Source organism: Stenotrophomonas sp. G4 (assembly GCF_003428825.1).
GTDB classification, from domain to species: domain Bacteria; phylum Pseudomonadota; class Gammaproteobacteria; order Xanthomonadales; family Xanthomonadaceae; genus Stenotrophomonas; species Stenotrophomonas indicatrix.
The window spans coordinates 3,595,441-4,050,307 of the sequence record NZ_CP031741.1; the positions used below are offsets into that span (position 1 = coordinate 3,595,441).

The following is a 454,867-nucleotide window of genomic DNA, read 5'->3' on the forward strand; positions in this document are numbered from 1 at the left end:
GCGTGGAGAAGCAGGTACAGCTGGGCGCCGGCGATGATGCCGCGGCCCTGGCCGAGCACCTGCGCGGCATGTTCGGCCAGGCCGGCCTGCTGCCGGCGATCGTCGCCAGCACCGGCGCCGACGGCAGCGCCACCGTGGTGCTGGCCAACCGCAGCGAGATCGTGCTGCCGGCCGGCGCCGCCAAGTGGACCAACAAGAGCCCGGCCAAGCTGGTGCAGCGTGGCGACATCGTGCGCGTGCGCGCTGGCGCCAAAGAGGGCGAATGGCTGCTCGACCAGCTCCCGCGCGGCCAGTCCGCGCTGGTCTCGCTGGACGCCCACAGCGGCGCCCTGAAGGCGCTGGTCGGCGGCTTCAGCTTCTCCGGCAACAAGTTCAACCGTGCCACCCAGGCCCGTCGCCAGCCCGGTTCGAGCTTCAAGCCGTTCGTCTACGCGGCCGCCTTCGACAAGGGCTACAACCCGGCCTCGATCGTGCTCGACGCCCCCGTGGTGTTCCGCGACCGCCGCGGCAAGACCTGGGCCCCGCAGAACGATGGCGGCGGCTTCCGCGGCCCGATGCGCCTGCGTGAGGCGCTGGTGCAGTCGCGCAACCTGGTCTCGGTGCGCCTGCTCGACGGCATGGGCGTGGACTACGCGCGCAAGTACATCAGCGAGTTTGGTTTTGCCGAGTCCGAGCTGCCGCCGAACCTGTCGATGTCGCTGGGTACCGCCTCGCTGACCCCACTGTCGGTGGCCCGCGGCTATGCGGTGTTCGCCAACGGCGGCTCGCGCGTGGACACCTGGCTGATCGACCAGGTCAACGACCGCGATGGCAACCTGGTGTTCAAGGAAAACCCGGCGATGGCCTGCCGCGACTGCGCCGGCAGCAGCGACCAGCCGGTGAACCAGGTCGTGGACGGCTTCAACTTCGGCGCCCCGGTACCCAAGGTCGATGCCACCGCCGCTGCCAAGCCAGAAGCCAAGACCGAAACGCCGGCCGCACCCGCCAACCCGGACGCGCGTACCGCACCGCGTGCGATCGACGCCCGTACCGCCTACCAGCTGGTGTCGATGATGCGCGACGTGGTCCAGCGCGGCACCGGCGCGCAGGCCAAGGTGCTCGGCCGCGAAGACGTGGGCGGCAAGACCGGCTCCACCAATGATCACCGTGACGCCTGGTTCTCCGGCTTCGGCGGCCCGTACGTGACCACCGTGTGGGTGGGCCGCGACGACTTCCGCTCGCTGGGCTACCGCGAATACGGTGGCAAGGCGGCCCTGCCGATCTGGATCGAGTACATGCGCACTGCACTGAAGGACACCCCGATCGCACAGAACGAACCGCCGAGCGGGATGGTCCAGGCCACCCTCAACGGTGCGGTGGAGTGGGTGAAGGTGGAAGACATGGACCGCCTGACCGACTACGACCTCAACCTGCAGAGCACCCCGCAGGCTGACGCGGCCGCGTTCGATATCTTCTGAAGCCAGGCTGGGTGGGTGCCAACCGTTGGTTGGCACGATGGCCCGACGTTGCCCTGGTAGTCGCCAACCTTGGTTGGCGCCGATGCATCCGCCGGGCATGGCCCAGCGCTACCATGCCGCACCCGTTGGGCGCCATCTCCCGGTAGCGCCGGGCCATGCCCGGCGAGCGCAGCGGCACCTCTGCGAAATACCCACGCAGATGTCACACGCCTGCGCTAGTCTGTGGCCAGGTCGCAACAGGGAGTCATCGCATGCACCGCGCTCACCAGCATGCTGCCAGCCAGACCCGCGAACGGCGTCATCGCCTCGCCCACGAAGCCGCCCGGCTGATGGCCGAAGGCGGAATCCGCGACTTCCACCAGGCCAAGCTCAAGGCTGCCAGCCGTCTTGGCATCCACGACGATGCTTCCCTGCCCCGCAACGTCGAGATCGAACAGGCCCTGCGCGAGTACCAACGGCTGTTCTCCGGCCCGCAGCACGGCAGCGAACTACAGCGGCGGCGCGAGTCCGCGTTGCGGGCGCTGGAGTTCCTGCACGGGTTTTCGCCACGCCTGGCCGGACCGGTGCTGGACGGCACCGCCGATGCCAACAGCCCCGTGCAATTGCACCTGCACAGTGACGACCCGGAGGCCGTGCATCGCTTCCTGGACGAACACCGCATCCCCGCCGAATCACGTACGCGGCGCCTGCGGATGGACCGTGAGCGCAACCTGGATGTACCGGTGTGGGTGTTCAGTGCCGAAGACCTGACCTTCGACCTGGCCGTGCTGCCCTACGATGCGTTGCGCCAGGCCCCGCTGTCGCCGGTGGATGAGAAACCCATGCGGCGGGCGTCGGCCACGCAGTTGCGGCAGCTGCTGGCCGAGATGGAAATCACCGCCTACATCGGCGGCTGAACCTGGCAGAGCCGGGCCTGTGCCCGGCTCTGCGCCAAGAGCAGCCGGGCATGGCCCGGCGCTACGGGAAGACCAGTTGTTCCTGGGCAGGGGTCGCCAGCCGTGCCAGCCACGGCACCGCCGCACGGTACGGGTACTCGGCCATCATGCGCGCATGCATCTTCTGCAGGTCATCCAGGTTCCAGGCGTGCGCATACACATCCTGGAAGTCATCGGCCCAGCCACTGCGCACGCGCGTGCGTTCGCCATCAAGGTTCGGCACCAGGTACCACGGCACCTGCAGGATCTCGGCCAGCGCCTTGTTGCGTACCGCACTCTCGTACCCCGACCGCTGCAGCTGTTCGATGCGGAAACTCACGCGGCGGCAGGGAAAGGGCATGCAGGCACCGGTCGCGTTGATGTAGTCGGCAATGTCGGCGTACATGTCCGCCTGCAGCTTCATCGCCACCGGGTCCTGCAGGGTCTGCCGGACCCGCAGCGTGCGCTGGGTGCTGCCGCGGATCTCCGCAGCACTGTAGAAGGGATGACCCGGCGTGGTGCCACCGTGGCGCACCAGCACGATGCGATGGATCGCTTCGTCGGTCAGCACTTCCACCCGCACGGCCGCGGCCTCCGGGTGGATTCGGGGCTTCGGCACGTTCACCACGCGCCAGAACCCCCACACCATCAACCCCATGCAGACCATCAGCACCAGGCAGGCCAGCGTCCACGTATCCATGTCGTGGGTGAAATAGCGGATGCGGGCGCGCCACAGGTAGTAGCGCCGATAGGTCATGAAGCGGCTCATGAAGCGATACATTGCAACCTCCTCTGCAATGGCCCCGGCGCGGCGGGGCTCGTTACGCGCACCACACCGGGGCGCCATGGCTTACCAGCCGATGCCCACACCCACGCCCATGCTGCGTTCACCGCTGTTGGTGAACGCCCCATTGAGGCTGAAGGTGGCTGAGCCCTTGTCGTTGAGTACGCGCTGGTAACCCACCGCCATGGCCGACTCGCCCTCGGCGTAGCCCACGCCCGCGCCAAGGCGGTTGTAGGTGGCCAGGCCCGCGGTGTTCATGGCCATGGCCGTCTGCGCACTGCTCATCGCCGCCATGCGGTTGAAGCGCTTGTCCATCTTGTCCAGGCGGCGCTCGAAGTTGCTGATCGCACCATCGGTGTACTCGTTGGCGCGGGCCAGCATCCTTTCCAGCTCGGCGGTATCAACCTGCGGCGTGGGCGCGGGCGATTCGTTCTTCTTCGACTTTGGCTGCGGTGCAGGCGAAGCGCTCTCGCCCGCCGAAGCGACCTGCGGCGAACCGCTGGCTTCCGGGCTTGGCATGATCTCTTCGGTCGGTGCCGCCGATGCCGTGCCCATTGCACGCATCTGCGGCTGGCCGTCCACGCGCTGCTCCAGGCCATCAATGCGACCATTGAGCTGCTGCTGCACGGCATGCAGCTGGCCGCCGTTGACCGCCTCGCGGCTGCCGGCGGCGATCAGACCATTGGCGACGTTGGAGATGACCATGCCGTTGGCGCCGGCCAGGGTGAGCTGGGCGGTACCGTCGCTGCGGATGGACGGAGATTCCTGGAACACCGAGCGGAGCTGGGTTTCCACGCGATCGACGCGGGAGCCGGTGGTGACTACGGCGGAGTCCAGCGCTCCCAATGCGCCATTGAGCGTCGATTGGGACTGGCCCTGCACCTTAAAGCTGGGGCCGACGATGTTACCGTTGGCATCGACTTCGCTGCCGAGTGCGGACAGTGCGCTGCGGAGCTGGCCGACGGTGGCAGCGTTGTGGTTGGCGGTACCGTTGGCAATATTGGTGAGGCGTCGCTTCAACGACATATGACCGAATGAAGCCTCCATCTCGGATTCAGCGATCGACTGCGCACCCACAGCAACGGCGAATCTTGCCCCCGCGTTCACCCTACTGTAACTCCCTAGAGCAAGACCCCAATCTGCGAACACGCCTGCGGCTTGGCCAAGCGAGACCCCGGTAAGTGCATCGGCAGCTATGTGCGCACCGTATCCGATTGCGGTGGATTGCTTACCGCGTGAAGCTGCATAACTACCAACTGAAGTCGATCCTTCCCCCAAAGCCCGAGTGTCCCCACCAACGGCCACGGATAGGAACGCTGCCTCAGCCGGAGTACTTAGGTCATCGTGATCCACCACCACGTTGTTGAAACGATCAGCCAAACTGGCTACCACCTCATTAGTCCGGAATAGCTGGCTACCGCGCACAACGTCCGAGCTTTCAGCCGACAGCTTCGCCTCGGCCACACCAGTCAAGCGCGCGCCGCCATAGTCGATGACGCTCACATCCAATCCAGGCATCGCCGGCTCGCCCATCTCCCGCTCCTTGCGCATGGCCTCCAGATCATTCCGATTCTGCGAGATCTTCTGCTCTGCGGCGTACAACTGACTGCCGGTTACGGCATCACGGCTCCCTGCAGCAATACGTCCATCGGCAAGATTCGACAGAACCATGCCCTGCGCACCAGCCAGGTTCAGTTGGCCGATTCCATCTGCGCTGATTGATGGCGACTGCTGGAATGTCGCGCGCAGCTGGCCTTCGACGCGATCTACGCGACTATCGGACCTGAGCACTGCGCCATCGAGCACAGCCAAGGCATCACCCACGCTGTTCTGCGTACCACCCTGTACATTGTAGACAGGAGCAATGACATCGCCTCCTGAGCCAAAGCCGGCGCCTCCCCCGAGCATTGCCAGTGCGTCACTGACCTGACCAATCGTCGATGCGTCACCTTCGTTCACACCCCGAGCGACATTCACAACCCGGCGCTTCAGAACACCTTGTCCAACTGAGACCGTCATCGCCTCAGTCGCAGTGGAGCCGGCGCCCACGGCGACACTGTTAAACGCAGCTTCGGAAACAGAGCTTCCGGCACCTATTGCAACGCCCTTCTCCGACTCAACGGATGCCCTAACTCCTAGCGCGAAGCCATCCTCAGCCTCTCCCGCGACACTTGAAGCCCTCCCCAAGGAGACTGAGTTCTTTCCCGCTGCCATCGAGAAACTACCAACCGCCACCGATCCTTCAGCCTCGGCTCTCGCCGAATCCCCGACCGCGACCGCGATCAATCCCGCAGCCGCGCTATCGGCCGGTCCACCGCCGCCTACGGCGACGAACCTTCCGGCGCCCTCAAGTGCCGAGATCTTCTCGTTGGTCGCAAACAACTGCCCACCATTCACCGCATCAGTACTGGCCGCAGAGCTGACATCTCCCGCAGCCACTCCCGATATGCGCGCACCTTCCATGTCCACAAGCAGGCGATCGGGACTGAACTTCACCACCCCATCCAGATCCGGATCGAAGTTGTCCACGTCCGTACGAAGCTGATCGATGTCGGCACGGTTCGTCGCAACGCGCTGGCCCTGTTCCGCCAGGGATTGGGTATGCGCTGCCAGCTGCTGGCCGTGCAGCACCAGTGACTGTCCCTGCGTGGAAACAGACTGGTTGGTGGCATGAAGCTGCTGTCCAGTCACAACGTCGGTGCTGCTGCTGCTCAGCACGCCATTGGCGACGTTGTTGACGCGCCGCTTCGCGCCGTCCTTGTTGGCCACATCCACCACGGCGCCGGCATTGTCTGCGCCCAGGCGCATGTTGCCCGTGGCCGATACCTGGCTGACAAGTCCACTCAATGCCGTGGCCCTGCCCAGCGCGTTGTCCGCAGTGGCCCTGGCCGCAGTGGCTGTCGTCTGCGCGGCATTGGCGGTGTTCTGTGCCGTGGTCACGTTGCTGTTGGTAGCGGTAAGTTGCCGACCGGTGACAGCCTCGGTGCTGCTGCTGCTCAGCGTCGCGTCGGCAACCCCGCTGATACTGCGGTTGGCATTGGCCTTGTTGCGCACGTCCAACACAGTACCGGTGTTTTCACTGCCCAGACGTACATTTCCCGCGGCGGACACCTGGCTCACCAGCCCGGCCAGGGCGTTGGCCTTGGCAAGCGCGCTGTCGGCTGCGGTCTTCGCTCCTGTGGCAGTCACCTGCGCGGTATTGGCCGCGTTCTGTGCCGTAGTCACGTTGGTATTGGTCGCATTGAGCTGCTTGCCGGTCACTGCCTCGGTACTGGAGGCAGTGAGCGCGCCGTCGGCCAGGTTGACCAGCTTGCGCTTGATGCTGGCGCTGCCGACTGATATCTGATAGGCGGCACTGGTCTGCGACCCATTGCCCAGCGCCACCGAACCATTGTGCTGGGCGAGGGAGCGATCTCCAATGGCCACAGCACTCTCGGCCGAGGCATGGGCCAGATTGCCCATGGCAGTCGAGTAGGAAGCACTTGCCTGGGTACCACGCCCCAATGCCGTGGCCTGGCCGGCACTGGCTTTGCTCTGGAACCCGATCGCGGTGGCATGAATGACGTCTGCCGACGCCTCGTGGCCAATGGCAATGGCACGATCACCTACTGCGCTGGCCTGCAGACCAGCCGCCACGGCACCATTGCCACTGCGGCTGCGCGAGCCCAGCGAGACACCCGCGTTCAGGTTGTCCACCTTGTTGCCGGCAGCATCCACGCCGGCACGGGCGTCGAAACCGACGGCTACACTCTGGCCGTTGTAGCTTTTGGCGTTGTGACCCAGCGCTGTACTCACCCCGTACGCAACAGATTCGGCCGTTGCACCTTCCCCCAGTGAGAGGGCCTTCGCATTGATGCGATTGGTCGCCGCCGTCACGTTCTGATTGGTGGCAAACAGCTGCTGTCCAGTGACCGCATCGGTGCTGGTTGCGTTGAGCGCGCCATTGCGGACCCCGTTGAGATACCGGGCAGCTCCACTTTTGTTGCTGATCGTCAATGTCGGGCCAGTGTTCTCCGCGCCAATGCGAACTGTCCCACCCGTACTCGTCTGGCTGATCAGCCCGTTGGTCGCAGTGGACAACTGATACAGCTGCTTGCCCGTTACTGCATCGGTGCTGGTGGCATTGAGGCGCGCATCGTCCACGTTGACGATACGCCGCTTGGTGTTGCCGTTGCCGACCGATACGGTGTTTCGTTCGCTGGCTACCGAGCCACGCCCGATTGCCACCGCTCCGCTCGCGGTAGCCCTGGCCTCGTATCCCATGGCCAGGCTGTCGTACTCGGCGCGTGCCTTGCCGCCAAGTGCTATGGATCCGGTCCAGCCACTGGTCCCTGCGTAAGCATCGCCGCCGATGGCAATCTTCGACACGCCTGCGCCCTCATTTGTCCGTGAGCCACTGCCTACTGCGATTGAATTCTCGGTGTAGGCCTTCGCGTCATGGCCTAAGGCGACTGTTCCGATGCCATCACCGACCGCATGTGCACCGAATACTGACGCGTACCCTTGTGTAGCGACCGCCCCATAGCCCAGGAGTGAGTTTTTGTCGCCCTCGGCAGACGTTCTATTCCCAAAACTCGTGGAATAGCTGCCATCGGTCCACGCGCTGCCTCCTATCGAAAGATGGTGAAAACTGCGCAACGAGGAGCTCGCATTTGCCACGTCCTCCTGTCCCGCAATCGGAACGCAGTACACCGCTCCGACCGCAGCACTATCACAACCATAAAAGCGCGCGGCGCTTGCATTGGTGGAAACTGAGCCCAGCAGAACGGAGACCAACAGAGCAGCGTTGGTACTTCCGGCGCTACGTCCCTTCCTTCGGGTCAGCTCACTTGCCACCACCCAGCACTGCCGTGCAGTGGACCAGATACGACGATGGATCTTGTTCATGGATACTCCTTAACAAACGAAACAAAAGGAACCGCAGCGGCGGAAAGCCGCAGCGGCGTGCTGCACTCAGAGCGCGACGTTGTGCACGTGCTCGCGATAGCCATCGCGGGTCAGCCGATAGCGCAGTTGCAGCGTGTGGCCCGGCTGCACGGGAAACGGCAGCTGCAGCGTGCTGCCGGGGTAGAGGCTGCGTGAGACGTCATGCGCGGTGCAGCGCGCGCCATCGCAGTCAGCGATGCTGGTGATGCCCACGCGTACCGTGCCGGTATTGCGCAGCTGGTTTTCCTCCACCTGCACGTCCATCGTGGATTGCGCGGGCAGTACATTGACCAGTGCGCCCCAGACCAGGCTGACGCCGACATTGGCCTGGGCACTCTCGCCATCGCCCGCCGGGTCCGCACGCTCGGGGCTGCGCACGCCCTCGAAGTACACGCGGTATGCCGTTTCCTTTTCGACCGGCTGCAGTGGGATGACCCGGATCAGCCGGTTGCCACCACCGGCCAGAGCGAACTTGCCCGGTGTGATGGCGATGGCCGCCTCATTCGGCTCCACCTCGACCTCCTGTTCACCTGCTCCCGCCGGGTCGACGATGCGCTTGATCGATGCCTGCACGTACTGCGGCTGGGTGGACTGCGAGTAGATACGTATCTGCGCGCCTTTCTTCGCGTCCACCGACGTACGCATGGGATGCACGGTCAGATTGGCGTGGGCGGGCAACGCCATCAGCAGCGACAGCGGCAGCAGGCAGCGGACTAGGGTTTTCATCGGGTACTCCATGGGGGGTTCAGGGCGTGACGGTGGGAACACGCAGTTCCACCTTGAGATCGCCGCTGTAGTAGCCGGGGCGCTTGGTGCTGACCGGCACGCGCGGTGTTTCCAGCGTCAATGGCGTAGGCACGCAGAACACCGGCTGCGTCATGCCGGGCAGCAGCACCAGGCGCAGCCGTGCGCTGTCGATGCCATGCAGCAGCTGCTCCACACCATTGCGCATGGGCAGGCTGCTGCCGTTGTGATCCAGGGTGACGGTGTAGTCCACGCGCTGGGTGGCATCACTGCCGCCATCGACATGCCATACCGAATAGCCCGAGGGCCCGGGAGGTTGCGCGCCGCTGTCACGCACGGTGACGCCCAGGTAAGCACTCTCCGAGCCCAGCCCGTCATACAGGCACATGTCGAGCTGGGTACGGCCGCCGATGGTCTGCGCGATCGGGTCGTACTGCAGGTTCAGGCCGACGTGCGGGGTGACTTGATCGAAAAGCGGGAAGTAGATGGAGACCGCGTTCTTGTCTGTTACCGCAAGCGCAAGATCAAACGTATACGTTGCGATATTCAAATGAGATGGTGTGTGCAGTGAAAGAGCCAGATGAGCCGTCCAATTCCCTGCAACCAACCTCTCAAGCTGCTTTCCTTGCAGCTCCATTGACACAGCGCTTCCCACTGGCTTTCCGAAGCAGGGCGTGAAACTCGATGACCATATCAAGCGAATTGAACTGTCCCAGTAGTCATGGCTACAGGCATTTGTTGCTTCGCCTCGACGCAGCTCTGCTACCACGTCAAGATCTTCTGTCATTCCGCTTCGTCGTTCGGTAAATCGAAGCGAAATAACACTCTTGATGCTTGTCGCACTCTCAAGCGTGTCATTGACCGGACATTTCCCCTGTGCCGAGTCACTGCTTGATCTGCAGGTCAGATACAACCTTCCGTAGTCAAGCGTCCCAAGCAGTTCATAGCCAAGCACAGTCCTCGGCGCCCACAACTCGATATCTCCCGGCATCGCAGAGCGATCCCAACTCATCACGATGTCGCGGTGCTCGCTCGACGGATGTGTTTCCGGCGGCCTCTGCGCCATCGCCCGCGGCACCAACAGCACCAGCCCACACAACACCGCCATCGCCCACCACACGCGCCGGCTCACTTCGCACCTCCCGCTGCTGCGGTCTGCGGCGTGGCGGCAATCAGCGCCTGCTCCTGCAGCAAACGCGTCACTCGTGCCTGGTGGCGGATGTCGGCCGGCAGCTGGGCCACGGCCAGCGGCTCGCACTGCACGGCGCCTACCAGCATCACCACGCTGCGGCGCTCGCGCACCTGCAGCGGGCAGTGCAGCAACCGGTCGTCCTGCAGCAGGTACAGGGTCTTCTCGCGTCGTGGGAAGTCGGCCACGAAACCTCCATTGCTGCCGGTGCCAGGCACCGGCGCGTTGAGAATGCGGGCACCGCGCAGCGGTGCGCCGGCGATGTCCTGGGCGTTGCCGATGAAGGTGTAGGTCACTTCAATCGGCACCGGCATGCGCACCAGCCGTCCCGGTGGCAGGAACAACGGACGCGCGCCGCCCACACCGCTCACGCGCACGGCGGCGATGCTGTCCAGGGCGCTGGCGTCCTGCACTTCAGCGCGGTGCGACTGGTAGGCGGATATCGGCAGCAGCCGGCGCTCGCCCAGCTTCAGTCGCTGCCGGCGCAACCCGCCCACCTGCAGCTCGGCGGCAACACCGGTCAGGTCCAGGTCGTCGGTGTCATCCACCTGCACCGCCAGCCCCGCGTCGGCGCCAACGCCAGCGCCCCAGTACACGCCGCGCTTGCCGATGGCCAGGCCGGAACTGTGCGTGGCGCTGTACGCCACTTCGTTGCCACCCTGGTGCTGGTAGCGCGACACCGTGGCACCGGTCTGGCCGATGCGGTTCTGCAGCTGCGTACTCAGCGTGGCGCTGTAGCGCTCGTTGTTGTTGCCACGCAGTTCGCCGGATACCTCCCGGTACTGATCCTCGTATTCCTGGCGCAGCGTCTGCCCGGCGCTGTAGTTGATGTCCGGCCGCGCATGCTGTGGTTGCCGCACGTCCACGCCATAGCGTCGCTGCGAACTGCCGCGGTCATCGTGCTGCAGGCGGTTGAGGCTGAAATTGAGGTAGATGCCGCGGTCACGGCCGTCGCGCAGCCCACCGCCGCTGGTCTGCTGCCACACGCCGATGCGGCTGGACACACTGAACTCGCCCCAGCGCTGGCTGCGGCTGTAGCTGGCCTGCCAGGTGCGGCTGAGCTGCGGTATGCGCGTGGGCTCTGGAAGCCACGGCGGCAGCAGCGGGTCAAGCCCGGCCAGCGGATCATCACCCAGCCCCGGCCGCACGGTGCCTGCACGCCAGGTCTGGCGGCGGGTATAGGCCACGTAGGCGTTGCCGCCGGCCACCGGCAGCGCCATCGAGGCACTGAGCGAATCGGCGCAGCCGAGCCGGTCGCGCGCGTCATCCTCGAACTGGCAGGCACGGCCGCGCATGCGCTGGTGGTACACATTCCACGAAGCACGGCGACGGTAGGAAAGCTGATGCTGCTGGCCACGGCTGCCATCGCTGCCGTGCATGCCGCTGAAGGTGGCGCGGACTTCCTGGGTCGCAAACACATGGCGCAGGTCCACCCGCAGTTCGCCGTAGCTGAAACCGCCCAGATCGGCGATGCCAGCAGTCATGGCCACGTTGCGCCCCATCGGCACGCGCAGGCCGCCCATGGCCGCCAGTTCGTCGTCGAAGCGGTCGCTGCGGCGCTCGTTGCGGCGGCCGCCCTGCAGGAACCACTGCACGCTGCTGTCGGTCCAGTCACCGCCCTTGTCGAACGGCGCGTCCTCGTTGCGTACCAGCACGCCGTCTTCATAGATGCGCAGGCTGACGGTGTAGTTGCCCATGGGGAACCGGCGCGTATCGAGCTGGTTGATGCCGGCCTGCAGGTAGAAGGTCTGCAGCAGGCGCTCGCCATCGAATGCATCCACGCGCGCATCGCGCGCCAGCAGCACGGTGAGGGGCGTGGCCTGCACGGCGGCGGCGGAATCCACGTAGGCCTGCGTGGTGCCCAGCCGCAGGCCCTGGAAGCGATCCATCGGCAGCATGCTGAAACTGAAGGTGCCGCCCTGCGGGCTGCCCAGGTTGCGGCGGTCCATGCGCCCGGCCTGCAGGTAGTGCTGCTGGCCCAGGTCATGGCGGTAGTAGGCGTTGTCGAGCTGGAAACGGCGGCTGGCAAGACCGCCGCGGTAGTGCTGCTGGCTGAAGGTCCAGTCGGCGGACAGGTGCCCGCGCTGGAACAGGCCCAGTGCGCCCATGCCCTGCGCGGCCAGCGCCTGGTAGCCGCGGCCACCGCTGACGTTGAAGGTGTGCTGGTGCAGGAAGGCGTTCTCGGCATTGGCGCTGACCTGGTGGTAGCGCTCGGCGGCCGGCTCGCCGGGGATCCATTGGCGGGCGACAAACAGGCGCACAGCGCCCTCGCCTTCGTCATACAGCGCGCGCACGGCGGTGGGCTCCTCGGGGGGATCGATGTACCCACAACCGGCGCTGGCACCACCGTAACGGCACGCCAGATGACTGTTGCGCGGCAGCGGCTGCGACAACGCCGGCAGCAACGCGGCCTGCGCTTCGGCGGACAGCTGCAAGGCCTGCAGCGCCTCGGCCGGGGTTTCCAGCTGCACGTGTTCCAGGGTCACGCGCACCGGCACCAGCCCGGTCGAACGACCGAACAGACGGATCTCCAGGTGTTCGGTCTGGCCTTCGACCAGATCCTCGAAACCGGCGGGAACGCCGCGCGCCGCGACCAGGGGTGTGGCCAGCGACAGGGCGAGCGCGACCGCCAGCCGGGTGACGGCGGGTGCGGGAGCATTCATGGGGGAATTACCGGAAGCAGCCGGCCCGGCAAGCGGGCCGGCGCGGGTGCCTTACGGGCTGGTGGTCTTCTGCTGCATGGCGATGGTGACGATGCCTTCGTAGCTGCCACCGCGGGTGATCGGCGCCGGGGTGGTCTGCGCGATGCGCAGCGCCATCGGGATCGAGGCACCCGGCAGCGAACCATCGAACAGGTCGGATGCGGTGAAATCCTGTGCGGCCACGGTCAGTGCCTTGCCATTGAGGCTGACGGTCAACGGCACCGGCGCGCCGCCACCATCGGTGTTGAGCAGCTGCGGGATGCTGCCAACACGCACTTCGATGTCCTTGCTTTCATCGTTGGAGTAGATGCGCACCTGCTGCGTCCACGGCACCAGGCCGCTGACCGGGTTGTGGACCAGGTTGACCACCGAATCCAGCGCCGTGCCATCGGCCTTGAGCAGGGCCAGGGTCGGATCGACGTTGGCCCAGACCTTGATGTCGGCGTCGAATGCATTGGCGGACAGCGAAACGGTAGCCAGCGCTGCAGCGAGCGCGGCCTTCTTCAGGATGGAGTTCATGGTGTCTCTCTCGGACGGTGGGATATGAGGCCTCCAGTGCGGAGGCATCACCCGCCTGCGTGGGGGCGGGCGACGGAGAGAATGGTAGGCAGCGCCCTGCCCTGCGGCCATTCAAGCTTTCCTAAATAGATGAGTGTTAAGGAGATTCCTTGAAGCCGCTCAATGTTTGAGGGTTATGCAAATTTCCTCACCCGGTCTTTGCAACAAACCTCATTGCAGTAATGCCAAATGCATCAGGCCGCCTTTCGGCGGCCTGATGCGATGAACGGTGCGGTGCCTAGAAGAAGATCGCGTACAGGATCAACAGCGGAATCGGCACGCCCAGGAACCAGAGCAGAAGCGTTTTCATGGCAGGTCTCCTTGCATCAGATGCGGGTTACAGGTCGCGGCGACGGCCGCCCCAGGTGGCGCTGAGGCTGGCGAAGAACGCGCCGATCAGCAGGGTGATGAACAGCCACAGTGCGGCATAGGCCGTTGCCTTGCGCGCATCGTCGGCGGCCTGCTTGGCGGTGTTCTTCGCCTTCTCCAGCGCAGCACGCATGCGGGTCTGCACGTCGGTCACACGGGCCTGCGCTTCAGCCTGGCTCATGCCCGTCTCGCGTGCGATCAGCTGCGACAGGTACTGGGTATCGGCCTGGTCCAGGCCATCGCCCTGCAGACTGTTGACGATGATGCGGTTCACTTCGGCACGGACTTCGCGGCGGTCGCCCATCGGGCCAGTGCCCGGCAACGGGCGCGGCGGCGGCGGGCCGCGCGGGCGTCACGTGGGCCAACGCTGGCGGCGGCCGGGGCGGCAGTGGTGCGGCAGGGTCCATCTGGCTGGTACCCGGCGCTGCGCCCGCTGCCGGCGCAACCGGAGGAGCACCGGCGGCGTCCGGGCCGGCCGTGGTGGCGTTGCGGAACAGCGAATCCACCCAGTAGTTGAGGTCGCTCTCCGGTGCGCCTGCAGCAACGCCGCCAGCTCCGGCCACGGCAGCACCGGCAGTGGTGGCAGCGGCGCCTGCGGTCGCGCCGGCCACCTTTGCGCCGGCGCCCAGCACGCCACCGATGGCCGAGGTCAACAGGCCAGCAGTGAGCAGGGTCGCCACAGCCCAGGACACGAAGCCGTGTGCGGTGTCGCGGAAGTAGGTTTCATCGCCGTGCAGCTGCGTCCACTTGGTGCGCAGGCGACCGGCCAGATAGCCGCCAAGACCGGAAGCGGCCAGCGCGGTGAAGGTCAGCCACGCGATGCTGGTCCAGCCGAAGGTTTCCTTGGACACCCCTTCTAACGACCAGGGCGAAACCGAGGACAGGCCGAGGCCAACGCCCAGGATCAGCAGGATCAGCGACAGTGCGGCGGCCGCAACGGCGCCGGCGAAAATGGCGCCCCAGGACACCGCGCTTTCGCTGGGTGGTGGCACGATGGGAGTGGCCACCACGGTGGCGATGTCAGGACCGAGTGGATCGCGCTCGGGCAGGTCGAAACGGGTACTCATGGGTTGGACGCTCCGTATCAGTGCTGCAGGTGCAGCTGGCGTCCTGAGGCTGCGCGAGCGCTTGTGAAGCTGGTGAGACCCTTGAATCACGCGGTCTTGCCGCGGTGAACATCGTGCCAAGCGTCCGGGCGCAGGAGATCCACGCCATGCGTGGACGATGTTTCGCGGACACTCAAATCGTGCCAACCAAGGTTGGTATCTACCGAAAGCGGAGTGCCGTGGTAGATCCACGCCATGCGTGGATGATGTTTCGCGAGCGCCCAAATCGTGCCAACCAAGGTTGGCACCCACCGAAGCCGGAGCGCAGTAGATCCACGCCATGCGTGGATGATGTTTCGCGGGCGCCGAAAGCTTGCCAACCAAGGTTGGCACCCACCGAAACTGGAGCGCAGTAGATCCACGCCATGCGTGGATGATGTTTCGCGGACACCCGAATCGTGCCAACTAAGGTTGGCACCCACCGAAGCCGGAGCGCAGTAGATCCACGCCATGCGTGGATGATGTTTCGCGGACGCCCAAATCGTGCCAACCAAGGTTGGCCCCCACCGAAGCCGGGGCGCAGTAGATCCACGCCATGCGCGGATGATGTTTCGCGGGCGCCGAAAGCGTGCCAACCAAGTTTGGCATCTGCCAAGAGCGAAGCAAAAAAAACGCCCCGCAATCGCGGGGCGTTTTCAGCACAACCTACCGCAGGCGATCAGCCCTGGTAGTCGCGCACGTCGTGGCCGGTGTAGACCTGGCGCGGACGGCCGATCTTCATTTCCGGGTCGACCTGCTGTTCCAGCCAATGCGAGACCCAGCCGGAGGTGCGGCCCAGGGCGAACATGACGGTGAACATCTCGGTCGGGATCTGCAGCGCCTTGTAGATGATGCCGCTGTAGAAATCGACGTTCGGGTACAGCTTGCGGGCGACGAAGTACTCGTCCTGCAGCGCGGCCTGTTCCAGCTTCACGGCCACGTCCAGCAGCGGATCCTGCACGCCCAGCTGCTTGAGCACCTTGCCGGTCATCTCGCCGATGACCTTGGCGCGCGGATCGAAGTTCTTGTACACGCGGTGGCCGAAGCCCATCAGGCGGAAGCCGGAGGTCTTGTCCTTGGCCTTGAGCACGGCCGATTCGACGTTGTCGGCCGAACCGATCTCTTCCAGCATCTTCAGCACGGCTTCGTTGGCACCGCCGTGGGCCGGACCCCACAGCGCGGTGACGCCAGCGGCGACCGACGCATACGGGTTGGCACCGGTCGAACCGACCAGACGCACGGTCGAGGTCGACGCGTTCTGCTCGTGGTCGGCGTGCAGGATGAACAGCAGGTCCAGTGCCTTGACCACGTCCTGGTTCAGCTCGTACTTGCCATCAGCCGACTCGAAGGTCTGCTTCAGGAAGCGGCTGACGTAGTCCAGCGAGGTATCCGGCTTGTTGGCCGGCAGGCCCTTGCCATGGCGGTAGATCAGCGCCGACAGGGTCGGCACCTTGGCGATCAGGCGCACCGCAGCCTGGCGGCGCTGTTCGGCGTCGGACAGGTCCAGCGAGGCGTGGTAGATGCCCGACAGCTGCGCGATGGCAGCGGTCAGGATGGCCATCGGATGGGCATCCTTGGCGAAGCTGCCGATCAGGGTGTTGATCGACTCATCGACGTTGGCTTCGGCAGCCAGCTCGTCGGTGAAGGCCTTCAGCTGCTCGGCGCTCGGGCGCTCGCCGTTGATCAGCAGGTAGGCCACTTCGACGTAGCTCGACTTTTCCGACAGCTGCTCGATCGGGTAGCCGCGATACAGCAGCACGCCCTTGTCGCCGTCGATGTAGGTAATGGCGGACTTGCAGCTGGCCGTCGCGGTGAAACCGGAATCGTAGGTGAAATACCCCGTTTCCTTGGTCAGCTTCGCGATGTCGACGCAGTCGTTGCCGAGGGTGGGTTTGATGACGGGCAGAACGACCGACTTATCGCCGGCGTTGAGCGTGACCTGATCAAGATCGGACACTGTGTGCGCTCCTTCATGGGAAGGCGCCTGCCCAAGCGCATTGGTCAGGCACGTGAATGACGTCCTCGGCCTGTGCCGGGGATCAGGGCATTATCGCACAGCAGCATTTGCCGGGCGCTAGACAGAAGTCGTAGACGACAGGCAGCCGGCACCCTGCCAGTGAGCGGCCGGAATCGGCAAAAGCGTTGTCACAAGGACGCAGTGTTCCGTCCATCCAAACGCCCGTTGGGTAGGCGCTGGACAAAAACAAACGGCCGCGCAGAGCGCGGCCGTCGGTTCGAACCGGGTACGACGTATCAGCGCGCGTAGCGCTTCTGGAACTTGTCGATACGGCCCGAGGTGTCGATGACCTTGTGCTTGCCCGTGTAGAACGGATGCGAAGCCGAGGAAATTTCAACCTTCACCAGCGGGTAGTCGTTGCCGTCTTCCCACTTGATGGTTTCCTTCGTGCTCATGGTCGAGCGGGTCAGGATCTTGAAATCGGAGGTGACGTCATGGAAGACGACGTCGCGGTAGTTCGGATGGATATCGGCCTTCATGGGCTCACACCGTAAATGGGCTGGTGGTCAAGAGCGGCATTATAAGCACTGGTTGCCGCCCGGGGCAACCAGTGCAGGGGGCTGACCTCAGTCCGCACCCAGGGCCTGGCGTACCAGGGCCTCGAAACGCGCTTGGTCGTAGGCCATCAGCAGGTCGCAGTTGTCCGGCTGGCCGGTCTGGCGGTTCCAGTCGACGATGGTCGCGCCGCGGCTGAACGCGCCGTTCAGTTCCACATTGAGCGGCCGCGACTCGACCTGCAGCTGCCCTTCCGGGTTCAGCGCCCAGGCCATGGCCAGCGCGTCGGCGGTGTACCAGCGGCCGCCCTTGCTGTCTTCGGACAGGCCACGGGTCTTGCGCGAGATCAGCTCGTAGAAGCGCGCGCGCTCGGAATCTGCGCCCAGCCACTGCTCGGCTTCGGTCAACGGCAGGCCATGGGCAACGGTGGCTTCCCAGTCCGACACCAGCAGGTGCGGGAACGCGGTGAACACCACATGCGCGGCTTCCGGATCGAAGGCGATGTTGAATTCGGCGGCGGGGGTGATGTTGCCGTGGCAGGTGACCGCACCGCCCATCACCACGATGCGCTTGATGCGCTGGGGCAGGGTCGGATCGAGTTTCAGCGCCAGCGCCAGGTTGGTCAGCGGGCCGAGCATCACCAGCATCAGTTCGCCGGCATGCTGGTGCGACAGGCGCAGGATGGCCAGCGCGGCGTGCTCGGCGTCGGCCTGGCGGCTCGGCGGCGGCAGGTCCACATCGCCATAGCCATCGCGGCCATGCACGTGGGCGGCGTCGACGGATGGATGCAGCAGCGGATCGGGGCTGCCGGCGAACACCGGCACGTCGGTGCGGCCGACGATGTCGCAGAGCTTGAGGGCGTTGCGGACGGTGTACTGCAGGCCTACGTTGCCGGCGGCGATGGTCAGGGCGACCACGTCATGCCGTTCATCGGCGAAGGCCATCAGCAGGGCCAGTGCGTCGTCGACACCGGGGTCGGTATCGATCAACAGCGGGATCTTCTTGGTCATCGTTGCCGTCTTCAGATCGGCAACGAAGTGTGGACCGGGATGATGACCGTTGCAAGTACGGGGGTTCGGGTTCGGCCGGGCTGCGCCCGGCACCCGCCGAATCAACGGCAACGGCAACGGCAAAAGCGGGCGATCCGTGGGTTGGCGGGGTGGGTCCGGTTGCGGGGGACGCTGCAAGTACGTCCATGTAAGCTCGGTCGCCGCATCCATGCGGCTCACGCCCCCGCAACCGGACCCACCCCGCCTTCGACATATTTCCGCGGTCTGTCGGAACGGCGCATGTTGGTAGGTGTCGACCTTGGTCGACACACCCACGCAATGCGTGGATGAACATGGAAATGATCGAAAGCACTGTCTGTAGAGTCGAGCCGTGCTCGACTCACGCACGCAGCGCGCAGTAGATCCACGCCATGCGTGGATGAGCGCCAGGGCATGGGGTCAGAGCCCTTTGCCAAGCAAAGGGATCCGACCCCGCAGCTTACGCCGAGGCGTAGCGCACGGCCGTACCGATCCAGCGCTGCACCACGCGATCTGCAAGCGCCGGTTGCTGCGCCAGCAGGCGTTCGGCCAGCGCATGCACGCCCGGCAGCAGGCCGGCGTCGCGGGCCAGATCGGCAATGCGGAAACCGGCCAGGCCGGTCTGCCGGGTGCCCAGCAGTTCGCCGGGCCCGCGCAGCTCCAGATCCTTCTTGGCAATGACGAAACCGTCGTTGGTTTCACGCATGGTCTGCAGGCGTTCGCGTGCCATCTGCGAAAGCGGTGCCTGGTACAGCAGCACGCAGCGCGACACCGCCGAACCCCGGCCGACGCGGCCACGCAGCTGGTGCAGCTGGGCCAGGCCCAGGCGCTCGGCGTTCTCGATCACCATCAGCGAGGCGTTGGGCACGTCCACGCCGACTTCGATCACGGTGGTGGCCACCAGCAGGTCGATGTCGCCGGCCTTGAACGCGACCATCGTCGCCAGCTTCTCGGCCGCTTTCAGCCGGCCATGCACCAGCCCCACGCGCACGCCCGGCAGCAGCGCCTGCAGCGATTCGTAGGTGGCCTGTGCCGGGGTGGCATCCAGTTCTTCGCTTTCTTCGATGAGCGTGCACACCCAGTACACCTGCCGCCCTTCGCGGCAGGCCAGGGCGATGCGCTCGATCAGCTCGGGACGGCGATCGTTGTTCAGTGCCACGGTCTGCACCGGCGTGCGGCCCGGCGGCAGTTCGTCGATGGCCGATACATCCAGGTCGGCGTATTCGGACATCGCCAGCGTGCGCGGAATCGGCGTGGCGGTCATCACCAGCTGGTGCGGCACGTTGTTGCCGCCCTTGCCCTTGTCGCGCAGCGCCAGGCGCTGGTGCACACCGAAGCGGTGCTGCTCATCGACGATGGCCAGCGCCAGATCGTGGAATACCACCGCCTCCTGCATCAGTGCGTGGGTACCCACCACCACCTGCGCTTCGCCGTTGGCGACCTGTTCCATCACCTTTGCGCGCGCCTTGCCGGTGACCTTGCCGGCCAGCCACGCGATGCGCACGCCCAGCGGCTCCAGCCAGCCGCGCAGGTTGTTGAGATGCTGTTCGGCCAGCAGTTCGGTGGGGGCGGCCAGTGCGACCTGCTTGCCCTGCTCCACCGCCAGCATCGCTGCCAATGCCGCCACCACGGTCTTGCCCGAGCCGACATCGCCCTGCACCAGCCGCAGCATCGGGCTGGGGCGCGCAAGGTCTTCGCGGATCTGCTTGAACACGCGCGCCTGCGCACCGGTCAAGGCGAACGGCAACTGCTTCAACAACGCCTTGGCCAGCTTGCCGGGACCGGCCAGCGGCGGCGCGTGATGCGCCTGCAGCGCAATGCGTTGGCGACGCAGGCTGAGATGGTGCGCCAGCAGTTCTTCCATTGCCAGCCGGCGCTGCGCTGGATGGGTACCGGCGGCAAGTGCGGCCAGGTCTGCATCCGGCGGTGGCTGATGCACGGTCAGCAGCGCACTGCGCAGCGATGGCAGGCCCAGGCCCTCGAGCCAGCCGGTCGGCAGCAGTTCCAGCGTGCTTTCTTCCGGCAGGCGATCAAGCGCCTGGCCGATCAGCTTGCGCATCGTCATCGGGCCGACGCCTTCGACGGTGGGATACACCGGGTCGAGGCGGTCGCCGAGATCGGGATCGTCGTTGCGGCCCAGTACCTGGTAACTGGGATGGACAATCTCCAACCCGAGGTGCCCCGGCTTGGGTGTACCGAAGCAGCGCAGGCGGTTGCCGACCGCGAACTGGCCGACCTGCTGCTGGCGGAAATGGAAGAAGCGCAGCACCAGGGTGCCCTGCCCTTCATCCTCCACCGCCACTTTCAGCATCGGCCGGTAGCGCATGCCCCGCTCGACGGCGACCACCCGCACTTCCACCTGCGCCGGAATGCCGTTGCGAAGGTCTTCGATGCGGGTCAGCCGGGTGCGGTCTTCATAGCGCAGCGGCAGGTGCAACCAGAGATCCTGCAGGGTGGCCAGGCCACGCGCCTGCAGCTTGGCGGCCACGGCCGGCCCGACGCCGGCGAGCATCGCAAGCGATGCTTCACCGGACGGTGCCAGTGCCGGGGTGACCGCCGCCTTGCGTGCCACGTGGCGGTCAGTCGATGACCATCACCGCGTCGACCTCGAAGTTGGCGCCCTTCGGCAGGCCGGAGACTTCGATGGTGGATCGGGCCGGGAACGGGGCCTGGAAGTAGTCCTGCATCACCGCGTTGACCTTGGCGAATTCGGCCAGGTCGGTCAGGTACAGGCCCAGGCGCACGACCTTGTCCAGCGAACCGCCGGCGGCTTCGGCCACGGCCTTGAGGTTGTCGAAGGCACGACGGGCCTGCGCTTCGACGTCACCGACGCCGACGATGTCGCCGGTGGCCGGGTCGAGCGGAATCTGGCCGGAGAAATACACGGTGTTGCCGGCGCGCACGGCCTGCGAGTACGGGCCGATGGCGGCCGGGGCCTTTTCGGTGTTGATGATCTGGCGGGACATGGGTCGCTCCGGTGCGTTGGGGGAAAACAGAGCGGTGATTGTACCGGGTGGGGGCAATGTCGGCTGGGGTCGGATCCGTTTCCCGGCGGGAAACGGATCCGACCCCGTGCGTTGTGTGCGCGGAACGTCATCCACGCATGGCGTGGATCTACTGCCGGCGAACGGCCTGCACGACCGACAGGCGGCGCAGGCGACGCATCACTTCGGCCAGATGGTTGCGGTCGCGCACCTGGATGTTGAACGCCAGCACTGCGGCGTTGAAGTCGCGGTCCAGGTAATCCACGCGCTCGATGTTGGAATGGCTCTGCGCGATCGCCGCGGCCAGCTGTGCGAGCACGCCGGTGCCGTTCTCCACTTCCACCACCAGCGAGGTGTCGTAGTCGCCGGATACGGTGGTATCCCAGCCGATCAGCACCCAACGCTCGGGCGACTTGCGCAGTTCGGCCAGGTTCGGGCAATCCATGCGGTGCACCACGATGCCCTTGCCGGCGGTGTGGTAGCCCATGATGTCGTCGCCCGGAATGGGCTGGCAGCAGCCGGCGAAGGTAACCACGCCCCGCTCGCTGCCGTTGATCAGGATCTTTTCCTGCGAGCTGTGGCGCGAATGCGCGCCGCCGCGCAGTTCGGCGTAGGCCATCAGTGCCTGCGCGGCCTGGGTCGGCATCCAATTGCCCAGCGCGACTTCAGCCAGCAGGGCCTCCAGGCGCGGGAACCGGTGTTCGGCCAGGAAGGCATCCAGGCGGCCCTTGGGCAGGCGCTCCAGCGAGCTGTCCATCGCCTCCAGCGCGCGGTCGAGCATGCGGTGGCCCAACTGCACGGCGTCTTCGTGCTCCAGCTGCTTGAGCTGGTGGCGGATGGCGGTGCGCGCCTTGCTGGTCACCACGAATTCGAGCCACTGCGGCTTGGGCGTGGCCGAGCGCGCGGTGATGATCTCCACCGACTGCCCCGACACCAGCTTGGTGCGCAGTGGCACCAGTTTCTTGTCCACGCGCGAGGCCACAGCCATGTTGCCGACGTCGGTATGCACGGCGTAGGCGAAGTCGAGCGCGGTGGAATTGCGCGGCAGGGCCAGGATCTTGCCCTTGGGGGTGAACAGGTAGACCTCGTCCGGGAACAGGTCGACCTTGACGTTGTCGAGGAACTCCAGCGACGAACCGGCGGCACGCTGCGAATCGATCAGTTCGACGATCCAGGCGTGGGCGCGGCTCTGCGCGCTGTTGGGCGAATCACCGCCGAACTTGTAGGTCCAGTGCGCAGCCACACCGCGCTCGGCGATGAGGTCCATTTCCTCGGTGCGGATCTGTACTTCGATCGGCGAACCATACGGGCCGAACAGCACCGTGTGCAGCGACTGGTAGCCATTGGCCTTGGGAATGGCGATGAAATCGCGGAAGCGCCCGTCCAGCGGCTTGAACGCGGCATGCACCGCGCCCAGCGAGTGGTAGCACTGCGGCACGCCGCGCACCACCAGGCGGAAGCCGAACACATCCATCACCTGGTCGAAGGATTTGTTCTCGTCGCGCATCTTGTTGTAGATGCTCCACGGGGTCTTGATGCGGCTGACCAGGCGGTGCTCGATGCCCTCCTTGGCCAAGCGCTGCGACAGCTGCACTTCCACCTGCGCCAGCGCCTCGCGGCGCACGACCGGCTGGCTGCGGATGTGCTTTTCCAGGATCGCGTGGCGCCACGGGTACAGCGCCTTGAAGCCAAGGTTCTGCAGTTCGCTCTTGACCAGGCTCATGCCCAGCCGCTGAGCGATCGGGGCGTAGATCTCCAACGTCTCGCGGGCGATGCGCCCACGCGCTTCGCGGCTCTGCGCGCCCAGCGTGCGCATGTTGTGCAGGCGGTCGGCCAGCTTGATCATGATCACGCGCAGGTCGCGCGACATCGCCAGCAGCATCTTGCGGAAGCTCTCGGCGGCCGCTTCCTGGCGGTCGCGGAACTTCAGCTTGTCCAGCTTGGTGACGCCGTCCACCAGTTCGGCCACGGCTTCGCCGAACTCGGCCGACAGGGCCTCGCGGGTCAGCGGGGTGTCTTCGATGGTGTCGTGCAGGATCGCGGCGATCAGCGCTTCCACGTCCAGGCCGAGCTCGGCCAGCACCTGGGCCACGGCCACCGGATGGGTGATGTAGGGCTCGCCCGACTTGCGCGTCTGCCCAGCGTGCGCGGAGGCACCGACTTCCCACGCACGGCGCAGCAGCGGCAGCTGCTCGGGCGGCAGGTAGTGGGCGGCGCGTTCGAGCTGGAGGACGTAATCGGGTACGGCGGCAGCGGGGACTGCGGCGACCTTGGCAGTGGGGCCTGGGTTCATGGCCAAAGCCTATGCCAGCGCGACGTTTACGGCAAACCCTGAATGCGAAACAGCCCGCACGGGGCGGGCTGTTCGGCGTATCCAGCAATGACGTTGATCGATGCGATCAATCGTCGTTCTTGGACATGTCTTCGTCGGCGACCACTTCGGCGGCGGCCCACTCCAGCGCTTCGCGCTCGGCGCGCTCACGCTCGGCCTTCTCGACTTCGTCGATCAGCGCGTTGTCGATCTTGCGGGCAGCGATTTCGCGCAGCGCCAGCACGGTCGGCTTGTCCTCGCTCTCGCTGTTGTCCAGCGTGGCCTGCACGCCATTGGCGAGCTGACGGGCGCGCTTGGAGGCCATCATCACCAGCTCGAAACGGTTGTTAACGACTTCCAGGCAATCTTCTACGGTAATGCGGGCCATACGGGCTCCCGGCGACCGGTCGGCCGCTCAGTCGAATGAGGGAAAGGGGACGGAGTGTACTGGCAGGGGCTGGACAAAATCAAGCCAGCCCCCACCGGACCCTTTAGGAATCAATCAGTTGAACCCGCATCCGGGGTCAACAGGGCCTGGATCAGGCCGGCATGGCGGACCTTCTGGGCGTCCCGGCGCAGGCGGCTGGCGGTGAAGATCGCGCACAGTTCGTCCACGGCGGTATCGAACACTTCGTTGACGATGACGTAGTCGAACTCGTTGAAGTGCAGCATTTCATCGCGGGCGGCGCCCAGGCGCTGGGCGATGACCGCCTCGCTGTCCTGGCCGCGCTTGCGCATGCGGTCCTGCAGGGCCTGCTTGGACGGCGGCAGGATGAACACCGTCACCGTGCCCGGCACCAGCTGGCGCACCTGCTGCGCGCCCTGCCAGTCGATTTCCAGCAGCACGTCCTGGCCGGCCGCCAGCTGCGGCTCCACCGACTGGCGGGCGGTGCCCTTCCAGTCGCCATGCACCCAGGCGTGTTCGAAGAAATCGCCGGCGGCGATCATTTCCTCGAACTTCTCGGCGCTGACGAAGTGGTAGTGCTGGCCGTTCACTTCACCCGGGCGCATGGCGCGCGAGGTGAAGGAGATCGACAGGGCAATCTGCGGGTCGCGCGCCAGGGTGGCGTTGACGATGCTGCTCTTGCCGGCGCCGGAGGGCGCGGCAACGATGTACAGCGTGCCGCGTGCGATCGCGGCCGGGGGCGTGGAAATGCTCATTCGATGTTCTGCACCTGCTCGCGGATCTGGTCGATCAGCACCTTCAGCTCGACGGCGGCGTTGGACGTGCGGCTGTCCACCGACTTGGAGCCAAGGGTGTTGGCCTCGCGGTTGAACTCCTGCAGCAGGAAGTCCAGGCGGCGGCCGACCGGTTCACGCTGCTTGAGCACGCGGCGGATCTCTACGATATGGCTGGACAGGCGGTCCAGCTCCTCGTCCACGTCCAGCTTCTGCAGCCACATGACCAGTTCCTGCTCGGCGCGGCCCGGATCAACCGGATGCGGCAGGTCGGCCAGGCGGGCGGCGAGCTTGGTGCGCTGGCCGTCGCGAATGGCGGGAATCAGTGTGCGCACCTCGGCGGCGATGCGCTCGATGGCATCCACGCGCTCGGCGATGGCGGTGGCCAGCGTATTGCCTTCACGCTCGCGGGCGGCGATGAAGCCCTCCAGCACCTGGTCCAGCAGCGCCAGCGCTTCAATCTGCAGGGCTGCCGCATCGGTGGCCTCACCCTGGGTGACGCCCGGCAGCTGCAGCAGGTCGGTGAAGCTGACCTGCAGGTTGGGGAAATCGGAGGTCAGCCGGTGCGCCAGCTGGCCCAGCTGGCCCAGCAGCACCTCGTTGACCTGCAGGCTGGCGGCCGAGTCCGGCGCGCGCAGGCGCATCACCAGATCCAGCTTGCCACGGCTCAGGCGCGCGGAAATGCGTTCGCGCAGCTGCGGTTCCAATGCGCGCAGTTCCTCGGGCAGGCGCGTGCCCACTTCCAGGAAGCGGTGGTTGACCGAGCGCAGCTCGCAGCCCAGCGTTCCCCACGGCGTGGAGCGCTCGCCGCCGGCATAGGCCGTCATGCTTCGAATCATGGATGTATCCGGTGCTTGCAAAGGGGGAATGGTACCCTAGCGGTCTCTTTTGAGCCCCTTTCCCCGCCCCGTGAAGGCCGCGGGGACGGTGGCGTACTCCCTTTCCCTACGGAACCTGCCCCATGTCCGATTTCCGCCCCAGTGGCCGTCAGCCCGATCAGCTGCGCCCGGTCGTCATCCAGCGCGGTTTCACCCGCCACGCCGAAGGTTCGGTGCTGGTCTGCTTCGGTGAAACCCGCGTGCTGTGCACGGCCAGCATCGAGAACCGGGTGCCGGGCTTCCTGCGTGGCAAGGGCGAAGGCTGGGTGACCGCCGAGTACGGCATGCTGCCGCGCGCCACCCACACCCGCAGCGACCGCGAAGCCGCACGCGGCAAGCAGGGCGGCCGCACGCTGGAGATCCAGCGCCTGATCGGTCGCAGCCTGCGCGCCTGCGTGGACCGCAACGCACTGGGCGAACGCACCATCACCCTGGACTGCGACGTGCTGCAGGCCGACGGCGGTACCCGTACCGCAGCCATCACCGGCGCCTATGTGGCCCTGGTCGATGCGGTGAACGTGCTGATGAAGCGCGGCGACATCAAGCGCAATCCGATCCTCGGCGCGGTGGCGGCGGTATCGGTCGGCGTCTACCGCGGCACCCCGGTGCTGGACCTGGACTACGCCGAAGACAGCGACTGCGACACCGACATGAACGTGGTGATGAATGACGGCGGCGGTTTCATCGAACTGCAGGGCACCGCCGAAGGCCATGCCTTCCGCCGTGACGAGCTCGATGCGCTGCTGGGCCTGGCCGAGAAGGGCGTGACCGAGCTGCTGGCCGCGCAGCAGGCAGCGCTGTCGGCATGAACCGGCGCATCGCCCTGACCACCCTGGTGGTGGCCGACTATGACGAGGCCATTGCCTGGTACACCGGCAAGCTCGGCTTCCAGCTGCTGGACGACATCGACCAGGGCAGCAAGCGCTGGGTAGTGGTCGGGCCAACCGATGGCAGCGCCGCCGCCCTGCTGCTGGCCCGCGCCAGCAACGAAGAACAACGCAGCCGTATCGGCAACCAGACCGGTGGCCGCGTCGGCTTCTTCCTCAATACCGATGACTTCCGCCGCGACCACGCGGCGATGCTGGCTGCCGGTGTCCAGTTCCTGGAAGAGCCGCGCGAAGAACCCTACGCCACGGTCGCGGTGTTCCGCGACCTGTATGGCAACACCTGGGACCTGTTGGAGCCCCGCTGATGAAGAAGCTTGTCCTGGCCAGCCACAACGCTGGCAAACTGGTGGAAATGCAGGAAATCCTCGCCGACCTGCCGCTGCAGATCACCTCGGCCGCCGAACTGGGCCTGGGCGATGTGGAAGAGACCGGCCTGACCTTCGTCGAGAACGCGCTGCTGAAGGCGCGCGCGGCCTGCGAAGCGACCGGCCTGCCGGCGCTGGCCGATGATTCGGGCCTGATCGTCGATGCCCTCGGCGGTGCACCGGGCCTGTACAGCGCGCGCTATGCCGGTCACCCGACCAATGCAGCGGCCAACAATGCCAAGCTGCTGGAAGCGATGGCCGACATCGCCGATGGCCAGCGCAGCGCCCGCTTCTACGCCGTGATCGTGCTGCTGCGCCATGCCACCGACCCGCAGCCGCTGATCTGCGAAGGCCGCTGGGAAGGTCAGATCATCCGCGAACTGCGCGGCACCAATGGGTTCGGCTACAACCCGGTATTCCTGGACACAACCCACGGCCTGACTGCTGCGGAAATGGAACCGGCGTTGAAGAACGCCATCAGCCATCGCGCCATCGCCCTGCAGCAGCTCAAGCAGCAGCTCGCGGCCTGGCTCTGATGCCCCACCGGATCGACACAGGGAAGCCGGCCAGCGGCCGGCCCTACCGATGACCACCATGCCGCACGACCACGCCCACGACCACTGCAACCACCTGCCCGGTGAAGCCTGCGACCACGACGCCCTACCGCGCCTGGTGCCACCGCCGCTGGCGCTGTACGTGCATCTGCCGTGGTGCGTGCGCAAGTGCCCTTACTGCGATTTCAACTCGCACCAGGCCAAGGGCGAACTGCCCTTCGATGCCTACATCGATGCGCTGGTGCGCGACCTCGACCAGGACCTGCCGCTGGTCTGGGGCCGGGTGGTCAGCAGCGTGTTCTTCGGGGGTGGCACGCCCAGCCTGTTCCCGCCCGAGGCGATCGACCGCTTCCTGCAGCAGGCCAGTGCCCGTCTGCGCTTCGCACCGAATGCCGAGATCACCCTGGAAACCAACCCGGGCACCGCCGAGCACGGTCGCTTTGATCGTTACCGCGCGGCCGGGGTGAACCGCCTCAGCTTCGGCATCCAGAGTTTTGATGATGCCGCGCTGAAACGACTGGGCCGCATCCACGACAGTGGCGAGGCCGAGCGCGCGGTGAAGATGGCGCAGGACGCCGGCTACGACAACTTCAACATCGACCTGATGTATGCACTGCCGGAGCAGACCCTGGCCGGTGCCGAGGCCGATCTGGAACGCGCGTTCGCGTTGCAGCCGGCCCACATCTCGCACTACCAGCTGACCCTGGAACCGAACACCGTGTTCTTCGCGCGGCCGCCGCAGGGCATCCCCGATGAAGACCATGCCTGGGACATGCAGGAACACTGCCAGGCGCTGCTGGCGCAGGCCGGCTTCGGCCAGTACGAGGTGAGTGCCTATGCCCGCCCCGGCCGGCAGAGCGCGCACAACCTGAATTACTGGCGTTTTGGTGACTATCTGGGCATTGGTGCCGGCGCACACGGCAAGATCAGTTCCGGTGCCGAGGAACACGTGCTGCGACGCTGGAAGCACAAGCACCCGCAGACGTTCATGGATACCGCAGGCACGCCCGCATCGTTCGGCGGTGATGAAGTGATCGCCGCCGAGCGCCTGCCGTTCGAGTACATGCTCAACCTGCTGCGCCTGCACGAAGGGTTCCGCCTGCGCGACTTCGAATCGCGCACCGGCCTGGCCCGCAGCGTGCTGGACGCACCACTGCGCGAAGCAGTGCAGCGTGGCTGGCTGGTGGTGGCAGACGGGCACGTGCAGCCGACCGAGCTGGGCCGGCGCTTCACCAACGATGTGGTCAGCCTGTTCCTGGAAGCATGATCTGCTGCGGCGCCGCCATCGCAGGCGGCCCTGAATGGATCCATCGCTAAAGTAGCGCCTTCACCGGCCGACACGGTAGATTCCAAGATCGATCCGCGGGAATCCGGACCCCCTCGCCGATGTCTGCTGTCTTTTCCCTTTCCAGTGCCGACACAGCACGCCTGGCCGCAGCCGACCTGCCGCCGCGCGTGCGCGAGCTGCTGGGCGCGTTGATCGGCCTGTGCCACCACGCCCTGACGGCACCGCTGATCCTGACCGTGGAAGCGCTGGAGCAGACCCTGCTGCATGACGCCGACCATGCCCGCAACCCGCAGCAGCAGGCCGAGCTGCTGGCACAGCGCGGCCAGCTGCATGCGTTCGCCGGCCACTTCAGCGACCGCATGCTTGATGCACTGGCCGATGCGCTTGCGCGGCTGCGTGAACCGACCGCCCCGGTGGTGGCCGCCGCCACCCCACCGCCCTTGCCCGGCATGCTGGGGCTGACCCTGGTCGCCGAGCATGAAGTCGACCGCGACCTGCTGCTGACTGAAATGGTGCGCCGGGAAACGCTGCGATCAGCCAACGCCCTGAACCTGCTTGGCCAGCGCCTGGGCGTTGTCGCCGGTGCACCGGCCTTTGAAGCCGATACCCTGCCGCTGGCCCCGCAGGCCCTGTGCGCGATGGTGCGCAAGCTGGCCGAACAGGATGCCCTCAGCGCCGAGGTGCAGATGGCGCTGTACCGCAGCTTCGAGCGGCAGGTGCTGGAGCGGCTGGGCGATGTGCTCGACCGCGCCAATGCACTGCTGGCACACCACGGCATCCTGCCGGGCCTGGTCTACACCCCGTACCTGGCACGCTCTTCTAGCACCCGCCGGATCATCACCCAGTCGGTTGGCAGCGGACGCAGCGGACGCCCGTCGCCGCGCGTGCCCACGCCGATGACCGGCTGGGGTGGCTCGGCACCGCCCGGCTCGTGGTCGACGTTGATGCAGGATGCCTTCGCCGACGCGGCTGCGCCCGGCGCGTCGGCCGGCATGACGGTACCGGCCAGCAGCGTGCTGCACGAGATGCTGCAACAGGCGCGGCAGAGCCCGCAGCCAGCGGCCGATCCAGCGGCCCTGCCCAGTGCAGCGGTCGATGCCGTGCTGGCGCGCCTGCAGGGGCAGGCCAGCGCCGCCAGCGCCATGACCGATCTGCAGGCCGCCGTGCTCGCCCAGCTGCGCAGCGAACATGGCACGCAGGCCAGCCTTGGCAGCCACGACCGCGACAACCTCGATCTGCTGCGCCTGCTGCTGCAGCAGGTGCAGCAGCAGCAACGGCCGGACCCGGTGCCGGCGGCGCTGCTCGCGCGCCTGCAGGTACCGCTGGCGCGCGCAGCGATGGCCGATCCCGGGTTCTTCGTGCGCGACGAACATCCGGCACGCGAACTGCTCAACCATGTCGCTGAAGCCGGCGCCAGCTGGCTCGGCGATGACGATGTCGATCCGCAGCTGCTGCAGCGGCTGGCGCAGAGCGTGCAGGGCCTGCTCGGCCAGGATGCACGCACGCCCGAGGCCTTTGCCGCCGCCAACGACGAGATACAGCAGCACCAGCGTGCCGCCGCGCACCGCGCCGAGCTGGCCGAGCGCCGTCACGTGGAAGCCGCACGCGGCAAGGAGCGGCTGGAACTTGCGCGACGCCAGGCCACTGCGCAGATCGACCAGTGCTGCGATACGCAGGAGCCGCCGCGCTTCGTACAGACACTGCTGCGCCAGGCGTGGGCAGATGCATTGACACTGACCCGCCTGCGCCACGGCGATGATTCCCCGCAATGGCAGGAGCGCCTGCAGCAGACCGAACGCATCGCGGCGATCACGGCCGAGGCCGCAAGCGAAAGCAGCGCGACCGACGCTGCGCTGGCTGCCGAAGTTGAATCGGCCCTGCTGCAGGTGGGCTACCACGCAGAGGAGGCGGCGGCGGTCGCGCGCCGCCTGTCCACGCCGGGTGGCGAAGACGAAAGCACCTCGCGCACCGAGCTCAGTGCACGCCTGAAGGCCCGTGCACGGCTGGGCGAACACACCGGCGCACAGGCCCCGGCAAGCGATGCGGCACCACGCAGCGAGGCCGAGGAGGCCAGTTACCAGCAGCTGTGCGCGTTGCCCTTCGGCAGCTGGTTCGATATCGACGATGGCGAAGGCGCGCTGCGCCGCCAGCGCCTGTCCTGGTACAGCCTGCTGACCGGCCATGTGCTGTTGGTCAACGCGCGTGGGCAGAAGATCGGCGAAACCAGCCTGGATGCCCTCGCCCGGCAGATGGCCGCCGGACGCGCGCAGCTGGTCACCGAAGACAAGGGCCGTCTGGTCGACCGCGCCTGGCAGGCCAGCCTGAGCGCACTGCGCACGCTGGCCGGACGTCGCCCGCAGGAGCCCAACGCATGAGTACGCAACCGCCCGTTGATACCCGCCGCGCGCCACGCCGGCAGGTGTCCGATCTGGTACCGGTGACCGACCAGATGCGCGACAGCGTGGTCGGTCGGCTTGGCAACGTGTCCGAGACCGGCATGCTGATGCTGGCCAGTGCCGCGCTGCGCGACGACGCGCTGTATCAGCTGCGCTTCCCGTTGCCATTGGCCGATGGCCGCAGCGAGTGGATCGACGTCGGCGTACACCTGCTGTGGAGCGAACCGGCGCATGCACCCGGCCAGAGCTGGGCGGGCTTCCGCTTCCTGACCCTGTCGCGCGAGCATCGGCAGCTGCTGCGCCGGTGGATCGGCGAAGACAGCGACGAGGCACCGGTTTCGACGGGCTGAGTGCCGGTTCCGGCACAGCGGATTGCGTCGGTATCCGGCAGAATCTAGGGCCGTTTTCCGTGTCGAGCCACCGCAATGATCCAGCAAGACCCCGGCGCCCTGTATCCCGACCACCTGGCCGTGCTGTGCCGACGCGCCGAGCAGGCGCTGGCCCGCGGCGGCTTCGACCACCTGGTGGTGCCCAGCGGCACCCTGCATTACCAGGTCTTCGACGATCGTGACTATCCATACGCGGTCAACCCGCAGTTCAAGGCCTGGCTGCCACTGACCCGCGTGCCCAACAGCTGGATCGTGTTCACCCCGGGCAAGCGTCCGGCGGTGATCTTCCACCAGCCGTTCGACTACTGGCATGTGGTGCCGGATGCACCGAGCGGCTGGTGGGTCGAGCACTTCGACATCCACATCATCCGCACGCCGGACGAAGCGCTGGCACTGCTGCCGCCCGACCCGGCGCGCTGCGCGATCCTGGGTGAGCCGCAGAGCGCGCTGGGCGCGTATGTACCCAACAATCCGGCGCCGGTGGTGAACTACCTGGAATGGCACCGAGGCAGCAAGACGGCGTACGAAATCGCCCTGATGCGCCAGGCGCAGGTGCTCGGCGTGCGCGGCCATCGCGCGGCCGAAGCGGCGTTCCGCAACGGCGCCGACGAGTTCAGCATCCACATGGCGTACTGCCAGGCCGTGGGCCAGGACGCCACCGAGCTGCCGTACGGCAACATCGTGGCCTTGAACGAGCATGCGGCGGTGCTGCATTACACCGAACTGGGCCGCAAGGCACCGCAGCCGCTGCGCAGCTTCCTGATCGATGCCGGCGCCAGCGCGCACGGCTATGCCAGCGACATCACCCGCACCTACGCCGCCGCCGGCCATGACGAGTTCGCGGCGATGATCGACGCGGTCGATGCCGCGCAGCAGACGATGTGCGCGGCCGTGCGCCCGGGCTTCGACTACAAGCAGCTGCACGTGGATGCGCACCTGTCGCTGATGGGCGTGCTGAAGGACTTCGGCGTGATCAAGGTATCGCCGCAGACCGCGCTGGAAACCGGCGTCAGCGCCGCGTTCTTCCCGCATGGCATCGGCCACCTGATCGGCCTGCAGGTGCATGACGTGGCCGGTTTCGCGGCCAGCGATGAAGGCGGCCGCATCGAGCGTCCCGCCGGCCATCCGTACCTGCGCCTGACCCGCGTGCTGGAGCCGGGCATGGTGGTGACGATCGAGCCGGGCCTGTACTTCATCGACATGCTGTTGAACGAAGTGAAGGACGCCGGTCATGGCGATGCGATCAACTGGGAGCGTGTGGACTTCTTCCGTCCGTACGGCGGCATCCGCATTGAAGACGAAGTGCTGTGCACGGATGGCGAGGCGGACAACCTGACGCGCCCGGTGTTTGCGGCGGCCAACGGCTGAGCCCCTCGTGGTTGGATGCTGAAATCAAAAGCCGCGGTTGGCGGGGCGGGTGGGCCATGCAGGGGACGCTGCAAGTACGTCCCTGTAAGCTCGATGGCGCCATCCATGGCGCCAACGCCCCTGCATGGCCCACCCGCCCCACCTTTGACAGTTCCTTGCGCGCGTCCAACCACGGAAAAGAAAAAAGAAAAGCAGAAGCGGGTCGCTTGCTGCGCTCGCTCCGTGTCGACCAAGGTCGACACCTACCAATAGTCCCGCGTGGCGACAACCGCCGTTACCAACAGCCGCGGGAAACTGTCGAAGGCGGGGTACTGTGGGTTTGCGGGGTGTGAGCCGCATGGATGCGGCGACCAAGCCTACAAGGACGTACTTGCGGCGGCCCCGCAAACCCACAGTACCCCGCCATCCCACCGAATGCCGCTGTTGCCGTTGCTGTGGCCTCTGCAGGTGCAGGGCAGCAAGCCCTGCCGAAACCCCTCTTACCCCGCTTTTGACAGTTCCTTGCGCGCGTCCAACCACGGAAAAGAAAAAAGAAAAGCAGAAGCGGGTCGCTTGCTGCGCTCGCTTCGTGTCGACCAAGGTCGACACCTACCAATAGTCGCGCGTGCCGACAACCGCCGTTACCAACAGCCGCGGGAACCTGTCGAAGGCGGGGTACTGTGGGTTTGCGGGGTGTGAGCCGCATGGATGCGGCGACCAAGCCTACAGGGACGTACTTTCGGCGGCCCCGCAAACCCACAGTACCCCGCCATCCCACGGAATGCCGCTGTTGCTGTTGCTGTTGCTGTTGCTGTTGCCGTTGCTCTGGCTTGTAGCGGGTGCAGGGCTGCAAGCCCTGCAGAAACACCCTTATCCCGCCATCAACGCTTCGATCTCGTCGGCGCCGCGTTCCAGGCCTTCGGTCAACACCCGATGCCCGTCGTCGGTGATCAGCACGTCATCTTCGGTACGGATGCCGATGCCGCGCCAACGCGGTTCCACCGTCGTGTCGTCCACGCCGATGTACAGCCCCGGCTCGATGGTGAAGGCCATGCCCGGCTCCAGCAGGCGCGAATCGCCGGCCAGGCGGTAGTCGCCTACGTCGTGCACATCCAGCCCGATCCAGTGCCCGGTCTTGTGCCGGTAGAAGCGCTGGTACAAGCCTTCGGTGAGATTCTTTTCCAGCGTGCCCTTCAACAGGCCCAGCTGCAGCAACCCCTCGGTCAGGGTCTGCACCGCCGCCAGATGGCCCATTTCGTACGCCACGCCCGGTTTGGCCTGGGCAAGCGCCGCCGCCTGCGCGGCACCCACCAGATCATGCAGCGCGCGCTGCTCGGCGCTGAAACGACCATTGACCGGGAAGGTACGGGTGATGTCACTGGCGTAGCCGCGGTACTCGGCGCCGGCATCGATCAACACCAGTTCACCGTCGCGCGAGCGTGCGCTGTTGTCGCGGTAATGCAGGATGCAGGCGTTGCGGCCGGCACCAACGATGCTGCAGTAGGCAGGCACCGCGTCGTTGGCACGGAACACCCGCTCCAGCTCGGCCTGCAGTTCGTACTCGTGGATGCCCGCCTTCGCACGCTGCATGGCCGCGCGATGCGCCAGCACACTGATGTCGGCCGCGCGCTGCATCAACGCCACCTCGGCACCGGACTTGAACAACCGCTGCTCGTGCAGCAGATGGCCCAGTTCCAGGAACTCATGCGGCGGCTGCGCACCATGACGCACCTGCGAACGTACGCGGTTCACCCAGCCGATCAACTTCAGGTCGAAATCCGCATCGCGGCCGAAGTGGTAGTACACCCGCGAACGCCCTTCCAGCAGCCCCGGCAGGATGTCGTCCAGGTCGGTGATCGGGTAGGCATCGTCCATCGCGAACTGCGCCACGGCGCCTTCCTGGCCGGCGCGAGCGCCATCCCAGGCTTCGCGTTCGGGATCGCGCTCGCGGCAGAACAGGATCGCTTCGCCGTGGCGGCGGCCGGGGATCAGCACCAGCACCGCTTCCGGCTCCGGGAAGCCGCTCAGGTACTGGAAATCCGAATCCTGCCGGTACGGATAATGGGTATCGAGGCTGCGCACCTTCTCAGATGCCGCCGGCAGCACCAGGATCGCGTCTTCGCCCGCCATGTCCATCAACTGCCGGCGACGACGCTTGTACTCGCCGGCAGCGATGCCGGTGCGCTGCTTGATGTCCATCAGTTCAGGCGCTGCCGGTGGCGCGCGGCCAGCACCACGTCACCGTGCAGCAGCAGCACCGCCACGCGGATGAATTCTTCGATCTCCGACAGGGCTTCGTCGTCGTCATCACCACCGGCTTCGAAATCCTCGCTCGAGGCGCGGGCCAGGCTGGCCAGGTCGTTCAGCGCCTCCTCGCCTTCTTCGGACAGGGCCGGCCGGTGGCCGCCACTGCCCAGGCCGAAGCCGCCCAGGAAGGAACGGGTCCAGCTGAACATGGCGTCCGCCTGCGCGGCCACGTCGCTGCTGTCGGTCAACAGCAGCTCGAAGGCGAAGTCCCGGTCTTCCAGCTGCTTGATGGTGGCCTCCAGCAACTGCGCCAGCACACTGTCGGCAGCTGCCTGCGGCAGATTGTCGTCGGCCAGCACGCGCGCCGGCCAGTCATTGCCGGGGGCACCGCCAGCGGCCAGCCAGCCGCACAGCCCGCCATGCAGCTCGGCAGCAGTGGCGCCCAGGCCCAGTTCCTGGCTGGCGCGGGTAACGTCGTCGACGGAGGGAAGTTCGGTCATCGTGCGGCTCGTTCGGAAGGGAAAACGGCAGAGCGCGCGCGCGCCCGTGAGCCGGGTAGTGTAGCAATGTGTCCGCCTGCTCTCCGTGGCCGCCGGGGCCTGCTGCGACAGTGCTTGACCGGCCTGACCCGGCTTGCCTATCGTGCGGGCATGGAACCCGCCGATCCCCTTGCCCAGCTGCAGGCCTTCGCCGCCCGTGTGGAGGCATTGCTCGACCGCAACCTGCGGCTGGCCGAGGAGAACCGCAGCCTGCGCCACCAGCAGGAGCAGCTGGTGGCCGAGCGCTCGACGCTGCTGGCCAAGAACGAGCAGGCGCGTTCGCGGGTGGAAGCGATGATCACCCGGCTCAAATCCCTGGAGCAGCACACATGAGTGCCGAACCGGTCAGCGTCCGTATCCTCGACCGTGAATACACGGTCGGCGTCGGTGGCGATGAACGCGACAGCCTGATGGCGGCCGCCCGCCTGCTGGATGCGCGCATGCGCGAGATCCGCGGCAGCAACCGGATGGCCGCAGTGGACCGCATCGCGGTGCTGGCCGCGCTCAACCTGGCACACGAACTGCAGCTGCTGCGCGACGAGAACGCCCGCCAAGCGGTCGCCCTGCAACAGACCCTGGCCGACCTGAACCGGCGCCTGGACCGCGCGATCGACAGCAGCACGTGAGATAGGCGCGGAATGCGCCTTCTCTTTTCTGAATTGGCACGCACTGTTGCCGACGAACGGCCTATCCAGATCACGCGCGGTAGCTATAATGGCCACGCGTTCTCTGCGGTACTCGACGGCATGTGCAAACATTCGCCTTGTCCCTTAAGAACGACACCGGGAGCGCGACAGCGCCGGGAGTGCAGGTCCGCCTTGCAGCGGGAAGCCCGATGGTTCTCCAGCGTTCCCACTTGAGCCCCCGGGTTCAAGGTCGTTTCGCATGCATCGACATTGCGGAGAATGCAATATTCCAGCAAGGGCGGCGTCTTCGGGCGTCGCCCTTGTTCTTTCCGGCACAATGACGGCTGATCCTTGCCGCATGCTGCCATGACCGACCCGCGACAGGCCCTGCGCCACGACCTGCGGCAACGCCGCCGCGACCTTTCAGCCCCCGCCCGTATCGCCGCTGCCGAATCGCTGGCCGATGCGCTGCTGGCACTGCCGTTCGCCCCGCGCGAAGGGGCCGTGGCCGGCTACTGGGCGCTGGATGGCGAAATCGCCCTGCATCGCTGGCAACTGCAGCTGCCTGATCGATTGACCTATTGCCTGCCGGTACTGTGCGGCGACGTGCTGCGCTTCGCGCCCTGGCGCCCCGGCCAACCGTTGACCAGCAACCGCTACGGCATTCCCGAGCCGGACATCGCCCTCGAAGACACACTGGAACCGGCGCAGATGGCCCTGGTGGTGACGCCGCTGGTGGGCTTCGACGCACGGTGCCGGCGGCTGGGCATGGGAGGTGGCTGGTATGATCGCAGCTTCGCCTTCCGCCATGATCGGCCGGCGCCACCCTGGCTGGTCGGCGCGGCATTCTCGGTGCAGCAGGTCGAGTCCTTGCCGGTGGCGTCCTGGGACGTGCCGGTGGATGCGATCTGCACTGAAGCCGGCACCCTGCTCCCTTCCGCTGCCCCCGTGAACGCATGACCGCCCGCAAGCGCTACTGGCTGATGAAGTCCGAACCGGACGCCTTTTCCATCGACGACCTGGCCAAGGTCAAGGTTGAACCCTGGAACGGCGTGCGCAACTACCAGGCGCGCAATTTCATGCGCGATGGCATGCAGGTCGGTGACGGCATCCTGTTCTACCACTCCAATACCAAGGTGCCCGGCATCGTCGGCCTGGCCACGGTGGCCAGCGCGGCCTACCCGGACGACACCCAGTTCGACCCGAAATCCGACTACCACGACCCCAAGAGCACGCGCGAGAACCCGCGCTGGATGCTGGTGGACGTGGCCTTCGACCGCAAGCTGAAGCAGGTGATCGCGCTGGACGAGATCAAGCTGCATGCCGAGGAACTCGGCGAAGGCTTCCCGCTGGTTGCCAAGGGCAACCGCCTGTCGGTGTTCCCGGTGACCGCTGCGCAGTGGAAGCTGCTGCTGTCGCTGGAAAAGAAATCCTGATTCCCTGCCTGAGAGCTCTCTGCAATGTCTGAAGCCAAGCGCCTGGCCGCCGAAAAGGCCATCGAGTACGTCGAAGACGGCATGATCGTCGGTGTCGGCACCGGTTCCACCGTCGCCTATTTCATCGATGCGCTGGCCCGCATCCAGCATCGCATCAAGGGTGCGGTGTCCAGTTCCGAACAGAGCACCGCGCGCCTGAAGCAGCATGGAATCGAGGTGATCGAGCTGAACCACACCGGCACCCTGTCGCTGTACGTGGATGGCGCCGACGAGTGCGATGCCAACAAGTGCCTGATCAAGGGCGGCGGCGCTGCGCTGACCCGCGAGAAGATCATCGCCGAGGCCAGCGAGCGCTTCGTCTGCATCGTCGACCCGAGCAAGCAGGTGCCCGTGCTGGGCAGGTTCCCGCTGCCGGTGGAAGTGATCCCGATGGCACGCAGCCTGGTTGCCCGCCAGATCCGCGACATGACCGGCGGCCAGCCGACCTGGCGCGAGGGCGTGGTGACCGACAACGGCAACCAGATCCTGGACATCCACAACCTGCAGATCACCGATCCGGAAAAGCTCGAGCGTGAGCTCAACCAGCTGCCGGGCGTGGTCTGCGTCGGCCTGTTCGCACGCCGCCGTGCCGATGTGGTGATCGTCGGCGGCGAGCCGCCGATCGTGCTCTGACCCTTTCCAAGGACCCTGACGATGTCGTTGCTGCGCTCACTGCTGATGCTCCCGCTGCTGGCCCTGACCGGCTGCGCCACCGATGCTGCCCGCCACTGGGTGGAACTGGGCGGCGCACGCTATGACGTTGAACTGGCCACCAACGATGAAACCCGTGCGCGCGGGTTGATGTTCCGCGACCAGATGGCCGAGGACCACGGCATGCTGTTCGTGCACGACCGCGAGGAAATGCAGGCGTACTGGATGAAGAACACCAAGATCGCGCTGGATATCCTGTACTTCGACAGCGAGCGGCGGCTGGTGAGCCAGCAGCGCGACGTGCCACCGTGCTCGGCCGGCGACGTGTGTCCGCCCTACCCCAGCGGTGGCCCGGCACGCTTCGTGCTGGAACTCAATGCCGGCCAGGCGGAGAAGCTCAAGCTGAAGGATGGCACCGAGCTGATCTTCGGCCCGGGCATCGAAAAATAAACGATGCGGCCGGGCAGTGCCCGGCACCCGCCGAATCAACATCAACGTCAAAAGCGGGCTATCCGTGGGATGGCGCGGTGGGTCCACCTCTGACAGCTTCCTGCCGCTGTTGGTGGGTGTCGACCTTGGTCGACACGGTAGATCCACGCCATGCGTGGATGGAAGGACGGCGACGTGACGAATTCACGCCGCACTGCTTGAAACCGCCTGCGATTGCCGCCAGTCTGTGGACATGCAGGACCGGATCACACTCCCCGACTGGGATGCACTGGCCGACTTCGACGACGAGGCGCTGCCGCTGCTGCCGACCGCGTTGCTGATCGCGCGCGATGAATATCCCGATCTGCAGCCGTCGACCTACGATGCGCTGGTGCAGAGCCACGTCGAGCACCTGCGCGCCGAGGTGGACAGCATCGAGCACAGCCCGCTGAAGATGGCGGCCATCAACCGGCATCTGTTCGATGAGCTGGGCTACAGCGGCGACCACCAGGAGTACTACGACCCGCGCAACAGCTACCTCAACCAGGTCTTCGAGCGCCGTCTGGGCAATCCGATCTCGCTGGCACTGGTGCAGATGGAGGTGGCGCGACGGCTGGGCATTCCGTTGGACGGCGTGTCATTCCCCGGGCATTTCCTGGTGCGCCTGCCGGTTGACGATGGCGTGCTGGTGATGGACCCGTTCAATGGTGGCCGGCCGCTGGACGTGGACGAACTGCGCGAACGCGCCAGATCGCACCTGGGCGGTCAGATGCCTGACGACCAGGTGCTGGCGCAGATCCTCGATCCTGCACCGAGCCGCGCGATCCTGATCCGCATGCTGCGCAACCTGCATGGGGTCTATGCCGAGGCCAGCGAGTGGGATCGTGCCGCGCGCAGTGCCGACCGCCTGCTCAAGCTTGCCCCCGAACAGGACGATGCCCTGCGCGATCGCGGCCTGGCCTACCTGCAGCTGGACTACCTGGCCGGCGCGCGCAACGACCTGGGCCTGTACCTCAAGCGCAACCCCGAGGCCAGCGACGCGCAATGGCTGCGCGAGAAGCTGATCGACCTGGGCGGACCGGTACCGCGGCTGCATTGAGGTTGTCCGGTGTGCGGACCAACGGTCCGCACCCACCGCCAACGATCCGCCCCACCGGTAGCGCCGGGCCATGCCCGGCGGCGATTGCGATCAATCGATCTCGACCATCTCGAAATCGTCCTTGGTCACACCGCAATCCGGGCAGGTCCAGGTCTCGGGAATGTCTTCCCAGCGCGTGCCCGGGGCGATGCCCTCTTCCGGCAGCCCATCCGCTTCGCGGTAAAGGAATCCGCAGACCACGCACATCCAGGTACGCAGGGTGGTGGGGGTGGCTTCGCTCATCGGATAATCAGGGCTGGATTCACGGGCCGCCATTGTCCCATCGCGGTCCACTCACCGGTAGCCATCGATGACTTCTGCTTCCCCGGCGCCCCGCGGCGTCTACCTGATCACCCCGGATGAACCCGATACCGCCCGCCTGCTGGCGCGCACCGCGCCGCTGCTTGCCGCCGGCGCCACCTGGCTGCAGTACCGCAACAAGACCGCCAGCGACGCCCTGCGGCGGGAACAGGCCACGGCGCTGCAGGCCTTGTGCGCCGCCCACGGCGTGCCGCTGATCGTCAACGACGACCCGGCGCTTGCCCAGGCCATCGGCGCGGCGGGCGTGCACCTGGGCGGCACCGACGGCGATATCGGCGCCGCACGCAGCCTGCTCGGCCCGGGCGCCATCATCGGTGCCTCCTGCTACGACCAGCTGGCCAACGCCGAGCGTGCCGTGGCGGCCGGCGCCAGCTACGTGGCCTTCGGCGCGTTCTTCCCCACCACCACCAAGGTCACCAGCAGCCGCGCCCACCCCGACCTGCTGCGGCAAAGCGCCGCACTGGGCGTGCCGCGGGTGGCGATTGGTGGCCTGAGCCCGGACAATGTCGGTCCCATCATCGATGCCGGCGCCGACCTGCTGGCCGTGGTCAGCGGCATCTACGCCGCGCAGGACCCGGTCGCGACCCAGCGCGCCTACCTCGCCCGATTCGATACGCAGCAGTAACCCCCAGGAAGCCCCATGAACCACGACCAGTCCCACGCCCTGTTCTCCCGCGCCCAGCAATTGCTGCCTGGCGGCGTCAACTCACCGGTGCGCGCGTTCAAGTCGGTCGGCGGCGAACCCTTCTTCGTCGAGCGCGCTGACGGCGCCTACCTGTACGACGTCGACGGCAACCGCTACGTCGACTACGTGGGTTCGTGGGGCCCGATGATCGTCGGCCACAACCACACCGCCGTACGCCAGGCGGTGAAAAAGGCGATCGACAACGGCCTGTCCTTCGGTGCGCCGTGCGCAGCGGAAGTGACCATGGCCGAGACCATCACCCGGCTGGTGCCGTCGTGCGAGATGGTGCGCATGGTCAACTCCGGTACCGAAGCCACCCTGTCGGCGATCCGCCTGGCGCGCGGTGCCACCGGCCGCAGCTGCATCGTCAAGTTCGAAGGCTGCTACCACGGCCACGGCGACTCGTTCCTGGTCAAGGCCGGCAGCGGCATGCTGACCCTGGGCGTGCCGACCTCGCCCGGCGTGCCGGCCGGCCTGAGCGAACTGACCCTGACCCTGCCCTACAACGACTTCGAGGCAGCCACCGCGCTGTTCGAGGCACGCGGCAGCGAGATCGCCGGCCTGATCATCGAGCCGGTGGTGGGCAACGCCAACTGCATTCCGCCCCGCGAAGGCTACCTGCAGCACCTGCGCGACCTGTGCACCCAGCACGGCACGCTGCTGATCTTCGACGAAGTGATGACCGGTTTCCGCGTTGCCCTTGGCGGTGCGCAGGCGCACTACGGTATCCGCCCGGACCTGACCACCTTCGGCAAGATCATCGGTGGTGGCATGCCGGTGGGCGCCTACGGCGGCCGCCGCGAACTGATGCAGCAGATCGCGCCCGCTGGCCCGATCTACCAGGCCGGCACGCTCAGCGGCAACCCGGTGGCGATGGCCGCCGGCCTGGCCATGCTGGAGCTGATCCAGCAGCCGGGTTTCCACGACGATCTGAGCGCGCGCGCCGCGCGCCTGTGCGCGGGCCTGGAAGCCGCCGCCGCCGACGCGGGCGTTGCGGTGACCACCACCCAGGTGGGCGCGATGTTCGGGCTGTTCTTCACCGCTGAGAAGGTGGAGACCTACGCCCAGGCCACTGCCTGCGACATCCCGGCGTTCAACCGCTTCTTCCACGCGATGCTGGACCAGGGCGTGTTCCTCGCACCGTCGGCGTACGAGGCCGGCTTCCTGTCCAGCGCACACGACGATGACGTGATCGAGGCCACGCTGGCAGCGGCACGCGTGGCGTTCAAGGCGGCCAAGGGCTGAACCCCGGCCTGGTAGGTGCCGACCTTGGTCGGCACTGCCTGCCCTCATCCACGCATGGCGTGGATCTACTGAGCTGCGTCTCTGGAGTAGAGTCACGCCATGCGTGGCTGCTGCGCACTCAACCGAAGACGAACTTGCCCTTCATCATCGCGAAGTGGCCGGGGAACGAGCAGAAGAAGGTGTAATCGCCGCCCTTCTGCATGCCCTTCGTGGAAAAACGCACGCGGGCGGTCTCGCCACCACCGATCACCTTGGTGTGGGCCAGCACGCGCTTGTCGGCCTTCGGCAGGTAGCTGTCGGCGAGGGTCATGCGCATACCTGCCATCGCCACCGGCTGGTAGTCGGCGGTGCGGGTCAGCACCCAGTTGTGGCCCATCGCGGTGGCGGCCAGCCGGCCGGTGTGGCGCAGGGTCAGGTCGATTTCGCTGCAATCGGCAGCCACCTTGATCTCCCGACTGCTGAAGCTCATCTGGTCGGTGCTGTCGATGCTCACCGCACATACGCGCGCCATCGCCGATGGCGCCAGCATCAGCGCACCCAGCCCCACCGCTACCATCCAAGCCTTCATCGTCGCGTCTCCTGCAGGTTCGGTGGTCATTCTAGGCAGACACCTGGGCACCCGGCTGCGACCGTGTGTCGCAGGGGTGGTCCAGGGTTTGCGCGGGGATACGGCAATGGCATGCTCGACCGATGCGGATCGATCTTCTCCTGCTCGATGTTGATGGCGTGCTGCTGCACTACCAGCGCGCACAGCGCGTGCTGCATCTGGCGCAGGCGCTGGACGTGCCGACCGCGCACGTGCAGGCCGCGCTGTACGACAGCGGGCTCGAAGTGGCACACGACAGCGGCACGCTGGATGGCGCGCGCTATCTGGCCCAGCTGGGCGAACGGCTCGGCACAACGGTAACGCTGCACACCTGGATCGCCGCCCGGCACGCGGCCAGCCACCCGCAACACGCCGTGCTGCAACGGCTGCATGCCCTGCTGGTGCCGATGGCGGTGCTGACCAACAATGGTGCCTTGATGACGCAGGCGCTGCCGACGCTGCTGCCGGAGCTGTTTCCCAAGCTGCACGGCCGGGTGTTCTGCAGCGCGGACTTCGGCCTGCGCAAGCCGGCGCCGGAGGTGTTCCTGCGCACGCTCGCAGCCCTCGAGGTGGCACCGGCGCACACGCTGTTCGTCGATGACCTGTTCGTCAACGTGCGCGGTGCGCGCGCAGCCGGCCTGCACGCGGAAACCGTGCAGGACGGACGCGGACTGGGGAAGGTGCTGAGGCGCTACGGGGTGCGGTAGCGCCGGACCATGCCCGACGAGCGCAGCGGAAAAGCAACGCCGGGCATGGCCCGGCGCTACCTTGGTCAATGATCAGCGCGCGGCGACGAACGCGGCAATCGCCGCGCGCAGGCGCTTCAGGCCTTCCGCCACTTCTTCGTCAGTGATGTTCAGCGACGGCACGAAGCGCAGCACGTCCGGGCCGGCCTGCAGGGTCAACAGGCCCTGCTCCGCAGCGTGGTCGAGGATGGCACCGGCCTGGCCGGCGAACGCCTTGCTCAGCACCGCACCCAGCATCAGGCCGCGACCGCGCACCTCGCTGAACACCTTGAACTCATCGTTGATGCGGGCAAAGCCATCGCGCAGCGCCTTCGACTGGCGGCTGACATTGGCCGCGATCTCGGCCGAGGCCAGCTTGCGCAGCGCCACGCGGGCGACGGCCGCGGCCAGCGGATTGCCGCCGAAGGTGGTGCCGTGGGCACCGAACTGCATGGTCTCGGCCACCTTCGGGCCGGCCAGCATCGCGCCGATCGGGAAACCACCACCCAGCGCCTTGGCCAGGGTCACCATGTCCGGCACCACGTCATCCTGCCAATGCGCGAACAGGGTACCGGTACGGCCCATGCCGGCCTGGATCTCGTCCAGCACCAGCAGTGCGTTGTGCTGGTCGCACAGTTCGCGCACGCGCTTGAGGAACCCGGACTTGGCCGGCATCACCCCGCCCTCGCCCTGGATCGGCTCCAGCATCACCGCCGCCACGTCGCCGGCGGCCATGGCCGTTTCCAGCTGCACTTCATCGTTGAAGTCGATGTAGCGGAAGCCCCCCGGCAGCGGCTCGTAGCCTTCTTGGTACTTCGGCTGGGCGGTAGCGGTCACCGCGCCCATGGTGCGGCCGTGGAAGCTGCCGCGGAAGGTGATGATCACGCGCTTGTCGGCCGGGCGGCCCTGGCTGGAGGCCCACTTGCGGACCATCTTGATCGCCACTTCGTTGGCTTCGGCGCCGGAGTTGCACAGGAACACGCGCTCGGCGAAGCGGCTGGCCTTCACCAGTTCCTCGGCCAGGTGCAGCGGCGGCGCGCTGTAGAACACGTTGCTGGTGTGCCACAGCTTGCCGGCCTGTTCGACCAGCGCGGCGACCAGGTCCGGGTCGTTGTGGCCCAGGCCGCACACGGCGATGCCCGCGGCCAGGTCGATGAACTCACGGCCCTGGCTGTCCCACACGCGGGCACCCTGGCCTCGCTCCAGCACCACCTGGCGGGGCTTGTACACCGGCAGGTAGTAGTGCGACAGGGAGATCAGCGGATCGGTAGCGGCGGTCATGGCGGTCAGCAGGGTTCAGGAATGCCCATTCTCGCGCTGGAACCCGTGCGGCACAATGCACGCATGCGACCGTTTTCCGCCCCTCAGCTGAACCCCGCCACCGAGACCGGCTGGCGCCGCCGGTGGTTCGACATCATCTACCGCCACGACAGCCGGCCCTCGCGCAATTTCGACCTGCTGCTGGTGTACGCGATCATCGCCAGCGTGCTGGTGGTGATGTTTGACAGCGTGCAGCGCTTCCACATCGCCTATGCCGACTGGCTGTACGTGCTGGAATGGGGCTTCACCGTGCTGTTCACCGCCGAGTACGTGCTGCGGCTGGTGGTGGTCAAGCGCCCGCTGCGCTATGCGGTGAGCATCTGGGGCATCATCGACCTGGCCTCGATCCTGCCGACCTACCTGTCGCTGTTCATTCCCGGCGCACAGAGCCTGCTGGTGGTGCGCGCACTGCGCATCCTGCGCGTGTTCCGCATCCTCAAGCTGACCCGCTACATCGAAGAAAGCGGCGTGCTGATGCAGTCGCTGTGGCGCAGCCGGCGCAAGATCCTGCTGTTCCTGTTCACGGTGGTCACCATCACCATCATCGCCGGCACGCTGATGTACGTGATCGAGGGACCGAACCATGGCTTCACCAGCATTCCCAGCAGCATGTACTGGGCGGTGGTGACGATGGCCACGGTCGGCTTCGGCGACATCGTGCCGCAGACCGTGCTCGGCCGCTTCGTCACCTCGGTGCTGATCCTGATCGGTTACAGCATCATCGCCGTACCCACCGGCATCTACACCGCCGAACTGGCCAGCACCATGCGTGATGCCGAACTGGCCGCGCGCCGCGATGCACGCGGCTGCCCGCACTGCGGGCTGGAAGGCCACGAGCCGGATGCACGGCACTGCCGCAAGTGTGGCGGACCGCTGCCGGATACGTTCAGCCACTGACTGTGAGCACGGCCGACGGCCGGCCCCACCAAAGCCAGCGCAGTAGATCCACGCCATGCGTGGATGAACCCCACCGAAGCCATCGCGGTGCGAACCAAGGTCCGCACCCACCAAAGGCACACAGCAGATCCGCCCGATGGACGAATGCGGCATCCCGCATCCATCCATCTCAGTCGACCCACTGGCTCAATTCATGCGATTGCTGGTGGTCACCAGATCGTTGTAGGCGGCCATCACTGCAGCCTCCGAGCCCGCAGGCGCCGATCCGACACGGCCACTGGATGTCCGTTCTTCCTCGCGCTCACGTTCGGTGAATGCCTTGCCTGATGCAAGGCGCTCGACGCGGCGCCCGGCATCCCGGATCAGCACGTCCGTCGACCGCTGTACATGTGCCCACAGCGGGTTGTCCTTGCCCACGCCTGCATCCTGCATTTCCTTCACCAGTGCTTGGTAGTCGGCCAGCTGCGTGCGTGCCACCTGCAGGTCCGGCGCCTCTCCCTGCAGCGACAGTGCCAGGCGCTTGCCGTCACCGATGATGCGCAGGTGGTAGTACGCCAGTGAACGACCTTCGTCCGCTTCGATCTGCTTGAGCTGCGCGGCACGGCGTTGCTCCTCGTTCTTCTCCAGCGCTGCGTCCAGGGCCTCGCTGGCCTTGAAGAAGTCAGCGTAGGCCTGCATCAGCGGCGCATGCTGCGCGCGCATGCCTTCGCCGTTGTCGCGCCGATAGTCCTCACGGGTGAAATAGCCATCAGCGCGTTCGATCAGCGCATACAACGACTGGAAGGCCGTCTGGTACTGCCGCACCGGCTCATCCAGCGGCGTGGCCGGCGTCCGGGCCAATGCATCGGTCAGCGGTTGGCCGCAGTACTCGACACGATGCGACAGCACCTTGCCCGGCGAGCGCGGCTGCGCTTCCTTGCCCGTCGGCCCCGCTTCGGGATCCTTGATCCAGCCGGTATAGGTCTGGAAGCCCTCGTGGATGGGCTGTTCGACGCCGTTGTAGCACTCGATGTAGGCGTTGATCTTCTGCAGGCCCGGATCGGCCACCGGCAGTCCTGTCGATCCGTTGCAACCAGAGAGGGCGGCGGCAGCGCCGAGCATAAGCAGAGAAAGTACACGCGCGGAAGAATTCAAACCGGTTCCTTGCAGAAATGAGACGGCGCACATTCTCGCGCGCGGTGGAACAGCCCGCATACGCGGACGCCGATGCCATCGAGACGACGGGACACCCCATCCTTCACGTCGCAATCAGCCTGCTCGAATGCGACAGAAGTGGGGGCAGTGCGCCGGATTACTGGCGGTTGCTCTGGAACACCAGTGCGTTGTAGATGTGCAGCAGTCGCCCGGCCGAGCCGCTCGGCGCCATCGAGGGCGAATCAAGCATGCGTCGTTCGAAGTCGGTGTAGGGCGTGTTCGCGCTGACGCGCTGCAGGCGCTCCTTGCCTTCGCGGCGGAAGTTCTCGGCCTCGCGTTCGAAGCTGTTCCAGTCCAGCTTGCCCGGCTCCTGATCGGCCACTTTGGCATGCGCTTCGTCGGAAATGCGGTTGAAGGCGTCCAGCCGCTCCTGTGCCCGGGTCACGTCGAAGTCGTCCTCGCCCATCATCTCCATGATCGCTTTCGCTTCCAGCATCATCGCCAGTCGGTAGTACTCGCGGGTGCGTCCTTCGGCCTGCTCCAGCGCCTTGAGCTGTTCGCGCTGGGCAGCGTCGTTCTGGCGCTCCAGTTCGGTGTTGAATGTTTCACTGGCAACCACGAAATCCTTGAAGGCGGTCATCAACGGCGCGTGCAGCTGCTTGCCCTTGGCAAACTTGTCGTCTTCGAAGTCCTGACGCTCGTAGTAGTCGTGGGCTTCCTTGCTGATCGGCACCAGCGCCTTCAGCGCCTGCTGGTAGTGGCCGGCAGCGGCATCAAGATCGGCAAGCGCCGGCTTGGCAGCGATCGCCTCGGTCACGGGGGCGTCGCATTGCTTCATGTCGTAATCGCCGATCTCGAACGGTCCGTACACGTTCGTCTCGCGCCCGCTCGGGCCGGCATCCACGTCCTTGATCCAGCGCGTGTAGGACTGGATGCTGCCGTGCGTTTTCGAATCAAGCGCGTTGAAGCAGCCAATGTAGGCGTTGAGCTTTGCGGTCAACTGCTGTTGGGCGTCGGCCGGCGCCGTGCTGGCCTCCGGCTTGCCGGCGGAACCCGCGTCGGCTGCGGTTGCGGGCGCCTTGCCACCACAGGCAGCCAGAAGAAGCGACAGCGAAGCGGCCAGCGCCGCGATGGAAAGAGTACGTGACATGGGCTCACATCCCTGTTGAAAACGATTGCAGCCGCGCATTCTAGCGCAGCGGGCCGAAGGCGGCAGCCATCGGCCTTTTCCCAACGGCAGGATCAATCCAGGAACAGATCCGGCAGCAACGGACGCGACGCATCCACCGCATACCCGGAAAGATCGGTCACGCCGGCTTCGGCCAGCACCTCGTCATCGATCAGGAAACGGCCGTGGAAACCGGCCGCCTCGCGCACCAGCACCGCGTATGCAGCGTCGGCCATGATCTGCGGCGTGCGGCAGCCACCGACGTCCACGCCGGGAATCATGTTGATCGCATCGGTCGCAATGACCGTGCGCGGCCACAGCGCATTGACCGCCACGCCCTGCGGGCCGAACTCGGCGGCCAGGCCGAGGGTGACAAAACTCATGCCCATCTTCGCCAGTGTGTAGCCGGTATGCGCGCCCCACCACTTGGGCTCGAGGCTTGGCGGCGGCGCGAGGGTCAGGATATGCGGGTTCGGCGCCTGCAGCAGGTACGGCAGGCAGGCCTGCGCGCACAGGAAGCTGCCGCGCGAATTGACCTGCTGCATCAGGTCGAAGCGCTTCATCGGCGTATCCAGGGTGCCGCGCAACCAGATGGCGCTGGCGTTGTTGACCAGGATGTCGATGCCACCGAACGTGTCCACGGCGGCAGCAACGGCCGCCTGCACCTGGTCTTCTTCGCGGATGTCGCACTTCAGCGCAAGGCCCTGGCCACCGGCTGCAGTGACGGCCTCGGCGGCACTGTGGATGGTACCCGGCAGCTTCGGATTGGGCACCGACGACTTGGCGGCAATGGCAACGTTGGCACCGTCGCGCGCGGCGCGCAACGCGATCGCCAGGCCGATGCCGCGCGAGGCACCGGTGATGAAAAGGGTTTTTCCCTGCAGACTGCCCACGTTCCACACTCCAGCGTATGCAATGAGCCGCTAGTATGCCGCGCCGACGCGGAGTTCACCGCACGTTGACGATACTGGCGCTCCGGTCACTGCACGAGGTCCATGCCATGCGCTGTTCCCGCCTGTTGTTGCCTGCCCTGGGCCTGGCCCTGCTCACCGCCTGCCAGGGCCGCTCGCCTGAACCCGGCAGCGCGCCGGCCAAGGATGACGCCGCCAGCGTCGACAAGGCCACCGGTGATGGCAAGCTGCGCTGGAGCGAGGCCGTTGTCTGGGATGGTGACCTCAACGCCTGCCGCCAGGGCGACAGCGCGGCCACCCGCGATTGCCTGCGCGATGCGATGCGTGCCGGTGGGGCCAGTGCTGATGCGGTCACTGCAGCCGAGCAGTTGTCCACCGGTGGCGAACTGGCCTACGTGACCGCCTGGCATGAACACGACGGCCTGGGCGTGGCCACCGTCGAATATCCGTTCCGCGCCAACACCAACGAAGGCACGCGCCTGGTCGATGCCGCGGGCAAGCGTATCGACGTGGATGCGGTGCAGCTGGACGACACGCTGCGCGCCGATCCCGGCGTGCAGGAGGTGCTCAAGGCGCATCCGCAGGCCACGCCGTTCGCACCGGCGCAGGCCGCGGGTACCGCAGCGCTGGACGGGGGTGGCATCCGCCTGCTGTACCGCACGCCGCTGCGTGACTGCCACGCGTGCCCGGATGTGGGCCAGTTGCAGATCGGCTACGACTTCGATGGCAAGCGCAACTTCATCGGCCAGCAGGTGGTGCCGGTGATGCCGTAGGGGTTTGCCGCGCCATGCGGCAACGCGCATCCACGCATGGCGTGGATCTAATGATGATACGCGCGCACCTGCCTGCTCAGCAGGTGCGGCGCGGTCCATCGATGCACCGGGGCCACCGGCAGCATGTACAGGCGGCCGAACGCGTTGTGGGTGTGCACCACCGTCGCCACTTCCAACATATCGCCGTGCCATTGCAGCGCCAGCTGCACGCGCAGATGGCGGTCGTTGTCTTCCAGCACGATGGCATCCTCGTCCAGCGCCTGCAGGGTGAAGATGCCGAGGCGTTGCCCGGGCTGCGGATCGGCGGTCTGCTGCACCGCGCGCAGCGAGCCGAGATCCTTCATGCCCAGCAGCCGCATGCCCCTGTTGCGCAGCGCCATCAGTCCATCGAACCAGCCGGGCACCGTCGCGGCCATATCGCGGTAGGCCTGCAGCGCCGAACGGCCGTTGCGCGGCGCCGCCTCTTGGCAGGCATGGACGAAATCGGCACCCGGCAGTTGCGAACGCAGCACGCTGCCTTCGCTCAGCTGCGCGCTCACGGCTTGGGGCCCTGCCCTTCGTTGTCTTCCCAATGCAGGATGCGGCGGGTGACGAAGCGGTAGACCGGCTTGCCGGTGGCGAACCAGAGATCGCGTACCCACGAGGTGCGCTTGAGCACGCGCTTCTCCACCGGCGTCAGCGACTCCCGGCAGTACATGCGCTTGTGCTTGAGCAGGTGGCGCAGGTCCTCGCGTGCCAACAGGCGCATCCAGCGCGAGCGCGGGTCGCCGATCACTGCCAGCTGGAAGTCGATCAGGGCCGGTCGACCGTCCTCGGTCACCAGCCAGTTGGCTTCCTTGGCCAGGTCGTTGTGGGCCACACCGCGCCGATGCAGCTGCTGCAGCAGGCGGCGTGCGGCGCGGAACCAGGCCACGTCACCGCGCGGCGGGCGCTGGTACATCGCATCGCCGGCCATGAAGCTGCGGTCGAGGTGGCGGCCATCCCAGTCCAGCAGTTGCGGCACGTCGGCCATGCCATGGATATGGCGCAATGCGCGCGCTTCGCGTCGCGCCAACCACCACGCAGGCAACCGCAGCCACAGCGGCGTGGCCCCCAGATCGCGGCGCACGAAGGGGCCTTCAGGCCCCTGCACGAGGAGGATCCGGCCGAAACTGTCGGCCTTCAGTGCATGCGTTGGCGCGTCATTGGATACAGGCATGGCGACATTCTAGGCGATGCCGCCGGTTGCAAACGGTCACCAAGCGGCTGGGAACCAGTCACCTTCACGCCCCTATAATCGGGCAATGGACTCTTCATGGATCGACGCCACCCTCGCGTGGATTGCCGCTCATCCCGTGTTGGCGGGTGCGGTCATCTTTCTGATCGCCTTCTGCGATGCGGTCATCATTCTTGGCGCCATCGTGCCGGCGCTGCCGTTGCTGTTCGCCGTTGGCGTGTTCATCGGCCTGGGCCAGATCTCCGGGCCGTATGCGGTTGCCGCTGCGGCACTGGGTGCGTTCGCCGGTGATGGCATCAGCTACTGGATAGGCCGGCGCTGGGGCGACCGCCTGCGTGGCGTCTGGCCGTTCAGCCGCTACCCGCAGCTGCTTGACCGGGGCGAGAACCTGTTCCGCCGCAATGCATTCAAGAGCATCCTGATCGCCCGCTATGTCGGTGCCATCCGGCCATTCGTGCCCGCCATCGCCGGCATGATGAAAATGCCCGCCAGCCGTTACGTGCAGGCCAGTGGCATCGCCAGTATTTCCTGGGCCGTGCTGTTCCTGGCACCGGGCTGGATTCTTGGCGAAGCCTATGATGCCGTCGCTGCCGTTGCCGGCCGGCTGGTGGTGGTGGTGGGCTTGCTGGCCGTGATCCTCAGCCTGGTCTGGGCCATCGTGCTGTACGGCTATCGCTGGTCGGCCGCGCGCATGGACAGCTGGCTGGCGCGGCTGCTCGACTGGTCCAACCGGCACCCGACGCTGGGCCGCTACACGGTGGGCGTGCTCGACCCGAAGCGCCGCGAATCGGTGCCGCTGGCGATGCTGGCGCTGATGCTGCTGTTGCTGGGCTGGGGCTGGTTCGCGCTGCTGACGGTGGTGGTCGCCCATGGCGAGCCGTTGGCGGTGGACCTGCTGGTGCACCAGGCGATGCTGGCCCTGCGCAATCCGCTGGCCGACTACCCGATGGCCGCATTGGCCTCGCTTGGCGCATGGCAGGTGCTGCTGCCGGCAACCGCTGCCGCGATGGGCTATCTGGTCTGGCGCCGTCGCTGGATGGCGGCCGCCCATTGGCTGGCCGCATTGGCCTTCGGCCTGGCCCTGACCAAACTGCTCGGCGCCACCGTCGATGTGGTGCGCCCGATCGATGCCAGCAGCGGCTTCGGCTTCCCGTCGGTGTCGGTGACCATGGCCACCATCACCTTCGGCTTCTTCGCGGTGCTGATCGCCCGCGAAATGCCCGGCCGCACCCGCGTCTGGCCCTACCTGGTGTCGGGCATCGTGGTCAGCCTGATCGGCTTTGCGCGCCTGTACCTGGGTGCGCACTGGCTGAGCGATGTCATCGGCGGCATGTTGTTCGGCACCTTCTGGCTGCTGGTGCTGGGCATCGCCTACCGCCGCCGCTTCAACCGCTCGTTCTGGGTAAAGCCGGTGGCATGGCTGTTCTACGGCGTCTTCGTGGTGGCGGCGATGTGGTACGCGCCGCGCAACATCGCCATCAAGCTGGAACGCTTCGAGCCGACCCTGCCGGCGCCGCTGGCGATGGACGCGCAGGCCTGGTGGCAGCACGACTGGGCGAAGCTGCCGGCGCGTCGCAACGAATTCGACGATGACCAGCGCTGGCCACTGGACGTGCAGGTGGCCGGTCCGTTGGCGCCGTTGCAGGCGCAGCTGGAAGCGCGCGGCTGGCAGGTGCAGGCCCAGGCCGGCTGGCAGGAAGCGCTGCTGATGCTGGACAAGAACACCGGCGCCAATGAACTGCCGGTACTGCCGGCGACGCTGGATACGCGCGTTGAAGCGCTGCTGATGGTGCGCCAGGGCGCGCAGGCCGACGAGCGCTACGTGCTGCGCTTGTGGCAGGCACCAGCCCAGCTGCAGCCGGGCGACACCCCGTTGTGGCTGGGCAGCGCACAGACCCTGCGCTACGAGCGCCACTTCCAGTGGATCGGCATGTGGCACCCGGTGCGTGGCATCGACCCGGCGTTGAATGCGGTCAAGGAAGCGGTGCAGTCGTTGCCGCAGCGTGAGGATGTGCAGCCGGAGACCGGGCTGCCGGTACTGAGGTTGAAGACCGCCACGCCGTAACGAAGCCGCCGGGCATGGCCCGGCGCTACCGTCCCGCTCTGGTAGTTGCCAACCTTGGTTGGCGCTTTCGGGAAAGGCTGCCAACCAAGGTTGGCATCTACCGACGATGCCGGGCCATGCCCGGCGAGCACCGCGGCCTGGCTTTTACGGCATCCAGCCCAGCAGCTGCTGCAGGCGCTGGTGCGGGTCGTCCAGCTGCAGCAGTTGCAGGCGCTGCTGTTCGCTCAGCGGCAGAAGCTCGGCCAATCGCCAGCTGACCCAGCTGGCCTGGTCCATCAAGGCCGGCGAGGCCGGTGCGAACGCCGTGCCCGCCTGCTCGATGATGTGGTCCAGTACCGTCGCCAGCAGCGCATGCTGCGGACGCAGTTCGTCATCGGGATCCTCATCGCACCAGCGCACATCGGCAACCACCAGCCCGTTGTCGCGCACGCGCGTGCGCTCGACGTGGAAACGACGGGTGCCGCGCAATCGCAGCTGCAGCACGCCATCGGCGCCGACATCGAAATCCTCGATCCTCACCTGCACGCCGAAGGCGGCCGGCGTTGCCGGCGCTCCCACTTCGTTTCCTTCCAGGATCAGGCAGACACCGAAACCTTCACCGCTGCGGCCGGTTTCGCGCACCAGATCCAGGTAGCGTGGCTCGAAGACACGCAGGCCGATGGCTGCGCCCGGCAGCAGCGTCGTATGCAGCGGGAACAGCGGCAGCGAACCCTCACTGCTCATCGTGCCTGCAGCCCTGCAAGGAAGCGGCGCGGCGCGCCGTCGAAGCCGCCGTTGGACATGAACACCACATGGTCGCCGCTGCGCACGTCGGCCTGCAGCTGCGCCAACAGCGCATCGGTGTCGGCCACGGCATGCGCCTGTCCGCGCACCGCCGCGATCACCGCTGCCGCATCCCAGGCCAGCTCCGGGCGGTGCAGGAACACCACCTCATCGGCGAGTGCCAAGGACGGTGCCAGTGCTTGTGCGTGAGCGCCCAACCGCATCGAATTGCTGCGCGGCTCCATCGCCACCACGATGCGGGCATCACCGACCCTGGCACGCAGGCCTTCGAGGGTGGTCGCAATCGCGGTCGGGTGATGGGCGAAGTCGTCGTAGACGGTGATGCCATCGTGGTTGCCGATCACTTCCATGCGGCGCTTGACGCTGCGGAAGCGCGCCAGCGCCGGGATCACCTCGGCCGGCGCAACACCCACTGCGTGCGCAGCGGCCAGTGCAGCCAGGCCATTGAGCACATTGTGCCGGCCCAGCAGCGACCACTGCACATCACCCAGCGCCTGCCCACGATGATGGACGCGGAACGCGCTGCCATCGGCAGCCAGCAGCTCGGCATGCCATTCCAGCGCAGGGTCGAAGCCGAAGCGTTCGACCGGGGTCCAGCAGCCCATCGCCAGCACTTCGGCCAGGTGCGCGTCTTCGCCGTTGACGATCAGGCGGCCACGCGCCGGCACGGTACGTACCAGGTGGTGGAACTGGCGCTGGATCGCCGCCACATCGGGGAAAATGTCGGCGTGGTCGTATTCGAGGTTGTTGAGGATCGCCACCAGCGGCCGGTAGTGCACGAACTTGCTGCGCTTGTCGAAGAACGCGGTGTCGTACTCGTCGGCTTCGACAACGAACTCGCGGCCCTGGCCCAAGCGGGCGGACACGCCGAAATCCTCGGCGACGCCACCGATCAGGAAACCGGGGGAGCGACCGGCATTCTCCAGCAGCCAGGTCAGGATGGTGGTGGTGGTGGTCTTGCCGTGGGTACCGGCCACGGCCAGGGTGTCCCGGCCCGGCAGCACCTGCTCGGACAGCCACTGGGCGCCGGAAATGTAGCGCTGGCCGGCATCCAGGACCGCTTCGACGGCAGGATTGCCGCGCGACAGCGCGTTGCCGATCACCACCTGCCCGGTGCCCTTCGGCACGCTGTCGGCGCGGTAGCCCTGGTCCAGAGTGATGCCCAGCTGCTCGAGCTGGGTCGACATCGGCGGATAGATGGCCTGGTCGCTGCCACTGACCGTATGGCCCAGTTCCCGCGCCAGGGCGGCCACGCCACCCATGAAGGTGCCGGCGATTGCAAGGATATGTACGCTGCTCATGACCGGGGATTGTGACCGATCACGGCCGTATAGGGCCATTGTCAGCACAGGGGTAAGAGAACCCCTACAGCTGCTGTGAGAAAACTCCAACGGCATGTCAGGGAATTCCTGATAGCGATGTTCTGTGAACCCGGACACAATTCAGGCTGCCAGCCGCAGTACCCGAACCGGTCCTACTCCCCAAGAGGCCATCCCCAAGGGAGCTCATGCTGTGGGGGCCCTGAGCAAGCCCTTTGCTGGCACCTATGAAACGAAACAGGCCTGATCCTCGCGGATCAGGCCTGTTTTTTTTTGTGCCTGCGGTGGCCGGCATCGACCGGCCAAGCGGGTCAGCGCTTGATCGCCGCCAGGATGCGGGCTTCGATCTCGTCCAGTTCGCCAACACCATCGACGCGGGCCAGGGTGCCCCGGCCGGCGTAGAAGTCGACCACCGGAGCGGTCTGCTCGGTGTAGACCTGCAGGCGCTTGCGCACCGATTCCGGATTGTCGTCGGCGCGGCCCTGCTCCTGCGCACGACCGGCGATGCGCTCGACCAGCAGCTCGGTGGCCACGTCCAGCTGCACGACCGCATCCAGCGGCTGGCCGATCTCGGCCAGCATGCCGTCCAGCGCGTTGGCCTGGGCCACATTGCGCGGATAGCCGTCAAGGATGAAGCCCTTGGCGACATCGGCCTGGGCCAGGCGCGACTTCAGCATGCCCAGCAGGATCTCATCGGACACCAGGTTGCCGGCGTCCATCACCGACCTGGCCTGCTTGCCCAGCTCCGAGCCGGCGGCGATTTCCGCGCGCAGCATGTCGCCGGTGGAAATGTGGGCGATCTCGAGCTTTTCCTTCAGGCGCGTCGCCTGTGTCCCCTTGCCCGAACCGGGCGGTCCCAACAGAACCAATCGCATTGACCTGACTCCAACGTGTTGAAAATAAAGAAGGTTCGCGCCCCGGACGGTCCGGTATCGCTGCACCGCAATAGCGCCACTTTAGCGCATCCGGGTAATGTCCCTGCAATGTCCCCTCCCCCGAACAGGTAGAAGCATGCGCAATGGCACCCTCCTTTACGCCCAGTCCGGCGGCGTCACCGCCGTCATCAACGCCACGGCCGCGGCGGTGATCGAACAGGCCCGCGCCAAGGGAATCAAGGTCCTGGCTGCGCGCAACGGCATCCTCGGCGCCCTGCGCGAGGAGCTGATCGACACCAGCAAGGAGAGTGCTGCGGCCATCCGCGCCCTGGCCCACACCCCCGGCGGCGCGTTCGGCTCGTGCCGGGTCAAGCTGAAATCGCTGGAGGCCGACCGTGCCCGTTACGACCGCCTGCTGGAGGTCCTGCGCGCCCATGACGTGCGCTGGTTCCTCTACAACGGCGGCAACGACTCGGCCGATACCGCGCTGAAGGTGTCGCAGCTGGCAAAAAGCTCCGGCTACGACCTGACCTGCATCGGCGTGCCCAAGACCATCGACAACGACCTGGCGGTGACCGACACCTGTCCCGGCTTCGGCTCGGCGGCCAAGTACACGGCCGTGTCCGTGCGCGAAGCGGCGTTGGATGTGGCGGCGATGGCCGAGACCTCCACCCGCGTCTTCATCTACGAGGCGATGGGCCGCCACGCCGGCTGGCTGGCCGCGGCCGCCGGCCTGGCCGGCACCGGCGAGGACGACGCCCCGCACATCATCCTGCTGCCCGAGCGTGCCTATGACGAGGCCGCGTTCCTGGCCAAGGTCAAGGCGGTGGTCGCGCGCGTGGGCTACTGCGTGGTGGTGGCGTCGGAAGGCATCGCCACCGCCGATGGCCGCTTCGTCGCCGACGCCGGCGGCGGCAAGGACTCCTTCGGCCATTCGCAGCTGGGCGGCGTGGCCGCGCATCTGGCCGGGCGGGTCAAGGACCAGCTGGGGCTGAAGGTGCACTGGGCCCTGCCCGACTACCTGCAGCGATCGGCCCGCCACCTGGCCAGCAAGACCGACTGGGAACAGGCCCAGGCGGTGGGCAAGGCCGCGGTGCAGCTGGCGCTGAAGGGCCAGAACGGGGTGATGCCGGTGATCGTGCGCAGCAGCGATGCGCCGTATCGCTGGAAGATCGAAGCGGCACCGCTGTCGAAGATCGCCAACCACGAGAAGAAGATGCCGGCCGGCTTCATCCGTCGCGATGGATTCGGCATCACCGCCAAGGCACGCGCCTACCTGTCACCGCTGATCAAGGGCGAAGCCCCGCTGCCGTATGGCACCGATGGCCTGCCGAAGTACGTGACGCTGAAGAACGTGGCGGTGAAGCAGAAGCTGCCGGCGTTCGAAGGCTGAAGCCCGCCTGCGCCCTGCGCGGAGCGCAGGGCGCATTGCGGCGGCAGCCGAAGCGCTCCACAATCGGGCTCCGGCCCGGGGCACAAGGGGTCGCCGCAAGCCAGATTCGACGCTGCCCGGCCGCACGGCACGGGCCCGTGCTGCCATTTCACAAGGACTGTAACCATGAAGCACCCGATCCTGATCACTGCACTGCTGTGCGGCGCTGCTGCGCCGGCCTTCGCTGCGACGTGCGAAAGCAACTTCCAGAAGAAGGGCAATCCCTTCGTCGGCACCACCTTCACCTCATCGGTCACCCACCCTGACCTCACCGTGGCCAGCGCCATCGGCCAGATGCGGGTGATCGCCAAGAACGCCAACATGGATGTTCTCAGCGAGGATGCGGAAGGCGGCTCCATGCTGATCGAAGAGCCGGAAACCATGGCCCACAAGCCGATTCCGATCATCATCAGCGCCACCTCCGAAGGCGGCCAGGGCACCGTCGGCATGGTGGTGAAGGTCAACAAAGGTGCCATTGCTTCGGCAGACGGCGTGCGCGATGAAATGTGCAAGCTGCTCAACCAGGTCAAGCCGGGCAAGGCCGGCGAACAGGCGGCCAGGACCGCCCCGCAGGCTTCGGTGGTGACCATCGCTGCTGATCGCTTCGGCTTCCAGCTGCGCAACCAGAACAAGGACAATCCGGCTGCGGTCGAGCCGCGCTACAAGGGCAAGACCTACGCCATCACCGGCCGCATCACCACGGTGCTGCGCAGCGGCGGCACCTACAACACCAGCTTCGACCTGCCCAGCGATGGCAGCATCGACTATGAGCGAGTGGCTATTTCCTGTTCGTTCGCCGCCAACCAGGCCGCGTATGCGCTGGCCCTGCGCCCGCGCGAAAAGGTGACCTTGACCGGCGTGGTCGACAGCTATGACCAGATCGGCCGTGTGTTGTGGCTGAAGGACTGCCGCGGCAACTGACCGCTGCCGGCATGGGCGAAGGCCCGGGTGCGCAAGCATCCGGGCCTTTTCATTTCCCACACGGTTCACGTCTGTCGCACGTGCATCGCAGGAAGATGGATTGCCCCGCCTGGAGATCATCATGGCCCTGCATGTGGTTCGTCTCGGCAGTGCGCGCCTGCCCGGCGAGGGACTGCGCATCGGCACCGTACGGCGGCCGCCGCGCGGCGTGCCGCGCAGCGAGTTCGCCCGGCAGGACTGGTATGACGTGTGGTTCCCGGCACTGTCACCCAGCGCCGCGCTGGTGAAACAGGCGCACGAGGCAAAGACCGCCGCCGACTGGAATGCGTTCTTCCGCCACTACAGGGCCGAGATGAAGGCCCCTGATGCGGCGCATGCGCTGGATCTGCTCGCAGCGCTGTCGCAGCACAGCGATATCGCGGTGGGCTGCTATTGCGAGGACGAGGCGCATTGCCATCGATCGGCGCTGCGCGAGCTGCTGGTGGCGCGTGGGGCGAAACTGGCGGAGTAATCCATCGGTTGCCGGCCAGCGGCCGGCACTACCCAGGTCTCCCATCCAGGAGATCCACGCCATGCGTGGATGCTCGGCCTCAGATGCTCGGCCTCAATTGCACGCCTTGCCTTCCATCTGCAGCTGCGCGGCGAACATCGTCACCTGCGGGATCTTGCCTGCGGCGGCCTGCTTCCTGGCTTCTTCCAGATAGATGCGCGACTGTCCCTGCCCATCCAGCGCCTGGGCGTTGTTCACCGGCAGGCGCCACACACGCACCACCGCCTGCTGCGCCGGGCAGGCGGCATTCGGAACACGGATCACATCATTGAGTTTCCAGCCCTTGTCCGCGCTCGGTTGCGCCTTGCCGTAGTCGACAAAGCGGGCACGCGGCTGGCACTGCTCGCTGGTGCGCACCGCCGAGAAACGATAGGGCTCTGCGGCCTGGCCGGTGAACGCGCCCTCCAGGCGGGCACAGGCTTCGGGAATCTGCCGCAGCGTGTGCACCGCGCCGACTGCTTGTGGTGCACCTACCGCTCGCTGCAGTTCCGGTGCTTCCGCCGCGAAGGCAGGCAGGGCCGGGGCCAGAACGGCAAGCATCAACAGGGACAGGCGCATGGGGATTCTCCGACGGGACTGCGCGCAGGCTTGCAGAGGTTGGCTTAACGGGGTGCAAAGGTGGCGATGGGAACGACGGATATCGCGTCGGTGCAGCAACCGCTGCGCTCGCCGGGCGCGGCCTGGCGCTACCATCCGGGCGCGGGTGCACGCATACTGCTGGCACCAGGGAATGCTGAACACCGCCATACGTCGGACGACCGCCAAGGTCGGTACGGGTTGGTTCCAGGCTGCAGCCCGTCGTCCCCCTCGTGGTGCGTTCATCGCCACTGGATGCTTGTCCATCCATTCTGCGGAGGGGTCTAATGCTGGAACGTCACGGGCTGTCATTGGCGCTGGGCTGCGCCATTCTCGCGATCCTGTACGGAATCGTCTCGGCGCGCTGGATCCTGCGCCAACCCACCGGCAATGAGCGCATGGTCGCCATCGCCATGGCCATCCAGGAAGGTGCGCGTGCCTACCTCAACCGCCAGTACCTGACCATCGGCATCGCCGGCGTGGCGCTGTTCGTGCTGGTCGGCGTCTTCCTGAGCTGGTACACCGCGATCGGCTTCGCGGTCGGTGCGGTGCTGTCCGGTGCCGCGGGCTACATCGGCATGAACGTGTCGGTACGCGCCAACGTGCGCACCGCGGAGGCAGCGCGCCACGGCATCAGCGCGGCCATGGACGTGGCCTTCCGCGGCGGTGCGATCACCGGCATGCTGGTGGTCGGCCTGGGCCTGCTCGGCGTGGCCGGCTACTACGCGCTGCTGCTGCGCCTGGGCCTGCCGATGGAACAGGCACTGCATGCGCTGGTGGGCCTGGCCTTTGGTTCATCGCTGATCTCGATCTTCGCGCGCCTGGGCGGCGGCATCTTCACCAAGGGTGCCGATGTCGGCGCCGATCTTGTCGGCAAAGTCGAAGCAGGCATTCCCGAGGACGACCCGCGCAACCCGGCGGTGATCGCCGACAACGTCGGCGACAACGTGGGCGACTGCGCCGGCATGGCCGCCGACCTGTTTGAAACCTATGCGGTCACCGTGATCGCCACCATGCTGCTGGGCAGCCTGATGCTGGCCGAGGCCGGCGCCAATGCGGTGCTGTATCCGCTGGTGCTGGGCGGTGTTTCGATCATCGCGTCGATCATCGGCGCGCTGTTTGTGAAGGTGAAGCCCGGTGGCTCGATCATGGGCGCGCTGTACAAGGGCGTGATCGTCTCCGGTGTGCTGGCAGCGATCGCGTTCTATCCGATCACCACGGGGCTGATGGCGGACAACGTGCACGGGCCGATGGCGCTGTATGGCTGTGCGCTGATCGGCTTGGTATTGACCGGCCTGATCGTGTGGATCACCGAGTACTACACCGGTACCCAGTACAAGCCGGTGCAGCATGTGGCGCAGGCCTCGACCACCGGGCACGGCACCAACATCATTGCCGGCCTCGGCATCTCGATGAAGTCCACCGCGCTACCTGTGATCGCCGTCTGCGCGGCGATCTGGGGCGCGCACGCACTGGCCGGGTTGTACGGCATCGCCATCGCCGCCACTGCAATGCTGTCAATGGCGGGCATGATTGTCGCACTCGATGCCTACGGGCCGATCACCGACAACGCCGGTGGCATCGCCGAGATGGCCGAGCTGCCTTCGGACATCCGCGACATCACCGATCCGCTCGATGCGGTGGGCAACACCACCAAGGCGGTCACCAAGGGCTATGCCATCGGTTCGGCAGCACTGGCCGCACTGGTGTTGTTCGCCGACTACACGCACAACCTGCAGGCGGCCAATCCCGGCCAGGAGTTCCGCTTCGACCTCAGCGACCACACCGTGATCATCGGCCTGCTGATCGGCGGCCTGATTCCCTACCTGTTCGGCGCGATGGCAATGGAAGCCGTCGGTCGCGCGGCCGGCGCGGTCGTGGAGGAAGTGCGGCGGCAGTTCCGCGAGATCCCCGGCATCATGCAGGGCACGGCCAAGCCGCAGTACGACAAGGCGGTGGACATGCTGACCCGCTCGGCGATCCGCGAAATGATCGTGCCGTCGCTGCTGCCGGTGGCCGTGCCGGTGGTGGTCGGCCTGCTGCTGGGGCCACGCGCGCTGGGCGGGCTGCTGATCGGCACGATCGTCACCGGGCTGTTCGTGGCCATTTCGATGACCACCGGCGGCGGTGCCTGGGACAACGCCAAGAAGTACATCGAGGATGGCCACTTCGGCGGCAAGGGCAGCGAGGCGCACAAGGCAGCGGTGACCGGCGACACCGTGGGTGACCCGTACAAGGACACCGCCGGCCCGGCGATAAACCCGCTGATCAAGATCATCAACATCGTGGCGCTGCTGCTGGTGCCGTTGCTTTAGCAGGTGTGCGGCTGATGGCCATCATGATGGTCGTCGGCCGCACCTTTCCTCACGTCGGTCGATGCCTGCGCGCATCGACCGACGCAGGCCGTGCCAGGGCAGGCACTGCCCAGACGAATCATGCGGGAGTTCCCCCGCCCGTGCTTGCGTTGATAATACGGTTCCTTTCCATCACCAGCCCGCACCGATGATCACCACCGAACCGCGCATGACCAACCTTTTTCTGCAGCTGGGCCTGGATGCCAGTGCCGAAGGCATTGCCCGGTTCATCGCCGGCCACCAGCTCGCGGCCGGAGTGGAAGTGGCCGATGCGCCGTACTGGAACAACGCCCAGCGCCAGTTCCTGGCCGAGTCGCTGCAGGCTGACGCGGCTTGGACCACCGTGGTCGACGAACTGAACGAAGCGCTGCACGAAGCGTCGGTGAAGGACGCGGGACACTAAGCACCCGGTCGCAGGCATCGGTGCGGGCCCGGCGTCCGCACCCACCCGGCCTGCACCCGCTTTCGAATAGGGTCACTCGCTACCGCCAGGGAGAGGCCAGACGCGCGGCGCGGCGCAGTGCCGGCATCACGCCCGGCACCCGCCGATCCAGCTTTCAAAGACAGTCTGTCAGCCCGTCATAGACGCTCGTGGTCGTACCAGGCAACGGCGCGTGGATCGCCTCATGCCCGGAACCCGCCTGCCAGACCTGCAGGAGCTGCTCCAATGGGGTTCCAGATGCCAGCGGCAGCACACATGCATAGCTGCCATGGTCGACGTCGATCCGGCCGTCCTTCTGCACCCAGGTATCGCTGCCGGCGAAGGTCCAGATGCAGCTGCCGACCACACCTGTCGCTCGCTCCACCGAACAGCGCAGGCGCATGGCCCACAGGTTGTAGTACTGCCCCTCGCAGAACGTGTCGCCACAGACATCATCGAACCCGCGCACCAGCATCCGTTCGGCGGCCAGGAACCGCTCCCGGCCAGTCGCTGGATCGGGATGGTCACGGGCGTCCACGAACGTCGGCGCGGCCTGCGCAGCGCCAGCCACCATCAGGCCGCAGAGCAGCCATCGTCCCGGGAACGTGCGCATCAGGCGCCCCTCCCCTGCGCCCGCAGGCAATCGGCGAGCCCGTCGAACAGACCATGATCGAGCCCGGGCAGCGGTGCCATCAGCCCATCCGGCGCCTCCAGCGCGGCAAAGAAGGCTTCAACCGGCACCCCGGGCCGCATCTCCACCGGGCAGGTCCAGCGACCGTTGTCGACCTGCACCTGGCCGGTGTCACCCTGCACCACCAGTTCGCTGGCCGCCAGCACCCAGACACACCGCTGCACCGTGCCCCGGTGGGCCAGCACTGCACAGCGGAACTCCATCACCCGGTAGTTGCTGTAATCGCCTTCGCAGAAGGTATCGGCGCACACGCGGTCGAATGCCTGTGCAAGCGCTCCCTCAAGCGCGTAGGCCCTGTCCCACCCGGCCTCCCGGGTCGGGTAGTGGATCAGGTCGACATGCGTCCCGCGCGCGAGCGCGGCCAGCGGGGCAAGCAACAGCAGGACTCCGCAGTGCCAACGGTTCCAGTTCATGGCAGGACTCCTCGGTTCAGGGTTCCAGCCTGCCCCGGTCGCCCGGCCGGCCCCATCGGGGAACCCCGTCCTGGCCGGTCGTCGGCTACCGCGACGGCCCGTCGGCGCCCCACCCTGCACAGCGACCGGCAAAGGCATAAAATGGAGAGCTATCCGTCTACATCCCCCACCTGGAGCACACCATGGGTCTGGAACTCGTCTCGCCCGGCAAGAACCCGCCGGAAGAAATCAACGTCATCATCGAGATCCCGAAGGATTCCGAGCCGGTGAAGTACGAAGTGGACAAGGAAACCGGCGCGATCTTCGTCGACCGCATCCTTTCCACCCCGATGCGCTACCCCTGCAACTACGGCTACGTGCCGAGCACCCTGTGCGGCGACGGCGATCCGGCCGACGTGCTGGTGGTGCTGCCGCTGCCGCTGGTCCCGGGTTCGGTGGTGCGCTGCCGTCCGGTCGGCGTGCTGAAGATGAGCGATGAGGCAGGCAGCGACGAGAAGATCCTGGCCGTGCCGGTGTCGAAGATCTTCAGCGGCTATGCCCACGTCGAGGACATCGCCCAGGTGTCCAGCCACTGGCTGGAGCGCATCGGCCACTTCTTCGAGCACTACAAGGACCTGGAGAAGGGCAAGTGGGTCAAGCTGGACGGTTGGGGCGGCGCGGCCGAGGCCAAGCAGATCCTGATCGAGGCGCACCAGCGCCACCTCGACAGCAAGGCCTGAGACTGAACAGCATTGCTCCGGCGCACGGCGTCGGAGCGATGCGGGTCACGTTTCATGACGGCGGCACATCACCTTTGCCGCCGTATTAGGTAAATTGCGTCACTTCACACGTCATCGACATCGACCGTCGAGACAGCCAGGGGAATGTGTCGTGCGTATTCTGCTTGTTGGGGATACAGCCAGCCTGCCGGCTGAGCTGACCGAATTCATTGCCGATCTTGGGGAAGACTGGCAGCCGTTGACCGCCACCGATGGCCATGCCGCGATGACCGCGGTTGCCAGCCAGGGCGTGGACGCGGTGATCGTCTGCCCGCAGTTGCCTGATCTCAACGCGACCACGTTGCTGGGACAGATCCGCACCTTGCGCCCGGAGACCATCCGCATCGCACTGGTCGATGCACAGCATGGCAACCGGCCGCCGCCGGCGCGCCTGATCGGTGTCGCCCATCGCTTCCTGCCCTTGCCGCTGGCACCGGAAGTACTGCTGGAAGCGCTGACCAGCCTGGAAGAGCTGCGCGAAGTGCTGGACAGCCCGCGCCTGCGCGATGCCATCGGCCGCATCGAGAAGCTGCCTTCGCCGCCGCACCTGTACCTGAGCCTGACCCAGGCACTGGAACATGACGACGACGCCGACAGCGCCGATGTCGCCAAGCTGGTCGCCGCCGACCCGGCGATCGCGGCCAAGGTGCTGCAGCTTTCCAATTCGGCGTTCTTCAGCCAGGGCCGCACCATTGCCGACCTGCGCACCGCCGTGACCCGGCTGGGCCTGGCCACGCTGCGTGACCTGGTGCTGGCCAGTGAGGTGTTCTCCGCGCCTACCTTGTCCGGGGCCGAACGCAACTCGCTGCAGCAGCGTGCCTTGATGGCCTCGCGATTGGCCGCACGCCTGCTGCCCGACTCCAGCGCCGAACTCGGTGCCACCGCCGCCCTGCTGGCCGACATCGGCCTGCTGCTGCCGGGCGTACGCAACGAGCGCAGCGAGCCGGAGCCGGCCGATGATGATCGCCCCGGGCATGCCGAAGCCGGCGCCTATCTGCTGGGCCTGTGGGGCCTGCCGATGCCGATCATCGAGGCGGTGGCGTTCCATCTGCAGCCGCAGCGCGCCAATACACGCAGCTTCTGGGTGACCGGTGCAGTGCACGTGGCACTGGCGCTGGTCAACGGTGACCCGGTGGATGAAGAGTATCTGCAGCGCGCCGGTGTGCTGAACAAGCTGCCGCAGTGGCGCGAGCACGCCAACAGCCTGATGGGGCTGGTGCCGAGCGAGGCCTGAGGCACAGCGGCAGGCGGGTACGAATGGGACGAAAGGCAGGCCAGGTGGCCTGCCTTTTTTCGTTGTGCGGAGCATTCATCCACGCATGGCGTGGATCTACTGGAGGTGACCAGAGGCGCGTTGGCGCGGGTGTGGAGCAATCGATTGTGATCGGATGTGCACCACTGCGCGGCGTGGATGTCGGCGTTGGCCGACCGCACAAACAAGAAGGGCGGACCTTGCGGCCCGCCCTCCTCTTTCTGCTGTCACGCTTCGATGGATCAGAAGCGCTGGGTGTACTTCATGTAGTAGAAGCGACCGATGTCGAAGCCACCGTAGTACGAGAAGCTCGAGTTCGGCTGGCTGTACATGATCGGCCCCTGGTGGTTGAACACGTTGTTGGCGCCCGCCGAGATGGTGGCGTTCCACGGCGTGTTGTAACGCACCTGCAGGTCGTGGAAGGTGTTCGAACCGGTGTTGCGGACCGGAATGGCCAGGGTGTAGGCCGAGGAGAAGTCCGGGTTGTTGCACTCGGCGCCGCCGGTGCGGTCGTAGGAGCACTCTTCCTTCAGGCCCGAGTAGTAACGCATGCCCCAGTTGACACCGAAGTTGCCCAGGCTCCAATCGATGTTCAGGTTCGAGCGCACGCGGAAGTTGCCACCCCAGTCGCCAGTGCCCCAGCCGGTGTGCTGCTCGACGGCAGTCTGCTCTTCGTTGTCACGCTTGTACTCGAGGTAATCGACGTAGGTGGTCTTCCAGTCGATGACGATGTTGCCGAAGGAGAACTCCGGCAGGCGGTACTTGATGCCCAGGTCGTAACCGGCGGTTTCCTGGTAGCCGCCGTTGATCAGCGTGCGGGTGACGTCGGTCACCTGCGAGCCATTCTCCGGATCGCGGGTGACACGGTCACACGCATTGGCGTTGCCCAGGATGTAGCACTGGTTGAGGATGGAGGTCACCGATTCGGCCGCGATCACGTTGTCGATGCGGATCTTCCACCAGTCCAGGCTGATGTCCAGGCCCTGGACGAAGTTCGGGCTGTAGACCAGGCCGACCGTCCAGGTCTTGGAGGTTTCCGGCAGCAGCTCGGCGTTGGAACCCGACAGGTAGGCGTAGTTGGACTGCGACCCCGGACCGGTGGCATCGATGCCGCCCGATGCTTCCTGGCGGAAGTTGGCCGGGACGGCGCCGGCGCAGCGCGCGGCAACCTGCGGGTTGCGTACCGCAGCACCGAACAGGGTGTCACACGGATCGGTGTACTTGTCGAAGGTCTGCGAGGTGCCGCCGTACAGATCGGCCACCGTCGGCGCACGGAAGCCCGTGGCGTAGGTACCGCGCACCAGCAGGTCGTCGATCGGCTTCCACTTCAGGCCGAACTTGCTGTTGAAGGTGTTGCCGAAGGTGTTGTAGTCCGAGTAACGGCCAGCCATGTCGACCGACAGTTCCTTGGCGAACGGCAGGTCGGCCAGGATCGGCACGTTCAGCTCGAGGAAGAACTCGTTGAGCTTGTAGCCACCCGCGGTGGAGGCACCGGCCAGGTCGGTGCTCAGGCCCGACTGCAGCAGGGCATCCGGGTTGTACTCGGCTTCCTCTTCGCGGTGCTCATAGCCAGCGGCGAACGACAGGTCACCCGCCGGCAGGGTGAACAGCGCGCCGGACAGGTTGGCGCTGTAGACCTTGGAGGTGGTCAGCGAGGTGTCGTGGGTCGGCAGGAAGAGGTACTTCTGCAGATCCGGGTTGGACAGCGAGCCAGCGCCTTCGACGCCATAGCCCAGCAGCGGGTTCCACGGGGTGCAACCGGCGATGACCGCGCCCTGGGCACCACAGTAGGCAACACCGTTCTCGACGAACGACGGGCCGACGGCATTCTTCACGTTCGGGATGAACAGGTTGCCGGTGCCGGTCTTGGTGCCCTTGTTACGGTTGTAGACGTAACCGACATCCCAGTCGAAGTACTTGTCGCCGAACTCGAACGAGCCTTCCAGGCCTGCCGAGAAGCGGAAGGTGTTCAGCTCGGACTTGGTCTGGCGCGGCATTTCCCAGGTGCGACGCATGAAGTCGACATCCTGGTCCAGCGGGTTGAACGCACTGTCCTTGGACAGCTTGGTGCCGTAGGCGCTGGAACGGTACGGGTAACCGGCAATCTGCTGCAGCGCCTCGCGTTCGGTGTACAGAACGTTGGCGGTACCGCGGATGTTGTCGGTGAAATCGTACTGGCCGTTGGCGAACACCGAGCGACGCTTGATCCCGGTCGACAGATACATCTGCTGCGACGGGTTGGACAGGTCGGCGTTGGTCAGCTCGTGGTAGTTGGCGAAATCGGTCGGATCGGCACCCGGGTTCACGACGTAGTTGTTGCCGCCGGTGACCAGCACGCCCTTCTCGGTGATCGCCGACCAGCCATTGGCATCGTCTTCGGTCGGGAACGCATGACGCGGGCCGTTGGCGTAGGCGCTGAAGCTGCGGTCCTTGGCCAGCACCGGCTTCTCGTCGCTGTACTCTGCACCCAGGGTCAACGAGCCACGGTCATTGGTCATGCCGTAGACGAAGTTGTAGGTCTCCTTGTCGCCGTCGCCCTGGCCGTACTGGCCGCGGTAGACGCTGGCTTCCAGGCCATCGAAGTTCTTGCGGGTGATGATGTTGACCACGCCGGCAATGGCATCGGAGCCGTAGATGGCCGATGCGCCGTCGGTCAGCACTTCCACGCGCTCGACGATCGAGGTCGGGATCGAGGCCAGATCGGTGTAGCCACCGGAGCTGACGCCCATGCGCTTGCCGTCCAGCAGCACCAGGGTGCGCTGCGGGCCGAGGTTGCGCAGGTCGACGTACTGGCCGCCGACTTCTTCGCCCGAGGACAGGGCATCGGCGCGGCTGATCGCCGGCGAACCGGTCGCCGACAGGTTCTGCACGATGTCGGCAACGCTGGTGAAGCCCTGCTTTTCAATGTCGGCGCGCTGCAGCGCGATCACCGGCTGCGCGGTTTCCATGCTCGCCTGGCGGATGCGCGAACCGGTGACCGAAATGCGGTCCAGGTCGGTCGTGCCGCCGGCAGCTGCGTCCTGCGCCGAAGCGAAGGACGGTGCCAAGGCAAGCGCAATGCCGGCCGGCAACAAGCCGAGCCGCACTGCAGGAATACGAACGTTCATCAATCTCTCCAAGGTACGTGTTAGTAGCGTGTTAAAACGCCGTAGCACGTTACGATTGCGTTGCAGCGCTGTATTTGCGCGACACAACCGGAGACTTTGCGGAGTGTGGCGGAAGCTGTCCGTCATTCTCGCGGAAGCGCGAGGCGGACTGGCCGTAGCGGGCGCGGAAGGCACGCGCGAAGCTGCAGCAGTTGTCGAAACCGCTGGCGGCAGCGACTTCGCCGACCATCATGTCGGTATCGCGCAGCAGATCGGCCGCGCGCTCGAGGCGCAACCGTGCCGAAAGCGACTGCGGGCTTTCCTCGTACAGGCTCTGGAACGTCTTGGAGAGATACCAGCTGGAGAAGTTGGTCAGCTCGGCCAGTTCGCCGATGCGCACCACACGGTGGCTGTTGCCTTCCAGATACAGGCGCGCGCGCTGCATGCGACCAAACACCTGGCGCTTGCGGCTGCGCGAGCGGCCGGGGCAACGCTGTACGTTGTCGGCCAGGCTGCGCTGCAGACCGGCCAGATGCAGCAGCAACGGACGCAGTGCCTGCGCCGGCTGCCCGCTGGCGAGGGCGTCACGCCACAGGCGCAGCGCCACCCGCGCATCAGCGCGGTTCATCTGGCCACGACCGGCGTACAGGCCGCAGTCGGCCATTTCGGTCAGCACGCGCAGCGCTTCCACGTTCAGGTTCATGCCCACACACAAGCCGTTGCGTCCGGCCTGGACCAGCGGCCTGGACTCCTTCTCGAACGCGATCCACTCGCCCTGGCGAAGCCGGAACCGCCCTTCCTTGGCTTCCACCCATGAGGTGCCGCGCACCTGCATCCAGACGCTGAAGCTGGTGCCGGCGGTCTGCAGGCTGCCGAGGCGGGCAACCCCCATGCAGGTCGGCGCGACATCATCGATCGCCTTGTCCAGGGATACGGTTTGGCCACGATCAGCCAGCGAGAGTTGACGCATAGGGGCACCACGGATTTGCCAAGTACAGGCCTCCGTTTTGCCAAATGAGGTGGCAGCACGTCAGGAAAGACTGCCGAGATCGCCACGAATTCGCGGCGAGATCGTCACGAAGAAATTACGAAGGCCCTTTCTCGTTCAAGATCAATAATTTGGAGAATGCCGGGAAGAGCGCGGGCGGTTGCTCGGGCAGCCTCATCACCCCGATGTCGGCACCATCGCTGATGGCCAGGGCCAGGTACAGGCTGTTTCCGTCGGCACTGGCGCTCAGTCCATTGCCCGCGCTCAGCCGCTGGGCGTCCAGGCAGCGCTCGGCTTCTTCGCGTCCGGACTGGATACGGACCAGGGTCGTGCCACAGCTGGCACTGCTGCCGAGGTAGTCGATGCTGCCGTTGCCGGCCACCGTCCAGGTCCGGTAGCGCCAACGGCTGGGCCGGTCCTCACTGACCTGCTGCACGCTGGCAGGGGTCAACGCCGCGTCCACCGACCACAGCCCACCGGCTGCCAGCCGGGTGAACAGCACCCGCCCGGTACTGCGGTCGAAACGCGCCTGCGACACACCCTCCAGGCTGGCCAACCGCCGCCATGGCTGCGCGCTGCGGTCGAACAGGCTCAAGCGGGTGTGCTGGTCGGCATCACGTTCGACCACCAGCAGCTGCTCTGCGTCTACGCCGTACAACGCCTGCAATGGCTGCTCGGCGGGAACCGGAAGGCGATGCAGTTGTTCATCGCGCGGTGCGATCTCGTAGACAACCGCTTCGCCATGCTCATCGCGGCCCACCACCAGCAGATGCCGGCTGTCGGCCGACCAGTCGGGCGCCTGCCGTGCCTCGGGCTTCAGCCCCTCGATCGGCCGCAGCGATTCCGGCCGCTGCATGTCGGCCCACCACAGGGCGAAGCTGCCGGAACGATCGGAACTGAACACCAGTTGCCGCCCATCCGGTGCCACCATCGGTTGCCCGTCGCGGCCACTGGAGGCGAACAGGCGCTCACCGGCACCGCCCTGCGCGGGCATCCTGAACACCCCGAACTGCGCGCGCCGATGCACGAACGCCAGCATGTCGCCGCGGCGGGACACTGCCGGCCACTGCGCATCGTCGAGCCCGGCGTCGCGCAGCGTGCGGCGCTCGACGTCGAGGTAGTACAGGCGTGCTTCGCTGTCCACGCGGCGACCGAACACGATATGCCGACCGTCGCCCAGCCATGCCCAACCACGCAGCTCGGCCGATTCGGTGGTCAACTGCTCGGGCGTGCCGCCGCTGGCAGGCATCCGCCACAGGTCGCCCAGCTGAGGGTTGCGGACAAACACCAGCCATCGGCCATCCGGGGAATAGCGCGGGGCGTAGTCGAAATCATCCTCGTCGACAGCGTACTCCAGCGCACGCCATTGGCCGGTGGCCAGATCGAGCACGCGGATGCCGCGATGGGCATAGCGACCAACCATGCTGCCGAAGACCAGGCCACGACCATCGGGCGTCCAGTCGAAACTGAGCAGCTCGGTACCGTCGCAGCGCGTGGCCTGGCGCACGGCGCCGCCGGTGGCGCTGGCGATCAGCACCTGGCAGCTGGCATCGGCACCAAAGCGGGCGAAGGCGATTTCGCGGCCATCGGGCGACCAGTTCGGAAAGCGGTCGCTGGCACCTGCCGGTGGCGATAGCAGCTGGCGCGCGGGGGCATTGCCGGAGGTCTGCACCTTGATGGCGTTGCCGCCGGTGCCATCGTCGTTGGCGCCTTCGTAGGCGACCTGCGATCCATCAGGAGAAAGTGTGGGATAGGTCTCAAAACCGGCCGTTGCGGTAATCAATCGATACGGCCGCTCAGGGCTTCCGATCACCCGCGTGCCGTTCTCCACTGCCGCATCCACCGGAGAATTCACCGGCGCCGGGCGGCGCAGCAGCAGTACGCTCAACACCACCAGCGCAAGCAGCATCACCACGCCCAGTGCCAGCAGCAGGCGACGTCGCAGACGGCGCCAGCGGCGGCTTCCGCGTTCAACCACCGGCACGCCGGCGGGAGCTACGGCATCCGGCGCAGGCGGCTGTGATGCGGTCGAGTCCTCTGCAACGGCGATCGCATCGGTCTCGTGGTCCGCCAGCGGCTGCACCGGCACAAGCAGGCGGTAGCCGGTCTTGGCGATGGTTTCGATGTACGCCTGGCCGTTGTCGTCGTCGACGCTGAAGGCCTTGCGCAGCTGGGTCACGGCCTGGGTCAGCACATCGTTGGTCGGCAGCGTGTCCGGCCACACTTCGGCGAACAGCTCGTCACGGGTCACCACGCGCCCCGGCTGCCGCATCAACACGCGCAGCACGCCCAGCGACTTGGGCGTCAAACGGCGTGTACGGCGGGCACCGGCGACTTCGACCTCACGCGAGGACAAAGTAACGATGCACTCACCGACGCGGACGCGGTCGGATTCAGGCGACTGGATTTCGCTGTTGATCATTCGTTGCTATGGGGCTGAAACAGGCCGCAAACACTGTTCACCATCGATCCCTTCCCATCCTTGGCACAGCAAGAAGCCAGATTCCGCACAAAGCATCGGCGCATACCGCAAAAAAAACGAAGCCTCCGGATATTAGCCTATGCGAGTTACCTCGCCTATCGCGTGGTCGACATCAGGCTCTCTCTCGCCGACGCATTCACATAATACGCATCATCATTCGCGCCCTTTTGGGCGCGATATTTTTATCTGGCGTTCATTTTCAGAAGCGTTTCAGCATGGTCAGGCCAACCAGCCGCGAAACCACCAGCGCTACGTACATGACGCCGGAAAACTGCTCCAGCATTACCAGCGCGCGGGCCTGCGGATGCAGTGGCACGACGTCGCTGAGACCTACCCCTGACAATAAGCTGAAGCTCAGATAAAGCAGCTCCATCCATGTGCGCTGCGCGCCGCCACTGGCGCCCTGGAAACTGCCCGGATACCACTGCTGACATACGGCGAAGGTAAAAGCGAATGCCCATGCCAGCAGAGTGAACGTGGCACCGGCGGCGAACAGCTCGTCGCGCGTCACCTTGTGGTCCTGCAGCATGTAAGCGATCAGCGCACCGGCGGTGTAGAAATACAGCAGGCTTTCCAGCAGCTGCGCAGTGATGCCCAGTGCAGGCCGGTCGAGCAGGGCCGCCGAAAGGGAAAACACCACCGCCGGGATGGCCAGCACCAACGCCAGCCATGTCCCCAGCGGGCTGCGCTGCACCACCCACAGTGCCAGGCCGAGCACGGCCATGCCGAATACGCCTACTGCCGCGCGCCCGGCAGCGGTTTCGTCCAACGCCGGGTACAGCAGTACCGACAGCAGCTGTGCGCCGAGCAGCCAGGCAGAGGGATGACGGCGGGCGATGGCCAGCCAGCGGGTGGTGACGGCAATGGGCATGGTTCCGTGTCCCCGGGGAACGATGGGGCGAGGATAGCGGCATGTCGGTGAGTTGGGTGACTGGGCGGTGCCGGGCATGACCCGGCACCGCCCATCTGCGATCAGCCCTGCTGGTACACCTCGGCGCCGGCCGCCCGGAACTGCTCGGACTTTTCCTGCATGCCCTTCTCGGCGTACTCGCGCACGTCCTGGGTGATCTTCATCGAACAGAAATGCGGGCCGCACATCGAACAGAAGTGGGCCAGCTTGTGCGCGTCCCTGGGCAGGGTCTCGTCGTGGAATTCCTTGGCCTTCTCCGGGTCCAGGCCGAGGTGGAACTGGTCTTCCCAGCGGAATTCGAAGCGCGCCTTGCTCAGCGCGTTGTCACGCACCTGCGCACCCGGATGCCCCTTGGCCAGGTCAGCAGCATGGGCGGCGATGCGATAGGCCATGATGCCGTCGCGCACATCCTGCCGGTTGGGCAGGCCCAGATGCTCCTTCGGCGTGACGTAGCAGAGCATGGCAGTGCCGAACCAGCCGATCATCGCCGCACCGATCGCGCTGGTGATGTGGTCATAGCCCGGCGCGATGTCGGTGGTCAGCGGACCGAGCGTGTAGAACGGCGCCTCGCCGCACTCGCGCAGCTGCTTGTCCATGTTTTCCTTGATCAGCTGCATCGGCACATGGCCAGGGCCTTCGATCATGGTCTGCACGTCGTGCTTCCACGCAATCTTCGTCAACTCGCCCAGCGTCTCCAGCTCGCCGAACTGCGCCGCATCGTTGGCATCGGCGATGCAGCCAGGACGCAGGCCATCACCCAGCGAGAAGGTCACGTCGTAGGCCTTCATGATTTCGCAGATGTCTTCGAAATGGGTGTAGAGGAAGTTCTCCTTGTGGTGGGCCAGGCACCACTTGGCCATGATCGAACCGCCGCGGCTGACGATGCCGGTAACCCGCCTGGCGGTGAGTGGCACATAGCGCAGCAGTACCCCGGCATGGATGGTGAAGTAGTCCACGCCCTGCTCTGCCTGTTCGATCAGGGTGTCGCGGAAGATCTCCCAGGTCAGCGCTTCGGCGCGGCCATCGACCTTCTCCAGCGCCTGGTAGATCGGCACCGTACCGATCGCCACCGGCGAATTGCGGATGATCCATTCGCGCGTTTCATGGATGTGCTTGCCGGTGGACAGGTCCATCACCGTGTCGCCGCCCCAGCGGATCGCCCACACCAGCTTTTCCACTTCCTCGGCAATGCCCGAGGACACCGCGCTGTTGCCGATGTTGGCGTTGATCTTGGTCAGGAAGTTGCGGCCGATGATCATCGGCTCGCTTTCCGGGTGATTGATGTTGTTGGGCAGCACCGCACGGCCGCGGGCGATTTCCTCGCGCACGAATTCCGGGGTGATGATCTGCTGGATCGACGCACCGAATGCTTCGCCCGGATGCTGCTGCAGCAGTGCGGCATCGCGGATCGCTTCCAGCCGCTGGTTTTCGCGGATTGCCACGAATTCCATTTCCGGGGTGATGATGCCGCGGCGCGCATAGTGCATCTGGGTGACGTTGGCGCCGGCCCGCGCGCGACGTGGCAGGCTGCGCGCGGGAAAACGCACCGGGTCCAGCTTCGGATCATGTTCGCGCGCGCGGCCGAACGAGGAGCTGAGGCCGTCGAGCTGCTCGGTGTCGTTGCGCTCCTCCACCCAGCCACGGCGCAGTGCCGGCAGGCCCGCAGACAGGTCGATGCGCACGTCCGGATCGGTGTATGGGCCGGAGGTGTCGTAGACGGTGACCGGTGCGTTCTCTTCGCCGCCGAACACGGTCGGCGTGCGGGTCAGCGCGATCTCGCGCATCGGCACCTGCAGGTCCGGGCGCGAGCCAGGCACGTGGATCTTGCGCGAGCCGGGAATGGGCCGGGTCACGGATTCGGAGAGTTGCTGGGCCTGTTGCTGCAGGGCGGAGAGCTGTGCGTTCATCGGGCATCGTCCAGGAAGGTCAGGGACGAAGCGGCGGCGCACTGCACCCGCGCCCGGACGGCACCAAGGCGCTCCCTGGGCAGGTTCCGGGTACGGCTGCATTGCAAAGCTTCCCTACGCCGGTATGAGCCGGATCAGGTTCCAAGGGACTATCTCAACCGTGGCCACAAGGCCGCGGTACCCCCGCTTCTTGGTGGGCATTAGAGCATAGAAACCACTCGACCTCCTGGCCGTCCATCCACGCAGGGCGCAGATCTGCCGCAGCCGCGTTAACGGAACCGTGACGTCGCATTCAGTAACGTGCACGCGCGCCGCACCGTTGCACGCGGTGCTTTCCCTGCCGCCATCGCGGTGCCTGTCCGGTGCGCGCACACTGCCGCCGGCCTACTCCCTGCAAGCTTTCGCTCGCTCCCCTCAATCCCTTGATCGGAGAAGCTCCTTCATGGTGTTTCGCATTTCCATCGCACTGGTGCTTGCCCTGGTGCTGCTGGCCGGCCTCGCGCCCGGTCCCTTCAATACCGTCGTGCAGGCGGCGCTGGCTGATGTCATCCGCAGCGTCGGTTGGCTGTACCTGCTGGTGGTGTTCCTGGCGCTGGTATTCCTGATGTACCTGGCCTTCGGCCGCTTCGGCAACCTGCGCATCGGTGGCGAAGACGCTGAACCCGAATTTTCGCGCGCCAGCTGGATGTCGATGCTGTTCGCCGCCGGCATGGGCATCGGCCTGGTGTTCTGGGGCGCGGCCGAGCCGATCTCACACTTCACCAAGCCACCGGAAGGCATTGAACCGCAGAGCATGGACGCTGCGCGTGCCGCCATGCGCTACGTGTTCTTCCACTGGGGCCTGCATCCGTGGGCGATCTATGCGCTGATCGGCCTGGCGATGGCCTGGTTCCAGTTCAACCGCAACGGCGGTGGCCAGATCAGCGACATGCTGCAGCCGATCATCGGCCGCCACCATCGCGGTTGGATCGGAAAGGTGGTCAACATCTCCGCCGTGGTCGCCACGGCAGTCGGCGTGGCCACGGCACTGGGTTTCGGCACGGTGCAGATCGCCGCCGGCGTAGAACGGGTGTTCGGGTTGCACGCAGGCATACCGCTGCAGCTGACCATCATCGCAGTGGCGTTCGTGCTGTACATGGCCTCCTCGCTGAGTGGCGTGGGCCGCGGCATGAAGTGGCTGTCCAACGTCAATCTGGCGCTGGCGGCATTGCTGCTGGCACTGGTGCTGGTGCTCGGCCCGACCGGCGCCATCTTCAACACCTTCACCACCACGCTGGGCTCCTACCTCAACCAGCTGGTGACCATGAGCCTGCGCATGTCGCCGTTCTCGTCCAGCACCTGGGTGGCGGACTGGACGATCTTCTACTGGGCGTGGTGGATTTCCTGGGCACCGTTCGTGGGTTCCTTCATCGCGCGCATCTCGCGCGGCCGCAGTGTTCGCGAGTTCGTGGTAGGCGTGGTGCTTGCGCCCACCCTGCTCGGCTTCTTCTGGTTCTCGGTCTTCGGTGGCACCGCAATCTGGTCGCAGATCTTCGGCCACGCCGACCTGGTGCAGGCACTGGGCAACGGCTATGAGACGGTGCTGTTCACCCTGTTCGACAGCCTGCCACTGCCGTTGCTGCTGTCGAGCATCGCACTGGTATTGTTGATGATCTTCTTCGTGACCTCGGCCGATTCGGCGGTACTGGTACTGGCCACGATGTCCACCGACGATGCGGGTGAGCCATCGCGCAGGCACAAGATTGCGTGGGGTGTGGGCATCGCATTGATTGCGGGCGCATTGCTGCTGGCGGGTGGTCTGGAGGCGTTGCAGGGCATGATCACGATTGCGGCGTTGCCGTTCGCGCTGCTGATGGTGCTGGTGATGGTGTCGCTGTACCGGGTGCTGGACCAGGAATACACGCGCGAGCGGCGGCAGGCGCAGCGCCAGCGGCGCATGATCGATGCGTGGATCGCACGCGAGATGGCGGCGCAGGAAGAGACCCAGGCGGAGGCGGCACGCGCGCAGGATCAGGATTGAGGTGTTTTGCAACCTGCGGCTGCACCGCTTTTTTCAGGCAAAGGCAACGGCCGAAGCCAAGGCGGCTCTGGGTTGCTACTTGCCTGGCGGGGAGGGGCCGATGGCGGGACACGCCGCAAGTACGTCCCTGTAGGCTCGTCCACGGCATCCATGCCGTGGACGGTCCCGCCATCGGCCCCCTCCCCGCCTCCGACAATTTCCCGGTGACGGTTGGTGGATCCACGCCATGCGTGGATGAGGTGTATCGGAAAACAAGGAGGCACGTGGCTGTTGCTGCTGCCTTTGCTTTTGATCTTCTTCTTTCTCTTACTGCGGTGGCGGCCACAGGAAACTGTCCGTGGCCGGGCGGGTGGGTTGGCTGGGGGCGTGAGCCGCATGGATGCGGCGACCGAGCCTACAGGGACGTATTCACGGCGGCCCCCAGACAATCCACCCGCCCGGCCAAACCCAGCATTACGGAATCCACCGCAGAGGGGGCTCAGCCCGTTGGCCGGGAAACCTCAGTAGCCCGCCGCCTGCCCATCCTTGCGGCTCTCCGACGCGCCGTAGTACACGCCGGTTTCCGGATCACGCAGGATCGCCTGATAACCGCCATACGGACCATCGGCGAACACCACCCGGTGCCCCTTGCGCATCAGCGCCCGCACCGTCTCGTAGGGGAACCCGGTTTCCAGATTGACCTCGCCACCATCAGTCATCGCCGTCGCCTGCCCGGTCGGTTCGGTCGATCCCTCATGCTGGATGCGGGGTGCATCACCGGCCTCTTGAAGGTTCATGCCGAAGTCCACCAGGTTCATCACGATCTGTGCATGCCCCTGCGGCTGCATCGCACCGCCCATCACGCCGAAGCTTGCATAAGGCTTGCCGCCCTTGGTAATGAAGGCCGGAATGATGGTCTGGAAGGGACGCTTGCCCGGTGCGTAACCGTTGGGATGGTTCTTCTGCAGCACGAACATCTCGCCGCGATCCTGCAGGATGAAGCCCAGCCCCGGCGGGGCCATGCCGCTGCCCATGCCGCGGTAGTTGGACTGGATCAGTGACACCATCATGCCGTCGGCATCGGCCACGGTCATGTAGATCGTGTCGCCCTCTTCCAGCTGCCTGGGCGTGCCCGGCTGCACTTCCTTCAGCGCCTTGTCCATCGAAATCAGCGCGCGACGCTGCGCTGCGTACTCCTTGGAAATCAGCTTCTGTACCGGCGCCGGCTGGAACGCCATGTCGGCGTAGAAGCGCGCACGGTCGGCGAAGGCCAGCTTCTTGGCTTCCACGAACAGATGCACGTGCTCGGGTGAGCCGAACGGAATCTTCGAGAAGTCGTAGCCTTCCAGTACGTTGAGGATCTGCAGCGCGGCGATGCCCTGGCTGTTGGGCGGCAGCTCCCACACGTCGTAGCCGCGGTAGTTGCTACTGACCGGCTCGACCCACTCGCCGTGATGGTCGGCCATGTCCTGGTAGCTCAGGTAGCCGCCGTTCTTCTTGAAGTAATCGCCGATGGTATGGGCGATGCCGCCCTTGTAGAAGGCATCACGGCCGCCGTCGGCGATCTTCTGCAGGGTGTCGGCAAGGTTGGGGTTCTTCCACATCTCGCCCTTGCGCGGCGCGTGGCCATCGATCGTGAACTGTTCCTTGAAACCCGGATACTGCGACAGCTTCGGCACCGAGCGATCCCAGTAATAGGCAATCACTTCGGCAACGGGATGACCGTCGCGCGCGTAGCGGATGGCCGGGGCCAGGTTGTCGGCCATCGGCTTGCGGCCGAAGCGCTCGTGCAGCGCGAACCAGCCATCAACCGCGCCCGGAACCGATACCGGCAGCGGGCCGGTCGCGGGGATCTCCTTCAGGCCACGACGCTGGAACTCGGCCAGGGTGAGTGACTTCGGCGAACGGCCCGAGCCGTTGTAGCCGTAGAGCTTCTGCGTCTTCGGGTCCCACACGATGGCGAACAGGTCGCCGCCGACGCCATTGCCAGTCGGCTCCATCAACCCCAGCGCTGCGTTGGCCGCAATGGCGGCATCGACGGCCGAGCCACCGGCCTTCATCACGTCCAGCGCGATCTGGGTAGCCAGCGGCTGCGAGGTCGCGGCCATCGCATGCGGGGCGATCACCTCCGAACGGGTGGCGAAGGTGTGACCGGTAATGCGGTCGGCGGCCTGGGACAGCATGGGCACGGCAGCCAGCACGGCAGCAGCCAGCAGGGAACGGGCAAGACGTCGGGACACGGTCAGGTTCCGAGGGAAGGGGTGGTGACCCGATCTTCGCCGCTACCGCGACCGGGGGCCATCGGGCATAGGTCATGGGGCGCCTCATGGAGCCACGGGCGCCATTGCCACGAACGCCTCGCAATGCGCGCCGAACCTCCCGCGGCACACGGGGCGCTGCACGACCCGGCGAGCGCAGCTGGTATCGCCGGAATCCGCGCAAAAAACCCGTTGAAAAGAGTGAATTCGGGTTCACCGAAACACTTTCAACAGCAACCATCCTTGTGCCACAAGCCATTGCACTGCATGCAGCGGAAACTGACGGAAATAGTGCTGCGAGGGTTGACACGGCGGAAATGGCTGTGTTTTTCTCGATCACATGTTGCATCACAACACACCACCGCGAACCCACATCGAAGCCGCCGATACCGGCGCCGCCTCGCTGCGTTCGATTCTTGTGCTCGTACTTATTACCCAACCAACAGGTGCGGGACGAGCCAGCGTGTAAGCAACAAACACACCGGAACTCTTCAAAAACCCGCACCCGCCCAGGTGCGGGTTTTTTCATTTCAGGACCTGGTTTCAGACGCAACCACCATGACCACCGCCTCCTCCACAACCTGGACCTGCTGCACCACGAACTCTCGTGGTGGCAGTACCTGTGCGATGCGCGGCGCTGCCCTCCCCACTTTTCCCTGACCGGCCGGTACGTCGCTTCGACTGCCGGCCGTCTTTTTTCTTCCCACCCGCAAGGAACCTCCCCCATGAGCACCAACGAACTGCCCCAGACCAAGATCGCCGTCATCGGCTACGGCAGCCAGGGCCGCGCGCACGCGCTGAACCTGCGTGAATCCGGCTTCGATGTGGTGGTAGGCCTGCGTCCGGGCGGCCCCACCGAGGTCAAGGCACAGGCCGATGGCTTCACCGTGAAGGCACCGGCCGATGCGGTGAAGGATGCCGACCTGGTCGCGGTACTGACCCCGGACATGGTGCAGAAGAAGCTGTACGAGGACGTGCTGGCGTCGAACATGAAGCAGGGCGCGGTGCTGCTGTTCGCGCATGGTCTGAACGTGCACTTCGACATGATCAAGCCGCGCGAAGACCTGGACGTCGTGCTGGTCGCACCGAAGGGCCCGGGTGCACTGGTCCGTCGCGAATATGAAATCGGCCGCGGTGTGCCATGCATCTGGGCGGTCTACCAGGACAAGAGCGGCAAGGCCGCCGAGTACGCGCTCGCCTATGCGGCCGGCCTGGGTGGTGCGCGCGCCAACCTGATCCAGACCACCTTCAAGGAAGAAACCGAAACCGATCTGTTCGGCGAGCAGGCGGTGCTGTGCGGCGGCGCTTCGGCACTGGTGCAGGCGGGCTTCGAGACGCTGGTGGAAGCCGGTTACCAGCCGGAAATCGCCTACTACGAAGTGCTGCACGAACTGAAGCTGATCGTCGACCTGTTCTACGAAGGCGGCATCTCGCGGATGCTGGAGTTCATCTCCGAGACCGCGCAGTACGGCGACTACGTCAGCGGCCCGCGGGTGATCGACGCCGGTACCAAGGCGCGCATGAAGGAAGTGCTGAAGGACATCCAGGACGGCACCTTCACCAAGAACTGGGTGGCCGAGTACGAGGCGGGCCTGCCGAACTACAACAAGTTCAAGCAGGCCGACCTGGAGCACCCGATCGAGAAGGTAGGCAAGGAACTGCGCGCCAAGATGGTCTGGTTGCAAGGTCAAGCCGCGTAACAACGCGGCACCCCCACCCGCTCTGCAAGGTTCCCCCATGAACTCTCCCACACACCGCAGCGCGCCGCCCAACGGCGCGCGCTGGCTGACCCAGGCGCTGGAGGCCGAGGGTGTCCGTACGCTGTTCGGCTATCCGGGCGGCACCATCATGCCGTTCTACGACGCGCTGGTGGATTCGTCGCTGAAGCACATCCTGGTGCGCCATGAGCAGGGCGCGGCACTGGCCGCCAACGGCTTTGCGCGCGCCAGTGGCCAGGTCGGCGTCTGCGTGGCGACCTCCGGGCCGGGCGCGTCGAACCTGGTCACCGGCATCGCCGATGCGATGCTCGATTCGGTGCCGATGGTCTGCATCACCGGCCAGGTCGCCACGCCGCTGCTGGGCACCGATGCGTTCCAGGAACTGGACGTGTTCGGCCTGACGATGCCGATCGTCAAGCACAGCTGGCTGGTGCGCAGCGTCGATGACCTGCCGCGCGTGGTGGCCGATGCTTTCCGCATCGCCCGCGAAGGCCGTCCCGGCCCGGTGCTGATCGATCTGCCCAAGGACGTGCAGCTGGCCGATGCCAGCCACCTGCCGGCGCATGTGCCGGCCAATGTGGAACCGCCGCCGGCCCCCGCCGACGCGGCCATCGCCGAGGCCATCGCGGCTCTGGCGGCGGCCGAGAAGCCGGTGGTCTACGCCGGTGGTGGCATCGCCCTGGGCGATGCCGTGCAGGACCTGCGCGAATTCGTCGAAGCCAGCGCCATCCCCACCGTGATGACCCTGCGTGGGCTGGGCGCGCTGCCTCCCCAGCACCCGCAGTCGCTGGGCATGCTGGGCATGCACGGCACCCGCGCGGCGAACATGGCCGTGCAGGAAAGCGATCTGCTGCTGGTGCTGGGTGCGCGCTTCGATGATCGGGCGACCGGCAAGCTGGCCGAGTTCGCACCGTTTGCCCGCGTGGTGCACATCGATGCCGATGCGTACGAGATCTCCAAGCTGCGCAGCGCCGATGTCGCCGTGCCCGGCAACGTCGGCCACGCCATCCGCGCCCTGCGTGCGGCCTTCCCCTCCCCCAAGGCCCACCAGGATGCATGGCGCAAGCGCTGCGCCCAGCATCGCGATCGCTTCGCCGCGCGTTACGACGCACCCGGCCAGCACATCTACGCCCCGGCGCTGCTGAAGCGCCTGAGCGAACTGGCGCCGGCCGATACGGTGGTCGCCTGCGACGTCGGCCAGCACCAGATGTGGGTTGCGCAGCACTGCCGCTTCACTCATCCGCGCAACCACCTGACCAGCGGCGCACTGGGCACGATGGGCTTCGGCCTGCCGGCGGCGATGGGCGCGCAGTTCGCCTGCCCCGAGCGCACGGTGGTGCTGGTGTCCGGCGATGGCAGCTTCATGATGAACGTGCAGGAGCTGGCGACCATCGCCCGCTGCCGCCTGCCGGTGAAGATCATCCTGCTGGACAACAGTTCGCTGGGCATGGTGCGGCAGTGGCAGGAACTGTTCTTTGCCGAGCGTTACAGCGAGATCGACCTGTCCGACAACCCGGACTTCGTCGCCCTGGCCAAGGTGTTCGGCATCGCGGCCACGCGCATCGACGCACGTGATGACGTCGAAGGTGGCCTGGCCGCGCTGCTGGCCGAACCCGGCCCGGCCCTGCTGCACGTGGCCATCGATGCACGCGCGAACGTGTGGCCGCTGGTACCGCCCAATACCGCCAACAGCACCATGCTGGAAAGCAACCCTGCACATGCACGCCAGGAGATCCCCAATGCAATACCGGCTTGACCTGGTGCTGCAACCGGCCGAGGGCGCGCTGCTGCGCGTGATCGGCATGGCCGAACGCCGCGGTTTCGCGCCGCGCGCGATCACCGGTGCGCCGGTGGCCGCCGATGATGGCCGTTGGCACCTGCAACTGGTGGTGGACAGCCAGCGCCCGCCGGAAACGCTGTGCCGGCAGATGGAAAAGATCTACGACTGCGTTTCGGTGCAGATGACCGCACTGGAAGGAGCATCCGCATGAACGCCCGTACCGTATGCAACACGGTGCCGGTACGGAGGCGTCTTCTTCGCCGCCCGTGCCCGCATGCGGTGGTCGGCAACACCCTGCTGGTGGCCCATGCCGGCCGCTGACACCAGCAAGGAAAGCGACGGCGGCGACGTAACCGTTGCCGACGTACTGGCCGCGCAGGCCCGCCTGCGCCGCTTCCTGCCGCCTACGCCGCTGCATCATGCCGAGCGCTTCGGCACCTGGCTGAAGCTGGAAAACCTGCAGCGCACCGGCTCGTACAAGGTGCGCGGCGCGCTGAATGCCCTGCTGGCCGCCCGCGAACGTGGCGATGCCCGGCCGGTGATCTGCGCCTCGGCCGGCAACCACGCCCAGGGCGTGGCCTGGGCCGCCTATCGCCTGGATGTGCCGGCCATCACCGTGATGCCGCATGGCGCACCGGCCACCAAGATCGCTGGCGTCGCCCATTGGGGTGCAACGGTGCGCCAGCACGGCAACAGCTATGACGAGGCCTATGCGTTCGCCGTCGAACTGGCGCAGCGCCACGGCTACCGATTCCTGTCCGCCTTCGACGATGCCGATGTCATCGCCGGCCAGGGCACCGTCGGCATCGAGCTGGCCGCACACGCGCCGGACGTGGTGATCGTACCGATCGGCGGTGGCGGCCTGGCATCCGGCGTCGCCCTGGCGCTGAAGTCGCAGGGCGTGCGCATCGTCGGCGCGCAGGTCGAGGGGGTCGATTCGATGGCCCGCGCGATCCGCGGCGACGTGCGCGAGATCAATCCCGTGCCGTCGCTGGCCGATGGCGTGCGGGTGAAGATCCCCGGTTTCCTGACCCGCCGCCTGTGTACCTCGTTGCTGGACGACGTGGTGATCGTGCGCGAAGCCGAGCTGCGCGAGACCCTGGTGCGGCTGGCACTGGAAGAACACATCATCGCCGAAGGCGCCGGTGCGCTGGCACTGGCTGCCGGCCGTCGCGTCGCCGGGCGCCGCAAGTGCGCGGTCGTCTCCGGCGGCAACATCGATGCCGGCGTGCTCGCCGGCCTGCTCACCGACATCCGTCCACGCCCGCCACGCAAGCCGCGCCGGCGCCGGGCAGAAACCCCGCGCTCGCCCGGCAAGGCGACCGCCACCGCTTTTCCCACGCCTTCCCCTTCCCCCCTGCAAGCCGTCGCACCCGCTGTCGAGGAGATTTCCCTGTGACCACCATCGAACGAATTACCACCCCGCGCATCCGCATCTTCGACACCACCCTGCGTGACGGCGAGCAGTCCCCCGGCTGCAGCATGAGCCCGCCGCAGAAGCTGGTGATGGCGCGTGCGCTGGACGAACTGGGCGTGGACATCATCGAGACCGGCTTCCCGGCCAGCTCGCAGTCCGACCGCGAAGCGATGGCCCTGATCGGCCGCGAACTGCGCCGCCCGAGCCTGAGCTTGGCGGTGCTGTCGCGCTGCCTGCAGGCCGACATCGAAACCTCGGCGCGTGCGCTGGAAGCCGCTGCCAACCCGCGCCTGCATGTGTTCCTGTCGACCAGCCCGCTGCACCGTGAGCACAAGCTGCGGATGACCCGCGAGCAGGTACTGGAATCAGTACGCAGGCACGTAGCGCTGGCCCGCTCCTACATCGATGACGTGGAGTTCTCCGCCGAGGACGCCACCCGCACCGAACTGGACTACCTGATCGAGGTCTCGCGCGTGGCGATCGCTGCCGGCGCCACCACCATCAACCTGCCCGACACCGTCGGCTTCACCACGCCGGAAGAGATCCGCACGATGTTCCAGCAGGTCATCGCTGGCGTCGCCGATGTGCCGAACGCAGCCAACGTGATCTTCAGCGCCCACTGCCACAACGATCTGGGCCTGGCGGTGGCCAACTCGCTGGCCGCCATCGAAGGCGGCGCGCGCCAGGTCGAATGCACCGTCAACGGCATCGGTGAGCGCGCCGGCAACTGCTCGCTGGAAGAGATCGCGATGGTGCTGAAGGTGCGCCAGGCTTTCTACGAGCAGGACACCGCCATCGATACCCCGCGCATCGTCGGCACCTCGCAGCTGCTGCAGCGCCTGGTCGGCATGCCGGTACAGCGCAACAAGGCCATCGTGGGTGCCAATGCCTTCGCCCATGAGTCGGGCATCCACCAGCACGGCATGCTGCGCCACCGCGGCACCTACGAAATCATGCGTCCGGAGGACGTGGGCTGGGAAGATTCGCAGATGGTGCTGGGCCGCCACAGTGGCCGCGCCGCCGTCGAAGCACGCCTGCGCGCACTGGGCTTCTGGCTGGAAGAAGACGAGCTGAAGCTGGTGTTCGAGCAGTTCAAGGGGCTGTGCGAGCAGCAGCGTGTTGTCACCGACGCTGACCTGCAGACGCTGATGCAGGGCGGCTCCAATGCCCAGGGCTACCGTCTGGCTTCAATGACCATCAGCGATGTCGGCAGCCGTGCCAACGCGCTGGTCGAACTGTCCGACCCGGACGGCAACCGCGTGGCCGAGACCGCGCAGGGCGACGGCCCGGTCGATGCGCTGTTCGGCGCGTTGTCGGCCGCCACCGGCGTGCAGCTGATGCTGGACAGCTACCACGTGCACAGCGTCGGCATCGGCGCCGATGCGCGTGGCGAGGCCAACCTGAGCGTGCGCCACGAGGGCGTGGAGTACGACGGCACCGGTACCAGCAAGGACATCATCGAAGCATCCGCGCTGGCCTGGCTGGACGTGGCCAACCGCCTGCTGCGCCAGCGCCAGGCCAACGCCGGCATCAGTACTGAATCACCTGCCACCGCCACCGCCTGAGGAAAGTGAGATGAGCGCCTTCGACACCGCAACCACCACCAGCAGCGCTGGCCAGCAGTGGAATGCCCAGGACTATGCGATCGATGCCGGCTTCGTGCCGACCCTCGGTGGCGCCGTAGCGCGCCTGCTCGATGCGCGTGCCGGCGAGCGCATTCTCGACCTGGGTTGTGGCGATGGCGTGCTCACCACCGAACTGGCCCTCAGCGGCGCACATATGCAGGGCGTCGATGCCTCGCCGGAAATGGTGATCGCCGCGCGTGCGCGGGGCGTCGATGCGCAGGTGATGGATGGCCACGCCCTGGCCTTCGACGGTGCGTTCGATGCGGTGTTCAGCAACGCAGCCCTGCATTGGATGCCCGACCCGGATCGCGTGCTGGAGGGCGTGCGCCGCGCCCTGCGCCCCGGCGGCCGCTTCGTCGCCGAGTTCGGCGGCCATGGCAACGTGGCCACGATCGTTGCTGCCGTGCAGGCCGCGCGCGTGGCCCATGGTCATGGCGCCAGCGCATTCCACTGGTACTTCCCCACCGCCGATGCCTACGCAGACCGCCTGCGCCAGCATGGCTTCCAGGTGCAGCTGATCGAATGCCTGCCGCGTCCGACCGCGCTGCCGACCGGCGTTGCCGGCTGGCTGCGGGTGTTCGCCGCTCCACTGCTGGACGACCTGCCGGCCGAGGTGCGCGCCACGGTGCGCGATGCCGCCACGGCCCTGCTGGCCGACCTGCCGCGCAATGCCGCCGGCCAGCCGCTGGCCGACTACGTGCGCCTGCGCGTGCTCGCGCGGCGCCGCTGACCCGCTCCTGTTACTTTCTCTTCGATGCCCGTTACTCCGTACTCCTGCCAGGCAAACGCATGACTTCCGCACCCCGCACCCTGTACGACAAACTGTGGGACGCCCACGTGGTGGTTCCAGAAACCGACAGCGCGCCCGCCGTGCTGTACATCGACCTGCACCTGATCCATGAAGTGACCTCGCCGCAGGCCTTCACCGAGCTGCGCGAGCGTGGCCTGAGGCCGCGCCGTCCGGATCGGACCAAGGCCACGATGGACCATTCCACGCCAACCCTGCCGGCCACCGCCGACGGCACGCTGCCCTATGCCAGTGCCGCCTCCGAAGCACAGGTCGCGATGCTGGCACGCAACTGCGCCGAGCACGGCATCGAACTGTTCGACATGGCCTCGGACAACCGCGGCATCGTCCACGTGATCGCACCGGAACAGGGCTTCACCCAGCCGGGCATGACCATTGTCTGCGGCGACAGCCACACCTCCACCCACGGCGCATTCGGGTCGCTGGCCTTCGGCATCGGCACCAGCGAAGTCGGCCATGTGCTGGCCACGCAGTGCCTGCTGCAGCGCAAGGCGAAGACGCTGGCGATCACCGTCGATGGCAAGCTCGCGCCGGGCATCGGCGCCAAGGACGTGGTCCTGCACATCATCGGCGTGATCGGCGTCAATGGTGGCACCGGGCACGTGATCGAGTTCCGCGGCAGCACCATCGAAGCGATGGACATGGAACAGCGCATGACCCTGTGCAACATGTCCATCGAAGCCGGTGCACGCGCCGGCATGGTCGCTCCCGACCAGGTGACGTTCGACTTCGTTGCCAATACGCCACGTGGCCCCAAGGGCGCCGACTTCGACGCTGCCGTTGCCCGCTGGACGCAGCTGCGCAGCGATGAAGGCGCGCGCTTCGACAGCGAGGTGCACATCGATGCCGCCGATATCCGCCCGACCCTGACCTGGGGCACGCACCCCGGCACCGCCATCGCGGTGGATGCGCCGATCCCGGCGGCCAACGATGCCGCCGCGCAGAAGGGCCTGGATTACATGCACTTCCGGGCGGGACAGACGCTGGCCGGCACGCCGGTGGACGTGGTGTTCGTCGGCTCCTGCACCAATGGCCGGCTGAGCGACATGCGCGAAGTGGCACAGGTGCTGCGCGGCCGTCGCGTCGCCGAGCGCGTGCGCATGCTGGTGGTGCCTGGTTCTGAAATCGTCAAGCGCCAGGCCGAGGCCGAAGGCATCCATGAGATCGTGCGCGCGGCCGGTGCCGAATGGCGGGAACCGGGCTGTTCGATGTGCATCGCCATGAATGGCGACCTGGTCGCCCCCGGCCAACTGGCGGTCAGCACCAGCAACCGCAATTTCGAAGGCCGCCAGGGCCCGGGCTCTCGCACGCTGCTGGCCTCGCCGATGAGTGCTGCCTGGGCCGCGGTGCAGGGCCACGTCGCCGATGCCCGTGAGCTGTTCGCCCAGGAGGTGGCCTGATGAGCGGCTTCCGCACCCTGAGCTCGGCCAGCGTGGTGCTGCGCCAGACCAACATCGACACCGACCAGATCATTCCGGCGCGGTTCCTGTCCACCACCGAACGTGCTGGCCTGGGCCGCAATGCGTTCAACGACTGGCGCTGGCAGGCCGATGGCTCGCCCGTGGCGGACTTCGCCTTCAACCAACCGCACAACGCCGGCCGCAGCATCCTGCTGGCCGGGCGCAACTTCGGCTGCGGCTCATCGCGCGAACACGCGCCGTGGGCACTGACCGATCTCGGCCTGCGTGCCATCGTCAGCAGCGAGATCGCCGACATCTTCCGCGGCAATTCGCTGAAGAACGGCCTGCTGCCGATCGTACTGGACGAGGCCGACGTGCAGCTGCTGATGCAGCGCCCGGACGATGAGCTGACCATCGACGTTGCGGCGCGCGAGCTGCGCACGCCCGATGGCCGCGTCTACTCTTTCCCGTTGGACGGCTTCTCGCAGACCTGCCTGCTGGAAGGCGTCGATCAACTGGGGTATCTGTTGGGCCGTGTCCCTGAAATCGAACGTTACGAGAGTGAGCATGCACGCTGAAATTGTTGTTCTGCCCGGTGATGGCATCGGCCCGGAAGTGGCCGCCGCCGCCGTCGCCGTTCTGAACGCCGTCGCCAAGCGCTTCAACCACACCTTCACCTTCAGCGAGCACGACATCGGTGGCATCGCCATCGACCGCCACGGCGAACCGCTGCCGGCGCCGACCCTGGCCGCCTGCCAAGCGGCCAACGCTGTGCTGCTGGGCGCCGTGGGCGGGCCGAAGTGGTCCGACCCGAACGCCAAGGTGCGCCCGGAGCAGGGCCTGCTGGCGATCCGCAAGGCGCTGGGCCTGTATGCCAACCTGCGTCCGGTGCGCACCCATGAAGCCGCGCTGCACGCCTCGCCGATCAAGGCCGAGCTGCTGCAGGGCGTGGACTTCGTGGTGGTGCGCGAGCTGACCGGCGGCATCTACTTCGGCGACAAGACCCGCGATGCCGACAGCGCCAGCGATCTGTGCCGCTATACCGTGGCCGAGATCGAGCGTGTGCTGCGCAGTGCCTTCCGGCTGGCGCAGCAGCGTCGCGGCAAGGTCACGTCGGTGGACAAGGCCAACGTGCTGGAAACCTCACGCCTGTGGCGCGACGTGGCCGCGCGCATCGGCCGCGAGGAATTCCCGGACGTCGCGCTGGAACACCAGTTGGTCGATTCGATGGCGATGCATCTGCTGGCCAAGCCGCGCGAGTACGACGTGATCGTGACCGAGAACATGTTCGGCGACATCCTCACCGATGAGGCTTCGATGCTGGCCGGTTCGCTGGGCCTGCTGCCATCGGCATCGCTGGGCGAGCCGGGTGCGGTGGGCATCTACGAGCCGATCCACGGCTCGGCACCGGACATCGCCGGCAAGGGCATCGCCAACCCGTACGCGACGATCTTCAGCGCGGCGATGCTGCTGCGCCATTCGCTGCGGCTGGAAGACGAAGCAGCAGCAGTGGAAGCGGCAGTGCACGCGGTGCTGGACGATGGCGTTTTCACCGCAGACCTGGCCGCCAAGGGCCACGCGGTGAGCACGGCGACGGCCACCGACGCGGTGCTGGCCAAACTGGGATGAGTGATCGGGGTACCGGACGGCGTCCGGTACCCGTTCTCTCTGCGCATCCCGCACTGACTCACTCAGTGCGGGATGTTCGCGCTCTGCGGATCGCTCGCGGCCGCGCGCATCTGCGAGCTGCTGCATCCGGTCAGGACAGTGCCGTCGTCAGCTCTGGCCACCACGCGTTCATGGATTCGGATGCTGCCTGAAGGCAAGCCGCTGCGCGACGCTTCGCGTTGCCAGACCTGCACGCCGGCCTGCTGGTGAGCCGTTGTCAGACCGGCATCGAGCAACACGCTTGCGACGTTGATTCTGCCAAGGTCTGCAGCGATCAGGCCGGCCGGTGCGGCCAGTACCTTGTCGGTGGTGATTCCCTGGATCTGCAGCGGCGTCTGCAGTTCGATCTGGAAGACGGGAAGCACCGTGCCGTTGATCGCATGCGTGCGTGCCGACACTGCGTGCACCTCTGCCGGCCATTCGCTCTGCGGCTGTTCCATCATCTGCTGCAGCAAGCGCCCGACGCGGCGCAGGGCCGCATCGTCGGCACGGCACTCGATGGCCGCTGCAAGGTCATTGGCATCTGCACGCTGCTGCCGATCCAGTGGCAACGTTCCCTGCGTGCTGGCAGCTGCGGCAGTACATCCCAACCGATAGCCGTCGCCATCGCCATCGCTGCTCACCATGATCGACGTGGCCGACGTGTTGCCATCAACCGATCGTGCGGACCACACCCGGAAGGGTTCACGCAGCGTGCTCGACTGCAGCTGCAGGCCGTGGCGTGCAACGATACGATCACGCGCTGCAGCGTCGATGGCAATGGACAACCCCTGCGCGCCTGCGAAAACGCGCTGGGTCCGGACGCCCTGCGCGGTCAACGGCACCGGCATATCGATGATCGTCACCGAAGCAGCGTCGGCGTCTCCGGCCTGCTCGAAATGCCAGTCACGCAGATGCAACGGGCGACCGGCCGGATCGCCGTAGCGTGCCGCCCGCAGGGTGCTGGCGACGGTCTGCCGGGTATCTGCACTGGCACGGCATTCGAGCACGGCGAGCAGGTTCTGCTGGAAGCGCAGGGCCTCGGTCTGAGCCGGCTCTGCATCGGCATGACCGCAGCAGGCAACCAGCATCAGCACGCAAGCGCGGATCGTGCGAGGGAACATGCAGGCGCTCCGGCCCCGGGACAGCCCGCTATTGTGCCCGTGAACGCCCTGATTGGAAGCCAGCAGCATCCACGCATGGCGTGGATGCTGCTGCACGAACCCAAGCCTCGCGTGCCTCTACTTTGTGGTGTAACCACCATTGACCAGGATGGTCTGCCCGGTCATCCACCAACCGTCGGTCACCAGGAAGCGGATCCACGGCACGATGTCGGCGATGTCGGTCAGGCCGGTACGGGTGAATGCCGACAGCGCCGCGGCGGTCTTGTGATACGCCTGCGCATCGGCACTCTCGGCCGGATAGAAGAAGGGCGTATCCATCGGCCCGGGGCCGATCGCGGTCACCGAGATTCCACGTTCGCCAAACTCCTTCGATGCCGCGCGGGTGAAGTGTTCCACCGGCGCCTTGGTGCCCGCGTAGCTGGAATAGAACGGCGTGAACGCGCCCAGCAGCGACGTGACCAGCGTGCAGATGCGGCCGCCGTCGTTGACATGGCGTCCTGCCTCCTTGAGGAAGAAGAAGGCCGTCTTCGCATTGACCGCGCTCATCTGGTCGTACTCCGCTTCGCTGATGTCCAGCATCGGCTTCTTCAGCACTTTGCCGACGGTGTTGATGGCGATGTCGGGGCGACCGACGGCGGCGACCGCGTCGGCGAACAGCCGCTCCATCGCAGCGGCCGAGGTCAGATCGGCCTGCAACGCCACGGCCTTGGCACCTGCGGCCTGCACCGCCGCAACGGTCGCCTCGGCATCGGCCTGGGTGGCGGCGCTGTTGTAGTGGATGACGATGGCCTTGGCGCCCTGTTCGGCGAAGTCGCGGGCGATCAGCCCGCCTAGGTTCTTGGCACCGCCGGCGATCAGCACGGTCTTGCCCTGGATACGGTGGTCGGTCATGGCATCGGTCTCGGGAAGAGGCTGCCGGGCTGGCAACCCTGTGCCGACGACGATATCGTGCAGAAATTGCGGATAAAGACCGCAACATTGACTTAACTTTCCAAAGCGGGCGAACAATGGACCGGATCGAGCGTTTCCGCATCTTTGCCCGGGTGGTGGAGTGCACCAGCTTCACCCGCGCCGCCGACCAGCTCGGCCTGCCCCGCTCCACCGTCTCAGCGGCTGTGGCGGAACTCGAGCAGCGCTTGGGCACGCGCCTGCTGCAGCGCTCCACCCGCAGGGTTTCCACCACCCACGACGGCGACACCTTCTACGTGCGCTGCCTGCGCCTGATCGCCGAGATGGAAGATGCCGAGTCGCTGTTCCGCCAGGACGACGCACAGCCGAGTGGCCTGTTGAAGATCGATGTACCCAGCCGGATCGGCCGCCGCATCATCGCCCCGGCCCTGCCGGACTTCTTCGCACGGCACCCCCAGGTCGAGCTGGAACTGGGCATGACCGATCGCGCGGTGAATCTGATCGAGGACGGCTGCGATGCGGTGCTGAGGGTGGGCCAGCTGGGTGACTCCAGCCTGGTGGCCCGCACGCTGGGCCAGCTGGACTTCGTCAACGTTGCCGCGCCGGCGTACCTGCATGCGCACGGCGTGCCGCAGCATCCTGCCGACCTGCAGCAGCACCGCGCGGTGAACTATGCGTCGCCGACCACGGCGCGGGTGGAGCCGTGGGAATGGCAGGACAGCGACCAGCTGCGCACGCTGCCGATGCCCGGCTGGGTGCGGGTGAACAGCGCCGAGGCGTCGATTGCCTGCTGCGTCGCGGGGTTGGGACTGCTGCAGATTCCACGCTACGACGTGCAGGCCGAACTGCAAACCGGTGCACTGCTGGAAGTGATGCCCCAGTACGCGGGGCAGCCGCTGCCGGTGACCCTGTTGCTGCCGCACCGGCAGCATCGCGCGCAACGTGTGCAGGTGTTCCTGGATTGGCTGGTGCCGCTGCTGCGTGAGCAGCTGCAGTTACAAGGGTGATCGGCCGGGCGGCTGCCCGGCGCCCGCAGAGGCGACTGCAACTACAACTGCAAAAGCCGGAGCGGCTCTGGGTTGTTGCTTGGTTGGCGGGGAGGGGCAGCTGGCGGGACACGCCGCAAGTACGTCCCTGTAGGCTCGGCCACGGCATCCATGCCGTGGACGGTCCCGCCAGCTGCCCCCTCCCCACCTCCGATCATTTCCCGGTGACGGTTGGTGGATCCACGCCATGCGTGGATGAGGTGTATCCGACCCCAACCATCAGCACGCGGCTGTTGCTGTTGCTGTTGCTTTTCGCTCTTCTTCTTTTTCTTCCTGCGGTGCAGGCCACAGGAAACTGTCAGGGGCCGGGTGGGTGGGCTGGGCGGGGGTGTCAGCCGCATGGATGCGGCTGCCAAGCCTACAAGGACGTACTTGCGGCGTCCCCCGAACAGCCCACCCACCCGGCCCAGACCAGCGATCCCGCTTCTGAACCCACCGCAGAGGGGCTCAGCCCGGTGGCCGGGAAACCCGGGCATCACGCCCCGGATTCGTCCGGCTTGACCCGGAACCACGCCGCATACAGCGCCGGCAGGAACACCAGCGTCAGCACCGTACCGACAATCAGGCCACCCATGATCGAGATCGCCATCGAGCCATAGAAAGCGCTGCGCGACAGCGGGATCATCGCCAGCACCGCCGCCAGCGCAGTCAGCACGATCGGGCGGAAACGCCGCACCGTGGCATCGATGATCGAATGCCAGCGGTCATGCCCGGCATCGATGTCCTGCTGGATCTGGTCGATCAGGATCACCGAGTTGCGCATGATCATGCCCGCCAGCGCGATGGTGCCCAACAGCGCCACGAAGCCGAACGGCGCGCGGAACAGCAACAGGAACAGCGTCGCGCCGATGATGCCCAGCGGAGCGGTCACCAGCACCATCGCCGCACGCGAGAAGCTGCGCAGCTGCAGCATCAGCAACGTGGCCACCACGATCAGGAACAGCGGCATGCCGGCCTTGATCGAGTTCTGCCCGCGCGCAGAATCCTCCACCGAGCCGCCGGTCTCCAGCAGGTAGCCGCTGGGCAGGTCGGCACGGATGCCATCCAGGGTCGGCACGATCTGCTGCACCACGTCCAGCGGCTGCATGCCATCGCTGATGTCGGCACGCACGGTCACCGTCGGCAGACGGTTGCGGTGCCAGATGATGCCGTCCTCGAAGGCGTATTCCAGCCGCGCGACCTGCGACAGCGTCACCGCGGTGCCACTGCTGGTCGGAATCGCCAGGCTGCCGAGCAGGTCCAGCTGCGCGCGCTCGTTGTCCGGGCCACGCAGCAGCATCTCGATCTGGCGGTTGCCTTCGCGATAGGTGCTCACGCTCATGCCCGACAACGAGCTGCTGAGGAACTGGCTGACCTGGGCACTGCTGACGCCCAGCGCGCGGGCGCGGTCCTGGTCGATCACCAGCCGCACCACCTTGCTCGGCTCGCTCCAGTCCAGGTTCACGTTCATCACGTGCGGGTTCTCGCGCACCTTGGCCTCGACCTGGCGCGCGATCGCCTGCACCTGCGCGATGTGCTCGCCGGACACGCGCATCTGCACCGGATAACCGACCGGCGGCCCGTTCTCCAAGCGCGTCACCCGCATCTGTACATCCGGGAACTGACTGATCACGTCCTTCAGCATCCAATCGCGGGTCGATTCGCGGGCCTTGGCGTCTTCGGTGAGCACCACGAACTGGGCGAAGTTGGTGGCCGGCAGCTGCTGGTCCAGCGGCAGGTAGAAGCGCGGCGAACCCGTGCCGACGTAGGCCACGTAGTTGCTGATGCCTTCGCGGCCCTTCAGCAGCTTCTCCAGCTTGTCGGCCTGAGCCTGGGTCGCGGCCAGCGACGCACCTTCGGCCAGCTCGATGTCCACCATCAGTTCCGGCCGGGTCGAGTCGGGGAAGAACTGCTGTGGCACGAAGCGGAACAGCATCAACGAACCGATGAACAGTGCAATGGTCGCAGCGATCACCCACCAGCGATGGCGCAGGCAGGTATCCAGGAACGCCCGGAAGCGCGTGTAGAACGGCCGCTGGTACGGATCATGATCGTGCGCATGCTCCTTCGGTGCGATCCAGCGCGCGAGTGACGGATGCCGGTCGGCCCACTGCAGGCGCTTGGCGCGCCAGCGGCCGGCCAAGCTGTCCGGCTTCGGCAGCTGCGGGTTGAACAGGTCCGGCAGCATCTTGTCGCCCAGGTACGGGATGAACAGCACTGCCGCGATCCACGACACCACCAGCGCGATGGTCACCACCTGGAACAGCGAACGGGTGTACTCACCCGTGCTGGATGCCGCCGTGGCGATGGGCAGGAAGCCAGCGGCAGTGATCAGGGTACCGGTCAGCATCGGGAAGGCGGTGGATTCCCAGGCGAAACTGGCCGCGCGCAGGCGGTCGTAGCCCTGCTCCATCTTGGTGGCCATCATCTCCACCGCGATGATCGCATCGTCCACCAGCAGGCCCAGTGCCAGCACCAGTGCACCCAGCGAAATCTTGTGCAGGCCGATATCGAAGTAGTGCATGACGAAGAAGGTCATCGCCAGCACCAACGGGATGGTCACGCCCACCACCAGGCCGGTACGCAGGCCCAGCGAGAAGAAGCTGACCAGCAGCACGATCACCACCGCTTCGGTGAGCACCTGCACGAACTCGCCCACCGACTCTTCCACCGCATGCGGCTGGTCGGACACCTTGCGCAGCTGCATGCCGGCCGGCAGGGTCTTCTGCAGGCGTTCGAACTCGGCATCCAGGGTGGCACCGAGCTTGAGGATGTCTCCGCCGTCCTTCATCGCCACCGCCAGGCCGATCGCATCCTGGCCCATGAAGCGCATCTTCGGCGAGGCCGGATCGGCAAAGCCACGCTTGACCTCGGCGATGTCGCCCAGATGCAGCGTGCGTTCGCCGGCCTGGATCGGGAATCTGCGGATGTCCTCGATCGAATCGAACTGACCGGTCACGCGCAGCTGCACGCGGTCGGTCGGGGTTTCGAAGAAGCTGGTGGCGCTGACCGCGTTCTGGTCGGCCAGCGCCTGCTGCACCTGCTGCAGCGATACGCCCAGCGTGGCCAGCTTGGTGTTGGACAACTCGATCCACACCTTCTCGTCCTGCAGGCCGACCAGGTCGATCTTGCCGACGTCGGGCACGCGCTGCAGCTCCAACTGGATGCGGTCGGCATAGTCGCGCATCACCGCGTAGTCGAAGCCTTCGCCGGTCAACGCATAGATGTTGCCGAAGGTGTCGCCGAACTCATCGTTGTAGAAGGGCCCGACGATCTCCCTCGGCAGCGTCGCGCGGATATCGCCCACGCGCTTGCGCACCTGGTACCACAGGTCCGGAATCTGCTTGGAGCGCAGGCTGTCGCGCGCCATGAAGATCACCTGCGATTCGCCCGGCCGCGAGTACGAACGGATGAATTCGTACTCGCCGGTGTTCATCAGCGCTTTCTCGATCGGCTCGGTCACCTGCCGCGAGACCTGCTCGGCGGTGGCGCCCGGCCACATCGTGCGTACCACCATCGCCTTGAAGGTGAAGGGCGGATCTTCAGACTGGCCCAGGTGCTTGTAGGACCAGGCACCGATGACGGCGAACGCCAGCATCGCGAACAACACCAGCGCACGGTTGCCCAGCGCCCATTCGGAGAGATTGAAGCGGCGCACGGGTCAGTGCCCCTTGCCTGCGGCCGGCGCCGGCTTGGCGGCCGACGGTGCCAGCACCGGGCGGTTCTGGCGGTCGACCGGCGTCACCACCTGGCCTTCGCGCAGCAGATGGCCGCCGGCAGCGACCACCCAGTCCGTCGCGCCCACGCCGGACACGACCGGCACGGCCTGCGCGCCGTAGGCACCCACCTGCACCGGCGTTGCCTTCAATGCACCGTTGGACGGATTGACCACCCACACGCTGGCCTTGCCATCACTGCCGCGCAGCACAGCCGCCAGCGGCAGCTGCAACGCACCACTGCGCCCGGCGCTGGCAAACACCCGCGCACTCTGGCCCAGTTCCACTTCGCTCAGTGCTTCCGGCGCCAGGCTCACGCGCGTGGCATAGGTGCGCGCCTGTGCATCGGCGGCCGGGGCGATCTCGCGCAGGGTGCCCGGCAGCAGCTGGCCCGGACGGTTCCACAGTTCCACCTGTACCGACTGGCCGACCTTGTAGTCGCGGATGCTGCTTTCCGGCAGCGCGATCAGCACCTCACGGCCACCATCGGCGGCCAGGGTGAACACCGTCTGCCCCGCGCTCACGACCTGGCCGGCTTCGGCCTGGCGGCTGGCGATCACCCCATCGGCGGGTGCGCGCAGCTGCGCGTACTCAGCCTGGTTGCGGGCCACGGCGAGGTTGGCCCGGGCCGCGTTGGCCTGGCCCTGCGCGGCCTTGAACGCAGCGGTCTGCTGGTCCAGTGCCGAGCGGCTCACCAGCTGGTCTTCCGCCAGCTTGGCATAGCGCTTCTGGTCATCGCGCGCGCGCACCAGGTCTGCTTCGGCCGCCGCCAGCTGCGCCTGCGACGCCGCCGCCTGCGAGGCGTAGTCGGCCGCATCCAGCTCGGCCAGCAGCTGGCCCTTCTTCACCCGCTCGCCTGCGTCGACGAGGCGCCTGACCAGGTTGCCGCCAACCCGGAACGACAGTGGGCTTTCCTGGCGGGCACGCACCTCGCCGGGGTAGGCGGCCGCGGCCTGTCCATCCTGCGTGGTGGGATGCACCACCAGCACCGGGATGGCCGCCGCCGGCTCGGCGGCCTGCTTGCCGCACGCTGCCAACACCACGACCAGTACGCCTACGCCCAACCAACGCATGTTTTTCATGAGGTACAGGACCTGAAAAGAAATCCGGGGGGGAACGCGCCGGCAACATACTGTTGCAACGCGGACATTAGTGAACCAGCCGGTATAGTATAAATATCGAACCGCTTGGTCTAGTATTAGCGGAATGAGTTCTCCCACTTCCCGAAAGCCGACGGCCAAGCCCGTTGCCAAGGCTGCCGGTCCCGGGCGCCCCAAGGATCTGGGCAAGCGCGCGGCGATACTCGAGGCAGCCAAGACACTGTTCATCGAGCAGGGCTACAGCGGCGTGAGCATGGACAGCATTGCTGCCCAGGCCGGCGTATCGAAGCTGACCGTCTACAGCCATTTCGGCGACAAAGAGACCCTGTTCTCCGAAGCTGTGCAGTCCAAGTGCATCGAGATGCTGCCCGACGCGCTGTTCGTGGCCGACGTCGAAGGCCCTCTGCGTGACCAGTTGCTGGGCATCGGCATGGCGTTCTTCGAGATGATCACCTCCGACGCGGCCCTGTCGATCCAGCGGATGATGATGGCGCCGGAGACCGACGAGCGCCTGCGTGAACTGTTCTGGCAGGCGGGCCCGCAACGCACCTGCGAGGCACTGGCCGACTTCATGCGTTCGCGTGCCGAGCGCGGCGAACTGGATATCCCCGACTGCTACATCGCCGGCCAGCAGTTCCTGACCCTGGTGAAGGGCGAAGTGCACATGCATATGATGTGCGGCATGCCACTGTCCCCCGTCGAGACCGATGCTGCGATACACGTGGCCGCCAGCGTGGATTTCTTCCTGCGCGCCTACGCGCCGCGGGGGGCCGGGAACGCTGGATAACCAAAACTGAACGAACCGGAGGTCGCGATGACTTCCGGCACTGCGACCCCGGCCACCCTGCAGCTGATGCTCTGGGCGCGCCGCCGGCCCCCGGCACCGGTAAAATGGCCGGCCCACTGCGCTGGATTTGAACCTCATGACGATTGATTACGCCCACGCCCGCGAACTGATGGTGGAACAGCAGATCCGTCCCTGGGACGTGCTGGACATCAAGGTGCTCGACGTCCTGGCCCGCCTGCCGCGCGAGGCCTTCGTCGCCGACGCGCACCGGGCGCTGGCCTATGCCGATGTCGAACTGCCGATCGGCAACGGCCAGAAGATGATGAAGCCGGTCATCGAGGGCCGTACCCTGCAGGCACTGGATCTGCAGCCGGGTGACGAAGTGCTGGAAATCGGCACCGGCAGCGGCTTCCTGTCGGCCTGCATCGGCGCGCTGGCGCGCGACGTGCTGAGCCTGGAAATCGATCCGGAACTGGCCGCTGCTGCGCGCGCCCGCCTGGATGCCACCGGCCTGGGCACCAACGTGCGCGTGGAAGTGGCCGATGGCCTGGCCTGGCAGACGGAACGCCGCTTCGACGTGATCTGTGTCACTGGCGCCGTCGACGTGGTGCCGTCACAGTTTGCTTCGTGGTTGCGTCCGGGTGGTCGCCTGTATGTCATCCAGGGCCGTTCGCCGGCAATGGAAGCACTGCTGGTGAAGGCCGATGGCAGCACCGAGTCGCTGTTCGAGACCGATATCGATTACCTGCGTGGTGCCGCCCCGGCCCCCCAGTTCCACCTCTGAGTCCAAGGAAGCCGCAATGATCCGCCGATCCCTCGCTGTTGCGCTGGCCACTGCCCTGCTGCCGTTGTCCGCCCATGCCGCCGACCTGCTGCAGGTCTATGAAATGGCGCGCAATGGTGACCCGCAGCTGTCCGCCGCCGAATCCACCCGGCTGTATGACAAGGAAGGCGCCGTGCAGGCGCGTGCTGCCCTGCTGCCGCAGATCAACGGTACAGCGCAGTTGAACCGCACGCGCAGCGAGCCGAACGCTGACGCCAATTCCGGCTCGTTCACCAGCAAGCGCCGCAGCTATACCGTTGATGGCACCCAGACGCTGTTCAACTGGACCCAGATCAACAACCTGCGTTCGCAGCGCGAGCTGAGCAAGGCGGCGGACTTCACCCTCGACTCGGCCAACGACAACCTGATCGTGCGCACCTCGGCGGCCTACTTCAACGTGCTGGTGGCGATCGAATCGCTGAACGCCGCACAGACCAATGAAGCGGCCGCGAAAAAGCAGTTCGACTTCGCCGACAAGCGCCTGGAAGTGGGCCTGGCGCCGATCACCGACGTGCACGAGGCCCGCGCCCAGTACGACCAGGCGCGCGCCAACACGATCGTTGCGCAGAACACCCTGGCCGACAACTACCAGGCCCTGACCGAACTGACCGGCCAGCCGGTGATGAACCTGAAGGGCCTGCCGGCCGATTTCCGTCCGGAAGTGCCGGCCAACCGCGGCAACCTGGACCAGCTGGTGCAGCAGGCGACCACGCAGAATCCGGCGCTGAAGGCGCAGGAGCTGAAGGTCGGTGCCGCCGAAGCCAGCGTGCAGGCCGCCCGTGGTGGTCACTACCCGACCCTGTCGCTGGGCGGCAGCTGGGGCAAGAGCGCAACCTGGGGCGACAGCGTCGGTGCCGGTTCGCTCTCCCCCGATGCACGCACCAACAGCATCGGCCTGACCCTGAGCGTGCCGATCTTCTCCGGCGGCGCCACCCAGTCCGGCGTACGCCAGGCGCTGGCCCAGCGTGACATCGCCCAGGACGGTTTCGAGCAGCAGAAGCGCGCACTGGACCGCAACACCCGCAATGCCTACCAGACCCTGGTGCAGGGCATCAGCGAAGTGGAAGCGCGCCGTTTGGCCGTGGTTTCCGCGCAGAGCGCCTACGATGCCTCGCAGGTTGGCCTGGAAGTGGGTACCCGCACCGTGCTGGACGTGATCCAGAACCAGCGCATCCTGTTCTCCGCACAGCTGGATTACGCGCAGGCCCGCTACAACTTCCTGCAGAACCGCCTGCTGCTGAGCCAAGCCGTGGGTGGCCTGGATGTCGCCGAACTGCAGGACATCAACCGCCTGCTGACCCAGGACGCGGGCAACCCGGCGACGACCACGAACTGAGTCGGCGCGACCGGCCTGACCAGGAAGCCACCCGCGAGGGTGGCTTTTTTTGTGGATTGCAGATGGCCTGCGGTGTGTGAGGCGCTAGCGCGAACGTCCGGCGCGCCGACGCAACAGGACGCCTGCCAACACGACCGCCAGCACCACCAGCACCGGTACGAACAGCCGCGACGTGACTGCCGGCAACAGGCACAGTGCGGTCGCCATAGGGGCGAGCACCATCGGCATCAGCCGCCGATCATCCGCATCCGTCGCCCGCCAATGACTGCGCGCAACGCCCAGGCATACGGCAGCCAGGACCAGCAGACCTGCGGGCCCCGGCAGCTGTGGAAGCCACCCCTCCGGCAGCGACAGCGCCAACGCCGCCGACAGCACGGTCAGCGCCAGCAGCAGAGGCGCACCGGTGCCCACTTCGCCGGACTTCGGCGGCCAGACTTCCCCCCCCAACCGCGCGGCCAACAGCAGCAGTACCAACTGCAGGGCCGCCAGCCCCGCGCCGCCGCCAACGGCAACAGTGGCAGCAACCACTGCAGCTGCGGGACACCCTGCAACGCCACCGACAGCGGCCGCGTGCTGGCCAACGCGGCAAACTCGACGAGGCCCGACTGCAGCGCAGCCAATACCATCAGCCACAACATCGCCATCAGCACCGCTGCGCCGGCGGCTCTGGAAACCTGCGCACGAGGGCGCGGCACCCGCCCGCAGAACCCTGCCAGCAGGCCTGCACCGAGCAGGACACCCAGCAACGCCACGCCCGCCGCCAGCACGCCCCCCAGCCCGAAGCGATAGGGCGCGGTAGCCGATGGCAGCCACGGAATCCAATGCGCGTAGTGCACATGGCGTGCTGCCAGCAACAACAGCAGCAGGCCCACGCCCAGCTTCACCGTCAACAGTGCACTGGCCAGCAACAGCGCGCGCGGCGTCCGCAGCACTGCAGTGGCAGCTCCCAGCAGCAGCACCAGGATCGCCGCCGCCAGCGGCAAGGGCAGCCACTGCGCGGGAGTGGCGTCGATGACCTCCGCAGCAGCGTACAGATGGCGCGCCGTCGATTGCGCCAGCCCTGCGAGGGTCGCCGTCAGTTCCAGCAGCAGGGCTATCACCAGTACATCGGCAAGCAGCCTGCCCCAGGCGGCACGGAGCAGGCCGTGCAGACCCGAAGCATCCGGCACGCGCCGCATCGCCATGCGCAGGCAATACAGCATCGGTACTGCGCCCAACGCCGCCAGCAACAGGCTGAGCACTATGGCGGGGCCCGCCTGTGCCGCCGTGTGCTGGCCGACCAGGGCGACAACGCTGCCGCCCATCAGCAGGGTCAGCGCCACCACCAGCAGATGGTCGGTGCCCAGCCTCCCGGTCTTCGCGCTGGCGTGCAGCGCGTCTCCGTTCTCGCCGCTCATTCAAAGCTCCCTTGATGCCGCCCAAGCGTGGTCGACAACAGGCTGGCAGCCTGACGCGGCAGGCGGAATCGGAATCTGCGCCATACGAACGATGATGTGACAGCTTGCACGCCGTGGACGGCGGTAGCGGTCCAACTACGACAGATTCAACATCATCAAGCAGACTTGATGCAGGCGTTCACGACAGCGCAGGCGAAGCGCCCCTGAAACATCTGATGGCGACAGGCCGGGTCTCAGGCCAGCGGCGGCGGCAAATGCGGAGCCACCAGCTGCAGCGTCCGTTGCAGCGCGCCGCGGCCATTGCTGACCAGCGTGCAACCGGCGCGGGCCATGTCTTCGCGCGCCTGCACGTCGTCGAGCAGGTGCAGCAGCAGATCACCCACCGCCTGCACGTCCTCGCCGATCAGCAGTGCACCGGCCTCGCGCATGCGCCGCGAGATCTCGGCGAAGTTGTGCAGGTGCGGGCCGGTCACCGCTGCGGTGCCCATCGCCGCCGGTTCCAGCAGGTTGTGGCCGCCGATGGCCTGCAGGCTGCCACCGACGAAGGCTACCTGGGCACAGCCATAGAACGGCATCAGCTCGCCCAGCGTGTCGATGACGAAGACATCGCTGCGCGCGTCCGGCCACTGCTGGGCGCGCCGCGTCGACACGTTCCAGCCCTGCTCGCGGGCCAGCGCCTCCACCCTGGGGAAGCGCTCGGGATGCCGCGGCGCCCACAGCAGCAGCAGGTCTGGATGCTGCTGGCGCAGGCGGCGGTGCAGGTCGATCACTGCCTGCTCTTCACCATCATGCGTGCTGGCCGCGATCCACACCGGGCGCGTGGCCGGCACATGGGCATGGAACTGTTCGATGAAGGGCTGCACGTCCGGCGTGGCGATGTCGAACTTCAGGTTGCCCAGTGCCTGCACCTGTTCCGGCGCCGCGCCCAGCTGCACGAACCGCGCAGCGTCATCCTGCGACTGTGCGGCCACGCAGGTGACCGTGCGCAGCGCGCGCCGGATCAACGCCGCCAGCACGCGGTAGCCGCGCAGCGATCGGGCCGACAGGCGCGCATTGAGGATGTACACCGGAATGCGACGGTCGCGGCAGCCGAACAGCATGTTCGGCCACAGTTCGGTTTCCAGGATCAGCGCCAGGCTGGGCTGGAAGTGCCCCAGGAAGCGGTTGACGCTGCCCGGCACGTCGTACGGCAGGTACACATGGTCCAGCGCATCGCCCCACAGCGCGCGCACCCGTTCCGAGCCGGTCGGGGTGATGGTGGTGATGACCCAGCGGATGTCCGGCCGCTGCGCGCGCAGCGCGTTGACCAGCGGCGCAGCGGCGTTGACCTCGCCCACCGAGACCGCATGCAGCCAGACCCGGGGCTGGCCGCTGGGCTGCGGATAGGACGCATAGCGTTCATCCCAGCGCCGGAAGTATTCACGGACCCGGAAGCCGCGCCAGACCAGGTGGTACACGGTGATCGGCAGCAGCAGGTACAGCACGGCCGAGTACAGGCCACGCAGGATCCATTCGACAGGGTCTTTACGCATGCGGCAAGGATACGGGAGCCCCCCGGGAAAGACACGCGGCCGGGTTGGTAGAATGGCAGCATGTCCGATGCCACCACCGCCGTCCGTCCGTCGCTGCGTGACCCACGCAACTGGCCGATGTTTGCCGTCATGTTCACTGCCTTCGGGATCGCCCGGCTGCCGTGGACGCTGCAGCGCGTGCTGGGCCGCGGGGTCGGCTCGATCGCCTGGCGCCTGGCCGGCAGCCGCCGCCATGCCGCCGAGGTCAACCTCAAGCTGTGCTTCCCCGAGAAGGACGAGGCCTGGCGCAAGCGCCTGGTGCGCGACAGCTTCGACGCCCTGGGTGTGGGCATCTTCGAATGCGCGCGTTCCTGGTGGGGCAGCATCGACAGCATCCGCCCGCAGGTGCACATCGAAGGGCTGGAGCACCTCAAGCAGATGCAGGCCGAAGGCCGCGGCGTGCTGCTGGTCTCGGGCCACTTCATGACCCTGGAGATGTGCGGCCGCCTGCTGTGCGACCACGTCGACCTGTCCGGCATGTACCGCAAGCACAAGAACCCGGTGTACGAATGGGCGGTGAAGTTCGGCCGCCTGCGCTATGCCAAGGCGATGTACGCCAACGAGGACATCCGCGCGACGGTGCGCCACCTGAAGAAGGGCGGCTTCCTCTGGTACGCCCCCGACCAGGACATGCGCGGCAAGGACACCGTGTTCGTGCCGTTCTTCGGCCACACCGCCTCCACCATCACCGCCACCCACCAGCTGGCGCGGATGACCGGTTGTGCTGTCATTCCCTACTTCCATCGCCGCGAAGGCGGGAAGTACTTCCTGAAGATCGGCGCGGCACTGGAGAATTTCCCCAGCGAGGACGTCGAAGCCGATACCGCGCGGGTCAACCAGGCCATCGAGCAGATGGTGCGCGAGGCACCGGACCAGTACCTGTGGATCCATCGCCGCTTCAAGCGCCAGCCTGGTGGGCGCAGCGATTTCTACAAGTGACGTGAGATTTGGATGGCTCATCCACGCATGGCGTGGATCTACCGGGAATCCCGATCAGCAGATCCACGCCATGCGTGGATGCTCTTCCTTCGGATGCGGAAATCTACAACGGCCAACGACACCAGGCGTGAGGGTAGTCCCCCAGCCCACCAGCCAATCCGGCCCGCACCGGATTGCCCAGGATGTACATCGCCGTCTCATGAAGGGATTCATCGGTACGCACCGCATGGTCGTGATAGCCGTGCTGCCAGAGCGGCCCTTTTCGTCCCGATATCCGGTTCAGCTGCCGGCTGCTGCGTGATTTCAGCAACGCCATGCACTGGGCCAGCGTTCCCTTCTGCAGCTCCATCAACCAGTGCAGGTGGTCGGGCATCACCACCCAGGCGAGGCTGTGGCTGATGCCGCTGCGTTCGACGAAGCGCAGCGCGTCCACCAGCACAGCGACATTGCCTGCGTCGGAGAAGAATGGCTCCCGGCCTTGTGTTGTCGTGGTCAGGGAATAGACATTTCCCGTGCGGGAGTAGCGACCGTAGCGGAGTCTGGGGCTTGCCATGGGGACAGACTGCGGTTTGCCCGGTCATCCTTGCATTGGCGGACCACCCTGCGGACGGTCGGGAAAAGCCGCGACACCGGCCAATGTTCATGGGAAAGCCCATCCACGCATGGCGTGGATCTACTGCTCCCCCGCCAGACACGTCCCCGGAGATCCACGCCATGCGTGGATACGACCAGCCACCCCGCACAATCCAGTAGATCCACGCCATGCGTGGATAGGCCCCAACCCGCACACGCAAGTAGATCCACGCCATGCGTGGATAGGCCCCAACCCGCACACGCAAGTAGATCCACGCCATGCGTGGATACGACCAGCCACCCCGCACAATCCAGTAGATCCACGCCATGCGTGGATGCGGAGATTACCCGGCGCCCGGCTGATCGTCCGGTTCGCGCACCAGCAACGTGCCGACGAACAGCGCGGCGAGCAGGACGGTCAGGCCGCCCCAGAACGCGGAGTAGAACGCCAGGTGGGTGTTGAGCGGGAACACGGTGACCGCCAGGGCCAGCATGGCCGGGCGTGCACGTTCGCGCGCCGGGGCCGGGGCGAAACGCCATGCCCGCCACGCCTGTGCCACCGCCGCCAGCCACAGCAGCAGCCCCAGCGAACCGGTCTCGGCCAGGATCTCCAGCACGATCTGATGGGCGTGCAGCGCGGGCATCGTGCCCCACACCGCCGGTCCTTCATCGGCAACGCAGTGGGGATAGGCGTCGCGGAAGCCACGTGCACCGACACCATTGATCGGATGTGCTTCGATCATGCAGGCTGCCGCACTCCAGATGCGGGTACGGCCGGACAGGGCCTGCTCGACCCCGTCCTCGCCACCGTCCCAGGCCATTGCCGTGCGCGCCACACGCTCACGCAGCTGCGGCACGCTGGCCGTCAACACGCCCGCCGTGAGCACAGCGGCCAGTGCCAGCAGACCCAGCCGCTTCCATCCCAGTTGGCGCACTCCGCTGTAGGCGACCACCAGGCCGAAGGTGATCCATGAGGCACGCGAGCCGGCCAGCAACAGCACCACGCCCACCGCAGCAGCGGCCAGCAACCAGCCCGCATTGCCGAAACGGCGCGCCACCGGCAACAACAGGAACGGCGAAAGACTAGCCAGCACCAGGCCGAATTTCAGGTTGCACGGCCCCAGCGCGCCGCTGAGACGATCCGCCAACGCGGCTTCCTCGGCCGGGCACAACGCGTGGCCGCTGATGGCCAGCTTGATCTGCTGCAGCGACCAGAACCAGGGACTGGTGCCTGCCAGTGCCTGCACCAGCGCATCGAGCGTCCACAGGCCGGTGATCACCGCCAATCCACCCAGGGTCAGGCGCCGCCGCTGCGGGGTGGCCACGGCGATCGCCACCAGCCACATGAAAGGCAGATAGCGCAGCCCGGCCGCAGCCTTGGTCCACGACGCCGACGGGACCACGGCATCGAAGGCCGAGAACGCCTGCGGCAACCAGTAGCCGAGGAAAAGAATCGATGTCAGTGCCCACGCTGCCGGGCTCAGCAGATGAGGGCGATGCTGCACCCGGCGGATGACCATGCGTGCGGCGGCATACAACGCCCCCAGGCCCAGCACGGTTTCGGCGATACCTGGCAGTGGCCACAACGCGACGTAGGCCAGCACCCACCAGGGTGCCCAGCGGCCGGCGCGCTCATCGCGCAGGGGCGGCGTGGCGTCAGCCAGCGAGGTCGGCATAAAGGCGGAGGGTATCGCGCTGCATGGCCTGCAGGGTAAACGGGATGCGGGTCGGCAAGGACGGTGGCTGTGCCAGCAGGGCCAGCGCACGTTCACCCAGCAGCCGCGCATTGCCCAGCGGCACGGCGCCACTGGGCTGCAGTTGCTGCAGCAGTTCGCCGACGCCGCCGTGGTCCCAGCCCAGCACCGGCCTGCCGACCGACAACGCTTCGACCACGGTGCGGCCGAAGGCTTCCGGCTTGTCCGACAGCTGCAGCACCAGATCGCTGGCGGCGTAGGCCTGGGCGATGCACGCGGTCGGCGTGCTGATGTGCACGGCCCCGGTCACACCAAGCAGGTCTGCCTGCCTGCGCAGCTCTGCCACATAGGCTTCCCGGCCAGGCTCGTCGGTGCCCAGCATCCACAGCTGTGCCGGCACGCCTGCTGCACGGACATCGGCAAGCAGCTGCAGCGCGTGGGCGTGGCCTTTCAGCCGGGTGCCGCGACCGGGCAGCAGCAACAGCGGTCCATCGACCTGGGCCAGCCATGGATAGTCCGCCGCCAGCGCCAGCCGAGGCCGTCGATCGGCGCGTGCCACACGCGGGAACTGGCTGACATCCACCCCACGCGGGATCACCTGCAGCCTGGCGTGCGGCACCGTCGGGTAATGGGTGTGTACGTAGTCGCGCACGCTGTTGGACACACAGATCACGCGTTCGCCGCTGGTCATCACCGCGCTGTAGCGGCTGGGCGAATTCAGCCCATGCACGGTAGTCACCCAATGCGGGCGTTGCGCCGGCTGCATCGCGCGGATCGCGTACAGCCCCAGCCACGCCGGCAGGCGCGAACGGGCGTGGACGATGTCGGCGCCCACTTCGGTGAACAGGCGACGCAGGGTAGGCAGATGGCGCAGCGTCAGCAGCGACTTGCGGCCGATATCCAGGGTCAGGTGCTCGGCACCGCTGTCGAGCAGCGGCTGCACCAGGCGACCACCAGCAGACACCACCAGCGCGCGATGGCCGGCAGCGACCAGGGCCGCGGCGATTTCAAGGGTCGAGCGCTCGACACCGCCGGAGTGCAGCGCCGGCAGCAACTGCACCACGGTCAATCGGCGCATCGAGGGGGCAGCCGTTCAGTCGGCCAGCACGAACACGGCGCCGCAGTAAGCACACTGCGCTTGCCCGTTGGGTTCGTCTTCGATCGGCAGGTACACGCGCGGATGCGAGTTCCACAGCGCCATTTCCGGGGTCGGGCAGCTCAGCGGCAGATCGCTGCGGTGCACGGTGTAGCGCTTTTCGGCGTTGGCGGGCGCGGTGGCGGTATGGCTCATGGCGGATGTCGATGAACGGATTGCGAGGCCTGCGATTCTAGCATCTGGGCCCGGCAAACACCGTGCGCGGCGTGGCCGCTGCGCGCGGCGGCCCGCTTGCAGCCTTCACCGGTGCAGCCACGTGCGACCGCCCTGCCCCTCCCGCGCTGCCGTCGCCCTGCCCCCATCGGCGGGAAATCCCAGGCAGGCCAGTCAATTCCGCGCGGAATCGGTCGTCGTTCGAATTTCCCGCATTTGGATCGAACTAAATGGCACTTGTCAGGGCGCTGCCGGCTGTTGCAGCATCGGCAGCGATCCATTCCTGACCCGATCGCATGGCCCGCCCCCCACCGGACCTGCATCGCCTCCCGACTGCCCTGCGGCGGACGGGGCGATGCTGTCCGTGGTGTTCGCCGATGCGGGTTCTGCCTGCCGCCTGCCCTACCGGGAGACCCTGCATGACCCTGTCCGATCCGCGCCGCGCCCTGCTTCCGCTCGCCCTGGCCCTGGCCTGTGCGACCACTGCGACGCCGGTGCTGGCGCAAGGGCTGCAGACCTCCTTCGAGCCGGGCGAACCGGCGCCGGCCAGGTCCGATGGCACCTTGTCCGTCGAAGTCGGCAGCGGCCCCGGCGCGCCGTACGCGGCCAAGCGCAACGTCGGCTACAGCGGCCTGCATGCGTTGCACTACAGCGCCAGTGGCGGCCAGGCACGCCGCGAACTGTTCAAGACCGATCTGCCCATCGGCACCGACACCACGCTGTCCTGGCTGGTACTGCCGGAGATCGTCGGCAAGGACACCGTGGCCTCCACCTATGTCTCGCTGGACCTGCTGCTGGACGATGGCAGCCGCGTCTCCGCCAGCGGCGCGCGCGACCAGCACGGCGTAGCGCTGGGCGCACGGGCGCAGGGCGATTCGAAGACGCTGTACCCGCAGCAGTGGGCGCGCAAGGCGGTCAGGCTGGGCGACATGCCGGCGCTGAAGGGCCGCCGCGTGCTGGCCATCGAGCTCGAGGTGGCCAGCGCCAATGGCGCGCCGGCGTCGGGCTGGATCGACGACGTGCGCCTGGACGAGCAGCCACGGCAGGCGCCGCAGCGGGTCTCCGACTGGGTACTGACCACGCGCGGAACCCAGGCCAACGGCACCTTCTCGCGCGGCAACAACTTCCCGGCCACTGCGGTACCGCACGGTTTCAACTTCTGGACGCCGGTGACCGATGCCGGCGCCCTGAACTGGCTGTACCGCTGGAACGAGCAGAACGATGCGAAGAACCGGCCGCAGCTGCAGGCGTTGGCGCTGAGCCACCAGCCCAGCCCGTGGATGGGCGACCGCCAGACCTTCCAGGTGATGCCCTCCGCCACGCGCGGTGTGCCTGAGGCTGATCGCAGCAAGCGGGCATTGTCCTTCAACCGCACGCAGGAAAACGCGCGCCCGTACCGCTACGACGTGCGCTTCGACAACGGCATCGCCGCGTCCATCGCCCCCACCGACCATGCCGCGCTGTTCCGCTTCGAGTTCCCCGAAGGTGGCGACGCCAACCTGCTGTTCGACAACGTCGATGCCCGCGGCGGACTCACCCTCGATGTCGCCACGCAGACGTTGACCGGCTACACCGATACCCGCAGCGGCCTGTCCAACGGCGCTACCCGCATGTACGTGGTCGCCAGCTTCGACAAGCCGTGGCGCAGCAGCGGCCAGATCGGCACCGGCCGCCCGACCGGCTACATCAAGTTCGACGCGGGCAGCGAGCGCCGGGTGACGATGCGCATCGCCACCTCGCTGATCTCCGTCGAGCAGGCGCGGCACAACCTGGCGCTGGAAATCGCCGCCGCCGATACGCTGGAAAGCGTGGCAGGCCGTGCACAGGATGCGTGGGATGCGCGCCTGGCCCGTTTCGACATCGGCAATGCCAGTGACGACCAGAAGACCACGCTGTACTCCAGCCTGTACCGGCTGTACCTGTACCCCAATTCCGGCCACGAGAATGCGGGCACCGCCGCCGCGCCCGAGTGGCGCTATGCCAGCCAGGCCAGCGCCGCCGATGACAACACCCACGGCAGCGCGACGCGCAGTTTCGCACCGGTGCGCGACGGCAAGGTCTTCGTCAACAACGGCTTCTGGGACACGTTCCGCACCACCTGGCCGGCGTATGCGCTGTTCACCCCGGATGATGCCGGGCAGCTGGTACAGGGTTTCATCGAACAGTACCGCGCCGGTGGCTGGGTCGCGCGCTGGTCCTCGCCGGGCTACGCAGACCTGATGGTCGGCACCAGCTCGGACGTCGCCTTCGCCGATGCGTGGCTGAAGGGCATCGGTGGCTTCGATCCGGAAGAGGCCTACGCCGCAGCGCTGAAGAACGCCACCGTGGTGCCGCCGGACCGCCACGTCGGCCGCAAGGGCATGGAGCGTTCGACGTTCCGCGGCTATGCCAGCGCCGACGTGCATGAAGGCATGTCGTGGACGATGGAAGGTGCGCTCAATGATTTCGGCATCGCCAACATGGCCGATGCCCTGGCCAAGCGCGCGACCACACCGTCCGCGCGCGAACGCTACGCCACCGAGGCCGACTACTTCCGTCACCGCGCCGGCAGCTACGCGACGTTGTTCGATCCGGCCGCCGGCTTCTTCCAGGGCCGCAGGCCCGATGGAAGCTGGCGCCTGCAGGCCAAGGACTACGACCCGCGCGTGTGGGGCCACGACTACACCGAATCCAATGGCTGGACGTTCGCCTTCACCGCCGCGCACGATGGCGAAGGCCTGGCCGCGCTGTACGGTGGCCGCGACAAGCTGGCCGCCAAGCTCGATACCTTCTTCGCCACCCCGGAAACCGCCGACGCCGCATTCGCCGGCTCCTACGGCGGCACCATCCATGAGATGACCGAAGCGCGCGACGTACGCATGGGCATGTACGCGCACAGCAACCAGCCGGCACACCACATCCCGTGGATGTACCTGTATGCCGGACAGCCGTGGAAGACCCAGCAGCATGTGCGCGAGATCCTGTCGCGGCTGTATGTCGGCAGCGAGATCGGCCAGGGCTATCCGGGCGACGAGGACAACGGCGAGACCTCGGCGTGGTACGTGCTGGCCTCGCTGGGCCTGTATCCGCTGCGCATGGGTGCGCCGGAGTACGTGATTGGTTCGCCGGCGTTCCAGCATGCGCGCGTCGAGCTGCAGGGCGGCGCGGTGTTGACCGTCAATGCACCGCAGAATTCGCCGGAGAACGTGTACGTGCAGTCGCTGAAGATCAACGGCAAGCCGTGGAGCAAGACCTGGGTGCCGCACGAAGTGATCGCCAAGGGTGCAACCCTGGACTTCGTGATGGGCCCGCAGCCGTCACGCTGGGGCAGCGGCGTGGATGATGTACCGCGCTCGCTGACCGCCCGTGGCCAGCGCCCGCAGCTGCTGCATGATCTGCTCGGCAATGGCGCGCAGGCGGCACTGGCTGATGGCCGTGCCCTGCCCGCGCTGATCGACGACGATGCCAACACGGCCGTGCCGCTGGGCGGTGGCGTGACCATCGCATTGAGCCACGTGGGCGACGACGTACCGACGATGTACACGCTGACCAGCGGTGACGGCACGATCCGTGGCGGTGAGTGGACGCTGGAAGCGCGTGCCGGCAACGGGCGCTGGGTAACGCTGGACCAGCGACGCGGCGAAGATTTCACCTCGGCGCGGCAGACCCGCCCGTTCCGTATCGCCTCGCCCTCACGCTACGCCGAGTACCGTCTGCGCCTGGCTGCGCCGGGGCGCCTGCAGCTGGCCGAGATCGAACTGTTGGCGCCCTCCCCCCTACAATGACGTCCATGCGCCTACGTTTGCTCCCCCTCGCTCTTGCCGCCCTTGTATTTCCCAGCCTCAGCCACGCACAACCGCAGACCCAGGCCTTCGATGGCCAGGTCAGCCGTGACGGGGTGACCCTGTACTACCAGGATGCCACCGGCGCGCTGGCCGCGCCGGTGCGCAAGCGCATCATCGATACGTTCTACTTTGCTTACCTGCGCGAGCGTGCGGACTTCCGCCCGGCCGCGCCGAACGAAGTGCGCATCGTGATCGATCCGGCGTACAACGGCGTCGCCTTCGTCGGCGACAAGGACAAGGCCAGCACGATCACGATCAATCCGGGCTGGCTGGTCCAGCACCCGGATGACATCGATCTGGTCACCCACGAAGCGATGCACATCGTGCAGGGCTACCCCAGCTATGGCGACAAGCGCGTGCCGGGCTGGCTGGTGGAGGGCATTGCCGACTACGCCCGCGATCGCTACGGCATGAACAACGCCGCTGCCGGCTGGGCGTTGCCGGACAAGCTGAGCCAGGGCCAGACGGTGGAAAGCGGCTACCGGGTAACCGGCGCCTTCCTGAAGTGGGCCGAAGCGGCGCACCCGGGACTGGTGCTGGCACTGGACAAGGATCTGCGCGACGGGCGCTATGCGCCGGCGCTTTGGCAGAAGCACACCGGCAAGACCCTGCCGGCGCTGTGGGCGGAGTACGCCAAGCTACGCTCCCCGGCCCCTGCGCCGCCGCCCGCGAAGCGGCGGTAGGCTCGACGTCGCCGGGGCGATGCCCCGGCCTTCAACGCGACTGCACGAAGCCGGCGTACAGCGCGAACAGCTGCTGGAAGTACCGCTTGCTCACTCGACTGCGCATGACACTGCTCCGCCCATGGAAAGTTGGTCGGGCCCAGGGTGGGAAGGCCGGTCCGGTCCCTTCCCACGGCCAGGCCGCGTAGGCGTATTGGGCCGCAGCAAGGTTGCAGGGCGATTACCGGGCGGCTGCAGTTCTCCGGTGGCGCCGGGCCATGCCCGGCGGAACACGGGAAGCGCCGCGCTGCGCGCTCGCCGGCCAGCGGCCGGCACTACCGTTCCCGCACTGCTTCTCCGGTAGCGCCGGGCCGTGCCCGGCGGAATACAAGACGCGCCGCGCTGCGCGCTCGCCGGGCATGGCCCGGCGCTACCCGATCCGGTTTCCGCGTTGCGGAAACAGAAACGCGCCCCGTGGGGCGCGTTTCTGCAGATCGCAGCGGAACGAAGGCTTATGCCTTCTTTTCCGCTTCGATCTGCTTGCGGATCTGCGCATCAACCGCGGCGATCGCGGTCATGTTCAGGATCCGGCGCGAGGTCGCGCTGGTGGTCAGGATGTGCACCGGCTTGTTGACGCCCATCAGGATCGGACCGATCGCCACGCCATCGGTGAACACGCGCACCAGGTTGTAGGCGATGTTGGCCGCTTCCAGGTTCGGCAGCACGAACAGGTTGGCACGGCCCTGCAGGGTCGAGCCCGGCAGCAGCTTCTGGCGCAGGGCTTCATCCCATGCGGTGTCGCCCTGCATTTCGCCGTCCACGTTCAGACGCGGGTTGCGCTTGAGCAGCAGCTCGCGCACCTGGCGCATCTTCAGCGCATCCTTCGAATCGTGGCTGCCGAAGTTGGAGTGCGACAGCAGTGCTACCTTCGGCTCGACGCCGAACAGCTTCATGCGGTACGCGGCCTGCAGGGTCGCTTCGCACAGCTGCTCTGCGGTCGGGTCTTCCTGCACGTGGGTATCGACGAAGAAGAACACACCCTGCTGGTTGATCACGCCGGTCATCGCCGAGGTCGAGGTGACCTTCGATTCCAGCGGCAGCACGCTGCGCACGTAGCCCAGCTTCTTGTGGAAGCGGCCGACGATGCCGGTCAGCATCGCATCGGCTTCGCCACGGGCCACCATCACTGCAGCGATCAGGGTCGGGCGCGAACGCATCAGGTTCTTGGCGGCGGCCACGGTGACGCCACGACGGCCGGTCAGGCCGTGGTAGTACTGCCAGTATTCGTTGAAGCGCGGGTCGTCATTGATGTTGGTGACTTCAATGTTCTCGCCGATCTTCAGGCGCAGGCCGAGGCGCTCGATGCGCGATTCGATCACTTCCGGACGGCCGATCAGGATCGGATGTGCCAGGCCGTCGTCGACCACGTTCTGCACCGCCTGCAGCACCACTTCTTCTTCGCCTTCGGCATACACCACGCGCTGCTTGTCGCTGCGCGCGCGATCGTAGACCGGCTTCATCATCAGGCTGGTGCGGTAGACGAACTGCGACAGCTTCTGCCGGTAGGCTTCCATGTCGGCGATCGGACGGGCGGCCACGCCCGAATCCATCGCGGCCTGGGCCACGGCGGCCGACAGCTCCACCAGCAGGCGACGGTCGAACGGACGCGGGATCAGGTATTCGCGGCCGAAGCTGGGGGTCTCACCGCCATAGGCAGAGCCCATGTCGGTGGCGGCGCGGCGGGCCAGCGCGGCGATCGCGCGCACGCAGGCGATCTTCATTTCCTCGTTGATCGCGGTCGCACCGACGTCCAGCGCACCGCGGAACAGGTACGGGAAGCACAGCACGTTGTTGACCTGGTTCGGATAGTCCGAACGGCCGGTACCGATGATCGCGTCCGGACGCGCAGCGCGCACCAGTTCCGGCATGATTTCCGGGGTCGGGTTGGCCAGGGCGAAGATCACCGGGTCCGGCGCCATCGTCTTGACCATCTCGGCGGTCAGGATGCCTGGCGCCGACAGGCCCAGGAAGATGTCCGCGCCGTCGACGATCTCGGCCAGGGTGCGCTTGTCGGTGTCGCGCGCATAGCGCAGCTTTTCCGGGTCCAGGTCGGTACGGCCGGTGTGGATCACGCCTTCGCGGTCGAAGGCCAGGATGTTCTCCGGCTTCAGGCCCAGCTGCACCAGCATGTTCACGCAGGAAATGCCGGCCGCGCCCATGCCCGTGGTCGCCAGCTTCACTTCTTCGATCTTCTTGCCGGTGATCGCCATGGCGTTGAGCACCGCAGCACCGACGATGATCGCCGTGCCGTGCTGGTCGTCATGGAACACCGGGATCTTCATGCGCTCGCGCAGCTTGCGCTCGACGATGAAGCACTCCGGTGCCTTGATGTCTTCCAGGTTGATGCCGCCGAAGGTCGGCTCCAGCGAGGCGATGATGTCGACCAGCTTGTCCGGGTCGTTCTCGTCCACTTCGATGTCGAACACATCGATGCCGGCGAACTTCTGGAACAGCACGCCCTTGCCTTCCATCACCGGCTTGCCGGCCAGCGCGCCGATGTTGCCCAGGCCCAGCACCGCGGTGCCGTTGGAGATCACCGCCACCAGGTTGCCGCGGGCGGTCAGCTCGCTGGCCTGCTGCGGATCGGCCTTGATCGCTTCACAGGCGTACGCCACGCCCGGCGAATACGCCAGCGACAGGTCGCGCTGGGTCAGCATGGGCTTGGTAGCGGAAACCTTGATCTTGCCGGGCGGAGACATCCGGTGGTAATCGAGGGCGGCCTGTTTGAAATCTTCGTTGGACATCGATGTGGGTTACATGAATGGGCAGAAGGGACAGGGGATCATACCCCCGTTGGAGCGGTCGGACCTGTCGCTATGCTGTCGCACTGATGCTGCGACCGCACAATTCCATGGCGTATGCGACCTTACCAGAGCACAGCTTCGGCGCTGGCGATGACAGCCGTGGGACGCCTTGAAACGCTGCGGGGCCGTGCCACTGTCGTGACCGGCCCCGCAGTACCACACACCCGGATCAGCCCTTGGCGGGCAGCGCCTCGGTCATCGCCAGCGGCACGGCATCGACCGGCGGCGGCAGTTCGCTTTCGCGACCATCCAGCGCCAGCTTCAGGCGGTCGCGGTCCAGCGCACCTTCCCAGCGCGAGACCACCACCGTGGCCACCGCATTGCCGATGAAGTTGGTCAGCGAGCGGCACTCGCTCATGAAGCGGTCCACGCCCAGGATCAGCGCCATGCCCGCCACCGGCACTTCCGGCACCACCGCCAGGGTGGCGGCCAGGGTGATGAAGCCGGCACCGGTGACGCCGGCAGCGCCCTTGGAGCTGAGCATCGCCACCAGCAGCAGCGCGATCTGGTGGCCCAGGGTCAGCTCGGTGTTGGTGGCCTGGGCGATGAACAGCGCGGCCAGGGTCATGTAGATGTTGGTGCCGTCCAGGTTGAACGAGTAACCGGTGGGGACCACCAGGCCGACCACCGACTTGCTGCAGCCGGCACGTTCCATCTTCTCCATCAGCGACGGCAGCGCCGACTCCGACGACGAGGTGCCCAGCACCAGCAGCAACTCGGCCTTCAGGTAACGGGCCAGCTTGAACACCGAGAAGCCACACAGGCGGCAGACCACGCCCAGGATCACCGCAACGAACAGGAACGCGGTGAGGTAGAACGAGCCGACCAGCCAGGCCAGGTTGACCAGCGAGCCGACGCCGTACTTGCCGATGGTGAAGGCGATGGCACCGAAGGCACCGATCGGCGCAGCCTTCATCAGGATGTGCACCAGCTTGAACACCGGCGCGACCAGCGCTTCCAGGAAGTTCTGGATCGGCTTGCCCTTCTCGCCCACCGAGGCCAGCGCGATGCCGAACAGCACCGCCACGAACAGCACCTGCAGGATGTTGCCGTCGACGAAGGCGCTGATCAGCGTCTTCGGGATGATGTCCATCAGGAAGCCGACCAGTGTCAGGTCGTGCGACTTCTCGACATAGCTGTGCACCGCGGTCTGGTCCAGCTCGGCCGGATTGATGTTCATGCCGGCGCCGGGCTGCACCACGTGCGCCACGATCATGCCGACGATCAGCGCCAGCGTGGAGAAGAACAGGAAATACGCCATCGCCTTGGCGAACACCCGGCCCACCGTGCGCAGGTGGGTCATGCCGGCGATGCCGGTGACGATGGTCAGGAAGATCACCGGGGCGATGATCATCTTCACCAGGTTGATGAAGGCATCGCCGAGCGGCTTCATCTTCGCGCCGAGCAGCGGCTCGTAGTGGCCGAGGACAGCACCCAGGACGATCGCCACGATCACCTGGAAATACAGTTGGCGGTAGAGCGGCAACGGCTTGCTTGGCACCGGCGCAGCGGTCGGGATGTGCATGGCGGACTCCGGAAGGGGCGTTTTCAGGCACGTACGGTCCCGGAACTGCACGGGAACCGTTACCGTGGAAACTGACCGCACGCCCCGTGACTGCAGGCGCAGGGGTGCGACCAATGGACGCCTTTGTACGCGCCGGGCACGCCAGCGCAGATAACCTATTGGTACTAGCCCCCCGGTTCAGGTGGCTGCGCTGCCTACACTGGCGCCGCACCCCTGATCGCGGGGACGCCGGTGGCCCGACCTGAACGGCCGGGCGCGTCATTGCGAAAGTTCCGGCCATCGCGGCCGTTGTTGTCCTGTCCACACGCAATCCGAGAGAGCCGCACCACCCATGCGCCCGATTCCCACCTTGCTGGCCCTTTCCCTGGCCGCCCTCCCCGCCTTCGCATCCGCTGCGGATTTCGACAACTGGCCGACCAAGTACGCCTTCGGCGACGGCACCGAGCTGGCCGCTACCGCCAACATCGCCTACGACTACAACGACTTCTCGTCCGCCAGCGGCATCGAGGATGACGATGCGGTGCGTCGCAAGGAGTTCGGCGCGACCCTGAAAAAGAAGGGCGTGTACGACGCGATGGTCTACTACGATTTCCAGGCCGATACCTGGCTGGACGTGTTCGTGCGCTTGGAGAGCAAGGCGTTCTTCGGCCGCGATGTCGGCCGCTTCCGCTTCGGCTACATGAAGACCCCGGTCGGCCTGGATGCCAACACCTCCTCGCGCGCCGGCAGCTTCCTGGAAACCGCGCTGCCCGTGCAGGCGTTCTACGCAGGCCGCCGCACCGGCGTGGAATGGGTGCTGGAGCGTCCGCAGTACCTGCTGCAGGCCGGCGCCTATGGCGGCAAGGACCTGCAGGGCGACAACCCCGGCACCACCCAGGCAGTGCGTGCGGTGTGGACGCCGGTGAAGGCACCGGGCGATGTGATCCACCTCGGCCTGGCCTATTCGCAGGAAAATCCGCGCGGTTACCACGATGGCCGCAACGTGCACCACGAAGCCAGCGCGCGCCTGCGGGCCCGTCCGGAAGCCGGCCTGACCGACATCCGCCTGGTCGATTCGGGGGCCCTGGTCACCGCCGACCAGATCCGCCGCACCGGCCTGGAAGGCATCTGGATCCGCGGTCCGTTCTCGCTGCAGGCCGAAGCGCTGCAGGCCACCGTCACCCGCAATGATGGCAAGCCCGACTACACCGGCCACGGCCAGTACGCGATGGCCAGCTGGGTGCTGACCGGCGAATCACGCCCGTACAACGCCGGCGCCGTTGCCAACATCAAGCCGGCGCATGACTACGGTGCGGTGGAACTGGTGGCCCGCTACAGCCGCCTGGACCTGGACGACGGCAGCATCCTTGGTGGCCGCCAACACGACCTGACCCTGGGCGCGAACTGGTACCTGACCAGCCACTTCAAGTTCCAGGCCAACTACGTGAAGGTCGACGCCAGCCGTCGGGGTGCGCGCAGCACCCCGGAGATCTTCGAACTTCGCGCGCAGATGCACTTCTGATCCCTTCCACGCGTCAGATCCCGGCGGGCGTGCATGCCACGCCCGCCGGCCCTGCGTAGACTGCCGCCATGTACTGGCTCAGCCGACACCGCCTGCAGTTGCTGACCGTTCTGGTGATGGTGGCCGGCACCGTGCTGTGCGCGGCCGCCGCAGGCCACTATGCCTGGCGTCGCGCGCTGGGCACCGAAAGCGCGCAGGTGCAGCGCCAGCTGCAGCTGTATGGCCAGGGCCTGCAACAGCGCATCGACCGGTTCGGCACCCTGCCGCAGGTGATGGCGCTGGACCCGGACCTGCTGCATGCACTGCAGGTGCCGCCCTCGCCCGCCGAGCGGCAGCGCCTGAACCTCAAACTGCAGCGCGCCAACCAGGTTACCCGCACCTCGACACTGACCCTGGTCGGCCGCGATGGCGTGGCCGTGGCCGCCAGCAACTGGGACCAGCCGACCAGCAACGTCGGCGAGGATTACAGCTACCGTCCGTACTACCAGCAGGCGCTGGCCCATGGCCGTGGTCGCTTCTACGGCATCGGCATGACCACCGGAGTGCCCGGCTACTTCATGTCCGAGGCCATCCTCGATGCCGACAGCCAGCGCATCGGCGTGATCGTGATCAAGATCGAGCTGTCGGCACTGGAACAGGAATGGTTGAACAGCCCGGACGTGGTGCTGACCAGCGACAACCACGACGTGGTGTTCCTGGCCAACCGCGATGCCTGGCGCTACCGCCTGCTGCGTCCGCTCGGCACGGAGGAACGCCGCGAGATGCGCGCGGCGCGGCAGTATGCCGACCGCTCGCTGCAGCCGCTGCGCGTGCGCACCGAGGACGTGCTGGCCGATGGTGGCCGCATGGTGCGCTTGCTCGACCCGGCACTGCCACAGGCGATGCTGTGGCAGACCCTGGCGCTGCCCGACGAAGACTGGAGCCTGCACCTGCTGCACGACGCCAGCGCGGCCACCAGCGCCGGCCGCGGCGCGGCAGTGGCCGGCGCCGCCGCTTGGCTGGCGCTGGGTTTCCTGGTGCTGTTCGTGCAGCAACGGCGTCGCCTGTCCAAGCACCGCCAGCGCAGCCGGCGTGAACTGGAAACCCTGCTCAAGCAGCATGCACAGGAACTGCGGACCGCCCAGGACGGCTTGCTGGAAGCCGCAACCGATGCCGACGTTGGCTTGAGCCGCAGCCTCGAACATCTGCCGCAGGGCGTGGTGGTGATCGACAAGGAACAGCGTCTGGTCGCCTGGAATTCGCGCTATCTGGAATTGTTCCGCTTCCCGGCGGGGCTGGTGCGGGTGGGCCGCCCGATCGAGGAACTGTTCCGCTTCAACGCACGTCGCGGCCTGTTGGGGCCCGGCCCGATCGACGAGGCCATCGAACGCCGCCTGACCCACCTGCGCAGTGGCCGCCCACACATGCGCGAGAGCGAGAAGGACGACGGCACGGTGCTGGAGATCCGCGGCAACCCGCTGCCCGACGGTGGCTTCGTCACCAGCTATGCCGACATCACCAGCTACAAGAACGCCGCGCGCGAGCTGCGTTCGCTGGCCGATGCGCTGGAACACCGCGTGGCCGAACGCACCCAGGATCTGGACGAAGCCCGCCGCGAAGCCGAGCAGGCCAACCGTTACAAGACCCGCTTCGTCGCCTCGGCCGTGCACGACCTGCTGCAGCCGCTGAACGCCGCGCGCATGTTCGTGTCGGTGCTGCGCGGCAAGCTTACCGACCCCGCACAGCAACAGACCAGCGACCATATCGACGCCGCACTGGCCGCGCAGGACGCGATCCTCAACAGCCTGCTGGATATTTCACGGCTGGAGTCGGGGTCGTTGCAGGTACGGGTGCGCGCATTCGCGCTGTCTCCCTTGCTGGAAACCCTGGCGCGCGAGTTCGGCATCGCCGCACAGAGCCGCGGCCTGCAGCTGGACTGGGTGGACACCCGTGCGGTGATCGTCAGCGACGAAGCACTGCTGCGGCGCATCCTGCAGAATTTCCTGTCCAATGCGCTGCGCTATACGCCACGTGGCCGTGTGCTGATCGGCTGCCGGCGTGCAGGCGACCAGCTGCGCATCGAGGTGCATGACCAGGGACCAGGTATTCCGGAAAGCCTGCAGGGCGAGATCTTCGAAGAATTCCGTCGCCTGAACGACGGCGTGGAGCAGGAACGTGGCGCCGGCCTGGGCCTGGCCATCGTCGAACGCATCGGTCGACTGCTCGGCCACCGCATCAGCCTGCGTTCCACGCTGGGCAAGGGCAGCGTATTCGCGGTGAGCGTGGCACTCGGGCGCGCCGACGAGGTGATTGCGCCGCCGGCGGCGCCGGTCGTCGCGACCGAACCGTCCGATGACAGCCCGCTGCGCGAATGTCGGGTCTGGAGCATCGATGATGACCCCCACGTCTGTGCGGCAACCCGTGCTCTGCTGGAACGCTGGGGCTGCCATGTGGAACTTGCCGATGGCCCCCAGGGGGCACTGGAAATCGCCAGTGCGCTGAACGTGCCGCAGCTGTTGCTGCTGGACGTACGCATGGGGCAATGGCACGGACCGGACCTGTATGAAGCGCTGTGCACGCTGTGGAAGGCGCGGCCACCGGTGATCCTGGTGACCGCTGAGCGCGATGATGCGCTGAAAGTGCATGCTGCCGAGAACGGTTGGGGCTTCCTGCTCAAGCCCGTGCGGCCGCCGGCGCTGCGGGCGTTGATGACGCAGCTGCTGTTGCGGCATCGCGGGTAAGCCAGTCACACCTGAGCGAGGGCCGTCGGCCCGCGTCAGAGCGTTCACGCTCTGACGTGAGCGGGTGCTCCGCCACTTGATGGCCAGACATCCTTCGCTTGCCATCCGCTCTTTGAGAGGAGGATGGGAAGCGACGTACCCGTGACGAAGCATGGGCATAGTCCGAACAACAAACGAGCAATCGCCCTACTTACCAACGTTGCTGAAGATCAGACAATTGCGTGCCCGGGCCAACCGGCCAGCCAGACCAGAGGCAACAACCGTGCTCCCTCGTCCCGTGCCCCCCGCATCTACAAAACACTTCGGCCTGATCACGGCAATGCTTCTCGGCCTGTACTGCAGCGGATGCGTCGATGGCAAATCACAAACAGCAGACCGCAATCAACAGAGATCCACAGAAGAAGGCGGCATCAATTACTTTCATCCGGACCTACCCGAACCAGCGGGCCGGTCCGGCCGAACGTCTTCGAATGAAGCTGTTTCAGCTTCGGCCAGCAATCGTAGAGAACGCACATTCGAGTACCTTCAAGTCGAATCCGGATTCATGGCAAACGGGGGCATCTCGAACCAAGCAGCTGAAACCCTTTTGCGATCCAGCCGCAGCAGCTCTGATGCAATCGACCGTATGACCATCGACGCAGCATCCAGCCCTGATGCCCAGGACCTGACCAGGCACTATCGATCATCTCTCGAGCGCGCAATGGGTCAGGACGGGGTTCTTGATCGCCTGGCGTGCGGCCTGAGCATATGCATTGGTATCGCTCGCGCCCAAAGCAGTGCCGACCACGAAGCATGGGGCCACAGACTGGCGTCAGACCGATCATCTCCCACATACAGCTACACCGAAGTATCTGAGAAGCTCGGCGCGGGATACGAGAACAGATTCATGTTCTCTACCGATCCCGAACTGAATTCGATCAGCGGGAACTGATCAGGAAAGCGGAACAGCATCCACAACGACGCAGTACATGCGCCAACGTCCCGTCTCGGTCAGCCATCCAATCCAACGCGCGCATCGCCTTCCGGCTCCAGTGCCTTCACCAGCACTGCCGCCTGCGTGCGGCTGTGGCATTCGAGCTTCTTCAGGATGGCGGTCACGTGCACCTTCACCGTGTTTTCGGCCAAGCCCAGTTCATAGGCGATCTGCTTGTTGAGCAGCCCGTCGGCCAGGCACAGCAGCACCCGGAACTGCTGCGGCGTCAGCTGCGCCAGGCGGCTGGCCAGCAGCGCGTCGGCCTCGGAACGCTCGGCCGCCATCGCCGGGAACCACAGGCCACCGTCGAGCACCGCTGCCACCGCTTCACCGATGGTTTCGGCAGGCGCGGACTTGGGAATGAAACCCGCCGCGCCGAACTGCTGCGCGCGGCGGATCACCCGCGGGTGGTCGTTGGAGGACAGGATCACCACCGGAATGTCCGGGTGCGAACCGCGCACGTGCAGTAGCGCGGAGAATCCATGTGCGCCCGGCATGGTCAGGTCCAGCAGCACCAGATCCACATCGGGCTGTGCGTCCAGCGAAGTGGCCAGTGCTTCGGCGCTGGCAACCTCGCGTACCTGCGCCAGCGGCAGACTCTGCCGCAACGACTGCACCACCGCCGAACGCAGCAGCGGATGGTCATCGGCGATCAGGATGGTGTATTCGCTCATGCGGCCATTGTACGGGCAGCGAACTGCCTCCGCCGGGCATGGCCCGGCGCTACCGGAGCACCAGTACGGGCGCTACCGCCCCGCCGGCTCCACGCTGCTGCGCCATGCATCCAAGAACTGGCGGCGCTTGAGCGCATCCAGGTAGACCAGCAGGCCGGGGCCGAGCTGGATCGGGCGACGGCTGCGGCCAGGGGCATCCCCGCCGCCTGCATCGCTGCGCACGATCGGCATCAGCCGCGCTTCCCGCGCGAGCACCTGCTGGCCGCGCGGCGACAGCAGGTAATCGAGGAAACGCCGCGCTTCCTGCGGGTGCGCGCCGGTACGCGGAATCACCGCCGTACGCAGCACCACCAGCGTGTAGTCTTCCGGCTCGACGATGGCCAGCGGTGCGCCCGCATCGATACGCGCCTGCGCATACGAGCCCAGCACGTTGTAGACCAGCGACAACTGGCCGCTGGCCACCTGGTCCAGCAGCACCCCGGTACGCTCCTCGCGCACCACGGCGTTGTCGCCCAGCGCACCGAGCAACGCACCGGCGATGCTGCCGCGCTGGGCGTCCTGGGTCGCCAGCAGGTAGCCCACGCTGCTGCGTTCGATATCGTAGGTGCCAACCTTGCCGCGCAACGGCGCCCCCTCCGCGCGCAGCAGGTCCAGCAGCTGTCGACGCGTGTGCGGCGCCTTCGCGGCCGGCAGGCTGCGGGTGTTGTAGACCATCACCACCGGTTCGTAGCTGATGCCGAATGCCTCGCCACGCCATTGCGCCCACGCTGGCAGCGCCTGGGTCTGCAGCGAGCGGTGTGGCAACGCGTGGCCGTCGTTGACCAGCTTGGTCTGCAGGTCCATGCCGCTGGAGATCAGCAGGTCCGGCGACGCAGGCCCGCTGCGGTCGCGCAGGTAACGCGCGTACAGGTCCTGGGTGATGATGTCTTCGTACACCACCTCGCTGCCCGGATGCAGCCGCTGGTAGTCGGCGATGACCTCGGCGAAGACCTCGATATCGGTGGTGCCGTGGATGCGCAGCTGTGCGGTGGCAGCGCCCTGGGCGGGGAAGCGGCGTACATCGCCCGGTGCAGCGAGTGCCGGCACGGCCAGCAACAGGACAACGACAGCGGCGAACAGGCGGATCATGTGCTGCTCCGGGGCAGGTGGATGGTGGCGACCAGGCCACCCTGCGGTCGATTGCTGAGATCGATCTGCCCGCCATGGCTGTCGACCACCCGCTTGACGATGGCCAGACCAAGGCCTGCACCGCCGGAGGGTGCGCCTTCGCCGCGCGCGAAACGCTCGAACACGCGTTCGGCATCGGCGGCGGCGATGCCGGTGCCGTGGTCGGCGATGGTCAGCACGGCCTGCCCGCCTTCAGCGGTCAGCGCGATCTGCAAGGGGCCATCGCCGCCGTACTTCAGCGCGTTGTCGACCAGATTCTTGATCGCCTCGCGCAGCAGCAGTGCGTCACCGTGCACCTGCACCGGCTCGGCCGTCATCGCCAGCTGCACGCGCGGGGCGGGCCCTGCCTGCGGCAGCGCTTCATGCAGGGCCTGGTGCACGGTCTCGGCCAGGTCCACGGTGGCGAAGCGCTGCAGATGTGACCGATGGATCACGCTGGCATCGCTGAGCAGCTGGTTGAGCAGACGGCTCATGTGGGTGGCGTTGCGCTCGATCGCCTGCAGGCTGCGCCGCATGTCTTCCGGATCGTCGTCGTCCAGCGCCAGCTGTGCCTGCGCACGCAGCGCGGCCAAGGGCGTGCGCATCTGGTGCGCGGCCTCGGCCATGAACGCGCGCAGGGTTTCATTGCTGCTGGACAGGCGCTCCATGAAGCGGTTCAGCGCAGCCACCATCTGGTCCATCTCGCGTGGCACGCGCGCATCCAGCGGTTTCAGGTCGGACGGCTCACGGCGTGACAGTTCGCGCTCGACCCGCACCAGCGGCCGGAACGCGCGGTGCACGCCGAACGCCACCAGTGCCAGCAGCAATCCCGACAGCACGCCGATGGCCAACAGCGCGCGGGTGACCAGTTCCTGCGCCACCGCTTCACGTGCACGCCGGGTCTGCCCCACCTGCACCTGCACCTCGCCCTGCGCGGAGGCCGCGGCAAAGCTGCGGCCGACCACCACGAAACGCACGATCTCGCCGCTGTAGGGCGCATCGAACAACTGCGGTTGCGTGCCCGGCCGCCGCGGCGGCGCAGGCAGGTCACCGTAGCCGGTGATCAGGTTGCCGCGGCTGTCGGCGATCCGGTAGAACACGCGGTCTTCCGGCGCCATCGCAAGAAGGTCCAGCGCGGCATACGGAAGGTCCACCTGCCACTGGCCATCGACCAATGCCACCGAATCGGCGATCGACAGGGCCGACGACACCAGCAGATGGTCGTAGGAGCGGTTGGCGGCACGCTGGCCGTAGTCGCGTGCAGCGAACAGCAGCGCCACCGCGAACACCGCCAGCAACGCGCCCAGGTACAGCAGCAGGGTGCGCCGCAGCGACCCGGGGGCGGCACTTGCGCTGCGCGCGTCAGCCATCGGCATCGGCCGGGCCGTCGCTGGCTTCAAGCAGATAGCCGACACCACGCACCGTGGTGATGCGCAGCGGCGCGCCTGCCAGCTTTCTGCGCAGGCGACCGATGTACAGCTCGATGGCATTCGGCCCGGCTTCGTCATCGAAGCCGAACAGGCCATTGCCGATCTCATCCTTGCCCACCACCTGGCCCAAGCGCCCGACCAGGATCTCCAGCAACCGATACTCGCGGTTGGGCAGCTCGATCGGCTCGCCATCCAGGGTCACCCGGTGCGCAGCGTTGTCGAACTGGAAGCCGCCGATCTGCACCACTTCGCTGGCCTGCCCGCGTGCACGTCGCAGCAGCACGCGGCAGCGCGCTTCGAATTCACGGAAGTCGAATGGCTTGCCGAGGTAGTCGTCAGCACCGACATCGAGTGCCTGCACGCGATCTTCGATGCCATCGCGTGCGGTCAGCATCAGCACCGGTGTGCTGTCACCACGCTCGCGCATGCCGGCCAGCACCCGCAGCCCATCCAGTTTTGGCAGGCCGATATCCAGCACCACCAGATCGAAACTCTGGTAACGCAGCACGCTGGCGGCGGCCAAGCCGTCGGCCTGCCAGTCCACCGCGTGACCACTGCGGCGCATGCGACGGATGATCGCATCGGCCAGGTCCGGGTTGTCTTCGACCAGCAGCAGGCGCATGGGCACGACAGTGGGAGGGGAAACGAATGCTACCGCATGGCGCCGCTGCGCTCGCCGGGCATGGCCGGGCGCTACCGATGCTGACCTGTTCCGCCGGTCATGGATCGGCGCCCCTGGGTGCATCGTCGCCGGGTAGCGCCGGGCCATGCCCGGCGAGCGCAGCGGAGACCATTTACGCTGCACCGCACAAACCGCTGACAGGACGATGACAGCTTGCGCGACACAGACTGCGGCCGCGCACCGTCCGGTGCCCACGATTGCCGCGCGCCTGGCGCGCACCTGGGAGGGTTTGTGGAATTGAGCATTGCCTGGCGGCGTCCTGCCGCCATGATGGCCCTGGCTGCGCTGGCCGCGCCGGCCTTCGCCGAAGACGAGCGTCCAGTGACCGCCACGGTGGGCGGCCGCCTGCACCTGGACTTCGCCACCTTCGACAACGACAACCGGGGTACGCCGAACAAGGACGACACCGAGATCCGCCGCGCCTGGGTTGACGTTTCCGGCAAGTTCTTCGTGGTCGACTACAAGCTGGAAGCCGATTTCTCCGGCGACCGTGTCGAGGCCAAGGACGTCTACCTGAGCCGCAGCTTCGGCGATGCCGGCCGCCTCACCGTGGGCCAGTTCAAGCAGTATTTCTCGCTGGACGACCGCACCGGTTCCAACTACGGCAGCTTCCTGGAGCGCGGCAACGCCGGCACCACGCTGGCGCCGCTGTACCGGCTGGGTGCCTCCTGGCAGGCCAATCCGGGCGATTTCACCTGGGCGGCCAGCGTGTACAGCCTGGAGAGCATCGATGCCTGGCAGGTCAAGGGCCGCGCTGCGGGTGGACGCGTTACCTGGGCGCCGTCACCCAGCGAGGGCGATGTGCTGCACCTGGGCCTGTCGCTGGCCCGCGAGGCCTATGACAACCCGGGCGGCAACGGCACCCCGGGCCTGAAGATCCGTCCGCGTCCGGCCGGCCATCTGTCCGACGAAAGCCGCCTGACCCTGGTCGACTTCTCCGCTGGCCGCGATACCGACGTCAACAAGTGGTCGCTGGAATATGCGCAGGTGCGCGGCCCGCTGTCATGGCAGGGCGAGTTCAGCGGCGCCACCTTCGATGATGGCGCCCAGCGCGGTGATGTGATGGCCGCCTACGGCATGCTCAGCTGGTTCGTTACCGGCGAAAGCCGCGCCTACGACCGCAAGACCGGCCGCTTCGCCCGGGTCAAGAACATCCGCCACAAGGCCGGTGCCTTCGAAGTGGCCCTGCGCTATGACCAGATGTGGGGCGCGCAGCACCTCGATGGTGCGCCGGACCTGCGTCGTGGCAGCACCGAAGGCTGGACGCTGGGCGGCAACTGGTACCTGCGCGACAACCTGCGCTTCATGCTCAACGTGATCGAAAGCCGCAATCGCGACCGCCTCGCCGGCACCACGGTGGATCGCACGCGCGCGGTCACCGGGCGCCTGCAGTTCGACTTCTGACGCGTTTTCCCCGGGCACGCACGCTCGGGCCCCTTCCACGTCCCACGTCCTGTTTCCTCTAGGAGTCCGCAGATGATGCTGAGCATCCTCGGCTTTGGCATGGTCATTACGTTCATGTACTTGATCATGAGCAAACGACTGTCGCCGCTCGTTGCCCTGATCACCATTCCCATCATCTTCGCCCTGATCGGTGGCTTCGCCGCCGGCATCGACGAGATGATGCTGGAAGGCATCAAGAAGATCGCGCCGACCGGCGTGATGCTGATGTTCGCCATTCTCTACTTCGGCGTGATGATCGATGCAGGCCTGTTCGATCCGCTGGTGCGGATCATCCTGCGCTTCGTCAAGGGCGACCCGATGAAGATCGTGCTTGGCACCGCCGTGCTGGCGATGCTGATCTCGCTCGACGGCGATGGCTCGACCACCTACATGATCACCGTCTCGGCGATGCTGCCGCTGTACCAGCGGCTGGGCATGAACGCGCTGAACATGACCTGCGTGACCATTCTCGCCGGTGGCGTGATGAACCTGACCCCGTGGGGCGGCCCGACCGCACGCGCGGCCACCGCCCTGCACGTGGATCCTGCCGATGTGTTCGTGCCACTGATTCCCTCGATGGTGATCGCCTGCGCTGGCGTGCTGCTGCTGGCCTGGTACCTGGGCCTGAAGGAGCGTCGTCGCCTGGGCGTGGTGACCCTGCCCAAGGGCGGCAGCTGGATGGACAACAGCGTGTCCGACGACGGCAACACGCTGCCGACCGTGGAAGACGCCGAAGACACCAAGCGCCCCAAGCTGCTGTGGGTGAACCTGGTGCTGACCCTGGCGCTGATGAGCGCCCTCATCATCGGTGTGCTGCCGATGCCGGTGCTGTTCATGATCGGCTTCGCCATCGCGCTGGTGATCAACTACCCGAACCTGGCCGAACAGCGCCGCCGCGTGGTCAGCCATGCCGGGAGCGTGCTGTCGGTGGTGGCGCTGATCTTCGCCGCGGGCATCTTCACCGGCATCCTCAACAACACCGGCATGGTCGAGGCGATGTCGCACAGCTTCCTGGCGATCATCCCCGACAGCTGGGGCCCGTACCTGGCGGTGATCACCGCCGTGGCCTCGATGCCGTTCACCTTCTTCATGTCAAACGACGCGTTCTACTTCGGCGTGCTGCCGATCCTGTCCGAGGCGGCCGGCAACTACGGCATCACCCCGGTGGAAATGGCCCGCGCGTCGCTGGCCGGGCAGCCGGTGCACCTGCTCAGCCCGCTGGTGCCTTCCACCTATCTGCTGGTGGGGCTGGCCAAGGTTGAATTCGCCGACCACCAGAAGTTCACCCTGAAGTGGGCGATCGCCATTTCGCTGCTGCTGATGACCGGCGGCCTGTTGTTCGGGCTCTATCCCTTCACGGCCTGATTTCCTTACCAAGGAGCGTTCTGCAATGACTCTTCGCATCGCCTACGTCACCAGCGGGATGGGCAGTGTCGGCACTGCCATCTGCCAGAGCCTGGCCCGTTCCGGCCATACCGTGGTCGCCGGCTGCGCACCCAACTCGCCGCGCAAGGCCAACTGGCTGCGCGAGCAGCGCGAACAGGGCTTTGATTTCATTGCCTCCGAAGGCAACGCCACCGATTGGGCGTCGACCACGGCGGCCTTCGCCAAGGTGCGTGCTGAGGTCGGCGAGGTGGACGTGCTGGTCAACAACTCCGGCGGCAGCCGCGACCTGCTGTTCCGGCAGATGACGGTGGAGGACTGGAATGCGGTGATCGCCTCCAATCTCAATTCGCTGTTCAACCTGACCAAGCAGGTGGTCGATGGCATGGCCACGCGTGGCTGGGGCCGCATCATCAACATCGGTTCGGTCAGCGCCCACAAGGGCCAGATCGGCCAGGTGAACTACGCCACGGCAAAAGCCGCGATGCACGGTTTCAGCCGTGCGCTGGCCGCTGAAGTCGCCTCGCGCGGGGTCACCGTCAACACGCTGTCGCCAGGCTACATCGCCAGCCAGGCGATCAGCAGCTTCCCGCCGGACGTGCTGGATCGCCTGGCCGCGTCGGTACCGGTGCGGCGCCTGGGTCGCCCGGATGAAGTGGCCGGCCTGTGTGCCTGGCTGGCTTCGGATGAAGCCTCCTACGTGACCGGTGCCGACTATCCGGTCAACGGTGGCCTGTACATGGGCTAGTAGTCTCCACGCAGGGCGTGGGTCTGCTTCCCTCCCCCGGCAGATTCACGCCCTGCGCGGCTTCTCCCACGACGCCGTTCGTTGGTTTTCCGTAAACAAGGTTTCATGTTCCGTTCGCATAGTGGCCGTGCACCACGCCCCCGGGCCGGTGACCATCCCCCATGCAACGGACCATCATGCAGACCCGATACCTGACGATCGCCGTGGCGATCGCGCTTTCCGCCGCCAGCGCCCACGCCGCTGAAGCCACCGACGCCACCGCCGATATCGCGCTGAGCGCGCAGACGCTGGATACCGTCTCGGTCATCGGCCAGGGCGAGACCCGCCAGGTGCAGCGCATCACCACCGTCGACAAGCAGGTGCTGCCGCCGGGTACCAGCGGCCAGAAGATCCTCGACCGCCTGCCCGGCGTGTCGGTGCAGTCCAACGATGCATTCGGTGCCAACGAGGAATCGCAGACCATCAGCCTGCGTGGCTTCGACAAGAGCCGCCTGGGTTACACGCTGGACGGCATCCCGCTGGGCGACAACAGCTACGGCAACTACAACGGCCTGAGCATCGCCCGTGCACTGATCGCCGAGAACCTGGCCGGCGCCGAGCTGTCGCAGGGCATCGGCTCGCTGGGCGTGGCCTCGACCAGCAACCTTGGCGGCACCATCCAGTACTTCTCGATGGACCCGTCCACCGAATTCGGCGGCCGCGCCAGCATCACCGTCGGCGATGACAACCAGCGCCGCGGCTACCTGCGGGTGGACACCGGCGACATCAACGGCTTCTCGGCCTACGTGTCCGGCGTGCACCAGGACCAGGACATGTGGGCCGCGCCGTACCAGAACCAGACCACCCGCCAGTTCAATGCCAAGGCGGTATGGAACGTGGGCGACAACCGCTTCGGTGCCTTTGTCGCCACCTCGCGCGCCAGCCAGGCCAACTATGCCTACCTGTCCAAGGACATGCTGGCGCGCGGCCTGGGTTATGACTGGAACATCTATGCACCGGACTGGGATCGCGCCGTCGCGGCTGCATACTGCGCACCGGGCACCTACAACAAGGCACGCTGTGCATTCAGCGGCGGGGTCAACAGCATCGACGATGCCTACTACCAGAGCCGTGCGCTGCGCGATGACAACCTGTACTCGATCGACGCCGACATCCGCCTGGGTGAACAGGGCCGCCTGAAACTACTGGGCTACCACCACGAAAACCGTGGCCAGGGCCACTGGTGGGCACCGGGCCAGCCGTCCTACCCGGGCACCGACAGGATGCTGCCGATCTCGATCCGCAGCACCAACTACACCATCAACCGCGATGGCGTGACCGCTGCGCTGTCGTGGACGCTGGGCATCCACGAACTGGAAGCCGGCGTGTGGTACGAACAGAACGACCATAACGTCTCACGCAACTTCTACTACATCAGCGGCCCGTTCCTGGACGACCTGTACCTGCAGAATCCGGACCGTCGCCTGTTCAACCAGGACTTCGACATCCGCACCCGCCAGTTCTATGTGCAGGACCGCATGCGCTTCCTCGACCAGCGCCTGACCGTGGACGTGGGCATCAAGAGCCCCAACACGCGCATGACTGCCAAGGCCCAGCCAGGTGTGGAAACCAGCATCGCCTCGGGCACGCTGACCGCCAAGGAATCGGTGCTGCCGCAGTTGGGCGTGGGCTTCAAGCTCAACGCCAACAATGAAGTGTTCGCCTCGTACGCCGAGAACATCGCTGCCTTCGTCGGCGGCGGCAGCGGTGGCCCGCTGCAGGTGTCGCCGGAATCGTTCGCGGCCAGCGCCGGCCTGGAGCCGGAGAAGTCCAAGAGCCTGGAAGCTGGTTTCCGTACCTTCGGTGAGAAATACCAGGCGTCGATCGCGGCCTACAACGTGAAGTTCGACAACCGTCTGCTGTCGTTGAACCCGTGCTCGAGCATCGAGGTAGGCACGCGTCCGGAGTGCGTGACGCGCTTCATCAACGTCGGTTCGGTGAAGAGCCATGGTGCCGAGCTGACCTTCATCCTCAAGCCGGTCGATGGCCTGCAGTGGTACAACGCGCTGTCCTGGAACAAGACCACCTACGAGGATGACTACACCTCCGGCGGTGCGATCGTGCCGGTGGCCGGCAAGATCACCGTGGATACGCCGCAGCGCATGGCGTCCAGCGAGATCAGCTGGAACCGCGATGGCTTCTTCGCCAGCCTGCGCGCCAAGTACACCGGCAAGCGTTATTACACCTACACCAACGACCAGTCGGTGCCGGGCGTGACCACCTTCGATGCCGGCGCCGGCTACGACTTCGGCCCGGGCATGGGCCTGCGCAACGTGCGGGTGTCGTTGAACGCGACCAACCTGACCAACAAGCGCTATGCGGGCCAGCTGAGTTCGTTCGCACCGACCGATCCGAAGGGCACGCGGTATGCAATCCATGCGAGTGCCCCGCGGCAGATCTTCATGACGGTGGCAGCGGAGTTCTAAGTCAGAAGCGGGCGCTGCGGCGCATCAGTACCGCAGCGGGGCGAGGTGGGACGGGCCGAGGCAGGACACGCCGCAAGTACGTCCCTGTAGGCTCGGTCGGCGCATCCATGCGCCTCACGGTCCTGCCTCGGCCCGTCCCACCGCGCTCGACGATTTCCTGCGCCGGCGCGGAGGCAATGGAAAGCAAGAGCAAAAGCAAAGAGCCGGGCATTGCCCGGCTCTTTGCTTTTCAAGCTTTTCAAACGCAATCCCTCTGGTGGATTGCTGGCCGTCTAGCGGGAAATTGTCTGGAGCGGGGGGCTTGCGCTGGCCAGGACCGTCCACGGCATGGATGCCGTGGCCGAGCCTACAGGGACGTACTTGCGGCGTGTCCTGGCCAGCGCAAGCCCCCGCTCTCCCGATATCAATCAAGACGCGACAAGCCGCCAACGCATTTCATTCTGGCGCCAGCTGGTCCATCCGGATGCGGTTGGCGAACAGCGAGAACGCCAGCATGCCGGCCAGGCCGTTGGCCCGGCTCATCCAGTGCGGCAGCCAGCGCGGTGGCTTCAGCACACCCGATTCGAACAGCGGGGCGAACGCAATCGCATCGGTCAGGCTCATCTTGCCGGCGAACAACCAGCGGCAGACCTGCAGGCGATCCTCGGCCAGCATGTGGCGGAAGAAGGTATGCACCGACACCAGCCCGCGCAGGTACACCGTGTCCTTGGTGAAGGCCAGGCCGCCACTCGGCGGCACACCGCGGAACACCCGCTGCGCCGAGGCGAAGCTCTCTTCCGGGTTCTGCCCGGCATCGCAGAAGTAGCGGAACACCTCGATGAAGTCCGCACCTTCGCGCGCCATCGCGATCGCCTCGGTACGCAGGCTGATGCGCTTCAGGCGCTCGATGTCGATGCTGCCGGTGATCTGCTCGGCAAACGTCGCCAGTCCTTCCTGGGTGGCCGTCACCCGTGGCGAGGACAGCGCCAGGCTCGGCAGCACCGGCTGCGCGCGACCGTTCAACGCCGTCAACGAATGCACCAGCGCTTCATGATGGAACAGCTGCGCGCGATCGTAGGCGCTGAAACGCGCACTGGTGCGCAGGCGGATGCGGGTCGGTCCGGCAGCCGCCTTCGAGACCAGCTCCGGGTCCAGCTGCACCTGGATGATGCGTGATTCAAAGAACGCATCGAGATCATTCTGCAGCTGCAGCTGCAGGGCGATCGCCGAGATCGGCACCTGCTCTTCCGGTGCCAGCAGCTCGTGATCCAGTTCGGCAGCAATCTGGATGAAGTGGCGCGCCGCATCGCGCGTGCTCGGTCCATTGCCCGGCAAAGGCTGTTCGGGTGAACCGAACAACTGCATCGAACAGGCATCGACGGCTGCGGTGCCGAGGCCTTCCAGCAGCTGCGCCGCCAGATCCCAGCTCTGCGCGGACTGCCGCACGTAATGGCCCAGCGGATGGCTGTCGTCACACTCGGCAGCGAGCGCGGCCAGCGCGCGACGCTCGTCGCTGAAATCCAGCTTCGGGTAGTCGACCACCGGCAGCGTCGGCTGGCCACGGGCCACGCTGTCCAGAAAGGGTGCCTGCAGTGTCGCCGGCCAGCTGGTCAGGCCCAGCAGGCGGATGCCTCCTACGGCCTCGACCAGGCGCGCATCGAGCGCTGCATGGTGGGCCACGTCACGGTCCAGCGTCGCGGTCGGTTCCATGGGCGGACTATAACGCCCTGCCCGCGCGTTGGTAGGTGCCAACCTTGGTTGGCATCCGCCGACGGCGGGCTTTGGACACCTCCGTGCCAACCAAGGTGGGCACCTACCGGAAGCGGGTTTCCGGCACCGCGGGGTCAACGCCGGCGCGGTTTGCCCGCCGGGCGGAACTGCTGGCTCTTGCCCTTCCTGCCACCGCGTTCCTGCGCGGTCTCGGCCTGGCGCACGGCCAGCTTGGCGGCGGCGGCGGCCACTTCTTCCTTCAACTTGAAGTAGTTCAGCAGCCGGCTCTCTTCGATCTCGCCGGCATCGATCGCCGCACGCACGGCACAGCCGGGTTCCTGCTGGTGCATGCAGTCGCGGAAGCGGCACTGCGCGGCCAGCGCTTCGATGTCGGCGAAACCGCCTTCGGCCAGCGTTTCTTCGCCGGTCGGCTTCAGTTCGCGCATGCCCGGCGTATCGATCAGGCAGGCGCCCATCGGCAACGGCATCAGTGCGCGGTGGGTGGTGGTATGGCGGCCGCGCGAATCGTTGGCGCGCACCGTATTGGTCTTCATCCGCTGTTCGCCCAGCAGCGTGTTGGTCAGCGTCGACTTGCCCGCACCGGAAGAACCCACCAGCACCACCGTGCGGCCCGGGCCCAGCCACGGCTCCAGCACTGCAACACTGTCGGCATCCAGGCCATTGATCGCGTGCAGGGCGATGCCCTGCATCTCCAGTTCTTCCAGCACCGCCAGCGCATCTTCGCTGTACTCGGTCTGGTCGGCCTTGGTCAGCACCACCACCGGTTCGGCACCGCCACCGCCCACCAGCAGCAGGTAGCGTTCAATACGGCGCGGATTGAAGTCCGCATCCAGGCCACAGACGATGAAGACGGTATCGATGTTGGCTGCGATCACCTGCTGGTGGTAATGCTCACCGGCAGCGCCACGCTTGATGGCGGTACGTCGCGGCAACAGGGCAACGATGCGGATGCCATCCAGCAGCACCCAGTCGCCCACCGCCGGCCGTTCGTGGCTGGGGAAGCGCGGGCGCTGCCACTCCGGCAGCGATTCGGCCTTGATCGATGCCTCCGGGCCATCAGCCACCACATAGTGGGTGCGATGCTGCTCGATCACCCGCGCCGGGTGAGCCTGCGGGTGCGCGGCCATCACAGCCTGCCAGTCGGCCTGCTGCGGCGGGCCCGGCCAGGGCCAGCCAATGGTCTGCAGAGCGGTGAAATCGGGGGTCTGGGTCATCGCCGCCATTCTACCTGTGTGGTGCCGCCCAGCCCAATGCTGGCGGGCCCTGCGGCCCTTGCCATGCGCTGCAGCAATTCCGCTACCATGGAAGCCCCATGCCTTCTGCGGCCCACCGCCCATGTCCACTCCCTCGCCCAAGCCCCTGGTCATCCGCGAGCGCCTTTCCGAAGTGCGCTACGAAATCCGCGGAGAACTGGCACGGCGAGCCCGGGAGCTGGAAGCGCAGGGCCACAAGCTGATCAAGCTCAACATCGGCAATCCCGGCGCTTTCGGTTTCCGTGCACCGGAACACCTGCAGCGCGCGATCGCCGATGACATGGGCCGCACCGATCCGTATACCCACCAGCAGGGCCTGCCGGTCGCCCGCGAGGCAATCGCCGCTGCCTACGCCCGCCGTGGCGCACCGGATGCGCATCCGGACCGCGTGTTCGTCGGCAACGGTGTCAGCGAGCTGATCGACCTGTCGCTGCGTGCGCTGCTCAACCCGGGCGACGAAGTGCTGGTGCCCTCGCCGGACTACCCGCTGTGGTCGGCCTCTACCATCCTCAACGACGGCCGCCCGGTGTATTACCGCTGCGCCGCCGAGAACGGCTTCCAGCCGGACCCGAGCGAGATCGAGACGCTGGTGTCCTCGCGCACCCGCGCCATCGTGCTGATCAATCCGAACAACCCCAGCGGTGCCAGCTACCCGCGTGAGCTGCTGGAGCAGGTGGTCGAAATCGCACGCCGCCACAACCTGCTGCTGCTGGTCGATGAGATCTACGACCAGATCCTGTACGACGACGCGGTGTTCCAGCCGGTCGCACCGCTGGCAGGCGACCATCCCTGCCTGACCTTCAGCGGCCTGAGCAAGGTGCACCGCGCCTGCGGCTGGCGCGTGGGTTGGGCGCACCTCAGCGGCGACGACGCGCGGCTGGGCGACTTCCGTGCCGCGCTGGACCTGCTGGGCGCGCTGCGCCTGTGTGCCAACGTGCCGGGCCAGTACGCCATCGACGCCGCAGTGAACGGCCCGGACACCATTTCGGAGCTGTGCGCACCGGGTGGCCGCCTGTATGAAACCCGTCGTGCGGTGATCGAAGCCTGCGCGGCCAGCGAACACCTGTCGCTGGTTGCCCCCGCCGGCGCGCTGTACGCGTTCCCGGCCGTGGTCGGTGCCGCTGCCAAGGGCTTCGACGATCATAATTTCGCGCTGGACCTGATGAACAACGACGGCGTGCTGGTGGTGCCGGGCTCGAGCTTCAACGTGCCTTACCGCCATCACTTCCGCGTGACCCTGCTGCCGGAGGCGTCGGTGATGCGCGACGTGTTCGCCCGTATCGACCGCGCCCTCGCCCGCCGTGCTGAAGACGCCACCAAGGTGGTGCCGCTGAAGCCCCGCCGGTCGGTGGCTTGATCGATGGGCTTGTCGTATCTGGCCCTGGGCGATTCCTACACCATCGGTGAAGCGGTCGCGGTCGACGGCCGCTGGCCGCATCAGCTCGCCGCCGCCCTGCGCGCGCAGGGCATCGCGCTGGACGACCCGCAGACCATCGCCACCACCGGCTGGACCACCGACGAGCTCGACGCCGGCATCGACGACGTTGCGCCGCAAGGGCCGTTCGACTTCGTCAGCCTGCTGATCGGCGTCAACAACCAGTATCGCGGGCGTCCGCTGGACGAGTACCAGGTGCAGTTCCAGGCCCTGCTGCAGCGCGCGATTGGTTTTGCCGGCGGCCGTGCGGACCGGGTCCTGGTGCTGTCCTTCCCGGACTGGGGCACCACGCCGTACGGTGCAGGCAGCGGTCGCGACCTGGGCCAGATCGAACTGGAAACCGACGAGTTCAACGCTGCCGCCGAGGTGATCAGCACCCAGCAGGGCGTGGCCTTCGTCGACATCACCGATATCAGCCGCGACACCGGCGCTGACCCGGCGATGATCGCCGAGGATGGCCTGCACCCGTCCGCCCGGATGTATGCGCTGTGGAGCGCGCGTGCGCTGCCGGTGGCCGCACACCTGCTGGGCAGGACGGACTGAGACGATGGACGGCACGCCCCTGCCCTGTTCGCCGCTTGATGCCGGGCAGGCGCGCCTGATCGCCGAGTCCTTCCGGCCGATGCAGGCCTGGGGCAGCCGCCGCGATTACTACTACACGCGCGGCAAGCTGGGCAGCGACCCGCTGTATGACGGCGTGCTGCAGCACCTTCCCGACGACGGCCAGCCGGTGCTCGACCTGGGCTGCGGGCTGGGCCTGTTCGCGCATGTGCTGCGCCAGCGCGGCCGCCGCCAGGGGTATCTCGGGGTGGACGTGGACAGCGACAAGATCGCCCGTGCGCAGCGCGCCGGCAACGGCCTGGCCGACGTACGGTTCGACTGTCTGGATGTGCAGGCGCCATTGCCGGTGCATGGTGGGCATGTGCTGCTGCTGGATGTGCTGCAGTACCTGGACGAAGCGCCGCAACTGGAGCTGCTGCGCGCGGTGAGCGCGCGGGTCGCGCCCGGTGGCCGCCTGCTGCTGCGCACGCCGCTGGCGACCGGCGACCGCCGCGACCGCACCACGCGGGTGGCTGACCGCCTGGCCTGGCTGGTCGGCTGGATGGGCACGCGACCTCGCCACTACCCGGATCCGCAGCGGCTGCAGGCCACGCTGGCGGCTGCCGGCATGCAGGTGGCTCCGTTGCGTCCGCTGCATGGGCGCACGCCGTTCAACAGCTGGTTGCTGGTGGCCGAGCGGCCGGGAACTGCGGCCAACGGCTGAGCCCCTCGTGGTGGGCGGCTGTCTACGGGGGCTGCCCGGGGCGGGATGGTTTACGGGTGCGTCCACCACGGAAGACAGGAGAAAAGCGAAGGGCAAACGCGGGTCGCTTCGCTCTTGCCGCGCTGCGCGCTCGCCGGGCGTGGCCCGGCGCTACCGGTCACCTGGCCGGCAGTTCGGCCTTCAGGCCGCGCTCGTCCAGCACCTGCAGCACCCGTTCGATGATGGCCAGGTTGTGGCCATGTGCGGCACCTTCATGCAGCAGCACGATCGCGCCCGGGCGCAGGTCCGGGAGCAGACGCGCCAGCACGCCATCCGGGGTGCAGCCGACGCCGTCATAACCGCGGGCGCTCCAGCCCACGCGCACCAGGCCCAGCTTGCGCAGTACCGGCGCCACGAACGGGTTGGTCATGCCCACCACCGAGCGGTACCAGCGCACCGGTCGCCCACTCACCGCCTGCAGCGTCTGCTGGCAGCCCTCGATCTCCGCCGCCATCATGCCCGGGCCCAGCCGCCAGAAGCGCGCCTGCGGATGGCTGTGGCTGTGGTTGCCGAGGTCGTGTCCGCGACGCAGGATCTCCTCCACCAGGGCCGGATGCGCCAATACGCGCTCGCCGACCAGGAAAAAGGTCGCCTTCGCCTGGTGCCGGTCCAGCAGATCCAGCACCGCCGGGGTCTGTTCACTGGGGCCGTCGTCGATGGTCAGCCAGACGCTGTTGCCGGCCGCGGGCAACCGGCTCAGCACCGGCGCATAGAAGCGGCTGTTGGGCAGGAACACCGGCACCATGAACAGCGCGTGGCTTGCCACCATCAGGGCCAGGCCCCAGTGCCAGCCCGCCAGCACCCAGACCAGGATCACGGCCAGCTGCGACAGCACCAGCCAGGGCACCCAGCGCCAGGGCCGGGTCGGGATGCGATGCAATGTTCCTGCGTTGGTCATGCCCCATGATGCCATGGGGGGTAGAATTGATGATTCGAATTTTTCGGACCCATGACTGCCATGTCCCTCGATCCCGCCCTGCGTTCGCGCATCGAAACCATCCTCAACGACAACCGCGTCGTGCTGTTCATGAAGGGCCAGCCGTCGATGCCGCAGTGCGGCTTCTCGGCCAAGGCCGTGGGTGCCCTGCAGGACCTGGGCGTGGAATTCGCCCACGTCAACGTGCTGGCTGACGCGGAGATCCGTGAAGGCATCAAGGCCTATGGCGACTGGCCGACCATCCCGCAGCTGTACATCGACGGCGAACTGGTCGGCGGCAGCGACATCGTGCTGCAGATGGCCGCCAGCGGCGAGCTGAGCAGCGTGCTGGGTCTGGCTGCACCGGACCGCACCCCGCCGCGCATCACCGTCACCCCCGCCGCGGTGGAAATGCTGAAGGGCGCGCTGGCCGATTCGCCGGGTGCGTCGCTGCAGCTGGGCATCGATGCCCGCTTCCAGCCGAACTTCCAGCTGGCCCCGTACGATGAAAGCGCAATCGCCGCCGAGTCCAACGGCCTGCGCGTGCAGTTCGACCTGGCCAGCGCCCGCCGCGCCGATGGCATCACCATCGACTGGGTCGACGACATCCGTGGCAAGGGCCTGGCGATCGACAACCCGAACGCGCCCAAGCCGGTGCAGGAAATCAAAGTGCGTGATGCCGACGACCTGGTGCGTGCCGGCAACGTGATGCTGGTGGACGTGCGCCCGGCGGAAGAACGCGCCATCGCCGCTGTCGGCGTGCCGTTCAAGAGCTTCGATGGCAACGGCCGCGCCGAGCTGGAAGCCCTGCCCAAGGACACCGCCCTGGCTTTCCTGTGCCACCACGGTGGCCGCAGCGCGCAGGCAGCGGAACAGTTCCGTGCGCTGGGCTTCAGCAAGGTGTTCAACGTCACCGGCGGCATCGATGCCTGGTCGGACGAAGTGGACAACGGCGTGCCGAAGTACTGATCGGCGGCGCTTGATACATAGGAAAAACGCCGGCGAAAGCCGGCGTTTTCTGTTGAGCCCATCCACGCATGGCGTGGATCTACTCTTTCCGTGTCCCAGGCGCGGGGGCTGACGTTCCGGTTACCCTGCAAACCCGCCTTCGGCCAGGTAGTCCAGTTCTTCCGGCGACGGAATGCGGCCAAGCACCGCATTGCGGTGCGGGAACCGGCCGAAGCGGCGGATGATGTCGCGGTGCAGTTCGGCGTACTGCAGGTATTCCTTGTCACCCAGCACGTCGAACATCGCGACCGAGCGGTCCTGGTCCAGCGGATCTTCGGAGTGCTCGAACGGCAGGTAGATGAAGGCGCGCAGCTTGGGGACCAGCTGCAGGTCCAGCCCCTCCTCGATCGCGCGCGTGGCGTAGTGCCGTGCCAGGCCATCGGTGGCATAGGAATGGGCCGTGCCGCGGAAGCAGTTGCGCGGGAACTGGTCCAGCAGCAGCATCAGCGCCAGCGCGCCCTCGGCGCTGCCCAGCCAGTGCTCGCGCGCGCGCGATGCGGCAGCGTGGTGTTCGTCCGCGAACAGCGTGCGGAACCGCGCGTCGAACGCATCATCACGGGTGAACCACTTTTCAGGGCCCGCGTCCTTCCAGAATTCCACCACTTGCGCGGCAACGTCCATCACCTACTCCCCAGGGCCGGCGCGCCGCGCCAGGCCATCATCATCATTCGTCGAAGCGCAGGTGGCGGACCGACTTGCCGTTGCGCCGGATAAGCTTAAGCGCCTCGATGCCGATCTGGATATGGTTTTCCACGAACTGCGAGCTGACCTTGGCGTCGGACGCCTCGGTTTTCACCCCGTCCGGGATCATCGGCTGGTCTGAAACCAGCAGCAGGGCCCCGCTGGGAATATGGTTGGCGAAGCCCGCAGCGAAGATCGTCGCGGTTTCCATGTCGATGGCCATGCAGCGCATCGCCCGCAGCCGCTCCTTGAAGGCCTCGTCGTGCTCCCAGACCCGGCGGTTGGTGGTGTAGACGGTGCCGGTCCAGTAATCATGGCCGAGGTCGCGGATCATGGTCGAAACCGCACGCTGCAGGGCGAAGGCCGGCAAGGCCGGCACTTCCGGCGGCAGGTAGTCGCCCGAGGTCCCCTCGCCGCGGATGGCGGCGATCGGCAGCACCAGGTCGCCCAGCTGGTTCTTGCGTTTCAGCCCGCCGCACTTGCCCAGGAACAGCACGGCCCTGGGCATCACCGCCGACAGCAGATCCATGATGATCGCGGCATTGGGGCTGCCCATGCCGAAGTTGATCATGGTGATGCCGTCGATGGTGGCACTGGCCATCGGCCGGTCCAGGCCGATCACCGGCGCCCCGGTCAGCGCGGAGAACGTATGCAGGTAGCCCCCGAAGTTGGTCAGCAGGATGTGCTGGCCGAACTGGTCCAGAGGCACGCCGGTGTAGCGTGGAAGCCAGTTGTCGACGATGTCCTGCTTGCTCTTCATGGGGAATCCGGTGCGGCGTGGGGAGCACCATTTTCCGGGAGGCGGTCGTTGCCGTCGAGACGGCCGCTGGCGCCCCGTGAAAAAGGTCACTTGGCAAGCAGGCCACTCCCCGGCTAGCGTCGGTGGGTTGAACACGCTGCCAAGGGGATCTGCATGACATCGAGGTTGTTGCGCGCCGGGTTGGGTCTGGCGCTGGTATCGCTGAGCACGGCGCCGGCCGTGGGCGCTTCGCGCTTCGTGGCCGATCCCTACCCGAGCACCTACCAGGCGCACCCCGATGGGCCGCTGCTGATCCAGAACGCAACGGTGCTGACCGGCACCGGCCAGCGCCTCGACAACGCCGATGTGCTGCTGCGCGATGGCCGCATCGTCGCCGTCGGCGATGCGCTGCAGGTCGATGCCAGCGTCACCCGCATCAACGCCGACGGCAAGTGGGTGACGCCCGGCCTGATCGACGTGCACTCGCACCTGGGCGTCTATCCCAGCCCCGGTGTCGGCGCGCACAGCGACGGCAACGAGATGACCGCGCCGGTCACCGCCAACGTCTGGGCCGAGCATTCGGTATGGCCGCAGGACCCCGGTTTCCAGGCGGCACTGGCAGGCGGAGTGACCAGCATGCAGGTGCTGCCCGGCTCGGCCAACCTGGTCGGTGGCCGCGGCGTAACGCTGAAGAACGTGCCTGCCACCACCTACCAGGCGATGAAGTTCCCCGGCGCGCCGTGGGGCCTGAAAATGGCCTGCGGCGAAAACCCCAAGCGCGTCTACGGTGGCGGCAAGGGCGTGGCACCTGCAACGCGGATGGGCAACGTGGCCGGTTACCGCGCAGCCTTCATCGACGCGGCCGACTACATCGCCAAGAACAAGCCGAAGCCGGCCAAGCGCAAGGGCTGGTTCGGCAGCGACAAGGGCGACAGCGCCGGTGATGCCGGCGGCAAGCGCGACCTCAAGCTGGATACGCTCGCCGGTGCGATCCAGGGCGATATCCGCGTGCACATCCACTGCTATCGCGCCGATGAAATGGCCACCATGCTCGACCTGTCCAAGGAATTCGGCTTCAAGGTGGCCGCCTTCCACCACGGCGTGGAGGCCTACAAACTGGCCGACCGGCTGGCGGCCGAAGGCGTATGCGGGGCACTGTGGGCTGACTGGTGGGGCTTCAAGATGGAAGCCTTCGACGGCATCGCCGAGAACATCGCGCTGGTCGACCGGCCGAAGAACAGCTGCGCCATCGTCCACTCCGACTCGCCCGAGGGCATCCAGCGCTTGAACCAGGAGGCAGCCAAGGTGATGGCCGCCGCGCGCCGCGCGCACATGCCGGAGATCGCGCCGGAACGCGCGATCACCTGGATGACCGCCAACGCCGCCAAGGCGCTCGGCATCGAGGCGCAGACCGGCACGCTGGAGGCCGGAAAGATGGCCGACGTGGTGATCTGGAACGGCAATCCCTTCAGTTCGTATGCACTGGCCGAACAGGTGTTCGTCGATGGCCGCCGTGTGTACGACCGCAGCACGCCACCGGCAACGCCGCGGTCGGATTTCCAGCTTGGACAGGAGTTGCGCTGATGGGCATGGTGAACAAGCGTCGCCGGGCATGGCCCGGCGCCACCTTGGTTGCGCTGTTGTTGCTGACAACCGCAGCCTCGGCGCAGGACCTGCTGGTGCGCGGTGCGACCGTCGCTACCGCCAGCGCACGTGGCAACGTGGAAGACGCCGATGTGCTGGTGCAGGGCGGCATCATCCGTGCGGTGGGCCGGGGCCTGTCCGCACCGGCCGGCGTGCCGGTGGTCGAAGCCAAGGGACGCATGCTGACCCCTGCCCTGTTCGGTGGCATCACCGAGATCGGCATCGAGGAAGTATCCGGTGAATCAAGCACGGTCGACAGCGCACTGAAGATCGGCGAGCAGCCGCTGCGCCCGGAGTTCGACGTGACACTGGCCTATAACCCGGCGTCCGTGCTGATTCCGGTGGCGCGCCTGGACGGCATCGGCTTCACTGCGCTGGGCGCGGCCACCGGCGGTGGCTTCGTCGCCGGGCAGGGCGGCGTGGTGCGTTTCGATGGCAGTGCCGACCCAATCGGCCCGCGCGCGCTGTTCCTGCGCCTGGGTGCTGCAGCATCTGAACTGACCGGTCAATCGCGCGCGGCGCAATGGATGCTGCTGCAGCAGATGGTGGACGAGGCACGCGGCCAGGTGGCCGCCGACTCGCCGCATGCGCTGCTGACCCCGGCCGGCCGCCGCACGCTCGCCCGCTATCTGTCCGGGCAGGGCCGCATCGTGGTGGAAGTGGACCGCGCGGCCGACATCCGCCAGCTGCTGCGCTGGGCGGCACGCGAGAAGGTGAAGATCGCCATTGCCGGCGGTGCCGAGGCCTGGCAGCTGGCACCGCAACTGGCAGCGGCCAGGGTACCGGTATTCGTGGACGCGCTGGGCAACCTGCCGACGACCTTCGACCAGATCGGCGCCACCCTGGAAAACGCCGCGCGGTTGCAGCGCGCGGGCGTACCGGTGGCCTTCGCCCAGCGCGATGATGCCTCGCACAACGCACGCAAGATGCGCCAGCTGGCCGGTAACGCGGTGGCCAATGGCCTGCCCTGGGCCGACGGCCTGGCCGGGTTGACCCGGGTGCCGGCCGAGGTGCTTGGCGTGGCCGACCAGATCGGCAGCATCGAACCGGGCAAGCGTGCCGATCTGGTGCTGTGGGAAGGCGATCCGCTGGATGTGGCGCACTATGCCGAACAGGTCTGGCTGGGCGGCCGGGCGATGCCGATGCGCTCGCGCCAGACCGAACTGCGCGACCGCTACCTGCAGCGCAACGCGCAGCCCTGACCATCACCAGGAGCCATCGATGCCCACCCTGCGCTGGTATTTCGACTTCGTCTCGCCCTATTCCTACCTGCACTGGCAGAAGGTGAAGCAGCTGCCGCAGTTCGGGCGCATCCAACCGGTGCCCATCGCCTTTGGTGCGGTACTGCACCATCTGGGCAACCTGGGCCCGGCGGAGATCCCGGCCAAGCGCCGCTTCATGTACCGCCAGCTGCTGTGGACTGCGCAGGCCGAGGGCACCCCTCTGCGCTTCCCGCCCGGACACCCGTTCAATCCGCTGGCGGCCCTGCGCCTGTGCCTGGCCGCCGGTGCCAGCACTGCGGCAGTGGACGTGCTGTTCGACTGGATCTGGCGCGACGGCCACGCCGGCGACACGGCCGAGGCCCTGCGCGAACCCGCCGCCCGGCTGGGTATCAGCGACGTAGAGGCGGCCATTGGCGAGCCGGCCATCAAGGAGCAGCTGCGTCGCAACACCCAGGCGGCGATCGAGACCGGAGTGTTCGGCGTGCCGACCCTGGCCATCGACGGCGAACTGTTCTGGGGCAACGATAACCACCCGCTGATGGCGGCGGTGCTGGACGACCCCAGCCTGCTGGACCGGCCGGACTGGCAGCAGGCGGTGGCCCTGCCGGTGGCGGTGCAGCGTAGTCGCTGAACAGGCAGTGGCGCGTTTCCCTCGCGCGCCCGGCCCCGTTTTGAGATAGTTTTCACATTTCCGAACCAACAACCGCCCTGGAGGGGGAGCCGCGGATGCGCATCGGAATCGTCGTCGACTCGGCCTGCGACCTGCCGCAGGACTTCATTGCCGAGCACAACATCGTGCTGCTGCCGATCACCGTGCGGATCGGCGAAGCGGTGCTCGCCGACCACCGCGACGAGCAGGCAACGCTCAGCTTCCTGCACGCGCACGTCGCCGAGCACGGCGCCGAAGCGGAGACCATCCCCTTCAGCGTCAACCAGATCCGCGACCTGTTCCTGCAACGCTTGGTGATCGACTACGACCATGTGTTCTGCATGACCATCACCAAGACCCGCAGCCCGATCCACGACAACGCACTGCAGGCCAGCTTCGCCATCCTCAACGACTACAAGCCGGTGCGGCAGGCGGCAGGCTTCAACTCGCCGTTCGCGCTGCGCGTGCTGGATACCCAGAACCTGTTCGCCGCACAGGCGGTGACGGCAGTGGAAGCGGTGCGCCTGCGTGCCAGCGATGCCAGCGTGCAGCAGATACGCGAGCGGCTGGAGGAACTGGCCGGCAACGTGCACGGCTACATGGTCACCCGCGACCTGTACTACATGCGTGCCCGCGCCCGGCACAAAGGCGACCGCAGCGTCGGCCTGCTCAGCGCCGCACTGGGCAGTGCGCTGGACATCAAGCCGGTCTTGCATGGCTATCGCGGCCAGACCGGGCCAGTGGCGAAGATCAAGGGTTTCGACAATGCCGTGCTGAAGCTGTTCGGCGTGGTCGGCCAGCGCGTACGCGCCGGCCTGATGACGCCAACCGTGTGCGTCAGCTACGGCGGCGAACTGGACGAGCTGCGTGCCCTGCCCGGCTATGCGCAGATGAAGGAGGTCTGCGCCGACCATGGCGTGACCGTGTACGAATCGGTGATGAGCCTGACCGGCATGGTCAACGTCGGCAAGGGTGCGGTCACCGTGGGCTTCGCCGATGGGCCGCATCGGTTTGAATGAAGGCCAACCGCGCTCTGGAATCTGCACATCGATTCCACCGCGCCTATGCCAGCCTAGCCGCACCTCAAGGAGATCAACATGCCTGCGCAGTACCACATCAGCCTGCCCGAACCGTCCAAGGCCCGCGGCAACGACCCCGACCTGTCTTTCCATTCGCAGGGCGCTGCCGGCTTCGCCGAAGAACTGCAGAACGCGCTGCGCAATGGCAGCCTGTTCGAGCGCTGGCGCGACAAGCAGCCGGACCCGGATGCGGTGGAGCCGCAGTGGGGCGCGACCGATCCGGAGGCCACCGTGACCGGTGAGCAGAAGGACCTGCGCATCAACCTGGTGGCCACCACCCGCATCGACAGTGACGTGTTCAAGCAGCGCCTGCGCCTGCTGGCCGGGCACCACTGGGAACTGCGCGACGTGCGTTGAGTTCCGGCTCTGGTAGGCGCCAACCTTGGTTGGCGCTTTCCTGAAGGCTGCCAACCAAGGTTGGGATCTACCGACTCTGCGCCTCCGAATTGTCGCAAATAGCCCGGTAGTGATGACCGTGCTTTGGTAGGTGCCAACTTTGGCTGGTACTTCCCGGCACATCGCTCATGTGACTGGCACACTGGCGCGATGAGAAACACAGACCCAATCTTCTGGCCGCGAGTGCCTGGCCGGGTGACTGGCATGTTCTCCAGCGAGATATGCCTTTACCTGGACGAAGACTATTTCCAGGGACATGTCGCCACCACGGCAGATGGACAGGTCACCGCCATCACCTCGCGCAGCCTTGCTGCCGAATGGGGACTCGCCTTGCCCAACGGTATCGAAGAGCGCGGCGTGCAGGTGCGCATCCCACCTGCCGATGACCACGAGGGGATGGAACAGGAATACTGGTTCTTCGGCGAGATTGCCGACCGGCCGTGATGGGTAAGACCGACCCGTTCCGGTAAATGCCAACCCTGGTTGGCAGCCTTTTGGAAAGTGCCAACCAAGGTTGGCCACTACCGGCTTCACCTTGCCGAGCTGCCGGCCAGCGGCCGGCACTACCCAACCTGCGCCTTACCAACCGCCGCCCAGGGCGCGATACAGCTCTACGCGTGCAATCGCGGCGGTCGCCTGGCTGTTGGCCAGCGCGGCCTGGTTATCCAGCGCGATGCGCTGGGTGCTCAATACATCCAGCATGTCGACCACGCCGGCCCGGTACTGCCGACGCGCCGCACCCAGCGCCGTCTCGCTTTCATCCACCGCCACGTGCAGCTGCGCGGCACGCTGCTGTTCGGCGGCATAGCCGTCGATGGCATCGTCCACTTCATGCCAGGCCTGCAGCACGGTACGGCGGAACTGCAGGGCCGCCTGTTGCTGCTGCAGCCTGCTCAGCGCCAGGTTGGCCTTCAGGCGTCCGCCCTGGAAGATCGGCAGGCTGATCGACGGGCCGATACTGAAGCGATGCGCGTTCCAGCCATCCAGATCATCCAGCTGCCTGGCCTGGAAACCGGCATCGCCATTCAAGGTGATGCGCGGCAGGAAGCTGGCCTTGGCCACGCCAATTCCCGCCGTGGCAGCATGCAGCGCAGCCTCGGCACGGCGGACATCCGGGCGACGCTCGGCCAGTTCACTGGGCACGCCCACGGCCAGGTTCGGCAACGCGGGCCAATCGCGGCGCGCGCTCTGCAGCTGCGCATCCAGCGCCTGCGGCGGCTGTGCCAGCAGGAACGCGAGTGCATTGCGCAGCTGCGATTCGCGGTGCCGCAGCGGCGCAATGCGGGCCTGCAGCGAAGCGACCTGCGCCGCCGCACTGGAGACCTGCAACGTGCTGGCCACGCCCTGGCGCTGGCGCGCTTCGGTCAGCCGCTTGATGTCGTGGGCGATGCTGAGGTTGTCCTCGGTGATGGCCAGCAGCTGGCGCGTCGCGCGCAACTGCAGGTAATCACGCGCGGTCTCGGCCAGCAGCGCGATGCGCACCGCGTGTGCATCTTCCTCAGCCATCTGCACGCGTGCGTCGGCCGCTTCCACCTGACGGCGTACGCGTCCCCACAGATCCAGTTCCCAGCTCATGCCGATGCCGGCCTGGAACAGCCCATAGTCATCGCGGCCGCCATAACCGGACGGATCGTTCAGGCCTACCTCGCTGTTGCGCGCGCGTACGCCACTGGCAGTGGCGCCGACGCTGGGCAGCCTGTCGGCCGCGGTGACGCCACGCGCAGCGCGGCTCTGCTGCACCCGGTTGGCGGCCAGCTGCAGGTCGAGATTGGCCTGCAGTACCTGCGTCGCCAGTTGCCCCAGCAGCGGATCATCGAAACCGGACCACCAGCTGGCGTCGTCATCCAGCGCCGCTGAAGCCACCGCTTCGCCCTGCCACTGCGTGGGCAGGTCGGCCTGCGGGCGCACGAAGTCCGGGCCCAGCGTGCAGGCGGTCAACGCCGTGCACAGTGCCGCTGCAGCCAGTACACGCGGGAATACGCGGATCATGCGCCTTCCCCGCCCGTGCGGTGCCGCTCGCGCTGCGCACTCTGCACCCGCTGCGGACGCTGCAGATCCACGCTGGCTTCCACCGACATGCCGGCCCGCAGTTGGCCCAGCAATGTCTGCTCCGGCTCCAGCACGATCTTCACTGGAATGCGCTGCACCACCTTGGTGAAGTTGCCGGTCGCGTTTTCCGGCGCCACCGCGGCGAACGTCACGCCAGTGGCCGGGGCGATGCTGTCGATATGGCCACGCAGCCGCGTGCCGGGAAATACATCCACCGTCAGCTCAACCTGTTGCCCTGGCTGCATCCGGGTCATCTGCGTTTCCTGGAAGTTGGCGACAACGAAGGCGCGCTGCAACGGCACCACTGCGGCCACCGGCGTGCCCGGGGTCAAGTAGGCGCCGACGCGCACTGCGCGGCGTCCCACCACGCCATCGATCGGTGCACGCAGCTCGGTGTGCGAAAGATCCAGTTCGGCGCGCGCCTGTGCGGCTTCGGCACGCTGCACGGCCGCCTGTGCGGCCTGCACCCCGGCAGCGAGGATGTCGGTGCGCTGGCGTGCGGTCGACAACGCGGCCTGTCCCTGTTGCAGATGTGCACTGGCCACGGCCTGCTTCGACTGCGCCTGCTGCGCGTTCTGCACGCTACCGGCACCGTCGCGGGCCAGCTCGCGGTAACGCTGCTGGTCGGCGCTGGCCAGGGTCAGTTCGGCGCGGCTGACATCCACACTCGCCTTGGCCTGTTCGATCAGCGAGCCCTGCTGTGCCAGCGCCGCCTGCGCGTTGGCCAGCTGCGCGCGCGCATTGGCCAGGTCGGCGCGGGCGGCCAGCAACGCGACCTGGTAGTCGCGGTCATCGATGCGGGCCAGCACGTCACCGGCCTTCACCGCCTGGTTGTCTTCCACGTTCACCGCGCTGACGAAGCCGGCGATCTTCGGTGCGACTACGGTGTAATCAGCAACTACGTAGGCGTTGTTGGTGGTCTGGTGGCGGCCATCGCGCAGCAGCAACCAGGCAGCACCGGCCAGAAGCAGTACGCCCAGGCCGAGGCCGGCGTTGAGATACGTTCGATTGATTGTCATGGGGAGTTCCTGCGAAGGGATCAGGCCACGGCACGTGGCGGATGGATGCGGGTGGGCATCCAGGCAATGAGGGGAATGAAGGCCAGCGCGACCAACGCGACCAGCAGGTAGAGATCGGCCGAGGTCAACGTCTGCACCTGCGCGTGCAGGCGCGCGCCAAGCTGCGGCCCTTCGGCCAGCCACGGCTGTTCGCCCAGTCGCTCGACCAGCACGGTGGAGTGGAAATGGCGGCGTCCCTGCGCGACCGCTTCCAGCACGCCGCTGGCCAGCACCGCAGCAAAGCCCTTGACCGTGTTGAACCACGCCGAGGCAAAGGGGCCGTCCTGTGGCGCCAGGCCGCCGGTGGCCAGCATCAGCAACGGCAGCACCGCCATCGGCTGCGCAAACACCTGCAGCAGCTGTACCCACAGGAAGTTGTCGCGTATCCAGCTGACGTCCAGATGCGCGCCCAGCCAGCAGGCCAGCGCCAGCAGGGCCAGGCCGGTGGCCTGCACCCAACGGCAATCGATCGCACGGATGTTCAGCAGTGCGGCGACCAACGGCAGCGCGATGACCTGCGGCACCGCCACCCACAGCAGCATCGGCGCGGTCTGTTGCGGGCGATAGCCCTGCACGCTGGCGAGGAAGCCGGAAGGAATGGAGATCACCGCCAGCAGCACGAACAGCACGCCACCGAGGGTAATCAGCGAGTAGCTGAGGTTACGGTTGGCCAGCAGCTGCAGCTTGAAGAACGGCAGTGGATGGAACCACTCGTTGATGAAGAACAGCACCAGCAGACCCGCACCGCCACCCAGCATCAGCGTGATCAACGACGAGTCCAACCAGTTCAGGCGCGGGCCCTGCACCAAACCCAGTACCAGCAGCACCAGCGCCGGCAGGCCGAGCATCAGGCCGACGCCGTCGAACTGTGCGAAGCGCTCCAGCCGCAGGGGATCCTGTGGCAGGCCCCAGCCGACCATCGCCATCGCCGCCAGGCAATACGGCACGATCTGCCAGAACGCCCAGTGCCAGCCCACCTGCTCCACCCAGAATGCGGCCAGCGGAGTGCCCATGCTCGGGCCGAAGGTGGCGGTCAGTGCGTAGGCGGCCAGGCCGTACAGCTTGATGCCCGGCGGCAGGAAGCGCAGCGCCACGCTCATCAGCAGCGGCGGCAGCGCGCCCCCACACAGGCCCTGCAATGCGCGCAGCAGCAGAAAGGTCTGCAGGTTGGGGGCGAGCGGGCACAGCACGCCCAGCACCATGAAGCCGCCGATCATCGCCAGCGCAAAGCGGCGCAGCGAGAAGGTGGCTGCGCACCACGGTGCGAATGCCATCGCGCTGACCGACATGGCGCTGTACAGCGCCACGATCCAGCTGCCGTCATCGACGCTGAAACCCATCGCACCGCGGATGTCGGCCAGCGCGACCTTGGTGACGTTCTCGTTGAAACCCGACACCAGCACTGCCAGCAGCACACCGCACAGCCCAACCAGGATGCGCCGGTCGAAGCCGGGGGCAGCGACGGGCCGGGGCACTGCCGGCGCCGCGGGCATGGCGGCCGGCGTGCTCACTGCCGACTGCCGATCCGTGCAGTACACGGCATATATGGAGACATTTGATTGCGCTCAGTGGAACTTTCGGGAGCGCAGTCTAGAAAGGCCGTTGCCTGCGAAAAATGGCGTGCCCGGCATCGCAGGCGTGCGTCCGGCGCACGCCTGCGGGCAATCAGTGGTGGGCCGCCTCGACCGAATCGCACATGCCCTTGATCGCCCGCCGCAGCCACTGGTGGGCCGGGTCATTGTCCATGCGTGGGTGCCAGGCCTGCACCAGCGCTACGGTCCGCACCGGCACCGGCAGCGGGAACATCCGCAGCGGCAGGCCCATGCGGGTGATGCGGTCGAGCATCACGCTTGGCATCTGCGGCAGCACCAGGTCCGAATCGGCGGCAGCAAAGATCGCGCCATGGAAGGTAGGGATGACCACCGCCACCCGCCGTTGCAGGCCGAGCGCTGCCAGCTCTTCGTCGATCGGGCCATGCGCAAGCCCGCGCCGGGACACGGCGATGTGGTCGCACGCGGCGAAGCGCTCGACACTGATGTCGCCGTCGAACAACGGATGATCCTCGCGTGCCGCGCCCAGCAGCGAGGTGGTGAACAGGTGCTGCACCTTGGTTTCCGGGCTGTGCTTGCCGGCCGTGCTGATGTACAGGTCGATCCGCCCCTGCACCATCGCATCGTCATCGGTATCGCCTTCGGGCACGAAGCGCAGCATGCAGCGCGGTGCCTGCTGGCGGAAGACATCACGCAGGCGGCCGCCATAGCTGCCGATGAACACATCGTTGGCGCGCACGCTGAACGTTCGTTCCAAGGTGGCCATGTCGACCTCGCGGCCCGCATTGAACACGCGGTGTGCCTGCTCGATCACATCGCGCACCTGCTCACGCAGTTCCAGCGCGCGTGGCGTGGGAGCGAGCCCACGGCCGGCGCGCACCAGCACCGGATCACCCAGGGCTACCCGTACCCGGCCCAGGGTACGGCTCATCGCCGGCGCACTGAGATTCATCCGTCGCGCAGCGGCCGCCACGCTGCATTCGTCGATCAGCACATCCAGTGCCAGCAACAGGTTCAGGTCCGGCAAGGGCATGGCAGTCTCCCGCAAATGGGATGACTCTACTGCAATCCAGACCATCCAGAATTGCGTTGTACGCACGCATTGACTGCGGCGCACGGCATGGGTGTGCGCGACGACATCAGCGACCATCAGCGCCCTGCAAAGGAGCTTTCCATGTTCAACACCCTGCTGGTCGCGCTTGATGGCGGCCCCCAGCACGACCGCGTGCTGGACCTGGCCGCCACCATGGCCGGCCCCCGCAGCCGCCTGCACCTGCTGTGCGTGCTTGACCCCGAATTCGCACTGGCCGCAGGTGCCACCGATGCCGACCGCCGTGAGTATCCCGCCGCCGCCCGGCAGCAGGCGCATGCCGAAGCGGTACTGGCCGACGCCCTGGCCGAGCTGCGCGAGCGCGGCGTGGACGCCATCGCACAGCTGCCTTCAGGCGATCCTGGCGAAGTGATCAGCGCGCAGGCGCGTCGCCTGCAATGCGACCTGATCGTCATCGGCCACCGCCATCTGTCACGCCTGCAGCGCCTGTTCGAGCCCTCGGTGGGGCAATGGACGATCGACCATGCGCCCTGCCCGGTGCTGGTGGAAACACGCGATCGGTAGGTACGCCCGCATGGCCTCACGTTCCCCTGTATTTCCCACCCGTGTGAGTTATCGCGCTTTCGGCCGTCAATTCAGCCGGGGCGAGCAGATGCTGCTGGCTGCGCTGCGGCAACTGCGCGACCCCGCCCTGCATGATGAAGGCATGGCGCAACTGGCCGCGCTCGGTGTCGACGCCGAAGGTCGCGACGCCTTCGGTGAGCTGCTGCCACTGCTGGCCACGCCGCAGGCACCTATCGATCTGCTGCGTCCCGGGTCGCCCTTCATTTCTGCCAGCGAACTGGACCTGTTGGTCTGCCTGCTGCGCATCGCCCAATGGCGGCACGCACGCCCACGCGAGGACAATGAACTGGCGCCGCTGCGTCGGCAACTGGCGCACTGTGCAGCGGCCGTGCACACCACGCAGTTGACATTGCGGCAACGATCGCTGTCACCGGTGGGCCTGCGCCTGCTGGATCCGGCCGGGTGGCTGCGCCAACGCTGATCGACCACGCAGCTTGCTGCGACAGTCGCGCAGCCATGCTCAACAGTCCAGCGTGTCGTGCGCGCCGCTGTCGTCGTCCAGCACGTGTGCGTGCAGGATCACCTGGTTGCGGCCCGCACGCTTGGCCGCGTACAGGCCGGCATCGGCATCGGCCAGCAACTGTTCGGCGGTGGCCAGCGCCGGCGGATGCAGGTAACCCACGCCCACGCTGATGCTGACCCGGCCTTCCGGCAGCGGCAGCGCTTCCACCGCCTCGCGCAGGCGCTCGGCCAGCGCCAGCACACCCGACAGCGGGCTGCCGGGCACGATCACCGCGAATTCCTCGCCGCCATAGCGCGCCACGCTGTCGGCCGCGCGCCCGGCGGTGGCCTGCAGCACCGCGGCCACCGCCTGCAGGCAGCGGTCGCCGGCGGGATGACCGTGCTCGTCGTTGAATGCCTTGAAATGGTCGATGTCCACCAGCAACAATGCCAGTTCGCTGCCGCTGCGACGCGCCCGGTTCCACTCGGCCAGCAGCAGCGTATCGAACTGGCGGCGATTGGCTACGCCGGTCAGGCCATCCTGCCGCGCCAGCTGATCCAGGCCTGCCTGCCGTTCCAGCAGGTCGAGCTGCAGCAACGTGCTGCGCAGGCTGAAGCCCAGCGTTGCCACCACGAACCCGGTCAGCGCCAACGGCCGCGCGTGGTCCACCACCAGGGTACCGACCACCAGCAGCAGCAACGGCAGGATGATCGGCCCACCCGCCTGCACCAGCCGCGACAGACGCGGATGCAGCGAGAAACCGGGCGCTGGCGCCTGCCGCAGTGCCAGCACGGCCAGCAGCAGGAACGGCAGATTGATCAGCGTGTCGTTGTAGGCACCGAACGACTGCTCGGCGGTGTAATGGTTGATGTAGTAAGCCACCAGCAGGTAGAGCAGCGCAAACAACGCTAGTGCCCGAAAGAAACTGCGCCGTTCGGGCACGTCGCCCGCCAGCCAGCGCACCACCGCGAAACCGGCGATGCACAGGTTCTGGATGTCGAACATGTGCTGCATGTTCGACATCGCCTGGTCATCGATATCGATGCGGTCGGCGAAGAACTGGGTATGCACGAAGAACAACACGCCCAGCAGGGCGGCCATCACGCCGTCGATCAGGCTGATGGTCCAGCGTTCGCGACGGGCGCGGGCCAGGATGAACACCAGCGGCACGCCGTACAGCACGTACAGCAGCAGACTGACCCGGGGAGTCAGGTCGGCACGTCCCGCCCCCACTGCGTCGACCATGTTGAAGGCCATGCCACCGGCCCAGAGCAGCAGGGCCAGCGCGGTGGCGCGCCAGCCCAGTGCAGCACGGTCGCGCTGGCCGCGCCACAGGCAGGCCGCGGCCGCCAGCAGGGGTGCCGCAGTCAGAAACACGAACGATCCCTCACCGGCCGCACCCGGCCAGAACGCCACGACCACGCCATGACAGATCACGAACATCAGCGCCAGCACAACCAGCATGCATCCCCCATGCGCAAGGCCGTATGCCGGCACAATAGCGCGCCGGCACGCCACCGCGGCGTGATCCACTGCGGCAAAACGAAACTCCGGGCACACGCGCTGGTCGTGCCGGCCGCTGGCCGGCAACTTTAGGTAATCACGGGTCTGCAGGTTGCCGGCCAGCGGCCGGCACTACCCGCAAAACGTCAGGCGTGCAGCGCGCGGGCGTGGTGGCCGATGTGCTCGCCGATGAAGCTGGCGATGAAGTAATAGCTGTGGTCGTAGCCGGGCTGCAGGCGCAGGCTCAGCGGATGACCGGCAGCATCGCAGGCCTGCTGCAGGCGCTGCGGCTGCAGCTGGCTGTGCAGGAACTCATCCCCCTCGCCCTGGTCAACCAGCAGCGGCAGGCGCTCGCTGGCGTGGGTCACCAGTTCGCAGGCATCCCACTGCGCCCAGTCGGCCGGGTTGTCACCAAGGTAGGCGGCGAATGCCTTCTGCCCCCACGGCACGTGGCTGGGTGCGACGATCGGCGAGAACGCCGACACGCTGCGGTAGCGACCGGGGTTGCGCAGCGCGATCACCAGCGCGCCATGGCCGCCCATCGAATGGCCACTGATGCCTCGTGCGTCGGTTGCCGGGAAACCCGCCTCGATCAACGCCGGCAGCTCGTGAGCGACGTAGTCGTGCATGCGGTAGTGCTTGGCCCACGGCTGCTGTGTGGCGTTGAGATAGAAACCCGCGCCCTTGCCCAGGTCATAGCCCTCGGCATCGGCCACGTCATCGCCACGCGGGCTGGTGTCCGGGGCGACGATGATCACGCCGTGCTCGGCCGCATAGCGTTGCGCGCCGGCCTTGGTGATGAAGTTCTGCTCGGTGCAGGTCAGCCCGCTCAGCCAGTACAGCACCGGCAGCTTCTGCGTTTCGGCCTGCGGCGGCAGGTACACGGCGAACTGCATGTCGCAGCCCAGCGTGGTGGAATGATGGCGGTAGACGTCCTGCCAGCCGCCGGCACAGGCACGGTGTTCGATACGTTCCATGAGGTTTCCTCCCGAGGGACGGCAGGCAAGCGCCTGCCGCCCGGCGCGGCTCAGTAGTGGACCACCGAACGGATCGACTTGCCTTCGTGCATCAGGTCGAAGGCGTCGTTGATCTTGTCCAGGTCCATGGTGTGGGTAACGAACGGGGCCAGCTCGATCTCGCCCTTCATCGCGTCTTCGACCATGCCGGGCAGCTGGCTGCGGCCCTTCACGCCACCAAACGCGGTGCCCATCCACTTGCGGCCGGTGACCAGCTGGAACGGGCGCGTGGAGATTTCCTGACCGGCACCGGCCACGCCGATCACCACGCTCTGGCCCCAGCCACGGTGGGCGCATTCCAGCGCCGCACGCATCACGTTGACGTTGCCGATGCACTCGAAGCTGTGGTCCACGCCCCAGGTGGTCATCTCCACGATCACCTGCTGGATCGGCTTGTCGAAGTCCTTCGGGTTGATGCAGTCGGTGGCGCCGAATTCGCGGGCCAGCTCGAACTTGGACGGGTTGGTGTCCACCGCGATGATGCGCCCGGCCTTGGCCTGGCGCGCACCCTGGATGACCGCAAGGCCGATGCCGCCCAGGCCGAACACGGCCACGCTGTCGCCTTCCTGCACCTTGGCGGTGTTGTGCACCGCGCCGATGCCGGTGGTCACGCCGCAGCCGAGCAGGCAGACATGCTCCGGGTTCGCTTCCGGGTTGATCTTCGCCAGCGACACCTCGGCAACGACGGTGTATTCGCTGAAGGTCGAGCAGCCCATGTAGTGGTAGATCGGCTCGCCGTTGTAGCTGAAGCGGCTGGTGCCGTCCGGCATCACGCCCTTGCCCTGGGTGGCACGCACCGACACGCACAGGTTGGTCTTGCCGCTCTTGCAGAACAGGCACTCACCACATTCGGCGGTGTACAGCGGAATGACGTGGTCACCCGGCTTGACGCTGGTCACGCCCTCGCCCACCTCCACCACGATGCCGGCGCCTTCATGGCCCAGCACCACCGGGAACAGGCCTTCCGGATCATCGCCGGACAGGGTGAACGCATCGGTGTGGCAGACACCGGTGTGGGTGATCTTGACCAGCACTTCGCCCGCCTTCGGCGGGGCGACGTCGATCTCGACGATCTGCAGCGGCTGGCCGGGACCAAAGGCGACGGCGGCACGGGATTTCATGATGGCACTCTCCAGAAAGGGCTTGCGGAAAACAGGATGCGCGGCGCGGTGTCGCGCCGTCGTTCATTTCAGGTACGAGCGGATCAACGCGCTCATGTCGCGCACGCGTTCGGCGCGTTGTTCATCGGAGGCGGCGGGCTGGCCGAACTCCTCGCGCAGGTGCGCTTCCATCACTTCGGACATCAGGCCGTTGACCGCGCCACGGATGGCGGCGATCTGCTGCAGCACCGGCCCGCAGTCGGCGCCGGCTTCCAGCGCGCGGTCCAGCGCATCGCACTGGCCGCGGATGCGGCGCACGCGGGCCAGAACCTTCTTTTTCTCTTCGGGAGAGTGCGGCATCGCTGGCCAGCCTCGGAACTATACTGGGGGATAGTATACAGAAGACGATCCGGACCTCAATCAAACGCCCCCTCTGCGGCCAGCCGGGTCAGCTCTTCCACCACGTAACGCACCTTCGGTCGCAGATGCCGCGTCTGTGGCCACAGCGCATGGATGTCCACATGGTGCTGCGTGCAGTGGTCCAGTACCGACTGCAACGCCCCGGATTCCAGATGATGGCGCACCAGAGACATCGGCATCTGGCAGATCCCCAACCCGGCGATCGCCCCCTCGATCACCGCATCGCCATCGTTGAGCTGGTGCGTGGCACTGGGGATGAAGCTGCCGTTGGTACCCTCGCTGCCGATCCGCCACGCCACCGACTGGCCATGACGGAAGCCGACCACGCTGCGATGGTCGCGCAGTTCGTCCAGCGTCTGCGGCACGCCATAGGCCTGCAGGTAGGCCGGCGACGCGCAGGTCACCAGGCGCTGGCTGGCCAGCTTGCGCGCGACCAGGTGCTCGGCGTGATGCAGGCCGCCAAAGCGGATCAGCAGGTCGATGCCCTCTTCCACCGGGTCAACGAAGTGATCGGTGAAGGTCATCGTCAACTGCAGGTCCGGGTGTTCATTGCACATGCGCAGCAGCACTGGCAGCACCACCAGCCGACCGAACGAGGACGGCATGTCGATGCGCAGGCGGCCGCTCGGCAGATGCGCAGCCGAGCCCAGGCAGGCTTCGGCCGCCGCGATTTCATCCAGGGCCGCGGCGCAGGAGGCGTAGTACGCCTCGCCGTCGGTGGTCAGCGCGATGCGCCGGGTGGTGCGATGGAACAGGCGCACGCCCAGCCGCGTTTCCAGCCGCGCGATGGCCTTGCCGACCGCCGAGCGGGAGATGCCCAGCGCGTCGGCGGCCTCGGTGAAGGTGGCCGAGCGCGCCGTGGTGACGAAGGTCGCCAGGCCATTCAGGGATTCGACGGGAAGCATCGGCACGCTCGCTTATTGGGGACAGATTGTCCCGCCTGACGGGAAATCTACCGCCTTTATGTGCCCGCATGTCAACTCCATCATGGTGCTGTCGCGCCGTTGGCGCCCTCCCCCGCTCCGAGATGACTGACATGACCGCCGCCCTGTTCCGCCCCTTCGACCTCGCTGGACTACCCCTGCACAATCGCATCGCGATGGCGCCGATGACCCGTGCCCGCAACCCCGGCGCCGTCGCCAATGCGCTGACCGCCCAGTATTACCGGCAGCGCGCCAGCGCCGGCCTGATCATCAGCGAAGGCACCCCGGTCTCACCGCAGGGCCAGGGCTACATCGACGTGCCCGGCATCTGGTCGGCCGAGCAGGTGGCCGGTTGGACGCTTGTCACCGACGCCGTACACGCTGCGCAGGGCGCGATCTTCGCGCAGCTGTGGCACGTCGGCCGCATGTCACACGCCTCGCTGCAGCCCGACGGCGGCCAGCCGGTAAGCGCCGGCACGCGGCCGGTGGCGAGCGACCCGAAGAACACCTCGTTCGTGTATCTGGACGACGGCAGCCGTGGCCATGCCGATCCGACACCGCCGCGTGCACTCAGCACGGAAGAAGTGCCGGGCATCGTCGCCGACTTCGTGCAGGGTGCCGACAACGCGATCGCCGCCGGCTTCGATGGCATCGAACTGCATGCGGCAAACGGCTATCTGTTCGAGCAGTTCCTCAACCCGGTCACCAATGACCGGCAGGACGTGTACGGCGGTTCGCTGCGCAACCGCGCGCGGCTGATCCTGGACACCGTGGATGCGATGGCCGCGCGCATCGGCGCGCACCGCATCGGCGTGCGCCTTGCGCCCAACAGCCAGGTCTTCGACATGCCCGCCTATGCGGAAAACGAAGCCAGCTATCTGTACCTGGCCGAGGAACTGGGCAAGCGCGGGCTGGCCTATGTGCATCTGAACGACAACTACCTGCATGGCGCACCGGCGATCGGCGAGGCCTTCCTCAAGGCCTTCAAGCAGGCCTATGGCGGTACGGTGATCCTGGCCGGCGGCATGACCCGCGAACGCGCCCTGCGGCTGGTCGAGGAAGGAATCATCGATCTGGCCGCCTTCGGCCAACCGTTCATCGCCAACCCGGATCTGGTCGAGCGCCTGCAGCGCGATGTCCCGCTGGCCATCCCCGACCGCAGCACCTACTACGGCGGTGGCAGCGAGGGCTACCTCGACTACCCGGCCGCAGGCTGATCACGCAGGAGCCGGAGCACGGCCGATGGCTGCGCTCCGAGCATCCGAACTTCAGGCGTCTTCGCGCACGTAGGCGAACGAATCGTCCAACCTCTCAAAGCCGATCACCGCAGCGACGATGGCCTGCGCGTCGTCGTCGCTGACACTTCCTTCAGCAATATCGTCAACGCGGGCGAACAGCCGCTGCAACGCTGCGTACTGGTCGCCGCGCAGGAAGGACTGGTGGGTCTGCAGCCAGCGCTGCAGATTGCTGGCCAGCTCGCCATGCGACAGCAGCGTGTACGGCGGCTGGTAATCGGCAACGGCTTCGACCATCTTGCGGAACAGGAAATCCTGGTAGCTGGCGGCCAGCACATCCGCGCGGTCGTCGTCATGCCACACCAGCACGACCGGCGGTTCGGCGAAACCGGGGGCGTTGCTCCAGAAGCAGTAGCTGTCGCCGCCGCCTGTCCGCGCAAACGGCAGCAGCTGCAGGTCGGGGCGCAGGGGATTGTAGTGGTCCTCGGCGGTCAGCTCCTGCCACGCCTCGAGCAGCTCATCGAGTTCCAGCGGTTCGTATTCCTGGGCGTACAACAGCACCGGTGGATCTGCCTGCAGCGTCGGGAACACCACCTCGGACCATTCCGGATGCGGACTACCCCAGCTCAACCGGCCTGCTGCCTGCAGCTGCCTGAACAACGGCGGGAAGGACTGGCCGGTGGCCTGTTCGATGTCAGATAGCGCGCTCATGGATGTCCTTGTCGACAGAGGCCGCCCAGCTTGCCTGAAGCCTGGCCGGAGATGAACCCGCGTCCTGCTCCAGGGCTAGACTGCATGCAACCGGCCACCGCAGACCTCTGACATGGATTCCGTTGCCCGCACCTTCATCGTTAACGTTGATGTCCCCGACCTGGCCGCCGCCGAGACGTTCTACACCCAGGCCTTTGGCCTGCGCAGCGGCCGCCGCCTTGGCCCCGGTGCGCTGGAACTGCTCGGTGGCCCCACGCCGCTGTACCTGCTGCAGAACGATGCCGGCAGCGCAGCGACCGATGACGGCGATGTGCGCGATTACGAGCGCCACTGGACGCCGGTGCATCTGGACTGGGTGGTCGCTGACATCGACGCGGCGCTTGCCCGCGCGGTTGCGGCCGGCGCCGCGCTCGAACATCCCATCGGCGAACGCCGCTGGGGAAAGATCGCCGTGCTGTCCGATCCGTTCGGCCATGGCTTCTGCCTGATCCAGTTCAGCGATGCAGGGTATGGCGCGCTGGTCGAATGAACTGGTGGCTGCGTAGCGGGCGCCAATCCACGCATGGCGTGGATCTACTGATGCGGGTGATCGCGATTCATTCGCGCAGCATGTCCACGAACGCACGCAGCGCACCGGGCATCTGCCGCTGCTTCGGGTAATACAGCGCAAACCCGGCGAAGGGCTCGCTCCAGTCTTCCAGCACCGCCACCAGGCGGCCGTCGTCCAGATACGGCCGCGCGGTGTCTTCCAGCACATAGGCCAGGCCGATGCCATCGAGCACTGCGCCAACCACGGTGCCCTGCTCGCACAGCGTCAGCCGACCCGGTACGTCGATCTCCAGGGTCTGGCCGTCGCGTTCGAACTGCCACTTGTACAGATGGCCGCTGGCGAAACGGAAACGTACGCACTCGTGCGCGGCCAGGTCGCGCGGATGCTGCGGGGCCGGCCGGCGCCGCAGGTACTCCGGTGAACCGACAATCAAGCCGCGCAGCGGCGGCCCCATCGGCACCGCCACCATGTCCTCGGGCACGAACTCGTGCAGGCGCACGCCAGCGTCGTAGCCCTCGGCAACGATATCGACCAGGCCATCGTTCTCGGTCAGCTCCACCCGTACGTCCGGATGCGCGTGCAGGAACCGCGCCAGCCGCGGCCCCAACTGGGTCGCCACCGCCGCCCGCGTCGCATTGATCCGCAGCAGGCCGGCCGGCACCGCGCGGAAGTGGTTCATTTCCTCCAGCGCGTCATGCACCTGCCCCAGCGCCGGCTGCAGGCGCTCCAGCAGGCGCTGCCCGGCCTCGGTCAGGGCCACGCTGCGGGTGGTACGGTGGAACAGGCCCACCCCCAGCCGTTCTTCCAGCGCGCGGATCGCATAGCTGACCGCCGAGGTCGACAGGGCCAGTTCGGCACCGGCGCGGCGGAAACTGCGGTGGCGGGCGACCGCAGCGAAGGCGGCCAGGTGGGTCAGGTTGTCAGTGGCCATGATTGTGCAGTCTGCCTTGATGAATCATGCCGATATATACGCTTCTTACCCTGAGGTACGGAGCGTATTGTAAAACGCCTTTCGACAAACCCTGCCAAGGATTCCCCATGTCCCTCGCCCGTGGTTACGCCGCCCACACCCATACCGACCCGCTGGTGCCCTTCGAATTCGAGCGCCGCGCGGTTGGCCCGAACGATGTGCGCATCGAGATCCTGTACAGCGGCATCTGCCATTCCGACCTGCACCAGGCCCGCGACGACTGGGGTGGCTCGATCTACCCGATGGTGCCGGGCCACGAGATCATCGGCCGGGTCACCGAAGTCGGCAGCGAGGTCACCCGCTTCAAGGTCGGCGACCACGCCGGTGTCGGCTGCATGGTCGACTCCTGCCGCCATTGCGATGCCTGCCAGCACGACCTGGAGCAGTACTGCGCCGAAGGTGCAACCTGGACCTACAACGGCCGCGAGCGTGAAAGCGGTGCACCGACCTACGGCGGCTACTCCGACCATGTGGTGGTCGAGCAGCGTTTCGTGGTCAAGGTCTCCGAAACGCTGGACCTGAAGGCAGCCGCGCCGCTGCTGTGCGCCGGCATCACCACCTGGTCGCCGCTGCGCCACTGGAAGGTCGGCCCGGGCCAGAAGGTCGGCGTGATCGGTCTGGGCGGCCTCGGCCACATGGGCGTGAAGTTCGCCAAGGCGCTCGGCGCGCACGTGGTGATGATCACCACCACCCCGGAAAAGGGTGCCGACGCCAAGCGCCTGGGCGCTGACGAAGTGCTGGTTTCGCGCGATGCCGAGCAGATGAAGGCGCATGCCGGCAGCTTCGACTTCCTGCTCAACACCATCCCGGTCAGCCATGACACCAACCCGTACATGGGCCTGCTCAAGCGCGAAGCGACCATGTGCCTGGTCGGTGTGCTGACCGAACTGGACCCGCCGTTGACCGGTGGCAGCGTGATCTTCGGTCGCAGGAACCTGACCGGCTCGGCGATCGGCGGCATGGCCGAAACCCAGGAGATGATGGACTTCTGCGCCGAGCACGGCATCGTCAGCGACGTGGAGATGATCGACATCAAGAACGTCAACGAAGCCTGGGAGCGCATGGCCAGGAACGATGTGCGCTACCGCTTCGTGATCGACATGGCCACCATCAAGGCCTGATCGCTGCGCTGATGGAATGAAGAAACCCCGGCATTGCCGGGGTTTTTTTGCGTACGCCACCCGCCGGGCATGGCCCGGCGCTACCGGATTCGTGGCGGGTAGCGCCAGGCCATGCCCGGCGGGCGCATTTTCAGTACGCGAACTCGCGGAACACCGGATCCACGTCACCGTGCCAGCGGCCATGGAACAGCGCCAGCTTGCGCTCGGCCGGGGTCAGGCCGGACTCGACGATTTCCTGCAGCACGTCCAGGAACTTGCTTTCATCCTGGCCATCGGCATTGCGCGCCGCACGGCGCTTGAGCCCATCCACCGAAATCTTCACCGCCTCGCGGGCGAGGTCGCGCACGGTGCCATCGCGGAACGGCAGGCCCATCGCGTGCTTGGGCACCCCATCACGCAGCGCATGGCGCTCGGCCAGGCTGAAGTCACGCACCAGATCCCACGCCGCATCCAGCGCCGTGTCGTCGTACAGCAGGCCCACCCAGAAGGCCGGCAGCGCACACAGCCGGCTCCACGGGCCACCATCGGCACCGCGCATTTCCAGGTACTTCTTCAACCGCACTTCCGGGAACGCGGTCGTGGTGTGGTCCGACCAGTCGCGCAGGGTCGGCAACTGGCCCGGCAGCACCGGCAGCTTGCCCTGCATGAAGTCGCGGAAGCTCTGCCCGCTGGCATCGTGGTAGATGCCATCGCGGTAGGAGAAATACATCGGCACGTCGAGCAGGTAGTCGACATAGCGCTCGTAACCGAAGCCGTCCTCGAACACGAAGTCGAGCATGCCGGTACGGTCGGCATCGGTATCGGTCCAGATGTGCGAGCGGTAGCTGAGGTAGCCGTTCGGCTTGCCTTCGGTGAACGGCGAGTCGGCGAACAGTGCGGTGGCGATCGGCTGCAGCGCCAACGACACACGGAACTTCTTCACCATGTCCGCTTCGCTGGCGTAATCCAGGTTCACCTGCACGGTGCAGGTGCGGGTCATCATGTCCAGGCCGAGCGAACCGACCTTGGGCATGTACGAGCGCATGATCCTGTAGCGGCCCTTGGGCATCCACGGCATTTCATCGCGCGTCCACTTCGGCTGGAAGCCCATGCCGAGGAAACCCAGCTGCAGTTCGCCGGCCACCTGCGCCACTTCATTGAGGTGGGTGCCGGTTTCCACGCAGGTCTGGTGAATGGTTTCCAGCGCCGCACCGGACAGCTCCAGCTGGCCCGCCGGCTCCAGGGTCACCGAGGCGCCATCACGCAGCAGGGCGATGGTGTTGCCGTTCTCCTGCACCGGCGTCCAGCCGAAGCGGACCAGGCCGTTGAGCAGGGCCTCGATGCCGCGCTCGCCATCGAAGGTCGGCGGACGCAGGTCATCCAGGCGGAACCCGAACTTCTCGTGCTCGGTACCGATGCGCCACTGCGAACGGGGCTTCTCGCCGGAGGCGATCTCCGCCACCAGTTGCGAGCGGTCGGTAATGGGCGTATCGGCGACGTGGCTGGGGCTCGACAAGGGGGTGGCTCGCTGGACGGTGGCAGGGGATGTGGGGCTGGGAGCCTTGCATCGCAAGGGCGCACTATAGCGTGGCGGCTCGTTACGTCATGCGACGGTGACGGGTTTCAGCATCCTACCGACACCCTCTTGACCCTCGTACACTCAGGACCATGAGCCGCCATTCACGACATCCCGAGCTGCACCGTGCCGATCGCGTCGGCTGGCTGCGGGCCGCCGTACTGGGCGCCAACGATGGCATTGTCTCGGTCGCCGGCCTGGTGGTCGGCGTGGCCGCCAGCGGCGCCTCGGCCAGCACGATCCTGGCCACCGGCGTGGCCGGCACCGTGGCCGGCGCGATGTCGATGGCCGCCGGCGAGTATGTGTCGGTGCAGACCCAGGCCGATACCGAAAATGCCGATCTGGCGATGGAGAAGCGCGAGCTGCACGAAGACCCGCACAGCGAACTGGACGAACTCACCGCGATCTACCGCCATCGCGGGCTGGAGCCGGCGTTGGCGCGCCAGGTTGCCGAACAGCTGACCGCCCACGACGCGCTGGGTGCCCACGCGCGCGACGAACTGGGCATCACCGAGGAACTGCGCGCGCGGCCGTTGCAGGCCGCATTGGCGTCGGCCGCCGCCTTCACCTGTGGCGCCGCGCTGCCGGTGCTGACCGCACTGCTGACGCCGGTACAGCACGTCGCCACGGTCACCACGGTCACCACGCTGGCCGGCCTGTGCCTGACCGGCGCGATGGCGGCACGCGCCGGTGGCGCATCACCCACGCGCGGCGCCCTGCGCGTGATGTTCTGGGGTGCACTGGCGATGGCCGCCGCGGCCGCGGTCGGTCGCCTGCTGGGCGCGCACGTCATATGACCGGCATGCCCCCCACCGCCATGGCACTACTGGCGGAGATGGCCAGCCTGGCCGGCTGCCAGCGCGCTGAGGGCTATGCCTGCATCACCGCCCGCCGCGAGCATGGTGCCAGTTCGGTGGAGATTCCGCAGCCACAGTTCGCCATCCTGCTGGAAGGCCGCAAGCAGGTACGTACCGCCCACCAGTCGCTGACCTTCGTCCCGGGCGACATCCTGCTGATCACCCAGCGCTGCCGCATCGACGTGGTCAACACACCGGACCCGCAGACCGGACGCTACCTCAGCGCGATCGTGCCGCTGTGCACGGAAGTCCTGGCGGCGGCGCGCACGCTGTGGAGCGGGGCCTTGCCAACGGCCGGAGCGGCGCTGGCCCGGCAGGCGCTGGGCGATCACGCCACGGTACTGCGCAGCTGGCGGCAGTCGTTGCAGGACGGCCACTACAGCGAAGCGCGGTTGGCGCTGGCCACGCTGGTACTGGCGTGGTGCCGGCAGGGCCACGGCAACCTGCTGTTGCCGCACGCACCGACGCTGGGCGAGCAGATCCGCGACCGCATCGCCGCCGAACCGGCCCGCGACTGGCAGTCGCGCGACGTTGAAGCGCACTTCGCGCTGAGCGGTGCGACCCTGCGGCGGCGGTTGGCCGCCGAAGCCACCAGCCTGCGCCAGCTGCTGACCGAAGCGCGCCTGGCCCATGGCATGCAGCTGCTGTACACCACTGACCTGCCGCTGAAGACCGTGGCAGCACGCGCGGGGTATCGTTCCGCAGCGAGTTTCAGCAAGCGCTTCGCCGAGCAGTACGGGCTGGCTCCCACAGATATCTAGGGTTGTTCGGCAGGGCTGCGCCCTGCATCCGCAGAGGCAACGGCAACAGCCGAAGCAACAGCAACAGCGTGCATTCCGTGGGATGGCGGGGCGGTGTGGGTATGCAGGACACGCCGTAAACCCATCCATGGGGGCTCGATGGCGCCATCCATGGCGCCAACGGTCCTGCATACCCACACCGCCCCGCCTTCGACAGTTTCCCGGCGGCCCGTAGATCCACGCCATGCGTGGATGATTTCCTCCAATTCCATTCGATTCATTTCGATGATTCCGAATTGAATTCGAAGAGCATCCACGCATGGCGTGGATCTACGTGTCGACCAAGGTCGACACCCACCAAAAGCAGGCCATGCCATCCCGACAGATCGCAGAAACCTGTCGAAGGCGGGGTGGGTCCGGTTGCGGGGGTGTCCGCGGCATGGATGCCGCGGCCAAGCCCCCATGGATGGGTTTACGGCGTCCCCCGCAACCGGACCCACCCCGCCATCCCACAGGAAACCAGCTTCTGCTGTTGCTTCGGCCGTTGCCGTTGCTGTTGCCTCTGCGGGTGCAGGGCGCAGCCCTGCCGATAACCCCCATTGAGCATTCCGCGCAGTGCTTTGAGCGCCGCACGCACGCGCAACACGGCACGCTGTGCGCAACGGGCCTGCCCATCACTCACCGAGAAGAACCGTCATGACCCTGCGTCATCTGCCATTGCACGCCGCCCTCCTGCTGGCCCTGTCCTCCCTGCCGCTGCCTGCGCTGGCCGAGGCCACCTCGCCCGCCCCCACCCAGCAGGTGCCGGGCGTGCAACACCAGCGCATCGGTGCGCTGCAGGTCACGGCCCTGTTCGACGGCGTGGTTGCGCTCGGCCGGCAGGAAGTGGTCGACGTGCCGCCAACGCTGGTCAGCCGCCTGCTCGAAGGCCGCTATGTGCCCGAAGACAAGAAGGGCCTGCAGACCGCGATCAACGCCTTCCTGGTGCGCCAGGGCAAGCACCTGACCCTGGTCGATGCCGGCACCGCGCAGTGCTTCGGCCCTGACCAGGGCCAAGTGCTGGGCAACCTGCGTGCGGCCGGCGTAGACCCGGCCGAGATCGATGAGGTGCTGCTGACCCATGCCCATCCCGATCATCTGTGCGGGATCCTCGATGCACAGGGCAAGCCGGCCTATCCGAATGCGACGGTGTGGCTGTCCAAGGCCGATGCCCGCTACTGGCTCGACCCGGCCAGCGAAGCCACGGCACCGCAGGGCGTGCGCTTTGCCTTCGCGCTGGCACGCAACGCGATCGCGCCGTACCAGGCCGCCGGTCGCCTGCACACCTTCCAGCCTGGCGACGCCCTGCCGGGGCACGCGGTGGCGATGGATACCCACGGCCACACACCGGGGCATGTGTCCTACCGTTTCGACAGCCAGGGCCAGTCACTGCTGGTGTGGGGCGATGTGCTGCATTTCCATGCCGTGCAGTTCGCACACCCGGAAGCGGCATTCGAGGCCGATTCGGATCGCAAGGCGGCTACGGCCAGCCGTCGCAGCCTGTTGCAGGAAGCCACCGCCAAGGGCTGGTGGGTTGCCGGCGCGCATCTGCCCTTCCCCGGGCTGGGGCACGTGCGCAGCGAAGGCCAGGCCTATGCGTGGGTACCGGCGGAATACTCGCCACTGAAATGATGTGCCGCCGGGCATGGCCCGGCGCTACCGGATCGCGGTGACGGAAAACACCAGGGTAGCGCCGGGCCATGCCCGGCGAGCGCAGTGGAGCGCCTTATTCCAGCCCCAGCCAGCCGCCGATGATGCCGCGGGCTTCATCCACGCCGGTACGGGCCGAGCCGGAGAACACCTGCACACTCACCGTATCGCCGAACGACGAATGCAGTTCCTTGCGTACCTTCTGCAGGGTCTGCATCTGCTGGCTGCGGCTCAGCTTGTCGGCCTTGGTCAGCAGCGCATGCGCCGGCAGGCCACGCTGCACGGCATAGGCCAGCATCTGCCGGTCGTAGTCCTTCAGCGGATGGCGGATGTCCATCACCACCACCAGGCCCTTCAAGGCCTCGCGGGTGCGGAAGTAGCGGTCGATGAAGGCCTGCCAGTGCGCCTGCAGGTCCAGCGGCACCTTGGCGTAGCCGTAACCGGGCAGATCGACCAGATGGGCCTCGGGGGTAACCTGGAAGAACACCAGCTGCTGGGTCCGGCCAGGCGTCTTGGAGACCCGGGCCAGGCTGTTCTGGCGGGTCAGCGCATTGAGCGCGCTGGACTTGCCGGCGTTGGAGCGACCTGCAAAGGCCACTTCAGAACCTTCATCGGGCGGCAGCTGCCCCATGTTGTGGGCAGAGAGGTGGTATTGGGCGCGTTCGATGAGCAATGACATGCGCATAGGATCGCATGTTGCGGCGCCGCGCGCCCGGCCCGGGGCCTTCCAGCGGGAAAATGCTGCACTGCTGCGTTGACCGTGCAAGGAAACGGCGTTGATAATCCGGGCGATGCCGGCCGCCGCCGCCCGGCCGGTCCATACGGAGCTTCAGCATGCGCCACGCTCGCGTTCTTGCCGTATCCGCCCTTGCTACTGCCGTTGTTGCCGCTGCTGCCTTTGCGCAGACCACGCTGACCCCGCTGCCCGACAACGGCCCGATCAAGACCGCCTCGCTCGAGGTGGATTTCAGCAAGACCACCTGGGGCGACGCCAAGGCCGGCCAGACCAAGGCCACCGCGTGTGCCGCCTGCCATGGTGCCGATGGCAATTCCACGGTGGAGATGTATCCCAGCATCGCCGGCCAGAGCGAGCGCTACGTCGCCCAGCAGATGGCCCTGATCGCCAATGGCCAGCGCAGTTCCGGCGCCGCCGTGGCGATGGTGCCCTTCGTGCAGAACCTCACCCCGCAGGACATGCGCGATATCGGCGCGTTCTTCGCCACGCAGAAGGCCAACGCCGGCATCGCCGACGACACGCCGGTGGCCGAGGGCCCGTACAAGGGCATGAAGTTCTACGAGATCGGCCAGCAGCTTTACCGCGGCGGCGACGCCCAGCGCGGGCTGCCGGCCTGCATGGCCTGTCACGGCCCCAGCGGCGCCGGCAACCCCGGCCCGGCCTACCCGCACATCGGCGGCCAGCACGCCAGCTATGTCGCCCGGCGCCTGCAGGAGTACCAGGCCGGGCAGACCAACGAGACCGACAAGGCGCACTTCCAGATCATGGCCACGGTGGCGCAGAAGCTGACCGAGCAGGAGGTGCAGGCCCTTTCCAGCTACCTGCAGGGCCTGCACAACAAGGCCGACGATCTCGCCGCCGAAGGCGCTTCGACGCGACCGGCTGCCGCCCCCTGACCGCCACTGGTCGGCGCCGGTCGCCACGACGGCCCGTCGCTGCGGTATGTTTCCTTCACGCCGGCGGCTGCGCCGGCGTTGTCATTTTCAACGGAGATGCGTGTCGATGAGGTTGATTCCCCGCCTTCTGCTGTCCCTGCTGGTGCTGCTGCCGTTGGCGGCCTGCGCCGCCACCCCCGCCAACGCCCCGCTGGTCGAAGGCAAAGACTACGAGCGCATCGCCCAGCCTGGCCCGTTCCAGCCGCTGGCCGGCAAGATCGAGGTGGTCGAGGTGTTCGGCTACACCTGCCCGCACTGCGCCCATTTCGAACCGCAGCTGGCCGCCTGGGCCGCCAAGCTGCCGGCCGACGTGCGCTTCACCCCGGTCCCGGCCGCCTTCGGCGGTGCCTGGGATGCCTGGGCACTGGCCTACTACGCCGCCGACGAAGTGGGCGTGGCCAAGCGCAGCCACGCCGCTGTGTTCAAGGCCCTGCACGATGACGGCACGCTGCCGATGCAGAACGTCTCGGCCGATGAGCTCGCCAGCTTCTACAAGGCCTACGGCGTGACCCCGGAGCGCTACACGCAGGCCCTGCGCGGCGAGGCGGTACAGAAGAAGGTCGATGCCGCCCGTGCCTTCGCCCAGCGCACCCAGGTGCCGGGAACCCCGGCCATCATCATCAACGGCCAGTACCTGGTCCGTGGCAAGAGCTTCGACGACCAGCTGCGCATCGCCTCGGCGCTGATCGCCCAGGCCCGCGCCGCCCGCGGCCGCTGAACCAACACACACCATCGACACGGCGCTGTCGCCGCCGCATGTCATCATTTCCCTCTGGCCGGCGCCTGACGCCGGCCCCACCTTTCCAGATGCTGGAGACGCTTCCATGAAGACCCGTTTCGCCGCCCTCGCCCTCGCAGCGCTGCTGCCGATCCTGGCGGCCTGCAAGGCCGACGATGGCACCACCAACACCACCGCCCCGGCAGAACCGGCAGCGACCCCGGCCAGCACCGAACCGGCCGCGCCGGCCGCAGGCGGCGAAGCCGCTGCCCCGGCTGCCGAAGGTGACAAGACCGCTGCCAGCGCTGCGCCTGCCCCGACCACCGCCGCGCTGACCGGCCCGGCCCCGGTGGAAGGCGCCGACTACCAGCTGATCCCGAACGGCCAGCCGTTCCAGCCGGCCGCTGGCAAGGTCGAAGTGGTCGAGATCTTCGGTTACGTCTGCCCGGCCTGCGCGGCGTTCCAGCCGCTGGTCGGCCCGTGGAAGGCTGGCCTGCCGAGCGATGTGAACTTCGTCTACGTGCCGGCCATGTTCGGCGGCACCTGGGACAACTACGCCCGTGCCTTCTACGCCGCACAGACCCTGGGCGTGCAGGAGAAGACCCACGAAGCGCTGTACTCGGCCATCCACTCGCAGAAGACCCTGAAGGGCGAGCGCGGTGCTGATTCGGTCGATGACATCGCCAAGTTCTACGGTGCCTACGGCGTGGATCCGAAGCAGTTCGCCGCCACCATGGGCAGCTTCGCGGTCAATGCCAAGACCAACTCGGCCAAGCAGTTCGCCCAGCGCAGCCAGATCAGCGGCACCCCGTCGATCATCGTCAACGGCAAGTACCTGGTGAAGGGCAAGAGCTTCCCGGACATGCTGCGCATTGCCGACCACCTGATCGCCCGCGAACGCGGTGCGGCCCAGGCTCACTGATCAAAGAGACGTTTTCCCGGCCGTGACTTCCCCCACAACACGGACCCTGCGCTTGCTGACGGCCAACATCCAGGCCGGCTCAAGTACCCGCCGCTACAGCGACTATGTGACCCGCAGCTGGTCACATGCGCTGCCGGCGGGTCGCAAGCGCAGCAGCCTTGACGCGATTGCCACTTTGGCGCGCGGTCATGACATCGTCGGCCTGCAGGAGGCCGACCCGGGCAGCCTGCGCTCGGGCTTCACCAACCAGACCCATTACCTGGCCCAACGCGCCGGCTTCAATTACTGGAGCCACCAGCCGAACCGGCGCATGGGTGGCGTCGCCTCCAGCGCCAACGGCCTGCTGAGCAAGCTGGAACCGGTGGAAGTGCAGGACCACGCCCTGCCCGGCCGTATCGGCGGGCGCGGCGTGCTGCTGGCCAAGTTCGGCGATGGCCGCGATGGCCTGGCCGTTGCGGTAGCGCATCTGTCCTTGGGCGCCGGTTCGCGGATGGCCCAGCTCGGCTTCATTGCCGAGCTGTTGTCCGACCACCCCAATGCGGTGCTGATGGGCGACTTCAACTGCCTGGCCGAACGTCCGGAAATGCAGGTGCTGTACCAGAAGACCCGGCTACAGCCACCCGGCTGCATCGTGCCGACCTTCCCCAGCTGGCGCCCCGACCGCGCCATCGACCACATCCTGGTCAGCAGCGGCCTGCAGACCCGCACCGTGGAAGCGGTGCCCGCTGCGTTCTCCGACCATCTTGCCCTGGCCATGGCAATCGACGTCCCGGCCGACGCCCTGCGCTGAGCGCTTCCGCTGCGCTCGCCGGGCATGGCCCGGCGCTACCGCCCCAGGTAGGGGCCAACCCCGGTTGGCACGCTGCCCTGGTGGGTGCGGACCGTTGGTCCGCACGCTCTCCGCCGGGCATGGCCCGTCGCTACCCCGCCTGCGCCACCGGCACCTTCAACCGCCGTGCGGTCATCGTGCTGCCCACCGAGGCCAGTACCGTGCAGCCGATGGCCAGCCACTGCAGGCCATGCAGGTGCTCATGCAGCAGCAGCATCGCCCACAGCGCAGCGACCGCCGGTTCCATGCTGATCAGGATGCCGAAGGTCTCCTTGGGCAGGCGCTTGAGCGCCATCATTTCCAGTGACATCGGGATCGCGCTGGACACCAGCGCCACCACCAGCCCGGCCAGCAGGATCTTCGGCTCCAGCAACGCCGCGCCGGCATGCACCACGCCCACCGGCACCACCACCAGCGACGCGGCCAGCAGCCCCAGCGACACCGAATGCCCGGCGTGCAGGTGGCCGGCGCGCTTGCCGAACACGATGTACAGGCCCCAGCACGCTGCCGCCCCCATGGCGTACAGCACGCCCACCGGGTCCAGTGCCGGGCCGCCACCGATCGGCAGCAGCAACAGCAGCCCGACCGCCGCGCAACCCACCCACAGGAAATCGATCGGCCGCCGCGACGACAGCATCGCCACCGTCAACGGGCCGGTGAATTCGATGGCCACCGCGATGCCGAACGGGATCGTGCGCAAGGCCATGTAGAACAACAGGTTCATCAGGCCCAGGGTGAGGCCGTAACGCAGGATGGTGACCGCATCCACGCGGCTGGTCTTCCAGCGCCATGGCCGCCAGAACAGCAGCAGCAACAACGCCGAAAAGCCCACGCGCAGCGCGCTGGTGCCCTGCGCGCCGATCAACGGAAACAGCTGCTTGGCGTAGGAGGTACCAATGGCCAGTGCGGTGACCGAGCCGAGCACCGCCAGCGCCGGCAACATCGGCGCGATTCGAGACGTCTGCATGCCGCCAGTCTATTGCGTCGGCGGCGAGCACTTGGCTCAATTGACGGCCCGTCCGCGCAACTTCTGCTCACCATGGCCACCGCCCCCGTGCTGGACAGCTTCGACCGCGCCATCCTCGCCCTCCTGCAGCAGGACAACACCCTGCCGCAGCGGCAGATCGCCGAAGCCGTGCACCTGTCCACGCCGGCGGTGCAGCGGCGGATCAGGCGCCTGCAGGACAGCGGGGTGATCGCCGCCAACGTGGCGGTGATCGACGCTGCGAAAATCGGCCGGCCATTGACCATCATCGTCGAGGTGCGCGTGGTCAGCGAACAGCGCGGGAAGGTCGCCCCGTTCCGCCGCCGCGTGCAGGACGACCCTGCCGTGCAGCAGTGTTACGCGATCACCGGCGACGGCGATTTCCTGCTGCTGCTCTCGGCGGCATCGATGGAGGAATACGAGGCGATCACCGAGCGCTTGTTCGGCGGTGATGACAACATCGAGCGCTTCCGCACGTCGGTGGCGCTGGGCACGTTGAAGCGCGGGTTCGACGTGCCGCTGACATGACGCAGATGCCGTCGAGCCTGTCCTGCTCCTACACTGCTGACGCATGAACACCGCTTCCCCCTCCAACGCCAGACGCCTGCGCCGCTGGCTGCTGCGTGGTGCCCTCCTGCTGATCCTGGTCATCGCGGCGATGGCCTTCTGGAACAGCCCGTGGGCTGCCGCACCGAAGATGCTGTGGACACTCTCGCGCATGCCACCGGCCACGCAACTGCCGGTGCCGGTGGACGGCGTGCGGCCCCGGCAGATCGCCGATACCTTCGGCGCACCGCGCGGGCGCGACCGCACGCACGCGGGTATCGACATCTTCGGCAAGCGCGGCACGCCGGTGCGCAGCGCTACCCCCGGCGTTGTCGCCGACATCCGCGACAGCGGACTCGGGGGCCGCCAGGTCTGGGTGATCGGGCCGGGACGCGAGCGCTACTACTACGCGCACCTGGAAGACTGGGCCGATGGCCTGGCGCGCGGCCAGGTGGTGCAACCCGGCGACCTGCTCGGCCATGTCGGCGACAGCGGCAACGCCAAGGGCACGCCGCCCCATCTGCATTGGGGCATCTACGGCGCCGACGGCGCGCGGGACCCGCTGCCGCTGCTGCAACCGCAGGGCACCCGCTGACGGCAACCGAGCCGAGCCTCGAGGCCGCACGCGTTTGTTCATGATTTGTAAATAGGAATAGTTCGTATTACCATTTCTTTCGTTTCCGGTGGTGCCAGGACGGCCTGCCCGCCCTTCCCCTACCCGTAGCGCCTCGACTCCTGGATGACGGCCGAACGCGCGTGCCCGTTGCAGGAATCCGCATGATCCGTCCCGCCTTCCGTACCCCGCAGCCGCAGCGGCTGTCCGTTGCCGTGCTCGTCGCGCTCTGCGCCGTCGCACCCACCGCCTTCGCCGAAACCACCACCGACCCGACCACCCTCGACAAGGTCGTAGTCAAGGGCGAGCGCGCCGAAGGCTATTCGGTGCGCCGTACCTCGGCCGGCACCCGTTTCGACCTGGCGCCGCGCGAGATCCCGCAGTCGGTCAGCATCATCAGCCACCAGCGCATCGAAGATCAGCAGTTGGACGACATCATCGACGTGCTGGGCAACACCACCGGCGTCACCAGCACCCAGTCCGACAGCGAGCGCACCGAGTTCTATGCGCGCGGCTTCTACATCGATGCGTACCAGTTCGATGGCCTGCCCACGCAGATGGTGCAGAACTGGAGCTACGGTGACTCCGGCCTGGACCTGGCCCTGTATGACCGCGTGGAAGTGGTGCGTGGCGCCACCGGCCTGCTCAGCGGCGCCGGCAATCCTTCCGCCTCGGTGAACCTGATCCGCAAGCACGCCGACAGCGCCGAACTGACCGGCAGCGTGTCGGTCAACGTCGGCAGCTGGGGCCGCACCCGCACCACCGTGGACGTGGGCAGCGCGCTCAACGCCAGCGGCACTGTGCGCGGCCGGGTGATCGGCAGCTACCTGGACACCGATGGGCAGATGGACCGCTACAACCAGCGCAAGACGCTGGGCTATGCGGTGATCGACGCCGACCTGACCCCGGATACCCAGCTCAGCGTGGGCTACGACTACCAGCAGAAGCGCGCCAACGGCGCGACCTGGGGTGGCTTCCCGATGCTGTACTCCGACGGCAGCGCGACCCCGTACGACGAATCGTTCAACGCCAGCCCGGACTGGACCTACTGGGACACCACCAGCAAGCGCGCGTTCGCCACCCTGCAGCACGCCTTCAGCAACGGCTGGAAGTTCAAGATCGGCGCAACGCATGACCAGACCAAGGCCGACGACAAGCTGTTCTACCCCGCGTACAACGATTGGACCACCGGCGCGTCGAACTTCGACAAGACCACCGGTGCGGGCATTTCGCCGTCCGCAGGCTTCTACAACACCGAGCGCAAGGTCACCGGTGTGGATGGCTACGTTGATGGTCCGTTCCAGCTGTTCGGCCGCGAGCACCAGTTCATGGCCGGGCTGAGCTACAACAAGCGCGACTACGCCAACTACGGCGACTACCAGGTCGGCGGCGCCGGCCAGAGCTGGGACCCGTTCGCCAGTTACCTGAACTGGACGGGCAGCATCAGCGAGCCAAACTGGAACCCGCTGGCGCTGGCCAGCGAGGGCACCATCACCCAGAAGGCCGGCTATGCCGCCGCACGCCTGTCGCTGGCCGATCCGTTGAAGCTGATCGTCGGCGCGCGCTACACCGACTGGAAGAGCGAGGGCGAAGGCGCGGATCGCCAGCACAAGGTGACCACGCCGTATGCCGGCCTCGTGTTCGACATCAACGACACCTACTCGGCGTACACCAGCTACACCGAGATCTTCCAGCCGCAGACGCTGAAGGACCGCAACGGCAGCTATCTGGACCCGGTGGATGGCAAAAGCTATGAAGTGGGCGTCAAGGGCGCCTGGTTCGACAACCGCTTGAATGCCTCGCTGGCGGTGTTCCGCATCGAACAGGACAACGTCGGCCAGATCACTGGCGAGCCGGTGCCCGGCAGCCAGAACGAATTCGCCTATCGCGCCGCACGCGGCACGGTGAGCCGTGGCTTCGAGTTCGAGCTCAACGGCGAACTGGCACCGGGCTGGAACGCCACGTTCGGCGCCTCCCGTTACGTGGCCAAGGATGCCAACGACGCCGACATCAACACCAACCTGCCGCAGACCGCGCTGAAGCTGTTCACCAGCTACACCCCGCCGTCGCTGCAGGAACTGACTGTCGGTGGCGGTGCCAACTGGCAGAACCGCATCTACTACCCGGTGCCGGCCTATGGCCGCATCGAGCAGAGCGGCTACGCACTGGTCAGCGCCTTTGTGCGCTACCGCATCTCGCCGGAGTTCAGCGTGCAGGCCAACCTCAACAACCTGCTGGACAAGAAGTACCTCTCGCAGATCAATGGCTACGGTGCGTATGGCGATGGTCGCAACGGCTCGCTGACGTTTACCTGGTCGTTCTGAAGGAAACGTCGCCGGGCATGGCCCGGTGCTACCGCGGCAACAGCAGCGCCGGAATCTCTCCGGCGCTGCTGTACTCACATCAGAACCGCAGGTCCGCGCGCAGGTACCAGTAACGGCCACGCGGGATGTCGTAGGTCGAGGCGTCATAGCCGTTCAACGAACACGACAGGCAGATCGGCGGGTCCTTGTCGAACACGTTGTTCAGGCCCGCCGTCAGCTGCAGGCCCTTCATCCAGTCGATCCTGTAGCCCACCTGCATGTCATGGAAGGTGGTGGCCGACAGCGTGTTGGTGCCGGCGGCCTGGTTGCTGCACACCGGGAACGCCACGGCGTCACCGCAGTCTTCGGTCAGTTCGGAAATGTGGCGTACCGTCCAGTTGGCGCTCCAGTTGTCCAGCGTCCAGCCGATGCTGGCGTTGCTGGTCCATTCCGGAATCGAACTGTCAGCCACTTCCACGCCGGGCTTCTGCGGCTGCCGCTGGCCGGCCGCACCGGTGGCCTCATAGCGACCGACGAAGGTGTTCTTCCAGCCCAGCTTGAACTGGCCGATCGAGCTCTGCGGCAGGGTCCAGAACAGGTCCACATCCCAGCCGTCGGTCTTGATCGAACCCAGGTTGGTCAGGCGGTTGTTGAAGCTGCTGACCGCACCGGTGCTGGCACGGGTGATGCCGTCGCAGTAGATCGGGTCCAGGGTATCCACGCACAGGTCCAGCTGGGTCTGCGCGTTGATCGCCTGGATCGCGCCATCGATGTTGTGGCGGTAGAACGTCACTTCCACGTCGAAGCGCTCCGACCACGATGCATCATTGCCGAACCAGGGGCTCCACACGAAACCGGCACTGAAGCTGCGTGACTGCTCCGGCTCCAGCTCGCGGTTGCCGCCGGTGGTCACCGAGATCTGCGAGTTGGCCTGCTGGAAGCCGGTCGGCACGCCCAGCGATGCGCAGTTGGCCGCACTGCCACGCGGCGGTGTGCCACCCAGGCCCACCGAGCACGGATCGAACAACTGCAGATCGGCGCGCGCGGCCGAGCCGTACAGCTCGCCGATCGACGGTGCGCGGAAGCCTTCGGCGTAGGTGGTACGCAGCACGAAGTCATCGGTCACCTGCCAGCGCAGGCCGTACTTGGGCGTGAACTCGCCACCGAAGGTCGAGTAATCCGAGTAGCGGCCAGCCAGGCTCAGGTCCAGCTTCTTGCCCAGTGCCGAGTCGGCGAAGATCGGCACGCTCAGCTCCAGGTACGCTTCGTTGACGTCGTAGGAGCCGGACGTCGGCTGCGACGGTACGCCGTTGTAGTGGCCGATCACCGTCAGCGGGTCAGGCTGGTACGAACCTTTGTACTTGCGGTGTTCGAGGCCGGTGGCGAAGGACACCGGGCCGGCCGGCAGGGTGAACAGATCGCTGGACAGGTTGGCGGTGAACAGGCTCAGCTCGTTCTGGCTGCGGTCGCGAACCACCGGCTGGATCCAGCGCAGCATGTCCGGGGTGATCGAACCGGCGCCACCGAAGATGTTCAGCGGTACGCAGCCCGGCGTGGCCGCACACACCGCAGGATCGCCCAGCGCCATGTTGACGTTGTAGATGTTGTAGCTGCCGTAGTTGGTCTGCTCGGCCTTGTTCTTGCTGTACATGCCGTTGACGTCCCAGTACCAGCTGCGGTCAGCGGCCTGGAAGTTGCCGACCAGGCCGGTGGCGAAGTACGTGGTGTCCACCTGCTGTTCGAATACGCGCGCGCCGCCTTCCACCGGACGGCGGCCGATCAGGCTCATGTTGCCCGACGACACCAGGTCGAAGCCGAACGGGTTGTACGGGTTCAGTGCCGAGACCACGATGTTGTCGGCCAGCGGATTGCCGGTGGCACCATCAGGGCCGAAGAACAGCGGTTCCGGGCCGGCCTGGTTGGTCGACTCGCGGCGGTTGCCCAGTGCCTTGACGTACCACTGCACGTTGTCGGTGATGTCGAACCGGAACTGGCCGAACAGGCCCTTACGCTCCGACGGTGTCAGCACCATGTTGTATTCGGCGAAGTTGAAGCGGTCGGCGCTGGTGAAGCAGTGGTAGTCGTCGGTGCGGTTGCAGCCGGCGCTGCCGTCGTAACGCGGGCTGCTCACGCCGGTGTTGGGCACGATGTCCTGTTCGGCACCGGTGTTGGGATCGACGAAGGCGAAGCGCCCCTGCGGAATGCCGCCGCTGCCGAAGGCCAGGCCGGTGCCGGGGATCGGGAAGCGCGACTGCTCGCGGTCCTTCGCATACACCGGATCCTGCTTGGTCCAGCTTGCCCCCAGGAACAGGCTGTAACGGTCGCCGCTCTTGCCCCAGGCCAGGTCCACGCCCTTCTGCGTGCCGTCGCCCTTGCCATACTGGCCGTAGTTCATCGTCACCTGGCCGCCATCGAAATCGCGGCGGGTGATGATGTTGACCACACCGGCGATGGCATCGGAGCCGTAAAGCGACGATGCGCCGTCTTCCAGCACTTCGATACGCTCAACGATCGCCAGCGGGATGGTGTTGAGATCGGTGGCCGAGCCCACGCCCGAGGCCGAGGATTCATTGACCCAGCGGATGCCATCGACCAGCACCAGAACGCGCTTGGCACCGAGATGGCGAAGGTCCACCTGCGCCGAACCCGCGCCGACGCCGCTGCCGTCGGGTGGGAAACCGAAGTTGCCCGACGAATTGAACTTGGCATTGAGCGCCGAGCCCGAGCCGGTGAGCTGTTGCAGCACTTCACCGATCGAGGTCAGGCCGGTGCGTTCGATGTCGGCGCGGTTGAGCGTCTGGACCGGCACCTGGCCTTCCACTTCAGCGCGCTTGATGCGGGTACCTGTGACTTCGACGCGATCCAGGTCGGTGGTGGCCGATTGGGCAGCAGCCCCCAACGGGGCCAGTGCGGTCACGCACAGCGCGACGGCAACCGCCAAGGGGCGGTGATGCAGGTAATTCATTCGCTCTCTCTCCAAAGGAATGTCGGGACATGGACTGCCGCGCTCCCCCCTGCATGGCGGCAGCGTCTCCTTTGTAAACAAGCTGTAAACATCGCGGCGTGATGCCCGACACTCTTTCACGCGAATTTGACGATTCTGAAAGCAGATAACGTCATTTACCTACGTATTCACCGAAATGCGCGTACGACAACATGGCCGTAGCGCTGGGTCATTCTCCCGCCGGGGTCACGGTAGCGCCGGGCCATGCCCGGCGAATTGTCGAACACGTCTCTGCCAAGCCCGGTGCGCATCGCAGGTCTGCCGCCGGGTATGACCCGGCGCTACCGGTGCACGTGCGGCCTTCCCTTGGGAAGGCCGCACCGGTGATCCACTCACTGCACGAACGCGATGCGTTGCATGCCGGTGGCTTCGGCGGCGGCCAGGATCTTGGCCATGCCGTCGTACTCGGCCGACGGATCGGTGCTGATGCGCAGCTCCGGCAGGTTGCCGGCATGCTCGCTGGCCTGCGCCTGCAGGCGCGACTGCAGATCGCCGATGGCCATCGGCTGTCCGTCCCAGCTCAACTGGCTGGACGCATCCAGGCGCAGCTCGATCGGCGGCGGCGGCTCGGGGCGATCCACCACGCGATCGGTGGCCTGCGGCAACTGCACGTTGATCGGCCGTGACAACATCGGCGCGGTCACGATGAAGATGATCAACAACACCAGCATTACATCCACCAGTGGCGTGACGTTGATGTCCGCCAGCGGGCCGCTTCTTCCTGCGCTACTGAATGCCATGTGCCGCTCCCTGCAGCAGGGCCGGTCGCCCCAGCCCAAACCTACGCCGGACAACCGCCCTCGCGGCAGTGCGGATCCCGCCATCATTCAGCTGTCGTTGCCGTCGTCGGCCGTGTACACGATGCGAAACTGAATTCAGCCACTGCCCGCTATGCTGGTCGCCATGACCCGACGATCTTCGACCGCCCTGTCCCTGCTCCCGCTGGCCACCACGCTGCTGATCGGCTGCGCGAGTGCCCAGTCCCTCGATGCCCAGAACGCCCAGCTGAAGGCCGCCATCGCCGCCGCCGAACGTGGCCAGTTCGATCCCGGCCAGGCCGCCGCGCTCAGCCGCCATCCCGCGTATGGCTGGCTGGAGTTCGCCAACCTGCGGCGCAACATCGACACCGTCGATACGGCGCAGGCACAGGCCTTCCTCAAGCGTTACCAGGGCCAGGCCGTGGCCAACAGCTTCCGCAGCGCCTGGCTGCCCTCTGTAGCGCGCCGCCAGGACTGGCCGACGCTGCTGGCCAACTGGGCTCCCACCGACAACCTCGGCCTGCGTTGTGCGCAGCTGACAGCGCGCCAGGCCACCGGCAAGCTGGACCCGCAGTGGATCGGTGAAGCCCAGGATCTGTGGCGCAAGAACGGCAAGTCGTTGCCCGACGCCTGCGACGCCGTGTTCGCCGTACTACAGGCGCAGGGTGGCATGAGCGATGCGCTGCGCTGGGAACGCATCGATGCCGCTGCCGATGCACAGCAGCCAGCGGTGATGCGTTCGGCCGCGCGCGGCCTGCCGGCCAGTGATCTGGCCCTGGCCAACACCTACGCCGCCTTCGTCGACAAGCCCAATGCCAGCGCCCTGAACTGGCCGCGCAACGAGCGCAGCCGGCGCATCGCCACCGACGGCCTGGCCAAGCTGGCCAAGGCCGACCCGGATGCTACCGAACAGCAGCTGCCGCAGTACGCGCAGGCGCTGGGCCTGAGCGCCGAACAGCAGGGCCAGGTGCGTTACCAGATCGCCCTGTGGACGGTGGCGTCCTATCTGCCCGACTCGGCTCGCCGTCTGAACGCCGTGCCTGATGCGGCCTACGACGAACGCCTGCACGAATGGCGCGCACGCGAAGCGATGTCGCGCGGCGATTGGCCGGCGGCGCTGGCGGCAATCCGCAAGATGGGCCCGACCCAGCGCAATGATTCGCGCTGGCGCTATTTCGAAGGCCGCATGCTGGAAAAGACCGGCCAGGCACAGCAGGCGCAGCCGTTGTTCCGCGAAGCCGCGCGCGCACCGACGTTCCATGGCTTCCTCGCTGCGGACAAGCTGCAGCAGCCCTACACGCTGTGCCCGTGGAAGCCCAACGACAGCGCGCAGGCGCAGGCCGCGGTGGCCCGCGATCCGGCCATCCAGCGGGCGATGGCGCTGTATCAGATCGACCGCACCGGCTGGGCGGTGGCCGAATGGAACAATGCGCTGTCACGCTTCGATGACACCCAGCGTCGCCTCGCCGTGCGCGTAGCGCAGGACAATGGTTGGTTCGACCGCGCGGTGTTCGCGCTCGGCAAGCAGCCGCAGGAGCAACGCCTGTACGACCTGCGCTTCCCGCTGCACCACGACGCCACGATCCGCCGTGAATCGGCACGCAATGCCATCGACCCGGCCTGGGTGGCCGCCGAGATCCGCGCCGAAAGCACTTTCACCCCGCGCGCGCGTTCGCCTGCCAATGCGATGGGCCTGATGCAGGTACTGCCGGCGACCGGCGCCGGCGTGGCCAGGTCCATCGGCCTGACCGGCTACGGCGGCGCTGACAGCCTGTACGACCCGGATACCAACATCGCCATCGGCACCGCGTACCTGCGGCAGTTGATGAACAAGTACGACGGCCTGCCCTACGTGACCATCGCCGCCTACAACGCGGGCCCGACGCCGACCGCACGCTGGCAGACCCAGCGCCCGGGCTTCGATCCGGACCTGTGGATCGAGACCATCAGCTATAAGGAAACGCGCGAGTATGTCGCCCGCGTGCTGGCCTTCAGCGTGATCTACGACTGGCGACTCAATGGCGACGCATTGCCGCTGAGCGACCGCCTGATGGGCCGCCTGGTGGACAAGCGCAAGGCCTTCACCTGCGCCGCCAACGCCGACCAGGGCGGCGATTGATCACGCTGTATCGGTAGCGCCGGGCCATGCCCGGCGAACGCCATGTGTTCCGCCGGGCACGGCCCGGCGCTACCGTGCCATCATCCCCCCCATGAAGATCTATCTTGTCGGCGGCGCCGTGCGCGACCGCCTGTTGCAGCGGCCTGCCGGCGACCGTGACTGGGTCGTCGTCGGCGCCACGCCCGCGCAGATGGAAGCCCAGGGCTTCACCGCCGTGGGCCGTGATTTCCCCGTCTTCCTGCACCCGAAGACCGGCGAGGAATACGCGCTGGCCCGCACCGAACGCAAATCCGGCCGTGGCTACCGCGGCTTCGTGGTCGATGCCGATCCGGCGGTGACGCTGGAAGAAGACCTGCAGCGCCGCGACTTCACCATCAATGCCATCGCCTGCGATGAAGACAGCGGCACGCTGGTCGATCCCTATGGCGGCGCGCGCGACATCGAGCAGCGCGTGCTGCGCCATGTCGGTCCCGCATTCGTTGAAGACCCGCTGCGCGTGCTGCGTGCGGCGCGCTTCATGGCCCGCTTCGCCTCGCTCGGTTTTACCGTCGCGCCGGAAACCATGGCGCTGATGCGCGAGGTAGCCGCCAGTGGCGAGCTCGACGCGCTGGTGCCGGAACGTGTGTGGCAGGAACTGCGCAAGGCATTGGTGTGCGAGCGCCCATCGGCGTTCCTGCGCACCCTGCACGACGCGCACGCGCTTGGCCCGATACTGCCAGAGCTGGAAGCGCTGTACGGCGTACCGCAGCGCGCGGAATTCCATCCGGAAGTCGACACCGGCATCCATCAGGAAATGGTCAGCGACATGGCGGCGACGCTGGCGCCCGGTGATGACCTGGTCGGCTTCGCCGCACTGACCCACGACCTCGGCAAGGGCCTGACCCCGGCCGAGGAATGGCCGCGCCACATCATGCACGAGCAGCGCGGCATCAAACCGCTGAAAGCACTGTGCGCGCGCCTGAAGATCCCCGCCGAGCACCAGCAGCTGGCCGAGGCGGTCTGCCGCGAGCATCTGAACGTGCATCGCATCGACGAACTGCGCGACGCCACCGTGCTGGAGCTGCTGGGCCGCTGCGATGCGTTGCGCCGGCCGGAGCGGGTGGCACGCATCGCGCTGTGCTGCGAGGCCGACAAGCGCGGCCGGCTCGGTTTCGAGGACAGCGACTACCCGCAGGGCGAAACGCTCAAGCGCCTGCACCGGGCGGCGCTGTCAGTGCAGGCGCGGGATCTGGACCTGCGCCAACTGAAAGGCCCAGCGGTGGGCGAGGCACTGGCGAGGGCGCGGGTGAAGGCGATTGCGGCCGCGCGGTAGGGATGCGCGGCTTGCTGGGGAAGCGTGGCGCTAGACGCCGCTGTCAGTACCTGAAGTAGGTATCGCCCAAGGCGGGGTGGTCGCCCGGCTGACGCTTCTGCTTGGTGATGCGTCGCAGATTGATGCGCTTTGCATTGGGCCAACCGAGCGTTCCGAATATCGCATCGGCCATCTTTGCGAACCGCGTGAAATGGCGGCCAATTCTGTATCCAAGGTAGAGGCAAACCAGAACGCATATCAAGTATGCATCCGCGATCATCTCCAAGGGTGCCAGTCCGTCTCCCGTGAGAGCGTCGATCAGGAAGAACGCGACATGGATCATGTACAAGGGAACAGATAGCGCCAGCGAGTACTTGGCCACCGCGATCCAGTGGGCCCAGCTACCTGAACTGACATACGGATAGGAAACGATGAGCCTCTTCTTCTCATCGAGCACAGACAAGGCAATGAAGTTCCCCGCCTTGTCCCGACGCCCGACCACCCGCACGGAGTCGCCCTCTTTGAAGGGCCAATTCCAGAACAGCCCCTTCACCAGCATTTCGCCGAACCGAAATTCCACCCTCGTAGCTGGTTCTTCCGTTTCCTCATTGGACATCATCGCCATGCCAGCGGCGGGCCCGCTAAGGCCCAGCGTGGCGGCAGCGGCGCCCGTGGCGGCCATTTTTTCGCGATCCCCGTCGCGCCAGAAGACGTTCTGCACCACATGCCTGACCCGCAGATTGGAAATGATGCCGGTTTCGGTCTCGAACAGCACCTTGCCGGTCGAGCCCGGCTTACGTTTACTATTCACTGCAATCCACCTGGAAAATTTCACAAGCTAACAGATGCGCATCCGCCATCGAAATCATCAAAAGATTTTCAGTATCTGAAATAGGTGTCCCTAATACCGGAGCCATCACCTTCTCGCGCTCGAGCCAACCTTCCGGACCTGAGATTGATCTCTTTAGGATCGCTCAAATCCAGCTCGGCAAACAGAACAGCACAGAATATCCTCGAACGCATGCTCAACAAAAAGCTCTGAGACCACACCAGCCTCCGTATCAAGCGGAATTCTACTTTCAGGTCAACCGATCGAGCATCTGCCGGCCATCACCCCAACACTGATGTAGAGAATTCAATATCTGAAATAGGTATCACCCAGAGCGACATGATCACCTGCCTGTCGCTTCCTCTTGGTCACTCTACGAAGATTTATTCCCCTAGGCCCCTTCCACCCAAGCGTAGAAAAAACTGAATCCGCCAATTTGGCATAACTGACAAATCTACGACCAACTCGATACCCAATCACACAAAAAACAAGAACCCCCACCAAATAGGACTGAACCAACAGGTGAAATGGCGCATAAAATTTCCATGCATAGAAAGCTATTACCAGCCCCCACCACGGAATTGAAATCACAAGCGAATATTTAAGCACTGAAATCCAATGCGCCAACGTACCAGCACTGACATGCGGATAGGAAACAATCAGCCTTCTATCCTCATCAAGAACCGAGATAGCAAAAAATCTTCCTTCGTCGTTCCGTGCACCAACAACTCGAACAATGTCACCCTCGTTAAAAGGCCAGTTCCAGAGAAGCCCTTCCACAGCCATCTCACCAAGTCTGAACTCAACTTTGGTAACTGGCTCTTCCATTTCCTCCGCAGACATCATAGCCATGCCTGCTGCTGGTCCACTAAGGCCTAGCGCCGCTGCGAATGCACCGGTGGCTGCCATCCCCTCCCGATCACCCTCCCGCCAGAATACGTTCTTGACGTAATGCTGAACCCTCAGATCCACAATTGTTCCAACCTCAGTTTCAAGCGGGCCACTGCCAGTAGGATCTACCTGAATTTCAGTGCTCATTGCACCCTCGCAGACACGGCACCGAGCGCCTTCTCAAACGCCAGCTGCTGCTCCCGCGCTGTTGCATAAGAACTTCCACCCTTCTTCTCATCCCTTTTTCCGAAGGAGTTGGACGCGCACCATTTCTCCAGCTCGTTTGGACTAATCGCCCAGATCAGCGCCTCTATAGCCAGCAGAATCAAAGCCACCTCCCAGCCACTCAGTCGCAAAGTCCATACGCCGACACGTTTCATTGCTTGCGATGCGACTATATGTCCGCCCTCCCTTCCTGCGGCAACTTCAAGTCCAGCATGCAGCCCCCTCAGACCTAAAGTTAGTGCATTTCTCCCAACAGTCCGTTCGATCACCGGGGAAGAATAAGCAAGCGCCGTCAGAAAATGAGCAGATCCAGCTGCTCCTGCCGCCCCGCCCTTGACCAAGAGCGCTGTGAAATGAGCGTAGTTGCCTTTCCTCACAGTCCCATCAGCTTCTTCCAGGCTGTAATACGCCCCAATTAAGCTACCCGCCCCCGCCATCACACTCCCGGCAACCTTCATCCGTACGGCACTGACACTGCCCGCTCCAAAAAACTCTTTCGCCACAGTCTCGTGCACACCGGTATACACGGCCACAAGCGACATTCCAGAGGCCAATAGCGTCGCGTAGTCCCGCGTCTGTTTATCCACCTTCGTGGCCAGATGGATGAAGTTCACCATCTCCAGCACGCCGGTCAGCGAATTCAGGCGCACCACGTTGCGACTGCTCTCTGCCGCGGCCTGCCAACGCTTGCGCATCGCCAGCGCGCCGTAGTGCAGCTCCAAGTCCCGAAGCGCGAACTGCATCGGCAGTGCACTGCCCTTGGCGCGATAGAACTGGATGCGCTCCAGAAAGTAGCGTTTGCCCTGCTGGCCACTACTGAGCTCTTCGGCGACCAGGCTGATGGCCTCATCGCGTTCCATCAACGACCGGGTCAGAAGCACAAACCGGACCATGGCATTGCCGGCGGTGTCCTGGATGCCATTGAGCGGGAACCGATTCAGCAGGAACGCACCGGCGGTGGTGACGAAGCGATCAACGCCACTGTCTCGAAGGATGCGGGCACTGGCGGTGGATGGCACTGCCTCCTTCTGCGCGGCTTCCAGCTTGCGATAGTTGGAGATGAAGGTCTTCAGATGCGCCGTCCCGGACACAAATGCCGCCCAGCTCGCACCTGCGGCGGACAGAATGGTGTTGGCCCCGGCCTCAGCCGCCTTGAGCGTCTGCTGCAGCTCTTGCCGGGCAGCGTCCTGGTTCTGCGCAATGACTCGCCACAGCAGGGACGATCTGCCGGTCACAGCCAGATCGCCAGCCAGTTCAGTCAACAGCGTTCGGCCGATCTCGTGCATGCCAAGCACCGCGATCGCCTCAGTGATGATCTCCTCAAACCACACTCCCTGCGCAGCGGACTGTCCATCAAAGTCCTCCAGCGTCACCAGCAGCAGATCATGGCGGAGCCAGGCAACCAGCACACGCATCTTCGGCGCCATCCGGTCGAGTACCTGCTGCGCCATCGCGTCCATGTTCTTCTTGAACGCGGTGAAACGCGGCTCGTCAATCAGTGGCCAGTATTTGTTCTTCCACGCGTCCTGGGCGTCCTGCAGATAGAGCGGCAGGAACTGGCGCTCATATTCCCGCGCGAGTTCTCGCTTCTCCTCCTCGGAAAGCTCTACCTTGGGATCCCATGAGGGAAGCGAGGGATTGCCGAGGCGACGCTGCCGCTCCACCTCACGCACCGTCTGTTCTGCGTAGTTTCCTGCCATCACAGCACCATTGAGCTCCAGCAGGCGCGAGATCTGTTCGATCTGGTCAACAGCGCTGACTTCCAGCTCGCGCTCGCTCTTGAACTGGTTGATGCAGGCAACCAGGTCATTGCAGTAGCCACTGAGCTCGTGCACGACGCCAACCGCATCCCACAGGCCCAGCAACATGGGCGGGTACTCCTGGCGATCACTGCCGATGCGCCCATTGCTGCTGTGCTGCTGCAGACGTTCAAAACGCTGTTGGCGCGGGTCGACACCGTCGCTGCGTGGGTAGTCCCGCCGCGACCACGGGTAGCGCGTGCCATGCGCGTGCAGCCGCGCCTTGCGAAGCCCTCCGTCCGGATTGGAGGCAACCGGGAGCGCACTGCTGTACGGAAGGTCTTGCGGGTCTCCTGACGGATTGTCCAGCCATCGATACTCCATGATCGAGGCCAACGCGCTTGCGTCGCTCAATGGCGCTTGGTCTCCTTCCGCTCTCGCCGACGCGATCCATCTGTCGGGCTCGATGGCCTGCATGCGTTCAGCGCGAAGGACCGGGTCTGATCCGTAGCGCTCCAGCGTTGCGGGCGTCCAGGGATGCTGGGAGTAGGCCAGCCAGACCGTTCCACACAGATACGGGCGCTGGATAGTGATGAACTCGGTGCGCATCGGATCGTGGCCACTACGGCCGCATCGGGGCAGGCCGCCACCTGCGATGGCGCGCGCACTGTAAGCGGTGGGTTGTCGCCACAGGGTGCCGTTCTCGGCGATGGCGTAGCATTCCCAGTATTGCGGGCCGTAGGGGCCCTGCTCGTAGTACAGGTACAACAGACCCTGGCGCAATGTTCTGAGCGCGTAGGTGTATCCCGCTGCACTGACATCAACATCGCTGGCGTGTGCGGGTGACAGGCCACCAAGGTCCACGTTGCAGCTGGCAGGCACCACCGTGTAGCGCACCGGCAGGATGGCCAGCCCGGCGGAGCGGCAGACGTCGCAGGCTGATCTTTCTGTCGCATCCGGCAGCGTGGCGGTAACCGTCGGAAGATCGACGATGTCTGGACTACCCGTGCTGCGGACCCCCACACTGCTGCCACCGGTGAAGGGCCCGTTTGTGTCGAACCCATCTCTGCTATCGCGCATCACGTGTCCTGCCTCCCTTGATCGCACTTGCATGTGCGGACGCCGCGATGCGGATGTCCTGCCACTCCGTGTCTCCAATCCGTCGAATTAGCTCGCCATACCGCCCACCGTGCGCGATCTGCGTCAGCAATGCCTGGATCGTCGGATGCCTGTGGAAATGAGGGCCAATGGAGAGCCCATGCGTGGCGAACAGATCCAGATCAGTACCACTGGACACACCACAACGGCGCCCCTCTCCGACACTGCGCTGCACCTGCGCGAGCGTGGCGCGATCCGGCGGACTTCCGGCTCGCAGCGCGCCGATCCACGCCTGGTTCAATGCACCAATACATTCCAGCTCGGGCCAGAACACCGCAGGGTCACCGGGCAGTGCAGGTGCGACGGCGTTGCTGATGGCCCACTCTCCCCATCGATCCAGGAACATCCACGTGGTCACACCTTCAAACCGATACGCCCGTTGCGGTCGCGATGAGCACTGCAGGAACAGATCCGTCACCATCGGGTCATAGAAGCGCAGCCATCGCTTCCGGCCCTGCGCATGCGGGCAATGCGCGACCGCACGCTCGGCCAGCTGCCTGGCCAATTGTCGTGTCAGCAACGGCGTCCATACCCACGCACACGCACGTTGTGGGCGCGCGGCCAGCAACGACGATGCCGAGCGCTGCGCCATCGCCATTTCCACCGCCTTGCCGGACAGCAGGGAGTGCTCGCCTTTGCCCAGGTCGAGGGGGATCAGGGACGGCCACAGGGTCGACGGTATCTGTCGAATGGCGACGGGAACCGGCGTTATCCCGACCGATTCCAGCAACGCGTCGAAGGCCTCATCCCCCTCGCATCGATCATCTGCCGGTTGCACCAGCAGGTGGCATTGCCCCGCACTGCTGCGGTCGATACTGACCAACTGTTCGCGCAACGATTCAACCGACATCGGCGTACCCCTCGTGTCGGCGCGCTGCAGCGTTCAAGTGCGGCTCACACCCCTTGAACTGCCCAGCTGGAACGCCTGCCTCGCCGGAAATGCTCGCCGGCCCCACCCACTCCCGCTGGCTCGCCTTGAACTCCACTTTCCCCGGCGCGCCCAGCTCGATGTTGTCGCCCTCAATGCGAATGTAGGCCCCGGCGGCTGTCGCCAGCAGGTGCTTGCTCGGTGCCGACAGCTGCACGTCCGCCTCGGTACTGGCGATACGCACCTGCGTCCTGGCCGCCACGATCGCCTGGTTCTTGTGCGCACGCGCGCTCACCTTGCCCTGCGCTGCGTGCAGCGCGATGCCGCGCTCCTGGTTCGGGCTCCCGGCGCTGGGCTGCACGCCGGCGGTGTACAGCACCAGGCCACCGGCCACGGCCATCGTCAGTGAGCCCTGCGTCATCCAGTTCAGCGCCACGCCGCTGGCCAGGGTGGTATGGGTGCCGCTCACCCAGACCTGGTCGGCCGGGGTCAGGCTCAGCACGCCGGCCACGCCACTGCCCAGCAGCACCGGTGAACTCCAGCCCGGCGCTTCGCCATCGCCGCCGGCGATGCTGCCCGCCGCACTGCCGCTATGGGTGGCGCGCAGCGCTTCCTGCAGTTCGGTCAGGGTCGTGTCGACCGGCAGCTCGGTCGGGTCACTGGGTAGCTGTGCCTGCTGGTTGGCTGCGGACTCGGCCAGCTGTTGCAGCAGCTGCTGGCTTTCCTGCAGCTGGCCCAGTGCCTGCGGCGCGGCCATCTGTGGCGTGCCCTGCTCGGTGGTGAGCAGCAGGCCGCGGCCGGCGCGCAGTGCCCCCTGCGCCTGCGTGGCCAGCTCCACGCCGAAGCCGCGCTCGCCTTCGCGCACGTTGTCCTGGCCGCCCTTGAGGTGGCCCAACGTCAGGGTGGTCTCGTGCTGGGTGGTGGACAGCTGCGCGCGGCCCTGCCCGGGCGTGTCGTCGAACCGCAGCTGCTGGTAGCCGCCGGTACCGCCCTGGCTGTCGGCCAGCGCCTGGCTCTTGAAGCCGGTGTACACCGCCGCGTGGTCGTTGCCCTCGAACCAGGCCGCCGCGTTGCCGGTGGCGTTGGCGCCGCCGCCGTTGATCTGGTTGTGCTGCGCATCCTGCTGGCCGCGGCCGTTGTAGACCGCACCGACCACCACCGGGCGGTCGATGTCGCCTTCCAGGAACGCCACCAGCACTTCCTGCCCGCGCCGCGGCAGCACCACGCCGCCCCAGTTGTCGCCGGCCCAGGGCGTCATTACCCGCACCCAGGTCCAGGCGCCGCCGTTGGCCGGGGCATTGTCGTCGCCACCGGGATGGGACAGGCCGCTGCTGGCGTTGCCGCCACGCTGCCACGGGAACTGCACCTTGATGCGGTGGTCGCGGTCGGACAGCAGGGGATCGCCATCGCTGACCACGATCGCGCTGAGCGTACCGGTGATGGTCGGCCGCGGATGCAGGTGCACGCCGTGGCCGTCCTCGGTCTGCGGCCGGTACGTCACCTCGGACGGGATGGCGACGAAGCGGTTGTCATAGAACGCGGTGGACACCTCGCCGGGCGCATCGCCGTAGGCCAGCCCGGACAGCGCGCCGGGCAACGCCGGTGCGGCCACGCTGGCCGGTCCCAGGGTCTGCTCCAGCGCATCGAATACGTCGGCATCCAGGTTGTTGCGGGCCTGGTGCCGCACCGACAGGCACAGGAACTGTGCGCCCTCGCCCACCTGCGGATGCTGCGACAGGCCGAAGCGTGCGCCCGGGGCCAGTGCCCGCCACTGGCCGGCGCCCTCGATGGTGTGCGCGCGCACGCGCAGCGCATCCAGGTGCTGCTGCGCGCGGCGCTGGCCGCGGGCATTGTCCTGCCAGCCATACGGGCCACAGGTATCGCGGTCGACGATGCCCAGATCGTTGCCCTGCCCGGCCTCAGCACTGGCCTGGCGGCGCTCCAGGGTGCGGTAGTCCCAGGTGGCGCGCTCGACCTTGCCCGGCCGCCAGCGGTGCGCGGTGGACCACTGCTGCACGCTGTCGCTGCGCTCGCTCTCGTCGCGGCGATGGAAGCGCACGCTGCCCAGGTCGGCGGTGTCATGGCTGTGGTCGGCCAGCACCAGCGTGTGCGTGCCGAAGTCCGCGCCGCCGGGCTCGCCGGCATGCTCGAACCAGTAATAGATGCCTTCCTCGGCCAGCAGGCGCTGGACGAAGGCCAGGTCGCTTTCCTGGTACTGGGTGGTCAGGCTGCGCCGCGCGTACTGGCTGGCGTCCGCCAGCGACCAGCGCCAGGCCGGCGCCAGCGTGCCGTAGTCGGCGAAGAGGTCCTCGACGATCTCCACCACGGTCTTGTCGTGGAAGACGTAGCTGTCCACCCGCTGCGACAGGAATGCCAGCCACGGCTGCAGGCGCAGCCGGTAGCGGGCCAGGCCGCCGTTGCTGCCCAGCCGCTCGGCGGCGGTGATGCGCCCATGCAGCGGGCGCACGCTGCCGTCGGCCTGTTGCAGCTGCAGCAGCGCGCCCTGCCCGATCAGCGGCGCCAGCGCCAGGCCGGCGTCCAGCGACAGGGCGGTGATCGTCCACTGGAAACCGATGCCGTCGATCTGCTCGATGCCATCAAGGGTTTCGGCCACCAGCGCATCCGGGCCACACGATGTATGCAGTCTCAGGAAGCGATGCGCATCCCCGGGCGTCGCCAACGCCGAGCGCAGGGCAAACCATTGCGAAGAAGGAACGGAGCCATCCATGGGGCAACGCGCACAGGATCAAGGGATCATGAGCGTGTTGCGGGAATGGGCGCCGATGAAGAGGCAAACGCGACGCGGCAGACAGGTCTACCGCGAAACGCAGGCGCTACCTACGTGCCGCGCTCGCTAGGAAAAATACGAAACGCCGACCAGGACCGGAACAGGAGGACTGCATCTGCCAAGTGGCCTGTCTGAAAACGGCAGCGAGCTGGGCGCGGGGACTCTCAGTGCGCCATCCCACGGGTGATCGCCGCCGCGCGTTGCTTCAACTGCTCCACCGCATCGGGGATCATCTCCATGCCCACGTCCAGGCCCGGGTTCAGCACCAGGCCGACGCCCTCGCCGATGCCCGACAGCAGCGCATGCACCGCGATGGGCATGGCGTGGGCAAACTGCGGCAGCTGCTCGTGCCAGATCTCCGCGCGCTCGGGCGCGGTGAACACCGCAAACATCGGCTCGCCGCTTTCGCTGGTCAGCACCAGCGGCGAAATGCTCTCGTCCCAGGCGCCGTCTTCGCCGATGGCCTTGTCCAGCAGCACGAACACCGGCGCGGTCAGCAGGCCGTCGAGGAACTGCGAGGCCGTGAGGGTTCCGTCCTGGGCCTGCAGCAGGCGCACTTCCAGGTCGTTGGCTGGTTCGAACGGCGTTTCGTGGTCCATGGTCGGTTCCGGTACGTGGTTGCTGGCTGCAACTTTAGCAGGCCGCGTCTTCAAGCGACGTGTCCATGCCGCCACATCCACCCCGCCACCGCCAGCCCGGCTACTACCACCAGCATCACCGGCAGGCCGAAGCGGTGTCGCCACGGGATCGGCACCCCGCCCAGCTGCTGGTCCATGCTTTCGGTATCCAGCACCCAGCCGTGCTCGCAGCCGGTGCAGGCCATCTCGTAGCGGCGCTGGTAGACGAAGCCGAACAGCAGGTCGATGCGCGCCATCCTGTAGCGCAGCTGCGGGGCGAATTCGGTTTCGGTCTGGCAGCGCAGGCAGTGGTGGGATTCGGTGGGGCCGACAATCAGCACCCGCTCGTGTTGGCCGATCAGCAGCATGGCTCAGCCGTCCTTGCAGGCCGGCTGGGCCAGCAACCAGGCTTCGGCCGCCGCTACCGTGGCGTCATCGCCAGCGGTGGCCTGGTCCGGCACGATCTTCCGCCCATCGCCATTTCCGTTGCGATCGCGCATGACGCTGGTGGTCAGCACCAAGGCGCTGCCGTCCACCAGCCGGCGCACCACGTTGGCCGTCGATACACCGGCCGTGGGCTGTCCGAAACTGCGGGTCTGCGCCCGGCCTCGGAACGCCAGTACGGTCGCTTCGCCGGAACTGGCGGTGCGCGGGCCGGTCAACACCGCTACCGGCGCGCCAACCTGGCGGGGCAGATAGCCGGGCTGGCCGAAATCCAGGCGCGTCGCCTCGCCCATGCGCACGCCACTGGCAGTGGTCTGCCAGCGTACCGGACCGTCGGCGGTCTCGAATGAGCCCACGTCCTCGATAGCCATCGCCGAAGTGCGCAGCAGCGGCGCAACGCCCAGCAGCATCGGCCACATGTTGCCGCCGGTGTTGTCGCGCAGGTCGACGATCCAGCCACAGCGAGGCGTGCTGTCCTTTTCACGGATGATGTTCTGCCAACGCACCGCACGCTGGATGTTCTGTTGCTGCAGCTGCTGCGGCGGCGCACCGGGGTCTGCCGCATAGCCCTCGATCAGCACTTGGCCGATACGCGGGTCACGTGCGCGAGCGGCGTCGCTTTCGCTGCGGGCAGCGGCGGTGGCGTTTTCGCGGGCGAAACGCTCCACACGTTGCTGCTGTCGTTGCGGGGTCATCCAGCTGCCGTGACCGCCTGAACTGCGACCGATGGCCTCGGCCAGGACGGTCCGGACCTTGGCCGGATCGCCCTGCGCATCCTTCAGCCGCGTGCGCGTGGCAGGCCAATCGACCCTGCCTCGGTACAGCGCCTCGCGTTCAAGCATGTCCAGCAGCTGTGCCTGTGCGGCGGGTGATGGAATCTCGATGGCGTCGGCCGCAGTGGCAGCGGTCGTTGCCAGCAGCGCGGCGATGAGGAGGGCACGCCCCGGCAATCCTTTGCTGTTCCGCATCGACATCTCCCTGTCGTTGAATGAAGGCGAAGCATAACGCCTTGGCCGCCGCGCGGCGTGTCGCATCAGGCACGTCAGGATCGGACTGCGATTTACAACTTTGCCCATGTCGGCACGCTGGCAAACGCGCGAAGGTCGCTGTGCCGGCGCCACCTGCGCTGGCCGGGATTGGCGTCCTGAATCAAACATTCAAGCGATCGCGTTGCCGCTTCAACGGCAATCACGACAATGCACCTGCTCGCCCATGGTGGGCGGTGCGTGGGGATCCTCGCGATCCGTCGGCTTTTTCGCTTGGATTTTGACCGGCACGCCAACCCGCACCGCCCGCCACCTTGCATCCCGCAGGTGGCCCAGCCCTATGAGGTTGTTGCCATGACCACGCCCTACCCCACCTATCCGCGCCTGCACACATTGCTGGGTGATGCCCTGCCCGATCTGCAGCTGCCCAACGCCACCGCCGAAGCGCTGGAAGACGCGCTGACCGAAGCCGATGAAGCTGCCCCCACGCCCGCCTTCTTCGAGCGGCTGCGCGACGTCACGCGCTGCCACGCCGCTGACGGCGAGCCGTGGACGGAACTGCGCATCACGCCGGCGCGTGCGCGCGATCTGGCCTGCACCACGCGTTGCCTGCTGGCGTTGTCGGCGCTGGCGGGTGTGCTGCTGGCGACGCAGGCCGCGCGTGAACTGGACGACGCGGAGGCGCAGTGCCCGCCGCTGACGGAGGAAGGGCTGTTGCACGCGGTGCAGCTGCTGGCCGATCACGCGGGCGCGTTGCTGGGGCGTTCGCCGTTGTGATGAAGCGGCGTTGGGATTGCTTGATTGGTGGAAAGGCGTGTCGACCGAGGTCGACACCTACCAGAGCGGGTCATGCCGCTTGAGGGATTCGTGCCGACCCAGGTCGGCACCCACCGGAGCAGGTCATGGCGCTGGAGGGATTCGTGTCGACCGAGGTCGACACCCGCCAGAGCGGGTCATGGCGCTGGAGGGATTCGTGCCGACCAGGTCGACACCCACCAGAGCGGGTCATGGCGCTGGAGGGATTCGTGTCGACCGAGGTCGACACCCACCCAAGCGGCGATCGTCACCAGTCCGCGCGCAGGCCGATGTTGCCTTCGATGATGCGGCGCTTGCCGTTGTCGCTGCCACCAACCTCGCGGGTGTAGTCGGCCACGGCATACGCACTGATCGTGCGGTTGAAGCGCCCGACCACGCCGACACCGGCCTCCACAGCACGCGAGCGCTGCGAATTGATGATCGCGTCGCTGTCGAACAGGATGCGGTCCTCGCCCGAACGGCCATGCCAGTAGTTCAACTTGAAGTACGGCTGCCAGCCGTTGTCGGCCAACTGGTAATCGCCCGCCAAGCGCAGGCCGACGCGGCCGGTCCAGGCGTTGTCGTTGTCGAAGGAAATGGTGGACACCAGATCACGCTGGTCATCCAGTGAACTGCGCTGCCAGATCACCTGCAGCTGCGGTTCCAGCCACCACGATGACTGCCCGAACTGCAGCAGTGGCTTACCCGCTTCCAGCGACAGCGTGGTGCCATCGCCCTTGAGGTCGATGCCCAGCCCGCGCGAGGAGCGCGTGCGGCCGTCGTAGCGGCTCTGCATCGCCACCGCGTCGATGTAGCCGCCGCTGCTGTCGGTCAACGTCCAGTACAGGCCCACGTGCTTGTCGTCCAACCGGCTCTGGCCGACCAACACGTTGTCCCAGCCCACCGCCAGGCCGGTGATCCTGCCATCGGCGCGAGTGCGGCCGACGAACACGCCGATCTGGTTGCGGTGGCTGTCACCGCTGGCAGCCCACACATCCAGACCTGCCTGCACACCCATCACGTCACCATCGAAGCCGGGCCGTGCATCGCCTTTCCAGTGGATCTCGCTGCTCTGCCCGACCAGCCGTCCCCATGCCGTGCGGAAGGCGCCCTGGTTGTACAGCAGGCGCTGTTCGCCCTGGCGCTCATGGAAGGTCCCCAGGCTGGCCAGCGAGGTCTCGCGCAGCAGCGGTGGCACCACGGCGTAGGCCGCGGTCTCCAGGCGATACAGCGGCACCAGGCCGTTCTCGTTCGGCGCGGCGGGCCTTGCCCCCGCACTGGGCGGCGGCGAACCGGTACCGGGCAGGCTGCCACCGGCCACCGGCACGTCCGGTACGGGTGGATCACTGGGCGGCGCTACGGGCGCAGGTTCCGGCGGCGGCGGCGGCGGTGCGGTCTCGCCTGCGGTCAGGTCCGGATCGGTGGCACCCTCTGGCGGCGGCGGGGTGCCGGGGGAATCGGCGGTGGTGGCGCCACCGGGGGCGTCGGCGGTGGCGGTGGCAGTACTTCGCCGCCGCCGTTCGGCGCGGGCGTCGGCCCGGCCGCCAATGTCGAACGCAGGTACCAGTTCTCGCCGGTGCCGGCGCTGACGCCGCCCTTGAACAGGAAATACTCGTAGGCACCGGCCGAGACCGGTGCGAACAACGAGAACGCGCCTGGCGCGGTGGTTGCGCCGTTCAGCGCCTGCACCACCAGGATACCGTCGACCAGCGTGGCCGCTCCTCCGCCACCGGTATTGATGATGCCAAGGCCGGTGCTGCCGGTGGCGGTGCCGCCATCAAAGACCAGGCGGTCGCTGGCTGAGTCGTCTGCACCCAGCGCGGTCTGCAGGTACACGCCGCCGCCGTCGCCGCGGTAGTTGCCACGGATGGTGAAGGCATCGCCGGCGCCGCTGTTGTTGGTCAGATCAATGCGTCCGGCGTTGACCATGTTCACCAGCGCAGCTGCCGCGAACGGACGGATCGCATGGTTGCCTCCACCCGCGAACAGCGTGCTGGTCTCGTCCACGTTCAAGCTGCCGGTGCCGGTGGCACTGTCGCCCAGCACGAGGTCGCCATCGAAGGTGAGCTCGGTGCTGCTGGCCAGGCTGATCGCTTCCCAGTTCTGGAAGCGTCCGACGCCAGCGGTCTTGAGGTTGTTGAAGCTGAGGCGATCGCTGCCGGTGCCACCATCGAACAGCGGTACAGCGCCGAGGTTGGCCTGGTTGAGATTGCCCAGGGTCGCGACGTCATCGTCGGGGCCCATGTCGATGGCGCCGTAGACAATGCCGCCGCCATTCCAGTTGAAGGTGTCGTTGCCGGTACTCAGCAGCACCTGGCCACGCACCGTGCCACCGGTGATGGTGACGCTGTCGGCGCCGCCACTGACGCTGATGTTGCCGCCGATGTAGGCGTCGTTGGAGATGATGATGGTGTCGGTGTCGAAGCCGGTGACCACGTTGCCGTCGACAGTGCCGCCGGACATGTCCCACAGGTTCTTGTCCAGTTTCATGTTGACGCGGCCGATGCGGCCGCCGGTCATCCATGCCTGGTCGCCATCTTCGAACGCGCCAACGATGCGGCCACCGCTCATGCGGAAGGTGTCGATGTTGTCGCCCTGCTGCAGGGCGCCGATGGTGCCGCCGGCCATGACGAAATCATCGCGGCCACTGCCCTGCGTCACCAGCCCGGTGATGGTGCCGGCGTTGACGGTCAGCTGGTCATCGCCATTGCCCTGGTCGAGGCTGTCGATGGTGCCGCCGCTGAGCAGCAGCACATCGTTGCCATCGCCCTGCTGCACGCCGCCGCTGATGCTGCCGGCCAGCATCTGCAGACGATCGTTGCCGGCACCGAACTGCACGCCGCTGCTGCCACTGATGGTGCCGCGGTTGACCAGTTCGCTGTCGCCGGCACCGCTGAACTGCAGTGCGATACCGCTGCCGGAACTGATGCTGCCGGTGTTGTCGACGCGGCTGCCGCCGCCAAGCTGTACCGCGGTACCGCTCGCCGAGCTGATGGCACCGAGATTGGTGAGCACGTGCCCGCCCGCGCCGAGCAGGGAGACGGCGCTGCCCGCGCCGGCCTGCTGCAGCTGCGCGCCATTGCCAACATTCACGGTGATGCCCGTCGCGCCAGTGGCACTGATGGCTGCTGTCTCGGGATTGGGGGCGGTGCTGCTGCAGGTGACCGTCTGCCCGGCTACGGGAGCCGTCGCATCGCACCCGGCCCAGGCGGCAGGGGCGGACAGGGCGAGCAGCGAGGGCATCGCCAGGATCTGCAGCAGGGAAACAGTCAAGCGGCGCTGGCGGAATCCGCGCGGGACGACATGGGACATACAGCACTCCTGGGTCGGGGGATCAGGAACTGCGGATGCTCTGTACGACACTGCTGATGCAGTCTGCCCTGCCATGAATGGTTTCGATAGGTGAACTTATCGGCAGTCGGTCACGCTTTCGTTGTGAAACCGGGAAGTAGTCACGCAGCCCGCATGTCGATGAACCGATTCATTGCCCATCGCCCGGATGGAACATCCACGCATGGCGTGGATTTACAGCGGGCATGCCACGCCTGGACAGCCATGGATCCACACCCGGATGGGCCATGCCCAGTAGATCCACGCCATGCGTGGAGGGGCCGTTCTCCACGATCTTTGCCGCGCTCAGATCTTCAGATAAATGCGACGTCGGTCCAACCACCACGCCACGCCCCACCACAGCGCGACGAACGCCAGCGCCTGCAGCATCGAGGCCAGCTCCAGCGCCTGTGGCATCGCTGCAGCCAACTGTTGCCAGACCCAACCCCAGGCGCCGGTGGCCAACAGGATCACCGACATCACCGAGGCCCCCAGATAGGCGGTGATGGCATTGACGCCGAAGCGCCGGCCCAGTGCCGGCCATCCCTTGCGGTCGATCAGCAGGTGGCCCAGCCACAATGCCAGCGCGGCCAGGCCACCGGTCCACAGCACGTAGCTGGGCGTCCACAGCTGCTTGTTGAGCGGCAGTACGGTTGCCAGCAGCAGGCCAAGCACGGCGGTGACCGCACCCAGCGCGGCCAATGCACCGGCGCGGCCACTGCGCAGCAGGCCCCCGGCCAGCAGGCCCAGCACGGTGCTGGCCAATGCGCCCAGACTGCTCAGCAATCCTTCCGGGTCATGGCCCAGACCGGTATCGGCCTGCCATTGGTAGATCCATGGCGCGAACAAGGTGGTATCCAGGCGACTGGCCGGGTTGGTCCACGGCGCCAGGTCACCCACGCCCAGCAGCAGCGCGGCGTAACCCACCAGCAGCGCCACCAGCGCGGCCGCCTGCACGCGCGGGCGCGCATGCACCGCCAGCACGCCCACCACGGCCGCGCACAGCGCAATGCGCTGCAGCACGCCCCAGATGCGGAAATGGTGCGTGTGCAGTGCCCACCACACCAGCAGGTGCAGCAGCACACCGGCAACGGCGATGCGCAGCGCGCGTTCCAGCACGCCACGTGCAAGCGCAGGCCGTGCGGCCGGATCCAGCGCGCGCGGTGCGACGCTGAAGGCCATCGACACGCCAACAAGGAACAGGAAGAACGGGAACACCAGGTCGGTCGGCGTACAACCGTGCCAGTCCGAATGGCGCAGCGGTGCGAACACCGCGCTCCAGTCCCCTGGGTTGTTGACCAGCAGCATCGCCGCCACGGTCATGCCGCGCAGGGCGTCGATCGAGCCCAACCGGCGTGGCGGCGCGCTGCTCATCGTCAGGCCGCCTCGTACTGGCCGGCGATCCACGTACCACGCACCTGCAGCGCGTCGTCCAGCAGCACCAGGTCGGCCTGGTAGCCCTCGGCGATGTAACCCAGGCGATCATCGACATTGAGGAACTGCGCCGGATAGGTCGATGCCATGCGCGCGGCTTCGGCCAGCGGCTGGTGCAGCAACTGCACGGTGTTGCGCACGGCAGTGGCCATGTCCAGCGCCGAACCGGCCAGCGAACCGGCCGCGTTGCGCACCACACCGTCGACGGCAGTGATGGTTTCGCCATACAGCACGTAGCTCGGATCGTCGGCACCGACCGGCGGCATCGCGTCGGTCACCAGCAGCAGGCGGCCACGCGGCTTGGCCGCCAGCGCCACCCGCAGGCTGGCCGGATGCACGTGCACGCCATCGACGATGATGCCGATCCAGCTGTCGCGATCTTCCAGCGCCGCGCCGACCGCGCCGGGTTCGCGGCCCTGCAGCGGCGACATCGCGTTGTACAGATGGGTGAAGCCGCGAATGCCGGCATCGAGGCCGGCACGGATTTCTTCATAGGTACCGGCGGTATGGCCAGCAGCGACGATCACACCACGCTCGACCAGCGCGCGGATGGTCTCCAGCGGCACGCGCTCGGGCGCCAGGGTCAGCAGGGTCACGCCGTTGTCCAGCGACGACGCCAGTTCGATTTCCTGCTCGTCCGGCACGCGGAACTTGCTGGCATCGTGCGTGCCCTTGCGCGCCGGTGCGATGTACGGGCCTTCCAGGTGGATGCCGATCACGCCAGGCACGCCCTGTGCGATGGCCTGGCGCATCGCGCTGATGGCCTCGCGCATCACGACCACATCGTCACTGATCAGGGTCGGCAGCATCGCCGTGGTGCCGAAACGACGATGCGCACGGGCAATCGTACGCAGCGACTCGACGTCGGGCGTGTTGTTGAACAGCGCGCCGCCACCGCCGTTGACCTGTACATCGATGAAGCCGGGCAGCAGCCAGCCACCGCCCAGATCCAGCTGTTCGTCGGCCGTACCCAGCTGCGGCGCCGCGTCGGGCAGCAGCGCGCTGATGTGGCCGTCTTCGATCACCACCGCAAGATCATCGCGGAACTCATCGCCGGCAAGAATGCGGGCATTGCGCAGGACGGTTGCCATCACACCGTCTCCGTCACCTTGTTCAGATGCGGCGGCAGATCCGGGTTGAAGCCGCGGCGCAGCGCCAGTGCATTGATCGCGCGGTAGAAGCTCTGCACCGTCAGCAGCGGCGCGCACAGCGGATGCGGCGCGGCAGCGACCGGCAGGTTGCCGCCGGCACCGGCCAGCCACACCTTGGCGCCACGTGCGGTGAACTCTTCAGCCACGGCGCGGGTGCCGGCGCCGGTCTCATCGGGCTGGGCAAAGGCCAGCACCGGGAAGCCGCGATCGACCAGCGCCATCGGACCATGCTTGACCTCGGCCGAGCTGTAGGCCTCGGCATGCAGGCTGCAGGTTTCCTTGAACTTCAGCGCTGCTTCCTGCGCCGCGCCCAGGCCGAGGCCACGGCCGAGCACGAACAGGTTGTTGGCCTCCACCAGGCCATCGGTCACCGCGCTCCAGTCGCACTGCCAAGCCTCGCGCATCGCATCGGGCAGCAGGTCCAGTGCATTGCGCAGCGCGCTGTCCTGCTTCCAGTACGCGGCCAGCTGCAGCAGCGCGGACAACGAAGCGAGGTAGCTCTTGGTCGCCGCCACGCTCTTCTCCACGCCGGCATGCAGCGGAATGACCGTGTCGGCCAGCTGTGCCAGCGGAGAATCCTCGACGTTGACCAGCGCCACCACGCGCGCGCCAGCGGCCTTGGCCGCTTCGGCATTGCGCAGCAGGTCCGGGCTCTTGCCGGACTGCGAGATGACAATGAACAACGCACCGCGCAGCTGCAGCGGTGCCGCGTAGACCGAACCCACCGATGGCGAGGCCGAGGCAACGACCAGGCCCAGCTGGGTTTCCAGCAGGTACTTGCCGTAGGTCGCGGCATGGTCGGAGCTGCCACGTGCGCAGGTCACTACGAACGGCGGCGGCGCAGCGCGCAGGCTGGCTGCCAGCGTCTCCATCACGGCGTGGTTGCGGGCGAACTGGCGGGCAACGACCTCGGCCGCTTCGGCGGCCTCGGCGAACATCAGGGTGGCGGTGGGATCGGACAGCGACATGGCAGGCTCAGGAAGGATCGGAAGGGAGGGGACGAGCGGCGGCAGGACGCATCGGTGCGGTCGAGCCGCGCACCACCAGTTGCGGCACGAAGCCCTGGTTGTGCAGCGGCGCCGGCGCATCGTCGTAGGCATCGCTGCGCAGCTGTGCGATCAGCAGGCGCGCGGCATGGCGGGCGATGTCTTCGGTGGCCTGCTTGGCGGTGGTCAGCGGCGGCCACGACTGGCGCGAGAACGGACTGTCCTCGAAGCCGGCAATGGACAGGTCGTAGGGGACGTTCATCCCGGCCGACTTCGCTGCGGCCAGCACGCCGGCGGCGATTTCATCGTTGGAACCGAAAATGGCGGTGGGCGGTTCGCGCAGTGCCAGCAGGCGCCGCGCACCGCGGAAACCATCGTCGAAGGTGTAGTCGCCCTGCACCACCAGATGCTTGTCCACGGTCATGCCGTAGTCCTTCAGCGCGGCCTCGTAACCGGCGTAGCGTTCGCCCGAAGAACGGTGCGAGGTGCCACCCCAGAGGAAGCCGATGCGCTGGTGGCCCAGCTGGATCAGGTGCTCGGTGATTTCATAGGCGGCTTCGCGGTCGTCAACGAACACGCAGGCGCCATCGGCCGGATCTTCGGTGGCGGCGATGATCCGCACCAGCTTGATGCCGCGCGCGGTGAGCGCCTGGACCAGGTCGCGACGTTCGGACATCGGTGCGGTCAGCACCAGCCCGGCCAGGCGCGACCGCTGCACCCAGTCGGCCAGTTCATCGGCCAGCAGCGGCGAACTGGAATCGCACGGATGGATCTGCAGGCCGAAGCCGGTTTCGCGGCAGGCCGCGAGCACGCCGTTCTGCACGCCGATGATGTGGTACGGGTTGGGGTTGTCGTACACCAGCCCGATCACGAAGGTGGTGCCGCTGCGCAGGTTGCGCGCCGACGGATCGGGTTCGTAGTCGAGCTCGGCAATGGCACGCAGCACCCGCGCACGGGTGGCCTGCATCACCGAGGGCTCGTTGTTGATCACCCGCGACACCGTCTTCAGCGAGACCTTGGCCTTTTCGGCAACGTCCTTGATGGTCGCTCTGCGCATCGGCTTTTCCTGGGGTTGGCTGCCGTCCATCATCGCCGATCAGACCTTGTCCTGCGGCAGGCCGACGCGATGGCCGACCACCGAGTAGAACAGGATGTACAGGTAGCAGGGCACCATCAGCAGCAGGAACACCAGCTGGAAGTCGATGTGCTGCTTGAGCACGGCAAACAGCTGCGGAATGATCGCGCCGCCGGCGATGCCCATGACCAGCAGCGCCGAACCGGTTTCGGTGAAGCGGCCCAGGCCACGGATCGCCAGCGGGAAGATCGCCGGCCACATCATCGCGTTGGCAAAGCCCAGCAGTGCCACGAAGGCGACCGACACATAGCCGTGGGTGAAGAAGGCGCCCAGGCAGAACAGCACTCCCAGTACCGCCGAGACGGTCAGGTAGCGCGACTGCGAGACCACTCGCGGGATCAACACCAGGCCGACCACGTAGCCGATGAGCATCGCAAACAGGGTGAACGCGGTGAACATCTTGGTCTGGTCCAGCGGCAGGTCGAAGCCATGACCGTAGGTACCGATGGCATCTCCGGCCATCACTTCCACGCCGACGTAGACGAACAGGCAGAGCACGCCCAGCCACAGATGCGGGAACTGGAAGATGCTGCTGCGCTCGGCCTTGCCTGGCACGCCGGCCGGTGTGGCATTGGCCTCGGAGGCCTTGATTTCGGGCAGCGGCGAGAACAATACCGCCACCGCCAGCAGCACCAGCAAACCAGCCATGGCCAGATACGGCGCGTGGATCTTGGCCGCGAACTGATTGAGCAGCGTGGCCTTGGTGGCCGCATCGGCGGCCTGCACCTGGGCGTCGAGATCACCGATGCCATGCAGCACCAGGGTGCCGATCAATATCGGCGCAAGGATGCCGGCGATCTTGTTGCAGATGCCCATCATTGCGATGCGCCGTGCGGCGGTTTCGATCGGGCCGAGGATGGAGATGTACGGGTTGATCGCGGTCTGCAGCAGCGCAAGGCCGCTACCGATCACGAACAGGCCGCCCAGTGCACCGGGATACCAGCGCTGGGTGGCGAATTCACCGAACAACGCCGCACCACCGGCCATCACCAGCAGGCTCAGGCTAAGGCCTTTTTTCATGCCGGTGCGGCGCAGGATCCACGACGCCGGCAGGGCCAGGAAGAAGTAGGACAGGTAGAACACCATCAGCACCAGGAAGGCGCCGACCTCGCTGAGCTCGAAGGCGAGTTTGACGAAGGTGATCAACGGGCCGTTGAGCCAGGTGAAGAAGCCGATCAGGAAGAACAGCACGCCGACAATGGCGATGGACGAGGCCACGTTCGGGCGTGCGCTTGCAGCGGGGACGGCTGACATCAGGAAGGCTCCTGCGGCGACGGCCGCAGAACACGGCGTCGGAGAGTGGCTGGGAACAACGTTGTCACATTCTTTCGATGGACAGCGACCGTTTGTCAACTTCCACGCACGGGTCACCCCACCTCATGCTGCACTGCGCCAGCGCATTGCCCGGCCATCCGCTGAATGCGCTTGGCCCTTGAAGCCCCTTGCTGCAACGGTTCCGCCCGGGATGCAGTACTCACGCCATGTAAACGTTTACGGCGATCTGCATTCGTTGCGGCGCAGCAACGAAAGTGTCACGAACTCGTTGACATCGTTGTCAACGCGGTTACAGACTCCGCCCAATCGCCGGCTCCATCGTTGCCCTTCCCGGGGCCGGCCCCCACCTGCAGCAGGAGCCCGCGTGACCGCCAGCCATCCCGCCCCGGCCCATGTCCTGTCCCGCGTCGCGCCCTCGTTCCTGGCTGCCGACGTTGGCGGCACGCATGTGCGTGTCGCCCGGGTCCAGGCCAGCGGCGACGATGCCCATCCGGTGCAGGTGCTCGATTACCGCAAGTACCGCAACGCCGACCACGCCGGGCTCAGCGCGATCCTCGCCGACTTCCTGGCCGAAGGCCCGCGCCCGTCGCATTGCGTGGTCGCCACCGCCGGCTACGCCCGCGAAGACGGCACGGTGATCACCGCCAATGTGCCGTGGCCGTTGTCGGCGCGGCAGATCGAGGCCGACCTCGGCCTGCAGCGGGTGCACATCGTCAATGACTTCGAAGCGGTGGCCTACGCAGCCGCGCAGGTCGATGCCAGCGGCGTGCTGCACCTGTGCGGCCCGGAAACGGCGCCGCGCGGCCCGACCCTGGTGGTCGGCCCCGGCACGGGCCTGGGCGCAGCGCTGTGGATTCCCACCGGCAACGGCCCGGTGGTGCTGGCCACCGAGGCCGGGCAGCCGACCCTGGCCGCCAGCACCGAACTGGAAATGGCGATCGTCCGCCACATGCAGCGCGACCGCGCGCACGTGTCGATCGAACATGCCCTTTCCGGCCCGGCCTGATGAACCTGTACCGTGCGATCTGCGCGCTGCAGGGCAGGCACCGGCGCTGGCCAGCCCCGATGCGGTCACCGCTGCGGCGATGACCGGCACCGATCCGCTGGCGCGTCAGGCGCTGGATGTGTTCTGCGGCCTGCTCGGCAGCACCATCGGCGACATGGCCCTGTTCTATGGCGCCCACGGCGGGGTCTACCTGGCCGGCGGGATCCTGCCGCAGATCCGCGAGTACCTGCGTACCAGCACCTTCGTCGAACGCTACCTGCAGAAGGGGCCGATGGGCGAGGCGCTGGCACGCATCCCGGTGAAGGTGGTCGAGCACGGACAGCTGGGCGTGATCGGCGCTGCCAGCTGGTACCTGCTCCACGCCGACGCCTGAACCTGCAATCGGCTTCAACGCAATCGCAGCACGTCGTTCCGTTCCATGCCGTAATCGCAATCCGCATGCCGCCGCCGGCACCCAACGAGTGATGAGGAGAGACATCATGAATACCCGCAAGACTCTGCTTTCGGCAGCCATCGTCGGCTGCCTCGCCTTCTCGGCGCACGCACAGGACCAGAGCCCGCAGGACCTGGACACCGTGCAGGTGGTGGGCATCCGCGCCAGCCTGGAAAAGTCGCTGGACACCAAGCGCAACAACGTTGGTGTGTCCGAAGCGATCACTGCCGAGGACATCGGCAAATTCCCCAGCACCAATGTTGCTGAAGCGCTGTCGCAGATTCCGGGCGTTACTCTCGACCGCCGTTTCGGCCAGGGCGAGCGCGTCAGCATCGACGGCACCGACCCCAGCCTCAACCTGTCCTTCCTCGACAACCACCCGGTGGCGCAGGCGATCTGGCTGTACGGCGAACAACCCAACCGCGGCTTCGACTACACGCTGCTGGCCCCCCAGATCCTGGGCCGCGCCGAGATCCTCAAGTCGTCCGAAGCGCGCCTGACCGAAGGCAGCCTCGGCGGCACCGTGCTGATGCATACCCGCCAGCCACTGGACCTGAAGCAGAACGAAGTGGCCGCCTCGGTAGGCTACAGCTACAGCCAGCAGGCCAGCGAAGGCAAGCCGAACGCCGCCGTGCTGTACAGCTGGAAGAACAACGACGAAACCTTCGGCGTGGCCGTGTCGGCCCAGCACTACGAAGAAGCCGTCGACCGCCAGGGCAAGGAAGTGTTCGGCTACACAAAGGCCAGCACCTTCCCCAATGCCACCGGCGTGGCCGCCGACGTGGACGTGCCCAATTCCTTCAACGCCGCCTGGTTCCAGCAGGAGCGCAAGCGTGACAGTGCCGTGGTCAACCTGCAGTTCAAGCCGACCGATGAACTGGAATTCAACCTCAGCGGCATGTACATCAAGGAAAAGTTCGACAACTACAACCAGTCGCTTTATTCCTTCCTGACCTGGAACCCGGGCACCGTCAACGCAGTCAACCAGCTTGGCGACGTGCGCAATGGCGTGGCCACCAGCGGCCACTCCAACGCCAGCGCCACCGCCAACAGCGGTACGCTGATCTATGACAACAACGTGCGCCTGTCCGAAGTGGTCACCAAGGGCGTGGACCTGCGCGGCGCGTGGAAGGGCGAGGGCTGGGGCATGACCGGTCAGGTCGGCCAGAGCAAGTCCGACAACAAGAATCTGGCCCAGTACTTCATCGAGCCGTTCTACAACGGCGGCTACAGCTGGAACATGGACAAGGGCATCACCTTCGACGATCCGGCCGGCGCGCGGGATCCGGCCAACTGGGGTTCGGCCGGTGGCTGGTTCGGCAACAACGGCGTGTTCTCCACCGAGAGCAAGGACACCTACGCCCAGCTCGATTTCAACGTCCAGTTCGACAGCATCTTCAACCAGCTGCAGTTCGGCGTGCGCCACGGCAAGCACGATGAAGCCTTCACCCTCAACGTGTATGGCGGCGTCACCCCGGGCACGCTGGCCGACGTGGGCACCATCGGCCTGACCGATATCCAGGGCTTCACCCCCGACCAGGGCCGCCACGTGCAGGCCGGCCGCAACAACGTGCTGAACTGGGTGCGCAACAGCCCGATCGACTACAGCAACCCCGATCCGGCCAGCTACCTCAACAACAGCTGGGCGCTGACCCAGACCAACAATGCCGCCTATGCGCAGCTGAACTTCTCCAACGGCCCGCTGCGCGGCAACCTGGGCGTGCGCTACGTCGATTCCAAGACCGAAGGCAGCGGCTTCGTCTACGGTGGCACGCCCTCGCTGACCGACCTGGACAGCAAGTGGCAGACCCGCACCAAGAAGGAAGACTTCGTGCTGCCGTCGTTGAACGTGGCCTGGGACACCGACAACGACTGGGTGTTCCGCTTTGCTGCAGCCAAGGTGATCGCCTGGGCGCCGTACAACCAGATGGTCAACAACACCTTCCTCAACGACACCACCCTGACCGGTTCGGGCGGCAACGCCGATCTGTCGCCGTATGAGTCGTGGAACTTCAACGCCTCCGCCGAGTACTACTACGCGCCGCAGGCCGTGGTGGCCTGGTCGGTGTTCTACAAGAAGATCGACAACTACATCGATACCTCGGCTACGATCGAGCGCCAGTACAACTCGATCCGCGACACCTCGCCTGCCACTTGGGCCAATATCGTCGGCAGCAACGGCTGCACCGCCGATGGCTACTGCGATTACAGCATCCAGCGCCCGCGCAACGCTGGCAGCGGCCACGTCAAGGGCTTCAACATCAGCTTCCAGCAGCCCTTCGGTGAAAGCGGCTTCGGCCTGACCGGCAACTACACCTACGCCAACGGCGAGAACAACACCGGCGACCCGCTGCCGTACCAGTCGCGCAATGCCATTGCGTTCAGCCCGTACTACGAGAAGGGCCCGATCAATGCGCGCCTGACCTACAACTGGCGTGACAGCTATCTGGCCGGCGGCTACGTGGCCGGCGCGGCCCCCTCCAGCGTGGACGATTACGCAGAACTGGGCGCCAGCTTCGGCTACACCTTCAACGACAACTGGTCGCTGACGGTGGATGCGCAGAACCTGCTGGACGAAACCTACTTCCAGTACCTGGGCGACAAGGAACACTTGGCCGGCAAGTACAAGAGCGGCCGCCGCTACATGGCCACCCTGCACTTCAAGTTCTAAGCCTGCACCCAGCTGCACATCGCGACGGGCCCGGATTTCCGGGCCCGTCGTACGATGGGAGTCTGGAAACGCCGCCTGCGCGGCGGCCACGCGCGGCACAGCGAGCCGCCCACCACAGGAGTGAGATGATGCGACCCTTTCCCATTGCCAGCATGCTGCTGGGCCTGGCGCTGCTTCCCGCCGCCTGGGCCGCCGATGCCCCGGCACTCGATACCGGCCCTGGCCCGCAGCTGCGCGCCGGCAGCCTGATGTTGATTCCCGCACCGGCCAACGTGCAGCGCGGCAGCGGCGCGGGCATCACCGTGGGCGCCGCTACCGTGCTGCGTGCCGATGGTGAAGCCGCACAGCGCGTGGCCGCACAGTTCGCCGACCTGCTGGCGCGCAGTGGTGGGCCGCGGCTGGCCATGGCCAACGGCAATGCCTCCGCCAAGGGCAACAGCATCCGCTTCCAGATCGTGCCGACCTTCCGCGACAGCGGCGAGGGCTACACGCTGGAAAGCACCGCGCAGGGCGTGCTGGTGCAGGCCGGCAACGAGACCGGCCTGTTCTACGGCGCCACCACCCTGGCCCAGCTCGCCACCGGCGGCAGCAACGGCGTGCTGCCGGCCGTGCAGATCCAGGATGCGCCGCGCTTCAGCTGGCGTGGCTTCATGCTCGACTCGGCGCGGCACTTCCAGAGCCTGGACGAGATCAAGCGCGTGCTCGATGCGATGGCCGCGCACAAGCTCAACACTTTCCATTGGCACCTGACCGACGACCAGGGCTGGCGCATGGAGATCAAGCGCTACCCGAAGCTGACCGAAGTCGGCAGCTGCCGCCTTCCGGCCGGTGATGGCGGCATCGATCCGGTCAGTGGCAAGGAACATCCGTACTGCGGCTTCTACACGCAGGACCAGATCCGCGAAGTGATCGCCTACGCCGCCAAGCTGCATATCCAGGTCATTCCGGAGATCGATGTACCCGGCCACGCCACCGCTGCCATCGCCGCCTATCCGGAACTGGGTACGATCGACGCGCCGTTGAAACCGTTGAGCGAATGGGGCGTGTTCCCGAACCTGTTCAACGTCGAGGACGGTACCGTCACCTTCCTGGAAAACGTGCTGGAAGAAGTCGTCGCCCTGTTCCCGGCCAGGTATGTGCATGTGGGTGGCGACGAGGCGGTGAAGGACCAGTGGGAGGCATCAAAACAGGTGCAGCGGCGCATGCGCGAGCTGGGCATCAAGGATGAGATGGCCATGCAGAGCCACATCATCAAGCGCCTGGAGACGTTCCTGGAACAACACGACCGTCGCCTGATCGGCTGGGACGAAATCCTTGAGGGCGGCCTGCCGCCGCAGGCCACGGTAATGTCCTGGCGCGGCACTGAAGGCGGCCTTGCTGCGGCCAGCGCCGGCCACGATGTGGTGATGTCGCCGGTCAGCCACCTGTACCTGGATTACCTGCAGACGGCCTCGCCGAACGAGCCGCCGGGCCGGCCGACGCAGGTGAACCTGGCCAAGCTCTACAACTACGAACCGGTGCCGGCCGAACTGGCCGCCGACAAGCGCGGGCACATTCTCGGCCTGCAGGCGAACATGTTCACCGAGCACACGCGCACCTACGCGCGTCTGCAGCACAACCTGTTCCCGCGCCTGGCCGCCGTGGCCGAGACCGGCTGGAGCACGCCGGAGCGTCGCGATTTCCGCGACTTCCTGGCCCGCCTGCCCTCGCAGCTGCAGCGCTATCAGGCCTGGGGCCTGGCCTACGCGCAGACGCCGTTCGAAGTAGGCGTGGCCTACACCGATGACCGCGCGGCGAACACGGTGACCGTGTCGCTGGCCAATCCTCTGGGCTATGAAGTGCGCTACAGCAGCGACGGCAAGCCGGTGACCGCGCAATCGCCGCTGTACCGGCAGCCACTGACGTCCACGCTGCCGGCGACGGTGCAGGCTGCCGCCTTCTACCAGGGCAAGCCGCTGGCCGCGAAGCCGACGGTGGCGGCGTACACCGCGCAGTCGCTGCTGTCGCGGCACAGCGAAGCACTGCGCAGCTGCGTCGGCGAGAAGGGCCTTGTCCTGCGCCTGGAAGATGATGGTCCGCGCGAAGGTGCGCGTGCGGTGTTCACCGTCGACATCTTCCAGCCGTGCTGGCGTTGGCCGCAGGCACAGCTGGATGGCATCGGCAGCGTGGAAGTGCGCGCAGGCCGCATTCCGTACTACTTCCAGCTGGCCCACGACGAGCCGAAGCGTCGCTTCGAAAAGGCCCGGAGCGCGCATGGCGAAATGCAGATCCGCCGCGGTGACTGCACCGGCAAGGTACTGGCGCAGGTGCCGCTGCCGGCGCAGACCGATGCCGACGGCTTCGTGACCCTGCGTGCGGCTTTGCCGAAGGGCACCTTGGGCACGGGTGATCTGTGCATCAACTTCACCGGCGACACGCGCCCGGCGATGTGGGTGCTGGATGAGGTGACGCTGGGGAAATAACGGCGGACACGCATGGCGTGGATCTACCGTAGCGCCAGGCCATGCCTGGCTGCCTTGGTAGACGCCAACCTTGGTTGGCGCCGGCGAGATCCATCCTCGCATGGCGTGGATCTACCGTAGCGCCAGGCCATGCCTGGCTGCCTTACCCGCGCCAGCGCAGCAGCATGTCGCGCAGCGGGGTCAAGGCGGTACCCATCCCCGCCAACACGCCAACGGTGTTGGCCACCGCATCCATCGGATCAGCCATGCGGTTGCTGGTCAACGCGCCCTGCGCGAACTCGATGCCGACGCCCATCAGCACCAGGCCGGCACCCACCCACAGCAGTGGACGGCCACGCCGGAACAGCTGCACCGCGCTTCCAGCCAGGATGAAATAAGCCAGGAAATGCTCGCCCTTGTCGCTGTTTTCCGGCAGCGGGATCGGCGGCGGCGGAATCAGGCAGACCACGATCACCGTCAGCACCGCCAACACCCACAACGCGGTCCACAGTCGTGGCCGCCGCAGCGGCTTGATCACCGGCAACGCTGCACTCACAGGCGCCAGCTCAGGTCGCCCAGTTCGAAGGCCGGTTCGAAATCAACGTCGCGCTGCAGGCCAAGGGCCTGGAAACGCTCGCCCATCTCCGTTGGCAGGGTCAGCTTCTTCACTTGGTCGCGCAACTGGATGCGGCCCACTTCATCGGTGCGCTCCTCGGCCAGGGTCAGTACCTGGTCCAGGCCGTTGCCGAGCAGGAAACTGGCCTGGCTGCAGTAGCCGGCCAGTTCAAACCCACCGTGCAGGCCGGCCTCGGCCATGGCAGTGAAATCGACCGATGCGGTGATGTCCTGCAGGCCCGGCCAGCGGTGTACATCGTTATGCACGTGGTGGCGGTAGAACGCGCGCACGGTGCCATCATCGCGTTCTTCCTGGTAGAACTCGCCCCGGTTGTAGCCGTAGTCCACGAACAGCATGGCGCCGCGTTGCAGGCCGCCGGCCACCGCCTGCAGCCAGTACGGCAGCTGCGGCAGCACTTCGGAACGGTAGCCATCGGCAAAGGGCTTCTGCAGATAGCGTTCGAGATGGCGCACCGCGCCGTTGAGCAGGAGGTCGGCCGGCTGCGCGCCACGGATGAAGTGGCCCTGCGCGTCCAGTTCGACGGTTTCCTCGTACACCTCGCCGTCCTTGATGAGGAAGCGCGGTGTCGGCAGCGCATCGATCACCTCGTTGGCGAACACCACGCCATCCCAATCATCCTCGAACGGACGGTCAAGCCATTCCACCCGGCTGGCCAGTTCGGGCGGCAGGTTCTGCTGCAGGCGCTCCTGCTGGCGCTGGCGCAGGTCCGCACTGGGTTCGAGGATCGCGTAACGGGCCGGCAGCGCGTCCAGCTCGGCCAGGCGCAGCAGCACCGCCTCGGCGAAGGCCCCGGTGCCGCCGCCCAGTTCCAGCATTCGGGCATGCACATCCAGCTGGCCGAACACCGGCGCCAGCGCATTGGCCACGCTGCCGGCGAACAGGCTGCCAAGCTCGGGTGCGGTGGTGAAATCGCCGCTGCCGCCGAATTTGCTGGCGCCGGCGCTGTAATAGCCCCAGCCCGGCGCGTACAGGCACAGCTCCATGAAGCGGGAGAACGGCATCGCCCCACCCTGCGCGAGGATCTCGGCGCGCAGGGCGGCGGCCAGCTGGTCGCTGTGGGCCAGGGCATCGGCTTCGGGCAAGGGGAAGGTAGGCTGCATGGCGTCTTCGAATGCGGTGACAATGGTGCACAGGATAGCCGAGCCTTGGAGGACCCTCGATGAGTGACACCGCCCCCGTGGCCCTGATCACCGGCAGCGCACGCCGGATCGGCGCCGCCATCGCCTGCCAGTTCCACGCCTGTGGCTGGTCGGTGGTGCTGCACGCCCATACCTCCAGCGCCGAACTGCAGCAGGCCGCCTTCAACCTGGACAACGCGCGCCCCGGCAGCGTGCTGGCGTTGCAGGCCGACCTGCGCGACGCCGATGCCCTGGCCGATCTGGTCGAGCAGGCGGTCACCCACTTCGGCCGCCTGGATGCGCTGGTCAACAACGCCTCCAACTTCTTCCCCACCCCGCTCGGCCAGGTCACCGCCGAGGCGATGGATGAGCTGTACGCGGTCAACGCGCGCGCGCCGCTGCTGCTGGCCCAGGCCGCCGCGCCCTATCTGCGCCGCCAGCACGGCTGCATCGTCAACCTGACCGACCTGCACGGCACCGACCCGATGCGCGACCACGTCGCCTACACGATGGCCAAGGCGGCGCTGGAAATGGCGACCCGCTCGCTGGCGCTGGAACTGGCGCCGAAGGTGCGGGTGAACGCGGTGGCCCCCGGTGCGATCCTGTGGCCGGAACAGGGCAAGGACGATTTCGCCCGCGAGGCGCTGCTGGCGCGCACGCCGCTGGCGCGGATCGGCACGGTCGAGGAAATCGCCGAAGCGGTGTACTGGCTGGCGGCCGAGGCCAGCTTCGTCACCGGCCACACGCTGCGCGTGGATGGTGGGCGTACGGTCAGCTGAAATGCTGCCGGCCAACGGCCGGCACCACCGGTAGCGCCGGGCCATGCCCGGCGAGCGCAGCGGCAACAACAACCCATCATTCCAGGTCCACGACCTCGAACGCTTCGCCAAACTGCTTGTGCGCGCGCCACAACGTGGCCAGGTCCAGGCCGCTGACCGGATCGACGAAGTCCGGGGCGATGTCAGCCAGCGGCTTCAGCACGAAGGCATGCTTCAGTTCCGGGCGCGGAATGCGCAGATGGCCGGGGCCCTCCACCACCAGGTCGCCATAGAACACCACATCGACGTCCAGGGTCCGGTCGGAAAAGCGCGGGCCGCTGCGGTCACGACCATGCGCATCTTCCAGCGCATGCAGCCAGTCATCCAGTTCCTGCAGCGGCAGGTCGGTCTCGAGGGCAACACCGTTGTTGAGGAAGGCCGGGCCGTCGAAACCGACGGCAGCGGTGCGGTAAGCGGCAGACACCTGCAGCGCGCCAAAGCGCTCGCGCAGGGCCGCCACCGCAGCGTGGAGGTAGCGGCGGGGATGGACGTTGCTGCCCAGGCTCAGGAGCACGGTGGTCATGCGGTTCCGGTGACGGCAATCAGGTGGAGCGCGGGCATGCCATCGTCACAACGGCCTGCCTACAATCCGGGACGCATATGATAGGGCACCGACATGACCTATTGCGTTGGAATCGAGGTGGACGAGGGCCTGGTCTTCGCCGCCGACACCCGCACCAATGCCGCGCTGGACGATGTCCGCGTGCACCGCAAACTGCACGTGTTCGAATATCCCGGCCAGGCTGCCTATGTGGTGATGGCCGCTGGCAACCTGGCCACGACCCAGTTGCTGGTGTCGCGACTGAAGCGCGATGCCGAGGAGCGGCGCACACCGAACCTGCGCGACATGGCCCATCTGTTCGAGGCTGCGGCCTACGTCGGCTCCCTGCTGGTGGACAGCCAGGTACAGAGCCAGCACACCGAGCATGGCCACGACGGGGTGAACACCCAGGCGACGCTGATCTTCGGTGGCCAGATTGCCGGTGAACAGCCCGGCCTGTACATGGTCTATCCGCTGGGCAACGCCATTGCCGCCTCGCCGGAGACGCCCTATCTGCAGATCGGTGAATCCAAGTACGGCAAGCCGATCCTGGACCGCATCCTGACCCCGTCCACGCGCCTGGAAGATGCCGCACGCACGGCGATCGTCTCACTGGATTCGACCATCCGTTCCAACCTGTCGGTGGGCCTGCCGGTGGACCTGGCGCTGCTGCGCGCCGGCGAACTGCGGATCAGCCAGCAGCTGCGGCTGGGCGCCGATTCGCCGCTGTACGCCGACATCCACCAGAACTGGTCGCGACGGCTGGAACAGGCGGTGGAAAGCCTGCCGCGGTTCCCGTGGGAACCCCAGGACCGGTAGTGCCGGCCGCTGGCCGGCAACCGCAATGATCCGACCACACGCAGATGCCGGCCAGCGGCCGGCACTACCCCTGTTTCAGCCCAGCGCGTCGGCCACCGCGCGGAAGACCTGCTGCATCTGCAGCGGCTTGCGCAGCAGGTGCACCTCGATGCCAGCGGGGAACACATCTTCCGGCATCTCCCCGGCAGCGTCTTCCAGCACCAGCGCCGGGCCGCGGTAGCCGAGCGTGGCCATTTCGCCCAGCAGCTGACTGGCTGACAGCAGCTTGGAGCCGGCATCGGCAATCACCAGCGCCGGCATCGCCTCCTGCTGCATCCAGCGCAGCGCAGCCGGGCCATCGGAGGCCAACTGCAGCTGATAGCCCTGGCTGGACAGTGCATTGCCCAGCAGCGACAGGCGGGTGGCTTCCCCATCGACCACCAGGATCGACTGGCCACTGCCCAGTGCCACGAGCTGTTCGATCGGTTCGCCGCCCTCGGCGCTGGCATGCATCGGCAAGCGCAGCTCGAAGCAGGTGCCCCGCCCCAGCTGGCTGTCGACGTGGATGCTGCCCCCGGCACCTTCAACGATGCGCTTGCAGGAAATCAGGCCCAGCCCGGTGCCATCGGCCTTGGTGGTGAAGAACGGATTGAACAGGTGCGACAACGTGTCCGCATCCATGCCGGTGCCTTCATCGACCACTGCGATGCGCAGCCAGTCCTCGCCATCGCGCTGGCCACCATGGCTGGCGGTCAGGCTCAGGTTGCCCCCATGGGGCATCGCCTGGATGGCATTGAGCGCCAGGTTCAACAGCACCTGCTGCAGCTCGGTGTAGTTGGCATCGACCACCAGCCCCTCATCCTCGACCACCAGGTCCAGGCGGACGCCATCGGGCACGTTGCTGCGCAACAGCAGCGCCACGGCCTGGAACAGGTCATCGATGTGGATGCGTTCGCTGGCCTTGCGCGAGCCGCGCACGAACGACAGCATCGATTCGGCCATCTCATGGCCACGGCGACCGCATTCGGCGATCACGTCGGCCAGGTGGTGCAGCTGCGGATCTTCGGTACGCGCCTTCAGCAGGTCCGGCATGATCAGCAGCGGCTGCAGGATGTTGCGCAGATCGTGGCTGAGCCCGGCGGCCAGCAACGACAGGCTTTCCAGCCGTTGCGCGCGCATCAGCTCGGTTTCCACCCGCGAGCGCTCGATGGCGCTGCGTGCCTCACGCACCGCGCGCGCAACGGCCGACGGCAGGCGCGCCGGCTGGTGCTTGATGATGTAGTCGTTGGCTCCCTTCTGCAGGGCCGCCACCGCATTCTCCTCGCCCATGGTGCCGGAGACGAAGATGAAAGGTACCTCCGGCAACGCATCGCGCACGATGCGCAGCGCGTCGTCGCCGGAGAAACCGGGCATGCTCAGGTCGGACAGCACGATGTCCGGCTGGAAGCGCGCCAGCGCATGGCGCAGGTCGTCCGCGCTCTCGACACGCTCGAAGGTGGCCTCAAGGCCTGCATCGAGCATCTGTTCGGACATCAGCTCGGCATCCTCCGGGGAATCTTCCACCAGCAGGATGCGCAATGCGCCGAGCGCGGGACCGGTCAGGGGCATGGGCCTACTCGATCTCCGGAGCCTGGTTGATCAGTGCCCAGAACTTGCCCAGGGTCTGCACTGCGCCGAAGAACTGGTCCACGTCCACCGGCTTGACCACGTAAGCGTTCACGCCCATGTCCCAGCTGCGGGCCAGGTCGCTTTCCTCGCGCGAGGAGGACAGGATCACCACCGGCAACCGCTTCAGCTCATCGTGTTCGCGGATCTGCCGCAGCACTTCCAGGCCATCCATGCGCGGCATCTTGATGTCCAGCAGCAGCACCGCCGGCAGGCCCTCTTCGCGGCTGGCGAAGGCGCCACGGCGCAGCAGGTAATCCATCACTTCCACGCCGTCTTCGACGTGCACGATGGGATTGGCCAGGCGCGCTTCCTGCAGCGCATCGATCGCCATTTCGGCGTCGGCCGGGCTGTCTTCGGCCAGGAGGATGGTGCGCAGCGTCGTCATGCGATGGGGCCCTGTTTGTCCGCGTCGAGCACGGGGGGAAGATAGAAGTGGAAGGTGGCGCCGGCATCCGGTGCGGCTTCGGCCCAGATGCGGCCGCCATGGCGGGTCAGCACCCTGCGAACGCTGGCCAGGCCGATCCCGGTGCCGGGATAGTCGCTGGCCTTGTGCAGGCGTTGGAATACACCGAACAGCTTGCCGGCGTAGGCCATGTCAAAGCCTGCACCATTGTCGCTGACCGTGAACTGATGACCGCCATCGGGCTGCTGCTGGTAGTCCACGCGGACCTTGGCCGGCTCGCGGTTGGCTGAATACTTCACCGCGTTGCCCAGCAGGTTCAGCCAGACCTGGCGCAGCATGTTTTCGTCGCCCACCACGATCGGCAGCGGTGCGATGCTCCACTCCACCTGATGGGCGTGGCCACTGCTCTCGGCTTCGCTCTGCACGTTCGCGTCGAGCATCGCGCGCGTATCGGCCACCAGCGACTGCATGTCCACGGTCTGCTGGCGCATCGCCACGCGGCCGAGGCGCGAATAGACCAGAAGGTCGTCGATCAACGTGGCCATGCGCCGCGCTGAACCGGAGATCACCCCCAGGTAGTGCTGGCTCTTCTCGTCGGCAGCCTCGCCCAGATGGCGCGACAGCTTGTCCGAGAACCCGGCGACATGGCGCAGCGGCGCGCGCAGGTCGTGCGACACCGAGTAGCTGAACGCTTCCAGTTCGCGGTTGACCTCCGAGACCTGGGCAACCTTGCCCTCCAGCTGCCGGTTCAGTTCTTCAACACGTGTCTGCACCGCACGCTGCACGGTCACATCGCTGACGGTCAGCAGCACCACTTCATCGTCGGTGTCAGGCAGCGGCATGCGCCGTGCGTTGAGCAGCATGTAACGGGACATGCCGTCAACGGTGCGTTGTTCGTGTTCGAAATCCCACAGTTCGCGGCCGCGCAGCAACACGTCGGCCAGACGCTGGCGCACCACCGGGTCACGCCACGCACCGTCGCCTACGTCTTCCAGCAGCAGGCCGTCGGCGCGCTCATCCTGCAGCCCGTACAACTCCGAGAACGCGGGATTGTGCAGCTGCACGCGCAGCTCGCGATCCAGCAGCACGATCGGTTCGCGCACGGTCTGCAGCACCGACGCCGCGCGTGCGGCCGCGCGCTGCGACTGCCGCTCTGCCTGCAGGCGGCGGCCGATCTGGCGTTGCAGCAGCCACAGCACCAGGCCGAGCAGCGCCAGCTGCACCAGCAGCGAGCTCCACGATACGAAGTTGGTCTGCCGCTTCTGTCGCTCCGCCTGGGCGGCGCGCTGGGCCAGCAGCGCTTCCTCACTGGCCTGCAGCTCTTCCACCAGGCCGCGGATCGGGTAGCGCGTACTCAGGTCCTGCACCAGCTCGCGCTGGTCGCTGTTCGGCTCGGACTTCGCCAGCTCACGCGCTACCCCCAGCCGGCCTTCCAGCATCGACTGGATACGGCCGATGCGGATCAGCTGGTCGGGATTGTCGCGGGTCATCCGGCCCAGTTCGGCCAGGCGCTCGGGAATGTCGTTGGCCTTGGCCATGCGCTCGCGCAGGCCCGGCGCGTCCACGCCCTTGGACAACGTCAACGCCGCCGACTCGATGTCGCGCACGTCGGTCTGCAGCTGCTGCAGGGCTACGGTCACCTGTTGGGTATGGGTCACCCAGCCCATGGCCAGTTCGTTGTCCTGCTGCAGTTTGCGCAGGGTCAACCACGGGACCACGATGATGGCTGCCGCTGCCAGTGCCAGAGCAGGCATTCGCCAGCGATCCCATATGTCATCACTGAAAACCAGCGCCATAGTTCCTCGTCAGCTCAGCCGGGGAGTGCGATCCGGGCAGGACCGGCCACGGCGGAACCGGCAATATAGCGCAGCCGGTCAAATCTCTGGGGCAATGGGTCATTCGGCGGGGCGCCCACCAGCACGTATCGAGCAGGCGCCACAGCACAAAACAGGGGCGCCCCCGCGGGAGCGCCCCTGTCGACAACCTGCGGCGCCGATCAACGCTTGGCGGCGCTGACCTTCAGTGCAGCGGCATCAACGCGGGTCACGCCCTTGATGCCCTTGGCGGTGGCGATGGCCTTGTCATGCTCGGCCTTGGTGGCAACGGTGCCACTCAGGCTGACCACGCCATTGACCGTCTCCACCTTTACTTCGGTACCCGGCACATTGCTGCTGGCGAGCAGATCGGCCTTGACCTTGGTGGTGATCCAGCTGTCGGTGACCGGCTCGTTGGAATCATGGCGGTCTGCATGGGTCATCGCCGAATGATCGGTTTTCGGCGGGCTCTTCGCTGCAGCGTCCTGGGCGAATGCGGCCGAGGAGGACAGCGCCAGGCCCAGGGTGAGGGCGGAAGCCAACAGCGTGCGGGTCGTGGTGCTCATCGTTCGGTTCTCCTACTGGTTGGTGCGCCCAGTGTCGCCAAGTGCTTGTAGTGCAGGCGTGGCGCTGCGGTCACGCTCACGTGAATGGGCGCACCCGCAGCGGGAATGGTTCAGCTTCCGGGCGCGTAGTCATCTCGTTTACCCTGAGGTTCCTGTCCTGCACTTCACGATCTGCGCGGAGTCCTCCCATGCGCCCTGAGCTGCAACTGGCCCTGATCGGCTACGGCCTTGCCGGCCGCGTCTTCCACGCCCCGCTGATCCAGCACACGCCGGGGCTGGCCCTGCACAGCGTGGTCAGTTCGCAGCGCGATACGCTGCTGCGCACCTTCACCGATGTCCACGTACGCGCTACCGCGCAGGAGGTCTTCGATGACCCCGCAGTGGATGCGGTGGTCATCGCCACGCCGAACGAACAGCACGCACCGTTGGCCATCGCCGCGCTGGCCGCCGGCAAGCATGTGCTGGTGGACAAACCGTTCGCGGTGAGCGTGCGCGAAGCCGAACAGGTGCTGGCCGCAGCGCGGGACGCTGCACGCATCGCCACCGTGTTCCAGAACCGGCGTTTCGATGCGGACTTCCTGACCCTGCAGGCGCTGCTTGCCGACGGCACGCTCGGTGACATCGCCGAATGCCACGCACATTTCGACCGCTATCGTCCGCAGGTGCGCGAACGCTGGCGCGAGCAGGACGGGCCGGGCAGCGGCCTGTGGTACGACCTGGGGCCGCACCTGCTGGACCAGATGCTGGTGCTGTTCGGCTGTCCGCAGGCGATCGATGCGGACCTTGCGGTGCAGCGCGAAGGCGGCAGCGGCATCGACTATTTCCACGCCGTACTGCACTACCCGCGCCATCGCGCGATCGTGCATGGCGGTTCACTGGTCGCCGCGCCCGCCCCCCGTTTTTCCGTGCATGGCACGCGCGCCAGCTGGATCAAGCAGGGCCTGGACGTGCAGGAAGCGCAGCTGCGTCGCGGCATCGCTCCAGGTGCGCCGGGCTGGGGTATCGACCCGCGCCACGGCGAACTGCTGCACTGCGACGCGGAAGACAACATCCAGCGCAGCACCGTGGACAACCTGCCGGGCGACTACCGGCGCCTGTATGCCGACTTCGCGGCGGCGATGCAGGGTGAGGGCGAGCCGACGGTCAGCGCGCTGCAGGCGCTGCAGGTGATGCGGTTGCTGCAGGCGGGGATGGACAGCGCGCGCGAAGGGCGGCGGGTGCAGGTGGGGTGATCGGCAGGGCTGCGCCCTGCACCCGCCGAAGCGGTAGTGCCGGCCGCTGGCCGGCAACAGCAACAGCAACAGCAGAAGCGGGCTATGCGTGGGATGGCGGGGTGGGCCCGGTTGCGGGGGACGCCGTGAATCCATCCCTGGAGGCTTGGCCGCGGCATCCATGCCGCGGACACCCCCGCAACCGGACCCACCCCGCCTTCGACAGTTGTCCGCTGCTCTTGGTGGGTGTCGACCTTGGTCGACACGGCATGGCCTGCTCTGGGTGGGTGTCGACCTTGGTCGACACAGTAGATCCACGCTATGCGTGGATCTACATAAAACCAGTGCTTACGACTTCTTGATGGCGTGGCCGCCGAATTCGTTGCGCATCGCCGACAGCAGGCGGTCGGTGAACGAATTGGATTCGCGCGAACGCAGGCGTTCGAGCAGCGACAGGGTGATCACCGGGGCAGGTACGTCCAGCGCGATCGCTTCGGCGACGGTCCAGCGGCCTTCACCGGAATCTTCCACGTATGGTGCAATGCCATCCAGCGAGGGATTGCGCTTGAGTGCTTCGGTGCTGAGGTCCAGCAGCCACGAACGCACCACGCTGCCGTGGCGCCAGACCTCGGCCACCTGGGCCAGGTCCAGTTCCATCTCCTGTTTGCGCTCCATCAACGCGAAGCCTTCGGCGTAGGCCTGCATCATTCCGTACTCGATGCCGTTGTGGACCATCTTGGTGAAGTGGCCTGCGCCGGAAGGGCCGACGCGCGCCCAGCCGCGGTCCTCGGCCGGTGCCAGCGTGCGCAGCAGCGGTGCGATCTGTTCGACCACCGCTGCATCGCCACCCACCATCAGGCTGTAGCCTTCCTGCAGGCCCCACACGCCGCCGCTGGTGCCACAGTCCACGTAGCCCAGGTCATCTTCGGCCAACGCCTTGGCGCGACGGATCGAATCCTGGTAGTTGGAGTTGCCACCGTCGATGACGATGTCACCTTCGGCCAGGTGCGGGGTCAACTGGCCCAGCGTCTGGTCCACGGTCTCGCCGGCGGGCACCATCAGCCACACCACGCGCGGCACCGGCAACGCGGCCACTGCGGCGGCCAGCGAATCAACCACCTCCAGGCCGGCCTCGGCGGCGCGCTGGCGGGCGCCCTCGCCCGGGTCGTAGCCGACCACGCGGTGGCCACCGCGGTGCAGGCGCTGGGCCATGTTGGCGCCCATCCGGCCGAGGCCGATCATTGCAATATCCATTGTTTCACCTTCAGTTGGGGTCTAGGGTCAGGCTGCCTGGCCTGCCGGTGGCTGCGCAGTGGCGCAACTGCGCCTCGCGCCAACGCCGGTAGAGCGTGGTATGCAGATTGTGCAACGCCAGGTCGATGGAAAACGGCGTGCGCGGATTCCGGTCGAGCAGGCGAATGATGTGGTAGCCGACAGGACGTATACCGCGTGGGTGCGCGTAGATCACGAACTGCTGGTAGAACGGATCGTCCAGCAACTGGTCCATCTGCTGCACGACGTCACGATAGCGCGGGGCCAGCTGCGCACGCAGCGCTGGATCGCGTTCGTACAGCAACCGCTCGAAATAGCGTTGGCCGACACGCGGAATGCCCTGCGCCAGCTGCCACAGGGCACGGTTGCGCTGGTCATACCAGGCCAGGCCACCGTGCTCCGCCAGTGCCTGCGCCGCGCCTTCGCCCACCTCCACCACGACGAAATTCTCCGCCTGGTTGCTCAGATCGTCCAAGGTGCCTTTGTCGAAGACGTGCTCGATGAATCCCGGCAGCCCGACAAAGGCCTGCCGCCCCATCGCCGACGTGCGCACGGCCTTGCCGTCGGCCATGAACTGGCCGGCCTGCGCGCCCAGCAGGATGCTGTCGGTGTCGTGCAGGCCAAGGAAGGTGCCGATGGACAGTTCGGCGGGCGCGAATTCCGCATCGAAGGCAGCATCACCGTACAGCTCGCGCTGCGTGGCCAGCTGCGCGACCTGGCGGCCGACACCGCACTCGGCGCGCACGTGGCCCGTATAGAAGGCGTCCAGCGCGCGGCTGTTGCTGGCGGCCGGTACATAGCCGCGGCCGAAGCTGCGCACCCGCTGCCATCCCTGCGCCGGGGCGCCGCGCGCGCCAAAGCCGATCCAGCCCAGCTGCACACCGGTGAAGCGGAAGGATTCATTGTCCTGCAGTGCCTGCGCAGCGCGTTGCACGGCAGCGCCCAGTTCGAAGGCGTAGGCGCAGACCGTGGCCGGATCATCCAGCAACTGCTGCAACAGGGCCTGCCGGTCGGCCTCGGCCAGCGTTCCCGGCCAACGCACGCGCAGATCACCGGCCGCCTGCGCCTCGGCCAGCGAGGCACGCGTACACACCGGCCCACCCTGCACCTGTGGCGTGGTGATCGCTGCGGTTTCAAAGCGCCATCCCAGCCGCTGCAGCAGGCCTTGGCTGCACTCGGCCGTAGCGGCCAGCGTGCTCAGGGGCCAGCCCAGCAGCAGGGCCCACGCCATCACCCTGCCGCGCACGCTCAGCCCTGGTCCGTTGCTGCCGGCGCTGGTTCGGGTTCATGCCCGGCAGGAGGCTGCGGCGACGCGGCCGGTTGCGGTTGCGGCTGCGGCTCTGGCTTCGCTGCCGCTGGCAGGTACTGCTGCAGGCGCTGGAAGAAGCGCCGATAGAACTCGGCATCGGTGATGGTGCTGCTGGCAACTTTCACCAGCGAGTCGTCATTGCTGCCGAACGGCAGCGACACCGAGCCCAGCGCGCCGACGCCCACGCTGGCCGAGGTCGGGCTCTTCTTCAGTGCATAGCGGTCCTGCACGGCGCTGACGAACACCAACGCCTGGCTGCCACGCGGCGCGCACGAGATACGCAGCACCAACTGTTCATGGTCATCCTCGCGCGGCTGGAAGTTCTTGTTGCCTTCCACCTGCGCATCGTCCGAGCGTGCGATGGCATAGCCTTGGCTGAGCAGGGTGCGCCGGGCTGCTTCGCAGGCTTCGGCCGGTCGGCCATCGACGGTGCGCGAGAAGGTGTCGCCGGAGTCGAAGGACTCCCGCAACAGGCTGCTGTCGGCGGCACGACCGCCACAGGCGGTCAATGTCAGGGCACTGGTGGCTGCCAGCAGGGAAGCAGAAAGAAGGGAGGCCCGCATGGGTACTCCTGCGAAGACGGTATCGGTGAGGGTAGCCCCCTGCACGTGTGCGCCGGGTCGAAACCAGCGGGCTCGTCCTCCACTGTTGTACCCGGTTCATGCAAAAAGGGGACGGAAGGACCACGTCGTTTGTGCCACTAACGACTTGATCCCTCCGTCCCCTTTTTCGGTCAATCAGTCGGCCCAGCGGCCTGCGGCGGTGGACTGCGGCAGCACCTGCGCCGACAGCGGACGGTCGGCCTCCAGCAGGTTCACCGCGTCGGCCAGGATCGAGGCCGATTCACGCAGCAACGGATCCGGACGCTTCTCGGCGGCCTTCTCGCGGGCGGCATCCTTGACGATGTCGCGCTCGTTGCCGGTCAGGCCGTCGTCGCTGCTGTCATCGGCCAGCGGATCCAGGGCCAGGCCCAGTTCCTTGCGCACGATCTGGCGCTGCTTGCGCTGGGTATCCTGGCGCTCGCGCTCGGCGCGCCGCGTGGCTTCATTCAACGAAACATACTTCTTCGCCGCTTCGGCACGGAACTGCTCCACATCCTCGTTCCACCACTGGAATTCCTTGTCGGTGGCGATGCGCGCGTCATGGCGCGTTTCCAGCTTGGGCAGCAGCGGCGCGAAGTTGCCGTACTGGGTGTGCGGCACCGCGGCGATGCGGGTCCACGGCAGGGCATTGTCGTAGGTGCTCTCGCCGAACTCGGTGGCATCGACGCTGGCCGGGAACGCCAGATCCGGCACCACACCCTTGTGCTGGGTGCTGCTGCCGCTGATGCGGAAGAACTGGGCGATGGTCAGCTTGACCTGGCCAAAGCGCTGGGCTTCGCCGCTCGGCCAACGGTCGAGGTCGACGATGTTCTGCACCGTGCCCTTGCCGAAGCTGGTTTCACCGATGACCAGGCCGCGGCCGTAGTCCTGGATGGCACCGGCAAAGATCTCCGATGCCGAGGCCGAACCACGGTTGATCAGCACGGCCAGCGGACCGTCCCATGCCACGCCCTGGTTGCGGTCGCTGTTGACGGTGACTCGGCCACCGGATTCGCGCACCTGCACCACCGGACCCTGCTCGATGAACAGACCGGTCAGCTCGATGGCTTCATCCAGCGAACCGCCACCGTTGTTGCGCAGGTCCAGCACCACGCCGTCCAGCTTGTCGGCCTTGAAACCGGCCAGCAGCTTGGCCACGTCGCGGGTGGCCGACGCGTAATCGGTGGCGTTGCGACGACGGCCTTCGAAGTCCTGGTAGAACGTCGGCAGCTTGATCACGCCGACCTTGCGTGCCGGCTCGCCATTGACGGCCGGAATGGTCATGGTCTCGCCCTTGGCGGCCTGTTCGGCCAGGCGCACCTTCTGCCGGGTCAGCACCAAGGTGTGGTGCTTGCCGTCGACGCCCGCTTCGGCCGGAATGAACTCCAGCTTCACCTGGGTGTCCTTGGCGCCACGGATCTTGGCTACGACATCATCGATGCGCCAGCCGATCACATCTTCCACCAGCCCGGACGTGCCCTGGCCGACGCCGACGATGCGGTCACCCGGCTTCAGCGTGCCATCCACGGCCGCCGGGCCACCGGCGATGATCTCGCGGATCACCACCACGTCGTCCTGGCGCTGCAGCTGCGCGCCGATGCCTTCCAGCGACAGCGACATCGCCTGGTTGAAGTTCTCGGCGGTGCGCGGAGTGAAGTAATCGGTGTGCGGATCAACCGCGCTGGTGTAGGCGTTCATGAAGAACTGGAAAGTGTCTTCACCCTTCAGCTCGTTGACCGACTTTTCCAGGGTGGCGTAACGCTTGTCCAGCGTCTTGCGGATGTCATCGGACTTCTTGCCGGCCAGCTTCAGGCGCAGCCAGTCATTCTTCACCGACTTGCGCCACAGCTCGTCGAGCTCGGCGTTGGACGCTGCCCACGGCACGTCCTTGCGGTCGTACTCGAAGCGCTCGTCGGTGGTGAAGTCCGGTTCCTGCTTCAGCAGCTTGCGCGCATAGGCCACACGTTCGCCGACGCGCTGCTTGTAGACCGCGAACACCTGGAAGGCCGGCTCCAGCTCGCCGCCGCGGATGGCATTGGCAATGCCGGCCTGGAAAGGCGCGAAGCGGGTGATGTCGGCCTGGGTGAAGTACTGCTTGCCCCCGTCCAGCGTCTCGAGGTAGCGCTTGAACACATCCTTGGAGGTGGCTTCATCGAGCGCACGCGGGCGATAGGCGTAGCGGCTGTCGGACAACAGGCCGTAGACCAGCTTGGAGGTGGTCACCTGATCGGCAGTAGCCGCCGCCGGCAACGCCGGCGAGTCGGCTTTGGCCGCCAGCGCCAATGGCGCGACCAGCGCCAAGGCCATCAGGAATGCGGGGGCTTTGAATTTCATTGACGTGCTCGAAGGCGCCTTGCCAAGGGGGAGACTGCAGGGTGTTCAGACACCACGACAGTGCCGAAAGTTGCCGGGTTTGTCACCCGCCCACTTCCGGTGGAAAACCAGCCTAGCGGGGCCGGTGTAGCAAATTGTGAATGCAGGCAAAGGCGTGCGGACCAACGGTCCGCACCCACAAGGGTGGTGGTGGCACCCATCGGTGGCGGTGGCACCCATCGGTAGCGCCGGGCCATGCCCGGCGGGGATGAAGTGTGCGGGGCAACGGTCCGCACCCACCGGCGGAGCCTCAGGAAACGCCGGCGCCCTTGGCCTGTACGTCGGCGTGGTACGACGAGCGCACCATCGGGCCGGAGGCCACGTGACTGAAGCCCAGCTCGTAACCGTACACTTCCAGCGCCTTGTAGTCGTCCGGGGTCCAGTACTTCAGCACCGGGTGGTGGTGCGCGGTCGGCTGCAGGTACTGGCCGATGGTGATCATGTCCACATTGTGCGCACGCAGGTCGCGCATGGTGGCCTTGATCTGTTCGAAGTCTTCGCCCAGGCCCAGCATGATGCCCGACTTGGTCGGCACGTCAGGGTGCTGCGCCTTGAAGTTCTTCAGCAGGTTCAGCGACCACTGGTAATCGGCGCCCGGGCGCACGTTGCGGTACAGGTCCGGCACGGTTTCGATGTTGTGGTTGAACACGTCCGGCGGGTTCTGCGCGAGGATCTCCAGCGCGCGCTCCATGCGGCCCTTGCCGCGGAAATCCGGGGTCAGCACTTCAATGCGGGTGCCCGGCGACTTCTCGCGGATGGCGGTGATGCAGTCGACGAAGTGCTGGGCACCGCCATCGCGCAGGTCATCGCGGTCGACGCTGGTCACCACCACGTACTTCAGGCCCATATCGGCCACGGTCTGGCCCAGGCTGGCCGGCTCGTTGGCATCGGGCGGCTTCGGCCGGCCGTGAGCCACGTCGCAGAACGAGCAGCGGCGGGTGCAGACCTCGCCCAGGATCATGAAGGTGGCGGTGCCGTGGCCGAAGCATTCGTGGATGTTCGGGCAGCTGGCTTCCTCGCACACGGTCACCAGGCGGTTCTCGCGCAGCTTGGCTTTCAGGTTCTGCACGGCATTGCCCGAAGGAATGCGCACGCGGATCCAGGAGGGCTTGCGCAGCACCGGCACGTCGGCGAACTGCACCGGCGAACGGTTGATCTTGTCCCCACCCATCTGCTTGACCCCGGCCTGCAACGGCGCGGTGGACGGAAGCTCGGCCTGCACGATCTGCAGGGGAATGGTGCGGGCAGTGGTTTCAGTCATGGCGTTTCCGGGGGCGGTCAGGCGGCCGCAGAGAGATCAGGCAGTTCAGGCACGGGCTGCAGCAGCAGGCCGAACTGGCGGGCCAGGTGGTCCAGCAGCACCGGCTTGACGGCGTCCATCCCGGACGGACCGCCCAAGTCTAGCACCGTGGTCACCTGCAACCCCTCATAACCACAGGGGTTGATGCGGTGGAAAGGATCGAGGTCCATGGCCACGTTGAAGGCCAGGCCGTGGAAGGTGCAGCCGCGCCGCACGCGGATGCCGAGCGCGGCGATCTTGGCGCCGCCGACGTAGACGCCCGGGGCGCCGTCAAGCCGTTCGGCACCGATGTTCCATTCCGCCAGGGTGTCGATGATGGCCTGCTCGATGCGGCATACGTAGTCGCGCACACCGATGCCCAGCCGCGGCAGGCGCAGCAGCGGGTAGATCACGATCTGGCCGGGGCCGTGGTAGGTCACCTGGCCGCCGCGATCGACGTGGACCACCGGGATCTCACCCGGCGCCAGCACGTGTTCGACCTTGCCGGCCTGGCCCAGGGTGAACACTGGATCGTGCTCGACCACCCACAGCTCGTCCAGCGTGTCGTCGTCGCGCTGGTCGGTGAAACGCTGCATGGCGTGCCAGACCGGCTCGTAGGCCTGGCACCCCAGGTCGCGCACCACTGCCGGGCGCGGCGGACGCGCCTCGGGGGCGGCCGCTTCGGCGGGACAGCTGACGGCTACACCGTCCACTTCACTTCCGGGTGGTCGCGCAGGGCCTGGTGGGCCACGTCGTACTGTTCGCGGCTCTCGGCCCGGAAGACCAGGCGCACCGAGACGTACTTGCCGTTGGACGAATGCTTCCAGCTGATGCGCTCGTTCACCACGTCAACGCCAGCAGCCAGCAGCAGGCGGGGGAGTTCATGCTCCAGGCCGCGGTTGGCCGGGCCCATCGCGCTGAGCTCGAACTGACCGGGGAACTGGAAGCCGTGTTCGGGGTTGTCGGACTTGATTTCCATGCGCCCATTATCGGGCCGCAGGGCAACAAACCCAAGAGTATTCATGTAAGCCGGCGGCCCTGCGGGCGGGCCGCTGCGTTGCAGCTGAACATCCATTCAGGCTTGGACCCACCTCCGAGGGCCCCTGCCCCATCGCTGCGGCTTCACCTGCGGTAACCGATTGTATCGATCAGACAATGTTGTTTTCGGAACAGACAAGTGATCCCAGCGCGCTCGTTCCATCACAGCGCCGGGAGTACCGTGTCGTTGCATAAAACGACAGACAAAAGCCCCCTTCCCGATGATCATCCCATCCATGCGCCACCTCGCATCCTTTGGATTGTCCGGCCTGCTGGCCACCGCCCTCCCCCTTTCCGCCTACGCAGCCGAGCAATGCGGCCCGGACGCGATGCGCGAGCATCCGCCGCAGGTCAATTTCCGCGTCGACAACGACCTGTTCGGCGGCCGCCACCAGGACCAGGGCTATACCAACGGCGCCCAGCTGACCCTGGTCTCGCCCAACCTGGTCGATTACACCGACGACCCGTGCCTGCCGCGCCTGGCGCGCTGGGTGAACAGCCACCTGGAGGCACTGCACCCGGGCAGGTTCGAACAGCAGAACATGATCTTCAGCCTGGCCCAGGGCATCTTCACCCCCACCGATTTCACCCGGAAGGACCTGATCGAAGACGACCGCCCGTATGCGGGCGTGCTGGTGGCCAGCTTCGGCTACAACGCACGCAGCGGCGACCACCTGCAGACCACCCAGCTGACCCTGGGCGTGGTGGGCCCGTGGGCGCAGGGCCGGCAGGTGCAGAACGCGGTGCACGACGTGCTGGGGGATGAGAAGTTCCAGGGCTGGGACAACCAGCTGCACAACGAACCGGTGTTCATGCTGACCCACGAGCGCATGCGCCGCTGGCCGGGCGATGCCAGCATCAATGCCGATGGCTGGGGCTGGGATGCGATCAGCCACTACGGCGGCTCGATCGGCAACCTGGAAACCAAGGCCAACGTCGGCGGCGAAGTGCGTTTCGGCTGGAAGCTGCCCGACGACTTCGGCAGCACCCCGCTGCGCCCGGCCGGCGAGAACACCGCGCCGACCCGGGGGGGCAAGCCCAGTGGCTGGTCGTGGCACATGTTCGCCACCACCGATGCGGCGTGGGTGATCCGCGATATCACCCTGGACGGCAACACGTTCCGCAACAGCCACAGCGTGGACAAGCGCCACGTGGTCGCCTACGGCGGTTACGGCGTGGCAGTGATGCGCGGCCGCTGGAAGTTCGCGGTAGCCCGCTACCACAGCACCCGCGAGTTCAATGGCCAGCGCGAAGCCCCGGTGTTCGGCAGCTTCACCATCAGCCGCTCGCTGTAAGCGAGGGGCTGCGTCCGCCGGGCATGGCCCGGCGCTACCCGATCGCCGGTAGCGCCGGGCCATGCCCGGCGGGATCCCACGAAAAAGGCCGGCATTCGCCGGCCTTTTCCATTCACCGCAGCAGGCTGCGGATCATTCCGATTCCCACCACATCCAGAAGCTGTCCCACAGGCGCTTGAAGAAGCCGGCCTGCTCGACGGCGGCCACAGCCACCAGCGGCGCTTCGGCCACCAGCTTGCCATCCAGGGTGACCTTGACGGTGCCGATCTGCTGGCCAGCGGTGAACGGCGCTTCCAGGGTCTTGGGCACGTCGATGCTCGGCTTCAGGTCGTTGTAGCGACCGCGCGGCACGCTGACCAGCATCGGCTGCGCCACGCCCAGCTGCACCTTGTCGGTGGTGCCCTTCCATACCTTGTGCTCGGCCACGGCCTTGCCCGGCTCGTACAGGCGGTGGGTCTCGAAGAAGCGGAAGCCCCAGTTCAACAGGGCCAGGCTGTCATCGGCGCGCTGCTTTTCCGACGCGCCACCCAGCACCACCGCGACCAGGCGCTGGTCACCGCGCTGGGCCGAGCTCATCAGGCAGTAGCCGGCCTCGGAGGTGTGGCCGGTCTTGATGCCGTCCACGCTGCCATCGCGCCACAACAGCAGGTTGCGGTTGGGCTGCTTGATGGTGCCGACCTGGAATTCCTTGATCTTGTTGTACGCGTAGGTTTCCGGGTAGTCGCGCACCATCGCGCGGCCCAACAGGGCCAGGTCGTAGGCGCTGCTGTGATGGCCCGGGGCGGTCAGGCCGTGGGCGTTCACGAAGTGCGAGTTCTTCATGCCGATCTTGGCGGCGTAGCTGTTCATCAGCGAAGCGAAGGCTTCTTCGCTGCCGGCCACGTGCTCGGCCAGGGCGATCGCGGCGTCATTGCCGGACTGGATCGCCATGCCCTTTTCCATGTCTTCCAGGCGTGCGGTCTGGTTGACCGGGAAGCCGCTGTAGCTGCCGTCGGTGCCGGCGCCACCTTCGCGCCAGGCGCGTTCGCTCATCATCACCTGGTCATCGGGACGGACCTTGCCGTTCTTGACCTCGGCGGCGATCACGTACGACGTCATCACCTTGGTGATGCTGGCCGGGGCCAGCTGTTCGTTGATGTTCTCGCCTGCCAGCACCTGGCCGGTGGCGTAGTCCATCAGCACCCAGGCCTTGGAAACGCTGGGTGCAGGCGCCGGCGGCGTGGCCACGGTGGCGGGGCAGCAGCGGCGGCAGGCGCCGGGGTGGCCGGGTCGGCAGCGGCGTCTGGGCGGAGGCCAGGCCCACCACCAGGGTGGCGGCCAGGGCAGTGGCGGCGGAACGGAAATTCATGGGACAGCAGGCTCCAGGGGACGGCCGGAAAATGAAGGATGGGGCGAGGTGGCCATTGTAAGGCCGAGGTGGCAAGGGCCGGCAGCACCGGCCCGGGCGGAATCAGTCCTTGACGATCTGTGGCGAGCCAAAGCCCAGACCCGAGATGCGCCCGGCAAGTTCCGCCGCGCTGGCATGGTCGCTGGCGGGTACCCGCAGGCGCCACAGGGTACGACCACCGGCAGCGATGTCGCTGATGGTGGCACCGACGATGCCGGCAGCGTTGAGCTGGCCCATCGCCCGGTTGGCGTTGTCGCGGTTGGAGAAGCTGGCGACCTGCAGCATCACCGCGCCCACCACCTTCTGCGACAAGCTGGGGCTGCTGGCCGGGGCCGGGCTGCGCGGCATGGCGGTGGCCACGACCGGCGCTGCCGGACGCGACGCGGGTGCACTGGGCGGCAGGCTGCTGACCGCCACTTCCGGCATCGTGCTGACAGCGGCCTGGGTGGTAGCCGGCTGGCCGCGCTCGGGAGCGGCGTCGGCCGGCAGGCGCTTGACCAGGCGATCGATGTCACTGTCGGCAACTGCGCGTGCGGCGGGTACAGGGCGCGCGCTGGCGACGGCAGCGGTGGCCGCAGCCGCTTCCGCAGCACGGCGTTCGCGGCGCGAGGGCTTCTGCGCCATCAGGTTGCCTTCGCCCGGCTGCAGCGCGCGCACTTCCACGTTGCCGGTACCGCGCTGGGTGATGCCCAGGCGCACAGCGGCGGCGTAACTGAGATCGACCACGCGGCCATCGTGGAACGGGCCACGATCATTGACGCGCACGATCACCGATTCGCCGTTGTCCAGGTTGGTCACGCGGGCGAAGCTGGGCAGCGGCAGGGTCTTGTGCGCAGCGGTGAACTGGTACATGTCGTAGACCTCGCGGTTGGAGGTCAGGCGGCCATGGAACTTGGCGCCGTAGTACGAAGCGGTGCCGCGTTCAACGTAGTTGCGGGTGTCGTCGAGCACCTTGTACTGCTTGCCCAGCACGACGTAGGGCGACTTGTTGCCGATCGCCGAGCGATCCTCATTGGTCACCACCGGCTCGGGAATACAGGCCACGTTGGGCACGTAACTGGGCGTGGTGTCTTTCACGCCGGGCTTGTACAGGCCACCGGCGGTGTAGTTGCCACGGGTGGACAGGTCCTCGGTGGCCGCCGCGTACGGCGAGCCCTCCGGACAATGCGCCGGACGCCCATCCTTGCCCTGCACCACCGTGCCGGACGGCTTGCCACCGTGGCCGGCGGTCGCCGGCTTTTTCGGCGCGCTGCTGCAGGCGGCCAGCGCGAGGACGATCAATCCAGGGACCAGCCATCTGATGTTCATGCCGGGGGCAGCTCCTGTCCGGCAATGGCCTGCGACAACTGGAACACGGCCATCGCGTACATCTTCGAGAGGTTGTAGCGGGTGATTGCGTAGTAGTTCTGGAAGCCCAGCCAGTACTGCTTGCCGGTGCTGCCTTCAAGGGTGATCGGGGTGGCGGTGGCACCGGGCTGCACCGCCGCGCTGGGCTGGTAGCCGCGCTGGGCCAGGTCGGCCAGCGACCAGGTGGGCATCCACTCGGTCGGGTTGAACTCCTCGCGGCCGGCGGCGAGCGTGGCCGGCACGGCAACCTGGCCGCCGCGCACCCAGCCGCCCTTCTTCACGAAGTAGTTGGCGATGGACGAGAACACGTCGTCGTAGCTGGTGAACAGGTCACGGCGACCATCGCCGTTGCCGTCCACAGCGTAATCCAGATAGCTGGAGGGCATGAACTGGCCCATGCCCATCGCACCGGCGTAGCTGCCCTTGAGCGTGGTGATGTCCAGCTTTTCCTCGCGGCCCAGCTCGAACAGCTTGGCCAGTTCATCGCGGAAGAACAGCTCGCGGCGCACTTCGCGCTCCAGCTTGGCCGGGTCGCCACTGCGCGGGTAATAGAAGGCCAGGGTGTACAGCGCATCGAGCACGCGATGGCTGCCGGCATTCTTGCCGTAGCTGGTTTCCACGCCGATGATCGCCACGATCACTTCCGCCGGTACGCCGGTGCGCTGCTGCACACGGTCCAGTTCGGCGCGATGCTGGGCAAGAAACGCCTTGCCGCCATCGATGCGTGCCTTGCTGATGAACATCGGCCGGTATTCGTTCCACGGCTTGACCCGTTCGGCCGGCCGCGACATGGCGGCGATGATCGGCTGGCGCACCTGCGCCTGGTCGAGCACGTTGCGGATCTCGTCGGGCTTGAGGCCGTAGCGCTTGGCAGTGTCGGCAATGAATCTGGCGCGCGCGGTTTCGAACGGCACCGGGGTGAGATCGACCGGTGCTGCCGTGGCCGCGGTCGCTTCCGGCGCGGCCTCGGCCGGGCCGTGGGGCTTGGCCGCCGGGTGGCGCGGCGTACTGCTGGCCTGTGGCGAAGTCGGTGGGGACGTCGGCTGGGTCGCGCAGGCGACCAGGCCGAGGGTGAGCATGCAGGCCAGAGAACGTCGAATCATCACCGCAGATTAGCAGGTCATGGATGAATTAAAACCCCTAACACCATGAATCACAACGATTTGCACGCGTTCAGCGCGAAATGTGAAGACGTTGTGATTGACCTGCCCCATTCAGGCAGAGGTTGCCGGTTGCGTCCCCATCCCCGCAGACGCAACCGGCCGCCGGACCCGGTCGGTACCTGCGCGGCTGCCGCTCCCCAGTGGCAGTACTCCGCGCTCCCTGTACCCGTTGGATCAGTACTGCTTTCCCATCCGACGCCCCTCGCGCTGCATCAAAGACGGCGCGCCATGCCGAACGGGCCGCCATTGTGCAGGCCGATTGCGACAAGTCCATTGATCAGGATCAACGCGGCGTCAAAATGTGAATTGGCGCCCACTTTTAATGGAACTTCGTCAGCGGCGATGCTGCTGTGCGGCGTTGTGGGAACGATTACAGAAATGCGCTTGCGCAGATTCATGCGCGCATCGGCGGCGAAGGTCGGCGAACGGCGCAGCCCCTCGTGGGTGGGCGCAAAGCGATTCATGAGGGTTGGCCGGGCGGGTGGATAGTGCGGGGTGTCCGCGGCATGGATGCCGCGGACAATACCCCAGGGATGGGTTCACGGCGTCCCCGCACTATCCACCCGCCCGGCCAGCCCTCAGCAATCCAGCTTTCCACGACCCACCCGCCCCCACCCACGAGGGCTGCGCCGTTGGCTGGAAACCTACGCGTGCACCGGCCGATGCCCCGCACCGCCATCACCAGCCCGATCCCCGCCAGCAACGACACCGCCGAGGTGCCGCCATAACTGATCAACGGCATCGGAATGCCCACCACCGGCAGCAAGCCGGAAATCATCCCGCCGTTGACCAGCACGTACACGAAGAACGCCAGGCCGAGGCTGCCTGCCAACAACCGCGCGTGCGTGTCGCGTGCCTGCACCGCGATCGACAGGCAACGCCCGACCACGAACAGATACAGCGCGAACACCGTCACCACGCCAATCCAGCCGAATTCCTCGGCCAGCACCGAGAACGCGAAATCGGTGGTGTACTCGGGCAGGAAATCCAACGTCGCCTGCGTGCCGTGCCCCCAGCCCCTGCCCTGCAGGCCACCCGAGCCGATGGCGATGCGCGACTGCAGGATGTTCCAGCCGGTGCCCAACGGATCGGCAGCCGGATCCAGGAAGGTCAGCACGCGATTCTTCTGGTATTGCCGCAGCAGCCCGAACCAGGCCAACGGCGCAGCCACCGACACCGCGCCCAGTCCGGCCGCCACCCAGCGCCACTGCAGGCCCGCCAGCAGCAGGGCGAACACGCCGCTGGCGGTGACCAGGGTGGCGGTACCGAGATTGGGTTGCATCAGGATCAGCAGCGCTGGCACCCCGATCAGTACTGCGGCCGTCAGCACCGTGCGCGGCGATGGCGGCAGAGGCTGGCGGTGCAGATACCAAGCCATTATCAACGGCAGGCTGAGCTTGAGCAGTTCCGAAGGCTGCAGGTAGAACACGCCGAGGTTGAGCCAGCGCTGCCCGTATTTGCCGGTGCCGATCACGTACACCGCCATCAGCGGCAGCATCGACAGTGCATAGATCGCCGGCGTCCACGCGCGCAGGCGCAGCAGCGAAACCCGCGACAGCAGCCACATCGCCACCAGGCCACCGGCAAAGCGCATCGCCTGCCCGTGCACCGGCCCATTCACGCTGTGCAGCACCGCCAGGCCTGCGCCCATCAGGATCAACAACGCGATCAGCAACGGCAGATCGATCGTACGCAGCGCCTCACGGCAGCCACCAAGCATTCGTTTCCATTTCACCCGCGGCACGGTAGCAACCGGCGCTTTCGCGAAGCTGTCAGCGCTGTTTGACGCTATCGACTCCTTCGGCGACAACGGCCTTGGGCGCCCGGATTTTCCGGGTTTCAAACAATTCTGATTGGAGCCGCAAGGGCCCCGTGCACATCATGTGCGGCCACCGACAACGGGTGGCACGGGACTCCAATCCCGTTTGATAGATGCGTTGTTTACGCTTGCCAGCCGGCGTCGCTTTTTCCCTGTTGAGCGGCGTCGGCTGGCAATCCGTCCGTGCGTCTTTGGCGGGCGGTGCGTGGAGGGCCTCGTGCCCGCCGGCGTTCCAGCGTCTATCACCGGTATTGGAGCCACGCATCGCCTGCCACCCTCGCCTCCACGCGGGGTGGCCCTTGCCGACCGCACGAGGACCCCGCCATGTCCGCTTCCACCTACCCATACCTGTTCGCCACGCTGGGCGAGGCTGCTCACCAGCTGCCGCATGACATCGCCCGCGCGCTGGAAACCACGCTCACTGCAACGCAGGCCGCCAACGCGCCGGGCGGCCCTACCCTGCTGGACTGCCTGCAGCGCATCCGCCAGGTGGAAGCGGCAGATGGCCAGCCGTGGCCGAGCAAAGGGCGAACACAGGCGCAGTGCATGGCGATGGCGCGCATCGACCGCGCCAATGCCGGGCTGACCTTCCTGCTGGAACTGCTGCACGCCAGCGAACGCGTACGCGTGGACGGCGACGACACGCAGCACCTGCCCGACGACGCCCGCGAAGGCCTGCTGCTGGCCTGCCGAGGCCTGTCGGAATACGTGGATGTGCAGTTGCAGGCCGCGTAATGCGCACGTCGCTGTGCCCTCGCCTGCCTCTCGTACAGCGCATGCCGGCCCTGAGCCGAGCATGGCTCGGCACTACAAAGAGCGAAGCGACCCGCTTCTGCTCTGCTTTATTTCTCTTTGCGTGGGTGGCCACCGCAGGAAACTGTCAGAGGCCGGGCGGGGTGGGTTCGCGGGGGTGTCCGCGGCATGGATGCCGCGGCCAAGCCCCCAGGGATGGGTTCACGGCGTCCCCCGCGAATCCACCCCGCCCGGCCAACCACGGCTGTTGCTTTCAGCGCCCACCCACGAGGGGCTGCGCCGATGGCTGGAAACTACCCGTAACCGCCATGCACCGGATTGTGACGACGCACCGCCATCACCAACCCGAACCCGGCCAGCAGCGACACCGCCGACGTACCGCCGTAACTGATCAACGGCATCGGCACCCCCACCACCGGCAGCAGGCCGGAAATCATCCCGCCGTTCACCAGCACATAGACGAAGAACGCCAGACCCGTGGCACCGGCCAGCAGGCGTGAGTACGAATCGCGCGACTGGCTGGCGATCCACAGGCAGCGCCCGATCACCACCAGATACAACGTCAGCACCAGCGCCACGCCGATCCAGCCGAACTCCTCGCTCAGCACCGAAAACGCGAAGTCGGTGGTCTGCTCGGGAATGAAATTCAGGTGCGACTGCGAGCCTTCGCCCCAGCCCTTGCCGTCGAAACCGCCGGAACCGATGGCGATCTTCGACTGGATGATGTTCCAGCCCGCGCCCAGCGCGTCCATTTCCGGGTCGAGGAACATCATGATGCGGTCCTTCTGGTACGGCCGCAGCAGCCAGAACCAGGCGACCGGCGCCACCGCTGCCACACCGCCCACGCCCAGTCCCACCCACCACCACGGCAGGCCCGCCAGCAGCAACACGAACACACCACTGGCGGCGATCAGCACGCCGGTGCCGAAGTCCGGCTGCAGCATCACCAGCCCGGTCGGCACACCGATGATCACCATCGCCACCAGCACGGTGTTCAAGCGCGGCGGCAGCGGCATCCTGTGCAGGTACCAGGCCACCATCATCGGCAGGCTGACCTTGAGCAGTTCGGCCGGCTGCAGGTAGAAGAACTTCAGGTCCAGCCACTGCCGGCCGTACTTGCCCGTGCCCAGCACGAACACCGCCAGCAACGGGATCATCGAGATGGCGTAGATCAGCGGCGTGGCCGAGCGGATGCGCAGGATCGGCACCCGCGAGATGCCCCACATCGCCGCCAGGCCCACGGCAAAGCGCACGCCCTGCGCCATCACCAGGCTGTCGCCGCCAGCACTCTTCAGGGTCGCCAGGCCGATCACCATCAGCGCGCCCAGGGCCAGGCACAGCAGCCAGTCGAGGCTGCTGAAGAACCGCTGCAGCATTTCCCCGGCCCAACGCAGGAACGCACTCATCGGGCGCCCTCCGCAGCAACCGTGGAACGTGACGTGGCCGGCAGTGCCGCAGAAGGATGCGTGGCCGGAGCAGGTGCCGGTGCCGGCGGCGGTACACCGACCACGACCGCATGCTCGCCCAGCTGCGCCGCAGCCGCGTCGCCGGCCTGGCGCGCACCCACGTCTTCGTTGTCGAACGCGGTGGCGCCGATCGCGGTCGTACCGCGTTCGCTGTCCAGCGGCTGCATGCCTTCGGGCATCTTGCCCAGCAGCCAGGCATCGAACACCTTGCGAGCGATCGGCGCAGCTGCCGAACCACCGTAGCCGCCGCCCTCCACGGCAATCGCCACGGCGATGACCGGGTTGTCGGCTGGTGCGAAGCCGACGAACAGCGCGCGATGGCGCAGGTGCATCGGCAGGCTCTTCGGGTTCACCGCAGCGGTACCGCGGCGGCTGATCACCTGTGCGGTACCGGTCTTGCCCGCCATCACATACGGTGCGCCGGCCGCTGCGCGCGCGCCGCTGCCACCGGGCTGCATGGTGCCCATCATGCCCTCGCGCACGGCCTGCAGGTTGCTCGGGGTCGGGCTGATCGGCTTGCTCTCGCCCTGCGGCATGGGCGTCCAGTCCGCATCGAAGCCGGCGCGCTGCTGCATCACCAGGTGCGGCTGGCGCAGCTGCCCGTTGGCAATGCCGGCCACGCCGTGCACCAGCTGCAACGGGGTGACCTTCCAGTCGCCCTGGCCGATGCTGGCGTTGACGGTGTCGCCGGGATACCAGCGCTCCTTGCGTGATTTGTACTTCGATGCCGGCGACGGCAGGATGCCGCCGATCTCGCCGGTCAGGTCGATGCCGGTCGGCTGGCCGAAGCCGTAGTAGCCCATGTAGTGGTCGAAACGCTCGATGCCCATGTCCAGGGCCAGCTTGTAGTAGTACGTGTTGACCGACTGGGTGATCGACTTGCGCAGATCGGTCCAGCCATGGCCGCCACGGTTGGCATCGCCCCAGCCCCGCGAGGTGCCGGGCAGGTAGAACATGCCGGTGGAAAGAATCTTGTCTTCGGGCCGGCGCACCCCGCTGTCCAGGCCGGCCAGGCCGATCAGTGGCTTGATGGTCGAACCGGGGGCCACGCCACCCAGCACCAGGCGGTTGAACTGCGGCCGCGAGGGATTCTCATTGAGCGCCTTGAAGTCGGCGTGCGAGATGCCATTGACGAACAGGTTGGCGTCGTACGACGGGAGGCTGACCATCGCCAGCACTTCGCCGGTGCGCGGGTCCATCGCCACCGCGGCACCTTCGAACTCGCCGAAGGCGGCCACCATCGCCCGTTGCAGGTCGGCATCGATCGACAGCCGCAGGTCGGCGCCGGACTGCGCGGCGACACGGCCGATGGTGCGGATCGCGCGGCCCTGCACGTTGGTCTCGACCTGTTCGTAGCCGACCTTGCCGCGCAGCTCCTGCTCGTAATAGCGCTCCAGGCCGGACTTGCCGATGTGGGTCAGCGCGGCATTGCCCTCGCCGAGGATCTCCAGGTCCTTGTCGTCGACCCGGCCGACGTAGCCGATGATGTGCGCGAACAGGTCGCCATAGGGATAGCGACGGGTCAGGTACGGTTCCAGCTCGACGCCGGGAAAGCGCCAGCGGTCCACGGCGAAGCGCGCCATTTCCTCATCGCTCATGCGCAGCTTCAGCGTGACCGGCAGGAACTTGCGGCGCGCCTTGCGCGACTTGTTGAACGCTTCCAGCTCTTCCGGACTGATCTGGATGATCTTCGCCAGCCCTTCCAGGGTGGCGTCCATGTCCTTGACCTTGTCCGGGGTGATGTCCAGGCGGAACGCCGGCACGTTCTCGGCCAGCAGGCGGCCGTTGCGGTCGTAGATCATGCCGCGCCCGGGCACCACCGGCCGCGGCTTGATGCGGTTGGCTTCGGAGCGGGTGGCGTAGATGTCGTGGTCCAGCACCTGCAGCTTGAAGTACCAGCCGCCCAGGCCCAGCAGGCAGACCAGTACGCCGAAGAAGCCCAACGCCGCACGGCGCCGGAACTGTTCGGCTTCTGCGTGCGGATTCTTGACCTGGCGGCGCGGCAGCATGGCTCAGCGTCCGCGCTTGCCGAAGCGCACCGCGTCCAGCAGCACGAACACCAGCGGCCACAGGCCCATGCCCAGCAACGGTGCCCACCAGTACGACCACGGCAGGGTCGGCTCGCCCACCAGGATATGGACCAGCGCGCTGACGATGCGATCGTTGAACAGCAGGCCGCCGATGGCCAGCATCTGCTGCGACATCGGGAAGAAGCGGATGCGCGCGCGGAAGCGCTGCAGGATGAAGGCCAGCATCACCAAGCGCAGCGCTTGTTCGCCCAGCACCCCGCCATACAGGAGGTCAGCGACGACACCGCTGGCGAAGGCGATGCCGAGGCCGACCCGCTCGGGCGTTTCGATGACCCAGTAGGCCAGCACCAGCGCCAGCCAGTACGGACGCAGCGGCTGCAGCAGCGCCGGCAACGGCAGCAGGCCCAGCAGCAGGGCCACCACCAGGCTGGCCGGCAGCACCCAGCGGTTGTCGCGAAGGCGGCTCATCGCTGCGCCTCCGGCTGCGGTTGGGTGGGCTGCGGTTGAGTTTGCTGCGGTTGCCGGCCAGCGGCCGGCACTACCGGGGAGCTGGCTGGGGGAGAGCCCCCCTCTTGTTGAGGGGGGCGCGCCGAAGGCGCGGGGTAAGGGAGGATGCGCGGGCAGCCGGGCTCGTCGCAGACGAGGACGGCTGCCGGCCAGCGGCCGGCACTACCGGGGTAGCCTGCGTTGCTGCAGGCGCGGTGCCGGTCGGCAGCGTTGTGGCATCGGCCGGGCCACCGGGAGCGGCCTGTTCCATCTGCAGGCGCAGGTTCGGCGGAATACGGATCGCCGCGCCGGGGCGCAGCAGCAGCACGTCGCGGCCGCGATCAAGCTGTGCGGCCGGCTTCAGTTCGCCCACCAGGAAGGCGTGGGTATCGTCCGGGCGCAGGCCGGTGATGGTGCCGACCGGGAACCCGGCCGGGAACCGGCCACCAAGACCGGACGTGACGATCTCGTCGCCCACTTCCACGCCGGCGCTGAGCGGGATGTCACGTAGTTCCAGCTTGTCACCGCGGCCGTAGACGATCAGGCGCACGCCATTGCGGGCCACGGTCACTGGCACCGCATGGTCGGGATCGGTCAACAACAGCACGGTGGCGTTGCCACCGGTCACGCTGATCACCTGCCCCATCAGGCCACCGGCGTCGATCACCGCCTGGCCGACGTGCACGCCTTCGCGGCTGCCAGCGTCCAGCACCAGCCGTTGTTTGACCGGGTCCAGGTCGATGTCCAGGATCGGCGCCAGCTGCACGTCCAGGCCACTGCGCTCGGCCACGTTCAGCAGTTCGCGCAGCTGCGCGTTGTCCAGAGCGGCGGTCTGCAGGCGGGTCAGGCGGGCGTTGGCCAGCAGCAGCTGGTTGCGCAGCTCACGGTTTTCGGTCACCAGCTGGCCGTGGCTGGCAGCGGTGTCACGCACCTGGCCGCCGAGCTTGCCGGGCAGGCCGGCCAGCGCCCACACCGGCTGCACCAGGCTGTTGGCCTGCTCGCGCAGGCGCGCCAGCCAGCCGGCCTGGTCATCGAGGACGATCAAGGTGATTGCCAGTGCGAGATAGGCCAGCAGCCGCAGCGGGCTGGCGGCATCACCGGATCGGGAAGCGACGGGAGGTCCGGCGTAGGGCGGCACGGCAACGATTCAACTGGCAGAAGGCGGAAGGGAAACACGCGGGCGCCCCGCCGGTGCCGACCCGCCAACGTGGCGGGCCGCACCCCGGAGGGGCGCTGCGGGCGCAAGCAGCCGGGACGGCTTATTCCGGCGCAAAGAACTCGTTGCCGTGCATGTCCACCAGTTCCAGCGCACGACCGCCACCACGGGCCACGCAGGTCAGCGGGTCATCGGCCACCTGCACGTGCAGGCCGGTTTCCTCGGAGATCAGGCGGTCCAGGTCGCGCAGCAGGGCGCCACCACCGGTCAGCACGATGCCGCGCTCGGCGACGTCGGCACACAGTTCCGGCGGGGTCTGCTCCAGCGCCAGCTTGACCGCGCTGACGATGCCCGACAGCGGCTCGTGCAGGGCTTCGAGCACCTCGTTGGAACTGATCTTGATCATCTTCGGCACGCCCTCGGCGAGGTTGCGGCCGGAGATTTCCATCTCGATCACTTCCGCCTGCGGGTAGGCACAGCCCAGTTCGACCTTGATGCGTTCAGCGGTGGCTTCACCGATCAGCATGCCGTGGTTGCGGCGCACGTAGTTGGTGATCGACTCGTCGAAGCGGTCGCCGCCGATGCGCACCGAGGCGGAATAGACGATGCCGTTGAGCGAGATCACCGCCACTTCGGTGGTGCCGCCGCCGATGTCGATGACCATCGAACCACGGGCTTCGGTGACCGGCATGCCGGCGCCGATCGCGGCTGCCATCGGTTCTTCGATCAGGAACACGTCGCGGGCACCGGCCTCCTCGGCCGATTCCTTGATGGCGCGGCGCTCGACCTGGGTCGAACCGGCCGGCACGCAGACCAGCACGCGCGGGCTCGGGCGCAGGAAGCGCGACTTGTGCACCTTCTTGATGAAGTGCTTGAGCATCGCCTCGGTGTAGGTGAAGTCGGCGATGACGCCATCCTTCATCGGGCGGATGGTGGTGATGTGGCCCGGGGTACGGCCGAGCATCTGCTTGGCCTCGGCGCCGACGGCAGCCACGGAGCGGGTACCGCCGATGGCACGGTCCTGGCGCACGGCGACCACGGACGGCTCGTTCAGCACGATTCCCTGCCCACGCACATAGATGAGGGTGTTGGCCGTGCCCAGGTCGATGGACAGGTCATTGGAGAACATGCCGCGCAGTTTCTTGAACATCTGGGAGTTGATCCTGAGGGGTGTCGCGCCCAACGCGGGATGGCGAAAAAATGGGCAGAAATCGAGGTCGACAAGCCTAGCAACCCGCCTGCCGCCGAGCAAGGAGAAAACTAGCTGAACCCGCGCCTTCACAGGCTTTCGGCCTGATCGGGCATCACCCGGTTCTGGCCCTGAGCGGCACCAGCGGGTAACCTTTGCGCCGTCGGGCGCCCAAGGGCGCCGTTTGCTTGCCTGCCGAAGTGGGCCGGCCCACCCCAAAATTCACCGCATAGGCTTACATCGATGTCCGCTCTGATCTGTGGTTCTCTTGCCTTCGACACCATCATGGTGTTTCCGGACCAGTTCAAGAATCACATCCTGCCGGACAAGGTGCACATCCTGAACGTGTCATTCCTGGTGCCGCGCATGCGCCGCGAGTTCGGCGGCTGCGCCGGCAACATCGCCTACAACCTGCACCTGCTGGGTGGCGACCCGATTCCGATGGGCACGGTGGGTTCGGACTTCGGCCCGTACCGCGAACACTTCGATGCGCTGGGTATCGACCTCACCCGCGTGCGCGTGATCGATGAGCTGTTCACCCCGCAGGCGTTCATCACCACCGACCACGACAACAACCAGATCACCGCCTTCCACCCGGGCGCGATGATGCGTTCCTACGAAAACCACGTCCGCGACGTGCCGGGCGTCAGCCTGGGCCTGGTCGGCCCGGACGGCCGCGAAGGCATGATCCAGAATGCGCTGGAATTCCACGAAGACGGCGTGCCGTTCATCTTCGACCCGGGCCAGGCGATGCCGCTGTTCAACGGCCCGGAACTGCGCGAGTTCATCGAGCAGGCCGATTACGTGGTGGTCAACGACTATGAGTCGAACCTGCTGCAGGAACGCACCGGCTGGAACGAAAAAGAGATCGTCAGCCGGGTCAAGGCCTACATCACCACCCGCGGCCCGAAGGGCGCGGTGATCCACACCCCGGAAAAGAGCTACGACATCCCGCCGGCGCACGAGCGCCGCGTGGTTGATCCGACCGGCTGTGGCGATGCGTTCCGCGCTGGCCTGATCTACGGCATCCAGAAGGGCTTCGACTGGCTGACCATCGGCCGCATGGGCAACCTGATGGGCGCGCTGAAGGTCGAGCACCCGGGCACCCAGAACCAGCGCTTCACCTTCGATGAGTTCAACGAGCAGTTCAAGCAGCAGTTCGGCTACGCGTTGAACGCGTAATCGAACTGCCCGCGCATTCCACCCGATGCGCCGGGGGGAGTGCTACTGGTAGGTGTCGACCTTGGTCGACACTGTCGTGGTAGCGCCGGACCACACCCGGCGGCTTTCCGATCAGACACCTTCCATTCCGGGCGCAGCCCGCGCTGCGCGCTCGCCGGGCATGGCCCGGCGCTACCTCAGGCTCAGGGCCTGGCCCTCTCCGACAAGCGGTACAGCTCTTTCTCGTAGGCCAGCGTGCCCCACATCGCGTAGGCATGTGCGCGCCGTGCCAGTTCCGGCCGCAGCGGCTGCGGCTGCAGCTGGTCGCTGGCCGGGTCGTAGCGGAAACCCTGCGCTGGCTTGTCCGGCTGCAGGATGGCCACATCGTTGCCCTCCATCCACGCCAGATTGCGGTCGTACTGCATCAGCGCGCGTCCGGGCTGCAGCCGTTGCAGGTCGGTCAGGTCCTGTCCAACGGTGGGGGTGGCATCGGCAATGCCCAGCAATGACAACAGCGTCGGTGGCAGATCGATCTGGCTGACGATGCGGGCATCGCGGCGCGCCTCGATGCCGCCGCCAAGGATCAACCCGGGAATATGGAAGTTGCCGATCGGCACCATGTTCCTGCCGAACACCCGCGAATCATGGTCTGCCACCACCAGGAACACGGTGTCCTCCCAGTACGGTGAGGCCATCGCCCTGCGGAAGAACTCGCCCAGCGCGTAGTCGGCGTACTTGGCGGCGTTGTCACGGGTCTGCTTCGGTTGCTCGTACAGGTCGATTCGGCCGTCGGGGAACTCGAAGGGATCGTGGTTGCTGGAAGTGAACACCAGGCCGAAGAACGGCGTGCCCTGCGCTTTCAGCTGCCGGAACTGCTGGTCGGCGCGAGCGAACAGGTCTTCGTCCGACGCGCCCCAGGAGCCGACGAAGGCCGGTTTGCGGTAATCCTTGCGGTCCACGATGCGGGTGAAGCCATTGGCGAGGAAGAACTCGCGCATGTTGTCGAAGTGGCTTTCGCCGCCGTAGTAGAAGCCGGTGTCGTAGCCATGCCGCCCCAGCACATCGGCCAGGGTGAAAAAGCGCTGGCGGCTGGCAGGCAGCTTCACCACCGATTCGGCCGGGGTCGGCGGGAACCCGGTCAGGACCGCCTCAATGCCGCGCACCGAACGCGTGCCGGTGGCATACAGCCGTTCGAACGCCCAGCCCTGTGTGCTCAGGCGGTCGTAGTTGGGTGACAACGGTCGTCCACCGAGACTGCCGATGAACTGCGCGCCCAGGCTTTCTTCCAGCACGATCACCAGATTGCGCGGACTGCCCTGGTACTGCGGCGGACGCAGCGCCAGGCTCGGCAACGCGTCGGAGGCGTACGCCGATGCCGGCAGGCCGCTGCTGGCGCGCAGTTCGCTGACCACCTCGGCAAGCGGCAGGTCACCGTAGACGCGCGAGGTTTCGCTGCGGGTCGCCAGTTGCCGCGCGGCATGGCCGACGGTGTACAGCGAATTCAACGGCAACGCGTTGACGGTGGGGTCGGAGGAGAACGCCACCAGCGCCGGATTCAAAGGACGATGACCCAGGCTGGAACGCACGCCCAGCGCCGCCAGCAGCAGCACCAGCAACGCCAATGGCAGCCGCCACAGCCATCCGGCTTCGACTGCGAGCGTCGTGCTGTTGCCGACCCAGCGCCGCGACCCGCGAAGCAATGCCCAGAACAGCACGATCACAGCGGCAACTTCGATCACCACGGCCAGCAGATGGCCGCGCAACAGCGTCATCCCGACTTCTTCGGGATAGATCAGATACTCCAGGAACAGGCGATTGGGGCGCAGGCCGTACTCGGCCATGAAGCTCGGCGTGGCCAGTTCCATGAACACCAGCAGCACGCTCGCCAGGATCAGCCACCACCGCAACAGATGGCGCCACGCGCGGCCCACGCCTCCCTCCAGCGGCAACAGCAGCGCCAGCACCGCAGGGATGCCGTACAGCAGGCACAGGGTCGACACATCCACCCGCAGCCCCTGCAGCAACACTGTAGACCAGCCGTCGGCAGCACTCACCCGCGCGGCATGCCACAGCGACAGCCCCAGCCGCGACAACGACAGGGCGACCAGGCCGAACAGGAAGAAGGCGGCGATCGGACACAGACGCCGGTACAGCGACACCCACGCAGCTCGGAGCATGAAAGGAATCCAGAAATGGAGCAAAGGACACCCATGCCCCATCCTTGGCAGCGGGCCACACCGGACAACGTGTTACCCGACACAACTGCCAGCGCAGCGGAACTTCCCGCCGGCACCTTCAGCATCCACCTCAGCTTCAACCGGGCTGCGGCAGTGCGCGGCGGCGGTTCAGCAACCGCTTCCGCTTCAGCCCCGGCGGGTCATTCGAAGAACGTCCCGCCGACCGCGCACAATACACTGTGATGACAGTCGACAGTTGACTGCAGGTGCGGGGCCCCTGGCTGCCTGCCAGCGCGCGCACAGAGCGCCGCGCTAGTGCCGCCAGCGCTCCAGCACCGCCCCGCAATCGGGCAGGTGCCAACAGGCCATGCCCGGCCACGGGTTGTCCGGAGCGTTGACCAGAAGCGTACGGCTGCCCGCCGCGCGGCCGCATTCCAGATCGAAGCGGTAATCGCCCACCATCACCACCTGCGCGGGCTCCACCTGCCAGCGCTGCTGGAAGTACTGCAGGCCGGCCGGTGAGGGTTTCGGCTCGGCCTCGTCGCGGCCGATGATGTCGTCTTCGGCAAAGACGTCGCCCAGCCCGATCGCCTGCAGGGTGACCTGCGCCAGGCTGCGCACGTTGCGGGTCAGAATGCCCAGCCGGCAGCCGGCGCCCTGCAGCGCACGTACCAGCGCCACCGCTCCCGTTGCCGGCTGGGAAGCAGCGGCCAGCGCACGCTCGTGCGCCAGCAGCCAAGCGTGCTTGGCGCTGGCCTCTGCGGCCGGCAACCCGGCCAGGTGGGTGAGGATGTCATCCTCTTGCGGAATCGCCAGTTCGCGCTTGATCCGCGCGAAATCATGCACCGCCACGGTCAGCGTGCCATCCATGTCGAACACCCAGTGGCGGATCGCCGACAGCGACGACGCAGCCGCCGGTGCCTGCACGGTCAACGCCACCACGCCGGCATGCGGCTGGCATCCACGCCACCGGTCTCGAACACGGCCGTGCGCGTGCCACCGGCCTTGACCGGGAACTCGATGCTGATCGACTTGCCCTTGGCTGCCAGCTTCCACAACGCCTTCTGGTCGGTGATGAACATGGCGATCGCCTCGTCGGTCTTCGGCCGCCAGGCCGCCATGGAGACCGGCTTGCCGCCGTCCACCGTGACCTTCACCGTGCACTGCGGGCAACGGAAATCGCCGGCCTGCAGCACCAGGTAGGCATGACGCTTCCATTCGGGGTGGTCGCGGAACACCAGCTGCACCGGCTTGGCGCCGCTGCCATCCACATCCACCCGCTCCTTGCTGAAGATCTGCGCCGACAGCTGGTTGCCCTTGCTGCCGACCGGAATCTGGTTGTACTGCCACAGCGCCTGCATGCGGCGCAGATCGCGCGCGGCATCGCCCTTGGCCTTGACCTCGTCGAAGCCGGCGGCGATGCGCCCGGCGGCGGCGGTGTCCTTGTACTGGTCCAGCAGCGAGGCGCCATGCAGGCGCGCACGCTCCCAGTCCTGCGCGGCCACGGCCATGTCGTACTGCTTGGCCACGTCTTCGGCCTTGGCCTCCTTCTGCGCCTGCACGGCGGCCGCGGCGGCTTCCTGCGCCTTGCGTTCTTCCTCGGGGTTGCTGCAGGCGGCCAGGGCCAGGGTGCATGCGGTGAGCAGGATCAGTCGTTTCATGGCGGAGTCCTTTACGGGTGCATTCCGATTCTATCGGCAGCGAAAAGCGGATACAGCAACGGCGGGTTTCCCCGCCGTTGCTGGTGAAGCAGCATCAGGTTGCCGGCCGGCGGCCGGCACTACCGTTTACTTGGCTTCAGCCTTGGCCAGCATGTCCTGCACCGAGGCGGTGGTGATCGGGTGGTAGCCCGGCTTGGCCTTCTCAAAGGCCTGCTTGGCCAGCTCCAGCCCCTTCGGGGTCTTCACCAGTTCAGCGTAGATCGGCAGGATCAGCTTGCGACGGCCGACACGCTCGATGAACGCAGCGGCCGCTTCATTGGCCTGCTCGTAGCCGCTGCGGATGGTCAGCGGGTACCAGCGCATGGCGATCTCGCCATTCGGGGTGCCGGTGAAGTGGAACGTCTTGTCCAGCGTGGCCAGCTTGTCCAGCGGCTGGGTGGCGCCCAGGCCGTCGATGAAGCGGACCCACTCCTGGGTGCTCCACTCGGCAATCACCTGGCTGCTCGGCACGGTGCCGGCGCTGGCGAAAGCGATGCGCGCGGTATCGACGCTGCTGAAGTTGCGCGACTGCGCCTTGGCTGCGAACGCCGGAATGCCCGGCTCGTCCAGCCACGCCTTCAGTTCGGCCTCGGTCACCGCCGACGGATTCTTCGGCAGCAGGTTCTTCTTCAGGTACTCGACGAACTGGTCGGTGTTGGCGCTCTGGAAGGCGTGGTCATCGAACCAGCCGCGCAGGAACGGGTCGAAGGTTTCGCGGCCGAAGCGCTGTTCCAGGAATTCCAGGAACCACGAACCCTTGACGTAAGCCACCTGGCTCAGGGCTTCGTCCGGGTCACGTTCGTTCAGCGGCGGCAGCGCCAGCGCCTGGTCGGCCGGGCTCATGTCCTTCACTTCGGCCAGCAGATCGGTCTGGTCGATCTGCTTTTCCATTTCGGCCATCTCCTTGCCATACAGGGCTTCGGTGATGCGGCCCTGGACGTAGGTGGTGAAGCCTTCGTTGAGCCAGATGTCCTTCCAGCTGGCGTTGGTCACCAGGTTGCCCGACCAGCTGTGTGCCAGTTCATGGGCGACCAGCGAGACCAGCGACTTGTCGCCGACGATCACGGTCGGAGTGGCGAAGGTCAGGCGCGGGTTTTCCATGCCGCCGAACGGGAACGACGGCGGCAGCACCAGCATGTCGTAGCGGCCCCAGCGGTATTCGCCGTACAGCTTCTCGGCGGCACCGATCATCTTCTCGGTGTCTTCGAATTCCTTGGCGGCCTTGTTGACCATGGTCGGCTCGGCCCAGACGCCGGAGCGGCCGGAGATCGGCTCGAACACCAGGTCGCCGGCGGCGATGGCCAGCAGGTAGGACGGAATCGGCTGCGGCATCTTGAAGGTGTAGTCACCGTCACGCGCGGCCTTGGGATCGTTGTCGGCGCTCATCAGCACCATCACGTCCGGGCGCGAGACCACGTGCGCGCTGTAGGTGAAGCGCACGCTGGGGGTGTCCTGCAGCGGTACCCAGGAACGGGCGTGGATCGCCTGCGACTGGCTGAACATGAAGGGCAGCTTCTTGCCCTCGGTCATCGACGGCGCCAGCCACTGCAGGCCCGAAGCGGTCGGTGCGGTGTGGTAGGTCACTTCGACCTTGGCCGGCTGTTCCGGGGTTTCGATGGTCAGCTTGCTGCCGAACACCTTGTCGGCCGGGGCCAGCACGAACTGCAGCGGGCTGCGCGCACCGTCAGCGGCGATCGCTTCGACCTTGGCGATGCTCAGCTCGCGGGTGTCCAGCACCAGCTGCTTGGCGTCCTTCTGCTTCCATTCCAGGGTGTAGGTGGCGGTGCCGCCGATCTGCTTCTGGTCGAAGTCCAGCTTCAGGTCCAGCGCGATGTCCTTGACGACGACCTTGTCCGGCTCGGCGTACGAGCTTTCATCGTGGCTGCGGTTTTCGGCGTTCACGGGGGCGGCGGGAGCCTTCTGGGCAGTCGGGGCGGCGGCGGGTGCGGCCGCCTCCTGGGAGCAGCCGGCGGCCAGGGCCACGGCCAGCGGAAGGAGCATCAGCGGATTGCGCATGAATCGGGACCGTTACGGGGAACAAACCCCAATGGTACCTCTCCCCCGGCCGGGAAGCGTTGCGCGGTGCGGGGTAATGGCGGCGTGGCGCCACCCTTTGGTAGGTGCCAACCTTGGTTGGCACGGATCCATCATTGCTCGCGCCACGTGCCGACCTTGCTGCTTCTGGCAGGTGCCAACCTTGGTTGGCACGGACCGGGCAGCGCTCGCGGACGGGCGTGTGCCAACCAAGGTTGGCACCTACCAGGACCGTGCCGGGACGTTGCGTGGTAGCGCCGGGCCATGCCCGGCGACCGTCAAGGCTTACAGCTTGTAGCCGGAGTGGATCGAGACGATGCCGCCGGTCAGGTTCTTGTAGTGGCAGCGCTCGAAGCCGGCCTGCCCCATCATCGCCTTCAGTTCTTCCTGCGGCGGATGCTTGCGGATGCTCTCGGCCAGGTACTGGTAGCTGTCCGAATCGTTGGCGAACAGCTTGCCCAGCTTCGGCAGGATCTTGAACGAGTGGAAGTCGTAGATCGGCTTGAACCAGTCGGCGGTGACTTCGGAGAACTCCAGCACGCGGGCCTGGCCGCCTACCTTCAGCACGCGGTACATCTCGCGCAGGCCGGCGTCCTTGTCGGTCACGTTGCGCAGGCCGAAGGCGATGGTCACCAGATCGAAGCTGTTGTCCGGGAACGGCAGGGCCTCGGCGTTGCACTGCACGTAGTCCAGGCCCAGCACCAAGCCGCGGTTGGTCAGGCGGTCACGGCCGACCGACAGCATGCCGGCGTTGATGTCGCCCAGCACTACCGAGCCCTCGGCACCGACGCGCTCCTTCAGCAGCGCGGCGATATCGCCGGTGCCACCGGCCAGATCAAGCACGCGGTCACCCGGCTTCACCTGCGCGGTGGCGACGTAGTAGCGCTTCCATGCCCGGTGCACGCCCATGCTCATCAGGTCGTTCATCAGGTCGTAGTTGCGCGCGACCGACGTGAACACCTGGCCGACCAGCTTCTGCTTGTCCTTGGCGTCAACGTCGCGGAACCCGAAATGGGTGGTACCGGATTTGTAGGGGGATTCGCTCATGCCCCCGATTATCGCACCGCCGGGCCCCTGCGGGGAACGCTGGCCGTATCATGGCGCCCCACGACCTACCGGAGCCCCGCATGATCACCACGCCCGACTACCAGGCCCTGCTGCAGACCGCCATTGCCGAAGCCCGCCAGGGCCTGGCCGAAGGCGGCGTGCCGATCGGCGCGGCGCTGTACCACAACGACGGCCGCCTGCTCGGCTGCGGCCACAACCGCCGCGTGCAGGAAGGTGACCCGTCCGTGCATGGCGAGACCGACGCCTTCCGCAAGGCCGGCCGCCAGCGCCGCTACCAGGACACCATCATGGTCACGACCCTGGCCCCGTGCTGGTACTGCTCGGGCCTGGTGCGGCAGTTCAACATCGGCACGGTGGTGGTCGGCGAATCGCGCACTTTCCAGGGCGGCATCGACTGGCTGCGGGAAAACGGCGTCAACGTGATCGACCTGGACAACCAGGAATGCGTGGACCTGCTCGGCGGTTTCATTGCGCAACATCCGGAAATCTGGAACGAAGACATCGGCGAATGAGCATCCGCCACGGCTGATGAGCCCGCTTTGATGAACGCTTCAGTGCCGGCACAGCCTTGTGCCGGCAGCGTCTGCACGCTTCAACGTGAACTGCTGCGCAGTCAGCTGCGTGCAGTCAACACGCGCCACTAACATCCTGCTGCGCAGCGACGTCTAGGGTGGAATGCAACCGGGCCCCCGCCCCGGATTGGAGCCGACCATGCACGCGCATGCCGTACGTCCTCGCAGTGACCCGGCGCTGGCCGCGATCTGGAGCCGACTGCAGCAGCAGTACGCACTGCACCAGCGCAGTGCCCCGTTCTGGAGCGCCTACCAGGACATGCAGCAGGATCTGCTGCACGACCATCCCCGCGACCTGGTGCGCCTGTGCAATGCGATGGCCGCCATGGCCGAACAGCTGGGCGCGGTTGAACACGCGCAGCTGCTGCGCCGTCGCCACGCTGGCTGCACATCGCGCTGACGCGGCATGCACCGCCGCCCGGGCCACACTGTAACGGGCCCCACTCCCTTCACCTCCAACCGATTGGATCGTCATGCACGCTGAAGTTCCCGCCATTCCCCCTGTCATCAATGTCGATGCGGAGCTGGATTACTGGCGCCGCCAGCACGCCGATGGCGCACTCGCGCACACCTCGTTCGGCACCTATGTCCCGTGGATCAAGTTCGCCTGTGATTCGCTGATCACCCAACCACGCGCCAGCAACGCCCAGCGCGATGAGCTGTTCCAGACCCAGTACGCCCTGCAGATCATGCCGCGCCTGAGTGAAGCGCAGGCCCGCGAATTCGTCGAACGCTGCTGGCAGCATGTCTACTTGGCCAGCCCGGTGCGCAGCCAGGAAGCACCGCGCCTGCGCGCCTGAGTCCATGCCTGCTGCACGGCACCTGCACGGCCATGTGCCGATGATCATCGCCATTCCCGTGGAACGATGACGATGAGCGCAAGGAACCTGTTCAATACGATCGCCAAGAAGGCCGCGGCCGCCACCGGCTCGCCGTGGACCTTCCTGGCCGCAGTATCGATCGTCGTGCTGTGGGGCATCAGTGGCCCCATATTCAAGTTCAACGACACCTGGCAGCTGGTGATCAACACCGGCACCACCATCATCACCTTCCTGATGGTGTTCCTGATCCAGCACACGCAGAACTCGGACACCGCGGCGATGCAGATCAAGCTGGACGAGCTGATCCGCGCCACCGCCGAGGCCAACAACGAGCTGCTGGATCTGGAAGAGCTGGACGAAGAGCGCCTCGAAGAGATCCGCGCCGAGTACGAAAGGATGGCGCGCGAAGCCGGCGACGCATTGACGCGGGTACGCGCCTGCCGCACCGAGCGGCGCGACGACGAAGCGGTGTGACAGCAGCAACGCTCGCCGGGCATGACCCGGCGCTACCGGGAATTTCCACCCTCTGGTAGCGCCGAGCCATGCCCGGCGAGCGCGAAGCGCGGAACGCAGCAGACACCGTGAACACCGAACGGGAAAGCCGCCGGGCATGGCCCGGCGCTACCGGGAATTCCCCCTCTGGTAGCGCCGGGCCATGCCCGGCGAGCGCGCAACGCGGAATGCAGCAGACATCGTGAACACCGAACGGGAAAGCCGCCGGGCATGGCCCGGCGGGCGCGCAGCGCGGAATGCAGCAGACACCGTGAACACCGAACGGGAAAGCCGCCGGGCATGGCCCGGCGCTACCGCAGTGTCCCCATACGGATGGCGCTCAACCAGTGCGCAGACTGGAGGATCCCCACAAGAATCAGTGGCGATTGCCGATGCCAGCAGACATGCTGTTCCAACAGACTGGCTTCATGTCCAGTCGTCATCTTGCTCGTGGCCGCGACTCCCGGGTCGATAGCTGCTATGTGCTCACCACTGTCGTACGGCAGCGGCGTCGGGTTTTCGAAGACCCCGACCATGCCGCATGCCTGCTGGAAGCGCTGCGGTTCGTGGAACGTGCAGGCATGAGCCACTCCTTTGCCTGGGTCATCATGCCCGATCATCTCCACTGGCTGGTGCAACTGCGCAGTGGAACACTTGCCCGACTGATGGGAACGGTGAAGTCACGCAGCAGCAGACACTTGGGGCAACAGTTCGGAGTGGATACACCGCTTTGGCAGCCCAGCTACTTTGACCATGCGGTGCGCAATGAGGAAGCCTTGAGGCGTCACGCTCTCTACATCCTGGGCAATCCCATTCGGGCGGGACTCACCAACCAGTTGGATGAGTATCCATTTGCGTGGTGCCGCTGGTCGATGCGGTAGCGCCGGGCCACGCCCGGCGAGCGCGAAGCGCGGAACGCAGCAGACACAGTGAACACCGAACGAGAAAGCCGCCGGGCATGGCCCGGCGCTACCGAAATCGGAGCGGCTTACCCGCAAGCTCGGAACGCAGCAGACACCGTGAACACCGAACGGGAAAGCCGCCGGGCATGGCCCGGCGCTACCGGAATCGGAGCGGCTTAGCCGCAAGCGCGGAACGCAGCAGACACCGTGAACACCGAACGAGAAAGCCGCCGCGCATGGCCCGGCGCTACCGGAATCGGAGCGGCTTACCCGCAAGCTCGGAACGCAGCAGACACCATGAACACCCAACGGGAAAGCCGCCGGGCATGGCCCGGCGCTACCAGATCAGAGCGACTTACCCGCGCTCGTGCCAGCCGCCGCCCAGCACCTTGTACAGCGTGATGCGGTTGGCCTGCTGCGCCAGCTGTGTCTGCAGCTGGCTCTGCTGCGCGTTGTAGGCGGTACGACGTGCATCCAGCAGGGTGACGAAGCTGTCCAGGCCCGCGTCATAGCGCGCCTGCGACAGGCGGTTGGCCTGCTCGGCCGCTTCCACCAGGCGCTGCTGCGAGGCCGCCTGTTCATCCAGGCTGACATTCAATGCCAGCGCATCGGCGGTTTCGCGGAAACCACTCTGGATCGATTTTTCGTACTGCGCCAGCGCGATATCGCGATCGGCGTTGGCCACGGCCAGGTTCGCGCGCAGCTTGCCGCCCTGGAAGATCGGCAAGGTGATCTTCGGCAGGAAGCTCCACACCCGCGTACCGCTGTCGAACAGGCCGGACAATTCACCCGAGCCACTGCCGATGCTGCCGGTCAGCGAGATGCTGGGGAAGAACGCAGCGCGTGCGGCACCGATGTTGGCATTGGCAGCCAACAGCTGATGCTCTGCGGCCATGATGTCCGGGCGCTGCAGCAGCACGTCGCTGGGCAGGCCAGCCGGCGGTGGTGCCAACGCAAGCACCTGCGGTGCGATGCTGTCCGGCAGCAGCGCCGGATCCAGCTGGCCACCGGCCAGCAGCGCCAGCGCGTTGCGGTCCTGGGCCAGCTGCCCACGCAGGCGTGCGGCATCGGTACGCGCTGTTTCCACCAAGGTGCGGGTCTGGGTCAGTTCCAACCCCGAACTGCCACCGCGCTCATGGCGCGCTTCGGCCAAGCGCAGCGAATCCTCATAGGTCTTCACTGTGGCTTCGGCGATTTTCAACTGTTGCGCGTCGGCACCATAGGTCAACCACGCGGTGGCGGTCTCGGCCACCAGGCTCAGCTGCGCGTTGCGGCGGTTGGCGGCTACAGCGAAGTACTGCTGCAGCGCGGCTTCGCTCAGGTTGCGCACGCGGCCGAACAGGTCCAGTTCGAACTCGGCCACGCCGACGCCCGCGCTGAACTGCTCGGTGACCGGCACATCGCCACCGCGGCGGTCCATCTGCCCGGTCACCGCCACGCCCGGTACGCGGTCTGCGCGCTGCACGCGGTACTGGCCGCGCGCCTTTTCGACGTTGAGCACGGCCACGCGCAGGTCGCGGTTGTTGTCCAGCGCCTGGCCGATCACCTGCTGCAGGCGCTCGTCGGTGAAGAAGTCACGCCAGCCGACCGCGGCCGCATCGGCCACTTCGCCCTGCGCTGCTTCGGCCGGCCACTGCGACGGAATGGCCGGGGCCACTGCGGTGTTCTTCGGCGCCAGGGTGCCGCAGCCGGCAAGCGCCAGTGCCGCCGCGATGGAGAGGAACAGAGATGCACTTTTCATTGGAATGACTTCCATCGGTACTGCCGGATGGCAGGAGGTAGTGCCGGCCGCTGGCCGGCAACCTCATTGGATTCACATCAAGCGAGCAGCAGCTGCCGGCCAGCGGCCGGCACTACCGTTTCGAATCAGCTGGTGGCGTTGCGCTTCTTGAACACGCGCTGCACCACGACGAAGAACAGCGGCACGAAGAACACGCCGAGTACGGTGCCGACCACCATGCCACCGAGCACGCCGGTGCCGATCGCCTGCTTGGCGCCGGAGCCGGCACCGCTGGAGATTGCCAGCGGCAGCACGCCCATGCCGAAGGCCAGCGAGGTCATGATGATCGGGCGCAGACGGTCGCGGACCGCGTGCATCGTCGCTTCGATCAGCCCCGCGCCCTTCTCCAGATGCTCCTTGGCGAACTCGACGATCAGGATCGCGTTCTTGCTGGTCAGGCCCACCGTGGTCAGCATCGCCACCTGGAAATAGATGTCGCGCTCCATGCCACGGAAGGTATTGGCCAGCACCGCACCGAGGATGCCCAGCGGTGCCACCAGCAGCACCGAGGTCGGCACGCTCCAGCTTTCATACAACGCGGCAAGGCACAGGAACACGATCATCAGCGACAGGGTGTACAGCAGCGGCGTCTGCGAGCCCGCCTGGCGTTCCTGGTAGGACATCGCCGTCCACTCGACGCCGAAGCCCGCCGGCAACTGCTTGGCCAGCTGTTCGATCTCGGCCATGGCATCACCGGACGCCACGCCCGGGGCCGGCTCGCCCTGGATTTCGGTAGCCGACACGCCGTTGTAGCGTTCAAGGCGCGGCGAGCCGTAGTCCCAGTGCTTGCTGGCGAAGGCGCTGAACGGAACCATCTCGCCCTTGTCGTTCTTCACCGACCAGAGATCGAAGTCCTCCGGCACCATGCGGAACGGCTGGTCAGCCTGCACGAACACGCGCTTGACGCGGCCGCGATCGATGAAGTCATCGATGTACGAGCTGCCCCACGCGGTGGCCAGGGTGGTGTTGACCTGGTCGATCGACAGGCCCAGCGAGCTGGCCTTGGCCACATCGATATCGATGCGGAACTGCGGGGTGTCTTCCTGGCCGTTCGGTCGCACGTTGGCCAGCTTCTTGCTGCCGGCCGCCAGGCCCAGCAGCTGGTTGCGGGCCGCCAGCAATGCCTCGTGGCCCTGGCCGCTGTTGTCCTTCAGGAAGAAGGTGTAGCCGGAGGCCGTGCCCAGTTCCGGAATGGCCGGCGGCGGGAAGGCAAAGATGAAGGCATCCTTGATCTGCCCCAGCGCGGCCATCGCACGTCCGGTGATCGGCATCACACCGTTGTCGGCGTCACGATCCTTCCAGTCCTTCAACTTGACGAAGGCCATGCCCGCGTTCTGGCCCATGCCGGCGAAGCTGAAGCCCTGCACCGAGAACACCGATTCGACGGCACCCTTCTCGTTTTCCATGAAGTGCTTTTCGAGCGCGGCGATCGATTCCAACGTGCGCTCCTGGGTTGCGCCCACCGGCGCCTGCACCAGCGCCATCAGCACGCCCTGGTCTTCGTTGGGCAGGAACGAGCTGGGCAGGCGCACGAACAGCACGCCCATCAGCAGGAACAGCGCGGCCACGATGCCCATGAACCGCCACGGACGGTGCAGGATGCCGCGCACGCCGCGCTGGTAGCTCTCGCTGGTGCGGTCGAAGCCACGATTGAAGCCGTTGAAGAAGCGACCGGCGAACCCGCGGTGGGCGACGTGGTGCTCACCCTTCTTCAGCGGCTTGAGCATGGTCGCGCACAGCGCCGGCGTCAGCACGATCGCGACCAGCACCGACAACGCCATCGCCGAGACGATCGTCGCCGAGAACTGCCGGTAGATCACGCCGGTGGAGCCGCTCATGAAGGCCATCGGCACGAACACCGCCGACAGCACCAGGCCGATGCCCACCAGCGCGCCGGTGATCTGGCTCATCGACTTGCGGGTGGCTTCCAGCGGCGACAGGCCCTCTTCGGACATGATGCGCTCGACGTTCTCCACCACCACGATGGCATCGTCCACCAGCAGGCCGATGGCCAGCACCATCGCGAACATGGTCAGCATGTTCACCGAGAAGCCCAGCACCGACAGCACGCCGAAGGTACCCAGCAGCACCACCGGCACGGCGATGGTCGGGATCAGGGTGGCGCGGAAGTTCTGCAGGAACAGGTACATCACCACGAACACCAGCACGATCGCTTCGAGCAGGGTCTGCACCACGCCCTTGATCGACACGCGCACGAACGGGGTGGTGTCGTACGGGATCTCGGCCTTCAGGCCGGCCGGGAAGAAGCCTTCCAGTTCCTTCAGCGTTTCATCGACACCGGCAGCGGTATCCAGCGCGTTGGCGCCGGTGGCCAGGGTGACCGCCAGGCCGCTGGCCGGCTGCCCGTTGTAGCGGGTGACGAAGTCGTACGACTCGGCGCCCAGCTCGACGCGGGCTACATCGCCCAGGCGCAGTTCGGCACCGTCCTGCGCACCGCGCACGATGATGTTGCGGAACTGTTCCGGGGTCTGCAGGCGCGACTGCGCGTTGATGGTGGCGTTGAGCTGCTGGCCCTTCACCGACGGCGCACCACCCAGCTGGCCGATGGCCACCTGCGCGTTCTGTGCCTTCACCGCAGCGACCACTTCCGGCACCGACATGCCGTAGGTGTGCAGCTTGTTCGGGTCCAGCCAGATGCGCATGGCGTACTTGCCACCGAACACCTGGATGTTGCCCACGCCCGGAACGCGGCTGAGACGGTCCACGACGTTGGAACCGACGTAGTCGGCGATGTCGTTGGCATCCATGCTGCCATCTTCGGACACGAACGCGATGACGTTCAGGAAGCCCGAGCTGGACTTGGCCACGTTGATGCCCTGCCGCTGCACTTCCTGCGGCAGCAGCGGCATCGCCAGCTGCAGCTTGTTCTGCACCTGCACCTGGGCGATGTCGGGATTGGTCCCGCTCTCGAAGGTCAGGGTGATGGTGGCCTGGCCGTTGGACGAGCTGTTGGAGGAGAAATAGATCAGGCCATCAAGGCCCTTCATGTTCTGCTCGATGATCTGCGTCACCGAGTCTTCGACCACCTTGGCCGAAGCACCCGGGTAGCTGGCGCTGATTTCCACCGCCGGCGGTGCGACGTTGGGGTACATCGAGATCGGCAGCTTGAACAGGGCCAGGCCGCCGGCGAGCATGATGATGATCGCGATGACCCACGCGAAGATGGGTCGATCGATGAAGAAACGTGCCATGGAGTTCTCCGCTTACTTCGCGCCTGCGGCCGCAGCTGCAGGTTGGGCGGCGGCCGGCTTGACCGGGGCGGCGCCCTGTTCGGTGGCATTCACGGGCATGCCCGGGCCGATCTTCTGCAGGCCTTCGACGATGACCTTGTCACCGGCCTTCAGGCCGTCCTCGACCAGCCACTTGTCGCCGACGGTGCGGCTGACCTTGACCGGGCGCACTTCGACCTTGTTGTCCTTGCCGACCACCATCGCGCTGGTATCGCCCTTCGGATCGCGGGCGATGCCCTGCATCGGCACCAGCACCGCATCGCTGCGCACACCGCCGCCGATCACCGCGCGCACGTACATGCCCGGCATCAGCAGGCCATCGGGGTTGTCGACCTTGACCCGCAGCGCGAAGCTGCCGGTGGCCGGATCGACGCTGACTTCGGAGAACTCCAGCGTGCCCTTGTGTTCGAAGGTGCTGCCGTCTTCCATCAGGATGCTGACCGGCGTCTGCTGGTTGTCCTGCAGGCGGCCGGCGGCCAGTTCGCGGCGCAGCTGCAGCAGCTCGGCCGAGGACTGGGTCAGGTCGACGTAGATCGGGTCCAGCTGCTGCACGGTTGCCAGCGCCGTGGCCTGCCCGGCGCTGACCAGCGCGCCCTGGGTGACGCTGGACTTGCCGATGCGGCCGCTGATCGGCGCGGTGATGCGCGCATAGCCGAGGGTCACGTTGGCGGCATCCAGCGAGGCCTTGGCGGCGCCGACATCGGCCTCTGCCTGCTTCTGCGCGGCCACGGCGTTTTCCAGATCCTGCTGGCTGACCGCGTCGACCTTGGCCAGTTCGGTGATGCGCTTGGCGCTCAGCCGCGCTGCATTGGCAGTGGCTTCGGCGCGGGCCAGCTGTGCACGCGCACTGTTGGCCTGGGCGCGGTAGCTGGCGTCCTCGATCTGGTACAGCGGCTCGCCGGCCTTGACCATCCCACCCTCGGTGAACAGGCGCTTGGCGACGATGCCATTGACCTGCGGGCGCACTTCGGCCACCAGGAAGGCGTTGGTGCGGCCCGGCAGCTCACGGGTCAGCCCGACGGTCTCGGACTTCAGCGTGACCACGCTGACCTGGCCCGGCCCCTGTTCGGGCGCCTGGGGTTGGCCGCCGCAGGCAGCGACGGTGGCAGCGATCGCCAGCGACAACGCGAAGGGTCGGATTCGGCTCAGCAACATGATGGGAATGGCTCTTGAAGGGAGGGATCTCAGCAGGTGCTGATACGACGGACCCTCCCCTTGCAGGAGTAAGTCCGCGCGAACAGCGCCCACCCGCGTGAAGTGGGAGCCGGGACTGGCCTGCCACGCGCACGACGGGAATGATGGGACGGAAATATACATACATGCGTGTTTGTTTGTAAAGCGGTACAATTCAGCCACGTTTCACCCGCACTCGTACCCGCTCATGGCCCGCAAAACCAAAGAGGACACCCAGGCAACCCGCGAAGGCATCCTGGATGCCGCCGAAGCCTGTTTCCACGAACACGGCGTAGCCCGGACCACGCTGGAGATGATCGGTGCCCGCGCCGGCTACACCCGCGGCGCCGTGTACTGGCATTTCAAGAACAAGGGCGAGGTGCTGACCGCGATCGTCGAACGGGTGCACCTGCCCTTCATGCAGGAGCTGGAGCGCACCTCCACCGACCAGCGCGACACGCCGGTGCATGACCTGCGCGCGGTGATGATCCACTCGTTCATCGAGCTGTCCGAGGACGAGCGCCTGCGCAAGACCATGGAGATCATGCTGCGCAGCGATGCCTCGGCCGACACCAGGGTGCTGACCGAACTGCAGCAGAGCGGTTTCCGCGATGCCCTGGACCGGATGGAACGCGCCCTGCGCCGTGCCCAGGACCTGGGCCAGCTGCGCGACGGCGCCGACCCGAAGATCGCCGCGCGCATGCTGCACGCCACCGTGCTCGGCGTGCTGCACGGGGCGATGGTCGAACCGGACCTGATGGACCTCAAGCGCGACGGCATGCTGGCGCTGGACATGACCCTGGCCGCCTACGTGAAAGAAGGCGTGTTCGTACCGGGTTCGGTGCCCGAGCCGCTGCCGGAGGCGTGACGGCGCCGCCGGGCATGGCCCGGCGCTACCGCAGATCCGGCCACAAAGGCAGCGCCGGGCCATGCCCGGCGAGTACGTAACGGGTCGAAGCCCTCGCCATGGCGAGGGATCCGACCCTGCATAACGAAAAGGCCGCCTTTCGGCGGCCTTTTCGCATTCCCGGTTACAGGATGTAACGGCTCAGGTCCGGGTCCTGCACCAGCTCACCCAGGTGCGCATCGACATAGGCACTGTCGATGGCCAGGGTTTCACCATCGCGGTCCGGTGCTTCGTAGCTGAGCGAATCCAGCAGGCGCTCCAGCACGGTATGCAGGCGGCGCGCACCGATGTTCTCCTGGCGCTCGTTCACCTGGAAGGCGATCTCTGCCAGGCGGTCGATGGCATCGGTGGTGAAGCTGACCTTGACGCCTTCGGTGGCCAGCAGCGCTTCGTACTGCTTGGTCAGCGCGGCCTTCGGCTCGGTCAGAATGCGCACGAAATCAGCCTTGCTCAGCGCACCCAGCTCCACGCGGATCGGGAAGCGGCCCTGCAGCTCCGGGATCAGGTCGCTGGGCTTGGCCAGGTGGAAGGCGCCCGATGCGATGAACAGGATGTGGTCGGTCTTGATCGTGCCGTACTTGGTGGACACGTTGGAACCTTCCACCAGCGGCAGCAGGTCGCGCTGCACGCCTTCGCGCGAGACATCGCCACCGCCTACGTTGTCACCCCGCTTGGCGACCTTGTCGATCTCGTCGATGAACACGATGCCGTGCTGCTCGCAGGCCTCGATCGCGGCAGTGCGGATGTCGTCCTCGTTGACCAGCTTGCCGGCCTCTTCCTCCTGCAGCAGCGGACGCGCGGCCTTGATGGTCAGCGTGCGCTTGTGGGCCTTGGCGCCACCACCGAGGTTGGCGAACATCGACTTCAGCTGCTGGCCCATTTCCTCCATGCCCGGCGGGGTCATGATGTCCATGCTGACGTTGGCGGTCAGGTCGAGCTCGATCTCGCGATCGTCCAGCTCGCCGTTGCGCAGCATCTTGCGGAACTTGATGCGGGTCTCGTTGTCCTGCGCCGACGGCTCGTTGCGTGCCGCTTCCGGATCGAAGCCGATGCCACCACTGCGGCGCGGCAGCAGTGCATCGAGGATGCGGTCTTCGGCGCGCTCTTCGGCCTGCGTGCGCACGCGCGCCTTGGCCTGCTCGCGGTACAGCTTGACGGCGGTATCGGCCAGGTCACGGATGATCTGCTCGACATCCTTGCCGACGTAGCCGACTTCGGTGAAGCGGGTCGCTTCGACCTTCACGAACGGCGCGTTGGCCAGCGTGGCCAGGCGGCGCGCGATCTCGGTCTTGCCGACGCCGGTCGGGCCGATCATCAGGATGTTCTTGGGCATGACCTCGTTGCGCAGTTCGGGCTGCAGCTGCATGCGGCGCCAGCGGTTGCGCAGGGCGATGGCGACCGCGCGCTTGGCGTCGTGCTGGCCGACGATGTGCCGGTCCAGTTCCTGCACGATCTCGCGCGGGGTCATGGTGGCGGAGGAAACTTCGATCTTGTGCGGCATGGATGTGCTCACGAATGCGTTGTCGGTAGCGCCGGGCCATGCCCGGCGGCTCATGTATGCGTGTGACGGTTCCCCGTCACAACTCCTCGACCACCACGTTACGGTTGGTGTAGATGCAGATGTCGCCGGCGATGTTGATCGCTTCGCTGGCGATGGTGCGTGCATCCAGTTCGGTGTGCGCCATCAGCGCGCGTGCAGCGGACAGCGCATACGAACCACCGGAACCGATGGCGATGATGCCGTCCTCCGGCTCGATCACGTCGCCGGTGCCGCTGATGATCAGCGAGGTTTCCTTGTCGGCCACCGCCAGCAGCGCCTCGAGCTTGCCGAGGCGGCGCTCGGTGCGCCAATCCTTGGCCAGCTCCACCGCGGCACGCTGCAGCTGGCCATGCTTTTCCAGCTTGGCTTCGAACAGCTCGAACAGGGTGAAGGCATCGGCGGCCGCACCGGCAAAGCCGGCCAGCACCTGGCCATCGCGGCCAAGGCGGCGGACCTTGCGCGCGTTGCCCTTCATCACCGTGTGGCCGAGGGTGACCTGGCCGTCGCCGGCAATGGCCACGTGCTCGCCGCGACGAACGCAGACGATGGTGGTGGCGTGGAAAACGGTGGGATTCTGACTGGGGTCCATGCGGCCTCCGATAGCTGTTCACGGGACATGGGGACAGCCGCCGAAGCGATCAAGCCCGTGCCGATAGCTGCCGTTCAGCGCTTGGCATGCGATGGCCGGTCCGGATTGGGTTCAATGCCCCACGCCACGTACCAGTCCTCACCCTGCATCTCGATCGGGTGGTGGGTGCGGCCCGAGCCGTTGCCACAGGCCAGTGTGTCGGCAGCGCAGTAACGGTAGCGCCGGGCCATGCCCGGCGAGCGCGCCGCGCGGGCGGTGTCGCGTACACGACACATGGATCGCACAGCCGCCGGGCATGGCCCGGCGCTACCCCACCGTGTCGGGCGGGTCTTTGCGACGTTTCGCGCGCGGATGCGCGGCATCGTAGACCTTGGCCAGATGCTGGAAATCCAGGTGGGTGTAGATCTGCGTGGTGGCGATGTCGGCATGGCCGAGCAGTTCCTGCACACCGCGCAGGTCACCGGAGGATTCCAGGATGTGGCTGGCGAAACTGTGCCGCAGCATGTGCGGGTGCACGTGCTTGAACAGGCCCTGGCGCTGTGCCAGCTGGCGGATGCGGATCTGCACCGCGCGCTGGCTGATAGGCCCGTTGCGACCGGGGAAAACCGGTGTGGCAGCGCCACCGCCGCTTTCGCTGCGCCAGGTCAGCAGCGCTTCGCGTGCCGGCTTTCCGAAGGGGACGCGACGTTGCCGGTTGCCCTTGCCCATCACGTTGACCAGGCCGCTGGCGAAATCCAGATCGCGCCAGGTCAGCGCACAGACTTCGCTCAAGCGCAGGCCGGAGGAATAGAACAGTTCCAGCAGCGCGCGGTCACGACGGCCCAGCTCGCCTTCCGGTTCCAGTTCAACCAATTGCACGGCTTCATCGGCGTCGAGCACCTGCGGCAGCCGTCGTGGCGCACGCGGCGCCTTCAGCGTCGCTGCCGGGCTGGCCTCGATACGGCCATGCTTGAGCAGCCAGGCATAGAAGCTGCGGCAGGCCGACAGCCGGCGCTGCAGGCTCTTGGCCGACAGGCCACGGCGGTGTTCATCGGCAACGAACCGGCGCACCGCGTCGGCATCCAGTGCCTCCACGGCCACCCCGCGGGGCTCGGCCCACACCGACAACGCCTCCAGATCGCGGCGGTAGGCGTCGAGCGTATGCGCCGACATCCGCCGCTCCACCTGCAGGTGCTGCAGGAACGCCTGCACCGCGCTCATCGCCGTCGTTTCCCGCTCAATCCGCGAAGCGCTTGAGCCCGGTCACCAGGGCCTCGCCCATCATCCGCAGGAACAGCGTGCCCATGCCGGGATAGAAGCGGTTCGGATCATGGCTGCCCACCGCGATCAGGCCAACACCCGGCAGCGGCAGCAGCGCGGTGGTCTGCACCTCCTCGCTGCGCGCGCCGTACAGCACCGCGTTCTTGTCGCTTTGCAGGCGGCCGCAGATCGGCTCACCATCCTTCAGGCAGTCGCGGAACGGGCCCAGCTGCGCATCATCGGCAGCCAGCACCTGCAGCCACTCGGCCTGCTCCAGCCCGGCCACCGGCGCATGCACGACCAGCCGCACCAGATCGCCGGCGAAATCTTCCTGCAGTGACGCCGCCATCGCGCGCAGTGTGTCGGCGGCGTTGTCCTGCTTCATCAGGGCCAGGGTGAGCTGATGTGTGCGTACCGCCAGCCGCTCGTTGACCTGCGCGGTCGCGCCCAGGTCGGCCAACCGTCGCGCCAGCTCGCGGTTCTTCTCGCGCAGCACTTCCAGCTGGTAGCTGGCCAGCGATGCGGTCGGGCCGTCATCGCGTGGCACCACCAGGGTCAGCGCCAGGTCCGGGAACTGCTTGAGGAAGCCCGGATGGCGCCGCAACCAGGCCGCGACTTCATGGGCACCGAGCTTGTCGACGGTCTCAGTCATGCGATCCACTCCCCTTCGAAGACGAATGCGGTCGGGCCCGCCATCACCACCGGCTGGCCATCGCCGGGCCACTGGATGCGCAGGTCGCCACCAGGCAGGCTGATGCGCGCATCGCGCTGCAGGCGGCCGCGATGCATCAGGGTCACTGCCGCCGCGCAGGCGCCACTGCCGCAGGCCAGGGTTTCACCCACGCCGCGCTCGAACACGCGCAGGCGCGCATGTTCCGGTCCCATCACCTGGGCGAAGCCCACGTTCACCGACTTCGGGAACGAGGCATGCTGCTGCAGCAGTCCGCCCACGCGCTCGACCGGTGCGGCATCGACCAGGCCCACTTCGATCACCGCGTGCGGATTGCCCATCGACACCGCCGCGAAGCGCACGGTCTCACCCTGCAGTGGCAGCAGGTACTCCTCGCGCGGGTGGGCGAAGCCGATCAGCGGCACCTGCGCCGGATCGAACACCGGCACGCCCATCGCCACCGCATACTGGCCATTGCCCAGGACGTCCACGGCGTGGCTGGCCAGCGGGCTGTCGATGACGAAGCGATCGCCCTGCGCACTGCCCTCGCGCACCAGCCAGGCCGCGATGCAGCGCGCGCCGTTGCCGCACTGCTCGGAGTTGGAGCCGTCGGCGTTCCAGATGCGGTACGAGGCGACCGAGCCTTCGGCACGCGGCGGCTCGATGGTCAGGATCTGGTCGCAGCCGACGCCGGTATGGCGGTCGGCCAGTCGCGCGGCCAGTTCCGGGGTGGGCGGCGGGGTGCCGTCGCGCAGGTCGATCACTACGAAATCGTTGCCCGCGCCGTGCATCTTGCTGAAGCGCAGGCCGTTGGAAACCGCCTTACTCATTCCCGTCGTCCACCTTCTTGACCGGGTCCGGGGTCACCGACGGACTGCCGTCGCGGGGGTCCTGGGTGGCAGCGGGCGTGGTGTCGGTATCGGTGGCCGGTTCGACGGTTTCTTCCACCGGCACCGGCTTCTGCGGCAGCACCAGCGGGCCCTTGTTGCCGCATGCGGCGAGGAACAGCAGCGAGGCCGCTGCCAGCGGAATCAGGATGACATTGCGATGGGGGATGTTCATGCCCCGAGTATAGCCATTGGCGGCTGAGCGGTTGGTGCAGGGTGCCGCGCCACGCATCCGCCGGGCATGGCCCGGCGCCGCCGCAACCCGGCACCGTGGTAACGCCGGGCCATGCCCGGCGGGAGAGATCAATCGGCCGGCGGCAGCGGCCGGGTCCACAGCCAGATCGCCACCACGGTCATGCTGCCGAAGGAGAACCACTTCACCCAGGCCACCGGTACGCACCACAGCATGATGCCGGCGCACACCGCCATGGTGATCGTGGCCATCCATTTGCCGTAGCGGCTGACCGCACCGTGGGCCTGCCAGTTGGTGATGGCCGGGCCGAAGCGCGGGTGCTGCAGCAGCCAGCCGTGCAGGCGCTCGGAGCCGCGCGAGGCGGCCCAGGCCGAGATCAGGATGAATACGGTGGTAGGCAGCCCCGGCACGAAGATGCCGACGATGCCGGTGCCCAGGCTGGCGTAGGCCAGCAGCCACCACGCCCAACGGAACCGCACCGGCCGGGCGGGCGTTGGCAGATCCTTGGTGGCGGGCGGTTCGGGCGTGCGCATCGCGCAAGGATACCGAGCGCAGGTGGCGGCGGCGATATCACCGCCGCCACGATGCGTCATTCCGTCGCAGCACCGGCCGCGGGCGTTTCGATGCCCAACTGCTGCAGCACGAACGCATACGACTCGGACAGTTCGCGGTAACGCTGGAAGCGCCCGGACTTGCCGCCGTGGCCGGCTTCCATGTTGGTGCGGAACAGGATCGGGAAGGGGCTGGTGTTGTCATCACGCAGCTTGGCCACCCACTTGGCCGGTTCCCAGTACTGCACCTGTGAATCCCACAGGCCGGTCCCCACGAACAGCGACGGATAGGCCTGCTTTTTCACGTTGTCGTAGGGCGAGTAGGACAGCATGTACTCGTAGTACGGCTTCTGCTCGGGGTTGCCCCACTCGTCATACTCGTTGGTGGTCAGCGGGATGGTCGGGTCGAGCATGGTGGTGACCACGTCCACGAACGGCACCTGGGCCACCAGCACGCGGTAGTCCTGCGGCGCCTGGTTGGCAATGGCGCCCATCAGCAGGCCACCGGCGCTGCCACCGGACGCGGCGACACGATCCTTCGCCGCCCAGCCCTGTGCCACCAGGCCACGGGTGACGTCGATGAAGTCGTTGAAGGTGTTCTGCTTGTGCAGCAGCTTGCCGTTCTCGTACCAGTCGCGGCCCATTTCCTGGCCACCGCGGATGTGGGCGATGGCGTACACCACGCCACGGTCGAGCAGGCTCACCGCCGTCTGGTTGAAGTAGGGGTCCATCGACATGCCGTAGCTGCCGTAGGCGTACTGGAACAGCGCGCCGGTGCCATCCTTCCTGTAGCCCTTGCGATAGACCAGCGACACCGGCACCTTCACCCCGTCGCGCGCGGTGATCCACACCCGGTCGGTCTCGTACTTCGAGGCGTCATAGCCGATCACCGGCTGCTGCTTCAGCTGGCGGCGCTCGCCGGTGGCGGTGTTCAGTTCGTACACCGTGGTCGGCGTGGTCATCGAGGTGTACACGTAGCGCAGCCACGTGGTGTCAGCCTCGGTGTTGTCGCCCAGGCCCATCGAATAGGCCGGCTCGTCGGCCTTCACGTAATCGGTGCGGCCGTCCTTGAACAGCAGGCGCACGCGCTCCAAGCCCTCGGAACGTTCGGCGATGGCGGTGTAGGTATCGAACAGTTCGAAGCCTTCGATGAACACCGCATCGTCATGGGCGATCCAGTCCTTCCACTGCGCACGCGAGGTGGCATCGGTCGGTGCGGTCACCAGCTTGAAGTTCTTCGCGCCATCGTTGGTGCGGATCACCCAGCGGCCGTCATGGTGGTCGGCGTCGTACTCCACGTCGCGCTGGCGCGGGGCAAGCACGGTGAACGTGGTCGGGTCGCTGGCCGGCGCGTAGCGCTCTTCGGAGGACACGGTGCTGTGCACACCGATGGTGATGAAGCGATCGTCGCGGGTGCGGCCGATGCCCATGTAGAAGCTGTCGTCCTTCTCTTCGTAGACGACGGTGTCGGTGCTGACCGGGGTGCCCAGCACGTGCTTCTTCACCCGCACGGTCAGCAGGGTTTCCGGATCGTTCTCGACATACAGCACGGTGCGGTTGTCATCGGCCCAGACCAGATCGCCCGAGGTGCCGGTGATCGTATCCGGCAGCACCGCGCCGGTGCGCAGGTCCTTGAAGCGGATGACGTACTGGCGGCGGCCCACGTCATCATCCGCCCAGGCCAGCAGCTGGTTGTCCTGGCTGACCTCCATCGAGCCGACGTTGAAATAGCCCTTGCCGGCAGCCATCGTGTTGACGTTGAGCAGGACCTCTTCCGGCGCGTCCATGCTGGCCTTGCGGCGCGCATGGATGGGATAGTCCTGGCCGGTCTCGTAGCGGCTGTAGTACCAGTAGCCGCGCTCGCGTGCCGGCACGCTGGCATCGTCCTGCTTGATGCGGCCGACGATCTCGCCGTACAGCGCATCCTCCAGCGGCTTCAGCGGTGCCAGCAGCTGGTCGGCATAGGCGTTCTCGGCCTGCAGGTAGGCCAGCATGGCCTTGTCCTCGCGCTTGTCGTCGCGCAGCCAGTAGTAGTCATCGTTGCGGGTGGCGCCGAACGGCGCCTTGACCACGTGCGGACGCTTCTCAACATCCGGCGGAACGGGCGGGGTGGCGGCGGTAGCGGTGCTGGTCATCAGGCTCGCAAGCAACAGGCAGAGAGTGGATTTCATGAAATAAGGCTCCTTGATCGGCAATGCAATGGCGTCCTTGCGCCTGAGTCTGGGTGGCAGGGGGGCTGCGGGCAACCCTGCGGATCGTCATGGACGCGCGGAGGTAGTGCCGGCCGCTGGCCGGCAACCGCAGCAGACTGTTCATCCCGAGGTTGCCGGCCAGCGGCCGGCACTACCGGGACACCCGGCGTACCATGTGGGGCATGAGTACCCTGCCCCACACGCCGGGCTACAGCCGGCGCAGCCACGAAATCGCTCCCTTCCATGTGATGTCCCTGCTGGCCCGCGCACAGGCGCTGGAACAGGCCGGTCACGATGTGATTCATCTGGAGATCGGCGAACCGGACTTCACCACCGCCGAGCCGGTCGTGCGTGCCGGCCAGGCGGCGCTGGCCGCCGGCCACACCCGCTACACCGCCGCGCGCGGCCTGCCCGCCCTGCGCCAGGCGATCAGCGGTTTCTATCGCAGTCATTACGGCCTGGATATCGACCCCGAACGCATCCTGGTCACGCCCGGCGGCTCCGGCGCGCTGCTGCTGGCCAGCAGCCTGCTGGTCGACCCCGGCCGCCACTGGCTGCTGGCCGATCCCGGTTATCCGTGCAACCGCCACTTCCTGCGGCTGGTGGAAGGCGGCGCGCAGCTCGTTCCGGTCGGCCCGGAAACGGCCTACCAGTTGACCCCTTCGCTGGTGCAGCAGCACTGGAACGCCGACAGCGTCGGCGCGCTGGTGGCGTCGCCGGCCAATCCCACCGGCACCGTGCTGTCAGCCGATGAACTGGCGGCCCTCTCGGCTTCGCTGCATGCGCGCGGCGGCCACCTGGTGGTCGACGAGATCTATCACGGCCTGACCTACGGCCTGGATGCAGCGAGCGTGCTGCAGGTCGATGACAGCGCGTTCGTGCTGAACAGTTTCTCCAAGTACTTCGGCATGACCGGCTGGCGACTGGGCTGGCTGGTGGCGCCACCGGCGGCGGTACCCGACCTGGAGAAGCTGGCGCAGAACCTGTACATCAGCGCTTCGAGCATCGCCCAGCACGCGGCCCTTGCCTGTTTCAGCGACGAGGCGATGGCGATCTTCGAGCAGCGCCGCCAGGCCTTCCAGCAGCGCCGCGACTTCCTGCTGCCGGCCCTGCGCGAGCTTGGCTTCCGCATCGAAGTGGAACCGAAGGGTGCGTTCTACCTGTACGCCGACGTCAGCGCGTTCACCGATGACGCGCAGGCATTCTGTGCGCACTTCCTGGAGACCGAGCATGTGGCGTTCACCCCGGGCCTGGATTTCGGCTTCCATCGATCGAACCAGCACGTGCGCCTGGCCTATACCCAGGAAGTGCCGCGGCTGCAGGAAGCGGTGGAGCGTATCGCGCGCGGGTTGAAACATTTCCGGTAGCGCCGGGCCGTGCCCGGCGGTTTTTTGCCGCGCGACGCGGCAAAGGAGCCGCCGGGCATGGCCCGGCGCTACCGTTCAACGAGTACCCAACGAAAAACGCCGCCCAAGGGCGGCGTTTTTCATTTCATCATTTACCGCCCAACCGCTCCCACAGGAAGCTGTAGGCCAGTGCGGACATGTGCGCGGCCTGCGCGTTGTTGGCTGCACCGCCATGACCGCCTTCGATGTTCTCGTAGTAGGTCACGTCCTTGCCGGCATCGATCATCTTCGCGGCCATCTTGCGGGCGTGGCCCGGATGCACGCGGTCATCGCGGGTGGAGGTGGTGAACAGCACCGGCGGGTAGCTCTTCTTCGCGTCGAACAGGTGGTACGGCGAGAAGGTCCTGATGAACTCCCAGTCGCTGGTGTCCGGGTTGCCGTACTCGGCCATCCACGACGCGCCGGCCAGCAGGTGGCTGTAACGCTTCATGTCCAGCAGCGGAACCTGCACCACCACCGCACCGAACAACTCAGGGTACTGGGTCAGCATGTTGCCGGTGAGCAGGCCACCGTTGCTGCCGCCCTGCACGCCCAGGTGCTTGGCAGAAGTGATCCTGCGGGTGACCAGGTCCTGGGCAACCGCGGCCATGTCTTCATAGGCCTTGTGACGGTTCTGCTTCAGCGCCGCCTGGTGCCAGCGCGGGCCGTACTCGCCACCACCACGGATGTTGGCGACCACGTACACGCCGCCCTTTTCCAGCCAGGCGCGGCCCATGCCGCCCGAGTACGACGGGGTCAGCGAAATCTCGAAACCACCGTAGCCGTACAGCAGGGTCGGGTTGGAGCCGTCGAGCTTCATCGCCTTGTCGTGCACCACGAAGTACGGCACGCGGGTACCGTCCTTGCTGGTGGCGAAATGCTGCTCGATCACCTTGCCGTCGGCATCGAAGAACGCCGGCATGGTCTTGAGCACTTCCGGCGCCTTGCCGATGTCGGCGATGGCCAGGGTGGTCGGGGTCAGGTAGTCGGTGGCGGTCAGCCACACCGCATCGCTGTCATTGCTGTCGACCGCACTGACGCCCAGGGTGCCGAAGGCCGGCGCGCCGACGAAATCGCTCTTCTGCCAGCCCTTGGCGGTCGGAGTCAGCACCGACAGGCGGTTCTTGACGTCGTCCAGCACGTTCAGCACCAAGTGGTTCTTGGTCCACGAGGCACTGGCCAGCGAGGTGGTCGCGGTCGGGGTGAACAGCACCTCGAAGTCACGCTTGCCGGCCAGGAAATCATCCAGCTTGGTCACCAGCAGTGCGCCGGAGGCGTAGGTCTTGCCACCCACGGTCCACGGGTCGCGCAGTTCCAGGGTCAGCCACTGCTTGTGCAGGCCCTTCTCGGCCGAGTTCGGCGCATCGATCCTGGTCAGCTTGCCATCGTCGCCGCGCAGGTAGATCTCGTTGTTGTAGAAGGCCAGCGTACGGCTGACCAGGTTGCGCTCGAAGCCCGGGGTGTCATCGTGCATCGCCGCGATGTACATGTCTTCCGGCTTGCCTTCGTAGACCAGGCTGGCGGCGGACATCGGCGTGCCACGCTTCCACAGCTTGGCCACGCGCGGGTAACCGGAGGTGGTCATCGAGCCGCTGCCGAAATCGGTGTAGACGAACACGGTGTCGCGGTCGATCCAGCTCAGGCCGCCCTTCGATTCGGGACGGAAGAAGCCGTCCTTGATCCAGCTCTTGCTGGTCAGGTCGAACTCGCGGGTGACATCGGCGTCCGCACCACCGCGCGACAGCGCGATCAGGCAGCGGCTGTAGTCCGGACGCAGGCAGTCGGCGCCGTGCCAGACCCAGTTCTCGTTCTCGGCCTTGTTCAGCGCATCCAGGTCGAGCACGGTTTCCCAGGTCGGCGAGGCCTTGCGGTACTCGGCCAGGGTGGTGCGACGCCACAGGCCGCGCTCGTGCTGCTTGTCCTTCCAGAAGTTGTAGTAGTAATCGCCGATCTTCTGCACGCCGGGAATCTTGGCGTCCGAGTCGAGCACCTCGCGGATGCTGCTCTCCATCTGCTTGAAGGCCGGGGTCTGCGCCAGGCGCGCCTCGGACTTGGCGTTCTGTTCCTTGACCCAGGACAACGGCTTGTCGCCGGTGACGTCCTCCAGCCAGGCGTAACGGTCGGTGTCTTCAGCGGCCACGGCGGTACCCACCGAGGCAGCGGTCATCATGCCGGCCAGCAGGCAGGCGGAAGCGAATCGTGACATTGCAGCTCCAGGCAGTCATTAGCCGTGGAACGCTAGCATGGATCACCGGGGCCGCCCCCGTGTCGAAGGTCAGGCCGTGGCGGTGTGCGCCTTGCGCGTACGTGTGGGGGAGCGCCGCCGGGCCTGCCCATGGTCGCGTCGCAGCGAGCGGAACGCGGCCAGCGTTGGCAACGGGCAGCGCAGCAGTGCCCACCAGGCCGCCAACGGCATGCCGACCAGCCACAGCGGCAACCAGCCCAGCCAGGCACTGCTGCCGCGCGCGGCCGGCCACGCCAGCACCACGGCCAGGCCAGCGAGGGCGAGCTGCGGCACCACCCGCAACAGGCGCGGATCGGCGCGTTCGCTGACGCGTTCAGTTGGCAGGCGGTGGCGGGGACGTGTGCGCATGCGGATTCTCCGGTGGTCGATGGCGGTCAGCTTGGCTGCGGGGCTTCTCACCGGCTGCGACACCATTGACGGATGGCGTGCACACAGTGACCATGCGCGGGCAAGCCCACTGGAGCCCGCTCCCGCATGACCTCGATCCGCCCGCTCTGCGCTGTGTTGCTGGCCCTGTCCCTGGGCGGTCCGGCAGTGGCTGCCAATTCCCCACCCTCGTCCCGCAACAGCGCCGCGGAAGCCTCTGCAGATGGGGTGATCGACCTGCAGCGCTTCATGGGGACCTGGTACGTGATCGGCCGCGTGCCGAACTTCATCGAGCGCGGCCACGTCGCCAGCGTCAACCAGTACGAGCTGCGCGAGGACCACAAAGTCGCCATCACCTATCGCTACCGCGATGGTTTCGGTGAACCGCTGCAGGAAATCCGTGCGCGCGCCAGCGTCGATCCCGACAGTGGCAACCACGGCTGGCGCACCTGGTTCTACCGGGTCGTGCCGACCCACTCGCGGGTACTGGAAGTAGCGCCGGACTATTCCTGGGCGCTGATCGGCTACCCGGGCCGCGAGATGGCCTGGATCTTCGCGCGCACGCCTGACATGGACAAGGCCCTGTACAAGGACCTGGCCGAACGCCTGCGTGACGAGTACGGGGTCAACACCGACAAGCTCAAGCGCGTGCCGCAGCACGCCGAGCAGGTGGGCAAGCTGGGCTACGAAGTACCGAACGTGCGTTGACTGCACACGGCGGTAGTGCCGGCCGCTGGCCGGCAACTGCACGGTGCTTCCCGCGTTCATGAGGTTGCCGGCCAGCGGCCGGCACTACCAGACATGAAGCTGCCGGCCAGCGACCGGCACCACCCTGAACGATGCCGGGCACCGCCCGGCATTCTGCTATCTGCGGCTGTAATGCGCGACCAGGCGGTCGCCGAGCATCTGCAGCAGCTGCACCAGCACCAGCAACAGGACCACCGTGACCAGCGCCACGTCGGTGTGCGAGCGCTGGTAGCCGTCGCGGAAGGCCAGGTCGCCCAGGCCACCGGAACCGATCGCACCGCCCATCGCGGTGAAGCCGATCAGGGCCACGGTGGTCACCGTGGCACCGGCAATCAGGCCCGGCCGTGCTTCGGGCAGCAGCACGCGGGTGACCAGCTGCCAGGTGGTGGAACCCATTGCCTGCGTTGCTTCGATCACCCCACGGTCCACTTCACGCAGCGCGGTTTCCACCAGCCGCGCATAGAACGGCGCAGCGCCGATGACCAGCGGCACGATCGCGCCACGCACGCCCAGCGAGGTGCCCATCATGAACAGGGTGACGGGGATCAGCACGATCATCAGGATGATGAAGGGCACCGAGCGCAGCAGGTTCACCACCAGCGCCAGCACGCCGTAGGCAACCGGCCGGCGTTTCAGCTGTGGCGCACCGAACAGGTACAGCAGCACGCCCAGCGGCAGGCCGATGGCCAGGGTCAGCGGCAGCGAACCGGCCAGCATCAGCAGGGTGTCGATGGTGGCCTGGCCGATGTCGGCCCACTTGCCTGCATCCAGGTGACGGAAGAAGCCGCCGGCGGTGGCGATGATCATCGACGCAGTTCCTCAACATGCACGCCGGCGGCCACGAATGCGGCCTGCGCGGCGGACTGGTCACCGCCCACCAGGGCGACGATCAGCTGGCCATACGGGGTGTCCTTGATCCGGTCGATACGGCCGGACAGGATGTTGTAGTCGACCCCGGTCTGCCGCGCGACGCTGCCGAGCAGGGGTTCGTAGGTGTCGGCGCCAAGGAAGGTCAGGCGCACGACACGGCCACCGACCGCGTCGAAATCGCGGTGCAGGGTGCCCTCGTCCACCTGCTCCGATTCGCTGACGAAACGGCGGGTGGTCGGGTGCTGCGGGTGCAGGAACACCTTCGTTACCGGGCCGGTCTCGACCAGCTGGCCGGCATCAAGCACGGCCACGCGGTCGCAGACGCGACGGATCACGTCCATCTCGTGGGTGATCAGCACGATGGTCAGGCCCAGTTCGCGGTTGATCTTCGACAGCAGTGCCAGCACCGACGCCGTGGTCTGCGGATCGAGCGCGCTGGTGGCCTCGTCGCACAGCAGGATCTGCGGGCGGGTGGCCAGCGCACGGGCGATGCCCACGCGCTGCTTCTGGCCGCCCGACAGCTGCGCCGGGTACTTGTCGGCATGCGCCTGCAGGCCCACGGTCTGCAGCAGTTCGGCCACGCGGGCATCGATCTCGGCCTTCGGCGTACCGGCCAGCTCCAGCGGGAAGGCGACGTTGCCGGCCACCGTGCGCGAGGACAGCAGGTTGAAGTGCTGGAAGATCATGCCGATGCGCCGACGCAGCGCGCGCAGGCCTTCCGGATCAAGCGCGGTGACGTCTTCGCCGGCGATCAGCAGGCGGCCACCACTGGGCTCCTCCAGGCGGTTGATCATGCGGATCAGCGTCGATTTGCCCGCACCGGAATGACCGATGATGCCGAATACCTCGCCGGCCTCGATGGTCAGGTCCAGCGGCTGCAGCGCGCTGACTGCGCGGCCGGCAACGGCATAGGATTTGTGCAGGCGCTGGAACTCGATCACGGGATCAGCTCACCGGAAGGGCGATGGAAGGGGGCGTGCAGCCTACCAGCGCCGGCGCTCGCGCGCCCGCGCCATGGGCCAGAATGTTATTCCTTTTGGTTCTAAGCCGCCCGCATCGGTACATCGGCGGCGGTCAGAGCCCCCCGCGGGGATCGGGGTCGGATCCCCGCAGGGGCTCTGACCCCTTCCCCCGCCAAATCGGTTCAGGGATGGTCCAGCGGTTTCGGCGGCTCCTGCCGGTTCACCCGTTCGCGGTGCAGCAGGTACAGGCCCGAGGCGACGATGATTGCCGCGCCCGCCCAGGTGTAGCCATCGGGCAGCTGCCCCCAGAAGGCCAGGTCCCAGCCGATCACCCAGACCAGGCCGCTGTATTCGAGCGGTGCGATCATCGAGGCCTCACCCAGCTGGAAGGCCTTGGTCAGCGCGATCTGGCCCAGCGCCCCGGCGAGGCCCATGCCGGCGATCAACGGCGCATGCGCCATCTGCAGCGGCACCCAGCCGGGGATAGCCAGCAGCCCGGCGCCGATGGCCATGATGACCAGGAACCAGACCACCATCGACTGCGAGGTATCGGTGCGGGTCAACAGGCTGACGGTGATCGCGGCGATGGCATAGGCGGTGGCGGCGGCCAGCACCATCAGGCCCGGCACCGAGATGAAACCGCCCACGCCCGGCCGCAGCACCACCAGCACGCCGACCAGGCCGATGCCGATGGCGACCCAGCGCCGCGGCCCGACCCGCTCGCCCAGCAGCGGCACCGACAGTGCGGCAATCAGCAGCGGCGCGACGAAATAAATGGTGTAGGCGGTGGACAGCGGCAGGTCGCGCAGGGCGAACACGAAGCAGCCGATCATCGCCATGCCCAGCCCGCCGCGCAGCAGGTGCAGCCCCCAGCGGCGCGGGATCAGCGAGCGTGGCCCGGCACTGGCCAGCACCCAGACCAGCACGAAGGGCAGCGACGCCGCGCCACGCAGGAAGGTGACCTGCAGCGAGGGATAGCCGGCCGAGAGCTGCTTCATGCCGGCGTCCATCAGCGAGAAACAGGCGACAGCAGCGACCATCCAGGCCACGGCGCGCGAAGGGGAGCGTTGCACGTTCATGGCCCATTATCGCCGACCACGGGCGTTGCCGCCGCGACCGGCGCGATAGAATGGCCGCCACTGATTTCTGCGGAGTAACGCCCATGCCTTCCTTCGACGTCGTGTCCGAAGTCGACACCCACGAACTGACCAATGCGCTCGACCAGGCCAACCGCGAGCTTGCCACTCGTTTCGACTTCAAGGGCGTGGACGCCAAGTTCGAGCGCGAGGGTGAAGTGATCACCCAGTCCGCACCGACCGAGTTCCAGCTCAAGCAGATGAACGACATCCTGCGCGCTCGCCTGGCCGCCCGCGGCATCGACGTGCTCAGCCTGGAATTCGGCGACGTGGAAACCAACCTGGCCCAGGCGCGGCAGAAGATCACTGTCAAGCAGGGCATCGAGCAGAAGATCGCCAAGAAGATCGCCGCTGCGCTGAAGGACGCCAAGCTGAAAGTGGAAAGCCAGATCAACGGTGACAAGCTGCGCGTGCAGGGAAAGAAACGCGACGACCTGCAGGACGCCATCGCGGTGCTCAAGGCCGGCAAGTTCGAGCTGCCGCTGCAGTTCAACAACTTCCGCGATTGATCGACACAGGGGTGTAGCGCCGGCCCCGATCGCCGGCCTCACTCGCGCAGCAGTCTGTACAGCGTTGTCCGCGAGATGCCGAGCTGGCGTGCGGCGAGGCTGAGGTTGCCGTCGGCGGTATGGGCAGCTCGCCTTGCCGCATCGCGCTGCTGGTCACGCAATGGTGCCGCCTGCACGGGCGCTGCGGCCCTCGCCGGTGAACGTGTCCGTGCGGCGCGCGGTGCCTGCAGATGCTGCAGATGGACCGCACTGCCCTCGCCCAGTCGCACCCGATGCGCAGGGCCGGGCTGCAGCAGTCGACGTCGCTGTGCTGCGCTGGCGCCGGCAAACAGCGTGTACAGCGAAATCAGCGGCAGCGGCCCACGCCGCGGCAGGCCGAGCAGGCGCCGGGCGACACGATTGGCGCAAAGCAACTGGCCGTCTTCCTGCACCGCCAACAGGCCCTGCAGCGGTGATGCCAACCAGCGCAGATCATGCTGCACCGCCAGCAGATGCACATCGCTGAGCGTGTGGATCAAGCGGTTCTCGATGGCCAGCGCTGCCTGCCGGAAATAGCCCTGCAGCAACGCCGGATCGCGTTCCCCCAGCCCAGTGATGTCGATCGCACCGCAGACCTGCCCCTGCAGGTCATGCAGCGGCTCACTCAGGCAGAACACGGGGGCGAACCGCTGCAGATAGTGTTCATTGCCGCGTACCAGCGCGGGCAGGTCGTCGGCCAGGCTGACCGCAGGCGCGGTGGTGCCGATCTCGGCCTCGCCCAGCCGCCGGCCCACCTGGATCGGCCGCAGCAGCGCTGCATCTTCCAGGCCATGGGCGCGATGCACGATCACCATGCCCTCGCGGTTGGCGCAGAACATCGTCCATCCACGCGCACCAAACGCGGCCCACAACTGCTCCAGTTCCGGCTGCACGCAACGCGCCAGGCGGCGGTCATCGCGGGACTCCAAGCGGTGTCCATTGCCCTGCAACGGCGGGTAATACGGCTCCTGCCCGGGGCGCACACCCGCCGCATGCGAGCGCTGCCAGGACTGCTGCAACGGCAAGGGCAGCATCGCCAGCGACTGCACGTCGCCCTCGGCGAAGGCGGCCCTAGCCGCCACCAGCTGCTGTTGCCCGACTGTCGTGGCCATCATGCATGCAGCGTACACCCGCACACGCCATGACCGCGTTACATGCCAACAACGGAGCGTTTCCATTTTCGTCGGGCATTCATCCACGCATGGCGTGGATCCATGTGTCGACCAAGGTCGACACCCACCAACAGCCGCGTGGTCGACACCCACCAACAGCCGCGTGCCGACCAACGGTCAGCACCCACCAACAGCAGCGGGAACCTGTCGAAGGCGGGGTGGGTCCGGTTGCGGGGGCGTGAGCCGCATGGGCCCGAGGCATGCCTCGGGCGGGTTGGGCAGGACGCCCAACCCGGGCCTTGCCGTGTGCGCAGGACAGCGCACACGAGCAAGCGGCGACCGAGCTTACATGGACGTACTTGCAGCGTCCCCCGCAACCGGCCCACCCCGCCATCCCACGGAATGCCCGCTTTTGCCGTTGACGTTGACGTTGACGTTGCCGTTGCCGTTGCCGTTGCCGTTGATTCGGCAGGTGCAGGGCGCAGCCCTGCAAACCCACCCCACCCTCACCTCACGCCGCGATCCGCAGAATCGGCTTCAGCGTAATCCCCCGCGTGCTGTCCTCGGCCGCCTGGTTGATCTGCTCCAGCGGATAGAACTTCACCAGCCTGTCGAACGGGAAGCGCCCCTGCTGGTACAGCGTCACCAGCTGCGGAATGAACACCTGCGGCACGCTGTCGCCCTCGACAATGCCACGGATGCTGCGGCCACCCAGCAGCAGGTTGTTCACATCGAAACTGGCAGTGGTGCCCAGCTTCGGCGCACCGACCACGCCCATCATGCCAAGCCCGCCGAGCGCTTCGATGCCGGCTGACAGCACTTCCGGGCGCCCGGTCGATTCCAGCGCGAAATCGGCGCCACCACCGGTGATCGCGCGCACCGCCTCGATCACGTCGGTCTCGCGGCTGTTGACCACATGGGTGGCGCCCAGCTCCATGGCCAACTGCAACCGCGAGGGCACCACGTCGATGGCGATGATGGTGGTGGCACCGGCGACCTTGGCCGCCATCACCGCACTCAGGCCGACCGCACCGGCGCCATAGCTGGCGAAGCTGCTGCCCGATCGCACCTGCAGCGAGTTGAGCACCGCACCGGCACCGGTCTGGATGCCGCAGCCCAGCGGACCGAGCAGCTCCAGCGGCGCATCGTCAGGCACCTTGATCGCATTGATCTCGCGCGCCAGCGCAAACGTGGCGAACGACGACTGTGCAAAGAAGTGATCGTGCAGCGGTTGGCCTTGTGCATCGGTGATGGCGGTATGGCCGTGGCCATCATCACCACCGAAATTCAGCGCGAAGAAATCGCGGCAGTACGCACCGTGGCCACCACGGCAGGGATTGCAGTGGCCGCATTGGCCGTAGGTCAGCACGACATGGTCGCCGGCCTTCAGCTCGCGCACGTTGGGGCCGACCGCCTCGACGATGCCCGCACCCTCATGGCCCAGCACTGCCGGCAGCGGCACCGGATAGTACTGGTCACGCACGATCAGATCGGTATGGCACAGGCCGGTCGCTACGATCTTCACCAGCACTTCGTCGTCCTGCGGGCCGCGCAGGCGCGCCTGCTCGATGACAAAGGGCTGTTCCTTGCCGCGCACCACCGCTGCGGTGATGTCACGCGATCCACTGTTGCTGCTCATCGTTGCGTTCTCCTCGATCAGATGGGATAGGCCGGGGCTTCGCCCTTGACCGTCATCCATTGCCACTGGGTGAATTCCTCCACGTTGGACGGGCCGCCGATGCTGGTGCCGTTGCCGGACGCCCCTACCCCGCCGAAGGGATTGATGACCTCGTCGTTCACGGTCTGGTCGTTGATGTGCAGCAGACCGGTGCGCAGGCGCTCGCCCAGCTTCAGCGCGCGGCCGACATTGCGGGAGACGATCGCCATCGACAGGCCGTACTCGCTGTCATTGGCCAGGCGCACGGCTTCGTCGTCGTCATCGAACGGCACCACCACCGCTACTGGCGCGAAGATCTCTTCGTTGAACGCCGGATTGTCGACACTGACGTTGCCGAGCACGGTGGGTGCGAAGAACAGGTCCTGGTGGGTGCCGCCGGTTTCAAGCGTGGCACCCGCCTTCACCGCGTCGTCGACCACACGCGCTGCATGGTCGCGTTGCGCGGCATTGATCAGTGGACCCAGCGCAACATCCTCGCGTGCCGGGTCACCCACCTTCAGCGACTTCGCCTTGGCCACCAGCTTCTGCAGGAAGGCCTGGTGGATGCTGCGCTGTACCAGCACACGGCCGGTGGCCATGCAGATCTGGCCCTGGTGCAGGTACACGCCCCAGGCGGTGTTGGCCACGGCCAGGTCGAGATCCGCATCGTCAAGGATGATCAGCGCGTTCTTGCCGCCCAGCTCCAGCGACACCTTTTTCAGGTGCTTGCCGGCGGCTTCGCCAACCTTGCGTCCGGCCGCCGTCGAGCCGGTGAACTGGATCATCGCCACATGCGGGTCGCTGGTCAGCGCGGCACCGGCGGCGCCGTCGCCGGGCAACATCTGCAGCACACCCTGCGGAAGACCAGCCTGCTCGAACAGGCGTGCGATCACCGCACCACCACACACCGCCGTGCGCGGGTCCGGCTTGAGCACCACGGCATTGCCGAGCGCGATCGCCGGCGCCACCGCGCGCATCGCCAGGTACAGCGGGAAATTGAACGGAGAGATCACCCCCACCACACCCAGCGGACGGCGCCGCGCCAGGTTCAGCCGCCCAGGCTCGGACGGCAGGATCTCACCCACGCTGCGCGAAGGCAGCGCGGCGGCCTCATGCAGCGCCTTGATGGTCACCTTGGCCTCGAAACCGGCCTTCAGGCGGGTGGAGCCACTTTCGCGGACCAGCCAGTCGACCAGCGTATCGATGTTTTCTTCGGCCAGGCGTGCAGCCTTGCGCAGCACCTCGGCGCGCCGTTCGTACGGCGCTGCCGCCCATACCTGTTGTGCCTGCGCCGCCGCGGCCGCCGAACGTGCGACCTGCGCCGCATCGGCCAGGCCGATCTCGCCAAGCGAGTGCCCGGTGGCGGGCTCGATCACCGGCTGGCGCTGTGCAGCGGCGCTCCATTGACCGTCGAAGAAGGCGCCTGACCAGAGTGCGTCCGGCAGCCATGGGGAAGATGCAGTCATGAAAAGTCCTCCTGTGTCGTGCCGCCATTGCACGCCTGGCCCGCAGCGTCGGCAATCGGCCATTGGCGTGATGTCGGCAAGGGATTGAATCGACGGGAATTTCCAGCATCGCCGTTGTCCAGTTCCTGCACAGTGAACGGCGCCCCTGCAGCGGCCCGCCTACAATGGCCACCCCCGCCAGCCGATGCGCCCGCCATGACCGACACCCCCCTGCCCACCGACGACCCGATCGCCGCCACCCGCCTGTGGCTGGAGCGCATCGTCATCGGCCTGAACCTGTGCCCGTTCGCCAAGGCGGTGTACGTGAAGGACCAGGTCCGCATCGTGCTGAGCGACGCGACCACACCCGAAGCCCTGGTGGAAGAACTGGCCGAGGAACTGGTGCTGCTGCGCGACACGCCGGCCGAGCAGATCGATACGACCCTGATCGTGCATCCGCAGGTACTGACCGACTTCCTCGACTACAACGACTTCCTCGACAACGCCGATGCGGCGATCGAGGCGCTGGACCTGCAGGGCATCCTGCAGGTGGCCAGCTTCCATCCGGACTACCAGTTCGATGGCGTCTCCGCCGATGACGCCAGCAACTACACCAACCGCGCGCCCTACCCCACCCTGCACCTGCTGCGCGAAGACAGCGTGGCACGCGCGGTGGATGTCTACCCGGACCCGGACGTGATCGTCGAGCGCAACATCCAGACCCTGGACCGGATCGGTGTCGAGGGCTGGCACCGTCGCCTGCGCGGCGACGACCTGTCATGAGCACGGTGCCGCCGATTGCCACCTGGCCGACTGCGCCGCTGCACGGCAGGGTGGTGCTGGTCACCGGCGGTGCCAACGGCATCGGCCGCGGCATCGCCCAGGCGGTGCTCGGGGCCGGCGGCCGTGTGCTGATCGGCGATCTGGACGTAGAGGCGGGCCAGGCCTGCCTGGCCGAATGGCAGCGCGGCGATGATGCCGCGTTCCAGCGGCTGGACATCACCGACGAAAGCAGCGTGCGCGACTTCATCGCGGCGGCCCTGCAACGCTTCGGCCGCATCGATGGCCTGGTCAACAATGCCGGCATCGCCGGGCCGCACGGCACCCTGCTGCAGGACATGGACTGGGAAGAATGGCAGCGCCGGCTGTCATCGCTGCATGGCGCGTTCCTGTGCAGCAAGCACGCATTGCCGGCGCTGTCAGCCGATGCAGGCGCGATCATCAACATCGCATCGACGCGCGCCTGGCAGTCCGAGGCGCACAGCGAAGCCTACGCTGCGGCCAAGGGTGGGCTGGTGGCCTTCACCCATGCACTGGCCATCAGTGCGGGACCGGCGGTGCGGGTGAACAGCATCAGCCCCGGCTGGATCAGCACCGATGCCTGGCAGGCGCCGGCACGCCGGCACGTGCCGCAGTACTCGGCCACCGACCACGCCCAGCATCCGGTTGGCCGCGTCGGCGAACCCGAGGACATCGGCGCACTGGCGGTGTACCTGCTGTCCTCGTTGTCCGGCTTCAGCACCGGCCAGGATTTCATCGTCGACGGCGGCATGACCCGGAAGATGATCTACGCCGATTGAAAGCGGGACGCCCCGGTAGCGCCGGGCCATGCCCGGCGGCTTTCCTACGCCGCGCTACGTGCTCGCCGGACATGGCCCGGCGCTACCGGAGCGCTGCCCTTTATTGCGTTTACGCCATGCCGGAGCATTCCGGTAGATCCACGCCATGCGTGGATGGCGGTAGCGTGCTTATGCCATGCCCGAATGGCGCAGCAGCGCGTCGATCTGCGGCGCACGGCCGCGGAAGGCCTTGAAGTTCTCGGCAGCCGGGCGACTGCCGCCGCGCGACAGCACCTCGTCGCGGAAACGCGCGCCGGTTGCGGCCAGCGCCTGCGGTGCTTCCTCGAACGCGGCGTAGGCATCGGCGCTCAATACTTCGGCCCACTTGTAGCTGTAGTAACCGGCGGCATAGCCACCGGCGAAGATATGGCTGAACTGGTGCGGGAAGCGATTCCAGCTCGGCGGGTGGTTCACCGCCACTTCCGCACGCACCCGCTCAAGCAGTGCCAGCACGCTGTCCTGCGCCGCCTCGAACTGGCTGTGCAGCAGCATGTCGAACAGACCGAATTCCAACTGGCGCACGGTGGCCATGCCACTGTGGAAGTTGCGTGCGGCCAGCATGCGCTCGTACAGCGCGCGCGGCAGCGGCTCACCGGTTTCCACATGCGAGGTCATGCCCTGCAGGTGGTCCCATTCCCAGCAGAAGTTCTCCATGAACTGGCTGGGCAGCTCCACCGCATCCCACTCCACGCCGTTGATGCCGGCCACGCCCAGTTCGCCGATGCGGGTCAGCAGCTGATGCAGGCCATGGCCCATTTCATGGAACAGCGTGGTCACTTCATTGTGGCTGAAGGTTGCCGGCTTGCCATCGGCACCCCGGCCGAAGTTGCACACCAGGTACACCAGCGGCGTCTGCACGCTGCCATCGGCGCGCTCGCGGCGGTTGCGGCAATCATCCATCCAGGCGCCGCCGCGCTTGCCCTCGCGGGCGTACAGGTCCAGGTAGAACTGGCCCACCAGGGCGCCCTGCGCATCCACCAGGCGGAAGAAGCGCACGTCCTCATGCCAGACCGGCGCACTGTCTTCCTGCACCCGAAGGCCGTACAGCTGCTCGATCACCGAGAACAGGCCGCCGAGTACCTTCGGTTCGGTGAAATACTGCTTCACTTCCTGCTCGGAATAGCTGTAACGCGCCTGCTTCAGGCGGTCGGCGGCGAACGCCAGATCCCAGGCCTGCAGGCTGTCGATACCGAGATGCTCGCGGGCGAACTGCTCCAGCTCGGCGCGGTCCTTGGCGGCGAACGGCTTGGCGCGCGCCGCCAAGTCACGCAGGAAGCCCAGCACTTCGGCGGGGTCGCTGGCCATCTTGGTGGCCACCGAATAATCGGCGTAGGAATCAAAGCCCAGCAGCGCGGCCAGCTCGGCACGCAGTGCAAGGATGCGATCGATGTTGCCACCGTTGTCCAGCGCATCGTCGCCGAACTCGGAAGCGCGTTGCGCGCTGGCGCGGTACATGATCTCGCGCAGGTCGCGGTCCTCGGCCCAGGTCTGCACCGGCAGGTAGCACGGCATCTGCAGGGTCAGCTTCCAGCCCACCTTGCCGTCTTTTTCCGCAGCGGCGCGTGCAGCAGCCTTCACGTCGTCCGGCACGCCGGCCAGGCGCGCCGGGTCTTCGACGATCAGCGACCACGCATCGGTGGCGTCGAGCACGTTCTGCGAGAACTTCGCCGACAGCGCCGACAGTTCCTCCTTGATGGCGGAAAAACGCTGCTGCGCGTCCGCATCCAGTTCGGCACCGCCGAGGCGGAAATCACGCAGGGTGTTGTCCAGCACCTTGCGGCGCGCCTCATCAAAACCGGCCGCTTCGGTGCTGGCCGCCAGCGCCTGGTACTGGCGGTACAGCGCCAGGTTCTGGCCCAGCGCACTGGCAAAGCGGGTCACCCGCGGCAGGTTGCTGTTGTAGGCCTCACGCAGCTCCGGCGTGTTGACCACGCCCTGCAGGTGGCCCACCAGGCCCCAGGCGCGCCACAGGCGTTCGGTGGCGTCGTCCAGCGGGGTGACGAAGGTCTGCCAGGTTACCGGCTGCACCTGCTCGGCAGCGCTGACCGCTGCTTCGGCCTGCGCCAGCAGCACGTCCAGCGCCGGCGCCACATGCTCGGGGCGGATCGCCTCGAAGCGCGGCAGGCCGGAAAAATCGAGCAGGGGGTTGGCAACGGTCACGGCAGGTCTCCAGGGTACGGGCCCGGCAGCGCGGGCAGCCAGACCGATATGGCGCTGGCCGGGCCGGCAGACAAGGGGCGGCGGGCCATTGTTCACGTCGGCCTGACGGCCGTCCGCTGAAGCTTGCGGCGCGGGGGAGACCGCAGCGGAACGTATCGAGGAGACCCCACATGGAAGGTCTGGCTCCAGCTCCATCCGCAGTACGTTCGTCATCGCTGGCGCTGTCGGCCAGCCCGACTGAACTGGCCTGGATCGCCGCGCTGTGCGATGCGGGCGATGATGCGCCGCGCCACCTCCAGCAGTTGCAGGCACTGCAGCGCCAGGGCGGCAGGTTCAGCGACGAGCAGGAATGGTATCCGTTCGAAGTGATCGAGCGCGGTGCCAGCCAGGTGCGGCTGGGCCACGAGCGCGAGTTCGTCATCTGCGTGCTGCTGTGGCTGCAGGCCCTGGCCCAGGGCCGGGCCAGCAGCCTGGACCCGCGCCTGCACCTGGACGACCGCGCCGTGGAGATCGAGGCCCTGCCCGATGCCCTGCGCGATGCGGTGCTGGAGGCCTTCATGGCCGCGGGGTATTGAGCGCGATCCAATGCGCCGCTGCGCTCGCCGGGCATGGCCCGGCGCTGCCGACCTGCCCTGGTAGCGCCGGGCCATGCCCGGCGGATGCCTGACGGGCTTACAGTGCTTCCAGGCTGCACCACGGCAATCCAGGCAGGCCCTGCCCGGCCACCGCCGCCGCTACCTGCGCGTCGGCAGCGTCCACATCGATTCCCTGCCGCACATACCAGGCCGGGTCGTAATAGCTGTGCGCGTAGCGATCACCGCTGTCGCACAGAATGCTGACGATGCTGCCTTGGCGGCCGGCCTCGCGCATCCACTGCGCAGCCTGCAGCACGCCGATGAAATTGGTGCCGGTGGAACCACCGACGCGGCGTCCCAGCTGGCGGCTGACGTGGCGCATCGCGGCCAGGCTCAAGGCGTCGGGCACCTTCACCATGGCATCGACGCTGGTCGGGATGAAGCTGGACTCCACCCGCGGCCGGCCGATGCCTTCCACCCGCGAACCGCCATTGCAGGTCATGCCGCGCCACTCGTTGCCGCCGGCCAGGGCAGCCTGGTATCCATCGTAGAACACCGAGACTTCAGGGTCCGCACACAGGATGCGGGTGTCATGCCGACGATAGCTGACGTAGCGCCCGAGCGTTGCTGCGGTACCGCCGGTGCCAGGGCTGCACACGATCCAGTCCGGAATCGGGCTGGGCTCCTCGGCCATCTGCTTGAAGATCGATTCGGCGATGTTGTTGTTGGCACGCCAGTCGGTAGCGCGCTCGGCATAGGTGAACTGGTCCATGAAGTGGCCGCCGGTTTCGCGGGCCAGCTTTTCCGAATCGCAGTTGAGGTCGCAGGCGCGCTCGACCAGATGGCAGCGGCCACCGTGGAACTCGATCGCGGCAATCTTCTCCGGCGACGTCGTGGCCGGCATCACTGCGATGAACGGCAGGCCGAGCAGGCGCGCGAAGTAGGCCTCGGAAACGGCGGTGGAGCCGCTGGAGGCCTCGATCACCGGCCGCCCTTCACGCAGCCAGCCGTTGGCCAGCGCATACAGGAAAAGCGAACGCGCCAGCCGGTGCTTGAGGCTGCCGGTGGGATGGCTCGATTCATCCTTCAGGTACACCTCGATGCCCTCGAACCCGGGCAGCGCCAGCGGAATCAGGTGGGTATCGGCGGAACGGTTGAAATCGGCTTCGATCTTGCGGATGGCGGCGGCCACCCATTCACGCTGCGACATGGCGGGCAATGGTCATCAGGACGGAACGGTGCGATCCGGCCATTGTACGTCGCGGTGCCGTCAGCTGCCGGCCCGTAGAATGACACCCATCCGGCCGGCAACGGCCCTGTCTGAAGGACCTCCCCCATGACCATTCCCGCCCTGCGCGATGTCCCCGGCGTCACCACCCAGGCCGCGGCCGAGACCACCGGCTTCGTCTTCAACCACACCATGCTGCGGGTCAAGGACGCCACCGCCTCGCTGGACTTCTACACCCGCGTGCTGGGCTACCAGTTGATCGACAAGCGCGACTTCGCCGAAGCCCAGTTCAGCCTGTACTTCCTGGCCTACGTGCCCGCTGGCGTCACGGTGCCGGAAGATGACAACGCCCGCCGCCTGTGGATGGCCGGCCTGCCGGGCGTGCTGGAACTGACCCACAACCACGGCACCGAAACCCAGGACGGCGCGGTCTACCACGACGGCAACAGCGACCCGCGCGGCTTCGGCCACATCTGCGTGTCGGTGCCGGACATCGAGGCGGCCTGCCAGCGTTTCGAAGACCTGGGCGTGACCTTCCAGAAGCGCCTGACCGACGGCCGCATGAAGAACCTGGCCTTCATCAAGGACCCGGACGGCTACTGGGTCGAGATCATCGCCAACGCCTGACCGGTAGAAAGGGCACCGTTCCGGTAGCGCCGGGCCATGCCCGGCGACCTTGCGCCGACATTCATGGCACGATGGTGCCGCGAGCGACTTGATCCCCTCCGTTCCCTTTTTTGTGAGGTTGGCATGGAAACGATGGAACTGCACCGTGGCCGCCTGATCGACCACATCCAGCTGGTGGTGCGTGATCTGGCCGCCAGCCGCCGCTTCTACCAGGCGGTGTTCGACACCATCGGCATCCCGATCGCCGGCGAAGGCGATGATTACTTCTGGGCCGACGAGCTGTTCATTTCCAGCGCCAGCAGCCGTGCCGCCGCCGGCCAGCTGACCGGTCGCCACCATCTGGCGTTCCAGGCCCGCGATACCGCCACCGTCGATGCTTTCCACAGCGCTGCGCTGGCGGCTGGCGGCAAGGACAACGGCGCGCCCGGCGAGCGCCCGTACCATCCCGGCTACTACGGCGCCTTCGTGCTCGATCCGGATGGCAACAACATCGAGGTCGTCTACCACGGCCCGGCGAACTACAGCGCCGATTCGGTGAAGGTCAGTTTCTGATTCCTGCGCTACGCGCTCGCCGGGCATGGCCCGGCGCTACCAACGAATGAAACCGGGCATCGCCCGGCGCTACCAACGAAGAAGCCGGGCAATGCCCGGCTTCGTTTCATCACGCAGCACAGGCCTCAGTGGGCCGCCATGTAGATGTCCTGCAACACGGCCTTTTCCAGCTCCAGCTCGCCCAGCAGGTTCTTCACGATGTCACCCAGGCTGAGGATGCCGACCAGCTGGTTGCCATCGGTGACCATCAGGTGGCGACGACGCGAGTAGGTCATCAGCGACATGGCCTGCTTCAACGTGGCGTCCGGCGCGATGCCTTCCAGGCCGGTGGACGGCAGGCTGGAAATCACCCGGCGACCGGCCTGCGGGCCATCATCGGCCAGGCTGCGGACGATGTCCTTTTCGGAAATGATGCCGACCGGGGCATCATCCTTCATCACTACCAGTGCGGCGATTTTATTCGCGCTCATCTTGTGCGCGGCGGCACCGATCGTGTCTTCCGTGTCGATGGTGATGACAGCTTCTTTCTTGGATTGCAGGAGCTCGCGGACGTTCATTCTTGTTTCCTGGTGCAGGTCACTCAAGTCAAAAAAGTGTGCTCTGCCGATTCGCCCCCTCCCCGGGAACAGACCTTTCAGTGCACGTCTGGCGCACCCACCTGCCGCTTGGAATGGATCGGCAGACGTCGTGCTGCAACACGAACGAGGGGGTTCAACGGCTCAACCCGGATCTCGGTCAACTCGATTCTACGACTGCGACCATCGGTCACTAGCGGCATCGATGGGACAGTTCGTCGTAGGAACCAACTGACGATCCAGAGAATGGCACCGCGGCTGAAACCGCCGCTGAATACAGGCGATGTCGCGCATTAAAGATTGATTGCCTGCTGCCGACTGCGGACAGAAAGCCCGGCAGCTGTCCCACTTGGAAGCGCCACCGTCGTAAACGAAAGGGGCCACGTGGGCCCCTTTCGCATGCAGCATCCAATGGACCCGAGTGTTACTCCACCGTCACGCTCTTGGCCAGGTTGCGCGGTTTGTCCACGTCGGTGCCGCGCGCCAGCGCGGTGTGGTACGCCAGCAGCTGCACCGGGATGGTGTGCACCACCGGGCTGAGCACGCCGGCATGGCGCGGGGTGCGGATCACGTGCACGCCTTCGGACTCGCTGAAGTTGCTGTCCTGGTCGGCGAACACGAACAGCTCGCCGCCACGCGCACGCACTTCCTGCATGTTGGATTTGACCTTCTCCAGCAGGCTGTCGTTGGGCGCGATCACCACCACCGGCATGTCCTCGTCCACCAGCGCCAGCGGCCCGTGCTTGAGCTCGCCGGCCGGGTACGCCTCGGCGTGGATGTACGAGATTTCCTTCAGCTTGAGCGCGCCTTCCAGGGCGATCGGGTAGTGCAGGCCACGGCCCAGGAACAGCGCACTGCTCTTGCGTGCGAAGCGCTCGGCCCATGCGGCGATCTGCGGTTCCATGTTCAACGCATGCTGCACGCTGCCCGGCAGGAAACGCAGCTGCTCCAGGTAGTCCGCTTCCTGTGCGGCATCAACGCGGCCATGCAGCTTGCCCAACACCACGGTCAGCTGGAACAGCGCGGCCAGCTGGGTGGTGAACGCTTTGGTCGAGGCCACACCGATCTCGGCGCCGGCACGGGTGTAGCAGACCAGTTCGCTGGCGCGCGGAATCGCGCTTTCCGGCACGTTGCAGATCGACAGCGTGTGCGTGTGCCCCAGCGACTTGGCGTACTTCAGCGCTTCCATCGTGTCCAGCGTTTCGCCGGACTGGGAGATGGTCACGATCAGATGCCTCGGATTGGCGTAGGCCGCGCGGTAGCGGTACTCGCTGGCGATCTCCACGCTGCACGGCAGGCCGGCGATGGCCTCGATCCAGTAGCGCGCGGTCAGGCCCGAGTAGTAACTGGTGCCACAGGCCAGGATCTGCACGCCCTCGATACCCGACAGCACCGCTTCGGCATTCTTGCCGAACAGTTCGGCCGGGAAGCCGCCAGCGTCGATCGCCGCTTCGATGGTGTCGCCCAGCGCACGCGGCTGCTCGTGGATCTCCTTCTGCATGAAGTGGCGGTACGGGCCCAGCTCCAGCGAGGCCAGCGAGACATCGGAGAGATGCACATCGCGCTCGACCGGCTGATCGTTGCCGTCAAAGATGCTCACGCCATCACGGCGGATCTCAGCGGTGTCGCCCTCTTCCAGGAAGATCACCATGCGCGTGGCCGACAGCACCGCCGACACATCGGACGCCACGAAGTTCTCGCCCTCGCCCAGCCCCACCAGCAGCGGGCAGCCCATGCGGGCACAGACGAAACGTTCCGGCTCGGCACGGCTGACCACGGCCAGCGCATAGGCACCGGTCAGTTCCTTCACCGTGTGCTGCAGCGCGACCAGCAGGTCATCGCCCTTCTTCAGATGGTGGTGGATCAGGTGGGCGATCACTTCGGTGTCGGTCTGCGACTCGAAGGTATAGCCCAGCGCGCGCAGCTTCTCGCGCTGCTCCTCATGGTTCTCGATGATGCCGTTGTGCACCAGCGCCACGCCATGGCTGATGTGCGGATGCGCGTTCGCCTCGGTGACACCACCATGGGTGGCCCAGCGGGTGTGGCCGATACCGAGGCTGGCGTTGAAGCCTTCAGCCTGGGCAGCAGTGGCCATCTCCGAGACACGACCGGTGCGGCGTACGCGGCGCACCTCGGGCCGTTCGGCCTGATCGATCACGGCGATGCCGGAGGAATCGTAGCCGCGGTATTCCAGTCGCTTCAGTCCTTCGATCAGCAGCGGCACCACGTCGCGCCCGGCGATCGCACCCACGATTCCACACATGTCACGCATTTCCTTGAAGACGGTCGCCGCATTCTAGCCTGCGTGTCCGCCAGCCCCCTCCTGTCCGCTTAATGAAAGTGTCCGGAAAGGTGTCCGCGGACACCCGGACAGTAGCGACACATGTTCAACTCATTGATGGAAAAGGAAATAAAGTTGGCACGCTATGTGCTTTGTCCTTGACACCACTCTGGCACCACCGACAGGCACGAACCCGATGATCCGCGACACCTCCGCCCAGGACCAGATCGTTTCCTCCGCTTCAGCCAGTGCCCCCAAGGCCGCGTGGCACCGTTACCGCTGGCCGGCGCTGGCGGGTATCGCGCTGCTGGCCGGCATCGGCTGGGCCGTGCATGCGTGGTCCAATGCCAGCAGCTCGTTCGACAGCAGCCGGGTGCGCATCGCCGAAGTGCAGCGCGGCGACCTGGTGCGCGACATCGCCGCCGACGGCCGCGTGATCGCCGCCAACAGCCCGGTGCTGTACGCCATCTCCGCCGGCACGGTGGACCTGAAGGTGGTGGCCGGTGACGTGGTCAAGAAAGGCCAGGAGCTGGCGATCATCGACAGCCCCGAGCTGCGCAGCAAGCTCGCCCAGGAGGAGGCCACCCTGGCCGGTCTGGAAGCCGAGGCCAGCCGCGCCAACCTGGATGCCACCCTGGCCCGGGCCAAGTCGCGCAAGGAAACCGACCAGGCCAGCATCGAGCGGCAGGCCGCCGACCGCGACCTGCAGCGCTACCAGCGCGGCTTCGATGGCGGTGCGGTGCCGCAGATCGATCTGGCCAAGGCCCAGGACGCCCTGAAGAAGGCCGACATCAGCCTGGTCAATGCCACCACCGATGCACGCCTGCAGAGCCAGGGCGCGGACCTGGACGCACGCAACAAGCGCTTGCTGGCCGACCGCCAGAAGGCCGTAGTGGCCGAAGTGCGGCGCCAGGTGGACGCACTGACCCTGCGTGCACCGTTCGATGGCCAGGTCGGCCAGGTGCAGGCCACCCAGGCCACCAACCTTGCCGCCAACGCGCCGGTGCTGGGCGTGGTCGACCTGTCCAGGTTCGAAGTCGAGATCAAGGTGCCGGAGAGCTTCGCGCGCGATCTGGCGATCGGCATGCCGGCGCAGCTGACCGGTGGCAATGGCCAGCCATTCCCGGGCGAGATCAGTGCGGTGTCGCCGGAAGTGGTCAATGGTGAAGTCAACGCCCGCGTCCGCTTCGCTGCGGCCCAGCCTGAAGGCCTGCGCCAGAGCCAGCGGATGTCGGTGCGGGTGCTGCTGGATACCCGCAGGAATGTCATGAAGGTCGAGCGCGGCCCGTTCGTGGAACAGGGCAACGGCGTGGCTTACGTAATGGATGGCCGCACCGCGGTGCGTCGTCCGATCGAACTGGGCGTCAGCAGCCTGGGCGAAGTTGAAATCAAGTCGGGTGTGCAGCCAGGGGACCGCATCGTGGTCTCGGGCAGCGACCTGTTCAAGGACGCCGAACGCGTCTCCGTCAACTGACAACTCATACATCCTGGAGAGAGGACACCCCATGTACATGCTCGAAATGCGTTCGGTCGCCAAGGTCTTCCGTACCGAACAGGTGGAAACCCACGCGCTGCGTTCACTGGAACTGCAGGTCAAGGAAGGCGAGTTCGTCGCCGTCACCGGTCCGTCCGGCTCCGGCAAGACCACCTTCCTCAACATCGCCGGCCTGCTGGAAACCTTCACCAGCGGCACCTACATGCTTGATGGCCAGGACGTCAGCAAGCTCGGCGATGATGCCCGCAGCCGCCTGCGCAACCAGAAGATCGGCTTCATCTTCCAGGGCTTCAACCTGATTCCGGACCTCAACCTGTTCGACAACGTGGACGTGCCGCTGCGCTACCGCAGGATGAGCGCCGGCGAGCGCCGCGAGCGCATCGAAAAGGCGCTGAGCCAGGTCGGCCTGGGCTCGCGCATGAAGCACTACCCGAACGAACTCTCCGGCGGCCAGCAGCAGCGCGCGGCGATCGCCCGTGCCCTGGCCGGCAGCCCGCGCCTGCTGCTGGCCGACGAACCGACCGGCAACCTGGACACGCAGATGGCGCGCGGGGTGATGGAACTGCTGGAGGAGATCAACGCCGCCGGCACCACCATCGTGATGGTCACCCACGACCCGGAACTGGCCGCACGCGCGCAGCGCAACGTGCACATCGTCGACGGCCAGGTCACCGACCTGGTGCGCGAGCCGGTGCTGGCCACCCCGCGTCGCATCGTCGCCGTCAACGAGTGAGGGCACGACCATGTTCGCCTACTACGCCCGACTGGCGGTGCGCAGCTTCCGCCGCAACAAGGTACTGACCGCGCTGATGGTGGTGGCCATCGCATTGGGCATCGGTGCTTCGATGACCACCCTGACCGTGTTCCACGTGCTGTCCGGCGACCCGATCCCGGACAAGAGCGACCGCCTGTTCTACGTGCAGGTCGATCCGCGCCCGCGCTCGGGTTACCTGACCGGCGAGGAGCCGGAGACCCAGATGACCCGCTTCGATGCCGAGACGCTGCTGCGCGAGAAGCGTGGCGAGCGCCAGGCGATGATGAGTGCTGGCGCCGTCACCGTCGAGCCGGAAGGCAGCACGTTGAAGCCGTTCAACATCGACACCCGCTGGACCTCGGCTGACTTCTTCCCGATGTTCAACGTGCCGATGCTGTATGGCCGCGCCTGGACGGCCAGCGACGATGACGGCCGCGCCCGCGTGGTGGTGCTGTCCAAGGTGATCAACGACAAGCTGTTCCAGGGAGCGGACAGTGTCGGCCGCCAGATCCGTGTCGAGGGCCATTCGCTGCGGGTGATCGGGGTGATGGATACCTGGAATCCGGAACCGCACTTCTTCGACCTGACTGTGGGCAACTACGGCCGCGAAGAGGACCTGATGATGCCGCTGTCCACCGCGATGGACCTCAAGCTCGGCAGCAACGGCAACATGAACTGCTTCCGCGACGGCGCACCCGATGACGACAGCAATTCGATCAACGCGCCGTGCACCTGGATCCAGTACTGGGTGGAGCTTGACCCGTCCAGGGCCGAGGACTACCGCCGCTACCTGGTGAACTATTCGGACCAGCAGCGGGCTGCCGGCCGCTTCGAGCGCCCGGCCAACGTGCGCCTGCGCACCGTGATGGAGTGGCTGACCTTCAACAACGCGGTACCCAGCGACGTGCGCCTGCAGATGTGGCTGGCACTGGGTTTCCTCGGTGTCTGCCTGGTCAACACGGTCGGCCTGCTGCTGGCCAAGTTCCTGCGCCGCAGCGGTGAGATCGGCGTGCGTCGCGCACTGGGCGCCAGCCGCGGGCAGATCTTCCTGCAGTGCCTGGTTGAAGCAGGCGCGGTGGGCGTGGTCGGTGGCGTGCTCGGCATCGGCCTGGCACTGCTGGGCCTGTACGCGGTGCGCCAGCAGCCGGTGGACTACGCCAAGCTGGCCCACCTCGACGGCAGCATGCTGCTGCTCGCCCTCGGCCTGACCCTGCTGGCCAGCATTGCTGCCGGCTTCCTGCCCGCCTGGCGCGCGATGCAGGTCACCCCGGCCATCCAGCTCAAGTCGCAGTAAGCACCAGAACGAGGACTTCCCATGGACATCCGCCCCATCCTCAGCACCCTGCGCCGGCACAAGACCGCAGCCGCATTGATCGTGCTGGAAATCGCCCTGACCTGCGCCATCGTCTGCAATGCCCTGTTCCTGGTCACCCAGCGCGTGGAAAAGATCAGTCAGCCCAGCGGCCTGGCCGAGAACGAACTGGTCATGGTCCGGGTCAGCGGCATCGGCAAGCAGGCCAACGCCATGGCCCGCACCAACGAAGACCTGGCATCGCTGCGCGCGATCCCCGGCGTGACCAGCGTGGCCAAGGTCAACCAGCTGCCGTTCCGCCGCAATTCGAGCAACACCAGCATCTCGCGCGAGCGTGACCAGGAACGGCCGACAGCCTTCGTGTCGCAGTACATGGTTGGCGAGAACGCGTTGTCCACGCTCGGCCTGCAGCTGGTCGCCGGCCGCGACTTCCAGCCCAGCGAGTACATCGACCTGGAAGAAGCACAGAAGAATCCGAAGCCCGACCGCGCCGCACCGGTGATCATCAACCAGCAGGTCGCCGCCAAGATGTACCCGGACCAGAGTGCGCTGGGCAAGACCTTCTACATGGGCAACCAGGCCCTGCATGTGGTTGGTGTGGTCGCCCATCTGGCCACCCCCACCGACTACAACGACAACAGCACCCTGTCGATGATCCTGCCGGTACGTACCGACTTCACCCGCGGCCCGTACATGCTGCGCACCTCACCGGAACGCCGCGATGAAGTGCTGAAGGGTGCGCTGGCCGCGCTGGAGCACAACGACCCCAACCGCTTGGTGCGCGAGAAACTGACCTACCAGGAACAGCGTGCCGACTACTTCAAGAACGACCGCTCGATGGTCGGCCTGCTGGTGACGGTCTGCGTGGCGCTGCTGGTTGTCACCGCCCTGGGCATCGTCGGCCTGGCCAGCTTCTGGGTGCAGCAGCGCAGCAAGCAGATCGGCATCCGCCGCGCATTGGGCGCCACCCGCGGGCAGATCCTGCGCTATTTCCAGACCGAGAACTTCCTGCTGGCCACGCTGGGCATCGTGCTGGGCATGCTGGCGGCGTACGCCATCAACCTGGCCCTGATGAACATGTACGAGCTGCCGCGCATGCCGCTGCTGTACCTGCCGCTGGGCGCAGCGCTGCTGTGGCTGCTGGGGCAGATCGCCGTGTTCGGCCCGGCCCGCCGCGCCGCTGCGGTGCCCCCGGCCGTCGCCACGCGGGGGGCGTGAGATGCGCGCCAGCCTGCTGGTGCTGTTGCTGGCCCTGCCGCTGCCGGTACTCGCCGGAAGCAGCAGCGCGCAGACGCTGGAGTGGCGACAGGACGATGCGCGGCTGGCGCTGCGCTCGACCGAAGGCGTGGTGAGGGTGGATGCGGCCAGCCCGGAGGCGCGCTTCGGCGTGCGCCATGGCGACCGCATCCTGCGCGTGGACGACTCGCCGGTGCGGCAGATCGAACAGCTCGCCGACGCAATACGGGCGGCATCGACGCCCACCGTCTACCTTCTGCTGCGCCGCGATGGCCGGATGCTCACGGTACCGGTGGCGGTGTCGGCGTGGCGGGCGGCGCTGAACCCGCCAGCACCACCGCCACCGCCGCCCCCGCCACGGCGCTGAGTCCGGACGCCCCTGCGCTACCGCTGGTTTCGCTATATTGCAGAGCGGCCCGGTAGCGCCGGGCCATGCCCGGCGGTTCCAGCCGCTGCAACTGCACCCGCCCCGCCGGGCATGGCCCGGCGCTACCCTCTTTGCGACCCATGCCTGCGATCCTGATCATCGACGACAACGCCAGCGTGGGTACCGCGCTGGATGTGCTGTTCTCCCTGCATGACATCGACACGCTGCAGGCGCAGAGCCCGGCCGAAGGGCTGGCGCTGCTGGAGTCTCAGCCAGTGGACCTGGTGATCCAGGACATGAATTTCAGCGAGGACACCACTTCCGGCGAGGAAGGCGAGGCCCTGTTCGCGCAGATCCGCGAACGCCACCCCGATCTGCCGGTAATCCTGCTGACCGCCTGGACCCACCTGAGCAGCGCGGTGGACCTGGTCAAGGCCGGTGCCGCCGACTACCTGGCCAAGCCCTGGGATGACCGCAAGCTGCTGACCACGGTCAACAACCTGCTGGAATTGTCCGAAGCGCGGCGCGAACTGGACCAGCGACGCCAGCGCGAACAGCGCCAGCGGCATGCGCTGGAAGACAAGTACGCATTGTGTGGTGCAGTGTTCGCCGACCCCGCCAGCGAGCGGGTGATCGCCCTGGCCTGCCAGGTCGCGCGCTCGGAGCTGCCGGTACTGATCACCGGCCCCAATGGCGCGGGCAAGGAGAAGATCGCGCAGATCATCCAGGCCAACTCGCTGGTGGCCAAGGGCCCCTTCGTGGCGGTCAACTGCGGCGCCCTGCCCTCCGAACTGATCGAGGCCGAACTGTTCGGCGCCGAGGCCGGCGCCTATACCGGCGCCAACAAGGCGCGCGAAGGCAAGTTCGAGGCAGCCGACGGCGGCACGCTGTTCCTGGATGAGATCGGCAACCTGTCGCTGGGTGGGCAGATGAAGCTGCTGCGCGTGCTGGAAACCGGACGTTTCGAGCGCCTGGGCTCCAACCGCGAACGCCAGGTCAAGGTGCGCGTGGTCAGCGCGACCAATGCCGACCTGCCGGCGATGATCCGCGAAGGTACGTTCCGCGAAGACCTGTACTACCGGCTCAACACGGTGGAACTGACGCTGCCGCCGCTGGCCGACCGCCCCGGCGACATCGTGCCGCTGGCCGAGCATTTCCTCAGCATCGGCAAGCCGCTGTCCAGCGCGGCGGCCACCGCACTGCAGCGCCACCTGTGGCCGGGCAACGTGCGCGAGCTGCGCAACGTGATCCAGCGTGCCGAACTGCTGGCCACCGGCAACCGCATCGAAGTGGCCGATCTCAACCTGCCGCGTGCACCTGCTGCACCACGCCCGACGCCAAGCGCCGGCAATGATCCCGACCGCGCACGCATCGAAGACGTGCTGGCGCGCAACCACGGGGTCATCGCCCAGGCCGCTGCCGAGCTTGGACTGAGCCGGCAGGCGCTGTACCGGCGCATGGACCGTCACGGCATCCCACGCGAATGAAGCGACGCTCCTTCACCTTCCGCCTGTTCCTGCGCCTGCTGCCGGTGCTGGCGCTGGCTGCCGCGCTGCCGTGGCTGCTGGCCTACTGGATGGACCATGGCTGGGTGGTGACCACGGTCTCCACGATCATCCTGCTGTCATTGATGTGGTGGACGCTGCGCCGCGCCACCGCACCGGTGCGCTCGTTGATGCGGGCGCTGTCCGGGACCACCAGCAGCTACCGCGACGGTGAGTACAACTTCGGCATCTACTGGCCCGGCAATGACGAACTGGGTGACCTGGTGCAGGCGCACCGCGAACTGGGCGAGGTGCTGCGCGCACAACGCCAAGGCCTGGTGCAGCGCGAACTGCTGCTGGACACCATGGTGCAGAACACTCCGGTAGCGATGCTGCTGATCGCCGCCGGTGGCGATGGCATTTCCCGCGTGGTGTTCTCCAACCTGGCCGCGCGCAAGCTGCTGCACAGCGGCTGGAAGCTGGAAGGCCAGCGCATGGAGGATGTGCTCGAGCAGCTGCCGGTGGAACTGCGCGATGCCATCGGCCGCGGCGGCGACAGCCTGTTTGCGGTGAAGTCGGAAAGCGAAGACGGTGTGGAAGGCGACGAGGACGACGAACAGGTCTATCACCTGTCGCGGCGCGCGTTCCAGCTCAACGGCCGCCCGCATGACCTGCTGCTGGTACGCCAGCTCACTGCCGAACTGCGCCGACAGGAAGTACAGACCTGGAAGAAGGTGATCCGGGTGATCAGCCACGAACTCAACAACTCGCTGGCGCCGATCGCCTCGCTGGCGCACTCCGGTGGCGAACTGGTCAAGCGCGAGCGCTTCGACCGGCTGCCGGAGATCTTCACCACCATCGAAGACCGGGCCCGCCACCTGGAAGGCTTCATCCGCGGCTACGCGCGTTTCGCCAAGCTGCCGCAGCCGCAACTGCAGACCGTGCACTGGGCGCCGTTCCTGTCCAGCCTGTGCCAGCAGATTCCGTTCACGATGGTGCGTGCACCCGACGCGGAACTGAGCAGCCGGATCGACATCGCCCAGTTCGGCCAGGCCCTGCTCAACCTGCTGAAGAATGCACACGAGGCCTGCGCCGAAGCCGACCCGCCCAACGACGACGTGCAGGTGCAGCTGACCCGGCTGCCGCAGTGGCTGCGGCTGGATGTGCTGGACCGCGGCAAGGGCATGAACGAGCAGGTACTGCAGAATGCGCTGATGCCGTTCTATTCGACCAAGCGCAACGGCACCGGGCTGGGGCTGGCCCTCACCCGCGAGATCGTCGAGGCGCACGGTGGCCGCGTATCACTGCAGAACCGCACCGAGGGCGGGCTGTGCGTGTCGATCCTGTTGCCGGGGGGGTAGGTTTGTTCTTCCTTCCTCTGTTGATGGCTGAAGGTTGATCACGGTTCATGGGTGTCACTTTTCTTTGTACGCAAAGAAAAGTAACCAAAAGAAACGTTCCGCCGGCCGCGAGCCGATGCTGCGCATCGGTGCCCTGCGCTCCTCGGCGAATCAGGGGGCGGTGCCGAACTCGCTGCGCTCAGACATCGGCACCTCTCCGCCCCTGATTCCCCTGCGGTGCTCGGCTCGCTTCAAGGCGGACTTGAGAAGCAGAGCAAAAGCATCCACGCATGGCGTGGATCTACTGGGTGCAGCTGTGGCCTTTGACTTGGGTCCGCCTTGAAGCGAGCCGAGCACCGCAGGGCCGGCGAGGGCGAAGAGGCGCGGGTGTCTGAGCGAAGCGAGTTCCCGCGCCGTCCCTCGACGGACCGGGGAGCGCAGGGTACCGGCGTGCGCAGCACGACGGCTCGCGGACTGGCGGCGCGTTTCTTTTGGTTACTTTTCTTTTCGCGCGAAAAGAAAAGTGACACCCATGAACAATCATCAACCTTCAGCAATCAACAGAAGAAGCAAAACTAAAGCACCCGTCGCATCGCCACCCGCAGGTGCATCGGGAATCCCAACGCGGCTTCCTCGGCCATCACCCCTCGCAGGCCCGCGCTCCACTCTGACTCCGGGAGCAGGGTGAATCCTTCGCTGGCATAGAAAGCCGCATTCCACGGTACATCCGACAACGTGGTCAGCACCGCCGCCGGATAGCCAAGCGCCTTGGCCTCGGCGAGTGCGTGCTGCAGCAACGCCCGTCCGTAGCCACGGCGAGCATGATTGGGATCGACATCCATCTGCAGCACATGGAAATCGCCGTCGAGCGCCCCACCCAGCAGGTAGCCGGCGATGCAGCCATCGGCGCCTTCGATGATCCACAACAGGCCACGCCGCAGTCCGGCCTGCAAGGTGGGAAGGTCCAGTCCATGGCCGGCGAACACCGGGTACGCCTCGTGCCCGCGCAGCAGTTCGCCCGCACGCTGTTCGATGCGGGGCAACGCGTCGAGCTCGTCGACGCGCGGTGGCCTCGGCTCAGCTTTTCTTGATGGGGCGCTGCCAGCCATCGATGGTTTCCTGGCGCGCACGGGCTACGGTCAGCTTGCCGTCCGGCGCAGTGCGGGTGATGACCGAACCGGCAGCAATCGTCGCCCCTTCACCGATCAGCACCGGCGCCACCAGCGAACTGTTGGAGCCGATGAAAGCGTTGTCACCGATGGTGGTGGTCGACTTGTTCACGCCGTCGTAGTTGCAGGTGATGGTGCCCGCGCCGATGTTGACCTTGCTGCCGATCACCGCGTCGCCCAGATAGGTGAGGTGGTTGGCCTTGCTGCCCGCTCCCAAGGTGACCTTCTTGGTTTCCACGAAGTTGCCCACGTGCACGCCATCGGCCAGCACGGTGCCCGGGCGCAGGCGCGCGAACGGGCCGATCTGGGCCGCGCCCTCGCTGATCACGCCTTCCACATCGCAGTGCGCACGCACTTCGGTGCCCGCGCCGAGAGTGACGTCCTTCAGCCGGGTGAACGGGCCGATGGTCACGCCATCGCCGAGCACCACCTTGCCTTCAAGAATCACATCGACATCGATCATCACGTCGCTGCCGACGATCACCTCACCCCGGATATCCACCCGCGCCGGATCGCGCACGCGCGCGCCCTGGATGCACAGCGCGCGCACCGCGCGCCGTTGCCAGGCCCGTTCCAGCTGCGAGAGCTGCCACGGATCGTTCGCGCCTTCGGCGTCCTGCGCATCGGCCACCAGGGCCATCTCCGCCGGAGTGAACTCGCGGGCGGCAAAGGCGAACACATCGGTCAGGTAGTACTCGCCCTGCGCGTTGCTGTTGGACAGCTGGGACAGCCAGCGGCGCAGCGCCGTCGATTCGGCAGTGATGATGCCGGTGTTGATGATGCGCACCCGGCGCTGTTCATCATCGGCGTCCTTCTGCTCGACGATCGCCCCGACTTTGCCTTCGGCATCGCGCAGCACGCGACCATAGCCGGTGGGATCCTCGACATCGGCCACCAGCACGGCCAGCCGGCCCGGCTGGGCCAGCAGCTCGCGCAGGGTCTGCGCACGGATCAATGGCACATCGCCGTACAGCACCAGCACCTGGGCGGCGTCGGGTACCTCCGGCATGGCCTGGGCCACCGCATGGCCGGTACCCAGCTGCTGCGCTTGTTCGGCCCACAACAGGTCCGGCTGGTCAGCGAAACAGCTCCGCACCTGATCCCCGCCGTGGCCGTACACCACATGGATGGCAGCCGGCTGCAGTTCCCGCGCAGTGGCGATCACATGCGCCAGCATCGGCTGGCCGGCAATCGGCTGCAGCACCTTGGGCAGCACCGACTTCATGCGCTTGCCGGCGCCAGCGGCGAGGATGATCACGTGCAGGGGTTGGGTCATGCGGGCGGTCCACGATTCGATGGCGGTGATTCTAGAACGGGGGCCGTTAACATGGAGCCCCCATCATGACCCCGGCAGCATGAGCCTGCTTCGCCAAGGCCGTTCCTATCTCATCGTCGGCCTGCTGCAGTTGCTGCTGGACTGGGCGGTGTTCGTGCTGGCGACGGCGGCCGGCATGCCCACGGCGCCCGGCAACATCTGCGGGCGCGTGGCCGGCATGCTGCTGGGCTTCTGGCTCAATGGACGCATCACCTTTGCCGACACCAACGGGCAGCGCCTGGGCTGGCGCCGCTTCGCACGATTCCTGCCGCTGTGGCTGCTGCTGACCATGGCCAGCACGCTGCTGGTGGCCGCCGCCGACCATGCGCTGGGCCTGCGCTACGCCTGGCTGTCAAAGCCGCTGGTGGAAGGCGGGTTGGCAGCGCTGTCTTTCGTGTTGATGCGGTGGGTGGTGTACCGCTGAATCCCGCCGTGGTTGCCGGCCAGCGGCCGGCACTACAGAGTCCCCACACATACAAAAACGCCGGCACTGGGCCGGCGTTCCTGCTTGATGGCGCTGGACCTCAGTGCTTGAGGGTCTTGCGCAGGCGCTCCAGCGCCTGCAGCTGGACAACGGCCTCTGCCAGCTTCTGCTGGGCTTCGGCCACTTCCATCGCTTCGCCGCGGTTGGCCAGGATGCGTTCGGCTTCTTCCTTGGCCTTGCGGACCGAGGCTTCGTCGATGTCCTGTGCACGGATAGCGGTGTCGGCCAGCACGGTCACCACCTGCGGCTGCACTTCCAGGATGCCGCCGGAAATGGCGAAATCCAGCTGCTCGCCGCTCGGCGTGGTCACTACCACCTTGCCTGGCTTGAGGCGGGTGATCAGCGGTGCGTGCTTGGGCGCGATGCCCAGTTCGCCCAGCTCACCGGTGGCCACGACCAGGGTCGCTTCGCCACGGAAGATTTCCTGCTCGGCGCTGACGATGTCGCAACGGATGGTGCTCATGTAACTCTCTTCGCTAGGGGGCGGGTCGAACCCACCGCAGGGATTCCGCAGCGGTGGGCGCAGGCCCACCCCGTGTCACGGTCGGGACGGGCGTGTGCCCGTCCCCGCCGCATCAGGCCTTCTCGGCCATCTTCTTGGCCTTCTCGACCGCTTCTTCGATGCTGCCGACCATGTAGAACGCCTGCTCCGGCAGGTGGTCGTACTCGCCATCGACGATGGCCTTGAAGCCACGGATGGTGTCCTTCAGCGACACGTACTTGCCCGGCGAGCCGGTGAACACTTCGGCCACGTGGAACGGCTGGCTGAAGAAGCGCTCGATCTTGCGGGCGCGCGACACGGCCTGCTTGTCTTCTTCGGACAGTTCGTCCATGCCCAGGATGGCGATGATGTCCTTCAGTTCCTTGTACTTCTGCAGGGTCTGCTGGACGCGCTGGGCGGTGTCGTAGTGCTCGTGGCCGATGACCAGCGGGTCCATCTGGCGGCTGGTGGAGTCCAGCGGATCGACTGCCGGGTAGATACCCAGCGAAGCGATCGAACGCGACAGGGTCACGGTCGAGTCAAGGTGGGCGAAGGTGGTCGCCGGCGACGGATCGGTCAAGTCATCGGCCGGCACGTAGACGGCCTGGATCGAGGTGATCGAACCATTCTTGGTCGAGGTGATGCGCTCCTGCAGGACGCCCATTTCCTCGGCCAGGGTCGGCTGGTAACCCACTGCCGACGGCATGCGACCCAGCAGTGCCGACACTTCGGTACCGGCCAGGGTGTAGCGGTAGATGTTGTCGACGAACAGCAGCACGTCCTTGCCCTTGCCGTTCTCGTCCTTCTCGTCGCGGAAGTACTCGGCCATGGTCAGGCCGGTCAGGGCGACGCGCAGACGGTTGCCCGGCGGCTCGTTCATCTGGCCGTACACCATCGCGACCTTGTCCAGGACGTTGGAGTCCTTCATCTCGTGGTAGAAGTCGTTGCCCTCACGGGTACGCTCACCCACGCCGGCGAACACGGACAGACCGCTGTGCGCCTTGGCGATGTTGTTGATCAGTTCCATCATGTTGACGGTCTTGCCGACGCCGGCGCCGCCGAACAGGCCGACCTTGCCGCCCTTGGCGAACGGGCACATCAGGTCGATGACCTTGATGCCGGTTTCCAGCAGCTCGGTGGCCGGGGACTGGTCTTCATACGACGGAGCAGCGCGGTGGATTTCCCAGTTGTCGCTGGAGGCGACCGGACCGGCTTCGTCGATCGGGCGGCCGAGCACGTCCATGATGCGGCCCAGGGTGCCAGCGCCGACCGGCACGGAGATGCCGCGGCCGGTGTTGGTGGCCACCAGGTTGCGCTTCAGGCCGTCGGTGGAGCCCAGCGCGATGCAGCGGACCACGCCGTCACCGAGCTGCTGCTGCACTTCCAGGGTGATTTCGGTGTTGTCCACCTTCAGCGCGTGGTACACCTTCGGCACCGACTCGCGGGGGAATTCGACGTCGACGACGGCGCCGATGATCTGAACGATCTTGCCCTGACTCATTGCTGCATCCTCTAAATGTGTGCTTTTAACGAACGCGGTCAGACTGCTGCCGCGCCGCCGACGATTTCGGAGATTTCCTGGGTGATCGCTGCCTGGCGGGCCTTGTTGTAGACCAGCTGCAGGGTTCCGATCAGCTTGTTGGCGTTGTCACTGGCCGACTTCATCGCCACCATGCGCGCGGCATGCTCGGAAGCGACGTTCTCCAGCAGCGCCTGGTACACCAGCGACTCGATGTAACGCGTCATCACGTGCTCGAGCACGGTCGCGGCATCGGGTTCGTACAGGTAGTCCCAGTCGTGGTGCGCAACCTGCTTCTCGGCTGCCGGCAGCGGCAGCAGCTGATCGAAGCTGGCCTTCTGCGTCATCGTGTTGACGAAGCGGTTGTAGACCAGGTACACGCGGTCGACCTTGCCTTCGGTGAAGGCGTCGAGCATGACCTTGATCACACCGATCAGCGATTCCAGCTTCGGCGTGTCGCCGATGTGGGTCACCGTGCCGACCATGTTCACCTTGACCCGGCGGAAGAAGGTCGATGCCTTCTGGCCGATGGTCACCAGGTCCACTTCGGCGCCCTTGTCCTGCCAGGCCTTGGCTTCGCCAAGCATCCTGCGGAACAGGTTGTTGTTGAGGCCGCCGGCCAGACCGCGATCGGAGGAGATCACGATGAAACCGACCCGCTTGACCTGCTCACGCTCGACCAGGAACGGATGCTGGTAGTCGGTGCTGGCCTGCGCCAGGTGGCCGATCACCTGCTTCATCGCCTGCGCGTACGGACGCGAGGTCTTCATCCGATCCTGCGCCTTGCGGATCTTGGAGGCCGAGACCATTTCCAGGGCGCGCGTCACCTTGCGGGTGTTCTGCACGCTCTTGATCTTGGTTTTGATTTCGCGTCCGCTTGCCATCTTTTATTCCCGTGGCGCGGGGCCGGGGCCCCGCGTTGTTCAACCGTTTGATCGTCTGGTCCAGCGGAGCATCGCTCCGCTCTACAGGACCTCGATTACCAGCTGCCGGTGGTCTTGAACTCGACGATGCCCTTCTTGAAGGCAGCTTCGATGTCGTTGTCCCAACCGCCGGTGGCGTTGACCTTGCCGATCAGTTCGCCCTGGGTGTTGGCGAAATGCGCGTGCAGGCCTTCTTCGAACGCCAGCAGCTTGCTGACCGGCACGTCGTCGAGGTAACCCTCGTTGACGGCGTAGATCGACAGCGCCTGGTTGGCGATCGACATCGGCGCGTACTGCTTCTGCTTCATCAGCTCGGTGACGCGCTGGCCGCGCTCAAGCTGCTTGCGGGTGGCTTCGTCCAGGTCCGAGGCGAACTGCGCGAACGCAGCCAGCTCGCGGTACTGGGCCAGCGAGATACGGATGCCGCCGGACAGCTTCTTGATGATCTTGGTCTGCGCCGAACCACCGACGCGCGACACCGAGATACCGGCGTTCACGGCCGGGCGGATGCCGGCGTTGAACAGATCGGTTTCCAGGAAGATCTGGCCGTCGGTGATCGAGATCACGTTGGTCGGAACGAACGCGGAAACGTCGCCGGCCTGGGTCTCGATGATCGGCAGCGCGGTCAGCGAACCGGTCTTGCCGGTCACCGCACCGTTGGTGAACTTCTCGACGTACTCCTCGGACACGCGGGCAGCGCGTTCCAGCAGGCGCGAGTGCAGGTAGAACACGTCACCCGGGTAGGCTTCACGGCCCGGCGGGCGCTTCAGCAGCAGCGAGATCTGGCGGTAGGCCACGGCCTGCTTGGACAGATCGTCGTACACGATCAGCGCGTCTTCGCCGCGGTCCATGAAGTACTCGCCCATGGTGCAGCCCGAGTAGGCGCTGATGTACTGCATCGCGGCCGATTCGGACGCGGTGGCAGCCACCACGATGGTGTGCGCCAGGGCGCCGTTCTCTTCCAGCTTGCGCACGATGTTGGCAACGGTCGAGGCCTTCTGGCCGATCGCTACGTACACGCACTTGATGCCGGTGCCCTTCTGGTTGATCACCGCATCGATGGCCAGTGCGGTCTTGCCGGTCTGGCGGTCACCGATGACCAGCTCGCGCTGGCCACGGCCGATCGGGATCATCGAGTCGACCGACTTGTAACCGGTCTGCACCGGCTGGTCGACCGACTTGCGCCAGATCACGCCCGGAGCAACGCGCTCCACCGGAGCGGTCAGCTGGGTGGCCAGCGGGCCCTTGCCGTCGATCGGCTCGCCGAGCGCGTTGACGACGCGGCCCAGCAGTTCCGGACCGACCGGCACTTCCAGGATGCGGCCGGTGGTCTTGGCGACGTCACCTTCGCGCACGTTCTCGTAGCCACCCAGGACCACGGCGCCGACCGAGTCGCGCTCCAGGTTCAGGGCCAGGGCAAAGGTGTTGTTCGGCAGTTCGATCATTTCGCCCTGCATCACGTCGGCCAGACCGAAGATGCGCACGATGCCGTCGGACACGCTGGTCACGGTGCCTTCGTTGCGCGATTCCGCGGCCAGCTTGACCTTCTCGATGCGGTTCTTGATCAGTTCGCTGATTTCGGAGGGGTTGAGCGTGGTTGCCATCGTCAAGTCCTAGTGCCGGCAGCGGGGCCGGACGTTAAATGAATTCAGTTAGCGAGCGAGGTCTGCAGACGGGCCAGCTTGCCCTTCAGCGAACCATCGATGACCACGTCGCCGGCGTCGATCACAGCGCCGCCGATCAGCGAGGCGTCGACCGCGGTGGTCACTTCGACCTCGCGGTTGAAGCGCTTGCGCAGCGCGGCCTTGATCGCGTCCAGCTCGGCAACCGACAGCTCGGCCGCGGAGGTCACCGTGGCCTTGACCACGTGCTCGGCCTCGGCGCGCAGGGCGTCGAACATGCCGGCGATCTCCGGCAGCAGCGGCAGGCGATGCGACTCGGCAAGCACAGCCAGGAAGCGCGAGTAGGTCTCGCCGCGGGACTCCGGCGCCAGCAGGGCGATGGCGTCATCGCGACCCAGCTCCGGGTTGGCGAGCAGGGCCGCCACGCGCGGGTCGGCGGCGACGTGGGCGGAGAACGCCAAAGCGTCCGACCACGGCGCGAACGCGCCTTCGTCACGCGCGGTCGCGAAGGCGGCGCGGGCGTACGGGCGGGCAAGCGTGAGGGCCTGGCTCATCCTTAGATCTCCGAGGCCAGCTCGTCGAGCAGCGCCTTGTGGGCGTTGGCGTCGATTTCGCGCTTGAGCAGCTTTTCGGCACCGGTCACGGCCAGCGCGGACACCTGCTTGCGCAGATCTTCACGGGCACGGTTGGCGGCGGCGTCGATTTCGGCCTGGGCCAGGTCCTTCTGACGGGTGGCTTCGGCAACAGCTTCGTTGCGGGCCGCGTCGACGATCTGGTTGGCACGCGCGTGGGCCTGGTCGATGATCTCGTTGGCCTTGGTGCGGGCTTCCTTCAGCGCTTCATTGACCTTGTCCTGCGCCTGGGCCAGATCTTTCTGGCTGCGGTCGGCAGCAGCGAGGCCTTCAGCGATCTTCTGCTGGCGCTCTTCGATCGCGTTCATCAGCGGCGGCCAGATCTTGGTCGCGATGAGCCAGATCAGGGCGGCAAAGGCCAGGGCCTGGGCGATGAGGGTAAAACCGATATCCATGGGGTTCGCTCAGTCGGTTGTGACGGGATGGATGCGCCGCCACACGGGCGGCGCCTCCGAACCTTCATCCGCGACCAGGCGCCTGCGGCGCCCGGTCGTTTCACTTTCGCTGGATCAGCCAGCGATTGCCGGCAGGCGCGAGACGAACTCGCCGACCAGCGGGTTGGCGAAGGCGAACAGCAGGCCCACGGCGACCGAGATGATGAAGGCGGCGTCGATCAGGCCGGCGGTGATGAACATGCGGACCTGCAGGACCGGGATCAGTTCCGGCTGGCGCGCGGCCGACTCCAGGAACTTACCGGCCATGATGGCCAGACCCAGACCGGCGCCCAGCGCGGCCAGGCCGATCATGATGCCGACGGCGAGGACGGTGGAGCTCTGAACTTGGGCGAGATTGGTCAGGACGGCGAAGTACATGGTTTTCTCCAGGAACTTGATTGCTAAGGGTTTAGAAACAAACGGATGAAGGGTGAAGCGAAACTCAGTGAGCGTCTTCCGACAGGCTCAGGTACACGATGGACAGCATCATGAAGATGAAGGCCTGCAGCGGGATCACCAGCAGGTGGAACAGCATCCAGCCGAAGCCGGCGAACGCGCCTGCAAACATGCCGGCGATACCTGCACCGCCCAGCACCCAGATCAGCAGGAACACGATTTCACCGCCGAACATGTTGCCGAACAGTCGCATCGCCAGCGAAATCGGCTTGCTCAGCCACTCGACGATGTTCAGGATCAGGTTGAACGGCATCATCCACTTGCCGAACGGTGCGGTCAGGAATTCCTTGGTGAAACCACCAATACCCTTGGCGCGCAACGCGAAGAACAGCATCAGGAAGAACACGCTGATCGACATGCCCAGGGTGGCATTGACGTCGGCGGTGGGGACCGGCTTCCAGTACGGCACGCCCATCAGCTCGAGCGGCTTGGCGATGAAGTCGGCCGGGATCATCTTGATGAGGTTCATCAGGAGGATCCAGAAGAAGATCGTGATCGCGATCGGGGTCACCAGCTTGCTGGTGCCGTGATAGGTGTCCTTGGCCTGGCGGTCAACGAACTCCAGGCAGATCTCGACGAATGCCTGCCACTTGCCCGGCACCCCGGAGGTGGCCTTGCGGGTCGCCATCCAGAAGGCGACGACCATCACCAGGCCCATCAGCAGCGAGGTTACCAGCGTGTCCACGTGGATCGCCCACGGGGTGCCATGACCTGCCGTCAGATTGTGCAGGTGATGCTGGATGTAGGAGGTGGGTGTAAGCGCCTCGCCTGCCATGTGTCCGGAACCTTAAGTTAAATGAATTCGATTAGCGCCTGGCCATGGCCAGGACCTGGAACATCAGCCCGACGGCGATACCGGCCAACAGCGCCAGTGCAGGCAGCTTGAAGACCAGGAACCCCACCATCAGGACACCAAAAACGAGCGCCCACTTGGCCACGATCGCAACGATCAGGCGTGCCATGGCCGAACCGGCCCCCAGCGCACCACCACCCAGCGCCATCCGTGCCGCCACCCAACCACCGGCCGAAACCGCCACACCGGATGCCAGGGCACCAAGGGCATACTTCGGCCCCACTAGCAGGAAGGCCAGAGCCAGGACAGCCACCGCGGCCAGCGGGTAGACCGCGGCGCGCAGCATCAGTCGCCGACCCGTTTCTACGGAGTTCAGCACAGGACGTCCCGCGTGGTTACAAGTGGATGGCTGAGGCGACTACAGCAGGGGGGCCTCATCGAGCCGCCAAATTATAGCAATGGGACAATTTGCGAGACAACCGCTGCCTGTTCATATCGGAACAGCGCAAGTTGCGGTAAGGGCTGCGGTTTTGCAGCCCACCACGGGGACAATGCCATCTGCGCGATGTTGCGGTGCAACGCATTGAACTTTGGTCGCAGGTGGCGGAACTTTCCGCCGACGGCAGTGGTCCCATCTTCCGACCTGCCTGCGGCTACCTCGTCGACGCTTCGCCTGCAGGTCCCCATGATGGCCCCGAAGCGCCGCTCCGGGGCCATCTTTTCGCAGGGCGCCGACAGCGCTGAACCGTCCACATCGCGTGGACCATACCTTCACGAATGGTGGACAGCGACGTCCGGCAAAGTGGCCTTCATTCCGATGAACCACTGCAAGGACTCTTTCGATGCGCTCCGTCCCCACCCTGCTCGCCCTCTCGCTTCTCGCCGCCGGCGCGTCGTTCGCCTCCTCCGCCCATGCCGCCGAAGGCGATGACCGCTTCGCCCTGCGCCTGGGTGCGATGAACATCGACTCGGACAACACCCTGCGCGGCAACACCAATGTCGCCGGCCAGGACATCGGCTTCTCCGAGGACTTCAAGCTGGGTGGCAAGGAATGGGAGCCGCGCATCGACGGCATGTTCCGCATCAGCAACCGCCAGCGCCTGCTGTTCAACTACTTCAAGTACGACAAGGACCGCCGCGAGACGCTCGGCCAGGACATTTCCTTCGGCAACGTGAACGTGCCGGCCGACAGCTTCGTCAAGGCCGAACTGAAGTACCAGGTGGCCAGCCTGGTGTATGACTACTCGGTGGTGGACACCGAGAAGTTCGACCTCGGCCTGCAGCTGGGTGCCGAATACGCCAAGGTCAGCACCAAGGGCTACGCCGACCTGGGCACGGTGTATGAAGGCCAGTTCCTGGACGAGAAGACCGACGGTGTGGCGCCTGTGGTGGGTGCACGCCTGAGCTTCACCCCGTCCGAAAAGTGGATGATCACCCTGCAGGGCCAGTACCTCAACACGCGCTGGGGCAGCTTCGACGACTACAAGGGCGACCTGAGCCGCGCCAACGCCATCGTCGATTACCGCTTCACCGACAACTTCGGTGTGTTCGCCGGCTACGACTGGTTCAAGCTGGACGCGGACAAGAAGGGCAGCGACGGCACCATCGGCCTGAAGCAGGAATTCAAGGGCCCGGTGGCGGGTATCAGCGTCAGCTTCTGACCCCTGCTCCCCTTCCACGACAAGCTCTCTCCTGGCGCGGCCTCCGGAACATCGGGGGCCGCGTTTTTTGTGGCTTCCTGACAGAAGAGCAGAAGCGGGTTGGTCGAGCGCTGGAGGGAGAGGGGGCGGGGTGCGGATGTCCCCCGGCGCCGGCCTGCGGCCGTCACCTCCTCCTTTACTTCGCACCCAGCCCCCTCTCCCTCCGCGTGTCAGGCATCCAGACAGCCGCTGCGGTGGCGGTGGTTGTGGCTCCGCCTTCCGCAAGCCGAGCCGCTGCGCGGGCGGCAGGCGTTTCGACAAAGTAAAGGAGGAGGCGACCGCCGAAGGCGGGCGACGGGGGACATTTGTCGAAATGCCTGCCGCCCGCGCAGCGGCCCGAACGCTCGTAGTAGGAATGATCGAAGACTCGCGCAGACGACCAACAAAAAACCCGGCTTGCGCCGGGTTTTCCGTTTCGCCGGGCATGGCCCGGCGCTACTTCTTTTTAGGAAGATACAGATCGGTGATCGTGCCGTCGTAGATTTCCGAGGCCATCGCCACCGACTCGCTCAGCGTCGGGTGCGCGTGGATGGTGTGGCCGATGTCTTCGGCCTCGGCACCCATCTCGATCGCCAGGCCGATCTCGGCCAGCAGATCACCGGCGTGCACGCCGACGATCGCACCGCCGATGATGCGGTGGCTGTCCTCGTCGAAGATCAGCTTGGTGAAGCCCTCGGTGCGGCCGATGCCGATCGCGCGGCCGCTGGCGGCCCACGGGAACTTGGCCACGCCCACCTTCAGGCCCTTGGCCTTGGCTTCGGTCTCGGTGACGCCAACCCAGGCGATTTCCGGGTTGGTGTAGGCCACCGACGGAATCACCCGCGCCACCCACTCCTTCTTGTGCCCGGCAGCCACTTCGGCCGCCAGCTTGCCCTCGTGCGTGGCCTTGTGGGCCAGCATCGGGTTGCCGACGATGTCGCCGATGGCAAAGATGTGCGGCACGTTGGTGCGCATCTGCCGGTCGACCGGAATGAAGCCACGATCGGTCACCTGCACGCCGGCCTTTTCAGCATCGATCTTCTTGCCGTTCGGCGAACGACCCACGGCCACCAGCACGCGGTCGAAGGTGCCCTGCGCCAATGCCGGCGCCTGGCCTTCCTCGGCGGCTTCGAAGGTCACGGTGATGCCCTTGGCATCGGCGGTGACGCCGGAGGCCTTGGTCTTCAGGTGCACGTCAATGCCCTGCTTCTTCAGGCGGTCGGCCAGCGGCTTGACCAGATCCTTGTCGGCGCCCGGCATCAGCTGGTCCATGAACTCGACCACGGTGACCTTGCTGCCCAGCGCGCCGTACACGGTGGCCATTTCCAGGCCGATGATGCCGCCACCGACGACCAGCAGCGAACCCGGCACTTCGGCCAGTTCCAGCGCGTCGGTGGAGTCCATCACGCGCTTGTCGTCCCACGGGAAGTTCGGCAGCTTCACCGCCTGCGAACCGGCGGCGATGATGCACTTCTGGAAGCGCAGCAACTGGGTGCTGCCGTCAGCGGCGGTGATTTCCAGCTCATTGGCGGACACGAACTTGCCCACGCCCTGCACGCTGCGGACCTTGCGCTGCTTGGCCATGCCGGCCAGGCCCTTGGTCAGCTGGTTGACGACCTTTTCCTTGTACTGGCGCAGCTTGTCCAGGGTGATGGTCGGCTTGCCGAACTCGACGCCGAAATCACCGGCATGGGCGACTTCGTCGATCACCGCAGCGGCGTGCAGCAGTGCCTTGGACGGGATGCAGCCGACGTTGAGGCAGACGCCGCCGAGGCTGGCGTAGCGTTCGACCAGCACCGTATCCAGGCCGACGTCGGCGGCGCGGAAGGCGGCGGTGTAGCCGCCCGGGCCCGAGCCCAGCACAACCATTTCGCACTCGATGTCGGCGGCCTTGCCACTGGCCAGCGCCGGCTTCGGTGCTGCAGGCTCGGCGGGGGCGCGGTGCGACGGCGTCACCGGCGGCTTGCTGGCCGGGGCGGCGGCCGCCGGGGCCGGCGCAGCGGCCTTGGCCGGCGCTTCAGCGGCGCCTTCGGTCTCCAGCAGCACGACGACCGCGCCTTCGGACAGCGTGTCGCCCAGCTTGACCTTGATTTCCTTGACCACGCCGGCTGCCGAGGACGGCACTTCCAGGGTCGCCTTGTCCGACTCCAGGGTCACCAGACCCTGGTCTTTCTTCACCGTATCGCCAACGGCGACCAGCACTTCGATCACCGGCACATCGCTGTAATCGCCGATGTCGGGAACCTTGATTTCAATCGTGGCCATGGTGGGTTTTCCTCGTGCCCGACCGGCGTGGCCGGCGGGCTGTCACTGCGTTTCGACAGGCGGCCGCGCCAGGGGCAGCGGCCGCACGGTGGGGGCGAAGCGGTGCCTTACAGCAGCACGCGGCGCATGTCGGCCAGCACCTGCGAGAGGTACGTGGTGAAGCGTGCGGCCAGGGCGCCATCGATGACGCGGTGGTCGTAGCTCAGCGACAGCGGCAGCATCAGCTTCGGAGCGAACTCCTTGCCATTCCAGACCGGCTGGATGGACGACTTGGAGACGCCGAGGATGGCCACTTCCGGGGCATTGACGATCGGGGTGAACGCGGTGCCGCCGATGCCGCCCAGCGAGCTGATCGAGAAGCAACCGCCGCTCATGTCGGCCGGGCCCAGTTTGCCGTCACGCGCCTTCTTGGCCAGCTCGCCGGTTTCCTGCGCGATCTGCACCACGCCCTTCTTGTCGACGTCGCGGATGACCGGAACGACCAGGCCGTTCGGGGTATCGGCAGCGAAACCGATGTTGAAGTACTTCTTCAGGGTCAGGTTCTCGCCGCTGGCATCCAGCGAAGCGTTGAACTCCGGGAACTTCTTCAGCGCCGCAGCGCTGGCCTTGATCAGGAAGGCGAGCATGGTCAGCTTGATGCCGGCCTTCTCGTTCTCCTTGTTCAGCGCCACGCGCAGGCCTTCCAGGTCGGTGATGTCGGCCTGCTCGAACTGGGTGACGTGCGGGATCATCGCCCAGTTGCGGGCCAAGTTCGCACCTGAGATCTTCTTGATGCGCGACAGCGGCTGCACTTCCACGTCGCCGAACTTGCTGAAATCAACCTTCGGCCACGGGAGCAGGTTGAGGCCACCGCCGGCAGCCACGGTGCCACCGGCAGCTGCCGGAGCGCCGCCGCTGAGCGCGGCCTTGACGAACTTCTGCACGTCGGCCTTGGTGATGCGGCCGCCCTTCTCGCTGCCACTGACCTGCAGCAGGTCGACACCGAGCTCACGGGCGAACACGCGCACCACCGGCGATGCGTAGGGCACCTTGGCCGGCAGCACGCCATCGGCGTTGAACTGTACCGGCGGGCTGGTCGGCGCGCCGGCCGAGGGGGCGCTGGCGATCTCGCGGGCGGCCAGCTTGTCCGGCTGGGCCGGCACGGCGACCGGCTCGACCTTGGTGGCGGTCTCGGCGGCAGCCGGGGCAGCAGCGGCGGCCGCCTTGCCCGGGGCCGGGGCGGCAGCGCCTTCGGCTTCGATGATGGCGACCACGTTGCCCTGCGACAGGTTGTCGCCGACCTTGACCTTGATCTCCTTGACCACGCCGGCGACCGACGACGGCACTTCCATGGTGGCCTTGTCGCTTTCCAGCGTGACCAGGCCCTGGTCCTTCTTCACCGTATCGCCCACGGCTACCAGCACTTCGATGACCGGAATGCCGCTGTAATCGCCGATATCCGGCACCAGGGCTTCCACCGCGCCGCCGCTGGCAGCGGGGGCGGCAGCAGCGGCCGGAGCGGGAGCGGCCTGGGTGGCAGCGGCCGGAGCAGCGGCCTTGGCCGGTGCGGGTGCAACGGCAGGTGCGGCAGCAGCGGCCGGCTGGGCAGCCTCGCCGTCGGCCACTTCGATCAGTGCCACGACCTTGCCTTCGGACAGGCTGTCGCCCAGCTTGACCTTGATTTCCTTGACCACACCGGCCACCGAGGACGGCACCTCCATGGTCGCTTTATCGCTTTCCAGCGTGACCAGGCCCTGGTCCTTCTTCACCGTATCGCCGACGGCAACAAGCACCTCGATTACCGGGATATCGCTGTAGTCACCGATATCGGGGACACGTGCTTCCTTGATTTCGGCCATGGGGAGAACTCCGGCAATCTGGTGTAGGGAAACGTCTATTGTGCGGCCAGCGGGAGCCAGCGCCAACCGTTACAGGTGTTTTCAGTACGCACGCAGCCGGGACACGCTGTTGCTCATGGCCCGCCGGCGCTTCCAGTCGGTAGCGTATTGTCCTGCCGATGTCCGCTTGATGTCGCCAGTGCGACGGCCACCGGCTGCCAGGCCTGGCGCAGGCGCGGCAAGGACCACGCTGCGTTGGCCGGACTGGTGGACGGCAGCGCCAGCACCTTGGCCGACGTGGCCAGCTGCGGCTGCACCCAGCGCTGGAAGGCCTGCATCGCCGCGCCACCGTTGCAGCCGATCAGCTGCAGGTCAGGTAGTGCGGCGATCAGTGCGGGAAGTGCATTGGCCACTTCCGTGCCACGCACGATGTCCGCATCCAGGCTGCCGCGTCGTTCGCAGCGGCCGATCACATCCCACAGGCCGACACCATTGGCTGCCAGCGCCTGCAGTCGCTGCGCGTACGGCATTGCCGGGTCGAAGCCGCACAGATCGCCGAGCAAGGGCCAGAAACGATTGCGCGGGTGCGCGTAGTAATGCTGTGCCTGCAACGAAGCGATACCGGGCATTGAACCCAGCAGCAACACCCGGCAATCCGCGTTCACCTGCGCAGGGAGGCCGATGCACAACGTTGCAGCGCTCACATCTTCTCCAACTGCATGAATATTCCGGGAGGGCAGAAACCGCATGGAAACAGGGATTCCGCGCTGTTCGCTGAACAGTGCGAACTAATTTTTAACGCGCGTCGGATTCGATTCATGTTGGGGCGACTACGGTGTGCTCGCCCCGCAACCGGGGGCCCAAAACAAGAAACATTAGGAGATTCCCCCATGCGCTCCATCCGTATCCTGAGCCTCGCCCTGCTGACCTCCGCCGCGTTCGCACCGGCTGCCTTCGCGCAGGACAGCAGCACCACCGATACCGCCTCTGGCAAGCATTTTGCCGTGGTTGGCGGCGTCTCGCTGCTGCAGCCGAAGAATGACCCGATCGACGGCATCAAGAAGGTCGATGGCGGCCCGGCACCGACCGTCAGCTTCAGCTACTACATCAACGACAACTGGGCCGTTGAACTGTGGGGCGCTGCAGACAAGTTCGACCACAAGGTGAAGGGCCCGGGCAATGCCCGCCTCGGCAGCGTCGAGCAGCAGCCGGTCGCGCTGAGCGGCCAGTACCACTTCGGCCAGGCTGACAACGTGTTCCGTCCGTTCGTGGGCGTGGGCTACTTCCAGTCGGCCTTCAGCAATGAAACCCTGGCCGACGGCAGCGATTCGGACATCCGCCTGAAGGACGCCAAGGGCGTGATCGGCACCGTCGGTGTGGACATGAACATCAACTCGACCTGGTTCGCCCGTGCCGACGCCCGCTACATGCGTTCGCGTCCGGACGTGAAGGTCGGCGGCGAGAAGATCGGCGAAGCGAAGATGGATCCGTGGACCGTCGGCTTCGGCATCGGCGCCCGCTTCTAAGCGCTTCTGCGTCTTTGTTGTACCGCGACGGGCCCTACGGGGCCCGTCGTCGTTTCCGTCACCCGGGTTCTGTAGAGTCGACTGACAGTCGGATCTACACAGACGGGATGCGGAGGCGCGATGCACGAGGTCGACCTGCTGGTGATCGGCGGTGGCATCAACGGCGCCGGTATCGCCCGTGATGCCAGCGGCCGCGGCCTGAAGGTGCTGCTGTGCGAACAGCACGACCTGGCAGCACACACCTCCAGCGCCAGCAGCAAGCTGATCCATGGCGGCCTGCGCTACCTGGAACAGCGCGAGTTCAGCCTGGTGCGCAAGGCACTGGGCGAGCGCGAAGTGGTGCGTCGGCAGGCGCCGTTCCTGGTGCGGCCGCTGTGCTTCGTGCTTCCGTGGCAGCCGCACCTGCGCCCGCGCTGGATGCTGCGGCTCGGGCTCTGGCTGTACGACCATCTGGGCCGGCGCAGTCCCGCCTTTCCTGCGTCGCGCGCCGTGGATCTGCACGACGATCCACTCGGCGCGCTGCTGTCGCCACAGCTGCAGCACGCCTTCAGCTACGCCGACGCGCAGGTGGATGATGCGCGGCTGGTCATCCTCAACGCGCTCGATGCTGCGCAGCGGGGTGCATGCATCCTGACCGGCACGCGCTGCGTGGACCTGCAACGCGGGCACGGACGCTGGCACGCCGTACTGGAAAACGCCGCAGGCCATCAGCAGACCGTGCAGGCACAGGCGGTGGTCAACGCCGCAGGCCCCTGGGCCGGCGGTCTGCTGGAGCGCATGCACGCCCGCAGCGGCGGACCTGCGCTGCGCCTGGTCCAGGGCAGCCACATCGTGCTGCGCCGCGCCTGGCCGAACGACCGCGCCTGCCTGCTGCAGCAGCCCGACGGCCGCGTGGTGTTCCTGCTGCCCTTCCACGACCATCTGCTCATCGGCACCACTGACACCGACTATCGCGGCGACCCCGCTCGCTGCAGTGTGCTGCCCGCGGAAGTGGACTACCTGTGCAGCGCTGCCAACGGCTACCTGCGCGATCCAGTCGCACCTGCCGAGGTGGTCTGGCAGTTTGCCGGTGTGCGCCCGTTGCTGGCCGACCCGGACCCGCGCGCGGCCAAACTGAGCCGTGACTATCGCCTGCAACTGGACGCCGAAGGTGCGCCTGCGCTGCACGTGCTGGGCGGCAAGCTGACCACGTACCGGGTACTGGCCGAGGAGGCACTGGACCTGCTGCGCCCCCATCTGCCGCACGCCGGCCCCGCCTGGACGGCGGCAGGCGAGCCACTGCCCGGCAGCGACTGGGGCGATGCCGGGCAGGCACGGGAACAGCTTCGGCACCAGGCCCCCTGGCTGCCGGAGGCCACGCTGCGGCGCTGGGCCAGCGCCTATGGCAGTCGCAGCATCGATCTGCTGCACGGCGCACGCAGCCTGTTCGATCTGGGCGAAGACTTTGGCGTGGGCCTGCACGCACGCGAGGTGGCGTTCCTGTGCAACCACGAGTGGGCCCGCTGCGCCGAGGATGTACTGTGGCGGCGGAGCAAGCTGGGGCTGCAGATGGACGCGGCGCAGGCAGTACGGCTGCAGGCCTGGATGGATTCACATCGCCGGTAATGCCGCGCGCGGCCCGGCGCCGCTGATGCATTACGATCCCAACATCGCCACCGGAGACGCTGCATGACGCCCCGCTACGTGCTGGCCATCGACCAGGGAACCACCAGTTCGCGCGCGATCCTGTTCGATCGTGCCGGCGACATCGTCGGCAGCGCGCAGCGCGAGTTTGCCCAGTTGTTTCCACAGCCGGGCTGGGTCGAGCATGACCCGCGCGAGATCCTGACCAGCGTCTACGCCACGATCACCGAACTGCTCAGCCGCGAACAGATCGATCCCCGCCACATCGCCGCACTGGGCATCACCAACCAGCGCGAAACCACCGTGGTCTGGGACCGTGCCAGCGGCCAGCCGATCCACAACGCCATCGTCTGGCAGTCGCGGCAGAGCCAGGCGATCTGCGAGCGGCTGAAGTCCGGCGGCCACGAAGCGCTGATCCGCGAGCGTACCGGCCTGCTGATCGATGCCTATTTCTCGGCCACCAAGATCCGCTGGATCCTCGACCACGTGGAAGGCGCGCAGCAGCGGGCCGAACGTGGCGAGCTGCTGTTCGGCACCATCGACAGCTGGCTGGTGTGGAATCTCAGCGGCGGCCAGGCGCACGTGACCGACTACAGCAACGCCGCGCGTACGCTGCTGTTCAACATCCATACCCTGGACTGGGACGAGGACCTGCTGGCCCTGCTGGACATCCCGCGTGCGATGCTGCCGCAGGTGCGCGATTCCAGTTCGGTATACGCGCACACGCGCCCGCAGTTCTTCTTCGACCATCCGATCCCGATTGCCGGCATCGCCGGCGACCAGCAGGCCGCGCTGTTCGGCCAGGCCTGCTTCCAGCCAGGCATGGTCAAGAACACCTATGGCACCGGCTGCTTCATGCTGATGCACACCGGCACGCAGGCCGTGCGCTCGCGCAATGGCCTGCTGACCACCATTGCCTGGGGCCTGGGAGGAAAGGTGGAATACGCGCTGGAGGGGTCGATCTTCATCGCCGGCTCGGTGGTGCAGTGGCTGCGCGATGGCCTGCGCATGATCGATCGCGCTGCTGACAGCCAGGCCTTGGCCGCACAGGTGCCGGACAGCGCGGGGGTGTACTTGGTGCCGGCCTTCGTCGGCCTGGGTGCACCGTACTGGCGCAGCGACGTGCGCGGTGCGATGTTCGGCCTGACCCGTGGCACCGGCAAGGCCCACTTCGTGCGCGCAGCGCTGGAGGCGATGGCCTACCAGACCCGCGACGTTCTGGATGCGATGCAGTCCGATGCGGGCATCTCGCTCAGTGAACTGCGCGCCGATGGCGGCGCGATCGGCAACGACTTCCTTGCCAGCTTCCAGGCCGACATCCTCGGCGTCCCCCTGCTGCGACCGCGGGTGACCGAGACCACCGCGCTGGGTGCGGCCTACCTGGCCGGGCTGGCGGTCGGCTTCTGGGAGAGCCGCGAACAGATCGCGGCACAGTGGGGGCTGGATCGCCGCTTCGAACCGCAGATGGCGGTGGCCCGGCGCGAGAAGCTTTACGCAGGGTGGCAGCAGGCCGTGGCCGCCACCCTCGCCTTCCACGTCGACTGACGGTAGTGCCGGCCGCTGGCCGGCAACACCGTGATCTTCGGGTACACCTGCTGGGTTGCCGGCCAGCGGCCGGCACTACCCCAGAGTCAGAACGCCGGCAGCACCGCGCCCTTGTACTTGGTCTCGATGAAGGTCTTCACCTGCGGGCTGGTCAGCGCCTTGGCCAGCTTCTGCACGCGGGCGTCGTCCTTGTTGTCCGGGCGGGCAACCAGGAAATTCACGTACGGCGAGTCCTTGCTCTCGATCGCCAGCGCGTCCTTGGTCGGGTTGAGGCCGGCATCCAGCGCATAGTTGGTGTTGATCAGGGCCAGATCGACCTGGTCGAGCACGCGCGGCAGCATCGCCGAGTCCAGCTCGCGGAACTTCAGGTTCTTCGGGTTGGAGACGATGTCGCGCTGTGTGGCCAGCGCATTGGTCGGGTCCTTCAGCTCGATCACGCCGGCCTTGTGCAGCAGGATCAGCGCGCGGCTGTTGTTGCTGGGGTCGTTGGGGATCACCACATCGGCCCCTTCACGCAGTTCGGCCAGCGACTTGATCTTGCGCGAGTAGGCACCGAACGGCTCGATGTGCACGCCCACCACCTTGGTCAGGTCGGTCTTGCGATCACGGTTGTAGGCGTCCAGGTACGGTTCGGTCTGGAAGTAGTTGGCATCCACCTGCTTCTGCACCAGCTGGTCGTTGGGCTGCACGTAGTCGTTGAACACGCGCACGTCCAGCTCCACGCCTTCCTGCTTGAGGATCGGCTTGACCACGTCCAGGATCTCGGCGTGCGGCACGGCGGTGGCGGCCACCACCAGCTTCTGCGAAGGCTCACCGGACTTGCCGCAGGCGGTCAGGGCCAGCGCAGCGGCGAACAGGGGCAGCAACAGGGTCTTCTTCATGGGCGCAATCGATCTCGGGGGAGGTGTCAGGATTTTTCGTAGTTGGTCAGGGCCAGCTCCAGCAGTGCCTTGGCCTGCTCGCGCAGCATCATCGGCTCGACGATCTCGGCATCGGACCCGTAATGCAACACGTCCATCAACAGTTCGCGCGACACGCTGTAGGGCACTTTCAGTTCGTAGCGGCCATCGGCGAGGAAGCGTCCCTGCTGCTTGGAGTGCCAGTGCTCGTCGGCCACCCAGCGCGCGGCCTTGGCACTGAACAGGATGGTTGCCCAGCCCTTGGGCGCACCGGAGAAGATGCCGTAGCTGGCACCCAGCTGCTCGTCCAGTTCGCTGTCGGCGACATCGCGGGCGGTGCTGTCGATCACCCGCGCCTTGTAGATGCGGTCCACCGCAAAGCTGCGCAGGGCCTGGCGATCATGGTCCCAGCCGTCCAGGTACCAGTTGTCGCGGTAATGGGTCAGCCGTTGCGGCGATACGGTGCGCTTGGTCGCTTCGTCGGTCGAGCGGGCCCGGTACTCAAAGCCCAGCTGCTTGCGCTCCAGCACCGCCGAGGCCACCGAACGGAAGCTGGCTTCATCGAACTTGCGGCCACGGTGCGGAATCACCCGCACCCGATCCACCGGCCAGCTGGAAACACCGGCCTGGGCGGCGAGCAGGCTCTCGATGCGCTGCTGCAGCGGCGCCAGCACCGAAGACAGCACGCCGCCGCCGGTACGGGCCAGCAGGTGCTGCGAGGCCAGCAGGGCGTGCAGCTCCTCCGAGCTCAGCCACAGGCCGGGCAGCTCGAAGCGGTCACTCTCGTCGGCCAGGTAGCGGAAGCCGGCCTCGCCATCGCCCTCGATCGGCGCCATCAGCGCATCGCGCAGGAACGCCAGGTCGCGGTAGACGGTGGCCCGGGAGCAACCGAGCTTGTCCTGCAGGGTCGCCACCGTCACCGGATAGCGTGCGGACTTGAGCAGACGATGCAGGGCGGTGATGCGTTCGTATCGGTCCATGCCCCCGATTATGTCCGAGTCTCGGGCGTTGTGGCGGACGATTGGGCTATCGTGGGCGCCCCCTGACCCGTGGAGCGCCCGATGCGCCGGTTGTCTGTCCTGCCCCTGCTGGCCTGCCTGCTGCTGGCCGCCTGCGACCGCGCACCGGCGCCAACCGACGCTGCGACGCCCGTCCCCGCTGCCGATCCGGCGCAGGCGGTGCTGTCTGCCAGCCAGCGCTTTGCCGCCCTGCGCAGCTTCCATGCCGAACTGGAGGTGCTGGGCGCGCAGCAGCCGGTGCGTACCGCGATGGACTTCGTCGCCCCGGACCGCTTCCGGGTGCAGACCCCTGCCGGGCCACAGGTGATCATCGGCGACACCATGTTCCTGCAGGCCGACGATGCGATCCGCCAGGTGCCGACCCCGCCGGGGCTGCTGGAACAATGGCGCAGCCCGCTGCCTGCCGATATCCCTGCACAGGCCCTGCAGGCCGAAGACCTGGGCACCCAGACGCTGGAGGGCGTCAGCACCCGCCACTACCGCCTGCGTGGCGCTACCGCCGGTGAACGCCTGGAGTACTGGGTGGATGCGCAGGGCCTGCCGCGGCAGATCGTGCGCAGCGGCCACAACAACGGCAAGCCCTTCCAGCTGCGGCTGCGGTACTCGCGCTTCAACGATCCGGCCCTGCAGATCGATCGGCCCTGAATGGGCCTGGCCAACAACGCCTGCTGAAGCAGGCGGGACAGGCGATTCGGACGGTCATCACGCTTCCAGTATCATCGCTGGCTGCCAACCGCTTCGGAGAAGCCTCGATGTCCCTGCGCGTGTCCCTGCTGGTCCCCTTGCTGCTCTGCGCCCCGCTGGCGTACGCGCAGGATGCCTCCGAACTGGCGGCGATGTCCTCGCCGTGGAGCGGCAGTGGTGGCGAACTCGGCTTCGCGTCGGCACGTGGCAACAGCAGCACCGAGAGCTTCAACGGCCGCCTGCGGCTGCGCTACACCGATGGCGACTGGGTGCACAGCATGGACCTGTTCGGCCTGCGCTCCAGCTCCAAGGTGACCGAAACCAGCGACGACGGCACCACCACGCGCCGCAACAACACCACTGCCAACCGCTATACCGGCAGTGCGGGCAGCGCGCTGCAGCTGGGCGAACATCGCCAGCTGACCGCCACGGTACGTACCGAGCGTGATGATTTCGCCACCTACGACCGGCAGAGCTCGTTCGGTCTTGGTTACGGCACCCGGCTGTGGAACACCGAGCGCTTCTCGTTCGACGCGCAGATCGGCCCCGGTGTGCGCCGCACCCACAGCACCGAGGATGACCGCACCCGCACCGGCCTGATCGGTCGTGGCCTGTTCGACCTGAAGTACTCGCTGACCGACAACACCGACCTGATCAACACGCTGCTGGTCGAATCGGGTTCGTACAACACCTTCGGCCAGAACGATTTTGGCGTCTCGGTGAGCATGAACGAGCACCTGGCGCTGAAGGCCGGTTGGCAGGCGCGTTACAACAGCGACGTCGCCGAGGACAAGCGCAAGACCGATACGCTGACCACGATGAACGTGGTCTACAAGTTCAAATAAGCGAAAACGGGCGCCTGGCGCCCGTTCTGCTTTTGGTAGTGCCGGCCGCCGGCCGGCAACTGCATTCAATGGGGATCATGAGGTTGCCGGCCGGCGGCCGGCACTACCTGCGATGGCTCAGACGTTCAACAGCTCGCCAGCACCCGCATCCAGCAGCATCTTCGCCACGCGCTGGCCCAGTGCTCCCGGGTCGCTGGCCGGGCCCACGGCGTCGGCACGCATCGCGCGGCCGTCGCTGGCGCTGCCGACCAGCCCCTGCAGGTGCAGGTCCTGGCCCTGCCACTGCGCGATCGCCGCCACCGGCACATGGCAGCTGCCATGCAGCGCGCGGTTCATGGCCCGCTCCGCTTCCACACAGGCGCGCGTGGCGGCGTCATCCAGGCCTGCAAACAGCGCCATCAGCGCGGCATTGCCGCCATCGCACTCCACCGCCACTGCGCCCTGTGCTGGTGCCGGCAACCACTGCGGCGGCTGCAGGCGGGCGACGATGCGATTGCCCAGGCCCAGCCGTTCCAGCCCGGCCACGGCCAGCACGATGGCGTCGTAGCCGCCGTTGTCGAGCTTGGCCAGACGGGTGTTGACGTTGCCGCGCAGGTCCAGCAGCTCCAGGTCCGGGCGCAGCGCACGCAGCTGGGCCTGGCGGCGCAGTGACGAGGTACCGACGCGCGCACCGATCGGCAGTGCATCCAGCGAGGCATACAGGTTGGAGACGAAACCATCGGCCGGATCGTGGCGGGTCAGCATTGCCGGCAGCGCGAACGGCGCATCCAGTTCCATCGGCACATCCTTCAACGAGTGCACCGCGCAGTCGGCCTCGCCACGCAGCATGGCCAGCTCCAGCTCCTTGAGGAACAGGCCCTTGCCACCGATGGCCGCCAGCGAGCGGTCAAGCACTTCATCGCCGCGGGTGCTCATCGGCACCAGTTCCACGTGCAGATCGGGATGTGCCTGGCGCAGGCGGTCGGCGACGTGTTCGCTCTGCCAGAGGGCGAGCGGGCTCTTGCGGGTGGCGATGCGGACGGTTTCCATCCTTTCATTATCGCGCCTATCGGCGGGATACGGCCAACGGCGGAGCCCCTCGTAGCTGGAAGCAACAGCTGTGCTTGGCCGGGCGGGTGGACTGCGCAGGGGTCGCTGCAAGTACGTCCATGTAAGCTCGGTCGCCGCATCCATGCGGCTCACGCCCCTGCGCAGCCCACCCCGCCCGGCCTCTGACAGTTTCCGTGCGCGCCAGCCACGGAAGATCAAAAGAAAAGAGCAGAAGCAAAAGCAACAGCCGGCGGCTCCCGGGTCAGATCCCTTTTCCGCAGGAAAAGGGATCTGACCCCTCTTTCCCCGCCCGATAACAACAATGCTCTTGCCGTCCGACGCAGTGGACAACGAGAGGGTTGGGCCGGGTGGGGTGGCGGGACCGTTGGCGCCAAGGATGGCGCCATCGAGCCCCCAGGGATGGGTTTACGGCGTGTCCCGCCACCCCACCCCGGCCCAACCCAGCACGTAGCAACACCGAGCCATGACCCGCTGTTGCTGTTGCTGTTGCTGTTGATGTCGAAGCAGTCGCGGCCGCAGGCCGCGCGGAAAACCTACAGATGCCGCAATTCCTGCTTCAGCGTCGCCACGCAGCGCCGACTCACTTCCAGCGGCTGCTTGCCATGCCGCAGCACCGCCTGCACCTGCCCTCCGCTGCCACGCCGCAGCTCCACCAGCTCGTGGCGCGCCACCAGGCAGTTGCGATGGATGCGCACGAAGCGGCTGGCGAACTCCTCCTCCAGCGACTTCAACGATTCCTCGATCAGGTCCTCGCCACGCGCGTGATGCACCACCACGTACTTTTCTTCGGCCTGCAGATAGTGGATATCGTCCAGCGGAATCAATCGCAGGCTGCCGCGCAGGCGGGCACACAGCATGCTGCGGGCCTGGCCGCCGGTGTGCTGGGGCTGCCCGTCACGGCCGGCCAGGAAGGTGCGGGCGCGTGCGATCGCCGCTGCCAGCCGCTCGGCGCGCACCGGCTTCATCAGGTAATCGATGGCCGCTGCCTCGAACGCCGACAGCGCGTGCGCATCGTAGGCGGTGCAGAACACCACCGCCGGCCTCGGCTCGAAACTGGCCAGATGGCGGGCCGCTTCCAGCCCGTCCAGGCCGGGCATGGCGATATCCAGCAGCACCAGGTCCGGCTGCAGTTCGGCGCACGCGTGCAGGGCCTGCTCGCCGTTGCCGGCCTCGGCCACTACGTCCACCCCTTCCTGCGCGGCCAACAGGCTGCGCAGGCGCTCGCGCGCCAGCGGTTCGTCATCGGCGATGACTACCCTCACGATCGTCCCCTCACTGGATCGGCACTGTCACCTGGCAGGCATAGTAGCCCTCGCTCCAGCCAGCCGTCATCCGCGCGGCGCGGCCGAAGCGCCAGCTCAGGCGATGGCCGATGCTGTGCTGGGCGTGGCCTGCCCCCTGGGCCAGGGCCAGCCCGGGCACCTGCGGATCCGGTGCAGGATTGCGTACGCGGATCTGCAGCTCGCTGCCCACACAGGCCAGATGCAGCTCGATGGTGCCGCCTTCGGGCAGGCGCGAGATGCCGTGCAGCACCGCGTTTTCCACCAACGGCTGCAGCACCAGCCGCGGCATCGGCAGGTCCCAGGGCAGGGGTTCATCGCGCTGCCAGTGCACCCGAAGGCGGTCGCCCAGGCGCAGTGACTCAATCGACAGATAGCGTTCGGCCAGTTCGCACTCATCGCGCAGGGTCGAATCGCCCTCGCCTGCGCCCAGCGCGGCACGGAACAGATCGGACAGATCGAGCACCGCCCGCTCGGCCACCGCTGGGTCGCGATGCAGCAGGCTGGCGATCAGGTTCATGCTGTTGAACAGGAAGTGCGGGCGGATGCGCGCCTGCAGGGCGTCGGCCTGCGCGCGGGCATTGGCCTGTACCTGCGCCGCCCAGCGGTCGCTGACATAGAAGTAGCGCAGCGCCAACGCGGTGATCAGCGCCGTGGTGGCCGCGCTGCCCAGGGTGAAGCGCCAGAAGCCGATGCCGCGCGCGAAGTTGTCGCCCAGCACGCCATACAGGGCATGGATGATGCCCGCGCACAGGATGGCGATCAGCGCGGTCAGGCCAACGGCGGCGACGGCGCCCAGCAGTTCCGGCAGCTTCGACAGCGCCTGCCGCAGCAGGCACAGGCTGGCGGTGACCGCCAGCGCCAGCCACAGCGCGAAACCGCTGGCCGAGGCCAGTTCCCCCATCGTCCAGTGGCGGCTGCCATCGGGCGCCAGCGCCAGCACCACCACCACCAGTTCGGCCAGGCCGAGCATCGCTGCCAACCGCGGCAAACGGCACAGTTCCGGCATCCACGGGGTGGCAGCGCTCGCGGCCATGGGTCAGGCGGCGCCCAGGCGTGCCTGCAGCCAGTCGCCCAACGCGTCGATTTCCTCGGCGCAGACCTGGTGGGCCATCGGGTAGCTGTGCCACTGCACGTCCAGCCCAAGCGAGCGCAACGTCTCGGCGCTGTGCGCGGCCACCGCCTGCGGGATCACCGGATCGCTGCTGCCGTGGGCCATGAACACCGGCACATCCACCGCACCATCAACGCGCGACGCGCTTTCGGCATCCGGCAGGTAGGTCGACAGTGCGATCAGGCCGGCCAAGGGAGCAGTGCGTGCCAGCGCGGCACTGAGGATCACCGCCCCGCCCTGCGAGAAGCCGGCCAGGAAGATGTGATCAGCGGCGACACCGCGTTCGATCTCACGGGCGATCAGCGCATCCAGCTGCACCACCGACTCCTGCACGCCGGTCATGTCGGCGCGCGAACGGAAGTCCATGCCGACGATGTCGTACCAGCCACGCATCGGCACGCCGTTGTTGATCGTGATCGGCCGCACCGGTGCGTGCGGGAACACGAAGCGCAGCGCCGGCCAGTGCGGACGCACCAGTTCGGGCACGATCGGCGCGAAATCATGGCCGTCGGCACCGAGGCCATGCAGCCAGATCACCGACCACTGCGGCGAGGCGCCGGTTTCCTGTTCCACCGTTTGCAGCATGTTGCGGCTCCTGTACATTCGAGCCGCATTATGCCGCTGGCACGGTGCGATCAGTACAGCGGCGGTTGCTCGGCCGCTTCCCGGCGCAGCTGTGCGGCGCGCACCAGCACCGGCGGCGGGATGTTCTCTTCGGGAATGTCGAGCAGGCCCAGGCGATGCAGGAAGGCGCCCGGCCCGCGCAGCGAGGTCAGTGCCACCACCGGCACCGCCAGCACCATGCCGATCACCACCGGCGCCATCCAGGCCGCCAGCGACGGCGACACCGCCCACGCCAGCACGCCCATGAAGGCGCCAAACACGCCCAGGCCGCCGTAGCCGCGCACCAGCGAAATCCACGAGATGCCACCGTCATCGCGCTGCTGTGCATCCCAGCCCGAGTCACGGCCGGACAGCACTTCGGCCACCCCGCGCGACTGCACGTACATCACCACCGGCGCCATCAGCGCGGCCAGCACGGTTTCCACCAGCATCGACAGGAACGCCCGGATCGCGCCACCACAGCCACGGCGTTCAACCGGATCGAGCAGCATCGCAAAGTAACCCAGCACCTTGGGCATCAGCAGCACCGCCATGGTGGCGGCGAACAGGCGCACCACCTGTTCTTCATCCTGCGCACGCCAGTACACGCTGGGCGACAGGTGCAGCAGGGCGTTGAAATCGATGCCTTCCTGGAACAGCGGGATGGCGATGCCGATCAGCATCAGCATCGCCCACATCGGTGCGGTGAAGTAATGGCCGATGCCGATCAGCATGTGCACGCGGCTGATCCAGTGCAGGCCACGGCTGCCCACCACCTTGCCGTGCTGCAGGTTGCCCTGGCACCAGCGGCGGTCGCGCACCAGCAGGTCGGTCAGCGTTGGCGGGCCTTCCTCGTAGCTGCCCCCCAGGTAGGGCACCATGTGCGCGGCCCAGCCACCACGGCGCATCAGCGCCGCTTCCACGAAATCATGGCTGAGCACGTGGCCGCCGAACGGCTTGCGCCCCGGCAGCTCCGGCAGGCCAGCGTGGTCGGCGAAGGCACGGGTGCGGATGATCGCGTTGTGCCCCCAGTAATTGCTTTCGGCACCGTGCCACCAGGCCACGCCACGGGCGATCACCGGCCCGTACACGCGCCCGCCGAACTGCTGCATGCGCGAGAACAGGGTGCGGCCGCCGATGACTGATGGCAGGGTCTGGATCAGGCCGACGTCGGCGTTGTGCTCCATGCCGGCGACCAGGCGCACGATGCTGTCACCGGTCATCAGGCTGTCGGCATCCAGGATCAGCATCTGCGGGTAGGCACCGCCGAAGCGGCGTACCCAGTCGGCGATGTTGCCGGCCTTGCGCGCGCTGTTGTCGCCACGGCGGCGATAGAACAGTCGCGCACGCCCATCGGGCACCAGCTCGCGCAGCTCGGCGAACACCTGCTCTTCGGCCCGCGCGATGTCCTCGCGACGGGTATCGCTGAGCACGAAGAAATCAAACCGCTGCAGCTGGCCGGTGGCCGCCACCGATTCGTAGATCGCACGCAGGCCGGCCAGCAGCCGGCGCGGGTCTTCGTTGTAGGTGGGCATCAGCAGCGCGGTGCGGCTGTGCACGGTCGGCAGCGGCTTGTCCGGATCGATGCCCAGACGGTAGCCCCGGTCGAACACGGCCGTCAGGAAGCCGGCCACCGCACTGGCAAAGGACAGCGCGATCCAGGCGAAGAGGCCGACGAACAGCACCAGCAGGCAGGCCTCCAGCACGCTGATGCCATTGCCGGACAGCACCCGCCACATCATCCGGGTGGCCACGGCGGTCATCGCCACGGTGCCGCCGAGGATGTACAGGCGACGCAGGCCGATCATGCGTGGCGAGGTGCGATGGCGCCGGACCTTCAGCGAGCCTTGCCGCAGCGTCTGTTCGGGCATCAGCAGCGGGGCTTCGGCCGGCAGCAGGGCCCAGCCCGCGTCGGGACCGGCCGTGACCGGCTCCGCGTCGATGGTTTCACTCCCCATGGCCGCCTACTCCCTGCAGGCCGCAGGACCAGCCGTCCCGGCCGGGCTGCGTGCACCAAGGTTCCTGGTACGCGTTCCCGGCGTCCGCACTTGTCCTGTCTGCCACGACGTCATGCCGCGCAGTCGATGTCTGTCACTACCGGAACCCACACGATCTCCAACGGGGCGGAATCGAAAAATGCGGCCCAGTCTATGGCCCCGGATGTAAGCCGGGTGCGAAGGTCTACACCGGAAAATCTCCCCATTCAGCAATCAGCAGGCGAACGACGCCATGCGCCCGCGGGTGTCGATCCATCCCGGAAAGTACTGGATCGTAACAAACGAGAACGGTTATCATTACGTCAACCAGGCAGGTCGCCGCGCTCCGCGCACCGGACCCACCCAGCTGCGCCGGACCCTCCGAGCGCCCGACGACCCAGGGAGGGGGTTGGCTGCCTGCTGTCTGCGTGCGCCTGCTGCTTCCACCGGGTCTCTCCTCTCCCTTGGAAGCCATCATGTCCCCTCTCCGTTCCGCGCGCCTTTCGCGCACCCGCCTGGCCAGCGCCCTGGCCGCCGCCTGCCTGCTGGCCCTGCCTGCCCTCGCCGCCGCTGAAGCCAGCGCCGATGCCTCGACCAAGGACCTGGATACCGTGGTGGTCACCGCCTCGGGCAACCAGCAGTGGATCAAGGATGCCCCGGCCAGCATCAGCGTGATCAGCCGCGAAGACATCGAACGGCAGCCGGTGCACGACCTGGCTACCCTGCTCAGCCGTATTCCGGGCGTGACCGGTGGGCTCAGCGCCGCCGGTGAGCAGTCCAAGATCAAGCTGCGCGGCATGCCGTCCAACTACACGCTGGTGCTGGTGGACGGCAAGCGCATGGGCAGCTCGGCCTCGACCAACTATCGCCCTGACCTGGGCCGCCAGGACCTGAACTGGATTTCCCCCGACCAGATCGAGCGCATCGAAGTAGTGCGCGGCCCGATGTCCTCGCTGTATGGCTCGGACGCGATGGGCGGGGTGATCAACATCATCACCAAGCGCATCGGTGACAGCTGGAACGGCAGCGCCACCCACAGCTACACCCGGCCGCAGGATGGCGACCGTGGCGATACCCAGCAGATCGGCGCGACCTTCTCCGGCCCGCTGGGCGAGCGCTTCGGCCTGCGCATCGGTGCCAACAGCATGCGCCGCGACTCGGACCGCTCCAACGGCGGCGTGTACGGCAACGCCTACGCCGGTGAGAAGGACCGCAATGTCGACGCGCTGCTGCAGTGGAAGCTGAGCGAGGCACAGGAAGTGTCGCTGGAAGCTGGCCACGGCGTGCAGCAGGCCTTCATCGCCCAGGCGCTGGAAAAGCAGGACGAAGGCGCCTGGGGTGCCAGTGAGCTCAAGCGCAGTTCGCTGGCGCTGAACCACGACGGCAAGTGGGATTTCGGTACTTCCAAGCTCAGCGCGTACTGGACCGAATACAAGAACGACATCGGCCCGACCGGCCGCTCCGAGGCAACCGATACGATCATCGAAGGCAGCCTGAGCACGCCCTTCACCCTGGGCGTTGACCACCAGTTCGCGGTGGGCGGCCAATGGAAGCGGCAGGAGTTGATCAACACCGACACCATCGGCCGGGCGCCGGTGGACTATGCCGGCAATCCGGTGGTCGGCTCTGCACTGGAAGTGGATACCTGGGCGCTGTTCGTCGAAGACGAACTGAAGCTGCACCGTACCCTGGCCCTGACCCTGGGCGCGCGCCTGGACCACCATGAACAGTTCGGCAGCCATGTCAGTCCGCGTGCCTACCTGGTCTGGCACCCGAGCGAGCAGTGGACGATCCGTGGCGGCGTGTCCAAGGGCTTCCGCGCGCCGAGCCTGACCGAGAATTCGCCCAGCGCGGCGACCCAGTCCGGTGGCCGCGGCTGCACCTCGCTGATCCCGCTGGGCTACGTACGTGGCGGCTGCTACATGGCAGGTAATCCGGACCTTGACCCGGAAACCAGCACCAACCGCGAGATCGGCGTCAGCTTCGACAACGATCTGCTCGACGCCGGCCTGACCTACTTCCATACCGACTTCAGGAACAAGATCGAGTATGAAGCGCTGGGCTTCTTCAACGGCTACTGGTGGACGCGCATGAGCAACGTGCAGCGCGCGCGCACCAGCGGCATGGAAGGCAACCTCAACTTCCGCTTCGGCGATCACTGGCGCTGGCGCACGTCGGCGACCTGGATGAAGGAAGCCAGGAACCTGACCACCGGCCGCAACCTGATCGACACCCCGGAGTTCTCAGGCTATTCGTCGCTGGACTGGACCCCGAACACCACGTTCTCCAGCAGCCTGTCGGCGCAGTACACCGGCAAGCAGACCGGCGTGGTCAATACCTTCCTGAAGGCCTATACGCTGTATGACCTGACCGCTGCATGGAACGTCAATGAGGTGCTGACCCTGCGTGGCGGCGTCAGCAACCTGGCCGACAAGAAGCTGTACGCCGACGGCGCTACCGACTACTTCGTCGCCGGCCGCAGCTACTTCCTCAGCATGACCGCGCGCTTCTGATGCGCACTGCGATCGCGCTGGCAGCAGGCCAGCGCGATCGCGGCTGGTTTCCCAGGCTCAGTCGTTTTCCAGCACGGCCGGCGCAGCGTCGCGGCTGGCCGCGATGCGTGCACGGTCCATCGCCACCGCCAGTTGCTGGCGGGCGAGCAGTTGTTGTGCCTGCACCACTTCGGGTGTCGGCAGGAGCACCGGTCCGGGTGCGTTTTCCGGTGTAGCAGGTGTGGTCATGCAACCTCCATGGACATACCGCAGCTACCCGCAAACAGCCGGGGTAGCAGCAGAACTGCGCACCCTATCCTAAAAACAAGGCGGATGGGCGACGGTGCGGCACCGGGACGCAAGCCCTTTGCCGTAGGAACGTCACATTTTTGACGCTCCAAGCTGGCTTGCTGAATGTGACTCACTTATCATGAAAACGTTTTCCTAACAGGGAAGTCCCTATACATGAACACCGTTGACCTGACCCGCTTCAGCCCGAAGTGGCAGTTCCGCTTCAACTTCTTCCAGCAGCACGGCGCTCCCAAGGAGCCCGGCTTCAAGCAGGCCTGGAAGGCGCTGTCCTTCGGCGACCGCCTGAAGATCAACCTGAACTTCTTCGCCTTCTTCTTCGGCGCGATCTATCTGTTCATCCTGGGCATGTGGCGCAAGGCGCTGGTGGTGATCGGCATCAACGTCGTGCTGATCGCGGTCAGCCTGGTGCTGCCGGACATCGTGGCCCGCGCACTGTTCATCGCAATGAACTTCCTGGTCGCCTCGAGCACCAACTACAGCTACTACCTGGAACAGGTGAAGGGCAACACCAGCTGGAACCCCTTCGAAGGCATGTTCTAAGCCCAGCGCACCACATACGCAGTGGCACATCGACGCCCGGCCTTGGCCGGGCGTCGTCGTTCATGCCCCGGCTCAGGCGGCGCGCAACGCGGCAGCCGGTCGGGTGTCGGCCTGCAGGCGGAAGCGTGACACCGCCACCGCCAGCTGCTCGGCCTGTTCTTCCATCGCCCGCGCCGCAGCGGTGGCTTCTTCCACCAGCGCCGCATTCTGCTGGGTGGTCTCGTCCATCTGCACCACGGTCTGGTTGACCTGCTCGATACCGGCCGACTGCTCGCGCGAGGCGGCCGAAATCTCGGCCATGATCTCGTTGACCCGGCCGACCTGGCCGACGATCTCCTGCATCGTGCGGCCCGCACCGTGCACCAGCTGCGCGCCGGCGCCGACATGGGCGACCGAGGCGTCGATCAGCTCCTTGATCTCCTTGGCCGCGCCCGCCGAGCGCTGTGCCAGCGCGCGCACTTCGCTGGCGACCACCGCAAAGCCACGGCCCTGTTCACCGGCGCGCGCCGCTTCCACCGCCGCGTTCAAGGCCAGGATGTTGGTCTGGAACGCGATGCCATCGATCACCGAGATGATCTCGGCGATGCGCTGCGAAGAGGTCTCGATCTGCTCCATGGTCTGCACCACCTGGCTGACCACCTGCCCGCCTTCGCTGGCAACGCCTGCGGCCGAGGCCGCCAGCTTGTTGGCCTGCAGGGCATGATCGGCGTTCTGGCGCACGGTGGAGGTCAGTTCCTCCATCGACGCTGCGGTCTCTTCCAGGTTGGCCGCCTGCTGCTCGGTACGGCGTGACAGGTCGCTGTTGCCCGATGCGATCTCGCCTGCAGCCAGGCGGATGCTGGCAGCGGACTGCTGGATCTGGCCGACGATCCGGGTCAACTGCTGCACGGTGCTGTTGGCATCGTCGCGCATCACCGCGAACACGCCGTGGAAGTCCCCCTCCATCCGTGTACTCAGGTCACCGGCGGCGATGGCACGCAGCAGCGTCGACAGCGCAGCCAGGTTCTGATCGCTGACCTGCATCATGGTGTTGAGGGTTTCCACCATGCGGCGGAAGTCATGCTCGAAGCGCTGCGCATCGCCACGCACCGCGAAATCGCCTGCCGCCGCAGCAGCGGCCAGCTGCTGGATCTGCTCGTTGATGGCCGCCAGGTTCGCCTTGGTGGTTGCCATGGCAGCGGTGAATACTGCCTTTTCGCCCGGCAGTGCCTGCATGTCCACGCTCAGGTCACCCACCGCGTAGCGCTGCATCACCTCGACCAGGCGTTGGGTGACCGCATTGCTGTCGGCTACCAGCTGGTTGCTGTCGGCCACCATGCGACCGTACTCGCCCGGGAACACCGACGCGTCCATGCGGTAGCTGATCTCACCGGCATCATGGCGGCGCGCCATCTCCGCCTGTGCGGCCATCACCGCCTGCAGCTGGCCTCGCATGCCCTGCATCGCACCCAGCAGGCGGCCCACTTCATCGTTGCCCAGCGCCGGCATGGCGGTGTCCAGCTTGCCCGCAGCCACGTCGCCGGCGATGCGCACCGCCTGCGCCAGCGGCCGCACCGCCAGGCGCTGCAGCAACAGGTAGACACCGCCACTGAGCACCAGCGCAGCCACCACGCCTACCAGCAGGATGATCCACAGCAGCTCGCGGGCCTGCGCGATGATCACCGCATGCGGCACCACCACGCCCAGCGCGAAACGCTGCGGCGCGTCCCCCACCTGCAGCGGCACGTACAGGCGGACGTTGCCGGCGGCGTCGGGCTCGAACGCTTCGTAGGTCTTGTCGGCGGCGATCTGCGCCAGCATGCCGAGGGTGGCGGCATCGGCACGCGGTTTGCCGATCTCGGCAGCATCGGCCGAGGCCAGCACCACGCCCTTCGGCGACAGCAGTTCGACGCGGCCGGCACCCATCGGCGTCAGCGTGGCCAGGTGCTTCTGCAGCGCCTCCAGCGAGAAGTCGACGGTGAAGACACCGAGGAAGGTGCCGTTCTCGACGATCGGCGTGCTCAGCGTGCTCATCAGCACCTGCTTGCCGCCGATGTCGTAGGCATACGGTTCGCTGACCAGCGGCAGCTTGTCGCGGCTGGGCACCATGTACCAGTTGCCCGAGCCGCTGGGCGTCTCGGTGTAGTCGGTCATCGTCGACTGCTGCGGCTTGCCGTCCTGCCAGGCCCAGTAGCTCATGTAGCGGCCGGTGGCGTCGTGCGCCTCGCTGTTGACGAACTCGGCGTCCTTGCCGTCGAAGGCATTGGCCTCCCACATGGTGCTCTTGCCCAGCCATTCCGGGTGCGCGTGCAACTGCTCGCCGATGACATTGGCCAGGCTGGCGCGATCAGGGGCATCACCGCGGGCACGCTGGGCCAGCACGGTTTCCACCATCGCATCGTTGCTGGCAAAGGCCGTGCCCAGGTCGGCAGCCACCTGCCGCGCCTCGGCACGGGCTTCACTGGCCATGGTCTGCCGCGAGGACGACACCAGCGCCGAACTGGCCTGGTGATAGATCAGGAACGCGGTCGCGCCGAAGCACAGCAACGCGATCACCGCAGTGCCCAGCATCAGCTTGTGGGCGATGCTGCCGGGGCGGCGGGCAGCGACGGAACGGGAAGAAGACATGGGAGGATCCGCAGGCAATTCAGGTCGACCGGTGCCACCAGGGCACCGCGCAGATGCGCGGTCCGTCGCGCGGGCCGCCTGCCCGCCGGATCGGAACCCGGCGCGGGAAGGCGCGCACCGGGTTAGCGGCCATGGCCGGGCGAGGTTGAGGCTCGCCGCACGCACAAAACCTGAACCCGCTCAGCTGCGGCCGTCGACGCAGGCCCGCGCTGCTCGCCTGTGCTATTCGGCGACGCGGTCGCGGATCCAGTCCGCACGGGGCAGGACCTCGATGCTGCCCGCGGCGTACTGCTGCAGCACGTCCTCCGGACCAAAACGGGGCTGCCAGCCCAGCGCTGCACGCATCCGGCTGCTGTCATAAACCCGATCGATGCTGAGCGGCAGTGGCCAGCCACGGCGCTCGAACTCGGCCAGCAGCTGCGGTGCGCGGCGCGCCAGCACCTGGCGCGGATCGGCGGCCAGCTGCAGGCAGTCCTCGCGCCGGAAGGGCGTCGGTGCACAGGCGAGGTAACGCTGGAAGGCCGCGCCTTCATCGTGCAGCAGCGCGGCATGCGCGCTGGCAACATCGCGCGCGTCGATACCACGGTGCAGGCGGAACATCGCCATGCGGTCAGGCGGCTCGGGGAAGCAACGTGCCATCCGCAGCACGCGCACGGTGAACGTTGCGCTGGCCGCCGCTTCGGCCAACGCTTCGGCCTGCAGCTTGGTGCGGTGATAGATCGTGCGCGGCAGCGGCTCGGTGTCCTCGTCGATCCAACGGCAGCCGCCGGACACCACGGCGTGACCATACAGCGCCGTGGTACTGGTCAGCACGAAGCGCTGCACGCCGGCCTCGCGCGCCAGCTGCAGCAGGTTCGCGGTGGCCTCCACGTTGATCTGCTGGAACACCGCGTCAGGTACCAGGCCCACGTGCGGGGCGTGCAGGGCCGCGGTGTGGATCACCGCGTCGACCCCCTGCACGGCGCGTTCCAGCGCCCGGCGATCGGTGACATCGGCAATGACCCGCGTGGTGGCGAACGGACTGCGATCCAGCCCCACCACCTCATTGGCAGCGGCCAGCGCACCGAAGATCGCCCGTCCTATCCGCCCGGAACTTCCGGTCAACAGAATCTTCATTGAATCCATTCGCTCGACAGCGCCCGGGACCTACCGGGATGGCTTGATTCTAGGCATGCACGATGGCATCGGCGATAGCAGACGATGACATTCTGCATGCCATCCACATACGGCCGACGGCTCGAAGTCTCCCTTGCCGGGGCGCCACTGGTGACTGCGATGACCGGTTGCAGATCCCGGCGCGTCGAGCACGGTAACCGGTCGTCAAACGCGTGCGCAGGCCATGTGAGCCTCGTGCAGCCCACTTCGACCTGTCTTTAGCCTGCTCTGTGCAACAACGGACCGTCACTGATGGCAACACCCCGTGTTCACACCCGGAGACCGGTAATGATCAGCTCACGCAATGGCAACAGCAATCGGGGCTTTGCCTCGATGGACGAAGACAAACAGCGCGCGATCGCGGCCAAAGGGGGACGTGCTGCCCACGCATCCGGTAATGCGCACCAGTTCAGCCCGGCCGAGGCCCGGGTGGCGGGCCGGAAGGGCGGTGAGGCGATCAGCCAGGACCGCCAGCACATGGCCGCGATCGGCCGTGAAGGCGGCCATGCGCGGCACGCCAGCAGCCGCCAGCAACAGCAACAGCAACAGCAACAGCAACAGGATATGCCCGGCCAACCTGACGGCAGCCAACAGAGTTGAGCGACCACCGTCACCGTCGCAGGGCGGCTGAGCCGCATTCTGCCGGTCAGCGGTGGGCGAGGATGTTCAACAGGCGCCCGAACGGGTCACGCACGAAGAAGCGACGCACCCCCCAGGGCTCTTCGGCCGGGCCATATTCAAGGGAAATGTCGGCTTGCCGCAGGCGTTCAAGCACCTCATCCAGATCGTCGACCTCAATTGAAAGATCCGGCACCGGCGCCCCGGACCCGCCTTCGCTGGCAACGCTGAGCTGTGCCAGCGCAGCGGCCTGCCCGCCATAGGTGACGATCCAGCCATGGTCCATCACGATGTCCATGCCCAGGATGTCGGCGTAGAACGCGGCCGCCTGCGCAGGATCGGTAGTGGCAATGTTGGCGACGACGCGTTTGACGGCCACACAGCACTCCAGGTGGTCGATAGCAGGGTCAGCCTGCCAGCAATTGCAGATCACGCAGCTGCGCGCGCAGCTCCGCAATGTCGTGCCACGGCAGTATCGGCGAGTTCCCGCGCTCATCGGGAGGGTTGCCCGGAAGGCCATCCGACCAGCCGCCTGCCCCCACCAGCGGCAGCAAAGGCCGCTTGTGCAGCCAGGCCAGGCACACTTCGGAAATCGTGCCCGCGCGCCCGCCGATGACGATGCAGGCATCGCCGGCCAAAGCCATGATCAGGTTGCGGGCATCGCCCATGCCGCAGGGCACCACCACCGTTGCCGGCCAGTCTGCTGCGGGCATGTTGCCTTCCGGGATCACGCTCAGCACCGTGCCGCCGGCTGCGACTGCATGCTCGGCTGCCACCCGCGTGGCTGGGCTGCCACAGCCGCTGACCAGGGTGATTCCATTTTCGGCGAGGAACCTGCCCGCCTGTGCAGCGAGGTCGAACGCCGGTGAGCCAGGATCGGCACTCCCCAGGATGGCGATCTGGGGCTTGCGGAAGGACTTGCGGGAGGTTGGTGTCATGGAGCGACCTGGGTAACCGAACGGAAGGACAGCATGGAGACGGAACCGATCCGGGCAGCCACTGTTCAATTGCCCGACGCGCGACCGTATCACGCCAGCCGTTTGTCTTTCTGATGCTGATTGCACAGTTCACCGCCTCAGCATCACCAGGCCACCCAGGCTCAACGACGGCAGCAGCAGCCCAAAGGCCACCAGCGGCCAGACCGTATCGCCCGGCAGCAGCAGCGTCGCGAGCGTGCCAAGCGTTGCCACGATCACGCTCTGCACGGCGTAGTACAGCGCCACTGCCGTGCCGGAGGCATCGGCAAAATCGCGCAGCGCACCGTTGGCCGCCACCGCAGCCACCATCACGATGCCGATGGCCACCAGCCACATCGGCAACACGACACTGGCAAATGACGGCGGCAGCATCGCCGTCATCGCCATGACCAGCGTGCCGCCGACCATCACCATCAGCCCCCGCAGGAAACTGCCACCAATGCCCCATCGCCCGATGAATCGAGCGGCGAAGCGCGAGGTGACCATCATCACCAGCGCCACCGTCGCGAAGGCCAGGCTGAAGCCCATCGGCGAATAGCCGGCCCTCCCCATCAGCACCCGTGGCGCGATCGAAAAGAAGACGAAGAACGTGCCCATCGCCGCACTGAATCCCAATGCATGCACCCAGAAACCCGCATTGCCGAGGATGCGCGCGAAGGCTGGCGATGCGTGGACATGCTGCGGTGGCCGTGTTTCCTGCCAGCCGCGGCATGCGTGTACACCCGCCAGCAGCCCCAGCACACCCAGCGCGATGAAAATGGCCCGCCAGCCCAGCGCGTAGGCAATCAATGCGCCGAGGATCGGACCGAGCGCCGGCACGAACGCCAGCATCGAGGCGAACAGGCCATAGAGCGCGGCGCCTTCGGCCGTATCGGCATACACGTCGCGCACCGTGGCGAACGTGGCCACCAGTGCGGCCGACGCCCCAACCGCCTGCACGCCGCGCCATGCAAGGAATGCCGCACCACCACTACACGCGGCCAGCGCGAAAGACGCCAGCGTGAACAACAGCGCGCCCATCAGCAGCACCGGCCGTCGCCCGATCCGGTCCGACAGCGGGCCGAAGATCAACTGGCCCAGCCCAAGCACGAGCATGTACAGGCTCAGCGTCAACTGGATGAGGGCGGGCGACGTGTCGAGTGCCTGCGGCATGGCCGATACGACCGGCAGGTAGATATCCATGGCCAGCGAGGCCAGGAGGTCGAAGGGCGCCATCAATGCGATGGCGCCCGGCAGGGAATGGGCCCAGCGAAGGGCTTTTCGATCAGACATGGGGAAACATCCGCTCAGGAGGGAATCCGGCGGTGATCAACCCAGTGCGTGGAGATCGCAGGACAAGATCACCGCAACAACGTGCGTACCGTTGTTGCGGCTCAGCGGACTGTCTGCGGACCGTTCCCGTTGTTCATCTGATGATCCGGTGGAAGATCGAATTGTGCCCAGTGTAGCAAGGCCGCGGCCGCAGCAGCGACGCTGGCGCCAGCCTGGCCATTGCCCTGCTCAGGCCACGCGCCTGATCGCAGATGGCAGATGGCAGATGCAGAAACCACCAGGGCAGCACTGGGCTGCCCTGGTCGCGGCGACGTGGGGGATGATCGCCGGATGCGATCAGGCAGCCTTCATCGCATGCTTGCGGGCGCGCATCACCGAGTGGCATTCCTGCACTTCCGGCAGCCACTGGGTCACTTCCTGGCGCACCGCCGGCGGCAGGTCGTTGTCCTTCAGCACGTCCTTGAACGCGCCCAGCAGGCGATCCTCGGACTCTTCAAGTTCGGCCACGTAACCGTAATTGGTGTCGCCGAAGGCCGCGCGCACCTTGCCGTAGAACTGCTGCATGGAACCGACCATGGTGCCGTGCTCGGCCGGCTTGCCGCCGGTAGCGGCCACCGAGCTGCTCAGCGAGGACACGATGCGGCCCTTCACGCCGGCGATGCGGATGAACAATGCCGACAGCTCGGCATCCTTCACCTTGGTTGCGGCTTCCTCGTAGAAGGACTTGCCATCACGTGCGATCTCGATCAGGTCGTTGAGGCGATGCTCGATGGTGGACTGGGTGCTCATGTGTAGTCTCCTCTGGGGGAAAAGGGGCAACAGTGGAATCCGCTGCCTGCGAGCCCAGACTGGCCGACCGGGTGTGGTTCGCGGGTGAGCATCGATTGATGCGGTGATCATGCTGCCCAACGGCGCCCCACCCACTCACGCGGGCGACGCGGCGTCTTCACCGCCTCTGAATCCTGGCAGTGACCTGCACGGTCATCCGCACCGCATGTCTAGTCCACCGCTACCCGCACCACGTGGCTGATGCCCCGATGGAACATCTTCGCGTACGGACAGACCCGTTCGGTGTTGCGCACCAGTTCGGCTGCACGTATCGGGTCCATGCCAGGCAGGCACACCACGATCTCGGCCGACAGCAGGTACAGGCCGTCCACGGGATCTCGCGCGAACGTCACCGCTACGTCGATGCTCGGGTCGACCAGTTCCATTCCCGCACGCGCAGCCACCAGCACCATCGCACCGTGGAAGCAGCCGGCGTAGCCCGCCGCCAGCAACTGCTCGGGATTGGTACCGCCACCGGGTCCACCCAGCTCAGCGGGCAACCGCAGGTCCACTGACAGCGCACCATCATCGGACCGCACCACGCCCGACGCGCGGCCGTGCTGTGCCACGCCCCCCCTGACCCGCACCCGCCCGGTGTACAGCGGGCGCACCTCATCACCGTGGTACTTGTCGAGCACACTGTGCGGAGGCGGTTTCAGCCCGGTCATCGCAGGTTCCTGCTGTCAGCGTCCACCGCCGATCAGGCCGGCTGGCCCTGTGCCAGCCCGGACTGCTGCAACCAGCGCTCGAAGCCGATCGAGCCGAGCCATGCCTGGCCCACCGGCACCAGCGTGTCCTGCTGCAGCTGCGCACCGAAGTAGCGCGCCTGGGCATCGCCAACCACTTCACGCGCGTCACCGGTTGCCTGCAGGAAGCGCTGCGCCAGCACCGCCATCGATTCGCGTTCCGGGCCGGCGATCTCCACCACGCCATTGGCTGGTGCCTGCTGCGCGATGCGCGCAACCGCATCGGCCACATCCTCGGCGGCGATCGGCTGCACTGCGGCGGTCGGCAGCTGCAGGGTCTGGCCGTCACCGGCTGCCTGGAGGATGCCCGGCAGGAACTCGAAGAACTGCGTCGAGTGGATGATCGTGTACGCCAGGCCCGAATCGCGGATCAAGCGCTCCTGGGCGATCTTGCCGCGGAAATAGCCGCTGGCCGCCAACTTGTCGGTACCCACCACCGACAGCGCGACATGATGGCGTACGCCTGCCTGCGCCGCGGCCGCCAGGATGTTGTGGCCGGCAGTCACGAAGAACGACAGCACCGCCGCATCTTCGAACGAGGGCGAGTTGGCCAGGTCGACCACCACCTCGGTACCCGCCATCGCAGCGGCCAGGCCCTCGCCGCTCAGCACATCGATACCGGTGGAGGGTGCAGCGACGACGACCTCGTGGCCAGCCGCATGCAGGCGGTCGACCACCTTGCTGCCGATGCGGCCGGTGCCACCGATGACGAGGATCTTCATGACAGGTCTCCTGGAACGTGGAAAGTTCGGATGTGGCCGCATGCTAGGAACGCATTGGCCGGCGCAGTAGATCCGTAGTGGGCCACGCACTGTTGCCGCATCGGCACCAATGCGGTCATGCCCATGCCGGGACCGAATCGCGCTGCGCTGCCGCCTGCTGCCGCGCTTCCCAGTGCGAGAACACATCCAGATCCAGCGCGCGTATGCGCTGGGTGCTGAAATCGATGAACGCGCGGATCCGCTTGGGCAGCTGGCGTCGGCTGAGATAGCACAGGTAGTGGCCACGATCGTGAGGCGCGTAGCAGTCCAGGCAGGTCACTACAGCGCCTGAGCGCAGCGCATCACTTACCTGGTAGCTGGGCAACTGGGCGACCCCAAGCCCGTCGATCACGGCCTGCAGGACAAGATCGGCGTCATTGAACACCACCTCCGCCGGCGGCTGCAGATTCACATCCTGGCCGTCCACACGGAAGTCCCAGCGCTGCAGGCGCCCACCAGGCAGGCGTCGACCGATGCAGGCATGCGTGGACAACGCTTCGATAGTGTCTGCCAGGCCATGTGCCTGCACATACGCGGGCGACGCACAGACCACCAGCTGCATCGGCACCAGCTGCTTGGCGATCACCTGGCTGTCTTCCAGCACGCCATCGCGGAACGCTACATCGATGCGATCGGCGGCCAGGTCCGGTGCCTGCTCGTCCAGCAGCAGCTCCACAGAGACCTGTGGATACTCCGCGCGGAACGCAGACAGCAGCGGCGCGATCACCCGGCGTCCGAAGCCATGGGTCGCACTGATCCGCAGATGCCCGCGCGGCGGTCCTTCGCGCAGGTCGCGCATTTCATCCAGCGCCTGCAGGATGCTGGCAACGCCCGGGCTGCAGCCCTCCAGGAACAGCTCGCCTTCGCGGGTGAGTGTTGTCGAGCGCGTGGTGCGCAGGAACAGGCGCACGCCCAGTTGTCCCTCCAGCTTCTGCACGCTGCGGCTGACGGCCGAACGACCGATGCCGAGGCGATCACCGGCGCGGGCGAAGCTGCCCTCGGCGGCTACCGCGATGAATGCCAGAACCCCGGCATAGCTGGCGGAGAAGGACGCAGTGAGGGAATCGCGGCCGTCGCTGGCCAGACAGGACTGCGGCATGACATTCATGGTGTTCCGGGCTCCTGGAATTCGCGTCGGGCAAGCAGGTGGGCGCGTGCATGGGCCAGTCGCTGGCGGCATGCGGGCAGCTCCAGCCCCAGCAGCGGCGCGATGTCTTCAAAGCCCGCGCCCAGCACGTCATGCAGCAACAGCACGGCCCGCATGTCCGGTGGCAGTTCGTGCAATGCGGCAAGGAAGGCCTGCCAGACCCGCTCACTGGCGGGGCAGGCTGCTGCGCGGTTCGGGGCGGATGAGGTGTCCATGCCCGGCAGACGGGCGAGCATCCGCCGCTGTGACAGGCCATTGGTGTTTTTCGTGCAACACCGTGCAGCCCTGCCCTCGCCTACCGCCCCACGCGCAGCGGGCCTAGCCTCGCTGCGTCCCTCAACTCCCATCGGAACACCGTCATGAGCCAACGCCTGGACTACGCCGCACAGTCGCCCGAACTCTTCAGGAAGCTCGGCACCTTCTCCCATGCCGTGCACAACAGCTCGATCGAAGCGGCCATCATCGACCTGGTCAACATCCGCGCCTCGCAGCTCAACGGCTGCGGGTTCTGCCTGGACATGCACGTGAAGGAAGCGACGATCCGTGGCGAGCGCGCACTGCGCCTGCACCATGTCGCGGCGTGGCGTGAATCGAACCTGTTCAGTGCGCGCGAACGTGCCTGCCTGGCGTGGACCGACGTACTCACCCACCTCCCTGCGCAGGGGGTTGCGGACGACGTGTATGAGCGCGTGCGTAGTCAGCTGTCCGAACAGGAAATCGTCGATCTGACCTACGCGGTGATGGCGATCAATGCCTGGAACCGCGCCAACGTCGCCTTCCGTACGCAACCCGGCTCGCTGGACCAGGCCTTTGGCCTGGACAAGGCCGGTCTGGCCTGAGCGTCGACTGCACACTTTACTGCTGGAGACCTGCAATGCGTTCTCTCTGTTCCCTGGCGCTGCTGGCCCTGCTGCCGTTGACCAGCATCGCCGCAACACCGCCGCCCACCGCACCCGAGCCCATCGTGCGCGAGGTCATGACCCGTCCGTTGCCGGAACAGCCGGGCAAGGAAGCACTGATCCTGACGGTGCAGTACCCACCCGGCGGCGCCGATCCCGTGCACCGGCACGACGCCCACGGCTTCGTCTATGTGCTGCAGGGCCGCATCGTGATGGGCGTGGCTGGCGGCCGCGAGGTTACCCTCGGCCCGGGGGAGGCCTTCCATGAGGGCCCGGACGATCTGCATACCGTCGGCCGCAATGCCAGCCAGACCGAACCGGCGACATTCGTCGTGTTCCTGATCAAGGACATCGGCAAGCCGGCGGTACTGCCACCACGCTGACCGCCACCGGTCCGGGGCAGTACCCGCCACTCCCACAGGTCCGCCGGTGTCACAATCGGCGGACCTGTCCCGTCTCTGCTGGCATGGACGACCCCACCGCACTGTTCACCCGACTACGCCCGCGCCTGTTCGGCGTGGCCTACCGCATGCTCGGCTCCTCGCACGAGGCCGAGGACGTGGTGCAGGATGTCTGGCTGCGCTGGCATGGCGCCAACCAGCAGGACATCGAGAACGCCGAAGCCTGGCTGGTGGCCACCACCACCCGCCGCGCCATCGATGGCCTGCGCCTGGCCCGGCGCACGCGCGAGCACTATGTCGGCATGTGGCTGCCCGAGCCGCTGCTCACCGAAGACACCGGCACACCCGAGTACATGCTGGAAACGGCCAGTGATCTGTCGGTGGCCTTCCTCAACGTGCTGGAGCGGCTGGCCCCGGACGCGCGTGCCGCGTTCCTGCTGCACGATGTGTTCGACCAGGATTACGACGTGGTGGCACGCACGCTGGACAAGACCGAAGCCGCCTGCCGGCAGATCGTGCACCGCGCGCGCCTGCAGCTGCGGCAGGAGCGACCGCGCTACAACGTGCCGCAGGACGTGCACCAGAAACTGATGCGGCGTTTCGCAGAGGCCATCGCCAATGGCGACTTCAGGACAATGAAAACCCTGATGGCCGAATCGGCCGTGCTGATCGGCGATGGCGGCGGCATCGTCACCAGCTTCCCGAGACCGATGGTCGGCGGCGCACGCATCGCACAGCTGCTGTACGCCCCGCACCTGCGGCGCAAGGACCAGCTGCGGATGGTGCCGAGCATGATCAATGGACGACTGGGGCTGCTGCGTTACTTCGACGACGTGCTGGAATCGGCAATGGCTTTCGATACCAACGGCGAGCAGATCGTGCAGATCCTGGTGCAGCGCAACCCGCACAAGCTGCAGGGCCTGCACCAGCCAACCTCGATCCAGTAGATCCACGCCATGCGTGGATGCGGTTGCCTTCATGCACAGCAAAGCCACGCATGGCGTGGCTCTACTGGTTCTCCGCGCTGCCTGATGGCTGCCCTCGTGGTTACTTCTGCTGCAGGAAGGCCAGCAGGTCCTGGTTGACCTTGTCCTTGTGGGTCTCGGTCAGACCATGCGGCGCACCCGGATAGACGATCAGCCTGGCGCCCTTGATCAGCTTGGCCGACATCCGTCCCGCCACGTCGATCGGCACGATCTGATCGTCGTCGCCGTGGATCACCAGGGTCGGCACATCGAACTTCTGCAGGTCAGCGCGGAAGTCGGTCGCCGAGAACGCGGCGATCGAGTCGTAGGTGTTCTTCTGCCCACCCAGCATGCCCTGCGCCCACCATGCATCGACCATCGCCTGGTTGACCTTCGCGCCCGGTCGGTTGAATCCATAGAACGGCCCGGACGGAATGTCCTTGTACAGCTGCGACCGGTTCTCCAGCTGCGCCTTGCGGATGCCGTCGAACACTTCGATCGGAACGCCACCCGGGTTGTCTGCGGTTTTCAGCATGAACGGCGGCACCGAACTGATCAGCACGGCCTTCTTCACCCGTCCCGTGCCATGGCGACCGATGTACCGCGCCACTTCGCCGCCGCCGGTGGAGAAGCCCACCAGCGTGACGTCCTTCAGGTCCAGCGTATTGATCACCGTGGCCAGATCATCGGCATAGTGATCCATGTCGTTGCCATCCCAGGGCTGGCTGGAACGACCGTGGCCACGGCGGTCGTGTGCGACCACCCGGTAACCGTGGTCCGCCAGGAACATCATCTGCGATTCCCAGCTGTCCGAATCCAGCGGCCAGCCATGGCTGAAGGTCACCACCGGCCCATTCTTCGGGCCCCAGTCCTTGTAGTACAGCTGCACACCATCGGCGGTGGTGATGGTGCTGGCGGTGCGCGTGACAGCGCTGGGTGCGGACGGGTGTGCCGGCGCGGCGGCCTGGGCGGACAGGCCCGCCTGCATCGACAGGGCCAGGGCAGTTGCAGCGAGGGTGCGGGTAACGGTGTTCATGGTGGACCTCCAGAGGATGGGTGGGTTTCGACAGGGGTTACTTTGCGCCCCTGCCCGGGACCATTGGTGACGTGAAGTCCAGAAAACTTGATCAAAAATCCCAGAACACCGGCACCCAGCGGAACGCCTCGCCCTCGCGGGACACCCGGCCCACCGACGGGAACGGCAGGTGCGTGGCCACCAGCATCTCGCCGGTGCCGGCCAGCGCATTGAGCAGTTCGATGCGCACCCGCGCCGCCTCCTCCGGTTCGTGCTCGAAACCGTTATGCCAGTTCGGTTGATCGAAACCGACGGCGAACACGGCATCGCCAGCAAAGGTCAGCGCCTGGCCCGCCGAGGCAACGCGCACCACGCAGTGGCCCGGCGTGTGGCCGCCGGTGCGGCGCGCGACTACGCCCGGTGCGATCTCATGCTCATCCTCGAAGGTGTGCACGAAACTGCCGTACTCGGCCCAGAAATGCGTGGCCGTTGCGCGAAGCGCGTCCGGGAACCCCTGTGGCATGTTGGTGCGGGTGAAGTCGGGCGACTTCCAGAACGCCACTTCCGACGCTGCGACGTGGATCTTCAGGTCCGGCCGCAGCTGTGCTTTCACTCCGTCCACCAGCAGGCCGCCGATGTGGTCCATGTGCATGTGGGTGATGACCACATCGGTGATCTCGCGCAGGTCGATACCGGCAGCGCCGAGGCGACGGATCAGCTGGCCGGCGCGCGGCAGCTGCAGGTCCGGGTCCATGCCCAGGCCGGCGTCGATCAGGATGGAGCGCTCACCGCTGTGCACCACCATCACGTTCAACGCCCAGTCGAACGCATCCTGTGGCAGGTACATCTCATTGAACCATTCGGCACGCTCGGATGCGGGAACATTATGGCCGAGCATCTGCGTCGGCAACGGCAGCACGCCGTCGCTGACCACGAGCACGTCGATGTCACCGACTTTCAGGGCATAGCGCGAGGGAACAAGCTCGTCGAGCGCAGGCGCGGCAGGGGCAATGGTGTTTTCCAGGCTGAACATGAGGCGATCTCCACGAAGGTTGGCTGGCAGGCAGTGAAGCAGGGCCGGCGGACAGTTCCGGGGTTACGCCTTCGCACGGCGCAGGGCATGGCGTTGCCGGGCAGCAATGCCCTGCAGCACAGCGCCGCTGGTTCGATTGAAGACGGGATCCACGAGCTGCAGTGGACCCGGAGCACGGCAAGGGCCGTGTGGGATCAGCGTAGGCAACGCAGGCAGTGCGCAGTAGATCCGCAGGCGGGCTCGCGGCGTTGCCTTTTGGGAAGCAGTGGACACGTTGCCCGCTTCGGCAGGCGGCGGCCGCTCGCTCAGTCAGGACGCAAGCAGCGCCACGATGGCCTTTGGAAGAAACAACGCCGCGGCGACAGCCACCGACAGGATCAGTACAACCCTGACAGTCAGGGGTCGACGACGCGGGTTGCTGACGTGCAGGCGTAGATCGCGCACCTCCGCTTCCAGTGCGCGACGTTCACTCGCATCGCGCTGCTGTGGATCGTACAACTGCCGCTCCACCTCGCGCAGGCGCTTGATCAGCTCCCGCGCGGGTGTTGTCCGCAGTATCTGCTGGTCAACTGCCTGCAAGCGCAGCGACAACGGCATCAGCGCCTCCGCGAACTGCCCCGCGGGCAGTTGCCTGGCAGCAAGCCGGCCCGCTTCGACATTGATCTCGGCCAGCAGCGCAGCACGCTGGGCATGCAGCCGTTGAAGCCGGTTTCCACGCAGACGCATTGTTGCTCCTTGACTCAGCCGTCCGTGCCCATCATCCAGCGGATGGCCTGCGGGAACGAGGTCTTCCAGTCGTCCGGATAGAAATGACCACCCTCATGGGTACGCGACCGGAGCTCGTTGCCATCGCTGAAAAGGGCGCGGAAATCCGCGCTCATCTTCTGGTTCGCCGGCCCTTCCTGCTCGCCGTTGATGACGAACACCCGCTTGCCGTGCGCGCTGCTCTGCGTGGGCACCGGCTGGCGCCAGCCACCCGGCGACACCAGCAATGCACCGGCATAGTCATCCGGATGCTGCGCCAGCAGCGCGCCGGCATGCTGCGAGCCCTGCGAGAAACCCATCAGGTACACCTGCTTGCGGTCGATGCACTGGCGCGCGGCCAGTTGCTCCAGCCCCGCCTGCACCACCTTGTGCGTGCCCTCATACGGGCCGGTCCAGCTGAAGCTGTCGAACGACTCGCGCATCTCCGTACCGTTGATGCCCAGCAACACCACACCAGCATCGGCCAGCGGCTGCTCGCTGCTGTCCAGGTGGCCATTGATGCCGTAGCCGTGCAGCCACACCAGCACCGGCGCACAGGCCGGCATCGCAACGCTCTTAGAAGGGGCCAGCACCGAGATGGCTCCCACCTTGCCGACCGATACCTTCGCGTAGCGTGCCTGCGTATTGGCGAGCACCTGCTTGAAGAAAGGTGTTCCGCGCAGGTGCTCGAAGTCATCGTTGTCGGCCAGCGCGGGCGCGAACCACATGCCACGCTCATCGGCCTGGCGCAGATAACGCTCGGCCAGCGCATCGTCACCGCGGCGTGCGAACAATGCCGCTGCGTGGTACGGCGCCTGCGCCAACGTGGCGTCTTCGCGGGTTGCGGCCAGATAGAGCGCCAGCGACTGCAGCAGCGTGGCGTCGTCTTCCTCGGCCCGCTCCATCAGGTCCTGCGCATCGTCGGCATTGACCAGGGCATTCAGCACCGGACCGATCGACTTGAACGCGATGGTCGAGGCGCTGTGCTGTTCCTCGGCGTGTGCGGTCGGCGCGCAGACAGCGAGCGCCAGGAAAACAGCAAGAGCAGACAGCTTCGGCATGGGGAATCTTCCGTGATTGCGGCAACGCGCGGGGCGCGCAGTCTAGCAACCTCCGGGCCGATCAGATCACCCTGCGCTCAACCGTAGGCAGGATGGCTGCCGGTAAGCACGCCCATCGAGAACGCGTAGCCCGCTTCCTCCAGCAGCAGCCGCATGCGCAGTTCGGCCCGGCGCGGAACACACAGCCCGCTAGGTGCGTACAGCGCATAAACAAAGCCGGCGCCTTCCACGTACTCGCGGCGGACCGAACAGTTGTTGGTTTCCGCGGCATCGGACCACACGGCCCGCAGCTTCTCCGGGCCGATGGATTGACCGTTGCGCAGGCGGAACGTCAGCCAGCGCACGCCCAGCGGCGGATGGTAGGTCAGGTTAGCCATTGCGCACCTTCAATACGGCGGCGGAGATGGTTCAGGACGTCCGGTTGCAGATCAGGATGCTCGTTGCGCGTGGACGCCGGCAGATCGATGCGGACAGCGCCGTTGACCAGCGCGGGGGGATCGGTGTGCAGGTCGATCCACCATCCATCGGGAAGGCGAAGCCCGCGTCCATCCCTGTCATAGAGGTTGATCTGAAAAGACATGACGCTCGCTCCCATTGGAGCTTGAGCATACGCCTGCGCGATGTCACTCCAGACTGCGACCCGCCGACGCGGTTTCCTCGACCCGCTTGGCGCACACGAAAACGAACGCCTCGTCCTGCTGCACCTTCAGGAACGAATCCAGCCAGCGTGCCGCAGCACCGCGGTTGCCGATCACGACCCCGAGTTCTTCGGTAAGGCAGCGCGCGCACTCCATGCCACCCGGACTGGGGGCCTGGCAGGCGCGGCAGCGCGCCATCGTCGTCGTTCCTGCCGGACGGCACTGGTACATGATCTTCGTCATCAGGCTTACCGCACGGGCATGGGATGGCATCAGCGCTCTTCCCGAACGTTGGACAGAGGAAAGCCGCGCAACGCGCGGCCTCTTCTTCGCTTACTGCTCAGCGACGGGTGTCACGGCCCGGCTCGCTTTTCTGTTCCTGCCCGGACTTCTGCGGGCCGACCGGCTTTGCATCCTGCTGGACCTGCTGCTCCTGCTGGCGCTGCCTGCCGTCCTGCTTCCGGTCGCCGCCCATTGCGTTGTCATCAGCCTGGCCGTGCTGGGCGGCCTGCTTGATGCCGGTCGGGGCGTTGGTGCGGTCGGTCTGGCCTTGCGGCGTATTGTTGTTCATGTCTTGCTCCACCGCAGCGATCTGCTGCAGCGCCACTGTGGGCGCGGGCCGGTTACGCAGCTGCATGAAAGCCGGAGATTAATGAACGGGCACCATGAACAGCGCTGCGCGCACACAGGCTGCTGACATGCACAGGTGTACGTTGGCGTTCCAACAGGAGAAGTCTCATGGAACGCATTACCAACAAGGACTTCGTTGACGTCGAGCGCGAGCTGCAGCACTGGCAGGCCGCGTTCCAGACGGGCGATCTGCCCGCCATCAACTTCCGCCACGAGGTCGCACCGGTCATCCGCCTGGCGTGCGACATCTATGTCCGCAACCCACACGGCACGCGCACGGCATGGCTCACCGATCTGCAGTCACGGCTCGCGCTGCGCACCAGCCTGCGTGGCCACCCGGGGTCGGCGGAAATGGCGATGGGCTGCTGGGCGCGCCTTTCCGGGCCGGCATTGGCCACGCAAGCGGGCTGACATCGGCTGCGCGCAGATCACTCCTCGCCCGCGAGCTGGTTGCCTTCCTGCATCAGCTGATCATTCAACCGGTTCACCAGCGCGATGACCGCATCGGCCAAGGCACGCGCATCGGCGATGGAGCCATGGAAGGCAATGCGGGTGCCCTCCACCTTCACTTCCGCCAATGACAGCTGCGACGCCAGCGTCGCGCAGTGCTGCAGGAAGCGGCCGGTCCACTGTTCGTCGGGTGCCTGATCGAGCAGCGCGGTGATGGCTTCATCGGCAGTCGCATCGACCTGCTGGTGAAGCCGTGGCACGTCGAACCCAACGATGCGCGGCAGTCTGGACGTGCTCACATACTTCCCCCGGAGTGTGCAGGACGTCAGTATCGCGTCACCGACCCTCCCGGGCGAATCGTCCGACATGAACCGTTCATCCGGGCCGGCGATGCCGGGCCCTCGGTCCGCGGAGGCGTGTCGATTCCCGCGCCGTCCGCGCGTCGAGAGAAGAAAGGCCGGCCGACGTGGCAGCCAACGCCGATGGACATCCCGATGACCCCGATCCTGACCGCATTCAAGCATTCCCCGGACCGTGGCCAGGGGCTGGCCCGCGACATGCGCGTGCGCTGGGCGCTGGAAGAGCTGGGCCTCGCCTACGACGTCCATCTGCTCTCCTTCGAGGAGATGAAACAGCCGGCGCACCTGGCGCGGCATCCGTTCGGTCAGATTCCCACCTATGAGGATGGCAACGTAGTGCTGTTTGAATCAGGCGCGATCCTGCTGCACCTGGCCGAACAGCACCCCGGGTTGTTGCCCGCCGACGCGGGTGCGCGCATGCGCGCGATCACCTGGATGTTCGCCGCGCTGAACACTGTGGAGCCGCCGATCGTCGAACGCTCCATGGCGTGGGTGCTGGAACGCGAACAGCCCTGGTACGCACAACGGCTGGTGATGCTGGACGAGCGCGTGCGCCGGCGGCTGAGCCAGCTGACCGCTCGGCTGGGCGATGCACCATGGCTGGACGGAGACTTCAGCGCCGGCGATCTGCTGATGGTGTCGGTGCTGCTGCGGCTGCAGAGCAGCGGCATCGTCGGCGAGTATCCAGACCTTGCTGCCTATGTTGACCGCGCGACCGCGCGGCCAGCCTACCAGCGCGCCTTCGCCGCACAGCTGGCGGTGTTCCAGAACCCGTAGCTGCACCCTGCGCTCAGTAGCTCCACGCTATGCGTGGAGATCGCCATCCATTGGTGCTGCTACGCGTCAATCGGCAGCCATCGGCGTGCCACCCGATCTCCGGAAGCAACCGCCACTGGATCAGTGGATGTCCAGCGCGACGATGCCATCCCCTTCCAGGGTGAACGCGTGTGTCAGCACCACCGGGCTGCCCGGGAACGTGCCGCTGACCTGTGCAGATACGATGTGGCGACCGTCCTGCACGTGCAGCTGCAGGGGGACCACGTGTTGCTGGTAGGCCGCACGCGTCTGCGCCACCCAGGCGGCAATCGCCGTGTGTCCCTGGTGCCGCTGGCGCTCATCGCCCACCGTCGCGCCTGCGGCAAAGCACTGCTCCACGTGGGTTCCGGGCTCGCCATTGGCCAGCAGGAAATAGCGGGACAACGGCGCGGGAAGATCAATCGACATCGCAGGCACTCCAGGCGGGACTGGCGCTATTCTCGGACCGCACCCTGGCCGCCACAAGAACGCACCTGAAGGTAAGTGACCCACCCCATGAGAAAGGCCTATACCCCTGAGACCGCCGCCGCGGACGTGGCCCGTGCACTCGCCCTGCTGGAAGGCCGCTGGAAGCTGTTGATCCTCTTCCACCTGTTCGACGGAAAGGTGCAGCGCTATTCCGACCTGGAGCGGCTCATCCCCGGCATTTCGCAGAAGATGCTGGCGCAGCAGCTGCGTGCGCTTGAAGCCGACGGCATCGTGCTGCGCACGGTGTATCCGCAGGTGCCACCGAAAGTGGAGTATCGACTGAGTGCGTGGGGACAGGCACTGTGCCCGGCACTGGACGCGCTGCTGCTGTGGCAGGAGCAGAAGCCAGCGGCAGGAGAGCCATTGGCATGACCAACTTCAGCGCAGCCACCATGCTGCTGCGCCAGATCCACCGCGACCAGCTGGCCGATCGCGGGGAGAAGTCGCAGACCTGCCAGCAGGCCAAGGCCGCCTGTGATCTGCTCGCCCACGAGTACAAGCAGAACTGGGATTCCGCCGCCCACGATGCGCTGGCGGCGGAGGCGGTGGACGTCTTCGACCTCCTGCAGCGCGGTGAGGCCACGGCGGTGCCGCCGCGCAAGTCCGATCACGTTTTCGAGTGATCGCCGCCCTGTAGAAGATCAGAGGATGACGGCAGCAAACAGGCCGACAACCCCGATCGTCGTCAGCAGGAACGAGACTACTACCGAACCGAGCGCACGCAGCGCCGACCCTCCATTCAAGGCCACGAAGGCCCGCATGCGGGCCCACAGGTACCACGCCACCGCCAGCACGCTGATGCAGGTCGCGGTGAACGGGCCAGCCTGTGCCGGGGACGCGGCTGCCACCTGCGATAGTGCGAGTGTCACCACGAACGGGCATGCGATGAACGCCTGGATGGAGAAAGGCTCGCGCAACGTCTCGCGGTTCACGGGCAGCCGCTGGCGCCAAAGCGTGCCCAGTGCCGCGCCGAGTGCGTACACGCAGAACACCGCAGAGCGGGTGAGCAGCAGTCCTTGTTCGCTGCTGAAAAGCAGCTGCCCTACTGGCGTACTGAGCCGGGGCGAGGACATGCGCATCGCCATCTCCAGCGCATGGGCGATGGCCACCGACAGAATCAGCATCAGCACCGGGCTGATCGCATCGGAGAACCTCTGGTCGGGATCCTTGCCGAGCTCGATGCGGGTGTAGCGCGCGACCTCGCCGGGGTGAATCAGTACCCGCCAGAACATCCGCGGATAGAACACCAGCCAGCCGACCAGCTCGTAGAGGAATTCTTCCAGCGATCGCAGCAATCGTATGAGGTCCATGACCGCCGTGGATAGCGTGCGGCGCGTGAAGCCGGGATCACGGCGGGGGCCAGGCAACGGGTGCCGGGGCCTCCCCGACCCAAGGCAATCACCTGCCCCGCTTGCTTCTCGTAGCGTGCGGGCTGTCCGGGCAAGCCTGCGAAGTGCGGTGCCGTCGGCCTGTCCCGCATTTAAGAAACGTCTGATGTATCGCTGACCCTGCTGGAAACAGACTAGCGGCCGGTCGATTCATCCCAAGCGCAACAACGCCTGGCGCGACCGGAGGCACCCGCGCGCCTCTGGCAAGCACGATACAGGTGGATCTGGACGCTTGAACTCTCAAACACCTACGGGATGTGGGACCGAGCGCGGCCGCTTATCGCTGGGCTCGACCTGCACATCTGCACCGAGGTTACGAATGCAAGTAGCTGCAATGAAGTTGATCACCACCCCATGCAGAGTCCTGCTCTGCGCGGGGGCGCTGGCACTGATGATTCCCGCTGCCGAAGCAAACATGCTGGTCTATCCGATGGCCGCGTCGATAGGGCCGGACGGCAACTCGGCAGCTCAGCTTCGTGTCTACTCCAAGTCCGAACAGACACAGTATGTGAAGGCCACAGTACAGCGGGTGGTCGATCCAGCGACCGATCATGAGCGCGAGGAAAGCGACGCGGTATCAGGCGAATATCCGGTCGTAGTATCTCCCGCCAAGTTTGTGCTTCCTGCAGGCGGCGCACGACTGATCCGGATAATCCCCTTGAGCACTCCCGAGAAGGAAGTGCTCTACCGGGTCTACCTGCAGCCGGTCGCGCCCCCCTCCGGCGAGGATGTCGCTGCAGACAGCGCGACAGCCGGGCAGATCAACTTCAACCTGGTATGGGCGCCGCTGGTGCGGGTACTGCCAAAGCACCCGGCACCTGATCTGCAGGTGTCGGAAGGCGTAGTGATCAATACGGGAAATGTGCGAATAGGCCTTCTGGATGCCGGCGGTTGCCCAACCGCGCGGGATGAGTCGGCCTGCAACTGGAAGACGTTCGAACGCAGCGTCTATCCAGACCAGAAGTTCAAGCTGGATGGCTTGAGCCCCGCACGCTATGTACGGATCCGATACCGCGTCGAAGGAATGCCGGACGTGCAGCAGAAAGTTGTGCCTGCGCATCCGGCCGACGCGATGGACTCGCATAGCGCGCTCAATCTGACCATTCCGGGTCAGCCCGTTGTTTCCATAAGTCAAAAGGACTAATCATGTTGAAGTTTGTTCCCGTTGCCGCCATTGCATTGATGTCGATCTCGATGTCCGCCCATGCGGTGCAGAAGGACATCACCGTAACCGCCAATGTCGACACCTCGCTGGAGATCCTCTCTGCCGACGGCTCCCCCCTGCCGACGACGATGCAGATGCAGTACCTGCCGGGCCAGGGCCTGCAGACTGCGCAGGTAATGACCAAGATCTTCACCAATGATGTCAAGAAGGACCTCCAGGTGCGCCTGTCGGCTGATCCCGCCCTGCGCAACACCACCAACCCGGGTGCACCGGACGTTCCGCTGGCAGTGAAGTTCGGTAACGCCAACCTGACCACCAAGGCCGAGACCCTGAGTGCGGCAGAGATCTTCTCTGGCGACATCAAGAATGGCTCGAACGCGCTGCCGCTGTCGGTGGCGCAGAAGCAGGCAGGCGCACTCACCGAAGCTGGCAGCTACCAGGGCGTGGTCAGCGTGATCCTGACCCAGAGTGCCGCATCGGGCGGTTGACCTGCCACGTGTTGCCACGCCGGGCGCGCCCTGGAGGCGCGCCCGACTCTTTGCGAATGCTGCCCCGCTCAATGATCCCATCAGATACCAGGAAAACCGTCGCTGCGTGCTTGGCCGTGATGTATGCGATGAGCATCGCGTCCAATGCCGGCGCCGCTTCGGCGGTGCCGGATGGATTCGAAAGCATCGCAGCGGGGCATGACGAACGCGTTGAGATCACATTCCTTGGCGAATCGCTCGGACTGTTCCGCGTATTTGTAACCCCCGACACACTGCGCATTGAAGATCCTCAGGACCTGCTGCGCAAGTTGGGGACAAAGATTTCCGCGGCTGTAGACCCGTCGACGATCATCGAATCGCTATCGGCGCCAATGCCGCGGAATGGAAGCCTGGCCTGTGCCGGCCTGGCCGGTGCAGATGGGTGTGGCTATGTGGACACTGATAGCGCAGCGCTCATCTACAACGAGATGGAGGGCAATGCCGATCTGTTTCTCTCACGGGAGTGGCTGGGCAGCGAAGAGCGCGACATCCGATTCCGCGATCCCACGTCCGATTCCAGCAATGCACTGATCCATCAGCAGACCCTGAACTACTCCGGCGGGCGGGGCTACAAGAGCCTGGCCGTCTCCGGCACCGGTGCGCTGGGGCTCACGCCCGGAAGCTTCATAGGTGCAAACTGGAACTTCACGCACAGCAGTTTTTCAGGCAGATCCAACAACCGCACCGAGCTCTCAGACATCTATTTCCGCAATGATGTCGGCAGGCAGCACTATGTCCAGGTCGGGCGCATGGACAATCGAAATCTCGCAAGCCCGCTCGGTGGAAATTTCGGATTCTCGATGCTTCCGGTCGGGGCGTTTGATGGCGTCCGCATCGGTACGACCCTGGCCTATGCCAATCCGGAGTCGGCCGTCCAGGGCACGCCCGTAACCGTGCTTCTGTCCCGCGACTCGCGAATCGACGCGTATCGCGGCAATGAGCTGCTCGGCACCTTCTACATGAGGGCCGGGGTGAACTCGGTTGATACCTCTCGATTTCCCGAGGGCACCTATCCGGTTCTTCTTCGAATATTCGAGAGCGACATGCTGACCCGCACGCAGACCACACCATTCACCAAGACCGGTGGCGGCGTCGGCTTCCGCAGCCGCCAGTGGTTCGCGCAGGCGGGTCGCACAGCCGAGTCGAACGGCAACGACACCGCAACCGTGGCTGCGGGCGTCCGATATCCTGTGACCGATGGCCTTTCGATAACGACCGGTGTTGCCCATGTGGATGGTGGCAGCTACGGTGAAACGGAGTTCGATTGGCGCCACGCCGTGGGTCGCGGGCTGCTCTCGGCCACTGCCTCGTTGTCGATTGGCAATGATGGCTCGCGTGGCAGCACGCAGCAGCTCTCCTTCTCCAACACCGTCGCGTGGAGCATCTACCGGTACAGGATGCGCGGAGCCGCCTGCGATGGCGAATCGCTATCCCATCGCGATGTCGGGTGTTACGACATGCTGAACGCAACGGTCTCCATCCCGATGGGGGACTGGTCGACAATGCTTGGCTATACGTACAACAGAAGCGCCGGGCGGGTTCCCGGCTGGCCGATCGCCGACACGGACAGCCGCTGGCTGCCTATCGATGCACGCCGGGTGGACGACGTTGCGCGTGCCGTTCAGCTCTCGGTTTCGCGTTCGGCAACCTGGAGGACATTCAATGCAAACTTCAGCGCAGGCGTATTCGCCAACCGCAGCGCCGGAGGAAGCACTGTATATGGCGGCTACATCGGCGCGACGCTGTCGATGGCCGACCCGGCGGCGCGCTCGGGCGCGGTTGCCACCTTCACATCGGCAGGGGTCGAGGTGCGTGGCGACAGCGAGAAGACGTTGGAAAGCTACGCCTTGAATCGAAACTGGTCCTGGCAGGGACAGAGTCAACGCGAGATCGCGCTTGGCCTGTCGGGCAATGGCTCGGACAGCCTGACTGGCGGCCTGCAGGGCAGATGGAACGGGCGCTATGGTGATGCGGCTGCATCCATTACAAACACCTATCGCAATGGCGGTCCTGCATCCAGCCCGTCATTGTCGGGCAGCTATTCGTCAACATTTGCCGCCTCCCGGTCGGGTCTGTATGTGGGCGCCTCTGCGTCGCAGGCCGATCCGCTGGCGGGGTACGCGGTAAAGGTAACGGAAAATGATGAAGCAGCTGGAATGGCTGCGGAGGTGAGTGGGGGTTCGAGCTCGAACATCAAGATCGGGTTTGGACAGCGCACGTTGCTTCCTGTGACCGCGTTCTCCCCGGCCACCGTCGAAGTGAGCGATGCCGGCGTCGGGTCTTCGACGAACGCTACCAGCGTGATCGATGGCCTGGGCCGGCAGGCCGTGTTCATGGTGCCGGGCCAGCTCATGACCCGTACCGTGCGCGCAAGCATCATCTACACCTATGTCGGCCAAGCGGTCGACATCAACGGAAGGCCGCTGGCGGACGGCGTAATTCTCAATGGAGCGATGCCATCACTTGACGCCGAAGGCGGCTTCATCGCCGAACTCGATCGCAAGGAAGACAACCTGTTCGTCATTGAGGGCTCGGCATTGATGCGCTGCCCGCTTCAGGTAAAGCGCCGCCAGGACGTGCTGATGATTGTTGGCAAGGTGCAGTGCGAATTGGCTACGGTCAACGCACTTCCAGAGGTTCTGCGGTCGCAGGCTCGCGTGCAGAAGCTGCTGGAACAGCGATATGTCACCAGCACGCAGAGAGACGAAAGAGGATCAGGCGTAAGCCATTGAATGAGCAAGATGTTCCCCGGCCCGTCCAAGGCCAGCCCGCATGCATGCATGCAGAACGGTAAGCAGACAGATGATTCTATCCAGTGACCGTAGCTTTCTGGCGATCACCCTGGCGGTGGCATTGAGTGCATTTTCGCTCAATGCCTCGGCAGGGTCACAAGCGCCAGCGAACCGCAACGATTCGGTGGAATCGATCCGGGATCGAGGAGAACCGCTGGGCGACGTTCTCGTATTCAATGCGGCATCGGGTGGCTACGACACTGACGACGCTGCAAAGTGGGGGCGCAATACCTGGACTTGTAGATCTGCCACTGATACAGCGGCGGGTGCCTGCCCGACCTCGCCAGTCTGGAACGGCGGTGGCGGGCCGACCCCCATCCGGCTTTCCTTTACGGAGGAAACGACCGGCGCCTCGGCAGTTCTGGGCTTGATCGGAGAAAATGGGTATAGCCGCCACGCCGATTGCGACGGAAAGGACGTGCCAGAGACCGTGGCGGCCACCCGCGTTGCAATCCACCAGGCGCAGCTGGCAGAAATCGGCACCTGCAGCACCGGCCGCCATTGGGACGGGCGAAGCCTCTTCGTCAAAATTCCTGCCACAGAGATTGCGAAGCTTCCCTCAGGTGGCATTTGGAAAGCCAACCTGCAGCTCGATCTGCGGCTCTGGGGCGGGAGCAATCCAGTAATCGCCACCTTCCAGGCGGCGATCAAGCTGAAGGTCACCGACAGGAACAACATCCAGATCTATCTTCCAGGAGCCGGCACGTCGACGCCTACGATTGATCTGCAGCTGATGAAGCTGCCCAATGGCGCCATGATGTCAGGCACGTCGACAATCGACATGTGCCTGTACGATGGCTACAACTCCCAAAGCGCCTGGTTCGACGTATCTGCGAGCGACAACCTGACAATAGACAGGCGCGACAGTGGCAGCTACTCGGTGCTTCTGGACTCGGACAGAAGCGGCGCTTATGCGTCCCGAATCGACTACAACGCCAGCCTGAAGTACGGGGGAAAGATGACCGAGCTGCCGAACAATCAGGTCGTCCGCCTGCAGAGCGTGAACAACAGCGCCGGCCGCACGGTAACGTTGCCAGGTATTCCGGTGCCGGTTGTGTGCACGCCTACGCCACTCACCCTGGAAACCCCAAAGGTCCAGTCGGCTTTCAAGCGCCCTGGCCGCTACAGCAGCACTCTGACAGTAACGTTCAGCCCGTCTTCTTCAAGCCTTTGATGCACGTTCCGCAGTAGCGGGCGCATCGCTACGGCGTGCTGCTCAGCGTGCATGCGAAGGCGCGCTGCTGCCGCGCTTCGGTCAGCATGTCCGGCGGCGGCTTGATATCTGGACCCCACTGGCTCGGATGTACTTGCCAGCGAACCGCAGATTGGTGCCAATGAAGTTGGCAATCCACTACGACGGGGATACGGCAATCGCTCGAGTTCATTCGCAGACGGAAGCCGCTGCCTCCAGCAACGGCCCCACGGCAAGCGCTGGCGCCGGGCGCTCGGCCGGGAATGCAGCCGCGATTGCCTTGGCTGCGCGGTCAGCGTGCGGCTGGGCATACCATGACGAATCGCTGGACAGCGCTTTCCCACGCACGTCCCGTTCGAACCGGTACTGGCCCCAGTAGATGGCCAACGGCTCTTCCAGTGCGTTCAGCGGATTGGGCAGGGCCAGCGCACTGGGGCACAGCTGCGCGAACGCTGCCGCCATCGCCTCCCGGTTGGCAGCAGGCTGCCCCGCCGACAGGAAGTGCGCGTACTCGTGCAGCACGATCGGCGCCCAGTCATCCTGCACGTGCTGCTCGGAGAACAGCACAATGGAGCCACCGCGCAGCTTGGCCTGGGTGCGGTTCGAATACGGCCACCACACGAATCGCACCTGGAAGAGGGGCGTGGCCTCCGCACCGTAGAAGGTGCGCAGGCGCGCGGCAAATGCAGCGGCCTCCGGCGCCGCAAGTTCCCGGGTCAACGTCTCCTGTTGCTGGCTGAAGCGCGCCGTCCCGGTCAGGAGCGCGCGTGCACGGGGCACAAACCGTGCATAGAAACGCCTCAACAGTTCCCGGTCACCAGCGGCCTGTGCGGCGATGGCGGCCTCGGTGGCGGCGGAGAATGATGTCGCGTTCTGGAAGTAGCCCGTGTATGGGTCGCCAATGCGTGTATCGCTGCCGGCAAACAGGCTGTCTGCCAGAGGCCGCTTCCCCTCGTCATTACGGGCCATAGGGGAAGTGCGTTGACGAAACCGTGCATAAGCCTCGAGCGCAGCACGATCCTCCGCGTCCAACCCGAACCTGCGCTCCCAGTCCTGCTGGTAGATCGCGTCTGTATAGCCTGGCAGCCAATCGGGCAGGTTGTCCAACAGATTGAACAGATCAAAGGCTTCGTCGTAGCCCACCGTAACCATTGGGGGCACCTGCAGTGTCGAGCTTCCCGACCCGGCACGGGCCCACTGGGGCGCCAGCACAAGAACGGCGACGCACACGAAATGCACTGCCTGCGACCTGAGTGACATCCGACATGCTCCTGGACGACCGGGTGGACCGATTCGAGCATGCCGCCGAAGGTTCCACAACGTGACCATCGGCAGGGGCTGGCAGGTCCCTCCCCTCTTCACAACCCTGGGCAGATTGCCGACGCGTATCCCATTGAATGAAGCGGGCGAACCGAAGGAGATCCATCTTCGGCATCAGCGAGCCCAGGCTCCAACGACAAGAGCAGGAGATGCTGACCGGGCTGCGCACAACGAATCAGGATTGTGGATTTCGAGGATGAGGATCTATCGGGAGAAGGCTGCGCTGGCTCAGCCCCGAAGTGCAGCAGGGGGGCGCGAAGAATGGCAGCTCCCAACAGCGGCATGGGCACTGCCGGGAATGCAGCCACCAAGTAGGCACCAAACGAAAAAGGCACCGCATGGCGGTGCCCTTTTTGATGGTCTAAGCCATTGAATGCAATGGTGGCCCACCAGCAACCGAATTGCCAGTGCAAGCTATTGATATAAGTGCATACCTGCCAACGAATAGGCCCCGTTGACTCGCCAACTGACTCGCTTTTGCGACGACTGTCCATGACCCCCCGTTGGCCGATTTCTTGGCTTCCGGCACGGCCCGCACTGTGGCAGGGTGGCCGGGGACACGTTGGCGGAGATCTAGATGGACACTTCTGAACCCGACATTTCCCTGCAGGACGAGATCAAAGCTCTTCGCCAGCAGTTGGCGGTCCTTCGTTTCGATATTTTAGGCAAGGAGTGGCTCACTGTTGACGAGGCGGCGCACTATTGCGGCGTGTCGGCGAGCCAGTTCAATGCCAGGGCACATGAATACGAGCTCGAGCCACGTAATTTCATGGGCAAGAAGCTCTATGAGAAAGCGGCTCTATCAGGCAATCTACGGCGCCAAGGCTTGGTCGCGGCCATCCGCAACTTTCGCTCCTAGTTTGGTGGCAACCTCCTCCGAGATGGAGAGCAGGCTCTTGCCCGACTAAGGCGTTTTGACCAACGAAGGGGAAAGGCTGATGGATCTTGCCGACAAGCTGATGACACTCGCTCAGGCAGCTGAGCTTTGTGCATGCCACCCACGAACCCTTAGAAGGGCGATCAATGATGGACACCTCACCGCGATGCGTCTGGGGCAGAGTGCGCAATCGGATCGAATCCATGCTGACGACCTGGAAGCATGGTGGCAACGCTCGCGTTACGTGCCCCCAACTGTACCGACCTTCCCGAAAGTACCATTCGAGAGCCCGCAGATCTTCGATGCTGACGAGCGACTCAAGGCCCTACTGGGCACCAAGAAATCTAAGACGATCAGCAAGAGGCCGTTCGTTCGCTCCAAGAAGTTAAAGGGCCAAGGCGGACACTGACCTGAGGCAACCGGTGGCTAGGCAGCGGCCGCTGCCTGCGATTTCAGCGGGTCCTTCACGTTGATCCAGGCCAACGCCGGCAAATGGCTTACCTGACTACTACACTGTTGAAGCCCTCTCGTTATTGCGTCACAGTTCGCCACTTCCTACGGAGCTGCCGCATGCACGGAATGACTCAACATCTCAGGATGGCAACAGCCGGAATCACACTTATGCTGCTGGCAGCCTGCACCTCTGTTGGCGACATACGCAGTACCGGACCTGTAGCCACTTTCTCGTCCAATCAGGACCCCTTGGCCGCCGCCACTTGTGTCCGTGACGCATGGGGAGAGGTGAGCATTGGAGGATCGCGATGGCAGTATGTGCTTGAGCCCCGTTCCGGTGGCTACTCCGTGTCGACCTCCAATGGCGGCGTACCGATGGAGTTTGTTGAAGTCGCCCCTCGAACTGGTGGAGGAAGCTATATCAAGTTTTACAGCAAGTTCCTGAAGCGTCGACAGGCTCGGTACACCGAGGCCGTCACCCAATGTGGTGTCCGCACGGATTAACCCAGCTCCTGAATGTTGCGAAGATCGAAGCCTTTGCCGGGATCATCGCCACGCGCTGACTCGACCTGCAGCTACTGCGGCCCTAGGCTTGGCTTCGGCTGGAGGTCTGCATGGCCCCAGTGCTGCCCTTATTCGCGCAAGTTCCCCAGCCCCAGCCTCGGCCAAGCGCCGGACATGTTGCTGCTGCTCGCGGGTTGGAGACATGCAGTGGCGGGGGCAACTGGATCGGCATGCTGTCGGTCAGCCGGGCGACAGCCCCACGCAGAGGCAGGTCGGGATACAGCCTGGCCGCGCACCAGCGCTCGGCGTAGCGCTTCGCCTGCCGGACGTTGGCCGCGCGCACTTCCTTCACGTGCCACATCTTCTGGCCTTCCATCCACAGCCGGACCCCGGGACCATCATCAGGGGGACGCTTGCTGTCTCCCGGCCGTTGTACCAGAGCGCCCAGCGCTCACCGGTCTGGACCCAGCCAGATGGGCGTGGTGCTGAGCGGAAGCCTTGGTAGCCGTGCATCGGGAGCATGGATGGAAGGATACGGCCTGGCATCGCAGATCCTGCGAACGCGCCATCCACCGACCTGAATCGCTCACACCTCGACAGGCGTCACATACCTCGCCGCCGTGGGGCTTTACCTACGCCGTTCCGGTCGGTTTTCCGATTGCGCCTATGCCGGGGTGTTGCGACCGTGCGCGGGCAGTGCAGCACTACCACCCTACTCATGGAGAGATGGAAGTGAAATCGAAACGAAATGACGTCAGAACTGCCAGATCAACCCTTCGCCGCTCACTACTGGGCGCGTCTCTTTGCCTGATGTCAGCCGGCCTTGCCCAAAATGCGTTCGCGGGCCAGTGGGTCCAAACTGGCCGGGTGCTACTGTTAGATTCGGAAGGTATAGCGCCTTACATCGTGTCGTGGACCAACACGTGCCAAGGCGGAGTGGAAGGACCTTCGGGCTTCTACACCTACGGGGACTGGGGTCCAGAGGGACTGGGCTCGTGCTCCTCCGACGCAAACACCGGCTGGGCAGCAAATTACGCCGGGAGCATTGGCTACTGCAGGCCCGAGCCCGAACATCTTGGCGGAGGGTACTCCTGCACCGAGTACTCGCACACGTTTGGTGGTCAAACGTACACGGGTGCTATTCCGGCAACGTGTAACGTGCCTGGGACCTATGCCATAAGCTACATGCGACGCGCAGAGCTTGTGTATTCCGGTAACGGAAACATGCCCAATGACTATTATGACCGGGTTAACGAAGTCTCAGCCGAGTTCTACTGCCAGCAGTAGACTGACGCAGGACGCCTGACCGTTTCAGAGCCTACAGTCCCCGCGCAAGCGGGGACACTTGCTTATACCCCCCTGCCAATTTCATATCGCCCCGAGGTCCTTCACGACGGCTTGGCTCTTCTGCAGGAATCCAGCCAGCAACCGACCGCCAGCCACCTCTCGCCCCACCCGACCGTTGAGCCAAGCGGCTTGGATCTTTCCGGCTGCAAGCAAATCGGCTTCGGCAAAGCTATCCGGCCTACCAGCCAGCGGCTCTCCGGGCGAAACCAAGCCTCCCTCCAGGGGTTGAACCAATGTTTTGCGCGAACTGTCGCTCTTGGCATACGCCGTGGCCACCATCCTGCCGTTCTTCGGCGACCAGCCCCCAAGCACCAACTCGGTCCCGAGTTGTTCGAGCGGAAGACCCGCCTCGACTGCCGCCTTCTCGTAGTTCGGCCACAACTGGTCAACGACTAGACCCAGCTCTCTGCCAAGCTGTTCCATGGTGAAGTCCGCGCGGAAGCTGGCCTGTAGAGCCAACTCATAGATACGCAGGAAGAACTGCGCACTCCCGCGAGTCGCCAGTACCAAGTTGTGCTGGGGGATCAGTAGCAGTTTGGCCCCCGCTGAGGGCGCTCCGGTAAGCGCTTCCTCGGCCAAAGTGTCGACCGCAACAAGAAGCTGGTCAGCGCGCAGCAGAACGTTGAGGATGCTCAAAGCTCGGGTCCAAATGGGGCCAACCCACTATTACCGTTATTCCACTCACTGTCGATGGAGGCTCACATGGACACCCCCAACTGGACCGGCCAGGATTTCGTAGACATCGCAGAGCCATAATCAATGGAAGCGAGAGAGGTGTCTATGGCAAGCAAGCAGTACACCGATGAGTTCAAGGCCGAGGCGGTCAAGCAGGTTACCGAAAGAGGCTTTGCTGTAGCCGAGGTTGCCAAGCGGCTGGGGGTCTCATCCCACAGCCTTTACCAATGGCTCCGCAAGGCCAAGCGCGAGGCCTTGGCGGGCACGCCAGAGGGGTCGATGTTGCCGACGCCCAGGGACTCAGCCGAGGTGCGTCAGTTGAAGGCCGAGGTGAAACGCCTGACTGAAGAGCGCGACATCCTAAAAAAAGCCGCGGCGTACTTCGCCAAGGGGTGATGGCGAAGTACGCTTTCATGCGTGAGCACTTGGGCGAGTTCAGGCTGACGGCCATGTCTCGAGTGCTTGGGGTTAACCGCAGTGGCTACTATGCATGGGCGGGCAATTCGGGCAGGCCGCGTCGTCGTGAGGATGATCGTCTGCGCGGTCTTATCAAGCACGCCTGGCTGGCAAGTGGAACGGTGTACGGCTACCGCAAGATCACCCGGGAACTTCGTGAGGCCGGTGAACGTTGCAGCCGCCATCGTGTTCGACGTCTGATGAAGGCAGAGGGAATAAGGGCAGAAATTGGCTACGGCACCAAGCCGCGCCATCGAGGCGGTCCGCCTGGGATGGTTGAAAACGTCGTCAATCGCAACTTTTCGCCCGCTGCACCAAACAAGGTGTGGGTCACCGACATCACATACATCCGCACCTACGAGGGCTGGATTTTCCTGGCAGTGATCGTCGACCTTTACCCACGGCAAGTGGTTGGCTGGGCGATGCAGTCCCAGATGACCACCGACCTTGTGCTACAGGCACTGGTATCGGCGGTATGGAAGCGAAAACCTGCTGCGGGCCTGATCATCCACTCTGACCCAGGCAGCCAGTTCACGAGCAGCGATTGGCTATCGTTGCTGAAGCAGCATGGCGTGGTTCCAAGCATGAGCCGGCGTGGAAACTGCCATGACAACGCGGTGGCTGAGAGCTTTTTCAGTGCACTGAAGAAGGAGCGGATCAAGCGACGAATCTACCCGACCCGGGACGAGGCGCGCTCGGATGTATTCAATTACATCGAGATGTTTTACAACCCAATCCGACGCCACGGTTTCGCTGGCAACCTGGCCCCTGTAGAGTTTGAACGGCGCTACGCGCAAAGCGGCTCATGAATGTCTACGGAAGTCTGGCCGGTCCACGTCGTGCTCCTTCCGATGTCCTGGTGGTTGATCGCTACGGCATCTCAGATCAGCGGCTCTAATTCCATGGCATGCCCACTACAGGGTACTGGCCGCCAACCGTTTCATCAGCTCCTGCGCATCAACGGCGACCGGGGATCCACGCACACCCTCGCCATGGTGTCGCATTTCGCCAGTTTGGCGCTCACCTGCGTACACCGCGACGCCGAAGGTGACTATTAGCTCCAAGCGTTGCCACTATCTTCGATGCACCCCGCCCCACGCTTCACGCCGAAGGGGGGTTGACGCCATGTAAATATTTCTATAAAGAATTGACATCCATGGATGGTGGCGGAGATCTGCGATGGGGGCACTTCCTGTTTTCGCGTGCGCAGCGACCAAGGACCGGCGGGGCTGGACTAGACCCGACGCCAATGGCGACAGATACCCCGATGGGGGATTCATACCCAGTGGAATGGATTGCGTACATTGCCCCATTTCGAGGCTGAGTGACATCGCGGCTGTGCATCAATGCCGCGAGGCATACCGTGGCAGATAACCTCTTTCGCAGAGAGGCTTCACCTGAAGATCAGCATAGTGGCCTCGGCGAGATCCTGCTTGTCGGACCACCTTCTCGCTGGCTATGGCTTTGCCTGATCCTTCTGCTAACGACTGCTATGGGCCTATTCCTGATCCTAGGCCAATACACCCATCGAGAAACGGTGACGGGTCAACTGGTGCCCGCTAGCGGACTGATCAGCATCACCGCTCTTAGCGCGGGGACGGTGGCACGACTGCATGTGGAAGACGGCCAATCCATACAGGCAGGCGAGGTCCTGATGGAGATATCAAGCGAACAGGACACGGTTCGTCTTGGTGCAACCCGAGCATCAATTGACGAGAAGCTTGCGGAAAAGGAGGGACGCTACAGGGCCGATCTCGTTTCCCAGGACTCCGTCGTTCGGCATCAACGAGAGGCACTGGTTGCTCGTGAATCGCTCATACGACGACAGCTTGATCAAGTCGATCAACAGGTTGCATTGCAGGGCGAGGAAGTTGAAGGCTCGCAGGCGCTCTTGGCGCGGATCGAACCTTTGGGAGAGGGTGGATACATTTCTGTATTTGAAATCCAGCGCCAGCAAGCGGTGGTACGTGCCGCACGCTCCCGCAAGGCAGACCTGCAGCGGCAGGGGCTCGAACTCCAGCAACAGCTTGCTGCCGCCCAGGAGTCCTTGGCAAAACTTCCGTTAGAGGACGCAACTCGTCGAAACGCAATCGTGCGAGACCTTGCTGACGTCGCGCAGTCGCAGGCCCAGAACGATCTGCAGCGCGGCACACTACTTAGAGCAGGGCAAGGCGGTGTCGTCGCGGCCCTACTTGTTAAGGCCGGTCAAATGGTGAGTGCCGGTCAGCCAATGATGACGATATTGCCCGGCGACGCGAAGCTGCAGGCGCAGCTCCTTATTCCTAGTCGTGCGATTGGATTCATCTCTCCAGGCAATCGCGTCATCCTCCGCTACGAGGCATTTCCGTACCAGAAATTTGGTCAGCAGTACGGAAGGGTATCCATCGTCTCACGAAGCGCACTGACGCCGGCGGAACAGTCCGCCTTGACTGGCCGACTACCGCCCGCGGATCAAGGACCACTCTATCGGGTGGATGTCGAACTGGACCGGCAGTACGTTCCCGCATATGGGATCAAGGAGTCGATCCGGCCTGGGATGGCGCTACAAGCAGATGTTCTTATAGAGCGGAGACGTCTTATCGAATGGCTGTTTGAGCCGCTTTTTGGCATCCAGAGCCGTGTGCTTGAGGAAAATCCCAATGGCTGATGGCTCCGCATCGGCAGAGCAGAGGCGCCCCGATCGACATTCGCGAGCGGACGTCCGGGCCGGACTCCGTTTTGGATGGCGCCGCGAAACGCCATTGATCCTGCAGGCAGAAACCGCAGAATGTGGACTAGCCTGTCTGGCCATGGTCGCCGGGTACCACGGTCATCATGTAGATATGCTGGGAATGCGGGCGAAATTCGGATCTTCCCAGAAGGGTGTCACGCTGAGGCAGATGATGCATGTGGCGACGGCACTCGGCATGGAGGGGCGTCCGCTGAAGCTCGATCTTGATAATCTGTCCAGATTGAAGCTGCCCTGCATCCTGCATTGGGGAATGAGTCATTTCGTCGTGCTGTGCAAGATTGGCCCTCGATCGGCTGTAATTCACGATCCGGCACGAGGTGTCCGAAAGCTCGATCTTCTGGAGGTGTCAAGCCAGTTCACCGGTGTCGCCTTGGAGCTCATACCAGGCGCCGACTTCCGTCCAGCGCACAGGCCCCAATCTATCTCACTTTGGCGGCTGGTAGGTACCGTCCGAGGACTCGTGCCGGCTGGCCTCCAAGTTCTGGGCCTTGCACTGGCGCTAGAGGCGTTCATTCTCGTTGGACCATTCTATCTCCAGTGGACGATGGATCAGGTCATCGTATCCGCTGATAGAGATCTTCTTTCGCTGCTGGCAATTGGTTTCGCAATTGTTGCGGTCTTCCAGGTTGTCATCACGGCACTACGCGCCTGGCTAATCAGCTGGATCAGTGCAACAACATCCGCGCAGTGGATGAGCAACATGGTTGGGCATCTCCTTCGGCTGCCCCTGGCTTGGTTTGAGAAGCGGCAGGTGGGTGACATCGTCTCGCGACTTGGCTCAGTCCAGATCATACAAAGTACGCTGACAATCCAATTCATCGGCTCGCTGTTGGATGGGCTGATGTCACTTGTCGTTCTTTTGATAATGACCTTCTACAGCCCTGGATTGGCGGCGCTGGTAGCGGGCCTGTTTCTACTCTACACGTTGCTCCGATGGGCGTTTTTTGCTCCGTTGTGGAGGGCAAACGAAGATCAGATTGTTCATGCCGCACGCCAGCAGGGCGAAATCCTGGAAAGCATCCGGGGAATACTTCCGATCAAGCTGGCCAATCAGCAGAATGCGCGACGTGCACGCTATGCCAATGCATCGGTTCAGGTGATAAACCGTGGAATCAGAATTCAGCAATTGAATATTTCTTTCGGAATTGCCAACGGTCTTATCTTTGGCCTGGGCAGAGTCGCACTGATCTGGATAGCCGCCTCTCTGGTCATGGATGAGAAGTTCTCTGTTGGAATGATGGTTGCATTTGTCGCCTTCGCAGACATGTTTATTCATAGATCCACCTCTTTGGCGGATAAGTGGGTGGATTTCAGGATGCTTAGATTGCACGCGGAGCGGTTGTCCGATATCGCCCTCAGCGAACAGGAGAACGCCGACGGCGTCGACTCGTGCCATGTGCCGGCCGAGTCGAGTGTCGAATTCAAGAATGTCAGTTTCCGCTACTCCGACGGAGAGCCCTGGGTGTTGAGAAACTGTAGCTTTAGAGTGGAATCGGGCCGTTCAATCGCCATCACTGGAGTGTCGGGGAGCGGCAAGACGACACTCGCCAAGATCATGCTCGGCCTACTGAAGCCTAGCGAAGGAGAGGTGATCTTTGGAGGACAGAAAATTGATGATCTGGGTCACGGACGATTCAGAAGCCTGGTCGGCGCAGTCATGCAGGAAGATCAGTTGTTCGCCGGAACGATCGGGGACAACATCAGTTTTGGTGATCAGGACGCAACCGATGAGCGCATCAGGGAAGCGGCGGCACTCGCTGCAGTGAGCGACGATATCGAGGCGATGCCAATGGGCTACAGAACTCTGGTTGGCGACATGGGCTCCAGCCTGTCTGGAGGGCAGAAGCAGCGAGTGATCCTCGCTCGGGCGCTGTATCGCCGCCCTCGTCTGTTGGTACTGGATGAGGCAACCAGCCATCTGGACCTCGAGTGTGAGCGACGCGTCAATGCGGCCGTGAAGATGTCGAGCATGACCCGGGTGGTGATCGCCCATCGGCTGGAGACAATTCAAAGTGCAGACGAACGGTTCGAGATGAACCACCGGGAGGGCTGAGCAATGCTGAGTGCGAGGCTTCAGGGAAGTGGCTGTGGAAGGGATGATATGCGCGAAACTGCGGGCAAGGCTTTCATTCGACTGGTGCCCATAGCTCCAAAGCCATGGGCTCTGATGGCAGCCTTGCTCCTGTGGGCTGTCCTCACGGCAAACGCATGGGCCGGGACGCGTGATTGCCTCGCGTCCGGCCTTGAGGTCGACACAGCCATGTCAAAGGCGACTTTGCGAGTGACAGCGCGGAGTACGCCCAAATTGAACCTGCAGGAGTGGCAAGCGTCGAAGCGCTCCCGCTCGGACGAACACGTCTACACCTTGGATATCAGCAGGAGCCTGCTTCCCGAAGGAAGAAAGTATCCGCTGATCATCAGGTTGGCGCCCTCTACTGTCGCGATCAACCTCCAGCCCTTGATCAATCCTGATGATTCGCAGTTTGAACGCCTATGTGGCGATATCGATCCAGGAACCTCACAGCATCCAGCAAGCTCTCCAGTGACGGTGTTCGAAGGTTACGCATTCTTCAGCGATGGGCGTCCAATACCAGTTCCAACGCTGCTAGCGGATCAAGGCGTGCCACAGGCGTTCAGGAGCCAATATCAGGATTGGCTGGAGAAGGCCCAGACGTTCTATAGGCGTGCCCTGGGACCTGAGCCGCACAGCGTGAGCTCTGTAATCTTCTTGCTTGAGCAGGGCGCCAATACCCAGCAGGGCTGCCGCTTCAGTGGAAGCTCATTGCCCGGGCTGCTGCTGATTGGCCTTCGTGCGGGCTGCCTGGACACCTCAAAAGGCTTTCCAAATGACTTGTCTCACTTCATTGCCCATGAAGCATTTCATCAATGGAATCAAGATGTGCAGATGATGGAGTCACTACCGCAGGAAAGCAGAATTATGCTGCTCGAGGGCGGGGCAGAAATGGCAGCGAGCTTGTTTCTGTCGGAGGTGACCGGGAGCAAGGAGCAAGGGATCACGCGTGACGTAGGCGCAGCTGCAGAGTCATGTATCGACCAGGCAGAGTACAAGAAACGACCACTGAATGACCTGATCAGTGGGGGCGAGTATCAACTTGCTTACTCCTGCGGGATGGTCTACACCTTCATCAACCTCATCCGGATAGATTCTGATCCAGCAGCCGCTCTAGGCGCGTTCTGGAAAAGCACTCTGCAAGACAACTCCTCGTCGCGCTTCAATGGAAGAACCGACTTCAATGAAGCATTCGGTGCGCGATCGCCGGTGCAGAACGCCATGATCGAACTTCTCGCCCAGAATGGCTACGCGCTTCGCGAAACGATCAGCGGCTTGAGCAAGGACCAGCAGTTCCGCATTGCCGCAGAACTGATGCGAGAGGTTTCACGCAACGACTGCCACGGGAACTACGGTCTGTTTACCGGTGGCGGAGTGATTGTGCTTGATCCCGAATTGAAGACCTGCAGCTCTCTGAGGCCTGGTGAAAAACCCGTGGCAGTTGACGGGTTTGATTTTAGAGAGCATGTGTTGGAGGCTCGATCTGCATGGATTTCAGCTTGCCGGAATGGAGGAGCAGTGAGCATTGACTATTCCGACAGCTCCGCGAAACCGTCGATCGTGTCGTGCCAATCCCCCCCAAGATCCCTGTACACGCCGTTTCATCTTTCTCGAATCACGCCTAGGGGGCAACCATGATCGACGTACTCAACAGCGACGCATCTTCCCCGATTCAGAAGCTACATGAGCTGCAGGTCATCATCAAGATCGCCGAGCGCTGCAACCTTGCTTGCAGCTACTGTTATTACTTCTTCATGGGCGATGACTCCTACAAGGACCGTGATCCAATCATGAAGCCTGACAAGTTCTCAGCCGTCGCTGATTACATCAAGCGTGGCGTCGAGGATCTGGGGATTAGGAATGTAAACATCGTCTTCCACGGCGGGGAGCCCACCCTCATGAGAGCCCGCGATTTCAGGGGGCTGGTGTCTGCTCTATGTGAGACGTTGGCCCCGCTATGCGGGCTGAGCCTTGGCATACAGACAAATGGATATCACCTTACAGCCGAGTGGGAAGAGCTAATCTCCGAGTTCAATATTTCCGTTGGAATCAGTCTTGATGGTCCAGCTGAGTACAACGATAGATTCCGTGTGACCCATAAGGGAAAGGGATCGCATGAGAAGATCGCACGCACGGTTGGGCGACTTCACGAGTTGGAGACCGAGCGAAAGATCAGTGCAATCGGCGTACTGAGTGTGCTTGGACGCGACATCCCGATTGAAGAGACATTTGATCACTTCGTTGAGGAGCTCAAGTTCCGTCATATGGGGTTCCTATTGCCGGACAGGAGTCATGATGAACCATTCGTCGATGGAGAGACCCCAGGCGAGTACGGAGATCTACTGATAGGCCTCTTCAATAAGTGGCTGAGCCATCAGGACATCTCTGTGAGAGAAGTAACTAAGGTAATTCGCTACTTTCAAGAGTATGTACCAGCACGCACCGTAGCCACGGATGTATTCGACAAACGAACCCATGTGGTGGTGATCCAAAGCACGGGCGAAGTCAGTTGCGATGACTCGTTGATTCCTGCACTGGAGTGGCGATCCTCGCAGCGTTCGTACTCGATCTTCAGTTCATCGCTCTATAGCTTCGTCAATGATCCAGGCCTTGTGGTACTTGATCGGGCGCGAGCAAACCTCCCCGATGACTGTGTCAATTGTAGGTGGGTGAAAATATGTGGAGGGGGCGCACTGGAGAATCGCTTTAGTCGTGCGCGGCAGTTCGATAATCCAAGCGTCTACTGTGCCGGCCTGAAGAAGTACTACTCACACGTAGTTGATTTTCTTATCGAGAACGGATACCCGGAGGCGGCGATTCAGGAGCGCCTGAAGGCTGACGAGGTCATGCAGCCCACCTTCGCGATCTAAGGATTGTGCAGGACCTGAAGGGTGATTTCTTGGCAATCCTGCTCTCTCGCCTCACCGAGGCTCATGCCTGTTGTGCCTGTCGATCCCGACCGCGGTCGACGGAAATCAAGGGAAGTGCGGTCAATTGTTGATCTCTAATCAGAAAGGAGTTCGCGATGAATGCAAGCGACAAGAAGTCAAAGGGTGAAGAGTTGGTCGCGCGGCTGCTGACGCCGCAAGAGACCGATGCCGTTGCTGGCGGTGGGTTCGAGACCTATGCGCAGAATGGAAATGGGTATTGCAGATTCGACCAGAAAAGCGGCGGATATGACCAGAAGTGCACGAATCCTAGCATTTCCTGAGATGTTTAACTTCTAATCTTGTTGCATGACGGGGTGTCCTATGGCCACCCCGTCTTTACCGGTACTTGCATGCAATATCGATATCTTGGAAGGACGGGCCTGAGCGTGTCTGTACTCGGCCTGGGCACCTGGCTTAGTGTTGGTCAGCGGCTGAGCAATTCGGATGGCGCCAGGTTGCTATCGCAGGCTTACCATGGGGGCATCAATCTGTTTGATACCGCCCAGAATTATGGCTGGGGTCAGGCACAGAGTGAGTTGGGGCGCGCGATAAGAGATGCCGGCTGGCAGCGCGACACCTACTCCATCTGTAGCAAAGCTTTCTACGGAGCAAAGCCTGACGATCAGCTCAAGCCGACTCAGCGCGGGTTGGGCCGCAAGCATCTGGTGGAGGAGTGTGATGCTGCGCTGAAACGACTGGGCATGGAGTACTTGGATATCTATCTTTGCCATTCACAGGATGCAAATGTGAGTGTCGGAGAGATCGTATGGACGATGCACTCGTTGATTATGCAAGGCAAGGTAATGCATTGGGGGACGTCGAAGTGGCCTGCTGAACTGGTGGCGGAGGCGCATGATTTCGCTCTTTCCAATCATCTGATTGGCCCTTCGGTCGAGCAGCCTGAGTACAACCTAGTCGCCACCAGAGCTGTAGAGGAAGATCTACCAGACCTGATTGATCGATATGGCATGGGGTTGCTCACTTGGTCGCCATTGAAGCAGGGCATACTCGCTGGTCGCTACGACCAGGGCATTCCTCCTGGCTCGAGACTTTCCTTCCGGGACTTCACGACGTTGAGGGATCGTGCGGGTGAGGCACAGTTCCTGCGATGGGTCGAAGCTGCAAAAGGCATCGAGAGAATTTCCAAGGCTCTGGGAGTATCTCGCGCCCAGCTTGCCGTTGCGTGGTGCTTGCGAAACAGGCTCGTCAGTAGCGTCCTGCTTGGCTGTTCGGGGGGCGCGCAACTAGCCGAATGTTTGAAATCAGTAGACGTCGCGAGCTCCATCACACCAGAGTTGTGGCTGGAGTTGCACTCGCTGGGTCAGTGCTGATCTCATGCGCCATCGAAGGAGTCGGGAGAGACGGCACGACTCGGTCATCTGTTAGCTGTCAAGGCCCTCAGTAGTTTGCTTCAAACACTGCAATCTCATCCGCCTTGTTGGTACAGGCGTCATGGGATAAGCAACTGGAGGGCCCTGCCCCTTGCCCTCCATTGCGCAGGACTGCTCAAAGCATCAGTATTCGCAGACGACAACGGGAAGGAGCATGGATGTGCTGAAGATTCCAAAGAAGGTCTCGGACAGATGGCCGACAACGGTAAGATCGCTGGTCTCGGTCGCCGTTTCCCACAAGACCAAGGATGTGTCTGAAGCCGATACGGTGACCTTGGTCAAGGACATGCTTGCCGACATCTTCGGTTACGACAAGTACAACGAACTGACTAGCGAGCAGCAGATCAGGGGAACGTTCTGCGACCTGGCGGTAAAGATCGATGGCAAGATCAGGGTTCTGATCGAAGTGAAAGCAGCGGCAATCTCGCTAAACGAGACCCATCTGCGCCAGGCCATCAACTATGGCGCCCACGAGGGCATCGAATGGATCGTGCTCACCAACGCGTTGGAGTGGCGCCTCTACAGAATCAAGTTCGGCCAACCCATCGAGTACGAGCTCGTCTCATCGTTCTGCATAGCAGATGTCAACCTAAAGAACGAAGAAGACCAGCGCAAATTGTTCCTACTCTGTAGAGAAGGAATCACCTCTGACGCGATGGGCCTGTATCACCAGCACATCTCGGTGCTCAACAAGTTCACGGTTGCGCAGGTTGTTCTCGGAGAGCCGGTCGTTTCTGTCATCCGCCGAGAGCTTCGCCGCCTGTTCCCGGAACTGAAGATCGAGTCGGAGGCAGTTGTTGAGCTTCTCAATAATGAAATTCTGAAGCGTGAAGTGCTTGACGGAGAGAAGGTAAAGGATGCGCAGCAGCGTATTCGGAAAGCTGTCTCCAAAAATGCGAAGGCGCAATCAAAGAAGAGCTCGTCGCCCGAGATTGCGCAGGAGCCAGCCGTGAACTAGTAGCTGCGCATCCGCGGCGTCGCTTGTCTCCAATTCTATACGCCACAAGACATCACACGCCACAGGCAGGCCCGGCCACTCGGCCGGGCGCCATGCCGCGCGAACTGCAGACCGTAAAACGTGCCCCAGACCCAAGAGAATCCGCGCCGGATGGGTTTGGAATTCCTCCAGGCTATCCAAACGGTAGCTCAGTGAGAACACGTTCAAGAATTCCAGGTTCGAGCCGCTACCGACCTACCGATACTGCATGGAATGGAGGCGCGATGGGAACGGTTGCAAGCTGGAACGAAATTGCCACGTTAGCTAGCGCCACTGTGCCCATCGTGGGCATTTCATTAGTCTCGCTCTATCTTTGCTACAAGTCGGGCACGCTCCACCCACTCCGAAATCGTCTCACGCGCCTCTTTGTTGGTCGCGAGGACATTGAGCCAGGACCAATTAGAAACAGCCTTTCCGACCGCTCCGCAGTCGTTTCTTTTGCAATGATATACGGCATCCATCTAGACACGGCGTCTGAGGTCAAAGCTCTCATTGCTAAGGCGGAGTCTCGTGATATCCCGCTCCACCTAATTGGCATCGCCGGGAGTGCTTTCGATCGATCAGAGTTTGCTGTTAAGCCCGGAAGATCGCCCCGCAGAGGGGTAGACGGGATGATCTGCATGGGGCTTCTGGTCAGCTACCTTGCCACAGCGTGCTTTCTCGCCGGAACCTTTGCGGACGACATATTGATCCGAGTTCGAGCAACCAATACGGTGCTCTGGGTGGCTGCGAAGGAAGGTGAGGGTGCCGCGCGCGGGATTCTCAGGAGGAGGAATATGGCGTTCTCGCAAGCGGAATGCGAGAAGCCACCCAATACGGGGGCAATTGAACCTTTCGTCGGTAACGAACCTCGCTATAACTTGTCAGTGCTGTGCGCGATTTGGACCTCGCCTTCGGAGAGGAAGGAGCTCATCGACGCACTTCCACAGCAACGTACCGCTTTCGGCGCGGTGGCGCTGCTATGCCTTATGGCTCTCGTTGGTTTCCTGCAGGCGCTGACCAGGCGAAACGCCATTCGCAAGCTAGAACGGCGAGCACCCGCTCATTCCTCGCCGGTGTCGGCGACGCCGCGCTCTGGCCAGAGCCGACGACTCGTTTTACGAATCGGCAAGTCAATCTATCTGAGCTACGGAACAACTGAGGCTAATTTCTACCATCGCACCAAGCATTAGTAGAGACACGCTCCACAGATGAAATAGGCCGGTCAGCGATCCTCGCTTGAGGCAAAGGCCATGAGGAACTACGGATCCTCTCGCAAAGGCCATACCCCAGCCCGGTAGGCATCAGAGCCACGCGTGCGCGGCCAATGCCGACATCAGGTCACCTCGCTGTTGCTAACCCAACGGGACCAGCCGTCCTTCCAGACCTTCCAGACGCTGCCGTCGACTTGGCACCTGATGGACCCGTCTTTTCCTTCCCAACTACAGGTGGTGGGTTGTCTCGTCCAGGCTAAAGAAGGCGGGAATCATCATACGCTCTCCAGAATTTTCGCCGAAATGCACAGGGCTCTGAGGCGGCCGTATGATTCATACATTCCGTAGGGGGCAAGGACACATGGATTGGATGACCTGGACGCCTGAGGCAAAGGCAGCGTGGGCACAAGCGATTCTGTCGGCCCTGGCTATTTGGTACTCAGGTAGGCTGGCCTTCGGACAGGCTCGAGCTGCGAAGCGCGAGCGTGTCGACACCTATATTCAAATGCTTGCGATCAGTCAGACTGCTGCTTGGGGGGCGCGACGGTTCATTGGCGAAGGGAAGACCTTCCCAGTCGGCGGCGACATCTTTGGCTTTGCCAAGCTCCAGAAGGACTTCGAGGCAATTTCGTTTCATGATGTTCCACACCATAAGCTGGTTCCCATTCTTCGGGATGCTGCAGAGGCTTGCCGCATGTTGGACCAAAACTGCGATCAGCTGCTGAATACCGCTAAGGTGCCAAACGTGCTCAACGCGTCAGCAATTGCAGAGGCGGCCGATGTATTGGAGCAGTGCTACACAGAGGCGATCCACATTTCCGTCCGTCTGCACGGTCCGCTGGAACGTTGTCTTCTCGAAATGAAGATCGAGCTGAGGCGCTTGTTGGTACGAATCAAACAGTGTCTACGCACTGGCATCGATTGATGTGCCCACTCCAGCAGCCGTGATAGCCACGCAAAGCGCCACAGTTCAGATCGGCTTGGCCCTTTGATGACCCGACCTTGGATCTGCTGCAGATCGCACATGTGGTAGCCACTGCCCGCGCAGGATCATCGGCCGCACTTCTCCTGGAACACGCACTTGAAGCAACGGGGCCCTCCATGGGCGCAGCTGAGAGCACACCCGAAGTCGTGCTGAAGCTCGAGCAGGTCGAAGTCCACACCGGGATGAAGAAGAGCTACATCTACCGCGAGATGGAGAAAGGGACGTTCCCGCAAAGGCACAAAATCGGGGGCGGCACCCACTGGCTCCAGAGCGACATTCAGCGCTGGATCGCGGCCCGCAGCAATGCCCATCGATGGCAGCCTGACAACACGGCTATGCCGGCGGTGGACTGCGGCACCACTAGGCATTGAACGGTCACCAAGCGGTCACCGGACGGGGCTAGCTTGATGAGGAAGGCACGGCGGATGATCCTAAGTGCCTGATTCGATGGTGGGCCCACCAGGATTCGAACCTGGAACCAAGGGATTATGAGTCCCCTGCTCTAACCGTTGAGCTATAGGCCCTGCGCAGCGTCACAGTGTAGTGGAGCACGGCCGGAGTCGGCTACTCAGTCGGCAGCAGCAAGCGCCTCGCCAACACGCTGCAATCGTCGCTCCGCCATCCCCGCCAACCGCTCCATCTCCTGCAGATGCGCCTGGAACAGCGCCACTGCCTTCATTGCGCCCTCCAGCCCCCTCCGGTTGCCATCGGCAAACCCCGCAACCAACTGTTCTCCCGATTGCGTCAGCAGCGCCAGCGTGGGCCGTCGGGCGAAGCCCAGCCGATCCTCCAGTTCGTCCTGCATGACGTCCTGCCACGTCATCAACGGCGGGAAATCCAGGGCAGCGACAACAGGCGCATCATGTTCAACAGCCTTCGTGGCCAAGCTCCAATGCTCAACAGGGGTGATGCCGCAGATACACGCGTTGCACGTGTCCCCGCAGCGCGTCCGCCTCGGTGCCGGTGATTCCGGCCCGCCCACGAGGTGTGTTGAGCACCTGCATCGCCAGCGTGCGTCTGGCATCCCTGCACGTCAAAGGGCGGATGCGTCATCGCCAACCGCGGCCGAGCATGGCCACGGCTCCACACCGGATCCCCCAAAGAAAAACCCCGCCGAAGCGGGGTTTTTCTCGACAGAAGCCGTTGCCGAGCATGGCTCGGCACTACCTGGATATCAATCGATATCCAGGAAGCTGCGCAGCTGCTCCGAACGGCTCGGGTGACGCAGCTTGCGCAGGGCCTTCGCTTCGATCTGGCGGATGCGCTCGCGGGTCACGTCGAACTGCTTGCCGACTTCCTCGAGGGTGTGGTCGGTGTTCATGTCGATGCCGAAGCGCATGCGCAGCACCTTGGCTTCCCTCGGGGTGAGGCCGGCCAGCACGTCGCGCACGGTTTCAGACAGGTTGATGTTGGTGGTGTTCTCGATCGGGGACTCCACGTTGGTGTCCTCGATGAAGTCGCCCAGATGGGAATCCTCGTCGTCGCCGATCGGGGTTTCCATCGAGATCGGCTCCTTGGCGATCTTCATCACCTTGCGGATCTTGTCTTCCGGCATGTCCATTTCCTTGGCCAGCTCCTCCGGCGTAGCCTCGCGGCCGTACTGCTGGAGCATCTGGCGGGAAATGCGGTTCAACTTGTTGATCGTTTCGATCATGTGCACCGGGATACGGATGGTGCGCGCCTGGTCGGCGATCGAACGGGTGATGGCCTGGCGGATCCACCAGGTCGCATACGTGGAGAACTTGTAGCCGCGGCGGTACTCGAACTTGTCCACGGCCTTCATCAGGCCGATGTTGCCTTCCTGGATCAGGTCGAGGAACTGCAGGCCGCGGTTGGTGTACTTCTTGGCGATGGAGATCACCAGGCGCAGGTTGGCCTCGACCATTTCCTTCTTGGCCTTGCGCGCCTTGGCTTCGCCGTAGGCCATGGCACGGCTGAGTTCTTTCAGCTCGTCCAGGTCCAGCAGGGTGACCTTCTCGATGTCGATAGTGGCCTGCTGCTCGGACACGATCTGGTCCTTCACTTCACGCAGCGCCGAAGACCACTTCTGCTTGCGCTTCAGTGCGTCTTCCACCCACTCCAGGTTGGTCTGGTTGCCTTCCCAGGAACGGATGAAGTCCTTGCGCGGCATGCGGGCAGTGACGGTGGCCAGGTTCAGCACGCGGCGCTCGTGGGCCTTGATGCTGCCCATGGTGTCGCGCAGCTGCTTGGTCAGCACGTCGGTCAGCGGCAGCGGCAGCTTCAGGGTGACGAACACCGCCGACATCTCCTCGCGGAGCTTGGGCAGGTTCTTCTTGTCGCCCTTGGCGGCAGCCTTCTTGAAGGCGTTGAGGGCATCGCCCAGCGCCTGCATGCGCGCAGCCACTTCCTCCGGATCCGGACCGGTCGGTGCGGCTTCTTCATCGCCGCCGTCGACGTCGTCTTCTTCCTCGTCGGCGTCGGCATCGGCGTCGTCCGCGTCATCGGCCACCACAGCGGCCGGGGCCGGCACGTCGTCGGTCAGGTCGTTGAAGCCGACGATCACTTCGGCAAGGCGCTTGCGGCCTTCCTTGTGCGCTTCGTAATCGGTCAACAGCGATTCGACCGACACCGGGAACTGGCCGAGTGCGGCCTGGACCTGGGACAGGCCTTCTTCGATGCGCTTGGCAATGGCGATTTCGCCTTCGCGGGTCAGCAGCTCGACGGTACCCATTTCGCGCATGTACATGCGCACCGGGTCGGTGGTACGGCCACCTTCGGTGTCGAGCGCGCTCAGCGCGGCGGCAGCTTCTTCGGCTGCGGTGTCGTCGACCTCACGGTTGCCCGTGTTGCCGTCGTTGAGAAGCAGGGTTTCCACATCCGGAGCAACTTCATGGACATCAATGCCCATGCCGTTGATCATGCCGATGATGTCTTCGATCTGTTCCGGATCGACCATGTCGTCGGGCAGATGGTCATTGACTTCGGCATAGGTCAGGTAGCCCTGTTCCAGGCCCTTGCTGATCAGTTGCTTGATTTCGGATTGGGCAGGACGTTCGTTGGCCATGTAGTGCTCGCGCCACCGGCTGGGGGGGAATAGGGAACGTAGCATTATACCAGCCCGGGGCCCGGCCTGCCGGGCGGTGGTCCCGGCGGCCTAGGGCCTGAGGAGGAAGGTCACGGGACCGTCGTTGACCAGGCTGACGACCATATGGGCACCGAAGCGGCCCGTTTCCACCCCCGGCGCGTGATTTTCACGACAGATGTCGACAAATCGATTGAACCCGCGTTCAGCCTCCTGCGGCGGTGCCGCGCTGGTGAAGCTCGGCCGCATGCCGGAACGGGTATCCGCGGCCAGGGTGAACTGGCTGACCAGCAGCAGGCCGCCGCTGGTATCACGCAGCGAGCGGTTCATTTTTCCGGCCTCATCTGCAAACACACGGTAGCCGAGCAGGCGTTCGGCCATCCGCTGCAAGTGGGCCTCGGTATCGCCCGGCTCCATGCCGACCAGGGCCAGCAGGCCGGGGCCGATCTGCCCCACCGCCTCACCTTCCACATGCACGGCAGCCTGGCTGACACGTTGAATCAGGACGAGCATCGGCGGGCTTCCAGGCAAGGGGCCGGCCACGATAGCAGCGCCCTTGGCTAAACTGGGGCCGATGAATCCACACCGCAAAGCCCGGCTGGTCTACCGCGCCACCACCCTGTTCGCCCGCCTGCCCTGGCCCCTGCTGCGCGGGTTCGCGCGCGCCCTGGCCTGGGCGTGGGTGCGCCTCGATGCCCGCGAGAGCCGCGTCACCCGCCGCAACCTGGAGCTGGCCTACCCCGAGCTGGACGCACCGGCACGCGACCGCCTGCAGCGCGAACTGCTGCGCTCCACCGCCCTGCAGGCCATCGAGACCCTGCGCCTGTGGAGCCGGAAGCCCGCCGACAACCTGCGCCTGCACCTGAAGGAGCGCCACGGCCAGGCGCTGTACGACGCGGCCCTGGCCAGCGGCAAGGGCGTGATCGTGGCGGCCCCGCACTACGGCAACTGGGAGCTGCTGAACCAGTGGCTGGCCTCGCGCGGGCAGATCGCCATCGTCTACAAGCCGCCGGAGGACGAGGCCAGCGATGCCTTCCTGCAGATCGTGCGCGGCGGCGACAACGTGCAGCAGGTGCGTGCCGAAGGCCCGGCCGTGCGCCAGCTGTTCAAGGTGCTCAAGGACGGCGGTGCCACCGGCATCCTGCCCGACCAGCAGCCCAAGGCCGGCGATGGCGTGTTCGTGCCGTTCTTCGGCGTGCAGGCACTGACCATGACCCTGGTCAACCGCCTGGCCGAGCGCACCGGCGCGACCGTTCTGTATGGCTGGTGCGAGCGCATCGGCCCGGACATGGAATTTGCCCTGCACATCGAGCCGACCGACCCGGCCGTGGCCGATCCGGACCCGCACGTGGCGGCCACCGCGCTCAACGCGGGCATCGAACGCATCGCCCGCCGCGACCCGGCGCAGTACCAGTGGACCTACAAGCGCTATACGCTGCGGCCACCGGGCAGCGGCGAGGAAGACCCGTACGCGACCGACGAACATCCGCACTGAGAGCCGCTGCACCCGGCCTGCGACACACCGCCGCAGTACGTTGAATACGACGCTGGCGCCCCCATAGAGACACCGATGTCCGCCTCCCCCGGTCCTGCCATGTCTGCTTCCTCCCTGTTCGGTGATCCGGCAGCGATCCGCTGCGAGCGCGCGGTCGCCGAACTGCGCGCCGGTCGCCCGGTCCTGCTCCACGATGGCCAGGGCCAGTGCCTGGCGGTGATCGCGCTGGACAGCGCCACTGCCAGCAGCTTCGCCGCCTTCGCCAGTGCCGCGCGCGAGCGCCATTACCTGTACCTGACCGCCACCCGCGCCCGCGTGCTCGGCGTGGAGGCCCCCGAAGGCGCACGCCTGCCGCTGGCCGGCGTTGCCTTCGATGCCCTGCCCTCGCTGGGCTACCTGCGCGAACCCGGACCGATGCCCGCGGCCTGGAGCGCAGGCGATGCGTTCGATGCCGGCGCGGTGGAACTGGCCCGGCTGGGCCTGCTGCTGCCGGCGATGGTGGGCGTGCGCCTGGATGCAGATGACGCCACGTTCGATGGCGCGGCCGAGGTTGCCCTGTGCGATCTGGCCGAAGGCGCCGCGCACGCCGCACATGATTACGAACTGGTGGCGCGTTCTCCGGTGCCGCTGCGCGACGTCGGCATGACCACCTTCGCGGTGTTCCGCGGTGGCGTCGCCCAGCGCGACCAGGTAGCGATCATCGTCGGCGAACCGGACCTGTCCGCAGTGGTGCCGGTGCGCGTGCATTCGTCCTGCCTCACCGGCGACCTGTTCGGTTCGCTCAAGTGCGATTGCGGCGACCAGCTGCGGCGCGGCCTGCGCAAACTGAAGGAACTGGGCGGCGGCGTGCTGCTGTACCTGGACCAGGAAGGCCGCGGTACCGGCATCGCCGCGAAGATGCGCGCCTACGGCTACCAGCATGACGGCCTGGATACCATCGACGCCGATGCGCAGCTGGGCTTCGGCGCCGACGAGCGCCGCTATGGCAGCGCGGTGGCGATGCTGCGCGGGCTGGGTGTATCCCGCGTTGCCCTGCTCAGCAACAACCCGACCAAGGCACAGCGCCTGCGCAATGCCGGCATCGAAGTGCTGGACTGCATTCCGGTCACCGGCGAGATCACCGCCGAGAACGAGCACTACCTGCGCACCAAGGCCGACCGCGCCGGCCATCTGCTGGACGTCGATGCGCTGATCCAGGCCGCCCAGTAACGCGGGCGACCTGCTAACGTCTGCGCGGTGCGGCCATCACCGCGCCTGCCCGCCCTGCTGCCCGACGGACGCCCGCGTGACCGAACTGCCCTTGCCTGTTGCTGCTGCCGAAATGCCCCTCGACCACTGGCAACCCCTGCCGCGGCGCGCTGCCCGGTTGGCGGCGCTGGAGGGCGCCTTCGGCGGACTGTTCATCCCCGGCGCACCGCTGGCGGCCCTCTGGTGGTTCTTCGATCTTCCCGGTGGCCCGTGGGCAGCGATGCTGGGCCTGCTGGTCGGCCTTGCCTTCGGCGCCTGGATCGGCCATCGGCGCCTGACCCGCACCCGATGGCGGCTGGACGCACAGGGCTTGGGCCTGCGCCGCGACCTGATGTGGCAGCTGGAGACCCGCATCCCCATTTCGCGCGTGCAGCACCTGGACCTGCGTCGCGGGCCCCTCGAGCGGCGTGCAGGCCTGGCAACGCTGATCGTGCACACCGCCGGCACCCGCCTGAGTGCGGTCACCGTCAGCGGCCTGGACGAGGCCGATGCCGAGCGCCTGCGTGACACCCTGGCCCATCAGCTCGACCAGGACGCCGACGCGCTGTGAGCCTGCCGCCGCCCCTGCCGCCCTCGCTGCCCGACGGTGGCGACGAGCATCGCCTGCATCCGTGGTCGTGGCTGTTCGTGCTGCTGATGCAGCTGCGCCACTATTTCCTGCCGCTGGTCGCGTTGCTGGTGTTCGGCCAGCGCGGCGACCGCGATCCGATGTGGGCACAGGTGATCCCGTTGACCGCCATCGCCGCGCTGGTGCTGGTGTCGGTGCTGCAGTACCTCAGCTACCGCTATCGCATCGGCAACGATGCGATCACCGTGCGCAGCGGCCTGCTGGCGCGCAACCGGCGCGAGATTCCCTTCGCCCGCATCCACAACGTGGAAGTGCGGCAGAACCCGTTGCACCGGTTGTTCGGGGTTGCCGAACTGCGCCTGGAATCGGCCGGCGGGGTGCGTCCGGAAGCGGAGATGCGCGTGCTGCGGCTGGACCAGGCGTTGGCCCTGGAACAACTGGTGCGCCAGCGTGGACAGGCGCCGCAGCCGACGCCGGGCGACGCGCCGGCTGCCGATGTCGTGCCATCCGACGACGAGCAGGTACTGCTGCGCCTGTCGAGCTGGGACGTGCTGCGCATGGGCCTGCTGTCCAACCGTGGCTGGGCGCTGGCGATCGCCGCCTTCGGTGTCCTGTTCCAGACCGTACCGCGCCCGGTGATGGACGATGCCATCCAGCGTGGCGGGCGCGAGGCCTTCGGCTACGCCAGCCACCTGCATGCCGGGGTGACCGGCGGGCTGGTGCTGTTGGCGGCCGCGTTGCTGCTGGGCTGGCTGCTGCTGCGGGTGTTGTCGGTGGTGTTGACGCTGCTGCGCTACCACGGCTTCACCCTCAGCGAGCGCGAACGGCGCCTGACCGTCTCCACCGGCCTGCTCAGCCGCACCCGCAGCAGCGTCGCGCGCCGCCGCATCCAGGCGTGGACGCTGGGCGAGAGCACGCTGCAACGCTGGTTCGGGCTGCGCCAGCTGCGTATCGACAGCGCTGCCGGTGGCCCCTCGCGCGACGACGACCGCGCGCTGCGCGAGCTGGCACCGCTGGCTGGCGCAAGCGCCTGCGATGGGCTGGTGCGCCACCTGCTGCCGCAGCTGCAATGGCCGCCGCAGCAGTGGCAACCGATACCGCAACGCGGATGGTGGCGATTGTCGCTGTCCACCTTGCTGCTGGTGCCGTTGCTGACCGCCGCGCTGTACTGGCGCTGGGGCCTGCCGGCCCTGGCACTGCTGGCCTGGCTGCCGGTCAGCCTGTTGATCGCGCACCGGCAGATGGCGCGGATGGGCTGGCACCTGGATGGCCAGTTCGTGGCGGTGCGCGGCGGCTGGTGGAAGCGCTGGTGGCGCTGGGCCGAGCTGGACAAAGTGCAGGGCCTGCGCCTGCAGCGCTCGCCGCTGGACAAGCTGCTGGGTACGGCCAGCCTGCAGCTGGACACCGCCGGTGCGCACGGCGATGTGGCACTGGCACTGCGCTACCTGCCGCAGGCGCGTGCACATGCCTTGATGGAAGAACTGGCCACGGCGCTGGCACGGCGCAAGCTGCGCTGGTAGCGCGGCCGATCGTTGAACCGCCATCCACGCATGGCGTGGATCTACTGCACCATCCACGCATGGCGTGGATCTACTGCCCCCCACGCATGGCGTGGATCTACTGCACCACCCACGCATGGCGTGGATCTACTGCACCACCCACGCATGGCGTCGATCTACTGCCCCCCACGCATGGCGTGGATCAACGGTAGTGCCGGCCGCTGGCCAGCAAACGCAGGCATTCCGGTGGTTGCCGGCCAGCGGCCGGCACTACCCACATCACCGCTGCGACGGTCCCCAGTAACCCAGGTCCTTGCGGATCTGCAGGTCGCGCACCCAGCTGCCAAACGGCTTGCGACGCAGCACGCCCATTTCGCCGGACAGGAAATCCTCGGTAGCGGCGATCACCCGCTCGCTGGAAAGACCATCGCGATAGGGGTGGATGGCATCGGCGTAACGCACGATCTCCGCCTGCAACGCCGCGTCGGGATGCAGCGCGCGCGCCAGCATGGCCGGCAGCTGCTGCGGATCGTCGAAATCGATCATGTGCGGCTTCGGCACGCGGTTGCGGAAGGTCACCACCGGCTTGTGCTGGACGATGAACTCCGAAACGATCGATGAGGTGTCCGACACCAGCACGTCGGCGGCGCGCTGGGCAGCCATCACCTGCTCCGGTTCGATGAAACGCGCATTGGCGCCGGCCAGCGCGCGGTAGCGTTCGAACAGTTCCGGCGGGCACTTCGGGTGCAGGGTCAGCAGCCAGTAGTGCTGCCCGGCGGCGATGTCGGCCGCGATCTGCGCATGCAGGTGCGGGGCGGCACTCAAGCGCTCGGTGAAGGTGGATCCGAACAGGATCACCGGGCGGCCGCCGGCGGCACTGCGCAGCGCGGCACTGTCGCAACCGTCGACGCGGAACAGCGGGTCCAGCTTCGGCCAGCCGGTTTCCGCCACGGCGAAATGGCCCTGCACTGCCGCGATCTCGCGGAACGGCGCGGTGGTGGCAGGGCCCTGCGTGCAGTACAGGTCGAACATGCCGCGCACCCGGAAGTGGCCACGCGCACTGTCGCGCTTTTCCACGTTGAAGCCATGGAACAGCTGCACCTTGGCCCCCGACAGGAAGGTCGGCACCCAGTTGGCCGCGCTGAACACCGCCCGCGGCCGCATCGCCAAGGCCTGCTTCAGGCCGATGTTGGGCACGCCGGGCAACTGGCTGCCAGCCGCGCCATCTTCGAACCAGGCCGCCACTTCCTGGCCGGAAGCGTGCAAGGCCTGCACCAACGGGGCGAGAATAGGCAGCGCATAGCGCTCCGTCGCAAACAACAGGTACCCGGCCATCATGTCCTCCACGACCGCTCCCATCGAACGGCCTCGCATCTCGGCCTGCATTATCGCGTTCAACGAGGCCGGGCGCATCGGCGACTGCCTGGCCTCGCTGGCCTTCTGCGATGAGATCGTGGTGGTGGACTCGCTGTCCACCGACGCCACGGTGGCCATCGCCGAGGCGGCCGGCGCCCGCGTGCTGCAGCGTCCGTTCGATGGCTTCCGCAGCCAGAAGGCGTTCTGCGTCGAGCAGGCCACCCACCACTGGGTGCTGTGCCTGGATGCCGACGAGCGCATCAGCCCGGAACTGCGCACGGCCATCGAGCAGGCCCGCGACGGCGGCTTTGCCGGTCATGCGGGTTACCGCTTCGCCCGCCTGTCGGAGTACTTCGGCAGGTTCCTGCGCCACGGCAATGCCTATCCGGACCGGGTGCTGCGCCTGTTCGACCGCCGCCGGGGCGGTTGGCGCGGCAAGCGCGAAATCCATGAGGCGGCCAGCGTCGATGGCACGGTCGGCACCCTGCGTGGTGACCTCATCCACTTCCCCTACCGCTCGCTGCAGCAGCAGCTGGCCAAGACCGAGAAGTACGCACGGATGATGGCCGAGCACGAGTTCGCGCGCGGCAAGCGGGCCACCCTTGGCAAGCTGGTGCTGGCCCCGGCCTGGCGGTTCTGGCGCGGCTTCCTGTTCCGTGGCGGCTTCCGCGACGGCTGGCATGGCCTCGTATACGCCTACGTGCGCGCCAACTACGTGCGCCAGAAGACCATCATGCTGTGGATGCTGGGCAACGGTCAGGCCGTGTCCGATCCGCCCAACCCCTGAGTACGGCGTCGAGCGTGGCGGGACGCTACCCGGCGTTCCCTGCCCGGTGCCGCGCACCTTCAACGATCGACAGGCCGGTCAGCAGGCCGACGATGGTGACGTAGAAGCTGGCGGTCATCTGGTGCGCGAACATCGACTGGGTCAGGCCGCACAGGATGTAGGACACCACCACCATCACACCGGCGGCGGCAGGGCCACGGAAGGTGGCGTGCCCGCTGCGCCGGTGCAGGCGCACGAATACCCACAGGGGTACGCCATACACGGCCAGCAGCAGCAACACGCCCGGCAGGCCCTGGGTAGCCCCCCACTCGGCCAGATCGTTGTGCGCATGGCGCAGGTGGCAGCGGATTTCCTGCGGATTCTCGCGGCAGACCGGCACCCGCTTCATGGCCGTGTCGAAATGGCCGATGCCTACCCCGGTGAGCGGATGATCGAGGAAGGTCTCCCACGCCACCTGCAGGCGCTCGACGCGCGCCCCGGCCGAAGAGTCGCTGTCACCCTGCTCCATGCGCTGCACATCGCTGTGCAGTTCGGACAACCGCACCTGGTGGCGCAGTTCGGGCACCGACAGCAGCAGGGTCGCGGCGATGGCCAGCATGCCGGCAAGCACTGAAAGACGCGCCACGCCGGTACGCCAGCGCAGGCTCAGTGCCAGCACCACCAGCAGTGCCAGCAGGGCCGCGAACACGCCACGGCTTCCGGTCAGGATGATGGTTCCGCAGCCGGCAGCCATGCCCACGATCACCAGCGACCAGCGCCGCGACGGCCGGCAGAACACCAGCAGCACCATCAGCATCATCACGATGTCGGCGAGCACGATCGCGTTGGTGAACAGTTCGGCGCGCGGCGCCCCCTTGAACACCTGCAGTGCCGAAAGCACGAAGGTGCCCACCAGCCCGGCCAGCGCACCGCGCCACAACCAGCGCATGTCCGGGCGCAGCGCACACACCCACAGTGCGATCCACGGGATGACCAGGAAGCGGGATCGATTGTCGACATCGCGCAGGCCCTGTTCGAACAGCACGACCGACACGATGGCCATCACCAGCACCGCCAGCATCAGCCAGCTGAGGACCTTGATCGGCTGCATGTCCATACGCCGGGCCTGCCACAGCAGGCCTGGCACCATCGCCGTGCTGACCAGCAGCAGCAGCGCGTAGGGCAGCAGGTTGATGGGGATCGTCAGCACCAGTGCCGGCATGCAGAACAGGCCGACCTGCGCCAGCCAGTGCGCCGCGCGCGGGCGTCTCCCAGCAGGGACGCCCAGCGAATCGCCGATCGTGGATTCCAGGTTGTGCTGTGAAGCTGCCACGTCGAAAAAGTTCGCTGCAATCCGGCGGAATGAACGGGATCAGCGGCAAGGCCGATCCCATGCTGACGTTTTACTGCCTTTGCTGTCGCTTGGGCAGTCTGGACAAGCACGGGCCAGGATGGTTATTCCTCACGTTGCAATCGCCGTTCACGTTCGCGCTCGGCGGCACTGGCCACGCACGGCTCTTGGACCGCAGCGGAAGGTACCAGCCACCAACGGCGGCGGTTGGCGATACCGGCCAGTTCTGCGCGACGGCGATCGACGCACGGCAGCAGCGCGTCTTCGTGGACCAGCAACCAGCGGCGGCGGGGCGCCAGCTGCTGCCATTCCACCGCCGCAGCCAGCTGTGCATCCCAAGGCTCGTTGAAACCGAAGGTGGCTGCCGGGCGGTCGGCCATCAGCAGATTCTGCTCTTTCCAGGCTACCAGCCCCAGCTCGGCATCGGCGCCGATACGCTGGCCGGTGTGCCGCATCAGGCCGCGGGCGGAACTTGAATCATTCAGCAGCGGATAGCCGATCAGGCTGTACAGCACCCAGACGGCAGTCAGGGTCGAGACCAGGGCCAGCTCGCGGCGGGCGCGCCCGAACAGCAGCAGGCTGGCCACACCCCAGCCGCCCATCGCCATCGCCGCCCAGGCCAGGGCGTTCATTTCGCCATTGCCGATGCCCCGCGTCTGCATCAACCGCGCTTCGAAGCCGGGCTTGCCCAGCAGGGCAGACAGCCCGGCGGCCAACGTCCCCAGCGACAGCAGCAGGGTGAACGCGCCCAGCAGCCATTGCACATCGCGCCGGCGCAACAGCCCCGGCAGCAACGGCGCCAGCGCCAGGCAGAACATCGGCAGCGCCGGCAGGATGTAGACGTCGCGCTTGCCATCGGGGATGGAGAAGAACAGCACGATCAGCGCCCACCAGCCCAGCAGCAACAGGTAGCGCGCATCCCGGCGCTGCAGCCGGCGCCGCCAGGCGGGGATCGCCCACGGCACCGCCAGGAAGGCGGGAATCCACATCGACGGCATGGTGCCCAGGAAGTACCACCAGGGCTGGTGGTGGTCCCACGATTGCGCATAGCGCTTGGCCGTCTGCCGGAACAGGATGTCGTCCATGTAGGCCAGGTATTCGCCGGAACGGGTGGCCAGCGCGGTCATCACCATCGGCACCAGCCACAGCGCGATGGCCAGCACGAACGCCAACGGCGCCAACCAGAAGCGCAGGTCGCGTGCATGCAGCCGCACCCGCGGCCAGTGCAGCGCCGAACCGATCACCGCTGGCACGATCATCAGCAGCGCGATCACGCCCACACCCTTGGTGATCACCCCGATGCCGGCAAAGAACCAGCCCAGCCACCACCAGCGCCAGGCAGGCCCCAGCAGCAGGTGGCGCAGCAGACCATAGTTGGCCAGGGTGATGAAAAACACCACCAGCGGGTCGATCTGCGCCTTCTTCGACTGGAAGGTGAACTGCAGGGCGAACAGCAGCGCCCAGCCAGCGTACAGGCCGACCTGGCGTGTCCACAGGCGCCGGCCGAGGTCGACCACGCACCACAGCGTGCCGAGAGCAGCGATCAGCGAAGGCAGCAGGAACGCCACCCGCCAGTTGCCGACCACGCTGTACAGCGTGGCCTGCCACCACATCAGCATCGGCGGCTTGTCCGAGTACAGCTCCAGCCCACGGTGCGGGAACAGCCAGTCGCCGCTGTCCACCATCTGCCTGGCGACCAGAGCGAAGCGCGGTTCGTCCGAGGGCCAGGGATCGCGTAGTCCCAGCCCGGCACCCAACACCAACAGGGCCATCACAACGAACAGCCATGTCTGGCGTGACGCACGGGTTTTCAGCATGGGGGCTCGGACAGCGGTTGGGTCAGCCCTTTTTTAGCAGACGCGCGTAGAAAAATCCGTCAGCATCGTTTTCACCGGGCAGGCGCTGGCGAGCAATACCGTCACAATCCAGACCAAATGCGTCATCCAGCGCGACCGCTTCCGCATCCGCGTGCCATTTCAGGAAGCCCTTCACCTGATCGACATTTTCCGCGCGCAGGATCGAGCAGGTGGCATACAGCAACACACCACCGGGGCGCAGCATCGACCAGCAGGCTTCCAGCAGGCGGGCCTGGATGCCGACCAGCGCATCGATGTCTTCCGCACGGCGATGGAACATCACGTCCGGCTGCCGGCGGATGACGCCGGTGGCCGAGCACGGTGCGTCCAGCAGGATCGCGTCGAACGGAACGCCGTCCCACCATGCCCCCGGATCGCTGGCATCGGCCACCAGGACCTGGGCGCCGTCGCCCACACCGGTGCGGGCGAACGTATCCCTGGCGCGCGCCAGACGACGCGCATCGATATCCAGCGCCAGCAACCGCAGGCTGGGGTCTCGCTCGAGCAGGTGCGCCGACTTGCCGCCCGGAGCGGCACAGGCGTCAAGCACGCGGCTGCCTGTGGGGGGCGCCAGCGCGTCGGCAGCACACTGCGCCGACAGGTCCTGCACCGACAGCAGGCCTTCGCCGAAGCCGGGCAGCTGGTTCACCGGAACCGGTACGGCCAGTCGCAGCGCATCGGCGCTAAGCGGGCTGGCTTCGGCGGCAATGCCCGCCTCGGCCAGGGCCGCCATCATCTTGTCGCGCCCGCCCAGCTGGCGGTTGGCACGCAGCCACAGCGGCGCTGGCTGCAGGCTGGCGGCGAAGATCGCCTCGGCCTGTGCCGGCCAGTCGTGCTCGACGGCCTCGGCCAGCCAGGCCGGAAATGCGTCGCGCGCCGGCTGTTCGGGGAAACCGTCGCGCTGGGCGCGGCGCAGGATCGCATTGACCAGGCCAGCCTGGCGTTCACGGCCGAGTGCGCGCGCAGCATCGACCGTGGCCGACAGCGCCGCATGGGCCGGCAGGGCCAGCACATCCAACTGAGCGAAGCCCACCATCAGCAGCGTGCGCAGGTCGGCATCGCGCGCGGACAGCGGCTTCTGCATCCACGCCTGCAGGGCAGCGTCATAGGTGCTGCGACGGCGCAGCACCGCAAAGCACAACGCTTCAAGCAGCGCGCGGTCGCGGGTGTCGGCCAGCTTGGGCAGCGCCCAGGCCAGCTCGGCCTTGAGCGAACGGCCGCGGGTGAACACCTGCGCAAGCACGCGCGCAGCCAGCATGCGGGTGGCCGCGCCCGGCGCCGCCTTGGCGATGGCGAAATCGTTTGCCTTGCTCACCCGTCAAACCCCCACGCGCAGATCACGGCGCGCATTGAGGTAGTCGGCAGCGGTGATTGCCTTGCCGCCTTCGCGCTGCAGCACGCGCAGGCGCAACGCGCCCTGCCCGCAGGCGATGTCGATGCCCTCGCGGCCCGCGGCCAGCACCGTGCCCGGCGCCTGGCCATGCGTCACATCCAGCGCCACCGCGCCGTGGATGCGCACGCGCTCACCGGCCAGCAGTGCCTCGGCAATCGGCCACGGGTTGAACGCACGCACCGTGCGCGCCAGCGCTCCTGCGTCCTGCGCCCAGTCAAGTTTTGCCTCGGCCTTGTCCAGCTTGTGCGCGTATGTCACGCCCTGCTCCGGCTGCGGCCGTGCGATCGGCTTGATGCCGGCGCGCAGCAGGCCCAGCCCATCGGACAGCACCTGCGCGCCGAGCTCGGCCAGCTTGTCGTGCAGCTGGCCGCCGGTATCGGTGGCGGCGATCGGCAGCTCCTGGTGCAGCAGCACCGGGCCCGTATCCAGGCCGGCTTCCATCTGCATCAGGCAGATGCCGGTCTTGCTGTCACCGGCCTGGATGGCGCGCTGGATCGGTGCGGCGCCACGCCAGCGCGGCAGCAGCGAACCATGCACGTTCCAGCAACCGTGGGTCGGAATGGTCAGCACCGCCTTGGGCAGGATCAGGCCATAGGCCACCACCACCATCAGGTCCGGCTGCAGGTCACGCAGCTGCTGCTGGGCCGCTTCGTCCTTCAGCGTTTCCGGCTGGTACACGGGGATGCCACGGGCGACCGCTTCCAGCTTGACCGGCGAAGGTGCCAGACCACGGCCGCGACCGGCGGGGCGATCGGGCTGGGTATAGACAGCCACCACCTCGTGATGACGCGCGGCCGCGCGCAGCGACGACACCGCGAATTCCGGCGTACCGGCAAAGACAATCCTCATGGCAACCCCACTTGCAGGATGAAATCGTGCAGGAAAAAAAACGGCGCCGTCGGCCGGCGCCATGCAGCCCGCGCGTCACGCGCAGGCGCGGGCCACCCCGAAGGGCGGCCCGGAGCAGCGATCACGCCACGTGCTTGCGCTGCTTGGCCAGCTTCTTGCGGACCATCTCGCGCTTGAGCGGCGACAGGTAATCAATGAACAGCTTGCCGTCCAGATGGTCCATCTCGTGCTGCACGCAGACCGCCAGCAGGCCGTCGGTGGTCAACTCCTGCGGCTGCCCCTGGCGGTCGAGGAACTTGACGGTGATGGTGTCGGCACGGGTCACGTCGGCGAAGATGCCAGGCACCGACAGGCAGCCTTCCTGGTACACCTGGCCCCCGTCCTTGGCGACGATTTCCGGGTTGATGAAGACGCGCGGCTCGTTCTTTTCTTCGCTCACGTCGATGACCATGAAGCGCTGGTGCACATCCACCTGGCTGGCAGCCAGGCCGATGCCCGGAGCGTCGTACATGGTCTCGAACATGTTGTCGAGCAGCTCCTGGAACGCCGGCGTGGTCACTTCGGCGGCATCGATCAACGCAGCCTTGGTACGCAGGCGCGGATCGGGGAACTCAAGGATGGGGAGTAAAGCCATGGCAGTTTCCGGGGTTGGGGCCGGGGTACGCCGGCATACGTCGCAGATTCTAGCTCCAACGCTTGCCTTGCGCCCCGGTTTCTGGACTATAGTGCGCGAACCTGTTGGGGAATCAGGGCTTCACACCTATGTTGCTTCGTTTTCGTACGGTCGTCGCCGCGGCGATGCTGACCGTGGCTGCCTATGCTACCGCCGTGGAAGTGAATGGCGGGCACCCGGACACCTATGTGGTCCGCAAAGGGGACACCCTGTGGGACATCGCAGGACGATTCCTGCAGAAACCATGGCTGTGGCCGGAGATCTGGCAGGCCAATCCACAGGTCGCCAATCCGCACCTGATCTATCCCGGTGACGTCCTCAGCCTGGCCTACCTGGACCGGGTGACGGCCCAGCCCGGCCCGCGCCAGGAAGCCCCGGTGACCGGCGTGCCGCTGGCCCAGGTCGAGCCGTTCCTGAAGCAGCTCAGCGTGGTCGACAGCATCGAACAGCTGCCCTATGTGGTCGGCCTGGAAGACAACCGCCTGCGCGCCACCGGTGGGCAGACCGCCTATGTGCGCCTGGCCGACGCCCAGGCCGGGCAGCGCTGGGCCGTGGTCCGCCCGACCGTGCGCTACGCCCAGCCCAAGCCCACCGAGGACCTGACCGCCAACGGCGATGTCACCCCCGGCAGCGGCAACCTCTGGAAGGCCTTCAGCGCGCCCAACCACCGCCGCGGCATTCTGGGTTACGAGCTGGCACAGGTCGGCACCGGCACCATCACCAAGGTGGCTGGCGGCAGGACCGAAGCGTCGACCCTGGCCCTGGACAACGCCAGCGGCGGCCGTGAAGTGCGTGCCGGCGACCGTCTGGTACCGGTGGAAGCCACGCCATACGACCTGCAGTTCTTCCCGCATGTGCCCGCCGCCGGCGTGGAAGGCGTGGATGTGCGTGTACTGGCGGTCACCGACATGTTCAGCACCGGCGGCCCGCGCGATGTGATCGCGATTTCGGCTGGCCGCGCCCAGGGCGTGGACAACGGCACCGTGTTCTCGCTGTGGCGCCATGGCAGCCACGTGGCGCACCGGATGAAGTTCCCGGGGTCCTCGCGCATGGACGACTCGGTCAGCACGGGCGCCGGCCGGGTCAGCCTGCCGGATGAGTACGCCGCGCATGCCATGGTCTTCCGCACCTTCGACAACGTCAGCTATGCGTTGGTGATGCAGGGCGTGAAGCCGGTGCGTGTGGGCTACAGCGCGCTGCATCCGGACGCGAAGTGAGCCAGCGCCGGGCCCCGCCCGGCCCCGGCAGGGAGTGCCGACCGCATCGGCCGGCAACCTCCGGGATACCCTGACAGCAATACGCGAAGGCGCCCTAGGGCGCCTTTGTCGTGTGGGGCCGATAGTCTGGGGATGACTGAGCATGGACATGAGGCGCTGCTGCGCCTGTTGATCGCCGGTGGTTCCCTGGCCCCCAGGCGCACCCTGCTGCAGAGCACCGGCAATGCGGATGCAGCGTTGGCGCTGGGCGTTGCCGGCTGGCGGGCCCACGGCTGCACGCCGGAACAATGCGCTGCACTGGAGCGTCCCGATACCCGCGCCCTAGCGCTTGCGCAGCGCTGGCTGCAGCAGCCTGATCATCATCTGCTGGCCTGCAACGATGCGGCTTTCCCGCCCCTCCTGCTAGATGCACCCAACCCGCCCCTGGCGCTGTTCGTTGCCGGGGATCCAGCCATCGCCTGGCGTCCTGCGGTGGCCCTGGTCGGCAGCCGTTCACCCACCCCCGCCGGCCGTGCCCTGGCCGCCCGGTTTGCCACCTGCTTCGTCGAGGCCGGGCTGGCAGTGACCAGTGGATTGGCGGCAGGCATCGATGCGGCCGCCCACCAGGCGGCGCTGGAGGCAGGCGGCTGCACACTCGCGGTGATAGGCACCGGCCCGGACCGCGCCTATCCCACCAGCCATACCCGCCTGCAGGCAACAATCGCCACCGACGGCGCGGTGCTCAGCGAATACCTGCCAGGCACGCCCGCACGGCCCGGCCACTTTCCCGCGCGCAACCGGCTGGTGGCCGGGCTGGCCCTGGCCACGGTGGTGGTCGAGGCCGCACAACGCTCGGGTGCCCTGATCACCGCCCGGCTGGCAGCCGAAGCCGGCCGCGAGGTCTGCGCGATACCCGGTTCGGTGCTCAATCCGCGCGCCGCCGGCTGCCACCGGCTCATCCGTGAAGGGGTTGCCCTGGTCGAACGCCCCGAAGAAGTGCTGGAACTGCTGGCTCCGGCACTGCGTCACCAGCTTCCGGGCTTGCAAATCCGGCTTGCCACCCCCACTGAACAGGCAGCGCCGGCGGACCTGCCGGCATGCTGGGCGAACGACGCTGACTACCAGCGCTTGTGGCGGGCGCTGCAGCACGACCCAATCAGTATGGATTCACTGATCACGCAGTGTGGATTGACGGCGTCGGAGGTGTCCTCCATGCTGCTGGCCATGGAACTTGCGGGAATCGTGGTGTGCGTACACGGCCGCTACTGTCGACGTCCCTAGTTTCTTCACCTCCACAGCGTCGCGCGACGCAGGCCGAGGGGCAATGAAAGAGAGCATCCTGGATGTACTGTTGTACCTGTTTGAACACTATTTCAGCGAAGACGCGGACCTGATCCGTGACCGCGACTCACTGCAGAATGGCCTGATCCAGGCCGGTTTCAGCCCCACTGAGATCAACAAGGCATTCGAATGGCTCGATGCCCTTGCAGCGCAGCGCCCAAGCGCGGCCCAGGCCCGGGTCGATGGCCCGGTGCGCATCTATCACGGCCCCGAGCTGGACAAGCTTGACGTGGAGTGCCGTGGTTTCCTGCTGTACCTGGAACAGCACGGCATCCTCGATGCCGGCCAGCGCGAGCTGGTGCTGGACCGGGCGATGGCCCTGGACCAGGACGAACTGGACCTGGACGACCTGAAATGGGTGGTGCTGATGGTGCTGTTCAACCAGCCCGGCGCCGAAGCGGCGTACGCCTGGATGGAAACGCAGATGTTCGTGGACGAGCCAGAACCCCTGCACTGACCGTACACTTGGGGGCCGTGCGCATTCAGGAGCGTCCCCCGTGAGTGAGTGGTTCCATGCCCAAGGCAACCGCCAGCAAGGCCCGTTGCCCTCGGAACAGTTGATCGAGCTGTTCCGCAGCAACCAGATCACCCTGGACACCCTGGTATGGCGCGACGGCTTGCCGCAATGGCAGCCGTTGCGCAACGTGGTCGACGAACTGGGCCTGATCGTGCCCGCTATTGATGCAGCTGCCACTGCGCCACCGCCGCCTGCCGCCCCTCTGCCGCCAACCCTTCCGCCCGCCTCTCCGTACGCGACCACGCCGATGGACGCTGCGCCGGTCGCGAAGAAGGGCCTGTCCGGCTGCGCGTTGACCGCCATCATCGGCGGCGTTGCATTGCTGGTGGTGGTGCCGATCCTGGCCATCCTGGCCGCGATCGCCCTGCCGGCCTACAACGACTACACCATCAAGGCCAAGGTCGCCGGCGCGATCAGCGTGCTGCAGCCGGTAAAGGACAAGGTCCAGCACTTCGCCGATGACCAGGGCCGCTGCCCGGGCGCCAACGACGCCGGCTTCCCGGCAGCGGACCAATTCGCAGGCCAGGGCCTGTCGGCCGTGCATATCGGCCGCTTCAACAATGGCCACTGCGGCATCGAAGCGACGCTGGCGGTTCCCGGCAAGAGCCAGGATGGCGACCTGCTCTGGCTCGAATACGACCGCGACAGCGGGCGCTGGGAATGCAGCGGCGAAAGCGACGACAAGTATCTGCCCACGCAATGCCGCGGCTGAGCCGCGCATCGGGCAACCCACCAAGGACGACCCAACAGGGGACATGCAATGACTGAGTGGTACTACGCCGAAGGACAGCAACGCCAGGGACCGCTGGAGGTCACCGAGATCCGCCAGCGCTTCCAGCGTGGCCAGTTGAACCTGGACACCCTGGTCTGGCGCGAAGGCATGGGGCAGTGGGCGCCGCTGCGGCAGATGGTGGAAGCGCTGGGCCTGCAGACCCTGGCCGATGCCAGCACGTCCACCGCCACCGGTGGCTTCGACCTGCGCAACGACTACGCCGCGATCGACAACGGCACCGCGCCCCTGCCGGGCACCGGCGCCCTCAGCAGCTCGCCGTACGCCGCGCCCGGCGCGGGCGGCAGTGACCATTCGCGACCGGTACAGGGCGGCGAAGTGGTCTACGCCGGCTTCTGGAAGCGCTTTGCCGCCTACCTCATCGACTACTTTGTCCTGCTGATTCCCAGCGGCGTGGTCGGTGGCGTACTGGGCTTCGTGCTCGGCGCAGGCATGGGCGCTGCCGGCAGCGGCGAAACAGCGGTGGAAGTGGTCACCCAGCTGATCAGTGGCCTGGCCGGCCTGTTCATCGCCGCCGCCTACTACGGCTGGTTCCATGCCTCCCGTGGCGGCGCCACCCTCGGCAAGATGGCCATCGGCATCAAGGTCGTGCGCGGCAATGGCGATCGCCTGACCCTGGGCCGCAGCATCGGCCGCTATTTCGCCACCATCCTCAGTGGCCTGACACTGTGCATCGGCTACCTGATGGCCGCCTTCACCGAGCGCAAGCAGGGACTGCATGACCTGATCTGCGACACCGTGGTGGTCGACCGCTGGGCCTATACCGACCAGCCGCAGCTGCAGCGCCGCGAGATGGGCACGGTGACCATCGTGATCCTGGTGCTGGGCGGCCTGCTGATGCTGGCCGGTTTCGCCGCGATCATCTTCGCCGTCGGCGTCATCGCCAGCATGGCGTCGTGATCGCGGATCAAGGGCCAATGCGCCGTCGCGGACGGCCATCCTCACGCCCCCCTGCTTGACAATGGCAGGCCGGGCGTGATTCCTCTAATAAGGTGAAACCTGAACGCCCGGCACAGTCCCGGGCGTTCAGTTTATTGATTTGCCCGTGGCCGCTTCACTAATGCGGCCGTTTGCTCCACCCTAGCGGCCCTTCCCCGCGGCTTACCCACAGACCCTGCTGCCATGCCCAAGCACCTGCTCATCGTTGAATCGCCGGCCAAAGCCAAGACGATCAACAAATACCTCGGCAAGGACTACACGGTCCTGGCCTCGTATGGGCACGTGCGTGACCTGATCCCGAAGGAAGGCGCGGTTGACCCGGACAACGGGTTCGCCATGCATTACGACGTGATCGAGAAGAACGAAAAGCATGTCGATGCGATCGCCAAGGCCGCAAAGGGCGCCGACGACATCCTGCTGGCGACCGACCCGGATCGCGAGGGTGAAGCGATCAGCTGGCATATCGCCGAGATCCTGAAGGAGCGCGGGCTGGTCAAGGACAAGCCGATGCAGCGCGTGGTGTTCACCGAGATCACCCCGCGCGCGATCAAGGAAGCGATCAGCCAGCCGCGCGAGATCGCCAGCGACCTGGTCGATGCCCAGCAGGCGCGCCGCGCGCTGGACTACCTGGTCGGTTTCAACCTGTCGCCGGTGTTGTGGCGCAAGGTCCAGCGCGGCCTGTCGGCGGGCCGCGTGCAGAGCCCGGCGCTGCGCATGATCGTCGAGCGCGAGGAAGAGATCGAAGCCTTCATCGCCCGCGAATACTGGTCGATCGCCGCCGAGTGCGCGCATCCCTCGCAGCACTTCAACGCCAAGCTGGTCAAGCTGGACGGGCAGAAGTTCGAGCAGTTCACCGTCACCGACGGCGACACCGCCGAGGCCGCCCGCCTGCGCATCCAGCAGGCTGCACAGGGCGCCCTGCATGTCACCGACGTGGCCAGCAAGGAGCGCAAGCGCCGCCCCGCACCGCCGTTCACCACCTCCACGCTGCAGCAGGAAGCCTCGCGCAAGCTCGGTTTCACCACGCGCAAGACCATGCAGGTCGCGCAGAAGCTGTACGAAGGCGTGGACATCGGCGGCGACGAAGGCACGGTCGGCCTGATCTCGTACATGCGTACCGACTCGGTGAACCTGTCGCAGGACGCGCTGGCCGAAATCCGCGACGTGATTGCCCGTGATTACGGCATCGCCTCGCTGCCCGACCAGCCCAACACCTACCAGACCAAGTCCAAGAACGCCCAGGAAGCGCATGAAGCGGTGCGCCCGACCTCGGCACTGCGCACCCCGGCCCAAGTTGCGCGGTTCCTGACCGACGACGAGCGCAAGCTGTACGAGCTGATCTGGAAGCGCGCAGTGGCCTGCCAGATGATCCCGGCAACGCTCAACACCGTCAGCGTGGACCTGTCGGCCGGCAGCGAACATGTGTTCCGCGCCAGCGGCACCACGGTGGTGGTGCCCGGCTTCCTGGCCGTGTACGAGGAAGGCAAGGACAGCAAGAGCGCCGAGGATGACGACGAAGGCCGCAAGCTGCCGGCGATGAAGCCGGGCGACCGCGTGCCGCTGGAGCGTATCGTGGCCGACCAGCACTTCACCCAGCCTCCGCCGCGCTTCACTGAAGCGGCGCTGGTGAAGGCGCTGGAAGAGTACGGCATCGGTCGTCCTTCGACCTACGCCTCGATCATCCAGACCCTGCTGTTCCGCAAGTACGTGGAAATGGAAGGCCGCAGCTTCCGCCCGTCCGATGTCGGCCGTGCGGTGTCCAAGTTCCTGTCCAGCCACTTCACCCAGTACGTCGACTACGACTTCACCGCCAAGCTGGAGGACGAGCTCGATGCCGTCTCGCGTGGCGAGGAAGAGTGGATTCCGCTGATGTCGCGCTTCTGGGGACCGTTCAAGGAACTGGTCGAAGACAAGAAGGAATCGGTCGACCGTGCCGAGGCCAGTGGTGCGCGCGAACTGGGTACCGACCCGAAGACCGGCAAGCCGGTCAGCGTGCGCCTGGGCCGGTTCGGGCCGTACGCGGCCATCGGCAGCACCGCCGAGGATGCCGAGGACAAGCCCAAGTTCGCCTCGCTGCGGCCGGGCCAGTCGATGCACACCATTTCCCTGGAAGACGCGCTGGAGCTGTTCCTGATGCCGCGCGCGCTGGGTGAGGACAAGGGCGAGGACGTCAGCGTCGGCATCGGCCGCTTCGGCCCGTTCGCCAAGCGCGGCAGCACCTACGCCTCGCTGAAGAAGGAAGACGACCCGTACACCATCGACCTGGCCCGCGCCGTGTTCCTGATCGAAGAGAAGGAAGAAATCGCGCGCAACCGGATCATCAAGGAGTTCGACGGCAGCGACATCCAGGTGCTGAACGGTCGTTTCGGCCCGTACATCAGCGACGGCAAGATGAACGGCAAGATCCCCAAGGATCGTGAACCGGCATCGCTGACCCTGGCCGAGGTGCAGCAGTTGATGGAAGAAACCGGCAAGCCGGTGCGCAAGGGCTTCGGCGCCAAGAAGGCCGCCGCCAAGAAGGCACCGGCAAAGAAGGCGGCAGTGAAGAAGGAAGCCGCGCCGAAGAAGGCTGCTGCCAAGAAGGCGCCGGCCAAGAAGGCGGCTGCGAAGAAGGCCGTGGCCAAGAAGGCACCGGCAAAGAAGGCCGTCAAGAAGGCGGCCAAGTAGATCCACGCCATGCGTGGATGATCTGCCAAGGTGAGCGGACCCACGGTCCGCCCCCACCGCTCCACCCGCTCTGCACGCAGCGGGGGGATAATAAAGGCCCACGCCGGGCCCGGTCGCCGCCATGAAAGAACTCACACTGGACACCGCAGTCGCCACGCTCCGCAGTGGCGGGGTGATTGCCTACCCGACCGAAGCGGTCTGGGGCCTGGGTTGCGACCCTGCGCACGAGGCAGCGGTGCACACGCTGCTGCGGCTGAAGCAGCGCCCGATCGAGAAAGGCATGATCCTGGTGGCCGCTGACCTGTCGCAGCTGCAGGGTTGGGTGCGCCTGCACGCGCTGCCCGATGCACGCCAGCGCGCAGTGCTCGCCAGCTGGCCCGGCGCCAACACCTGGATCCTGCCCGCCGGCACGCGCGCGCCGGGCTGGATCACCGGCGAACACAGCGGCATCGCGGTACGCATCAGCGCCCACCCGCTGGTCGCAGCGCTGTGCCAGGCCTGGGGTGGCCCCCTGGTCTCCACCAGCGCCAACCTTGCCGGCGAGCCCCCTGCGCGCAGCCGCGAAGAGCTGGACCCGCGCCTGCTGCGCCTGCTCGACGGCATCCTTGATGGGCAGACCGGCGGCCTGGCCCAACCCACGCCGATCCGCGACGCGCTCAGTGGCAACGTACTGCGCTCCTGACAGGTCGATTGCGTTGGCGTTGCCGAGCGCGCACGCTGCGCCCATGACCCTGCTGCGCCCTGTCCTGTCTCTGGCCCTGCTGTTGTCGTTGCCGGCCCTTGCCGCCGACGACGTGCGGGTCTACCGCTGCGTCGGCAGCAATGGTGCCGTCGCGCTGCAGGACAAGCCCTGCACGGCCGGCCGCCAGCAAGTGCGTGACCTGCAACGGCCGCGCGACCCGCCGCCACGGGTGGTCAGCACCGACACCGCGCCGCCCGCACCGGTGCAGACGCCAGCGATGCGCGAGCGCGAGGTGCGCCATGTCTACATCCAGCCGCCACAGCCGATGTACGAATGCGTGAGTGAAGACGGCGACCGTTACACCAGCGACAACAACGAAGGGAATCCACGCTGGGTGCCGCTGTGGACCACGGTCTGGTACCCGCATGGTCATCCTGGCGGTGCGCACCCCGGACCGCATCCGGGGCCGCGTCCGGCCGGCAGCGGCAACACCATCGGTCCCCCCATCGGCGGCGGGCCTGCGGTGTATCGCCCGCCGTCAGTGGGCGTCGGTGTCAACGTGCCTGCCGGCAACATCCTGGTGCGCGATACCTGCCACGCCCTGCCCCCGCAGGAAGTGTGCGCACGCCTGCGTGATCGTCGCTGGGAACTGGACCGGCGTTACAACAGCGCGCTGCAGAGCGAGCGCACCGCGATCAGCAAGGAGCAGCGTGGCATCGACGCGCGGCTGGCGCAGGACTGCGGCGGCTGAGCCCTGCGCTTGGGGGCGGTACCCTCTCTTTGGTAGATGCCCACCTTGGTGGGCACTGGCAAACAGCGGTGCCAACCAAGGTTGGCAACTACCGGGCATCTGAGCCCTGCGCTGGGGCTGTACCCCGCTTTGGTAGATGCCCACCTTGGTGGGCGCTGGCAAACAGCGGTGCCAACCAAGGTTGGCAAATACCACGACAGGAGCATTGCGTGTGCCAACCAAGGTTGGCAACTACCGGGCATCTGAGCCCTGCGCTGGGGGCTGTACCCCGCTTTGGTAGATGCCCACCTTGGTGGGCGCTGGCAAACAGCGGTGCCAACCAAGGTTGGCAACTACCACGACAGGAGCATTGCGTGTGCCAACCAAGGTTGGCAACTACCGGGGCATCTGAGCCCTGCGCTGGGGGCTGTGCCCCGCTTTGGTAGATGCCCACCTTGGTGGGCGCTGGCAAACAGCGGTGCCAACCAAGGTTGGCAACTACCACGACAGGAGCATTGCGTGTGCCAACCAAGGTTGGCAACTACCGGGGCATCTGAGCCCTGCGCTGGGGGCTGTGCCCCGCTTGGGTAGATGCCCACCTTGGTGGGCGCTGGCAAACAGCGGTGCCAACCAAGGTGGACAACAACCACGGCATGGGTACTGCGGGTGCCAACCAAGGTTGGCAACTACCCGGGCATGTGCCACCGCTGTAGGCTGCTCGCATGAGAAGACTGATCTGGCTGGCGGTGGCCCTGTTGCCCGGCAATGCCTTGGCCGACGACATGGTGATCTACCGCTGCATGGGCAGCAGCGATGTTCCCACGCTGCAGCGCACCCCCTGCCCCGCCGGCACCCGCCAGCAGATCCAGCGCGTCCCTGCACCAGCCGCCGCAGTACCCGCTGCGCCGGTGCAGGACCGCCCCCTTCCGCCGCCTGCAGCGCTGCCTTCCGTGGACCCCGCCGCCGCGCCTGCCGCGACGCAGCCACGTGAGGGCCGAACGATCATGGAAGCACGCATGGTCGAGCACGAAGGCGGCGACGCCATCCTCGACAGCGCGGTGCTGCTACGTTCGAGCGACGTCACGTCGGGGAATGGCACCACACCGTCAAAGCCACCGCTGCCGGCGATCTATCAATGCCTAGGCAGCGAGGGAAGCTCGTACCTGCATGAGTACGAGGCTGCACCAGGCCGCTGCGAACTGTTGAACGTGCAGGGCCTGGGTGGGGCGACACCGGTGAATGCCGCCAGCTGCGAGGTGGTCCGGGACCGCTGCACCGAAGTGGCCGAAGCCCAGCGCTGCGGCAGCTGGCAGCAGCGCTTCCGCGATGCACGCGGTCGCGAGCGCTTTGCTGCGCCCGAAAACCAACCGGCAGCGCGCGGCGAACGCGAACGCCTGCAGGCCGTGCTGGAAGCCAGCGACTGCCCTGTACCGAAGTAGAGCATCCACGCCCGCCGTGGATGCCTCCATCCGCAGCGGGTGGTCCCGTCAGAACCCGTAACGCAGGAAGCCGCCATCCACCGCGATGCATTCGCCGGTGACATAGCTCGATGCCGGCAGGCACAGGAAACCCACGGCCGAGGCCACTTCCTCCGGCTCACCGATGCGCCGCATCGGCGTGCGTCCGATCACCTCCTCGTAGTAGTCGGTATCGGACAGCGGGCCGGACGTGCGACGGGTCCGGATGTACCACGGCGCTACTGCATTGACCCGGATGCCGTCCTCGGCCCACTCCACCGCGAGGTTGCGGGTCATCTGGTGCATCGCCGCCTTGGTCATGCCATAGACCACGCCGCTGCGCACATGGGTCAGGCCGGACACGCTGCCGACGTTGACGATGGCCGATGAAGCGTGGCGCGCGAGCAACGGATGCGCATAGCGCGACAGCTCGAACGCCGAGAACAGATTGGTCTCGAAAATGCCGCGCCACTCGTCTTCGGAATATTCCGTGGCGGGCTTGGTGATGTTGCCACCGGCATTGTTGACCAGGATGTGCAGGCCGTCGGCGTGGTCCTCGACCCAGTCCAGGATCTGCCGGCGGTCTTCGTCGTCGGACACATCAGCCGCCAATGCGTGCACCTGGTGCTGCGGATACACATCCAGCAGTTCGTCGCGGGCACTCTCGAGCATGTCCAGGTCGCGGCCGACGATCATCAGGTCGGCGCCGAGACCCGCCAGTTCATGCGCGATCGCCAGGCCGATACCGGCGCTGGCACCGGTGATCAGGGCCGTCTGCCCATCCAGGCGCCACCGTTGCTGGGTCATATGTCCTCCGGGGCCGCGCCCACTGTGTTTCGATGCGGCAAGGATACGCGCTCACGACCGTCCGCCGCCCGGGATGCGACACTGGCTGCACGTCCCTCGTGGAGAGCTGCCATGCGCGTCCTGATTCCCGTCCTGCTGTCGGCCGTCGCGCTGGCCGGGTGCCAGCGCCCTGCACCGCCCAATCCCGAACGACCACCGCAACCGCAGGCGGTGGCCAAGGCGATCAATCAACCGCTGGACCGCGCAAAGGCCGTGCAGAAGACCCTGGACGAGACGGCCGAACGCGGGCGCAAGGCAGAGGCCGACGCGCAGTAGATGCCCGCATATGACAACGCCCGGCCAAGGCCGGGCGTCGTGCGTTCAGCTGGTCCACGCCATGCGTGAACATCCCCAGTAGATCCACGCCATGCGTGAACATCCCCAGTAGATCCACGCCATGCGTGGACATCCCCGGTAGTTCCACGCCATGCGTGGATGGGCCATCAGAACCCGCAGAAGCAATACGCCAGCGACTTCACCGGTGCTCCGTTGCCCTTCTCGCGAGCCGCATTTTCAACAAAGCGCAGCTGCGTATCGATTTCCGGCATCGTCCGCGCCAGCATCATCCGGCCCACGCCGGAATCGGCCAGCATCCAGGCGCCGGCGCGGCTGCCAGCGAAGCCGCTGACGAACTGCGCGAACGGCGTGGCCGCCTTCTCGATGTAGCGCACACGGTACTTGTCGGTCGCGCCCAGCTTGGCCCGGCCAGCGGCGTCAGCCACGGCGTCCTTCAGGCCACCGAAGGCATCGACCAGACCGCGCTCCTTGGCCTGCGCACCGCTCCAGACACGCCCACGGGCCACTTCGTCAATCGCCTCGACCGGCTTCTTGCGGGCCTCGGCGACACGGCCGGTGAAATCGGCATAGCCCTTGTTGATCACCGACTGGATGACCTGGCCCACCGCCGGGTCCATCGGCCGGGTGACATCGAAGGCACCGGCGAAACGGGTGGTGCCGACGCCGTCGGTGTGCACGCCGAACTTGTCCAGCGCACGGCTGAAGTTGGGGATCATGCCGAAGATGCCGATCGAACCGGTGATGGTCGACGGGTCGGCATAGATGCGATCGGCGTTCATGCTGATCCAGTAGCCGCCGGACGCAGCGAGGTCGCCCATGGACACCACCACCGGCTTGCCCGCAGCCTGCAGGGCCACCACTTCGCGACGGATCTGCTCGGAGGCGTAGACCTCGCCACCCGGCGAGTCCACGCGCAGCACCACAGCCTTGACGTCGTCATCGTCGCGCGCCGCACGCAGCAGCGCCGAAGTCGATTCACCGCCGATACGGCCGGCCGGCAGATCGCCGCCGCTGATTTCACCGGAGGCCACCACCACGGCGACCTGCGGACGCGAATCAACCGGGTTGCGACGCGCATCGAGCTGGGCCATATAGGTGCCAAAATCGATGTTGCGGAAGCCGCCGTCAGCGTCTTCGTCAGCCACGCCGCGCTCGATCATCAGATCCTCGAATTCCTCGCGGGTCTTCAGCGCGGTCACCAGCTTCTGCTGCAGGGCGAACTTGGCCAGGTCACCGCCGGCGGCAGCGACGCCTTCAGGCAGGGTGTCGATACCGGCCGCCAGCTGTGCCGGATCCAGGCGGCGGGCCTTGGCGATATCGCCGAGGTAGCGCTGCCACACATCGTTCATCCAGAACAGATCGGCTTCCTTGGACGCCGGCGACGCCGCGTCGAGCACGTACGGCTCGGCCGCCGACTTGTACTCGCCCACCTTGAACAGGTGCACGTCCACGCCCAGCTTGTCCTGCAGGCCGGTGCGGAAATACTGGCGGTAGCGACCCAGGCCTTCCAGCACCACCGAACCCATGGGGTCCAGGTAGACCTCGTCGGCCTGTGCGGCGAGCAGATACTGCGACTGCCCCATGCTCTCGCTGAAGGCCACCAGCTGCTTGCCCGAAGCGCGCAGGTCCTGCAGCGCGGCGGACACTTCGCGCAGCGAGGCGAAACCGGACGGCTGCAGCTTGTCCAGTTCCAGCACCACCCGCTCGATCTTCTTGTCATCGCGCGCGCTCTCGATCACCCGGATCAGATCGCGCAGCTGCACTTCCTCGGCACCGTTGTCACCGACGGCCTTGGCCAGCGCGCGGCTGACCGGATCGGCACTGTACTGCTCGACCAGGCGGCCTTCCGGCGCGATCACCAGAGTGGTGCGGTCCTGCAGCGCCTTGCTGGCACCTGCGCCCATGCCCGCAGCGACGATGAACATCACCAGCACCAGCAGCAACAGGCCGAAGAACACCAGGTTGAGGATCAACCGGCGGGTGAAATTCATCACGTCCCACAGCCCGATGAAGAAGCTGGCGACAGGATTGCGGTTCGCCGGGGGCAGCGGCGGCACGGGTTGGTTCATGGAGCACTCCGGATGGCTTCTTGCCGTGGTAACAGCATAGCCGGTGCCGCGTGAGGCAGCATCGGACACAAGTCAGGGGATCGCCAGTCACGGTTGCCCGGGACCGGCGTGATGTCAGGCCAGCGTGGACTGGCCAATGCGTTTGCTGCTGCGGCCCAGGCGCCAGCCCATCAGGATGGCGGCGGCGGTCAGGCCGACGATCAGGCCGATCCACATGCCCTGCGGCCCCATGCCCAGCCCAAGGCCCAGGCCGGCGCCCAGCGGCATGCCCAGGCCCCAGTAGGCGAACATGGCGATGAACATCGGCACGCGGGTGTCCTTCAGGCCGCGCAGCGCGCCGGCCGACAGCACCTGGATGCCATCGGGGAACTGGAAGGTGGCCGCGTACAGCAGCAGGGTCGAGGCCAGCCCGGCCACGGCCAGGTCGTTGGTGTAGACGCCGACGATGGCGTCGTGGCCGAACAGCAGTGCCGCCGCCGACAGCGTCTGCGTACCCATGATGATCGCGTAGCCGGCCCACGCCGCACGACGCACGCCGAAGCCATCGCCACGGCCAACCGCATGGCCGACCCGCACGGTGGTCGCCTCGGCCACGCCCATCGGGATCATGAAGCACAGCTGCGCCACGTTGATCGCGATCTGGTGCGCGGCTGCTTCATTGGCACCCAGGCGACCGATCAGCAATGCGGTGACGATGAACAGGCCACCTTCCATCAGCACGGTGATGCCGATCGGCAGGCCGGTGCGCAGCAGGTCCCAGATCGCTTTCCAGCGCGGACCCTCGAAGTGCGAGAACAGCTGCAGGTGGGCAAAGCGCTTGGTGAACCACAGGTAGGTACCGAAGGCGATCGCCTGCAGCCACATCATCACCGCCGAGGCGATGCCCAGGCCTTCAGCGCCCATTTCCGGGAAGCCCAGCTTGCCGTTGGCCAGCACGTACCCCATCGGCGCGAGCACCAGCAGGCCACCAAAACCGAGCAGCATGGTCGGCAGCGTCCAATGCATGCCTTCACTGAGATAGCGCATGCAGAAGTACAGCGTCAGCGCCGGGCCACCCCAGCGCACCGCATGCAGGAAGGCCGTTGCACCGGGCACGATGTCCGGGGCGATGCCGAAGGCCGGCAGCAGCGGCGGCACCACGGTGAGGAAGGTGAACATGATCAGGCCCAGGCCCAGCGCCAGCCACAGCGCCTGCCGGAACAGCGGGCCGATCTCGCGCTCACGGCCGGCGCCATGCAGCTGCGACACCGAGGCGGTGAGGGAGATCAGCGTGCCGATCGGGATCAGCATCGGCAGCCACAGCAGCGCAGTGCCGATGGTCACTGCGGCCAGGGTGGAGGTCGCATGGTGGCCGGCAATCACGTTGTCGACGAAGGAGATCAGACCGGTGGAGACGTGCCCGAGCACAAGCGGCAGGGCAAGCAGACCGGTAGCGCCGACTTCCTTGCTGAAGCGCGGCGTGGAGGTTGCAGTAGACATAAGGTGCTTGACGCGAACTACGGTTGCGCGCGAAGGGCACAGGCACCGGGTTGCGGCCGGCCATCTTACGCGCGCCGGGCGGTCATTCCCATGACTGCCCCATAAAGGGGACGGAGGGAATTAAGTCGTATCCGGCACAGTCGAGCCAAAAACGACTTAATTCCCTCCGTCCCCTTTTCGCTTATTGGCCGGCCTGGTGCCTGAGCCAGGTGTCGCGTTCGGCGGCGGGGACCGTCAGGAATGCGCTGCGTACGCTGTCGCGTTCCTGCGGCGGCGTGCGCTGGGCGACCAGGGCCAGCTGCGCCAACTGCGACGGACTCAGCTGGCGCAGCACAGCAAGCACGGCGTCGCGCTGTTGCGGCGGTACGAAGCCGAACAGGCCGTGCAGCTTGGGGAACTCGGCGCCCAGTTGCGGGCCCAGCCGCCAGCCTTCGCGGAAGGCCTGGTCCTGTGCCTGGAACTGCGCGCGCAGGCGTTGCTGCTGGTCGGCCGGCAACGCGGCGAAGCGGGCGGCGGCCTGGCGGATGCGTTCGCGCTCACCCTCCGGCAGGGCCCGCCATGCGGCGTAGTCGCTGCGGCGCTGGCGTTGCTGGGCGGGATCGAGTTGCGCGAATGCCGCCGCGGCAGTGGGCGCCGCAGTGGGCGCGGCCGATGGTGTTGCCGACGGTGCGGGCAGCGGCACGTTCACTGATTGCGGAGCGGCCGCCAGCGACAGCGGCAGGGCCAGCAGCAGGCCGGCGAAGAGGAGCTTATTCATCGGCAGCAGAGGTTTCCAGCGCTGCGCCGACCGGTTCCGGACGGGTCGGCTTGGGTTGTGACTCGTCCACCGGCAACGGGCCACCGGCGGCACTCCAGGCATGCATGTCGGCCTCGGCCAGCAGCGGGTAATCGCGGTCGGCCAGCATCGCGGCATCTTCGCTGGCCTGCGCATCGCCGCCCGCAGCGGGGCGGACATCGCTGGCTGGCAACTCCTCGACGGTGACTGGCCCGGCCTCGCCGACCACGCCTTCGGGCAGGGGGCCATCGGCAGTCAGCGCACGGCCCTGCCAATGGCGCCAGCCCAACGCAGCCAGCAGCAGCACTGCCACGGTGATCAACAGGATCAGCGGGCCACGCCAGCGCGGCTTGGCATTGGGGCGGCGACGCTTGCCGCTTGCAGATGCGCGTTCGTCGCGCGGCGGTGCGCGCCAGCTGGACGCAGGCGCCTGGTTGTTGGCCGCTGGCGCGGACGGTTGCTGCAGCTGCTGCAGGCGCTTGGCCGGCAGGTCGCGGACACGCAGCTGCACCTGTTCGGCCAGAGCGCGCCATGCAGCGGCGTCGGGCTGGCCATCGGCATCGCGTGGGCAGGCCGCGGCCAACAGGCGCTGATAGCCTTCTTCGTCGACATCCAGAACGCGGGTGGCGATGCCCTCGTCCAGGCTGCCCCCCACCCGCAGCAGCAAGGCCAGCCGCGGCAAGGGTGCCATCTCGCCCAGCGCTGCCAATGACGGTGGCCACTGACCGGTGGCCGGCTCGCGCAGCGCCTGGCGCTGGCCCAGCAGGGTCCAGAAGCGGCTGGGCCACTGCGCCATCGGCAGGTCGCTGGCGACCGCGGCGAAGGCGCGCATCACCGCCACCAGCGTCTGTTCGGCACGGGCGGGGTCACCGCACTGCAGCTCGGCCACGACCAGGGCACGGCGTTCGACGCCACGCAGAAATGCCGACAGCGCGCCGGCCGCGGTCGAGGAAACAGGGGCGGGCACAGCCGTCATCGGTCACTCCAAAGGTCTGCCGGCATGATAGCGGCAGCCCATCGCTGCCCGGCAGGACTTGCGATTGCAGACGCTTTCTGCTGCAGGTTGTGCACAGCACCACGCGGGAACCGGGCGATTCCTGCGTGAATGGCTGAATTCACCCTGTTTCAGCAATGTTTCACACTTAAGTTGTTGATTTAAATTGAATTTAAAGTGTGGCTATTTTTTGACCAACCAAAGCGTGAGGCCGTCGCCATCGGCCTCATGCGGCGCCACGAGCCGCTAACGCACAGACTTATCCACAGAAGATGTGGATAAGACTGAATCTCCAATAGACACCGATATTTAGGTGACATTTATGATTCGCCGGAGGGCAGGCCAGTCGCATCTGCCACTGCCATGCGCCCTTGCACGGGCCGTTACACTGACCCGATGCTCGCCCCTGAATCCGGCCCTGTCCCGACCCTGCAGGTCGCCCTGCCCGTGCCCTTGCCGCGCCTGTTCGACTACCTGCCACCGCAGGGCGAAGGCCCGACGGTAGAGGTCGGCTGCCGGCTGAAGGTGCCGTTCGGCAACCGCGAACTGATCGGCGTGGTGGCAGGCCACGGGCAAACCGAGGACAGCCAGGGCCTGCGCCAGGCACTGGCCTGGTGTGACACCACACCGCTGCTGCAGGGCGAGTTGTGGCAGAGCCTGCAGTGGCTGGCCCGCTACACCCACGCCCCCTTGGGCGAAGTACTGAGCACCGCCCTGCCCGGCCCGCTGCGGCATGGCGAACCGCTGCCCGACACCCATCACTGGGGCTGGCAGCTGACAACCGAAGGCCATGCCCAGCGCGAGAAGCTGCGCGCCGGCAGCCGACCGCGGCAATTGGCCGAGCTGCTGGCCGAAGCGGTGGTGGACGAAGATGTCCTGTCCGCGCGCATGCAGGATTGGCGGGTGGCCGCACGCAGCCTGGGCAAGCGCGGCCTGGCCGAACGCATCGCCCTGAGCGTGGCGCCGCAGCACGCCCAGCCCCTGCCCGGCCCCACCCTCAATGCGGAGCAGGCCGAAGCGGTGGCCGCAATCACCGCCGCCGAGAGCTTCCAGGCATTCCTGCTGGACGGGGTGACCGGCAGCGGCAAGACCGAGGTCTACCTGCAGGCCATCATCCATTGCCTGGCGCAGGGCAGGCAGGCGCTGGTGCTGGTGCCCGAGATCGGCCTGACCCCGCAGACCCTGGCGCGCTTCCGCGGCCGTCTCGGCATCGCCGTGCATGCCTTGCACTCGGGGCTGACCGACAACGAACGCGCGCGGGTCTGGGCTGCGGCCTCGCGCGGCGAAGCACGGGTGATCGTCGGCACGCGCTCGGCGGTGTTCATCCCGCTGCCGCAACCTGGCCTGCTGATCGTGGACGAAGAGCATGACGGCAGCTACAAGCAGCAGGACGGCATCCGCTACCACGCACGTGATTTCGCTCTGGTGCGGGCCAAGGCGCAGGGCATTCCGGTGCTGCTGGGCAGCGCCACGCCGTCATTGGAAACGCTGCACAACGCCTATGCCGGCCGCTATGCGCACCTGCGCCTGAAACAGCGCGCCGGTGATGCCCGACCGCCGCGCGTGCGCATCCTCGACGTCCGCAAGCGTCCGCTGCGCGATGGCCTTTCCGCCGACGTGCTGGCCGGCATCGGCGAACACCTGCAGCGTGGCCAGCAGGTGCTGGTGTTCAAGAACCGCCGCGGCTATGCGCCGGTGCTGCTGTGCCACGACTGCGGCTGGACCGCACCCTGCAGCCGCTGCGATGCACCGATGACCGTGCATGGCGGTGGCCGTCGCCTGCAATGCCATCACTGCGGTGCGCGGCAGCCGGCACCACTGGCCTGCCCGGCCTGCGGCAGCCTGGCCCTGCAGCCACAGGGCATCGGCACCGAGCGGCTGGAAGAACATCTGGTCAGTGCCTTCGCCGATTTTCCGGTGGTGCGCATCGATCGTGGCACCACCGCCCGTCGTGATGCGCTGGAGCAGCAGCTGGCCAAGCTCGGCGACGCGCCCGGCATCCTGGTCGGCACGCAGATCCTGGCCAAGGGCCACGACCTGCCCAAGCTGACGCTGGTGGTGGTGGTGGGCATCGACGAAGGGCTGTTCTCGGCCGATTTCCGCGCCAGCGAAAAACTGGCGCAGCAGCTGATCCAGGTAGCCGGCCGCGCCGGTCGCGCGCGCGATCCGGGTGAAGTGTGGCTGCAGACCCATCATCCAGGCCATCCGCTGCTGGAGACGCTGGTCAACGGTGGCTACCACCCGTTCGCGCAGGCCGAACTCAACCAGCGCCAGGCAGCCGGGTTCCCGCCCTTCGCGCACTTGGCATTGATGCGTGCCGAAGCACAGCAGGTCGAGCATGCCAACGCCTTCCTGCTCGCTGCGCGGAAACTGCTGGGTGAACAGGACATGGTGGAGGCCTACGGGCCGATGCCGGCGCCGATGCCACGCCGTGCCGGTTATCAGCGCACGCAGCTGCTGCTGTCGGCGGCACAGCGGCCGCCGCTGCATGGGGTACTGGCACAGCTGGTGCCGCAGTTGTACGCGCTGCCGGAGGCACGCAAGGTGCGCTGGTCGCTGGATGTGGATCCGACGGATCTGTATTGAGGGCAATGCGCCGGGGTCGGATCCCTTTCCGCAGAAAAGGGCTCTGACCCCGAACGTCGCCCCTTCGCTTACGTCATCGGTGACATCACGCCGCGCTGGTACGCCGGGCGTTCGCGCAGGCGTGCATACCACTCGGCCAGGTGCGGCAGGTCCGGGCGCTGGATCGGCAGTTCGAACCAGGCGTAGATCAACGAGCCCAGCGCGATGTCACCCATGGCGAACGTGTCGCCCGACAGCCACGGCTGCTTGGCCAGGGTTGCGTTGGGCAGCGCCAGGAAATCACCGGCGCGCACGATCGCCGCATTGATGCGTGCCTCATCGCGGTCGGCCGGTGCGGTGCGCATGATGCCCCAGATCAGTTCGGAGTACAGCGGCGCCATCCGCGAGGTGCTCCAGTCCATCCACTTTTCGGCCTGGGCGCGCTCCATCGGATCTTCGGCATACAGCGTGCCCAGCGAATAGCGCGCACTGAGGTAGCGCACGATGGTGTTCGACTCCCACAGCGGCAGGCCGTGGTCTTCGATCACCGGCACCAGGCCGTTCGGGTTCATCGCCACGTACTCCGGCGACTGCGTGCCACCGTGGCTGCCACCCACTTCAATGGACTCGTACGGCAGGCCGATTTCCTCGGCGCACCACAGCACCTTGCGGACGTTGCTGGAATTGCGGCGGCCCCAGATCTTCAACATGCGGGTTTCCTTGCGTGCAGCAGTGCGCCGCGATGGCGCGGAGCCGCTACGATACGCCCATCCACAGGGAGAGACGACATGACCGCATGGGACGTAGTGAACTACACGCTTCTGGCAGCAGGACTGGTGATGCTGGTGCTCGGGTACCGGCGCTCGAGCCGCAACATGCTGCTGTGCGCCGGCATACTGCTGCTGGCCTTCAATGGCGTTGAAGACTTCGCCAACGGATTTGCGGAAGGCTACGCCGGCTCCAGCGCACGTACGCTGTAGCCTCACCGTGTCTTCCGCAGTGCTGCGCCACCGGCACACGCCGGGCAACGCCCGGCGCTACCGGTTCTTCTTCGGCAGCGCGCGTACGTAGGAGGATTTACCGTCCTTCTTCAGCTCGAACAAACCGATCGCCGCCAGCAGGTCACTGAGTTTGCCGTAACCATAGTTGCGCGGGTCGAACGAGGCCTGGTTGCCGATCTGGCTGCCGACCGGACCCAGGTGCGACCAGCCATCCTCGCCTTCTGCCGAGGACACCGCACGGCGCAGCATCTTCACCAGACGCGTGTCGCTGCGCATTTCCGCCCCGCTCTTGCGTGGGCGCGCATCATCGCTGGTGGCCTGCTCACCGGGCGCCTGTCCGTTCGATGATTGTTCGTTCGCTGCCTGCTCCACATCCTGCACGCTGGCGTGGGTCTGGCCCAACGCTTCGAGGTAGGTGAACTTCGAGCATGCGTTGACGAAGGGTTCCGGCGTTTTCTTTTCGCCGAAGCCATACACCTTCACGCCATCGGTCAGCAGGCGCATCACCATCGGAGTGAAGTCGGCATCGCTGGACACGATCGCGAAACCATCGAGGTTTCGCGCGTACAGCAGATCCATCGCGTCGATCACCATCGCCATGTCCGACGCGTTCTTGCCCTTGCTGTAGGCGAACTGCTGGATCGGGCGGATCGCGTACTCGTGCAGCACCGCTTCCCAGCCCTTCAGTCGTGGGCTCTTCCAGTTGCCGTAGGCACGGCGGACGTTGGCCACACCGTAGCGAGCGACCTCGGCCAGGACTTCGTCGATCTTCGAGGCCGGTGCATTGTCGGCGTCGATCAACAGGGCGATGCGCTTTTCCGGTTCGCTCATGGACTCCTCACGGGCAGTTGCCTGAACCCGAGTATCGCCGATCCCGATGCACGCTGACGTGACAAGGAGCGGCCGTGCGAAGATGCCAGGCACTTCCCCCATGCCCCCCTGGAGTGAGTCGATGAGTCGTGATCGCGTCCCCCACCTGGTCGTTGTCGGCGGCGGTTTCGCCGGCCTGTGGGCCACCCGTGCGCTGGCCCGCGAACGCATACGCATCACCCTGGTCGACCGTCGCAACCACCACCTGTTCCAGCCGCTGCTTTACCAGGTGGCCACCGCTGGGCTGTCGGCTCCGGATATCGCCGCACCGCTGCGCCACATCCTCGGCCACCAGCGCAACGTGGAGGTGCGGCTGGGCGAAGTGGTGGCCATCGACAAGCAGGACCGCCAGGTACGCATGGCCGATGGCAGCACGCTGGACTACGACAGCCTGCTGCTGGCCACCGGCGCCACCCACGCCTATTTCGGCCACGACGAATGGGCCGACGATGCGCCAGGCCTGAAAACCCTGGACGATGCCATCGCCCTGCGCCGCAAACTGCTGCTGGCGTTCGAACGCGCCGAAGCCGAACCGGACCCGGAGAAGAAGGCGGCATGGCTGAGCTTTGCCGTGGTGGGAGGGGGCCCGACCGGGGTCGAGCTGGCCGGCACCCTCGCGGAAATCGCCCGGCATACGCTGCGCAATGAATTCCGCCACATCGATCCGGCCAGCGCCAAGGTACGGCTGGTCGAGGCCGGCCCGCGCGTGTTGTCCACCTTCCCCGAAGTGCTTTCGCTGAAGGCGCGGCGGCAGCTGGAAAAGCTGGGCGTGGAAGTGATGACCGGCACGCCGGTGAGCCACATCGATGGGCAGGGCTTCAAGCTGGGCGACCAGTTCGTGCCCGCGCGCACCGTGGTCTGGGCCGCAGGCGTGGCTGCCTCACCGCTGGCGCGCACGCTGGACGTGCCGCTGGACCGTGCCGGTCGCGTGCAGGTGCAGCCCGACCTGACCCTGCCTGGTCATCCGGAACTGTTCGTGGCCGGCGACCTTGCTGCGCTGAACCAGGCCAACGGCAAGCCGGTACCGGGCGTTGCGCCTGCCGCCAAGCAGATGGGCAAGTACGTGGCGGACGTGATTCGCGCGCGCCTGCATGGCAAGGCAGCACCCGGGCCGTTCAAGTACGCCGACTTCGGCAACCTGGCCACCATCGGCCGCATGGCCGCGATCGTGCACTTGGGCAAGCTGCAGCTGTCCGGCGTGCTGGCCTGGTGGTTCTGGCTGGCCGCGCACGTGTTCTTCCTGATCGGGTTCCGCAACCGCGTCGTGGTGCTGTTGAACTGGGCGGTGGCGTACTGGAGCTACCAGCGCAGCGCGCGGATCATCTTCGGCGATGACCGCGAAGACCGGCGACCGAAGCGGTAGATCCACGCCATGCGTGGATGAATCCCTGCGCAGACTGCATGGAGCGCGACCACGCGTGGCGTGGGTCTACTTCGGCTTCGGGTACCACAGCGCGTTGACGATGACCCAGCGCTGCTCGAAGCGGCCCATGTGGAAGTAGTCGACGAACCACGGGGTTTCCAGCCGCACCGATGCGGCGTTGCCGGTCACGTCCAGCACCGTGCAGCGGCGATCCCATTGATCTTTCGGGGTCTTCAACGCGCCCTGCTTCGTCAACGCAACCAGCTCTTCCTTCGACATCCGGCGCAGGCCCAGGCGCTCGTCCGGTGTATCACCGAGCACCGCGCGCTTGGCCAGATCCGGATGCAGGGAACGGGCGACGCGCAGCGGGTCGGCCTCCAGCTGGCCATCCACGTAGTCATGGCAGGTGGCTTCGATGGCTGCGATCGTGGCGGCGTCGGCGGCAGGGCTTGCTGCTGCGGAAAGTGCGAACAACAGGGCAACGGTGGACATCCGGGTCTCCAGCGCTGAGGGCTGGGCGATCATGGCATGGCCGGATGCGCCCCATCCACGCATGGCGTGGATCTACTGCAACAGCCACGCCAGTTTGCGTTCGCGCGGCTGCCGCTTGAGCTCCCATTCGGCACGCGAGGCCGCTGCCCGGTCCGGGTACTCACGCACCGCCAGGACCCGCAGTGGCGGCCGCGACCGGGTGTAGCGGGCCCCCTTGCCGGCCTGGTGGGCAGCAAAGCGGGCCTGTACGTCGGTGCTGATGCCGGCGTAATAGCTGCCGTCGCGGCATTCGAGCAGGTACAGGAACCACGGGCGGGAGGGCGAAACCATGGCCGGATTATGCCGTGCTGCACTGCAGCGGATATACTGGCGACCGAATGCAGGAGAGAGGCGCCGCGCTGGCGCCCGCCGAAGGCGCAGGCTCCCATGATCGCTCAGGCCGGTGGGCTGGAATCCCACCAACCATGCATTCGACTCGCCGAGCTGGAGAGAGGTCACCGGGCACGCCCGGGACGATCCGCCGAAGGGGCACGCGGCTCACGCCGCTGAACTCTCAGGCAAAAGGACAGCGGGAGCGGCACCGGTCATCGTCATCCCGTCATTGCGCAGGCAGTGGCGGTATATGCGCATGGCCGGCCCCACCGCGCCCGGAGCCTGTCCCATGCTGCTGTCCATCATCTACCTGATCGCCATTTCCGCCGAAGCCATGACCGGCGCCCTGTCTGCCGGCCGCCGCCGCATGGACCTGTTCGGCGTGGTCATGATCGCCTGTGTCACTGCCCTCGGCGGCGGCTCGCTGCGCGACATCCTGCTTGGCCACTATCCGCTGGGCTGGGTGAAACACCCTGAGTACCTCGGCTTCACTGTGTGCGCCGCACTGATCGCCACCTGGGTGGCGCGCTGGATGCACCACTTCCGCCGCACCTTCCTGGTGCTCGATGGCCTGGGCCTGATCGCCTTCACCCTGATCGGCTGCTCGATCGCGCGCGAGGCCGGCCATGCACTGCCGATCGTGCTGATCGCCGGCATGCTCACCGGCGCGTTCGGCGGCGTGCTGCGCGACATCCTCTGCAACGAGGTGCCGTTGATCTTCCAGAAAGAGCTGTACGCGATCATCTCGCTGCTGACCGGTGCGGTGTATCTGCTGTTGCTGCACTGGGGCGTGGCCGATGCCACGGCGATCCTGTGCTGCCTGGGCGGTGGTTTCGCCGTGCGTCTGCTGGCCATCCACTACCGCTGGGAAATGCCGAAGTTCGTGTACCACGACGAAGTGCATTGAGCACTTGCGTTCGCCGGAGTCCACACCACCCCGGCGATGTACCTGGCGCTGGCAGGATTGCACAGCGCCAGGCGCATCGCCGGTGCAGACGGGCCGGTCTCCAACTCCGACCGGCCCTGATCGCGGCCGCGCCCCCGCAGGCGCTGGCCGCCATCCACACACGTGCCGCACTCAAGCGGCTTCGGACACCTTCACCTCACGGCGGGCGCGCACCGCAGCGGCAAGCCGCTCCAGCACCTGCACGGTGGTGTCCCAATCAATGCAGCCATCGGTGATGCTCTGGCCGTAGACCAGCGGCTGGCCTTCCACCAGTTCCTGGCGACCGCCGACCAGATGGCTTTCGACCATCACACCGACGATGCGCTGCTCGCCGTCTTCCAGCTGGGTGGCGATGTCTTCGATCACCTTCGGCTGGTTTTCGTGGTTCTTCAGGCTGTTGGCGTGGCTGGCATCGATCATCAGGCGCGTCGGCAGCTTGGCCTTGGCCAGCGCCTGGCAGGCATCGGCCACGCTGGCCGCATCGTAGTTCGGCTGCTTGCCACCACGCAGGATCACATGGCAGTCGGGGTTGCCGGTGGTGGAGACGATGGCGGTGCCGCCCTGCTTGGTGACCGACAGGAAGTGATGCGGATTGGAGGCCGCGCCCACGGCATCGGCGGCGATCTTGACGTTGCCGTCGGTGCCGTTCTTGAAGCCGACCGGGCACGACAGCCCCGACGCAAGTTCACGATGCACCTGGCTTTCGGTGGTGCGTGCGCCGATCGCGCCCCATGCCACCAGGTCGGCGATGTACTGCGGCGAAATCACGTCGAGGAACTCGACGCCAGCCGGCAGGCCCAGCTTGTTGATGTCGCGCAGCAGGCCACGGGCGATGCGCAGGCCCTTGTCGATCCTGAAGCTGCCGTCCAGGTCCGGATCGTTGATCAGGCCCTTCCAGCCCACCGTGGTGCGCGGCTTCTCGAAGTACACGCGCATGACGATCTCCAGCTCGCCGGCCAGCGCATCGCGCAGCGGCTTCAGGCGCTGTGCGTACTCGATGGCGGCTTTCGGATCGTGGATCGAGCACGGCCCGACCACCACCGCCAGGCGGTCGTCGCGGCCGTGCAGGATCTGGTGCAGGGCGGCGCGCGAAGCGCTGACGGTGTCGGAGGCTTCGTCATCGCAGGGCAGCATCGCCAGCAGCTGGGCAGGCGGTGTCAGCGGTTCGATGGTGCGGATACGCAGGTCGTCGGTGTGCGGGGGCATGGTGGGGGGTCTCTACGGAAGGTGGGGGTCCGCAGCGTGGCGACATGAAAAAAGCCGCCAGGTTCGCTGGCGGCTTTCGGGAATGCGTCTGAAGCTTTCTTCAGGGTGAGCGCAATCCTTCCTCCGCCGGGGGCTTCGGAAAGTAATACCAATAAAAGCTGGCGTGGGCTGCGTTCATGGGATCTATTGGTAACACAGGGTTTTGGCGGGTGCCAACTGTTTCATCCGCAACTGCGGGCGCGGTTCAGCGGACTATCGGCCGCCATGCACTTCCACATCCAGCAGCAGCGTCTCGTGGATGTCGACCCAACGCTCGACCACCCGGTCCAGTTCCTGCCTGGCCTCATCAAGCTGTTCGGGGTTGAGCATGGACCTGGCCGTATACAGATCGGACACCAGCTGCCGCAGCGCGGCTTCCTGGATGGCCACCACCGGCCCTTCCAGGCCGGGCACCTGCAGCGCTGGACTGCTGCCCAGCGCTCCGTACAACGTCACCTGGATCTTGCTCTGCATGCTCGACTTCCCTGCGGATGGATGCGGCCGAGCGCCATCTTTACCTGGAATGGATGACACGCGCATGTGCCACCGCAGGCCGCGTTACAGCGCTGCGAGATCCGCAAGGTGCTGGGCCATCGCATCCACCGCGCCCACGGCACTGGTGGTGGTGAAGTAGTCATGCCAGCCAGTGGCACTGATGGCGGCCATCAAGGCATCGGCATCTGCACGGCTGCCGCACCTCCAGACCGCGTAGAACTGCTCGGTGCTGGCATATGACACGTTGCTGGCCACACGGCCCATCGCCAACGGTGCGATGCGTGCAGGGTCCAATTGCTGCATGCCGGCGCCGATGCGGGTGAAGAAGGCGTTCCGCTGTTCCGCGCGCAGCGCTTTCCAGGCCGGCGTCGCGGCGTACAGCTCGATGAGAAGGTGGGACATGGGGTCCTCCTTGAGGGTCATGGGGTTGCCGGCCAGCGCCCGGCACTACCGGGAAACGGGGGTGAACGGTACGGCGTTACAGCGAGCGCAGCGCGCGCTTGCGGATGTACGTACTGGCTGCGCTGTCGTGCGTTGACTGCCACCGTGCGCACACATCGCGCACCCATCCGGGCTGGCTCTTGCCGGCGTCGTTCAGCCAGTTGCCGACCGAGTCCTGCACATAGCGGTCGGGATCGTCGGCGAGGGCCTCCAGCAGGGGCAACGCGTGCTCGGGTTGCTGCTTGAACAGCGCGATGTGCGTGGCCCATACACCGCGGGGGCGCAGCGCCTCGCAAGCGAAGCGACGCAGAGGGGGCGATCGCTGCTGCGTCCAGGGTTGCAGCAGGGCAAGCGCTTCCAGCGGCTCGGCGACGATATCGCTGCGCAGGGCCAACCACGCCCATTCGCGCACACCGAAGTGCGGATCATCTGCCAGTGGACGCACCGCCTGCAGCTTGTCGGCCAATGCCGCCTGCGCGTCGCCGCCGATCAGATAGCAGGCCCATCCGCGCACGGTGTCGGAGGGATGCACCTGCCAGCAGTGCACGCCACCCTGCCCCGCCTCGCGCAGCATCGCGGCGGCCAATGCCATGCGCTGGGTAATCCCCTTGCCTGCAGCGGCGCGCATGCGCTGCATGGATGCCTGGGGCAGGGTCGGTGCCACCACCTGCAGCAGCGCGGCGAAATCCACTGCGAGGCACTCGGCCAGGTGCGTGCTGGATACGCTGCCCGCATTGAGTGCCTGCAGGCGTGCCGTGCCGATGGTGATGCTCATGCACCTGTTTCCTGGCCTGCGTCGGTGTGTCGCCAGACTTTTTCCAGCAGCTGCGACAACTGCACCTGCTCGCCGGAATCAAGGCCGTTGAACAGTCCACCGATCCACTGGGTGTGCTGGTCGAACAGATCGGCTGCCAGGCGCTCGCCGCGCGCGGTCAGCACGATCTGCAGACGGCGGCCATCCTCGGCATCGCTGCGCCGCTGCAGCAGGCCGTCGCGCTGCAGGCCATCAAGCAGCCCGCTGATGGTGGCGCGGGTGACGCCGGCACGCTCGGCCAACGCATGCGGTGGCAAGGTGCCGCCAGCGCCGTGCAGCAGGAACAGCACCACGAAGCGGCCTTCGCTGAGGCCATGCGGCGCCAACCGTGAGGCGCAGTCGCGGTCGATGGCGCTGGACAGCGAGAGCAGCTGGAAGCACAGGCGAAGCTGGGCCAGGTGGGGATCTCCGCGACGGCCGGCCTCCTGGATGAGAGCCGCGTGTTTTACTTCGATCATCTACCAATCCCAACCTGGTTAGGCGCCTTATTATATTTCCGACGCCGCAGGACGCAAGTCCGGGCAGGACGGCCGCAGGGCATGACGCGGCGCCGCGCCGGGGCCTGGATGGGGTCGACCCGCGCCGGCAGCCGGAGCTGCGGTAGCATCGCGCCACGTCCCGCCAGGAGTTCCACGCATGTGCCGTGTCGTCCTGTTGTTGCTGACGCTGTTGCCGATGGCCGTAGTGGCCGCGCCACCACCGCTGCCCTCGCCAGCCCGCATTGATGCCCAGGCGCGACGGCTGATGCAGGCCGCACACGCACGTGGCATGGCGCTGGCGGTGATCGACGCCGGCAAGGTGGTGCACGTGGCCGCCTATGGCGAGCGCAACGCCGCCGGCGAACCGCTGCGTACCGACACCGTGATGTACGCCGCTTCGCTGACCAAGATGGCCTTCGGCCACCTGGTCGCGCAGCTGGCACAGGACCAGGTGATCGCGCTGGACGCCGGCATTGCCACGTATCTGGACAAGCCATTGCCGGACTACCCCGTCGATACGAAGCACTACGCCGATTACAGCGTATTGGCTGGCGACGAACGCTGGCGCCGGCTCACCCCGCGCCTGCTGCTCAATCATGGCAGCGGCTTTGCCAACTTCGCGTTTCTGGAACCGGATGGCAGGCTGCAATTCCATTTCGATCCGGGCAGCCGCTACGGCTATTCCGGCGAAGGCTTGATCCTGCTGCAGTTCGTGCTCGAACGGGGGCGCCTTGGCCAGGACATCGGCGCGCTGATGCAGCGCCGCGTGTTCGACCGCTTCGGCATGCCCCGCACCAGCATGATGTGGCGCGGGGATTTCGCCACCAACCTGGCCGACGGCTGGACCGCCGATGGCACGCCCGAGCCGCATGACGAGCGCAGCCGGGTGCGGGCCGCCGGCTCGATGGATACCACCATCGCCGACATGGCCAACTTCGCAGCGGGCTATGTGCGCGGCGAAGGCCTTTCAGCGGCGATGCGGCAGGAGCTGGTACGTCCGCAGCTGCCGATCACCACGGCCAGCCAGTTTCCGACCCTGCAGGCGGAACTGCCGGTAGCGGAGCGGCGCAGGGACCTGGCAGCCGGCCTGGGCGTGGTCACCTTCCGCGGGCCGCAGGGGCCCGGCTTCTACAAGGGCGGCCACGATGACGCGGTGGGCAACACCCTGGTGTGCATCGAGCAGGGCCAGCGCTGCGTGGTGATGCTGGGCAACGATGTCCGCGCCGAGGCGGCGTTTCCGGCACTGGTGGCGTTCGTGCTGGGCGATACCGGAGTGCCGTGGGACTGGGAGTACGGCGCGGAGAAGGTGTTCGTGCGCTGACGCCATCCACGCATGGCGTGGATCTACTGGCGTGGACCCATGGGCATGGATTCATTGGCATGGACACATGGGTATGGACCCATTGGCGTGTGCCCATTGGCGGCAACACGCCACCCACAAAAAAACCCCGCCTTGCGGCGGGGTTTTTTCATTGCAGCAGTGCAGCGGACCTTAGAAGTCCATGCCGCCCATGCCACCCATGCCGCCCATGCCACCAGCGCCACCCATGGCCGGCTCGTCCTTCTTCGGAGCGTCGGCAACCATGGCTTCGGTGGTGATCATCAGGCCAGCGATCGAGGCTGCGTTCTGCAGCGCCGAACGGGTCACCTTGGTCGGGTCCAGGATGCCGAACTGCAGCATGTCGCCGAACTCGCCGGTGGCGGCGTTGTAGCCGAAGCTGCCGGTGCCTTCCTTGACCTTGTTGACGATGACCGACGGCTCTTCACCGGCGTTGGCAACGATTTCGCGCAGCGGGGCTTCCATCGCGCGCAGGGCGATCTGGATGCCGTGGTTCTGGTCTTCGTTGGCACCCTTCAGGCCAGCCAGTGCGGAGACCGCACGGACCAGGGCAACGCCGCCGCCCGGGACCACGCCTTCTTCAACGGCTGCACGGGTCGCGTGCAGGGCGTCGTCGACGCGATCCTTCTTTTCCTTCATTTCGATTTCGGTCGACGCGCCGACCTTGATCACTGCAACGCCACCGGCCAGCTTGGCCACGCGCTCCTGCAGCTTCTCGCGGTCGTAGTCCGAGGAGGTGTCTTCGATCTGGGTCTTGATCTGCGCAACGCGCGAATCGACCGCAGCCTTGTCACCCACGCCATCGATGATGGTGGTGTTTTCCTTGGAGACCTGCACCTTCTTGGCGCGGCCCAGGTCCTTGATGGTGGCCTTTTCCAGCGACAGGCCGACTTCCTCGGAGATCACGGTGCCGCCGGTCAGCACGGCCATGTCTTCCAGCATCGCCTTGCGACGGTCGCCGAAGCCCGGCGCCTTGACGGCCACGACCTTGACGATGCCGCGGATGGTGTTGACCACCAGGGTAGCCAGCGCTTCGCCTTCGACTTCCTCGGCAACGATCAGCAGCGGCTTGCCAGCCTTGGCGACGCCTTCCAGCACCGGCAGCAGGTCACGGACGTTGGAGATCTTCTTGTCGTGCAGCAGGATGTACGGGTCATCCAGGTCAGCGGTCTGCGACTGCTGGTTGTTGATGAAGTACGGGGACAGGTAGCCGCGGTCGAACTGCATGCCCTTGACCACGTCCAGCTCGTTGTCCAGGCCCGAGCCTTCTTCAACGGTGATCACGCCTTCCTTGCCGACTTCCTTCATCGCGTTGGCGATGATCTGGCCGATCGACTCGTCCGAGTTGGCCGAGATCGTGCCGACCTGGGCAATGGCCTTGTCGTCAGCGGTCGGCTTGGAGATGTTCTTCAGCTCGGCGACGGCAGCCACGACGGCCTTGTCGATACCGCGCTTGAGGTCCATCGGGTTCATGCCGGCAGCAACGGCCTTGGCGCCTTCGCGGATCAGGGCCTGGGCCAGCACGGTGGCGGTGGTGGTGCCGTCGCCGGCGTCGTCGTTGGTACGCGAGGCGACTTCCTTCACCATCTGCGCGCCCATGTTCTCGAACTTGTCAGCCAGTTCGATTTCCTTGGCGACGGACACGCCGTCCTTGGTGATGGTCGGGGCGCCGAAGCTCTTCTCGAGCACGACGTTGCGGCCCTTCGGGCCCAGGGTGGCCTTGACGGCATTGGCGAGAACGTTGACGCCGCGCACCATGCGCGAACGGGCGTCTTCACCGAAACGAATATCCTTGGCAGCCATTGCGTTTACCTCATTGGTAGCGCCGGGCCATGCCCGGCGGCTGGGTGTTGGAATCAGGGGATGAAGCAGGTCGCGCCGACGCTCAGCCGATGACGGCGAGCACGTCGTCTTCGCGCAGGACCTTGTACTCGACGCCTTCGCTCTTGTACGAGCTGCCGGCGTACTGGCCGTAGATGACCTTGTCACCGACCTTCAGCGACGGAGCGCGCACGTTGCCGTTGTCCAGCGGCTTGCCCGGGCCCACGGCCACGACTTCACCCTTGGTGGACTTTTCCTTGGCGGAGTCCGGGATCAGGATGCCACCGGCGGAAACTTCGTCGGCTTCGATCGGCTTGACCACAACGCGGTCGTGCAGCGGCTTGATGCTCATGTGGGACCTCTTAAGTTATTGATTGGTCTGAAAAAGTCCGGCGATGTTAGCACTCGCACCAGGCGACTGCCAGCAACGCGCGTGAAAAAGCCCGACAGGTCGGGAGCACGACAGAGATGGAGACCTCCGGAGGCCTTTCAAGGCCCGCCCCCGAAATTTTTCCCGGCGGCCCGGCGGCACTCCATCCCCGCGCGGACGCCTTTATAGGGATGCGTCGCGGCAAGCCAAGGGGGAATTGGCCACCATTTGGTGACCGCCGTCGCACTGTCAGATATCTGGCGTTCATTTACGACAAAGTGTCACCGGATCGGCTTTAGGGTGGCCCGGCATTCCCAATCACAAGGAGTAGTCGATGCGATTGCTGTCCCCGCTCGCCGCCGCCTGCCTGCTGGCCCTGGCTGCCGCGCCGGCCCAGGCCGAGGTCTTCATCAACGAACTGCACTACGACGACAGCACCGCTGCCGGTGACGTCGGCGAAGCCATCGAAGTGGTCGCCACCGCCGGCGAAGACCTGTCCGGCTACCGCCTGTACCTCTACAACGGCAGCAACCCGTCGGCCGCCACGGTCTACGCCAACAACGCGGTGCCGGCCGGAACCGCGGCCAGCTGCGGCAGCGCCACCCTGGCGGTGGTCACCTACCCCAGCAACGGCCTGCAGAACGGTGCCAACGACGGCATCGCCCTGGTCGACGCCAGCGGCAAGGTGGTCCAGTTCCTCAGCTACGAGGGCGCGATCACCGCCTCCGGCGGCCCCGCCGCCGGCATGACCAGCCAGAACATTCCGGTTGCCGAAACCAACAGCACCGTAGCGGGCACCTCGCTGCAGCTGACCGGCAGCGGCAGCCAGTACGCGCACTTCACCTGGGCCGAATCGGCCAGGCAGACCTTCGGCAGCTGCAACAACAACCAGACCTTCAGCGGCGGTAGCACCCCGGGCCCGAACACGCCGCCGTCGGTGTCCACCACCACGCCGGCACAGGGCAGCAGCACCTTCCCTGCCGCCGCCGACCTGGAAGTGGTGTTCAGCGAGACGGTCAACCTCGCCAGCGGCGCCTTCGCACTGACCTGCGGCACTTCGGGCAGCCTGCCGCTGACCTGGCCGGCCAGCGGCAAGAGCGTGAAGCTGTCGACCAACACCGCGCTGGTCGCCGGTGAAGCCTGCCGCTTCGACATCCGTGCCGCACGCATCACCGACGCGCAGGGTGCACACCCGGCCGCCGACAGCCGCATCGCCTTCACCGTGGCCACCACCACCGGCAATCCGGACCCGGGCAATCCCGGCGGACCGGCCGGTTACTACTCGAAGGTCAACACCAGCAGCCCCAGCCAGCTGCGCTGCTCGCTGCATGCCACCATCAAGGGCCATACCGCGTACCCGTACAGCGGTACCGGCACCAGCACCTGGACCATCCTGGAGATCGCCGACGAGGATCCAAACAATCCGAACCGGATCCTGGATGCCTACCGGAACCGCAGCTATGCCAAGGTCAGTGACCGCGCGGGAACCGGCAGTGGCCTGACCTACAACCGCGAGCACACCTGGCCGAACTCGCTGGGCTTTGCCAGCACCACCGGCGACAAGGGCCTGCCGTATGCGCCCTACACCGATACCCACATGCTGTACCTGACCGACGCACAGTGGAATGCCGACCGCGGCAACAAGCCGTTCGGCAAGTGCGATGCCAACTGCGGCGAGCGTGCCACCGAAGCCAACAACGGCCACGGCGGTGGCAGCGGTGGCTACCCGGGCAATTCGAACTGGGTACGCACGCCGGATGGCAATGCCGGTACCTTCGAGGTGTGGGGCCATCGCAAGGGCGACATGGCACGGGCGGTGATGTACATGGCCATCCGCTATGAAGGTGGCAAGGATGCGGCCACCGGCCAGTCCGAACCGGACCTGGAACTGACCGACGACCGCAGCAAGATCGTCAAGACCAGCAGCTCGCCGGCCTACATGGGCCTGCTGTCGACCCTGATCGACTGGCACCTGTCCGATCCGCCGGATGCCGCCGAGCAGGCGCGTAATGACGTGATCTACTCGTTCCAGGGCAACCGCAACCCCTTCATCGACCACCCCGAGTGGGCCACCCCGGGCCTGTTCACCTCGGCCAAGCCGGCCACCTGCCAGCTGGCCAACTGACCGCGCAACGCTGCGGTCCACTGCCGTCGCCGGGCCCTGCCCCGGCGACGGCCCTATACTCGACGGTCATGTCGACCGTCGATCCCGTCCTGCTGCTGTTGACCACCTGCCCGGACCGGGCCAGTGCCGAGCGCATCGCGCACGCGCTGGTCGCCGAGCACCTGGCTGCCTGCGTCACCCGCCTGGACGGCGCTCAGTCGACCTACTGCTGGCAGGGCGAGGTCACCACCGACACCGAGCTGCAGCTGCTGGTGAAGACCACCGCACGCCGTGTCGATGAAGCCATCGCCCGGATCGTCGAACTGCATCCGTATGAACTCCCGGAGTGCATCGCGGTCGAAACCCGGGCCGGCCTGCCGGCGTATCTGGACTGGATCCGGGCACAGACCCGGGAGGACACTGATTGAAGACTCTGTTTGCGCGTGGCGCCGCCTTGTGCGCTCTGTTGTGGCTTTCATTGCCGGCCTTCGCGCTGGATGAGAAGGATCTGCTGCCGGTGGACCAGGCGTTCGCGCTGACCGCCAGCGCGCCCGAGCGTGGCCAGATCCAACTGCAGTTCAAGATCGCCCCCGGCTATTACCTGTATCGCCACCGCACCACGGTGAAGGCCGATCCGGCGTTCAATGCCGCCGCGCTGCAGATGCCCGCAGGCAAGAAGCACCACGACGATTTCTTCGGCGAGGTGGAGACCTACCGCGAGCGCCTGCAGGCCACCCTGCCCGGCGCGCCCACCGATGCCGCCGGCACCATCAGCCTGGAAGTGCGTTACCAGGGCTGCGCCGATGCCGGTGTGTGCTACCCGCCGCAGAAGCGCGTGGTGCAGGTGACCCTGCCTGGTGCAGGCGGTGCGGCGGCCACGCTGCCGACCGCACGCGCCACCGGCGCCAGTGCATTCAACAACCCGCTGGCCGGGGCCGGCAGTGGCGGTGGCCTGCAACTGCCGGGCACCAGCAACAGCCAGGCACTGCCGCTGCCGTCGGATCAGGCATTCGGCTTCGATGCCATCGCCAGCGATGGCAATACCCTGCTGCTGCGCTTCAGCCCGGCACCGGGCTATTACCTGTATCGCGACCGCACCTCGCTGAAGCTGGAAGGCAGCGCCGGGGTACTGGCCGACAAGCCGCGCTGGCCGACGGCGCAGTCGCACCGCGACGAGCACTTCGGTGATGTGGCGGTCTATTTCAACCAGGTGGAAGTGCCGGTGCCGCTGCGCCGCAGCCGCGCCGGGGCGGTCGACAGCACGCTGGTGGTGACCTTCCAGGGTTGCCAGACCGATGGCATCTGCTACCCGCCGATGACCCGCCGGGTGAAGTTGTCGATCCCCGCCGGCAAGGCCAGCGCCAGCGGCGATGCGCCTGCCGCACGCGACGACGTGATCCGGTCGCTGCCGGGTTCGGCCGCTGCCAGCACCCGCGAGGGCGCCAACGGTACGCCGCTGCGCCTGCTTCCGACCGTGCCCAACGACGCCCCGGCCAACGCCGGTGCTGCCAACGCCAGCAGTGGCGCACGCGATGCCTTCGCCGCCGACGCGCAGCAGGACAATGCGCTGCGTACCAAGGCTCCGAGCCGCGTACCGAAAACCGACAGCTCGCTGCTGTGGGTACTGCTGCTGGCACTGGGCGGTGGCCTGGTGCTGAACCTGATGCCCTGCGTGCTGCCGATCCTGTCGCTGAAAGTGCTGAGCCTGGCGCAGAGCGGTGAAAGCGCCGAGCGCGCCCGCAGCCATGCCATGTGGTACACGCTGGGCGTGCTGGTCGCCTTCGCGGTGATCGGCGCGCTGATGGTCGGCCTGCGCATGCTCGGCAATGCGGTCGGCATCGGTTTCCAGCTGCAGCATCCCGGCGTGGTCGCGGCATTGGCCTACATCATGTTCGCGGTGGGCCTGAGCCTGTCCGGCGTGTTCACCATGGGCGGCGGCATCGGCAATTTCGGCCAGTCGCTGGCGCGACGCAGTGGCCCGGCCGGCGATTTCTTTACCGGCGTGCTGGCCTGCGTGGTCGGCAGTGCCTGCGTGGGACCGTTCTTCGGCCCGGCGGTGGCCTATGCCTTCGTTGCACCGCCGGTAGCGGCGATGCTGGTGTTCCTGTTCCTCGGCCTGGGCCTGGCCCTGCCGTTCCTGCTGATCGGCTTCGTGCCAGCGCTGGCCCGTCGCCTGCCCAAGCCGGGCCAGTGGATGGAAACCCTCAAGCACGTGCTGGCCTTCCCGATGTACGCCGCCGCGTTGTGGCTGCTGTGGGTGCTGGGCAAGCAGCGCGGCGTGGATGGCATGGCGCTGGCACTGGGTGGCCTGCTGCTGCTTACCGGTGGCCTGTGGTTGTTCGAGCGCAGCCGCTGGCGCAGCCAGCGCGCGGCCGGGCTGCTGGGCGTGCTGCTGGTGATCGCCGCGCTGGTGCCGGTGTGGGCGGTGACCCAGCTGGCACCGCCGGCACGTGCCGCGCAGGCGAGCAGCGAGAACGTGGTGGATTACTCGCCGCAGATGCTGGACCGCCTGCGCGCCGACAACCGCGTCGTGTTCGTCAACATGACCGCCGACTGGTGCGTGAGCTGCAAGGCCAACGAGCGCGCGGTGCTGTCGCGCCCGGAGTTCAAGGAACTGCTCAAGCGCACCAACGCGGTATACATGCGTGGCGACTACACCAATGTCGACCCGCAGATCACTGCGTTCCTGGATGAGCACAAGGCCGTGGGCGTGCCGCTGTACGTGGTGTACGGCCCCGGCGCCCCGCCGACGGTGCTGCCGACCCTGCTGACGCAGGCGCTGGTGGAAGAAGCACTGCTGCGCACCGCGCGATGAAGTGGCAACGGCCAGCGCTGCTGTGGACAGCAGTGCTGGCTGCCGGTCTTGGCCTGTGGGCCGGCAACCGGCTGGTGCCGGGGCCGGCGACGGAAGCTGCAGCGCCTGCCGTATCGCCACCGGCGCTGCCGATGCTGCGGCCCGGTGATCCGCTGCCGGCGCTGGTGCTTGCCGACGCTGAAGGTCACGCGCTGGATATCCGCGAACGCTTCAAGGGCCACCCATTGCTGGTCAATGTGTGGGCCAGCTGGTGCGGCCCCTGCGTGGAAGAGATGCCCGAACTGGCCCGCTTTGCCGAGGGCCAGGGCGCACACGGCGTGCAGGTGTTGGGCCTGGCACTGGATACGCCGGACGGCGTGCGTGATTTCCTGCAGCGGGTGCCGGTGGACTATCCCATCGTGCTCGATACCCCCGGCCCACGCGATGCCAGCGTGCAGTTGGGCAACGCGCAGGGTCTTCTGCCCTACAGCGTGCTGTTCGACGCACAGGGACGGATGGTGAAGGCCAAGCTCGGACCGTTCGCGCACGGCGAAATCGAAGGCTGGGCGAAGTAGGCCGGCAGGGCTGCGCCCTGCACCTGCAGATGCTTTCAGGCAACAGCAACCGCTACAGCTACAGCGGGCTTCCGTGGGATGGCGGGGCGGTGTCGGACTGCGGGGACGCCGCAAGTACGTCCTTGTAGGCTTGGCCGCGGCTTGCTCGTGTGCGCTGTCCTGCGCACACGGCAAGACCGGGTTGGGCGTCCTGCCCAGCCCGCCCGAGGCATGCCTCGGGCCCATGCAGCTGACACCCCGTACTCCGACACCGCCCCACCTCTGACAGATTTCCGGTGTCTGATGGATCCACCTCGTGCGTGGATGAATCTTCATCGGAATCGAATATCTCGACAATTGAACGAAGAGCATCCACGCGTGGCGTGGATCTACGTGTCGACCAAGGTCGACACCCACCAAGAGCATCACAGAACGCCGTCCCGACAGGTCGCGGACAACTGTCGAAGGCGGGGTGGGTCCGGTTGCGGGGCGTGAGCCGCATGGATGCGGCGACCGAGCTTACATGGACGTACTTGCAGCGGCCCCGCAACCGGACCCACCCCGCCCACTCTCAGGAACCCAGCTTCTGCTGTTGCTGTTGCTGTTGCTGTTGAGGTTGCCGGCCAGCGGCCGGCACTACGGCGGGTGCAGGGCGCAGCCCTGCCGGCAAACCCTCCTTGACCGCAGCGGCCCGCGCCCCGGAGAATTACGAGATTAATTCTCATTTGCTGTTGCGCAGGATGCGGGCGGCAGCCTCTACGGCCCTCGATCCCGATGTTCAAGAACGTCCTCTTCCAACTGCACTGGCTGCTGGGCATCAGCGCAGGTGCCATCCTGGCCGTGATGGGCCTGAGCGGCGCAGTCCTGTCGTTCGAGGATGAACTGCTGCGCGCGGCCAATCCCGGCTTCGCCGAGATCGCCGAGCACCATGCCGACAACCAGCAGCCGCTCGCCCTGAGCGAGCTGGTGCCGTTGCTGCAGGCAGGCAGCGAGCGGCCGCTGCAGCGCCTGCGGGTGGATGCCAGCGGCCAGCGGCCGTCGGTGGCACGCTTTGCCGGCGGCAAGGACCACTGGGTCTATTTCGATCCCTACAGCGGCGCCCGCTTCAGCGCACTGCGCGGCCAGGCCTTCTTCGATTTCGTCGAGGACCTGCACCGCCACCTGGTCGCCGGCGAGCGCGGCTCGTGGATCACCGGCAGCTGTGCGATCGCGCTGTTGTTCTTCACCCTGTCCGGGCTGTACCTGCGCTGGCCACGCCGCTGGTGGCACTGGCGCAGCTGGCTGGTGGTGGAATGGGCGCGCAAGGGCCGGGGCTTCCTGTGGAGCCTGCATTCGGTGATCGGCACCTGGGTGCTGCTGATCTACCTGATGAGCGCACTGACCGGGTTGTGGTGGTCGTTCGACTGGTATCGCAACGGGCTGACCCAGCTGCTGGGTGTTGCGCCTCCCGCCAAGCACAAGGTCGCCACGGATCAGCCCCTGGATCTGCACAAGGTCGAGGCCACGCTGTATGCACTGCCCGGCGTGCGCCAGGGCTTCATCGACCTGCGCCTGCCGGAGAAGCCCGGTCAAGCGCTCAACGTACGGGTGATGTCGGCAGATCCCGCACAACGGGGCGGCCATCACGACCGCGCACATGACCTGCTGCAGCTCGACCCGGCCACCGGCGCGGTCCTCGACGCGCGCCCCTACGCGCGCCAGGGTGCCGGCGGCCAGCTCACCACCAGCATGTTCGCCCTGCACTCGGGCAGCTTCTTCGGCATGCCCGGGCGCATCGTGGTGATGCTCAGCAGCCTGGGCATGTGCCTGTTCTTCGTTACCGGCTGGCTGTTGTACCTGGACCGCCGCCGCGGCCAGCGTGCCGCCCGCGCGCTGCGGCAGACCGTGCCGGCAGCAGCACCCCATGCCGCGGGCACGCCGTGGCTGGTGGTGCATGCCAGCCAGAGCGGCCTGGCCGAACAGTTGGCCTGGCGTGCGGCGGCGCAGCTGCAGGCGGCCGGCCACGCGGTGCAGGTACTGCCGCTTGCGCGCGTAGCTGCCACGCAGCTGCAGGCCTCCACGCAAGCGCTGTTCGTGCTCAGCACCTTCGGTGATGGCGAACCACCGGACAACGCACGGCGCAGCGCGCGCCAGTTGCTGGCACAGCTTCCGGACCTTTCCGGGCTGCGTTACGGCATGCTCGCGCTGGGTGATCACCAGTACGCGCAGTTCTGCGGATTCGGCGTGCAGATCGACGACTGGTTGACGCGCTCGGGTGCGCAACCCTTGTTCGCCCGCATCGACGTCGATGCTGCTTCGGTGGTGGCGCTGCGCCAGTGGCAGCTGCAGCTGACCGCACTGACTGGCATCGACACCGACGACAGCGTGTTGCCGGCCGCCACAGTGATGCACGGCTGGCGCCTGCTCGGCCGCACCCTGCTCAACGCTGGCAGCGTCGGCGGCCAGATCTGGAAGATCCGCCTGGCACCGCCGGCCGATGTCGATTGGCAGGCCGGCGACATCCTGCACATCGCGCCCCGCCACGACGCGATGCATGCCAGCGCGGTACTGCGCGCGCATGGCCTGGATCCCCAGCAGCCACAGCTGATCGATGGCGTTGCGAAGACCCTGCTGGAACTGGCCAGCGAACGCGTGCTGCCCGAAGCCGGCCGTGCGTTGCAGGTGCAGGATGCAGGCCTGTGGTTGTCGGGCCTGCCGTCACTGCCTGGGCGTGAGTACTCGATCGCCTCATGCGCCGCCGATGGCGAAGTGGAGCTGGTGGTGCGGCTGGTCCACGACGCAGCAGGCCGCGCAGGACTGGGCTCGGGCTGGCTGGCCCTGCATGCGCCGCTGGACGGTGCGATAGCGGCCCGCGTGCATCGCAACCCGGGCTTCCATCGGCAGCCGGGCGCGCCGATGCTGCTGATCGGCAACGGCACGGGCATCGCCGGCCTGCGCAGCCTGCTGCGCGAAGCCGCGCACCAGGGCGAGCACGGTCACTGGCTGCTGTTCGGCGAGCGTCAGCGCGCGCACGATTTCCTGTTCGCCGACGAGATCATCCGGTGGCAGGCTGACGGGCATCTGCTGCGCTTGGATCAGGCCTATTCGCGTGATGTGGACGATGGCAGCTACGTACAGCATCGATTGCGCGCTGCGACAGATGAACTGCAGGCGTGGTTGGCACGAGGTGCAGTGATCCATGTGTGTGGATCGCTGCACGGCATGGCCGAAGGCGTGGACCAGGTGCTGCGCGAGGCACTGGGCGATGAAAGGGTGGAACTGCTGCTGGAGAGCGGGCGCTACCGGCGCGACGTGTATTGAATCCGTTCGCCGGGCATGGCCCGGCGCTACCCGTCATGGGTTTCAACGGTAGCACCGGGCCATGCCTGGCGAAGGCGATCAGGCCATCACGCCGCCGCCCGTGACCGGCGCTCTGGCTGCAGCCGGAACGCGGCCACCGCTTCGGCCAGCGCGCGCACCTGGGTCTGCATCTGCGCAGTCGAGGCGCCGGCTTCTTCCACCAGGCTCGCATTGCGCTGCGTGCTGGCCTCCATCTGTAAGACGGTCTGGTTCACCTGGGCAATGCCCGCATGCTGGTCGTGCGAGGCACCGCGGATACCGGCCAGCAGGCCGGCCAACTGCTGCACGCTGCTGACGATCTCGTCCATCGTCGTACCCGCCTGCTCGGCCTGCGTACTGCCCTGGTCGACCCGCGTCACCGAATCCTCGATCAACCCCTTGATCTGCTTGGCCGCATCGGCACTGCGCTGGGCCAGCAAGCGCACTTCGGCCGCCACCACCGCGAAGCTTCGGCCCTGCTCGCCTGCACGCGCGGCCTCCACTGCCGCGTTGAGGGCCAGGATATTGGTCTGGAAGGCGATGCCGTCGATCAGTTGGATGATGTCACCGATGCGCCGCGACGCCGCACTGATGCCCTGCATGGTGGCCACCACCTGGCCGACCGCGGCGCCGCCGCGCTCGGCAACCCGGGCGGCCTCACGTACCAGTCCATCGGCGCGTTCCGTCGCATCGGCGTTGCGGCCGACGGTATCGGTCAGTTCATGCATCGATGCAGCGGTTTCTTCCAGGTTGGCGGCCTGCTGTTCCGTGCGCTGGGAAAGATCGTGATGGCCGGCGACGATTTCACCCACCCCCACATCCAGACGGACGGTGGCCTGCTGGATGCGGGTGACGATGTGGCCCAGCTGCGCGACCGTGGCGTTGGCATCGTCACGCATGCGGGCAAACACGCCCTGCAGGTCGCCCTCCAGGCGCACGCTCAGGTCGCCGCGTGCCAGTGCGGCCAGCAGCGCCTGCAGATCGCCGAGGTTGGCCTCGAAGGTGGACAGCAGGCGATTGATGCTGGTCGACAGCGTGCGCACGAAGCCTTGCTTGCCCTCCAGTACGATGCGCCCCTGCAGCTCGCCATGCGCCGCCGCGTCGACCAGTGCCGCCACTTCGGTTTCCAGCAGTGTCTCCAGCGCGCGGCTGCGCCATTCCACTGCCACGCCGAGGAAGTGGTCGTCCTCGACGATGGCGTTGGCGATCAGCTGGTAGCGGGTGCCGGCGTGGCCGATCTCGCGCTCTTCGCGCTGACGGACACCAATCAGCCCCGCCAGTACCGGGTGCAGGCGGACCGCGTCGCTGCCAAGCAACGTCTCTGCGGGAAGATCCAGCAGCTGCAGCAGCGCTGGATTGGCGTAGGCCACCTGCCCTTCCGCGTCGACCACCATCAAGCCGGTCTGCGCGCTGTCCAGCGCTTGCCGCACGCGCGTGTTGCCGCGCGCAACCGCGCGCTCGGTTTCGATCCGCGCACGCAGGCGTTGCTGCATGTCGACCAGGCACTGCGCAAGCTGGCCGATCTCATCGTTGGCGTTGTGCACGCGCAGCGTGGTGTCGAGCCGATCATCGGCGATATCGCCGGCGAAACGCAGGGTATCCTGGATCGGTCGACGCACCGCGCGGACGACCAGCACCAGGCTGGTGATCAGCACACCGGCCACCAGCAGCAGGGTGGCCACGAACAGCACGCTGGCCATCCGTGCGCCCGACTGCTGACGAAGCTGCGCCTGGGCCAGGGCCACACTTTGCGCCTGCTGGAATGCGGCCAGTGCCGGGCCCACGGCTGCCGCCGTCTCGAGCAGCGACTGTGCTTCCACATCCAAACCGACACGCGCGGCGGTATAGCCCAGCAGCGCGGCCTGGTAGGCCTCCATGCCCGTGCGCACGTGCTCCTGCACCTCGGCTGGCAGGCCCGCCAATGCCAGATCGAAGGGCAGCTTTTCTTCGCTGGCGCGATCGGCGTGGGTGGAATCGCCATCGAGCAGCAGCAGCGCTTCCTGGCGCCGCATCCGCTGTACATGCAGGGAAAGCGCAGGGCGCTCCAGCGCGTCCACCTGTGCCTGCAGTGCGTCGGCGGACTGCTGCAGCTGCGCGGCCAGGCCTGCGTCGCCGCGCCCCATCTCATCGACCCGCTCGAACAACGCGGCGATGCCCTGTGAGAATGCGTCGACGGCTTCAGTCATCGCCCGCAGCACCTTGCGCCGCCCCGCATCCATCGGCATTGCACGCAACGCCTGCAGATCCTGCTTCAACATCCGTTGCGTGGTCAGCAGCTGGCTGCGGTCGGCATCGTCGAAACTTCGCGCATACTGGGTCTGCAGGCGCCGGGCCTCGGCCACCCGCGCTGCCAGCGAAGCGACGCGGTCACTGCCGTGCTGGTAGCTGGCCTGATCCCGCGCCGCCTGCGTGCTCGCATGGCTGGTCCAGGCATGGACGGCGGCGATGGCCACCAGGCCCAGGCTGCAGACCAGCAGGGTCGCCTTGAGCTTGTCGGCGACGCTCAGCCGATGGGGCTGCAACCAGCGCAGCAGGCCAGGGAAACGGAAACGCAACCCGGCAACGCGGCTACGCAGGGACCGAAGGTGGGAAACGACGGCCGGCATGACAGACTCCAGGCGGAAGGACGCACCTGTATCGACCGGTTGCAGCAGAACTTTAGCCCCGGATTGATTCCCGCCACCAGTGGCGGGCAGTTGTCGCTGTTGTACCGGCCGTAGGCGACCGGGGGATGACACCGGCGGGATGCGCTTGACCTCAACCCCGGTTGCGGTATCACAGTGGAGGCCCCTGCCCGTGATGCCTGCCATGCCCATCGACGTCCCCCGCTACCTGCAGCGCCTGCAGCTGGATGCCCCGCCCCCGCTCACCCTGGCCGGGCTGACCCTGCTGCAGCAGCGCCACAATGCCCTGCTGCCGTTCGAAACCCTGACCAGCCTGCTGCGCGACGCGGTGGCGATCGACCTGGACAGCGTCCAGCACAAGCTGCTGCACGCGCAGCGCGGCGGTTACTGCTTCGAACTCAATGGCGCGTTCCTGGCGCTGCTGCAGGCCTTGGGCTTCGATGCGCAGCCACTGAGTGCACGGGTGCTGCTGTCGGCCACCGAGGGCGAGCTGACTGCGCGTACGCATCTGCTCCTGCGGGTGCGTCTGCAGGAAGAGGATTGGCTGGTCGATACCGGCTTCGGCAGCCTGACCCCGACCGTACCGCTGCGCCTGCACGAGACCGCAGTGCAGGACACACCGCACGAGCGTTACCGCGTGCAGACGCTGGATGATGGCGACTTCATGCTCACCGCCGAGGCGGGGGATGACTGGCGGGCGCTGTACCGCTTCGACCTGCAGCCACCGGCGCCGATCGACAACGAGGTAGGCAACTGGTACGTGTGCACGCATCCGCAGTCGAGCTTTCCCGGCCAGCTGCGTGCATCACTGACCGGGCCGGACTGGCGACGCACCATCGGCAGCGGCAACTACACCGAATACCGCCCGGGCCAGGCGCCGGCCAAGCGCCCGCTGCGTGATGTGCAGGATGTGCGCGAGGTGCTGCAGCAGGGCTTCGGCATGCGCCTCCCCGACGATCCGCGGTTGGATCCGGCCATCGCCGACTGGCTGCAGCGATCACGGGCCACGTCCGTGTAGCGCCACGCCATGTTCGGCGGCCGTCCTTGCCGCTATGGGTTGACGGGTGCCTGCAGAGCAATCCGGTTGCCCTCGCTGTCGCGGATCTCGGCTACCCGCCAGCCACCGGCCACCGGCCACGGCCGGGCCAAAGCACAGCACCGCGCCGGCCTGCAGGGCACGCTGCAGGCTCCGATCCAGATCGTCCACGCCCAGGTAGAGGCGCGGCCCCTGCTCCGACGGCACGTAGTCGGCGCCGTGTACCAGCGCCATGCTGGCACCTGCGGCGGCGTCGTTGAACGACAGGTAGGCCATCCGGCAGTCATGCAGGTCGATCGGCGCTTCGATACGCACCTGCAGCCAGTGCTCGTAGAACGCCACGGCGCGGCCGAGATCGGCGACCGGAACTTCAACATGCAGGATGGGATTCATGGTGATCGTGCTCGGCGTGCAGGTGGATGAAAGGCAGCATCGCAGCCCTGTGCACTGCACGATACGGCCCCGACTGGCATGCTGGACAGCCTGCCACCGTACTGGAAGCGCCCATGTCCCTGGCCGATCACCGTCATGCCCTGGCCCCCTTGGGCCACCTGCGCGTTGCCATTAACCTGGGCAACCCGGTGCTGGCCCAGGGCGACGCCAATTCACCGCGTGGGCCGTCGGTGGAACTGGCCACCGCGCTGGCACAGCGGCTGGGTGTGCAGGCACGCTTCAGTTGCCACGACGCGGCCGCATCAGTGGTTGCAGCGGCGAGCGACGATGCATGGGATCTGGCCTTCCTGGCGGTGGACCCGGCACGTGCCGACCGCATTGCCTTCAGCGCGCCGTATGTGGAGATCGAAGGCACCTATCTGGTGCGCGATGACAGTCCAGCGCAACGGGTTGCAGACCTTGATCGCAACGGGCTGCGTATCGCGGTGGGACGCGGCGCCGCCTACGATCTGTTCCTCAGCCGTGAGCTGCGGCACGCGACGATTGAACGTGCCGATACCTCGGCCGCAGCCATCACCCTGTTCGACCAGCAGCGGCTGGATGCAGCGGCCGGCGTACGCCAGCCCCTGCTGGCCTGGGCGCAGGCACATCCCGGCCATCGCGTGCTGGCCGATCGCTTCACCGTCATCCAGCAGGCGGTCGCCGCGCCCATCTCTCGACCCGTAGCGGCGTTGCAGGCACTGTTCGCGGAAGTGCAGGCGATCAAGGCCGGGCCGCTGCTGGGCGAGGCCTTCGCGCGTGCCGGGCAGGCAGTCACGCTGTTGCGGTGACGCGCACTCCATGGCGTCGCGCCTGCCCGCGTGGCGCTACCCCGCGTCTGCGGCCTGCATGTGCCGCACGTGCTCGGCCGCCTGGGCGTGCAACCATTCGCGGAAGGCCAGGAAACCACGGTGCCGCACCGAGCGCTGCGGATACACCAGCCAATGCGGCCATGCGGTTTTCAGGCGCCGGTCCGACAACGCAACCAACTGGCCGGAATCCAGCAGCAGCCGCGCCCGCGTCACCCGTCCCAGCGCAACACCGACGCCATCCAGTGCGGCGCGATGGTGGGCTTCGGAATCATCCAGCACCGCCACGTACCGCGCCGGCGGGCGCTGCCCGGTCAGCGCGAACCATGCACCCCACGCGCCGTCGGGGTCTCCCAGCAGCGGCCACTGTGCCAACGGCAGGTGGCCGATGCCGCCCATGCGCTCGATCAGTGCCGGGCTGGCCATGGGCAGCAGCCATTCGTCGAACAACGGTTCCACCACCAGCCCCGGCCATTGTCCACTGCCCAGCCGCAGCGCTGCATCGAACTGCAGTTGCCGGTCGAAGTCGATCAGTCGCTCGCTCGACTGCAGATTGATTTCGATCTGCGGATGCGCCGCCACGAAGTTGCCCAGGCGTGGCACCAGCCAGGCGCTGGCCATCGACGGCACGGCGCTGAGGGTGAGCACATGCTCCGGTCGCGCGGCGTAGGGCTGGAAGGCTTCGTTGATCGCATCCAGGTGGGGGCCGATCTGATCCAGCAGGCGCTGCCCTTCCAGGGTCAAGGCCACACCGCGTGCCTGCCGAATCAGCAGCGGCTGGCCCAGGCGTTCCTCGAGCTGGCGCATCTGATGGCTGAGCGCACTGACCGTCAGGTTCATCGACGCGGCGGCGCGGGACAGGTTGCCCAGGCGTGCGGCAGCGACGAAGCCCTGCAGGGCATGCAGCGGTGGGCGGGACATAAGCCTTGAATTCCTCTCAAGTCGGCCTTGCGGAAATGTCGCTTTTTGCGCCGCCATGCTGCCCGTATCGTGCATTCCACTCAAGTGGAGGCACGATCATGAACATCTTCAGCGGTCTGTTGTTCCTGCAGGGTCACGTGACCAACGTTGCCCTGGCCCAACGCCTGGCCAGTCCCGTTCCCGCAGCGCCCGATGCACGCCGGGCACCCCGTCCGGGCAACACCCCGGCCGCCCCGGGCAGTGTCACCACCCGTGCTGCAGGTGCTCGGGCAACCACGGCTGCGGATCGATAGCGAGCGCGCGATACGCATCGATGGCGTCGCGCAGTGCGGCCACGCCGACGGGCGAACGCAGGCTTTCCTCTTCCGGCACCTGCACTGCAGCCCAGTCATGCAGCCGGTCCAGGCGCTGGACCATTGCAGCCCGCAGCCACAGCCGCAGCGGATAGGTGTGATAGCCCTGCTGCGCCAGCGCTTGCACAGCCGCGGCCAATGCAGCGTTGGCCCCGCGCACCCACTCGGTGTGCCCACCGGCCTTGTCCTGCACCGTCATCGGTGCCGGCGCACGATGCAGCTTGAAGGGCCGCCGCAAGTGCAGTTCCAGGTCACGCGCATCCCGCTCTGATTCCGCCTCGACCAGCGCGCCTGCTTCCAGATCGAAGAACTCGAACCAGCGCCGATGCAGCGCACTGATCCGGCCCAGCGGATCGCGCGAGAAGCCGATCTTCGCGTAGTCCTCCCAGGCACAGGGAAAGACGTAGGCGAACACGCGGCCATCGATGCGGATGTCGGAATCCATTTCCACAGGATCGCGTGGCGGGTATTCGCAGGATGTGCAGGCAATGCCCACGGCATGCGTACTTCCGGCTACGCTTGCGCGACCATGCCTTCATCGCACGCCCCTCGCCCGCCCGTGTCATCGATCACGATCGATGCCGTCTCGCTCGACATCCTGCAGCAGCAGCACGCGGATCTGCGACGACCGCCGGCCTCGCTGACCAAGCTGATGACCGCCTACACCGCGTACGACCTGCTCGCGCAGTCGGGCGGTTCGTGGTCGGACAGGATCACCATCGATCCGCGCGACGTGCACGAGGTGGCCGACGATGAAACACGGATGGGCCTGGTGCCCGGCGAAAGCATCGTCGTAGGCAGACTGCTGGAGGGCCTGATGGTGGTCTCCGGCAACGATGCCGCGCTCGCCCTGGCCCGTCACCTGGCCGGATCGCAGGCGGCGTTCGCACGCCACATGAACGACCACGCGCGAGCGCTGGGCCTGCACGATACGCACTTCATCTCCGCGTCCGGCATCACCACTGCGGGCCATCTGTCGACCGCACGCGACATGGCGATGCTCGCCGCGCACCTGCTCGCCAGCTACCCTGATCTGCTGGCGATCACCGCACAGCGCAGCTTCGCGCACCACACACTGCACAAGGCCAACCAGAACACCCTGCTGGGCGAAGACGGCGTGGATGGATTGAAGACCGGTTACACACAGGCGGCCGGCTTCTGCCTGGCCGCTACCGCCCGTCGCAGGTGCGCTGGGCACGCCCTGCCACTGCGCCTGATCACCGTGGTGCTGGGTGCAGATTCCCGTGCGTCGCGCGATGAGCAGGTGCGTGCGCAGCTTGATGCAGGCTTCGCCAGCGCCGGAATGGCCGACGCCCAACGCGCGTGACCGGCAGGCTGGGCAGACACCACGGGCAATGCGCTCTATAGTCCAGCGCCCGAAGGAGTACCCCCACCGATGGATCGACGACTGTTGTGCTGGATGCTTGCGCTGTCCTGCATGTTCGCCGCTGCAATCACCCATGCCGGCGAACTCAGCCCTGCCGAGACCGACGCGCTGCAGCAGGATGTGCGATCACTGCTGTCCACCTTCGCGCGTGGCGATACCGATGCCATGATCGAGCGCACGCATCCGAGCGTGAAGCGTTTCGCTGGCGGCGACGCGACGTATGCAAAGGCCGCGCGCGATGCGATGAAGGCACTCGGCGACATGGGCCTGAAGGTCATCAGCGATGAGGTCGGCGAACCGACCCGTACCTACGCTGCCGGCGACGAAGAAGTCTGCTTCGTGCCGCGGACCACGGTATTCACCGCCGACGCGCAGACAGTGAAAAGCCTCACCTTCATGGTCGCCATCCGGCCGGCAGGGGGGACGCAGTGGCGCTACATCGATGGTGCCGCCATGCAGGCAATGCCGGAGCTGCTGCGACAGCTGTTGCCGGACCTGCCGCGTGACGTGCCACTGCCATTAGTCAGCGTCGAGCAACTCTAGGCCGCTTCGCCCACACGATTCAGCTGCCACGCTTGACGATGGCGACGATCACGCGCTCCAGCTCGGCCTCGGCAGCCGCGTGTTCCACCGCACCGGCCGCAACCGCTTCAGACAGGGTTTCGGCGGCACCGAGAATGGCCCACAGCCCGGTAGCCGGCACGGCCTCGCCCACTGCGAACGGGCCCAGCCACTGCGCGCACTTGTCGATGAAATCCTGCTGATAGCAACGGCGTACCGCACGCAGTTCCGGTGATCCGGCCAGCGCGGCGAGAATGTCCTGGATCTCGCTGCCCTGCGACAGCACACAATCGATGTAGCCCGAGGCGATGGCATGCGCGCGATCCTTCAGCCGGGCCTTCGCACTGCCGATGCGCTCATCGAAGACCACGGTCTGCTTGTGGTCATAATCGGCATACAGCGCGGCCAGCAGGCCGTTGCGGGTTTCGAAGTGGTCGTAGGCCAGCGGCTTGGTCACACCGGCCGCCTCGGCCAAGCGGGCCAGGGTCAGCGCATCGGTGCCCTCTTCGCCAACCAGCGCCCACGCCACGTCCAGCAGCTGCCGGGCGCGCTGTTCACGGGTCAGGCGGCGACGGGGCTCGGGCGCGTCAGGTCTGGAAGGCAAGGGAGATCGTCAGGGCGCGGGGGTTCCGATCTTACGTCCGATGTCCACTGCCGTCTGCAGATGCGCTTCGGCCATGCCGCTGTCGGCGTCCAGCAGCAGCGTGGAGGACAGCACCGGCGCCCCGCAGTAGTCGAAGATGCCCTGGTCGATCTGGGTCTTCATCGCCGCGCCATAGCCACGCCGGTCGATCATCTGCTGGCCCGCGCCGCCCAGCCCGACCAGATGCACCTGCAGCCGCTGCAGCTTTTTTTCCACCTTGCCGTCGGCACCTTCGTCATAGGCCCAGCCCTGGGTGAAGACGCGGTCGATCCATCCCTTCAGCAGCGCCGGGAACGACCACCAGTAGAGCGGGTAGACCAACACCAGCGCGTCGGCCGCATCCAGCCGGGCGTGCTCGGCGGCGACATCGGCCGGCAGCGTTGTGGTCCTGCGGAAGAACGCGTGGTCCTGGGCGCTGAAACGTGGATCGAAGCCTTCGGCCATCAGATCCACCGAGGTGACCGTATTGCCGGCATCGGCGTTGACGATGGCCTCACCGATCCGTGCAGCGACGGCGTGGGTGAGCGAGGCCGGTTCAGGATGTGCAACGACAATATGGGTATGCATGATGGGGCTCTGCTGTTCGCTAGTTACCAATGGTAACTACGATTGCAGCCGGCACCAGCACCATCGGTGGAATGCTGTTGCGCGCTGCGGTCGCTGTTGTGCACATCACAGCCACACCAGGCTGCCACGGCCTTGATGCCGGTAAGCGGATGCTTGCCGGACCAACGCAGCATTCGCACGACAACACACCATGCAGAGCAACAACGAACGACCCGCACCACTACCCCGCCTGCTCCTTGTGGAAGACCAGCTCGATCTGGCAGATCTGATGGAACAGGCCCTGACCGACGAAGGCAACGAAATCGCCCACGCCAACAGCGTTTTCGAGGCATTGGGCATGCTCGACACTGGCCACTTCGATGGCGCCGTGCTGGACGTGGAACTTCGTGATGGCGTGGTATTTCCTGTGGCCGATCGGCTGCTCGAACTGGGCATCCCCTACCTTTTCGCTTCAGCGGTATATGACCAGCTGGTACCGGTCAGGCATCGGCGCGCGCCCTTCCTGGCCAAACCCTTCCATGTGCAGGGCCTGCAGCGCGCGGTGCGCGAAGCACTCGGCAGGACGGCCGCCCCGCCGACGCCGCCGCACTAGCCTGCACGCACCTACGGCTTGAACAACCCGTTGAGCTCGGCACCGGACGGGGTGGCCGGCAGCGCATCGAATGATCCACGGGCAAGCATCTGCCGGGAGGCGTCGAGAAAGCCGGACCACGCGCTGCGGGCCAGCGCACCGCCGACACTGACCCGGCGCACGCCCAGGCTGGCGGCCTGCTGCAGCGTCATCACGCCGGGCGCACCGATCAGCAGGTTGACCGGCTTGCCACCGGCGGCCTCCACCACGGCGCGGATCTGCTCTGCGGTCCGGATGCCGGGCGCATACAGACAGTCGGCACCCGCCTGCGCGTAGGCGCGGATGCGGGCCAATGTATCGTCCAGATCAGGGCGGCCGACGAAGAAGTTTTCCGCGCGCCCCACCAGCATCACATCGTGCCCGCTGTCATCGATGGCGCGCCGCGCGGCCTGCAGCCGGGCCACGCTGTCTTCGATGCTGCGCAGCGGATGCTCCGCATCGCCGCTGGAATCCTCGATCGACAGGCCGGCCACACCGGTAGCGATCGCCATCGACACGCTTTCGTGCACCGCCTCCGGGCTGCGGCCAAAACCATCTCCGAAGTCGGCGTTCACCGGTAGATCGGTCGCCGCCACCATCGCGTGCAGGTGGGCCAGAATCTCGCTGCGCCCCATCGCCCCGTCAGGCTGCCCGTGGGCCCAGGCATGGCCGGAACTGGTGGTAGCCAGTGCCTGGGCACCCAGTCGCGCCAACGCCACCGCACTGCCCACGTCCCATGGATTGGGCAGCAGGAAGCAACCGGAGGCATGAAGCGCCCTGAAGGCGGCACGGCGGTTTCGGATGGCGTCGGCACTCATCACGGACTCCTGATGGAAACATTCTCCCCGGCCGCTGCCCGCGCAGTGGTCACCTGGCAGCGGGCTTCACGGCGGCGCGACCCGGTCCCACTGTCTTCTGCGGGGGCAGGCTCTGCAACATCGTCCTGTGCAGCGTCCCCACCACGACAGCACGGCGCCCGGCCAGATGGGGCCACCGGGTGCGGAAAGCCGCGAACGCCGAGGGGATGCTGGGCATGCGCGCTTCCCACTATCTACTATCTATAGGAAGCGTCCCCGCTTCCGTACCCCATGCAACCACGCGGAAGACCGCGTCTTTCAAACGATCGCTTTAAACACCACTAATTTCGCCGAACTGGACAGCATCCTCAGCTTCCGCCAGACTGCCGCCCTTTCCCGTCAATCGGATCCCATGGCGAAGCTGCTGGTCCTGCATGGCCCCAACCTCAACCTGCTCGGCAGCCGCGAGCCGGAGGTCTACGGCCACACCACGCTGGCCGACATCGACCAGGCGCTGGCCGCCCAGGCCGCTGCCGCAGGTCATGTGCTGGAGAGCCTGCAGTCCAACGCCGAGCACGTGCTGGTGGATCGCGTTCAGGCCGCACGCACCGACGGAACCGCCTTCATCCTGATCAACCCGGCCGCCTTCACCCATACCTCGGTTGCCCTGCGCGATGCGCTGGCGGCGGTGGCGGTGCCGTTCATCGAGATCCACCTGTCCAACCCGCATACCCGCGAGCCCTTCCGCCAGCACAGCTATTTCAGCGACAAGGCGGTAGGCGTGGTGTGTGGCTTCGGTGCCGACAGCTACCGCTATGCGATGGATGCGGCCTTGGCGCGCGTGCAGGCTGCCGCCGCATCATGAACCTGTCGCGCGTCCTCGCCAGCGTTGTGCTGTGGGCCGGCCTGTGCGGCGCTGCCAGCGCGCTCGACCGCAATGACGAAGGCATCGACTGCGCGCACCCGACCACCACGATGGAGAGCGACCTGTGCGCCTCGGACGTGGCGGCGGCTGCCGACGTCGAACTCAACACCGTATACGCACAGGCGCGCCGGCAGCTGCGTACGCCGGCCAACGGCGGCGGTTGCAGCTACTGCGGCGACGCCGAGCAGCAGCTGGTGCTGGCCCAGCGCGCGTGGATGCAGCTGCGCGACCACGACTGCCAGGCGGTATATGCCCTCAACTCCGACGGCACCGCGCGCAACGGCGCACAGATGCGCTGCCTGATCACCCTCGCGCGCGACCGCACCCGGCAGCTGCGCGACTTCTACGAACTGCTTTGACCCGAGCGCAACGCGCTTCCCACCACACTGACATCAAAGAGCAAAGAGGCCACCATGGATCTCCGCAAAATCAAGAAGCTGATCGACCTGCTGGAAGAGTCGAACCTGGCTGAAATCGAAATCAAGGAAGGCGAAGAGTCGGTGCGCCTGTCGCGCGCTCCGGTGTCCGGCTACGGCATGATGCAGGCCCCGCCGCAGATGATGATGGCCGCTCCGGCCGCTGCCCAGCCGGCCACCCCGGCCATGCCGATGCAGTCGCCGACCGAAGCCTCCACCGGCGGCACCGCCAAGCCGGGCAACGCGCTGCCGGAAGGCCACGTGCTGCGCTCGCCGATGGTCGGCACCTTCTACGCCTCCTCCGCACCGGACAAGCCGGCGTTCGTCAGCATCGGCCAGCAGGTCAAGGCCGGCGAGACCCTGGCCATCATCGAAGCGATGAAGATGTTCAACCCGATCGAAGCCGATGCGTCGGGCACCATCGTCGCCATCCTCGGCGAGAACGGCCAGCCGGTGGAATTCGACCAGCCGCTGTTCGTGATCGGCTAAGGGGCGGCTGCCATGCTCGACAAAGTCGTCATCGCCAACCGAGGGGAAATCGCGCTGCGCATCCTGCGCGCGTGCAACACCCTGGGCATCCGCACGGTGGCCGTGCACTCCACGGTCGACCGCAATCTCAAGCACGTGGCCATGGCCGATGAATCGGTCTGCATCGGCCCGGCGGCGTCGGCGGAAAGCTACCTCAACATCCCGGCATTGATCGCCGCGGCCGAGGTCACCGACGCCCAGGCCATCCACCCCGGTTATGGCTTCCTGTCCGAGAACGCCAACTTCGCCGAGCGCGTGGAAGAGTCCGGCTTCATCTTCATCGGCCCGAAGGCAGACACCATCCGCCTGATGGGCGACAAGGTCGAAGCGATCCGTGCCATGAAGTCGGCCGGCGTGCCGTGCGTGCCCGGTTCGGGCGGCCCGCTCGGCGACGACATCGTCGCCAACACCAAGATCGCCCGTGAGATCGGCTACCCGGTCATCATCAAGGCGGCCGGCGGCGGCGGTGGCCGCGGCATGCGCGTGGTACACGCCGAAGCCTCGCTGAAGACCTCCATCGAGACCACCAAGAGCGAGGCCAAGGCCGCGTTCGGCAATGGCGAGGTCTACATGGAGAAGTTCCTGGAGAACCCGCGCCACGTGGAGATCCAGGTGCTGGCCGACGGCCAGGGCAACGCCATCCATCTCGGCGAGCGCGACTGCTCGATGCAGCGTCGTCACCAGAAGGTGGTCGAGGAAGCGCCGGCACCGGGCATCACCGCCGAGCAGCGCGAGCAGATCGGCAAGGTGTGCGTGGAAGCCTGCATCCGCATCGGCTACCGCGGCGCCGGTACCTTCGAGTTCCTGTATGAAGACGGCCGCTTCTACTTCATCGAAATGAACACCCGCATCCAGGTGGAACATCCGGTCACCGAGATGGTCACCGGTATCGACCTGGTCGCCGAACAGCTGAAGATCGCTGCCGGCCAGAAGCTGTCGATCAAGCAGAGCGATGTGGTGCTGACCGGTCACGCGATCGAGTGCCGCATCAACGCCGAAGATGCCGAAACCTTCGTGCCGAGCCCGGGCACCATCACCGGCTTCCACGCGCCGGGCGGCCCCGGCGTACGCGTCGATACCCACATCTACAGTGGCTACCGCGTGCCGTCGAACTACGACTCGATGATCGGCAAGCTGATCGTGCACGGTCCGGACCGCGAGACCGCCATCGCCCGCATGCGGGTGGCGCTGAGCGAGATGGTGGTCGATGGCATCAAGACCAACATCGCCCTGCAGCAGCGGATCATGCGTGACAAGGGCTTCCAGGCCGGTGGCCAGAACATCCACTACCTGGAAAAGCGCCTTGCCGAACGCAAGAGCAAGCCGATCGCGTTGACCTGACCGGCAGAGCGCCATCGCCGGACACGAAAAGGGCGGGGATTTCCCCGCCCTTTTTGCGTTTTTACGGCAGCGCCGGGCCATGCCCGGCGGCCTTCTATCGCCACCGCCCACCCGCCGGGCATGGGCCGGCGCTACCGGCGTGGCGTCAGCGCGCGTCGGCCGCGGTCGCCGGAATCTGCGAATTCGGCAAAGGGCGCACGCCATTCGGCGAGGTCGGATCGACGATCACCATGGTCTCGCTGGAGCCATCGGGCCACACCACCTGGAAGGTGCTGCCGGCCGGCAACGACGAGAACGGCACGCCACTCTGCGCGCGGTACACGGCGGCGACCTGGCTGGCACCGGCACGGCGCACATCTTCCTGCGCCTTCACCGAGGTCAGTTCCACCTTCGACAGATGCCGGTAACGGTCCTCGTAGGTGTCGATCATCAGCAAGCCCACGGCACCGGCCGAGTACGCCACGAACAACACCACCCAGAACCAGAACTTGGCCCCATGCAGGAATCGACGGTAGTTCATCGTCCGTCCCTCGTTCCAATCAATCGCTTGATCCATTCCTTCATTTTCCCCGCACCTTGCCGCGAAACCGCGGCGTCATACACAAAATCACGGAAGTCCTGCGTCCCATCCGGCGAACAGATCCCTCCATTCGCACAAAAACTGTTGACCAGCACGCTGTCGGCCCCACAGGGAAGACCGAGTTCGCAGGCCGCAACCCGCCATGCCAGTTCACTGAGCTGTTCACCGGCAACCATCCCGACCAGCGCCTTGTCGCCGGCCGCGCGCAGTCCCATGCCCGGCGCCAGCGCCATATAGGCCTCCGGATCGCGCGAGGTACGCACGCGCTCGACCAGATCACGACGGTACTGTTCGTCCTCCTGCAGCGGCTCACCTTCGGCAAACAGTGCCGCTTCGGCCGCCAGGTTGCCCTGCTGGGCCGCACGACGGCGCTCGCCGATCACCAGTGCCGGCCCCAGCTTGTCGCCGGGCACGAAGCCACCGCAACGCTGCGCCACCCGTTCGCGCGCCTCCACCATCTCCGGCGCTGCACTCAGGCCGAGGCCGGACAGCACGTTGTTGTCCAGCCGGTAGCCGCCCGGGTCAACGGCGTACTGCGCGCAGTAGTCGTAGACCCGGCTGAGCATCCAGCGCGCCTCGTGGTTGCCCTGGTCGGCCTGCACGCGCAGGCGCTGTGCGTAGGCGTACAGATCAGTGGCACTTTCGATGTCGGCGCGGATATCCAGCGGCAGGCCCGACGGCAGCGCGGTGCCACGTTCGAAAGCCGCGAGGCGGCGTGCCAGCGCTTCGGGCATCACCGGTGCCAGCGCGCCCTGTGCATCGCCGGCCTGGGTGGCCAGCGGCACGTCGACATGCGCGTCCATGGCCCGACTGTGGCCGTTGGCCCGATAACCGGCCACGCCCAGCACGGCCACGGCCGGCAGGACGAGCAACCAGGTTTTCAGGGTCGGGGCGAAGGCCATCGGCAACGGTCGGCGGTACGGCGCACAGGAAAGCGCCGAGTTTAGCAAGGCCCGTGAGGCCTGTCTGAACCGGCTTCGTTCATCTCAAGGCATACGGAGACGCCCCGATGGTCTAGCATGGCCCCCTTTCCCGCGATTGCCCTCACCGCCATGCCGTTCCTGGAACTGACCCTGCGTTGCACCGAAGCCACCCAGCCCCGCTATGAGAATGCGCTGGAGGATGTGGGCGCGCTGGCGGTGACCCTGCTTGATGCCGAAGCCGACACCAGCAACGAGCAGGCCATCCTCGAACCCGGCGTGGGCGAGACCCCGCTGTGGGACACCCTGATGCTCAGCGCGCTGTTCCCGGCCGACAGCAACGCCTTGCTGCTGCTGGCCGCGCTGGAAGCGTTCGACCCGGAGCTGGACTGGAGCAACGGCAGCTTCCGCGCCGTGGAAGACGAAGACTGGGAGCGCGCGTGGCTGGACCAGTTCCAGCCGATGGACTTCGGCAGCCGTACCTGGATCGTGCCGTGGAACCACGAGCTGCCGGAAGCCGCGCAGGCCACCGACGCCGCCATCGTGCGCCTCGACCCGGGCCTGGCCTTCGGCTCGGGCACCCACCCGACCACCGCGCTGTGCCTGCGCTGGCTGGACCAGTTGGCCGTTGATGGCCAGCTGCAGGGCCAGCGCGTGCTCGACTTCGGCTGTGGTTCGGGCATTCTCGCCCTGGCCGCGCTGAAGCTCGGTGCCGCCCAGGCCATCGGCGTGGACAACGACCCGCAGGCGCTGATCGCCACCGCCGACAATGCCGAACGCAACGGCGAACAGGCACGCATGCAGGTGTACCTGCCGCAGGACGAACCGGTCGCCACCTACCCGATCGTGGTCGCCAACATCCTGGCCTCCGCGCTGGATGCACTGGCCGAACTGCTGGCCGCCCGTGTCGCCAGCGGTGGTCGCATCGCCCTGTCGGGCATCCTGCATGGCCAGGAAGACGAACTGCTGCAGCGCTATGCGGCGTGGTTCGACGACCTGCAGGCCACCCAGGATGGCGACTGGATGCGCATCACCGGCGTACGCCGCGCCTGATCGTGGTTGAATGACCGCTGGATCCGAGCCCGCGCCCTGAGCATGTCCGAGCCGAACCCACCGCGCCGTCCCCTGGCCACGTTCCTGCGCACCGCGCCGGGACGTGATGCCGCGCCTGAAGCCACGGAACCGCGCGAACCGGGGCCGAGCGATGCAGCGCCGGTGATCGAGGACATCGACCCGGCAACGGACATCGTGGCGGCAACCGAAACAGAACCGGTGGCCGCCGCTGATCCAATCATCGAGCCGGACTTCACTGCCAGACCCGGCCTCGTTGTCACCGCCGCCGATGCGCCCAGCTTCCTTGGCGTGCGCCCGCGGGCGCTGCCCACCCCTCGCTGGCATTGGCTGCTGGTGGCCGCGCTGGCGCTGCTGCTGTTGCTGCAGAGCGTGCTTGCCGACCGTGCACGGCTGGCCGCCGATGCCGGTACCCGGCCGTGGATCAGTGCGCTGTGCAGCGTGCTGCGCTGCGAGCTGCCCGCTTGGCGCGAGCCCACTGCATTGACCATGACCAGCCGTGAAATCCGCCCGTTGCCGGCCCAGCCCGGCGTGCTGCAGATCCAGGCCAGCATCCGCAACGACGCGCGCTGGCCGCAGGCCTGGCCGGACCTGCGCCTGTCGCTGTCCGATGCCGATGGTCGTGTGATCGGCACCGGCGTGTTCGCACCAGCGCAGTACCTCGGCGAAAATCCGGGTGCGGCCCCTCTGGAGCCGGGTCAAAGCGCACGCATCGCCTTCCGCGTGCAGGAACCTGCCGCATCCACGGTCGCATTCACCTTCGAGTTCCTTTGACCTGGGCCTGACCGTCCGGCCGTGGCAGGCCGGGCACGCTCGCGCTAGACTGACCGCCATCACCTCATCCGGTCCGGCGCCCCGCGTGCATGGACCAACCAGATCGGGAACCCCCTTGAACGCTGTCCTTTCTCGTCCTGACAACAGTCGTGGCGCTGCCCGGCCACCGCTGCGCGAACATGTGGCCCAGTCCGTGCGCCGTTACCTGCGCGACCTCGATGGCTGCGATGCGGACGATGTCTACGAGATCGTACTGCGCGAGATGGAGATTCCACTGTTCGTGGAAGTGCTCAACCACTGCGAAGGCAACCAGAGCCGCGCGGCGGCGATGCTGGGCATCCACCGCGCCACCCTGCGCAAGAAGCTGAAGGAATACGGCATCAGCGCGTAAGCGCGGATGCGTCTACCGCGAAACACCCCATCCGGTAGCGCCGGGCCATGCCCGGCGGCATGGTGGTCTGCCGCACTTCGTGCTCGCCGGGCATGGCCCGGCGCTACCACGGCATCGACCGGGGTCAACCACCTCCCGCCTTCCAGTAGTAACGCACCACGTGGAAGAACACCGGGGCGGCGAAGCACACTGAATCCAGCCGATCGAGCATGCCGCCATGGCCCTCGATCATGTTGCCCCAGTCCTTGATGCCGCGGTCGCGCTTGATCGCCGACATCACCAGGCCGCCCCAGAACCCCATCAGGTTGATCAGCAGCGACAGGCCGAACGCCTGCAGCGGCGTGAACGGGGTGATCCACCAGAGCGCGGCGCCCAACGCGCTGGCACAGAGCACGCCGCCCACGAAGCCTTCCACCGTCTTCGACGGCGACAGCTTCGGCGCGATCAGGTGCTTGCCCAGCAGCTTGCCCCAGATGTACTGCAGCACGTCCGACGACTGCACTACGATCACCAGGAAGGCGAACAGCAGCACGTTGCGCGCCGGATCGTAGCCCGGCACTCGCAGGTTCAGCAGCAGCGGCACGTGCGAGATGCAGAACACGCAGATCATCAGGCCCCACTGCACCTTCGACGTGCGCTCCAGGTAGTGGGTGGTGTCACCACCGATGGTGGCCAGGATCGGCAGGAACAGGAACGCGTACACCGGGATCAACAGCGTGTACATGCCATACCAGTCGATCCACACCAGGTAGTACTGCCACGGCAGCACGATGTAGAACGCGGCCAGCAACGCGTAGTAGTCACCTGATCGTGTTGGCGCCAGGGTGATGAATTCGCGCAGTGCGAACAGCGAGATGATGGCGAACAGCACGATCACTCCGGCGCGCCCGAAGAACAGCGCCAGCCCGACCACGATGGCCATCACCCACCACGCGCGGATGCGCGAGACCAGGTTGGCGATCACCGCGCTGGGCTGTCCACGCTGGCGCCAGCGCAGGGTTTCGGACACCAGCGTGGCCAGCACCAACACCGCGCCTACGCCCGCGAACAGCAGCCCTGTCTGCTGGCCCACGCTGCGCGCGGCAAGATCGCCGGACACATCGATCATGAAGCTCATGCACGGCCTCCGTTCGGGGCCAAGGCCAGCAGCGCCTGCCGGCTGCGTGCCAGGAACGCCGCCTTGTCCTCATCGGCCTGCAGCCGCAGCGGCGTACCGAAGGTTGCCGTGCACAGCAGCGGCAGCGGCAGGAAACGCCCTTTCGGCATCACCCGCTTGAGGTTGTCGATCCACACCGGTACGAACTCCAGCTCCGGGCGTTGCCGGGCCAGGTGGTAGATGCCGCTCTTGAACGGCAGCAGCGGCTCATCACCGATGTTGCGCGTGCCTTCCGGGAACAGGATCAACGAACAGCCCTCGTCCACCGCGTCACGCAGCACCTGCAGCGGATCCTGGTGGCGGTTGCCGGCCTCGCGTTCGACCAGCACGCCATTGAACACCGCGTCGATCAGGTAGCGACGCAGGCCATCGCGCTGCCAGTACTCGGCGGCGGCGACCGGCCGCACCTGGCGCCGCAGCGCCGGCGGCATCGACGACCAGATCAGCACGAAATCACCATGACTGGCATGGTTGCCGTAGTACACGCGGTGCTCGCTGGACGGCGCGCAGCCGACCCACAGCGCGCGTGCGCCGGTCACCACATGGATGGCCGCGCTGCAGGCGCGGGCGATCAGTTCAGCGAACATTGGCACCTCCGGTCAGGTCTGCGGCCACAGCACGGCCAGCAGCAACGCAGCGAACTGCAGCAGCGTGGCGGCGTACTGGCGCATCAGCAGACGCCGCATGCCGGTCCAGCGCGCATCCCAGCCACGCGTCGGCGCCTGTGCTTCCAGCCTGCGCAGGCCAGCGGTGTGCAGCGCCTGGTCCACCCGCTGCGCTGCGTCTTCACCCTGCAAGCCCTCGCGCTGCAGCAGGCGCAGCAGGCTGGCGTCCAACTGTACCCGCACCGCGTAGTACGCCTGCAGAACGCCTGCCACCAGGCTCAGCAGCAGCAGGCCAGCGGCGAACATCGCCAGCCCCGGCTCGATGCCCAGCAGCAACAGGGCCACCAGCAGCAGGCCCAGCGACAACGCGGCAGGCAATCGCCCCTGGCGCAGCAGCAGATGCATCATCGGCAGATCGGGCACGGCGCTCATGCAATGGTCTCCTGCGCGGCAGCGGCCGCGATCACCTGTAGATGAACGTCATGCAGCACGATCGACGGCCGCGCGCCACGCACGATCGACACCGCGTCGGCCACATCGCGCGCACGGCCGGTGCGCAGCAACCAGGTCGCCACGCTGGCCGCGCTACGTGAGTACCCCAGCGCACAGCAGACCAGGACGGGGCCATGCCCGCGCAGGCGTTCAATGGCATCTGCCGCGGCGCGCAGCTGCGCCGCCGAGGGCACCACCAGGTCCAGCATCGGCACGCTGGCGTACGCTGCTCCCGGCGCGCGGCAGGACAGCTCCGCACAGGTGTCGACCACGCCCACCAGCGGTGCCGGCAGTGCGGTACCTGGCAGGCGCCCCAGCCAGACAGCGTCGACGACCGGCACCGGCTGCGGCGCGCGGCGCGTCCACAGCCGCGAGTTGATCCACGCCGCACCCAGGTACGGTGCCAGCAGCCAGCGCGCGGCCATCGTCAACCGGCCATCGGCGCGCTTCTGGAACACCGCCGTGCCCAGCCCGGCATAGGCCAGCGACACCAGCAGCAACGACACCACGGGCCACAGCAGCCACAATGCGGTGCCGCGCAGCATCACCACCGGCACCAGCAGCAGGCCGGCACCCGACACATACAGCGCGGCCAGCCGCCAACGCTTCGGGTCACCGGCAGCCTGCCAGGCGCGCAACGGCGGCGTGCCCTGCTCCGGCCACAGCCACACGCACAACCAGCCCGCCAGCAGCCCGGTGGGAATGTCGATGAAGTGATGCTGGAACGTGGTCAGCACCGAAATGCCGATCAGCAGCGCCCACACATGCAGCACCAGCCGCCAGACCCCGTGCAGGTACTGCGCGAACTTCACCCACAGCACGATCAGCAGCACGATATGCAGCGACGGCGCCTGGTTGAATGGCTTGTCGAAGCCCAGCAGCACGTCGAACAACCAGCCGAACACACCGCCGATTTCCGGCCGTTCGAAGCTGAAGCGCAACGGCCACAACAGGAAGCACGCCACCGCGATCACCTGCGCGCTGAGCAGGCGCAGTGCGTGCCGGTCCAGCTCCAGCCGGCGCCGGCACAGGAAGAACGAGATCGCATAGAACAGGTCGATCGACCAGTACGGCACGATCGTCCACGGCACGAACGGAATCCGCGCCTCCCAGGCAAATGCCATCACCGGCAGCTGGGCATGGCGGCCGGCCATCCAGTTGGCGAAGCCATAGCTGGCGAAGAAGAACGGACCGAGCAGGGCCAGCCACAGCAGGGCGCGCCGCCAGGGGCGCGCCTCGCTGGGTGATGCGGTTGCCGCCAGCGTCGCCATCACGCGATCCGTCGTGCCAGCGATACGGTGAAGATGCCGAAGTCATCGATGCGCTGGGCCACCTTCTGGAAGCCGGCCAGGCGCACCAGTTCGTCCATCTCGTGCTGGGTACGGCGGCGCATCACCCACGCCGCGCCACCACGATGGCTGGTCAACGCACGCGCGATGAACTCCAGCTGCGGATGCCACGGCTGCCCGGTGTAGGCCAGGTAACCGCCCACCGGCACCGTCGCAGCGATGCCCTGCAGTGAACGCAGCACCGCATCGTTGTCCGGGAACAGTTCGTACAGGCCGGATACCACCGCCAGCGTCGGCGCCGGTTCCACTGCTGCCAGCTGCACCGGATCGAACGCATCGCCCTGTTCGAAGCGGGCGATGTCGGCCGCGCCGAGGCGCTCGATCAAGGCCTTGCCCTGCGTTACATTCAGATCGCTGAAATCGCGCAGCACGATGTGGTCGGCACGCTGTTCGCCCTGGCCGAGTGCTTCCAGCACGTAACGGCCATGGCCGGCCGCCACGTCCAGCACGCGCACCGGCGCGCCCTGCCCGCGCAGTCGCTGGGCGGCATCGCGCAGCAGTTCCTGCAGGTGCTTGCCGCGCACGCGGATGCCGCGCCAACCGATCGCATCCAGATAGTTGCGGTCGACCATCCGGCCCAGCGGGCCCTTGCCCCGCGCCTCATCACGGTAGATGTAGTCCAGCGTGCTGCCCGAATCGAAGCCGGTCTGCAGTCCCAGCGCGATGCCCTCCGACAGCGTGCCGCCGAAACGCAGGCCACCGCGCACCACGCGCCAACGCAGGTCGGCCAGGCTGTTGCGCTCCGGTGGCCACGACAGGATCTCCGATTCCTCGAAGGTCGGGCCATGCCGATGCGCATCGCGCCGCGACAGCTCCTGCAGCGGTTCGGCAAAGCGTGCCTGGATGAAGCTGCGGATACGCGCCAACGCCGGTGCACGGTCACGCTCGCCGAGGGTGTCGTGGAAGAAGCCCGGCAGGTGCACGCGCTCCTTGATCGGGCTGGACAGGCGTTCGTAGAAGCGGTCCTGCGGGCCACGGTGCACCACGAAATCGGAACCGGACACCAGCAACTGCACCGGCACGCTGATCGCCTGCGCGTCGGCCACGATGCGGTCGGCCGCTTCGTACAGGCCCAGCAGCACGCGCACCGAGATCGGCCGGGTGATCAGCGGATCGGTGCGGTAGCTTTCCACCCGTGCCGGGTCGTGGGTCAGCCACTGCGGCTTGACGTAGCTGTTGACGAAGAAGTTGCCGCGCAGTTTCTGCATCAGCGCCAGTCCAGCGCGTGCGAACGGCACGTACAGCTTCACCTTGAATGCCGGCGAAGCCATCACCAGCGCGCGCAGCCGCGGCGCATAGTCATGCACCCAGGTGGCGGCAACCACCGCGCCCACGCTCTGCGCGATCACCACGATGTCCTCCACCGCGATGCCATGCTCGGCACTGATGTGGGCGATGAAGCTGTCCAGGTCGCGCACCAGCGCCGGGAAGCCCGGTGCGTCGCCGCGCGTGCCGGGCGAGCGACCATTGCCGCGCGCATCCCACGCGAAGAACGCGGTGTCGGGCAGGTCCAGCTCGTCGACCAGATGGGTGACCCGGCCGGAGTGTTCATGGCCGCGATGCAGCAGCACGATGGCCTTGGCCGGCGTGGTTGCCGTGGTGCTCGGCCAGTACCGGTAGAACAGCGGTACCTGGTCGAAGCTGTGGAATTCCCGTTCCTGCGCCTGACGCATGCAATCTCCGTATGGATAGGGCGTGTAATCGTGTTGTGCTTACCGCTGCGATATCGCCGCGGCTTCCTTCAATCCCTGGCGTACGCGACGGACCACCGTCATCCCACACAGCAGTGCGGCCAGTGCGGCGACCGCGCTGACCACGGTCGCGCCTGCCCAGGCGAACGCCAGCAGCAGGCCCAGCACGCCGATCACGAACGCACGGTCGCTCTTGCCCATCGGGCCGTCATAGCGGCGGCTGGCGCCGACCATCAGGCCCAGCACGCCGGCGTACTCGCTCAGCGCGGCGGCCCAGGCCAGCAGCCACAGGGCCTCAGGGCGCACGCCCGGTACGCTGAGCAGGCTCAGGTACAGCGCCGCGTCGGCGATCACATCGCACACCTCGTTCAGATAGGCGCCCAGCCGCGATTGCTGGCCGAATTCGCGGGCCAGCATGCCGTCGACGGCGTTGAGGGCCATGCGCAGCAGCATCCACAGCGGCAGGGCCAGATACAGCAGCGGCTGGGTGGGAGCGCAGTACCACACCGCAGCGGCCACCAGCAGCGAGACCACGGCCGCAGCCACGGTCACCGTGTTGGCGGTGATCCCCATGCGGTACAGGCCGTGTACGGCCGGACGCAGC

At 66.3% G+C, this 454,867-nt stretch carries 408 protein-coding genes, 1 tRNA gene, 1 other RNA gene, 4 pseudogenes and 3 riboswitches (2 of these 417 running past the window's edge); of the genes and pseudogenes, 183 read left to right on the forward strand and 231 right to left on the reverse strand.

Features of this window, described 5'->3' with window-relative positions; genetic code table 11:
• Both D0Y85_RS16495 and D0Y85_RS16500 read left to right on the forward strand, forming a co-directional pair.
• Positions 1–1,457, forward strand: partial view of a penicillin-binding protein 1A gene (locus tag D0Y85_RS16495; protein ID WP_117311295.1) — the 3' portion only. The gene continues 970 nt to the left of window position 1, outside the view; only the last 1,457 of its 2,427 coding nucleotides appear in the window; its start codon lies beyond the left edge, outside the window; the stop codon is at positions 1,455–1,457.
• Positions 1,458–1,708: 251 nt separating this feature from the next.
• Positions 1,709–2,353 (forward strand): hypothetical protein, encoded by a 645-nt coding sequence (locus D0Y85_RS16500; protein ID WP_033831892.1) that lies wholly within the window; start codon positions 1,709–1,711, stop codon positions 2,351–2,353.
• Positions 2,354–2,414: 61 nt separating this feature from the next.
• On the opposite strand, the gene D0Y85_RS16505 is transcribed toward D0Y85_RS16500, so the two are convergent.
• The 17 genes from D0Y85_RS16505 to D0Y85_RS16580 all read right to left on the reverse strand — a co-directional run bounded on the left by D0Y85_RS16505 (position 2,415) and on the right by D0Y85_RS16580 (position 25,581).
• Positions 2,415–3,152 (reverse strand): hypothetical protein, encoded by a 738-nt coding sequence (locus D0Y85_RS16505; protein ID WP_117311296.1) that lies wholly within the window; start codon positions 3,150–3,152, stop codon positions 2,415–2,417.
• 69 nt (positions 3,153–3,221) lie between these two features.
• Entirely contained in the window at positions 3,222–8,042 is a 4,821-nt protein-coding gene (locus tag D0Y85_RS16510) for an ESPR-type extended signal peptide-containing protein (RefSeq protein WP_117311297.1), read from the reverse strand.
• Between the two features lie 66 nt (positions 8,043–8,108).
• Positions 8,109–8,807: a pilus assembly protein gene (locus D0Y85_RS16515; RefSeq protein WP_117311298.1), complete on the reverse strand. Its 699-nt coding sequence runs from the start codon at positions 8,805–8,807 to the stop codon at positions 8,109–8,111.
• Positions 8,808–8,826: 19 nt separating this feature from the next.
• Positions 8,827–9,957, reverse strand: a complete 1,131-nt coding sequence (locus D0Y85_RS16520) for a CfaE/CblD family pilus tip adhesin (protein ID WP_162887689.1) — start codon at positions 9,955–9,957, stop codon at positions 8,827–8,829.
• Positions 9,954–12,677: a TcfC E-set like domain-containing protein gene (locus D0Y85_RS16525; RefSeq protein ID WP_117311299.1), complete on the reverse strand. Its 2,724-nt coding sequence runs from the start codon at positions 12,675–12,677 to the stop codon at positions 9,954–9,956. The genes D0Y85_RS16520 and D0Y85_RS16525 overlap by 4 nt, the downstream gene beginning before the upstream one ends.
• A gap of 51 nt (positions 12,678–12,728) precedes the next feature.
• Positions 12,729–13,235, reverse strand: coding sequence for a CS1 type fimbrial major subunit (locus D0Y85_RS16530; RefSeq protein WP_117311300.1), 507 nt, complete (start codon positions 13,233–13,235; stop codon positions 12,729–12,731).
• Positions 13,236–13,611: 376 nt separating this feature from the next.
• Positions 13,612–13,824 (reverse strand): hypothetical protein, encoded by a 213-nt coding sequence (locus tag D0Y85_RS20910; protein ID WP_162887690.1) that lies wholly within the window; start codon positions 13,822–13,824, stop codon positions 13,612–13,614.
• Positions 13,811–14,710: a hypothetical protein gene (locus D0Y85_RS20775; protein ID WP_240329269.1), complete on the reverse strand. Its 900-nt coding sequence runs from the start codon at positions 14,708–14,710 to the stop codon at positions 13,811–13,813. The genes D0Y85_RS20910 and D0Y85_RS20775 overlap by 14 nt, the downstream gene beginning before the upstream one ends.
• Positions 14,711–15,407: 697 nt before the next feature.
• Positions 15,408–16,685 (reverse strand): citrate synthase, encoded by a 1,278-nt coding sequence (locus D0Y85_RS16540; protein ID WP_025874217.1) that lies wholly within the window; start codon positions 16,683–16,685, stop codon positions 15,408–15,410.
• Between the two features lie 296 nt (positions 16,686–16,981).
• Positions 16,982–17,224 carry a type B 50S ribosomal protein L31 gene (locus D0Y85_RS16545; RefSeq protein WP_006389217.1) on the reverse strand — a complete coding sequence of 81 codons (243 nt, stop codon included), beginning with the start codon at positions 17,222–17,224 and terminating at the stop codon, positions 16,982–16,984.
• A gap of 87 nt (positions 17,225–17,311) precedes the next feature.
• A complete protein-coding gene (locus D0Y85_RS16550; RefSeq protein WP_117311301.1) occupies positions 17,312–18,250 on the reverse strand; it encodes a nucleoside hydrolase in 939 nt (312 codons plus the stop codon).
• 478 nt (positions 18,251–18,728) lie between these two features.
• Positions 18,729–20,840, reverse strand: a complete 2,112-nt coding sequence (recG, locus tag D0Y85_RS16555) for an ATP-dependent DNA helicase RecG (protein WP_117311302.1) — start codon at positions 20,838–20,840, stop codon at positions 18,729–18,731.
• A 7-nt stretch (positions 20,841–20,847) separates the two neighbouring features.
• Positions 20,848–21,234, reverse strand: coding sequence for a RidA family protein (locus D0Y85_RS16560; RefSeq protein WP_025874214.1), 387 nt, complete (start codon positions 21,232–21,234; stop codon positions 20,848–20,850).
• 148 nt (positions 21,235–21,382) lie between these two features.
• On the reverse strand, positions 21,383–23,545 hold the full coding sequence (locus D0Y85_RS16565; protein ID WP_025874213.1) for a bifunctional (p)ppGpp synthetase/guanosine-3',5'-bis(diphosphate) 3'-pyrophosphohydrolase: 2,163 nt from the start codon (positions 23,543–23,545) through the stop codon (positions 21,383–21,385).
• 106 nt (positions 23,546–23,651) lie between these two features.
• Entirely contained in the window at positions 23,652–23,951 is a 300-nt protein-coding gene (rpoZ, locus tag D0Y85_RS16570) for a DNA-directed RNA polymerase subunit omega (protein ID WP_049469622.1), read from the reverse strand.
• Between the two features lie 110 nt (positions 23,952–24,061).
• On the reverse strand, positions 24,062–24,724 hold the full coding sequence (gene gmk, locus D0Y85_RS16575) for a guanylate kinase (protein WP_032976987.1): 663 nt from the start codon (positions 24,722–24,724) through the stop codon (positions 24,062–24,064).
• Positions 24,721–25,581 carry a YicC/YloC family endoribonuclease gene (locus tag D0Y85_RS16580; RefSeq protein WP_032976986.1) on the reverse strand — a complete coding sequence of 287 codons (861 nt, stop codon included), beginning with the start codon at positions 25,579–25,581 and terminating at the stop codon, positions 24,721–24,723. The genes gmk and D0Y85_RS16580 overlap by 4 nt, the downstream gene beginning before the upstream one ends.
• A gap of 122 nt (positions 25,582–25,703) precedes the next feature.
• On the opposite strand from D0Y85_RS16580, the gene rph reads away from it, so the two are divergent.
• The 7 genes from rph (at position 25,704) to pepQ (ending at position 32,867) form a co-directional block, all read left to right on the forward strand.
• Positions 25,704–26,429: a ribonuclease PH gene (rph, locus tag D0Y85_RS16585; RefSeq protein WP_025874210.1), complete on the forward strand. Its 726-nt coding sequence runs from the start codon at positions 25,704–25,706 to the stop codon at positions 26,427–26,429.
• Positions 26,426–26,812 carry a VOC family protein gene (locus tag D0Y85_RS16590; protein WP_117311303.1) on the forward strand — a complete coding sequence of 129 codons (387 nt, stop codon included), beginning with the start codon at positions 26,426–26,428 and terminating at the stop codon, positions 26,810–26,812. The genes rph and D0Y85_RS16590 overlap by 4 nt, the downstream gene beginning before the upstream one ends.
• Positions 26,812–27,408 carry an RdgB/HAM1 family non-canonical purine NTP pyrophosphatase gene (gene rdgB / locus D0Y85_RS16595; protein WP_080150629.1) on the forward strand — a complete coding sequence of 199 codons (597 nt, stop codon included), beginning with the start codon at positions 26,812–26,814 and terminating at the stop codon, positions 27,406–27,408. Before D0Y85_RS16590 ends, rdgB begins: the two co-directional genes overlap by 1 nt.
• Positions 27,409–27,466: 58 nt before the next feature.
• The gene (hemW, locus tag D0Y85_RS16600) at positions 27,467–28,693 is read left to right on the forward strand and encodes a radical SAM family heme chaperone HemW (RefSeq protein WP_240329391.1); all 1,227 of its coding nucleotides are present in this window, start codon (positions 27,467–27,469) and stop codon (positions 28,691–28,693) included.
• A 119-nt stretch (positions 28,694–28,812) separates the two neighbouring features.
• Positions 28,813–31,089, forward strand: coding sequence for a DUF1631 family protein (locus D0Y85_RS16605; protein WP_117311304.1), 2,277 nt, complete (start codon positions 28,813–28,815; stop codon positions 31,087–31,089).
• Complete coding sequence (locus D0Y85_RS16610) at positions 31,086–31,460, forward strand: PilZ domain-containing protein (protein WP_025874204.1); 375 nt, start codon at positions 31,086–31,088, stop codon at positions 31,458–31,460. The genes D0Y85_RS16605 and D0Y85_RS16610 overlap by 4 nt, the downstream gene beginning before the upstream one ends.
• 75 nt (positions 31,461–31,535) lie before the next feature.
• Complete coding sequence (pepQ, locus tag D0Y85_RS16615) at positions 31,536–32,867, forward strand: Xaa-Pro dipeptidase (RefSeq protein ID WP_117311305.1); 1,332 nt, start codon at positions 31,536–31,538, stop codon at positions 32,865–32,867.
• An 849-nt stretch (positions 32,868–33,716) separates the two neighbouring features.
• Here pepQ and D0Y85_RS16620 read toward each other — a convergent pair.
• On the reverse strand, positions 33,717–35,045 hold the full coding sequence (locus tag D0Y85_RS16620) for an aminopeptidase P N-terminal domain-containing protein (RefSeq protein WP_162887691.1): 1,329 nt from the start codon (positions 35,043–35,045) through the stop codon (positions 33,717–33,719).
• Positions 35,045–35,593 carry a YecA family protein gene (locus D0Y85_RS16625; RefSeq protein WP_117311306.1) on the reverse strand — a complete coding sequence of 183 codons (549 nt, stop codon included), beginning with the start codon at positions 35,591–35,593 and terminating at the stop codon, positions 35,045–35,047. Before D0Y85_RS16625 ends, D0Y85_RS16620 begins: the two co-directional genes overlap by 1 nt.
• Before the next feature lie 150 nt (positions 35,594–35,743).
• On the opposite strand from D0Y85_RS16625, the gene D0Y85_RS16630 reads away from it, so the two are divergent.
• From D0Y85_RS16630 to D0Y85_RS16665, 8 genes are all read left to right on the forward strand, one after another.
• Positions 35,744–35,965: a TIGR02449 family protein gene (locus D0Y85_RS16630; RefSeq protein WP_049469000.1), complete on the forward strand. Its 222-nt coding sequence runs from the start codon at positions 35,744–35,746 to the stop codon at positions 35,963–35,965.
• Positions 35,962–36,258, forward strand: coding sequence for a cell division protein ZapA (locus D0Y85_RS16635; RefSeq protein ID WP_025874199.1), 297 nt, complete (start codon positions 35,962–35,964; stop codon positions 36,256–36,258). Before D0Y85_RS16630 ends, D0Y85_RS16635 begins: the two co-directional genes overlap by 4 nt.
• A gap of 97 nt (positions 36,259–36,355) precedes the next feature.
• A non-coding RNA gene (gene ssrS, locus D0Y85_RS16640) (6S RNA) lies at positions 36,356–36,541 on the forward strand.
• An 83-nt stretch (positions 36,542–36,624) separates the two neighbouring features.
• Positions 36,625–37,218 (forward strand): 5-formyltetrahydrofolate cyclo-ligase, encoded by a 594-nt coding sequence (locus tag D0Y85_RS16645; RefSeq protein ID WP_117311307.1) that lies wholly within the window; start codon positions 36,625–36,627, stop codon positions 37,216–37,218.
• A complete protein-coding gene (locus D0Y85_RS16650; RefSeq protein WP_025874197.1) occupies positions 37,215–37,694 on the forward strand; it encodes an EVE domain-containing protein in 480 nt (159 codons plus the stop codon). Before D0Y85_RS16645 ends, D0Y85_RS16650 begins: the two co-directional genes overlap by 4 nt.
• 24 nt (positions 37,695–37,718) lie before the next feature.
• Positions 37,719–38,366, forward strand: a complete 648-nt coding sequence (gene rpiA / locus D0Y85_RS16655) for a ribose-5-phosphate isomerase RpiA (protein ID WP_099820806.1) — start codon at positions 37,719–37,721, stop codon at positions 38,364–38,366.
• Between the two features lie 21 nt (positions 38,367–38,387).
• Positions 38,388–38,834 (forward strand): DUF192 domain-containing protein, encoded by a 447-nt coding sequence (locus tag D0Y85_RS16660; protein WP_117311308.1) that lies wholly within the window; start codon positions 38,388–38,390, stop codon positions 38,832–38,834.
• A gap of 232 nt (positions 38,835–39,066) precedes the next feature.
• Positions 39,067–39,912 (forward strand): SirB1 family protein, encoded by an 846-nt coding sequence (locus D0Y85_RS16665; protein ID WP_117311309.1) that lies wholly within the window; start codon positions 39,067–39,069, stop codon positions 39,910–39,912.
• A gap of 90 nt (positions 39,913–40,002) precedes the next feature.
• On the opposite strand, the gene D0Y85_RS16670 is transcribed toward D0Y85_RS16665, so the two are convergent.
• On the reverse strand, positions 40,003–40,227 hold the full coding sequence (locus D0Y85_RS16670; protein ID WP_025874193.1) for a rubredoxin: 225 nt from the start codon (positions 40,225–40,227) through the stop codon (positions 40,003–40,005).
• A gap of 34 nt (positions 40,228–40,261) precedes the next feature.
• Between D0Y85_RS16670 and thiE the strand changes: the two genes are divergently transcribed.
• Together thiE and hemL are read left to right on the forward strand one after the other, a co-directional pair.
• On the forward strand, positions 40,262–40,897 hold the full coding sequence (thiE, locus tag D0Y85_RS16675; protein ID WP_117311310.1) for a thiamine phosphate synthase: 636 nt from the start codon (positions 40,262–40,264) through the stop codon (positions 40,895–40,897).
• 15 nt (positions 40,898–40,912) lie between these two features.
• Positions 40,913–42,202: a glutamate-1-semialdehyde 2,1-aminomutase gene (hemL, locus tag D0Y85_RS16680; protein WP_117311311.1), complete on the forward strand. Its 1,290-nt coding sequence runs from the start codon at positions 40,913–40,915 to the stop codon at positions 42,200–42,202.
• A gap of 118 nt (positions 42,203–42,320) precedes the next feature.
• On the opposite strand, the gene azu is transcribed toward hemL, so the two are convergent.
• Positions 42,321–42,770 (reverse strand): azurin, encoded by a 450-nt coding sequence (gene azu / locus D0Y85_RS16685; protein ID WP_033831930.1) that lies wholly within the window; start codon positions 42,768–42,770, stop codon positions 42,321–42,323.
• A 122-nt stretch (positions 42,771–42,892) separates the two neighbouring features.
• Between azu and D0Y85_RS16690 the strand changes: the two genes are divergently transcribed.
• Entirely contained in the window at positions 42,893–43,495 is a 603-nt protein-coding gene (locus D0Y85_RS16690) for an HAD-IA family hydrolase (RefSeq protein ID WP_117311312.1), read from the forward strand.
• A gap of 72 nt (positions 43,496–43,567) precedes the next feature.
• On the opposite strand, the gene D0Y85_RS16695 is transcribed toward D0Y85_RS16690, so the two are convergent.
• Positions 43,568–44,794 carry an acetylornithine transaminase gene (locus D0Y85_RS16695; protein WP_025874188.1) on the reverse strand — a complete coding sequence of 409 codons (1,227 nt, stop codon included), beginning with the start codon at positions 44,792–44,794 and terminating at the stop codon, positions 43,568–43,570.
• Between the two features lie 63 nt (positions 44,795–44,857).
• Between D0Y85_RS16695 and D0Y85_RS16700 the strand changes: the two genes are divergently transcribed.
• Positions 44,858–45,730 (forward strand): ion transporter, encoded by an 873-nt coding sequence (locus D0Y85_RS16700; protein ID WP_117311969.1) that lies wholly within the window; start codon positions 44,858–44,860, stop codon positions 45,728–45,730.
• A 186-nt stretch (positions 45,731–45,916) separates the two neighbouring features.
• On the opposite strand, the gene D0Y85_RS16705 is transcribed toward D0Y85_RS16700, so the two are convergent.
• The 3 genes from D0Y85_RS16705 to D0Y85_RS16715 all read right to left on the reverse strand — a co-directional run bounded on the left by D0Y85_RS16705 (position 45,917) and on the right by D0Y85_RS16715 (position 48,925).
• Positions 45,917–46,864, reverse strand: a complete 948-nt coding sequence (locus D0Y85_RS16705; RefSeq protein ID WP_117311313.1) for a YiiG family protein — start codon at positions 46,862–46,864, stop codon at positions 45,917–45,919.
• A gap of 157 nt (positions 46,865–47,021) precedes the next feature.
• The gene (locus D0Y85_RS16710; protein WP_117311314.1) at positions 47,022–48,014 is read right to left on the reverse strand and encodes a YiiG family protein; all 993 of its coding nucleotides are present in this window, start codon (positions 48,012–48,014) and stop codon (positions 47,022–47,024) included.
• Positions 48,015–48,106: 92 nt separating this feature from the next.
• Positions 48,107–48,925: an NAD(P)-dependent oxidoreductase gene (locus tag D0Y85_RS16715; protein ID WP_117311315.1), complete on the reverse strand. Its 819-nt coding sequence runs from the start codon at positions 48,923–48,925 to the stop codon at positions 48,107–48,109.
• A gap of 107 nt (positions 48,926–49,032) precedes the next feature.
• Between D0Y85_RS16715 and D0Y85_RS16720 the strand changes: the two genes are divergently transcribed.
• Positions 49,033–49,716: a hypothetical protein gene (locus D0Y85_RS16720; protein WP_117311316.1), complete on the forward strand. Its 684-nt coding sequence runs from the start codon at positions 49,033–49,035 to the stop codon at positions 49,714–49,716.
• Between the two features lie 47 nt (positions 49,717–49,763).
• On the opposite strand, the gene D0Y85_RS16725 is transcribed toward D0Y85_RS16720, so the two are convergent.
• On the reverse strand, positions 49,764–50,255 hold the full coding sequence (locus tag D0Y85_RS16725; protein WP_117311317.1) for a DUF2867 domain-containing protein: 492 nt from the start codon (positions 50,253–50,255) through the stop codon (positions 49,764–49,766).
• Positions 50,252–50,914 carry a serine/threonine-protein kinase gene (locus D0Y85_RS16730; protein WP_025874181.1) on the reverse strand — a complete coding sequence of 221 codons (663 nt, stop codon included), beginning with the start codon at positions 50,912–50,914 and terminating at the stop codon, positions 50,252–50,254. The genes D0Y85_RS16725 and D0Y85_RS16730 overlap by 4 nt, the downstream gene beginning before the upstream one ends.
• 85 nt (positions 50,915–50,999) lie before the next feature.
• On the opposite strand from D0Y85_RS16730, the gene D0Y85_RS16735 reads away from it, so the two are divergent.
• Positions 51,000–52,997 (forward strand): bifunctional DedA family/phosphatase PAP2 family protein, encoded by a 1,998-nt coding sequence (locus D0Y85_RS16735; RefSeq protein WP_033831936.1) that lies wholly within the window; start codon positions 51,000–51,002, stop codon positions 52,995–52,997.
• A 144-nt stretch (positions 52,998–53,141) separates the two neighbouring features.
• Here the strand turns inward: D0Y85_RS16735 and D0Y85_RS16740 are convergent, their stop codons facing one another.
• The 3 genes from D0Y85_RS16740 to D0Y85_RS16750 form a co-directional block, all read right to left on the reverse strand.
• Positions 53,142–53,720 (reverse strand): LON peptidase substrate-binding domain-containing protein, encoded by a 579-nt coding sequence (locus D0Y85_RS16740; protein ID WP_117311318.1) that lies wholly within the window; start codon positions 53,718–53,720, stop codon positions 53,142–53,144.
• A complete protein-coding gene (gene mpl, locus D0Y85_RS16745; RefSeq protein ID WP_117311319.1) occupies positions 53,717–55,081 on the reverse strand; it encodes a UDP-N-acetylmuramate:L-alanyl-gamma-D-glutamyl-meso-diaminopimelate ligase in 1,365 nt (454 codons plus the stop codon). The genes D0Y85_RS16740 and mpl overlap by 4 nt, the downstream gene beginning before the upstream one ends.
• A gap of 329 nt (positions 55,082–55,410) precedes the next feature.
• The gene (locus D0Y85_RS16750) at positions 55,411–55,974 is read right to left on the reverse strand and encodes an adenylate kinase (RefSeq protein ID WP_117311320.1); all 564 of its coding nucleotides are present in this window, start codon (positions 55,972–55,974) and stop codon (positions 55,411–55,413) included.
• A 136-nt stretch (positions 55,975–56,110) separates the two neighbouring features.
• Here D0Y85_RS16750 and D0Y85_RS16755 point away from each other — a divergent pair, with 136 nt between their 5' ends.
• The 3 genes from D0Y85_RS16755 to D0Y85_RS16765 all read left to right on the forward strand — a co-directional run bounded on the left by D0Y85_RS16755 (position 56,111) and on the right by D0Y85_RS16765 (position 58,838).
• Positions 56,111–57,367 (forward strand): 6-phosphofructokinase, encoded by a 1,257-nt coding sequence (locus D0Y85_RS16755; protein ID WP_117311321.1) that lies wholly within the window; start codon positions 56,111–56,113, stop codon positions 57,365–57,367.
• 165 nt (positions 57,368–57,532) lie between these two features.
• Entirely contained in the window at positions 57,533–58,327 is a 795-nt protein-coding gene (locus D0Y85_RS16760; RefSeq protein ID WP_117311322.1) for a hypothetical protein, read from the forward strand.
• A 121-nt stretch (positions 58,328–58,448) separates the two neighbouring features.
• Positions 58,449–58,838: a DUF488 family protein gene (locus D0Y85_RS16765; RefSeq protein ID WP_117311970.1), complete on the forward strand. Its 390-nt coding sequence runs from the start codon at positions 58,449–58,451 to the stop codon at positions 58,836–58,838.
• A 93-nt stretch (positions 58,839–58,931) separates the two neighbouring features.
• Here D0Y85_RS16765 and D0Y85_RS16770 read toward each other — a convergent pair whose 3' ends face one another.
• A complete protein-coding gene (locus D0Y85_RS16770; protein WP_117311323.1) occupies positions 58,932–59,435 on the reverse strand; it encodes a hypothetical protein in 504 nt (167 codons plus the stop codon).
• Between the two features lie 305 nt (positions 59,436–59,740).
• Between D0Y85_RS16770 and D0Y85_RS16775 the strand changes: the two genes are divergently transcribed.
• Positions 59,741–61,768, forward strand: a complete 2,028-nt coding sequence (locus D0Y85_RS16775) for a sodium-translocating pyrophosphatase (protein ID WP_117311324.1) — start codon at positions 59,741–59,743, stop codon at positions 61,766–61,768.
• Positions 61,769–61,955: 187 nt separating this feature from the next.
• Positions 61,956–62,210, forward strand: a complete 255-nt coding sequence (locus tag D0Y85_RS16780) for a DUF2789 domain-containing protein (RefSeq protein WP_117311325.1) — start codon at positions 61,956–61,958, stop codon at positions 62,208–62,210.
• Between the two features lie 154 nt (positions 62,211–62,364).
• On the opposite strand, the gene D0Y85_RS16785 is transcribed toward D0Y85_RS16780, so the two are convergent.
• Together D0Y85_RS16785 and D0Y85_RS16790 are read right to left on the reverse strand one after the other, a co-directional pair.
• Positions 62,365–62,841: a hypothetical protein gene (locus D0Y85_RS16785; protein ID WP_117311326.1), complete on the reverse strand. Its 477-nt coding sequence runs from the start codon at positions 62,839–62,841 to the stop codon at positions 62,365–62,367.
• Positions 62,841–63,332: a hypothetical protein gene (locus D0Y85_RS16790; protein WP_117311327.1), complete on the reverse strand. Its 492-nt coding sequence runs from the start codon at positions 63,330–63,332 to the stop codon at positions 62,841–62,843. Before D0Y85_RS16790 ends, D0Y85_RS16785 begins: the two co-directional genes overlap by 1 nt.
• A gap of 182 nt (positions 63,333–63,514) precedes the next feature.
• Between D0Y85_RS16790 and ppa the strand changes: the two genes are divergently transcribed.
• Together ppa and D0Y85_RS16800 are read left to right on the forward strand one after the other, a co-directional pair.
• Positions 63,515–64,051 (forward strand): inorganic diphosphatase, encoded by a 537-nt coding sequence (gene ppa, locus D0Y85_RS16795; RefSeq protein ID WP_005410935.1) that lies wholly within the window; start codon positions 63,515–63,517, stop codon positions 64,049–64,051.
• Between the two features lie 151 nt (positions 64,052–64,202).
• Entirely contained in the window at positions 64,203–65,324 is a 1,122-nt protein-coding gene (locus tag D0Y85_RS16800; protein WP_117311328.1) for an HDOD domain-containing protein, read from the forward strand.
• Positions 65,325–65,584: 260 nt separating this feature from the next.
• On the opposite strand, the gene D0Y85_RS16805 is transcribed toward D0Y85_RS16800, so the two are convergent.
• From D0Y85_RS16805 to thiC, 5 genes are all read right to left on the reverse strand, one after another.
• Positions 65,585–68,449 carry a TonB-dependent receptor gene (locus D0Y85_RS16805; RefSeq protein ID WP_180165907.1) on the reverse strand — a complete coding sequence of 955 codons (2,865 nt, stop codon included), beginning with the start codon at positions 68,447–68,449 and terminating at the stop codon, positions 65,585–65,587.
• A 49-nt stretch (positions 68,450–68,498) separates the two neighbouring features.
• Positions 68,499–69,398, reverse strand: coding sequence for a helix-turn-helix transcriptional regulator (locus D0Y85_RS16810; protein ID WP_025874158.1), 900 nt, complete (start codon positions 69,396–69,398; stop codon positions 68,499–68,501).
• A 115-nt stretch (positions 69,399–69,513) separates the two neighbouring features.
• Complete coding sequence (locus D0Y85_RS16815; protein WP_117311330.1) at positions 69,514–71,838, reverse strand: winged helix-turn-helix domain-containing protein; 2,325 nt, start codon at positions 71,836–71,838, stop codon at positions 69,514–69,516.
• A gap of 259 nt (positions 71,839–72,097) precedes the next feature.
• Complete coding sequence (locus tag D0Y85_RS16820) at positions 72,098–72,769, reverse strand: ion channel (RefSeq protein WP_032976761.1); 672 nt, start codon at positions 72,767–72,769, stop codon at positions 72,098–72,100.
• 101 nt (positions 72,770–72,870) lie between these two features.
• A complete protein-coding gene (gene thiC / locus D0Y85_RS16825) occupies positions 72,871–74,715 on the reverse strand; it encodes a phosphomethylpyrimidine synthase ThiC (RefSeq protein ID WP_117311331.1) in 1,845 nt (614 codons plus the stop codon).
• 93 nt (positions 74,716–74,808) lie between these two features.
• Positions 74,809–74,910: riboswitch (TPP riboswitch) on the reverse strand.
• A 247-nt stretch (positions 74,911–75,157) separates the two neighbouring features.
• On the opposite strand from thiC, the gene D0Y85_RS16830 reads away from it, so the two are divergent.
• Positions 75,158–76,735, forward strand: a complete 1,578-nt coding sequence (locus tag D0Y85_RS16830) for a BCCT family transporter (protein ID WP_117311332.1) — start codon at positions 75,158–75,160, stop codon at positions 76,733–76,735.
• Positions 76,736–77,235: 500 nt separating this feature from the next.
• Here D0Y85_RS16830 and ggt read toward each other — a convergent pair whose 3' ends face one another.
• The gene (gene ggt, locus D0Y85_RS16835) at positions 77,236–78,954 is read right to left on the reverse strand and encodes a gamma-glutamyltransferase (protein ID WP_117311333.1); all 1,719 of its coding nucleotides are present in this window, start codon (positions 78,952–78,954) and stop codon (positions 77,236–77,238) included.
• A gap of 743 nt (positions 78,955–79,697) precedes the next feature.
• Between ggt and ilvC the strand changes: the two genes are divergently transcribed.
• From ilvC to leuB, 9 genes are all read left to right on the forward strand, one after another.
• The gene (gene ilvC / locus D0Y85_RS16840) at positions 79,698–80,672 is read left to right on the forward strand and encodes a ketol-acid reductoisomerase (protein ID WP_025874152.1); all 975 of its coding nucleotides are present in this window, start codon (positions 79,698–79,700) and stop codon (positions 80,670–80,672) included.
• 37 nt (positions 80,673–80,709) lie between these two features.
• A complete protein-coding gene (gene ilvG / locus D0Y85_RS16845; RefSeq protein WP_059065039.1) occupies positions 80,710–82,446 on the forward strand; it encodes an acetolactate synthase 2 catalytic subunit in 1,737 nt (578 codons plus the stop codon).
• Positions 82,430–82,681: an ACT domain-containing protein gene (locus D0Y85_RS16850; RefSeq protein ID WP_025874150.1), complete on the forward strand. Its 252-nt coding sequence runs from the start codon at positions 82,430–82,432 to the stop codon at positions 82,679–82,681. The genes ilvG and D0Y85_RS16850 overlap by 17 nt, the downstream gene beginning before the upstream one ends.
• 96 nt (positions 82,682–82,777) lie before the next feature.
• Positions 82,778–83,869 carry a threonine dehydratase gene (locus D0Y85_RS16855; protein ID WP_117311334.1) on the forward strand — a complete coding sequence of 364 codons (1,092 nt, stop codon included), beginning with the start codon at positions 82,778–82,780 and terminating at the stop codon, positions 83,867–83,869.
• A complete protein-coding gene (locus D0Y85_RS16860; protein WP_025874148.1) occupies positions 83,866–85,452 on the forward strand; it encodes a 2-isopropylmalate synthase in 1,587 nt (528 codons plus the stop codon). The genes D0Y85_RS16855 and D0Y85_RS16860 overlap by 4 nt, the downstream gene beginning before the upstream one ends.
• A 10-nt stretch (positions 85,453–85,462) precedes the next feature.
• Complete coding sequence (locus tag D0Y85_RS16865) at positions 85,463–86,242, forward strand: class I SAM-dependent methyltransferase (protein WP_117311335.1); 780 nt, start codon at positions 85,463–85,465, stop codon at positions 86,240–86,242.
• 59 nt (positions 86,243–86,301) lie between these two features.
• On the forward strand, positions 86,302–87,720 hold the full coding sequence (gene leuC / locus D0Y85_RS16870) for a 3-isopropylmalate dehydratase large subunit (protein ID WP_117311336.1): 1,419 nt from the start codon (positions 86,302–86,304) through the stop codon (positions 87,718–87,720).
• Complete coding sequence (gene leuD / locus D0Y85_RS16875) at positions 87,720–88,298, forward strand: 3-isopropylmalate dehydratase small subunit (protein WP_032977269.1); 579 nt, start codon at positions 87,720–87,722, stop codon at positions 88,296–88,298. The genes leuC and leuD overlap by 1 nt, the downstream gene beginning before the upstream one ends.
• The gene (gene leuB / locus D0Y85_RS16880; protein WP_117311337.1) at positions 88,288–89,349 is read left to right on the forward strand and encodes a 3-isopropylmalate dehydrogenase; all 1,062 of its coding nucleotides are present in this window, start codon (positions 88,288–88,290) and stop codon (positions 89,347–89,349) included. Before leuD ends, leuB begins: the two co-directional genes overlap by 11 nt.
• 62 nt (positions 89,350–89,411) lie before the next feature.
• Here leuB and D0Y85_RS16885 read toward each other — a convergent pair whose 3' ends face one another.
• Both D0Y85_RS16885 and D0Y85_RS16890 read right to left on the reverse strand, forming a co-directional pair.
• Positions 89,412–90,491, reverse strand: a complete 1,080-nt coding sequence (locus D0Y85_RS16885; RefSeq protein WP_117311338.1) for a hypothetical protein — start codon at positions 90,489–90,491, stop codon at positions 89,412–89,414.
• A gap of 117 nt (positions 90,492–90,608) precedes the next feature.
• Positions 90,609–91,382: an SDR family oxidoreductase gene (locus tag D0Y85_RS16890; protein ID WP_049465737.1), complete on the reverse strand. Its 774-nt coding sequence runs from the start codon at positions 91,380–91,382 to the stop codon at positions 90,609–90,611.
• A 116-nt stretch (positions 91,383–91,498) separates the two neighbouring features.
• On the opposite strand from D0Y85_RS16890, the gene D0Y85_RS16895 reads away from it, so the two are divergent.
• Complete coding sequence (locus tag D0Y85_RS16895) at positions 91,499–92,407, forward strand: LysR family transcriptional regulator (RefSeq protein WP_117311339.1); 909 nt, start codon at positions 91,499–91,501, stop codon at positions 92,405–92,407.
• 514 nt (positions 92,408–92,921) lie between these two features.
• Here the strand turns inward: D0Y85_RS16895 and D0Y85_RS16900 are convergent.
• Positions 92,922–96,083: an efflux RND transporter permease subunit gene (locus tag D0Y85_RS16900; RefSeq protein ID WP_099589991.1), complete on the reverse strand. Its 3,162-nt coding sequence runs from the start codon at positions 96,081–96,083 to the stop codon at positions 92,922–92,924.
• Between the two features lie 3 nt (positions 96,084–96,086).
• Positions 96,087–97,223: an efflux RND transporter periplasmic adaptor subunit gene (locus D0Y85_RS16905; protein WP_117311340.1), complete on the reverse strand. Its 1,137-nt coding sequence runs from the start codon at positions 97,221–97,223 to the stop codon at positions 96,087–96,089.
• 124 nt (positions 97,224–97,347) lie between these two features.
• Between D0Y85_RS16905 and D0Y85_RS16910 the strand changes: the two genes are divergently transcribed.
• The 3 genes from D0Y85_RS16910 (at position 97,348) to D0Y85_RS16920 (ending at position 100,187) form a co-directional block, all read left to right on the forward strand.
• Positions 97,348–98,028 (forward strand): TetR/AcrR family transcriptional regulator, encoded by a 681-nt coding sequence (locus D0Y85_RS16910; RefSeq protein ID WP_117311341.1) that lies wholly within the window; start codon positions 97,348–97,350, stop codon positions 98,026–98,028.
• Between the two features lie 136 nt (positions 98,029–98,164).
• Complete coding sequence (locus D0Y85_RS16915; RefSeq protein ID WP_032975442.1) at positions 98,165–98,812, forward strand: protein-L-isoaspartate O-methyltransferase; 648 nt, start codon at positions 98,165–98,167, stop codon at positions 98,810–98,812.
• 16 nt (positions 98,813–98,828) lie between these two features.
• Positions 98,829–100,187, forward strand: coding sequence for a TolC family outer membrane protein (locus D0Y85_RS16920; protein ID WP_117311342.1), 1,359 nt, complete (start codon positions 98,829–98,831; stop codon positions 100,185–100,187).
• A 174-nt stretch (positions 100,188–100,361) separates the two neighbouring features.
• Here the strand turns inward: D0Y85_RS16920 and D0Y85_RS16925 are convergent.
• Both D0Y85_RS16925 and waaA read right to left on the reverse strand, forming a co-directional pair.
• Positions 100,362–101,491: pseudogene (locus D0Y85_RS16925) on the reverse strand (amino acid transporter); the annotation flags it as partial.
• 326 nt (positions 101,492–101,817) lie between these two features.
• The gene (gene waaA, locus D0Y85_RS16930; protein ID WP_117311343.1) at positions 101,818–103,116 is read right to left on the reverse strand and encodes a lipid IV(A) 3-deoxy-D-manno-octulosonic acid transferase; all 1,299 of its coding nucleotides are present in this window, start codon (positions 103,114–103,116) and stop codon (positions 101,818–101,820) included.
• Between the two features lie 60 nt (positions 103,117–103,176).
• On the opposite strand from waaA, the gene D0Y85_RS16935 reads away from it, so the two are divergent.
• Positions 103,177–104,094 (forward strand): LpxL/LpxP family Kdo(2)-lipid IV(A) lauroyl/palmitoleoyl acyltransferase, encoded by a 918-nt coding sequence (locus D0Y85_RS16935; RefSeq protein ID WP_117311344.1) that lies wholly within the window; start codon positions 103,177–103,179, stop codon positions 104,092–104,094.
• Between the two features lie 103 nt (positions 104,095–104,197).
• On the opposite strand, the gene D0Y85_RS16940 is transcribed toward D0Y85_RS16935, so the two are convergent.
• The 4 genes from D0Y85_RS16940 to D0Y85_RS16955 all read right to left on the reverse strand — a co-directional run bounded on the left by D0Y85_RS16940 (position 104,198) and on the right by D0Y85_RS16955 (position 107,652).
• A complete protein-coding gene (locus D0Y85_RS16940; protein ID WP_117311345.1) occupies positions 104,198–104,647 on the reverse strand; it encodes a transposase in 450 nt (149 codons plus the stop codon).
• A gap of 364 nt (positions 104,648–105,011) precedes the next feature.
• Positions 105,012–106,343 carry an O-antigen ligase gene (locus D0Y85_RS16945; protein WP_117311346.1) on the reverse strand — a complete coding sequence of 444 codons (1,332 nt, stop codon included), beginning with the start codon at positions 106,341–106,343 and terminating at the stop codon, positions 105,012–105,014.
• Positions 106,324–107,439, reverse strand: coding sequence for a glycosyltransferase (locus tag D0Y85_RS16950; protein ID WP_117311347.1), 1,116 nt, complete (start codon positions 107,437–107,439; stop codon positions 106,324–106,326). The genes D0Y85_RS16945 and D0Y85_RS16950 overlap by 20 nt, the downstream gene beginning before the upstream one ends.
• Before the next feature lie 15 nt (positions 107,440–107,454).
• Complete coding sequence (locus tag D0Y85_RS16955; protein ID WP_025874129.1) at positions 107,455–107,652, reverse strand: zinc-finger domain-containing protein; 198 nt, start codon at positions 107,650–107,652, stop codon at positions 107,455–107,457.
• A 437-nt stretch (positions 107,653–108,089) separates the two neighbouring features.
• Here D0Y85_RS16955 and D0Y85_RS16960 point away from each other — a divergent pair, with 437 nt between their 5' ends.
• Positions 108,090–111,434: a GH92 family glycosyl hydrolase gene (locus D0Y85_RS16960; RefSeq protein WP_117311348.1), complete on the forward strand. Its 3,345-nt coding sequence runs from the start codon at positions 108,090–108,092 to the stop codon at positions 111,432–111,434.
• On the forward strand, positions 111,431–112,177 hold the full coding sequence (locus tag D0Y85_RS16965; RefSeq protein ID WP_117311349.1) for a basic secretory protein-like protein: 747 nt from the start codon (positions 111,431–111,433) through the stop codon (positions 112,175–112,177). Before D0Y85_RS16960 ends, D0Y85_RS16965 begins: the two co-directional genes overlap by 4 nt.
• A 491-nt stretch (positions 112,178–112,668) precedes the next feature.
• Here D0Y85_RS16965 and D0Y85_RS16970 read toward each other — a convergent pair whose 3' ends face one another.
• On the reverse strand, positions 112,669–114,960 hold the full coding sequence (locus D0Y85_RS16970; protein WP_025874126.1) for an NADP-dependent malic enzyme: 2,292 nt from the start codon (positions 114,958–114,960) through the stop codon (positions 112,669–112,671).
• 229 nt (positions 114,961–115,189) lie between these two features.
• Entirely contained in the window at positions 115,190–116,545 is a 1,356-nt protein-coding gene (locus tag D0Y85_RS16975; protein ID WP_117311350.1) for a dicarboxylate/amino acid:cation symporter, read from the reverse strand.
• 331 nt (positions 116,546–116,876) lie between these two features.
• On the opposite strand from D0Y85_RS16975, the gene D0Y85_RS16980 reads away from it, so the two are divergent.
• The 3 genes from D0Y85_RS16980 (at position 116,877) to D0Y85_RS20660 (ending at position 121,697) form a co-directional block, all read left to right on the forward strand.
• A complete protein-coding gene (locus D0Y85_RS16980) occupies positions 116,877–118,046 on the forward strand; it encodes a porin (RefSeq protein WP_117311351.1) in 1,170 nt (389 codons plus the stop codon).
• Positions 118,047–118,114: 68 nt separating this feature from the next.
• A complete protein-coding gene (locus tag D0Y85_RS16985; RefSeq protein ID WP_117311352.1) occupies positions 118,115–120,766 on the forward strand; it encodes a PAS-domain containing protein in 2,652 nt (883 codons plus the stop codon).
• A gap of 319 nt (positions 120,767–121,085) precedes the next feature.
• Positions 121,086–121,697, forward strand: coding sequence for a hypothetical protein (locus D0Y85_RS20660; RefSeq protein ID WP_162887692.1), 612 nt, complete (start codon positions 121,086–121,088; stop codon positions 121,695–121,697).
• A gap of 59 nt (positions 121,698–121,756) precedes the next feature.
• Here D0Y85_RS20660 and D0Y85_RS16990 read toward each other — a convergent pair whose 3' ends face one another.
• The 4 genes from D0Y85_RS16990 to D0Y85_RS17005 form a co-directional block, all read right to left on the reverse strand.
• Positions 121,757–122,413 (reverse strand): response regulator transcription factor, encoded by a 657-nt coding sequence (locus tag D0Y85_RS16990; RefSeq protein ID WP_033831979.1) that lies wholly within the window; start codon positions 122,411–122,413, stop codon positions 121,757–121,759.
• A gap of 72 nt (positions 122,414–122,485) precedes the next feature.
• The gene (locus D0Y85_RS16995) at positions 122,486–123,541 is read right to left on the reverse strand and encodes an ABC transporter substrate-binding protein (RefSeq protein ID WP_117311353.1); all 1,056 of its coding nucleotides are present in this window, start codon (positions 123,539–123,541) and stop codon (positions 122,486–122,488) included.
• On the reverse strand, positions 123,538–124,929 hold the full coding sequence (locus D0Y85_RS17000; protein ID WP_117311971.1) for a sensor histidine kinase: 1,392 nt from the start codon (positions 124,927–124,929) through the stop codon (positions 123,538–123,540). Before D0Y85_RS17000 ends, D0Y85_RS16995 begins: the two co-directional genes overlap by 4 nt.
• The gene (locus tag D0Y85_RS17005) at positions 124,922–125,611 is read right to left on the reverse strand and encodes a response regulator transcription factor (protein ID WP_025874118.1); all 690 of its coding nucleotides are present in this window, start codon (positions 125,609–125,611) and stop codon (positions 124,922–124,924) included. Before D0Y85_RS17005 ends, D0Y85_RS17000 begins: the two co-directional genes overlap by 8 nt.
• A gap of 327 nt (positions 125,612–125,938) precedes the next feature.
• Between D0Y85_RS17005 and D0Y85_RS17010 the strand changes: the two genes are divergently transcribed.
• The 4 genes from D0Y85_RS17010 (at position 125,939) to D0Y85_RS17025 (ending at position 131,710) form a co-directional block, all read left to right on the forward strand.
• Positions 125,939–127,075 (forward strand): porin, encoded by a 1,137-nt coding sequence (locus D0Y85_RS17010; protein ID WP_025874117.1) that lies wholly within the window; start codon positions 125,939–125,941, stop codon positions 127,073–127,075.
• Positions 127,076–127,150: 75 nt separating this feature from the next.
• Positions 127,151–128,479 (forward strand): CitMHS family transporter, encoded by a 1,329-nt coding sequence (locus tag D0Y85_RS17015; RefSeq protein WP_117311972.1) that lies wholly within the window; start codon positions 127,151–127,153, stop codon positions 128,477–128,479.
• Positions 128,480–128,504: 25 nt separating this feature from the next.
• On the forward strand, positions 128,505–129,245 hold the full coding sequence (gene phbB / locus D0Y85_RS17020) for an acetoacetyl-CoA reductase (RefSeq protein ID WP_117311354.1): 741 nt from the start codon (positions 128,505–128,507) through the stop codon (positions 129,243–129,245).
• 176 nt (positions 129,246–129,421) lie between these two features.
• Positions 129,422–131,710, forward strand: a complete 2,289-nt coding sequence (locus D0Y85_RS17025) for a TonB-dependent receptor (protein WP_117311355.1) — start codon at positions 129,422–129,424, stop codon at positions 131,708–131,710.
• A gap of 435 nt (positions 131,711–132,145) precedes the next feature.
• Here the strand turns inward: D0Y85_RS17025 and D0Y85_RS17035 are convergent, their stop codons facing one another.
• The gene (locus D0Y85_RS17035) at positions 132,146–133,399 is read right to left on the reverse strand and encodes a flavohemoglobin expression-modulating QEGLA motif protein (RefSeq protein ID WP_117311356.1); all 1,254 of its coding nucleotides are present in this window, start codon (positions 133,397–133,399) and stop codon (positions 132,146–132,148) included.
• A gap of 134 nt (positions 133,400–133,533) precedes the next feature.
• Positions 133,534–134,634 carry a ribosome small subunit-dependent GTPase A gene (gene rsgA / locus D0Y85_RS17040; RefSeq protein WP_227416527.1) on the reverse strand — a complete coding sequence of 367 codons (1,101 nt, stop codon included), beginning with the start codon at positions 134,632–134,634 and terminating at the stop codon, positions 133,534–133,536.
• A gap of 121 nt (positions 134,635–134,755) precedes the next feature.
• On the opposite strand from rsgA, the gene D0Y85_RS17045 reads away from it, so the two are divergent.
• The 3 genes from D0Y85_RS17045 to D0Y85_RS17055 are packed head-to-tail and all read left to right on the forward strand — an operon-like array spanning position 134,756 to position 137,372.
• Positions 134,756–136,030, forward strand: a complete 1,275-nt coding sequence (locus D0Y85_RS17045) for a pyridoxal phosphate-dependent aminotransferase (protein WP_117311357.1) — start codon at positions 134,756–134,758, stop codon at positions 136,028–136,030.
• 3 nt (positions 136,031–136,033) lie between these two features.
• The gene (locus tag D0Y85_RS17050) at positions 136,034–136,651 is read left to right on the forward strand and encodes an SGNH/GDSL hydrolase family protein (protein WP_117311358.1); all 618 of its coding nucleotides are present in this window, start codon (positions 136,034–136,036) and stop codon (positions 136,649–136,651) included.
• A 4-nt stretch (positions 136,652–136,655) separates the two neighbouring features.
• Positions 136,656–137,372 (forward strand): class I SAM-dependent methyltransferase, encoded by a 717-nt coding sequence (locus D0Y85_RS17055; RefSeq protein WP_117311359.1) that lies wholly within the window; start codon positions 136,656–136,658, stop codon positions 137,370–137,372.
• Positions 137,373–137,529: 157 nt separating this feature from the next.
• Here the strand turns inward: D0Y85_RS17055 and D0Y85_RS17060 are convergent, their stop codons facing one another.
• Positions 137,530–138,309, reverse strand: a complete 780-nt coding sequence (locus D0Y85_RS17060) for a polysaccharide deacetylase family protein (protein ID WP_117311360.1) — start codon at positions 138,307–138,309, stop codon at positions 137,530–137,532.
• A gap of 60 nt (positions 138,310–138,369) precedes the next feature.
• Between D0Y85_RS17060 and grxD the strand changes: the two genes are divergently transcribed.
• Positions 138,370–139,296 carry a Grx4 family monothiol glutaredoxin gene (gene grxD, locus D0Y85_RS17065; RefSeq protein WP_117311361.1) on the forward strand — a complete coding sequence of 309 codons (927 nt, stop codon included), beginning with the start codon at positions 138,370–138,372 and terminating at the stop codon, positions 139,294–139,296.
• A 120-nt stretch (positions 139,297–139,416) separates the two neighbouring features.
• Here the strand turns inward: grxD and D0Y85_RS17070 are convergent, their stop codons facing one another.
• Complete coding sequence (locus tag D0Y85_RS17070; RefSeq protein WP_049464768.1) at positions 139,417–139,956, reverse strand: DUF924 family protein; 540 nt, start codon at positions 139,954–139,956, stop codon at positions 139,417–139,419.
• 43 nt (positions 139,957–139,999) lie between these two features.
• Positions 140,000–140,776 (reverse strand): AMP nucleosidase, encoded by a 777-nt coding sequence (locus D0Y85_RS17075; RefSeq protein WP_117311362.1) that lies wholly within the window; start codon positions 140,774–140,776, stop codon positions 140,000–140,002.
• A gap of 153 nt (positions 140,777–140,929) precedes the next feature.
• Here D0Y85_RS17075 and D0Y85_RS17080 point away from each other — a divergent pair, with 153 nt between their 5' ends.
• From D0Y85_RS17080 to D0Y85_RS17105, 6 genes are all read left to right on the forward strand, one after another.
• Complete coding sequence (locus tag D0Y85_RS17080) at positions 140,930–142,339, forward strand: amidohydrolase (RefSeq protein ID WP_117311363.1); 1,410 nt, start codon at positions 140,930–140,932, stop codon at positions 142,337–142,339.
• Positions 142,339–143,601 carry an amidohydrolase family protein gene (locus D0Y85_RS17085; RefSeq protein WP_117311364.1) on the forward strand — a complete coding sequence of 421 codons (1,263 nt, stop codon included), beginning with the start codon at positions 142,339–142,341 and terminating at the stop codon, positions 143,599–143,601. The genes D0Y85_RS17080 and D0Y85_RS17085 overlap by 1 nt, the downstream gene beginning before the upstream one ends.
• A 19-nt stretch (positions 143,602–143,620) precedes the next feature.
• Positions 143,621–144,253 (forward strand): DsbA family protein, encoded by a 633-nt coding sequence (locus D0Y85_RS17090; protein WP_117311365.1) that lies wholly within the window; start codon positions 143,621–143,623, stop codon positions 144,251–144,253.
• Positions 144,254–144,348: 95 nt separating this feature from the next.
• The gene (locus D0Y85_RS17095) at positions 144,349–145,290 is read left to right on the forward strand and encodes a DegV family protein (RefSeq protein ID WP_025874100.1); all 942 of its coding nucleotides are present in this window, start codon (positions 144,349–144,351) and stop codon (positions 145,288–145,290) included.
• A 78-nt stretch (positions 145,291–145,368) separates the two neighbouring features.
• Positions 145,369–145,707, forward strand: coding sequence for a hypothetical protein (locus tag D0Y85_RS17100; RefSeq protein ID WP_025874099.1), 339 nt, complete (start codon positions 145,369–145,371; stop codon positions 145,705–145,707).
• A 243-nt stretch (positions 145,708–145,950) separates the two neighbouring features.
• The gene (locus D0Y85_RS17105) at positions 145,951–146,190 is read left to right on the forward strand and encodes a DUF3916 domain-containing protein (RefSeq protein WP_229290244.1); all 240 of its coding nucleotides are present in this window, start codon (positions 145,951–145,953) and stop codon (positions 146,188–146,190) included.
• A gap of 135 nt (positions 146,191–146,325) precedes the next feature.
• On the opposite strand, the gene D0Y85_RS17110 is transcribed toward D0Y85_RS17105, so the two are convergent.
• From D0Y85_RS17110 to D0Y85_RS17125, 4 genes are all read right to left on the reverse strand, one after another.
• A complete protein-coding gene (locus tag D0Y85_RS17110) occupies positions 146,326–147,735 on the reverse strand; it encodes an efflux transporter outer membrane subunit (protein WP_117311366.1) in 1,410 nt (469 codons plus the stop codon).
• Positions 147,732–148,814 carry an HlyD family secretion protein gene (locus tag D0Y85_RS17115; RefSeq protein ID WP_117311367.1) on the reverse strand — a complete coding sequence of 361 codons (1,083 nt, stop codon included), beginning with the start codon at positions 148,812–148,814 and terminating at the stop codon, positions 147,732–147,734. Before D0Y85_RS17115 ends, D0Y85_RS17110 begins: the two co-directional genes overlap by 4 nt.
• Before the next feature lie 20 nt (positions 148,815–148,834).
• The gene (locus tag D0Y85_RS17120) at positions 148,835–150,364 is read right to left on the reverse strand and encodes an MFS transporter (RefSeq protein ID WP_117311368.1); all 1,530 of its coding nucleotides are present in this window, start codon (positions 150,362–150,364) and stop codon (positions 148,835–148,837) included.
• Between the two features lie 154 nt (positions 150,365–150,518).
• Positions 150,519–151,436, reverse strand: coding sequence for a LysR family transcriptional regulator (locus tag D0Y85_RS17125; RefSeq protein ID WP_025874094.1), 918 nt, complete (start codon positions 151,434–151,436; stop codon positions 150,519–150,521).
• Between the two features lie 141 nt (positions 151,437–151,577).
• Between D0Y85_RS17125 and D0Y85_RS17130 the strand changes: the two genes are divergently transcribed.
• The gene (locus D0Y85_RS17130) at positions 151,578–152,018 is read left to right on the forward strand and encodes a universal stress protein (protein WP_117311973.1); all 441 of its coding nucleotides are present in this window, start codon (positions 151,578–151,580) and stop codon (positions 152,016–152,018) included.
• 10 nt (positions 152,019–152,028) lie between these two features.
• A complete protein-coding gene (locus D0Y85_RS17135; protein WP_117311369.1) occupies positions 152,029–152,499 on the forward strand; it encodes a hypothetical protein in 471 nt (156 codons plus the stop codon).
• Positions 152,500–152,538: 39 nt separating this feature from the next.
• Here D0Y85_RS17135 and D0Y85_RS17140 read toward each other — a convergent pair whose 3' ends face one another.
• From D0Y85_RS17140 to D0Y85_RS17160, 5 genes are all read right to left on the reverse strand, one after another.
• Positions 152,539–153,984 carry a GGDEF domain-containing protein gene (locus D0Y85_RS17140; RefSeq protein WP_117311370.1) on the reverse strand — a complete coding sequence of 482 codons (1,446 nt, stop codon included), beginning with the start codon at positions 153,982–153,984 and terminating at the stop codon, positions 152,539–152,541.
• Between the two features lie 185 nt (positions 153,985–154,169).
• On the reverse strand, positions 154,170–155,000 hold the full coding sequence (gene fghA / locus D0Y85_RS17145) for an S-formylglutathione hydrolase (protein ID WP_117311371.1): 831 nt from the start codon (positions 154,998–155,000) through the stop codon (positions 154,170–154,172).
• Between the two features lie 50 nt (positions 155,001–155,050).
• Complete coding sequence (locus tag D0Y85_RS17150) at positions 155,051–156,160, reverse strand: S-(hydroxymethyl)glutathione dehydrogenase/class III alcohol dehydrogenase (protein ID WP_117311372.1); 1,110 nt, start codon at positions 156,158–156,160, stop codon at positions 155,051–155,053.
• Positions 156,161–156,223: 63 nt separating this feature from the next.
• A complete protein-coding gene (gene frmR / locus D0Y85_RS17155) occupies positions 156,224–156,499 on the reverse strand; it encodes a formaldehyde-responsive transcriptional repressor FrmR (protein WP_005411009.1) in 276 nt (91 codons plus the stop codon).
• 56 nt (positions 156,500–156,555) lie between these two features.
• The gene (locus D0Y85_RS17160; protein WP_033831994.1) at positions 156,556–157,464 is read right to left on the reverse strand and encodes a LysR family transcriptional regulator; all 909 of its coding nucleotides are present in this window, start codon (positions 157,462–157,464) and stop codon (positions 156,556–156,558) included.
• Between the two features lie 131 nt (positions 157,465–157,595).
• On the opposite strand from D0Y85_RS17160, the gene D0Y85_RS17165 reads away from it, so the two are divergent.
• Entirely contained in the window at positions 157,596–158,699 is a 1,104-nt protein-coding gene (locus tag D0Y85_RS17165) for an alkene reductase (protein WP_117311974.1), read from the forward strand.
• Positions 158,700–158,750: 51 nt separating this feature from the next.
• Here the strand turns inward: D0Y85_RS17165 and D0Y85_RS17170 are convergent, their stop codons facing one another.
• Entirely contained in the window at positions 158,751–159,428 is a 678-nt protein-coding gene (locus D0Y85_RS17170; protein WP_117311373.1) for an SMI1/KNR4 family protein, read from the reverse strand.
• A gap of 112 nt (positions 159,429–159,540) precedes the next feature.
• On the opposite strand from D0Y85_RS17170, the gene D0Y85_RS17175 reads away from it, so the two are divergent.
• The gene (locus D0Y85_RS17175; protein ID WP_117311374.1) at positions 159,541–159,957 is read left to right on the forward strand and encodes a VOC family protein; all 417 of its coding nucleotides are present in this window, start codon (positions 159,541–159,543) and stop codon (positions 159,955–159,957) included.
• Between the two features lie 67 nt (positions 159,958–160,024).
• Here D0Y85_RS17175 and D0Y85_RS17180 read toward each other — a convergent pair whose 3' ends face one another.
• Entirely contained in the window at positions 160,025–160,909 is an 885-nt protein-coding gene (locus D0Y85_RS17180; protein ID WP_025874084.1) for a LysR family transcriptional regulator, read from the reverse strand.
• Positions 160,910–161,016: 107 nt separating this feature from the next.
• Between D0Y85_RS17180 and D0Y85_RS17185 the strand changes: the two genes are divergently transcribed.
• Entirely contained in the window at positions 161,017–162,069 is a 1,053-nt protein-coding gene (locus D0Y85_RS17185; RefSeq protein WP_093817996.1) for an NAD(P)-dependent alcohol dehydrogenase, read from the forward strand.
• Between the two features lie 130 nt (positions 162,070–162,199).
• On the opposite strand, the gene D0Y85_RS17190 is transcribed toward D0Y85_RS17185, so the two are convergent.
• Positions 162,200–163,564: a glutamate--cysteine ligase gene (locus tag D0Y85_RS17190; RefSeq protein ID WP_117311375.1), complete on the reverse strand. Its 1,365-nt coding sequence runs from the start codon at positions 163,562–163,564 to the stop codon at positions 162,200–162,202.
• 152 nt (positions 163,565–163,716) lie between these two features.
• Here D0Y85_RS17190 and D0Y85_RS17195 point away from each other — a divergent pair, with 152 nt between their 5' ends.
• The 3 genes from D0Y85_RS17195 (at position 163,717) to D0Y85_RS17210 (ending at position 166,892) form a co-directional block, all read left to right on the forward strand.
• Positions 163,717–164,421, forward strand: a complete 705-nt coding sequence (locus D0Y85_RS17195; protein ID WP_117311376.1) for a VIT family protein — start codon at positions 163,717–163,719, stop codon at positions 164,419–164,421.
• Positions 164,418–165,242, forward strand: a complete 825-nt coding sequence (locus D0Y85_RS17200) for a helix-turn-helix transcriptional regulator (protein ID WP_117311377.1) — start codon at positions 164,418–164,420, stop codon at positions 165,240–165,242. The genes D0Y85_RS17195 and D0Y85_RS17200 overlap by 4 nt, the downstream gene beginning before the upstream one ends.
• A gap of 675 nt (positions 165,243–165,917) precedes the next feature.
• Positions 165,918–166,892 (forward strand): MBL fold metallo-hydrolase, encoded by a 975-nt coding sequence (locus tag D0Y85_RS17210; RefSeq protein WP_117311379.1) that lies wholly within the window; start codon positions 165,918–165,920, stop codon positions 166,890–166,892.
• 94 nt (positions 166,893–166,986) lie between these two features.
• Here the strand turns inward: D0Y85_RS17210 and yihA are convergent, their stop codons facing one another.
• Positions 166,987–167,589: a ribosome biogenesis GTP-binding protein YihA/YsxC gene (gene yihA / locus D0Y85_RS17215; RefSeq protein WP_117311975.1), complete on the reverse strand. Its 603-nt coding sequence runs from the start codon at positions 167,587–167,589 to the stop codon at positions 166,987–166,989.
• Positions 167,590–167,744: 155 nt separating this feature from the next.
• Between yihA and D0Y85_RS17220 the strand changes: the two genes are divergently transcribed.
• The 4 genes from D0Y85_RS17220 (at position 167,745) to D0Y85_RS17235 (ending at position 171,011) form a co-directional block, all read left to right on the forward strand.
• On the forward strand, positions 167,745–168,542 hold the full coding sequence (locus D0Y85_RS17220) for a c-type cytochrome (protein ID WP_117311380.1): 798 nt from the start codon (positions 167,745–167,747) through the stop codon (positions 168,540–168,542).
• Between the two features lie 106 nt (positions 168,543–168,648).
• Complete coding sequence (locus D0Y85_RS17225) at positions 168,649–169,299, forward strand: thiol:disulfide interchange protein DsbA/DsbL (protein WP_093818001.1); 651 nt, start codon at positions 168,649–168,651, stop codon at positions 169,297–169,299.
• 106 nt (positions 169,300–169,405) lie between these two features.
• A complete protein-coding gene (locus D0Y85_RS17230) occupies positions 169,406–170,221 on the forward strand; it encodes a thiol:disulfide interchange protein DsbA/DsbL (protein WP_117311381.1) in 816 nt (271 codons plus the stop codon).
• A 52-nt stretch (positions 170,222–170,273) separates the two neighbouring features.
• On the forward strand, positions 170,274–171,011 hold the full coding sequence (locus tag D0Y85_RS17235; protein WP_025878666.1) for an endonuclease/exonuclease/phosphatase family protein: 738 nt from the start codon (positions 170,274–170,276) through the stop codon (positions 171,009–171,011).
• Between the two features lie 130 nt (positions 171,012–171,141).
• Here D0Y85_RS17235 and D0Y85_RS17240 read toward each other — a convergent pair whose 3' ends face one another.
• Entirely contained in the window at positions 171,142–172,017 is an 876-nt protein-coding gene (locus tag D0Y85_RS17240) for an EamA family transporter (RefSeq protein ID WP_025878667.1), read from the reverse strand.
• 72 nt (positions 172,018–172,089) lie between these two features.
• On the opposite strand from D0Y85_RS17240, the gene D0Y85_RS17245 reads away from it, so the two are divergent.
• The 3 genes from D0Y85_RS17245 (at position 172,090) to fhuE (ending at position 175,518) form a co-directional block, all read left to right on the forward strand.
• Complete coding sequence (locus D0Y85_RS17245) at positions 172,090–172,563, forward strand: Lrp/AsnC family transcriptional regulator (protein ID WP_117311382.1); 474 nt, start codon at positions 172,090–172,092, stop codon at positions 172,561–172,563.
• 43 nt (positions 172,564–172,606) lie between these two features.
• Positions 172,607–173,176, forward strand: coding sequence for a M23 family metallopeptidase (locus tag D0Y85_RS17250; RefSeq protein WP_117311383.1), 570 nt, complete (start codon positions 172,607–172,609; stop codon positions 173,174–173,176).
• Between the two features lie 182 nt (positions 173,177–173,358).
• The gene (gene fhuE, locus D0Y85_RS17255; RefSeq protein ID WP_117311384.1) at positions 173,359–175,518 is read left to right on the forward strand and encodes a ferric-rhodotorulic acid/ferric-coprogen receptor FhuE; all 2,160 of its coding nucleotides are present in this window, start codon (positions 173,359–173,361) and stop codon (positions 175,516–175,518) included.
• 79 nt (positions 175,519–175,597) lie between these two features.
• On the opposite strand, the gene D0Y85_RS17260 is transcribed toward fhuE, so the two are convergent.
• A complete protein-coding gene (locus D0Y85_RS17260) occupies positions 175,598–178,462 on the reverse strand; it encodes a TonB-dependent receptor (protein ID WP_117311385.1) in 2,865 nt (954 codons plus the stop codon).
• 371 nt (positions 178,463–178,833) lie between these two features.
• The gene (locus D0Y85_RS17265; protein ID WP_025878672.1) at positions 178,834–179,241 is read right to left on the reverse strand and encodes a biopolymer transporter ExbD; all 408 of its coding nucleotides are present in this window, start codon (positions 179,239–179,241) and stop codon (positions 178,834–178,836) included.
• Between the two features lie 151 nt (positions 179,242–179,392).
• Between D0Y85_RS17265 and D0Y85_RS17270 the strand changes: the two genes are divergently transcribed.
• Both D0Y85_RS17270 and D0Y85_RS17275 read left to right on the forward strand, forming a co-directional pair.
• The gene (locus tag D0Y85_RS17270) at positions 179,393–181,378 is read left to right on the forward strand and encodes a transglycosylase SLT domain-containing protein (RefSeq protein ID WP_117311386.1); all 1,986 of its coding nucleotides are present in this window, start codon (positions 179,393–179,395) and stop codon (positions 181,376–181,378) included.
• 91 nt (positions 181,379–181,469) lie between these two features.
• A complete protein-coding gene (locus tag D0Y85_RS17275) occupies positions 181,470–182,690 on the forward strand; it encodes a multifunctional CCA addition/repair protein (protein ID WP_117311387.1) in 1,221 nt (406 codons plus the stop codon).
• Positions 182,691–182,733: 43 nt separating this feature from the next.
• On the opposite strand, the gene D0Y85_RS20915 is transcribed toward D0Y85_RS17275, so the two are convergent.
• The 8 genes from D0Y85_RS20915 to D0Y85_RS17310 form a co-directional block, all read right to left on the reverse strand.
• Positions 182,734–183,480 carry a putative type VI secretion system effector gene (locus D0Y85_RS20915; RefSeq protein WP_162887693.1) on the reverse strand — a complete coding sequence of 249 codons (747 nt, stop codon included), beginning with the start codon at positions 183,478–183,480 and terminating at the stop codon, positions 182,734–182,736.
• 324 nt (positions 183,481–183,804) lie between these two features.
• Entirely contained in the window at positions 183,805–184,536 is a 732-nt protein-coding gene (locus D0Y85_RS20665) for a putative type VI secretion system effector (RefSeq protein WP_162887694.1), read from the reverse strand.
• Positions 184,533–187,433 carry a T6SS effector BTH_I2691 family protein gene (locus tag D0Y85_RS17285; RefSeq protein ID WP_229290260.1) on the reverse strand — a complete coding sequence of 967 codons (2,901 nt, stop codon included), beginning with the start codon at positions 187,431–187,433 and terminating at the stop codon, positions 184,533–184,535. Before D0Y85_RS17285 ends, D0Y85_RS20665 begins: the two co-directional genes overlap by 4 nt.
• Complete coding sequence (locus D0Y85_RS17290) at positions 187,423–188,361, reverse strand: DUF4123 domain-containing protein (RefSeq protein WP_117311389.1); 939 nt, start codon at positions 188,359–188,361, stop codon at positions 187,423–187,425. Before D0Y85_RS17290 ends, D0Y85_RS17285 begins: the two co-directional genes overlap by 11 nt.
• Positions 188,351–191,107 carry a type VI secretion system Vgr family protein gene (gene tssI, locus D0Y85_RS17295; RefSeq protein WP_117311390.1) on the reverse strand — a complete coding sequence of 919 codons (2,757 nt, stop codon included), beginning with the start codon at positions 191,105–191,107 and terminating at the stop codon, positions 188,351–188,353. The genes D0Y85_RS17290 and tssI overlap by 11 nt, the downstream gene beginning before the upstream one ends.
• Positions 191,108–191,331: 224 nt before the next feature.
• Complete coding sequence (locus D0Y85_RS17300) at positions 191,332–191,766, reverse strand: SseB family protein (RefSeq protein WP_025878675.1); 435 nt, start codon at positions 191,764–191,766, stop codon at positions 191,332–191,334.
• A gap of 50 nt (positions 191,767–191,816) precedes the next feature.
• Positions 191,817–192,152 (reverse strand): hypothetical protein, encoded by a 336-nt coding sequence (locus D0Y85_RS17305; RefSeq protein WP_117311391.1) that lies wholly within the window; start codon positions 192,150–192,152, stop codon positions 191,817–191,819.
• 3 nt (positions 192,153–192,155) lie between these two features.
• Complete coding sequence (locus D0Y85_RS17310) at positions 192,156–193,196, reverse strand: S41 family peptidase (protein WP_117311977.1); 1,041 nt, start codon at positions 193,194–193,196, stop codon at positions 192,156–192,158.
• 372 nt (positions 193,197–193,568) lie between these two features.
• Between D0Y85_RS17310 and D0Y85_RS17315 the strand changes: the two genes are divergently transcribed.
• Complete coding sequence (locus D0Y85_RS17315; RefSeq protein ID WP_117311392.1) at positions 193,569–193,991, forward strand: hypothetical protein; 423 nt, start codon at positions 193,569–193,571, stop codon at positions 193,989–193,991.
• Between the two features lie 286 nt (positions 193,992–194,277).
• Here D0Y85_RS17315 and D0Y85_RS20920 read toward each other — a convergent pair whose 3' ends face one another.
• The 7 genes from D0Y85_RS20920 to D0Y85_RS17345 all read right to left on the reverse strand — a co-directional run bounded on the left by D0Y85_RS20920 (position 194,278) and on the right by D0Y85_RS17345 (position 203,299).
• Positions 194,278–195,330, reverse strand: a complete 1,053-nt coding sequence (locus D0Y85_RS20920; RefSeq protein ID WP_240329274.1) for an autotransporter outer membrane beta-barrel domain-containing protein — start codon at positions 195,328–195,330, stop codon at positions 194,278–194,280.
• Between the two features lie 86 nt (positions 195,331–195,416).
• The gene (locus D0Y85_RS21010) at positions 195,417–197,321 is read right to left on the reverse strand and encodes a hypothetical protein (protein WP_275897134.1); all 1,905 of its coding nucleotides are present in this window, start codon (positions 197,319–197,321) and stop codon (positions 195,417–195,419) included.
• A gap of 324 nt (positions 197,322–197,645) precedes the next feature.
• A complete protein-coding gene (locus tag D0Y85_RS17325) occupies positions 197,646–198,713 on the reverse strand; it encodes a heparan-alpha-glucosaminide N-acetyltransferase domain-containing protein (RefSeq protein WP_117311393.1) in 1,068 nt (355 codons plus the stop codon).
• Between the two features lie 2 nt (positions 198,714–198,715).
• Positions 198,716–199,864: an N-acetylglucosamine-6-phosphate deacetylase gene (gene nagA / locus D0Y85_RS17330; RefSeq protein ID WP_117311394.1), complete on the reverse strand. Its 1,149-nt coding sequence runs from the start codon at positions 199,862–199,864 to the stop codon at positions 198,716–198,718.
• Positions 199,864–200,892 (reverse strand): SIS domain-containing protein, encoded by a 1,029-nt coding sequence (locus tag D0Y85_RS17335; RefSeq protein ID WP_025878683.1) that lies wholly within the window; start codon positions 200,890–200,892, stop codon positions 199,864–199,866. The genes nagA and D0Y85_RS17335 overlap by 1 nt, the downstream gene beginning before the upstream one ends.
• A gap of 7 nt (positions 200,893–200,899) precedes the next feature.
• Entirely contained in the window at positions 200,900–201,967 is a 1,068-nt protein-coding gene (locus tag D0Y85_RS17340; RefSeq protein ID WP_025878684.1) for a LacI family DNA-binding transcriptional regulator, read from the reverse strand.
• Between the two features lie 39 nt (positions 201,968–202,006).
• A complete protein-coding gene (locus D0Y85_RS17345; RefSeq protein ID WP_025878685.1) occupies positions 202,007–203,299 on the reverse strand; it encodes a sugar MFS transporter in 1,293 nt (430 codons plus the stop codon).
• A 385-nt stretch (positions 203,300–203,684) separates the two neighbouring features.
• On the opposite strand from D0Y85_RS17345, the pseudogene D0Y85_RS17350 reads away from it, so the two are divergent.
• The 3 genes and pseudogenes from D0Y85_RS17350 to D0Y85_RS17360 all read left to right on the forward strand — a co-directional run bounded on the left by D0Y85_RS17350 (position 203,685) and on the right by D0Y85_RS17360 (position 209,892).
• A pseudogene (locus tag D0Y85_RS17350) lies at positions 203,685–204,699 on the forward strand (glucokinase family protein).
• A 106-nt stretch (positions 204,700–204,805) separates the two neighbouring features.
• Complete coding sequence (locus tag D0Y85_RS17355; RefSeq protein ID WP_117311395.1) at positions 204,806–207,430, forward strand: TonB-dependent receptor; 2,625 nt, start codon at positions 204,806–204,808, stop codon at positions 207,428–207,430.
• Between the two features lie 125 nt (positions 207,431–207,555).
• Complete coding sequence (locus tag D0Y85_RS17360) at positions 207,556–209,892, forward strand: family 20 glycosylhydrolase (protein WP_117311396.1); 2,337 nt, start codon at positions 207,556–207,558, stop codon at positions 209,890–209,892.
• A gap of 142 nt (positions 209,893–210,034) precedes the next feature.
• Here D0Y85_RS17360 and D0Y85_RS17365 read toward each other — a convergent pair whose 3' ends face one another.
• Both D0Y85_RS17365 and D0Y85_RS17370 read right to left on the reverse strand, forming a co-directional pair.
• Complete coding sequence (locus tag D0Y85_RS17365) at positions 210,035–210,427, reverse strand: VanZ family protein (protein WP_117311397.1); 393 nt, start codon at positions 210,425–210,427, stop codon at positions 210,035–210,037.
• Positions 210,424–211,608 carry an SAM-dependent methyltransferase gene (locus D0Y85_RS17370; RefSeq protein WP_117311398.1) on the reverse strand — a complete coding sequence of 395 codons (1,185 nt, stop codon included), beginning with the start codon at positions 211,606–211,608 and terminating at the stop codon, positions 210,424–210,426. The genes D0Y85_RS17365 and D0Y85_RS17370 overlap by 4 nt, the downstream gene beginning before the upstream one ends.
• 59 nt (positions 211,609–211,667) lie before the next feature.
• On the opposite strand from D0Y85_RS17370, the gene D0Y85_RS17375 reads away from it, so the two are divergent.
• Positions 211,668–212,405, forward strand: coding sequence for a pteridine reductase (locus tag D0Y85_RS17375; protein WP_117311399.1), 738 nt, complete (start codon positions 211,668–211,670; stop codon positions 212,403–212,405).
• A 76-nt stretch (positions 212,406–212,481) separates the two neighbouring features.
• Here D0Y85_RS17375 and folK read toward each other — a convergent pair whose 3' ends face one another.
• Entirely contained in the window at positions 212,482–212,967 is a 486-nt protein-coding gene (folK, locus tag D0Y85_RS17380) for a 2-amino-4-hydroxy-6-hydroxymethyldihydropteridine diphosphokinase (protein WP_025878692.1), read from the reverse strand.
• A 93-nt stretch (positions 212,968–213,060) separates the two neighbouring features.
• On the opposite strand from folK, the gene D0Y85_RS17385 reads away from it, so the two are divergent.
• Entirely contained in the window at positions 213,061–213,804 is a 744-nt protein-coding gene (locus D0Y85_RS17385) for a 20S proteasome subunits A/B (RefSeq protein ID WP_025878693.1), read from the forward strand.
• Positions 213,805–213,879: 75 nt separating this feature from the next.
• On the opposite strand, the gene D0Y85_RS17390 is transcribed toward D0Y85_RS17385, so the two are convergent.
• The 4 genes from D0Y85_RS17390 to D0Y85_RS17405 all read right to left on the reverse strand — a co-directional run bounded on the left by D0Y85_RS17390 (position 213,880) and on the right by D0Y85_RS17405 (position 218,234).
• Positions 213,880–215,391: a hybrid sensor histidine kinase/response regulator gene (locus D0Y85_RS17390; protein WP_025878694.1), complete on the reverse strand. Its 1,512-nt coding sequence runs from the start codon at positions 215,389–215,391 to the stop codon at positions 213,880–213,882.
• A gap of 4 nt (positions 215,392–215,395) precedes the next feature.
• On the reverse strand, positions 215,396–215,836 hold the full coding sequence (locus D0Y85_RS17395) for a response regulator (RefSeq protein ID WP_025878695.1): 441 nt from the start codon (positions 215,834–215,836) through the stop codon (positions 215,396–215,398).
• Complete coding sequence (locus tag D0Y85_RS17400) at positions 215,833–217,650, reverse strand: ATP-binding protein (RefSeq protein ID WP_117311400.1); 1,818 nt, start codon at positions 217,648–217,650, stop codon at positions 215,833–215,835. The genes D0Y85_RS17395 and D0Y85_RS17400 overlap by 4 nt, the downstream gene beginning before the upstream one ends.
• Positions 217,651–217,850: 200 nt before the next feature.
• Positions 217,851–218,234 (reverse strand): BON domain-containing protein, encoded by a 384-nt coding sequence (locus D0Y85_RS17405; RefSeq protein ID WP_025878697.1) that lies wholly within the window; start codon positions 218,232–218,234, stop codon positions 217,851–217,853.
• A gap of 188 nt (positions 218,235–218,422) precedes the next feature.
• On the opposite strand from D0Y85_RS17405, the gene D0Y85_RS17410 reads away from it, so the two are divergent.
• Positions 218,423–219,466 carry an oxidoreductase gene (locus tag D0Y85_RS17410; RefSeq protein ID WP_117311401.1) on the forward strand — a complete coding sequence of 348 codons (1,044 nt, stop codon included), beginning with the start codon at positions 218,423–218,425 and terminating at the stop codon, positions 219,464–219,466.
• 327 nt (positions 219,467–219,793) lie between these two features.
• Here the strand turns inward: D0Y85_RS17410 and gnd are convergent, their stop codons facing one another.
• From gnd to D0Y85_RS17445, 7 genes are all read right to left on the reverse strand, one after another.
• The gene (gene gnd / locus D0Y85_RS17415; protein ID WP_025878699.1) at positions 219,794–220,699 is read right to left on the reverse strand and encodes a phosphogluconate dehydrogenase (NAD(+)-dependent, decarboxylating); all 906 of its coding nucleotides are present in this window, start codon (positions 220,697–220,699) and stop codon (positions 219,794–219,796) included.
• Positions 220,700–220,709: 10 nt separating this feature from the next.
• Entirely contained in the window at positions 220,710–221,948 is a 1,239-nt protein-coding gene (locus D0Y85_RS17420) for a hypothetical protein (RefSeq protein ID WP_117311402.1), read from the reverse strand.
• Positions 221,949–221,965: 17 nt separating this feature from the next.
• Entirely contained in the window at positions 221,966–222,589 is a 624-nt protein-coding gene (locus D0Y85_RS17425; RefSeq protein ID WP_117311403.1) for a DUF2242 domain-containing protein, read from the reverse strand.
• A 174-nt stretch (positions 222,590–222,763) separates the two neighbouring features.
• The gene (locus D0Y85_RS17430) at positions 222,764–224,941 is read right to left on the reverse strand and encodes a carboxy terminal-processing peptidase (protein ID WP_117311404.1); all 2,178 of its coding nucleotides are present in this window, start codon (positions 224,939–224,941) and stop codon (positions 222,764–222,766) included.
• Between the two features lie 289 nt (positions 224,942–225,230).
• Complete coding sequence (gene lipA, locus D0Y85_RS17435; protein WP_033832023.1) at positions 225,231–226,241, reverse strand: lipoyl synthase; 1,011 nt, start codon at positions 226,239–226,241, stop codon at positions 225,231–225,233.
• A gap of 17 nt (positions 226,242–226,258) precedes the next feature.
• Complete coding sequence (gene lipB, locus D0Y85_RS17440; protein WP_240329392.1) at positions 226,259–226,903, reverse strand: lipoyl(octanoyl) transferase LipB; 645 nt, start codon at positions 226,901–226,903, stop codon at positions 226,259–226,261.
• Positions 226,904–226,959: 56 nt separating this feature from the next.
• Entirely contained in the window at positions 226,960–227,238 is a 279-nt protein-coding gene (locus D0Y85_RS17445; protein ID WP_117311406.1) for a YbeD family protein, read from the reverse strand.
• Between the two features lie 280 nt (positions 227,239–227,518).
• On the opposite strand from D0Y85_RS17445, the gene D0Y85_RS17450 reads away from it, so the two are divergent.
• On the forward strand, positions 227,519–228,592 hold the full coding sequence (locus tag D0Y85_RS17450; RefSeq protein ID WP_080149824.1) for a lipid A deacylase LpxR family protein: 1,074 nt from the start codon (positions 227,519–227,521) through the stop codon (positions 228,590–228,592).
• 132 nt (positions 228,593–228,724) lie between these two features.
• Here the strand turns inward: D0Y85_RS17450 and D0Y85_RS17455 are convergent, their stop codons facing one another.
• The 5 genes and pseudogenes from D0Y85_RS17455 to rodA (D0Y85_RS17475) all read right to left on the reverse strand — a co-directional run.
• Positions 228,725–229,819 carry a D-alanyl-D-alanine carboxypeptidase family protein gene (locus D0Y85_RS17455; RefSeq protein WP_132824169.1) on the reverse strand — a complete coding sequence of 365 codons (1,095 nt, stop codon included), beginning with the start codon at positions 229,817–229,819 and terminating at the stop codon, positions 228,725–228,727.
• A 223-nt stretch (positions 229,820–230,042) separates the two neighbouring features.
• Entirely contained in the window at positions 230,043–231,287 is a 1,245-nt protein-coding gene (locus tag D0Y85_RS17460; RefSeq protein ID WP_117311407.1) for a septal ring lytic transglycosylase RlpA family protein, read from the reverse strand.
• Complete coding sequence (gene mltB / locus D0Y85_RS17465) at positions 231,284–232,429, reverse strand: lytic murein transglycosylase B (protein ID WP_117311408.1); 1,146 nt, start codon at positions 232,427–232,429, stop codon at positions 231,284–231,286. The genes D0Y85_RS17460 and mltB overlap by 4 nt, the downstream gene beginning before the upstream one ends.
• Positions 232,430–232,701: 272 nt before the next feature.
• Positions 232,702–232,953: a hypothetical protein gene (locus D0Y85_RS17470; RefSeq protein WP_088100959.1), complete on the reverse strand. Its 252-nt coding sequence runs from the start codon at positions 232,951–232,953 to the stop codon at positions 232,702–232,704.
• Positions 232,954–233,153: 200 nt separating this feature from the next.
• Positions 233,154–234,224, reverse strand: a pseudogene (rodA, locus tag D0Y85_RS17475) (rod shape-determining protein RodA); the annotation flags it as partial.
• A 408-nt stretch (positions 234,225–234,632) separates the two neighbouring features.
• Here rodA (D0Y85_RS17475) and D0Y85_RS17480 point away from each other — a divergent pair.
• Complete coding sequence (locus D0Y85_RS17480) at positions 234,633–235,043, forward strand: hypothetical protein (protein ID WP_033832245.1); 411 nt, start codon at positions 234,633–234,635, stop codon at positions 235,041–235,043.
• A 311-nt stretch (positions 235,044–235,354) separates the two neighbouring features.
• Here the strand turns inward: D0Y85_RS17480 and rodA (D0Y85_RS17485) are convergent, their stop codons facing one another.
• The 5 genes from rodA (D0Y85_RS17485) to D0Y85_RS17505 form a co-directional block, all read right to left on the reverse strand.
• Complete coding sequence (rodA, locus tag D0Y85_RS17485; protein WP_117311409.1) at positions 235,355–236,467, reverse strand: rod shape-determining protein RodA; 1,113 nt, start codon at positions 236,465–236,467, stop codon at positions 235,355–235,357.
• A complete protein-coding gene (gene mrdA / locus D0Y85_RS17490) occupies positions 236,464–238,536 on the reverse strand; it encodes a penicillin-binding protein 2 (RefSeq protein WP_117311410.1) in 2,073 nt (690 codons plus the stop codon). Before mrdA ends, rodA (D0Y85_RS17485) begins: the two co-directional genes overlap by 4 nt.
• Positions 238,537–238,539: 3 nt before the next feature.
• The gene (gene mreD / locus D0Y85_RS17495) at positions 238,540–239,025 is read right to left on the reverse strand and encodes a rod shape-determining protein MreD (protein WP_117311411.1); all 486 of its coding nucleotides are present in this window, start codon (positions 239,023–239,025) and stop codon (positions 238,540–238,542) included.
• A gap of 70 nt (positions 239,026–239,095) precedes the next feature.
• Positions 239,096–240,181, reverse strand: coding sequence for a rod shape-determining protein MreC (gene mreC, locus D0Y85_RS17500; RefSeq protein ID WP_117311412.1), 1,086 nt, complete (start codon positions 240,179–240,181; stop codon positions 239,096–239,098).
• A gap of 121 nt (positions 240,182–240,302) precedes the next feature.
• The gene (locus tag D0Y85_RS17505; protein WP_017355500.1) at positions 240,303–241,349 is read right to left on the reverse strand and encodes a rod shape-determining protein; all 1,047 of its coding nucleotides are present in this window, start codon (positions 241,347–241,349) and stop codon (positions 240,303–240,305) included.
• 282 nt (positions 241,350–241,631) lie between these two features.
• On the opposite strand from D0Y85_RS17505, the gene D0Y85_RS17510 reads away from it, so the two are divergent.
• Complete coding sequence (locus D0Y85_RS17510) at positions 241,632–242,570, forward strand: carbohydrate kinase family protein (RefSeq protein ID WP_059065157.1); 939 nt, start codon at positions 241,632–241,634, stop codon at positions 242,568–242,570.
• Positions 242,571–242,752: 182 nt separating this feature from the next.
• Here D0Y85_RS17510 and D0Y85_RS17515 read toward each other — a convergent pair whose 3' ends face one another.
• The 5 genes from D0Y85_RS17515 to ubiE form a co-directional block, all read right to left on the reverse strand.
• Positions 242,753–244,726: an LTA synthase family protein gene (locus D0Y85_RS17515; protein WP_117311413.1), complete on the reverse strand. Its 1,974-nt coding sequence runs from the start codon at positions 244,724–244,726 to the stop codon at positions 242,753–242,755.
• A 312-nt stretch (positions 244,727–245,038) separates the two neighbouring features.
• Positions 245,039–245,596: an HAD family hydrolase gene (locus D0Y85_RS17520; protein WP_229291406.1), complete on the reverse strand. Its 558-nt coding sequence runs from the start codon at positions 245,594–245,596 to the stop codon at positions 245,039–245,041.
• Between the two features lie 59 nt (positions 245,597–245,655).
• Positions 245,656–246,387: a hypothetical protein gene (locus D0Y85_RS17525; RefSeq protein ID WP_117311415.1), complete on the reverse strand. Its 732-nt coding sequence runs from the start codon at positions 246,385–246,387 to the stop codon at positions 245,656–245,658.
• A gap of 126 nt (positions 246,388–246,513) precedes the next feature.
• Positions 246,514–248,442, reverse strand: coding sequence for a M1 family metallopeptidase (locus D0Y85_RS17530; RefSeq protein WP_117311416.1), 1,929 nt, complete (start codon positions 248,440–248,442; stop codon positions 246,514–246,516).
• Between the two features lie 303 nt (positions 248,443–248,745).
• Positions 248,746–249,507, reverse strand: coding sequence for a bifunctional demethylmenaquinone methyltransferase/2-methoxy-6-polyprenyl-1,4-benzoquinol methylase UbiE (ubiE, locus tag D0Y85_RS17535; RefSeq protein WP_032976541.1), 762 nt, complete (start codon positions 249,505–249,507; stop codon positions 248,746–248,748).
• Between the two features lie 80 nt (positions 249,508–249,587).
• On the opposite strand from ubiE, the gene D0Y85_RS17540 reads away from it, so the two are divergent.
• The 5 genes from D0Y85_RS17540 (at position 249,588) to D0Y85_RS17560 (ending at position 252,294) form a co-directional block, all read left to right on the forward strand.
• Entirely contained in the window at positions 249,588–250,040 is a 453-nt protein-coding gene (locus D0Y85_RS17540) for a nucleoside deaminase (protein WP_049399252.1), read from the forward strand.
• Positions 250,041–250,239: 199 nt separating this feature from the next.
• Positions 250,240–250,500, forward strand: a complete 261-nt coding sequence (locus D0Y85_RS17545; protein ID WP_080149816.1) for a hypothetical protein — start codon at positions 250,240–250,242, stop codon at positions 250,498–250,500.
• A 73-nt stretch (positions 250,501–250,573) separates the two neighbouring features.
• Positions 250,574–250,900: a hypothetical protein gene (locus D0Y85_RS17550; protein ID WP_025877273.1), complete on the forward strand. Its 327-nt coding sequence runs from the start codon at positions 250,574–250,576 to the stop codon at positions 250,898–250,900.
• 72 nt (positions 250,901–250,972) lie between these two features.
• A complete protein-coding gene (locus D0Y85_RS17555) occupies positions 250,973–251,395 on the forward strand; it encodes a low affinity iron permease family protein (protein WP_025877275.1) in 423 nt (140 codons plus the stop codon).
• A 422-nt stretch (positions 251,396–251,817) separates the two neighbouring features.
• Positions 251,818–252,294 carry a transposase gene (locus D0Y85_RS17560; RefSeq protein WP_240329277.1) on the forward strand — a complete coding sequence of 159 codons (477 nt, stop codon included), beginning with the start codon at positions 251,818–251,820 and terminating at the stop codon, positions 252,292–252,294.
• 376 nt (positions 252,295–252,670) lie between these two features.
• On the opposite strand, the gene smeF is transcribed toward D0Y85_RS17560, so the two are convergent.
• The 3 genes from smeF to smeD all read right to left on the reverse strand — a co-directional run bounded on the left by smeF (position 252,671) and on the right by smeD (position 258,501).
• Entirely contained in the window at positions 252,671–254,071 is a 1,401-nt protein-coding gene (smeF, locus tag D0Y85_RS17565; protein ID WP_117311417.1) for a multidrug efflux RND transporter outer membrane subunit SmeF, read from the reverse strand.
• A gap of 110 nt (positions 254,072–254,181) precedes the next feature.
• The gene (gene smeE / locus D0Y85_RS17570; protein WP_080149814.1) at positions 254,182–257,307 is read right to left on the reverse strand and encodes a multidrug efflux RND transporter permease subunit SmeE; all 3,126 of its coding nucleotides are present in this window, start codon (positions 257,305–257,307) and stop codon (positions 254,182–254,184) included.
• Positions 257,308–257,319: 12 nt separating this feature from the next.
• Entirely contained in the window at positions 257,320–258,501 is a 1,182-nt protein-coding gene (gene smeD / locus D0Y85_RS17575) for a multidrug efflux RND transporter periplasmic adaptor subunit SmeD (RefSeq protein ID WP_117311418.1), read from the reverse strand.
• 226 nt (positions 258,502–258,727) lie between these two features.
• Between smeD and smeT the strand changes: the two genes are divergently transcribed.
• Complete coding sequence (gene smeT, locus D0Y85_RS17580; protein WP_025877280.1) at positions 258,728–259,387, forward strand: efflux transporter SmeDEF transcriptional repressor SmeT; 660 nt, start codon at positions 258,728–258,730, stop codon at positions 259,385–259,387.
• Between the two features lie 163 nt (positions 259,388–259,550).
• Here the strand turns inward: smeT and hslU are convergent, their stop codons facing one another.
• The 9 genes from hslU to D0Y85_RS17625 form a co-directional block, all read right to left on the reverse strand.
• The gene (gene hslU / locus D0Y85_RS17585; protein ID WP_117311979.1) at positions 259,551–260,927 is read right to left on the reverse strand and encodes an ATP-dependent protease ATPase subunit HslU; all 1,377 of its coding nucleotides are present in this window, start codon (positions 260,925–260,927) and stop codon (positions 259,551–259,553) included.
• A 76-nt stretch (positions 260,928–261,003) separates the two neighbouring features.
• On the reverse strand, positions 261,004–261,555 hold the full coding sequence (gene hslV / locus D0Y85_RS17590; protein WP_025877284.1) for an ATP-dependent protease subunit HslV: 552 nt from the start codon (positions 261,553–261,555) through the stop codon (positions 261,004–261,006).
• Between the two features lie 74 nt (positions 261,556–261,629).
• Entirely contained in the window at positions 261,630–261,785 is a 156-nt protein-coding gene (locus D0Y85_RS17595; protein WP_343202878.1) for a DUF3079 domain-containing protein, read from the reverse strand.
• A gap of 76 nt (positions 261,786–261,861) precedes the next feature.
• Positions 261,862–262,755: a tyrosine recombinase XerC gene (gene xerC, locus D0Y85_RS17600; protein ID WP_117311420.1), complete on the reverse strand. Its 894-nt coding sequence runs from the start codon at positions 262,753–262,755 to the stop codon at positions 261,862–261,864.
• 16 nt (positions 262,756–262,771) lie between these two features.
• The gene (locus D0Y85_RS17605; protein WP_100462415.1) at positions 262,772–263,446 is read right to left on the reverse strand and encodes a DUF484 family protein; all 675 of its coding nucleotides are present in this window, start codon (positions 263,444–263,446) and stop codon (positions 262,772–262,774) included.
• Positions 263,443–264,294 (reverse strand): diaminopimelate epimerase, encoded by an 852-nt coding sequence (gene dapF / locus D0Y85_RS17610; protein ID WP_117311421.1) that lies wholly within the window; start codon positions 264,292–264,294, stop codon positions 263,443–263,445. Before dapF ends, D0Y85_RS17605 begins: the two co-directional genes overlap by 4 nt.
• Positions 264,287–264,526, reverse strand: coding sequence for a lipoprotein (locus tag D0Y85_RS17615; protein ID WP_049465812.1), 240 nt, complete (start codon positions 264,524–264,526; stop codon positions 264,287–264,289). Before D0Y85_RS17615 ends, dapF begins: the two co-directional genes overlap by 8 nt.
• 128 nt (positions 264,527–264,654) lie before the next feature.
• Positions 264,655–265,077, reverse strand: a complete 423-nt coding sequence (locus D0Y85_RS17620; RefSeq protein ID WP_117311422.1) for a YbaN family protein — start codon at positions 265,075–265,077, stop codon at positions 264,655–264,657.
• A gap of 56 nt (positions 265,078–265,133) precedes the next feature.
• Positions 265,134–267,266 carry a S9 family peptidase gene (locus D0Y85_RS17625; RefSeq protein WP_117311423.1) on the reverse strand — a complete coding sequence of 711 codons (2,133 nt, stop codon included), beginning with the start codon at positions 267,264–267,266 and terminating at the stop codon, positions 265,134–265,136.
• A gap of 203 nt (positions 267,267–267,469) precedes the next feature.
• Here D0Y85_RS17625 and D0Y85_RS17630 point away from each other — a divergent pair, with 203 nt between their 5' ends.
• The gene (locus D0Y85_RS17630) at positions 267,470–268,654 is read left to right on the forward strand and encodes a pyridoxal phosphate-dependent aminotransferase (protein ID WP_205420713.1); all 1,185 of its coding nucleotides are present in this window, start codon (positions 267,470–267,472) and stop codon (positions 268,652–268,654) included.
• A gap of 127 nt (positions 268,655–268,781) precedes the next feature.
• Here the strand turns inward: D0Y85_RS17630 and D0Y85_RS17635 are convergent, their stop codons facing one another.
• Together D0Y85_RS17635 and D0Y85_RS17640 are read right to left on the reverse strand one after the other, a co-directional pair.
• Positions 268,782–270,878, reverse strand: a complete 2,097-nt coding sequence (locus D0Y85_RS17635) for a prolyl oligopeptidase family serine peptidase (RefSeq protein WP_117311425.1) — start codon at positions 270,876–270,878, stop codon at positions 268,782–268,784.
• A 69-nt stretch (positions 270,879–270,947) separates the two neighbouring features.
• On the reverse strand, positions 270,948–271,265 hold the full coding sequence (locus D0Y85_RS17640; protein ID WP_117311426.1) for a hypothetical protein: 318 nt from the start codon (positions 271,263–271,265) through the stop codon (positions 270,948–270,950).
• A gap of 126 nt (positions 271,266–271,391) precedes the next feature.
• On the opposite strand from D0Y85_RS17640, the gene D0Y85_RS17645 reads away from it, so the two are divergent.
• Entirely contained in the window at positions 271,392–271,991 is a 600-nt protein-coding gene (locus D0Y85_RS17645; protein WP_025877305.1) for a lipocalin family protein, read from the forward strand.
• Between the two features lie 156 nt (positions 271,992–272,147).
• Here D0Y85_RS17645 and D0Y85_RS17650 read toward each other — a convergent pair whose 3' ends face one another.
• From D0Y85_RS17650 to D0Y85_RS17660, 3 genes are all read right to left on the reverse strand, one after another.
• Entirely contained in the window at positions 272,148–272,837 is a 690-nt protein-coding gene (locus D0Y85_RS17650; RefSeq protein WP_117311427.1) for a methionine ABC transporter permease, read from the reverse strand.
• Complete coding sequence (locus D0Y85_RS17655; RefSeq protein WP_025877309.1) at positions 272,834–273,841, reverse strand: methionine ABC transporter ATP-binding protein; 1,008 nt, start codon at positions 273,839–273,841, stop codon at positions 272,834–272,836. Before D0Y85_RS17655 ends, D0Y85_RS17650 begins: the two co-directional genes overlap by 4 nt.
• A gap of 203 nt (positions 273,842–274,044) precedes the next feature.
• The gene (locus tag D0Y85_RS17660) at positions 274,045–274,941 is read right to left on the reverse strand and encodes a DMT family transporter (protein ID WP_025877311.1); all 897 of its coding nucleotides are present in this window, start codon (positions 274,939–274,941) and stop codon (positions 274,045–274,047) included.
• A gap of 83 nt (positions 274,942–275,024) precedes the next feature.
• Between D0Y85_RS17660 and D0Y85_RS17665 the strand changes: the two genes are divergently transcribed.
• Positions 275,025–275,507 (forward strand): YajQ family cyclic di-GMP-binding protein, encoded by a 483-nt coding sequence (locus tag D0Y85_RS17665; protein WP_117311428.1) that lies wholly within the window; start codon positions 275,025–275,027, stop codon positions 275,505–275,507.
• A gap of 38 nt (positions 275,508–275,545) precedes the next feature.
• On the opposite strand, the gene D0Y85_RS17670 is transcribed toward D0Y85_RS17665, so the two are convergent.
• The 3 genes from D0Y85_RS17670 to D0Y85_RS17680 all read right to left on the reverse strand — a co-directional run bounded on the left by D0Y85_RS17670 (position 275,546) and on the right by D0Y85_RS17680 (position 279,760).
• The gene (locus tag D0Y85_RS17670; protein ID WP_240329278.1) at positions 275,546–276,637 is read right to left on the reverse strand and encodes a helix-turn-helix domain-containing protein; all 1,092 of its coding nucleotides are present in this window, start codon (positions 276,635–276,637) and stop codon (positions 275,546–275,548) included.
• A 511-nt stretch (positions 276,638–277,148) separates the two neighbouring features.
• On the reverse strand, positions 277,149–278,276 hold the full coding sequence (locus tag D0Y85_RS17675; RefSeq protein ID WP_025877316.1) for an NAD(P)-dependent alcohol dehydrogenase: 1,128 nt from the start codon (positions 278,274–278,276) through the stop codon (positions 277,149–277,151).
• Positions 278,277–278,293: 17 nt separating this feature from the next.
• On the reverse strand, positions 278,294–279,760 hold the full coding sequence (locus tag D0Y85_RS17680) for a benzaldehyde dehydrogenase (protein ID WP_117311430.1): 1,467 nt from the start codon (positions 279,758–279,760) through the stop codon (positions 278,294–278,296).
• Between the two features lie 195 nt (positions 279,761–279,955).
• Here D0Y85_RS17680 and D0Y85_RS17685 point away from each other — a divergent pair, with 195 nt between their 5' ends.
• Positions 279,956–280,522 carry a DUF1415 domain-containing protein gene (locus tag D0Y85_RS17685; RefSeq protein ID WP_117311431.1) on the forward strand — a complete coding sequence of 189 codons (567 nt, stop codon included), beginning with the start codon at positions 279,956–279,958 and terminating at the stop codon, positions 280,520–280,522.
• A complete protein-coding gene (locus D0Y85_RS17690; RefSeq protein ID WP_117311432.1) occupies positions 280,519–281,319 on the forward strand; it encodes an SDR family oxidoreductase in 801 nt (266 codons plus the stop codon). The genes D0Y85_RS17685 and D0Y85_RS17690 overlap by 4 nt, the downstream gene beginning before the upstream one ends.
• A 168-nt stretch (positions 281,320–281,487) precedes the next feature.
• Here D0Y85_RS17690 and D0Y85_RS17695 read toward each other — a convergent pair whose 3' ends face one another.
• Positions 281,488–283,518, reverse strand: coding sequence for a M3 family metallopeptidase (locus tag D0Y85_RS17695; RefSeq protein WP_117311433.1), 2,031 nt, complete (start codon positions 283,516–283,518; stop codon positions 281,488–281,490).
• 170 nt (positions 283,519–283,688) lie between these two features.
• Here D0Y85_RS17695 and D0Y85_RS17700 point away from each other — a divergent pair, with 170 nt between their 5' ends.
• Positions 283,689–284,093, forward strand: coding sequence for a hypothetical protein (locus D0Y85_RS17700; RefSeq protein ID WP_117311434.1), 405 nt, complete (start codon positions 283,689–283,691; stop codon positions 284,091–284,093).
• A gap of 97 nt (positions 284,094–284,190) precedes the next feature.
• Here D0Y85_RS17700 and D0Y85_RS17705 read toward each other — a convergent pair whose 3' ends face one another.
• Complete coding sequence (locus D0Y85_RS17705; protein ID WP_025877326.1) at positions 284,191–285,303, reverse strand: PLP-dependent cysteine synthase family protein; 1,113 nt, start codon at positions 285,301–285,303, stop codon at positions 284,191–284,193.
• A 126-nt stretch (positions 285,304–285,429) separates the two neighbouring features.
• Between D0Y85_RS17705 and gloA the strand changes: the two genes are divergently transcribed.
• Positions 285,430–285,948 (forward strand): lactoylglutathione lyase, encoded by a 519-nt coding sequence (gloA, locus tag D0Y85_RS17710; RefSeq protein WP_117311435.1) that lies wholly within the window; start codon positions 285,430–285,432, stop codon positions 285,946–285,948.
• Between the two features lie 123 nt (positions 285,949–286,071).
• The gene (locus D0Y85_RS17715; RefSeq protein ID WP_117311436.1) at positions 286,072–286,500 is read left to right on the forward strand and encodes a VOC family protein; all 429 of its coding nucleotides are present in this window, start codon (positions 286,072–286,074) and stop codon (positions 286,498–286,500) included.
• A gap of 125 nt (positions 286,501–286,625) precedes the next feature.
• Here the strand turns inward: D0Y85_RS17715 and D0Y85_RS17720 are convergent, their stop codons facing one another.
• Complete coding sequence (locus tag D0Y85_RS17720) at positions 286,626–287,057, reverse strand: CBS domain-containing protein (protein ID WP_049467102.1); 432 nt, start codon at positions 287,055–287,057, stop codon at positions 286,626–286,628.
• A 442-nt stretch (positions 287,058–287,499) separates the two neighbouring features.
• Complete coding sequence (glmS, locus tag D0Y85_RS17725) at positions 287,500–289,338, reverse strand: glutamine--fructose-6-phosphate transaminase (isomerizing) (RefSeq protein ID WP_117311437.1); 1,839 nt, start codon at positions 289,336–289,338, stop codon at positions 287,500–287,502.
• 214 nt (positions 289,339–289,552) lie between these two features.
• Here glmS and D0Y85_RS17730 point away from each other — a divergent pair, with 214 nt between their 5' ends.
• The 7 genes from D0Y85_RS17730 (at position 289,553) to D0Y85_RS17760 (ending at position 297,365) form a co-directional block, all read left to right on the forward strand.
• Positions 289,553–290,830, forward strand: coding sequence for an efflux RND transporter periplasmic adaptor subunit (locus D0Y85_RS17730; protein WP_117311438.1), 1,278 nt, complete (start codon positions 289,553–289,555; stop codon positions 290,828–290,830).
• 31 nt (positions 290,831–290,861) lie between these two features.
• Positions 290,862–291,584, forward strand: coding sequence for an ABC transporter ATP-binding protein (locus D0Y85_RS17735; RefSeq protein ID WP_025877338.1), 723 nt, complete (start codon positions 290,862–290,864; stop codon positions 291,582–291,584).
• A 10-nt stretch (positions 291,585–291,594) separates the two neighbouring features.
• A complete protein-coding gene (locus D0Y85_RS17740; protein WP_117311439.1) occupies positions 291,595–292,899 on the forward strand; it encodes an ABC transporter permease in 1,305 nt (434 codons plus the stop codon).
• Positions 292,900–292,920: 21 nt separating this feature from the next.
• Positions 292,921–294,135: an FtsX-like permease family protein gene (locus tag D0Y85_RS17745; protein WP_105164682.1), complete on the forward strand. Its 1,215-nt coding sequence runs from the start codon at positions 292,921–292,923 to the stop codon at positions 294,133–294,135.
• Between the two features lies 1 nt (position 294,136).
• The gene (locus D0Y85_RS17750; RefSeq protein WP_117311440.1) at positions 294,137–294,520 is read left to right on the forward strand and encodes a PDZ domain-containing protein; all 384 of its coding nucleotides are present in this window, start codon (positions 294,137–294,139) and stop codon (positions 294,518–294,520) included.
• A gap of 140 nt (positions 294,521–294,660) precedes the next feature.
• On the forward strand, positions 294,661–296,007 hold the full coding sequence (locus D0Y85_RS17755; protein ID WP_117311441.1) for a sigma-54 dependent transcriptional regulator: 1,347 nt from the start codon (positions 294,661–294,663) through the stop codon (positions 296,005–296,007).
• Positions 296,004–297,365: a HAMP domain-containing sensor histidine kinase gene (locus D0Y85_RS17760; protein WP_117311442.1), complete on the forward strand. Its 1,362-nt coding sequence runs from the start codon at positions 296,004–296,006 to the stop codon at positions 297,363–297,365. Before D0Y85_RS17755 ends, D0Y85_RS17760 begins: the two co-directional genes overlap by 4 nt.
• A gap of 554 nt (positions 297,366–297,919) precedes the next feature.
• Here the strand turns inward: D0Y85_RS17760 and D0Y85_RS17765 are convergent.
• Positions 297,920–298,453: a GNAT family N-acetyltransferase gene (locus tag D0Y85_RS17765; protein ID WP_117311443.1), complete on the reverse strand. Its 534-nt coding sequence runs from the start codon at positions 298,451–298,453 to the stop codon at positions 297,920–297,922.
• Positions 298,422–299,789 (reverse strand): bifunctional UDP-N-acetylglucosamine diphosphorylase/glucosamine-1-phosphate N-acetyltransferase GlmU, encoded by a 1,368-nt coding sequence (gene glmU / locus D0Y85_RS17770; protein WP_117311444.1) that lies wholly within the window; start codon positions 299,787–299,789, stop codon positions 298,422–298,424. Before glmU ends, D0Y85_RS17765 begins: the two co-directional genes overlap by 32 nt.
• Positions 299,790–299,868: 79 nt before the next feature.
• Between glmU and D0Y85_RS17775 the strand changes: the two genes are divergently transcribed.
• Positions 299,869–300,252: a GtrA family protein gene (locus D0Y85_RS17775; protein WP_117311445.1), complete on the forward strand. Its 384-nt coding sequence runs from the start codon at positions 299,869–299,871 to the stop codon at positions 300,250–300,252.
• A gap of 100 nt (positions 300,253–300,352) precedes the next feature.
• Here D0Y85_RS17775 and D0Y85_RS17780 read toward each other — a convergent pair whose 3' ends face one another.
• The 9 genes from D0Y85_RS17780 to D0Y85_RS17820 all read right to left on the reverse strand — a co-directional run bounded on the left by D0Y85_RS17780 (position 300,353) and on the right by D0Y85_RS17820 (position 307,518).
• The gene (locus D0Y85_RS17780) at positions 300,353–300,775 is read right to left on the reverse strand and encodes a F0F1 ATP synthase subunit epsilon (protein ID WP_025877355.1); all 423 of its coding nucleotides are present in this window, start codon (positions 300,773–300,775) and stop codon (positions 300,353–300,355) included.
• Positions 300,776–300,887: 112 nt separating this feature from the next.
• Complete coding sequence (atpD, locus tag D0Y85_RS17785) at positions 300,888–302,294, reverse strand: F0F1 ATP synthase subunit beta (protein WP_093818068.1); 1,407 nt, start codon at positions 302,292–302,294, stop codon at positions 300,888–300,890.
• Between the two features lie 38 nt (positions 302,295–302,332).
• Positions 302,333–303,196 (reverse strand): F0F1 ATP synthase subunit gamma, encoded by an 864-nt coding sequence (atpG, locus tag D0Y85_RS17790; protein ID WP_025877359.1) that lies wholly within the window; start codon positions 303,194–303,196, stop codon positions 302,333–302,335.
• Between the two features lie 95 nt (positions 303,197–303,291).
• On the reverse strand, positions 303,292–304,839 hold the full coding sequence (gene atpA / locus D0Y85_RS17795) for a F0F1 ATP synthase subunit alpha (RefSeq protein ID WP_033832276.1): 1,548 nt from the start codon (positions 304,837–304,839) through the stop codon (positions 303,292–303,294).
• A 44-nt stretch (positions 304,840–304,883) separates the two neighbouring features.
• Positions 304,884–305,411, reverse strand: coding sequence for a F0F1 ATP synthase subunit delta (locus D0Y85_RS17800; RefSeq protein ID WP_117311446.1), 528 nt, complete (start codon positions 305,409–305,411; stop codon positions 304,884–304,886).
• Positions 305,412–305,413: 2 nt separating this feature from the next.
• Complete coding sequence (locus D0Y85_RS17805) at positions 305,414–305,884, reverse strand: F0F1 ATP synthase subunit B (protein ID WP_025877365.1); 471 nt, start codon at positions 305,882–305,884, stop codon at positions 305,414–305,416.
• A 114-nt stretch (positions 305,885–305,998) separates the two neighbouring features.
• Positions 305,999–306,301, reverse strand: a complete 303-nt coding sequence (gene atpE / locus D0Y85_RS17810) for a F0F1 ATP synthase subunit C (protein WP_025877367.1) — start codon at positions 306,299–306,301, stop codon at positions 305,999–306,001.
• Positions 306,302–306,365: 64 nt separating this feature from the next.
• Positions 306,366–307,154: a F0F1 ATP synthase subunit A gene (gene atpB / locus D0Y85_RS17815; protein WP_025877369.1), complete on the reverse strand. Its 789-nt coding sequence runs from the start codon at positions 307,152–307,154 to the stop codon at positions 306,366–306,368.
• 31 nt (positions 307,155–307,185) lie between these two features.
• Positions 307,186–307,518, reverse strand: a complete 333-nt coding sequence (locus D0Y85_RS17820; RefSeq protein WP_032952006.1) for a hypothetical protein — start codon at positions 307,516–307,518, stop codon at positions 307,186–307,188.
• 496 nt (positions 307,519–308,014) lie between these two features.
• On the opposite strand from D0Y85_RS17820, the gene D0Y85_RS17825 reads away from it, so the two are divergent.
• Entirely contained in the window at positions 308,015–308,833 is an 819-nt protein-coding gene (locus D0Y85_RS17825) for a hypothetical protein (protein WP_117311447.1), read from the forward strand.
• Between the two features lie 474 nt (positions 308,834–309,307).
• Here D0Y85_RS17825 and lpdA read toward each other — a convergent pair whose 3' ends face one another.
• From lpdA to D0Y85_RS17840, 3 genes are all read right to left on the reverse strand, one after another.
• Positions 309,308–311,116 (reverse strand): dihydrolipoyl dehydrogenase, encoded by a 1,809-nt coding sequence (lpdA, locus tag D0Y85_RS17830; protein ID WP_117311448.1) that lies wholly within the window; start codon positions 311,114–311,116, stop codon positions 309,308–309,310.
• A gap of 107 nt (positions 311,117–311,223) precedes the next feature.
• Positions 311,224–312,954, reverse strand: coding sequence for a dihydrolipoyllysine-residue acetyltransferase (gene aceF / locus D0Y85_RS17835; protein WP_117311449.1), 1,731 nt, complete (start codon positions 312,952–312,954; stop codon positions 311,224–311,226).
• 113 nt (positions 312,955–313,067) lie between these two features.
• The gene (locus tag D0Y85_RS17840; RefSeq protein WP_025877378.1) at positions 313,068–313,637 is read right to left on the reverse strand and encodes a DNA-deoxyinosine glycosylase; all 570 of its coding nucleotides are present in this window, start codon (positions 313,635–313,637) and stop codon (positions 313,068–313,070) included.
• A gap of 186 nt (positions 313,638–313,823) precedes the next feature.
• Between D0Y85_RS17840 and D0Y85_RS17845 the strand changes: the two genes are divergently transcribed.
• From D0Y85_RS17845 to glpK, 3 genes are all read left to right on the forward strand, one after another.
• On the forward strand, positions 313,824–314,459 hold the full coding sequence (locus D0Y85_RS17845) for an OmpW family outer membrane protein (RefSeq protein WP_049464294.1): 636 nt from the start codon (positions 313,824–313,826) through the stop codon (positions 314,457–314,459).
• Positions 314,460–314,579: 120 nt separating this feature from the next.
• Entirely contained in the window at positions 314,580–316,064 is a 1,485-nt protein-coding gene (gene glpD / locus D0Y85_RS17850) for a glycerol-3-phosphate dehydrogenase (RefSeq protein ID WP_117311450.1), read from the forward strand.
• Between the two features lie 63 nt (positions 316,065–316,127).
• Complete coding sequence (gene glpK, locus D0Y85_RS17855; RefSeq protein ID WP_117311451.1) at positions 316,128–317,627, forward strand: glycerol kinase GlpK; 1,500 nt, start codon at positions 316,128–316,130, stop codon at positions 317,625–317,627.
• A gap of 86 nt (positions 317,628–317,713) precedes the next feature.
• Here glpK and D0Y85_RS17860 read toward each other — a convergent pair whose 3' ends face one another.
• Both D0Y85_RS17860 and D0Y85_RS17865 read right to left on the reverse strand, forming a co-directional pair.
• A complete protein-coding gene (locus tag D0Y85_RS17860; RefSeq protein ID WP_049466359.1) occupies positions 317,714–318,508 on the reverse strand; it encodes a MetQ/NlpA family ABC transporter substrate-binding protein in 795 nt (264 codons plus the stop codon).
• Positions 318,509–318,534: 26 nt separating this feature from the next.
• On the reverse strand, positions 318,535–319,506 hold the full coding sequence (locus D0Y85_RS17865) for a YafY family protein (RefSeq protein ID WP_117311452.1): 972 nt from the start codon (positions 319,504–319,506) through the stop codon (positions 318,535–318,537).
• Positions 319,507–319,587: 81 nt separating this feature from the next.
• On the opposite strand from D0Y85_RS17865, the gene D0Y85_RS17870 reads away from it, so the two are divergent.
• Together D0Y85_RS17870 and D0Y85_RS17875 are read left to right on the forward strand one after the other, a co-directional pair.
• Positions 319,588–320,190, forward strand: coding sequence for a hypothetical protein (locus D0Y85_RS17870; protein ID WP_117311453.1), 603 nt, complete (start codon positions 319,588–319,590; stop codon positions 320,188–320,190).
• Between the two features lie 107 nt (positions 320,191–320,297).
• Positions 320,298–321,074, forward strand: coding sequence for a DUF481 domain-containing protein (locus tag D0Y85_RS17875; protein ID WP_025877391.1), 777 nt, complete (start codon positions 320,298–320,300; stop codon positions 321,072–321,074).
• Positions 321,075–321,191: 117 nt separating this feature from the next.
• On the opposite strand, the gene hemC is transcribed toward D0Y85_RS17875, so the two are convergent.
• The 5 genes from hemC to mdoH all read right to left on the reverse strand — a co-directional run bounded on the left by hemC (position 321,192) and on the right by mdoH (position 327,079).
• On the reverse strand, positions 321,192–322,103 hold the full coding sequence (hemC, locus tag D0Y85_RS17880) for a hydroxymethylbilane synthase (RefSeq protein WP_117311454.1): 912 nt from the start codon (positions 322,101–322,103) through the stop codon (positions 321,192–321,194).
• A gap of 554 nt (positions 322,104–322,657) precedes the next feature.
• A complete protein-coding gene (locus D0Y85_RS17885) occupies positions 322,658–323,386 on the reverse strand; it encodes a LytTR family DNA-binding domain-containing protein (protein ID WP_025879008.1) in 729 nt (242 codons plus the stop codon).
• Between the two features lie 10 nt (positions 323,387–323,396).
• Positions 323,397–324,440: a sensor histidine kinase gene (locus D0Y85_RS17890; protein WP_205420714.1), complete on the reverse strand. Its 1,044-nt coding sequence runs from the start codon at positions 324,438–324,440 to the stop codon at positions 323,397–323,399.
• Between the two features lie 3 nt (positions 324,441–324,443).
• Positions 324,444–325,103, reverse strand: coding sequence for an alpha/beta hydrolase (locus tag D0Y85_RS17895; RefSeq protein ID WP_117311455.1), 660 nt, complete (start codon positions 325,101–325,103; stop codon positions 324,444–324,446).
• A gap of 50 nt (positions 325,104–325,153) precedes the next feature.
• A complete protein-coding gene (gene mdoH, locus D0Y85_RS17900) occupies positions 325,154–327,079 on the reverse strand; it encodes a glucans biosynthesis glucosyltransferase MdoH (protein ID WP_117311456.1) in 1,926 nt (641 codons plus the stop codon).
• Between the two features lie 494 nt (positions 327,080–327,573).
• Between mdoH and D0Y85_RS17905 the strand changes: the two genes are divergently transcribed.
• A complete protein-coding gene (locus D0Y85_RS17905) occupies positions 327,574–329,610 on the forward strand; it encodes a TonB-dependent receptor (RefSeq protein ID WP_117311457.1) in 2,037 nt (678 codons plus the stop codon).
• A gap of 57 nt (positions 329,611–329,667) precedes the next feature.
• Here D0Y85_RS17905 and D0Y85_RS20670 read toward each other — a convergent pair whose 3' ends face one another.
• Complete coding sequence (locus tag D0Y85_RS20670) at positions 329,668–329,838, reverse strand: hypothetical protein (protein ID WP_162887695.1); 171 nt, start codon at positions 329,836–329,838, stop codon at positions 329,668–329,670.
• A gap of 216 nt (positions 329,839–330,054) precedes the next feature.
• Between D0Y85_RS20670 and D0Y85_RS17910 the strand changes: the two genes are divergently transcribed.
• The gene (locus tag D0Y85_RS17910; protein ID WP_117311458.1) at positions 330,055–330,441 is read left to right on the forward strand and encodes a DUF2628 domain-containing protein; all 387 of its coding nucleotides are present in this window, start codon (positions 330,055–330,057) and stop codon (positions 330,439–330,441) included.
• A gap of 72 nt (positions 330,442–330,513) precedes the next feature.
• On the opposite strand, the gene D0Y85_RS21015 is transcribed toward D0Y85_RS17910, so the two are convergent.
• Positions 330,514–333,048, reverse strand: coding sequence for a methyl-accepting chemotaxis protein (locus tag D0Y85_RS21015; protein ID WP_117311459.1), 2,535 nt, complete (start codon positions 333,046–333,048; stop codon positions 330,514–330,516).
• 222 nt (positions 333,049–333,270) lie between these two features.
• Positions 333,271–334,164, reverse strand: a complete 894-nt coding sequence (locus tag D0Y85_RS17920; RefSeq protein WP_117311460.1) for an NAD(P)-dependent oxidoreductase — start codon at positions 334,162–334,164, stop codon at positions 333,271–333,273.
• A 327-nt stretch (positions 334,165–334,491) separates the two neighbouring features.
• Between D0Y85_RS17920 and D0Y85_RS17925 the strand changes: the two genes are divergently transcribed.
• Positions 334,492–334,803 (forward strand): KGG domain-containing protein, encoded by a 312-nt coding sequence (locus D0Y85_RS17925; RefSeq protein ID WP_117311461.1) that lies wholly within the window; start codon positions 334,492–334,494, stop codon positions 334,801–334,803.
• A 46-nt stretch (positions 334,804–334,849) separates the two neighbouring features.
• Here D0Y85_RS17925 and D0Y85_RS17930 read toward each other — a convergent pair whose 3' ends face one another.
• From D0Y85_RS17930 to D0Y85_RS17965, 8 genes are all read right to left on the reverse strand, one after another.
• Complete coding sequence (locus D0Y85_RS17930; protein ID WP_117311462.1) at positions 334,850–335,200, reverse strand: VOC family protein; 351 nt, start codon at positions 335,198–335,200, stop codon at positions 334,850–334,852.
• A gap of 28 nt (positions 335,201–335,228) precedes the next feature.
• Positions 335,229–335,852, reverse strand: coding sequence for a Rossmann fold nucleotide-binding protein (locus D0Y85_RS17935; RefSeq protein WP_229290302.1), 624 nt, complete (start codon positions 335,850–335,852; stop codon positions 335,229–335,231).
• Positions 335,853–335,888: 36 nt separating this feature from the next.
• On the reverse strand, positions 335,889–337,070 hold the full coding sequence (gene cml / locus D0Y85_RS17940) for a CmlA/FloR family chloramphenicol efflux MFS transporter (protein WP_117311464.1): 1,182 nt from the start codon (positions 337,068–337,070) through the stop codon (positions 335,889–335,891).
• Positions 337,071–337,406: 336 nt separating this feature from the next.
• Positions 337,407–337,859 carry a PA2169 family four-helix-bundle protein gene (locus D0Y85_RS17945; protein WP_117311465.1) on the reverse strand — a complete coding sequence of 151 codons (453 nt, stop codon included), beginning with the start codon at positions 337,857–337,859 and terminating at the stop codon, positions 337,407–337,409.
• A gap of 209 nt (positions 337,860–338,068) precedes the next feature.
• On the reverse strand, positions 338,069–338,566 hold the full coding sequence (locus D0Y85_RS17950; protein WP_117311466.1) for an Ohr family peroxiredoxin: 498 nt from the start codon (positions 338,564–338,566) through the stop codon (positions 338,069–338,071).
• 32 nt (positions 338,567–338,598) lie between these two features.
• On the reverse strand, positions 338,599–339,366 hold the full coding sequence (locus tag D0Y85_RS17955; RefSeq protein ID WP_117311467.1) for an SDR family oxidoreductase: 768 nt from the start codon (positions 339,364–339,366) through the stop codon (positions 338,599–338,601).
• A gap of 115 nt (positions 339,367–339,481) precedes the next feature.
• On the reverse strand, positions 339,482–340,513 hold the full coding sequence (locus D0Y85_RS17960) for a LysR family transcriptional regulator (RefSeq protein ID WP_162887696.1): 1,032 nt from the start codon (positions 340,511–340,513) through the stop codon (positions 339,482–339,484).
• Entirely contained in the window at positions 340,510–340,767 is a 258-nt protein-coding gene (locus tag D0Y85_RS17965) for a sigma factor-like helix-turn-helix DNA-binding protein (protein ID WP_240329279.1), read from the reverse strand. The genes D0Y85_RS17960 and D0Y85_RS17965 overlap by 4 nt, the downstream gene beginning before the upstream one ends.
• 144 nt (positions 340,768–340,911) lie before the next feature.
• On the opposite strand from D0Y85_RS17965, the gene D0Y85_RS17970 reads away from it, so the two are divergent.
• The 3 genes from D0Y85_RS17970 (at position 340,912) to D0Y85_RS17980 (ending at position 342,799) form a co-directional block, all read left to right on the forward strand.
• Entirely contained in the window at positions 340,912–341,391 is a 480-nt protein-coding gene (locus D0Y85_RS17970; protein ID WP_080149780.1) for a carboxymuconolactone decarboxylase family protein, read from the forward strand.
• A 35-nt stretch (positions 341,392–341,426) separates the two neighbouring features.
• Positions 341,427–341,834, forward strand: a complete 408-nt coding sequence (locus D0Y85_RS17975; RefSeq protein WP_049466772.1) for a cupin domain-containing protein — start codon at positions 341,427–341,429, stop codon at positions 341,832–341,834.
• 83 nt (positions 341,835–341,917) lie between these two features.
• Positions 341,918–342,799, forward strand: a complete 882-nt coding sequence (locus tag D0Y85_RS17980; protein WP_117311469.1) for an RNA polymerase sigma-70 factor — start codon at positions 341,918–341,920, stop codon at positions 342,797–342,799.
• Between the two features lie 100 nt (positions 342,800–342,899).
• Here the strand turns inward: D0Y85_RS17980 and D0Y85_RS17985 are convergent, their stop codons facing one another.
• From D0Y85_RS17985 to D0Y85_RS18020, 8 genes are all read right to left on the reverse strand, one after another.
• A complete protein-coding gene (locus D0Y85_RS17985; RefSeq protein ID WP_032976695.1) occupies positions 342,900–343,853 on the reverse strand; it encodes an alpha/beta hydrolase in 954 nt (317 codons plus the stop codon).
• A 91-nt stretch (positions 343,854–343,944) separates the two neighbouring features.
• Complete coding sequence (locus D0Y85_RS17990) at positions 343,945–344,865, reverse strand: MBL fold metallo-hydrolase (RefSeq protein WP_117311470.1); 921 nt, start codon at positions 344,863–344,865, stop codon at positions 343,945–343,947.
• Between the two features lie 309 nt (positions 344,866–345,174).
• Positions 345,175–345,591, reverse strand: a complete 417-nt coding sequence (locus tag D0Y85_RS17995; protein ID WP_117311471.1) for a hypothetical protein — start codon at positions 345,589–345,591, stop codon at positions 345,175–345,177.
• A gap of 14 nt (positions 345,592–345,605) precedes the next feature.
• A complete protein-coding gene (locus tag D0Y85_RS18000; protein WP_117311472.1) occupies positions 345,606–346,670 on the reverse strand; it encodes a prolyl oligopeptidase family serine peptidase in 1,065 nt (354 codons plus the stop codon).
• Positions 346,671–346,747: 77 nt separating this feature from the next.
• Entirely contained in the window at positions 346,748–347,047 is a 300-nt protein-coding gene (locus tag D0Y85_RS18005) for a hypothetical protein (RefSeq protein WP_117311473.1), read from the reverse strand.
• Positions 347,035–347,250, reverse strand: coding sequence for a hypothetical protein (locus D0Y85_RS18010; protein ID WP_117311982.1), 216 nt, complete (start codon positions 347,248–347,250; stop codon positions 347,035–347,037). The genes D0Y85_RS18005 and D0Y85_RS18010 overlap by 13 nt, the downstream gene beginning before the upstream one ends.
• Positions 347,251–347,293: 43 nt before the next feature.
• Positions 347,294–347,551, reverse strand: coding sequence for a hypothetical protein (locus D0Y85_RS18015; protein ID WP_229290306.1), 258 nt, complete (start codon positions 347,549–347,551; stop codon positions 347,294–347,296).
• Positions 347,552–347,648: 97 nt separating this feature from the next.
• The gene (locus D0Y85_RS18020; protein ID WP_162887697.1) at positions 347,649–347,879 is read right to left on the reverse strand and encodes a hypothetical protein; all 231 of its coding nucleotides are present in this window, start codon (positions 347,877–347,879) and stop codon (positions 347,649–347,651) included.
• A gap of 167 nt (positions 347,880–348,046) precedes the next feature.
• Between D0Y85_RS18020 and D0Y85_RS18025 the strand changes: the two genes are divergently transcribed.
• Complete coding sequence (locus D0Y85_RS18025; protein ID WP_117311476.1) at positions 348,047–348,349, forward strand: hypothetical protein; 303 nt, start codon at positions 348,047–348,049, stop codon at positions 348,347–348,349.
• A gap of 17 nt (positions 348,350–348,366) precedes the next feature.
• Here D0Y85_RS18025 and D0Y85_RS18030 read toward each other — a convergent pair whose 3' ends face one another.
• Positions 348,367–348,687 carry a hypothetical protein gene (locus tag D0Y85_RS18030; RefSeq protein WP_117311477.1) on the reverse strand — a complete coding sequence of 107 codons (321 nt, stop codon included), beginning with the start codon at positions 348,685–348,687 and terminating at the stop codon, positions 348,367–348,369.
• Between the two features lie 195 nt (positions 348,688–348,882).
• On the opposite strand from D0Y85_RS18030, the gene D0Y85_RS18035 reads away from it, so the two are divergent.
• The gene (locus tag D0Y85_RS18035; protein WP_117311983.1) at positions 348,883–349,524 is read left to right on the forward strand and encodes a glutathione S-transferase family protein; all 642 of its coding nucleotides are present in this window, start codon (positions 348,883–348,885) and stop codon (positions 349,522–349,524) included.
• Between the two features lie 120 nt (positions 349,525–349,644).
• Here D0Y85_RS18035 and D0Y85_RS18040 read toward each other — a convergent pair whose 3' ends face one another.
• A complete protein-coding gene (locus D0Y85_RS18040; protein WP_117311478.1) occupies positions 349,645–349,971 on the reverse strand; it encodes a nuclear transport factor 2 family protein in 327 nt (108 codons plus the stop codon).
• An 87-nt stretch (positions 349,972–350,058) separates the two neighbouring features.
• Between D0Y85_RS18040 and D0Y85_RS18045 the strand changes: the two genes are divergently transcribed.
• Positions 350,059–350,403, forward strand: coding sequence for a winged helix-turn-helix transcriptional regulator (locus D0Y85_RS18045; protein ID WP_117311479.1), 345 nt, complete (start codon positions 350,059–350,061; stop codon positions 350,401–350,403).
• Positions 350,400–350,654: a hypothetical protein gene (locus D0Y85_RS18050; RefSeq protein ID WP_117311480.1), complete on the forward strand. Its 255-nt coding sequence runs from the start codon at positions 350,400–350,402 to the stop codon at positions 350,652–350,654. Before D0Y85_RS18045 ends, D0Y85_RS18050 begins: the two co-directional genes overlap by 4 nt.
• Positions 350,655–350,672: 18 nt before the next feature.
• On the opposite strand, the gene D0Y85_RS18055 is transcribed toward D0Y85_RS18050, so the two are convergent.
• Positions 350,673–351,398, reverse strand: a complete 726-nt coding sequence (locus D0Y85_RS18055; protein ID WP_162887698.1) for a hypothetical protein — start codon at positions 351,396–351,398, stop codon at positions 350,673–350,675.
• A gap of 355 nt (positions 351,399–351,753) precedes the next feature.
• Here D0Y85_RS18055 and D0Y85_RS18060 point away from each other — a divergent pair, with 355 nt between their 5' ends.
• The 4 genes from D0Y85_RS18060 to D0Y85_RS18075 all read left to right on the forward strand — a co-directional run bounded on the left by D0Y85_RS18060 (position 351,754) and on the right by D0Y85_RS18075 (position 357,077).
• Positions 351,754–352,563: a fimbrial protein TcfA gene (locus D0Y85_RS18060; RefSeq protein WP_117311482.1), complete on the forward strand. Its 810-nt coding sequence runs from the start codon at positions 351,754–351,756 to the stop codon at positions 352,561–352,563.
• Positions 352,564–352,565: 2 nt separating this feature from the next.
• Positions 352,566–353,072 carry a cable pilus major pilin CblA gene (cblA, locus tag D0Y85_RS18065; RefSeq protein WP_117311483.1) on the forward strand — a complete coding sequence of 169 codons (507 nt, stop codon included), beginning with the start codon at positions 352,566–352,568 and terminating at the stop codon, positions 353,070–353,072.
• A 128-nt stretch (positions 353,073–353,200) separates the two neighbouring features.
• Complete coding sequence (locus tag D0Y85_RS18070) at positions 353,201–355,843, forward strand: TcfC E-set like domain-containing protein (RefSeq protein ID WP_275897135.1); 2,643 nt, start codon at positions 353,201–353,203, stop codon at positions 355,841–355,843.
• Between the two features lie 70 nt (positions 355,844–355,913).
• Entirely contained in the window at positions 355,914–357,077 is a 1,164-nt protein-coding gene (locus tag D0Y85_RS18075) for a CfaE/CblD family pilus tip adhesin (RefSeq protein WP_117311484.1), read from the forward strand.
• A gap of 207 nt (positions 357,078–357,284) precedes the next feature.
• Here the strand turns inward: D0Y85_RS18075 and D0Y85_RS18080 are convergent, their stop codons facing one another.
• Positions 357,285–358,355, reverse strand: coding sequence for a hypothetical protein (locus D0Y85_RS18080; protein ID WP_162887699.1), 1,071 nt, complete (start codon positions 358,353–358,355; stop codon positions 357,285–357,287).
• Between the two features lie 637 nt (positions 358,356–358,992).
• Between D0Y85_RS18080 and D0Y85_RS18085 the strand changes: the two genes are divergently transcribed.
• On the forward strand, positions 358,993–359,274 hold the full coding sequence (locus D0Y85_RS18085; RefSeq protein WP_117311486.1) for a hypothetical protein: 282 nt from the start codon (positions 358,993–358,995) through the stop codon (positions 359,272–359,274).
• A gap of 79 nt (positions 359,275–359,353) precedes the next feature.
• Positions 359,354–359,701 (forward strand): helix-turn-helix domain-containing protein, encoded by a 348-nt coding sequence (locus tag D0Y85_RS18090; RefSeq protein WP_117311985.1) that lies wholly within the window; start codon positions 359,354–359,356, stop codon positions 359,699–359,701.
• 590 nt (positions 359,702–360,291) lie between these two features.
• Here D0Y85_RS18090 and D0Y85_RS20940 read toward each other — a convergent pair.
• Positions 360,292–360,771 (reverse strand): annotated as a pseudogene (locus D0Y85_RS20940) (hypothetical protein).
• Between the two features lie 846 nt (positions 360,772–361,617).
• Positions 361,618–362,232: a hypothetical protein gene (locus tag D0Y85_RS18105; protein WP_117311488.1), complete on the reverse strand. Its 615-nt coding sequence runs from the start codon at positions 362,230–362,232 to the stop codon at positions 361,618–361,620.
• Positions 362,233–362,376: 144 nt separating this feature from the next.
• Here D0Y85_RS18105 and D0Y85_RS18110 point away from each other — a divergent pair.
• The 11 genes from D0Y85_RS18110 (at position 362,377) to D0Y85_RS18165 (ending at position 375,396) form a co-directional block, all read left to right on the forward strand.
• Positions 362,377–363,536 (forward strand): IS3 family transposase gene (locus tag D0Y85_RS18110; protein ID WP_117311986.1). Its coding sequence is split into 2 segments (ribosomal slippage): positions 362,377–362,632 and positions 362,632–363,536, totalling 1,161 coding nucleotides; the frame shifts between segments, so codons are not numbered across the junction.
• A gap of 554 nt (positions 363,537–364,090) precedes the next feature.
• On the forward strand, positions 364,091–365,374 hold the full coding sequence (locus tag D0Y85_RS18120; RefSeq protein ID WP_229290314.1) for an HlyD family efflux transporter periplasmic adaptor subunit: 1,284 nt from the start codon (positions 364,091–364,093) through the stop codon (positions 365,372–365,374).
• Positions 365,367–367,511, forward strand: a complete 2,145-nt coding sequence (locus D0Y85_RS18125; protein WP_117311491.1) for a peptidase domain-containing ABC transporter — start codon at positions 365,367–365,369, stop codon at positions 367,509–367,511. Before D0Y85_RS18120 ends, D0Y85_RS18125 begins: the two co-directional genes overlap by 8 nt.
• A gap of 252 nt (positions 367,512–367,763) precedes the next feature.
• Positions 367,764–369,167: a hypothetical protein gene (locus tag D0Y85_RS18130; protein WP_162887700.1), complete on the forward strand. Its 1,404-nt coding sequence runs from the start codon at positions 367,764–367,766 to the stop codon at positions 369,165–369,167.
• Positions 369,164–370,399 carry a radical SAM protein gene (locus tag D0Y85_RS18135; RefSeq protein ID WP_117311493.1) on the forward strand — a complete coding sequence of 412 codons (1,236 nt, stop codon included), beginning with the start codon at positions 369,164–369,166 and terminating at the stop codon, positions 370,397–370,399. Before D0Y85_RS18130 ends, D0Y85_RS18135 begins: the two co-directional genes overlap by 4 nt.
• Positions 370,400–370,554: 155 nt before the next feature.
• Positions 370,555–370,740: a hypothetical protein gene (locus D0Y85_RS18140; RefSeq protein WP_117311494.1), complete on the forward strand. Its 186-nt coding sequence runs from the start codon at positions 370,555–370,557 to the stop codon at positions 370,738–370,740.
• Positions 370,741–370,845: 105 nt separating this feature from the next.
• Positions 370,846–371,790, forward strand: coding sequence for an aldo/keto reductase (locus D0Y85_RS18145; protein WP_162887701.1), 945 nt, complete (start codon positions 370,846–370,848; stop codon positions 371,788–371,790).
• A 214-nt stretch (positions 371,791–372,004) separates the two neighbouring features.
• Positions 372,005–372,808: a type I restriction enzyme HsdR N-terminal domain-containing protein gene (locus tag D0Y85_RS18150; protein WP_117311496.1), complete on the forward strand. Its 804-nt coding sequence runs from the start codon at positions 372,005–372,007 to the stop codon at positions 372,806–372,808.
• Between the two features lie 263 nt (positions 372,809–373,071).
• The gene (locus tag D0Y85_RS20675) at positions 373,072–374,019 is read left to right on the forward strand and encodes a DUF6216 family protein (protein WP_162887702.1); all 948 of its coding nucleotides are present in this window, start codon (positions 373,072–373,074) and stop codon (positions 374,017–374,019) included.
• A gap of 391 nt (positions 374,020–374,410) precedes the next feature.
• The gene (locus D0Y85_RS18160) at positions 374,411–374,965 is read left to right on the forward strand and encodes a hypothetical protein (protein ID WP_162887703.1); all 555 of its coding nucleotides are present in this window, start codon (positions 374,411–374,413) and stop codon (positions 374,963–374,965) included.
• Positions 374,966–375,042: 77 nt separating this feature from the next.
• Positions 375,043–375,396, forward strand: coding sequence for an AlpA family phage regulatory protein (locus D0Y85_RS18165; RefSeq protein ID WP_229290315.1), 354 nt, complete (start codon positions 375,043–375,045; stop codon positions 375,394–375,396).
• Positions 375,397–375,473: 77 nt separating this feature from the next.
• On the opposite strand, the gene D0Y85_RS18170 is transcribed toward D0Y85_RS18165, so the two are convergent.
• The 4 genes from D0Y85_RS18170 to dtd all read right to left on the reverse strand — a co-directional run bounded on the left by D0Y85_RS18170 (position 375,474) and on the right by dtd (position 378,581).
• Positions 375,474–375,549: transfer RNA gene (locus D0Y85_RS18170), tRNA-Ile, on the reverse strand.
• Positions 375,550–375,593: 44 nt separating this feature from the next.
• Positions 375,594–375,911, reverse strand: a complete 318-nt coding sequence (locus D0Y85_RS18175; protein ID WP_229290316.1) for a hypothetical protein — start codon at positions 375,909–375,911, stop codon at positions 375,594–375,596.
• Between the two features lie 288 nt (positions 375,912–376,199).
• Entirely contained in the window at positions 376,200–378,050 is a 1,851-nt protein-coding gene (gene rpoD / locus D0Y85_RS18180) for an RNA polymerase sigma factor RpoD (protein ID WP_093818099.1), read from the reverse strand.
• Between the two features lie 90 nt (positions 378,051–378,140).
• Positions 378,141–378,581, reverse strand: coding sequence for a D-aminoacyl-tRNA deacylase (gene dtd, locus D0Y85_RS18185; protein WP_117311501.1), 441 nt, complete (start codon positions 378,579–378,581; stop codon positions 378,141–378,143).
• Positions 378,582–378,642: 61 nt separating this feature from the next.
• Between dtd and D0Y85_RS18190 the strand changes: the two genes are divergently transcribed.
• From D0Y85_RS18190 to D0Y85_RS18205, 4 genes are all read left to right on the forward strand, one after another.
• Positions 378,643–379,563, forward strand: a complete 921-nt coding sequence (locus tag D0Y85_RS18190) for a lauroyl acyltransferase (protein WP_117311502.1) — start codon at positions 378,643–378,645, stop codon at positions 379,561–379,563.
• 75 nt (positions 379,564–379,638) lie between these two features.
• Entirely contained in the window at positions 379,639–380,772 is a 1,134-nt protein-coding gene (gene ribA, locus D0Y85_RS18195) for a GTP cyclohydrolase II RibA (RefSeq protein WP_117311503.1), read from the forward strand.
• Positions 380,773–380,884: 112 nt separating this feature from the next.
• Positions 380,885–381,361, forward strand: a complete 477-nt coding sequence (locus tag D0Y85_RS18200) for a PH domain-containing protein (RefSeq protein WP_117311987.1) — start codon at positions 380,885–380,887, stop codon at positions 381,359–381,361.
• A complete protein-coding gene (locus D0Y85_RS18205) occupies positions 381,358–382,899 on the forward strand; it encodes a PH domain-containing protein (RefSeq protein WP_117311504.1) in 1,542 nt (513 codons plus the stop codon). Before D0Y85_RS18200 ends, D0Y85_RS18205 begins: the two co-directional genes overlap by 4 nt.
• Before the next feature lie 258 nt (positions 382,900–383,157).
• Here D0Y85_RS18205 and D0Y85_RS18210 read toward each other — a convergent pair whose 3' ends face one another.
• On the reverse strand, positions 383,158–384,216 hold the full coding sequence (locus D0Y85_RS18210) for a CDP-glycerol glycerophosphotransferase family protein (RefSeq protein WP_117311505.1): 1,059 nt from the start codon (positions 384,214–384,216) through the stop codon (positions 383,158–383,160).
• Between D0Y85_RS18210 and D0Y85_RS18215 the strand changes: the two genes are divergently transcribed.
• Positions 384,215–385,021 carry a glycosyltransferase family 2 protein gene (locus D0Y85_RS18215; protein WP_117311506.1) on the forward strand — a complete coding sequence of 269 codons (807 nt, stop codon included), beginning with the start codon at positions 384,215–384,217 and terminating at the stop codon, positions 385,019–385,021. The two genes, D0Y85_RS18210 and D0Y85_RS18215, sit on opposite strands and share 2 nt — an antisense overlap.
• A 25-nt stretch (positions 385,022–385,046) precedes the next feature.
• Here the strand turns inward: D0Y85_RS18215 and D0Y85_RS18220 are convergent, their stop codons facing one another.
• The 5 genes from D0Y85_RS18220 to def all read right to left on the reverse strand — a co-directional run bounded on the left by D0Y85_RS18220 (position 385,047) and on the right by def (position 391,083).
• The gene (locus tag D0Y85_RS18220; RefSeq protein WP_229291409.1) at positions 385,047–386,222 is read right to left on the reverse strand and encodes an O-antigen ligase; all 1,176 of its coding nucleotides are present in this window, start codon (positions 386,220–386,222) and stop codon (positions 385,047–385,049) included.
• 233 nt (positions 386,223–386,455) lie between these two features.
• A complete protein-coding gene (locus tag D0Y85_RS18225) occupies positions 386,456–388,168 on the reverse strand; it encodes a glycosyltransferase family 39 protein (protein WP_117311507.1) in 1,713 nt (570 codons plus the stop codon).
• 22 nt (positions 388,169–388,190) lie between these two features.
• The gene (gene rsmB / locus D0Y85_RS18230) at positions 388,191–389,522 is read right to left on the reverse strand and encodes a 16S rRNA (cytosine(967)-C(5))-methyltransferase RsmB (RefSeq protein WP_117311508.1); all 1,332 of its coding nucleotides are present in this window, start codon (positions 389,520–389,522) and stop codon (positions 388,191–388,193) included.
• A 3-nt stretch (positions 389,523–389,525) separates the two neighbouring features.
• Positions 389,526–390,449 carry a methionyl-tRNA formyltransferase gene (gene fmt, locus D0Y85_RS18235; RefSeq protein WP_117311509.1) on the reverse strand — a complete coding sequence of 308 codons (924 nt, stop codon included), beginning with the start codon at positions 390,447–390,449 and terminating at the stop codon, positions 389,526–389,528.
• A gap of 121 nt (positions 390,450–390,570) precedes the next feature.
• Positions 390,571–391,083, reverse strand: coding sequence for a peptide deformylase (def, locus tag D0Y85_RS18240; RefSeq protein WP_025879059.1), 513 nt, complete (start codon positions 391,081–391,083; stop codon positions 390,571–390,573).
• 128 nt (positions 391,084–391,211) lie between these two features.
• Between def and D0Y85_RS18245 the strand changes: the two genes are divergently transcribed.
• From D0Y85_RS18245 to D0Y85_RS18285, 9 genes are all read left to right on the forward strand, one after another.
• On the forward strand, positions 391,212–392,339 hold the full coding sequence (locus D0Y85_RS18245) for a LysM peptidoglycan-binding domain-containing protein (RefSeq protein ID WP_117311510.1): 1,128 nt from the start codon (positions 391,212–391,214) through the stop codon (positions 392,337–392,339).
• Between the two features lie 132 nt (positions 392,340–392,471).
• Positions 392,472–393,599 (forward strand): DNA-processing protein DprA, encoded by a 1,128-nt coding sequence (dprA, locus tag D0Y85_RS18250; protein ID WP_117311511.1) that lies wholly within the window; start codon positions 392,472–392,474, stop codon positions 393,597–393,599.
• Between the two features lie 43 nt (positions 393,600–393,642).
• Positions 393,643–394,116, forward strand: a complete 474-nt coding sequence (locus tag D0Y85_RS18255; protein WP_025879062.1) for a DUF494 family protein — start codon at positions 393,643–393,645, stop codon at positions 394,114–394,116.
• A 40-nt stretch (positions 394,117–394,156) separates the two neighbouring features.
• Complete coding sequence (locus D0Y85_RS18260; protein ID WP_117311512.1) at positions 394,157–394,888, forward strand: GYF domain-containing protein; 732 nt, start codon at positions 394,157–394,159, stop codon at positions 394,886–394,888.
• A 48-nt stretch (positions 394,889–394,936) separates the two neighbouring features.
• Positions 394,937–395,866, forward strand: coding sequence for an RDD family protein (locus D0Y85_RS18265; RefSeq protein ID WP_117311513.1), 930 nt, complete (start codon positions 394,937–394,939; stop codon positions 395,864–395,866).
• A 222-nt stretch (positions 395,867–396,088) separates the two neighbouring features.
• On the forward strand, positions 396,089–398,572 hold the full coding sequence (locus D0Y85_RS18270; RefSeq protein WP_117311514.1) for a DNA topoisomerase I: 2,484 nt from the start codon (positions 396,089–396,091) through the stop codon (positions 398,570–398,572).
• A 121-nt stretch (positions 398,573–398,693) separates the two neighbouring features.
• Entirely contained in the window at positions 398,694–399,254 is a 561-nt protein-coding gene (locus D0Y85_RS18275; protein WP_117311515.1) for a Sua5/YciO/YrdC/YwlC family protein, read from the forward strand.
• Positions 399,255–399,297: 43 nt separating this feature from the next.
• Positions 399,298–400,005 (forward strand): DUF4124 domain-containing protein, encoded by a 708-nt coding sequence (locus D0Y85_RS18280; RefSeq protein ID WP_117311516.1) that lies wholly within the window; start codon positions 399,298–399,300, stop codon positions 400,003–400,005.
• A 701-nt stretch (positions 400,006–400,706) separates the two neighbouring features.
• Entirely contained in the window at positions 400,707–401,423 is a 717-nt protein-coding gene (locus tag D0Y85_RS18285; RefSeq protein WP_117311517.1) for a hypothetical protein, read from the forward strand.
• A 48-nt stretch (positions 401,424–401,471) separates the two neighbouring features.
• Here D0Y85_RS18285 and D0Y85_RS18290 read toward each other — a convergent pair whose 3' ends face one another.
• Positions 401,472–402,248 (reverse strand): SDR family oxidoreductase, encoded by a 777-nt coding sequence (locus tag D0Y85_RS18290; protein WP_025879399.1) that lies wholly within the window; start codon positions 402,246–402,248, stop codon positions 401,472–401,474.
• 111 nt (positions 402,249–402,359) lie between these two features.
• Here D0Y85_RS18290 and D0Y85_RS18295 point away from each other — a divergent pair, with 111 nt between their 5' ends.
• Positions 402,360–402,563, forward strand: a complete 204-nt coding sequence (locus tag D0Y85_RS18295; protein WP_117311518.1) for a hypothetical protein — start codon at positions 402,360–402,362, stop codon at positions 402,561–402,563.
• Positions 402,564–402,730: 167 nt separating this feature from the next.
• On the opposite strand, the gene sppA is transcribed toward D0Y85_RS18295, so the two are convergent.
• The 4 genes from sppA to D0Y85_RS18315 form a co-directional block, all read right to left on the reverse strand.
• The gene (sppA, locus tag D0Y85_RS18300) at positions 402,731–404,653 is read right to left on the reverse strand and encodes a signal peptide peptidase SppA (RefSeq protein WP_117311519.1); all 1,923 of its coding nucleotides are present in this window, start codon (positions 404,651–404,653) and stop codon (positions 402,731–402,733) included.
• A gap of 114 nt (positions 404,654–404,767) precedes the next feature.
• Positions 404,768–406,132: an MATE family efflux transporter gene (locus D0Y85_RS18305; protein WP_117311520.1), complete on the reverse strand. Its 1,365-nt coding sequence runs from the start codon at positions 406,130–406,132 to the stop codon at positions 404,768–404,770.
• 181 nt (positions 406,133–406,313) lie between these two features.
• On the reverse strand, positions 406,314–406,889 hold the full coding sequence (locus D0Y85_RS18310) for a DUF3106 domain-containing protein (RefSeq protein ID WP_117311521.1): 576 nt from the start codon (positions 406,887–406,889) through the stop codon (positions 406,314–406,316).
• Positions 406,882–407,883, reverse strand: a complete 1,002-nt coding sequence (locus D0Y85_RS18315; protein ID WP_117311522.1) for a hypothetical protein — start codon at positions 407,881–407,883, stop codon at positions 406,882–406,884. The genes D0Y85_RS18310 and D0Y85_RS18315 overlap by 8 nt, the downstream gene beginning before the upstream one ends.
• Before the next feature lie 414 nt (positions 407,884–408,297).
• On the opposite strand from D0Y85_RS18315, the gene D0Y85_RS18320 reads away from it, so the two are divergent.
• Positions 408,298–410,487 (forward strand): primosomal protein N', encoded by a 2,190-nt coding sequence (locus D0Y85_RS18320; protein ID WP_162887704.1) that lies wholly within the window; start codon positions 408,298–408,300, stop codon positions 410,485–410,487.
• A 68-nt stretch (positions 410,488–410,555) separates the two neighbouring features.
• On the opposite strand, the gene D0Y85_RS18325 is transcribed toward D0Y85_RS18320, so the two are convergent.
• Positions 410,556–411,176 carry a glutathione S-transferase family protein gene (locus tag D0Y85_RS18325; protein WP_025879392.1) on the reverse strand — a complete coding sequence of 207 codons (621 nt, stop codon included), beginning with the start codon at positions 411,174–411,176 and terminating at the stop codon, positions 410,556–410,558.
• A 78-nt stretch (positions 411,177–411,254) separates the two neighbouring features.
• Here D0Y85_RS18325 and D0Y85_RS18330 point away from each other — a divergent pair, with 78 nt between their 5' ends.
• A complete protein-coding gene (locus D0Y85_RS18330) occupies positions 411,255–411,446 on the forward strand; it encodes a hypothetical protein (RefSeq protein WP_117311524.1) in 192 nt (63 codons plus the stop codon).
• 57 nt (positions 411,447–411,503) lie between these two features.
• Here the strand turns inward: D0Y85_RS18330 and D0Y85_RS18335 are convergent, their stop codons facing one another.
• Positions 411,504–412,298, reverse strand: coding sequence for an NYN domain-containing protein (locus D0Y85_RS18335; protein ID WP_117311525.1), 795 nt, complete (start codon positions 412,296–412,298; stop codon positions 411,504–411,506).
• 121 nt (positions 412,299–412,419) lie between these two features.
• Here D0Y85_RS18335 and D0Y85_RS18340 point away from each other — a divergent pair, with 121 nt between their 5' ends.
• A complete protein-coding gene (locus D0Y85_RS18340) occupies positions 412,420–413,700 on the forward strand; it encodes an NAD(P)/FAD-dependent oxidoreductase (protein ID WP_117311526.1) in 1,281 nt (426 codons plus the stop codon).
• A 66-nt stretch (positions 413,701–413,766) separates the two neighbouring features.
• Here D0Y85_RS18340 and D0Y85_RS18345 read toward each other — a convergent pair whose 3' ends face one another.
• Together D0Y85_RS18345 and D0Y85_RS18350 are read right to left on the reverse strand one after the other, a co-directional pair.
• Positions 413,767–414,192 carry a nuclear transport factor 2 family protein gene (locus D0Y85_RS18345; RefSeq protein ID WP_117311527.1) on the reverse strand — a complete coding sequence of 142 codons (426 nt, stop codon included), beginning with the start codon at positions 414,190–414,192 and terminating at the stop codon, positions 413,767–413,769.
• Between the two features lie 72 nt (positions 414,193–414,264).
• Positions 414,265–414,522, reverse strand: coding sequence for a GIY-YIG nuclease family protein (locus tag D0Y85_RS18350; protein WP_032952084.1), 258 nt, complete (start codon positions 414,520–414,522; stop codon positions 414,265–414,267).
• A gap of 40 nt (positions 414,523–414,562) precedes the next feature.
• A riboswitch (glycine riboswitch) is annotated at positions 414,563–414,652 on the forward strand.
• 13 nt (positions 414,653–414,665) lie between these two features.
• Positions 414,666–414,769, forward strand: a riboswitch (glycine riboswitch).
• Between the two features lie 84 nt (positions 414,770–414,853).
• Between D0Y85_RS18350 and D0Y85_RS18355 the strand changes: the two genes are divergently transcribed.
• Positions 414,854–415,471 carry a trimeric intracellular cation channel family protein gene (locus D0Y85_RS18355; RefSeq protein WP_032952083.1) on the forward strand — a complete coding sequence of 206 codons (618 nt, stop codon included), beginning with the start codon at positions 414,854–414,856 and terminating at the stop codon, positions 415,469–415,471.
• Between the two features lie 171 nt (positions 415,472–415,642).
• Here D0Y85_RS18355 and D0Y85_RS18365 read toward each other — a convergent pair whose 3' ends face one another.
• The 5 genes from D0Y85_RS18365 to D0Y85_RS18385 all read right to left on the reverse strand — a co-directional run bounded on the left by D0Y85_RS18365 (position 415,643) and on the right by D0Y85_RS18385 (position 418,963).
• Positions 415,643–416,716: a 3-deoxy-7-phosphoheptulonate synthase gene (locus tag D0Y85_RS18365; RefSeq protein ID WP_117311529.1), complete on the reverse strand. Its 1,074-nt coding sequence runs from the start codon at positions 416,714–416,716 to the stop codon at positions 415,643–415,645.
• 252 nt (positions 416,717–416,968) lie between these two features.
• Entirely contained in the window at positions 416,969–417,229 is a 261-nt protein-coding gene (locus D0Y85_RS18370) for a hypothetical protein (protein ID WP_117311530.1), read from the reverse strand.
• A gap of 84 nt (positions 417,230–417,313) precedes the next feature.
• On the reverse strand, positions 417,314–417,652 hold the full coding sequence (locus D0Y85_RS18375; protein ID WP_117311531.1) for a DUF6616 family protein: 339 nt from the start codon (positions 417,650–417,652) through the stop codon (positions 417,314–417,316).
• A gap of 76 nt (positions 417,653–417,728) precedes the next feature.
• Positions 417,729–418,466, reverse strand: coding sequence for a DNA alkylation repair protein (locus D0Y85_RS18380; protein ID WP_117311532.1), 738 nt, complete (start codon positions 418,464–418,466; stop codon positions 417,729–417,731).
• Entirely contained in the window at positions 418,463–418,963 is a 501-nt protein-coding gene (locus D0Y85_RS18385) for a MarR family transcriptional regulator (RefSeq protein ID WP_117311533.1), read from the reverse strand. Before D0Y85_RS18385 ends, D0Y85_RS18380 begins: the two co-directional genes overlap by 4 nt.
• 178 nt (positions 418,964–419,141) lie before the next feature.
• Between D0Y85_RS18385 and D0Y85_RS18390 the strand changes: the two genes are divergently transcribed.
• Positions 419,142–420,305: a serine hydrolase domain-containing protein gene (locus D0Y85_RS18390; RefSeq protein ID WP_117311534.1), complete on the forward strand. Its 1,164-nt coding sequence runs from the start codon at positions 419,142–419,144 to the stop codon at positions 420,303–420,305.
• A 171-nt stretch (positions 420,306–420,476) separates the two neighbouring features.
• Here the strand turns inward: D0Y85_RS18390 and groL are convergent, their stop codons facing one another.
• Positions 420,477–422,126 (reverse strand): chaperonin GroEL, encoded by a 1,650-nt coding sequence (gene groL / locus D0Y85_RS18395; RefSeq protein ID WP_025878650.1) that lies wholly within the window; start codon positions 422,124–422,126, stop codon positions 420,477–420,479.
• Positions 422,127–422,208: 82 nt separating this feature from the next.
• Entirely contained in the window at positions 422,209–422,496 is a 288-nt protein-coding gene (locus tag D0Y85_RS18400) for a co-chaperone GroES (RefSeq protein WP_025878649.1), read from the reverse strand.
• 352 nt (positions 422,497–422,848) lie between these two features.
• Here D0Y85_RS18400 and D0Y85_RS18405 point away from each other — a divergent pair, with 352 nt between their 5' ends.
• The 5 genes from D0Y85_RS18405 (at position 422,849) to D0Y85_RS18425 (ending at position 431,266) form a co-directional block, all read left to right on the forward strand.
• Positions 422,849–424,639 carry an endonuclease gene (locus D0Y85_RS18405; RefSeq protein WP_117311535.1) on the forward strand — a complete coding sequence of 597 codons (1,791 nt, stop codon included), beginning with the start codon at positions 422,849–422,851 and terminating at the stop codon, positions 424,637–424,639.
• 68 nt (positions 424,640–424,707) lie between these two features.
• Positions 424,708–425,046, forward strand: a complete 339-nt coding sequence (gene cutA, locus D0Y85_RS18410) for a divalent-cation tolerance protein CutA (RefSeq protein WP_117311536.1) — start codon at positions 424,708–424,710, stop codon at positions 425,044–425,046.
• Positions 425,043–427,433 (forward strand): protein-disulfide reductase DsbD domain-containing protein, encoded by a 2,391-nt coding sequence (locus tag D0Y85_RS18415; RefSeq protein ID WP_117311537.1) that lies wholly within the window; start codon positions 425,043–425,045, stop codon positions 427,431–427,433. The genes cutA and D0Y85_RS18415 overlap by 4 nt, the downstream gene beginning before the upstream one ends.
• Positions 427,430–427,987, forward strand: a complete 558-nt coding sequence (locus D0Y85_RS18420; RefSeq protein WP_117311538.1) for a TlpA disulfide reductase family protein — start codon at positions 427,430–427,432, stop codon at positions 427,985–427,987. Before D0Y85_RS18415 ends, D0Y85_RS18420 begins: the two co-directional genes overlap by 4 nt.
• A 753-nt stretch (positions 427,988–428,740) precedes the next feature.
• On the forward strand, positions 428,741–431,266 hold the full coding sequence (locus tag D0Y85_RS18425) for a sulfite reductase flavoprotein subunit alpha (RefSeq protein WP_117311539.1): 2,526 nt from the start codon (positions 428,741–428,743) through the stop codon (positions 431,264–431,266).
• Positions 431,267–431,352: 86 nt separating this feature from the next.
• Here D0Y85_RS18425 and D0Y85_RS18430 read toward each other — a convergent pair whose 3' ends face one another.
• Positions 431,353–433,890 carry a methyl-accepting chemotaxis protein gene (locus D0Y85_RS18430; protein WP_117311540.1) on the reverse strand — a complete coding sequence of 846 codons (2,538 nt, stop codon included), beginning with the start codon at positions 433,888–433,890 and terminating at the stop codon, positions 431,353–431,355.
• 202 nt (positions 433,891–434,092) lie between these two features.
• On the opposite strand from D0Y85_RS18430, the gene D0Y85_RS18435 reads away from it, so the two are divergent.
• A complete protein-coding gene (locus D0Y85_RS18435; protein ID WP_117311989.1) occupies positions 434,093–434,926 on the forward strand; it encodes an arylamine N-acetyltransferase in 834 nt (277 codons plus the stop codon).
• Here the strand turns inward: D0Y85_RS18435 and D0Y85_RS18440 are convergent.
• On the reverse strand, positions 434,906–435,337 hold the full coding sequence (locus tag D0Y85_RS18440) for a VOC family protein (protein ID WP_240329282.1): 432 nt from the start codon (positions 435,335–435,337) through the stop codon (positions 434,906–434,908). The genes D0Y85_RS18435 and D0Y85_RS18440 overlap by 21 nt on opposite strands.
• Positions 435,338–435,450: 113 nt before the next feature.
• On the opposite strand from D0Y85_RS18440, the gene D0Y85_RS18445 reads away from it, so the two are divergent.
• A complete protein-coding gene (locus tag D0Y85_RS18445; RefSeq protein ID WP_100436982.1) occupies positions 435,451–436,167 on the forward strand; it encodes a transporter substrate-binding domain-containing protein in 717 nt (238 codons plus the stop codon).
• Positions 436,168–436,203: 36 nt separating this feature from the next.
• Here D0Y85_RS18445 and D0Y85_RS18450 read toward each other — a convergent pair whose 3' ends face one another.
• Together D0Y85_RS18450 and D0Y85_RS18460 are read right to left on the reverse strand one after the other, a co-directional pair.
• Positions 436,204–437,106 (reverse strand): LysR substrate-binding domain-containing protein, encoded by a 903-nt coding sequence (locus D0Y85_RS18450; RefSeq protein WP_032976453.1) that lies wholly within the window; start codon positions 437,104–437,106, stop codon positions 436,204–436,206.
• Positions 437,107–437,349: 243 nt separating this feature from the next.
• Positions 437,350–437,904, reverse strand: a complete 555-nt coding sequence (locus D0Y85_RS18460) for a GIY-YIG nuclease family protein (protein ID WP_117311542.1) — start codon at positions 437,902–437,904, stop codon at positions 437,350–437,352.
• An 84-nt stretch (positions 437,905–437,988) separates the two neighbouring features.
• Here D0Y85_RS18460 and D0Y85_RS18465 point away from each other — a divergent pair, with 84 nt between their 5' ends.
• Both D0Y85_RS18465 and D0Y85_RS18470 read left to right on the forward strand, forming a co-directional pair.
• Complete coding sequence (locus D0Y85_RS18465) at positions 437,989–438,786, forward strand: D-alanyl-D-alanine carboxypeptidase family protein (protein ID WP_117311543.1); 798 nt, start codon at positions 437,989–437,991, stop codon at positions 438,784–438,786.
• A gap of 69 nt (positions 438,787–438,855) precedes the next feature.
• Positions 438,856–439,389 carry a hypothetical protein gene (locus D0Y85_RS18470; RefSeq protein ID WP_117311544.1) on the forward strand — a complete coding sequence of 178 codons (534 nt, stop codon included), beginning with the start codon at positions 438,856–438,858 and terminating at the stop codon, positions 439,387–439,389.
• A gap of 19 nt (positions 439,390–439,408) precedes the next feature.
• On the opposite strand, the gene D0Y85_RS18475 is transcribed toward D0Y85_RS18470, so the two are convergent.
• Both D0Y85_RS18475 and D0Y85_RS18480 read right to left on the reverse strand, forming a co-directional pair.
• A complete protein-coding gene (locus D0Y85_RS18475; RefSeq protein ID WP_117311990.1) occupies positions 439,409–439,972 on the reverse strand; it encodes a TetR/AcrR family transcriptional regulator in 564 nt (187 codons plus the stop codon).
• 48 nt (positions 439,973–440,020) lie between these two features.
• Positions 440,021–440,617: an NAD(P)H-dependent oxidoreductase gene (locus D0Y85_RS18480; RefSeq protein ID WP_117311545.1), complete on the reverse strand. Its 597-nt coding sequence runs from the start codon at positions 440,615–440,617 to the stop codon at positions 440,021–440,023.
• A 190-nt stretch (positions 440,618–440,807) separates the two neighbouring features.
• On the opposite strand from D0Y85_RS18480, the gene D0Y85_RS18485 reads away from it, so the two are divergent.
• On the forward strand, positions 440,808–441,209 hold the full coding sequence (locus tag D0Y85_RS18485; protein WP_117311546.1) for a response regulator: 402 nt from the start codon (positions 440,808–440,810) through the stop codon (positions 441,207–441,209).
• An 11-nt stretch (positions 441,210–441,220) separates the two neighbouring features.
• Here the strand turns inward: D0Y85_RS18485 and D0Y85_RS18490 are convergent, their stop codons facing one another.
• On the reverse strand, positions 441,221–442,048 hold the full coding sequence (locus tag D0Y85_RS18490; protein WP_205420715.1) for an isocitrate lyase/phosphoenolpyruvate mutase family protein: 828 nt from the start codon (positions 442,046–442,048) through the stop codon (positions 441,221–441,223).
• 388 nt (positions 442,049–442,436) lie between these two features.
• Here D0Y85_RS18490 and aroQ point away from each other — a divergent pair, with 388 nt between their 5' ends.
• From aroQ to accC, 4 genes are read left to right on the forward strand one after another with little or no spacing between them, the layout of a single operon-like run.
• Positions 442,437–442,889 carry a type II 3-dehydroquinate dehydratase gene (gene aroQ / locus D0Y85_RS18495; protein ID WP_117311548.1) on the forward strand — a complete coding sequence of 151 codons (453 nt, stop codon included), beginning with the start codon at positions 442,437–442,439 and terminating at the stop codon, positions 442,887–442,889.
• Positions 442,886–443,308 (forward strand): lysozyme inhibitor LprI family protein, encoded by a 423-nt coding sequence (locus tag D0Y85_RS18500; protein ID WP_117311549.1) that lies wholly within the window; start codon positions 442,886–442,888, stop codon positions 443,306–443,308. Before aroQ ends, D0Y85_RS18500 begins: the two co-directional genes overlap by 4 nt.
• 54 nt (positions 443,309–443,362) lie before the next feature.
• The gene (gene accB, locus D0Y85_RS18505; protein ID WP_025878628.1) at positions 443,363–443,854 is read left to right on the forward strand and encodes an acetyl-CoA carboxylase biotin carboxyl carrier protein; all 492 of its coding nucleotides are present in this window, start codon (positions 443,363–443,365) and stop codon (positions 443,852–443,854) included.
• 12 nt (positions 443,855–443,866) lie between these two features.
• Positions 443,867–445,234, forward strand: a complete 1,368-nt coding sequence (gene accC / locus D0Y85_RS18510) for an acetyl-CoA carboxylase biotin carboxylase subunit (RefSeq protein WP_025878627.1) — start codon at positions 443,867–443,869, stop codon at positions 445,232–445,234.
• 145 nt (positions 445,235–445,379) lie between these two features.
• On the opposite strand, the gene D0Y85_RS18515 is transcribed toward accC, so the two are convergent.
• A complete protein-coding gene (locus D0Y85_RS18515) occupies positions 445,380–445,754 on the reverse strand; it encodes a hypothetical protein (RefSeq protein ID WP_093818147.1) in 375 nt (124 codons plus the stop codon).
• On the reverse strand, positions 445,751–446,716 hold the full coding sequence (locus D0Y85_RS18520) for a hypothetical protein (protein WP_117311550.1): 966 nt from the start codon (positions 446,714–446,716) through the stop codon (positions 445,751–445,753). Before D0Y85_RS18520 ends, D0Y85_RS18515 begins: the two co-directional genes overlap by 4 nt.
• Before the next feature lie 150 nt (positions 446,717–446,866).
• On the opposite strand from D0Y85_RS18520, the gene prmA reads away from it, so the two are divergent.
• The 3 genes from prmA (at position 446,867) to fis (ending at position 448,970) form a co-directional block, all read left to right on the forward strand.
• A complete protein-coding gene (gene prmA, locus D0Y85_RS18525) occupies positions 446,867–447,787 on the forward strand; it encodes a 50S ribosomal protein L11 methyltransferase (RefSeq protein ID WP_117311991.1) in 921 nt (306 codons plus the stop codon).
• 42 nt (positions 447,788–447,829) lie between these two features.
• Positions 447,830–448,579, forward strand: coding sequence for a DUF3426 domain-containing protein (locus D0Y85_RS18530; protein ID WP_117311551.1), 750 nt, complete (start codon positions 447,830–447,832; stop codon positions 448,577–448,579).
• Between the two features lie 115 nt (positions 448,580–448,694).
• Complete coding sequence (gene fis / locus D0Y85_RS18535) at positions 448,695–448,970, forward strand: DNA-binding transcriptional regulator Fis (RefSeq protein ID WP_006397198.1); 276 nt, start codon at positions 448,695–448,697, stop codon at positions 448,968–448,970.
• A gap of 124 nt (positions 448,971–449,094) precedes the next feature.
• Here fis and D0Y85_RS18540 read toward each other — a convergent pair whose 3' ends face one another.
• The 6 genes in view from D0Y85_RS18540 to D0Y85_RS18565 are tightly spaced (at most 39 nt apart) and all read right to left on the reverse strand, a layout consistent with a single transcriptional unit that may run on beyond the window.
• Positions 449,095–450,087 carry a phosphatidate cytidylyltransferase gene (locus D0Y85_RS18540; RefSeq protein WP_033832372.1) on the reverse strand — a complete coding sequence of 331 codons (993 nt, stop codon included), beginning with the start codon at positions 450,085–450,087 and terminating at the stop codon, positions 449,095–449,097.
• Positions 450,084–450,713 (reverse strand): lysophospholipid acyltransferase family protein, encoded by a 630-nt coding sequence (locus tag D0Y85_RS18545; protein ID WP_025878621.1) that lies wholly within the window; start codon positions 450,711–450,713, stop codon positions 450,084–450,086. Before D0Y85_RS18545 ends, D0Y85_RS18540 begins: the two co-directional genes overlap by 4 nt.
• 12 nt (positions 450,714–450,725) lie before the next feature.
• Entirely contained in the window at positions 450,726–451,163 is a 438-nt protein-coding gene (locus D0Y85_RS18550) for a hypothetical protein (protein WP_117311552.1), read from the reverse strand.
• A complete protein-coding gene (locus D0Y85_RS18555) occupies positions 451,160–452,494 on the reverse strand; it encodes a phosphatase PAP2/dual specificity phosphatase family protein (RefSeq protein ID WP_117311553.1) in 1,335 nt (444 codons plus the stop codon). Before D0Y85_RS18555 ends, D0Y85_RS18550 begins: the two co-directional genes overlap by 4 nt.
• Positions 452,494–454,245, reverse strand: a complete 1,752-nt coding sequence (locus D0Y85_RS18560; RefSeq protein ID WP_117311554.1) for a bifunctional alpha/beta hydrolase/class I SAM-dependent methyltransferase — start codon at positions 454,243–454,245, stop codon at positions 452,494–452,496. Before D0Y85_RS18560 ends, D0Y85_RS18555 begins: the two co-directional genes overlap by 1 nt.
• A 39-nt stretch (positions 454,246–454,284) precedes the next feature.
• A protein-coding gene (locus D0Y85_RS18565) for a CDP-alcohol phosphatidyltransferase family protein (protein WP_117311555.1) crosses the window boundary here: on the reverse strand, positions 454,285–454,867 show its 3' portion. 38 nt of this gene lie beyond the right edge of the window; 583 of the gene's 621 nt are visible here — the last part of the coding sequence; the start codon falls outside the window, past its right edge; its stop codon occupies positions 454,285–454,287.

Coding starts and splice junctions, on each gene's coding strand:
- D0Y85_RS16500 (WP_033831892.1), top strand. CDS start 1,709: ATGCACCGCGCTCACCAGCATGCTGCCAGCCAGACCCGCGAACGGCGT.
- D0Y85_RS16505 (WP_117311296.1), bottom strand. CDS start 3,152: ATGTATCGCTTCATGAGCCGCTTCATGACCTATCGGCGCTACTACCTG.
- D0Y85_RS16510 (WP_117311297.1), bottom strand. CDS start 8,042: ATGAACAAGATCCATCGTCGTATCTGGTCCACTGCACGGCAGTGCTGG.
- D0Y85_RS16515 (WP_117311298.1), bottom strand. CDS start 8,807: ATGAAAACCCTAGTCCGCTGCCTGCTGCCGCTGTCGCTGCTGATGGCG.
- D0Y85_RS16525 (WP_117311299.1), bottom strand. CDS start 12,677: ATGAATGCTCCCGCACCCGCCGTCACCCGGCTGGCGGTCGCGCTCGCC.
- D0Y85_RS16530 (WP_117311300.1), bottom strand. CDS start 13,235: ATGAACTCCATCCTGAAGAAGGCCGCGCTCGCTGCAGCGCTGGCTACC.
- D0Y85_RS20910 (WP_162887690.1), bottom strand. CDS start 13,824: ATGAGCCAGGCTGAAGCGCAGGCCCGTGTGACCGACGTGCAGACCCGC.
- D0Y85_RS20775 (WP_240329269.1), bottom strand. CDS start 14,710: ATGAGTACCCGTTTCGACCTGCCCGAGCGCGATCCACTCGGTCCTGAC.
- D0Y85_RS16545 (WP_006389217.1), bottom strand. CDS start 17,224: ATGAAGGCCGATATCCATCCGAACTACCGCGACGTCGTCTTCCATGAC.
- D0Y85_RS16550 (WP_117311301.1), bottom strand. CDS start 18,250: ATGACCAAGAAGATCCCGCTGTTGATCGATACCGACCCCGGTGTCGAC.
- D0Y85_RS16560 (WP_025874214.1), bottom strand. CDS start 21,234: ATGTCCCGCCAGATCATCAACACCGAAAAGGCCCCGGCCGCCATCGGC.
- D0Y85_RS16565 (WP_025874213.1), bottom strand. CDS start 23,545: ATGAACCCAGGCCCCACTGCCAAGGTCGCCGCAGTCCCCGCTGCCGCC.
- rpoZ (WP_049469622.1), bottom strand. CDS start 23,951: ATGGCCCGCATTACCGTAGAAGATTGCCTGGAAGTCGTTAACAACCGT.
- gmk (WP_032976987.1), bottom strand. CDS start 24,724: ATGAGCATTTCCACGCCCCCGGCCGCGATCGCACGCGGCACGCTGTAC.
- D0Y85_RS16580 (WP_032976986.1), bottom strand. CDS start 25,581: ATGATTCGAAGCATGACGGCCTATGCCGGCGGCGAGCGCTCCACGCCG.
- rph (WP_025874210.1), top strand. CDS start 25,704: ATGTCCGATTTCCGCCCCAGTGGCCGTCAGCCCGATCAGCTGCGCCCG.
- D0Y85_RS16590 (WP_117311303.1), top strand. CDS start 26,426: ATGAACCGGCGCATCGCCCTGACCACCCTGGTGGTGGCCGACTATGAC.
- rdgB (WP_080150629.1), top strand. CDS start 26,812: ATGAAGAAGCTTGTCCTGGCCAGCCACAACGCTGGCAAACTGGTGGAA.
- hemW (WP_240329391.1), top strand. CDS start 27,467: ATGCCGCACGACCACGCCCACGACCACTGCAACCACCTGCCCGGTGAA.
- D0Y85_RS16605 (WP_117311304.1), top strand. CDS start 28,813: ATGTCTGCTGTCTTTTCCCTTTCCAGTGCCGACACAGCACGCCTGGCC.
- D0Y85_RS16610 (WP_025874204.1), top strand. CDS start 31,086: ATGAGTACGCAACCGCCCGTTGATACCCGCCGCGCGCCACGCCGGCAG.
- pepQ (WP_117311305.1), top strand. CDS start 31,536: ATGATCCAGCAAGACCCCGGCGCCCTGTATCCCGACCACCTGGCCGTG.
- D0Y85_RS16620 (WP_162887691.1), bottom strand. CDS start 35,045: ATGGACATCAAGCAGCGCACCGGCATCGCTGCCGGCGAGTACAAGCGT.
- D0Y85_RS16625 (WP_117311306.1), bottom strand. CDS start 35,593: ATGACCGAACTTCCCTCCGTCGACGACGTTACCCGCGCCAGCCAGGAA.
- D0Y85_RS16630 (WP_049469000.1), top strand. CDS start 35,744: ATGGAACCCGCCGATCCCCTTGCCCAGCTGCAGGCCTTCGCCGCCCGT.
- D0Y85_RS16635 (WP_025874199.1), top strand. CDS start 35,962: ATGAGTGCCGAACCGGTCAGCGTCCGTATCCTCGACCGTGAATACACG.
- D0Y85_RS16645 (WP_117311307.1), top strand. CDS start 36,625: ATGACCGACCCGCGACAGGCCCTGCGCCACGACCTGCGGCAACGCCGC.
- D0Y85_RS16650 (WP_025874197.1), top strand. CDS start 37,215: ATGACCGCCCGCAAGCGCTACTGGCTGATGAAGTCCGAACCGGACGCC.
- rpiA (WP_099820806.1), top strand. CDS start 37,719: ATGTCTGAAGCCAAGCGCCTGGCCGCCGAAAAGGCCATCGAGTACGTC.
- D0Y85_RS16660 (WP_117311308.1), top strand. CDS start 38,388: ATGTCGTTGCTGCGCTCACTGCTGATGCTCCCGCTGCTGGCCCTGACC.
- D0Y85_RS16665 (WP_117311309.1), top strand. CDS start 39,067: ATGCAGGACCGGATCACACTCCCCGACTGGGATGCACTGGCCGACTTC.
- D0Y85_RS16670 (WP_025874193.1), bottom strand. CDS start 40,227: ATGGCGGCCCGTGAATCCAGCCCTGATTATCCGATGAGCGAAGCCACC.
- thiE (WP_117311310.1), top strand. CDS start 40,262: ATGACTTCTGCTTCCCCGGCGCCCCGCGGCGTCTACCTGATCACCCCG.
- hemL (WP_117311311.1), top strand. CDS start 40,913: ATGAACCACGACCAGTCCCACGCCCTGTTCTCCCGCGCCCAGCAATTG.
- azu (WP_033831930.1), bottom strand. CDS start 42,770: ATGAAGGCTTGGATGGTAGCGGTGGGGCTGGGTGCGCTGATGCTGGCG.
- D0Y85_RS16690 (WP_117311312.1), top strand. CDS start 42,893: ATGCGGATCGATCTTCTCCTGCTCGATGTTGATGGCGTGCTGCTGCAC.
- D0Y85_RS16695 (WP_025874188.1), bottom strand. CDS start 44,794: ATGACCGCCGCTACCGATCCGCTGATCTCCCTGTCGCACTACTACCTG.
- D0Y85_RS16700 (WP_117311969.1), top strand. CDS start 44,858: ATGCGACCGTTTTCCGCCCCTCAGCTGAACCCCGCCACCGAGACCGGC.
- D0Y85_RS16710 (WP_117311314.1), bottom strand. CDS start 48,014: ATGTCACGTACTCTTTCCATCGCGGCGCTGGCCGCTTCGCTGTCGCTT.
- D0Y85_RS16720 (WP_117311316.1), top strand. CDS start 49,033: ATGCGCTGTTCCCGCCTGTTGTTGCCTGCCCTGGGCCTGGCCCTGCTC.
- D0Y85_RS16730 (WP_025874181.1), bottom strand. CDS start 50,914: ATGCCTGTATCCAATGACGCGCCAACGCATGCACTGAAGGCCGACAGT.
- D0Y85_RS16735 (WP_033831936.1), top strand. CDS start 51,000: ATGGACTCTTCATGGATCGACGCCACCCTCGCGTGGATTGCCGCTCAT.
- D0Y85_RS16740 (WP_117311318.1), bottom strand. CDS start 53,720: ATGAGCAGTGAGGGTTCGCTGCCGCTGTTCCCGCTGCATACGACGCTG.
- mpl (WP_117311319.1), bottom strand. CDS start 55,081: ATGAGCAGCGTACATATCCTTGCAATCGCCGGCACCTTCATGGGTGGC.
- D0Y85_RS16750 (WP_117311320.1), bottom strand. CDS start 55,974: ATGCGATTGGTTCTGTTGGGACCGCCCGGTTCGGGCAAGGGGACACAG.
- D0Y85_RS16755 (WP_117311321.1), top strand. CDS start 56,111: ATGCGCAATGGCACCCTCCTTTACGCCCAGTCCGGCGGCGTCACCGCC.
- D0Y85_RS16760 (WP_117311322.1), top strand. CDS start 57,533: ATGAAGCACCCGATCCTGATCACTGCACTGCTGTGCGGCGCTGCTGCG.
- D0Y85_RS16765 (WP_117311970.1), top strand. CDS start 58,449: ATGGCCCTGCATGTGGTTCGTCTCGGCAGTGCGCGCCTGCCCGGCGAG.
- D0Y85_RS16770 (WP_117311323.1), bottom strand. CDS start 59,435: ATGCGCCTGTCCCTGTTGATGCTTGCCGTTCTGGCCCCGGCCCTGCCT.
- D0Y85_RS16775 (WP_117311324.1), top strand. CDS start 59,741: ATGCTGGAACGTCACGGGCTGTCATTGGCGCTGGGCTGCGCCATTCTC.
- D0Y85_RS16780 (WP_117311325.1), top strand. CDS start 61,956: ATGATCACCACCGAACCGCGCATGACCAACCTTTTTCTGCAGCTGGGC.
- D0Y85_RS16785 (WP_117311326.1), bottom strand. CDS start 62,841: ATGCGCACGTTCCCGGGACGATGGCTGCTCTGCGGCCTGATGGTGGCT.
- D0Y85_RS16790 (WP_117311327.1), bottom strand. CDS start 63,332: ATGAACTGGAACCGTTGGCACTGCGGAGTCCTGCTGTTGCTTGCCCCG.
- ppa (WP_005410935.1), top strand. CDS start 63,515: ATGGGTCTGGAACTCGTCTCGCCCGGCAAGAACCCGCCGGAAGAAATC.
- D0Y85_RS16805 (WP_180165907.1), bottom strand. CDS start 68,449: ATGAACGTTCGTATTCCTGCAGTGCGGCTCGGCTTGTTGCCGGCCGGC.
- D0Y85_RS16810 (WP_025874158.1), bottom strand. CDS start 69,398: ATGCGTCAACTCTCGCTGGCTGATCGTGGCCAAACCGTATCCCTGGAC.
- D0Y85_RS16815 (WP_117311330.1), bottom strand. CDS start 71,838: ATGATCAACAGCGAAATCCAGTCGCCTGAATCCGACCGCGTCCGCGTC.
- D0Y85_RS16820 (WP_032976761.1), bottom strand. CDS start 72,769: ATGCCCATTGCCGTCACCACCCGCTGGCTGGCCATCGCCCGCCGTCAT.
- thiC (WP_117311331.1), bottom strand. CDS start 74,715: ATGAACGCACAGCTCTCCGCCCTGCAGCAACAGGCCCAGCAACTCTCC.
- D0Y85_RS16830 (WP_117311332.1), top strand. CDS start 75,158: ATGGTGTTTCGCATTTCCATCGCACTGGTGCTTGCCCTGGTGCTGCTG.
- ilvC (WP_025874152.1), top strand. CDS start 79,698: ATGAGCACCAACGAACTGCCCCAGACCAAGATCGCCGTCATCGGCTAC.
- ilvG (WP_059065039.1), top strand. CDS start 80,710: ATGAACTCTCCCACACACCGCAGCGCGCCGCCCAACGGCGCGCGCTGG.
- D0Y85_RS16850 (WP_025874150.1), top strand. CDS start 82,430: ATGCAATACCGGCTTGACCTGGTGCTGCAACCGGCCGAGGGCGCGCTG.
- D0Y85_RS16855 (WP_117311334.1), top strand. CDS start 82,778: ATGCCGGCCGCTGACACCAGCAAGGAAAGCGACGGCGGCGACGTAACC.
- D0Y85_RS16865 (WP_117311335.1), top strand. CDS start 85,463: ATGAGCGCCTTCGACACCGCAACCACCACCAGCAGCGCTGGCCAGCAG.
- leuC (WP_117311336.1), top strand. CDS start 86,302: ATGACTTCCGCACCCCGCACCCTGTACGACAAACTGTGGGACGCCCAC.
- leuD (WP_032977269.1), top strand. CDS start 87,720: ATGAGCGGCTTCCGCACCCTGAGCTCGGCCAGCGTGGTGCTGCGCCAG.
- leuB (WP_117311337.1), top strand. CDS start 88,288: ATGCACGCTGAAATTGTTGTTCTGCCCGGTGATGGCATCGGCCCGGAA.
- D0Y85_RS16885 (WP_117311338.1), bottom strand. CDS start 90,491: ATGTTCCCTCGCACGATCCGCGCTTGCGTGCTGATGCTGGTTGCCTGC.
- D0Y85_RS16890 (WP_049465737.1), bottom strand. CDS start 91,382: ATGACCGACCACCGTATCCAGGGCAAGACCGTGCTGATCGCCGGCGGT.
- D0Y85_RS16895 (WP_117311339.1), top strand. CDS start 91,499: ATGGACCGGATCGAGCGTTTCCGCATCTTTGCCCGGGTGGTGGAGTGC.
- D0Y85_RS16905 (WP_117311340.1), bottom strand. CDS start 97,223: ATGAAAAACATGCGTTGGTTGGGCGTAGGCGTACTGGTCGTGGTGTTG.
- D0Y85_RS16910 (WP_117311341.1), top strand. CDS start 97,348: ATGAGTTCTCCCACTTCCCGAAAGCCGACGGCCAAGCCCGTTGCCAAG.
- D0Y85_RS16915 (WP_032975442.1), top strand. CDS start 98,165: ATGACGATTGATTACGCCCACGCCCGCGAACTGATGGTGGAACAGCAG.
- D0Y85_RS16920 (WP_117311342.1), top strand. CDS start 98,829: ATGATCCGCCGATCCCTCGCTGTTGCGCTGGCCACTGCCCTGCTGCCG.
- waaA (WP_117311343.1), bottom strand. CDS start 103,116: ATGCGTAAAGACCCTGTCGAATGGATCCTGCGTGGCCTGTACTCGGCC.
- D0Y85_RS16935 (WP_117311344.1), top strand. CDS start 103,177: ATGTCCGATGCCACCACCGCCGTCCGTCCGTCGCTGCGTGACCCACGC.
- D0Y85_RS16940 (WP_117311345.1), bottom strand. CDS start 104,647: ATGGCAAGCCCCAGACTCCGCTACGGTCGCTACTCCCGCACGGGAAAT.
- D0Y85_RS16945 (WP_117311346.1), bottom strand. CDS start 106,343: ATGCCGACCTCGCTGGCTGACGCCACGCCGCCCCTGCGCGATGAGCGC.
- D0Y85_RS16950 (WP_117311347.1), bottom strand. CDS start 107,439: ATGCGCCGATTGACCGTGGTGCAGTTGCTGCCGGCGCTGCACTCCGGC.
- D0Y85_RS16955 (WP_025874129.1), bottom strand. CDS start 107,652: ATGAGCCATACCGCCACCGCGCCCGCCAACGCCGAAAAGCGCTACACC.
- D0Y85_RS16960 (WP_117311348.1), top strand. CDS start 108,090: ATGACCCTGTCCGATCCGCGCCGCGCCCTGCTTCCGCTCGCCCTGGCC.
- D0Y85_RS16965 (WP_117311349.1), top strand. CDS start 111,431: ATGACGTCCATGCGCCTACGTTTGCTCCCCCTCGCTCTTGCCGCCCTT.
- D0Y85_RS16970 (WP_025874126.1), bottom strand. CDS start 114,960: ATGTCCAACGAAGATTTCAAACAGGCCGCCCTCGATTACCACCGGATG.
- D0Y85_RS16975 (WP_117311350.1), bottom strand. CDS start 116,545: ATGCACATCCCGACCGCTGCGCCGGTGCCAAGCAAGCCGTTGCCGCTC.
- D0Y85_RS16980 (WP_117311351.1), top strand. CDS start 116,877: ATGCGCCCGATTCCCACCTTGCTGGCCCTTTCCCTGGCCGCCCTCCCC.
- D0Y85_RS16985 (WP_117311352.1), top strand. CDS start 118,115: ATGTACTGGCTCAGCCGACACCGCCTGCAGTTGCTGACCGTTCTGGTG.
- D0Y85_RS20660 (WP_162887692.1), top strand. CDS start 121,086: ATGCTTCTCGGCCTGTACTGCAGCGGATGCGTCGATGGCAAATCACAA.
- D0Y85_RS16990 (WP_033831979.1), bottom strand. CDS start 122,413: ATGAGCGAATACACCATCCTGATCGCCGATGACCATCCGCTGCTGCGT.
- D0Y85_RS16995 (WP_117311353.1), bottom strand. CDS start 123,541: ATGATCCGCCTGTTCGCCGCTGTCGTTGTCCTGTTGCTGGCCGTGCCG.
- D0Y85_RS17000 (WP_117311971.1), bottom strand. CDS start 124,929: ATGGCTGACGCGCGCAGCGCAAGTGCCGCCCCCGGGTCGCTGCGGCGC.
- D0Y85_RS17005 (WP_025874118.1), bottom strand. CDS start 125,611: ATGCGCCTGCTGCTGGTCGAAGACAACCCGGACCTGGCCGATGCGATC.
- D0Y85_RS17010 (WP_025874117.1), top strand. CDS start 125,939: ATGATGGCCCTGGCTGCGCTGGCCGCGCCGGCCTTCGCCGAAGACGAG.
- D0Y85_RS17015 (WP_117311972.1), top strand. CDS start 127,151: ATGCTGAGCATCCTCGGCTTTGGCATGGTCATTACGTTCATGTACTTG.
- phbB (WP_117311354.1), top strand. CDS start 128,505: ATGACTCTTCGCATCGCCTACGTCACCAGCGGGATGGGCAGTGTCGGC.
- D0Y85_RS17025 (WP_117311355.1), top strand. CDS start 129,422: ATGCAGACCCGATACCTGACGATCGCCGTGGCGATCGCGCTTTCCGCC.
- D0Y85_RS17035 (WP_117311356.1), bottom strand. CDS start 133,399: ATGGAACCGACCGCGACGCTGGACCGTGACGTGGCCCACCATGCAGCG.
- rsgA (WP_227416527.1), bottom strand. CDS start 134,634: ATGACCCAGACCCCCGATTTCACCGCTCTGCAGACCATTGGCTGGCCC.
- D0Y85_RS17045 (WP_117311357.1), top strand. CDS start 134,756: ATGTCCACTCCCTCGCCCAAGCCCCTGGTCATCCGCGAGCGCCTTTCC.
- D0Y85_RS17050 (WP_117311358.1), top strand. CDS start 136,034: ATGGGCTTGTCGTATCTGGCCCTGGGCGATTCCTACACCATCGGTGAA.
- D0Y85_RS17055 (WP_117311359.1), top strand. CDS start 136,656: ATGGACGGCACGCCCCTGCCCTGTTCGCCGCTTGATGCCGGGCAGGCG.
- D0Y85_RS17060 (WP_117311360.1), bottom strand. CDS start 138,309: ATGACCAACGCAGGAACATTGCATCGCATCCCGACCCGGCCCTGGCGC.
- grxD (WP_117311361.1), top strand. CDS start 138,370: ATGTCCCTCGATCCCGCCCTGCGTTCGCGCATCGAAACCATCCTCAAC.
- D0Y85_RS17070 (WP_049464768.1), bottom strand. CDS start 139,956: ATGGACGTTGCCGCGCAAGTGGTGGAATTCTGGAAGGACGCGGGCCCT.
- D0Y85_RS17075 (WP_117311362.1), bottom strand. CDS start 140,776: ATGAAGAGCAAGCAGGACATCGTCGACAACTGGCTTCCACGCTACACC.
- D0Y85_RS17080 (WP_117311363.1), top strand. CDS start 140,930: ATGACATCGAGGTTGTTGCGCGCCGGGTTGGGTCTGGCGCTGGTATCG.
- D0Y85_RS17085 (WP_117311364.1), top strand. CDS start 142,339: ATGGGCATGGTGAACAAGCGTCGCCGGGCATGGCCCGGCGCCACCTTG.
- D0Y85_RS17090 (WP_117311365.1), top strand. CDS start 143,621: ATGCCCACCCTGCGCTGGTATTTCGACTTCGTCTCGCCCTATTCCTAC.
- D0Y85_RS17095 (WP_025874100.1), top strand. CDS start 144,349: ATGCGCATCGGAATCGTCGTCGACTCGGCCTGCGACCTGCCGCAGGAC.
- D0Y85_RS17100 (WP_025874099.1), top strand. CDS start 145,369: ATGCCTGCGCAGTACCACATCAGCCTGCCCGAACCGTCCAAGGCCCGC.
- D0Y85_RS17105 (WP_229290244.1), top strand. CDS start 145,951: ATGTTCTCCAGCGAGATATGCCTTTACCTGGACGAAGACTATTTCCAG.
- D0Y85_RS17110 (WP_117311366.1), bottom strand. CDS start 147,735: ATGATCCGCGTATTCCCGCGTGTACTGGCTGCAGCGGCACTGTGCACG.
- D0Y85_RS17115 (WP_117311367.1), bottom strand. CDS start 148,814: ATGACAATCAATCGAACGTATCTCAACGCCGGCCTCGGCCTGGGCGTA.
- D0Y85_RS17125 (WP_025874094.1), bottom strand. CDS start 151,436: ATGCCCTTGCCGGACCTGAACCTGTTGCTGGCACTGGATGTGCTGATC.
- D0Y85_RS17130 (WP_117311973.1), top strand. CDS start 151,578: ATGTTCAACACCCTGCTGGTCGCGCTTGATGGCGGCCCCCAGCACGAC.
- D0Y85_RS17135 (WP_117311369.1), top strand. CDS start 152,029: ATGGCCTCACGTTCCCCTGTATTTCCCACCCGTGTGAGTTATCGCGCT.
- D0Y85_RS17140 (WP_117311370.1), bottom strand. CDS start 153,984: ATGCTGGTTGTGCTGGCGCTGATGTTCGTGATCTGTCATGGCGTGGTC.
- fghA (WP_117311371.1), bottom strand. CDS start 155,000: ATGGAACGTATCGAACACCGTGCCTGTGCCGGCGGCTGGCAGGACGTC.
- D0Y85_RS17150 (WP_117311372.1), bottom strand. CDS start 156,160: ATGAAATCCCGTGCCGCCGTCGCCTTTGGTCCCGGCCAGCCGCTGCAG.
- frmR (WP_005411009.1), bottom strand. CDS start 156,499: ATGCCGCACTCTCCCGAAGAGAAAAAGAAGGTTCTGGCCCGCGTGCGC.
- D0Y85_RS17160 (WP_033831994.1), bottom strand. CDS start 157,464: ATGCTTCCCGTCGAATCCCTGAATGGCCTGGCGACCTTCGTCACCACG.
- D0Y85_RS17165 (WP_117311974.1), top strand. CDS start 157,596: ATGACCGCCGCCCTGTTCCGCCCCTTCGACCTCGCTGGACTACCCCTG.
- D0Y85_RS17170 (WP_117311373.1), bottom strand. CDS start 159,428: ATGAGCGCGCTATCTGACATCGAACAGGCCACCGGCCAGTCCTTCCCG.
- D0Y85_RS17175 (WP_117311374.1), top strand. CDS start 159,541: ATGGATTCCGTTGCCCGCACCTTCATCGTTAACGTTGATGTCCCCGAC.
- D0Y85_RS17180 (WP_025874084.1), bottom strand. CDS start 160,909: ATGGCCACTGACAACCTGACCCACCTGGCCGCCTTCGCTGCGGTCGCC.
- D0Y85_RS17185 (WP_093817996.1), top strand. CDS start 161,017: ATGTCCCTCGCCCGTGGTTACGCCGCCCACACCCATACCGACCCGCTG.
- D0Y85_RS17195 (WP_117311376.1), top strand. CDS start 163,717: ATGAGCCGCCATTCACGACATCCCGAGCTGCACCGTGCCGATCGCGTC.
- D0Y85_RS17200 (WP_117311377.1), top strand. CDS start 164,418: ATGACCGGCATGCCCCCCACCGCCATGGCACTACTGGCGGAGATGGCC.
- D0Y85_RS17210 (WP_117311379.1), top strand. CDS start 165,918: ATGACCCTGCGTCATCTGCCATTGCACGCCGCCCTCCTGCTGGCCCTG.
- yihA (WP_117311975.1), bottom strand. CDS start 167,589: ATGTCATTGCTCATCGAACGCGCCCAATACCACCTCTCTGCCCACAAC.
- D0Y85_RS17220 (WP_117311380.1), top strand. CDS start 167,745: ATGCGCCACGCTCGCGTTCTTGCCGTATCCGCCCTTGCTACTGCCGTT.
- D0Y85_RS17225 (WP_093818001.1), top strand. CDS start 168,649: ATGAGGTTGATTCCCCGCCTTCTGCTGTCCCTGCTGGTGCTGCTGCCG.
- D0Y85_RS17230 (WP_117311381.1), top strand. CDS start 169,406: ATGAAGACCCGTTTCGCCGCCCTCGCCCTCGCAGCGCTGCTGCCGATC.
- D0Y85_RS17240 (WP_025878667.1), bottom strand. CDS start 172,017: ATGCAGACGTCTCGAATCGCGCCGATGTTGCCGGCGCTGGCGGTGCTC.
- D0Y85_RS17245 (WP_117311382.1), top strand. CDS start 172,090: ATGGCCACCGCCCCCGTGCTGGACAGCTTCGACCGCGCCATCCTCGCC.
- D0Y85_RS17250 (WP_117311383.1), top strand. CDS start 172,607: ATGAACACCGCTTCCCCCTCCAACGCCAGACGCCTGCGCCGCTGGCTG.
- fhuE (WP_117311384.1), top strand. CDS start 173,359: ATGATCCGTCCCGCCTTCCGTACCCCGCAGCCGCAGCGGCTGTCCGTT.
- D0Y85_RS17260 (WP_117311385.1), bottom strand. CDS start 178,462: ATGAATTACCTGCATCACCGCCCCTTGGCGGTTGCCGTCGCGCTGTGC.
- D0Y85_RS17265 (WP_025878672.1), bottom strand. CDS start 179,241: ATGGCATTCAGTAGCGCAGGAAGAAGCGGCCCGCTGGCGGACATCAAC.
- D0Y85_RS17270 (WP_117311386.1), top strand. CDS start 179,393: ATGCTGGTCGCCATGACCCGACGATCTTCGACCGCCCTGTCCCTGCTC.
- D0Y85_RS17275 (WP_117311387.1), top strand. CDS start 181,470: ATGAAGATCTATCTTGTCGGCGGCGCCGTGCGCGACCGCCTGTTGCAG.
- D0Y85_RS20665 (WP_162887694.1), bottom strand. CDS start 184,536: ATGAGCACTGAAATTCAGGTAGATCCTACTGGCAGTGGCCCGCTTGAA.
- D0Y85_RS17285 (WP_229290260.1), bottom strand. CDS start 187,433: ATGCGCGATAGCAGAGATGGGTTCGACACAAACGGGCCCTTCACCGGT.
- D0Y85_RS17290 (WP_117311389.1), bottom strand. CDS start 188,361: ATGTCGGTTGAATCGTTGCGCGAACAGTTGGTCAGTATCGACCGCAGC.
- tssI (WP_117311390.1), bottom strand. CDS start 191,107: ATGGATGGCTCCGTTCCTTCTTCGCAATGGTTTGCCCTGCGCTCGGCG.
- D0Y85_RS17300 (WP_025878675.1), bottom strand. CDS start 191,766: ATGGACCACGAAACGCCGTTCGAACCAGCCAACGACCTGGAAGTGCGC.
- D0Y85_RS17305 (WP_117311391.1), bottom strand. CDS start 192,152: ATGCTGCTGATCGGCCAACACGAGCGGGTGCTGATTGTCGGCCCCACC.
- D0Y85_RS17310 (WP_117311977.1), bottom strand. CDS start 193,196: ATGCGGAACAGCAAAGGATTGCCGGGGCGTGCCCTCCTCATCGCCGCG.
- D0Y85_RS17315 (WP_117311392.1), top strand. CDS start 193,569: ATGACCACGCCCTACCCCACCTATCCGCGCCTGCACACATTGCTGGGT.
- D0Y85_RS21010 (WP_275897134.1), bottom strand. CDS start 197,321: ATGTCCCATGTCGTCCCGCGCGGATTCCGCCAGCGCCGCTTGACTGTT.
- D0Y85_RS17325 (WP_117311393.1), bottom strand. CDS start 198,713: ATGAGCAGCGCGCCGCCACGCCGGTTGGGCTCGATCGACGCCCTGCGC.
- nagA (WP_117311394.1), bottom strand. CDS start 199,864: ATGGCAACCGTCCTGCGCAATGCCCGCATTCTTGCCGGCGATGAGTTC.
- D0Y85_RS17335 (WP_025878683.1), bottom strand. CDS start 200,892: ATGTCGCTGTCCGATCCCACCGCCACCCTGATGTTCGCCGAGGCCGCC.
- D0Y85_RS17340 (WP_025878684.1), bottom strand. CDS start 201,967: ATGCGCAGAGCGACCATCAAGGACGTTGCCGAAAAGGCCAAGGTCTCG.
- D0Y85_RS17345 (WP_025878685.1), bottom strand. CDS start 203,299: ATGTCAGCCGTCCCCGCTGCAAGCGCACGCCCGAACGTGGCCTCGTCC.
- D0Y85_RS17355 (WP_117311395.1), top strand. CDS start 204,806: ATGAATACCCGCAAGACTCTGCTTTCGGCAGCCATCGTCGGCTGCCTC.
- D0Y85_RS17360 (WP_117311396.1), top strand. CDS start 207,556: ATGATGCGACCCTTTCCCATTGCCAGCATGCTGCTGGGCCTGGCGCTG.
- D0Y85_RS17370 (WP_117311398.1), bottom strand. CDS start 211,608: ATGCAGCCTACCTTCCCCTTGCCCGAAGCCGATGCCCTGGCCCACAGC.
- D0Y85_RS17375 (WP_117311399.1), top strand. CDS start 211,668: ATGAGTGACACCGCCCCCGTGGCCCTGATCACCGGCAGCGCACGCCGG.
- folK (WP_025878692.1), bottom strand. CDS start 212,967: ATGACCACCGTGCTCCTGAGCCTGGGCAGCAACGTCCATCCCCGCCGC.
- D0Y85_RS17385 (WP_025878693.1), top strand. CDS start 213,061: ATGACCTATTGCGTTGGAATCGAGGTGGACGAGGGCCTGGTCTTCGCC.
- D0Y85_RS17390 (WP_025878694.1), bottom strand. CDS start 215,391: ATGCCCCTGACCGGTCCCGCGCTCGGCGCATTGCGCATCCTGCTGGTG.
- D0Y85_RS17395 (WP_025878695.1), bottom strand. CDS start 215,836: ATGACGACGCTGCGCACCATCCTCCTGGCCGAAGACAGCCCGGCCGAC.
- D0Y85_RS17400 (WP_117311400.1), bottom strand. CDS start 217,650: ATGGCGCTGGTTTTCAGTGATGACATATGGGATCGCTGGCGAATGCCT.
- D0Y85_RS17405 (WP_025878697.1), bottom strand. CDS start 218,234: ATGAGCACCACGACCCGCACGCTGTTGGCTTCCGCCCTCACCCTGGGC.
- D0Y85_RS17410 (WP_117311401.1), top strand. CDS start 218,423: ATGCGCCCTGAGCTGCAACTGGCCCTGATCGGCTACGGCCTTGCCGGC.
- gnd (WP_025878699.1), bottom strand. CDS start 220,699: ATGGATATTGCAATGATCGGCCTCGGCCGGATGGGCGCCAACATGGCC.
- D0Y85_RS17420 (WP_117311402.1), bottom strand. CDS start 221,948: ATGGCGTGGGCCCTGCTGCTGGGCTGGCCCCTGAGCACGCTGGCCGCT.
- D0Y85_RS17425 (WP_117311403.1), bottom strand. CDS start 222,589: ATGCGGGCCTCCCTTCTTTCTGCTTCCCTGCTGGCAGCCACCAGTGCC.
- D0Y85_RS17430 (WP_117311404.1), bottom strand. CDS start 224,941: ATGAAATTCAAAGCCCCCGCATTCCTGATGGCCTTGGCGCTGGTCGCG.
- lipA (WP_033832023.1), bottom strand. CDS start 226,241: ATGACTGAAACCACTGCCCGCACCATTCCCCTGCAGATCGTGCAGGCC.
- D0Y85_RS17445 (WP_117311406.1), bottom strand. CDS start 227,238: ATGGAAATCAAGTCCGACAACCCCGAACACGGCTTCCAGTTCCCCGGT.
- D0Y85_RS17450 (WP_080149824.1), top strand. CDS start 227,519: ATGATCATCCCATCCATGCGCCACCTCGCATCCTTTGGATTGTCCGGC.
- D0Y85_RS17460 (WP_117311407.1), bottom strand. CDS start 231,287: ATGAACATCAGATGGCTGGTCCCTGGATTGATCGTCCTCGCGCTGGCC.
- mltB (WP_117311408.1), bottom strand. CDS start 232,429: ATGATTCGACGTTCTCTGGCCTGCATGCTCACCCTCGGCCTGGTCGCC.
- D0Y85_RS17470 (WP_088100959.1), bottom strand. CDS start 232,953: ATGAATCGCTTTGCGCCCACCCACGAGGGGCTGCGCCGTTCGCCGACC.
- D0Y85_RS17480 (WP_033832245.1), top strand. CDS start 234,633: ATGTCCGCTTCCACCTACCCATACCTGTTCGCCACGCTGGGCGAGGCT.
- rodA (WP_117311409.1), bottom strand. CDS start 236,467: ATGAGTGCGTTCCTGCGTTGGGCCGGGGAAATGCTGCAGCGGTTCTTC.
- mrdA (WP_117311410.1), bottom strand. CDS start 238,536: ATGCTGCCGCGCCGCCAGGTCAAGAATCCGCACGCAGAAGCCGAACAG.
- mreD (WP_117311411.1), bottom strand. CDS start 239,025: ATGAGCCGCCTTCGCGACAACCGCTGGGTGCTGCCGGCCAGCCTGGTG.
- D0Y85_RS17505 (WP_017355500.1), bottom strand. CDS start 241,349: ATGTTCAAGAAACTGCGCGGCATGTTCTCCAATGACCTGTCCATCGAC.
- D0Y85_RS17510 (WP_059065157.1), top strand. CDS start 241,632: ATGTCCGCTCTGATCTGTGGTTCTCTTGCCTTCGACACCATCATGGTG.
- D0Y85_RS17515 (WP_117311413.1), bottom strand. CDS start 244,726: ATGCTCCGAGCTGCGTGGGTGTCGCTGTACCGGCGTCTGTGTCCGATC.
- D0Y85_RS17520 (WP_229291406.1), bottom strand. CDS start 245,596: ATGGATGGCACGCTGACCGTGGCGGTGCATGATTTCGCGCGGATCAAG.
- D0Y85_RS17525 (WP_117311415.1), bottom strand. CDS start 246,387: ATGAAACGACTGATCCTGCTCACCGCATGCACCCTGGCCCTGGCCGCC.
- D0Y85_RS17530 (WP_117311416.1), bottom strand. CDS start 248,442: ATGCGCAATCCGCTGATGCTCCTTCCGCTGGCCGTGGCCCTGGCCGCC.
- ubiE (WP_032976541.1), bottom strand. CDS start 249,507: ATGAGCGAATCCCCCTACAAATCCGGTACCACCCATTTCGGGTTCCGC.
- D0Y85_RS17540 (WP_049399252.1), top strand. CDS start 249,588: ATGATCACCACGCCCGACTACCAGGCCCTGCTGCAGACCGCCATTGCC.
- D0Y85_RS17545 (WP_080149816.1), top strand. CDS start 250,240: ATGCACGCGCATGCCGTACGTCCTCGCAGTGACCCGGCGCTGGCCGCG.
- D0Y85_RS17550 (WP_025877273.1), top strand. CDS start 250,574: ATGCACGCTGAAGTTCCCGCCATTCCCCCTGTCATCAATGTCGATGCG.
- D0Y85_RS17555 (WP_025877275.1), top strand. CDS start 250,973: ATGAGCGCAAGGAACCTGTTCAATACGATCGCCAAGAAGGCCGCGGCC.
- D0Y85_RS17560 (WP_240329277.1), top strand. CDS start 251,818: ATGCTGTTCCAACAGACTGGCTTCATGTCCAGTCGTCATCTTGCTCGT.
- smeF (WP_117311417.1), bottom strand. CDS start 254,071: ATGGAAGTCATTCCAATGAAAAGTGCATCTCTGTTCCTCTCCATCGCG.
- smeE (WP_080149814.1), bottom strand. CDS start 257,307: ATGGCACGTTTCTTCATCGATCGACCCATCTTCGCGTGGGTCATCGCG.
- smeD (WP_117311418.1), bottom strand. CDS start 258,501: ATGTTGCTGAGCCGAATCCGACCCTTCGCGTTGTCGCTGGCGATCGCT.
- smeT (WP_025877280.1), top strand. CDS start 258,728: ATGGCCCGCAAAACCAAAGAGGACACCCAGGCAACCCGCGAAGGCATC.
- hslU (WP_117311979.1), bottom strand. CDS start 260,927: ATGCCGCACAAGATCGAAGTTTCCTCCGCCACCATGACCCCGCGCGAG.
- hslV (WP_025877284.1), bottom strand. CDS start 261,555: ATGGACCCCAGTCAGAATCCCACCGTTTTCCACGCCACCACCATCGTC.
- D0Y85_RS17595 (WP_343202878.1), bottom strand. CDS start 261,785: ATGGCCCGGCGCTACCGTTACTGCGCTGCCGACACACTGGCCTGTGGC.
- xerC (WP_117311420.1), bottom strand. CDS start 262,755: ATGAGCGCGGTGCAGGCGTTCCTGCAGCACCTGCAGGTGGAGCGGCGG.
- D0Y85_RS17605 (WP_100462415.1), bottom strand. CDS start 263,446: ATGACTGAGACCGTCGACAAGCTCGGTGCCCATGAAGTCGCGGCCTGG.
- dapF (WP_117311421.1), bottom strand. CDS start 264,294: ATGAGTAAGGCGGTTTCCAACGGCCTGCGCTTCAGCAAGATGCACGGC.
- D0Y85_RS17615 (WP_049465812.1), bottom strand. CDS start 264,526: ATGAACATCCCCCATCGCAATGTCATCCTGATTCCGCTGGCAGCGGCC.
- D0Y85_RS17620 (WP_117311422.1), bottom strand. CDS start 265,077: ATGCGCACGCCCGAACCGCCCGCCACCAAGGATCTGCCAACGCCCGCC.
- D0Y85_RS17625 (WP_117311423.1), bottom strand. CDS start 267,266: ATGAAATCCACTCTCTGCCTGTTGCTTGCGAGCCTGATGACCAGCACC.
- D0Y85_RS17630 (WP_205420713.1), top strand. CDS start 267,470: ATGAGTACCCTGCCCCACACGCCGGGCTACAGCCGGCGCAGCCACGAA.
- D0Y85_RS17635 (WP_117311425.1), bottom strand. CDS start 270,878: ATGTCACGATTCGCTTCCGCCTGCCTGCTGGCCGGCATGATGACCGCT.
- D0Y85_RS17640 (WP_117311426.1), bottom strand. CDS start 271,265: ATGCGCACACGTCCCCGCCACCGCCTGCCAACTGAACGCGTCAGCGAA.
- D0Y85_RS17645 (WP_025877305.1), top strand. CDS start 271,392: ATGACCTCGATCCGCCCGCTCTGCGCTGTGTTGCTGGCCCTGTCCCTG.
- D0Y85_RS17650 (WP_117311427.1), bottom strand. CDS start 272,837: ATGATCATCGCCACCGCCGGCGGCTTCTTCCGTCACCTGGATGCAGGC.
- D0Y85_RS17660 (WP_025877311.1), bottom strand. CDS start 274,941: ATGAACGTGCAACGCTCCCCTTCGCGCGCCGTGGCCTGGATGGTCGCT.
- D0Y85_RS17665 (WP_117311428.1), top strand. CDS start 275,025: ATGCCTTCCTTCGACGTCGTGTCCGAAGTCGACACCCACGAACTGACC.
- D0Y85_RS17670 (WP_240329278.1), bottom strand. CDS start 276,637: ATGGCCACGACAGTCGGGCAACAGCAGCTGGTGGCGGCTAGGGCCGCC.
- D0Y85_RS17675 (WP_025877316.1), bottom strand. CDS start 278,276: ATGAGCAGCAACAGTGGATCGCGTGACATCACCGCAGCGGTGGTGCGC.
- D0Y85_RS17680 (WP_117311430.1), bottom strand. CDS start 279,760: ATGACTGCATCTTCCCCATGGCTGCCGGACGCACTCTGGTCAGGCGCC.
- D0Y85_RS17685 (WP_117311431.1), top strand. CDS start 279,956: ATGACCGACACCCCCCTGCCCACCGACGACCCGATCGCCGCCACCCGC.
- D0Y85_RS17690 (WP_117311432.1), top strand. CDS start 280,519: ATGAGCACGGTGCCGCCGATTGCCACCTGGCCGACTGCGCCGCTGCAC.
- D0Y85_RS17700 (WP_117311434.1), top strand. CDS start 283,689: ATGGAAGGTCTGGCTCCAGCTCCATCCGCAGTACGTTCGTCATCGCTG.
- D0Y85_RS17705 (WP_025877326.1), bottom strand. CDS start 285,303: ATGTCGCAGCGTGAATGGGTGGCCGCCGCCATCCGCAAGATCGAAGCC.
- gloA (WP_117311435.1), top strand. CDS start 285,430: ATGACCATTCCCGCCCTGCGCGATGTCCCCGGCGTCACCACCCAGGCC.
- D0Y85_RS17715 (WP_117311436.1), top strand. CDS start 286,072: ATGGAAACGATGGAACTGCACCGTGGCCGCCTGATCGACCACATCCAG.
- D0Y85_RS17720 (WP_049467102.1), bottom strand. CDS start 287,057: ATGAACGTCCGCGAGCTCCTGCAATCCAAGAAAGAAGCTGTCATCACC.
- glmS (WP_117311437.1), bottom strand. CDS start 289,338: ATGTGTGGAATCGTGGGTGCGATCGCCGGGCGCGACGTGGTGCCGCTG.
- D0Y85_RS17730 (WP_117311438.1), top strand. CDS start 289,553: ATGATCCGCGACACCTCCGCCCAGGACCAGATCGTTTCCTCCGCTTCA.
- D0Y85_RS17735 (WP_025877338.1), top strand. CDS start 290,862: ATGTACATGCTCGAAATGCGTTCGGTCGCCAAGGTCTTCCGTACCGAA.
- D0Y85_RS17740 (WP_117311439.1), top strand. CDS start 291,595: ATGTTCGCCTACTACGCCCGACTGGCGGTGCGCAGCTTCCGCCGCAAC.
- D0Y85_RS17745 (WP_105164682.1), top strand. CDS start 292,921: ATGGACATCCGCCCCATCCTCAGCACCCTGCGCCGGCACAAGACCGCA.
- D0Y85_RS17750 (WP_117311440.1), top strand. CDS start 294,137: ATGCGCGCCAGCCTGCTGGTGCTGTTGCTGGCCCTGCCGCTGCCGGTA.
- D0Y85_RS17755 (WP_117311441.1), top strand. CDS start 294,661: ATGCCTGCGATCCTGATCATCGACGACAACGCCAGCGTGGGTACCGCG.
- D0Y85_RS17760 (WP_117311442.1), top strand. CDS start 296,004: ATGAAGCGACGCTCCTTCACCTTCCGCCTGTTCCTGCGCCTGCTGCCG.
- D0Y85_RS17765 (WP_117311443.1), bottom strand. CDS start 298,453: ATGGCTGGCAGCGCCCCATCAAGAAAAGCTGAGCCGAGGCCACCGCGC.
- glmU (WP_117311444.1), bottom strand. CDS start 299,789: ATGACCCAACCCCTGCACGTGATCATCCTCGCCGCTGGCGCCGGCAAG.
- D0Y85_RS17775 (WP_117311445.1), top strand. CDS start 299,869: ATGAGCCTGCTTCGCCAAGGCCGTTCCTATCTCATCGTCGGCCTGCTG.
- D0Y85_RS17780 (WP_025877355.1), bottom strand. CDS start 300,775: ATGAGCACCATCCGTTGCGACATCGTCAGCGCCGAGCAGGAAATCTTC.
- atpD (WP_093818068.1), bottom strand. CDS start 302,294: ATGAGTCAGGGCAAGATCGTTCAGATCATCGGCGCCGTCGTCGACGTC.
- atpG (WP_025877359.1), bottom strand. CDS start 303,196: ATGGCAAGCGGACGCGAAATCAAAACCAAGATCAAGAGCGTGCAGAAC.
- atpA (WP_033832276.1), bottom strand. CDS start 304,839: ATGGCAACCACGCTCAACCCCTCCGAAATCAGCGAACTGATCAAGAAC.
- D0Y85_RS17800 (WP_117311446.1), bottom strand. CDS start 305,411: ATGAGCCAGGCCCTCACGCTTGCCCGCCCGTACGCCCGCGCCGCCTTC.
- D0Y85_RS17805 (WP_025877365.1), bottom strand. CDS start 305,884: ATGGATATCGGTTTTACCCTCATCGCCCAGGCCCTGGCCTTTGCCGCC.
- atpE (WP_025877367.1), bottom strand. CDS start 306,301: ATGTACTTCGCCGTCCTGACCAATCTCGCCCAAGTTCAGAGCTCCACC.
- atpB (WP_025877369.1), bottom strand. CDS start 307,154: ATGGCAGGCGAGGCGCTTACACCCACCTCCTACATCCAGCATCACCTG.
- D0Y85_RS17820 (WP_032952006.1), bottom strand. CDS start 307,518: ATGCTGCGCGCCGCGGTCTACCCGCTGGCCGCGGTGGCTGTCCTGGCT.
- D0Y85_RS17825 (WP_117311447.1), top strand. CDS start 308,015: ATGCGCTCCGTCCCCACCCTGCTCGCCCTCTCGCTTCTCGCCGCCGGC.
- lpdA (WP_117311448.1), bottom strand. CDS start 311,116: ATGGCCACGATTGAAATCAAGGTTCCCGACATCGGCGATTACAGCGAT.
- aceF (WP_117311449.1), bottom strand. CDS start 312,954: ATGGCCGAAATCAAGGAAGCACGTGTCCCCGATATCGGTGACTACAGC.
- D0Y85_RS17845 (WP_049464294.1), top strand. CDS start 313,824: ATGCGCTCCATCCGTATCCTGAGCCTCGCCCTGCTGACCTCCGCCGCG.
- glpD (WP_117311450.1), top strand. CDS start 314,580: ATGCACGAGGTCGACCTGCTGGTGATCGGCGGTGGCATCAACGGCGCC.
- glpK (WP_117311451.1), top strand. CDS start 316,128: ATGACGCCCCGCTACGTGCTGGCCATCGACCAGGGAACCACCAGTTCG.
- D0Y85_RS17860 (WP_049466359.1), bottom strand. CDS start 318,508: ATGAAGAAGACCCTGTTGCTGCCCCTGTTCGCCGCTGCGCTGGCCCTG.
- D0Y85_RS17865 (WP_117311452.1), bottom strand. CDS start 319,506: ATGGACCGATACGAACGCATCACCGCCCTGCATCGTCTGCTCAAGTCC.
- D0Y85_RS17870 (WP_117311453.1), top strand. CDS start 319,588: ATGCGCCGGTTGTCTGTCCTGCCCCTGCTGGCCTGCCTGCTGCTGGCC.
- D0Y85_RS17875 (WP_025877391.1), top strand. CDS start 320,298: ATGTCCCTGCGCGTGTCCCTGCTGGTCCCCTTGCTGCTCTGCGCCCCG.
- hemC (WP_117311454.1), bottom strand. CDS start 322,103: ATGGAAACCGTCCGCATCGCCACCCGCAAGAGCCCGCTCGCCCTCTGG.
- D0Y85_RS17890 (WP_205420714.1), bottom strand. CDS start 324,440: ATGGCCGCGAGCGCTGCCACCCCGTGGATGCCGGAACTGTGCCGTTTG.
- D0Y85_RS17895 (WP_117311455.1), bottom strand. CDS start 325,103: ATGCTGCAAACGGTGGAACAGGAAACCGGCGCCTCGCCGCAGTGGTCG.
- mdoH (WP_117311456.1), bottom strand. CDS start 327,079: ATGGGGAGTGAAACCATCGACGCGGAGCCGGTCACGGCCGGTCCCGAC.
- D0Y85_RS17905 (WP_117311457.1), top strand. CDS start 327,574: ATGTCCCCTCTCCGTTCCGCGCGCCTTTCGCGCACCCGCCTGGCCAGC.
- D0Y85_RS20670 (WP_162887695.1), bottom strand. CDS start 329,838: ATGACCACACCTGCTACACCGGAAAACGCACCCGGACCGGTGCTCCTG.
- D0Y85_RS17910 (WP_117311458.1), top strand. CDS start 330,055: ATGAACACCGTTGACCTGACCCGCTTCAGCCCGAAGTGGCAGTTCCGC.
- D0Y85_RS21015 (WP_117311459.1), bottom strand. CDS start 333,048: ATGTCTTCTTCCCGTTCCGTCGCTGCCCGCCGCCCCGGCAGCATCGCC.
- D0Y85_RS17920 (WP_117311460.1), bottom strand. CDS start 334,164: ATGAAGATTCTGTTGACCGGAAGTTCCGGGCGGATAGGACGGGCGATC.
- D0Y85_RS17925 (WP_117311461.1), top strand. CDS start 334,492: ATGATCAGCTCACGCAATGGCAACAGCAATCGGGGCTTTGCCTCGATG.
- cml (WP_117311464.1), bottom strand. CDS start 337,070: ATGTCTGATCGAAAAGCCCTTCGCTGGGCCCATTCCCTGCCGGGCGCC.
- D0Y85_RS17945 (WP_117311465.1), bottom strand. CDS start 337,859: ATGAGCACCCAGTCCACCATCGAGCATCGCCTCAACGACCTGATCGAG.
- D0Y85_RS17950 (WP_117311466.1), bottom strand. CDS start 338,566: ATGACCGGGCTGAAACCGCCTCCGCACAGTGTGCTCGACAAGTACCAC.
- D0Y85_RS17955 (WP_117311467.1), bottom strand. CDS start 339,366: ATGAAGATCCTCGTCATCGGTGGCACCGGCCGCATCGGCAGCAAGGTG.
- D0Y85_RS17960 (WP_162887696.1), bottom strand. CDS start 340,513: ATGAATGTCATGCCGCAGTCCTGTCTGGCCAGCGACGGCCGCGATTCC.
- D0Y85_RS17965 (WP_240329279.1), bottom strand. CDS start 340,767: ATGGACACCTCATCCGCCCCGAACCGCGCAGCAGCCTGCCCCGCCAGT.
- D0Y85_RS17970 (WP_080149780.1), top strand. CDS start 340,912: ATGAGCCAACGCCTGGACTACGCCGCACAGTCGCCCGAACTCTTCAGG.
- D0Y85_RS17975 (WP_049466772.1), top strand. CDS start 341,427: ATGCGTTCTCTCTGTTCCCTGGCGCTGCTGGCCCTGCTGCCGTTGACC.
- D0Y85_RS17980 (WP_117311469.1), top strand. CDS start 341,918: ATGGACGACCCCACCGCACTGTTCACCCGACTACGCCCGCGCCTGTTC.
- D0Y85_RS17985 (WP_032976695.1), bottom strand. CDS start 343,853: ATGAACACCGTTACCCGCACCCTCGCTGCAACTGCCCTGGCCCTGTCG.
- D0Y85_RS17990 (WP_117311470.1), bottom strand. CDS start 344,865: ATGTTCAGCCTGGAAAACACCATTGCCCCTGCCGCGCCTGCGCTCGAC.
- D0Y85_RS17995 (WP_117311471.1), bottom strand. CDS start 345,591: ATGCGTCTGCGTGGAAACCGGCTTCAACGGCTGCATGCCCAGCGTGCT.
- D0Y85_RS18000 (WP_117311472.1), bottom strand. CDS start 346,670: ATGCCGAAGCTGTCTGCTCTTGCTGTTTTCCTGGCGCTCGCTGTCTGC.
- D0Y85_RS18005 (WP_117311473.1), bottom strand. CDS start 347,047: ATGGCTAACCTGACCTACCATCCGCCGCTGGGCGTGCGCTGGCTGACG.
- D0Y85_RS18010 (WP_117311982.1), bottom strand. CDS start 347,250: ATGTCTTTTCAGATCAACCTCTATGACAGGGATGGACGCGGGCTTCGC.
- D0Y85_RS18015 (WP_229290306.1), bottom strand. CDS start 347,551: ATGACGAAGATCATGTACCAGTGCCGTCCGGCAGGAACGACGACGATG.
- D0Y85_RS18020 (WP_162887697.1), bottom strand. CDS start 347,879: ATGAACAACAATACGCCGCAAGGCCAGACCGACCGCACCAACGCCCCG.
- D0Y85_RS18025 (WP_117311476.1), top strand. CDS start 348,047: ATGGAACGCATTACCAACAAGGACTTCGTTGACGTCGAGCGCGAGCTG.
- D0Y85_RS18035 (WP_117311983.1), top strand. CDS start 348,883: ATGACCCCGATCCTGACCGCATTCAAGCATTCCCCGGACCGTGGCCAG.
- D0Y85_RS18040 (WP_117311478.1), bottom strand. CDS start 349,971: ATGTCGATTGATCTTCCCGCGCCGTTGTCCCGCTATTTCCTGCTGGCC.
- D0Y85_RS18045 (WP_117311479.1), top strand. CDS start 350,059: ATGAGAAAGGCCTATACCCCTGAGACCGCCGCCGCGGACGTGGCCCGT.
- D0Y85_RS18050 (WP_117311480.1), top strand. CDS start 350,400: ATGACCAACTTCAGCGCAGCCACCATGCTGCTGCGCCAGATCCACCGC.
- D0Y85_RS18060 (WP_117311482.1), top strand. CDS start 351,754: ATGAAGTTGATCACCACCCCATGCAGAGTCCTGCTCTGCGCGGGGGCG.
- cblA (WP_117311483.1), top strand. CDS start 352,566: ATGTTGAAGTTTGTTCCCGTTGCCGCCATTGCATTGATGTCGATCTCG.
- D0Y85_RS18070 (WP_275897135.1), top strand. CDS start 353,201: ATGAGCATCGCGTCCAATGCCGGCGCCGCTTCGGCGGTGCCGGATGGA.
- D0Y85_RS18075 (WP_117311484.1), top strand. CDS start 355,914: ATGATTCTATCCAGTGACCGTAGCTTTCTGGCGATCACCCTGGCGGTG.
- D0Y85_RS18080 (WP_162887699.1), bottom strand. CDS start 358,355: ATGTCACTCAGGTCGCAGGCAGTGCATTTCGTGTGCGTCGCCGTTCTT.
- D0Y85_RS18085 (WP_117311486.1), top strand. CDS start 358,993: ATGGACACTTCTGAACCCGACATTTCCCTGCAGGACGAGATCAAAGCT.
- D0Y85_RS18090 (WP_117311985.1), top strand. CDS start 359,354: ATGGATCTTGCCGACAAGCTGATGACACTCGCTCAGGCAGCTGAGCTT.
- D0Y85_RS18125 (WP_117311491.1), top strand. CDS start 365,367: ATGGCTGATGGCTCCGCATCGGCAGAGCAGAGGCGCCCCGATCGACAT.
- D0Y85_RS18135 (WP_117311493.1), top strand. CDS start 369,164: ATGATCGACGTACTCAACAGCGACGCATCTTCCCCGATTCAGAAGCTA.
- D0Y85_RS18140 (WP_117311494.1), top strand. CDS start 370,555: ATGAATGCAAGCGACAAGAAGTCAAAGGGTGAAGAGTTGGTCGCGCGG.
- D0Y85_RS18150 (WP_117311496.1), top strand. CDS start 372,005: ATGGATGTGCTGAAGATTCCAAAGAAGGTCTCGGACAGATGGCCGACA.
- D0Y85_RS20675 (WP_162887702.1), top strand. CDS start 373,072: ATGGGAACGGTTGCAAGCTGGAACGAAATTGCCACGTTAGCTAGCGCC.
- D0Y85_RS18160 (WP_162887703.1), top strand. CDS start 374,411: ATGACCTGGACGCCTGAGGCAAAGGCAGCGTGGGCACAAGCGATTCTG.
- rpoD (WP_093818099.1), bottom strand. CDS start 378,050: ATGGCCAACGAACGTCCTGCCCAATCCGAAATCAAGCAACTGATCAGC.
- dtd (WP_117311501.1), bottom strand. CDS start 378,581: ATGCTCGTCCTGATTCAACGTGTCAGCCAGGCTGCCGTGCATGTGGAA.
- D0Y85_RS18190 (WP_117311502.1), top strand. CDS start 378,643: ATGAATCCACACCGCAAAGCCCGGCTGGTCTACCGCGCCACCACCCTG.
- ribA (WP_117311503.1), top strand. CDS start 379,639: ATGTCCGCCTCCCCCGGTCCTGCCATGTCTGCTTCCTCCCTGTTCGGT.
- D0Y85_RS18200 (WP_117311987.1), top strand. CDS start 380,885: ATGCCCCTCGACCACTGGCAACCCCTGCCGCGGCGCGCTGCCCGGTTG.
- D0Y85_RS18215 (WP_117311506.1), top strand. CDS start 384,215: ATGTCCTCCACGACCGCTCCCATCGAACGGCCTCGCATCTCGGCCTGC.
- D0Y85_RS18210 (WP_117311505.1), bottom strand. CDS start 384,216: ATGATGGCCGGGTACCTGTTGTTTGCGACGGAGCGCTATGCGCTGCCT.
- D0Y85_RS18220 (WP_229291409.1), bottom strand. CDS start 386,222: ATGCCGGCACTGGTGCTGACGATCCCCATCAACCTGCTGCCCTACGCG.
- D0Y85_RS18225 (WP_117311507.1), bottom strand. CDS start 388,168: ATGCTGAAAACCCGTGCGTCACGCCAGACATGGCTGTTCGTTGTGATG.
- fmt (WP_117311509.1), bottom strand. CDS start 390,449: ATGAGGATTGTCTTTGCCGGTACGCCGGAATTCGCGGTGTCGTCGCTG.
- def (WP_025879059.1), bottom strand. CDS start 391,083: ATGGCTTTACTCCCCATCCTTGAGTTCCCCGATCCGCGCCTGCGTACC.
- D0Y85_RS18245 (WP_117311510.1), top strand. CDS start 391,212: ATGTTGCTTCGTTTTCGTACGGTCGTCGCCGCGGCGATGCTGACCGTG.
- dprA (WP_117311511.1), top strand. CDS start 392,472: ATGACTGAGCATGGACATGAGGCGCTGCTGCGCCTGTTGATCGCCGGT.
- D0Y85_RS18255 (WP_025879062.1), top strand. CDS start 393,643: ATGAAAGAGAGCATCCTGGATGTACTGTTGTACCTGTTTGAACACTAT.
- D0Y85_RS18265 (WP_117311513.1), top strand. CDS start 394,937: ATGACTGAGTGGTACTACGCCGAAGGACAGCAACGCCAGGGACCGCTG.
- D0Y85_RS18270 (WP_117311514.1), top strand. CDS start 396,089: ATGCCCAAGCACCTGCTCATCGTTGAATCGCCGGCCAAAGCCAAGACG.
- D0Y85_RS18275 (WP_117311515.1), top strand. CDS start 398,694: ATGAAAGAACTCACACTGGACACCGCAGTCGCCACGCTCCGCAGTGGC.
- D0Y85_RS18280 (WP_117311516.1), top strand. CDS start 399,298: ATGACCCTGCTGCGCCCTGTCCTGTCTCTGGCCCTGCTGTTGTCGTTG.
- D0Y85_RS18285 (WP_117311517.1), top strand. CDS start 400,707: ATGAGAAGACTGATCTGGCTGGCGGTGGCCCTGTTGCCCGGCAATGCC.
- D0Y85_RS18290 (WP_025879399.1), bottom strand. CDS start 402,248: ATGACCCAGCAACGGTGGCGCCTGGATGGGCAGACGGCCCTGATCACC.
- D0Y85_RS18295 (WP_117311518.1), top strand. CDS start 402,360: ATGCGCGTCCTGATTCCCGTCCTGCTGTCGGCCGTCGCGCTGGCCGGG.
- sppA (WP_117311519.1), bottom strand. CDS start 404,653: ATGAACCAACCCGTGCCGCCGCTGCCCCCGGCGAACCGCAATCCTGTC.
- D0Y85_RS18305 (WP_117311520.1), bottom strand. CDS start 406,132: ATGTCTACTGCAACCTCCACGCCGCGCTTCAGCAAGGAAGTCGGCGCT.
- D0Y85_RS18310 (WP_117311521.1), bottom strand. CDS start 406,889: ATGAATAAGCTCCTCTTCGCCGGCCTGCTGCTGGCCCTGCCGCTGTCG.
- D0Y85_RS18315 (WP_117311522.1), bottom strand. CDS start 407,883: ATGACGGCTGTGCCCGCCCCTGTTTCCTCGACCGCGGCCGGCGCGCTG.
- D0Y85_RS18320 (WP_162887704.1), top strand. CDS start 408,298: ATGCTCGCCCCTGAATCCGGCCCTGTCCCGACCCTGCAGGTCGCCCTG.
- D0Y85_RS18325 (WP_025879392.1), bottom strand. CDS start 411,176: ATGTTGAAGATCTGGGGCCGCCGCAATTCCAGCAACGTCCGCAAGGTG.
- D0Y85_RS18330 (WP_117311524.1), top strand. CDS start 411,255: ATGACCGCATGGGACGTAGTGAACTACACGCTTCTGGCAGCAGGACTG.
- D0Y85_RS18335 (WP_117311525.1), bottom strand. CDS start 412,298: ATGAGCGAACCGGAAAAGCGCATCGCCCTGTTGATCGACGCCGACAAT.
- D0Y85_RS18340 (WP_117311526.1), top strand. CDS start 412,420: ATGAGTCGTGATCGCGTCCCCCACCTGGTCGTTGTCGGCGGCGGTTTC.
- D0Y85_RS18345 (WP_117311527.1), bottom strand. CDS start 414,192: ATGTCCACCGTTGCCCTGTTGTTCGCACTTTCCGCAGCAGCAAGCCCT.
- D0Y85_RS18350 (WP_032952084.1), bottom strand. CDS start 414,522: ATGGTTTCGCCCTCCCGCCCGTGGTTCCTGTACCTGCTCGAATGCCGC.
- D0Y85_RS18355 (WP_032952083.1), top strand. CDS start 414,854: ATGCTGCTGTCCATCATCTACCTGATCGCCATTTCCGCCGAAGCCATG.
- D0Y85_RS18365 (WP_117311529.1), bottom strand. CDS start 416,716: ATGCCCCCGCACACCGACGACCTGCGTATCCGCACCATCGAACCGCTG.
- D0Y85_RS18370 (WP_117311530.1), bottom strand. CDS start 417,229: ATGCAGAGCAAGATCCAGGTGACGTTGTACGGAGCGCTGGGCAGCAGT.
- D0Y85_RS18375 (WP_117311531.1), bottom strand. CDS start 417,652: ATGTCCCACCTTCTCATCGAGCTGTACGCCGCGACGCCGGCCTGGAAA.
- D0Y85_RS18380 (WP_117311532.1), bottom strand. CDS start 418,466: ATGAGCATCACCATCGGCACGGCACGCCTGCAGGCACTCAATGCGGGC.
- D0Y85_RS18385 (WP_117311533.1), bottom strand. CDS start 418,963: ATGATCGAAGTAAAACACGCGGCTCTCATCCAGGAGGCCGGCCGTCGC.
- D0Y85_RS18390 (WP_117311534.1), top strand. CDS start 419,142: ATGTGCCGTGTCGTCCTGTTGTTGCTGACGCTGTTGCCGATGGCCGTA.
- groL (WP_025878650.1), bottom strand. CDS start 422,126: ATGGCTGCCAAGGATATTCGTTTCGGTGAAGACGCCCGTTCGCGCATG.
- D0Y85_RS18400 (WP_025878649.1), bottom strand. CDS start 422,496: ATGAGCATCAAGCCGCTGCACGACCGCGTTGTGGTCAAGCCGATCGAA.
- D0Y85_RS18405 (WP_117311535.1), top strand. CDS start 422,849: ATGCGATTGCTGTCCCCGCTCGCCGCCGCCTGCCTGCTGGCCCTGGCT.
- cutA (WP_117311536.1), top strand. CDS start 424,708: ATGTCGACCGTCGATCCCGTCCTGCTGCTGTTGACCACCTGCCCGGAC.
- D0Y85_RS18420 (WP_117311538.1), top strand. CDS start 427,430: ATGAAGTGGCAACGGCCAGCGCTGCTGTGGACAGCAGTGCTGGCTGCC.
- D0Y85_RS18425 (WP_117311539.1), top strand. CDS start 428,741: ATGTTCAAGAACGTCCTCTTCCAACTGCACTGGCTGCTGGGCATCAGC.
- D0Y85_RS18430 (WP_117311540.1), bottom strand. CDS start 433,890: ATGCCGGCCGTCGTTTCCCACCTTCGGTCCCTGCGTAGCCGCGTTGCC.
- D0Y85_RS18435 (WP_117311989.1), top strand. CDS start 434,093: ATGCCCATCGACGTCCCCCGCTACCTGCAGCGCCTGCAGCTGGATGCC.
- D0Y85_RS18440 (WP_240329282.1), bottom strand. CDS start 435,337: ATGAATCCCATCCTGCATGTTGAAGTTCCGGTCGCCGATCTCGGCCGC.
- D0Y85_RS18445 (WP_100436982.1), top strand. CDS start 435,451: ATGTCCCTGGCCGATCACCGTCATGCCCTGGCCCCCTTGGGCCACCTG.
- D0Y85_RS18450 (WP_032976453.1), bottom strand. CDS start 437,106: ATGTCCCGCCCACCGCTGCATGCCCTGCAGGGCTTCGTCGCTGCCGCA.
- D0Y85_RS18460 (WP_117311542.1), bottom strand. CDS start 437,904: ATGGATTCCGACATCCGCATCGATGGCCGCGTGTTCGCCTACGTCTTT.
- D0Y85_RS18465 (WP_117311543.1), top strand. CDS start 437,989: ATGCCTTCATCGCACGCCCCTCGCCCGCCCGTGTCATCGATCACGATC.
- D0Y85_RS18470 (WP_117311544.1), top strand. CDS start 438,856: ATGGATCGACGACTGTTGTGCTGGATGCTTGCGCTGTCCTGCATGTTC.
- D0Y85_RS18480 (WP_117311545.1), bottom strand. CDS start 440,617: ATGCATACCCATATTGTCGTTGCACATCCTGAACCGGCCTCGCTCACC.
- D0Y85_RS18485 (WP_117311546.1), top strand. CDS start 440,808: ATGCAGAGCAACAACGAACGACCCGCACCACTACCCCGCCTGCTCCTT.
- aroQ (WP_117311548.1), top strand. CDS start 442,437: ATGGCGAAGCTGCTGGTCCTGCATGGCCCCAACCTCAACCTGCTCGGC.
- D0Y85_RS18500 (WP_117311549.1), top strand. CDS start 442,886: ATGAACCTGTCGCGCGTCCTCGCCAGCGTTGTGCTGTGGGCCGGCCTG.
- accB (WP_025878628.1), top strand. CDS start 443,363: ATGGATCTCCGCAAAATCAAGAAGCTGATCGACCTGCTGGAAGAGTCG.
- accC (WP_025878627.1), top strand. CDS start 443,867: ATGCTCGACAAAGTCGTCATCGCCAACCGAGGGGAAATCGCGCTGCGC.
- D0Y85_RS18515 (WP_093818147.1), bottom strand. CDS start 445,754: ATGAACTACCGTCGATTCCTGCATGGGGCCAAGTTCTGGTTCTGGGTG.
- D0Y85_RS18520 (WP_117311550.1), bottom strand. CDS start 446,716: ATGGCCTTCGCCCCGACCCTGAAAACCTGGTTGCTCGTCCTGCCGGCC.
- prmA (WP_117311991.1), top strand. CDS start 446,867: ATGCCGTTCCTGGAACTGACCCTGCGTTGCACCGAAGCCACCCAGCCC.
- D0Y85_RS18530 (WP_117311551.1), top strand. CDS start 447,830: ATGTCCGAGCCGAACCCACCGCGCCGTCCCCTGGCCACGTTCCTGCGC.
- D0Y85_RS18540 (WP_033832372.1), bottom strand. CDS start 450,087: ATGAGCTTCATGATCGATGTGTCCGGCGATCTTGCCGCGCGCAGCGTG.
- D0Y85_RS18545 (WP_025878621.1), bottom strand. CDS start 450,713: ATGTTCGCTGAACTGATCGCCCGCGCCTGCAGCGCGGCCATCCATGTG.
- D0Y85_RS18550 (WP_117311552.1), bottom strand. CDS start 451,163: ATGAGCGCCGTGCCCGATCTGCCGATGATGCATCTGCTGCTGCGCCAG.
- D0Y85_RS18555 (WP_117311553.1), bottom strand. CDS start 452,494: ATGGCGACGCTGGCGGCAACCGCATCACCCAGCGAGGCGCGCCCCTGG.
- D0Y85_RS18560 (WP_117311554.1), bottom strand. CDS start 454,245: ATGCGTCAGGCGCAGGAACGGGAATTCCACAGCTTCGACCAGGTACCG.